The organism is Sphingomonas sp. NIC1, assembly GCF_001638925.1.
Lineage (GTDB): Bacteria > Pseudomonadota > Alphaproteobacteria > Sphingomonadales > Sphingomonadaceae > Sphingomonas > Sphingomonas aquatilis.
This window is the reverse complement of the sequence record NZ_CP015521.1, coordinates 2,608,655-3,065,923: the sequence shown is the minus strand read 5'-3', so window position 1 is coordinate 3,065,923 and position 457,269 is coordinate 2,608,655. Positions and strand designations below refer to the sequence as shown.

421 protein-coding genes, 7 tRNA genes, 1 other RNA gene and 9 pseudogenes (2 of these 438 only partly in view) are annotated in these 457,269 nt (G+C 67.3%); 233 read left to right on the top strand and 205 right to left on the bottom strand.

The genetic code is table 11. The features are described 5' to 3' along the window. Nucleotides 1–283 carry the 5' portion of an RNA polymerase-binding protein DksA gene (dksA, locus tag A7E77_RS14420; protein WP_017978700.1) on the bottom strand. The gene continues 152 nt to the left of window position 1, outside the view, so the window shows 283 of its 435 coding nt (coding positions 1–283); the start codon lies at nt 281–283; its stop codon lies beyond the left edge, outside the window. A 437-nt stretch (nt 284–720) separates the two neighbouring features. On the opposite strand from dksA, the gene A7E77_RS14415 reads away from it, so the two are divergent. Beyond that, the gene (locus A7E77_RS14415) at nt 721–1,668 is read left to right on the top strand and encodes a hypothetical protein (protein ID WP_226341765.1); all 948 of its coding nucleotides are present in this window, start codon (nt 721–723) and stop codon (nt 1,666–1,668) included. Between the two features lie 77 nt (nt 1,669–1,745). On the opposite strand, the gene A7E77_RS14410 is transcribed toward A7E77_RS14415, so the two are convergent. Further along, entirely contained in the window at nt 1,746–2,177 is a 432-nt protein-coding gene (locus A7E77_RS14410; protein WP_017978699.1) for a host attachment family protein, read from the bottom strand. A gap of 90 nt (nt 2,178–2,267) precedes the next feature. On the opposite strand from A7E77_RS14410, the gene serS reads away from it, so the two are divergent. From serS to A7E77_RS14390, 4 genes are all read left to right on the top strand, one after another. Beyond that, a complete protein-coding gene (gene serS, locus A7E77_RS14405) occupies nt 2,268–3,548 on the top strand; it encodes a serine--tRNA ligase (protein WP_063689016.1) in 1,281 nt (426 codons plus the stop codon). A 230-nt stretch (nt 3,549–3,778) separates the two neighbouring features. Next, nucleotides 3,779–4,690, top strand: coding sequence for a M23 family metallopeptidase (locus A7E77_RS14400; RefSeq protein ID WP_226341764.1), 912 nt, complete (start codon nt 3,779–3,781; stop codon nt 4,688–4,690). Between the two features lie 76 nt (nt 4,691–4,766). Continuing rightward, the gene (gene tyrS / locus A7E77_RS14395; protein WP_063689013.1) at nt 4,767–5,996 is read left to right on the top strand and encodes a tyrosine--tRNA ligase; all 1,230 of its coding nucleotides are present in this window, start codon (nt 4,767–4,769) and stop codon (nt 5,994–5,996) included. Between the two features lie 79 nt (nt 5,997–6,075). Then, a complete protein-coding gene (locus A7E77_RS14390) occupies nt 6,076–6,387 on the top strand; it encodes a PilZ domain-containing protein (RefSeq protein WP_063689010.1) in 312 nt (103 codons plus the stop codon). Nucleotides 6,388–6,399: 12 nt separating this feature from the next. On the opposite strand, the gene recG is transcribed toward A7E77_RS14390, so the two are convergent. Continuing rightward, nucleotides 6,400–8,451 (bottom strand): ATP-dependent DNA helicase RecG, encoded by a 2,052-nt coding sequence (recG, locus tag A7E77_RS14385; RefSeq protein ID WP_063689008.1) that lies wholly within the window; start codon nt 8,449–8,451, stop codon nt 6,400–6,402. Between the two features lie 72 nt (nt 8,452–8,523). On the opposite strand from recG, the gene A7E77_RS14380 reads away from it, so the two are divergent. Together A7E77_RS14380 and mfd are read left to right on the top strand one after the other, a co-directional pair. After that, nucleotides 8,524–8,790, top strand: coding sequence for a succinate dehydrogenase assembly factor 2 (locus tag A7E77_RS14380; RefSeq protein WP_063689005.1), 267 nt, complete (start codon nt 8,524–8,526; stop codon nt 8,788–8,790). A 190-nt stretch (nt 8,791–8,980) separates the two neighbouring features. Continuing rightward, complete coding sequence (gene mfd, locus A7E77_RS14375) at nt 8,981–12,451, top strand: transcription-repair coupling factor (RefSeq protein WP_063690016.1); 3,471 nt, start codon at nt 8,981–8,983, stop codon at nt 12,449–12,451. 24 nt (nt 12,452–12,475) lie between these two features. On the opposite strand, the gene A7E77_RS14370 is transcribed toward mfd, so the two are convergent. Next, nucleotides 12,476–12,883, bottom strand: coding sequence for a YybH family protein (locus A7E77_RS14370; RefSeq protein WP_063689001.1), 408 nt, complete (start codon nt 12,881–12,883; stop codon nt 12,476–12,478). Next, nucleotides 12,877–14,535 (bottom strand): GGDEF domain-containing phosphodiesterase, encoded by a 1,659-nt coding sequence (locus tag A7E77_RS14365; protein ID WP_063688998.1) that lies wholly within the window; start codon nt 14,533–14,535, stop codon nt 12,877–12,879. Before A7E77_RS14365 ends, A7E77_RS14370 begins: the two co-directional genes overlap by 7 nt. Nucleotides 14,536–14,644: 109 nt before the next feature. Here A7E77_RS14365 and moaA point away from each other — a divergent pair, with 109 nt between their 5' ends. The 5 genes from moaA (at nt 14,645) to A7E77_RS14340 (ending at nt 18,256) form a co-directional block, all read left to right on the top strand. Beyond that, nucleotides 14,645–15,658 carry a GTP 3',8-cyclase MoaA gene (gene moaA / locus A7E77_RS14360; protein ID WP_063688996.1) on the top strand — a complete coding sequence of 338 codons (1,014 nt, stop codon included), beginning with the start codon at nt 14,645–14,647 and terminating at the stop codon, nt 15,656–15,658. After that, nucleotides 15,655–16,434, top strand: coding sequence for an NAD kinase (locus A7E77_RS14355; protein ID WP_017978688.1), 780 nt, complete (start codon nt 15,655–15,657; stop codon nt 16,432–16,434). The genes moaA and A7E77_RS14355 overlap by 4 nt, the downstream gene beginning before the upstream one ends. A gap of 92 nt (nt 16,435–16,526) precedes the next feature. After that, nucleotides 16,527–16,601, top strand: a tRNA-Asn gene (locus A7E77_RS14350). 537 nt (nt 16,602–17,138) lie between these two features. After that, nucleotides 17,139–17,555, top strand: coding sequence for a secondary thiamine-phosphate synthase enzyme YjbQ (locus A7E77_RS14345; RefSeq protein ID WP_063688993.1), 417 nt, complete (start codon nt 17,139–17,141; stop codon nt 17,553–17,555). 110 nt (nt 17,556–17,665) lie between these two features. After that, complete coding sequence (locus tag A7E77_RS14340) at nt 17,666–18,256, top strand: CC0125/CC1285 family lipoprotein (RefSeq protein ID WP_017978685.1); 591 nt, start codon at nt 17,666–17,668, stop codon at nt 18,254–18,256. A gap of 213 nt (nt 18,257–18,469) precedes the next feature. On the opposite strand, the gene secA is transcribed toward A7E77_RS14340, so the two are convergent. From secA to A7E77_RS14325, 3 genes are all read right to left on the bottom strand, one after another. Then, the gene (gene secA / locus A7E77_RS14335) at nt 18,470–21,220 is read right to left on the bottom strand and encodes a preprotein translocase subunit SecA (protein WP_063688990.1); all 2,751 of its coding nucleotides are present in this window, start codon (nt 21,218–21,220) and stop codon (nt 18,470–18,472) included. A gap of 105 nt (nt 21,221–21,325) precedes the next feature. After that, a complete protein-coding gene (locus A7E77_RS14330) occupies nt 21,326–21,580 on the bottom strand; it encodes a hypothetical protein (RefSeq protein WP_063688987.1) in 255 nt (84 codons plus the stop codon). Nucleotides 21,581–21,638: 58 nt separating this feature from the next. After that, nucleotides 21,639–22,349, bottom strand: coding sequence for an energy transducer TonB (locus tag A7E77_RS14325; protein ID WP_226341763.1), 711 nt, complete (start codon nt 22,347–22,349; stop codon nt 21,639–21,641). Between A7E77_RS14325 and argJ the strand changes: the two genes are divergently transcribed. Together argJ and A7E77_RS14315 are read left to right on the top strand one after the other, a co-directional pair. Then, nucleotides 22,348–23,580 carry a bifunctional glutamate N-acetyltransferase/amino-acid acetyltransferase ArgJ gene (argJ, locus tag A7E77_RS14320; protein ID WP_063688981.1) on the top strand — a complete coding sequence of 411 codons (1,233 nt, stop codon included), beginning with the start codon at nt 22,348–22,350 and terminating at the stop codon, nt 23,578–23,580. The two genes, A7E77_RS14325 and argJ, sit on opposite strands and share 2 nt — an antisense overlap. A 1-nt stretch (nt 23,581) precedes the next feature. Next, complete coding sequence (locus tag A7E77_RS14315) at nt 23,582–24,385, top strand: inositol monophosphatase family protein (protein WP_063688979.1); 804 nt, start codon at nt 23,582–23,584, stop codon at nt 24,383–24,385. A 144-nt stretch (nt 24,386–24,529) separates the two neighbouring features. On the opposite strand, the gene trxA is transcribed toward A7E77_RS14315, so the two are convergent. From trxA to A7E77_RS14255, 12 genes are all read right to left on the bottom strand, one after another. Beyond that, complete coding sequence (trxA, locus tag A7E77_RS14310) at nt 24,530–24,853, bottom strand: thioredoxin TrxA (RefSeq protein WP_017978679.1); 324 nt, start codon at nt 24,851–24,853, stop codon at nt 24,530–24,532. 59 nt (nt 24,854–24,912) lie between these two features. Then, nucleotides 24,913–28,335: a double-strand break repair helicase AddA gene (gene addA / locus A7E77_RS14305; protein WP_063688976.1), complete on the bottom strand. Its 3,423-nt coding sequence runs from the start codon at nt 28,333–28,335 to the stop codon at nt 24,913–24,915. Continuing rightward, complete coding sequence (addB, locus tag A7E77_RS14300; RefSeq protein ID WP_063688973.1) at nt 28,322–31,321, bottom strand: double-strand break repair protein AddB; 3,000 nt, start codon at nt 31,319–31,321, stop codon at nt 28,322–28,324. Before addB ends, addA begins: the two co-directional genes overlap by 14 nt. A gap of 60 nt (nt 31,322–31,381) precedes the next feature. After that, nucleotides 31,382–32,137, bottom strand: a complete 756-nt coding sequence (locus A7E77_RS14295; RefSeq protein ID WP_017978676.1) for a nucleotidyltransferase family protein — start codon at nt 32,135–32,137, stop codon at nt 31,382–31,384. Then, nucleotides 32,134–33,099 carry an aminoglycoside phosphotransferase family protein gene (locus A7E77_RS14290; protein ID WP_183949568.1) on the bottom strand — a complete coding sequence of 322 codons (966 nt, stop codon included), beginning with the start codon at nt 33,097–33,099 and terminating at the stop codon, nt 32,134–32,136. Before A7E77_RS14290 ends, A7E77_RS14295 begins: the two co-directional genes overlap by 4 nt. Next, on the bottom strand, nt 33,096–33,545 hold the full coding sequence (gene tsaE / locus A7E77_RS14285) for a tRNA (adenosine(37)-N6)-threonylcarbamoyltransferase complex ATPase subunit type 1 TsaE (RefSeq protein ID WP_078462348.1): 450 nt from the start codon (nt 33,543–33,545) through the stop codon (nt 33,096–33,098). The genes A7E77_RS14290 and tsaE overlap by 4 nt, the downstream gene beginning before the upstream one ends. A 133-nt stretch (nt 33,546–33,678) precedes the next feature. Next, nucleotides 33,679–36,030 carry a sensor histidine kinase gene (locus tag A7E77_RS14280; protein ID WP_063688967.1) on the bottom strand — a complete coding sequence of 784 codons (2,352 nt, stop codon included), beginning with the start codon at nt 36,028–36,030 and terminating at the stop codon, nt 33,679–33,681. 119 nt (nt 36,031–36,149) lie between these two features. Further along, nucleotides 36,150–36,704: a hypothetical protein gene (locus A7E77_RS14275; RefSeq protein WP_063688964.1), complete on the bottom strand. Its 555-nt coding sequence runs from the start codon at nt 36,702–36,704 to the stop codon at nt 36,150–36,152. An 88-nt stretch (nt 36,705–36,792) separates the two neighbouring features. Next, a complete protein-coding gene (locus A7E77_RS14270; RefSeq protein WP_017978671.1) occupies nt 36,793–38,229 on the bottom strand; it encodes an AMP nucleosidase in 1,437 nt (478 codons plus the stop codon). A gap of 95 nt (nt 38,230–38,324) precedes the next feature. Then, a complete protein-coding gene (locus A7E77_RS14265; RefSeq protein ID WP_413243582.1) occupies nt 38,325–38,948 on the bottom strand; it encodes a DUF2497 domain-containing protein in 624 nt (207 codons plus the stop codon). Nucleotides 38,949–38,985: 37 nt separating this feature from the next. Continuing rightward, complete coding sequence (locus tag A7E77_RS14260) at nt 38,986–40,509, bottom strand: TolC family outer membrane protein (protein WP_192929989.1); 1,524 nt, start codon at nt 40,507–40,509, stop codon at nt 38,986–38,988. 17 nt (nt 40,510–40,526) lie between these two features. Then, nucleotides 40,527–41,207 (bottom strand): protein-L-isoaspartate O-methyltransferase family protein, encoded by a 681-nt coding sequence (locus A7E77_RS14255; RefSeq protein WP_063688959.1) that lies wholly within the window; start codon nt 41,205–41,207, stop codon nt 40,527–40,529. A 157-nt stretch (nt 41,208–41,364) separates the two neighbouring features. Between A7E77_RS14255 and A7E77_RS14250 the strand changes: the two genes are divergently transcribed. After that, the gene (locus A7E77_RS14250) at nt 41,365–41,709 is read left to right on the top strand and encodes a hypothetical protein (protein ID WP_063688957.1); all 345 of its coding nucleotides are present in this window, start codon (nt 41,365–41,367) and stop codon (nt 41,707–41,709) included. Nucleotides 41,710–41,739: 30 nt separating this feature from the next. On the opposite strand, the gene A7E77_RS14245 is transcribed toward A7E77_RS14250, so the two are convergent. Both A7E77_RS14245 and A7E77_RS14240 read right to left on the bottom strand, forming a co-directional pair. After that, nucleotides 41,740–41,813 (bottom strand) — tRNA-Cys (locus tag A7E77_RS14245). A gap of 42 nt (nt 41,814–41,855) precedes the next feature. Beyond that, entirely contained in the window at nt 41,856–42,314 is a 459-nt protein-coding gene (locus A7E77_RS14240) for a (deoxy)nucleoside triphosphate pyrophosphohydrolase (protein ID WP_063688955.1), read from the bottom strand. Between the two features lie 31 nt (nt 42,315–42,345). Here A7E77_RS14240 and A7E77_RS14235 point away from each other — a divergent pair, with 31 nt between their 5' ends. Both A7E77_RS14235 and A7E77_RS14230 read left to right on the top strand, forming a co-directional pair. Next, on the top strand, nt 42,346–42,546 hold the full coding sequence (locus tag A7E77_RS14235; protein WP_017978665.1) for a Flp family type IVb pilin: 201 nt from the start codon (nt 42,346–42,348) through the stop codon (nt 42,544–42,546). 142 nt (nt 42,547–42,688) lie between these two features. Beyond that, complete coding sequence (locus A7E77_RS14230; RefSeq protein ID WP_018250824.1) at nt 42,689–42,856, top strand: Flp family type IVb pilin; 168 nt, start codon at nt 42,689–42,691, stop codon at nt 42,854–42,856. A gap of 118 nt (nt 42,857–42,974) precedes the next feature. Here A7E77_RS14230 and A7E77_RS14225 read toward each other — a convergent pair whose 3' ends face one another. The 4 genes from A7E77_RS14225 to A7E77_RS18475 all read right to left on the bottom strand — a co-directional run bounded on the left by A7E77_RS14225 (nt 42,975) and on the right by A7E77_RS18475 (nt 46,850). Beyond that, on the bottom strand, nt 42,975–43,922 hold the full coding sequence (locus tag A7E77_RS14225; protein ID WP_063688953.1) for an acetyl-CoA carboxylase carboxyltransferase subunit alpha: 948 nt from the start codon (nt 43,920–43,922) through the stop codon (nt 42,975–42,977). A gap of 33 nt (nt 43,923–43,955) precedes the next feature. Further along, a complete protein-coding gene (locus tag A7E77_RS14220) occupies nt 43,956–44,864 on the bottom strand; it encodes a tyrosine recombinase (protein ID WP_063688950.1) in 909 nt (302 codons plus the stop codon). A gap of 11 nt (nt 44,865–44,875) precedes the next feature. Then, the gene (locus A7E77_RS14215; RefSeq protein WP_226341895.1) at nt 44,876–46,477 is read right to left on the bottom strand and encodes a hypothetical protein; all 1,602 of its coding nucleotides are present in this window, start codon (nt 46,475–46,477) and stop codon (nt 44,876–44,878) included. A 238-nt stretch (nt 46,478–46,715) separates the two neighbouring features. Further along, nucleotides 46,716–46,850 (bottom strand): hypothetical protein, encoded by a 135-nt coding sequence (locus A7E77_RS18475; protein WP_018250826.1) that lies wholly within the window; start codon nt 46,848–46,850, stop codon nt 46,716–46,718. Between the two features lie 74 nt (nt 46,851–46,924). Here A7E77_RS18475 and A7E77_RS14210 point away from each other — a divergent pair, with 74 nt between their 5' ends. The 4 genes from A7E77_RS14210 to A7E77_RS14200 all read left to right on the top strand — a co-directional run bounded on the left by A7E77_RS14210 (nt 46,925) and on the right by A7E77_RS14200 (nt 50,723). Further along, the gene (locus tag A7E77_RS14210; RefSeq protein WP_078462313.1) at nt 46,925–47,494 is read left to right on the top strand and encodes a shikimate kinase; all 570 of its coding nucleotides are present in this window, start codon (nt 46,925–46,927) and stop codon (nt 47,492–47,494) included. Continuing rightward, nucleotides 47,491–48,594 carry a 3-dehydroquinate synthase gene (gene aroB / locus A7E77_RS14205; RefSeq protein ID WP_063688944.1) on the top strand — a complete coding sequence of 368 codons (1,104 nt, stop codon included), beginning with the start codon at nt 47,491–47,493 and terminating at the stop codon, nt 48,592–48,594. The genes A7E77_RS14210 and aroB overlap by 4 nt, the downstream gene beginning before the upstream one ends. Further along, entirely contained in the window at nt 48,594–48,734 is a 141-nt protein-coding gene (locus A7E77_RS17455) for a DUF2256 domain-containing protein (RefSeq protein ID WP_017978657.1), read from the top strand. The genes aroB and A7E77_RS17455 overlap by 1 nt, the downstream gene beginning before the upstream one ends. Nucleotides 48,735–48,962: 228 nt before the next feature. Next, a complete protein-coding gene (locus A7E77_RS14200) occupies nt 48,963–50,723 on the top strand; it encodes an aspartyl protease family protein (RefSeq protein WP_063688941.1) in 1,761 nt (586 codons plus the stop codon). A gap of 49 nt (nt 50,724–50,772) precedes the next feature. Here A7E77_RS14200 and A7E77_RS14195 read toward each other — a convergent pair whose 3' ends face one another. The 5 genes from A7E77_RS14195 to radA form a co-directional block, all read right to left on the bottom strand. Beyond that, nucleotides 50,773–51,102, bottom strand: coding sequence for a DUF423 domain-containing protein (locus A7E77_RS14195; RefSeq protein ID WP_063688939.1), 330 nt, complete (start codon nt 51,100–51,102; stop codon nt 50,773–50,775). Next, complete coding sequence (locus A7E77_RS14190) at nt 51,099–52,865, bottom strand: cation:proton antiporter (RefSeq protein WP_063688936.1); 1,767 nt, start codon at nt 52,863–52,865, stop codon at nt 51,099–51,101. Before A7E77_RS14190 ends, A7E77_RS14195 begins: the two co-directional genes overlap by 4 nt. Next, nucleotides 52,858–53,295 (bottom strand): iron-sulfur cluster assembly scaffold protein, encoded by a 438-nt coding sequence (locus A7E77_RS14185; RefSeq protein WP_063688933.1) that lies wholly within the window; start codon nt 53,293–53,295, stop codon nt 52,858–52,860. The genes A7E77_RS14190 and A7E77_RS14185 overlap by 8 nt, the downstream gene beginning before the upstream one ends. After that, nucleotides 53,292–53,867: a CvpA family protein gene (locus A7E77_RS14180; protein WP_063688930.1), complete on the bottom strand. Its 576-nt coding sequence runs from the start codon at nt 53,865–53,867 to the stop codon at nt 53,292–53,294. Before A7E77_RS14180 ends, A7E77_RS14185 begins: the two co-directional genes overlap by 4 nt. Nucleotides 53,868–54,237: 370 nt before the next feature. Beyond that, nucleotides 54,238–55,611 carry a DNA repair protein RadA gene (gene radA / locus A7E77_RS14175; RefSeq protein WP_017978651.1) on the bottom strand — a complete coding sequence of 458 codons (1,374 nt, stop codon included), beginning with the start codon at nt 55,609–55,611 and terminating at the stop codon, nt 54,238–54,240. 277 nt (nt 55,612–55,888) lie between these two features. Between radA and A7E77_RS14170 the strand changes: the two genes are divergently transcribed. Further along, a complete protein-coding gene (locus tag A7E77_RS14170) occupies nt 55,889–57,046 on the top strand; it encodes a glycosyltransferase family 4 protein (RefSeq protein ID WP_063690005.1) in 1,158 nt (385 codons plus the stop codon). 464 nt (nt 57,047–57,510) lie between these two features. Here the strand turns inward: A7E77_RS14170 and A7E77_RS14165 are convergent, their stop codons facing one another. Together A7E77_RS14165 and A7E77_RS14160 are read right to left on the bottom strand one after the other, a co-directional pair. After that, complete coding sequence (locus tag A7E77_RS14165) at nt 57,511–57,813, bottom strand: DUF2218 domain-containing protein (protein ID WP_063688927.1); 303 nt, start codon at nt 57,811–57,813, stop codon at nt 57,511–57,513. Next, on the bottom strand, nt 57,810–58,430 hold the full coding sequence (locus A7E77_RS14160) for a PadR family transcriptional regulator (RefSeq protein ID WP_063688925.1): 621 nt from the start codon (nt 58,428–58,430) through the stop codon (nt 57,810–57,812). The genes A7E77_RS14165 and A7E77_RS14160 overlap by 4 nt, the downstream gene beginning before the upstream one ends. A 551-nt stretch (nt 58,431–58,981) precedes the next feature. Between A7E77_RS14160 and A7E77_RS14155 the strand changes: the two genes are divergently transcribed. From A7E77_RS14155 to A7E77_RS14095, 14 genes are all read left to right on the top strand, one after another. After that, on the top strand, nt 58,982–60,298 hold the full coding sequence (locus A7E77_RS14155) for a replication-associated recombination protein A (RefSeq protein WP_063688922.1): 1,317 nt from the start codon (nt 58,982–58,984) through the stop codon (nt 60,296–60,298). A gap of 49 nt (nt 60,299–60,347) precedes the next feature. Next, a tRNA-Thr gene (locus A7E77_RS14150) sits at nt 60,348–60,423 on the top strand. 40 nt (nt 60,424–60,463) lie between these two features. After that, nucleotides 60,464–61,174: an endonuclease/exonuclease/phosphatase family protein gene (locus tag A7E77_RS14145; protein ID WP_063688919.1), complete on the top strand. Its 711-nt coding sequence runs from the start codon at nt 60,464–60,466 to the stop codon at nt 61,172–61,174. After that, on the top strand, nt 61,174–63,465 hold the full coding sequence (locus A7E77_RS14140) for a patatin-like protein (RefSeq protein ID WP_063688916.1): 2,292 nt from the start codon (nt 61,174–61,176) through the stop codon (nt 63,463–63,465). Before A7E77_RS14145 ends, A7E77_RS14140 begins: the two co-directional genes overlap by 1 nt. 54 nt (nt 63,466–63,519) lie before the next feature. Next, complete coding sequence (locus A7E77_RS14135) at nt 63,520–63,825, top strand: lipopolysaccharide assembly protein LapA domain-containing protein (RefSeq protein WP_017978644.1); 306 nt, start codon at nt 63,520–63,522, stop codon at nt 63,823–63,825. Beyond that, complete coding sequence (gene pyrF / locus A7E77_RS14130) at nt 63,822–64,493, top strand: orotidine-5'-phosphate decarboxylase (protein ID WP_063688913.1); 672 nt, start codon at nt 63,822–63,824, stop codon at nt 64,491–64,493. Before A7E77_RS14135 ends, pyrF begins: the two co-directional genes overlap by 4 nt. Before the next feature lie 2 nt (nt 64,494–64,495). Then, nucleotides 64,496–64,855: a VOC family protein gene (locus tag A7E77_RS14125; RefSeq protein WP_063688910.1), complete on the top strand. Its 360-nt coding sequence runs from the start codon at nt 64,496–64,498 to the stop codon at nt 64,853–64,855. A 129-nt stretch (nt 64,856–64,984) separates the two neighbouring features. Further along, nucleotides 64,985–65,620, top strand: coding sequence for a phosphoribosylanthranilate isomerase (locus tag A7E77_RS14120; protein ID WP_063688907.1), 636 nt, complete (start codon nt 64,985–64,987; stop codon nt 65,618–65,620). Then, nucleotides 65,617–66,849, top strand: coding sequence for a tryptophan synthase subunit beta (gene trpB / locus A7E77_RS14115; RefSeq protein ID WP_017978640.1), 1,233 nt, complete (start codon nt 65,617–65,619; stop codon nt 66,847–66,849). The genes A7E77_RS14120 and trpB overlap by 4 nt, the downstream gene beginning before the upstream one ends. Next, nucleotides 66,846–67,019: a hypothetical protein gene (locus A7E77_RS18080; protein WP_192929987.1), complete on the top strand. Its 174-nt coding sequence runs from the start codon at nt 66,846–66,848 to the stop codon at nt 67,017–67,019. The genes trpB and A7E77_RS18080 overlap by 4 nt, the downstream gene beginning before the upstream one ends. Beyond that, nucleotides 67,016–67,816, top strand: coding sequence for a tryptophan synthase subunit alpha (gene trpA, locus A7E77_RS14110; RefSeq protein ID WP_063688904.1), 801 nt, complete (start codon nt 67,016–67,018; stop codon nt 67,814–67,816). The genes A7E77_RS18080 and trpA overlap by 4 nt, the downstream gene beginning before the upstream one ends. Then, complete coding sequence (gene accD / locus A7E77_RS14105) at nt 67,813–68,667, top strand: acetyl-CoA carboxylase, carboxyltransferase subunit beta (RefSeq protein WP_017978637.1); 855 nt, start codon at nt 67,813–67,815, stop codon at nt 68,665–68,667. The genes trpA and accD overlap by 4 nt, the downstream gene beginning before the upstream one ends. 28 nt (nt 68,668–68,695) lie before the next feature. Next, entirely contained in the window at nt 68,696–70,009 is a 1,314-nt protein-coding gene (locus A7E77_RS14100) for a bifunctional folylpolyglutamate synthase/dihydrofolate synthase (protein ID WP_063688901.1), read from the top strand. A 68-nt stretch (nt 70,010–70,077) separates the two neighbouring features. Next, nucleotides 70,078–70,506: a DUF6628 family protein gene (locus A7E77_RS14095; protein ID WP_063688898.1), complete on the top strand. Its 429-nt coding sequence runs from the start codon at nt 70,078–70,080 to the stop codon at nt 70,504–70,506. On the opposite strand, the gene A7E77_RS14090 is transcribed toward A7E77_RS14095, so the two are convergent. Both A7E77_RS14090 and A7E77_RS14085 read right to left on the bottom strand, forming a co-directional pair. Next, a complete protein-coding gene (locus A7E77_RS14090; RefSeq protein WP_063688895.1) occupies nt 70,503–71,168 on the bottom strand; it encodes a hypothetical protein in 666 nt (221 codons plus the stop codon). The two genes, A7E77_RS14095 and A7E77_RS14090, sit on opposite strands and share 4 nt — an antisense overlap. Nucleotides 71,169–71,171: 3 nt before the next feature. After that, complete coding sequence (locus A7E77_RS14085) at nt 71,172–71,630, bottom strand: RNA polymerase sigma factor (protein WP_078462346.1); 459 nt, start codon at nt 71,628–71,630, stop codon at nt 71,172–71,174. Between the two features lie 106 nt (nt 71,631–71,736). Here A7E77_RS14085 and A7E77_RS14080 point away from each other — a divergent pair, with 106 nt between their 5' ends. The 3 genes from A7E77_RS14080 (at nt 71,737) to A7E77_RS14070 (ending at nt 75,727) form a co-directional block, all read left to right on the top strand. Next, on the top strand, nt 71,737–73,077 hold the full coding sequence (locus tag A7E77_RS14080) for a S8 family serine peptidase (RefSeq protein WP_063688889.1): 1,341 nt from the start codon (nt 71,737–71,739) through the stop codon (nt 73,075–73,077). Between the two features lie 97 nt (nt 73,078–73,174). After that, nucleotides 73,175–73,975 (top strand): hypothetical protein, encoded by an 801-nt coding sequence (locus A7E77_RS14075; RefSeq protein WP_063688886.1) that lies wholly within the window; start codon nt 73,175–73,177, stop codon nt 73,973–73,975. Between the two features lie 288 nt (nt 73,976–74,263). Beyond that, entirely contained in the window at nt 74,264–75,727 is a 1,464-nt protein-coding gene (locus tag A7E77_RS14070) for an MFS transporter (protein WP_063688883.1), read from the top strand. On the opposite strand, the gene A7E77_RS14065 is transcribed toward A7E77_RS14070, so the two are convergent. The 3 genes from A7E77_RS14065 to dnaE are packed head-to-tail and all read right to left on the bottom strand — an operon-like array spanning nt 75,724 to nt 81,126. Further along, on the bottom strand, nt 75,724–77,055 hold the full coding sequence (locus tag A7E77_RS14065; RefSeq protein WP_063688880.1) for an ABC1 kinase family protein: 1,332 nt from the start codon (nt 77,053–77,055) through the stop codon (nt 75,724–75,726). The two genes, A7E77_RS14070 and A7E77_RS14065, sit on opposite strands and share 4 nt — an antisense overlap. Before the next feature lie 37 nt (nt 77,056–77,092). Next, on the bottom strand, nt 77,093–77,620 hold the full coding sequence (moaB, locus tag A7E77_RS14060; RefSeq protein WP_063688877.1) for a molybdenum cofactor biosynthesis protein B: 528 nt from the start codon (nt 77,618–77,620) through the stop codon (nt 77,093–77,095). Beyond that, on the bottom strand, nt 77,620–81,126 hold the full coding sequence (gene dnaE / locus A7E77_RS14055; RefSeq protein WP_063688874.1) for a DNA polymerase III subunit alpha: 3,507 nt from the start codon (nt 81,124–81,126) through the stop codon (nt 77,620–77,622). The genes moaB and dnaE overlap by 1 nt, the downstream gene beginning before the upstream one ends. 108 nt (nt 81,127–81,234) lie before the next feature. Between dnaE and A7E77_RS14050 the strand changes: the two genes are divergently transcribed. Continuing rightward, nucleotides 81,235–81,813, top strand: coding sequence for an HdeD family acid-resistance protein (locus tag A7E77_RS14050; protein WP_063688871.1), 579 nt, complete (start codon nt 81,235–81,237; stop codon nt 81,811–81,813). A gap of 144 nt (nt 81,814–81,957) precedes the next feature. Here A7E77_RS14050 and A7E77_RS14045 read toward each other — a convergent pair whose 3' ends face one another. The 5 genes from A7E77_RS14045 to A7E77_RS14025 form a co-directional block, all read right to left on the bottom strand. Continuing rightward, nucleotides 81,958–82,437 (bottom strand): glutathione peroxidase, encoded by a 480-nt coding sequence (locus A7E77_RS14045; protein WP_063688868.1) that lies wholly within the window; start codon nt 82,435–82,437, stop codon nt 81,958–81,960. Continuing rightward, nucleotides 82,434–83,027: a GNAT family N-acetyltransferase gene (locus A7E77_RS14040; protein ID WP_063688865.1), complete on the bottom strand. Its 594-nt coding sequence runs from the start codon at nt 83,025–83,027 to the stop codon at nt 82,434–82,436. The genes A7E77_RS14045 and A7E77_RS14040 overlap by 4 nt, the downstream gene beginning before the upstream one ends. Then, a complete protein-coding gene (locus A7E77_RS14035) occupies nt 83,024–83,695 on the bottom strand; it encodes an ABC transporter ATP-binding protein (protein ID WP_063688863.1) in 672 nt (223 codons plus the stop codon). Before A7E77_RS14035 ends, A7E77_RS14040 begins: the two co-directional genes overlap by 4 nt. Next, a complete protein-coding gene (locus A7E77_RS14030; RefSeq protein WP_024310526.1) occupies nt 83,688–84,932 on the bottom strand; it encodes a lipoprotein-releasing ABC transporter permease subunit in 1,245 nt (414 codons plus the stop codon). The genes A7E77_RS14035 and A7E77_RS14030 overlap by 8 nt, the downstream gene beginning before the upstream one ends. 632 nt (nt 84,933–85,564) lie before the next feature. Further along, nucleotides 85,565–88,060 carry a TonB-dependent receptor gene (locus A7E77_RS14025; RefSeq protein ID WP_063688861.1) on the bottom strand — a complete coding sequence of 832 codons (2,496 nt, stop codon included), beginning with the start codon at nt 88,058–88,060 and terminating at the stop codon, nt 85,565–85,567. A 252-nt stretch (nt 88,061–88,312) separates the two neighbouring features. On the opposite strand from A7E77_RS14025, the gene A7E77_RS14020 reads away from it, so the two are divergent. Continuing rightward, nucleotides 88,313–88,780 (top strand): Hsp20 family protein, encoded by a 468-nt coding sequence (locus A7E77_RS14020; RefSeq protein ID WP_063688859.1) that lies wholly within the window; start codon nt 88,313–88,315, stop codon nt 88,778–88,780. Between the two features lie 292 nt (nt 88,781–89,072). On the opposite strand, the gene A7E77_RS14015 is transcribed toward A7E77_RS14020, so the two are convergent. The 3 genes from A7E77_RS14015 to A7E77_RS14005 form a co-directional block, all read right to left on the bottom strand. Further along, complete coding sequence (locus A7E77_RS14015; protein WP_018250831.1) at nt 89,073–89,306, bottom strand: hypothetical protein; 234 nt, start codon at nt 89,304–89,306, stop codon at nt 89,073–89,075. Between the two features lie 325 nt (nt 89,307–89,631). Beyond that, nucleotides 89,632–90,642 carry a polysaccharide deacetylase family protein gene (locus A7E77_RS14010; protein ID WP_063688857.1) on the bottom strand — a complete coding sequence of 337 codons (1,011 nt, stop codon included), beginning with the start codon at nt 90,640–90,642 and terminating at the stop codon, nt 89,632–89,634. 3 nt (nt 90,643–90,645) lie between these two features. Next, on the bottom strand, nt 90,646–92,415 hold the full coding sequence (locus tag A7E77_RS14005; RefSeq protein WP_226341761.1) for a histidine kinase dimerization/phospho-acceptor domain-containing protein: 1,770 nt from the start codon (nt 92,413–92,415) through the stop codon (nt 90,646–90,648). Nucleotides 92,416–92,611: 196 nt separating this feature from the next. On the opposite strand from A7E77_RS14005, the gene A7E77_RS14000 reads away from it, so the two are divergent. Next, nucleotides 92,612–93,079 carry an Lrp/AsnC family transcriptional regulator gene (locus A7E77_RS14000; protein ID WP_017978616.1) on the top strand — a complete coding sequence of 156 codons (468 nt, stop codon included), beginning with the start codon at nt 92,612–92,614 and terminating at the stop codon, nt 93,077–93,079. A gap of 222 nt (nt 93,080–93,301) precedes the next feature. Here A7E77_RS14000 and A7E77_RS13995 read toward each other — a convergent pair whose 3' ends face one another. After that, complete coding sequence (locus A7E77_RS13995; protein WP_063688853.1) at nt 93,302–94,606, bottom strand: hypothetical protein; 1,305 nt, start codon at nt 94,604–94,606, stop codon at nt 93,302–93,304. A gap of 165 nt (nt 94,607–94,771) precedes the next feature. Between A7E77_RS13995 and yaaA the strand changes: the two genes are divergently transcribed. The 6 genes from yaaA to A7E77_RS13965 all read left to right on the top strand — a co-directional run bounded on the left by yaaA (nt 94,772) and on the right by A7E77_RS13965 (nt 100,710). Then, nucleotides 94,772–95,512, top strand: a complete 741-nt coding sequence (yaaA, locus tag A7E77_RS13990; protein ID WP_063688850.1) for a peroxide stress protein YaaA — start codon at nt 94,772–94,774, stop codon at nt 95,510–95,512. After that, on the top strand, nt 95,509–96,210 hold the full coding sequence (locus A7E77_RS13985; protein ID WP_063688847.1) for an SDR family NAD(P)-dependent oxidoreductase: 702 nt from the start codon (nt 95,509–95,511) through the stop codon (nt 96,208–96,210). The genes yaaA and A7E77_RS13985 overlap by 4 nt, the downstream gene beginning before the upstream one ends. A 240-nt stretch (nt 96,211–96,450) precedes the next feature. Further along, entirely contained in the window at nt 96,451–96,750 is a 300-nt protein-coding gene (locus tag A7E77_RS13980) for a hypothetical protein (RefSeq protein ID WP_017978612.1), read from the top strand. A 109-nt stretch (nt 96,751–96,859) separates the two neighbouring features. Further along, complete coding sequence (gyrA, locus tag A7E77_RS13975) at nt 96,860–99,682, top strand: DNA gyrase subunit A (RefSeq protein WP_063688844.1); 2,823 nt, start codon at nt 96,860–96,862, stop codon at nt 99,680–99,682. Then, nucleotides 99,679–100,032, top strand: a complete 354-nt coding sequence (locus tag A7E77_RS13970) for a DUF952 domain-containing protein (RefSeq protein WP_063688842.1) — start codon at nt 99,679–99,681, stop codon at nt 100,030–100,032. Before gyrA ends, A7E77_RS13970 begins: the two co-directional genes overlap by 4 nt. A 96-nt stretch (nt 100,033–100,128) precedes the next feature. Further along, the gene (locus A7E77_RS13965; protein WP_063688839.1) at nt 100,129–100,710 is read left to right on the top strand and encodes a hypothetical protein; all 582 of its coding nucleotides are present in this window, start codon (nt 100,129–100,131) and stop codon (nt 100,708–100,710) included. Nucleotides 100,711–101,130: 420 nt separating this feature from the next. Here the strand turns inward: A7E77_RS13965 and ahcY are convergent, their stop codons facing one another. Together ahcY and A7E77_RS13955 are read right to left on the bottom strand one after the other, a co-directional pair. Then, nucleotides 101,131–102,558: an adenosylhomocysteinase gene (ahcY, locus tag A7E77_RS13960; RefSeq protein ID WP_063688836.1), complete on the bottom strand. Its 1,428-nt coding sequence runs from the start codon at nt 102,556–102,558 to the stop codon at nt 101,131–101,133. Nucleotides 102,559–102,646: 88 nt separating this feature from the next. Beyond that, nucleotides 102,647–103,207, bottom strand: coding sequence for a YqgE/AlgH family protein (locus A7E77_RS13955; protein ID WP_017978607.1), 561 nt, complete (start codon nt 103,205–103,207; stop codon nt 102,647–102,649). A 102-nt stretch (nt 103,208–103,309) separates the two neighbouring features. On the opposite strand from A7E77_RS13955, the gene A7E77_RS13950 reads away from it, so the two are divergent. Continuing rightward, nucleotides 103,310–103,789, top strand: a complete 480-nt coding sequence (locus tag A7E77_RS13950) for a peroxiredoxin (RefSeq protein ID WP_063690002.1) — start codon at nt 103,310–103,312, stop codon at nt 103,787–103,789. A 188-nt stretch (nt 103,790–103,977) separates the two neighbouring features. Here A7E77_RS13950 and A7E77_RS13945 read toward each other — a convergent pair whose 3' ends face one another. Both A7E77_RS13945 and A7E77_RS13940 read right to left on the bottom strand, forming a co-directional pair. After that, the gene (locus A7E77_RS13945; RefSeq protein WP_063688833.1) at nt 103,978–105,810 is read right to left on the bottom strand and encodes a M2 family metallopeptidase; all 1,833 of its coding nucleotides are present in this window, start codon (nt 105,808–105,810) and stop codon (nt 103,978–103,980) included. A gap of 77 nt (nt 105,811–105,887) precedes the next feature. After that, nucleotides 105,888–106,649, bottom strand: a complete 762-nt coding sequence (locus A7E77_RS13940; protein ID WP_063688831.1) for an alpha/beta fold hydrolase — start codon at nt 106,647–106,649, stop codon at nt 105,888–105,890. A 310-nt stretch (nt 106,650–106,959) separates the two neighbouring features. On the opposite strand from A7E77_RS13940, the gene A7E77_RS13935 reads away from it, so the two are divergent. Continuing rightward, nucleotides 106,960–107,220, top strand: coding sequence for a hypothetical protein (locus A7E77_RS13935; protein ID WP_063688828.1), 261 nt, complete (start codon nt 106,960–106,962; stop codon nt 107,218–107,220). A 15-nt stretch (nt 107,221–107,235) separates the two neighbouring features. Here the strand turns inward: A7E77_RS13935 and A7E77_RS13930 are convergent, their stop codons facing one another. From A7E77_RS13930 to A7E77_RS13910, 5 genes are all read right to left on the bottom strand, one after another. Further along, nucleotides 107,236–107,643 carry a type II toxin-antitoxin system VapC family toxin gene (locus A7E77_RS13930; RefSeq protein WP_017978602.1) on the bottom strand — a complete coding sequence of 136 codons (408 nt, stop codon included), beginning with the start codon at nt 107,641–107,643 and terminating at the stop codon, nt 107,236–107,238. Further along, complete coding sequence (locus A7E77_RS13925; RefSeq protein WP_063688825.1) at nt 107,640–107,885, bottom strand: FitA-like ribbon-helix-helix domain-containing protein; 246 nt, start codon at nt 107,883–107,885, stop codon at nt 107,640–107,642. Before A7E77_RS13925 ends, A7E77_RS13930 begins: the two co-directional genes overlap by 4 nt. Before the next feature lie 32 nt (nt 107,886–107,917). After that, entirely contained in the window at nt 107,918–108,946 is a 1,029-nt protein-coding gene (locus A7E77_RS13920; protein WP_063688823.1) for an aspartate-semialdehyde dehydrogenase, read from the bottom strand. A 62-nt stretch (nt 108,947–109,008) separates the two neighbouring features. Beyond that, a complete protein-coding gene (locus A7E77_RS13915) occupies nt 109,009–109,725 on the bottom strand; it encodes an MgtC/SapB family protein (RefSeq protein ID WP_017978599.1) in 717 nt (238 codons plus the stop codon). A 193-nt stretch (nt 109,726–109,918) separates the two neighbouring features. After that, nucleotides 109,919–112,165, bottom strand: coding sequence for a DPP IV N-terminal domain-containing protein (locus tag A7E77_RS13910; protein WP_151895489.1), 2,247 nt, complete (start codon nt 112,163–112,165; stop codon nt 109,919–109,921). 228 nt (nt 112,166–112,393) lie between these two features. Between A7E77_RS13910 and A7E77_RS13905 the strand changes: the two genes are divergently transcribed. After that, nucleotides 112,394–113,008, top strand: coding sequence for a DUF6975 family protein (locus A7E77_RS13905; protein WP_145957868.1), 615 nt, complete (start codon nt 112,394–112,396; stop codon nt 113,006–113,008). A gap of 5 nt (nt 113,009–113,013) precedes the next feature. On the opposite strand, the gene A7E77_RS13900 is transcribed toward A7E77_RS13905, so the two are convergent. Then, entirely contained in the window at nt 113,014–113,379 is a 366-nt protein-coding gene (locus tag A7E77_RS13900; protein ID WP_063688821.1) for a hypothetical protein, read from the bottom strand. 147 nt (nt 113,380–113,526) lie between these two features. Between A7E77_RS13900 and A7E77_RS13895 the strand changes: the two genes are divergently transcribed. The 3 genes from A7E77_RS13895 (at nt 113,527) to A7E77_RS13885 (ending at nt 116,893) form a co-directional block, all read left to right on the top strand. Beyond that, nucleotides 113,527–114,375 (top strand): AAA family ATPase, encoded by an 849-nt coding sequence (locus A7E77_RS13895; protein WP_017978595.1) that lies wholly within the window; start codon nt 113,527–113,529, stop codon nt 114,373–114,375. Nucleotides 114,376–114,954: 579 nt separating this feature from the next. Beyond that, the gene (locus A7E77_RS13890) at nt 114,955–115,515 is read left to right on the top strand and encodes a CHAP domain-containing protein (protein WP_063688818.1); all 561 of its coding nucleotides are present in this window, start codon (nt 114,955–114,957) and stop codon (nt 115,513–115,515) included. Between the two features lie 199 nt (nt 115,516–115,714). Continuing rightward, nucleotides 115,715–116,893, top strand: coding sequence for a vWA domain-containing protein (locus A7E77_RS13885; protein WP_063688815.1), 1,179 nt, complete (start codon nt 115,715–115,717; stop codon nt 116,891–116,893). 1 nt (nt 116,894) lies between these two features. On the opposite strand, the gene A7E77_RS13880 is transcribed toward A7E77_RS13885, so the two are convergent. The 5 genes from A7E77_RS13880 to A7E77_RS13860 form a co-directional block, all read right to left on the bottom strand. After that, nucleotides 116,895–119,156 carry a TonB-dependent receptor domain-containing protein gene (locus A7E77_RS13880; protein WP_226341760.1) on the bottom strand — a complete coding sequence of 754 codons (2,262 nt, stop codon included), beginning with the start codon at nt 119,154–119,156 and terminating at the stop codon, nt 116,895–116,897. Between the two features lie 112 nt (nt 119,157–119,268). Next, a complete protein-coding gene (locus A7E77_RS13875) occupies nt 119,269–120,228 on the bottom strand; it encodes a FecR family protein (RefSeq protein WP_063688812.1) in 960 nt (319 codons plus the stop codon). Beyond that, on the bottom strand, nt 120,225–120,716 hold the full coding sequence (locus A7E77_RS13870; RefSeq protein ID WP_063689995.1) for an RNA polymerase sigma factor: 492 nt from the start codon (nt 120,714–120,716) through the stop codon (nt 120,225–120,227). The genes A7E77_RS13875 and A7E77_RS13870 overlap by 4 nt, the downstream gene beginning before the upstream one ends. A gap of 81 nt (nt 120,717–120,797) precedes the next feature. Continuing rightward, nucleotides 120,798–121,616, bottom strand: coding sequence for a ChbG/HpnK family deacetylase (locus A7E77_RS13865; RefSeq protein WP_078462311.1), 819 nt, complete (start codon nt 121,614–121,616; stop codon nt 120,798–120,800). Continuing rightward, a complete protein-coding gene (locus A7E77_RS13860) occupies nt 121,576–122,508 on the bottom strand; it encodes a glycosyltransferase family 2 protein (RefSeq protein ID WP_063688810.1) in 933 nt (310 codons plus the stop codon). The genes A7E77_RS13865 and A7E77_RS13860 overlap by 41 nt, the downstream gene beginning before the upstream one ends. A gap of 155 nt (nt 122,509–122,663) precedes the next feature. Between A7E77_RS13860 and A7E77_RS13855 the strand changes: the two genes are divergently transcribed. From A7E77_RS13855 to A7E77_RS13845, 3 genes are read left to right on the top strand one after another with little or no spacing between them, the layout of a single operon-like run. Further along, complete coding sequence (locus tag A7E77_RS13855) at nt 122,664–124,145, top strand: hypothetical protein (protein ID WP_413243581.1); 1,482 nt, start codon at nt 122,664–122,666, stop codon at nt 124,143–124,145. A 55-nt stretch (nt 124,146–124,200) separates the two neighbouring features. Next, nucleotides 124,201–125,628 carry a cysteine--tRNA ligase gene (cysS, locus tag A7E77_RS13850; RefSeq protein WP_413243580.1) on the top strand — a complete coding sequence of 476 codons (1,428 nt, stop codon included), beginning with the start codon at nt 124,201–124,203 and terminating at the stop codon, nt 125,626–125,628. Beyond that, nucleotides 125,625–126,563, top strand: coding sequence for a D-2-hydroxyacid dehydrogenase (locus A7E77_RS13845; RefSeq protein ID WP_063688801.1), 939 nt, complete (start codon nt 125,625–125,627; stop codon nt 126,561–126,563). Before cysS ends, A7E77_RS13845 begins: the two co-directional genes overlap by 4 nt. Here A7E77_RS13845 and A7E77_RS13840 read toward each other — a convergent pair. Continuing rightward, complete coding sequence (locus A7E77_RS13840) at nt 126,557–127,546, bottom strand: M48 family metallopeptidase (protein ID WP_063689992.1); 990 nt, start codon at nt 127,544–127,546, stop codon at nt 126,557–126,559. The two genes, A7E77_RS13845 and A7E77_RS13840, sit on opposite strands and share 7 nt — an antisense overlap. A gap of 72 nt (nt 127,547–127,618) precedes the next feature. Beyond that, the gene (locus A7E77_RS13835) at nt 127,619–128,662 is read right to left on the bottom strand and encodes a hypothetical protein (protein WP_063689989.1); all 1,044 of its coding nucleotides are present in this window, start codon (nt 128,660–128,662) and stop codon (nt 127,619–127,621) included. A 131-nt stretch (nt 128,663–128,793) separates the two neighbouring features. Between A7E77_RS13835 and A7E77_RS13830 the strand changes: the two genes are divergently transcribed. The 3 genes from A7E77_RS13830 to A7E77_RS13815 all read left to right on the top strand — a co-directional run bounded on the left by A7E77_RS13830 (nt 128,794) and on the right by A7E77_RS13815 (nt 131,102). Then, entirely contained in the window at nt 128,794–130,167 is a 1,374-nt protein-coding gene (locus tag A7E77_RS13830; protein ID WP_043059596.1) for a class II 3-deoxy-7-phosphoheptulonate synthase, read from the top strand. Between the two features lie 84 nt (nt 130,168–130,251). Further along, a tRNA-Glu gene (locus A7E77_RS13825) sits at nt 130,252–130,327 on the top strand. 250 nt (nt 130,328–130,577) lie between these two features. Further along, on the top strand, nt 130,578–131,102 hold the full coding sequence (locus A7E77_RS13815) for a S26 family signal peptidase (RefSeq protein WP_226341709.1): 525 nt from the start codon (nt 130,578–130,580) through the stop codon (nt 131,100–131,102). Between the two features lie 191 nt (nt 131,103–131,293). Here the strand turns inward: A7E77_RS13815 and A7E77_RS13810 are convergent. Further along, nucleotides 131,294–132,648, bottom strand: a pseudogene (locus A7E77_RS13810) (IS1380-like element IS1247 family transposase). Between the two features lie 149 nt (nt 132,649–132,797). On the opposite strand from A7E77_RS13810, the gene A7E77_RS13805 reads away from it, so the two are divergent. From A7E77_RS13805 to A7E77_RS13780, 6 genes and pseudogenes are all read left to right on the top strand, one after another. Beyond that, a complete protein-coding gene (locus tag A7E77_RS13805) occupies nt 132,798–133,490 on the top strand; it encodes a DUF6538 domain-containing protein (protein WP_063688794.1) in 693 nt (230 codons plus the stop codon). A gap of 38 nt (nt 133,491–133,528) precedes the next feature. Beyond that, nucleotides 133,529–135,040 (top strand): IS21 family transposase, encoded by a 1,512-nt coding sequence (istA, locus tag A7E77_RS13800; protein WP_078462310.1) that lies wholly within the window; start codon nt 133,529–133,531, stop codon nt 135,038–135,040. Next, nucleotides 135,027–135,755: an IS21-like element helper ATPase IstB gene (gene istB / locus A7E77_RS13795; RefSeq protein WP_063688787.1), complete on the top strand. Its 729-nt coding sequence runs from the start codon at nt 135,027–135,029 to the stop codon at nt 135,753–135,755. The genes istA (A7E77_RS13800) and istB (A7E77_RS13795) overlap by 14 nt, the downstream gene beginning before the upstream one ends. Nucleotides 135,756–135,934: 179 nt before the next feature. Beyond that, nucleotides 135,935–136,462 (top strand): hypothetical protein, encoded by a 528-nt coding sequence (locus tag A7E77_RS13790; RefSeq protein ID WP_226341759.1) that lies wholly within the window; start codon nt 135,935–135,937, stop codon nt 136,460–136,462. Between the two features lie 173 nt (nt 136,463–136,635). Further along, the gene (locus tag A7E77_RS13785) at nt 136,636–136,959 is read left to right on the top strand and encodes a UrcA family protein (protein ID WP_078462308.1); all 324 of its coding nucleotides are present in this window, start codon (nt 136,636–136,638) and stop codon (nt 136,957–136,959) included. Nucleotides 136,960–137,485: 526 nt separating this feature from the next. Continuing rightward, nucleotides 137,486–137,755 (top strand): annotated as a pseudogene (locus A7E77_RS13780) (MarR family winged helix-turn-helix transcriptional regulator); the annotation flags it as partial. A 185-nt stretch (nt 137,756–137,940) separates the two neighbouring features. Here A7E77_RS13780 and A7E77_RS13775 read toward each other — a convergent pair. After that, nucleotides 137,941–139,704 carry an adenylyl cyclase gene (locus A7E77_RS13775; protein ID WP_226341757.1) on the bottom strand — a complete coding sequence of 588 codons (1,764 nt, stop codon included), beginning with the start codon at nt 139,702–139,704 and terminating at the stop codon, nt 137,941–137,943. Between the two features lie 404 nt (nt 139,705–140,108). On the opposite strand from A7E77_RS13775, the pseudogene A7E77_RS17445 reads away from it, so the two are divergent. The 9 genes and pseudogenes from A7E77_RS17445 (at nt 140,109) to A7E77_RS13725 (ending at nt 152,196) form a co-directional block, all read left to right on the top strand. Beyond that, a pseudogene (locus A7E77_RS17445) lies at nt 140,109–140,867 on the top strand (IS5 family transposase). Between the two features lie 414 nt (nt 140,868–141,281). Continuing rightward, complete coding sequence (locus A7E77_RS13760; RefSeq protein WP_192929985.1) at nt 141,282–144,035, top strand: TonB-dependent receptor; 2,754 nt, start codon at nt 141,282–141,284, stop codon at nt 144,033–144,035. Then, nucleotides 144,035–145,132, top strand: a complete 1,098-nt coding sequence (locus A7E77_RS13755; protein WP_063688776.1) for a phosphatidylinositol-specific phospholipase C1-like protein — start codon at nt 144,035–144,037, stop codon at nt 145,130–145,132. Before A7E77_RS13760 ends, A7E77_RS13755 begins: the two co-directional genes overlap by 1 nt. Nucleotides 145,133–145,157: 25 nt before the next feature. After that, complete coding sequence (locus A7E77_RS13750; RefSeq protein ID WP_063688773.1) at nt 145,158–146,381, top strand: histidine-type phosphatase; 1,224 nt, start codon at nt 145,158–145,160, stop codon at nt 146,379–146,381. A gap of 494 nt (nt 146,382–146,875) precedes the next feature. After that, complete coding sequence (locus tag A7E77_RS13745; RefSeq protein WP_063688771.1) at nt 146,876–148,417, top strand: globin-coupled sensor protein; 1,542 nt, start codon at nt 146,876–146,878, stop codon at nt 148,415–148,417. 14 nt (nt 148,418–148,431) lie between these two features. Continuing rightward, nucleotides 148,432–148,875: a chemotaxis protein CheW gene (locus A7E77_RS13740; RefSeq protein ID WP_017978471.1), complete on the top strand. Its 444-nt coding sequence runs from the start codon at nt 148,432–148,434 to the stop codon at nt 148,873–148,875. A 36-nt stretch (nt 148,876–148,911) separates the two neighbouring features. Further along, nucleotides 148,912–149,301 carry a response regulator gene (locus tag A7E77_RS13735; RefSeq protein ID WP_063688768.1) on the top strand — a complete coding sequence of 130 codons (390 nt, stop codon included), beginning with the start codon at nt 148,912–148,914 and terminating at the stop codon, nt 149,299–149,301. Beyond that, nucleotides 149,301–151,523 carry an ATP-binding protein gene (locus A7E77_RS13730; RefSeq protein ID WP_063688767.1) on the top strand — a complete coding sequence of 741 codons (2,223 nt, stop codon included), beginning with the start codon at nt 149,301–149,303 and terminating at the stop codon, nt 151,521–151,523. Before A7E77_RS13735 ends, A7E77_RS13730 begins: the two co-directional genes overlap by 1 nt. A 7-nt stretch (nt 151,524–151,530) precedes the next feature. Continuing rightward, on the top strand, nt 151,531–152,196 hold the full coding sequence (locus tag A7E77_RS13725; protein WP_063688764.1) for a response regulator transcription factor: 666 nt from the start codon (nt 151,531–151,533) through the stop codon (nt 152,194–152,196). Between the two features lie 8 nt (nt 152,197–152,204). Here the strand turns inward: A7E77_RS13725 and A7E77_RS13720 are convergent, their stop codons facing one another. Next, nucleotides 152,205–153,998, bottom strand: coding sequence for a putative bifunctional diguanylate cyclase/phosphodiesterase (locus A7E77_RS13720; RefSeq protein ID WP_063688761.1), 1,794 nt, complete (start codon nt 153,996–153,998; stop codon nt 152,205–152,207). Between the two features lie 285 nt (nt 153,999–154,283). On the opposite strand from A7E77_RS13720, the gene A7E77_RS13715 reads away from it, so the two are divergent. The 3 genes from A7E77_RS13715 (at nt 154,284) to A7E77_RS13705 (ending at nt 161,153) form a co-directional block, all read left to right on the top strand. Beyond that, nucleotides 154,284–156,872, top strand: a complete 2,589-nt coding sequence (locus A7E77_RS13715) for a M1 family metallopeptidase (protein WP_063689984.1) — start codon at nt 154,284–154,286, stop codon at nt 156,870–156,872. 175 nt (nt 156,873–157,047) lie between these two features. Continuing rightward, nucleotides 157,048–159,135, top strand: a complete 2,088-nt coding sequence (locus tag A7E77_RS13710) for a catalase (RefSeq protein ID WP_063688758.1) — start codon at nt 157,048–157,050, stop codon at nt 159,133–159,135. A 191-nt stretch (nt 159,136–159,326) separates the two neighbouring features. Then, nucleotides 159,327–161,153 carry a glycoside hydrolase family 15 protein gene (locus tag A7E77_RS13705; protein WP_063688755.1) on the top strand — a complete coding sequence of 609 codons (1,827 nt, stop codon included), beginning with the start codon at nt 159,327–159,329 and terminating at the stop codon, nt 161,151–161,153. 22 nt (nt 161,154–161,175) lie between these two features. Here A7E77_RS13705 and A7E77_RS13700 read toward each other — a convergent pair whose 3' ends face one another. The 4 genes from A7E77_RS13700 to A7E77_RS13685 all read right to left on the bottom strand — a co-directional run bounded on the left by A7E77_RS13700 (nt 161,176) and on the right by A7E77_RS13685 (nt 166,136). Then, on the bottom strand, nt 161,176–161,979 hold the full coding sequence (locus A7E77_RS13700; protein ID WP_063688753.1) for an SDR family NAD(P)-dependent oxidoreductase: 804 nt from the start codon (nt 161,977–161,979) through the stop codon (nt 161,176–161,178). 10 nt (nt 161,980–161,989) lie between these two features. Further along, nucleotides 161,990–163,528 carry a GMC oxidoreductase gene (locus A7E77_RS13695; RefSeq protein WP_063688750.1) on the bottom strand — a complete coding sequence of 513 codons (1,539 nt, stop codon included), beginning with the start codon at nt 163,526–163,528 and terminating at the stop codon, nt 161,990–161,992. Continuing rightward, entirely contained in the window at nt 163,525–164,865 is a 1,341-nt protein-coding gene (locus A7E77_RS13690; RefSeq protein ID WP_192929984.1) for an alpha/beta hydrolase, read from the bottom strand. Before A7E77_RS13690 ends, A7E77_RS13695 begins: the two co-directional genes overlap by 4 nt. Before the next feature lie 137 nt (nt 164,866–165,002). Further along, nucleotides 165,003–166,136: a Gfo/Idh/MocA family protein gene (locus tag A7E77_RS13685; protein ID WP_063688744.1), complete on the bottom strand. Its 1,134-nt coding sequence runs from the start codon at nt 166,134–166,136 to the stop codon at nt 165,003–165,005. Nucleotides 166,137–166,348: 212 nt separating this feature from the next. Here A7E77_RS13685 and A7E77_RS13680 point away from each other — a divergent pair, with 212 nt between their 5' ends. Further along, complete coding sequence (locus tag A7E77_RS13680; RefSeq protein WP_063688741.1) at nt 166,349–166,537, top strand: hypothetical protein; 189 nt, start codon at nt 166,349–166,351, stop codon at nt 166,535–166,537. A 95-nt stretch (nt 166,538–166,632) separates the two neighbouring features. Here the strand turns inward: A7E77_RS13680 and A7E77_RS13675 are convergent, their stop codons facing one another. Together A7E77_RS13675 and A7E77_RS13670 are read right to left on the bottom strand one after the other, a co-directional pair. Beyond that, entirely contained in the window at nt 166,633–166,983 is a 351-nt protein-coding gene (locus A7E77_RS13675) for a response regulator (RefSeq protein ID WP_017978457.1), read from the bottom strand. A gap of 55 nt (nt 166,984–167,038) precedes the next feature. Next, nucleotides 167,039–168,142, bottom strand: a complete 1,104-nt coding sequence (locus A7E77_RS13670; RefSeq protein WP_063688738.1) for a sensor histidine kinase — start codon at nt 168,140–168,142, stop codon at nt 167,039–167,041. Between the two features lie 367 nt (nt 168,143–168,509). Between A7E77_RS13670 and A7E77_RS13665 the strand changes: the two genes are divergently transcribed. Continuing rightward, complete coding sequence (locus A7E77_RS13665; RefSeq protein WP_018251022.1) at nt 168,510–169,175, top strand: helix-turn-helix domain-containing protein; 666 nt, start codon at nt 168,510–168,512, stop codon at nt 169,173–169,175. Here the strand turns inward: A7E77_RS13665 and A7E77_RS18075 are convergent. Together A7E77_RS18075 and A7E77_RS13660 are read right to left on the bottom strand one after the other, a co-directional pair. After that, nucleotides 169,139–169,276, bottom strand: coding sequence for a hypothetical protein (locus A7E77_RS18075; RefSeq protein WP_017978454.1), 138 nt, complete (start codon nt 169,274–169,276; stop codon nt 169,139–169,141). The two genes, A7E77_RS13665 and A7E77_RS18075, sit on opposite strands and share 37 nt — an antisense overlap. 158 nt (nt 169,277–169,434) lie before the next feature. Next, nucleotides 169,435–169,815: a winged helix-turn-helix transcriptional regulator gene (locus A7E77_RS13660; protein ID WP_017978453.1), complete on the bottom strand. Its 381-nt coding sequence runs from the start codon at nt 169,813–169,815 to the stop codon at nt 169,435–169,437. 91 nt (nt 169,816–169,906) lie between these two features. Here A7E77_RS13660 and A7E77_RS13655 point away from each other — a divergent pair, with 91 nt between their 5' ends. From A7E77_RS13655 to A7E77_RS13645, 4 genes are all read left to right on the top strand, one after another. Beyond that, complete coding sequence (locus tag A7E77_RS13655) at nt 169,907–170,968, top strand: SDR family oxidoreductase (RefSeq protein ID WP_063688735.1); 1,062 nt, start codon at nt 169,907–169,909, stop codon at nt 170,966–170,968. Between the two features lie 440 nt (nt 170,969–171,408). Then, nucleotides 171,409–171,558 (top strand): hypothetical protein, encoded by a 150-nt coding sequence (locus A7E77_RS18070; RefSeq protein ID WP_192929983.1) that lies wholly within the window; start codon nt 171,409–171,411, stop codon nt 171,556–171,558. Nucleotides 171,559–171,602: 44 nt separating this feature from the next. After that, nucleotides 171,603–173,258, top strand: coding sequence for an NRAMP family divalent metal transporter (locus A7E77_RS13650; protein ID WP_063688732.1), 1,656 nt, complete (start codon nt 171,603–171,605; stop codon nt 173,256–173,258). A gap of 25 nt (nt 173,259–173,283) precedes the next feature. Further along, on the top strand, nt 173,284–174,663 hold the full coding sequence (locus A7E77_RS13645; RefSeq protein WP_063688729.1) for a carbohydrate porin: 1,380 nt from the start codon (nt 173,284–173,286) through the stop codon (nt 174,661–174,663). Between the two features lie 39 nt (nt 174,664–174,702). On the opposite strand, the gene A7E77_RS13640 is transcribed toward A7E77_RS13645, so the two are convergent. Both A7E77_RS13640 and A7E77_RS13635 read right to left on the bottom strand, forming a co-directional pair. Then, nucleotides 174,703–176,325, bottom strand: a complete 1,623-nt coding sequence (locus tag A7E77_RS13640) for a M28 family peptidase (protein WP_063688726.1) — start codon at nt 176,323–176,325, stop codon at nt 174,703–174,705. Nucleotides 176,326–176,363: 38 nt separating this feature from the next. Next, entirely contained in the window at nt 176,364–176,837 is a 474-nt protein-coding gene (locus tag A7E77_RS13635; RefSeq protein WP_017978447.1) for an Lrp/AsnC family transcriptional regulator, read from the bottom strand. A 113-nt stretch (nt 176,838–176,950) separates the two neighbouring features. Here A7E77_RS13635 and putA point away from each other — a divergent pair, with 113 nt between their 5' ends. Then, nucleotides 176,951–180,562 carry a trifunctional transcriptional regulator/proline dehydrogenase/L-glutamate gamma-semialdehyde dehydrogenase gene (putA, locus tag A7E77_RS13630; RefSeq protein WP_063688724.1) on the top strand — a complete coding sequence of 1,204 codons (3,612 nt, stop codon included), beginning with the start codon at nt 176,951–176,953 and terminating at the stop codon, nt 180,560–180,562. A gap of 22 nt (nt 180,563–180,584) precedes the next feature. Here the strand turns inward: putA and pcaF are convergent, their stop codons facing one another. Together pcaF and A7E77_RS13620 are read right to left on the bottom strand one after the other, a co-directional pair. Further along, nucleotides 180,585–181,787 (bottom strand): 3-oxoadipyl-CoA thiolase, encoded by a 1,203-nt coding sequence (gene pcaF / locus A7E77_RS13625; RefSeq protein WP_063688721.1) that lies wholly within the window; start codon nt 181,785–181,787, stop codon nt 180,585–180,587. 88 nt (nt 181,788–181,875) lie between these two features. After that, nucleotides 181,876–183,897, bottom strand: a complete 2,022-nt coding sequence (locus tag A7E77_RS13620) for a GumC family protein (RefSeq protein WP_063688718.1) — start codon at nt 183,895–183,897, stop codon at nt 181,876–181,878. A 162-nt stretch (nt 183,898–184,059) separates the two neighbouring features. Here A7E77_RS13620 and A7E77_RS13615 point away from each other — a divergent pair, with 162 nt between their 5' ends. The 9 genes from A7E77_RS13615 to A7E77_RS13575 all read left to right on the top strand — a co-directional run bounded on the left by A7E77_RS13615 (nt 184,060) and on the right by A7E77_RS13575 (nt 193,931). Next, nucleotides 184,060–184,809 (top strand): polysaccharide biosynthesis/export family protein, encoded by a 750-nt coding sequence (locus A7E77_RS13615; protein ID WP_226341753.1) that lies wholly within the window; start codon nt 184,060–184,062, stop codon nt 184,807–184,809. A 1-nt stretch (nt 184,810) separates the two neighbouring features. After that, complete coding sequence (locus A7E77_RS13610) at nt 184,811–186,076, top strand: hypothetical protein (protein WP_063688714.1); 1,266 nt, start codon at nt 184,811–184,813, stop codon at nt 186,074–186,076. Then, nucleotides 186,073–187,410 (top strand): lipopolysaccharide biosynthesis protein, encoded by a 1,338-nt coding sequence (locus tag A7E77_RS13605; protein WP_063688711.1) that lies wholly within the window; start codon nt 186,073–186,075, stop codon nt 187,408–187,410. Before A7E77_RS13610 ends, A7E77_RS13605 begins: the two co-directional genes overlap by 4 nt. A gap of 126 nt (nt 187,411–187,536) precedes the next feature. After that, on the top strand, nt 187,537–188,358 hold the full coding sequence (locus A7E77_RS13600) for a WecB/TagA/CpsF family glycosyltransferase (RefSeq protein WP_063688708.1): 822 nt from the start codon (nt 187,537–187,539) through the stop codon (nt 188,356–188,358). 29 nt (nt 188,359–188,387) lie between these two features. Next, complete coding sequence (locus tag A7E77_RS13595; RefSeq protein WP_043059492.1) at nt 188,388–188,639, top strand: acyl carrier protein; 252 nt, start codon at nt 188,388–188,390, stop codon at nt 188,637–188,639. After that, nucleotides 188,629–189,840 (top strand): acyl-CoA dehydrogenase family protein, encoded by a 1,212-nt coding sequence (locus A7E77_RS13590; RefSeq protein WP_226341751.1) that lies wholly within the window; start codon nt 188,629–188,631, stop codon nt 189,838–189,840. The genes A7E77_RS13595 and A7E77_RS13590 overlap by 11 nt, the downstream gene beginning before the upstream one ends. 9 nt (nt 189,841–189,849) lie before the next feature. Then, nucleotides 189,850–190,755: an amino acid--[acyl-carrier-protein] ligase gene (locus A7E77_RS13585; RefSeq protein ID WP_226341749.1), complete on the top strand. Its 906-nt coding sequence runs from the start codon at nt 189,850–189,852 to the stop codon at nt 190,753–190,755. A 15-nt stretch (nt 190,756–190,770) separates the two neighbouring features. Further along, complete coding sequence (locus tag A7E77_RS13580; RefSeq protein ID WP_226341747.1) at nt 190,771–192,543, top strand: serine aminopeptidase domain-containing protein; 1,773 nt, start codon at nt 190,771–190,773, stop codon at nt 192,541–192,543. Continuing rightward, nucleotides 192,540–193,931, top strand: a complete 1,392-nt coding sequence (locus A7E77_RS13575; RefSeq protein WP_063688698.1) for an exopolysaccharide biosynthesis polyprenyl glycosylphosphotransferase — start codon at nt 192,540–192,542, stop codon at nt 193,929–193,931. The genes A7E77_RS13580 and A7E77_RS13575 overlap by 4 nt, the downstream gene beginning before the upstream one ends. 4 nt (nt 193,932–193,935) lie before the next feature. Here A7E77_RS13575 and A7E77_RS13570 read toward each other — a convergent pair whose 3' ends face one another. Continuing rightward, a complete protein-coding gene (locus tag A7E77_RS13570) occupies nt 193,936–195,336 on the bottom strand; it encodes an AmpG family muropeptide MFS transporter (protein ID WP_078462305.1) in 1,401 nt (466 codons plus the stop codon). Nucleotides 195,337–195,377: 41 nt separating this feature from the next. Further along, complete coding sequence (locus A7E77_RS13565; protein ID WP_017978433.1) at nt 195,378–195,827, bottom strand: response regulator; 450 nt, start codon at nt 195,825–195,827, stop codon at nt 195,378–195,380. Between the two features lie 123 nt (nt 195,828–195,950). Here A7E77_RS13565 and A7E77_RS13560 point away from each other — a divergent pair, with 123 nt between their 5' ends. From A7E77_RS13560 to A7E77_RS13550, 3 genes are read left to right on the top strand one after another with little or no spacing between them, the layout of a single operon-like run. Continuing rightward, nucleotides 195,951–197,333 (top strand): pseudouridine synthase, encoded by a 1,383-nt coding sequence (locus tag A7E77_RS13560; RefSeq protein ID WP_063688695.1) that lies wholly within the window; start codon nt 195,951–195,953, stop codon nt 197,331–197,333. Further along, the gene (gene rsmD / locus A7E77_RS13555; protein ID WP_024310514.1) at nt 197,330–197,866 is read left to right on the top strand and encodes a 16S rRNA (guanine(966)-N(2))-methyltransferase RsmD; all 537 of its coding nucleotides are present in this window, start codon (nt 197,330–197,332) and stop codon (nt 197,864–197,866) included. Before A7E77_RS13560 ends, rsmD begins: the two co-directional genes overlap by 4 nt. Before the next feature lie 18 nt (nt 197,867–197,884). Next, the gene (locus A7E77_RS13550; protein WP_017978430.1) at nt 197,885–198,178 is read left to right on the top strand and encodes a hypothetical protein; all 294 of its coding nucleotides are present in this window, start codon (nt 197,885–197,887) and stop codon (nt 198,176–198,178) included. On the opposite strand, the gene A7E77_RS13545 is transcribed toward A7E77_RS13550, so the two are convergent. Then, nucleotides 198,162–199,460: an MFS transporter gene (locus A7E77_RS13545; protein ID WP_063688692.1), complete on the bottom strand. Its 1,299-nt coding sequence runs from the start codon at nt 199,458–199,460 to the stop codon at nt 198,162–198,164. The genes A7E77_RS13550 and A7E77_RS13545 overlap by 17 nt on opposite strands. 246 nt (nt 199,461–199,706) lie before the next feature. Here A7E77_RS13545 and A7E77_RS13540 point away from each other — a divergent pair, with 246 nt between their 5' ends. Together A7E77_RS13540 and A7E77_RS13535 are read left to right on the top strand one after the other, a co-directional pair. After that, nucleotides 199,707–201,992 carry an ATP-dependent helicase gene (locus A7E77_RS13540; protein WP_063688690.1) on the top strand — a complete coding sequence of 762 codons (2,286 nt, stop codon included), beginning with the start codon at nt 199,707–199,709 and terminating at the stop codon, nt 201,990–201,992. Between the two features lie 218 nt (nt 201,993–202,210). Beyond that, nucleotides 202,211–202,750 (top strand): glycine zipper 2TM domain-containing protein, encoded by a 540-nt coding sequence (locus A7E77_RS13535; RefSeq protein ID WP_063688687.1) that lies wholly within the window; start codon nt 202,211–202,213, stop codon nt 202,748–202,750. A 172-nt stretch (nt 202,751–202,922) separates the two neighbouring features. Here the strand turns inward: A7E77_RS13535 and A7E77_RS13530 are convergent, their stop codons facing one another. The 12 genes from A7E77_RS13530 to pyrH form a co-directional block, all read right to left on the bottom strand. Continuing rightward, nucleotides 202,923–203,249: a hypothetical protein gene (locus tag A7E77_RS13530; protein ID WP_063688684.1), complete on the bottom strand. Its 327-nt coding sequence runs from the start codon at nt 203,247–203,249 to the stop codon at nt 202,923–202,925. Between the two features lie 65 nt (nt 203,250–203,314). Then, complete coding sequence (locus A7E77_RS13525; protein WP_017978425.1) at nt 203,315–203,626, bottom strand: PilZ domain-containing protein; 312 nt, start codon at nt 203,624–203,626, stop codon at nt 203,315–203,317. Between the two features lie 47 nt (nt 203,627–203,673). Beyond that, nucleotides 203,674–203,907, bottom strand: coding sequence for a 50S ribosomal protein L31 (rpmE, locus tag A7E77_RS13520; RefSeq protein ID WP_024310513.1), 234 nt, complete (start codon nt 203,905–203,907; stop codon nt 203,674–203,676). A 103-nt stretch (nt 203,908–204,010) separates the two neighbouring features. Further along, entirely contained in the window at nt 204,011–204,460 is a 450-nt protein-coding gene (fabZ, locus tag A7E77_RS13515) for a 3-hydroxyacyl-ACP dehydratase FabZ (protein WP_063688681.1), read from the bottom strand. A gap of 33 nt (nt 204,461–204,493) precedes the next feature. Further along, entirely contained in the window at nt 204,494–205,204 is a 711-nt protein-coding gene (locus tag A7E77_RS13510; protein WP_063688678.1) for an OmpH family outer membrane protein, read from the bottom strand. After that, nucleotides 205,204–207,954, bottom strand: a complete 2,751-nt coding sequence (gene bamA, locus A7E77_RS13505) for an outer membrane protein assembly factor BamA (protein ID WP_063688675.1) — start codon at nt 207,952–207,954, stop codon at nt 205,204–205,206. Before bamA ends, A7E77_RS13510 begins: the two co-directional genes overlap by 1 nt. Before the next feature lie 83 nt (nt 207,955–208,037). Continuing rightward, nucleotides 208,038–209,171 (bottom strand): M50 family metallopeptidase, encoded by a 1,134-nt coding sequence (locus A7E77_RS13500; protein WP_063689974.1) that lies wholly within the window; start codon nt 209,169–209,171, stop codon nt 208,038–208,040. Between the two features lie 13 nt (nt 209,172–209,184). Next, nucleotides 209,185–210,372 (bottom strand): 1-deoxy-D-xylulose-5-phosphate reductoisomerase, encoded by a 1,188-nt coding sequence (locus tag A7E77_RS13495; protein ID WP_063688672.1) that lies wholly within the window; start codon nt 210,370–210,372, stop codon nt 209,185–209,187. Then, nucleotides 210,369–211,166 (bottom strand): phosphatidate cytidylyltransferase, encoded by a 798-nt coding sequence (locus A7E77_RS13490; protein ID WP_063688669.1) that lies wholly within the window; start codon nt 211,164–211,166, stop codon nt 210,369–210,371. Before A7E77_RS13490 ends, A7E77_RS13495 begins: the two co-directional genes overlap by 4 nt. Next, on the bottom strand, nt 211,163–211,831 hold the full coding sequence (uppS, locus tag A7E77_RS13485) for a polyprenyl diphosphate synthase (RefSeq protein WP_063689978.1): 669 nt from the start codon (nt 211,829–211,831) through the stop codon (nt 211,163–211,165). The genes A7E77_RS13490 and uppS overlap by 4 nt, the downstream gene beginning before the upstream one ends. Nucleotides 211,832–211,973: 142 nt before the next feature. Continuing rightward, on the bottom strand, nt 211,974–212,531 hold the full coding sequence (gene frr / locus A7E77_RS13480; protein ID WP_017978416.1) for a ribosome recycling factor: 558 nt from the start codon (nt 212,529–212,531) through the stop codon (nt 211,974–211,976). A gap of 3 nt (nt 212,532–212,534) precedes the next feature. Further along, nucleotides 212,535–213,266, bottom strand: coding sequence for a UMP kinase (gene pyrH / locus A7E77_RS13475; protein ID WP_063688666.1), 732 nt, complete (start codon nt 213,264–213,266; stop codon nt 212,535–212,537). 496 nt (nt 213,267–213,762) lie between these two features. Between pyrH and A7E77_RS13470 the strand changes: the two genes are divergently transcribed. Then, nucleotides 213,763–215,928, top strand: coding sequence for a TonB-dependent receptor (locus A7E77_RS13470; protein WP_063688663.1), 2,166 nt, complete (start codon nt 213,763–213,765; stop codon nt 215,926–215,928). Between the two features lie 79 nt (nt 215,929–216,007). Here the strand turns inward: A7E77_RS13470 and A7E77_RS13465 are convergent, their stop codons facing one another. The 4 genes and pseudogenes from A7E77_RS13465 to A7E77_RS13450 all read right to left on the bottom strand — a co-directional run. Next, nucleotides 216,008–217,315: an outer membrane beta-barrel protein gene (locus tag A7E77_RS13465; protein WP_063688661.1), complete on the bottom strand. Its 1,308-nt coding sequence runs from the start codon at nt 217,313–217,315 to the stop codon at nt 216,008–216,010. 175 nt (nt 217,316–217,490) lie between these two features. Further along, nucleotides 217,491–219,584, bottom strand: a complete 2,094-nt coding sequence (locus A7E77_RS13460) for a methyl-accepting chemotaxis protein (protein ID WP_226341746.1) — start codon at nt 219,582–219,584, stop codon at nt 217,491–217,493. Between the two features lie 411 nt (nt 219,585–219,995). Beyond that, a tRNA-Leu gene (locus A7E77_RS13455) sits at nt 219,996–220,080 on the bottom strand. A gap of 75 nt (nt 220,081–220,155) precedes the next feature. Further along, nucleotides 220,156–221,031: pseudogene (locus A7E77_RS13450) on the bottom strand (YifB family Mg chelatase-like AAA ATPase); the annotation flags it as partial. Between the two features lie 66 nt (nt 221,032–221,097). Between A7E77_RS13450 and A7E77_RS13445 the strand changes: the two are divergent. The 11 genes from A7E77_RS13445 to A7E77_RS13390 all read left to right on the top strand — a co-directional run bounded on the left by A7E77_RS13445 (nt 221,098) and on the right by A7E77_RS13390 (nt 235,769). After that, nucleotides 221,098–222,675 carry a recombinase family protein gene (locus A7E77_RS13445; RefSeq protein WP_078462302.1) on the top strand — a complete coding sequence of 526 codons (1,578 nt, stop codon included), beginning with the start codon at nt 221,098–221,100 and terminating at the stop codon, nt 222,673–222,675. A gap of 115 nt (nt 222,676–222,790) precedes the next feature. Continuing rightward, a complete protein-coding gene (locus tag A7E77_RS13440; protein ID WP_063688653.1) occupies nt 222,791–223,153 on the top strand; it encodes a MarR family transcriptional regulator in 363 nt (120 codons plus the stop codon). A gap of 280 nt (nt 223,154–223,433) precedes the next feature. Continuing rightward, on the top strand, nt 223,434–224,132 hold the full coding sequence (locus tag A7E77_RS13430; RefSeq protein WP_151895487.1) for a hypothetical protein: 699 nt from the start codon (nt 223,434–223,436) through the stop codon (nt 224,130–224,132). Nucleotides 224,133–224,477: 345 nt separating this feature from the next. Then, complete coding sequence (locus A7E77_RS18065; protein WP_192929982.1) at nt 224,478–224,630, top strand: hypothetical protein; 153 nt, start codon at nt 224,478–224,480, stop codon at nt 224,628–224,630. Between the two features lie 80 nt (nt 224,631–224,710). After that, the gene (locus A7E77_RS18060; RefSeq protein WP_192929981.1) at nt 224,711–225,070 is read left to right on the top strand and encodes a hypothetical protein; all 360 of its coding nucleotides are present in this window, start codon (nt 224,711–224,713) and stop codon (nt 225,068–225,070) included. 379 nt (nt 225,071–225,449) lie between these two features. Further along, nucleotides 225,450–227,690, top strand: coding sequence for a glycosyl hydrolase 108 family protein (locus tag A7E77_RS13425; protein ID WP_078462301.1), 2,241 nt, complete (start codon nt 225,450–225,452; stop codon nt 227,688–227,690). 10 nt (nt 227,691–227,700) lie between these two features. Then, nucleotides 227,701–231,396: a hypothetical protein gene (locus A7E77_RS13420; protein ID WP_063688643.1), complete on the top strand. Its 3,696-nt coding sequence runs from the start codon at nt 227,701–227,703 to the stop codon at nt 231,394–231,396. An 853-nt stretch (nt 231,397–232,249) separates the two neighbouring features. Next, the gene (locus tag A7E77_RS13405; RefSeq protein ID WP_063688635.1) at nt 232,250–232,801 is read left to right on the top strand and encodes a recombinase family protein; all 552 of its coding nucleotides are present in this window, start codon (nt 232,250–232,252) and stop codon (nt 232,799–232,801) included. Nucleotides 232,802–232,951: 150 nt separating this feature from the next. Continuing rightward, on the top strand, nt 232,952–233,785 hold the full coding sequence (locus A7E77_RS17770) for an HNH endonuclease (protein WP_151895486.1): 834 nt from the start codon (nt 232,952–232,954) through the stop codon (nt 233,783–233,785). Beyond that, nucleotides 233,782–234,012 carry an ABC-three component system middle component 6 gene (locus tag A7E77_RS13395; protein WP_063688629.1) on the top strand — a complete coding sequence of 77 codons (231 nt, stop codon included), beginning with the start codon at nt 233,782–233,784 and terminating at the stop codon, nt 234,010–234,012. The genes A7E77_RS17770 and A7E77_RS13395 overlap by 4 nt, the downstream gene beginning before the upstream one ends. Beyond that, nucleotides 234,009–235,769, top strand: coding sequence for a DUF2326 domain-containing protein (locus tag A7E77_RS13390; RefSeq protein ID WP_063688626.1), 1,761 nt, complete (start codon nt 234,009–234,011; stop codon nt 235,767–235,769). Before A7E77_RS13395 ends, A7E77_RS13390 begins: the two co-directional genes overlap by 4 nt. Before the next feature lie 52 nt (nt 235,770–235,821). Here the strand turns inward: A7E77_RS13390 and A7E77_RS17765 are convergent. From A7E77_RS17765 to A7E77_RS13370, 5 genes and pseudogenes are all read right to left on the bottom strand, one after another. Next, nucleotides 235,822–235,896, bottom strand: a pseudogene (locus tag A7E77_RS17765) (ATP-binding protein); the annotation flags it as partial. 26 nt (nt 235,897–235,922) lie between these two features. Beyond that, nucleotides 235,923–237,482 carry an IS66 family transposase gene (tnpC, locus tag A7E77_RS13385; RefSeq protein ID WP_063687080.1) on the bottom strand — a complete coding sequence of 520 codons (1,560 nt, stop codon included), beginning with the start codon at nt 237,480–237,482 and terminating at the stop codon, nt 235,923–235,925. Between the two features lie 55 nt (nt 237,483–237,537). Next, nucleotides 237,538–237,831, bottom strand: coding sequence for an IS66 family insertion sequence element accessory protein TnpB (gene tnpB, locus A7E77_RS13380; protein ID WP_119184635.1), 294 nt, complete (start codon nt 237,829–237,831; stop codon nt 237,538–237,540). A 50-nt stretch (nt 237,832–237,881) separates the two neighbouring features. Beyond that, on the bottom strand, nt 237,882–238,244 hold the full coding sequence (gene tnpA, locus A7E77_RS13375) for an IS66-like element accessory protein TnpA (protein WP_007407193.1): 363 nt from the start codon (nt 238,242–238,244) through the stop codon (nt 237,882–237,884). A gap of 58 nt (nt 238,245–238,302) precedes the next feature. Beyond that, nucleotides 238,303–238,958 (bottom strand): annotated as a pseudogene (locus A7E77_RS13370) (magnesium chelatase domain-containing protein); the annotation flags it as partial. 259 nt (nt 238,959–239,217) lie between these two features. On the opposite strand from A7E77_RS13370, the gene rpmH reads away from it, so the two are divergent. The 8 genes from rpmH to A7E77_RS13330 all read left to right on the top strand — a co-directional run bounded on the left by rpmH (nt 239,218) and on the right by A7E77_RS13330 (nt 245,369). Then, nucleotides 239,218–239,352, top strand: a complete 135-nt coding sequence (gene rpmH / locus A7E77_RS13365; RefSeq protein WP_017978410.1) for a 50S ribosomal protein L34 — start codon at nt 239,218–239,220, stop codon at nt 239,350–239,352. 8 nt (nt 239,353–239,360) lie between these two features. Further along, on the top strand, nt 239,361–239,759 hold the full coding sequence (gene rnpA, locus A7E77_RS13360) for a ribonuclease P protein component (protein ID WP_017978409.1): 399 nt from the start codon (nt 239,361–239,363) through the stop codon (nt 239,757–239,759). Beyond that, a complete protein-coding gene (gene yidD, locus A7E77_RS13355) occupies nt 239,756–239,968 on the top strand; it encodes a membrane protein insertion efficiency factor YidD (RefSeq protein ID WP_017978408.1) in 213 nt (70 codons plus the stop codon). Before rnpA ends, yidD begins: the two co-directional genes overlap by 4 nt. A 19-nt stretch (nt 239,969–239,987) precedes the next feature. Continuing rightward, a complete protein-coding gene (gene yidC, locus A7E77_RS13350) occupies nt 239,988–241,691 on the top strand; it encodes a membrane protein insertase YidC (protein ID WP_063688623.1) in 1,704 nt (567 codons plus the stop codon). Between the two features lie 44 nt (nt 241,692–241,735). Further along, a complete protein-coding gene (yihA, locus tag A7E77_RS13345) occupies nt 241,736–242,353 on the top strand; it encodes a ribosome biogenesis GTP-binding protein YihA/YsxC (RefSeq protein WP_063688620.1) in 618 nt (205 codons plus the stop codon). A gap of 405 nt (nt 242,354–242,758) precedes the next feature. After that, a complete protein-coding gene (locus tag A7E77_RS13340; protein ID WP_063688617.1) occupies nt 242,759–243,421 on the top strand; it encodes a glutathione S-transferase family protein in 663 nt (220 codons plus the stop codon). After that, complete coding sequence (gene dapE, locus A7E77_RS13335) at nt 243,418–244,539, top strand: succinyl-diaminopimelate desuccinylase (RefSeq protein ID WP_063688615.1); 1,122 nt, start codon at nt 243,418–243,420, stop codon at nt 244,537–244,539. The genes A7E77_RS13340 and dapE overlap by 4 nt, the downstream gene beginning before the upstream one ends. After that, nucleotides 244,536–245,369 (top strand): DMT family transporter, encoded by an 834-nt coding sequence (locus A7E77_RS13330; RefSeq protein ID WP_063688613.1) that lies wholly within the window; start codon nt 244,536–244,538, stop codon nt 245,367–245,369. Before dapE ends, A7E77_RS13330 begins: the two co-directional genes overlap by 4 nt. Before the next feature lie 2 nt (nt 245,370–245,371). Here A7E77_RS13330 and A7E77_RS13325 read toward each other — a convergent pair whose 3' ends face one another. The 3 genes from A7E77_RS13325 to A7E77_RS13315 all read right to left on the bottom strand — a co-directional run bounded on the left by A7E77_RS13325 (nt 245,372) and on the right by A7E77_RS13315 (nt 248,052). After that, nucleotides 245,372–245,884 (bottom strand): Smr/MutS family protein, encoded by a 513-nt coding sequence (locus A7E77_RS13325; RefSeq protein WP_063689963.1) that lies wholly within the window; start codon nt 245,882–245,884, stop codon nt 245,372–245,374. A gap of 25 nt (nt 245,885–245,909) precedes the next feature. Continuing rightward, the gene (locus tag A7E77_RS13320) at nt 245,910–247,259 is read right to left on the bottom strand and encodes a murein transglycosylase A (RefSeq protein ID WP_078462299.1); all 1,350 of its coding nucleotides are present in this window, start codon (nt 247,257–247,259) and stop codon (nt 245,910–245,912) included. 139 nt (nt 247,260–247,398) lie between these two features. Continuing rightward, entirely contained in the window at nt 247,399–248,052 is a 654-nt protein-coding gene (locus tag A7E77_RS13315; RefSeq protein WP_151895485.1) for a Tim44/TimA family putative adaptor protein, read from the bottom strand. A gap of 209 nt (nt 248,053–248,261) precedes the next feature. On the opposite strand from A7E77_RS13315, the gene secB reads away from it, so the two are divergent. The 4 genes from secB to A7E77_RS17435 all read left to right on the top strand — a co-directional run bounded on the left by secB (nt 248,262) and on the right by A7E77_RS17435 (nt 251,765). Beyond that, the gene (secB, locus tag A7E77_RS13310) at nt 248,262–248,771 is read left to right on the top strand and encodes a protein-export chaperone SecB (protein WP_043059051.1); all 510 of its coding nucleotides are present in this window, start codon (nt 248,262–248,264) and stop codon (nt 248,769–248,771) included. 25 nt (nt 248,772–248,796) lie between these two features. Next, on the top strand, nt 248,797–250,374 hold the full coding sequence (gene murJ, locus A7E77_RS13305) for a murein biosynthesis integral membrane protein MurJ (protein WP_063688610.1): 1,578 nt from the start codon (nt 248,797–248,799) through the stop codon (nt 250,372–250,374). Nucleotides 250,375–250,383: 9 nt separating this feature from the next. Then, nucleotides 250,384–251,415, top strand: coding sequence for a tryptophan--tRNA ligase (trpS, locus tag A7E77_RS13300; RefSeq protein ID WP_063688607.1), 1,032 nt, complete (start codon nt 250,384–250,386; stop codon nt 251,413–251,415). Between the two features lie 83 nt (nt 251,416–251,498). Further along, complete coding sequence (locus A7E77_RS17435) at nt 251,499–251,765, top strand: DUF559 domain-containing protein (protein ID WP_078462298.1); 267 nt, start codon at nt 251,499–251,501, stop codon at nt 251,763–251,765. Here the strand turns inward: A7E77_RS17435 and dnaA are convergent. From dnaA to mutM, 3 genes are all read right to left on the bottom strand, one after another. Further along, the gene (gene dnaA, locus A7E77_RS13295) at nt 251,708–253,132 is read right to left on the bottom strand and encodes a chromosomal replication initiator protein DnaA (protein ID WP_063688605.1); all 1,425 of its coding nucleotides are present in this window, start codon (nt 253,130–253,132) and stop codon (nt 251,708–251,710) included. The genes A7E77_RS17435 and dnaA overlap by 58 nt on opposite strands. 431 nt (nt 253,133–253,563) lie before the next feature. Further along, nucleotides 253,564–253,827 (bottom strand): 30S ribosomal protein S20, encoded by a 264-nt coding sequence (gene rpsT, locus A7E77_RS13290; protein ID WP_017978392.1) that lies wholly within the window; start codon nt 253,825–253,827, stop codon nt 253,564–253,566. A 239-nt stretch (nt 253,828–254,066) separates the two neighbouring features. Continuing rightward, nucleotides 254,067–254,882 (bottom strand): bifunctional DNA-formamidopyrimidine glycosylase/DNA-(apurinic or apyrimidinic site) lyase, encoded by an 816-nt coding sequence (gene mutM / locus A7E77_RS13285; RefSeq protein ID WP_063688603.1) that lies wholly within the window; start codon nt 254,880–254,882, stop codon nt 254,067–254,069. 57 nt (nt 254,883–254,939) lie between these two features. Between mutM and A7E77_RS13280 the strand changes: the two genes are divergently transcribed. Genes A7E77_RS13280 through A7E77_RS13245 form a run of 8 tightly spaced genes read left to right on the top strand, consistent with a single transcriptional unit; the run spans nt 254,940 to nt 261,663 of the window. Next, nucleotides 254,940–255,686 (top strand): class I SAM-dependent methyltransferase, encoded by a 747-nt coding sequence (locus tag A7E77_RS13280; RefSeq protein WP_063688600.1) that lies wholly within the window; start codon nt 254,940–254,942, stop codon nt 255,684–255,686. 43 nt (nt 255,687–255,729) lie between these two features. Further along, entirely contained in the window at nt 255,730–257,265 is a 1,536-nt protein-coding gene (gene ubiB, locus A7E77_RS13275; protein ID WP_063688597.1) for a 2-polyprenylphenol 6-hydroxylase, read from the top strand. Beyond that, the gene (locus A7E77_RS13270; protein WP_318842600.1) at nt 257,247–258,389 is read left to right on the top strand and encodes a hypothetical protein; all 1,143 of its coding nucleotides are present in this window, start codon (nt 257,247–257,249) and stop codon (nt 258,387–258,389) included. The genes ubiB and A7E77_RS13270 overlap by 19 nt, the downstream gene beginning before the upstream one ends. Continuing rightward, a complete protein-coding gene (coaBC, locus tag A7E77_RS13265; RefSeq protein ID WP_063688592.1) occupies nt 258,386–259,567 on the top strand; it encodes a bifunctional phosphopantothenoylcysteine decarboxylase/phosphopantothenate--cysteine ligase CoaBC in 1,182 nt (393 codons plus the stop codon). Before A7E77_RS13270 ends, coaBC begins: the two co-directional genes overlap by 4 nt. 53 nt (nt 259,568–259,620) lie before the next feature. Then, nucleotides 259,621–260,004, top strand: coding sequence for a VOC family protein (locus tag A7E77_RS13260; protein ID WP_063688589.1), 384 nt, complete (start codon nt 259,621–259,623; stop codon nt 260,002–260,004). 48 nt (nt 260,005–260,052) lie between these two features. Next, nucleotides 260,053–260,496 (top strand): dUTP diphosphatase, encoded by a 444-nt coding sequence (gene dut, locus A7E77_RS13255; RefSeq protein ID WP_043059045.1) that lies wholly within the window; start codon nt 260,053–260,055, stop codon nt 260,494–260,496. Further along, on the top strand, nt 260,493–260,888 hold the full coding sequence (locus tag A7E77_RS13250) for a hypothetical protein (protein WP_063688587.1): 396 nt from the start codon (nt 260,493–260,495) through the stop codon (nt 260,886–260,888). The genes dut and A7E77_RS13250 overlap by 4 nt, the downstream gene beginning before the upstream one ends. Before the next feature lie 22 nt (nt 260,889–260,910). After that, nucleotides 260,911–261,663, top strand: coding sequence for a HesA/MoeB/ThiF family protein (locus A7E77_RS13245; protein ID WP_063688585.1), 753 nt, complete (start codon nt 260,911–260,913; stop codon nt 261,661–261,663). Between the two features lie 4 nt (nt 261,664–261,667). Here the strand turns inward: A7E77_RS13245 and galU are convergent, their stop codons facing one another. Then, nucleotides 261,668–262,537 carry a UTP--glucose-1-phosphate uridylyltransferase GalU gene (gene galU / locus A7E77_RS13240; protein ID WP_063688583.1) on the bottom strand — a complete coding sequence of 290 codons (870 nt, stop codon included), beginning with the start codon at nt 262,535–262,537 and terminating at the stop codon, nt 261,668–261,670. A gap of 87 nt (nt 262,538–262,624) precedes the next feature. On the opposite strand from galU, the gene wecB reads away from it, so the two are divergent. From wecB to A7E77_RS13210, 6 genes are all read left to right on the top strand, one after another. Then, entirely contained in the window at nt 262,625–263,761 is a 1,137-nt protein-coding gene (gene wecB / locus A7E77_RS13235) for a non-hydrolyzing UDP-N-acetylglucosamine 2-epimerase (RefSeq protein ID WP_063688580.1), read from the top strand. Continuing rightward, on the top strand, nt 263,745–265,043 hold the full coding sequence (gene wecC / locus A7E77_RS13230; RefSeq protein ID WP_063688577.1) for a UDP-N-acetyl-D-mannosamine dehydrogenase: 1,299 nt from the start codon (nt 263,745–263,747) through the stop codon (nt 265,041–265,043). The genes wecB and wecC overlap by 17 nt, the downstream gene beginning before the upstream one ends. 85 nt (nt 265,044–265,128) lie before the next feature. Next, nucleotides 265,129–265,890 carry a metallophosphoesterase family protein gene (locus A7E77_RS13225; RefSeq protein WP_063688575.1) on the top strand — a complete coding sequence of 254 codons (762 nt, stop codon included), beginning with the start codon at nt 265,129–265,131 and terminating at the stop codon, nt 265,888–265,890. Between the two features lie 212 nt (nt 265,891–266,102). Next, nucleotides 266,103–266,351, top strand: a complete 249-nt coding sequence (locus A7E77_RS13220) for a hypothetical protein (protein ID WP_024310507.1) — start codon at nt 266,103–266,105, stop codon at nt 266,349–266,351. 319 nt (nt 266,352–266,670) lie between these two features. Next, nucleotides 266,671–267,654 (top strand): aspartate carbamoyltransferase catalytic subunit, encoded by a 984-nt coding sequence (locus tag A7E77_RS13215; RefSeq protein WP_063689960.1) that lies wholly within the window; start codon nt 266,671–266,673, stop codon nt 267,652–267,654. Then, on the top strand, nt 267,651–268,871 hold the full coding sequence (locus A7E77_RS13210; RefSeq protein WP_063688572.1) for a dihydroorotase: 1,221 nt from the start codon (nt 267,651–267,653) through the stop codon (nt 268,869–268,871). Before A7E77_RS13215 ends, A7E77_RS13210 begins: the two co-directional genes overlap by 4 nt. A 25-nt stretch (nt 268,872–268,896) precedes the next feature. On the opposite strand, the gene A7E77_RS13205 is transcribed toward A7E77_RS13210, so the two are convergent. From A7E77_RS13205 to A7E77_RS13195, 3 genes are read right to left on the bottom strand one after another with little or no spacing between them, the layout of a single operon-like run. Further along, nucleotides 268,897–270,204 carry an SPOR domain-containing protein gene (locus A7E77_RS13205; protein WP_063688569.1) on the bottom strand — a complete coding sequence of 436 codons (1,308 nt, stop codon included), beginning with the start codon at nt 270,202–270,204 and terminating at the stop codon, nt 268,897–268,899. A 46-nt stretch (nt 270,205–270,250) separates the two neighbouring features. Then, nucleotides 270,251–270,685 (bottom strand): hypothetical protein, encoded by a 435-nt coding sequence (locus A7E77_RS13200; protein ID WP_063688567.1) that lies wholly within the window; start codon nt 270,683–270,685, stop codon nt 270,251–270,253. Nucleotides 270,686–270,710: 25 nt separating this feature from the next. After that, nucleotides 270,711–271,433: a ParA family protein gene (locus tag A7E77_RS13195; protein ID WP_043059038.1), complete on the bottom strand. Its 723-nt coding sequence runs from the start codon at nt 271,431–271,433 to the stop codon at nt 270,711–270,713. Nucleotides 271,434–271,584: 151 nt separating this feature from the next. Between A7E77_RS13195 and A7E77_RS13190 the strand changes: the two genes are divergently transcribed. Then, nucleotides 271,585–272,598 carry an SPOR domain-containing protein gene (locus tag A7E77_RS13190; RefSeq protein WP_063688564.1) on the top strand — a complete coding sequence of 338 codons (1,014 nt, stop codon included), beginning with the start codon at nt 271,585–271,587 and terminating at the stop codon, nt 272,596–272,598. A 159-nt stretch (nt 272,599–272,757) separates the two neighbouring features. On the opposite strand, the gene serB is transcribed toward A7E77_RS13190, so the two are convergent. Next, on the bottom strand, nt 272,758–273,633 hold the full coding sequence (serB, locus tag A7E77_RS13185; RefSeq protein WP_063688561.1) for a phosphoserine phosphatase SerB: 876 nt from the start codon (nt 273,631–273,633) through the stop codon (nt 272,758–272,760). On the opposite strand from serB, the gene miaA reads away from it, so the two are divergent. From miaA to leuA, 6 genes are all read left to right on the top strand, one after another. After that, complete coding sequence (gene miaA / locus A7E77_RS13180) at nt 273,632–274,555, top strand: tRNA (adenosine(37)-N6)-dimethylallyltransferase MiaA (protein ID WP_063688559.1); 924 nt, start codon at nt 273,632–273,634, stop codon at nt 274,553–274,555. The genes serB and miaA overlap by 2 nt on opposite strands. Before the next feature lie 71 nt (nt 274,556–274,626). Beyond that, nucleotides 274,627–276,384, top strand: a complete 1,758-nt coding sequence (gene ilvB, locus A7E77_RS13175) for a biosynthetic-type acetolactate synthase large subunit (RefSeq protein WP_063688556.1) — start codon at nt 274,627–274,629, stop codon at nt 276,382–276,384. Between the two features lie 145 nt (nt 276,385–276,529). Then, nucleotides 276,530–277,045, top strand: a complete 516-nt coding sequence (ilvN, locus tag A7E77_RS13170; protein WP_017978368.1) for an acetolactate synthase small subunit — start codon at nt 276,530–276,532, stop codon at nt 277,043–277,045. A 123-nt stretch (nt 277,046–277,168) separates the two neighbouring features. After that, complete coding sequence (gene ilvC, locus A7E77_RS13165) at nt 277,169–278,188, top strand: ketol-acid reductoisomerase (RefSeq protein WP_017978367.1); 1,020 nt, start codon at nt 277,169–277,171, stop codon at nt 278,186–278,188. A 263-nt stretch (nt 278,189–278,451) separates the two neighbouring features. Further along, nucleotides 278,452–279,060, top strand: coding sequence for a YceI family protein (locus A7E77_RS13160; RefSeq protein WP_017978366.1), 609 nt, complete (start codon nt 278,452–278,454; stop codon nt 279,058–279,060). A gap of 236 nt (nt 279,061–279,296) precedes the next feature. Beyond that, nucleotides 279,297–280,955 carry a 2-isopropylmalate synthase gene (gene leuA / locus A7E77_RS13155; protein ID WP_063688554.1) on the top strand — a complete coding sequence of 553 codons (1,659 nt, stop codon included), beginning with the start codon at nt 279,297–279,299 and terminating at the stop codon, nt 280,953–280,955. 33 nt (nt 280,956–280,988) lie between these two features. On the opposite strand, the gene A7E77_RS13150 is transcribed toward leuA, so the two are convergent. The 7 genes from A7E77_RS13150 to A7E77_RS13120 all read right to left on the bottom strand — a co-directional run bounded on the left by A7E77_RS13150 (nt 280,989) and on the right by A7E77_RS13120 (nt 287,459). Further along, nucleotides 280,989–281,342 carry a HesB/IscA family protein gene (locus A7E77_RS13150; RefSeq protein ID WP_063688551.1) on the bottom strand — a complete coding sequence of 118 codons (354 nt, stop codon included), beginning with the start codon at nt 281,340–281,342 and terminating at the stop codon, nt 280,989–280,991. Then, entirely contained in the window at nt 281,342–281,794 is a 453-nt protein-coding gene (locus tag A7E77_RS13145) for an SUF system Fe-S cluster assembly protein (protein ID WP_063688548.1), read from the bottom strand. Before A7E77_RS13145 ends, A7E77_RS13150 begins: the two co-directional genes overlap by 1 nt. Further along, nucleotides 281,791–282,999 (bottom strand): aminotransferase class V-fold PLP-dependent enzyme, encoded by a 1,209-nt coding sequence (locus tag A7E77_RS13140; protein WP_063688545.1) that lies wholly within the window; start codon nt 282,997–282,999, stop codon nt 281,791–281,793. The genes A7E77_RS13145 and A7E77_RS13140 overlap by 4 nt, the downstream gene beginning before the upstream one ends. 205 nt (nt 283,000–283,204) lie before the next feature. Further along, nucleotides 283,205–284,269: a SufB/SufD family protein gene (locus tag A7E77_RS13135; RefSeq protein WP_063688542.1), complete on the bottom strand. Its 1,065-nt coding sequence runs from the start codon at nt 284,267–284,269 to the stop codon at nt 283,205–283,207. A gap of 271 nt (nt 284,270–284,540) precedes the next feature. Continuing rightward, a complete protein-coding gene (gene sufC, locus A7E77_RS13130) occupies nt 284,541–285,284 on the bottom strand; it encodes a Fe-S cluster assembly ATPase SufC (protein ID WP_063688540.1) in 744 nt (247 codons plus the stop codon). Between the two features lie 249 nt (nt 285,285–285,533). Next, nucleotides 285,534–287,009: a Fe-S cluster assembly protein SufB gene (gene sufB / locus A7E77_RS13125; RefSeq protein WP_063688537.1), complete on the bottom strand. Its 1,476-nt coding sequence runs from the start codon at nt 287,007–287,009 to the stop codon at nt 285,534–285,536. 3 nt (nt 287,010–287,012) lie between these two features. After that, nucleotides 287,013–287,459 carry an SUF system Fe-S cluster assembly regulator gene (locus tag A7E77_RS13120; protein WP_063688534.1) on the bottom strand — a complete coding sequence of 149 codons (447 nt, stop codon included), beginning with the start codon at nt 287,457–287,459 and terminating at the stop codon, nt 287,013–287,015. 415 nt (nt 287,460–287,874) lie between these two features. On the opposite strand from A7E77_RS13120, the gene A7E77_RS13115 reads away from it, so the two are divergent. The 3 genes from A7E77_RS13115 (at nt 287,875) to A7E77_RS13105 (ending at nt 292,619) form a co-directional block, all read left to right on the top strand. After that, the gene (locus A7E77_RS13115; protein ID WP_226341745.1) at nt 287,875–288,960 is read left to right on the top strand and encodes a quinone-dependent dihydroorotate dehydrogenase; all 1,086 of its coding nucleotides are present in this window, start codon (nt 287,875–287,877) and stop codon (nt 288,958–288,960) included. A gap of 40 nt (nt 288,961–289,000) precedes the next feature. Further along, complete coding sequence (gene ggt / locus A7E77_RS13110) at nt 289,001–290,764, top strand: gamma-glutamyltransferase (protein ID WP_413243579.1); 1,764 nt, start codon at nt 289,001–289,003, stop codon at nt 290,762–290,764. 67 nt (nt 290,765–290,831) lie between these two features. Further along, nucleotides 290,832–292,619, top strand: a complete 1,788-nt coding sequence (locus A7E77_RS13105) for an AMP-dependent synthetase/ligase (RefSeq protein ID WP_063688528.1) — start codon at nt 290,832–290,834, stop codon at nt 292,617–292,619. Between the two features lie 275 nt (nt 292,620–292,894). Here A7E77_RS13105 and A7E77_RS13100 read toward each other — a convergent pair whose 3' ends face one another. Together A7E77_RS13100 and A7E77_RS13095 are read right to left on the bottom strand one after the other, a co-directional pair. Then, a complete protein-coding gene (locus A7E77_RS13100; protein ID WP_063689957.1) occupies nt 292,895–293,269 on the bottom strand; it encodes an endonuclease domain-containing protein in 375 nt (124 codons plus the stop codon). Between the two features lie 91 nt (nt 293,270–293,360). Further along, nucleotides 293,361–296,234 carry a M16 family metallopeptidase gene (locus A7E77_RS13095; RefSeq protein WP_063688525.1) on the bottom strand — a complete coding sequence of 958 codons (2,874 nt, stop codon included), beginning with the start codon at nt 296,232–296,234 and terminating at the stop codon, nt 293,361–293,363. A 182-nt stretch (nt 296,235–296,416) separates the two neighbouring features. On the opposite strand from A7E77_RS13095, the gene A7E77_RS13090 reads away from it, so the two are divergent. From A7E77_RS13090 to A7E77_RS13080, 3 genes are all read left to right on the top strand, one after another. Continuing rightward, nucleotides 296,417–297,118: an aspartyl/asparaginyl beta-hydroxylase domain-containing protein gene (locus A7E77_RS13090; RefSeq protein ID WP_063688522.1), complete on the top strand. Its 702-nt coding sequence runs from the start codon at nt 296,417–296,419 to the stop codon at nt 297,116–297,118. 296 nt (nt 297,119–297,414) lie between these two features. Beyond that, nucleotides 297,415–299,643 (top strand): catalase/peroxidase HPI, encoded by a 2,229-nt coding sequence (gene katG / locus A7E77_RS13085; protein ID WP_063688519.1) that lies wholly within the window; start codon nt 297,415–297,417, stop codon nt 299,641–299,643. A 259-nt stretch (nt 299,644–299,902) separates the two neighbouring features. Then, complete coding sequence (locus tag A7E77_RS13080) at nt 299,903–301,228, top strand: PQQ-dependent sugar dehydrogenase (protein WP_043060156.1); 1,326 nt, start codon at nt 299,903–299,905, stop codon at nt 301,226–301,228. Nucleotides 301,229–301,468: 240 nt separating this feature from the next. On the opposite strand, the gene A7E77_RS13075 is transcribed toward A7E77_RS13080, so the two are convergent. Continuing rightward, nucleotides 301,469–301,816 carry a heavy metal-binding domain-containing protein gene (locus A7E77_RS13075; RefSeq protein WP_063688517.1) on the bottom strand — a complete coding sequence of 116 codons (348 nt, stop codon included), beginning with the start codon at nt 301,814–301,816 and terminating at the stop codon, nt 301,469–301,471. 178 nt (nt 301,817–301,994) lie between these two features. On the opposite strand from A7E77_RS13075, the gene A7E77_RS18505 reads away from it, so the two are divergent. The 3 genes from A7E77_RS18505 to A7E77_RS17760 all read left to right on the top strand — a co-directional run bounded on the left by A7E77_RS18505 (nt 301,995) and on the right by A7E77_RS17760 (nt 305,565). Then, nucleotides 301,995–302,672 (top strand): methyl-accepting chemotaxis protein, encoded by a 678-nt coding sequence (locus tag A7E77_RS18505; protein ID WP_063688511.1) that lies wholly within the window; start codon nt 301,995–301,997, stop codon nt 302,670–302,672. A gap of 1,152 nt (nt 302,673–303,824) precedes the next feature. Continuing rightward, entirely contained in the window at nt 303,825–305,030 is a 1,206-nt protein-coding gene (locus A7E77_RS17430; RefSeq protein ID WP_078462297.1) for an AAA family ATPase, read from the top strand. Beyond that, nucleotides 305,023–305,565, top strand: a complete 543-nt coding sequence (locus tag A7E77_RS17760) for a hypothetical protein (protein ID WP_151895484.1) — start codon at nt 305,023–305,025, stop codon at nt 305,563–305,565. The genes A7E77_RS17430 and A7E77_RS17760 overlap by 8 nt, the downstream gene beginning before the upstream one ends. Nucleotides 305,566–305,840: 275 nt before the next feature. Here A7E77_RS17760 and A7E77_RS17425 read toward each other — a convergent pair whose 3' ends face one another. From A7E77_RS17425 to A7E77_RS13045, 7 genes and pseudogenes are all read right to left on the bottom strand, one after another. Then, complete coding sequence (locus A7E77_RS17425) at nt 305,841–306,515, bottom strand: recombinase family protein (protein WP_078462296.1); 675 nt, start codon at nt 306,513–306,515, stop codon at nt 305,841–305,843. A gap of 490 nt (nt 306,516–307,005) precedes the next feature. Then, entirely contained in the window at nt 307,006–307,734 is a 729-nt protein-coding gene (gene istB / locus A7E77_RS13065) for an IS21-like element helper ATPase IstB (protein ID WP_062127353.1), read from the bottom strand. Then, nucleotides 307,721–309,231: pseudogene (gene istA / locus A7E77_RS13060) on the bottom strand (IS21 family transposase). Before istA (A7E77_RS13060) ends, istB (A7E77_RS13065) begins: the two are co-directional and overlap by 14 nt. Before the next feature lie 76 nt (nt 309,232–309,307). Beyond that, nucleotides 309,308–310,393 carry a hypothetical protein gene (locus A7E77_RS17755; RefSeq protein ID WP_151895483.1) on the bottom strand — a complete coding sequence of 362 codons (1,086 nt, stop codon included), beginning with the start codon at nt 310,391–310,393 and terminating at the stop codon, nt 309,308–309,310. Between the two features lie 831 nt (nt 310,394–311,224). After that, nucleotides 311,225–312,217 carry a DUF6538 domain-containing protein gene (locus A7E77_RS13055; protein ID WP_151895482.1) on the bottom strand — a complete coding sequence of 331 codons (993 nt, stop codon included), beginning with the start codon at nt 312,215–312,217 and terminating at the stop codon, nt 311,225–311,227. A gap of 91 nt (nt 312,218–312,308) precedes the next feature. Further along, nucleotides 312,309–312,384 (bottom strand) — tRNA-Ala (locus A7E77_RS13050). Nucleotides 312,385–312,477: 93 nt separating this feature from the next. Beyond that, a complete protein-coding gene (locus tag A7E77_RS13045; RefSeq protein ID WP_017978348.1) occupies nt 312,478–312,798 on the bottom strand; it encodes a TIGR02300 family protein in 321 nt (106 codons plus the stop codon). 182 nt (nt 312,799–312,980) lie between these two features. Here A7E77_RS13045 and aroA point away from each other — a divergent pair, with 182 nt between their 5' ends. Both aroA and A7E77_RS13035 read left to right on the top strand, forming a co-directional pair. Then, nucleotides 312,981–314,267 carry a 3-phosphoshikimate 1-carboxyvinyltransferase gene (aroA, locus tag A7E77_RS13040; RefSeq protein WP_318842599.1) on the top strand — a complete coding sequence of 429 codons (1,287 nt, stop codon included), beginning with the start codon at nt 312,981–312,983 and terminating at the stop codon, nt 314,265–314,267. After that, nucleotides 314,264–314,893, top strand: coding sequence for a (d)CMP kinase (locus tag A7E77_RS13035; protein WP_063688503.1), 630 nt, complete (start codon nt 314,264–314,266; stop codon nt 314,891–314,893). The genes aroA and A7E77_RS13035 overlap by 4 nt, the downstream gene beginning before the upstream one ends. Before the next feature lie 27 nt (nt 314,894–314,920). Here A7E77_RS13035 and A7E77_RS13030 read toward each other — a convergent pair whose 3' ends face one another. Together A7E77_RS13030 and A7E77_RS13025 are read right to left on the bottom strand one after the other, a co-directional pair. Next, nucleotides 314,921–317,467, bottom strand: coding sequence for a TonB-dependent receptor (locus A7E77_RS13030; RefSeq protein ID WP_063688500.1), 2,547 nt, complete (start codon nt 317,465–317,467; stop codon nt 314,921–314,923). 63 nt (nt 317,468–317,530) lie between these two features. Continuing rightward, a complete protein-coding gene (locus A7E77_RS13025; RefSeq protein ID WP_151895481.1) occupies nt 317,531–317,854 on the bottom strand; it encodes a hypothetical protein in 324 nt (107 codons plus the stop codon). A 1-nt stretch (nt 317,855) separates the two neighbouring features. Here A7E77_RS13025 and A7E77_RS13020 point away from each other — a divergent pair, with 1 nt between their 5' ends. From A7E77_RS13020 to A7E77_RS12995, 6 genes are all read left to right on the top strand, one after another. Continuing rightward, a complete protein-coding gene (locus tag A7E77_RS13020; RefSeq protein ID WP_063688495.1) occupies nt 317,856–318,212 on the top strand; it encodes a hypothetical protein in 357 nt (118 codons plus the stop codon). Nucleotides 318,213–318,649: 437 nt separating this feature from the next. After that, nucleotides 318,650–320,368 (top strand): 30S ribosomal protein S1, encoded by a 1,719-nt coding sequence (rpsA, locus tag A7E77_RS13015; RefSeq protein WP_020486448.1) that lies wholly within the window; start codon nt 318,650–318,652, stop codon nt 320,366–320,368. Between the two features lie 145 nt (nt 320,369–320,513). Continuing rightward, complete coding sequence (locus tag A7E77_RS13010) at nt 320,514–320,792, top strand: integration host factor subunit beta (protein WP_192929980.1); 279 nt, start codon at nt 320,514–320,516, stop codon at nt 320,790–320,792. A gap of 109 nt (nt 320,793–320,901) precedes the next feature. Then, a tRNA-Leu gene (locus tag A7E77_RS13005) sits at nt 320,902–320,985 on the top strand. Then, nucleotides 320,985–322,430, top strand: a complete 1,446-nt coding sequence (locus A7E77_RS13000) for an ABC transporter substrate-binding protein (protein WP_063689955.1) — start codon at nt 320,985–320,987, stop codon at nt 322,428–322,430. Before A7E77_RS13005 ends, A7E77_RS13000 begins: the two co-directional genes overlap by 1 nt. A 38-nt stretch (nt 322,431–322,468) precedes the next feature. Beyond that, nucleotides 322,469–322,873, top strand: a complete 405-nt coding sequence (locus tag A7E77_RS12995; RefSeq protein WP_063688490.1) for a DUF4112 domain-containing protein — start codon at nt 322,469–322,471, stop codon at nt 322,871–322,873. Between the two features lie 39 nt (nt 322,874–322,912). Here the strand turns inward: A7E77_RS12995 and A7E77_RS12990 are convergent, their stop codons facing one another. From A7E77_RS12990 to nadC, 3 genes are all read right to left on the bottom strand, one after another. Beyond that, a complete protein-coding gene (locus A7E77_RS12990; RefSeq protein WP_063688487.1) occupies nt 322,913–323,626 on the bottom strand; it encodes a ribonuclease T2 family protein in 714 nt (237 codons plus the stop codon). After that, the gene (locus tag A7E77_RS12985; protein WP_063688484.1) at nt 323,623–324,069 is read right to left on the bottom strand and encodes a hypothetical protein; all 447 of its coding nucleotides are present in this window, start codon (nt 324,067–324,069) and stop codon (nt 323,623–323,625) included. The genes A7E77_RS12990 and A7E77_RS12985 overlap by 4 nt, the downstream gene beginning before the upstream one ends. 68 nt (nt 324,070–324,137) lie before the next feature. Beyond that, nucleotides 324,138–324,983, bottom strand: coding sequence for a carboxylating nicotinate-nucleotide diphosphorylase (gene nadC / locus A7E77_RS12980; RefSeq protein ID WP_063688481.1), 846 nt, complete (start codon nt 324,981–324,983; stop codon nt 324,138–324,140). Nucleotides 324,984–325,056: 73 nt separating this feature from the next. Here nadC and A7E77_RS18055 point away from each other — a divergent pair, with 73 nt between their 5' ends. Beyond that, complete coding sequence (locus A7E77_RS18055) at nt 325,057–325,206, top strand: hypothetical protein (RefSeq protein WP_192929979.1); 150 nt, start codon at nt 325,057–325,059, stop codon at nt 325,204–325,206. 4 nt (nt 325,207–325,210) lie between these two features. Here the strand turns inward: A7E77_RS18055 and nadA are convergent, their stop codons facing one another. The 8 genes from nadA to A7E77_RS12940 all read right to left on the bottom strand — a co-directional run bounded on the left by nadA (nt 325,211) and on the right by A7E77_RS12940 (nt 331,262). Then, a complete protein-coding gene (nadA, locus tag A7E77_RS12975) occupies nt 325,211–326,224 on the bottom strand; it encodes a quinolinate synthase NadA (protein ID WP_017978336.1) in 1,014 nt (337 codons plus the stop codon). Between the two features lie 45 nt (nt 326,225–326,269). Next, on the bottom strand, nt 326,270–327,004 hold the full coding sequence (locus tag A7E77_RS12970; protein ID WP_018251083.1) for a DUF4230 domain-containing protein: 735 nt from the start codon (nt 327,002–327,004) through the stop codon (nt 326,270–326,272). Next, nucleotides 326,986–327,843, bottom strand: coding sequence for an MBL fold metallo-hydrolase (locus tag A7E77_RS12965; RefSeq protein ID WP_063688479.1), 858 nt, complete (start codon nt 327,841–327,843; stop codon nt 326,986–326,988). The genes A7E77_RS12970 and A7E77_RS12965 overlap by 19 nt, the downstream gene beginning before the upstream one ends. A gap of 99 nt (nt 327,844–327,942) precedes the next feature. Further along, a complete protein-coding gene (locus tag A7E77_RS12960; protein WP_063688476.1) occupies nt 327,943–329,571 on the bottom strand; it encodes a M56 family metallopeptidase in 1,629 nt (542 codons plus the stop codon). Next, nucleotides 329,568–329,936 carry a BlaI/MecI/CopY family transcriptional regulator gene (locus tag A7E77_RS12955; RefSeq protein WP_017978332.1) on the bottom strand — a complete coding sequence of 123 codons (369 nt, stop codon included), beginning with the start codon at nt 329,934–329,936 and terminating at the stop codon, nt 329,568–329,570. Before A7E77_RS12955 ends, A7E77_RS12960 begins: the two co-directional genes overlap by 4 nt. A 425-nt stretch (nt 329,937–330,361) precedes the next feature. Then, nucleotides 330,362–330,688: a Grx4 family monothiol glutaredoxin gene (gene grxD, locus A7E77_RS12950; protein WP_017978331.1), complete on the bottom strand. Its 327-nt coding sequence runs from the start codon at nt 330,686–330,688 to the stop codon at nt 330,362–330,364. Between the two features lie 11 nt (nt 330,689–330,699). Further along, nucleotides 330,700–330,930 (bottom strand): BolA family protein, encoded by a 231-nt coding sequence (locus A7E77_RS12945; RefSeq protein WP_020486447.1) that lies wholly within the window; start codon nt 330,928–330,930, stop codon nt 330,700–330,702. 8 nt (nt 330,931–330,938) lie between these two features. Further along, nucleotides 330,939–331,262 carry a DUF1476 domain-containing protein gene (locus A7E77_RS12940; protein WP_024310502.1) on the bottom strand — a complete coding sequence of 108 codons (324 nt, stop codon included), beginning with the start codon at nt 331,260–331,262 and terminating at the stop codon, nt 330,939–330,941. Between the two features lie 213 nt (nt 331,263–331,475). Between A7E77_RS12940 and A7E77_RS18050 the strand changes: the two genes are divergently transcribed. After that, the gene (locus A7E77_RS18050; protein ID WP_017978328.1) at nt 331,476–331,619 is read left to right on the top strand and encodes a hypothetical protein; all 144 of its coding nucleotides are present in this window, start codon (nt 331,476–331,478) and stop codon (nt 331,617–331,619) included. Between the two features lie 22 nt (nt 331,620–331,641). Here A7E77_RS18050 and A7E77_RS12935 read toward each other — a convergent pair whose 3' ends face one another. From A7E77_RS12935 to A7E77_RS12880, 12 genes are all read right to left on the bottom strand, one after another. Further along, on the bottom strand, nt 331,642–332,640 hold the full coding sequence (locus A7E77_RS12935) for an NADPH:quinone oxidoreductase family protein (RefSeq protein WP_192929978.1): 999 nt from the start codon (nt 332,638–332,640) through the stop codon (nt 331,642–331,644). Next, a complete protein-coding gene (leuD, locus tag A7E77_RS12930) occupies nt 332,603–333,232 on the bottom strand; it encodes a 3-isopropylmalate dehydratase small subunit (protein WP_043060556.1) in 630 nt (209 codons plus the stop codon). The genes A7E77_RS12935 and leuD overlap by 38 nt, the downstream gene beginning before the upstream one ends. 112 nt (nt 333,233–333,344) lie before the next feature. Then, nucleotides 333,345–334,781, bottom strand: coding sequence for a 3-isopropylmalate dehydratase large subunit (leuC, locus tag A7E77_RS12925; protein ID WP_063688470.1), 1,437 nt, complete (start codon nt 334,779–334,781; stop codon nt 333,345–333,347). Nucleotides 334,782–334,853: 72 nt separating this feature from the next. Next, entirely contained in the window at nt 334,854–335,537 is a 684-nt protein-coding gene (locus tag A7E77_RS12920; RefSeq protein WP_063688467.1) for a glutathione S-transferase family protein, read from the bottom strand. Beyond that, nucleotides 335,534–336,421: an alpha/beta hydrolase gene (locus tag A7E77_RS12915; RefSeq protein ID WP_063688465.1), complete on the bottom strand. Its 888-nt coding sequence runs from the start codon at nt 336,419–336,421 to the stop codon at nt 335,534–335,536. Before A7E77_RS12915 ends, A7E77_RS12920 begins: the two co-directional genes overlap by 4 nt. A gap of 38 nt (nt 336,422–336,459) precedes the next feature. Continuing rightward, nucleotides 336,460–337,101 carry a CoA transferase subunit B gene (locus A7E77_RS12910; protein WP_063688462.1) on the bottom strand — a complete coding sequence of 214 codons (642 nt, stop codon included), beginning with the start codon at nt 337,099–337,101 and terminating at the stop codon, nt 336,460–336,462. After that, complete coding sequence (locus A7E77_RS12905) at nt 337,101–337,418, bottom strand: DUF5076 domain-containing protein (RefSeq protein ID WP_063688459.1); 318 nt, start codon at nt 337,416–337,418, stop codon at nt 337,101–337,103. The genes A7E77_RS12910 and A7E77_RS12905 overlap by 1 nt, the downstream gene beginning before the upstream one ends. Then, nucleotides 337,415–338,359 (bottom strand): HAD family acid phosphatase, encoded by a 945-nt coding sequence (locus A7E77_RS12900; protein WP_063688456.1) that lies wholly within the window; start codon nt 338,357–338,359, stop codon nt 337,415–337,417. Before A7E77_RS12900 ends, A7E77_RS12905 begins: the two co-directional genes overlap by 4 nt. After that, nucleotides 338,356–339,063, bottom strand: a complete 708-nt coding sequence (locus tag A7E77_RS12895; protein ID WP_078462295.1) for a CoA transferase subunit A — start codon at nt 339,061–339,063, stop codon at nt 338,356–338,358. Before A7E77_RS12895 ends, A7E77_RS12900 begins: the two co-directional genes overlap by 4 nt. Nucleotides 339,064–339,250: 187 nt before the next feature. Beyond that, on the bottom strand, nt 339,251–341,908 hold the full coding sequence (gene ppdK, locus A7E77_RS12890; RefSeq protein ID WP_063688454.1) for a pyruvate, phosphate dikinase: 2,658 nt from the start codon (nt 341,906–341,908) through the stop codon (nt 339,251–339,253). 104 nt (nt 341,909–342,012) lie between these two features. After that, nucleotides 342,013–344,241 carry a glycine--tRNA ligase subunit beta gene (gene glyS / locus A7E77_RS12885; protein WP_063688451.1) on the bottom strand — a complete coding sequence of 743 codons (2,229 nt, stop codon included), beginning with the start codon at nt 344,239–344,241 and terminating at the stop codon, nt 342,013–342,015. A gap of 184 nt (nt 344,242–344,425) precedes the next feature. Beyond that, the gene (locus A7E77_RS12880) at nt 344,426–345,295 is read right to left on the bottom strand and encodes a glycine--tRNA ligase subunit alpha (protein ID WP_017978314.1); all 870 of its coding nucleotides are present in this window, start codon (nt 345,293–345,295) and stop codon (nt 344,426–344,428) included. A gap of 96 nt (nt 345,296–345,391) precedes the next feature. Here A7E77_RS12880 and A7E77_RS12875 point away from each other — a divergent pair, with 96 nt between their 5' ends. The 9 genes from A7E77_RS12875 to A7E77_RS12840 all read left to right on the top strand — a co-directional run bounded on the left by A7E77_RS12875 (nt 345,392) and on the right by A7E77_RS12840 (nt 350,778). Next, nucleotides 345,392–346,303 (top strand): TraB/GumN family protein, encoded by a 912-nt coding sequence (locus tag A7E77_RS12875; protein WP_063688449.1) that lies wholly within the window; start codon nt 345,392–345,394, stop codon nt 346,301–346,303. Between the two features lie 247 nt (nt 346,304–346,550). Beyond that, nucleotides 346,551–347,213, top strand: coding sequence for a 50S ribosomal protein L25/general stress protein Ctc (locus tag A7E77_RS12870; RefSeq protein WP_063688446.1), 663 nt, complete (start codon nt 346,551–346,553; stop codon nt 347,211–347,213). Between the two features lie 148 nt (nt 347,214–347,361). After that, a complete protein-coding gene (pth, locus tag A7E77_RS12865) occupies nt 347,362–347,931 on the top strand; it encodes an aminoacyl-tRNA hydrolase (RefSeq protein WP_063688443.1) in 570 nt (189 codons plus the stop codon). Then, a complete protein-coding gene (locus A7E77_RS12860) occupies nt 347,928–348,530 on the top strand; it encodes a TIGR02466 family protein (protein WP_063688440.1) in 603 nt (200 codons plus the stop codon). The genes pth and A7E77_RS12860 overlap by 4 nt, the downstream gene beginning before the upstream one ends. A gap of 63 nt (nt 348,531–348,593) precedes the next feature. Continuing rightward, nucleotides 348,594–348,920, top strand: a complete 327-nt coding sequence (locus A7E77_RS12855; protein WP_063688437.1) for a hypothetical protein — start codon at nt 348,594–348,596, stop codon at nt 348,918–348,920. A 119-nt stretch (nt 348,921–349,039) separates the two neighbouring features. Next, the gene (locus tag A7E77_RS18045) at nt 349,040–349,183 is read left to right on the top strand and encodes a hypothetical protein (protein ID WP_192929977.1); all 144 of its coding nucleotides are present in this window, start codon (nt 349,040–349,042) and stop codon (nt 349,181–349,183) included. Between the two features lie 96 nt (nt 349,184–349,279). Beyond that, nucleotides 349,280–349,588 (top strand): glycine zipper 2TM domain-containing protein, encoded by a 309-nt coding sequence (locus tag A7E77_RS12850; RefSeq protein ID WP_018251088.1) that lies wholly within the window; start codon nt 349,280–349,282, stop codon nt 349,586–349,588. Nucleotides 349,589–349,678: 90 nt separating this feature from the next. Next, nucleotides 349,679–350,104, top strand: coding sequence for an OsmC family protein (locus A7E77_RS12845; RefSeq protein ID WP_063688433.1), 426 nt, complete (start codon nt 349,679–349,681; stop codon nt 350,102–350,104). A gap of 116 nt (nt 350,105–350,220) precedes the next feature. Continuing rightward, the gene (locus tag A7E77_RS12840) at nt 350,221–350,778 is read left to right on the top strand and encodes a glycine zipper 2TM domain-containing protein (RefSeq protein ID WP_063688430.1); all 558 of its coding nucleotides are present in this window, start codon (nt 350,221–350,223) and stop codon (nt 350,776–350,778) included. Between the two features lie 55 nt (nt 350,779–350,833). On the opposite strand, the gene A7E77_RS12835 is transcribed toward A7E77_RS12840, so the two are convergent. Continuing rightward, entirely contained in the window at nt 350,834–351,055 is a 222-nt protein-coding gene (locus tag A7E77_RS12835) for a hypothetical protein (protein WP_017978304.1), read from the bottom strand. 117 nt (nt 351,056–351,172) lie between these two features. Between A7E77_RS12835 and A7E77_RS12830 the strand changes: the two genes are divergently transcribed. From A7E77_RS12830 to A7E77_RS12795, 8 genes are all read left to right on the top strand, one after another. Then, complete coding sequence (locus A7E77_RS12830) at nt 351,173–351,892, top strand: hypothetical protein (RefSeq protein ID WP_226341744.1); 720 nt, start codon at nt 351,173–351,175, stop codon at nt 351,890–351,892. Between the two features lie 114 nt (nt 351,893–352,006). Continuing rightward, nucleotides 352,007–353,071, top strand: coding sequence for an alpha/beta hydrolase family esterase (locus tag A7E77_RS12825; RefSeq protein ID WP_063688424.1), 1,065 nt, complete (start codon nt 352,007–352,009; stop codon nt 353,069–353,071). Nucleotides 353,072–353,264: 193 nt separating this feature from the next. Beyond that, entirely contained in the window at nt 353,265–353,654 is a 390-nt protein-coding gene (gene crcB, locus A7E77_RS12820; protein ID WP_192929976.1) for a fluoride efflux transporter CrcB, read from the top strand. Next, on the top strand, nt 353,651–354,865 hold the full coding sequence (locus A7E77_RS12815; RefSeq protein WP_017978300.1) for an RluA family pseudouridine synthase: 1,215 nt from the start codon (nt 353,651–353,653) through the stop codon (nt 354,863–354,865). Before crcB ends, A7E77_RS12815 begins: the two co-directional genes overlap by 4 nt. After that, entirely contained in the window at nt 354,865–355,461 is a 597-nt protein-coding gene (locus tag A7E77_RS12810) for an FMN-binding negative transcriptional regulator (RefSeq protein WP_063688417.1), read from the top strand. Before A7E77_RS12815 ends, A7E77_RS12810 begins: the two co-directional genes overlap by 1 nt. A 141-nt stretch (nt 355,462–355,602) precedes the next feature. Beyond that, entirely contained in the window at nt 355,603–356,256 is a 654-nt protein-coding gene (locus A7E77_RS12805; RefSeq protein WP_063688415.1) for an HAD-IA family hydrolase, read from the top strand. Further along, a complete protein-coding gene (locus A7E77_RS12800) occupies nt 356,253–356,471 on the top strand; it encodes a hypothetical protein (RefSeq protein ID WP_226341743.1) in 219 nt (72 codons plus the stop codon). The genes A7E77_RS12805 and A7E77_RS12800 overlap by 4 nt, the downstream gene beginning before the upstream one ends. Further along, on the top strand, nt 356,468–357,151 hold the full coding sequence (locus A7E77_RS12795; protein ID WP_063688410.1) for an ATP12 family chaperone protein: 684 nt from the start codon (nt 356,468–356,470) through the stop codon (nt 357,149–357,151). Before A7E77_RS12800 ends, A7E77_RS12795 begins: the two co-directional genes overlap by 4 nt. 6 nt (nt 357,152–357,157) lie before the next feature. Here A7E77_RS12795 and A7E77_RS12790 read toward each other — a convergent pair whose 3' ends face one another. Then, the gene (locus A7E77_RS12790) at nt 357,158–358,015 is read right to left on the bottom strand and encodes a metal-dependent hydrolase (RefSeq protein WP_063688408.1); all 858 of its coding nucleotides are present in this window, start codon (nt 358,013–358,015) and stop codon (nt 357,158–357,160) included. A 92-nt stretch (nt 358,016–358,107) separates the two neighbouring features. Here A7E77_RS12790 and A7E77_RS12785 point away from each other — a divergent pair, with 92 nt between their 5' ends. Beyond that, nucleotides 358,108–358,692: a TetR/AcrR family transcriptional regulator gene (locus tag A7E77_RS12785; protein WP_063688378.1), complete on the top strand. Its 585-nt coding sequence runs from the start codon at nt 358,108–358,110 to the stop codon at nt 358,690–358,692. Nucleotides 358,693–359,021: 329 nt separating this feature from the next. Here the strand turns inward: A7E77_RS12785 and A7E77_RS12780 are convergent, their stop codons facing one another. Both A7E77_RS12780 and A7E77_RS12775 read right to left on the bottom strand, forming a co-directional pair. Beyond that, nucleotides 359,022–360,077: a helix-turn-helix domain-containing protein gene (locus tag A7E77_RS12780; protein ID WP_063688376.1), complete on the bottom strand. Its 1,056-nt coding sequence runs from the start codon at nt 360,075–360,077 to the stop codon at nt 359,022–359,024. A 72-nt stretch (nt 360,078–360,149) separates the two neighbouring features. Next, nucleotides 360,150–361,094 carry a helix-turn-helix domain-containing protein gene (locus A7E77_RS12775; RefSeq protein WP_063688373.1) on the bottom strand — a complete coding sequence of 315 codons (945 nt, stop codon included), beginning with the start codon at nt 361,092–361,094 and terminating at the stop codon, nt 360,150–360,152. A 168-nt stretch (nt 361,095–361,262) separates the two neighbouring features. Here A7E77_RS12775 and obgE point away from each other — a divergent pair, with 168 nt between their 5' ends. The 9 genes from obgE (at nt 361,263) to A7E77_RS12730 (ending at nt 371,329) form a co-directional block, all read left to right on the top strand. Further along, nucleotides 361,263–362,309 carry a GTPase ObgE gene (obgE, locus tag A7E77_RS12770; RefSeq protein WP_017978291.1) on the top strand — a complete coding sequence of 349 codons (1,047 nt, stop codon included), beginning with the start codon at nt 361,263–361,265 and terminating at the stop codon, nt 362,307–362,309. A 4-nt stretch (nt 362,310–362,313) separates the two neighbouring features. After that, complete coding sequence (gene proB, locus A7E77_RS12765; protein WP_063688371.1) at nt 362,314–363,423, top strand: glutamate 5-kinase; 1,110 nt, start codon at nt 362,314–362,316, stop codon at nt 363,421–363,423. A 130-nt stretch (nt 363,424–363,553) separates the two neighbouring features. Continuing rightward, nucleotides 363,554–364,471, top strand: a complete 918-nt coding sequence (locus A7E77_RS12760) for an SDR family oxidoreductase (protein WP_063688369.1) — start codon at nt 363,554–363,556, stop codon at nt 364,469–364,471. A gap of 43 nt (nt 364,472–364,514) precedes the next feature. Then, nucleotides 364,515–364,763 (top strand): acyl carrier protein, encoded by a 249-nt coding sequence (locus A7E77_RS12755; RefSeq protein ID WP_043060150.1) that lies wholly within the window; start codon nt 364,515–364,517, stop codon nt 364,761–364,763. Beyond that, nucleotides 364,760–366,022 (top strand): serine palmitoyltransferase, encoded by a 1,263-nt coding sequence (gene spt, locus A7E77_RS12750; RefSeq protein ID WP_017978287.1) that lies wholly within the window; start codon nt 364,760–364,762, stop codon nt 366,020–366,022. Before A7E77_RS12755 ends, spt begins: the two co-directional genes overlap by 4 nt. A gap of 56 nt (nt 366,023–366,078) precedes the next feature. Next, complete coding sequence (locus A7E77_RS12745) at nt 366,079–368,043, top strand: ATP-binding protein (RefSeq protein WP_063689950.1); 1,965 nt, start codon at nt 366,079–366,081, stop codon at nt 368,041–368,043. Between the two features lie 94 nt (nt 368,044–368,137). Continuing rightward, a complete protein-coding gene (gene lptF, locus A7E77_RS12740) occupies nt 368,138–369,334 on the top strand; it encodes an LPS export ABC transporter permease LptF (protein ID WP_024310498.1) in 1,197 nt (398 codons plus the stop codon). Then, the gene (gene lptG, locus A7E77_RS12735; RefSeq protein WP_063688367.1) at nt 369,331–370,422 is read left to right on the top strand and encodes an LPS export ABC transporter permease LptG; all 1,092 of its coding nucleotides are present in this window, start codon (nt 369,331–369,333) and stop codon (nt 370,420–370,422) included. Before lptF ends, lptG begins: the two co-directional genes overlap by 4 nt. A gap of 301 nt (nt 370,423–370,723) precedes the next feature. Next, on the top strand, nt 370,724–371,329 hold the full coding sequence (locus tag A7E77_RS12730; protein ID WP_063688365.1) for a hypothetical protein: 606 nt from the start codon (nt 370,724–370,726) through the stop codon (nt 371,327–371,329). An 8-nt stretch (nt 371,330–371,337) separates the two neighbouring features. On the opposite strand, the gene A7E77_RS12725 is transcribed toward A7E77_RS12730, so the two are convergent. Both A7E77_RS12725 and A7E77_RS12720 read right to left on the bottom strand, forming a co-directional pair. Next, nucleotides 371,338–371,862, bottom strand: coding sequence for a hypothetical protein (locus A7E77_RS12725; protein WP_063688363.1), 525 nt, complete (start codon nt 371,860–371,862; stop codon nt 371,338–371,340). Between the two features lie 48 nt (nt 371,863–371,910). Then, the gene (locus A7E77_RS12720; RefSeq protein WP_063689947.1) at nt 371,911–373,005 is read right to left on the bottom strand and encodes a fatty acid desaturase family protein; all 1,095 of its coding nucleotides are present in this window, start codon (nt 373,003–373,005) and stop codon (nt 371,911–371,913) included. Between the two features lie 325 nt (nt 373,006–373,330). Here A7E77_RS12720 and A7E77_RS12715 point away from each other — a divergent pair, with 325 nt between their 5' ends. Further along, nucleotides 373,331–374,485: a hypothetical protein gene (locus tag A7E77_RS12715; protein WP_063688361.1), complete on the top strand. Its 1,155-nt coding sequence runs from the start codon at nt 373,331–373,333 to the stop codon at nt 374,483–374,485. Between the two features lie 9 nt (nt 374,486–374,494). On the opposite strand, the gene A7E77_RS12710 is transcribed toward A7E77_RS12715, so the two are convergent. From A7E77_RS12710 to A7E77_RS12690, 5 genes are all read right to left on the bottom strand, one after another. Continuing rightward, nucleotides 374,495–375,547, bottom strand: a complete 1,053-nt coding sequence (locus A7E77_RS12710; RefSeq protein WP_063688360.1) for a sensor domain-containing diguanylate cyclase — start codon at nt 375,545–375,547, stop codon at nt 374,495–374,497. A gap of 184 nt (nt 375,548–375,731) precedes the next feature. Then, the gene (gene pncB, locus A7E77_RS12705) at nt 375,732–377,036 is read right to left on the bottom strand and encodes a nicotinate phosphoribosyltransferase (protein ID WP_063688359.1); all 1,305 of its coding nucleotides are present in this window, start codon (nt 377,034–377,036) and stop codon (nt 375,732–375,734) included. A 60-nt stretch (nt 377,037–377,096) separates the two neighbouring features. Next, a complete protein-coding gene (locus tag A7E77_RS12700; RefSeq protein WP_226341741.1) occupies nt 377,097–379,556 on the bottom strand; it encodes a PAS domain-containing protein in 2,460 nt (819 codons plus the stop codon). 104 nt (nt 379,557–379,660) lie between these two features. Further along, a complete protein-coding gene (locus tag A7E77_RS12695) occupies nt 379,661–381,028 on the bottom strand; it encodes a sensor histidine kinase (RefSeq protein ID WP_063688355.1) in 1,368 nt (455 codons plus the stop codon). Next, complete coding sequence (locus tag A7E77_RS12690; protein ID WP_043060152.1) at nt 381,025–381,699, bottom strand: response regulator transcription factor; 675 nt, start codon at nt 381,697–381,699, stop codon at nt 381,025–381,027. Before A7E77_RS12690 ends, A7E77_RS12695 begins: the two co-directional genes overlap by 4 nt. 122 nt (nt 381,700–381,821) lie before the next feature. On the opposite strand from A7E77_RS12690, the gene A7E77_RS12685 reads away from it, so the two are divergent. The 4 genes from A7E77_RS12685 (at nt 381,822) to A7E77_RS12670 (ending at nt 389,354) form a co-directional block, all read left to right on the top strand. Beyond that, entirely contained in the window at nt 381,822–383,177 is a 1,356-nt protein-coding gene (locus A7E77_RS12685) for an IS1380-like element IS1247 family transposase (RefSeq protein WP_006473457.1), read from the top strand. A gap of 284 nt (nt 383,178–383,461) precedes the next feature. Then, nucleotides 383,462–384,724, top strand: coding sequence for an efflux RND transporter periplasmic adaptor subunit (locus A7E77_RS12680; protein WP_063688353.1), 1,263 nt, complete (start codon nt 383,462–383,464; stop codon nt 384,722–384,724). Beyond that, entirely contained in the window at nt 384,721–387,936 is a 3,216-nt protein-coding gene (locus A7E77_RS12675; protein ID WP_017978272.1) for an efflux RND transporter permease subunit, read from the top strand. Before A7E77_RS12680 ends, A7E77_RS12675 begins: the two co-directional genes overlap by 4 nt. Continuing rightward, nucleotides 387,933–389,354 (top strand): efflux transporter outer membrane subunit, encoded by a 1,422-nt coding sequence (locus tag A7E77_RS12670; protein WP_063688351.1) that lies wholly within the window; start codon nt 387,933–387,935, stop codon nt 389,352–389,354. Before A7E77_RS12675 ends, A7E77_RS12670 begins: the two co-directional genes overlap by 4 nt. A 160-nt stretch (nt 389,355–389,514) precedes the next feature. Here A7E77_RS12670 and A7E77_RS12665 read toward each other — a convergent pair whose 3' ends face one another. Both A7E77_RS12665 and rpsU read right to left on the bottom strand, forming a co-directional pair. Continuing rightward, nucleotides 389,515–390,102 carry an FKBP-type peptidyl-prolyl cis-trans isomerase gene (locus tag A7E77_RS12665; protein WP_017978270.1) on the bottom strand — a complete coding sequence of 196 codons (588 nt, stop codon included), beginning with the start codon at nt 390,100–390,102 and terminating at the stop codon, nt 389,515–389,517. A gap of 109 nt (nt 390,103–390,211) precedes the next feature. Beyond that, nucleotides 390,212–390,418, bottom strand: coding sequence for a 30S ribosomal protein S21 (gene rpsU / locus A7E77_RS12660; protein ID WP_017978269.1), 207 nt, complete (start codon nt 390,416–390,418; stop codon nt 390,212–390,214). 227 nt (nt 390,419–390,645) lie between these two features. On the opposite strand from rpsU, the gene A7E77_RS12655 reads away from it, so the two are divergent. From A7E77_RS12655 to A7E77_RS12640, 5 genes and pseudogenes are all read left to right on the top strand, one after another. Beyond that, nucleotides 390,646–391,788: a fumarylacetoacetate hydrolase family protein gene (locus A7E77_RS12655; RefSeq protein WP_063688349.1), complete on the top strand. Its 1,143-nt coding sequence runs from the start codon at nt 390,646–390,648 to the stop codon at nt 391,786–391,788. Further along, entirely contained in the window at nt 391,785–392,567 is a 783-nt protein-coding gene (locus A7E77_RS12650; protein WP_063688344.1) for an SDR family NAD(P)-dependent oxidoreductase, read from the top strand. Before A7E77_RS12655 ends, A7E77_RS12650 begins: the two co-directional genes overlap by 4 nt. Nucleotides 392,568–392,764: 197 nt before the next feature. Then, nucleotides 392,765–392,854, top strand: a pseudogene (locus A7E77_RS17415) (SDR family oxidoreductase); the annotation flags it as partial. Between the two features lie 269 nt (nt 392,855–393,123). Next, nucleotides 393,124–395,490, top strand: coding sequence for a DUF3772 domain-containing protein (locus A7E77_RS12645; protein ID WP_078462292.1), 2,367 nt, complete (start codon nt 393,124–393,126; stop codon nt 395,488–395,490). 42 nt (nt 395,491–395,532) lie between these two features. Continuing rightward, nucleotides 395,533–396,923, top strand: a pseudogene (locus A7E77_RS12640) (FAD/NAD(P)-binding protein). Nucleotides 396,924–396,943: 20 nt separating this feature from the next. Here A7E77_RS12640 and A7E77_RS12635 read toward each other — a convergent pair. The 3 genes from A7E77_RS12635 to A7E77_RS12625 form a co-directional block, all read right to left on the bottom strand. Further along, on the bottom strand, nt 396,944–399,415 hold the full coding sequence (locus tag A7E77_RS12635) for a TonB-dependent receptor plug domain-containing protein (protein WP_063688342.1): 2,472 nt from the start codon (nt 399,413–399,415) through the stop codon (nt 396,944–396,946). A 241-nt stretch (nt 399,416–399,656) separates the two neighbouring features. Beyond that, nucleotides 399,657–400,109: a MaoC family dehydratase gene (locus tag A7E77_RS12630; protein WP_017978263.1), complete on the bottom strand. Its 453-nt coding sequence runs from the start codon at nt 400,107–400,109 to the stop codon at nt 399,657–399,659. Then, nucleotides 400,109–402,070, bottom strand: a complete 1,962-nt coding sequence (locus A7E77_RS12625) for an acetyl/propionyl/methylcrotonyl-CoA carboxylase subunit alpha (protein ID WP_063688341.1) — start codon at nt 402,068–402,070, stop codon at nt 400,109–400,111. Before A7E77_RS12625 ends, A7E77_RS12630 begins: the two co-directional genes overlap by 1 nt. 269 nt (nt 402,071–402,339) lie before the next feature. Here A7E77_RS12625 and A7E77_RS17410 point away from each other — a divergent pair, with 269 nt between their 5' ends. Beyond that, on the top strand, nt 402,340–402,756 hold the full coding sequence (locus A7E77_RS17410) for an endonuclease domain-containing protein (protein WP_078462291.1): 417 nt from the start codon (nt 402,340–402,342) through the stop codon (nt 402,754–402,756). 14 nt (nt 402,757–402,770) lie between these two features. On the opposite strand, the gene A7E77_RS12615 is transcribed toward A7E77_RS17410, so the two are convergent. Continuing rightward, nucleotides 402,771–404,363 (bottom strand): carboxyl transferase domain-containing protein, encoded by a 1,593-nt coding sequence (locus A7E77_RS12615; RefSeq protein WP_063688339.1) that lies wholly within the window; start codon nt 404,361–404,363, stop codon nt 402,771–402,773. 217 nt (nt 404,364–404,580) lie between these two features. Then, complete coding sequence (locus tag A7E77_RS12610; RefSeq protein ID WP_063689945.1) at nt 404,581–405,708, bottom strand: isovaleryl-CoA dehydrogenase; 1,128 nt, start codon at nt 405,706–405,708, stop codon at nt 404,581–404,583. Nucleotides 405,709–405,841: 133 nt separating this feature from the next. Here A7E77_RS12610 and A7E77_RS12605 point away from each other — a divergent pair, with 133 nt between their 5' ends. Both A7E77_RS12605 and A7E77_RS12600 read left to right on the top strand, forming a co-directional pair. Further along, nucleotides 405,842–406,717 carry a LysR family transcriptional regulator gene (locus tag A7E77_RS12605; protein ID WP_063688337.1) on the top strand — a complete coding sequence of 292 codons (876 nt, stop codon included), beginning with the start codon at nt 405,842–405,844 and terminating at the stop codon, nt 406,715–406,717. A gap of 100 nt (nt 406,718–406,817) precedes the next feature. Beyond that, on the top strand, nt 406,818–407,843 hold the full coding sequence (locus tag A7E77_RS12600; RefSeq protein WP_063688335.1) for a GNAT family N-acetyltransferase: 1,026 nt from the start codon (nt 406,818–406,820) through the stop codon (nt 407,841–407,843). 73 nt (nt 407,844–407,916) lie between these two features. Here A7E77_RS12600 and rplS read toward each other — a convergent pair whose 3' ends face one another. Genes rplS through A7E77_RS12580 form a run of 4 tightly spaced genes read right to left on the bottom strand, consistent with a single transcriptional unit; the run spans nt 407,917 to nt 409,696 of the window. Then, nucleotides 407,917–408,309 carry a 50S ribosomal protein L19 gene (gene rplS / locus A7E77_RS12595; RefSeq protein WP_017978256.1) on the bottom strand — a complete coding sequence of 131 codons (393 nt, stop codon included), beginning with the start codon at nt 408,307–408,309 and terminating at the stop codon, nt 407,917–407,919. A 4-nt stretch (nt 408,310–408,313) separates the two neighbouring features. Next, nucleotides 408,314–409,039, bottom strand: coding sequence for a tRNA (guanosine(37)-N1)-methyltransferase TrmD (gene trmD / locus A7E77_RS12590; RefSeq protein ID WP_063688333.1), 726 nt, complete (start codon nt 409,037–409,039; stop codon nt 408,314–408,316). Continuing rightward, nucleotides 409,036–409,431: a type II toxin-antitoxin system VapC family toxin gene (locus A7E77_RS12585; protein WP_063688331.1), complete on the bottom strand. Its 396-nt coding sequence runs from the start codon at nt 409,429–409,431 to the stop codon at nt 409,036–409,038. The genes trmD and A7E77_RS12585 overlap by 4 nt, the downstream gene beginning before the upstream one ends. Then, nucleotides 409,424–409,696, bottom strand: coding sequence for an AbrB/MazE/SpoVT family DNA-binding domain-containing protein (locus A7E77_RS12580; protein ID WP_043060014.1), 273 nt, complete (start codon nt 409,694–409,696; stop codon nt 409,424–409,426). Before A7E77_RS12580 ends, A7E77_RS12585 begins: the two co-directional genes overlap by 8 nt. A 32-nt stretch (nt 409,697–409,728) precedes the next feature. Between A7E77_RS12580 and A7E77_RS12575 the strand changes: the two genes are divergently transcribed. After that, nucleotides 409,729–410,676: an NAD(P)/FAD-dependent oxidoreductase gene (locus A7E77_RS12575; protein WP_063688329.1), complete on the top strand. Its 948-nt coding sequence runs from the start codon at nt 409,729–409,731 to the stop codon at nt 410,674–410,676. 163 nt (nt 410,677–410,839) lie between these two features. Here A7E77_RS12575 and rimM read toward each other — a convergent pair whose 3' ends face one another. From rimM to A7E77_RS12555, 5 genes are all read right to left on the bottom strand, one after another. Continuing rightward, on the bottom strand, nt 410,840–411,352 hold the full coding sequence (rimM, locus tag A7E77_RS12570; RefSeq protein ID WP_063688327.1) for a ribosome maturation factor RimM: 513 nt from the start codon (nt 411,350–411,352) through the stop codon (nt 410,840–410,842). After that, on the bottom strand, nt 411,306–411,458 hold the full coding sequence (locus A7E77_RS18040) for a hypothetical protein (protein ID WP_192929975.1): 153 nt from the start codon (nt 411,456–411,458) through the stop codon (nt 411,306–411,308). Before A7E77_RS18040 ends, rimM begins: the two co-directional genes overlap by 47 nt. Before the next feature lie 85 nt (nt 411,459–411,543). Further along, entirely contained in the window at nt 411,544–411,957 is a 414-nt protein-coding gene (gene rpsP, locus A7E77_RS12565; protein ID WP_017978250.1) for a 30S ribosomal protein S16, read from the bottom strand. 40 nt (nt 411,958–411,997) lie between these two features. After that, a complete protein-coding gene (gene ffh, locus A7E77_RS12560) occupies nt 411,998–413,494 on the bottom strand; it encodes a signal recognition particle protein (protein ID WP_063688325.1) in 1,497 nt (498 codons plus the stop codon). 538 nt (nt 413,495–414,032) lie between these two features. Further along, nucleotides 414,033–414,608: a DUF924 family protein gene (locus A7E77_RS12555; RefSeq protein ID WP_413243578.1), complete on the bottom strand. Its 576-nt coding sequence runs from the start codon at nt 414,606–414,608 to the stop codon at nt 414,033–414,035. On the opposite strand from A7E77_RS12555, the gene mtaB reads away from it, so the two are divergent. The 3 genes from mtaB (at nt 414,607) to A7E77_RS12535 (ending at nt 417,705) form a co-directional block, all read left to right on the top strand. Next, nucleotides 414,607–415,845 (top strand): tRNA (N(6)-L-threonylcarbamoyladenosine(37)-C(2))-methylthiotransferase MtaB, encoded by a 1,239-nt coding sequence (gene mtaB / locus A7E77_RS12550; RefSeq protein WP_063688321.1) that lies wholly within the window; start codon nt 414,607–414,609, stop codon nt 415,843–415,845. The two genes, A7E77_RS12555 and mtaB, sit on opposite strands and share 2 nt — an antisense overlap. After that, the gene (gene ftsY / locus A7E77_RS12545) at nt 415,842–416,780 is read left to right on the top strand and encodes a signal recognition particle-docking protein FtsY (protein ID WP_063688319.1); all 939 of its coding nucleotides are present in this window, start codon (nt 415,842–415,844) and stop codon (nt 416,778–416,780) included. The genes mtaB and ftsY overlap by 4 nt, the downstream gene beginning before the upstream one ends. A gap of 244 nt (nt 416,781–417,024) precedes the next feature. Then, entirely contained in the window at nt 417,025–417,705 is a 681-nt protein-coding gene (locus A7E77_RS12535) for a septation protein A (RefSeq protein WP_063688315.1), read from the top strand. Between the two features lie 151 nt (nt 417,706–417,856). On the opposite strand, the gene A7E77_RS12530 is transcribed toward A7E77_RS12535, so the two are convergent. Both A7E77_RS12530 and pspF read right to left on the bottom strand, forming a co-directional pair. Further along, the gene (locus tag A7E77_RS12530; protein WP_017978244.1) at nt 417,857–418,462 is read right to left on the bottom strand and encodes a superoxide dismutase; all 606 of its coding nucleotides are present in this window, start codon (nt 418,460–418,462) and stop codon (nt 417,857–417,859) included. 361 nt (nt 418,463–418,823) lie between these two features. Further along, entirely contained in the window at nt 418,824–419,882 is a 1,059-nt protein-coding gene (pspF, locus tag A7E77_RS12525) for a phage shock protein operon transcriptional activator (protein WP_063688312.1), read from the bottom strand. A gap of 175 nt (nt 419,883–420,057) precedes the next feature. Between pspF and A7E77_RS18035 the strand changes: the two genes are divergently transcribed. The 10 genes from A7E77_RS18035 (at nt 420,058) to A7E77_RS12480 (ending at nt 423,354) form a co-directional block, all read left to right on the top strand. Then, complete coding sequence (locus A7E77_RS18035) at nt 420,058–420,195, top strand: hypothetical protein (protein ID WP_017978242.1); 138 nt, start codon at nt 420,058–420,060, stop codon at nt 420,193–420,195. 70 nt (nt 420,196–420,265) lie between these two features. Next, complete coding sequence (gene pspA, locus A7E77_RS12520; RefSeq protein ID WP_017978241.1) at nt 420,266–420,931, top strand: phage shock protein PspA; 666 nt, start codon at nt 420,266–420,268, stop codon at nt 420,929–420,931. A gap of 1 nt (nt 420,932) precedes the next feature. Next, entirely contained in the window at nt 420,933–421,199 is a 267-nt protein-coding gene (pspB, locus tag A7E77_RS12515; RefSeq protein ID WP_017978240.1) for an envelope stress response membrane protein PspB, read from the top strand. Nucleotide 421,200: 1 nt separating this feature from the next. Then, nucleotides 421,201–421,575, top strand: coding sequence for an envelope stress response membrane protein PspC (pspC, locus tag A7E77_RS12510; RefSeq protein WP_017978239.1), 375 nt, complete (start codon nt 421,201–421,203; stop codon nt 421,573–421,575). Between the two features lie 45 nt (nt 421,576–421,620). After that, nucleotides 421,621–421,914, top strand: a complete 294-nt coding sequence (locus A7E77_RS12505; RefSeq protein WP_017978238.1) for a hypothetical protein — start codon at nt 421,621–421,623, stop codon at nt 421,912–421,914. Nucleotides 421,915–421,932: 18 nt separating this feature from the next. Beyond that, nucleotides 421,933–422,253: a hypothetical protein gene (locus A7E77_RS12500; protein WP_018251094.1), complete on the top strand. Its 321-nt coding sequence runs from the start codon at nt 421,933–421,935 to the stop codon at nt 422,251–422,253. Nucleotides 422,254–422,267: 14 nt separating this feature from the next. Continuing rightward, nucleotides 422,268–422,537: a hypothetical protein gene (locus tag A7E77_RS12495; RefSeq protein ID WP_063688310.1), complete on the top strand. Its 270-nt coding sequence runs from the start codon at nt 422,268–422,270 to the stop codon at nt 422,535–422,537. Nucleotide 422,538: 1 nt separating this feature from the next. Continuing rightward, nucleotides 422,539–422,820: a hypothetical protein gene (locus A7E77_RS12490; RefSeq protein WP_017978235.1), complete on the top strand. Its 282-nt coding sequence runs from the start codon at nt 422,539–422,541 to the stop codon at nt 422,818–422,820. 34 nt (nt 422,821–422,854) lie between these two features. Continuing rightward, nucleotides 422,855–423,106 carry a hypothetical protein gene (locus tag A7E77_RS12485; RefSeq protein WP_063688309.1) on the top strand — a complete coding sequence of 84 codons (252 nt, stop codon included), beginning with the start codon at nt 422,855–422,857 and terminating at the stop codon, nt 423,104–423,106. An 11-nt stretch (nt 423,107–423,117) separates the two neighbouring features. Further along, nucleotides 423,118–423,354, top strand: a complete 237-nt coding sequence (locus tag A7E77_RS12480; RefSeq protein ID WP_017978233.1) for a hypothetical protein — start codon at nt 423,118–423,120, stop codon at nt 423,352–423,354. 168 nt (nt 423,355–423,522) lie between these two features. Here A7E77_RS12480 and A7E77_RS12475 read toward each other — a convergent pair whose 3' ends face one another. Further along, nucleotides 423,523–424,272: a nuclear transport factor 2 family protein gene (locus tag A7E77_RS12475; protein WP_063688307.1), complete on the bottom strand. Its 750-nt coding sequence runs from the start codon at nt 424,270–424,272 to the stop codon at nt 423,523–423,525. 115 nt (nt 424,273–424,387) lie between these two features. Between A7E77_RS12475 and A7E77_RS12470 the strand changes: the two genes are divergently transcribed. After that, complete coding sequence (locus A7E77_RS12470) at nt 424,388–424,834, top strand: hypothetical protein (protein WP_063688305.1); 447 nt, start codon at nt 424,388–424,390, stop codon at nt 424,832–424,834. A 123-nt stretch (nt 424,835–424,957) separates the two neighbouring features. Here the strand turns inward: A7E77_RS12470 and A7E77_RS12465 are convergent, their stop codons facing one another. Continuing rightward, nucleotides 424,958–425,548 carry an isochorismatase family cysteine hydrolase gene (locus A7E77_RS12465; protein ID WP_053111640.1) on the bottom strand — a complete coding sequence of 197 codons (591 nt, stop codon included), beginning with the start codon at nt 425,546–425,548 and terminating at the stop codon, nt 424,958–424,960. A gap of 68 nt (nt 425,549–425,616) precedes the next feature. Between A7E77_RS12465 and dinB the strand changes: the two genes are divergently transcribed. From dinB to rplA, 4 genes are all read left to right on the top strand, one after another. Further along, nucleotides 425,617–426,714, top strand: coding sequence for a DNA polymerase IV (gene dinB / locus A7E77_RS12460; RefSeq protein WP_053111639.1), 1,098 nt, complete (start codon nt 425,617–425,619; stop codon nt 426,712–426,714). 514 nt (nt 426,715–427,228) lie between these two features. Next, a complete protein-coding gene (locus A7E77_RS12455) occupies nt 427,229–428,359 on the top strand; it encodes an SET domain-containing protein (RefSeq protein ID WP_053111638.1) in 1,131 nt (376 codons plus the stop codon). Nucleotides 428,360–428,664: 305 nt separating this feature from the next. Next, complete coding sequence (rplK, locus tag A7E77_RS12450; protein WP_017978227.1) at nt 428,665–429,096, top strand: 50S ribosomal protein L11; 432 nt, start codon at nt 428,665–428,667, stop codon at nt 429,094–429,096. Between the two features lie 4 nt (nt 429,097–429,100). Next, a complete protein-coding gene (rplA, locus tag A7E77_RS12445) occupies nt 429,101–429,793 on the top strand; it encodes a 50S ribosomal protein L1 (RefSeq protein ID WP_017978226.1) in 693 nt (230 codons plus the stop codon). Nucleotides 429,794–430,022: 229 nt separating this feature from the next. Here the strand turns inward: rplA and A7E77_RS12440 are convergent, their stop codons facing one another. Both A7E77_RS12440 and A7E77_RS12435 read right to left on the bottom strand, forming a co-directional pair. Next, entirely contained in the window at nt 430,023–430,520 is a 498-nt protein-coding gene (locus tag A7E77_RS12440) for a PilZ domain-containing protein (protein WP_017978225.1), read from the bottom strand. 178 nt (nt 430,521–430,698) lie between these two features. Further along, nucleotides 430,699–433,173: a PhoX family protein gene (locus tag A7E77_RS12435; RefSeq protein WP_053111684.1), complete on the bottom strand. Its 2,475-nt coding sequence runs from the start codon at nt 433,171–433,173 to the stop codon at nt 430,699–430,701. Between the two features lie 582 nt (nt 433,174–433,755). Between A7E77_RS12435 and rplJ the strand changes: the two genes are divergently transcribed. The 3 genes from rplJ to A7E77_RS12420 all read left to right on the top strand — a co-directional run bounded on the left by rplJ (nt 433,756) and on the right by A7E77_RS12420 (nt 435,595). Next, entirely contained in the window at nt 433,756–434,271 is a 516-nt protein-coding gene (gene rplJ / locus A7E77_RS12430) for a 50S ribosomal protein L10 (RefSeq protein WP_017978222.1), read from the top strand. A 76-nt stretch (nt 434,272–434,347) separates the two neighbouring features. Next, nucleotides 434,348–434,725: a 50S ribosomal protein L7/L12 gene (rplL, locus tag A7E77_RS12425; protein ID WP_017978221.1), complete on the top strand. Its 378-nt coding sequence runs from the start codon at nt 434,348–434,350 to the stop codon at nt 434,723–434,725. Nucleotides 434,726–435,190: 465 nt separating this feature from the next. Further along, nucleotides 435,191–435,595 carry a SufE family protein gene (locus A7E77_RS12420; protein WP_017978220.1) on the top strand — a complete coding sequence of 135 codons (405 nt, stop codon included), beginning with the start codon at nt 435,191–435,193 and terminating at the stop codon, nt 435,593–435,595. Between the two features lie 135 nt (nt 435,596–435,730). Here A7E77_RS12420 and A7E77_RS12415 read toward each other — a convergent pair whose 3' ends face one another. The 12 genes from A7E77_RS12415 to A7E77_RS12360 form a co-directional block, all read right to left on the bottom strand. Further along, on the bottom strand, nt 435,731–436,051 hold the full coding sequence (locus tag A7E77_RS12415) for a (2Fe-2S) ferredoxin domain-containing protein (protein ID WP_053111637.1): 321 nt from the start codon (nt 436,049–436,051) through the stop codon (nt 435,731–435,733). Further along, nucleotides 436,036–436,575 (bottom strand): J domain-containing protein, encoded by a 540-nt coding sequence (locus tag A7E77_RS12410; protein ID WP_017978218.1) that lies wholly within the window; start codon nt 436,573–436,575, stop codon nt 436,036–436,038. Before A7E77_RS12410 ends, A7E77_RS12415 begins: the two co-directional genes overlap by 16 nt. A gap of 47 nt (nt 436,576–436,622) precedes the next feature. Further along, nucleotides 436,623–438,590, bottom strand: a complete 1,968-nt coding sequence (locus A7E77_RS12405; protein WP_063688303.1) for a hypothetical protein — start codon at nt 438,588–438,590, stop codon at nt 436,623–436,625. Nucleotides 438,591–438,637: 47 nt separating this feature from the next. Beyond that, nucleotides 438,638–439,002, bottom strand: an RNA gene (gene rnpB, locus A7E77_RS12400) — RNase P RNA component class A. A gap of 10 nt (nt 439,003–439,012) precedes the next feature. Continuing rightward, nucleotides 439,013–439,702, bottom strand: a complete 690-nt coding sequence (locus A7E77_RS12395) for an N-acetylmuramoyl-L-alanine amidase (RefSeq protein ID WP_017978217.1) — start codon at nt 439,700–439,702, stop codon at nt 439,013–439,015. 58 nt (nt 439,703–439,760) lie between these two features. After that, the gene (locus tag A7E77_RS12390) at nt 439,761–440,666 is read right to left on the bottom strand and encodes a CheR family methyltransferase (RefSeq protein ID WP_053111635.1); all 906 of its coding nucleotides are present in this window, start codon (nt 440,664–440,666) and stop codon (nt 439,761–439,763) included. Continuing rightward, nucleotides 440,663–441,781, bottom strand: a complete 1,119-nt coding sequence (locus tag A7E77_RS12385) for a chemotaxis protein CheB (protein WP_053111683.1) — start codon at nt 441,779–441,781, stop codon at nt 440,663–440,665. Before A7E77_RS12385 ends, A7E77_RS12390 begins: the two co-directional genes overlap by 4 nt. A gap of 47 nt (nt 441,782–441,828) precedes the next feature. After that, nucleotides 441,829–442,194, bottom strand: a complete 366-nt coding sequence (locus A7E77_RS12380; protein WP_017978214.1) for a response regulator — start codon at nt 442,192–442,194, stop codon at nt 441,829–441,831. A gap of 68 nt (nt 442,195–442,262) precedes the next feature. Then, nucleotides 442,263–442,688 (bottom strand): chemotaxis protein CheW, encoded by a 426-nt coding sequence (locus A7E77_RS12375; RefSeq protein WP_043059908.1) that lies wholly within the window; start codon nt 442,686–442,688, stop codon nt 442,263–442,265. Continuing rightward, a complete protein-coding gene (locus A7E77_RS12370) occupies nt 442,688–444,979 on the bottom strand; it encodes a chemotaxis protein CheA (protein WP_053111634.1) in 2,292 nt (763 codons plus the stop codon). Before A7E77_RS12370 ends, A7E77_RS12375 begins: the two co-directional genes overlap by 1 nt. A 78-nt stretch (nt 444,980–445,057) precedes the next feature. Beyond that, nucleotides 445,058–445,702 carry a histidine phosphotransferase family protein gene (locus tag A7E77_RS12365; RefSeq protein ID WP_053111633.1) on the bottom strand — a complete coding sequence of 215 codons (645 nt, stop codon included), beginning with the start codon at nt 445,700–445,702 and terminating at the stop codon, nt 445,058–445,060. A 190-nt stretch (nt 445,703–445,892) separates the two neighbouring features. Further along, on the bottom strand, nt 445,893–446,297 hold the full coding sequence (locus A7E77_RS12360) for a Mov34/MPN/PAD-1 family protein (protein ID WP_053111632.1): 405 nt from the start codon (nt 446,295–446,297) through the stop codon (nt 445,893–445,895). A gap of 20 nt (nt 446,298–446,317) precedes the next feature. Between A7E77_RS12360 and A7E77_RS12355 the strand changes: the two genes are divergently transcribed. The 4 genes from A7E77_RS12355 to mtgA all read left to right on the top strand — a co-directional run bounded on the left by A7E77_RS12355 (nt 446,318) and on the right by mtgA (nt 450,323). Then, a complete protein-coding gene (locus A7E77_RS12355) occupies nt 446,318–447,265 on the top strand; it encodes an RluA family pseudouridine synthase (RefSeq protein WP_017978209.1) in 948 nt (315 codons plus the stop codon). A gap of 63 nt (nt 447,266–447,328) precedes the next feature. Beyond that, nucleotides 447,329–448,231 (top strand): RNA polymerase sigma factor RpoH, encoded by a 903-nt coding sequence (rpoH, locus tag A7E77_RS12350; protein ID WP_017978208.1) that lies wholly within the window; start codon nt 447,329–447,331, stop codon nt 448,229–448,231. Nucleotide 448,232: 1 nt separating this feature from the next. Next, a complete protein-coding gene (locus A7E77_RS12345; protein ID WP_053111631.1) occupies nt 448,233–449,630 on the top strand; it encodes a flavin monoamine oxidase family protein in 1,398 nt (465 codons plus the stop codon). Between the two features lie 9 nt (nt 449,631–449,639). Next, entirely contained in the window at nt 449,640–450,323 is a 684-nt protein-coding gene (mtgA, locus tag A7E77_RS12340) for a monofunctional biosynthetic peptidoglycan transglycosylase (RefSeq protein ID WP_053111630.1), read from the top strand. A gap of 117 nt (nt 450,324–450,440) precedes the next feature. Here mtgA and A7E77_RS12335 read toward each other — a convergent pair whose 3' ends face one another. Beyond that, complete coding sequence (locus A7E77_RS12335) at nt 450,441–451,406, bottom strand: threonine/serine dehydratase (protein WP_173581528.1); 966 nt, start codon at nt 451,404–451,406, stop codon at nt 450,441–450,443. Nucleotides 451,407–451,545: 139 nt separating this feature from the next. Between A7E77_RS12335 and A7E77_RS12330 the strand changes: the two genes are divergently transcribed. Together A7E77_RS12330 and A7E77_RS12325 are read left to right on the top strand one after the other, a co-directional pair. Then, on the top strand, nt 451,546–452,787 hold the full coding sequence (locus A7E77_RS12330) for a type III PLP-dependent enzyme (protein WP_173581525.1): 1,242 nt from the start codon (nt 451,546–451,548) through the stop codon (nt 452,785–452,787). A gap of 118 nt (nt 452,788–452,905) precedes the next feature. Next, nucleotides 452,906–453,988, top strand: coding sequence for a 1,9-bis(guanidino)-5-aza-nonane synthase (locus A7E77_RS12325; protein WP_053111627.1), 1,083 nt, complete (start codon nt 452,906–452,908; stop codon nt 453,986–453,988). A 180-nt stretch (nt 453,989–454,168) separates the two neighbouring features. Here the strand turns inward: A7E77_RS12325 and A7E77_RS12320 are convergent, their stop codons facing one another. Then, entirely contained in the window at nt 454,169–454,948 is a 780-nt protein-coding gene (locus A7E77_RS12320) for an SDR family oxidoreductase (RefSeq protein ID WP_053111626.1), read from the bottom strand. A 108-nt stretch (nt 454,949–455,056) separates the two neighbouring features. Between A7E77_RS12320 and A7E77_RS12315 the strand changes: the two genes are divergently transcribed. Both A7E77_RS12315 and A7E77_RS12310 read left to right on the top strand, forming a co-directional pair. Further along, nucleotides 455,057–455,482, top strand: a complete 426-nt coding sequence (locus tag A7E77_RS12315) for an MAPEG family protein (RefSeq protein WP_053111625.1) — start codon at nt 455,057–455,059, stop codon at nt 455,480–455,482. Next, nucleotides 455,482–455,667, top strand: coding sequence for a hypothetical protein (locus tag A7E77_RS12310; protein ID WP_017978200.1), 186 nt, complete (start codon nt 455,482–455,484; stop codon nt 455,665–455,667). The genes A7E77_RS12315 and A7E77_RS12310 overlap by 1 nt, the downstream gene beginning before the upstream one ends. 3 nt (nt 455,668–455,670) lie before the next feature. On the opposite strand, the gene A7E77_RS12305 is transcribed toward A7E77_RS12310, so the two are convergent. Both A7E77_RS12305 and A7E77_RS12300 read right to left on the bottom strand, forming a co-directional pair. After that, complete coding sequence (locus tag A7E77_RS12305) at nt 455,671–456,981, bottom strand: methyl-accepting chemotaxis protein (RefSeq protein ID WP_053111624.1); 1,311 nt, start codon at nt 456,979–456,981, stop codon at nt 455,671–455,673. A 78-nt stretch (nt 456,982–457,059) separates the two neighbouring features. Continuing rightward, on the bottom strand, nt 457,060–457,269 hold the 3' portion of the coding sequence (locus tag A7E77_RS12300) for an XrtA/PEP-CTERM system amidotransferase (RefSeq protein WP_053111623.1). Its footprint extends 1,677 nt past the window's final position; 210 of the gene's 1,887 nt are visible here — the last part of the coding sequence; its start codon lies beyond the right edge, outside the window; it ends in the stop codon at nt 457,060–457,062.

The following is a 457,269-nucleotide window of genomic DNA, read 5'->3' as shown; positions in this document are numbered from 1 at the left end:
TGGCGGCTTCGATCTTCGACACCAGCTTCCGCTGGCGGTCGCGGGTGCGCAGTTCGATCGACCAGTCCGTCTCGCTCGACGCGCGGTCGGTCAGGTCGGCTTCGCGCAGCGAGTCGAGCTGCAGCTGGTTGAGCGTTCCGGCCGCGTCCTGCAGGATCGCGTCCTTCCAGCGGAGCAGCTTGTTGCGGAAATAGGTCTGCTGGCGAAGATTCATGAACGGCTCATCGGGGCTTGGCCGATAACCATCGTCGCTCCAGTCGCCGGCGTCATTCGCGGGCAACATGTCGGCATTCCTGTCGTGTACGCGGCTTACGTGCGTTGCCATGCCACTCTCCCTCCGGTCCCTGAATTTGAACCCGGGACCGCCCCCATATTGGTGAGGCGCCTATAATCGCGGCTGAACGGAACCACAAGCGATGCGAGTTACCGAATCGATCGCCAGCACGAACTTTTATTGCGAATGGGACCAGAACGGTTGCAAGTCAGCGACTAAGCTGCGTTACGGTCGGAACGCGATTGCGAAACCCACCGCTGTTTCACTCTGGTACGTTAACCGCGAATCAGATGGTGCAATCTCGGTGAAGCACTGCAAAAGCAGCGAATTGCTGGTTAACAAACTTGCACTTAACGGTTTGTTTTGCGTTGAATGGCATAGGCGGCACTCCGTTGCTGCGACACGACGATCCGGGCCGCAGGGACCGGCAATGAAAGAGAGACCCGATGTCCGTACGGATGGCTTTGGCGAAATTGTGCGCATGCGCCTGTGGCGGTGCGTTGATCGGCGGTGGCGCCGTCCACGTCGCCGAACGTCCCAGCCGCCCCGTCTACACCAAACAGGTCAAGAAGCGGGTGGTCGCGCATCGGCAGGTCGCCGCGGTCCAGCGTAAGGCCGTGCGCCGTCGCGTGGTGACCACGACGACCACCGCGGCCTGCGCGCCAGCCGTGGTGACGGTCGCCAGCCAGGCTGCACCGGTGCCGGTGCCCCTGCCCGCGTCCGAAGGCTTCGTAACCGGCGGCGGTGGCGGCGTGCCCGTGGTCGTCGGCGGCAGCGGCGGCTGGGGTGGCGGCGGCGGTGGCTTCTTCGGGGGCGGGTTCTTCGGCGGCGGATCGTCCGGATCGTCGGGCAGCATCGTGATTTCGTCGACATCCAGCGGCGGGTCGAGCTCGACCAGTTCGTCCAGCAGTTCCTCGTCGTCCGGCAACGTGTCGAGCAGCTCGTCGGGGAACGTATCGAGCAGTTCGTCGACCAGCAGCTCCACGGGCGGCGCGAACGTCGTCGTCGACAATCAGAACAACAATAACAACAACAACCAGAACAATAACACGAACCAGAATTACAACGAAAACAACAACAACAATAATAATAACAACAATCAGAGCCAGAATCAGGGCCAAGGCCAGAACCAGGGTCAGGGGCAGAACCAAGGCCAGGGCCAGGGCCAGGGCCAGGGGCAAGGTCAGGGACAGGGCCAGGGCCAATATGGTTCGAGCTCGAAGGGCTGGAGCTCCACCGGCGGACCGCCGCCGCCCCCGCCGCCACCGGGTTCGACCGGATCGTCGGGCGGCCCGCCCGCGCCGGTGCCCGCGCCGCCGATGGTGCTGCTGTTCGGCGCCGCTGCCGCCGCTCTGGTCGCCCGCAAGCGCTTCGCCAAGCCGCAAGCGGCCTGATCCGAAGCCCGGTTCCACCACAAAAAAAGGGGCTGCCGAGTAATCGCTCGGCAGCCCCTTTTTCGTTGGGCGGTTCGTCAGGCGGACCGCAGCGCCTGCTCGATATCCGGCACCGGATGGCCGGTGAGGTCCTTGGCCAGCTCACCCGCAAGCCGGTTGCTGACCTCTTTGTGATAGTGTTTGCGCAGCTCGCCGAGCGTCTTGGGCGGGGCGACGATGATCAGCGATTCGAAATCGTTGGCCAGCGCGCGGCGCTTCAGCATATCGGCCGTCTCGGCCGCGAAGCGATCCTCTTCCTGCTGGTGGAAGTCCGTTTCGCCCATCGTGCCACCTTGCGTCGAGGAGGCCTGGCCGGCGGCATCGGTCTTCTGGTCGCGATCGGCCGGGTTCACCTTCTCCTCGGCATGCTCGACCTGAAGATTGGGATAATCTGCATCGCCCTCGTTGCGGAAGAACAGCGCCTTGCGGCCATCGGCGACGAGCACGAAGGCATTGTGGGGGACCTGCATCGGGGCTTCTCCTGATCGTTGCTATCCCCTGCTCAACGCAGCCGAGGCGGGCGGGTTGCCGCCTGACGCGCGGCGGGGCATAGCCGCGCCATGCACGATATCCGCGCCATCCGGGACGATCCCGCCGCCTTCGACGCCGCCCTCGTCCGCCGGGGCGCTGCCCCCCATTCCGCCGACCTCATCGCGCTGGACGACACGCGCCGCGCTGCGATCGCCGCCGCCCAGGACGCGCAGACCCGCCGGAACGAGCTGTCGAAGGGCATCGGTCAGGCCAAGGCGCAGAAGGACGAAGCGCGCGCGCAGGCACTGATGGCCGAAGTCGCGGCGCTGAAAGAGGCGCTGCCCGGTCTCGAAGCCGCCGATGCGGAAGCGGGCCTCGCACTCGAACGCGCGCTGGCCACCATCCCCAATCTGCCCGCCGCGGACGTCCCCGACGGCGAGGACGAGGCCGGCAACGTCGAACAGACGCGGTGGGGAACCCCGCGCGCGTTCGACTTCACGCCGCGCGAGCATGCCGACATCGGTCCGGCGCTGGGCATGGACTTCAAGACGGGCGCCGATCTGTCGGGCGCGCGCTTCACGTTCCTGCGCGGGCCGATGGCACGGCTGCACCGGGCGCTCGCCCAGTTCATGCTCGACCACCAGACCGCCGACAATGGCTACGTGGAGTGCAACCCGCCCGTGCTGGTCAACGATCCGGCGATGTACGGCACCGACAAGCTGCCCAAGTTCGCGGAGGATTCGTTCCGCACCACGGATGGCCGCTGGCTGATCCCGACTGCCGAGGTCAGCCTGACCGCATCGGTGATGGGCCAGATCCTCGACACGCTCGCCGAACCGATGCGGCTCACCGCCCATACGCTCTGCTTCCGCAGCGAGGCTGGCGCGGCCGGACGCGACACGCGCGGGTTCATCCGCCAGCACCAGTTCGAGAAGGTCGAGCTGGTCAGCATCTGCCGTCCCGAGGACAGCGACGCCGAGCATGAGCGCATGACGCGCTGTGCGGAAAGCGTGCTGGAGGCGCTGGACCTGCCCTATCGACGCATCCTGCTCTGCACGGGCGACATGGGCTTCGGCGCGCGCAAGACCTTCGACCTCGAAGTATGGCTGCCAGGCCAGCAGGCGTGGCGCGAGATTTCGTCCTGTTCGAACACCGGCGATTTCCAGGCGCGGCGGATGAATACCCGCTACCGGGCGGAAGGCGAGAAGGCCCCGCGCTTCGTTCACACGCTCAACGGGTCCGGCCTTGCGGTGGGACGTACGCTGGTCGCGGTGCTGGAAAACTATCAGCAGGCGGACGGATCGGTCGTCGTGCCCGCGGTCCTGCGACCCTATCTGCGCGGGCTCGACCGGCTCGAACCGCAGGGCTGATCGGATGGCGCGAGGTCGGACCGTCACGGGGGTAGCGCTGGCCGGGCTGATGCTGTCGGCGTGTATTCCGAGCGTCGACGACATCTCGGCCGAAGCCCCGCCCCCGCCCCGCCCCGCCTATCCCCCCGGCCGCCGCTTACCCGCCGCCCGAACCAGCGGCACGCTATCCCGAGCAGGACGCCCCGCAGCCTTTGCGCGAGGAAATGCCCCCTCCCTCGCGGCAGGTGGCGATGCCCACCACCGCGCGCCCCGCATGGGAGGCGCGCCCCGTGACGCCCGACGCGCAGGTGGTCGCGACCCAGAGCTATACCGTCGCCCCGGGCGACACCTTGCGCCGCATCGCCGAGCGGACCGGCGCCAGCGCGGAGGCGATCGCGCGCGCCAACGCGCTCGAACCGCCCTTTGCGGTGCAGACAGGGCAGACACTCACCATTCCGGGCGGCCGCTATCATCTGGTGCGGCAGGGCGAGACGGGCATCGCCATCGCCCGCGCCTATGGCATCGAATGGTCACGGATCGTCGCCGCCAATGCGCTGGAGGAACCCTATATCCTGCGGGCCGGCCAGCGTATCCTGATTCCCGGCGACCCGACGCAGGCGCCCAGTCTGGCCGAGCGCGCCGCCGCCTTCCGCCTCGACATCGACGACATCCTGACCGGCGGCGAGCCGACGCCCGCCCCCCGTCAGGCGCCCGCGCGGCCAGTCGCCAACCCGCGGCGCGTGCTGCCACCGACGGAAGTCGTCGCGGCGCCAGCGCGGCTACAGGGCGGTTTCGTCTGGCCGGTCGACGGTCAGGTCGTCCGCCGCTTCGGCCCCGGCCGCAGCGGAGAGCGCAACGACGGGATCAAGATCGCGGTCCCGGTGGGCACGGCGATCCATGCGAGTGCGGACGGCGTCGTCGCTTATGCCGGCGACGGGATCGCGGCGCTGGGCGGCCTGATCATCATCAAGCACGGCGGCGGCTGGACCAGCGTCTATGGCCACGCCAGCAAGCTGCTCGTCCAGCGGGGCCAGAGCGTGAAGCGGGGACAGACGATCGCGCTGTCGGGCGACACCGGCCTCGCCGACCGCCCCGAGGTGCATTTCGAACTGCGCAAGGGGCGTACGCCCGTCGATCCGCTGAGCCAGCTGTCCGGGCGGTAACGCGCGATCCCCTCGTCCTGCGCGGGATAGGCGCAGGACAGGTGACGTGCGGCGTTCGGCTTGCTAACCGCGCGCCATGACCTACCAGTCCGATCTGCTGAACACGCTCGCGACGCGCGGCTACATCCACCAGCTCACCGATGCGGCCGCGCTCGATGCGCTCGCGGCGAAGCAGGTCGTGCCGGGCTATATCGGCTTCGATCCGACCGCACCGTCGCTGCACGTCGGCAGCCTGGTGCAGATCATGCTGCTACGCCGACTGCAACAGACCGGGCACAAGCCCGTCGTGCTGATGGGCGGCGGCACCGGCAAAATCGGCGACCCCAGCTTCAAGGACGAGGCGCGCAAACTGCTCGCCGAGGATGGGATCCAGGCCAATGTCGCCTCGATCAAGCGGATCTTCGAACGCTTCCTGACCTTCGGCGACGGCCCGACGGACGCGATCATGCTCGACAACGCCGAATGGCTCGATGCGTTGGAATACATCCCCTTCCTGCGCGACGTCGGCCAGCATTTCTCGGTCAACCGGATGCTGAGCTTCGATTCGGTGAAACTGCGGCTGGATCGCGAACAGTCGCTGTCCTTCCTCGAATTCAATTACATGATCCTGCAAGCCTATGACTTCATGGAGCTATCGCGCCGCTGCGGCGTGCGGCTGCAGATGGGCGGCAGCGATCAATGGGGCAATATCGTCAACGGGATCGAGCTCGCCCGCCGTATGGACGGCACCGAGGTGTTCGGCGTCACCACCCCGCTGCTAACGACCGCATCGGGCGAGAAGATGGGCAAGACCGTCGCGGGCGCGGTGTGGTTGCACGAGGACCAGTTGCCGCATTTCGATTACTGGCAATTCTGGCGCAACACCGACGATCGCGACGTGGGCCGCTTCCTGCGCCTGTTCACCGATCTGCCGTTGGACGAGATCGCGCGGCTGGAGGCGCTGGAAGGCGCGGAGATCAACGAAGCCAAGAAGGTGCTCGCCAACGAAGCGACGGCGATGTGCCGCGGTCGCGCCGCTGCCGAGGAGGCGGCCGAGACCGCCCGCCGCACGTTCGAGGAAGGCGCCAGCGGCGCGGCGCTGCCCAGCGTTTCGGTCGCGGGCGGATCGATCAACGTCGTCGATGCGCTGATCGCGCTCGGCTTCGCCAAGTCGAAGGGCGAGGCGCGTCGCCTGATCGCGGGCGGCGGCGCCCGCATCGGCACCGACAAGGTGAGCGACGAGGCGCTGATGATCGCTGTCGGTGAAGACCCGGTTCGCCTGTCCGCGGGCAAGAAGAACCACGGCCTGCTCGTTCGGGAACAGTAAGCAAGCGTAAACGGTTACTCTTCTATCGCTTCAGTCCGGAATGGTCACGGCCACGTCCGGGGCGTGAGGAGTATCGGCCATGTCGCAAGCCCTGTCCCACCCGATCGACGGCCGTGCCGAGCCGCGCGACGAGGTGCATCATCGATGCCGTGCCGTGCTGACCGATCGTCGGACGCTGTCGGTGCTGGCGGTGAACCTGTCACCGCAGGGCGTGATGATCCGCAGCGACGCCGAGGTGAGCGTCGGCGAATGGCTGCGCGTGACGCTGCCCGTGGTCGGCGAGATGCAGGCGGCCGTGCGCTGGGCGCTTGGCGGCCGGATCGGCTGCCAGTTCGAAAAGGCGATACCGGCGAACCAATATCACGCCGTCCTGGGCGCGATGCAGGGCTGACCTGCTCGCCCCTTACCCCGATCGCAGGAGCGCCACGCCAGCGTCGCGATCGAACAGATACAAGGCGATTCGCGCCGCCTGTCCCCGCGGTCCCTCCAGCCCGCCATCGCGATCGATCAGCAACCGGGCGTCGTCCTGCGCGCAGTGGAGCAGGTCGCTGAGCATCTCAGGCAGCGCCAGACGAAACGTTACCTCGCCCGACTGGCGCGTACCGAGCAATTCGCCGCCGCCACGCAGGCGCAGATCCTCTTCCGCGATGCGGAAGCCGTCGTTCGTTTCGCGCATCAGCGCCAGCCGCGCGCGCGACGTCTCGCTGAGCGACGCGCCACGCAGCAGCAGGCAGCGCGACAGGCCGCCGCCACGCCCCACCCGACCGCGCAGCTGGTGGAGCTGGGCAAGGCCGAAGCGATCGGCATGTTCGATCACGATCAGCGTGGCATTGGGCACGTCGACCCCCACCTCGATCACCGTCGTCGCGACGAGAACGGACAGGCGGTTGCCGGCAAACGCCTCCATCACCGCATCCTTTTCGGGCGGCTTCATCCGGCCATGGACGACGCCGATCTTGTCTCCGAACCGCGCGCGCAGCGATTCGGCGCGCATTTCGGCGGCGGCGAGGTCGCTCTTTTCGCTCTCCTCGACCAAAGGGCAGACCCAATAGGCCTGGCCGCCGTCGGAGATATGGCGACCGATCGCGTTGACGACCTCGTCCAGCCGATCCTCGGACACGACGCGCGTCTCGATCGGTTCGCGGCCGGGCGGCATTTCGTCGAGGCGGCTGACGTCCATCTCGCCATATTGGGCCAGCGTCAGCGTGCGCGGGATCGGGGTCGCGGTCATCGCCAGCAGGTGCGGCGGCGCCTTGCCCTTGGCCTGAAGCATCATCCGCTCGGCGACGCCGAACCGGTGCTGCTCGTCGACCACGACCAGCGCGAGGTCGCGATAGCCCACCGCTTCCTGGAAGATCGCGTGCGTGCCGACGAGGATATCGATCTCGCCGCTCGCCAGCGCCATCAGCGTCGCCTCGCGCGCGCGGCCCTTGTCGCGGCCGGTGAGCACGGCGATGTTCACGTCGACGCCGGACAGCAATTTGCGCAGCGTCTCGTAATGCTGGCGCGCGAGGATTTCGGTCGGCGCGAGCATCGCACCCTGCGCGCCGGCCTCGACCGCGATCAGGAGGCTCATCGCCGCGACCAGCGTCTTGCCCGACCCGACGTCGCCTTGCAGCAAGCGCAGCATTGGCGCGGTCTGGGCGAGGTCGCCCTCGATCTCGGCGATGCTGCGCGATTGCGCGCCGGTGGGCCTGTAGGGCAGCCGCAGCTGGTCACGTAGACGATGGTCGCCGACGAGCGCCCTGCCCCGCCGCTTGCGCGTGTCCGCCCGCACCAGCGTCATCGCCAGCTGGTTGGCGAAGATCTCGTCATAGGCCAGCCGTTCGCGCGCCATTTTGTCGGCCGGGTCGGCATGGATGCGGGCGAGCGCGTCGCGCCAGTCGGGCCAACCGCGCTTCGCCTTCAGGCTGGGGTCGATCCATTCGGGTAGATCGGGCGCCCGCTCGATCGCCTGCGCGGCGAACCCGGCAAGGCGGCGGGACGTCATGCCTTCCGACAGCGGATAGATCGCCTCGCGTTCGCGGAACGGTTCGTCGGGCTCTCCCAGATCGGGATGGATGATCTGGAGCGTCTCGCCATAGCTTTCGAGCTTGCCCGACACGCGGCGCGGCTCGTTCAGCGGCAGCAGCTTCTTCACCCAGCCCGACGACCCGCCGAAATAGACGAGGGAGACGTAATTGCCCTTCGCATCGGTCGCCTGCACACGCGTCGGGCCGCGACCGGTGCTGGTGCGATAATCGCGCGGGGTCAGTGTGATCGCGATGATGCGACCGGCGTCGGCGACGTCCAGCTCTTCGCGGGGCAGACGATCGATCCAGCCGCTCGGCAGGTGAAAGGCGACGTCGACCACGCGCGCCAGCCCCAGCCGGTCAAGCGGCTTGGCGAGCGCAGGCCCCACGCCTTTCAGCGCGGTGACCTCGGCGAACAGCGGATTGAGGATGGCGGGACGCATGACTACATGACCCCTCTAGCCTACCCGACCGATGCCGTCAGCATCCGCCGGGCTATTCGTATTGGATGACCTATGGATCACGCCACCCGCTTGAAGCGCCTGAAATTCCGCGCCTGGCATCGCGGCACGAAAGAGGCGGATCTGATGATCGGCGGCTTCTTCGATGCGCATGGCGCGGGGTGGGCGCCCGAACAGCTCGACTGGTTCGAGGCGCTGTTGGAGGAACAGGACGTCGATATCATGGCCTGGGCGATCGGATCGATGCCCTGCCCGCCGGAATGGGAGGGCGACATGATGATGCAGATGCGCTCGCTGAGCTACGTGCCGGTGGCGGAGTGAGAGCGGGCTGAGCTCGCCCCACACCCTTCGTCACCCCGGACTCGTTCCGGGGTCCACTCCGCGGCGAGGGGAATAGCCTGAGCCTCTTGCCTTTCCTTTGCGGCCCGGTGGACCCCGGAACAAGTCCGGGGTGACGATAGATTTGGGCAGCCGTTCGCCCGTAAGTCGCCTGCCTTCTTCAAGGACCATGATGCCCGACCTCAAAACGATCCTGACCGCCAAGACGCCGCTGACGCTGTCGGGCGTGCCCGCCGGGTTCCAGCCGTCGCTGCTCGCCGACCTCGCCCGCGCGGCGAAGGGGCGTGCGGTGTTCATCGCGCCGGACGATGCCGCGATGCGCGCGGTGGCGGCGACGGCGCCGTTCTTCGCGCCCGAGCTGGAGGTGATCGTCTTCCCGGCCTGGGACTGCCTGCCCTATGATCGCGCCTCGCCGACGCTGCGGATCATGGCGGAGCGGATCGCGGCGCTCTACCGGTTGCAGCGCCCGGCCAAGGGTCCGCAACTCGTCCTGACGACCGCCAATGCGGCGACGCAGCGCGTGCTGACGCCGTTCCGGATACGCCAGCTGGTGGCGACGCTGGAACCGGGCGCGCGGATCGATCGCGACGATCTGGCCAAGCTGCTCCAGGCGAACGGCTATGTCCGCACCGAAACCGTCCACGACCAGGGCGAATATGCCGTGCGCGGCGGCATCGTCGATCTGTATCCGAGCGGGGAAGAGCAGGCCTTGCGCCTCGACTTCTTCGGCGACGAGATCGAGACGGTGCGCACGTTCAGCCCCGAGGATCAGCGCACCACCGGGCGCATCGACGGCTTCACGCTGCTGCCTGCGTCCGAGGCGTTGCTTGACGAGGAATCGATCAAGCGCTTCCGTACGCGCTATCGCGACAAGTTCGGCGCGACCGCGACCGGCGATCCGCTGTATCAGGCGATCAGCGACGGACGGCGCCTTGCCGGCATGGAGCATTGGCTGCCGCTGTTCGAGGACAAATTGGCGACGCTGTTCGACCATCTGTCCGCCGACGATGTGATCGTGCGCGACTTCGGCGTGCCCGGCGCGGTCGAGGGCCGGATGGAGGCGATCGCCGATTATTACGAAAACCGCCAGCGCGCCGAGGCTGCGCAGCCCGGCAGCTATCGGCCGCTCGCCGCCAAGACCCTGTACCTCGACGCCAAGGAATGGGCCGCGGGGCTGGAGGCATGCCACGCGCACCTGACCACGCCCTTCCACGAACCCGAAAGCGCGAGTGTGCTCGATTTCGGCGTCGACGGCGCGCGCGATTTCGCGCCCGAGCGGTCGGGCGGTGCGAACGTCTACGAAGCCGTCGTCAAGCACCTTGGCGCGTTGCGCAAGCAGGGCAAGAAGCCGGTCCTCGCCAGCTATTCGATCGGCGCGCGCGAGCGGCTGGGCAATCTGCTGAAGGATCACGGCCTCAACGGCGCCAAGGCGGCGGACAGCTGGCATGAGGCGCTGGGCATCGCCGATACGTCGAAGAGTGCCGGTGTCGCGCTGGTCGTGCTACCGCTCGACCACGGCTTCACCGCCCCCGACGTCGCGGTACTGACCGAGCAGGACATGCTCGGCGACCGGCTGGTGCGGCGGGCGAAGCGCAAGAAGTCGGCGGACGCCTTCCTTGCCGAATTGGCGACGCTGACGCCGGGCGACCTCGTCGTCCATGCCGATCATGGCATCGGCAAATATCTGGGGCTGACCTCGATCCCCGTCGGCCAGTCGCCGCATGATTGCGTCGCGGTCGAATATGCCGGTGGCGACAAATTGTTCGTGCCGGTCGAGAATCTCGAGGTCCTGTCGCGCTACGGCAGTAGCGAAGAGGGCGCGAGCCTGGACCGACTGGGTGGCGAGGCGTGGCAGCGGCGCAAGTCGAAGATGAAGGAGCGCATCCGCGAGATCGCGGGTGAGCTTATCAAGACCGCCGCCGAACGCGCGCTGCATCCGGGTGACGTGCTGGAGCCCGATCCCGCCGGTTATCCGAGCTTCGTCGATCGCTTCCCCTATGCCGAAACGGACGATCAGGATCGCGCGATCGAGGATGTGCTGGGCGACCTCGGCGCCGGCCGTCCGATGGACCGGCTGATCGTCGGCGACGTCGGGTTCGGGAAGACCGAGATCGCGCTACGCGCCGCCTTCGTCGCGGCGATGGCGGGCAAGCAGGTCGCGGTCGTCTGCCCGACGACGTTGCTCGCGCGCCAGCATTTCAACAATTTCAGCGCGCGGTTCGAAGGCTTTCCGATGAACATCGGTCGCCTCAGCCGCCTCGTGCCCGCGGCCGAGGCGAAGCGGGTCAAGGAGGGGCTGGCAGACGGCAGCATCGACGTCGTCATCGGCACGCATGCGCTGCTGGCAAAGGCGATCGATTTCAAGCGCCTGGGCCTCGTCATCGTCGACGAGGAACAGCGCTTCGGCGTCACGCACAAGGAGCGGCTGAAGGCGCTGCGGGCGGACGTGCATATGCTCACCCTCACCGCAACGCCGATCCCGCGCACGTTGCAGATGGCGATGAGCGGCATCCGCGAACTGTCGGTCATCCAGACCCCGCCGGTCGATCGCCTCGCGGTGCGCACCTATGTCATCCCCTGGGACCCGGTGGTGCTACGCGAGGCTCTCTTGCGCGAACATTATCGCGGCGGGCAGAGCTTCATCGTCACGCCGCGCGTCGCCGACCTGCCCGACCTGGAGGAATATCTCCGCAACGAGGTGCCCGAGGTCCGCTACGTCATCGCGCATGGCCAGATGAGCGCGACCGAGGTCGAGGAGCGGATGAGCGCTTTCTACGACAAGAAGTTCGAGGTGCTCGTCTCGACCACGATTATCGAAAGCGGCATCGACATTGCGTCGGCGAACACGATGATCGTCAATCGCGCCGACCGCTTCGGCCTCGCCCAGCTGTACCAGCTGCGCGGCCGTGTCGGCCGGTCGAAGACGCGCGCCTATGCCTATCTGGTGACGCCGCCCGAACGGATGATGACCGACACGGCAGAGAAGCGGCTGAAGGTCCTGTCCGATCTCGACAGCCTGGGCGCAGGGTTCCAGCTCGCCAGCCACGACCTCGACATTCGCGGCGCGGGCAATCTGCTCGGCGACGAACAATCGGGGCATATCAAGGAAGTTGGCTACGAACTCTACCAATCCATGTTGGAAGAGGCGATCATGGACGCCAAGGCCGGCGGGCTGAAGAGCGACCGTCTGCGCGACTTCTCGCCGCAAATTACCGTCGACGCGCCGATCCTGATCCCCGACGATTACGTGCCCGACCTTGACCTTCGGATGGGCCTGTACCGCCGCCTCAACGAGCTGGAGGACAATCGCGAGATCGAAGCCTTTGCCGCCGAGATGATCGACCGCTTCGGTCCGCTGCCCGATGCGACCGAGAACCTCATCAAGGTGATCGAGATCAAGCTCAATGCGCGCAAGGCCTGCATCGCCAAGATGGATGTGGGGCCGCGGGGCGTGCTGGTCGGCTTCCACGACGATACGCCGCCGAACGTCGCTGGGCTGCTCGCCTATGTCGAGCGGCTCAACGGCGTCGCCAAGCTGCGCCCCGACAGCAAGCTGGTGCTGCAGCGGGCGTGGCCGGACGCCAAGTCGCGCCTGCATGGGGCGTTGCAACTGTCGAAGGGGCTGGCGAAAGCGGCGGGGTAACGGCGATTTTCCCGGGTTTCGGGCTCAGCTGCTGTGGTCGGCGATGATCTTCCAGCCGCGAGCCTGCTTCTCGAACAGCAGCGACGTCACGCCCTTGTCGCTGCGGCCATCGGGATAGGCCAGCTGCCATTCCGCCCAGAGCATGCGGTGGGTCGTATCCACCGTCCGCGCGCCGAGGATCCGGAACGAGAGCGCGCCGCGCTTGCTCGTATCGGCGCCATAGCTTTTGTCATAGCGCGCCGCGATCGCCGCCTTGCCGCGGACGAGGCCGTTCTTCGTCACGAACACCGCGTCGTCGGCGTAGATCGCGAGGAAGCGGGGCATGTCCCCGGCGCTCCAGCCTGCCGCGCTGTCCGCCAGCGCTGCCTCGATCGCCGCCTGCGCATCCTGCACCGGGGCCGGCAATGCCAGCGCCGCCACGATGATCAGCATGTCCCGTCTCCCACCATCGCTGCAAGTGCCGCGTCATCCAGTGCGGGCGCGAGCAGGAAGCCCTGGTAGAAGGCGCAGCCCTCCGCTGCCAGCAGCTGCCGCTGCGTGTCGGTTTCGATCCCCTCCGCCACGACGGCGAGGCCCAGCGAGCGCGCCAGCGTCATCACCGCGCGTACCACGCCGCGGTGGCGCCGCGTCCGTTCGATCCCCAGCGCCAGCGCCTTGTCGAGCTTGAGGTAATCGAGCGGCAGCGTGGTGAGATAGGCGAGGCTGGAATAGCCCGTGCCGAAATCGTCGAGCGCCACGCGCAGCCCCGCCGCGCGCAGATCGGTGAGGATCGCCGCCGCGCGATCGAGATTGTGGATCGCGCCACTCTCCGTCACCTCGACGGTCAGCCGGTCGCACGCCACGCCGCTGGCGCCGACGCGCCGCAGGAAGGAATAGGCGAAACCCGGCCGGCCGAGGTCGCCGGCGGTGATGTTGAGCGCGACGCGCACATGCGACAGCGATTCAGGCCACGCGGCAATCCGCGCCAACACCAGCCCCTGGATATGATCGGACAGGACGAGGCCGAGATCGGCACGCTCCGCCGCGGCAAACAGCACGTCGGCACCCAGTGGCCCAAGCCGCCCATGCCGCCAGCGTGCCAGTGCCTCGACCCCGGTGATTCGCCGCGAATCGATTCGCGCCTGCGGCTGGAACAGGATGTCGATCTCGTCGCGCTCGATCGCGAAGTGCAGGTCGATGGCGAGCGAATCGATCGGCGCGGTGTGCTCGGGTCCCGCGACGCGGATCGTCGGCCCGTCGCTGGCCTTCGCCGACACCAATGCCTCCGCGGCGCGGTGGAGCAGGCTGGCGGCATCGTCGCCCGGTGCGCTCTCCGCCAGGCTCCAGCGACTGCCCAGCACCGCCTGTCGCCCCCCGACCGCAATGGGTCGCGACAGGGCGCCATCGAGGGCACGTGCGAGGCCGACCAGCGCGCCCTGCTCCGCCACCGCCGCGACGACGATATCGCCGCCGCGCGGCGCGCCGACCACCGCATCGTCGCCCAGCAGCTCCGCGGCCATCGCACGGACCTGACGATGCGCCTCGACGATTAGCGCGTCGCCCACCGCACGACCCCGCGCGGCATTCAGGATATCGAGCCGCGACAGCGCGATCCTGACGATGCCAACCTGACGCCCGGCTTCGAGCCAGGCCGAAATCGGTTCGCTGACGTCTTCCGGATCGGCGCGCAGCCCGAACGCCGGGCCGCGCCGCTCGCCCTGATGGCGGGTCGCGTGCCGGGCCGCAAAGCGCAAGGCGAGCTGGATATCGGCCGGATCGCCCGTCTCGCGCAGGAAATGCGTCGCGCCCGCGGCGTACAGCTGGTCGAGCGTATCGCCGTCGTCGGTCAGCACCAGCAGCGCCGCGCCGGTCGCGGCGATCAGGCCGCCCAGCGCGCGGACCGCCGCCAGACCGGCCGCCGGCGCCTTTCGCCCATCGACCAGGATCACCGCCGCGCCACTTGCCAGCGCCCGCGCGACCAGTTCACGCCCGCCGGTATCGACGACCGGCGCCCAGCCGTCGTCCTGCGCCAGCGCCGCGAGCGCTGCTGCATCATCGTCCTGCGCGACGATGAACAATCGTGTGCTGTCGGTAACGGTCCCCATTCCCTTCCTGCCTAAGCGCCCGGGGGTTAACCGACAATGCTGTGTCACGGTGAAGCGGGCTTAACGGAACGGACTTGTCGGCGGATGGTTGTCAGCTTAGCCCCATGTCATGACCAGCGCCCTTGCCCCCTCCGCCGACCCGCTGGTCGATCCACAGGGACGGACGATCCGCTACCTGCGGATCTCCGTCACCGATCGGTGCGACCTGCGCTGCCGCTATTGCATGGCGGAGCAGATGACCTTTCTGCCCCGTGCTAAGCTGCTGACCCTCGACGAAATCGCGATCATCGCCGAACGCTTTATCGCGCGCGGCGTAACCAAGATCCGCCTGTCGGGCGGCGAGCCGCTGGTGCGCCGCGACGTCGCCGATCTAGTTCAGCGGCTGGGCCGGCACGTGGGGGCAGGACTCGACGAGCTGACGATGACGACCAACGGTACGCGGCTCGCGCAGCACGCCGACGCGCTGGTTGATGCCGGGATCCGGCGGATCAACGTGAGTCTCGACAGCCTCGACCCCGATCGCTTCCGCTACATCACGCGGCACGGCGACCTGACGCAGGTGCTGGACGGCATCGCTGCCGCGAAGCGCGCCGGCCTGGCGGTAAAGATCAACGCCGTCGCGCTCGCGGGCCTCAATGAAGACGAAATTCCGGCGATGCTGCAATGGTGCATCGACGAGGGCCACGACCTGTCGCTGATCGAGACGATGCCGCTGGGCGCGGTGGATGAGGATCGTACCGACCGCTTCGTGCCGTTGACCCGCGTGTTCGATGCGCTGTCGGCACGCTTTCCGTTGTATCGCGCCACGCATCGCACCGGCGGACCGGCGCGCTATTGGCAGGTCGAGGGCACCGCCACCCGCCTCGGCCTGATCTCGCCACTCACCGCCAATTTTTGCGACGGTTGCAACCGCGTACGGCTGACGACCGAGGGCAAACTCTATATGTGTCTGGGGCATGACGATCAGGTCGACCTCAAGGCAGCGCTGCGTGACGGCGGGATCGATGGCCTGGATGCCGCGATCGATCGCGGTTTGCTGCGCAAGCCCGCCCGGCACGATTTCCGCATCGCGGCGGGCGCGGCGCCTGCGGTGGCGCGCCATATGAGCGTGACCGGGGGATGACCGATTATCAGCGGCGGGCGCTGGTCGCCTCGCCCACGGCCCCTGCCCGCGCCGCTGCCGCCGAGCTGGCGGACGCCGCCGACTGGGTCGATCCGGCGGAGGCCGACGTCATCATCGCGCTGGGCGGCGATGGCTTCATGCTCCAGACGCTGCATGGCCTCCTCGATCGGCGGCGCCCGCCCGTGCCCGTCTTCGGGATGAACCTCGGCACGGTCGGCTTCATGATGAACGAATGGCGCCGCCACGGCATCGACGAGCGGCTGGCACGCGCCAAGCCGTTCAAGGTGTCGCCGCTCGCCGCCACCGTCACCGGCATCGACGGCCGCGTCCATCAGGCGCCGGCGATCAACGAAGTCTCGCTGTTGCGCGAAACCCGCCAGACCGCAAAGCTCGAGGTGACCGTCAACGAACGCGTCGTCATGCCGGAACTGGCGTGCGACGGTATTCTCGTCGCCACGCCGGCGGGGTCGACCGCCTATAATTTGTCCGCGCAGGGTCCCATTCTGCCGCTGGGGTCGAACATGCTGGCGCTGACGCCGATCAGCCCGTTTCGCCCGCGGCGCTGGCGCGGCGCGATCCTGCCCGACAAGGCGCGCATCTCGCTGCGCGTGCTCGATGCCGCCAAGCGGCCGGTATCCGCCGTCGCCGACCAGCGCGAATTCCGCGACGTCGCCGAAGTCAGCGTCGCAATCGACCGCGCGCGCGAGCTGACCTTGTTGTTCGACCCCGAACATGCGCTCGACGACCGTATCACGATGGAGCAATTCATCGCCTGAGCCGCCAATGCCGCACGAAGCTGTGGAAAACTCGCTTTAACGGGTTGCGCCGCAAAAATTCGTGGGTATAGACGCCCTCCACGACGCAGCGTTCCCTGATAGCTCAGCGGTAGAGCTCTCGACTGTTAATCGAGCGGCCGTAGGTTCGAATCCTACTCAGGGAGCCATTTTCACCCACATCGTCAGCGTCTTCTGCGCAGCCGGGCAGCGAAATCGCTTGCACCGGCTTCGACTCGTCCGCATCATGCCCCGATGCGAGAAGCGATCAACGCTTCCGCTGGAGAGGCTTTGCTATGATCTTTCTGGAAGTGGCGATCGGCGCCATGGCCGCCGCCCTGTTGACCGTCCCCGTACTGATGGCCGTCACCGCCAAGAAGCCCGTCGACAGCGAATAATTTTCCGACGGATAGGGATCGGCCGCAACGCCGCGCGTGCGCCGTCCCGCGCTCGTCGACCCGGCTCCATTGCAAACGTCCAGTGCGTGGCGCCCCCTTGGCGGCTGTCGTGCGCGCTAGGAGGCGACTAGATAGGCACCGCTTGCCTAGTTTTCCGCGATCGTCGCGGGCAAGGTCGGCATGAGCGAAACTGAACGCCGCGATGCAACGGATTTTGCGCGGGCATCGTCTTTATCCTTTGGCGCGGTCAGGGTCCAAACGCGGCGGCAGCGCGTTAGAAACGGAACTGAAGCGCGAAAAGGAGCCAACATGCATCAGTCGGTCGGCACGCTGACGATCCAGACGCGCCGCAAAGGGTTGGTCGACATCACCGCGCCCGTCCGCGAGTGGCTGACGGCGCAGGGAATCAGCGAAGGCCTGCTCACACTGTTCTGCCGGCATACCTCGGCCTCACTCGTCATCCAGGAAAATGCCGCACCGGCCGTCCGCCGCGACATGGAGGCCTATTTCGATCGACTCGCGCCCGAAAGTGGCGCGTACGAACCTGACGACGAAGGGCCGGACGATATGCCCGCGCATTTGAAGGCGGCGCTAACCGGCGTTCAGCTGTCGATACCCGTTGCAGATGGCGAACCGATGCTAGGGAAGTGGCAGGGTATCTATCTGTTCGAACACCGGATTACGCCCCATCGGCGCAGCGTCGCCTTGCATGTCATCGGCGCGTGATCGCGACGAAACGTTGCCGGACGGAGCCAAGTCGTTCATCGCTCGTTCGGACGGAAGTGGATATACGCGCGGGGTTCGCCGCACCCGCGCGCGAATGGAGTATTGGTGTCATGATGCATCTTGGCCGCAAGGCTATGGTCGCGGCGCTCGCCGCCTCCACGTTGATGGTCGCGGGCTGCGCGACCGAAACCACCTATCGTCCCGCCACCGGGCAGGGTTTCAACCGCACCGGCTACAGCGACCGACAGATCGAGCCGGGTCGCTTCCTGGTCAATTTCGCCGGCAATAGCGTGACGTCGCGCGACACGGTCGAACGATATCTGCTGTTCCGTGCCGCGGAACTGACGTTGCAGAACGGCTATGACTATTTCGTGATGGCCAACCGCGACACCGATCTGCAGTCGCGCACCTACACGACGCCGGGCATTGGCGGCGGCTGGGGCTATGGTGGCTTCGGCGGCTATTGGGGACCGTCGTGGCGCTATTACGGCCGCGGGTTCGGCTGGCGCACCTGGGACCCATGGTTCGGCGGTGGCTTCGGCCCCTGGGGTAACGATTTCGATATCCGCACGATCGATCGCTACGAAGCGAGCGCCGAGATCGTGATGCGCAAGGGCCCGATCCCGCGTGACAACCTGCGCGCCTTCGACGCCCGCGCGGTGGTCAACAGCATCGGCCCGAGCGTGGTGCTGCCGAAGTAAGACTGCTTCAGATGTAACGAAAAGGCCGGGTCACCGCAGGGTGGCCCGGCCTTTTCGTGTGTAGCGGCTGCCAATATCACCCGTCACTCCGGACGTGTTCCGGGGTCCGCTGGGCCGCGGGGGCAGCGCTGGAGGCTCCAACGCCCCCTTGCCGCACGGTGGACCCCGGAACGAGTCCGGGGTGACGGGGGTATTTGAAAGCGTCCCCGCCCCTTACACCGTCACCGCGCCGTGGCAGTGCTTGTACTTGCGTCCCGAACCGCAGGGGCACGGCGCGTTGCGGTTCACGCGGCCGTCCCACAGCTCCGGATTGTCGCCCAACTCCGTCGGCACATCCGGCTGCATCATCTGCATCGGCGGGATTTGCGCGGTGATGCGCCCCATCGTGCCCGCATCGATGTCGTTCGAATCGTCCTCGCCCGTGAACGGGTCGAAGTGCGTGGTGATGAAGTCGGGCAGTTCGGGCAGATCGGTCGGCAGCGGCTGCAGCTGGAATTGCGCATGCGCGATCGTCTTCGTCACGTCCTCACGGATCGCGTCGAGCATCCGCTGGAACAGGCTGAAGGCCTCCTGCTTATACTCGTTGATCGGCGTCTTCTGCGCATAGGCGCGCAGGTGGACGACCTGGCGCAGCGCGTCGAGCGTCGCCAGATGCTCCTTCCAGTGATGGTCCAGGTTCTGGAGCAAGATCGACTTTTCGACCTGCGTCCACGTCTCCGGCTCCAGCTCCGCAGACTTGGCGGCGATGGCGGCGTCGGCGGCTTCCTGCACGCGCTCTTCGACGATCTCGGGATCGATCGCCTCCTCCTTCAGCCAGTCGTCGATCGGCAGGTCGAGGTTGAGCACGTCGACCAGACCGGCCTTCATGCCCTCGATATCCCATTGCTCGGGATAGCTGTTGGGCGGGCACGCACCGCCGACGATCACGTTGACCGTCTCGGCACGCATATCGGTAACGACATCACCCACCGCGTCGGCATCCATGATGTCGGCGCGCTGTTCGTAGATGACCTTGCGCTGGTCGTTCATCACGTCGTCATATTCGACGACCTGCTTGCGGATGTCGTAGTTGCGCGCCTCGACCTTCTTCTGCGCGGTCTCGATCGCCTTCGACAGCCATTTGCTGCCGATCGCCTCGCCATCCTCGATGTTCGAGCGCATCATGCGCGCGAACAGCGTGTCCGGCCCGAAGATGCGCAGCAGATCGTCGTCGAGGCTGAGGTAGAAACGCGACAGACCCGGATCGCCCTGGCGGCCAGACCGGCCGCGCAGCTGGTTGTCGATGCGGCGCGATTCGTGGCGTTCGGTGCCGAGCACGAACAGACCGCCTGCGGCGAGCACCTCCTGCTTCTCGACCTCGATCTCCGCGCGGATGCGCGTCGCCTCGGCTTCATATTCGGGCGTGCCCTCGACCAGGTCCGGATGCTCGTCGAGCATGCGGAATTCGAGGTTGCCGCCGAGTTTGATGTCGGTGCCGCGGCCCGCCATGTTGGTTGCGATCGTGACGGCGGCCTTGCGGCCCGCCTGCGCCACGATATGCGCCTCCATCTCGTGGTAGCGCGCGTTCAGCACCTTATGCTCGACGCCCTCCTGGACCAGGAATTCGCTGAGCAGTTCGGACTTTTCGATCGACACCGTGCCGACCAGCACCGGCTGGCCCAGCGCGGCATGTTCGCGAATCTTCTTGGCGATCGCGCGGAACTTGTCGTTGGTATCCTTATAGAATTCGTCTTCCTCGTCGATCCGCTGCACCGGCACGTTGGTGGGGATCGTCACGACGTTCATCTTGTAGATGTCGTAGAATTCGGCCGCCTCGGTCGCCGCGGTGCCGGTCATGCCGGCAAGCTTCGGATACATGCGGAAATAATTCTGGAAGGTGATCGAGGCCATCGTCTGGTTCTCGGGCTCGATCGTGACACCCTCCTTCGCCTCGACCGCCTGGTGCAGGCCGTCGGACCAGCGGCGCCCGTCCATCATGCGGCCGGTAAACTCGTCGATGATGACGACCTTGCCGTCCTTGACGATATAATCGGTGTCCGCCTTGAACATCATGTTCGCGCGCAGCGACTGATTAAGGTGATGGACGACCTGCGTGTTCTCGAAATCGTACAGGTTCGCGCCCTGCAGCAGGCCCGCGGCTTCCAGCAAACGCTCGGCGCGTTCGGTCCCGTCTTCGGTCAGGATGATCGTCTTCTGCTTCTCATCCTTCTCGTAATCGTCGGGGGTCAGCTGCTTCACGATCGCGTCGACGCTCATGTACAGCTCCGACTTGTCGTCGGTCGGCCCTGAGATGATCAGCGGCGTGCGCGCTTCATCGATCAGCACCGAATCGACCTCATCGACGATGGCCATGGCAAAAGCGCGCTGCACCATGCTGCTGCGCTCATACTTCATGTTGTCGCGCAGATAGTCGAAGCCGAACTCGTTGTTCGTGCCGTAGGTGATGTCGCTGTTATAGGCAGCGCGGCGCTGTTCGTCGGTCAGGTTCGGGATGATGACGCCGACCGTCAGGCCGAGGAAACGATACACCTGCCCCATCCACTCCGCGTCGCGCGCGGCGAGATAGTCGTTCACGGTGATGACGTGGACGCCATCGCCCGGCAGCGCGTTGAGATAGGTGGCCAGCGTCGCGACCAGCGTCTTGCCCTCACCCGTGCGCATCTCGGCGATCTCGCCGCGATGGAGCACGATGCCGCCGATCATCTGCACGTCGAAGTGACGCATGCCGAGCACGCGCACCGCCGCCTCGCGCACCGTCGCGAAGGCTTCGGGCAACAGATCGTCGAGCTTGGTGCCGTTCGCCAGCTGCTCGCGGAACTTGGCGGTCTGGCCCGCCAGTTCCTCGTCGGACAGCGCCTGAAGCTGCGGTTCGAACGCAGCGATTTTATGGACGATGCTGCCCAGCGACTTCACGTAACGATCGTTGGAGGACCCGAAAATGGACTTGGCAAGGCCGCCGAACATAGGCTGATTCCTGATGATTGTGCGCGCGCGCACGGACGAAGGGCGCGCAGCGTCGAGTGCATGAAAAGATGGGGTCGGCCGTGGCCGAAGCAACGCACGCGCTCGCTATTCGCGCCGGCGGCTCGCAAAAAGAGGCTCGACCGCGGGCAGCGCAAGCACGGTCGTGACGCCCAGATCAGCCAGCGCGGTCAGCCCCGGCACCCGCTGTTGCGGCCGGCTGGCGGCGCGAGCGGCCCGTACCTCGGCCTGCACGCTCGCCACGATCCCCGCCGCGGCATGCGCCGCCACCGGCGCACGCACCGCAGAGGCGCCGCCGGTCAGGGCGGACAGCAGCGCGGAAAGGAGCAGCAGCAGGTTCACGGGGGCAGTCCCTATTGCAGATGCGGTCCGTCGTCCATCCGCATCCGTCCGTCGCATCTCATTCGAAACTCACGCTCGACGTCATTCGGCGATGAATGATCGCCTTGATGGGTTTGCCGGCGCGAACATACCCGACGCCCATTGGCGTACCTGGAGGGTTCTGTGCGCAGGGGTCTGTGGGCATGTACGTCGGCTTTGCCTCGATCACGCGACAACTTTCCACCCTACCATCGAACCCCACGGTGATCGCTACGTCGGCAACGTAATCTTCCATGGTGGTCGTCGCGACATCAATCGGCTTCGTGGGGGTGAAGGGCTGGCCGATCGAAACGGCGGAATCACCCTCTGGGATCTTCCAGACGATTCGGCGCTCGAATGTCCGGCCGGATGGACCGGGAACGAATTGCGCGCGAGCGACCAAAGTGGCGCATGTGCCCTCATCAAGACGTGCGTACCCGCTCGAACTCACGATCTGGCAGGCCGTCACGCGGCCCGTCGAACCGACGACGAGCCGAACGGCGACCGTACCGGCTTCGCGCGCCCGCAGGGATGCCGGCGGATAATCAGCGTAGCCGATCCAGTCGGCCGGATTGTTTGCCGGTTCCGCCTTCGCGCTCGCCGCAGCATTATCTTGGCCCGGCAGAGCCGCGCCGGTCAGCGTGAGAGATGCTACCAGCGCCATCGCTTTCGAAACCATCGTCCTCCCCTTTTCAACTGTCATCGTTCCGTCGTTGAAGCCGCCACGCGAGCTTCTATAGGCTTGAGACATGACAGATCATGCCCGTTCGCCGCTAGCCCCCGCCTCCTTCCCCGCTCTGCCCGCCATCGCCGGGGTCACCCCGCATGTCGCCCGCGCGCGGTACAAGGCGTGGGATCGCTGCGACCTGACCTTCGTGACGCTGACCGAGGGCACCAGCGTGGCGGGCGTGCTGACGCAAAGCAAATGCCCCTCGCCGGAAGTCGAATGGTGCCGGCAGGCGCTGCCCCTCGGCCAGGCGCGTGCGCTGGTCGTCAATGCCGGCAATTCCAACGCCTTCACCGGCAACCGCGGCCGCGCGGCGGTGGAGGCGATCGCAGCGCGCACCGCGCAGCACGTCGGTTGCCAACCGTCCGACGTGTTCGTCGCCTCGACCGGGGTCATCGGCGTGCCGCTGCCGATCGACAAGGCAGAAGCGGGCCTCGACGCCGCCTTCGCCGCGACCCCGTGCGATTGGCAGGCGGTGGCGGAGACGATCGGCACCACCGACACCTATCCGAAAGGCGCGATGACCACCGCGATCGTCGATGGCCGGACCGTCACGCTGGTCGGCATCATCAAGGGATCGGGCATGATCGCGCCGGACATGGCGACGATGCTCGGCTTCGTCTTCACCGATGCGGCGGTTGCGCCGGGCTTTCTGCAAGGCGCGCTGGCGGCGGCGAATGGCAAGACCTTCTCGTGCATCACGGTGGATGGCGATACGTCGACCAGCGACACGGTCCTCGCCTTCGCGACGGGCGCGGCGGGCAATGCCCCGATCGAGAGCAGCGACAGCGCGGGCGCCGATGCCTTCGCCGCTGCGCTCGCCGACCTCTGCCACCAGCTCGCGATGCTGGTCGTCCGCGATGGCGAGGGCGCGACCAAGCTGATCGAGATCGCGGTCGAGGGCGCGGAGAGCGACCGGTCCGCGCACCGCATCGCCATGTCGATCGCCAATTCGCCGCTGGTGAAGACCGCGATCGCGGGCGAGGATGCCAATTGGGGCCGCGTCGTGATGGCGGTGGGCAAGGCGGGCGAACCCGCCGAACGCGACCGTCTGTCGATCCGTTTCGGCGACACGCAGGTTGCGCAGGCCGGCCTTGCGGTCGAGGGCTATGACGAGGCGCCGGTCGCTGCGCACCTCAAGGGCCAGCATATCGAAATCGGGGTCGACATCGGCCTGGGCGATGGCACCGCCACGGTTTGGACCTGCGACCTGACGCACGGCTACATCTCGATCAACGCCGATTACAGGAGCTGACATGCACCACCCGCACCATGATGCCGTCGTCCAGCTGATGCGGCGCGTCGCGGCCGAGATCGTCCTGCCGCGCTTCCGCAACCTTGCCGCCGACGAGGTGGAGGAAAAGGCCGCGGACGACATGGTGACGATCGCCGATCGGCTGAGCGAGGAAGCGCTCACCGCCGGCCTCGTCGCGATCGACGCATCGGCGCGGGTGGTGGGTGAAGAAGCGGTGGCGGCGGATGCGACGTTGCTCGACGGCATCGATCAGGGCCGGGTGTGGATCGTCGATCCGATCGACGGCACCAACAATTACGCGAGCGGCAAGACGCCGTTCGGCATCATGATCGCGCTCGCCGAGGACGGCGAGGTGCTGGCGGGCTGGATCCTCGATCCCGTCGCAGACCGGCTATGCCATACCGTCGCCGGCGGCGGCGCGTTCATCGACGATGTCGCGGTAACGACACGTCCCCGTACGGACGAACGCCCCGTGCTGGGCGTGCCGACCTATTTCCTCGACGGTACGGAGCAGGCCGATTTGGCGGCTCGGGCGGGGGACGACTGGACGCTCCACCCGATGCCGCGCTGTGCGGCGGAGCAATATCCGCGGCTGGTGCTGGGGGTGGACGATGCCGCCATCTTCCAGCGCTCGCTGCCCTGGGATCATGCCGCCGGCGCGCTATTCCTCACCGAAGCGGGCGGTGTGGTGCGTCAGCTGAATGGCAGCCCATACCGCATCGGCGATCCCCGCGACGTGATGATCGCCGCGGCGAGCGAGGCGATGTGGGAGCGGGCGGTGGGGCTGGTCCGCGAGGACGCCTGAGGCCACCCTACCAACCCGTTCGCCCTGAACCTGTCGAAGGGTGGCTTTCCGCAAGCGTCGCGCTCGTGGCACGCGCCCTTCGACAGGCTCAGGGCGAACGGTAGGAGGACAAAGGGCGGACCATCAGGCCCGCCCCTCGCCGACTTACGCCAGCTCGCCCTCAAGCCAGGCCTTCAGCCGGCCCTTGGGCTCGGCCCCGACCTTGGTCGCCGCGGGCGCGCCGCCCTTGAACAGGATCATCGTCGGGATGCCGCGCACGCCATAACGGCCCGGCGCATCGGGATTGTCGTCGATGTTGAGCTTGGCGATCGTCACCTTCTCGCCCAGCTCTTCGGACAGTTCTTCGAGGCTCGGCCCGATCATCTTGCACGGGCCGCACCATTCGGCCCAGAAATCGACGAGTACGGGGCCATCGGCCTTGAGGACGTCGGCGTCAAAGCTGGCGTCGGTGATCTGTTTGGTAGCCATGAATATCTCCTTTGCTGTCCATCTAGGATGGCGTGCCGCCCGGCTCAACCGTCAGGCCCCTAGCTTTGCTCCGGAACGCGAAAGCGCGGCTTGTGCGCGGCGAGCGTGTCGGCGGGCAGTTCGAACAGACGCGGGCCGCCGGTGTAGAGCAACGCCGCCTCGATCGTGCGATCGGGGAAGATCACGCGCAGCGCCGCGATATAGGCCGCCATCTGATCGAGGTGATAGGGCGGGATATCGTCGAGGGTATCCGGCACCCGCCGCCCCGTCTTGAAATCGACGAGACGAATCGCGTCCGGCGCGATCAGCAGCCGGTCGACGGTGCCCGACACGACCATGCCGTTGGCGAGCGTCGCGGCGATCGGCGCTTCGGCGAGGCTGTCGGGGCCGAACGACGGCGCATAGGCGGAGTTCTCGATCACCGCGAGCACGCCCGCGACGATCCGCTGCCGCTCGGCCGCATCGGTCACACCACCCGCAGTGGCGAGCCAGCGATCCGCGCAGCCGGCGCGATGTTGCGGCTCGACCGGCGGCAGGCGTTCGAACAGCGCGTGAAACAGCCGCCCGCGTTCGGCAGCGGCACGCATCGCGGGGCCGGGCGGAGGGTCGCTGACCTCGTCCTCACCGAGTGCCGACGGGGTGAGCGGGCGCGACGGGCGGCTCTCGGGCGGCGCGGGCACATGCGCCCAATCGGGCAGCACCACCCGTTCGGGCGGGCGTGCCAGCGCAGCGCCACGCGGCTTGACCGGCGGCTGGGGATCGGAGCCACTGAACACGCGCGGCCCCTCGTCCGGCACGCCCAGCTCGGTCAGTGCGCGTGCGGCGGCTGCATACCAGCTCGCGACCGGCGGCTCGCCTTGGGCGCGCGGCCCCAGCGCGCCGCCGATCACCAGCCGTTCCTCGGCCCGCGTCGCAGCCACGTAGAACAGCCGCCAATGCTCCTCCAACTCACGGCGCTCGACCTCGCCGATCGCTACATCCAGCGGCCCGCCACGCTCGCCCGACCGGGGCCGGAAGATCGGGATCGGCTGCGCCCCCGGTTCCGGCACCCAGCGCACCAGCGCGCGCGGCGCGGCGGTGGGATCGACGGTCGCGTCCGCCAGGATCACCAGCGGCGCCTGCAAGCCCTTTGCGCCATGCGCGGTCATCACGCGCACGGCGTCGAGCGGCGCCGACGGGTCGCGCACGATCTCGACATCCCCGCGGTCGAACCAGTCGAGGAAGCGTTGCAGCGACGGCGTTGACGTCGTCTCGAACGCCAGCGCGGCGTTGAGCAGTTCCTCGATCGGATCGCGCGCCTCCGCCCCCAGCCGGCGCAACAGCTTACGCCGCCCGTCGAGCGGCCCCGACAGGATCTCTTCGAGAAACTGGTAGGGCGTCGCGATATCGGCGCGCGACAGCATCGCGCGCAGTGGCGCCAAGCGCTCCTCCGACAGCGTCTGCGTCAGGTGCCGCCAGAGGCTGCCATGCTCCCGTGGCGCGGCATGCATCAATTCGTCCTGCGTCCAGCCGATCAGTGGCGAGACTAGCAACGCCGCGAGCGACAGATCGTCCTCCGGCTGCAAGACGAAGCGCACCGCGGCGAGCAAATCCTGCACCGCCAGCGGCGCATTCAGCCGCAACCGGTCGACGCCCGCTACCGGCACGCCCTCGGCATACAGGCGCGCGACGATCAGCGAGGCGAGGTCGCCGCGCCGCTTGACGAGGATCATCACGTCCTCGGGCCTGAGCGCCCGCCCCTTGCTCTCCAGCATCAGGCCGCCGTTCAGCCAGTCTCGCACCGCGCGCGCGATCCGCACCGCCTGTTCGCGGACGGCATCGTCGATCCACGCTTCCTCGTCCGTTTCGCTGCCACCTGCGATCACCGGCGGCCACAGCTCGACCGTGCCGGGGCCGGGCACCTCGCTGGCATGCGCCTGCATCGCGTCGATCGCGCCAAGGCCGGGCTCGCCCGCCGCGGCGATGGCGGCATCGACGAACTCCAGAATGGGCCGTGTCGACCGGAAGGAATGCGTCAGCGACAGGCGCTGGAACGGCAGGCCGCGTTCCGCCTCCGGCCAGTCGTCCGCCCCCTCCACCTCCGCCGCGCGACTGGCGAAATGCCCCTCCGCCCAGCGGAAGTTGATCGGGTCCGTGCCCTGAAAGCCGAAGATCGCCTGTTTGAAATCGCCGACCGTGAACAGCGTCCGGGTCGAGGGCGAATGCACACCGCGCCCGACGAAAAACTCCCCCGCCAGCGCGGTGACGATCCGCCACTGGTTGAGGTTTGTGTCCTGCGCCTCGTCGATCAGCACATGCTCGGTGCCCTGATCGAGCTTGTAGCGCACCCATTCGCCGATGCCCGGCTGTTCCAGCAGCCGCACCGTCACGCCGATCAGATCGTCGAAATCGACCGCCCCGGTCCGCCGCTTCGCCGCGGCATAGGCGCGTGCATAGTCGCGGCCCACCTCCAGCGCGTCGGCCAGCAGATCGGCATAAGCGGCCCGCGCGGTGAGCGACAGCAGGTCGAGGCAATGCTGCCCCAGCGCCGAGGCCAGGTCGGCATAATCGGGTTCGGCATCGATCAGCTTCTTCGATGCCTTGCGCGGCTCGTTCTTCCCCGTCAGCACCACGCCGGCAAGGTCGCCGAGCGTCGCGGCCCGCTCCGCCGGTGCCGCCGCGAGCCAGCGGTTGAGCGTTTCGGCATGCCCCACGCCCGTGGCCGCGCCCCAAGCGGTGTTCGCCGCCGCCAGCCGCTCGACCAAATCGGTGTCGATACAGTCGCAGCCCTCGGCCAAGGCCTCGCCGATATCCCCCTGCGGCAGGTCAAGCGCGCGCCGCAACCACGGCCCGATCCCAATCGGCAGCGCCTCCAGCGCGTTCAGCGACCGTGCGCAGGCGAGCAGGAAGCTCTCCGCCCCGCCCTCGCCCAGCCGCAGAGACAGCGCGCCGATCGTTTCGATCGGCCGTTCGCGGCCCTCGCGCTCGGCATCGGTCAGCAGGGTCGCCAGCGTCTCGCGCGCCAGCACCGCCTCTTCGCGTGCCTCCAGCGGACGAAAGCCGGGGGTCAGCCCCGCCTCGACCGGAAACGCGGCGAGCAGGCTCTGGCAGAACCCATGGATCGTCTGAATGCGTAAGCCGCCACCCGGCGCATCGAGCACGCCTGCAAACAGCGTCCGCGCCCGCGCCTGCAAATCCGGCGTACCCTTCTCGCCCAGCGCCTCCAGATCGGCGTACAGCTGCGGTGCCGGCATGCGCACCCAGGCGGCCAGCCGGTTGTTGATCCGCTGCGCCATTTCGGCCGCGCCCGCCTTGGTGAAGGTCAGGCACAGGATCGCCGACGGATCGGTGCCGCGCAGCAACAGGCGAAACACGCGCGCGGCGAGCACCTGCGTCTTGCCGGTGCCGGCCGATGCGGACAGCCAGACGTGCGCGTGCGGATCGCTCGCCGCCGCCTGCGCGCCCTTCAGCCGCGGCAGGGTCGCCAGTTCAGTCCCGGCCATACCATTCGTCCCGGCGCATCAATTGGTCATATTCGGCATAAGGCGCATATTCCGGGACCAGCTTCGCGGTGAACGGCGCATCGCCGGTCAGCCACGTGCCGGCAGCGTCCACGAAATTGCTGACCGCGATCGTCGTGAATTCGGTCGTGACGATCTTGTCGCGCTTACCCTCGGCATCCACCGGCGTCTCGATATAGCCGAACTGATCCTTCTTCTTGCCAAGCGACCAATATTCGAAGCCGCCGGCCTTGCCCTTCACCTCCTGAAAGCCGCCCCGCTCCGCGATCGCGCCGAGCAGCCCGAGTTGCAGGCTATACCCCGCGCGCACCGCGGCGGCGGAGGGCGGCTTGCCGGTCTTGTAATCGACGATCGCGAGCGTGCCGTCCGCCAGCCGATCGACGCGGTCGTACCGGCCCGACAACGTCACGCCGGCGATCGTCACATGGCCCTTGCCTTCCGCCGAGGCGACCGTGCGTCCTTCAGCGTCCTGCGCCGTCACGGTGTCGGCGATCCAGCGCACCGCCTCCATCAGCCGCGGTCGCCACAAGGCGCGCATCATCGGGTGCGTCCGCTCGTCCTCCAGCATCGCGGTGGCGCGCGCGACGAGCGCGTCCGGCGCGCAACCGTCCTGCTTCCACCATTGCTCGAGGATGTCGTGGACCGCGGTGCCGCGCCACGCCGCGCTGGGATCGGCATCGACCGGGTCGAGCGGCATCAGCCCCAGCACTCGGCGCGCGTAAAAGGCGTAAGGATCCGCCTTCAGCCGGTCGATCTCGGTGACGGAGATCGCCTTCGGCCGCAGCGCGGGCCCCGGCACCGGCGCCGGCCGGTCGGCTGGGATATGCTGACCGGGATCGTCCAGCGCGAGCGCCCACCCTTCCAGATCATGCGCTCGAACGAAGCGATCCCCCGCCATCGCCTGCAATCGCAGCCACAGCCGCGACGCAAGCGCGGGCGACGCCGCATCGCGCCGCGCCCGCGTCACCAGCGCGCGCGGCGCGCCCAGCGCATGGCCGAAATCGTGCGCCGCGATACCGACGCTCCGCTCCAGCCCGGCCAGCCCCAGCGCCGCCCGGATGCGCGGTGCCAGCCACGGATCGGGCGCCGGCCGCCCCGGCCACACCCCTTCGTTCAGCCCGCCCAGCACCATCAGGTCGGCGGTCTGCAACCGCGCCTCGATCGGGCCATAAATGGCGATACGCGGATGGCCGACGCCCGATCCCGGCCGCACCGCCACCTCGTCGAGCAACCCGCGCAGCAACGGCGGGAAACCATCTGGCGCGACGCGGGGCGGCCCGACCGCCGCCTCCGCCTCCAGCGCGTCGAGGAACTCTGCCGCAGCCCGTCCCGCCGGTCCCGACCACAGATTGTCGCCGCACAGCGCCTGCGCCGTCTCGCGCAGCACGGCCAGCAGCGCCGACAACGGCTGCGCCCCCTGATCGCACACCAGCTCGATCGGTTTCAGCAGGCCGACCGGCTCGGCGAACCACGCCGCCGCCCGATCCCGCCGGTTGGCCAGCAGATGCCCCATGATCCCGTCGAGCCCCGCCGCCGGCCGCGGGCCTCGCAGCGCACGATCGAGCGTGCGCGTCCCGTCCAACCAGGCGCCCCGCAGGGCGCGGTCACTGGGGTCGACCTTCACCAGCGGATGCTTGAGCAGCGCCAGCAGCGCCAGCGGCGCGAACCGCTGCGCCGCCGCCTCGGCCAGCGCGAGCAGCAGCGTGCCCGGCGGCAGGATCGACAGCGGCCGGCCCGCCGTGTCGTTCGCCTCGATCTGCCACCGCCGCAAATGCGCGCTGACCCGCCGGGCGAGCGCGCGATCCGGCGTCACCAGCGCGGCGGTCTTGCCCGGTTCCTCGATCGCACCGCGCAGCGCCAGCGCGATCGCCTGCGCCTCTTCCGCCGGCGTCGCAAGTTCCACGGCGGCGACCCCGGTCAGGCGCCGGTCCTCCGCCTTCAGCTCGGTCCATTTGCCGGTGAAGGCGGCCGGCGCCAAAGCATTGGCGATCGCGCGCCCACGCAACGCCCCCGCGTCCGGCCCGGCGCTGCCCGGCCAATGCGCCACTTCGCCGCGGCCGACGCCCATGCGGTCGAGGATCAGCTTCAGGTGGAATTGCGGATGCGTCTCGATCGACCGGCGGATGCGCCCGGTCACCGGATCGGGCGCGTGCGGCCCCAGCGCATCCCACTCGGCCTCCGGCATCTGGAGGTCGAGCCCGGCGAACACCGTCAGCCCCTGCGGCGCCTCCGCGACGCAGCGCAGCAGTCGCGCGACCGCGGGCGCCGGATCGGTCACGCCGGCCGCACAGACGAAGCCAGCGGGCGGCCGTGTCCGCCAGCGCATCACCAACCGGTCGAGCAGCATCCGCCGCCGCGTCGCTGCGTCGATCCGACCCAGTCGTGCGAGTTCACCCGGCCAGCGTTCCAGCACGATCCGGAAGGTCGACAGCGCCCGCTGCCAATGATCGGTCAGCTCGGGCGCCAGATCGAGATCGCGCAAACGCTCGGGTTCGACCTCCTCGACCAGCAACTGGTCGAGTGTATGGCAGAGTTCGCCCGCCAGCCGCACCGCCTCCGCGGCATCGACGGGCGCACCCGCCGCAGCGCGCTCCTCGAACACCAGTCGTGCCAGGATCATGCGCCGCTGCATCGGCGCGATTGCCGGTGGCGGCGGATCGGCATCGTCGACCGGGTCGAGCGCCGCGCCCACCGCCTCGCCTAGATCGGGACTGCCCAGCGTCACCAGCCGCGGCAGCAGCAGGCCGCTGCCGCTCGCCCGTACGAACGCCGCCGATACCGCGCGGGCGGCACGATTGTTGGGCAGCAGGATCAGGCCGCGCGCCAGCGCCATCGTGTCGCCGCCGGTCCGCTTCATCAGCCCTGCGACAAGCGTGTCGGCGAACGCGCGGTGCGCCGGAATGGTGAAGAGTTGCGGGCGCTTTTTATGCTCGACGGTTCCGGCCCGCTCCCCCTCCCGGCCACCCATCAGGATACCGTGTGGGTGGCCGGGAGGGGGAGCGGGCTGGCACCGCCATCAGGACGCGCCTCAGCCATTGGCGATGATCGCCTCCGTCTTGGGGATCGCGGCGGGGGTGCCGACGTCGAACCACAGGCCCTGATGGACCTGCGCATAGGCCCGACCCTGTTCGATCGCGCGGCTCCAGAACAGGTTGGTCGAGAAGGGCCCTTCCGGCCAGTCGCGGATCAGGCGCGGGTGCAGGATCTGGATGCCGGTGTAGACGAACGGCGCCGTCGCCCCCGCCTTGCGCCGTCCGACGATCCGGCCATCGGCCGCGACGCGAAAATCGCCCTGCCCCTTGTGATTATGCGCGCGCGCATAGGGCACGACGAGGAGCAGCGCGTCCATCGTGGCATCGTCCCAGCGATGGCTCAGCAGCTTGATCGCGTCGACCGGCCCGTCGATCCACAGATTGTCGCTGTTGACGACGAGGATCGGGTCGTCACCCAACTGGCCGCGGGCCTGCACCAGCCCGCCACCCGTCTCCATCAACTGCGCGCGCTCGTCGCTGATCGCCACTTCGATCCCGTCGAACCGGTTGGTGACATGCGCCTCCAGCGTATCCGCCAGATAATGGACGTTGACGACGGCCTTCGCGACGCCCGCGTCAATCAGCCGATCGAAGACGTGATCGATCAGGGGCTTGCCCGCTACTTCGACCAGCGGCTTCGGCCGCGTCGCGGTGAGCGGGCGCATGCGCTTGCCGATACCGGCCGCCATCACCATCGCGGTGTGCGGCACGGCGCCGCCGGGGTCGGGGCGGAGCGAACGCTGACGGGTCATGCGGACAGCACCTTCGGATCGCCGCGCAATTCGGGCGGCACGTTCTCGTCGAACCAGCGCGCGACCGGCGCCAGGGCCGGCTGCGACAGGTCCCGCTCCAGATAGCTCCACACCCGCGGGCACAGCGCGGCGTAGCGCGGCTTGCCGTCGCGACGCCACAGGCGGGTGAAGATGCCGATGATCTTCGCGTTCCGCTGCGCGCCGAGCACATGATAGGCGTCCATGAAACTCTCGCCCACGCCCGTCGCCGCGCGATAGCGATCCAGCATCACGCGCTCGACCTCCGGATCGACGTCGCGTCGCGCATCCTGCAGCAGCGATACGAGGTCATAGGCCGGGTGGCCCGCCAACGCGTCCTGAAAATCGAGCAGGCCGAGCCCCTTTGCCGACCCGACCAGCATCAGGTTTTCGGCATGGTAATCGCGCAGCACGGTCACGGGCGCATCGGTCAGCGCATGATCGAACACCGCATCCCAGGCCGCGTGATAGCCCGCGACGTCGACATCCAGCCCCACCGCCGGGGCATACCATTCGGGCAGCAGCGCCGCCTCGCGATGCAGCACATCATGATCGTACGGCGCGATCTCGGCCGGAGCATGCCCCCGCAGCGCAACAAGCAGGTCGATCGCCGCCTCGTACAGCGGCAGCGCCGCCGCAGCGTCGGCATCCGCTGCCTCGCGCAGCCGCGCATCGCCGAAATCCTCGAGCAGGACGAGGCCCTGGTCGAGGTCCGCGGCATGGATCGCAGGCGCCGCAAAACCGCGTTCGCGCAGCCATTGCGCGATCGCGATAAAGGGGCGCGGGTCCTCGTGCGGCGGCGGCGCATCCATCAGGATTGCGGTGCGATCCGCTTGGGTTACGCGGAAATACCGGCGGAACGACGCATCCCCCGCCACCGGGCTGATCGTGCCCGACCAGCCATGGATCGCGAGGAAGGCGGGCGCACCGGCGGGCGGGGTCATATCGGCCATCGCGGCTTCCATGACGCCGGGATGTCGGCTGTCAAGATTCGTCCGCCGTCCGGTGCCGGCGCCAGGGTCAGCCGCAGCGCGTGCGGCCAGTATCCCGGCGCCCGCTCCGGCCATTCGACCAGCAGCATCGCGTCGGACAGCGCCTCGCCGAGACCCAGTTCCTCGAGTTCGTCCGGGTCCTCGATCCTGTACAGATCGACGTGCAGCACCGGCAGTCGCACCTCGGGCGGGTCATAGGGCTGGACAATCGCGAAACTGGGGCTGGGCGCCTCGCCCGCCAGTCCGAGGGCAGCGAGCAACCCGCGCGCGATGCTCGTCTTGCCCATGCCGAGGTCGCCGCTTAGCGCGATGACGTCGCCGGGCTGGACGCGGTCGGCAAGGCTCGCCCCGAACGCTTCCGTCGCCACCGCGTCTGAAAGCAAGATCGACGTCACCACCCCCACTCCGTCACCCCGGACTTGGTCCGGGGTCCACCGATCCGCAAGGGGACGGCATACGCCTCAAGCCACCCCCCTCGCCGCAGAGTGGACCCCGGACCAAGTCCGGGGTGACAAAGTGCGCGATACACCATCACCGCCGCGGCAGCTCGACCGTCACCAGCGTCCCCTCGCCCGGCTGCGACACCAGATCGATCCGGCCGCCATGCGCCTCGACGAACTGCTTCGCCAGCGGCAGGCCCAGCCCCAGCGCGCGTTCCCCGGTCGGCTGCATGCCGGGCTCGCCGAACCGGTCGAACGCCTTGGCGACACTCTCTGCATCCATGCCGAAGCCGTCGTCCGATACGACGATCCGCGCACCCGTCGCGCTGCCATCGGCGTGCAGCAGAATCCGCCCGCCCTCGGGCGTCGCCGCGACGGCATGGCGCAACAGATGCTCGATCACTTCCTTCAGCCGCTTGGGATCGCCCGTCACGCGCCCCGCCGAGCGCGCGACCTCCACCGCGAAGTCGAGCTTGCGCCGCTTCGCCGCCGGCATGATCGTATCCGCCGCAGCTCGCGCGACCACCGCCAGATCGACGTCGACCCGCTCGATCTCGGCATCGTCGCCCCCCTGCGTCAGGTCGAGCACGTCATCGATCAGCAGCCCCAGCCGCTCGACCGATTGCAGGATCGCCTCGACATAGGTGTCCGCATCCTTGCTGAGCTTCCCCGCATAGCCGCCATGCAGCATCTCCGCGAACCCGCTGATCGAGGTCAGCGGCGTCCGCAATTCGTAGCTCATATTGGCGACGAACTGCGTCTTCACCCGGTCGGCAGCCTCCAGCGCATTGGCACGCTCGCGCAGCGCCTGTTCGGCGCGCCGGCTGTCGGTGATGTCGAGCATCGTCAGCAACGCATTGCCGTCGGGCAGCGGCACGGCGGCGAACTCGAAATGCCGCCCGTCGGCGAAGGCGACGCGGCCGCCACGCTGCTGCCGCTCGACCGTCGCCGATCGCACCAGTTCGGGGATCAGCGCGGCGCGATTGGGCGTCGCGAGCTTGGGCGCCGCAGCCTCGGCAAAGGTATCGACGCGCGGATGGCCGGCGAGGAATTCCTCCTCGAACCCCCATACCGCGCGCATCCGGTTGTTCCACAATTGCAGCTTGCCGTTGCCGGCGAACACCGCCAGCGCCTCGAACAGATTGTCGAACGTCGCGGTCCGCACCCGCAGCAGCGTGTCACGCGCGGAGGCGAGCTGCACCTGCTCGGTCCGATCCTCGAAAATGACCAGCAAACCCCCATCGGGCAGCGGCTGTGCGACCACCCGCAGATGCGTGCCCCCAGGCAGGTGCCAGTTTTCCTCCGCCGCATCCTCGCCGGGTACGAACCAAGCACGCCGTTCCGCCTTCCACGACGGGAAGTCGCGCACTTCGGGCAAACGGTTCGCCTCGCGCATCCGCTCCAGCACGCGATCGAATTCGGGTCGGTCGGACAGCCATTCGGTGCGCATCGCGAACATGCGGCGAAACGGCTGGTTGCAGAAGACAAGGCCGCGGTCCGCGCCGAATTGCGCGACGCCGGCGGACAGGCGGTCGAGCATCGCGCGCTGCGCCTCGGCGAAGCGCTTGGCCCCGGCCCGCGACTGCTCCAGATCCTCGACATCGACCGCGAAGCTCGCGACACCGCCCGTCGGCAGCGGCACGTCATGCACTTCCAGGCTGCGGCGCTCGCCATCGATCGTCGCGGGCAGGATTTCGCGCTGCGGCTTGCCGCTGATCCGTGCCGCCTGTGCGCCCGCGCGGGGACCGCCCCGGCCCGAACCCTCGACCAGTTCCAGCTCTCGCGCGATCACATCGGCAGCATTGGCGCCCTCGACGGCGCGGACATAGGCGCTGTTGACCATGGCAAGCCGCAAGTCCGACCCGCGATACCACATCGGCAGCGGCGCCGCCTCGATCAGCCCGGACAGTGCGTCGAACGCGGTCGACAAATCGTCGACCTCGGTCTGCAAACGGCCGATCTCGCTTTCGCTGTCGGTCGCGTCCATCGTCCACAGCACGACCGCGCCCGTCGCGCCTAGTTCGCCCGGCGCGCGGCTGCCCCGCACGGTGATCGCACGTCCCGATCCTTGCGGGTGGAGCGCTCGCACGAACGCCCGCCCGGATCGCTGCGCCGCCTTCACCTCATTCGCCAGCGCCGCCGCCTCGTCGGCGGGCAGGCCCGCGCCATCGGCGGACAGATCCTGCAAAAAGCGAGGCGCGACGGCGAGACCCAGCCAATCGACCAGCCGCGGCGGCATCTCGACCCGCCCATCCGCGCGCACCAGCATGGGCAGCGCAGGAGAGACGCTACGCAGCGCCTCGGCCTCGCGGACCCGCGCGCTCGCGTCGTCGGCCTCGGCCGCCAGCCGCCGGCCGACGAACAGCGCGTAGCCCGCACCGCCGACGAGCAGCGCGAGCACCGCGCCGCACACGACCGCCGTCATCACCGAAAGCTGGATCAACGCTCACCCCTCATCACGCCGCTCCGGCGGGCGTGGCGTCCGACGTGTAGAACGGAAAACGGGGCAGCGGCAATGTCATTGATCCGCCGCGCGATCCCATCGAGACCGCGCGGCGCGCATCACACCTTTTCGGGGATCGTATTCTCGTCGGCGATACCCGCCTGGAACGAGGCGGAGGCGTCCTCGCCATCCGGCGCGTGCGCCTTCCGGCCGGGGTCCTTGTCCTTCGGCGTGCTGCCCCGCAGCGTCAGCAGCGCGGCCGCCGCGGCGGCGCCCACGGCCGCGACACCGGCACCGACGGCGGCAACGCCCCATTTACCGCCCAGCAGATCGCCGCTTTTGCCCGTCGCCTTCGTCGTGGGCTTCTTGGCCGCCGGGCGCGGCGCGGCGCGCTTGGTCGAACGCGGCTTGACCGCCTTAGCGGCCGACGCGACGGCGCCCTCCGCCTTGGTCACCGCCGTGCGAGCGCGGCGCGTCGTCTTGGTGGCGGCATCGCTGATCGCCGTTTCGACCTTCTCGACGGTCGACGGCGCCGGAGCCTTCCGCGGTGCGCGCGGCTTCGTCGTGCCGGTCTTGGCAGCGGTAGTGCGCGTCGTGCTCGCCTTCCGGGGCGCGCGACGGCGCGGCGTGGCGGCGGGGGTGTCGGACTTGGGCGTGTCGGTGTCGTCGGCCACGATACGGCTCCCTGATTGATTCGGAGGCGTAACGCACATGCGGCGGATCGTTTCCCGTCCCGCCGCACGCCGACGTTATTTCAAGAGCTTAGCGGAAGGGCGGTTCATCGAACGCGCGCAGCTTGCGGCTGTGCAGGCGATCGCCCTCCAGCCGCAACTGCTCGCACGCCTCGATGCCGATCCGCATGTGCTCGCTGATCGCCCGTTCGTAGAAGCGATTGGCCTGGCCGGGCAGCTTCAGCTCGCCATGCAGCGGCTTGTCCGACACGCACAGCAGCGTCCCGTACGGCACGCGGAAGCGATAGCCCTGTGCCGCGATCGTCGCCGATTCCATATCGATGCCGACCGCACGGCTGAGCGAGAAGCGCAGCGCCGACGCCGAATAGCGCAATTCCCAATTGCGATCGTCGGTGGTGACGATCGTGCCCGTCCGCAGGCGGCGCTTCAATTCCTCACCCGACTGGCCGGAAATGATCTCGGACGCCTTGGCCAGCGCCTGCTGCACTTCGGCGATCGCCGGCACCGGAATTTCGGGCGGCAGCACGTCGTCGAGCACATGATCGTCGCGCAGATAGGCGTGCGCCAGCACATAGTCGCCGATCCGCTGGCTGGGGCGCAGGCCGCCGCAATGCCCGATCATCAGCCAGGCTTCGGGCCGCATCACGGCGAGGTGATCGCAGATCGTCTTCGCGTTCGATGGCCCGACGCCGATGTTGACCAGCGTGATGCCCGTGCGATCGTCGGCCATCAGGTGATAGGCCGGCATCTGATGCCGCCGCCACGCGCTGTCGTTGACCAGTTTGTCGACGTCGCCGGGCTTGTCGATCACGATATTGCCGGCACCCGACAGAGCCGTGAAGCGCGAACCCTCACCCAGCTGCGACGCTCCCCAGCGAACAAATTCATCGACATAGCGGTGATAGTTCGTAAACAATACGAAGCGCTGCGTATGCTCAGACGGGGTGCCCATATAGTGACGCAGGCGCGCCAGGCTGAAATCGGTGCGCAGCGCGTCGAACAGCGCCAGCGGACGGCTGCCCCCTTCGGCGATCCACAGGCCGTCGGCGATCTCATCGCCGATATGCGCGAGTTCGGTCGCCGGGAAATGCCGCGCCAGCTCGGTCGCGGACACGGTGTCGAGGCTCAGCGCATGACCGGGATCGAGAACATAGGGGAACGGGATTTCCTGCCGCCCCGGCACCGCCTCGACCTCGACGTCATAATCCTCGATCAGCAGCGTCAGCTGCTCGGTCAGATAATCCGCGAACAGCGCGGGCTTGGTGACGCTGATCGTATAGTCGCCGGGCGACACCAGCCGCCCGAACGAGCGCGGCGGCGCAGGCCGGTCGCTCGTCGCGGCATAGCGCAGGCGGATGACGGGATAGGCGAACGAGCCGTCGAGGCGGCTCTGCGGCGACGGCGGCGTGCCATCGGTCAGGTAGGTGTTGAGGGCCGCTTGCAGGCGGTCGACGGAAGCGCGGTAGAGGCGGTCGAGTTCGGAAACGATCTGGGAAGCTTTGGTCATCCCCGATGGCTACGCAAAGCCCGTGACGGTGGCAAGTCAGGCGGGACACGCGACTGTGCGGCACGTCGCCGCCACGCCCTGCCCCGCCGTCGGCCTCAGCGCATCTGTGCGGTAATCTTAGCGATCTCGCGCGCGACCATCGTCTCCACCATCTCGGGCAGATGCGTGTCGAGCCAGCTGCGCAGCATCGGGCGCAGCATCTCGCGGACCAGCCCCTCCAGCGTGCCGTCGCTGTCCGGCTCGGGCTTGACCAGCAGCTTGCTCAGCGTTTCGAGCGACCCCAGGCTCGCCGCGGCGGCGCGCTGGGACAAAATGGGTTCGTCCGACATTGCAGGCTCAACGGGCGCGGACCGCGGAGGTTGCGCAGGCTGCGGCGCAGGTTCGGGCTCCGGTGCATAATGGTGGGGCGCAGGTTGCGCGACAGGCTGGGGAGCGGGCTGCGCGACGGGCTGGGGAGCGGGCTGCGCGACCGGCTGTGGCGCAGCGACGCGCGCCATGTCGCGCTCCACGCGCGGCTGTTCCACTCGCGCCGGCTCCATCCGCGAATGCGGCATCGGATCGCTCAGCTCCAGCACCTCTTCGGGTTCCGGCTCGATCGGCTGCGGTGCGGCACGCGCCCGGCGGGCACGCGCCTGCGTCCCCTCGCCTTCTTCGGCGATGATCCGTTTGATCGACGAAAGGATCTCTTCCATCGACGGTTCGGCGCTCATGTCCCCCATTGCCCTCTTGTGTCCCTGCCCCGAGTTCTTACCGCCGTTACTGGCGGTTCGGCGAGGACGCACCTGTGGTTAACGCCGGGCTTCTGTCAACCGGCGTATCGAGCATCGGGTCGAAGTTCCGCGCGACGGTGGCGGTCTGCGCGGGCGTCTGCGCCGTCGAGGTGGCGACCGGTTCCGGCTCGCCGTCGCCCGCGAAGTCGTTGATCCGGTTGCGCACGCGCTTGTAGTTGAGCACCGGGTCGTACAACGCGCCGCCCTCCAGCCCAAGATCGCGCGCTTCGGCATGACCCATCGCTGCCAGCAATGCGAAGCCCGCGACATAGGCATCGCGCCGTGCGCTGACCAGCGTCACCTGGCTGTTGAGCAATTCCTGCTCCGCGTTCAGAATCTCGAGCACGGTACGCGTACCGACGCTGTTTTCGGCGCGCACGCCCTCCAGGCTCAGCTTGTTGGCGTTGACCGCGGTTTCGGACGAGGCGATCACCTGCTGCGAGGATTGCCACACCGCATAGGCCGATCGTGCCTGCGCGATAACGTTGCGCTCGGTCGCGGTCACAGTCTCCAGCGCCTGGCTGCGCTGCGCTTCCGCCTGCCGCACCTGTGCAGCGGGACGACCGCCCTGGAAGATCGGCAGCGAGAATTGCAGCCCGGCGGTCGCGGCGGTGCCGGAATTGGGCACGCCCTGCGCGACCGATGCCGGCGGCAGCGAACCCAGATAGGTGAAATAGGTCCCGCCCGTCACCGCCGACAGCTTGGGCAGCCGGTTCGCGCGCGCGACGTTGATGTCGTAGCGCGTCGCATCGGCCTGACGCCGCGCGGCGATCAGATTGGGGTTGAGGTTCAGCGCCTCGCTTACCGCCTCGTTGGGCGATGCGGGCAGCTTCGGCAGCGCCGGCGGCTGTTCCAGCGCGAGCGGCGGAGTGCCCACCACCGCGACATAATTCTCGCGACTGGAGATCAGCTGCGCCTCGGCCTGCTGCAATTGCGCGCGGGCGAGCGCCAACCGCGCCTCGGACTGGGCGACGTCGGTGCGGGTCAGGTCGCCGACCTGAAAGCGATCCTTGCTCGCCTGCAGGTTTACCTCCAGCACACGCACGTTCTGCTGATTAAGCGACGTGATGGCCTCGTCGCGGATGACGTTCATGTATGCCGCGACGACGTTGGTGAAGGTCGACGCCTCCACGCCGCGCAATGTCGCCCGTCCCGCATCGACGCGTGTTTCCGCCGCGCGCACCGCATTCTTCACCGCGCCGCCCTGGAAGAGCGGTACGGAGAGGTTGAGCGCGCCGTTGCCGCTGCGCTCGGGATTAAGGAAGTTGTTGTTCGCCTGCAGGATGTTGTCGGTGACGGAGCCCGTGGCTGCGACACCCGGCAGCCCGCTCGCCCGTGCGATCGGCACATTCTCATCCGTCGCACGCTGTGCGGCGCGCTGGCCGGTCAACGTGGGGTTCGACGCATAGGCCTTGGCGAGCGCGTCGCGCAGTGTCTCTGCCTCCGCCGGCATCGCCGACATCGCCAGTCCGACCAGCGCCACGCTCCCCAGCAGCAATCCTCGCATCATCCCCCCACTAACTTATTCTAGAATGTAAATGCCTTAGGCTTTGCAAAGCCCGGCAGCTCCACGCAATCGCAATCGAGGAACGGCGACAGGCCGAACCCGCCGTCGGTCTTGCGACCCGTCGCCAGGCGCGTGACGCCGCGATCGACGATGCCGGTGACGACGCGGCCCCCAGTCGCGACCTGATCGACCAGCGTGTCGGGCAGATGCTCCACCGCGCCGTCGACGATCAGCACGTCATACGGCGCGCCCGCGGCATGGCCCTGGGCCAGCGCGCCCTCGATCAGCGTGACGTTCGGCGTGCCCGCCAGCGCGTCCTTCGCCAGCCCGACGAGGCCCGCATCCTCTTCGACCGCCACCACCTCGGCCACGATCTGCGCCAGGATCGCGGCGGTATAGCCACCCGCGGCGCCGATCAGCAGCACGCGGTCGCCCTTTTGCAGATAGGCTTCGGTCAGCAGCCGGCCGGTAACCATCGGCAGGTTGATCGCCCGGCCGCCGGCAACCGGCAGCGCCGTGTCGCGATAGGCGATGGCGCGCGCCCCGGCGGGCACGAAGGCCTCGCGCGGCAGCGTGTTCATCGCGACCAGCACGCGCTGATCGTTCACCGCATTGGTCCGCAACTGGCTGGCAACCATCGCATGGCGCATCGCCTCCGATGCCGCCGCGTTACCCAGACCGTTATCGATGCTGACGTTCATGATGACCCCTCTCGCACAACCGTATTAGCTGCGCAATACACTTCGTGACAGTCCGGCTTGTATCGCGCGCAATCCGTCGCGCCAAGCGGCGGATGCGTGTGGAGGGCGCAATCGTCCGCGGATGGTCAGCACGGCCGCAAGGCCGTATGGGCGCGCCATGATCCCGGAACTCTATCACAAATTCATCGACTGGATCGGCGACGGCACCGGCCTGCCCGACACCATCCTGCACATCCATGCCGGCATGGCGGTGCTGATGGTCGCGCGCATCGTCACACGGCGATCGCTGGGCAGCTTCGTCCCCTGGTCGTTCGTCGCTGCGGCGGAGGCGTTCAACGAGATCATGGACCGACTGAATTTCGGGTCGTGGCGTTGGGCCGACACGACGTCGGACATCGCCAACACCCTGTTCTGGCCGACGGTGATCTGCCTGGGCATCCGCCTGCGCCCGATGCTACTGACGCGCGACGCCGCGCGCGTAAAGATGCCGGACGAGGGCTGAGGCCCCGTCCTGACATCTGGTCCCGGCATCTGGAGGCGCGACCGGGAATCGAACCCGGGTGCAAGGATTTGCAGTCCTCTGCGTCACCACTCCGCCATCGCGCCTCGATGCGGGAGGGCGGCTGATGATCGGTTTTCCCCGTGGCGTCAACCGCCGATTGCATCGTTTCCGGTCAACCAGCGCTCCAGCATCGCCACCAGCGGAACGTCGGCGGGCGGCATCGGCAGATCGCGCATCGCGGCGGGCGTCACCCACGCCAGCTCGGTCGCCTCCAGCGCCAGCGGATCGCCCTGCCAGTCGCGAATCACGTACAGCAGCAGCAGCAAATGCCGCTCGCCCAGCGGCGCGCTGGCGAACGTCAGCGGAACGCAGCCCTCCTGATCGACGACGATGCCGAGCTCCTCGGCCAGTTCGCGCACCAGCGCCGCCTCCGGCCGTTCGCCCGGATCGATCTTGCCGCCGGGAAATTCCCATAGGTCCGCCATCTGCTTGCCCGGCGGGCGGCGCTGCAGCAGCACGCGTCCCTCGCCATCCAGCATCGCCGCCGCCACGACCGGCAGCAGCGTGACGGCCTCGCCGGCGATATCGTTACACGTGTCGACCATTTCTTAAGCGCTTTCCCCTATCGCCGACGCCATGACAGCGCGCGCGTACCTTCGTCGTCTCGTCCGGCGGCTCGCTCCGGCCCTGCGCAACGCGCGCGGCGCGACGGCGGTCGAATACGGACTGATTCTCGCGCTCGTCGTGCTGGTCATGATCGTCGCGCTGCGCGGGGTCGCGGGCGTCACGGTCAATATGTGGACCAACGTGTCCGACCAGGTCAGCAAGGCTGGCTAACCAGCCGCAGAAATCCGCCGTTTTGAGCAATACCTTAGCCGCTCGTCTTAAACCTTTGGCAACCTCACCCCCGTACACCCGTCCCCGCTGCTCCGGGTTTCCGGTTCAGCCGGGTGACTGAAGTTCGAACATGGAGACCGGAATGCTAGCGATTCGTAAGTTCATCAAGAACAGCAAGGGCGCCACCGCCATCGAGTACGGCCTGATCGCCGCGCTGATCGCCGTCGCCGCCATTGCGGCGATGAAGGGTCTGGGCACCAAGCTGACCACGACCTTCAACAACGTCTCGTCGAACATGAGCGCCACCTAAGCGCTACCGTTCGATCGAACGAAACAGGGCGGCGGACCTCACGGGTTCGCCGCCCTTTTCGTTTTGGCGATGGACGCGAGGCGGAAGCTACCGTCCCGCACCGGCAGTTGGCCGTGTCTTACAGCCGCCCCATCGCCAGGAACTTCTCGCGCCGCTCGCGCCGCAGCGTCGCGGCATCGCGACCCGACAGTGAGGCCAGCGCATCGCGCAGAGCATCGCCCAGCAGGCGGATCGCCTCGGCGGGATCGCGATGCGCGCCGCCCAGCGGCTCGGGCACGATCGTGTCGATCACGCCGAAGGTCTTAAGGTCCTGCGCCGTCACACGCATCGCCTCGGCCGCCTCCGCCGCCTTGTCCGCGGTGCGCCACAGGATCGACGCGCAGCCTTCGGGGCTGATCACCGAATAGATGGCATGTTCGAACATCAGCACGCGATTGCCCGCAGCCAGCGCGATCGCGCCGCCCGATCCGCCTTCGCCTACGATCGCGGCAACGACGGGGACGCCCGCGGCCAGGCACGCCTCGGTCGAGCGCGCGATCGCCTCGGCCTGGCCACGCTCTTCCGCCTCGATGCCGGGGAAGGCGCCCATCGTGTCGACCAGCGTCACCACCGGCAGGCCGAACCGGTCGGCCATCTCGACCAGCCGGATCGCCTTGCGATAGCCTTCGGGTTTGCCCATGCCGAAATTGTGGCGCAGGCGGGTGGCGGTGTCGGAGCCCTTTTCGTGGCCGATCACCATCACCTTCGTGCCGCGGAACGTTGCGAAGCCGCCCATGATCGCCTGGTCGTCGGCAAAGGCCCGGTCGCCGGCCAGAGGCACGAACTCGTCGAACAGCCCGGCGACATAATCCTTGAAATGCGGCCGCTCGGGATGCCGGGCGACCTGCGTCTTCTGCCACGGGGTCAGCTTTGCGAACGTGTCGCGCAGCAGCTTGTCCGACTTGCCCTGCAGCCGCACCAGATCGGCAGCGATGTCCACGGTGCCATCCGCCGCGGTCGCCCGCAGTTCGTCGATCCGGCCCTGCAGTTCGGCAATCGGTTTTTCAAATTCGAGGAAGCTCGCCATAGTGCCGCCGGTTACGGGCCACAGCCCGTCGCGTCAACGCGTCCCGCTGTCGCGCCGTTCGGGGTCCGCCAGCGGATGACGCGTGTTGACCAGCGCGACGAGGCGGCTGGCGTCGACGTGCGTATAGATTTCGGTCGTCGCGATATCGGCATGGCCCAGCATCGCCTGCAACGCACGCAAATCCGCGCCACCGGCCAGCAGATGCGTCGCAAAGGCATGGCGCAGCACGTGCGGGCTGACCCGATCGGACGGAATGCCCGCTTCCGCCGCCAGCGCCTTCACCAGTTGATACAGGCGCACCCGCGTCAAATGCCCCTTGCCCGACGGGAACAGCCACGCGCGATCCGCCGCGACATGCACCCGCCACGCCGCCACCGCGGCGCGAGCGCGGTCGGATATCGGCACCAGCCGCTCGCGCCCGCCCTTGCCCTTCAGGATCAGGAACGGCCGGTCGGGGTGGATGGCATTGCGCGGCAGGCTGACCAGCTCGGTCGCGCGCAATCCCGATCCGTACAACAGCTCGATTAGCGCCGCGAGCCGCAGGTCGGCGCGCGTCGGCGTCGCCAACGCCAGCCGATCGCCGATCACGCCGAACAGCGCATCGACGTCGCCAACGCTCAGTACCTTAGGCAGCGGCCGCGCCGTCCCCGGCCGGGGCAACGCCGCCCCCGGATCGTCCGCGCGATGCCCCTCGTCGACCAGAAAGGCATAGAACCGCCGCAACGCTGCCGATTTGCGCGCCACGCTGCTCTTCGCCAGCGCGCGCCATGCCTCCGCCAGCCGCTGCAACGCCGCCGCATCCGCTTCCACCAGCCCGCCGCCCAGCACCTCGGACGCCAGCGACAGGTCGCTACGATAGGCCGCGATGGTATTCGACGCGGCCCCGGCTTCGGCGGCCAGCATCTCGAGGAACCGCTCGATCAGCGCGCGGTCGGTGGCCATGATCCCGGCGATCAGGCCCGCGCCAGCGCCTCGGCCGCGATCATCCGCGCCTCGCCCTCCAGCCCCACGGCGCGCAGCGCGCCGACGATGCGGTAGAGCATCGCAGGCGGCACGCCGTCCCAGCGCGGCGTCTGCATGCCGATCGCGGCGAGCACCACGACCATGCCCTGCTGCCCGTCGGCTGCCGCACGGTCGATCGCCCGCGTCCACGTGTTCTCGGCACCGATCCGCACGTCCAGCGCCTTCGCCGCCCGCTCGATATCGTCGGCGGAGAGCCGCCCCAGCCCGGCAAGGCCTGCAAAGAACAGCCGCTGCTTCAGCGCCGCATCGCCACGCCCGACGTAGGAGGACAGCTGACGATAGCTCAATTGCCCCGTCATATCCGGATCGGCGAGCGCGATCATCGCCCAGGCGTCGCCGCCTTCTTCCACCGCCGGACGCCAGCGCGTCGCGGTGCGATCGAGCCCCGCGGTCAGCATCGATGCAACGAGGTAGCGTGCATCGGCGACGCCCAGCCGCGCCGGCAAGCGCCCCGCCGCGCGCGCGGTCAGCACCAGCCGCGCATAGGACGGCTCGGCGCCCTTATCGTCCCCGCCCCACAGCCGCCGCATCGCCGCCAGCCGCGTATCCACGTCATTACCGACATAGGCGGCACGCAGATCGTTCGCCGCCGCCGCGGCACCGCTCGGCATATCGTTCGCGGCATCCACCGCGCCATACAGATCGACCAACGCCGCCGACGATAGCACGCCCTGTCCGGCCGCCGCCTCGGCATAGCGCACACGATCGCCCAGCGGCACGCTCGGCGACAGCGCGTACCAATAGCGCGCCTGCTGCCCGGTGGTCGCGAACAGCGTATCGGGCACGGTCACGCCGGTCGCAATCGCGAGGCCGAAGCGCCACGCGGTCAGCACGTCGACGCCCGCCCATTCGATCGTCACCGCCTGCCCACCATCGGGACCTGCGCCGACCACTTTCTGTGCCAGCTGATAATCGATGCCGCTCGCGACGTTACGCCGCTTCGCCGCCGCGAGCAGCGTCTTGGCGCGGCCCGGCTCGGCGGCAAGCGCCGCGCACATCGCCTGCGCCATCGTCCAGCCGCGTTCGTGCGTCGCGGCGAGGCCTGCATCAGCGATCCCGCACAGCTCGCCCGGATCACCCGTGGCGAGCGCGGTGTTCATCGCGACCTGATACAGTTTCGGCGTGTAGTTCGCATTGTCGACGCTCTGCGCCACGGCTCGCGCCGCGACCGATTCGCCCATGCGCAGCAACAGCCACGCACGCTCGGCGGCAAAGTCCGCGCCGTCGACATTCTCGGGCGTGTCGAGCTGCGCTGCCAGCGTCCGCCGCAGCAGGATCGACAGCCAGCGCGACGGCAGCGGTGCAGCCACCCGGCGCATCAACGCCTCGGCGAACCGCCCGTCCGCACCGGCGAAGGCATTCGCCTCCAGCCCGCCCTCGCGCACGCCCGCCGGGCCGACCCGGTCGAGCGACCGCCGGGCAAAGGCCGGCATCTCATATTGCGCCAGCACCGACGGATCGATCGTCGCCACCGGAGTAGGCGTCGCGCTGGCGACGGGCGTCGGCGTATCGCTGGGCAAGGGCTGGATCATGCCGGCGCCGGCCGCCTGGCCGGACGCCGGCGTGCCGCTCGCGGCCGGGGCGGGCGCGGCAGACGCACCCGTGCGCGCCGGTGTCGGCCGCGCCGCCGGCTGCGACGCCGGCTCGCCAAAGCCCGGCGGCAGGATCGATTCGGGACGCTCCTGCCCGATGGCGGAGGTGAACGCCGGCACCGCCGCGATCGCGATCGCGGTCAGCGCCGCACCCCGGGCCAGCAGGCGGACGCGCGTCCTAGCTGAGGTTGGCAAGCGTCACGGCCTTCTCGACATGGGTCTGCGGCCGTTCGGAGGCCCGACCGGCGAGCAGGAACAGGCCACCGACGATCACCACGAGAACGACGATGACGGAAAGGACGAAGCGGGACATACCGTACCTTGCAACACGTAAACGCAAACCGGAGCTGTTGCCCCGTCCTGACCCGCTGTATAGCGCCGAGACCGATGTTGCAAAGCGCTGTTCCCCCGTCCGACGATCATGCCCCCGCGAAACCGCCACGCGCGATCGTGCTCGTCGGGTTGATGGGGGTCGGCAAGTCGACCGTGGGGCGCCGCCTCGCCGCCCGCCTGCGCCTGCCCTTCGTCGATGCCGATCACGCGATCGAGGAGGCGGCGGGCATGACCATCGCCGAAATCTTCGAACGCTTCGGCGAGGCCTATTTCCGTGACGGCGAACGCCGCGTCATCGCGCGGCTGATCGACGGCACGCCAAAGGTGATCGCGACCGGCGGCGGCGCGTTCATCAATCCCGATACGCGCGCGCTGATCCTCGAATCGTCGACCGCCATCTGGCTGCACGCCAACCCGGACGTGCTCGCCGAGCGCGTCGGCCGGCGCGACACCCGCCCGCTGCTGCGCGGCAAGAACCCGCGCGCGGTGCTGGCCGAGCTCGCCGCGATCCGCAACCCGATCTATGCCGAGGCGCATATCCACATCACCAGCAACAAGTCGCCGCACGAAACCACGGTCAATGCGATCCTGAAGGCGATCCGTCAGCCGGGGAAGCCGGCATGAGCGCGCGCGTCACGGTCGAACTGGGCGACCGCAGCTACCCTATCCTGATCGAGGACGGCCTGCTCGCCCGCGCCGCAGAGCATCTGGCCCCGCTCGCCCGCGGCCGCACGATGGCGATCGTCACCGACGACCATGTCCTGCCCCATGCCGACACCGTGCGCGACAGCCTCGCCGCGGCCGGTGTCGCCAGCGAGACGATCGTCCTGCCGCCGGGTGAGGGCACCAAGAGCTGGCCGCACCTCAGCCAGCTGTGCGACCGGCTGCTCGGCCTCGGCGTCGAGCGCGGCGACCATGTCATCGCGATCGGTGGCGGCGTGATCGGCGACCTCGTCGGCTTCGCCTGCGCCATCCTGAAGCGCGGCTGCAATTTCGTGCAGGTGCCCACCACCCTGCTCGCACAGGTCGACAGCTCGGTCGGCGGCAAGACGGCGATCAACACCGCCGCCGGCAAGAATTTGATCGGCGCCTTCCACCAGCCCGCGTTGGTGCTGATCGACCCGACCGTCCTCGATACGCTGCCCCTGCGCGAAGTCCGCGCCGGCTATGCCGAGGTCGTCAAATACGGCCTGATCGACGATCCCGCCTTCTTCGCCTGGTGCGAAGCCAATGGCGCCGCTTTGCTCGCTGGCGACCCCGCCGCGCGCCATTATGCCATCGCGCATGCGGTGGCCGCCAAGGCGCGCATCGTCGCCGCCGACGAACACGAAACCAACGGCACGCGCGCGCTGCTCAACCTCGGCCACACCTTCGGCCATGCGCTGGAGGCGGAAGCCGGCTTCGACGGCAGCCTGATCCATGGCGAGGGCGTCGCCGCCGGCTGCGCGCTCGCCTTCGCCTATTCCGCCGCGCACGGCCTGTGCGCGCCCGACGACGCCGCCCGCGTCGCCGCGCACATGCGCGCCGTCGGCCTGCCCGATGGCCTCGCCGCCGCCGGCATTGCCGCCAGCGGCGCGCGCCTGGTCGACCATATGCGTCACGACAAGAAGATGGCGGCCGGCACCCTGCCGTTCCTGCTCGCCCGCGGCATCGGCCAGACCTACCTCGACAAGACCGTCGACCTCGCCGACGTCGAGGCATTCCTAGACCGGCAGCCGCGCTGATGCCCAACGGCACCGCCAAGCGCGACCTGCCGACCAAGGTCTGCCCCGCCTGCAACCGCCCCTTCACGTGGCGCAAGAAATGGGCGCGCGACTGGGACAACGTCGTCTATTGCTCCGACGCCTGCCGCAAGAAACGGTAGCAACGCTCCGCCCCACACTCACCGTCACCCCGGACTGGTTCCGGGGTCCACCGGGCCGCCAGGGGGCGGCAAGAGGCTCGAACCACCCCCCTCGCCGCGGAGTGGACCCCGGAACCAGTCCGGGGTGACGGAACGTGTGGGGCAACCGCCACCTCACGCCCCCACCCGTAAGCCACTTGTCAGCTTCCCCCTCTACCCTCTCCCCCACACATATGGGGGGAACGGCACATGGCGCGGCACATCACGGCATCGGCGATCGCCGCCACCCTGCTCGCCGCCACCGCGATCGCCCCCGCCCAGGCCGCCACCTGCAAGGCGGGCATCCTCGCCAACCTGCCGATCACCATGCAGGGCTGGCGCCCGATCGTGCAGACCACGATCGACGGCAAGCCCGCCCCCTTCATCCTCGATAGCGGCGCTTCGTACAGCATGATGCCCGCGCCCGTCGCCAAGGCGTTCGGCCTCCATCTGCAGCCTGCACCGGTCGGCCTGCGCATGAAGGGGATCGGCGGCGAATCGAACGTCGATCTCACGACCGTCCGCCACTTCGGCCTCGCCGGTGCGGATATTCCGCAGGTCCAGTTCCTCGTCGGCGGCACCGACGTCGGCCAGACCGGCCTGCTCGGCCAGAACGTCCTCAGCATCGGCGATGTCGAATACGATCTGCCCGGCGGCGCCGTCCGCCTGTTCCGCGCGCAGGGCTGCGGCAAGCTCGCCATGGCCTATTGGACGCAAGGCAAGCCCTTCTTCGAAATCCCCATCGAAGCGCGCCAGAACGCCCTATCGCACACCGTCGGCACCACCGAACTGGACGGCGCGAAGCTCCGGACCGTTTTCGACACCGGCGCCGCGCAGACCGTGCTGACGCTGAAGGCCGCCGCGCGCGCGGGCGTCCACCCCGGTGATCCGGGCGTCGAGGCTTCGGGCGGGGAAACCGGTATCGGCCGCCACGTCACACAAGGCTGGATCGGCCATTTCGCGCTGCTGAAGATCGGCAACGAGGAATTGCACAACATCCGCCTTCATTTCGCGGATCTCGGCCCGTCGTTCGACAACGACATGCTACTCGGCGCCGACTGGTTCGTCTCGCACCGGCTGTACGTTTCGAACGCGCAGCATCGCATCTATTTCACCTATACCGGCGGCCGGCTGTTCGACGCGAAATCGCACATCGATGCGGCCAGCCAGATCGCCGCGGTCGGCGGTGTCGATGCCACCGCGCCGACGACGGCAGAGGGCTATAGCCAGCGCGGCGCGATGCTTCAGACGCAGCATGACCTGTCGGGCGCGATCGACGCCTTCAGCCACGCCGTCACGCTCGCGCCCAAGGAAGCGCGCTACGTCCGCCAGCGCGCGCTCGCCTATATCGCCGATCGCCGCCCCGTGCTGGCGATGGACGATCTTGGCACGACGCTCGCGATCGATCCCACCGATGTTCGTGCCCGCTTGCTGCGCGCCGAACTCAGAATGCGTGCGCGGAACGACGCCGGCGCCATCAGCGACCTCGACGATGCCGCCGGCCGCCTGCCAAAGGAGGACAATCAGCGGCTCTGGATGGGGCAGCTCTATCTCGAATCCGACGCCTTCGACGCGGCAATCGGCCAATACGACCTGTGGCTCGCCAGCCATCGCGAGGACGCCCGCCGGCCCGAAGCGCAGAACGGCCGCTGCTGGGCGCGCCTGTTGCCGAACAAGGATATCGACGCGGCGAAGGCCGACTGCGCCGCCGCGGTGCGCGCCGTTCCGACCGACGCCAATTACCTCGACGGCCGCGGCCTCGTCGCCTTCCGCCAGGGTGCCTATGCCGACGCGGTGGCGGATTTCACCGCGGCGCTGGCGATCAATCCCAAACTGGTCTGGGCGCTGTACGGCCGCGGCCTCGCGGAACGCCATCTCGGCCGCACCGCCGACGGCGATCGCGACATCGCCACCGCCCAGGGTCTGAGCAAGACGATCGCCGCACGGGCGAAACGCTACGGTTTCGTTTGAAACCCGCCTCCACCGTCATTGCGAGTGGAGCGAAGCAATGGCGGCCACCCTAAGCCCCTCGCAAACTCCAGGCGAACCACAACCACCCGATAATCAGCAGCGTGCCGCCAATCGGCGTCACCGCCCCCAGCCAGCGCGGCGCGCCCAGCGCCATCAGATACAGCGTGCCTGCAAAGATCGCCGATCCCACCACAAACAGCCACGCCGGCCCGCGCGCCTCGAACCGCAGCGCCACCAGCGCCGCCACCGCATGGATCAGCTGATATTGCCCCCCGGTCTTCAGCCAATCGACCGCCGGGCCGCTCGCGCCATGCGCCCCGAACGCCCCGGCAGCGACGGCGATCGCGCCCGACAGCGCGGCAAGCAGGCCAAGGATCATCGCGGGTCATTCCCCCAGGGTTGCTGTTCGGCGACCAGCGCCCGCGCCGCGCGCAGGTCGCCCGCCTCGATCTGGATGCGCAGCCGTTCCTTGTCGCGGCTGCGGTACATGTCCTCCGCCCGATCGATATCCGCCTGCCCGATGCCCAGGTCGCGCATCGCGACCCGCGCCATCTTGATCGCCGATTCCAGCACCTCGCGCACGACGTAGACCGCCGAACTCTTCTTCAGCCGCACCAGCGCCCGCCGGTCGAATGCACGGACGTAGATCGCCGCTTTCGGGAAGGCTTCGTGGATGCCCTCCAGCATCTCCGCATCAATCTGGTCGCCGTCCATGCAGAACAGGATCAGCTCGGCCTCCGCCGCGCCTGCCTGTCGCAACAGGTCGATCCGCGTGCCATCTCCATAATAGACCTTGGCACCGAACTCGCCGGCGATATCGATCATCTCGATATCGGTGTCGATCAGCGTGACGGGGATGTCCTGCGCCAGCAGCATCTGCCCCACCGTCTGGCCGAACCGCCCATAGCCGACGATGATCGCATTGGCGCCGTCCGCCGTCGGGCCGTCGCGCGGTTCGTCCTTGGCGATCGGCTCCTCACGGAACCGCTTGGTCGCCGCCATCAGGAACGGCGTCGTCGCCATCGACAGCGTGATGATCGCGCCGAACAGGCTCGCCGCCTCGGGTGCTATCAGGAAGCCCGATTGCGCCTGCGCGAACAGCACGAAGCCGAACTCGCCGCCCTGGCTCAGCAGCAGCCCCAGCGCCAGCGCGCTGCGCCAGGTCATCTTGAACGCCATGCCGATGCCGGTGATGACCGCCGTCTTGGTGACGATCAGCGCCGCCGCCATCGCCGCGACGAACAGCGGCCGCTCGGCGATCGCCTGCAGGTCCAGCATCATGCCCACCGCCAGGAAGAACAGGCCGAGGAGAATCGACCGGAACGGCTCGACATCCGCCTCCAGCTCGTGCCGGTACGGGCTGTCCGCCAGCATCACGCCCGCGATGAACGCGCCCAGTGCGGTGGACAGGCCCAGCGCCTCCATCAACGCCGCGCTGGCGATGACGGTGAACAGCGCCGCGAACACGAACATCTCGCGCTCGCCCAGATTACCGATCAGCCGGAACAGCGGCCGCAGCAGGAACCGACCCGCCAGGATAAGCCCGACGACCGCCCCGACAGTGTAGAGCGCCAACAGCCATCCCGGCGGGCCACCCGCATCGGCGGGGTTGCGGCTCATCGCCGCGACGATCGTGATCAGCGGCACGATCGACAGGTCTTGGAACAGCAGGATCGAAAACGCCCGCTCGCCAAACGGCGTGCGCAGCCGCCCCGACGATTGCAGCATCGGCAGCACCTGCGCCGTCGACGACAGCGCCAGCGGCAGGCCCAGCGCCAATGATGCGGGGATGGAGAAATGCGCGAACGCCCAGATCACGCCCGTTACGGCGAGACCGCAGGCGACGACCTGCAACAGCCCCAGTCCGAAAATCTCCTGCTTCATCCGCCATAGCCGCGACGGGTTCAGCTCCAGTCCCACGACGAACAGCAGCAATGTTATGCCGAGTTCGGCGATCCCCATCTTCGATTCGGCATCGCCGACCAGGCCCAGCACATGCGGCCCGACGACCGCGCCCGCGACCAGGAAACCCAGCGTCGCACCCAGGCCGATCCGGCGGAACAGCAGCACGAACCCCAGGCCGAAGCCCAGCAGGATCATCCCGTCGCGCAGCATCGACACGCCCTCGGCCGCCTCATGCATCGGCCGTCTCCGCGCGCGCCGCGAACGCGGCCTCCGCCGCCGCCTCGAACGCCAGCCGGATCGAAGGGTGCCGCGCTGTATAATCCAGCGCCGGCGTGAACACGTCGATCCCCGGCCAGTCAGGCGTATCCCCCTCCCGCGCCAGCCACGCGGTCAGCGCATCGCGCGCCGCGGCCAGCTCCTCGGGGGTCTTGCCGACGATGTCCGCCGCCAGCAGCGACGACGATGCTTGGCCCAGCGCGCAGGCGCGCACCAGCAGCCCGACCTCCTTCACCCGGCCATCGTCGCCCAGCCCTACGTCCACCGTCACCCGGCTGCCGCAGATCGGCGATCGCTTTTCCACGGTCGCCTGCGCATGCGCCAGTCGCTCATGGTGCGGGATCGACGCCGCCAGCCGCAGAATTTCGGCATTGTACAAGGGGGCGTTCATCGCGCGTCACTTCCATTGTCAGGCTGGCCCGCCTCGCGATCCAGCATCGCGCGCGAACCGAACACGGGCAGCCCGCGACGGCGACGATCGACGAAATCGGCGATCCCCGCGCTCGTCGCGTTGAGCAGATTGTAGCATTTCGACTGGGTCATCCAGTCCGGCCGCCGTGCCGGCCCGCCACGCGCGGTATCGACCAGCAACGCGGCCAGCAGAAAGGCGAGGCTTGCGAGGATCAGCCCTTTCAGCGCGCCGAAGCCGAAGCCCAGCGCCCGGTCGACCGGCCCCAGGATCGAGGTGCGCGTCCGCTTGCCGATCGCATTGGCGACGAGCTTGCCGCCCAGATAGGTGCCGCCCGCGATGATCGCGAACGCCGCCACCGCCGCGCCCGACGGCGTGCCGACCGTCCCCGCCAGCTTGGCCGCGAGCGCGACGTGGAACAGCTTCAGCATCGCGACGATCGCCACCCAGGCGAACATCGACAACACCTCCGCGACGAATCCCCGCCGCGCGCCGAGCAGCGCCGCGCCCCCGACGAGCAGCAGGACGATGATATCGAGTGCGGTAAGACCCATAGACCCTCGGGAATAAGGACGCGGAACGCCCGCGGCTAGTCCTGCATCGGATGAAGTGTGATGCGTGGCGGAGAACGGGACGCCGCTACGCCGCGAGCGCCGTCCGTGACGTTTTATCGCGGCCCTACCCAATTGCCACGACATGCGTGTGGCGCCCGGCGTTTGCCGCCCCGCCTTCCCCACCCACCGCCGTCATTCCCGCGCAGGCGGGAATCCAGATGCGCTACCGTTAGCGAGAGAGCCGCAACGTCAGAGGTTATGGATTCCCGCCTGCGCGGGAATGACGGCGGTGACGGGACGACGGCAGAAACGAGCCATGGGCGGAGCAAGACAACCGCCCCGCCTCTCCCTGCGAACCCGCCGAAGCCCCTCACCCCCGCCCCAGCATATGATCCACGAACTGCCCCAGCGTCCGGAACCCCGTCAGCCGCAATGCGCTGTCGTCCTTGGCCAGCGCGATCGGCACCATCGCGCGTTCGAAGCCGAGCTTCCCCGCCTCCTTCAGCCGCAGCGCGCCATGCGCCACCGGGCGCAGCTCGCCCGACAGCGCGACCTCGCCGAACGCCACCGCATCGACCGGCACCGGCCGCTCGGACAGCGCCGACACCAGCGCCGCCGCGACCGCCATGTCCGCCGCCGGGTCCTGCACGCGATAGCCGCCCGCAATGTTCAGATAGACTTCCGCCGTCGCAAAGCTCAGACCACACCGCGCCTCCAGCACCGCCAGGATCATAGCCAGCCGCCCGCTGTCCCAGCCGACCACCGCACGCCGCGGCGTCGCACCGCTGGCGAGGCGCACGACCAGCGCCTGGATCTCCACCAGCACCGGCCGCGTCCCCTCCAGCGCCGGGAACACAGTCGTCCCGCTCACCCCCTCATCGCGCTGCGTCAGGAACAGCGCCGACGGATTGGCGACTTCGGCCAGCCCCTCGCTCTGCATCGAGAACACGCCGATCTCGTCCGTTCCACCGAAGCGGTTCTTGATCGACCGCAGGATGCGATACTGGTGGCTGCGTTCTCCTTCGAAGCTCAGCACCGTGTCGACCATATGTTCCAGCACGCGCGGCCCCGCGATCGACCCGTCTTTAGTGACATGGCCGACGAGCACCAGCGCGGTCCCGCGTTCCTTGGCGAAGCGGATCAGTTCCTGCGCCGATGCGCGCACCTGACTGACCGTGCCCGGCGCGCCCTCGATCAGGTCGCTGTGCATCGTCTGGATCGAATCGATCACCAGCAATGCCGGCGGCGCGCCGATCGACAGCGTCGTCAGGATATCGCGTACTGAGGTCGCCGCGGCGAGCTGCACCGGCGCGCTTCCCAGACCCAGCCGCCGCGCGCGCAGCCGGACCTGGTCCGCCGCTTCTTCGCCCGACACATAAGCGACCGACCGCCCGGCCAGCGCGAACTTCGCCGCCGCCTGCAGCAGCAATGTCGACTTGCCGATCCCCGGATCGCCACCGATCAGCGTCGCCGACCCTTCGACGAAGCCGCCACCCAGTGCCCGGTCCAGCTCGGCGATTCCCGTCGCCATCCGTTCGGGCAGCGCGATCTCGGCATCCAGCCCGACCAGCTGCACCGTCCGCCCACCGGTGTGCAGATTATGCTTGGCCTGGAACGGCGTAACGACCGCACCCGCCTCTTCGACCAGCGTATTCCATTCAGCGCAATCGCCGCACTGCCCCGCCCAGCGATGCGACACCGATCCGCACGCCTGGCACACATATCGTTTCTGCGGTTTCGCCATGGCGACGGGTGTAGCGGAATGAGAACGATAAGGGAACAGATTTTGGGTCTGCGCTCGCTTCGCATCCCCCGTCACCCCGGACTAGTTCCGGGGTCCACTTATCCGCACGGGGGAGTCCCGAGCCTCCAGCCGTCCCCCTGCCGCCCGGTGGACCCCGGAACCAGTCCGGGGTGACGGAGTGGATGAGGCAACCGCACGCGCGACAAGACCAACCGTCGACAACCACCCCCAAGCGACATAGTCACGCCGCAATCGCAACGCTATGGCCGGCGCCATCATGCACCCGTCGGACCTTCGTGTCGCGCTCTTCAGCGGCAATTACAATTACACCCGCGACGGCGCCAACCAGGCGCTGAACCTGCTCGTGCGCCACTTGCTCGACCGCGGCGTGCAGGTCCGCGTCTATTCGCCGACGATCGATCCGCCCGCCTTCCCGCCGACCGGCGACCTCGTGTCGGTGCCGGCGATCCCGATGCCCGGCGGCCGCGCCGAATATCGCCTGGGCCGCTATCTGCCCAAAGCGACGCGTGAGGATCTGGAGGCGTTCGCGCCCAACATCGTCCACGTCTCCGCGCCCGAATTCCTCAATCACGGTGCGGTCACCTGGGCACGCCGCCACGGCGTGCCCTCGGTCGCGTCGTTCCACACGCGCTTCGAAACCTATTTCCGCTATTATCGGATCGGCTTCATCGAACCAATGATCAAGGCGATCATGACGCGCTTCTACAACCGCGTCGATCGCGTCATGCCGCCCAGCCCCAGCATGGGCGAAGCGCTTCGCGAATGGGGCGTCACGACACCGATCACCATCTGGTCACGCGGCATCGATCACGATCGCTTCACGCCGGACCGGCGCGATTGTGCCTGGCGCCGCAGCCTCGGCATCGCCGATCATGAGGTCGCGATCGGCTTCCTCGGCCGGCTGGTGAAGGAAAAGGGCCTCGACGTCTTTGCCGAGGTGGTGAAAGAGCTCACCCGCCGCGGCGTGCCGCACAAGGTGCTCGTCGTCGGCAAGGGCCCGGCGGAAGACTGGTTCGCGCAACAAGCCCCGCACGCGATCTTCGTCGGCTTCCAGTCGGGCGACGACCTCGGGCGCGCGGTCGCGTCGATGGACGTCTTCTTCAACCCCTCGATCACCGAAACCTTCGGCAACGTCACCACCGAAGCCATGGCCGCCGGCGTCCCCGTCGTCGCGGCGCGCGCCACCGGCGCGGTCGATCTTGTGGAGGACGGCGTCACCGGCTTCCTCGTCGATCCGAAAGACATTGCGGGCTATGCCGACGCCATCGAACGCATCGTCGCCAACCCCGCGCTGAAGGCCAGCATGGGCGAAGCCGGCCACGCCAAGGCCGCGCAATACCGCTGGGACACGGCGAACCAGGCGGTGCTCGACACGTACCTGGAACTGCACGACGGACAGTCCGCCGCTCGCTAGGCGCCGCATCCCGCCGCAGCTCTTGTCGTGTCCTAGCGGGCGGACGCCCTGAAGGGGCCCCTACACCAATCCCAGAAGACCCGTCACCCCGGACTTGGTCCGGGGTGACGATGGGATCGCGTGCTGGCAGCGACGAACCCCCCGCTAACGCCCTGCCAGCGCACGTATACCGTCCGCGCCCCCACCCACACACGTCATTCCCGCGAAGGCGGGAATCCAGACACGCTAACGTCTGCGATGGAAGCGAAACGTCAGAGGTTATGGATTCCCGCCTCCGCGGGAATGACGGACGGTAGGATTTAAAGGCCTGCGCCGTCTCTTCGATCGGAGAGACAGCGACACCCGCCCCACTCTTTCTGCCCGCGCCTCCGCGTCACCCGATCTTCTTTCTACGTCGCGTCTTCGGGTGAACACTCCCCTTCGTCATTCCCGCCTTCGCCGGAATGACGAAGGACAGAAAGCCCTTACCCCTCCCGCCAATCGAACGTCAGCGGCGCCTCGCGAAACGCGAACCGGTCGAGGTGGCTTGCCACCACCTCGCGCATACGGCCCATGTCCTCGCCCTCGGGCACGGTCAGCACCAGATCCAAACTCTCGCTGTCCGCCCGCATCGCCAGCACCGATCCGTTGGGAAAGGTGATCGTTCCCTCTTCCTCGGTAAAGGCCACCGTCATCTTGTGGCTCCAGTGCTTGGCCAGCTGCTGGAGATAGCGGCTCGCCGAATGCGTCGGCACGCGGACGACGGAGATGTGGGGCGCGCCGCTCACTTCAGCCGCTCGATCTTGCGCACGACCTCGTCGATCAGCTCGGCCACATCATGCCCCGCCTCTTCGGACAGGTCGCCCGCCTCCAGCCGGGTCTGCAGGACCGTGCGCAGGTTGCGCATCGCCCGCCGGATCGGCGCGCGATCGGCCCGCGCGCGATGCTCGCCGACATCGGTCAGCCGCGCGATCAGCGCCGCGACCAGCTCCGCATTTTCGGCGAGGTGCGCGGCACCCGCCTCGGTGATCGCATAGCGCTTACGCGTCGTCTCGGACGCCTGCTCGGCGATCAATTCCATGTCGGCGAGCATCGTCAGCGCCGGATAGACCATGCCAGGCGACGGCGCATACGCGCCCCCGGTCAGCTCCTCGACCGCCTTGATCAACTCATAGCCGTGGCGCGGTTCGTCCGCGATCAGCTTCAGCAGCACCAGCCGCAATTCGCTGCCGTCGAACATCCGACGACTCCGCCCGCCGCCGCCGCGCCCTTCGCCGAACACCTCGGCAAAACGCTGGTCGAGCTTCTCGCCCCACTGCTCCCAGCCCCCGCGCGGTCCGAAACCGTGATCGCGTGCGTGCCGATATCCCCGCCCGTGGCAATGTTCATGTCCATGACCAAACATTGTACGCTCCTTTGTGTATTTCGATGCACTCAAGATATATCACAGAAGTGGCGGTGCAAGCCCGATCAAGATATATTTTGAGCGGGTGCGGTGGTCCGGTGCAGATCGACATTTGTGAGGGCCCAAAGTCCTCCCCCGCCAGGGGGAGGTGGCATGCCGTTAAGGCATGACGGAGGGGGAGGTAAGGGTAGCGCTTCATTACGAGGGGCGTTCCCATCCGCCCCCTCCGTCACCGCCTTCGGCGGCGCCACCTCCCCCTGGCGGGGGAGGACTTACTTGCGTCGAAGTTTGGTCGGTCCCGCTGCCCGATGAAACGCAAATGGCGCAACGCCTTCATTATAAATGCAGAACGCCCGGCGGCTGTCCTACACCGCACGCGCCATGCTACACCCGCGATCTCACCCGTCGCGATCTAATACCACCACGACGGAAACGATCGACCTCGGTCGTCTCGCGAAAGTGTTCACGTTATTCATGCCGCGCAAAACGGCGGATCCCCCCCCGATCACGACGGGGGTGACGCCCCACCCCCCACGCCTTATCTGACCGTCATGGCAGACCTGCTCACCGGCCTCGAACCGGAGCCGACCCCCAACCCACCGGCCGCCGACGCCCCGCTCGCCGATCGCCTACGCCCTCAGACGCTGGCCGAGGTCGTCGGCCAGGAGCATCTCACCGGCCCCGAAGGGGCGATCGGCCGCATGGTTGCCGCCGGCCGCCTGTCGTCGATGATCCTCTGGGGTCCGCCCGGCACCGGCAAGACGACGATCGCGCGCCTGCTCGCCGACGCGGTGGGCCTGCGCTTCCTCGCCATCTCCGCGGTCTTCTCCGGCGTCGCCGACCTCAAGAAGGCGTTTGCCGAGGCACGCGACCACGCCCGGCTCGGTAAGCGGACCTTGTTGTTCGTGGATGAAATCCACCGCTTCAACCGCGCGCAGCAGGATGGCTTCCTGCCCTATGTCGAGGACGGCACGGTGACGCTCGTCGGCGCGACCACCGAAAACCCTTCGTTCGAACTCAACGCCGCCGTGCTCAGCCGCGCGCAGGTGCTGATCCTCCACCGCCTCGGGCCCGAAGCGCTCGGCAAGCTCCTGACCCGCGCCGAGCAGTTGGAGGACCGCCCGCTCCCCCTCACGCCCGATGCGCGCGCCGCGATGATCGCGCAGGCCGACGGCGACGGCCGCTTCCTGCTCAACCAGGCCGAAACCTTGTTCTCGGTCGACCTGCCCGACCCGCTCGATCCGGCCGGCCTCTCCGCCTTCCTCCAGCGCCGCGTGCCCGTGTACGACAAGGATCGCGAGGGCCATTACAACCTCATCAGCGCGCTCCACAAATCGATCCGCGGTTCCGATCCTCAGGCCGCGCTCTACTATCTCGCCCGCATGCTGACCGCAGGCGAGGAACCGCTCTATGTCCTCAGGCGCCTCACCCGCGCCGCCGTCGAAGACATCGGCCTCGCCGACCCGCAGGCACTGGTCCAGTGCATCGCGGCGAAGGACACCTACGACTTCCTCGGCTCGCCGGAGGGTGAACTCGCCATCGCACAGGCCTGCCTCTACCTCGCCACCGCCCCCAAATCGAACGCCGCCTACAAGGCGCAAAAGGCGGCGTGGCGCAGCGCGAAGGAAACCGGCAGCCTGATGCCCCCCGCCAATATCCTCAACGCCCCCACCAAGCTGATGAAGCAGATCGGCTATGGCGCGAACTACGCCTACGATCACGATGCGGAGGACGGCTTTTCCGGCGCCAATTACTGGCCCGATGAGCTGCCGCCGCAGACCTTCTACGAACCCACCGGCCGCGGCTTCGAAGCGCGCCTGCAGGAACGCCTCGCACATTGGGACGGCCTGCGTGCGAAGCGGCGGTGACGCACGCCCTCTGGACTATGGCGCGCGCCTGTCGCATGGGGCGTGCCGCGCCGGGTTAGCTCAGCTGGTAGAGCAGCGGTTTTGTAAACCGAAGGTCGCGGGTTCGATCCCTGCACTCGGCACCACAACGGCACCAAATCCGCGCGGCGGCGTTACGCCTCCGCAATGGTTTTTCGTCCCCTGAAGGTCGCCAGCTACAATATCCACAAGGGGATCGGCCTCGACCGCCGGCGCAACCCCGAACGCGTGCTGGAGGTGCTGCGCGAGGTGGATGCCGACGTCATCGCCCTGCAAGAGGCCGACCGCCGCTTCGGCACCCGCGAATCGGTGCTGCCGCTCCACCTGCTCGACGACCACAGCGACTGGAAGCCCGTGCCCTTCGGCATGCGCGCGCTGTCGATGGGCTGGCACGGCAACGTCATCCTCGTCCGCAAGAGCGCAGAGATCGTCCACCACACCCCCATCCACCTGCCCGCGCTCGAACCCCGTGGCGCAGTGATGGCGGACGTTGCCATGGCAGCCGGCGTATTCCGCGTCGTCGGCATGCACCTCGACCTGTCCGGCCTGTGGCGCCGGCGGCAGGCTGCGGCGATCTGCGCGCATGTCGACGGATGCAGCGAGCGGCGTCCGACCGTGCTGATGGGCGACCTCAACGAATGGACCGCCGCCGCCGGGTGCCTGCGCGACTTCGGCCGCGATTATCGCATGGCGGCGACCGGCCCCAGCTTCCATTCGCGCCGCCCGGTCGGGCGGCTCGACCGGATCATGGTGTCGCGCGACCTGACCGTCACCGACTGCGGTGTCCACGCCAGCGCCGCCGCGCGCAAGACGTCGGACCATCTGCCCATCTGGGCGACGCTGGCCGTGGCACCCTGATGCGCGAAAAGGAGCTCCGCCTCGCGCTCGTCTGCTACGGCGGCATCAGCCTCGCGGTCTATATGCACGGCATCACCAAGGAGGTGTGGCGCATGGTCCGCGCCAGCCGTGCCGCCCATGCCGACGAGCCTCCAGCCGACGGCACGCAGGGCGTCTATCGCGCACTGATCGAGGAGATGGAGGCGCTCGCCGGCATCCGTTTCCGCGTCCTCGCGGACATCATCGCCGGCGCGTCGGCGGGCGGCATCAACGGCATTTTTCTCGCACAGGCGATTACGACCGGCCAGAGCCTGGAACCGCTGACCGATCTGTGGCTGACCTCGGCGGACGTCGAGGCGCTGATCGATCCCGAGGCCGCGCCGGCCAGTCGCTTTTCGAAGATGTGGGCGCTGCCGCTCGCCTGGGTCGCCGCCGGGCGCAGCGCCGATTCGGTCGCCGCACTCGATGACGCCACACGCGACGAGGTGCGCACCAAGCTGTCGCATTTCGTCCGCTCGCGCTGGTTCGAACCACCGTTCGGCGGCGCCACCTTCACCGGCCTGCTGCTCGACGCCTTCGACGCGATGGCGCGCAGCGAAGCCGGCCCGCGCCTGCTGCCCGACAGCCAGCCGCTCGACCTGTTCGTTACCTGCACCGACTTCACCGGCCACCCCGAACGGCTGAAGCTCAACTCGCCGCCCGAGGTGCTCGAAACCGAACATCGCGTCGTGCTCGGCTTTTCGGATCACGGTGCGACCGGCACGATCGGCGCGATCCCCGAACTGGCCTTCGCCGCCCGGGCAACCTCCAGCTTCCCCGGCGCCTTTCCGCCCTTCACCGTCGGCGAGCTGGACGGCGTGCTCGCCGAGCGCGACGTGGCATGGCCGGGGCGCGAGGACTTCCTACGCCGGTCGCTGCCACGCCAATATGCCGCGCGGCAGGTCGACAAGGCCGTGCTGATCGACGGGTCGGTCCTCGCCAACGCGCCCTTCCGCCCCGCGATCGACGCGTTGAAGGAACGCCCCGCCCGTCGCGAGATCGACCGCCGCTTCGTCTACATAGACCCCTCACCCGGCATCAAGATCCGCCTGGGCACGCCTGGCGAAGCGCCCGGCTTCTTCCAGACCATCCTCGGCGCGCTCAGCGACCTGCCGCGCCAGCAGCCGATCCGCGACAATCTCGATGCCATCGCGGCCCGCTCGCAGCGGATCGACCGGATGCGCGGCATCGTCACTGCCTTGCGCCCGGCGGTGGACGAAGAGATCGAGGCGCTGTTCGGCCACACCCTGTTCCTCGACCGGCCAACGCCCGCGCGCCTCGTCGCCTGGCGCCGCCGCGCGCAGACCGCCGCCGCCACGCGCGCCGGCTACAGCTACGCCGCTTATGGCCACCTCAAGCTCAGCGACGTCGTCGCGACGATCACCGCGCTGCTGTATCGCGTCGGCGGTGAGTTGGGGCAGCAGCGCTGGCAGCGGATCCGCTCCGCGATCGAGGCGGCGATCGCCGAACGCGGCTTCGGCGGCGCGGCGCCCAGCTTCTCAGGTAAGGAAAGCGCGGCGACGATCGATTTCCTGCGCACCTTCGACATCGGCTTCCGCATCCGGCGCTTGCGGCTGATGGCGCGGCGGCTCGGCGAAATCGATGGCGAGGCGGAGGATGCCAGCAGCACGGCCACGATGCGCGAAGCGATCTATGCCTCGCTGGCGACCTATCTCGACCGCCAGCGCGCCGACGATCACCTGCACCTTGGCATGCTGGTCCGGCAGATGCGCGGTCAAGACGCCGCACCGCTGCTCGATGCACTAGCCCAGGCGCTCGACCTGACCGCGCTCGATGCCGCCACCGACGAACGGCTGGCCGAGGCACTGGCGACGGTCGACAAGACCACCCGCCGCTCGCTGCTGCTCACCTATTTGGGCTTCCCCTATTTCGACACCGCGACGCTGCCGCTGCTCCAGGGCGAGGGGCTCGACGAATTCGATCCGATCAAGGTCGATCGCATCGCCCCCGACGATGCCGTCGCGATCCGCTCCGGCGGCGCGGAGGCGACGTTGAAGGGCATCCAGTTCAACAGCTTCGGCGCCTTCTTCAGCCGCGCCTATCGCGAAAACGACTATCTGTGGGGGCGCCTGCATGGTGCCGAACGGATGATCGACATCTGCGTCTCCACGCTGCCCGCCACCGTCCGGATGAAGGCCGGCCGCGTCGCCGCGATCAAGCGCGCCGCCTTCCGCGCGATCCTCGACGAAGAGGAAGCACGGCTCACCGCCATCCCCGCCTTGTTCGCCAGCCTGCGTGTCGAAATCGGATAGGCTGGCCTTCCTCCGCCGCTGCGGCTACCCTCCGGCGCACCTCAGGAGTGTTGCATGCAGTTCCTCAAGATCCTGTTCTGGTTCCTGCTCGCGTTCGTCGCGGCGCTGTTCACCTATGGCAATTGGACGCGCGTCCAGATCAATCTGTGGAGCGGCCTGATCGCCGACGTGAACCTGCCGCTGCTGCTGCTGGTGACGTTCCTGATCGGCTTCGTGCCGACCTACCTGTATCTCGGCACGGTCCGCTGGCGGCTGCGCCAGCGCCTGACGACGTGCGAACGCATGCTGGCCGACGCCCGTGCGCTGCCGGTCGCGACACCCGTCGCAACACCGGCCATCGCCGAAGAGCCCGTCGCATGAGCCCGATCTACGTCGCGATCGACACCCCCGATCTCGCCCGCGCCAAGGCGATAGCCACACGCACGCGCACCCATGTCGGCGGCGTCAAGCTCGGCCTCGAATTCTTCTGCGCTCACGGCCAGCACGGCGTACACGAGATGGCGAAGCTCGGCTTACCGATCTTCCTCGACCTGAAGCTGCACGACATTCCCAACACCGTCGCCAAGGCAATCCAGGCGTTGGGGCCGCTTGAACCCGCGATCCTGACCGTCCACGCCAGCGGCGGCCGCGCGATGCTGGAGGATGCCAAGGCCGCCGCCCCGCTCAATACCAAGGTGGTCGCGGTCACGATGCTGACCAGCCTCGACGCCGACGATCTCACCGCCACCGGCATCAGCGGCAGCGCGCACGATCAGGTACTGCGCCTCACCGATCTCGCCCACGAAGCCGGCATCGACGGCATCGTCTGTTCGGGGGAAGAGGTGCGCGCGGCCAAGACGGCCTGGCCCAAGGGCTTCTTCGTCGTCCCCGGCGTCCGCCCCGCCAACGGCAGCGCCGGCGACCAGAAGCGCGTCGTCACCCCCCGCGCCGCGCTCGATGCCGGCGCCTCGATCCTCGTCATCGGCCGCCCGATCACCCAGGCCGAAGACCCCGACGCCGCCGCCCGCGCGATCGGCGCGACGCTGTAGTCGTGGCGCTCGTCCGCCCGTTCCTCCCTGCAAAGGACTTTGCGCAGTCGCGCGCCTTCTACGAAGCGATCGGCTTCATCCTCGTCCACGCCGACGCCGACCTTGCAATCTACGATTACGAGGGAGCGGGCATCCTGCTCCAGAATTACTATGTCGAGGATTGGGCGGGCAATTCGATGCTCCAGTTGTTCGTCCGCGACCTCGACGACTGGTGGCAGCGCACCGCGACCTTGGCGGAGCGCTTCGGCGTCCGGCCCCCCGCTGCGCCTGAGATGAAGCCATGGGGCCTGCGTGTCGGCATGTTGGTCGATCCCGCAGGTGTGCTGTGGCACGTATGTGAAGACGTGCCAGCATCCAACTAACCAGCCGCTGCGACAGTGCTGCGCCCGTCCAGGCCAACGAGAATGCGATAGGTTGCCACCGCGCGCGCGACCGGAGACGTGTACGAAACCACCCCTTCCGCGCCGCACACATCGCAGTATAGCGACCCCATGCCCGTCTTGACCAAAATCTGCGGCCTGACGACGGCCGACACGCTGGGCGCCGCCCTCGCAGGCGGTGCGAGCCACGTCGGCTTCGTCTTCTTCGCGGCCTCGCCCCGCAACCTCGCCTTCGATCGAGCCGCCGGCTTGGCCGCACAGGTCCCCTCCACCGTGTCCCGCGTCGGCGTGTTCGTAGATCCCGACGACGCGCTGCTCGACGCCGCGATCAACGCCGGCCGGCTCGACGCCCTGCAACTCCACAAGACCGCCCCCGCCCGCGTCGCTGCGATCAGCGCGCGCATCGGTCGCGAGACCTGGGCGGCGGTCGCCGTAAAGACCCGCACCGACCTCGACGCCGCGCGTGACTTCGCTGGCGCCGCCGACCGCATTCTCTACGACGCCAAGACGCCGGACGGCGCCGCGCTGCCAGGCGGCATGGGCCTGCGCTTCGACTGGAGCCTGCTCGACGGCGTCCGTCACCCCTTGCCCTGGGCGCTTTCGGGCGGTCTCGATCCGGCCAACGTCGCCGAGGCGATCCGCCGCACCGGCGCGCCGCTGGTCGACGTCTCCTCCGGCGTCGAAAGCGCACCGGGGGTCAAGGATGTGGACAAGATCGCTGCCTTCCTTAAAGCGGCGCAGCTATGAACGCCCCCAACTCCTTCCGCGCGCAGCCCGACGATCGCGGTCACTTCGGGCAGTTCGGCGGCCGCTACGTCGCCGAAACGCTGATGCCGCTGATCCTCGACCTGGAACGCGAATATCGCGCCGCCAAGGCGGACCCGGCCTTCGCCGCGCAGTTCGACGATCTGATGACGCATTACGTCGGCCGTCCCAGCCCGATGTATCATGCCGAGCGCCTCAGCGAAGCGCTGCGGGAAGGCGCCGAACCCGGCATGGGCGCGCAGGTCTGGTTCAAGCGCGACGAGTTGAACCACACCGGCGCGCACAAGATCAACAATTGCATCGGCCAGATCCTGCTCGCGATCCGCATGGGCAAGACGCGGATCATCGCCGAAACCGGCGCCGGCCAGCATGGCGTCGCCACCGCGGCGGTCTGCGCGCGCTTCGGCCTGCCCTGCGTCATCTACATGGGCGCGAAGGACGTCGAGCGGCAGCAGCCCAACGTCTTCCGCATGAAGCTGCTCGGCGCCGAAGTCCGCCCTGTCACCAGCGGCGCGCAGACGCTGTCCGATGCGATGAACGAAGGCTTGCGCGACTGGGTCGCGAACGTCCACGACACCTTCTACATCATCGGCACCGCCGCCGGCCCGCACCCCTACCCGGAGCTGGTGCGCGACTTCCAGAGCATCATCGGTCGCGAGGCACGCGCGCAGCTGCTCGAACGCACGGGCAAGCTCCCCGACCTGCTCGTCGCCGCGATCGGCGGCGGGTCGAACGCGATCGGCCTGTTCCACCCCTTCCTCGACGATCCCGACGTCGGCATGCTTGGCGTCGAGGCGGCGGGCCATGGCCTCGAAGGCAGCGAACATGCCGCCAGCCTGGCGGGCGGTTTCCCCGGCGTGCTCCACGGTAACAAGACCTATCTGTTGCAGGACGAAGACGGCCAGATCGCCGAGGGCCATTCGATCTCCGCCGGCCTCGACTATCCGGGCATCGGCCCCGAACACGCGTGGCTGCGCGATATCGGCCGCGTCGAATATACCAATGCGACCGACGTCGAGGCGCTCGACGCCTTCCAGCTGCTCTGCCGGACCGAGGGCATCATCCCCGCGCTCGAACCCGCCCACGCCATCGCTGCAGTGGCGAAGCGCGCGAAGACGATGCGCAGCGACCAGATCATCCTCGCCAACCTATGCGGCCGCGGCGACAAGGACATCTTCACGGTCGCCAACGCGCTGGGGGTGGCGATATGACCCTCGACTGGCGACAGGGGCTGACCAGCATCGTCGTGGCGGCGGCCGTGGCGGGCGTGGTGAGCCTCGTCCTGCGCGGCTATGATGGCAACACGCATCTGGTGTCCGCGCTGGCCATCGGCCTCGCCATCGGCGCCTCGCGGCTGGTACAGGGAGGAAAGCGCCCGTGAGCCGCCTGTCAGACGCCTTCACCATGGGCCACCCAGCGCTCGTGACCTTCGTCACCGCCGGCGATCCCACGCCTGACGCCACCGGCGCAATCCTCGACGCGCTCGTCGCGGGCGGCGCGGACGTGATCGAACTGGGCATGCCCTTCACCGATCCGATGGCGGACGGCCCCGCGATCCAGGCCGCCAACATCCGCAGCCTGGCTGCGGGCACGCGCACCGCCGACATCCTCTCGATCGCCGCCGCCTTCCGCAGCCGCCATCCCGACGTGCCGCTGGTGCTGATGGGCTATGCCAACCCGATGCTCCGTCGCGGCGCCGACTGGTTCGCCGACGCTGCGGCACAGGCGGGCGTCGATGGCGTGATTTGCGTCGACATTCCGCCCGAGGAAGACGATGCGCTCGGGCCGGCATTGCGGGCGAAGGGCATCGACCCGATCCGCCTCGCGACGCCGACCACGGATGCCGCGCGTCTGCCGCAGGTGCTCGATGGCGCCAGCGGCTTCCTCTATTACGTCTCTGTCGCCGGCATCACCGGTCTCCAACAGGCAGCACAAGGCTCGATCGACCAGGCCGTCGCGCGGCTGAAGGCGGCGACCGACCTGCCCATCGCGGTCGGCTTCGGCGTCCGCACGCCTGCGCAGGCCGCGGCGATCGGCGCCGTCGCCGACGGCGTCGTCGTCGGCTCCGCGATCGTCGAGATCGTGGCGCAGCACGGCGCCGATGCGCCCGAGGCCGTCCGCACCTATGTTCAATCGCTAAGCGAGGCACTGGCCTCTGCGCGAAAGGTAAATCGATGAGCTGGATCACCAGCGTCCGCAACGCCCTCCCCTTCGGCACCAAGCGCGAAACGTCGGAGGAAAACCTCTGGCACAAGTGCAAGGGCTGCGGGCAGATGATCTTCACCCGCGAGCTGGAGGAAAACCTCTACGTTTGCCCGAAGTGCGATCACCATGAGCGCATCGGGCCGAAGGAGCGGTTCAAGCAGATTCTGGACGAAGGCAGCTGCAGCGAACTGCCCGCACCGCGCGTGCCGGAAGATCCGCTCAAGTTCCGTGATTCGAAGCGCTATACCGATCGCCTGAAGGCGGCACGCACGTCCGCGCAGGAGCAGGACGCGCTCATCAACGCGCGCGGCACGATCCTGGGCAACCGCGTCGTGATGGGCGTACAGGACTTCGGCTTCATGGGCGGATCGATGGGCCTCGCGGTCGGCGAAGCCTTCGTTCGCGGCGTCGAAGCGGCGATCGCCGACAAGGCCCCGTACGTCATCTTCACCGCTGCCGGCGGCGCGCGTATGCAGGAAGGCATCCTCAGCCTGATGCAGATGCCGCGTAGCACCGTGGCAATCCAGATGCTGCACGATGCCGGCCTGCCCTATATCGTCGTGCTGACCGATCCGACGACGGGCGGCGTCACCGCCAGCTACGCGATGCTGGGCGACGTGCAGATTTCGGAACCCAATGCACTCATCGGTTTCGCCGGCCAGCGCGTAATCGAGAACACGATCCGCGAAAAATTGCCCGAAGGGTTCCAGCGCGCCGAATATCTGCTGGATCACGGCATGCTCGACATGGTCGTTCACCGGAAGGATCTGCGCGACCAGCTCGCGACGGTGATCGGCTATCTGACGGCCGCCCGCGCCGCCTGACGCCAACCAGCCGCATCGGGAAGCCACCGTGCCGGATCACGCCATCTCGACCGATCCCGCCGTGCAGGCACAGCTCGACCGGCTCTGGGCATTGTCGCCAGGGGCCGACGTGCTGGGCCTGGAGCGGATCACGCGATTGCTCGACCGGCTCGGCAACCCGCAGGACGCGTTGCCGCCGGTGTTTCACGTCGCCGGCACGAACGGCAAAGGTTCCACCTGCGCTTTCCTACGCGCTGCGATCGAGGCGGCGGGGCATGACGTCCACGTCTTCTCCAGCCCGCATCTGGTGCGGTTCAACGAACGCATCCGGATCGCGGGCACGCTGATCGACGACGCATCGCTCGCCGCGTTGCTGGCCGAAGTGCTCGATCATGCGGACGGCATCGGCGCCAGCTTCTTCGAGATCACGACCGCCGCCGCCTTCCTCGCCTTCGCCCGCACGCCCGCCGCCGCGACGATCGTCGAGGTCGGCCTGGGCGGTCGGCTCGATGCGACCAACGTCATCCGCCGCCCCGCCGTCACCGGCATTGCCGCGTTGGGCATGGATCACGAGGCATTCCTCGGCAACCGCCTGGTCGACATCGCCGGTGAGAAGGCGGGAATCGCCAAGGCCGGCGTGCCGCTCGTCACGATGAACTATTCCGCGGCCTGCACCGCCCGCATCGCCGCGGTCGCCGACGCGGCGGGGGCCCCCGTCATCGCCCGCAATGCGGCGTGGTGGAGCGACACCAGCCGCAACACCGTCCGCTACCGCGACACCGGCTTCTCCCTCGTCAGCACGCGCCCGCGCCTCGTCGGCGCGCACCAGACGCGCAACCTCGCGCTCGCCTTCGCCATGCTGCGGCATCAGGGCGCGATCAACGTCCCCGAAGCCGCAATGCGCGCTGCGGCAGAATGGGCGCGATGGCCAGCGCGTATGCAGCGGCTCGGCCACGGCCCGCTCCGCGCCCGCCTTCCCGACGACAGCGAATTGTGGCTCGACGGCGCGCATAATCCCTCCGCGGCCCGCCCGGTCGCCCAGAGCCTCGGCCGGATCGCCGATGGCCGCCCGGTCACGCTCGTCCTCGGCATGCTGTCGAACAAGGATGCGGAGGGTGTGCTGCGGCTCCTCGCGCCGATGGTGTCACGTGTCGTTGCGGTGCCCGTGCCGAATCACGCCTGCCATGCGCCAGCGGAGCTCGCCGCGGTGGCCCAGCGGCTTGGCGTCGCCGCCACCTCCACCGACAGCCTGGAAACGGCGCTGGAGGGCCTTGCCTCCGAGCCGCCGCACGTCGTGCTGATCGCTGGTTCGCTCTATCTCGCCGGTGAAGCACTCGCCCGCAACGACGAGGCGCCTGACTGACCGATTAATTGAGATTGACTTGCAATAGCCGATTTACGACTGTCGGCGGCGAACGAAGGAGTCGCCGCATGTCCGAAATCACCACGACCATCGCGGCATTGCCGCATGCGCTACCGGCCTGCCCCAATGCGCGAATCGCGCTGTTCGCGCTGCGCCGCATGGGCGCGCACGGACTGCACGACGCGCGCGCCACGCATGCGCTGTTCACGATGTTCGGCGAGGGGTTCCGCCGCCCGCTGGTGCTGATGCGCGCGCTGATGACGGATCTGGCCTCGACCGCCGCGGACACGATCGCGATCGCGCCATGCTGCTGCGCCCGCATGACCGCCGCCGAGCGCGCCTTGCTCACCGTGATCGCGCGTATCGAGACCGCGCCCGACACCGCCCGGCTGTTGATGAGCGACCTGCTCGGCGTGCGCCGCGTCGATCCGGTGCTGGCGAGCCTCGCCGCGGTCAGTGCGGCATGGGCCGACGACGGTCGCCCGATCTGCGTCTAGCGCCAGTTCGCCCGCCGCGCGGCGTCTTCCTGCGCGCGGTCGAGCGGCTCACCGGCGATCATGCCCATGATCGCCGTCGCCCGGGCGCCGTCGGTCCCCGCCATGCGATAATCGGTGGCCGGCGCCGATCCGGGCGCGGTGTAGCGCATCTGCCAGTCCGTGCCCGCGCGGCAGGCGATTCCGGACAGCGTTTCCCCCGTGAAGCTGCGGCAATATTGCCCGTTCCTGTCACGGAACGACAAAGCGACCCGCACCGGCCCCGCATCGCCCGACAATTGGTCGTTGAGCGCCACGGCCACCGGCGCCGGCACGTCGCCACCAGGCGCCCCGCCCCGATCCTGCAGGACGAACAGCCCGACCACCAGGCTCGCCGCGATGGCGCCGCCCGCCGCCCAGCGCCGCCAGCCGTGGCTGGGCGCCGGCGCCGCTTTCGCCGCCCGCCGCGCCCGCACGTCGGCGAGCGAAATCACCTCCGCCGGCGGCCGCGCCAAGGGATCGAAGGCCGCGGCAAAGCGCGCCTTCATCCGACGGTGGCGGTCGGCCAGAGCACGCCAGTCGGCATCGTTCGCCACCGCGGCCTCGACCCGCGCGGCCTCCGCCCCGGTCAGTTCGCCGTCGACCCAGGCGATGATCGCCGCTTCGTCCACCGGATCAGCACCCATCGCTCAAGCCTCCACCGCCGCCATCAACGCCTGCCGCCCGCGCACCAGCCGACTGGTCAGCGTGCCCATCGGCACCTCGAGTACCTCCGCCGCTTCGGCGTAGCTCTTGCCCTCGATCATCACCAGCACCACCGCCTCGCGCTGCTCGTCCGGCAGGCGATCCAGCGCCCGCATCAGATAGGACAGTTCGACCCGCGCCTCGGCATCGCCCGCCACGCCGACCTGCAGCCCCTGTTCCTCGGGCGCATGCACCGCCTCGCGGCGCTGGCGGGATCGCGCCGTATCGATCCACAGATTGCGGACGACGCGATAGGCCCAGGCTTCGAAATGCGTGCCCGGCTGCCACTGATCGCGCGCCTTCAGCATGCGTTCCGCCGCCGCCTGCACGAGATCGTCGGCATCGGGGCCGCTGCGTGCCAGGCCATGGGCAAAACGCCTCAGCCGCGGCAACAGACTTGCCAAACGTCGCTCGACTTCGTCCAAAGTGGCCCTGTCCTTCGTCCATGCGGATGAAACGTCACCCGGCGGTCGTTTCATCCATGGAGCGAGCCAAAAAAGGAAGACAAAGATGAAGCGATGGGCGCTGATGCTGACGATCGGTCTGGCCAGCCCGGCTGCGGCGCAGCTGCTGGGCGGTGGCCTGCCGACAGGCGGATTGGGGACGCCGCTCGGCGGGGTGACCGACACCGTGCAGCGCGCCACGGGCAGCGTGCTCGGATCACGGCAGCAGGCGTCCGACGCGCTGTCGCAGGGCGTGGCGTCCAATCTCGGCCGGCCGCTGCTGATGGCCGACGGCGCGTTGCGTGCGCTTAGCCCCCGCGACCTGCTGGCTCTGCGCAAGGAACGCCTGCGCGCGCTGGTCCGCGAAAACCGCGCGACGCTGGACGTGGACGACGACGGCAATCCGGTGCGGCGCGACGTGATCCTCGCGCTGGCCCTCTCCCCGGAAACGCTCGAAAAGGCGAAGGCCGCAGGCTTCACGCTGACCGGAACCGAAACGGTCGACGGCCTCGATGTCAGCACCTCCATACTTGCACCCCCACACGGCAAGCCAGTGCGCAAGGCGATCGAGACGCTGCGCGCGCTGGATCCGGGTGGCACCTATGCGCTCGACGCCATCTACGAACCCGCGCACGCACCACTCGCGGCGATGGCCGGCGCGCTGGCGGGCGGTGGCGCGACGAGCGGCAGTGCCCCGTTGCGCATGGGCCTGATCGATGGCGGCGTCGGCCGCCATCCCGCCTTCGCCGGCATCGCCATCGAGCAGCGCGGCTTTGCGGGGGAGGCCAAGCCCAGCGGCCACGGCACCGCTGTCGCGTCGTTGATGGTGGGCCGCAGCGGCGCCTTCCATGGCGCGATGCCCGGAGCCGGATTGCTCGTCGCCGATGTCTATGGCGGATCGGCGAGCAACGGCTCGGCCGTCGCCATCGTACGCGCCATGGCCTGGCTCGCCCAGAATGGCGCGAAGGTCGTCAACATCAGCCTGGTCGGCCCGCCCAACCCGCTGCTCGCGGCGGGCATTCGTGCGTTGACCACCAAGGGCATCCGCGTCGTCGCCGCAGTCGGCAACGACGGCCCTGCCGCCCCGCCGCAATATCCCGCCTCCTATCCCGATGTGATCGCCGTCACCGGCGTCGACGCCAAGGGCAAGGCGTTGATGGAGGCCGGCAAGCCGCTCCATCTCGATTACGCGGCACCCGGCGCGGACATGGTCGGGGCGGTGCCCGGCGGTGGGTGGGAGGTGCTGCGCGGCACCAGCTTCGCCGCCCCCCTCGTCGCCGCGACGCTCGCCCGCGTCGGAACCCCCGCCGCCCTTGCCGCAGAGGCCAAGCCCGGCAGCGGCCGCATCGGCCGCGGGATCGTCTGCGACACGTGCCGCACGCCCCCGAAGGCGGTCGGCCTGAAATAATTTTCGCAATGCCGGGATTATACCGAAAAGGTCCATCGTTGTCCTTTTCGGAAGCCGGGCAGTCCCCCACCCCGGCTCGGACGAAAGGAGATTTCTTATGACCCCCACGATCCGTTTCGCCCTGATCGCGACCACCATGCTGGTGACGGCCCCCGCCTCGGCGCAACTGCTGGGCGGTGGCGGCGTCGGCGGCATGCTGGGCGGTGCCGGCAACCTTGGCGGCGCCGTGTCGGGCACGCTGAACGGCGCTGGCCAGCTCGGCTCGACCGTTGGGCAGACGAGCGGCCGCGTGTCGAACACCGTCAACGGTGCGGCACGGGCGCATGGCAGCCGCTCGATCGACACCCGCTCGGGCCGCGCGAGTGCCGATGGCGGCCTAGCCGGTAGCGTCAGCCGCAGCACCGATGCTGCCCTTGGCGCGACCGGCGCGCGGGGCGGCGCGCTCAATGGAGCGCTGAGCCAGAGCGGCTCGGCCAGCGGCAGCGCGAACGGCGGCGTCGACGCCCAGCTGGTCGGCACCGATCAGGTCGCCAACACCGTCCGCGGCGCCCGCGATGGCGCGGCGGCAACGGCCGGCGCCGCGCGTGACCGCGCTACGACCACCGCGACGGCAGCCCGCAACCGGGCGACCTCGACCGCCGGCGCCGTGCGTGATCGCGCCGCCGCCACCGCGGCGACCGCCCGCGACCGCACCACGACGGCGGCCAATGCCACCCGCAACCGGGTGAACGAAGGCGCCCTCGCCGCTGGAGGCGCCGCGAACGGCGCGGCCAACGGCACGCGCGGATCGCTTGCCGGTTCGGGCTCGGCGAATGGCAGCGGCTCCGCGAGCGCGGGCAACCGCTCGGCCTCGGCCAGCGGCAGCGCATCGGGCAGCGGTAGCCTGAGCATCAACTGACCTGCGGCAGGCCGTAGCGACAGGAAGGGGGCATCGCCGGCAACGGCGGTGCCCCTTTTCCGTGGCGGCGTTTTCGCCGTGTGTTTCGAAGCGGATGGGACTAGGTGCTCCGCAGACGGTCTTTTCATGAACGACCCGGCATGGCTCTCGCCGAGCGCAAACGCCGGACGGAACACCGCCATCGAACCGGGTGAGGATCACGATCGAAGCGGGTCGGCGCATGGGGCCGCGCCGGGCGAAGGAGCATGAACGAACGACATGCGGTGGAGACGACGGAACCTCGCTTCGATGAGCGCCGATGTCGGCGATGGCCTGGCGCCCGCGGTCGAAGCCGTCACCAGCGGCGCGGCCCGACCGCCCGCATCCACCCGCAGCTATCGCGTCATCGCGCTGGTCGTCGCCTCCGCGCTGTTCATGCAGCAACTCGACGGGACCGTGCTGACCGTCGCCCTGCCCACCATGGCTCGCGATCTCGGCACGCCCGCCACCAGCCTCAGCCTCGCGCTCACCAGCTATCTGCTGGCGCTCGCCCTGTTCATCCCGGCAAGCGGCACGCTGGCCGACCGCTTCGGCTCGCGCAGCATCTTCTGCTGGGCAATCGTCGTCTTCCTGCTCGGTTCGATCGCCTGCGCCCAGGCCGGGTCGCTGCCGACGCTGGTCGCCGCCCGCTTCGTCCAGGGGATCGGCGGTGCGATGATGGTGCCGGTCGGTCGCCTCGTCCTGCTACGCAGCGTCGCCAAGGAAGACATGGTTCAGGCCTTGTCCTGGCTGGTCATGCCCGCGCTCGCCGGCCCGATCCTGGGGCCACCGATCGGCGGCTTCATCGTCACCTGGCTCGACTGGCGCTGGATCTTCTACCTCAACGTCCCCTTCGGCGTGATGGGAATCATCGGCGCACTGCTGCTGGTGCCGGAGGTGCGCGGCGACGCCCGCGCCCGTTTCGATCTGGTCGGTTTCATCCTGTCGGGCGTGTCGCTCGGCTGCCTTTTGTTCGGCTTCGAGCTGGCGAGCCGCCCCGGCACCGGGTTGGTCGCCCTGATCCTGCTGGTTGCGGGCCTCGGCATGGGCGTCGCCTATTTCCGCCACGCCCGTCACGTCGCCGATCCGATCCTCGACCCCGCGCTGATGCGGGTGCCGACCTTCCGCCTGTCGGTGATCGCCGGGTCGCTGACGCGGATCACGCAAGGGGCGCAGCCGTTCCTGCTGCCGCTGATGCTGCAGCTCGGCTTCGGCCTCACTGCAGCGAAGACGGGGACGATCACGATGGCGGGCGCGATCGGCGCGCTGGCGATGAAGGCGCTCGCCCCGCGCGTGCTGCGTCGCTGGGGGTTCCGCCGCAGCCTGATCGTTTCGGGGATCGCCAGCAGCCTCGGCTATGCGACCTGCGCGCTGTTCCGCCCCGATTGGCCGACCGCCGCGATCGTGCTGGTGCTTGGCATTTCGGGCTTCTTCACGTCATTCCAGTTCACCGGCTACAACGCCATCGCCTATGCCGACACCGACAAGGCGCAGATGAGCGCGGCGACCAGCTTCTACGCGACCTTCCAACAGCTCACGCTATCGCTCGGCATCTGTGCCGCCGCGACGGTGCTGGAGATCGGTACGGTCATCGAGGGCACCCGTCAGCCGACGCTGTTCACCTTCTCGCTCGCCTTCGTCGTCGTCGCCACCATCTCTGCGTCGGCAGTCGTCTGGAACCGCCGGTTCGCGGCCGACGCCGGTGCCGAGATGAGTGGCCACGCCGCCCGCTAGGCGCGCCCGATCGCTGCGGCGGCAAGCCCGCGCACATCCACCCGCGCCTTCAGCCGCGCGGCGAGCAGCGCCGTGCCGCTGACCTTGCGCTGCACGAACAGCGTTTCGACATGTGGCACGTGCCAGGTGTCGCGATCGGCGATCATCGCCTTCGCCTCCTCACGCACCACCGGCACGAAGGCGCGGTCGCCGAAGTCGAACGCGCCGGGCCGGTTGAGCGCCGCGTCGATCGCCGCGATGATCCGATCGACCGCCCCACGGTGCGACCGCGCAGCCTCGACCCCGATGAAGCCCGTCTCCACCGCCACCTCGCGGATCATGTCCCGATCGCGCGCCAGCCCCGCCTCGATCAACCGGCGATAGGCATCCGCCGTCTCCGCCGGCACCGCGCGCGTCGCCCCGAAATCGAGCAGCACCAGCGCGCCGCTATCCGCCTGCCAGCGGTAGTTGGCGAAATTGGGATCGGTCTGCATCACGCCGAACTCAAACAATTCACGCAACACCAACGTCACCAGCGCGGTCATCGCGGCGTCGCGCGCCTCTTGCGAGGCACCCTCCAGCGTCTCGATCGCCTGCCCGTCGACGAAGCTCATCGCCAGCACGTTACGGGTCGTCAGGTCCGGCTCCAGCGTCGGCACCACGTAGCGCGCATCGCCCGCCAGTCGTGCGGCATAGGCCCGCATCTGCTCGCCCTCGCGCGTGTAATCCGCCTCCTCGGCCAGCTGCCGCTTCGCCTCTGCCAACAACGGCGCAATATCCAGGCCGCGGGGCAGCAGGCCGGACACGCGCAGCAGCGTCGCGACGTTATCGACGTCCGAATCGATACTTTCCGCAACGCCGGGATATTGCACCTTGATCGCCAGCCGCCGCCCATCGGGCAGCGTCGCGCGATGCACCTGCCCGATCGACGCGGCCGCAACCGGCGCCGCCTCGAAATGCCGGAACCGCCGCCGCCAGTCCCGCCCCCATTCGCGCGCCAGCACCTGGTCGAGCTGCTGCGGCGGCATGCGATAGCCCTGGTTGCGCAGCCGCGCGAGGATCGCCGACAATTCGGGCGGCAGCACGTCGCCCGCGTCCATCGAGATCATCTGCCCCAGCTTCATCGCCGCGCCGCGCAGGTGCGACAGCCGGTCCGCTACCCGTGCCGCATTCGCCGGAGTCAGCACCAGATCGCCCATCCGGGGCCGCTCGCCCTGCGCCAGACGCCGCGCGCCCTCGGCCAGCATGCCGCCCGCCACACCGCCGGCAAGCCGCCCGAACCCGCCTAGTCGCGCAAGCCTGCGCGTCGGCACCGCGCGATGCCGTGCCTCGAATCGATCGTCATCCATGCCCGCACAACGTCGCGGACGCCCGCGAAGGTCCGCCCTATCGTTCGGTCAGCCGCGGCATCAGCTCGACGAAGTTGCAGGGCCGATGCCGGCTGTCCAACTGATCGGCAAGGATGCCGTCCCAGCCATCCTTCACCGCGCCGGTCGAGCCCGGCAGCGCGAAGATATAGGTCCCCCGCGCAACACAGGCGCAGGCGCGCGACTGGACGGTCGACGTACCGATCTTGGCGAAGCTCAGATATCGGAACAGCTCGCCGAACCCCGGAATCATCTTCGTCGCAACCCGCTCGACCGCCTCGGGCGTCACGTCGCGTCCCGTCACGCCCGTGCCACCCGTCGTGATGACGCAATCAATCGCGGGATCGTCGATCCACCGCGTCAGTTGCGCGACGATGGCCTCGATGTCGTCGCGCAGGATGACGCGATCGGCGAGGCGATGCCCCGCTCCCTCCAGCCGCGCGACGAGCGTATCGCCCGACCGATCCTCGGCGAGCCCCCGCGTGTCGGAGACGGTGAGCACGGCGATATTGATCGCGCGAAACGGCAGATCGGGATCGATCGGCATCAGCCCACCGCCCGCAACTGCGAAGCGACCCGGTCGAGCGCTACGTTGCTGATCCCCGGAATTGCCTGGATCGCCTCGACCAGTTCGAGGTCGAGCAGGAAATCGCGCCCGAGCAGGACGACCACCTCGCCATCACCTGCCGGAATGCGCGCGCGCACTTCGCCGCGCGCACCGCGCGCCTCACCCAGCAAGGTCGCCAACGCCGCGAAGGCCTCCGCCGTCGCCACCCGCGCCTCGATCGTGAAGCGCGCCATCGACGCCAGCCCCTCGAACGGCTGGATGCGCTTGACCGAGACGCGCGGCGTTTCCTCGCCCGGCCGCCGATCGAGTTCGACCGTGATCAGGCCGCACCCGCCACAGCGCGCTGCCTCTTCCAGTTCCGCCGCGACGCCATCGTCGAAGCATGTCGCGACGAACTGGCCGCTCGCATCCGACAGCGTCGCCATCATGTACCGTTTGCCGCGGGCCGAGGTGCGCCAGCGCGCATCCTCCACCAGCACCGCCATCGTCGCCCCCGCGCGCGTGCCGTCCTCCGGAATGCGCAACTCGGTCAGCGCGACATATTGCCGCGCGCCATGCATCTTCGCGAGATGCGCGTGCCGGTCGACGGGATGCGCGGAGAAATAGAAGCCGAAGGCGTCCTTTTCCTGCTCCATCGCCTGCGCCATCGTCCAGCGCAGCCCCTGCGGCAGCCGGATCGTGTCGCCGGCCACCTCATCCCCACCGAACAGGCCACCCTGACCGCTCGTCCGCCCCGCATGCGTCGAGGCGGCGAGGCCCAGAATCGTCTCGGCGACGGCATGCACCGCGGCGCGATTCGGCTCGATCGCGTCGAACGCCCCCGCCGCGGCCAGCGTTTCGAGCTGCCGCTTGTTGATCAGGCGCGGATCGACGCGATTGGCAAGGTCGTCGAGACTCTTGAACGGCCCGGCCGCGACCCGCTCGACGATCAGTTTCTCCATCGCGCCTTCGCCGACGGACTTCAGCGCGCCCAATGCATAGCGAACCGCGAGGCGGCGTTCCTCGCCCTCCCCGACCGTCTGCACGTCAAACTCGGCATCGCTCTGGTTGATGTCCGGCCCGACGATATCGACGCCCAGCCGTCGCATGTCGTCGACGAAGATGCAGAGCTTGTCGGTCTGCGCCATGTCGTAACACATCGACGCGGCGAAGAATTCGTGCGGGTGGTGCGCCTTCAGCCACGCGGTCTGATAGGCGAGCAGGGCGTAGGCCGCGGCATGGCTCTTGTTGAAGCCATAGCCCGCGAACTTGTCGATCAAGTCGAACAGCTGGTTGGCGTAGTCCGCCTTGATGCCGTTATGCTCGGCGCAACCGGCGACGAAGGTCGCGCGCTGCGCGTCCATCTCCGCCTTGATCTTCTTGCCCATCGCGCGGCGCAGCAGATCAGCGCCGCCCAGGCTGTAGCCCGCCAGGATCTGCGCGGCCTGCATCACCTGTTCCTGATAGACGAAGATCCCGTAGGTCTCCTTCAGGATCGGTTCCAGCAGCGGGTGGGGGTAGAGGATCTCCTCGGTCCCCTGCTTGCGCCGGCCGAACGAGGGAATGTTGTCCATCGGGCCGGGGCGATACAGCGACACGAGCGCAATGATGTCGCCGAAATTGGTCGGGCGGACGGCGCTGAGCGTGCGGCGCATGCCCTCCGATTCCAGCTGGAACACGCCGACCGTGTCGCCCTTCTGGAGCAGTTTGTACGTCGCCTCGTCGTCCCAGGGCAGCGCATCCAGGTCGATCGAAATGCCCCGCTTGTTCAGCAGTTGTACGGCCTTCTTCAGAACCGACAGCGTCTTCAGGCCGAGGAAGTCGAACTTCACCAGCCCCGCGCCCTCGACATATTTCATGTCGAACTGCGTCACCGGCATGTCGGACCGCGGATCGCGATAGAGCGGGACGAGCTGGCTCAGCGGCCGGTCGCCGATGACCACGCCCGCGGCGTGCGTCGACGAATGGCGCGGCAGGCCCTCCAGCTTGGTTGCGAGGTCGAGCAGGCGGCGGACCTGATTGTCGTTGGCATATTCCTTCGCTAACTCGGGCACGCCGTTCAGCGCGCGCTTCAGGTCCCACGGATCGGTCGGGTGATTGGGCACCAGCTTGGCGAGCCGGTCGACCTGCCCATAGCTCATCTGGAGCACGCGGCCGGTGTCCTTCAACACCGCGCGCGCCTTCAGCTTACCGAAGGTGATGATCTGCGCGACCTGATCGCGGCCGTATTTCTCCTGCACGTAGCGGATGACCTCGCCACGCCGGGTTTCGCAAAAGTCGATGTCGAAGTCGGGCATCGACACGCGTTCCGGGTTCAGGAATCGCTCGAACAGCAGGCCCAGCTTCATCGGGTCGAGGTCGGTGATCGTCAGCGCCCAGGCAACGACCGAGCCCGCGCCCGAGCCACGACCCGGCCCCACCGGAATGTCGTGATCCTTCGCCCATTTGATGAAGTCGCCGACGATCAGGAAGTATCCGGGAAAACCCATCTGGACGATGACGTTCACCTCGAACGCCAGCCGCTCGCGATACGCATCGCGCCAATTGGGATCGTCGGGCTGCGCACCCAGTTCCTCGATCCGGTCGAGCCGCGCTTCCAGTCCTGCTGCCGCCTGATCGCGCAGCATTGCCGCCTCGCCATCGCGATCGCCCGCCAGGCTGGGCAGGATCGGCTTGCGATAGGGCGCCATCACCGCGCACCGCTGCGCAACGACCAGCGTGTTGTCGATCGCCTCGGGCAGATCGGCGAACAGCTGCTTCATCACCTCGGCGGGTTTCAGCCACGCATCGGGGCACGAACGGACGCGATCCTCGCTTTCGACATAGGTCGAATGCGCGATGCACAGCATGGCATCGTGCGCGTCGAGAAAGCCGCTGTCGGAAAAGCAGCACGGATTGGTCGCGACCAGCGGCAGGTCGCGATCATAGGCAAGGTCGATCAGCGCCTGCTCGGCCGCTTCCTCCACCGCGTCGCCCCGGCGGACGAGTTCGATGTACAGCCGGTCGGGGAACAGCGCCTGCAATCGGTCGCAATAGGCGCGCGCGCGGTCAGGCTGATCCTCGTGGAACAGGCGCGCCAAGCCGCCTTCGGCCCCCGCGGTGAGCGCGATTAGGCCATCGGTTCGCCCTTCCAGCGCAGCGAAATCGACATGCGCCGGCAATTCGATCGGTCGGTCGAGATGCGCCATGCTGACCAGCGCGCACAGATTGTCGTAGCCCGTCGTATCCTGCGCATAGAGCGCGATCCAGTCGAGCGGCGCGGCGACGCCGTCGGGCATATCCGGCCGTGCGACGCACAGCATCGTCCCGATCACCGGCTGCACGCCGTCCTTCTTCGCCGCGTCCGAAAAGGCCATCGCCGCGTATAGCCCATTGCGATCGGTCAGGCCGGCCGCGGGAAACTTCTGCGCCTTGGCCTGCTTGGCGATCGCCTTCGGATCGATCGCCCCGTCGAGCATCGTGTAGGACGAAAAAATGCGAAGCGGCACGAAACCCGAATGAGCCATGCGAACCACTTAGCGACTCCGACCCGATTCGAACAGGCGACCCGCCCGGAATGGACGGAACCAGCGGTGGATAACCTCGTTTCGCGCCCATAACGAGGAGACATCGCCATGACCGACACGCGCACCTTCACCGATCCGCTTGCACCCGCCGCCGCCGGTGCCGGCTGGGCCTGGATCCTCGCCTATGGCGTGCTGTCGCTGGCGCTTGGCGTGCTCGCGTTCCTCAATCCCTTCGCCGCCACCTATGCCGCGACCCTGGTGATCGGCGCCTTCTTCATCGCCGCCGGCATCGTCTCGCTCGCAGCGGGCGTGATGGGCAAGCATGAAGGGCGTGGCTATGCGATCGGCTTCGGCCTGCTGTCGCTGGTCATCGGCGTGCTGATGGCCTTCGATCCGATGTCGGGCGCGCTGTCGCTGACGCTGCTGGTCGGCGTGTGGCTCGGCATCCGCGGCGCGATGGAAATCGGCCTCGGCGCACGCTTCAAGCGCGGCCGCGGGCTGATGATCGCGCTCGGCGTCGTCAACATCCTGCTCGCGATCTACGTCCTCGCCACCCTGCCCTGGTCGGCACTGACGCTGCCGGGCTTCATCCTCGGCATCAGCTTCGTCTTCGGCGGCGTGACCTCGATCCTGTCGGCGCTGCACCACAAGAAGGGTGCCAAGCCCTTCGCCGCCCCGGCGCTGTAAGCCAAGCCACCCCGTCACCCCGGACTTGGTCCGGGGTCCACCGGGCCGCCAGGGAACGGCAAGAGGCTCCAGCCGTCCCCCTCGCCGCGGAGTGGACCCCGGAACAATTCCGGGGTGACGCCCGTGTGTGTGGCGAGGCCCGCCCTACAGCAACGCCTTGATATCCGCCGCAAGATCCTCGGGCTTCGTCGTCGGCGCATAGCGCCGCACGACCTGGCCCGACCGATCCACCAGGAACTTGGTGAAGTTCCACTTGATCGCCTTCGACCCCAGCACGCCGGGCGCCGCCGTCTTCAGCCGTTCGAACAACGGATCGGCCGCCGCACCGTTGACGTCGATCTTGGCGAACACCGGAAACGTCACGTCATAGGTCAGCGAACAGAAATTCGCGATCTCCGCCGCATCGCCCGGCTCCTGCGCGCCGAACTGGTTGCAGGGAAAGGCCAGCACCTCGAACCCCTTGTCGGCGAACCGCCGATGCAGCGCCTCCAGCCCCTCGTACTGCGGAGTGAACCCGCATTTCGACGCGGTGTTGACGATCAGCAGCACCTGCCCCGCCCAGCGGTCCAGCGACAGCGGGTTGCCGTCCGCGCCCCGCACGGTCAGATCGGTGATGCTGCTCATTCGTACCTCGCAAGCAGATAGTCGAGATTCTGGCGCACGCCCGGCCATTCGCGGTCCAGGATCGAATAGACGACGCTGTCGCGCAGCCGCCCGCCGACGATCTGATGGCCGCGCAGCACGCCGTCCCGCTTCGCGCCCAGCCGTTCGATTGCACGCTGGCTGCGGATGTTGAGCGCATCGGTGCGGATCTGCACACATTGCACGCCCATCGTGTCGAAGGCATGCGTCAACAGCAGCCGCTTCGCCTCGGTATTCACGCCGGTGCGCTGGACCCGCGTCGCATAGAAGGTGCCGCCGACCTCCAGACGCCGATGGCCTTCGTTCATCCGCATGTAGCGCGTGGTGCCGACAACTGTGCCTGCCGGATCGCAGACCGCGAACACCAGCGCCCGCCCCTGCTCGACCTGCGCGAACGTGGCGGCAAACCAGCGATCCGCGTCCTTCAGCTGCGAGACGCTCGCGTAGAATATATCCCACAGGTCATCCGTCGCAGCGACGGCGACCAAGGCGTCTTTGTCCCCGGCCACAAGCGGCCGCAATGTGACGTGACGGCCGACTAGGGTCGGGGTGGTCCGCCACGCATCGCTCACGACAGCACGCCCTCGTGCAGGCGCACGACGCGGTCCATCTTCTGCGCCAGCCGCTCGTTATGCGTCGCGATCAGCGCCGCCGAGCCTTCTCCGCGCACCAGCCGCAGAAACTCGGCCAGCACGATGTCGGCAGTATGTTCGTCGAGGTTGCCCGTCGGCTCGTCCGCCAGCACCAGCGCCGGCCGGTTGGCGAGCGCGCGTGCCACCGCGACACGCTGCTGCTCGCCCCCCGACAGCTGGCTCGGCCGATGCGTCAGCCGATGGCCCAGGCCCAGCACGGTCAGCAACGCGACCGCGCGATCGTCCGCCGCCTTGCGCGCCGCGCCATGCACCAGCTGCGGCAGCACGACATTCTCGGTCGCGTTGAAGTCGGGCAGTAGATGGTGGAACTGATAGACAAAGCCCAGATGATCGCGGCGCATCACGGTGCGGCCATGCGCATCGAGCTTCGCCGCTTCGGTGCCGGCAATCCGGATCGATCCTTCGAACCCGCCCTCCAGCAAGCCCACCGCCTGCAGCAGCGTCGACTTGCCCGAACCCGACGGCCCGACCAGCGCGACGATCTCGCCCGGCGCCACCGTCAGGTCGACCCCCCGCAGGACGTGGATCGTCTCGCCGCCCTGCGTGAAGCTGCGCGTCAGCCGACCGGTTTCGAGGACGTTATTCATAGCGAAGGACCTGTACCGGATCGGTGCTCGCCGCCTTCCACGCCGGGTACAGCGTCGCGAGGAAGCTGAACACCAGCGCCATGATCGCGATCACGATGATCTCTACGGGATCGGGCTTCGACGGCAGTTCGGTGAGATAGCGGATCGACGGGTCCCACAGATTCTGCCCCGTCACCATCTGGACGAGGTTCACCACCGCCTGGCGATAGAACAGGAAGACAAAGCCCAAGAGCAGCCCCGCGACCGTGCCGAGCGCGCCGATCGTCGTGCCGACCACCATGAAGATGCGCATCAACCCGCCCCGCGTCGCACCCATCGTCCTGAGGATCGCGATGTCGCGCGTCTTGGCGCGCACCAGCATGATCAGGCTGGACAGGATGTTGAACACCGCGACCAGGATGATGATCGACAGGACGGTGAACATCGCCACCCGCTCGACCTCCAACGCCTGGAACAGCTGCGCATTCATGCTCCGCCAGTCGCTGATCACCGCGCCGGGCGGCAATTTGTCGCCCAGCGGCGCCAGGATCTGCCCCACCTTGTCGGCGTTGTTCGTCTCGATCTCCACCATGCCGACATTGTCGCCGAGCAGCAGCAGCGTCTGCGCGTCCTCGATCGGCATGAAGACATATTGCTTGTCGTAATCGTACAGACCGATCTCGAAGATCGCGGCGACCTTGTAGCTGACGATACGCGGCACGGTGCCGAACGGCGTCGTCTGCCCCTGCGGGCTGAACAGCGAGATGTCGCTGCCGACGGTCGCGCCGAGCGCTTCGGCCAACCGGCTGCCGATCGCGATCCGGCCGCTGCCCGGCGTCACGCCGGCGAGCGACCCCATCACCACCTTGTTGCCGATCACCGGCGCGATATCCTGCATCCGCACGCCGCGGACCAGCACCGCCTCCGCCCGGCCGTTATACGTCGCCGCCAGCGGCTGCTCGATCATCGGCACCGCCGACGTGATGTTGGGCGTCCGCTTCGCCTCGGCCACCACCTGCCGCCAGTCGACGGGGCGGGTGGGGTCGAACTGGATCACCGCATGGCCGTTCAGGCCGACGATCTTGTCGAACAGCTCTGCGCGAAAGCCGTTCATCACGCTCATGACGATGACGAGCGCCGCCACACCGAGCATCACCGCGACGAGGCTGATCGAGGCGACGAGGAAGATGAACGCCTCCCCCTTGCCCGGCAGCAGATATCGCCGCGCGATCATCCGTTCATAGGTAGAGAGGATCATGGCCGCGGCTCTAGGCGTAGAGACGGCGACAAGCAACAAATGTTGCGGATTCGACACAGGGCAGCCGCAATCGAAATGGCGGGCGACAATATCCGGTGACAAAGGCCCTGCCCCTGCCTAGCACAGACTCATCTGAGACACAGGCAACGGCCGTGGTTCGGGGAAACAGTGTTCCGGCGACGCAGCGAAAACGCGCGATCGTCCACGACACGACCTAAGGGGGCTGACGGGTTTCTCGTCACGCAGGCGCCCGGATCGGAAACGGTCCGGGCGTTTGCTTGTCCGGACCGCCTCGACGGCGCCGGGCGAAGGGCGGGAGCTTCCAATTCACGCCCCCCGTCCGGCATCGTCTCTTATCGCAGATCAAAGCTGAACGTCGTCCGAACGCGGGGCCCCTCTCACGATGGACGCTGGTTTGGCCGGTACGCGAGGCCGCGCCCCACCCCTGCTCCCGACCACCGCCACCCTTCAACCGTCATTCCCGCGAAGGCGGGAATCCAGATTGGCGAACGTCTGCGAATCAAGCCCCGAGCCTCGCGCATCTGGATTCCCGCCTCCGCGGGAATAACAAAGGGCGTATACCGCCCCACTCTTCGTCATCCTGGCCTATGCCAAGACGACGGGGGAAACCTCTAGAATCGCGTCGACAGCGTCACACCATAAGTCCGCGGATCGCCCGGCTGCCCCACGATCAACCCCGTGCTCCCCGACTGCGTCGACAGCAGCTCGAAATACTGCTTGTCGAACACGTTGCGCACCCAGCCGAAGACGTTGATACCGCCCTCGCGATAGCCGGCGCGGACGTTGGACAGCGAATAACCCTCGATCCAGGTATAGGCCGACGGTGATGGGTTGGACGAGAAGCGCGAACGGTAACTGCCGTCATAGCCGACATAGGCTTCGCCGCCCTTGCTCCCGACGGGCACGTTATACTCGCCCCCGAACGAGAACGACCATTTCGAGATGCCGGGCAGCCGCTGACCGGAGATATCGCATTGGGCCGGGCTGTATGACGGCTGGGTGGCGCTGCCGGCCTGCCCTGCCGGGCTCGCCGGGTTCGTGGCACTGGCCGCAGACCCGCCCGACAGTTCCGGCGGGCAGGGCGCGTTGGCGAAGCGGACGTATTTCGCGTCGGTTAAGGCGCCGTTGACGTACAGGTTCAGCCGGCTGCTCGGCCGAAAGCTCGTATCGAATTCGAACCCGCGCGACCGCACCTGACCCGCATTGGCAAGATAGCCCCGGATCACGTTGATCGCATTGTTGTTTACCGTCGCCTGATAGTCGAACACATCGGTCCAGTATCCGGCGAGGTTCAGCGTCAGTCGCCGGTTGAGGAACTGCGTCTTCAACCCGATCTCGTAATTGTTGACCTTCTCGGGCTTCACCGTCTGCGTCGACAGATCGACGCCCGTGCTGGTGGAATTGAGCGGCAGGCCCGACAGGTTGATGCCGCCCGATTTGAAGCTGCGGGCATAAGTCGCATAGGCGTGAATGTCGGGACTGACGTCATACGACACGGTGATGTCGCCCGACGTGTTCCACGCGCTGAACCGCGGGCTGTAGCGCTGCGGCGCCAGCGTGTTGATCTGGTTCTGAAAGGTCGTGCGCGCCGCCGCAGTCGGCTGCGATGCCAGCAGAGCGGCCACATTGTCCGCCGTCGCGGTGAAGGCATATTGCGCGTTGCGGATGCTGACGACCGATTCGTAGAAGCCCGACTTGCGGTCGTAATTGACGCGCAGGCCCGGCTGGATGTGCAGTGCATCGGTCAACGCCCAGTTTAGCTTGCCGAACACCGCGAAGCTGGTGTTGTCGAAGTTGATCGTGTTCGTCGACGTCAGGCCGTTCAGCACATTAGGATTGTTCGCGTCATTGCCCGACAGCAGGAATCGGCTCGCTGCGGATCCCTGCACCTGCGATCCCTGCGTATTGATCGTCTGGTGAAAGAAGAAGGCGCCAACCGTATAGTCCAGCCGGTTGGTGCCATTGGAGGCAAGCCGCAGCTCCTGCGACACCTGTTTCTGCTGCGACGGGTTCTGCGACACGGTGGTGATCGGCAGGCCGATGAAATCGCGATCGTTCTGCGGCTGCCAGTCCCAATAGCGCCACGCGCTGACCGAGGTCAGCGTCGCCGGCCCCAGATCCCAATTGCCGACCAGCGAGACGCCGCCGATCTCCTGCCGCGAATTGATCGGCGCATCCAGGTCGGTCACACGATCGAACGGATTGGTGCTGGGCGGCCGATAATTGAACGCCGCGGCGAGCGCCGCATATTGCCGCGCGATCGGCCGCTGCGTGGTGCCGACGCGGGCGTAATATTGCACGCAACAGAGCGGATTTTGCACGTTGTAATCGCCTGACAGCGTGAAGTTCAGGCTGTCGCTCGCGTTCCACAGCAACTGACCACGCACGCCATTGTTGTCGAGCCGGTGCAGGTTGCGCCCCGACGTGACGTCATAGATCGTGCCCTGGCGCTGCGTCGACGAGGCGGACAGGCGCAGCGCGACCCGATCCGACAGCGGGCCCGATACCGACGCCTTGGCCTGAACGAATTCGTAATTGCCGGCGGTCAGCTCGATCCGCGCCTCGGGGGTGAAGCTGGGCGGCCGGGTCGTGATGTTCAGCGCGCCCGACGTCGTATTCTTACCGTACAGCGTGCCCTGCGGTCCGCGCAGCACCTCCACCCGCTCGACATCGACGAAGTCGAAGGTCGAAGCGCCGATCCGCCCGATGTACACGCCATCGACGTAGAAGCCGACGCCCTGTTCGATCCCGTCGTTAGTCAGGCCGAACGGCGCGCCAAGCCCGCGAATGTTGATCGCCGAGTTGCGCGGGTTGCTCGAGTAGAATTGCAGCGATGGCTGCTGCTGCTGCAGGCGGTTGACGTTGAACGCGCCCGTCTTGTCGAGTTCAGCGCCCCCGATCACCGAGATTGCGATCGGAACCCGCTGCACCGATTCGGCGCGGCGGCGCGCGGTGACGACGATATCGCCGGCACCCGCCGGGGCGGGGGCACCCTGCGCCGCGCTGGCGTCGTCCTGTGCGGCAACGCTTTCGGGTGTCGGCACGGGCTCGGGCGTAGGCTGCGGCACGGTCTGGCCGGCAAGCAGCATGGCAAGCGTCAGCGACATCGAAAGCTCCCTTTTATCGTTGCCACCAAACTCCCCCGAATCGCTGGGATTACAAAGATGGAGAAGCTTGGGGCTGCGATAGCCGGGCTTCGTGCTATGAATTCACTGACGATTTTTTCCGGCCCATCCCCTCTTGAAGCCGATACGGACCTTCCCAAATTTGGGGACGCATGGCGCCAACGATGGGCCATGCGCCGGCATCGCACCGTTGTGGATGCCGTCGTTCAACTCGCTTCATTCGGAGGATTTGACATGCGACTCGACCTGACCCCCTATCGCCGCTCGACCATCGGTTTCGACCGTCTGTTCGATATGCTGGAAAGCAACGCGCGCGCCGCGACCGCGGAAAACTACCCGCCCTTCAACCTCGAACGGATCGCCGACGACCGTTACCGGATCACGCTCGCCGTCGCCGGCTTCAGCCGTGACGAGATCGAGATTACGGCGCAGCAGAACCTGCTCCTCGTCGCCGGCAAGAAGGACGACAAGGCGGCCAACGCCAACTTCCTCCACATCGGCATCGCCAATCGCAGCTTCGAGCGCCGCTTCGAACTCGCCGATTTCGTGTTCGTCGAAGACGCGCGGCTTAACGATGGCCTGCTGGTGATCGATCTGGTCCGCGAGGTGCCGGAAGCGATGAAGCCGAAGAGCATCGCGATCAAGACCGGTGCGCCGCTGGCCGCCGTCGAGAGCAACGCGGATGCCACCAAGGCTGCGTAAGCCGACGTAGCACTTCCTTGGAGGTGATCAGGGGCGCTCGGATCGATACGGTCCGGGCGCCTTGCTTATGATGCGAACCGATTTGCCCGACGGCGTCGATCCACGGCAACGCCGTCACCCGGTGATCGGCTAACCGGTTGGATGGCCGACGATCGCAACGCCGCTTCAGTTCGTCACTTTGGACCGTCTGAAACGGCCCCAGAATCAACAAGGGGAGCCGAAGCCCCCCTTGCCTTTAAAGTCATGTCGATCGGCGAGCGTCTTGGGAACTCCGCCGGATCGTCAGAAACTCTTAGTTGCTGTCGCCGCTGTCAGCGACGATCACGATGCCGGCAACGACGGCAGCCGCCGCGACCAGGGCAACGATCAGACCGCCACCGGCCAGTTCGTTCTTCTTCGCCGACGCCGAACCGGTGCGGACCGACTTGGCAACCGACAGGCTCGCGGCGGGGTTCGACGGAGCGGCCGCAGCGGGGGCCACGGCGAGAGCGGCTGCAGCGACAGCCATCAGATACTTGGCAACCATGATGGTCCCCTCTTTGGTAGGTTTAGATGCTCCAATGACATATAATTCATCGAATTCAAGGTAAAATCGCCGCATCGCCCAAAAGGCAGGCGCGAGTGTTGCAAATGTACCAAGCAAATCGGCAGTGCCTACTCTAGTGTTACTGTCCCGTGACGGCCCGCGTTATCCCGACGGGTGATGACATCGCATCGTCCTATTTGCCTGTGCGCACATCTGGCCGAACAAGCCGCACCGGACGTTTATCGGCGTCGATGTCGGGCGTACCCAATCTTCGGTTTTGCCCCCGTCACCGCAAATCTGCCTGCAATACGCCCCATTCGGCGCGTCATACCTGGCCTTCGGCAGCCGCCACCATCGCGTCCAGCGTCGTCGGTCTCACGCCGAGCGCATCCAGTTCGGCGAACATCCGGTCCCACCAGTGCCAGAACCGGTCGAGATCGCGTGCATCGCGCACATAGGGCGTATGCCCCGGCTCCAGCGAGGGCGAATGAAAGGAGAAGGTGAGCAGCCGCTGCCCCTCGTCGCGCACCGCGATCCGCACGGCGGCCAAGGCCTGCTCGATCGGCATATCCTCCGGCGTCAACGCGATTCGCTGCAACAGTCCGCTTCGCGCCGCGATGCCGCGCCCGTGCGGCACCCGCCCCAGCACCGGATAAAGCTCAGGGCCGCGACCGCGCAGCGCGCCGGTGAACACGCTGGTCAACGGCACCTCGATCAACGATCCCAATCGATAGGCCTCGCTGCCGATCCGGCTGAAATCCGGCCCGCCATCCGCCGAATAGTCATAGCGCGCACGGATCGAGGTTTCGACGCGATAGCCCCGCTCAACCAATAGCTCTGCCGTATCCGGACCGATGCCGTACCGTCCCGCACGATAAGCGATCGGCGCCGCGCCGAACGCCGCGCCCAGCACACCGGTCAACACATCCAGCTTCGCCGCCTGTGCGGCCCGCGGCAGGTTGCCCGGATAGCTGTCCCTGGGCGTTGGCGCACCATAAGGCGGCGTGACCCAGGAATGCAGCTGCGCCCCGATCGTCGATCGCCCGTCCGCCACGACGTCCCGCAGGATCGCCACTGCCTCGGCATCGCTCGCCACCGGATGGTCGACGAGGCAGACCAGCCCCACGCCCCGATCCGCAAAGCGCGCATGCGCCGCCGGCAGCGCCCGCATCGCGGTCACCGACCGATGCCGCGCCTCCAGGGGGGCAGACCAGTCGAACTCCTCCTCGACGTCGACGAACACGAGGAACCGGGTGCCGAAGCTCTCCGGCCAGCGAATCAGCGTGTCGACCGTCGGGGCGGGCGGCCGGTACGGCGGGATGGTTCCTCGTCGCACGGGTCAGTTGGCCGCCTGCTCCATCCCCTCTTGTACGGCGGCAGGCAGGCGCAGTGTCAACAGATGGTCGCCGAAGATCAACGCGCCGCCCATCTCGCTCGCCAGGTTGCGCGCCAGCCGCAGCGCGAAGCCCGCGCCCAGCAGCGGCGCGCCCTCCTCGCCGGCGTCGGCGTCGATGCTGAGCAACGCGTCTTCACCGCCGGTGCCCAGCGCCTGCGGGCGCGCGAAGCACAGGGCCACCTGCCCCGCCGGCGCCGGCGCTTCGGCGATATCGATCCGTTCCCCGGCAACGGCAGCGGAGGTCAAGGTGGCGAGCAAGCGCGACAGCAGCCGCTCCATCGCCCGATCGTCGGCCAGCGCGGCATGATCGCCCATCGGATGGATGTCGAGCGCCGTCCCGCGCAGCGCGGCCAGCGGCGCCAGATCGGCCGCGATCCGTTCAAGCAGCGGCTCGATCGCGACGGCCCGCGGGCGCAGCTCCAGCGCACGGCCTTCGATCCGGGCCGCGGTATCCAGATCCTCGATCGCCGCGATCAGGCCGTCGGCATGGCGGCGGATCGTCGCTGCGTGATCGCGATAGACGGGCGATACCGGCCCCAGCAGCTGCGCCTCGATCAGCTCTGCAAAGCCCGAAATCGCGTTGGTCGGCGTCCGCAATTCATGCACCAGCTGGCGCAGCGAATCGGACGCGCCGCTACCCTGCACAGGCCGTCCCGCATCCTCGTCGCTGCGCGGCCGGCGGGCGATCGCTGCGTAGCCGGTGAAGCGGCCCGTCGCGGCATCGAATTGCGGCTCGCCCGTCACCCGCCATGCGCCGCCCGCGTCCGACGATCCTCCGACGTCGAGCCGCACGTCGGCGAAGCGCTGCCGCTGGCGGAACGCGCCGTTGATGCCGGCATCGATGCGGACCACGCCCTGCGGCGCGCCCACCGCCAGCGACACGCCGATCAGCGGCCCCCGCGTCACGCCGTCCACCGCGCAGATCACGCCGGCACTGTCGGTATCGAAGCGGAAGCAAGTGGCAGGCGCCTGCTCCACCGCCTCGGCGGGCGCCGCGAGCGGTTCGCGCTGGCGCTGGAAGGCATCGATACGCGCGACGACATCGGCGATCTGAAACCCGCCGGCCGCGATTGGCCGCGGCTCCGGGGGCGCGACGGCGACCGTCGGCATCGCAACCACGCGGGGAGCGACAACGATCGGCTCGACTGCGACCGGCGTAGGGAGCGGCGCAATTACAACAGGCTCGGGCTCCGACGCGTCCACCACGGGCGTCGGCGCGACCGCCGGCTCTACCTCAGCGGGCCCCACATCCGACGCGACCGGCATCGGCGCGACATCGGCCGCCGCATCGGGCAAAACGAAATCTACCCATCCGAAGCTCTCGAGCGCCCTCTCCACCGCAGCGGGCAGGTCCCGCCGATGGCGCAGCAACGCCCGCCCCTGCGGCGACAGGCGCGGCAGCAGTGCAATCCACGTATCCGCATCCAGCGTCACCGTGCGCAGCAAAGGCGCCGCGACCGCAAAGGCATCCTCCGCGAACAGCCCGACGAGCGGCGCGGGTGGCGTCGCAAAGGCGAGCGCGCGCGCACTGGCAGACCGCACCTGCAACGGCACCGCCTGCCGCAGCATCCGAAGCCGCGCCAGGCCCGGCTCGTCCGCCGCGATCCGTCCGCGCCCCATCAGGTCGACGAGTTGCCGCCACGCCGACTGCGCGCCGAAGCCGCTGTCCATGTCGGCGGAAAGCACCGTCTTGAGGCTGTCGTCGAAGCGCACGCTCACTCCCGGAAGGCGTTGCGCCAGCGGAGCGCAACACCGATTCCTTAACGAGCCGGAGTCGCAGGGGAAACAGGTGATTTTCCGACTGTCCGCAGGCCGTCGCAAAGTGGGACAATTGCGTTGCGCCGCAATTTTCTTATGCTTAGAGGAAATCGCCGATATCGTTCGGCGCGTCTTAGGAGTGGCTCACGCAATGTCGTTCGATCGGATCGATCGTCAAATCCTCGCTCATCTGCAACAGGATGGGCGCATGACCAACGTCGAGCTCGCCGAACGCGTCGGCCTCACCGCGCCGCCCTGCCTGCGCCGCGTGCGCGCGCTGGAGGAAGCGGGTGTGATCCGCGGCTATCACGCCGATCTCGATCCCGCCAGCCTCGGCTTCCCGATTACCGTCTTCGCGATGGTCTCGCTGCGCAGCCAGGCGGAGCACGACCTCGCCGCCTTCGAAACGCATGTCGCCGACATTCCCGAAGTGCGCGAATGCCACATGCTCAACGGCGAAATCGACTTCATCTTGAAGATTGTCGCCAGCGATCTCAAGAGCTTCCAGGAAATCCTGACCACCCATCTGACGCCGGCACCCAATGTCGCCAGCGTCAAGACCTCGCTCACGATCCGCACCGCCAAATCGACCTCGGGCATCCCCGTCTCGGTCGACTGATCCTCCCGCGATGAGGGGGTGACGCCCCGCACCCTCCCGATCCGTCATCCTAGTGCAGGCTGGGGTCTCCCCGTTGGCGCACGAACCAGGCGCCGCGAGAGGCCTGGTCCGCGCTGGGGTGACGAAATTCTTGAAGCGAAGGCGACAGTCACCGCCACCACCCGCAACGAAAAAGGGCGGCCCGTCGCCGGACCGCCCCCTCTCATTCCATCATCGCCGCGATCACGCCGCCGGAGCGGGCGCCGAACCGACCTGCGTCCAGGTGTTCCACAGCGCCGCGATGCCCGCGCGGGGCTGACCCGTCACCGCACCGAAGGCCGCCTGTGCGCCGGCCTTGTCGCCCGACTTGGCGAGCGCGATGCCGAGGCGCGTGTTCACCTCGTTCGCATCGACGCCGCCCTTCGACAGCGCCGCACGGTACAGCTCTGCCGCCTTGGCGTAGTTGTTCTGGCCCAGATAGGCATCGGCGGTCGCCGAGGCGATCTTGCCGTCCTTCGATGCCAGCGCGGTCTTCTCGCTCGACGCCAGCGAACCGTCGCGCTGGATCGCGGTGTTCGCCGCGGCCAGCTGGCTCTTGGCATAGGTGCTGCTCGCCGGGATCTTGCCCGATGCCAAGCCTTCCTTCAGCACGGCAGCCGCTTCGTACGGATTGCCGCGGTCGCTGACCATGCGGGCATAATCTTCATAGCTCGACTGGTCCGGCATCGCGCCAGCCGCGCGCAGCAGGCGGTACAGATCCAGCGTCTGCGCCTTGTCCGGCGTCGCGATGCTGTTCTGCGCGAAGGCATATTGCAGGATCACGTCGCGCCACGTCTTCGCATTCGGGAAGGCGGCGGCGTACTTCTGCATCCACGCCAGCGTCTCCGGCGCCATCTTCTTATTGTTCGCGGTCGCGATCGCAAAGCGATAATAGGATTCCGGCACGGCCTGACCCGCCGCCTTCTGCGCGGTGATATAGCGGTCGAGGTCGGCCAGGCCGCCCGCGACGTCACCCGCCTGCACCTTCACCTTGGCGAGCTGCAGATCGAAATCGGGGCTGTTGAAGCCCGCTTCCTTCGCCTTGGTGAAATATTGCGAGGCGACCGCATACTGGCCGCCGTTGAACGCGAGCTGGCCGCGGCGGAACAGATACTTGCCGCGATCGGCCGCCGGCGTATTGGCGGCGGCGATCAGCGCGTCGAGCGGCTTGGCCAGCGCGGTCTCGTTCAGCGGCGCATTCGGGTTCGCCTGCTGCGCCAGCACCAGCTTGGTGTTTTCCAGGTCGTAGCGCAGCGCCGCAGCCACATATTTGTCGTCGTCGGTGGTGGCGGCCGCCTCGATCTGCGCGACCAACGGCTCGGCCGTCGCGACGTCCTTCGCCTTCACGGCCTGCTGCGCATTGTAGGCGATCGCCTGCACCGGCTTGCTGAGCTTGAAGCCCGGCGCCTGCTGCTCTTCCTTCTTGGCCATCGCCGGGGCGACGAACGCGAAGCCACTCACACCGGTAGCGAGCACCGCGGCCAGCGCGAGCTTCGAAAGGGTCTTCATGCTAACTCTCTCTCCGACAATTGGGGCATCGCTGCCGCTAACGTACGCGCGGCCTGTAACCGGCCGCCGCAGCGGGTACAAGCGACGCTGGGGACTGATCCCGCAGTGGCTTGAAGCCCGTGAACGGGAATTGAACGGTGGCCGAAGGCGCAGTACCGGACCAGCATGATCGCCGTGCTTTCCCCCGCCAAGACCCTCGATTACGAGACGCCGCTGCCCGATTTGGGTTCCACGCGGCCCCGCTTTGATTCCGAAGCGGCCACGCTCGCCGCCGCGGCGTCGCACCTGACGCAGAAACGCCTGTCGGAATTGATGAAGATCTCGCCCGCGCTGGCGAAGCTCAACGCCGACCGTTTTCGCGACTTCCCCGAGGCGCCCGAGCGGCCGGCGATGTTCGCCTTCGCCGGCGACGTCTACACCGGCCTCGACGCGCAGACGCTGGAGCCGGAAGCGGTGACGTTCGCGCAAGACCATCTGCGCCTGCTGTCGGGCCTGTACGGCCTGCTGCGCCCGCTCGACGCAATGCGCCCCTACCGGCTGGAAATGGGCACCCGCTGGGCACCGCGGAAGCCCAAGCTGACCGACTGGTGGGGCGACCGCATCGCCCAGGCGCTGGCCGAGGACGTGGCGGCGGAAGAGACCGGCGTCGTCCTCAACCTCGCCAGCCAGGAATATTGGGCGGCGGTGGCCGGGCGGCTGCCCGCCGGCATCCGCGTCGTCGCGGTCGATTTCCGCGAAGGCGACCGCTTCGTCAGCTTCCACGCCAAGAAGGCGCGCGGACTGATGGCGCGCTGGATGATCGAACATCGCGTCACCGATATCGACGCGATGCGGGGCTTCGACAGCGACGGCTATGCCTTCGATGCGGCGGCCAGCACCGACGATCAGTGGCGCTTCGTCCGATGAGCGCAAAGGGCACCAGCGCCGTCGTCATCGGCGCCAGCGGCGGCATCGGCGCCGCGCTGGTCGAGGCCTTGCGCGACGAGGGGGCGTATGACGTCGTCCACGCGCTCTCGCGCTCCGGCAGCGATCCGATCGATATCGAGGACGAAGCCAGCATCGCCGCCGCCGCCGCGCGCATCGCCGCCGGTCCCGCGCCGGTGCTGGTGATCGTCGCCACCGGCCTGCTGCATCAGGGCGACCGCCTGCCCGAAAAGAGCTATCGCGAGCTCGATCCCGACTGGCTTGCCGCCAATCTGCGCGTCAACGCCATCGGTCCGGCGCTGATCGCCAAGCATATCCTGCCGATCATGCCGAAACAGGGCCGCAGCGTCTTCGCGATCCTCTCGGCGCGGATCGGCAGTATCTCCGACAACCGTCTCGGCGGCTGGTATGGCTATCGCATGGCGAAGGCGGCGGCGAACCAGCTCGTCCGTACGCTCAGTATCGAGGACAAGCGCCGCAACGATCGCAGCATCATCGTCGGCCTCCACCCCGGCACGGTCGACACCGCTTTGTCCAAACCCTTCCAGGCCAACGTCCGCCCCGGCACGCTCTTCACTCCCGACCGCGCCGCCTCGCAACTGCTCGACGTGATCGACGGCCTGAAGGCGCCCGACACCGGCCGCCTGTTCGACTTCGAAGGCAAGGAAATCGCTCCCTAACGGGGAGCCGCCCCACCACTCACCGTCACCCCGGACTTGATCCGGGGTCCCGCTCCTTCTTCTACTACGCCCAACAAAAGCGGGACCCCGGATCAAGTCCGGGGTGACGAACCGCAAGGTGCCCCCACTCCCACATGACAAAAACGTCATGATGCGGCCATCCCGTTGTTATTCCACGGGGCGCATCCCCTGCATCACGACGCCATCCCGTTGCGTCCGTTCAAGGTGGAGAGGAACCCCATGAAGACGTCCCTGCCCTTCGTCCTGCTTGCGACCGCCTCGCTCTGCTGCGGCTCCGCGGCGATGGCCACCGGCGCGCAGATGCAGGCCAAGACCCAGGCCAAGACGGTCGCCACCAGTAAGACGACCACCACCACCAAGCCCGCGGTCGGCAAGCCCACCGTCGCCACCCGGACGACGACCAAGACCGCCGTCGCCGCCAATGGCCGCATGGTCACCACCAAGACCAGCACCGGCAAGACGATCACCTACAATTGCAGCAAGGCCGGCAACGCCAACAAGGCCGCCTGCAAGAAGTAACGCTCTATAGGCCCGCGCGCGTACGCGTGTGCGTACGCGCGCGTGACTTTCGGTACGGATGCCCCTAAACCGGGGCCATACATCTGTAACAATCCGAAAGCGTCACACCTTGGCCGACGAGACCACCCTCGCCGAACCCCCCGCCCATCCCGAGGGCATTTCGACGATCTCGATCGTCGACGAGATGAAGTCGAGCTATCTCGACTATGCGATGAGCGTCATCGTCGCCCGCGCGCTGCCCGACGTGCGCGACGGCCTGAAGCCGGTCCACCGCCGCATCCTGTTCTCCGCACAGGAAAGCGGCTTCTTCTTCAACCGGCCCTACCGCAAATCCGCCCGCATCGTCGGTGACGTGATCGGTAAATATCACCCGCACGGCGACACTGCGATCTACGACGCCTTGGCGCGCATGACGCAGGACTGGTCGATGCGGCTGCCGCTGATCGACGGCCAGGGCAACTTCGGCTCGATGGACCCCGATCCGCCCGCCGCGATGCGCTACACCGAAGCGCGTCTCGCCCGCGCCGCCAATTACCTGATGGAGGATCTCGACAAGGATACCGTTGATTTCCAGCCCAACTACGACGCGTCGGAACGCGAGCCACAGGTCCTGCCGGCGCGCTTCCCCAACCTGCTGGTCAACGGCGCCGGCGGCATCGCGGTCGGCATGGCGACCAACATCCCGCCGCACAACCTCGGCGAAGTCGTCGATGCCTGCCTCGCCTATATCGATAAGACGATGGCCGGCGAATCGATCAGCATCGACGAGCTGATCGAGATCGTTCCCGGCCCCGACTTCCCCACCGGCGCGATCATCCTCGGCAAGGCGGGCGCGCGTTCGGCCTATCACACCGGCCGCGGCTCGATCATCGTCCGCTCGCGCCACGTGATCGAGGAAGGCCGCGGCGACCGCCGCTCGATCGTCCTCACCGCCATCCCGTTCCAGCAGGGCAAGAATGCGCTCGTCGAAAAGATCGCCGAGGCGGCGAAGGACAAGCGGATCGAGGGCGTCAGCGACATCCGCGACGAATCGAACCGCGAAGGCGTGCGCATCGTCATCGACTTGAAGCGCGATGCGACCCCCGAAGTCGTCCTCAACCAGCTCTGGCGCCATACGCCGGCGCAAGGGTCCTTCCCCGCCAACATGCTCGCGATCCGCGGCGGCCGGCCGGAAACGCTGAACCTCAAGGACATCATCCAGGCGTTCGTCCAGTTCCGCGAACAGGTCATCACCCGCCGCTCGAAGTTCGAGCTGAACAAGGCGCGCGACCGCGCCCATATCCTGCTCGGCCTGGTCATCGCGGTCACGAATCTCGATGAGGTCGTCCGCATCATCCGTGGCTCGTCCAGCCCCGCCGAGGCGCGTGCCGCCTTGCTCGCGCGCGAATGGCCGATCGCCGAGATCGCGCCCTACCTCAGCCTCGTCGAGGCGGTCGAAGGCGAGCAGGTCGGCGACGGCTACAAGCTCAGCGACACGCAGGTCCGCGCGATCCTCGACCTGCGCCTCCACCGCCTGACCGCACTCGGCCGCGACGAAATCGGCGACGAGCTGAAGGGCCTCGCCGAATCGATCGCCGCGCTGCTCGAAATCCTCGGCAACCGCGCCCGCCTGTACGAGGTGATGCGCGAGGAGCTGGTCGACGTTCGCTCGATCTTCGCGACCCCGCGCCGCACCGAGATCGCTGCCGCCGCCGACGGCATCGACGACGAGGACCTGATCGAGCGCGAGGAGATGGTCGTCACCGTCACCGTGCAGGGCTATATCAAGCGCACCCCCCTCGACGCCTTCCGCGCGCAGAAGCGCGGCGGCAAGGGCCGCGCCGGCATGGCGACGAAGGACGAGGATGCGATCACCAACCTGTTCGTGACCAGCACGCACACGCCGGTGCTGTTCTTCTCGACCGCCGGCAAGGTGTATCGCATGAAGGTGTGGCGCCTGCCCGAAGGCGGGCCGGCGACCCGCGGCCGCCCGATGATCAACCTGCTGCCACTGGCGCCGGGCGAGACGATCTCCACCGTCCTGCCGCTGCCCGAGGACGAGGGCCGCTGGGGCGATCTGCACGTCATGTTCGCGACCGCCAACGGCACCGTCCGCCGCAACGCGATGGACGCCTTCGCCAACATCCCCTCGAACGGCAAGCTCGCCATGCGCTTCGATGAGGGCAGCGAGGACCGGCTGATCGGCGTCGCCGTGCTCACCGAAAGCGACGACGTCCTGCTCGCCACCAAGGCGGGCAAGGCGATCCGCTTCGCCGCCACCGACGTGCGCGAATTCCAGAGCCGCACCTCCACCGGCGTCCGCGGCGTCAGCCTCGCCGAGGGCGACGCGGTCATCAGCCTGTCGATCTTGCGCGGCTTCGCGGCGACGACCGAGGAGCGCGAGGCCTATCTGAAGGCCGCCCCCTGGAAGGAAGGCGAGCGCGAGATGTCGCTCAGTCCCGAACGCATGGCCGAGTTCGAAGCGGCGGAGGAGTTCATCCTCACCGTCACCCAGAACGGCTATGGCAAGCGCACCTCGGCGTTTGAATATCGCCGCACCAACCGTGGCGGCCAGGGCATCACCAACATCGTGTCGGCGGGCCGCAACGGCCCCGTCGTCGCCAGCTTCCCCGCGCATTCGGGCGAGCAGCTCATGCTGGTGACCGATCAGGCGAAGCTCATTCGCATGTCGGTCGGCGACGTCCGCGTCACGGGCCGCAACACGCAGGGCGTGACGCTGTTCAGCGTGGCGAAGGACGAGCATGTCGTCTCCGCCGCGCGGATCGACGAGGAGGAAGAGCCCGAGAACGAGGCGGAGGCGATCGTCGCCGACGAGATCGGCGATGCCCCCGCAGCCCCCACCGATGACACCTTGGTCGTCGACGACGGCACCGGCCCGGCGACGATGGACGAACGTGTCGACGAGAGCGACGATGGCGAGGAGGACGCATGAGCGCCCTCCCCCTCGTCGCCTATAAGGTGCTGACCGCGGAGCAGATGGCCGCGCTGGAACGCGACGGCAGCTTCGCCGGCGCGCCGGTCGACCTGGCGGATGGCTACATCCACATGTCGACCGCTGCGCAGCTGACCGAGACGGTCGACAAGCATTTCGCCGGGCAAAGCGACCTGCACGTCGCCGCGGTCGACCTCGGCAGCTTCGGCGCGTCGCTGAAGTGGGAGGAATCCCGCGGCGGCCAGCTGTTCCCGCACCTCTACGGCCCGCTGCCGCTGGAGGCCGTGCTGGGCTACGGTCCGCTGAAGCGTGCCGAAGACGGGACGGTCCGTCTGCCCATAACCGGTTGATCTGAAAGGACACTCGCCTCGCCGCCAAAAACGGGCGGAACCGCATCCGAAATCCCATCGTTACTTTGTCACAACGAGCAACAATGGAGACACTCGATGCGTACCTTGGCCCTGACGATCGGCACCCTGATGCTGATGCCCGCCGCGGCTGTGGCACAACAGGCCCCGGCCGCCGGCGCGAGCGCGCAGGCCGGTGCCAGCGCGACCGCGACCACCCCGACGGTCGGCGCCACGATCTATGACAGCGCGGGCGTCTCGCTGGGCACCGTCGCCAGCGTCACGCCGCAGGCGATCGTCCTCAACACCGGCACCGCGCAGGTGCCCGTGCCGCCGGCCTCGATCGGCAAGACCGACAAGGGCTTCGCCATGGCGATGACCAAGGCGCAGCTCGACGCGGCGATCGCCAGCTCGCAGGCGCAGGCGCAGGCCGCGGTGAAGGCAAAGCTGGTCCCCGGCACCGCCGTGACCGGCCTCGGTGGCGCGGCGCTCGGCACGATCAAGTCGGCCGACGCCGAATTCGTGACGCTCAATACCGCCAAGGGTGAGGTGAAGCTGCCGATCAACGGCTTCAGCGCCGACGCCAGCGGCAAGGTGATCGTCGGCATCACCGCCGCCCAGCTCGCCGCCGCCACCGCCGCCTCGGCAACCGGCGCCGCCACCAGCGCCGCGCCGAAGTAAGCTTATGGGGGCGGGCCACCGCCCCCATCGGTCCGACGCCACCCCGCGGACTATTCCTTGCCCCCGCAGGCCGATCGACATCCAGCGAGATGAAAAATCCTCCCCCGCCAGGGGGAGGTGGCATGCCGCAGGCATGACGGAGGGGGAGGTCAGGGTAGCGTTCTGTTTGGAAACCCTCCCGTGTCCGCCCCCTCCGTCACCGCCTCCGGCGGCGCCACCTCCCCCTGGCGGGGGAGGAATTACGCGTATTCCCAGCGAAGGTCGGGATCTCCCCGTTAAGGGGCATTGCACGAGCCGCTGCAAGCGCCAGCCTACACACGGGTGACGGCGGGGACATACCAGACCAACAAAAAAGGGGCGGCACCTCGCGGTGTCGCCCCTCCTCGTATCCGCAGCACCCGATACTGGGCGCCGTCCGGATCAGTAGCGGTAATGATCCGGCTTGAACGGGCCTTCCACCGGCACGCCGATGTACGCCGCCTGCTTCTCGCTCAGCTTCGACAGCTGGACGCCCAGCTTTTCGAGGTGGAGCGCGGCGACCTTCTCGTCGAGGTGCTTGGGCAGGACATAGACTTCGTTCTTGTAGTTCTCACCCTTGGTCCACAGCTCGATCTGGGCGAGCGTCTGGTTGGTGAACGAGGCCGACATCACGAAGGACGGGTGGCCGGTCGCGCAGCCCAGGTTCACCAGGCGGCCCTTGGCCAGCACGATGATCTGCTTGCCGTCCGGGAACTCGACCAGATCGGTGCCGGGCTTCACTTCGGTCCACTTGTAGTTGGACAGCGCCGCGATCTGGATCTCGCTGTCGAAGTGACCGATGTTGCAGACGATCGACATGGGCTTCATCGCCTTCATGTGATCGGCGGTGATGACGTCGGCGTTGCCGGTCGCGGTGACGAAGATGTCGGCGCGCTTGACGGCCTCATCCATGGTCACGACCTCGAAGCCTTCCATCGCCGCCTGCAGTGCGCAGATCGGGTCGATTTCGGTCACGAGCACGCGCGCGCCACCGTTGCGGAGCGACTGGGCCGAGCCCTTGCCCACGTCGCCGAAACCGGCGACCGCGGCGACCTTGCCCGCCAGCATGACGTCGGTGGCGCGACGGATCGCGTCGACCAGCGACTCCTTGCAGCCGTACAGATTGTCGAACTTCGACTTGGTGACCGAGTCGTTGACGTTGATCGCCGGGAAGGGCAGCTCGCCCTTCTTCGCGATCTCGTACAGGCGGTGAACGCCGGTCGTCGTCTCTTCCGACACGCCCTTCAGGTTCTTGACGGTCTCGGTCAGATAGCCCGGCTTCTTGGCGATGAACGCCTTGACCGAACGCTGGAACTCGACCTCTTCCTCATTCTCCGGCTCGGCGAAGGTCGCACCTGCTTCCAGCTTCGCGCCCCACAGTGCGAACATGGTGGCGTCGCCGCCGTCGTCCAGGATGATGTTGGCGGTCTGGCCCTCGACGTCGCCGTCCCAGGTGAAGATGTCGCCGACATAGTCCCAATATTCGGCCAGGCTTTCGCCCTTGACCGCGAACACCGGCACGCCCGTCGCGGCGATCGCGGCAGCGGCATGGTCCTGCGTCGAGAAGATGTTGCAGGTCGCCCAGCGGACGTCGGCGCCGAGCGCGGTCAGCGTCTCGATCAGCACGGCGGTCTGGATCGTCATGTGCAGCGAGCCGGTGATGCGCGCGCCCTTCAGCGGCTGGGCAGCGCCGAATTCGTCGCGCAGCGCCATCAGGCCGGGCATCTCGGTCTCGGCGATCTTGATTTCGGCGCGGCCGAAATCGGCGAGGCCGATGTCCTTGATGACGTAATCGGTGTTCGTGCCGTTGGGCGCGAGCGCAGTAGCCACGTGGCATGCTCCTGAAGAGGTATGGATGGGTTGCCCCTAGCCGCTCCGCCCCTACAGATCAAATATAAAGATATCTTTATATCTCGCGTCAGGCGGTTCCCGTGCCCACCACCAGCAGTCGCGGGTCGATCCCCGCCTTGGCGAAGGCGCTGCTCCACCGCTGCGGCGCGGGCGTGTCAAACAGCAGCGCATCGTCGCCCGCGACATGAAACCACCCCGGCTGCGACAGCTCCGCGTCGAGCTGCCCGGCCGACCAACCCGCATAGCCCAGCGCGGCGACGTAGCGCGACGGCCCCGTCCCGTCGGCGATTGCACGCAGCACGTCGATCGTGCCCGACAGCGCCCATCGCCCGGCTACCTCGACCGTGTCCTGTCCCGCCCAATCCAGCGCATGCAGTACGAAGCCGCGGCGCGGCTCCACCGGCCCACCGAAATGCACCGGGGCGGGCGGCGCGGCGCCATGCGCGATCTCGAACTGGTCGAGCAGGTCGTGCAGCGTCAGCCCATCGATCGTCGCGCCGAGCCCCACGCCCAGCGCGCCGCCCGCGTCATGCGCGCACATCGCGATCACCGCATGGTCGAAACTCGGATCGGCCATGCCCGGCATCGCGAGCAGGAATTGGCCGGACAGATAAACGGGACCTTCCATAACCTTGCCACCATAACCGTCCCGCCGGCCGGCGCCATGCTTGAAATCGGCGGCGATGTGGCCGACGGTCCCGCGCGCAACCTTTCTACCCGGAGACCCATGATGACGATCACCGTCGGCGATACGATCCCCAGCGCCACCCTGACCAAGGTCACGTCCGATGGCCCCGATCAGGTCTCCACCGACGATTTCTTCCGCGGTCGTACCGTCGCGCTGTTCGCGGTGCCCGGCGCCTTCACGCCGACCTGCTCCGCCCGCCACCTGCCCGGCTTCGTCGAGAAGCGCGACGCGCTCGCCGCCAAGGGCGTGGACGAAATCGCCTGCACCTCGGTCAACGACGCCTTCGTCATGGGCGCCTGGGCCAAGTCTCAGGAGGCCGAGGGCATCACGATGCTCGCCGACGGCAACGGCGATTTCGCCAAGGCGGTCGGCCTGACGATGGACGGCAGCAAGTTCGGCATGGGCCTGCGCAGCCAGCGCTACGCGATGCTGGTCGAAGACGGCGTCGTGAAGCAACTCCACGTCGAAGCCCCCGGCGAATTCAAGGTCAGCAGCGCCGAACACCTGCTCGACGCGCTCTGATGCGAAGGGGGTGGGCGACCCGCTCCGCTCACCCCACCCACACCGTCACCCCGGACTTGGTCCGGGGTCCACTCCGCGGCGAGGGGGACGGCCAAAGCCTCCTGCCTCGCCCTTGTGGCTTGGTGGACCCCGGACCAAGTCCGGGGTGACTCAGCATTCGAAGCAACCGCCCCGAACCCCTCACGCCATCACCAGCCCTGCGGCTTGCCCTTGTTCTGCTGGTCCAGCCACGTCTTCAGCGGCGCGAAATACTCGACCAGCGCCTTGCCCGACATCTGCCGCGTGCCGGTCATCACCTGCAGCGCATCCGGCCACGGTTTCGACTGGCCCATGCTCAGCATCGCATTCAGCTTCTCGCCGACCGCCTTGTTGCCGTAGAACGAGCAGCGATGCAGCGGCCCCTTCCAGCCCGCCTGCTCGCACGCCGCCTTGTAGAACTGGAACTGCAGCACCCGCGCCAGGAAATAGCGCGCATAGGGCACTGTCCCCGGGATATGGTATTTCGCGCCCGCGTCGAACTTCGTCTCGTCGCGCGCCACCGGCGGCACGATGCCCTGATATTTCAGGCGCAGCGCATCCCAGCCCTGCTGATACTGGCCCGGCGCGATCTTCCCCGAAAAGACGTCCCAGCGCCACTTGTCGACCAGCAGGCCGAACGGTAGGAACGCCACCTTGTCCATCGCCTGGCGCAGCAGCAGGCCGATGTCCTTGTCCGCGGCGGGCACCTGCGCCGGCTGCAACAGCCCGATCTTCACCAGATAATCCGGCGTGATCGACAGCGCGACCGTATCGCCGATCGCCTCGTGGAAGCCGTCGTTGGCGCCGTTCTTGTACAGATACGGCTGGTTCTTGTACGCCCGCTGATAGTAATTGTGGCCCAGCTCATGGTGGATCGTGACGAAGTCGTCGCCGTTCACCTTGGTACACATCTTGATGCGGATATCGTCCATATTGTCGATATCCCACGCCGACGCATGGCAGATCACCTCGCGATCGGCCGGCTTCACGATCTGCGAACGCTGCCAGAACGTCTCGGGCAATGGCGCGAAGCCGAGCGACGAGTAAAAGGCCTCGCCCTGCTTTACCATGCGAACGGGATCATAGCCCCTGGCCTTCAGCAGATCGCCAGTGTCATAGCCCAGGTCGCCCGCCCCCTTGGGCGCGACGAGATCATAGATATTGCCCCATTCCTGCGCCCACATATTGCCGAGCAGGTCGCTGCGGATCGGCCCGGTCTTGGGCTGGACGGCATCGCCGTACTTTTCGTTGAGCTTCCACCGGACATAGGTGTGCAGCGAGAGGTAGAGCGGCTCCACCTCCTTCCAGATCTGGTCGGTCAGCGCCTCGAACTGCTGCGGCGTCATGTCATAGCCGGACCGCCACATCGCACCGACGTCCGCGAAGCCCAGTTCCTTTGCGCCCGCATTCGAGATCGCGGTCATCCGCGTGTAATCCGCCCGCATTGGCGCGCCGACATTGTCGTTCCAGCTGACCCACATCTCCTTCAGCTTGGCGGGATCGCGCGTCGTCCCCATCGCCGCCTCGATGTCCGATCCGTTGATCGGCTTGCCGTCCAGCGTGCCCTTGCCCTTGCCGTAGCGCGACGACATGCGTGTCGTCAGCGTCGCGAGCTCCGTCGCCGCGCCCGGAGTCGTCGGCGCGGGCAGGCCGACGCCATTCTTCAGCAGATCGAGCTTGCGCTTGGTGTCATAGGACAGGCCGGTCACGCCGTTGAAGCGCGCCGCGCCCTTCGCCCATTGCACCGCCTTTTCGGTCAGCTCCGCGCCCGATTTCGCCGCCAGCGCATCGGTATCGTCGGTGATATAGGTCGCGTTGACCCAGGCGGTCTGCTGCGCGGGCACCGACAGGTCGGCGGCCTCTTTCTCAACCGCGGCGACATAAGCGTCGGCCTCGGCCGCGGTCGGCTTCACTGGCGCGGCCTGCCCAGCCGGCGCGGTCTGCGCCGCGACGGGCGCGGCAAACAGCGCCGCGGCGAGCGCGGCGGTGGAAACGAGACGCATGAAAACAATCCCCTACTGACTTCTTGTCGTTGCCGACACGATGCGCGGGGGCGCCCCTTTTGGTCAAGCGCTTGCGGTCAGGCGCTCAGGAAGTCGGCGATCGCCTGGCCGAGCTCCGGCTTGGTGACGGCGCTCATGTGATTGCCGGAAATCTCGCGGAAGATCGCCTGCGGCAGCGCGTCGGCCAGCGCCGCGCCCGATCCATTGTCGTCGTCGTCGATCCCGGCAACGATCAACGTCGGCACGTCGATCGCCTCGACCGCCTCGATCGGCGTATCGACGAACGTCTCGAGCACGTTGAGCAACGCCACGGGATCGCCCCCGGTCGTCTTCAGGAACGCCTCGGTCATCCACTCGCCCGACCCGCGCTCGAAGCTGCCGAGGTTGGTCAGCACGTGCCGGAAATAGCCGCCCCGCCCCGCCGTGCTGACGATTCCGGTCAGCCCCATGCCCGCGATGATCGCGCGGCGCGGCCTCGCCCCGTTGGCGAGCATCCGCATCGTCGTCCGCCCCCCCAGCGAATAGCCGCCGAGATCGTAATCGGTCAGCCCCAGATGCGCGATCAGCGCCAACCCGTCGCGCATCAGCGCATCCGCCGGATAGGCGGCAAGGTCATGCGGCTTGTCCGAAGACCCATGGCCGCGCAGGTCCGGCAGGATGACGCGAAAGCCCTTGGCCGCAATCGCGGCGGCATGGCCGTATTTGATCCAATTGACCTCCGCCGTGGAGAAATAGCCGTGTATCAAGACGACGGGCCGCCCCTCGCCCAGCTCGCGATAGGCGATGCGGGTGCCGTCGAAGCTGGCGAAATACTGCGGATCGGTGGGGGAAAGGGCCAAGGGTCGTCATCCATCGGTTGCGAGCGTGACCCCACGTGGTTCGCGATCCCGCGCCTGTCCAGCACCGATCGTCGAACGGCAGTGTTTCAGCGAACCCCACCCCACCGTCACCCCGGACTTGATCCGGGGTCCCGCTATTCCCCGCCCGTCCCTCAAGCGGGACCCCGGATCAAGTCTGGGGCGACGGAACGAGGCTAGCCCGAGCAAGCAATTACAACGGCGATCCAAGGCCATCCCCAAACCTCCACCAACCCGCTTCCCAACCCAACAAAAAAGGCATACTCTCCCTTCAAAACAAGCAAGGAGAGCGATGATGGACCTGCATCGGACCGGCACGGGCGACGAGAGCCTCGTGATCCTGCAAAGCCTGTTGTGCCTGTTGCGCGAAAAGAACGTGCTCAGCCGTGCCGATATCGAGGAACTCACCGAACGCGTCGCGATGCGCGCCGCCCAGGCCGAACGCGATCCCCTGCCCTGCTGCGCGGAAGCCACCCGCGCCGCCGCCACCGAAATGGCCCGCATCGGGCAATATGTCGGCCAGCATTACGGCGGCAAGCACCGGCGGGTGTGAGGGGGGGGATCGACGTCAACCGATCAGTTCAACGTGCCCGGCCAATCCCACTCGTTTTGCCGCCCGGGCCATGCCGGCATCGGCCGTCAAGACGATCGCATCAGTTCTGACAGCCAGCACAAGGTACAGGCAGTCATACACCGCATGACCTGCCTGCATAGACAATGCGAAGGCCTCGTCGAGTAACGATAGCGTAGCGACCGTATCGGTCAGCAGGTCGGGCGCAGCGGTCAGACCCGCCGCCGCTGCGGCTTCGGACAGGCCATCATTCCGCACTTTTTTGGCCAGCGCGTTCGCGACTTCGACGTGGAACCAGTCGGGTGCGATCCGCTCCACCTCCCCGACTACCCGGATCAATACGGCCTCTGCACCCGGTTCGCGCGTAACCAACTTGATCGCGACGCTCGCGTCGAGAACGATCATCCCGCGTCCCGGGCCTCGCGAATATACGGGGTGCTATCGACCGCTGCCGCCTCGGGTGGAGTCATCGCCCACAGACTGTGGACCAGCGTTCGGAGTGCATCGCCATCCAACCGCACCTTAGGCCGAGCCTGTGCGAGCGCTTCACGCAACTCGGCTTCCAAAGATCGACCATTGGCCTTGGCGACGCGCCGGAAGTCGGCGATCAGCGCGTCGTCGAGATTGCGGATCAGCACCTGTCCCATGGGACAGATGCTATCACTCCGCTATCAGCCGCTCAACCGCCCTTCTGCAGGTGCCGCCGGCCGAGCAGTTCCGCGATCTGCACCGCGTTCAGCGCCGCGCCCTTGCGCAAATTGTCGCTGACGCACCACAACGCCAGCCCGTTCTCCACCGTCGGGTCCTCGCGCACCCGGCTGACATAGGTCGCGTCGTCACCCGCCGCCTCGATCGGGGTGGCGTACCCACCGTCCTCATGCTTGTCGATCAGCATGATGCCGGGGGCTTCGCGCAGGATACGCTTGGCATCCTCGGCGGAAATCTCGTTTTCGAACTCGATGTTCAGCGCCTCGGAATGGCCGACGAACACCGGCACGCGCACGCAGGTCGCGGTCACCTTGATCTTGGGATCGAGGATCTTCTTCGTCTCGACCACCATCTTCCACTCTTCCTTGGTCGATCCGTCGTCCAGGAAGCTGTCGATGTGCGGGATCACGTTGAACGCGATCTGCTTGGTGAACTTCTTCGGCTCAGCAGGATCGCCGACGAAGATGTTGCGGCTCTGTTCGAACAGCTCGTCCATGCCGACCTTGCCCGCGCCCGACACCGACTGGTACGTGGCCACGACGACGCGCGTGATCTTGGCGGCGTCATGCAGCGGCTTCAGAGCGACGACCATCTGCGCGGTCGAGCAATTGGGGTTGGCGATAATGTTCTTCGCCTTGTACCCGTCGATGGCGTCGGCGTTCACTTCCGGCACGATCAGCGGCACGTCCGGGTCCATCCGGTACAGCGACGAATTGTCGATCACGGTGCAGCCGGCGGCGGCGAACTTGGGCGCATAGACCTTGGTCGCTTCGCTACCGATCGCGAACAGCGCCATGTCCCAGCCGGTCGGATCGAAATATTCGATATTCTGGACCTTGAGCATGCGACCGGTGTCACCATACTCGATCTCGTCGCCTTGGCTGCGGCTCGACGCCAGCACCGCGATCTCGTCCGCGGGGAAGTCGCGTTCGGCGAGGATGTTGACCATCTCGCGCCCGACATTGCCCGTCGCGCCCGCGACCACCACCCGATAACCCATCACGTCCTCCAGTTCAGTGTGCGCCGCCTAATACGGTTGCGCGGAAACGTCCACCGACTTTCCTAATCGTGCGTGCTCAGCTGCCACGTCGCGTGGTCGATCCCGTGTACGCGGCCCAGATGCTCGACTAATGCGTCGAGCTCCGCATCCACCACGCCGCTGCCAACCAGCGTCGCGACCAGCGCGACATGCTCGTCGTCGCGCACCTGCGTGTCGAGGTCGGCGACGGGCAGTCCCGCCTCCTCGAGATGCCCGACCAGCACATCCCCCATCGGCCCCGCCGCAGCGACCGGCACGGTGATCGTCACGCTATACGTCGCCTCCACCGTGCCGCCGGCGATCGGAATGCGGTTGATCGCGTCAACCAGCGGCCGCAGCGCGGTGTTGGCGAACAGCACCACGCCGGTCAGCAGCGTCGCCTCGGCGATCATGTCCGACCCCGCGATCGATCCCACCGCCGCCGAACACCAGAGCGTCGCCGCGGTGTTGAGCCCGCGGACGTTCATCCCCTCCTTCATGATCACGCCCGCGCCGAGGAAGCCGATCCCCGACACCACATACGCGATCACCCGGATCGACTCGACGTCCCCGCCCAGCCGCTGCCCCAGATCGACGAACGCCGCAGCCCCGATCGCGACGAGCGCATTGGTCCGCAGCCCCGCAGTCCGCTGCCGATACTGCCGCTCCGCCCCGATCGCGGTGCCGAGCACGAAGGCGGTGAGATAGCTGACGACCGTGTCGAGAAACGGCCACAGGTGGAAGGCGGCGACGAAGTGCATGGGGTGGCGCCTTAGCGGCGGACCGTGACGAACGCACGTCACCACCAGTCCTCCCCGCCAGTTGGGTGGCGCCGCGAAGCGGTGACGGAGGGGGCGGATACGGAGATCTCGCGTTCGCGGAAACGCCCCCTCCACCATTCGCTACGCGAACGGTCCCCCTCCCCCGCTAAAGCGAGGGAGGAATGATAGGACCCTATTTCTTATTCTTCACATTCCGGTCGAGGAACTCCAGGATCGTCCCCCACAGATGCTGGCTCACCATCGGACCACCCACCCGGTGTGTGTAGCCCGGGTAGAACATCATCTCGAACGGCGTCGCCGTCGCCTGCATCTTCGCGGCGACCTTGGTCGAATTGTCGAGGAAGACGTTGTCGTCCGCCATGCCGTGGATCAGCAGCAGCGGGTCCTTGATCTTCGGCGAATCCTCGACCGCCTGCGACGTCGCGTAACTCTTGGGGTCCTTGGCCGGATCGCCCAGATAGCGTTCGGTATAATGCGTGTCGTACAGCTGCCAGTCGGTCACCGGCGCGCCGGACACCGCCGCCGCATAAACGCCCGGCGTCTTCTCCAGCATCTTCAGCGACATGTATCCGCCATACGACCAGCCATAGGTCGCGATCTTGTTGCCATCCACGAACGGCAGCGACTTGAGGTAATTGGCGCCGGCCAGCTGGTCCTCGACCTCCACCGTGCCCATCGCGTGATAGATCTGATCCTCGAACGCCTTGCCGCGGTTGTACGAGCCGCGATTGTCGATCTTGAAATAGACCCAGCCCTGGCTGACCAGATATTGTGGCAGCGCCCCCTGCCAGCCACGCGTCACCTGCTGGCCGGTGCCCGGGCCGCCATAATGTTCGAAGAACACGGGATATGTCTTCCCCGGCACCAGCGGCGGCGTGATCATCTCCCAGTACAGCGTGCTGCCGTCCTTCGCCTTGATCGTCCCGAACTTCGTCGGCTGGTGGCTGGCGAGATAGGGGTAATAGGGGTGCCCCGGCCGGATCGCATTCTCGTTGATCCACTCCAGCCGCTTGCCGTTCGTGTCCGCAAGATAGACCTGCGTCGGCTGCCCCGCATTGGAGCGCGAGATGATGAAGCGGCTCGCCGCGCCGTCCATCGACGCGCTGTTCGTCCACCCCCGCTCGGTCAGCCGCGTCAGCACGTCCGGCCGCGCGATATCGACCGCATAGAGGTGCTGCTCGAGCACATCGTCCTTCAGCCCGGTGAAGTAGATGCGGCCCTTCGCCTCATCCACGCCGACCAGGCCCGTCACGACCCACGGCCCCTTGGTCAGCTGCGTCCACTTGCCCGCCAGGCTGCGCAGATACAGGTGGCCATAGCCGTCCCGCTCCGACCGCCAGATCAGGCTGCCATCCTTCAGCACGCGATAATCGTCGCTGAGGTTGATCCAGCTCCGCGCGCCCGACTTCTCGGTGAATAACACCTTCGCCTTGCCCGTCGTGGGATCGACGGCGAGCATGTCGAGCGTCTTCTGGTCGCGGCTCTCGCGCTGCACCAGCAGCGTCTTGCCGTCGGGCGTCCAGTCGACGCGCGCCAGATAGATGTCCGGGTCGCTGCCCAGATCGACCTTCACCTGCCCCGACCCGTCCGGCCGCATCACATACAGGTCGACCAGCACGTTGGGCGTGCCCGCCGCGGGATAGCGCTGTTCGTAGGTCTTGGTCCCCGCCGCGCCGATCGACGCACGGGTGAAGACGCGCACCGGCGCCTCGTCGAACCGCTCGACCGCCACATAGCGCTCGTCCGGCGACCACCAATAGCCGGTGCGCCGATCCATTTCCTCCTGCGCGACGAATTCCGCCTCGCCGAAATGCACCGTGCCACCGCCACCGGTGGTCAGCGCGCGCGCCTCGCCCCCGCTCAGCGGCTGGGCAAACAGATTCTGGTCGCGTACGAAGCTGACGTAATTGCCCTTGGGCGAGATGATCGGGTTGAGCTCGCCGCCCGGCGTCGCGGTCAGCCGGCGGACCTTGCCGTCCAGCGTCGCGAGATACAGGTCGCCATCCAGCGGCACCAGGATCGAACGGCCATCGGGCGCGAAGTCATAGGCGACGATGCCCTTCGACCCGCCGATACGCGCGCGCTCGCGCTGCATCTTCTCCGCCTCGGTCAGCTCGGCGCCGGTGCCCACCTTCTTGCTGTCGACCAGCATCCGCTCCGCGCCGGTGCGCGTGTCACGCGCCCACAGATCGGTGCGCTCCTTTTCGTCGGCGCGCGGGCGCAGGAAGGTGAGCAGCGTGCCGTCCGGTGACAGCCGTACGCCGCGCGGCTGCGATCCCGACAAATCGGGGCTGCCGAACACGCGCGCCAGCGTCAGTTTGTCCGCTTGCGGCGCCGCGGCCGTCTGCGCGCCCGCCTCAGCGCCTATCGCCATCGCGCCCACCGATGCCAGCGCCAGCCCCAACCACCATGTCCGCATCACCTACTCCAACTCCAACGTACCGCCGTTCTTAGGGCACGATCCGCCGACGTAAAGCGGGATTGCGGCAGGGTTACCGGCGCATCAACCGTGTCTTTACGTGGTTCGGTATAGGTACGGGGCGACAAGGGTGGCGTGTCGCACCGGATCGGCGGGCGGCATCAGTAAATGTCCCGGAGTGATATGTTGAACACCGTACAGACGGCCTGGTCGCCAAGCGCATGGGACATGGTTGCCCGATTGGGGGCCGTCGACGGCAGCGCGGCGCATCCGCATTTCGCCCGCCTCGTCTCGCCACGCGCCTCGGCGCGCGACGTATCCGACGCGGTGCATGCGCTCTGTGCGGTCCATGGCGTCCACCCCGGCCTCGCCGCCGCCGCACGCAGCCAGTGCGCGCAGCCCGACGCCTGCGACTGGCTCGACCGGATCGCCGATGCCTTCGCCGTCGAGCGCGCCTATATCGCCCATCTCGCCGCCGCCGCCGGCCCGCTGCCCTCCACGCCCGGCCAGGCGGATAGCGAGACCGCGCTCACCACCAGCCGCCACACGCTCGAAACGCTCGGCGCCTCCGAACGCCGCGGCTGCGCGACCGGGGCCGTCGCCGCGCTCGTCCATGACTGGGGCATGATCCGCCGCCTGCTCGATGCCGCCGCGCTCCGCTTCGGCGTGGAGCCGGCCCCTCGCGCCTTCCCGCCGCATCTGGAAACGGGCGCCAGCATCGACGCACTCGGCGGCACCCCCGCGACCGAACGCGCCATCGGCTTCGGCGCGCAGCAACTCTTCGCGCAACACCGCGCGATCTGGGACCTGCTGGAGGCGCGCGCCAGCGCACGAGAGGGATAAGGCGGCTATTGGACTGTGCCGCGGCCACCCGTTGCCGCGTGACGACCGCCCGTCAGCAGGGCCGTCATGTCACCTCGCGTCTGGATGCTGAGTAGCAGAAGATACGGCAGCAGAAATCCGGCGCCGCCGAAGAACGCCAAGATCGCGAGACCGAGGCCGACGGGGGTGAAGTGATGACGCCAAGCGGTCCACAGTGCGGACAACAGCAGGAAGCATGAGAAGTCTGCATTGAACTGGCCGGACCACGTCATGCGTGCGATATCCCCGAAAAAGATCGGGAGCAGGTCCATGCCATGCCTGGCGATCACAACTCCCGTGTAGATCGCCAGCGCAGTCCAGGCAGCGATCAGCAGCGCACGAAATGCGATCATCACATTGTCTCCCCTGACACCTCGTCGATCATGGATCAGGCGGGCAGGCACAGCAATCGGTTGCGCGCACACCCCACTCCCCCCGCTTGCGCTCCGCCCCGCGATCCGGCAACGACGTACCCGATATTCAATATCCGGGATCCGGCCATGAAGCGCTTCGAAGGCACGCAGAATTACGTCGCGACCGACGACCTGAAGGTCGCGGTCAACGCCGCGGTCACGCTGCGCCGTCCGCTGCTGGTGAAGGGCGAACCCGGCACCGGCAAGACGGTGCTGGCGCATGAGATCGCCAAGGCGACCGGCGCCGAGCTGATCGAATGGAACGTCAAATCGACCACCAAGGCGCAGCAGGGCCTGTACGAATATGACGCCGTCGCCCGCCTGCGCGACGGCCAGCTGGGCGACGAGCGCGTCCACGACATCGCCAATTACATCCGCCGCGGCAAATTATGGGAAGCCTTCACCCGGCCCACGCCGCCCGTCCTGCTGATCGACGAGATCGACAAGGCCGATATCGAATTCCCCAACGACCTGCTGCAGGAACTCGATCGCATGGAATTCCATGTCTACGAGACGAAGGAAACCGTGCGCGCCACCGAACGCCCGATCGTCGTCATCACCAGCAACAACGAAAAGGAGCTGCCCGACGCCTTCCTGCGCCGCTGCTTCTTCCACTATATCAAATTCCCAGATCGCGACACGATGCAGGCGATCGTCGACGTCCACTTCCCCGGCATCCAGAAGATCCTGGTCAGCAAGGCGATGGACATCTTCTACGACGTCCGCGAAGTCCCCGGCCTCAAGAAGAAGCCCAGCACCAGCGAACTGCTCGACTGGCTGAAGCTGCTGCTCCACGAAGACATGCCGCTCGACGTCCTCCAGAACCGCGACCCCACCAAGGCGATCCCGCCGCTCCACGGCGCGCTGCTGAAGAACGAGCAGGACATCATGCTGTTCGAACGCTTGGCCTTCATGGCGAAGCGCCAGGGTCGCTAAGCGCCCCACCGTCACCCCCGACCTGATCCGGGGTCCCGCTTGCCGCCGCGGCAAAAGAAGAAGCGGGATCCCGGCTCAAGGCCGGGATGACGGAGAAGGGCACAGTGCCCAGCGCCCGATCCGCCAAAGTCCTCCCCCGCCAGGGGGAGGTGGCACCGCGCAGCGGTGACGAAGGGGGAGGTGAGGGACGCCCTCTCTCCAAACAAACCGATCCCCCCCACGCAGACCACAAACGGCCGCACCCAAAACCAAACAGCGGCGATCCCCCACCGCCCCTCACCCACCTCCACCGTCACCCCGGACTTGATCCGGGGTCCCGCTTTTCACCACGGCCGCAGCAGAAGAAGCGGGATCCCGGCTCAAGGCCGGGATGACGGCTAGGTCGTGCCACGTCTGACCGCACCACGACCCCCGACACCCGCCGGCGTGCCGGCACCAACCCTCACAAAAAATCACCACCCACCGGAACAAAATCACTCATTTCAGCAGCGAAACGACCGGCAATATTTTGCCGCATCACCGTTTCTTAACCACGAATCCCAACCAAACGGTCACCGCCCCTTCCCTAAAACTCATCGAATGCAGGGCATTCTTCGCAAGTGCGGCATGATCGCCGCGGCAATCGGAGCGGCAACGCAGCTTGCCGCCCCGGCAAACGCAGCGGGCGGCAATCTACTCGATTACGTCGGCCAGTGCGTCCCCTTCGCCCGCGAGGCATCGGGCATCCAAATCTACGGCGACGCCTGGACCTGGTGGTCGAAGGCGGACGGCCATTACGATCGCGGCCACGATCCGCGCGTCGGATCGGTCATCGTTTTCGCCAAGAGCGGGCGCCTGCCGCTCGGCCATGTCGCCGTCGTCAGCCGCGTCGTCGAACGCCGCGTGCTGATGCTCACCCACGCCAATTGGTCGCGCTTCAACGGCGAACGCGGTCATGCCGAACGCGACGTTACGCTGTACGACGTGTCGCCCGACAACGACTGGAGCGAGGTGAAGGTCTGGTTCCGCGATTCCGAGGGGCTGGGCAGCAGCGTCTATCCGGTAAAGGGCTTCATCTACGGCGGCCGCCCCTCCCCGCAGATCACCACCCGCAACCCCGATTACGTCGGCGCGCTGATCGACGCCTACGCCGCCCGCTGATCGCCGGCCGAAACCCGATCTTCAAAAAGGGGCTGTCCTACACGACCGAATGCTCCTAGCGTCGGTGGCAGGCCATGACCGATCCGTTCGCCCCGACGCTGTTCCCCGCCCTGCCGACGCCCCTGCACGCAGCCGCATTCGGAACGTTACGTACCGTCCACTTCGTCCACTTCCACGCTCGAAATGGCGGAAGTCGACCATGTTCCTGACCTTCCTCGACGAACTGCGACTCGCCGGTATTCCGGCCAGCCTGAAGGAGCATCTGGTGCTTCTGGAGGCCCTCGACTCCGAGGTGATCGACCGCACGCCGGAAGCATTCTACTATCTCGCCCGCGCCACCTACGTGAAAGACGAGGGGCTGCTCGACCGGTTCGACCAGGTGTTCGCCAAGGTCTTCCGCGGGATCGCGACGACCTACGGCACCCAGCCGACCGAGATTCCCGCCGATTGGCTGAAGGCCGTCGCCGAGAAATATCTGACGCCCGAGGAAATGGAGCAGATCAAGTCCTTAGGCTCGTGGGACGAGATCATGGAGACGCTGAAACAGCGTCTCGCCGAACAGGAAGGGCGTCACCAGGGCGGCAACAAATGGATCGGCACCGGCGGCAGCAGCCCCTACGGCAATTCGGGCTATAACCCCGAAGGTGTAAGGATCGGCGGGGAGAGCAAGCACGGTCGCGCGCTCAAGGTCTGGGACCAGCGCGAATTTAAGAACCTCGACAACACCCGCGAACTCGGCACGCGCAACATCAAGGTCGCGCTACGCCGCCTGCGCCGTTTTGCGCGTGAAGGCGCCGCCGACGAACTCGATATCGACGGCACGATCGACAGCACCGCAAGGGCCGGCTGGCTCGACGTGCGCATGCGGCCCGAGCGACGCAATGCCGTGAAATTGCTGCTGTTTCTCGACGTCGGCGGGTCGATGGACCCTTGGATCAAGCTGTGCGAAGAGCTGTTCAGCGCTGCGACGTCCGAATTCAAAAACCTCGAATTCTTCTACTTTCACAATTGCCCATACGAAGGCGTGTGGAAGGATAACCGCCGCCGCTTCGCCGAACGCACGCCTTTGTGGGACGTGCTTCATAAATTCGGCCATGATTACAAGCTGGTATTGGTCGGCGATGCGTCGATGAGCCCCTATGAGATCACCCATCCGGGCGGCTCGGTCGAACATTTCAACGAGGAAGCGGGCGCCGTCTGGATGCAGCGCCTGACGACGACCTACCCGGCCGCGGTTTGGCTCAACCCGATGCCCAAGGACCAATGGGGCTACAGCCAGTCGATCCGCATCCTGCGCGAGCTGATGGCCGACCGCATGTACCCGCTCACCCTCGCCGGCCTTGATGACGCGATGCGCGAACTCACGAGAAAACGCTAATTTACCAAGCGGTTGACACCCCGATCCGCACATTGCGGGGGCGCAGCGGCGTCGTCTCGTTCCGCCCCGGCAGGCCGAAGGGATTGCCGAAGGCGAAGCGGTTGGACGCGGTATTGGTCAGGTTCTCGACGCCCAGCCCCAGGTCGATCCCCCGCCAGCGCAGTCCGGCGGTCAGGCCGATCGTCAGATACTTGCCCTGGCTCACGTCCAGAAGGTCCCCGGTCCCCAGCACCGACCGACCGACATAATCGGCGCTCGCCGCGATCCGCGGCGTCACCCGTCCCTCCGGCCAGCGATAGCCGATCCCGCCATGCGCCGCGAACGGCGGCGTCTGCGGCAGGCGCCGGTTGTTCAGCCGTGACTGGTCGGCGATAGCGCCGTAGACGATATTGTGGGTGTACAGCGCCGACCCGTCGATCGTCAGCCGCGTCGTCGGCGTCCAGTCGAACGACGCCTCCACCGTCTGGATTCGGGCATCGCCCAGATTGGTCGTATAGGGCTGGCCGCGCCGGTTGATCAGGTCCGCCTGGATATTGCTCCACGCCGCGGTCGATCCGCTGATCGCAAAGCTGACGCCCCGCACCCCGCTGCGCAGCCGCCGCAGCCCGATCTCGGCAAAGCGGATCGAATCGGGATCGTAATTGGCGACCCGCCCGATGCCCTGCGCCACCGCCAGACCACCGGTGCGAAAGCCCGTCTGATAGCGGGCGAACGCCGCCAGCTCCGGTGCGATGCGATAGGACAGCGCGATCGTCGGATCGAACCGCTGCGTCGATCGCCCCTTGATGTAATTGCCCGGCCGCCGCGTACTCGACGGTTCGCCATCGACCCGCGCCGTCGTGACGCGGCCGCCCAACGTCACCGACAGATCACGCCACAGCCGCGCCGTCACCTCGCCAAAACCGGACGCCGACCGCGTGACGTTGGTGACACCGACGATATCGATCGTCGCACCGCCCAGCCCCACCGATCGCGTCAGGATCGACCGATCGCTCAACAGGCTCACGCCCGCCAACCACGATCGCCCGCCATCCAGCGATCGCGACAGCCGCAGTTCCTGCGACACCAGCAGCTTGTCGTTGTCGAGATCGTAGCGCGCCGCCCCTCGCGACACCGGCGCGGCAAATCCCGTCGCATCGAACGTCTCGACCGTCCGGTAATCGGCGATGCCGGTCGCGGACACCAGCCGCAGCCCGCTCTCCCAATCCTTGGCGATGGTCAGCCGCCCGAACAGCAAGCGCCCGAAGAACGGCTGCGCGATATAATTGCGCTGTGCAAAGGGCGATCGCCTCACATCGCCATATTGACCGTCCGCCGATTCGACCCGCTGTGCCGCCCCGCTCGCATCGATCTGCCAGCCGCTCCCCGGATCGACACGCAACGCCAGCCGTGCCCCCGTCGTGTCGCTATGGTTGGCGTCGACCACACGCCGCCGTGCCGCGTCGATATACCCGCCGTCGCGCACCTGATAGGCAACACCCCGCAGCGCCGCCTTACCCGCAACGAGCGGCACGTTCGCCATCAGCGCCACATCGTACCCCGGCGCGCCGCCCTGCGTCAGCGTGGTGCCGGCACTCGCGCTACCCGCGAAACCGTCCAGCACCGGTGCGCGCGTCGTCAGCCGCAACAGCCCACCGATTGCGCCCGCCCCGTAAAGCGTACCCTGCGGTCCTTCCAGGATCTCGACCGCCTGCATGTCGTATAGGCGCAACGCCGGATCGGGGCCGGAGGCGTTGAGCTGCACGTCGTCCAAATAGACGCTCGCGGTCGACTGAGTTGTGCCATTGAAGCTGCTGTCCGCGATCCCGCGAATGAACACCTTGTTGCGGCCGAGCCCGAGTTGCGTGCTTTGCAGGATCGGAAGTTGCCCCGCGATCTGGCTGAGATCGGCCGTCGCACCATTCGCGCGCCGCGGCACGCCGCTCACCAGCGTCAGGCTACCCGGATAGCGGAGCAGCGGCACCCGCTGCTTGCTCGCGGTCACGACGATATCGGCGGGCGCTGGTTCGGGGGGTGGGGGCGCTGCCGGGCGGGCGACTGGCCGCGGCGGTGGCGCCGGCGGCGCGACGACGATGCGATAGCTGCCGGGGCCGCTCGCCACGGCACGAAAGCCACTACCCGCCAGCAGGCGATCGAGCGCCTGCCTTACCGTCAGCGTGCCGCGCAGCTCTGCCGTCCGCACGGTATGCAGCCCGCGCTCCGTACTGACGATATCGACCCCAGCGGCGCGCGCGAGCGCGATCACCGCACGGTCGAGTGTCATGGGCGCGATGGCCAGGGCGACGCGCCGCTGCGGCGAATTGGCCAACGCGGTGGCGGGCAGGCTCAGCGAACATGCGGCGAGAAACCAGCCGGCACCCCGTTGGGATCGCCGCTTACCGTTCCGCCAACACCCAATCCGCCCCGTCACGCCGCCAAGTTGCCCCGATCAGATCGGCCAGATGCGGAATGTCGCGATCGGCTTCCCCCGTGAGGTGGATTATGCCGGTGAACGGACGCGTGGACAAGCCGCTCGCGATCCGCAGGCGGAATCCGTGTAGCCGCCGCAGGCTGGCCGCAACCTCGGCGACCGATGCCGCATCGAAGCTGAGCACACCCTGGCGCCAGCCACCCACGCTGTCCGCAGGAATCGTGCTGCGCACGATCCGGCCGGTCGCGCCGTCTCGGGTGAGAGCGTCGCCGGCCCGTAGTGTCACCGCGGCGCCATCCGGCTCGAACATCACCGATCCCTCGCCGACCGCGACCGACAGATCGCCACCGTCGCGTGTGACGTCGAAGGTCGTCCCGATGTCGCGGATGACTTGATCGCCAGCGTGCAATGTAAACGGATGCGCAGAATCATGAACGACGTGCAGCGCCACTTCGCCCCGATCCATCGCGATCGTCCGCGGATCGGCCGGATCGAACCGGAGCACCGTTCCGCCGTTCATCGCGATCTGCGTCCCATCCGCCATCCGAATATCGCGCCGTTCGCCATCACGAGTGGCAATCACCTCGCTCATGCCAGCCTGCGGCGACGGTTTGAACAACACGCCCGGCACCAGCCATAGCGCCAGCGCGGCCGCGATCGCCGCCCCCGCGGTGCCGGCAAGCGGCCAGCGCCGGCGGAACACGCGCTCGTCGTCGTTCGCCGCCACCGGCGTTGCCGGCGCATCTGGGAAATGCGCTTCGGCGATCAGCGCATCCTGCATGGCGATCGCGTCATAGGCGCGCGCATGCTCGGCATCCGCCTCCAGCCAGAATACGAATTGCTCCCATTCGTCAGCCGACATGTCCGCCTGACGAACGTGCCACAGCGCGGCCTGATCGACGATCGCTGCCATGGCCGCGCTCATCGATCCTGCTCCATGCCGAGCACGGGCATCGCGCCATTCACCTCGGCGAGGCGCGCGTGCAGGATGCGATAGGCGCGCTGCAGAAGCTTCTCGACGCCGCTCACGCTGATGCCCAATTCATTGGCGATGGCGCGCTGACTGCGCCCTTCGATACGGAACAGACGAAGCGCCCGCCCCATCCGCTCGGGCATGGCGTCGATCGCCTGCTCGACCACGCGCAGGGCATCGCGCGCGACGAGCGCGCGTTCTGCGTCCGGCATGTCGTCGGCCGCGGGCTGCGATGCGAGCCACGCGCCGTCGCGTGCATCGCGCCGAGCGCCGGCGATGCGCCGATCGGTCGCGAGATTGCTGGCGACGCGGTATAGAAAGGCAGCAGGCTGGGCGATGGGCGTCGCGCCGAGCTGATCGAGCCGCAGCCACAGATCGTGGAGCGCGTCTTCGGCTTCCTCTCGCGAGCCAAGGCGCGCGACGAATAGGCGCAGGAGCATCGCGCGCTGCGCAAGGAAGACGGCACGCAGCCCCCCATCCGCCGTGCTCCCGTCAGCCAATCTGCGCCCAAGCTCCTCATGTCAGGCCGGAAAGGCCAGACCCTCAGCCGCTGCCATGTCGGCAATCGACCAAGTACGCAAGGCATCGGCTTCACGCGGACGCGCTGCCGCGATCGCGTCGCCGGGTCGCTTACCCGCTCCGGGATGGCACATCACCAGATGCATGCTCGCCGCCTTGCGTAGAAACCGTGGGAATAATCCCCGATAATCGGTTGAGAAATCGTAGTGCCCCGCGAAACTGTCGTTGCACCGCAGGCCATAACGCGCGGCGTCCCGTTTCAGGCCCCGCGAATGGAAGGCACTGCCGATCGCTTTGCCCGCAAACGGCCGCCGCAGCATCGCGCCGACACGATCGACGCAGTCGCGCACCCAGGCATTCGGCGCGCGATGGGCGGTTTCGAACAGCACGATGTCGCGAATCCCGGGAAGCGCGTGGGAGTGCTGGTGGCCGTCGACGAAGTCCGGCGCCCGGCCCATTGCGGCGACAAAGGCGTCGAACTGCGCGGCCACTTCGCCGGCGATCTCGTCGAGCGGCAGCTCGCGACGCGCCGCCGAACGGGTCAGCGGATCGATTTCCGGCATCACGCCGTCGGGCGCGAACTGCGGCATATCGGTCAGCGGCCGCTCACCGGTCAGCGTCAGGTGCAGGCCGATCTCGACATGGCGCGGCATGTCGCGCAGCAGCGCGGCATCCGTGGCCCAGCCCGGCATCAGCGTCATGCAGCTGGTCGCGTTGAGCTTCCCCTCGCGCGCCAAGCCGGCGATCGTCTCGCTGACGTCGCGCGAAAAGGCGAAATCGTCAGCGCACAGGATGAGACGCGGCACGGATCGGTCCTCCATGATTCGACGGGACGGACAAATGGGCGAAGCTGGTGACGGTCTGGAACGCGCGCTCGCGGATCTGCACGCTCATCAGGCGCCGGCGCTGCAACCGGCGGGCCAGGAAATGGTAGAAGAACCAGTCGCCAGCCCAGGGCGCTGCCGCGGTGTAGACGAGCCGTTCGAACAGCGTCCAACGGATCGAGGCGCGATCCCGCTCGCGCGGCGACGGCATGCACCACAGGTCCTTGGAATACCGCATGTCGCCTTGCGACATGGTGCGGTGGATCACCTCGTGATCCTCGAGGATATAGCCCCACAGCGCCGCATCGAAGCCGCCGACTGCCCGCAGCGCCGCGACGTCGAAGCACTGGCCCGCCCCGCCGGCATGGCATTGACGCGGCAGCATGCGTGCGGCGGTCAGGATCCGGCGTGCTTCGGCGTCGAGCGCGCTCTGGTCCGCGCCCGGATCGACGAAATAGGCACCCGCAACGACGCAGCCGTCCTGCGCCAGCAGCGCTTCCGCTTCAGCCAGATAACGCGGCGGGTACAGCGTATCGGCATCGCAGGTGGCGACATAGCGGGTTCGTACGCGCCCCAGGCCGGTGCGCAACGCGCTGACCTTGCCCGGCACAGTCTCGCTGATGATCGTCGCATCCAGGCCATGCGTGGCGATCGCCGCGCGGGCGATCGCAACGCTGTCGTCGGTCGAACCGTTGTCGACCAGCAGCAACTGGAACGGCACCGTCTGCGAGGCGAGGCTGGCGATCGTCTGGCCCAGGAACGCCGCTTCGTTGAAGAACGGGATCAGCACGGTCCACAGCGGCGTCGCGCGCCGCTCCGGGCCGAACATGGCGGCCGACAGCGGCGAACCGCCCGTCTCCATCCGATCCTGATCGACAACAAGATACATTCCAACGCCCCCCACGAGCCACGCTTCAGCCGGCCATGCGACACGCACGCCCGTTCCTTGCTGACAGGACGACGCCGATCGTCCGGACCCGCACCGCGGCGGCGAAATTAATTTCGGGCATGACGCCGCGGGCGGCGCTGCTATGAGCGCGCGCCATGGCCCACAGTGCATCGTCCGCCCCTGACACGCGGCTGTCGTCGACCGGATGGATGGCGTTCGCGCTGCTGCTCTGGGCGATCGCCCTGCGTGCGCACGATTTCGGCAACCCGATCATCCATGTCGACGAGCAATATTATCTGCTCGTCGGCGACCGCATGCTGCACGGCGCCGTGCCCTATGTCGATCTGTGGGACCGCAAGCCCGTCGGCCTGTTCCTGATCTTCGCCGCGATCCGGCTGCTGCCCGGCGATGGCATCCTCGCCTACCAGCTGATCGCGACGCTGTCCGCCGCCGCCACGGCGTGGCTGGTGGCACGCGGCGGGCGGATGCTGGGCGCGCGACCTGCGGCGGCCCTGATGGCGGGCGCGGCGTACATCCTGTGGCTGTCGCTGCTCAGCGGTCGCGGAGGGCAATCGCCCGTCTTCTACAACCTCTTCACCGCCAGCGCCGCGGTGCTGACGTTGCGCCTGCCCATGCTGGCCGAGGCCCGTGCGACGCGCGCGATCGTCCTCAACGGCGCGGCCGCCTGCCTGCTCGCCGGCCTCGCGATCCAGACCAAATATACGCCCGTCGTCGAAGGCGCGTTCTTCGGCGCGGCCCACCTCTGGTATCTGCACCGCGCGGGCGCCACGCTACGGCTCTGCGTCGGCGCGGCGCTGCTGTGGATGCTGCTCGGCATCCTGCCGACGGGGCTGGTCGTCGCGGAGTACTGGCGCCGTGGCCCGGCGGTCTTCGACGCCTTCTGGTTCTCCAATTTTGCCTCCGTCTCGCTGCGCAAGGGCTATCCCGCCGCCAAGATCGCCGCGCGGCTCGCCGGCACGGGCGCCCAGTTGCTCCCCTTCATCGTCTGTACGGTGATCGCCCTTCGTCAGCGCCCGATGGCGCCCGAGGGGTGGATCGCCTTCGGCTGGCTCGCCGCCGCCCTGATCGCCTTCGCGATGATCGGGGCCTTCTTCGATCATTATGCGCTACCGCTGATGCTGCCGCTCGCCATGATCGCCGCGCCGGTGCTGGACCGCTACCGCGCCGCGCCGGTCGCGCTGATCGGCTACGGCCTGATTTTGTTCGTCGCCCGCGTGCTGCTGCCGCCCACCGATGCCAGCTCCGCTCGCGCGGTGGCACAGGTGATGAAAGCCAACGATCGCGGCGGCTGCCCCTATGTCTTCGCGGGCGATTCGGTGCTGTACCTGCTCGCGAACGCCTGCATCCCGACGCGCTACGCCTTCCCCTCGACACTCGCGTATGACGCCGAGCGCGGCGCGTCGGGGGCTGACGAGGTCGCCGAGCTGCACCGCATCCTCGCCACCCGTCCGCCGGTGATCGTGACGATGGACGAACCGATGGCGCCGTGGAATCCCGCGACCCAGAGCATCATGACCGCCACGCTCGCGCGTTCCTATCGGCAGGTTCTCACCGTCCCGCGTGAAGACGCCCACCTGCTCGTCTATCTCCGCCGCGATCTGCCCCTTCGTCGATAAAGCCGTAACGCTGGAGGCTTGGCGGCATCGCTCGGCCCGCGCTATGGCCGCGCGCATGACGCCGATGACGCTGTACAACAGCCTGACCCGAGCCGCGGAGCCGTTCCAGCCCGCCGACCCCGCCAACGTCCGCATCTATTCGTGCGGGCCGACGGTCTATCACTACGCCCATATCGGCAATCTGCGCGCGTACCTCTTCACCGACACGCTCGGTCGGACGCTGACGTGGAAGGGCTATGGCCTCACCCACATCATCAACATCACCGACGTCGGCCATCTGACCAGCGACGCCGATGCCGGCGACGACAAGATGGAGGCCGCTGCGAAGAAGAGTGGCCAAGATATCTGGGCGATCGCAGACCATTACACGCAGGCGTTCAAAGCCAATCTGAAGGACCTCAACGTCCGCGATCCCGCCCGCTTCCCGCTGGCGACCGACCATATCGACGGCATGATCGCCTTCGGACAGGCGATCGCCGACAAGCATTGCTACCGCTTGGCCGACGGCCTCTATTTCGACACCACCACCGTCCCCGATTACGGCCGCCTCGCCGGCACGCGCGATGAGGGTCCGGTGGAGGGCCGCATCGACAGCGTCGAGGGCAAGCGCCACCCCGCCGACTTCGCGATCTGGCGCACCAGCGCGCCGGGCGAGAACCGCCAGATGGAGTGGGACAGCCCCTGGGGCCGCGGCGCGCCGGGCTGGCACCTGGAATGCTCGGTGATGAGCCGGCAGTATCTGGGTGATCATTTCGATATCCACACCGGCGGCATCGATCATCGCGAGATCCACCACCCCAATGAGATCGCGCAGAACCAGGCGATCAGTGGCACCGCCGATACCGGTGCGACGCTCTGGATGCACAACAACTTCCTCGTCGATCGTACGGGAAAGATGTCGAAATCCTCGGGCGAGTTCCTCACCCTGCCCGCGCTCGTCGCACGCGGCTTTCACCCGCTCGCCTATCGCCTGATGTGCCTGCAGGCGCATTACCGCAGCGAGCTGGAGTTCTCGTGGGAAAATCTCGCCGCCGCGCAGACGCGCCTCAAGCGCCTGATCCAAACCGTCGCCGCCCTGCGCGCCCGCGGCGAGGCCAAGGGCGCCGCGTCCGCCGCGCCCTATGCCGAACGCCTCGACGCCGCGCTGTCGGATGACCTCAACACGCCCAAGGCCCTGCCCGTGCTCGACGAACTGCTCGCCGACAAGCGCGTCAGTCCGGCCGACCGCCTCGCCGCGCTGGAAGACTTCGACGCGGTGCTCGGCCTCGACCTCCTCACCCTCTCCCGCGAAGACCTGCGCGTCCGCCCCGCCAGTGCGACGATCGACGAAGCCGGCATCGCCACCGCCCTCGCCGAGCGCCGTGAGGCCCGCGCCGCCAAGGACTTCGCCCGCTCGGACGCGCTGCGCGACGAACTTGCCTCGGCCGGCGTCGAAGTGATGGACGGCGATCCGTTGGGCTGGGACTGGAGGCTGTCGCTGTGAAGGCCGTCCTGCCCGCCATCGCCCGTGGCCTGCTCGAACCGCACCTCCCCACCGAGGTCGAGCCTATGTGGTTCACCACACCGGCCGAAGCGGAAACGATGATCGCCGACGCGACGATCGCCTGGGTCGACATGCAGCCGACCCACCTCACCGAACAGGCGATCCGCGCGGCGGGGCCGAAGCTGCAATGGGTTTCGACGCTCTATGCGGGCCTCGACGCCTTCCCGCTCGACCTGCTGCGCGATCGCAACGTCACCGTCACCAACGGCGCCGGGATCAATGCGGTTGCGGTGGCCGAATATGCCGTGCTCGGCATCCTCGCCGCCGCGAAGCGCTATGATGAGGTCGTTCGCATGGCGGATCGCCGCGAATGGCCGATGGTGTCGCCGGGCCGTATCGAATTGGCAGACACGCGCGCGCTCATCATCGGCTATGGCACGATCGGCCGCCTGATCGGCGAGCGTCTCGCCGCTTTCGGCGTGGACGTCATCGGCGTCACCCGCTCCGGCCGCGACGGCACGCTCGCCCCCGACCAATGGGCGGCGCAGATCGGGGATTACGACTGGATCGTCCTCGCCGCCCCCTCGACCGATGCGACCCGCACGATGATCGGGGCGGAGCAAATCGCGGCAATGAAGCGCAGCGCGTGGCTCATCAATATCGCCCGCGGCGACATGATCGATCAGGACGCGCTGGTCTCAGCGCTGACCGACGGGACGATCGCGGGCGCCTTCCTCGATCCCACCACGCCGGAGCCGCTCCCCGCGGATCATCCGCTGTGGAGCGCGCCCAATTGCCTCATCTCGATGCATCTGTCGGGTCGCAGCCAGACCACGATGTTCCAGCGTGCCGCCGCGCTCTTCCTCGAAAACGTGCAGGCCTTCGTCGCCGGCAAACCGATGCGCAACGTCGCCGACCTCGACGCGGGTTACTGAAGCGGCCGATCCGCCTCCGCCGCCAGCGGGGGCGCGTAAAAGCCATGGCCCGCCGGCATCGTGGCGATCGCCGCCTCCAGCGCCTTCGCGCGCGCCGAGGATGACGGATGCGTCCGGCTGCGAAACAGGCCGCCGTCGACGTCCCCGCCATGCTCGCGCCAGAACCGCACCGCAATCTGCGGATCATATCCCGCATTGCGCAGCAGATAGGCGCCCAGCAGATCGGCCTGATCTTCGGTCAGCCGGAACAGCCGGCCGTTGCGCCCCACTTCGGACAGCAGGCCGCGCTTGACGCCCGCTGCCTCCAGCCGCGCGGCATGGCGCAGGATATTGTGCGACAGCTCATGCGCGACCACGACCGCCACCTCGTCATCAGTATAGCGTTCGAAGAAGCGCACCCCGATCTGTACGATCCGCCCATCGGCAGACGCGGTCATGCCCGGCCCCAGCAGCACCTCGAAGGCGCTCCGGCAGCCCGGCGAGGCGGGGATCGTCACGGTACGGGTGCCCCCCTCACGCATCAGCTCGACCGCCAAAGGCCGATCGGCCGGGAGCCCCGCGATCTGCTCCACCGCCGCATCACGCGCGGCACTGCTCGCGTCCTTGCTAGGAGCGCCACTATCGATCGGCCGACCATCGACCGACACGATCGAATCGCCGGCTCGAACCCCCGCCTTGGCCGCCGCGGACCCCGGCACCACCGCCTCGACCGCGATCGGCGTTTCGAACCCGAAGCTCGCCCGCGCCTGGTCGCGCAGCGCCGGATCATATTGCCCCAGGCTATGGATCGCCCAGCCCGGCGTCGGCGCCAGCGAGCGACACAGCGGGGCATTGGCCGTCGTCAACCGATAGGCGATAGCCGCCATCCGGCCATCGACCTGCCGCAACGCATCGAACGTCGCCGCGGTATCCGGGTCCGCCGCCACCGCCGGAGCAGCAACCGCTACGGCCGCTGCGACCGCCCACGAAATCCCATAGCGCATGCCGACCATCCTTACGCTTACTCGATCCCGCCCCTTACGGCAGCGCGCGACGCAGCGGAACCGGCCGCCGCACTATTTCAACGCCTTCGCATCGAGCGTGATCGTCTTGCCGACCGCCCTGCCCTGAACCTTGCCCTGCGAGACCACCGCCCACACCTGCTTGGGCTGCGGCATCGCGCTGAACGAGGGCAGGACCGCCGTCGATCCGTCGACGTCCGTCAGCGAGACGCTGTACGTGCCTGTCTTATCGATCTGCCCCATGATCGAGGGGAACACGCTCACCGAGCGCCCGCCGTCGTACAGAGCCATCGTATACCCCTGATCGGCTCGCATATTGCGATAGACGCCATATTCGGTGCGCCCTTCACCCTCCCGACACCATAAAGGTGCGTCATCGGTCTTGGCGGGCGTCTTGGCCTTTTCGCTCGCAGCGAGGCCCGGGAGCATCAGGGACATCAGCAGGTCGCCCGCGCCCGCCGCCACCTCCTTCGCCTTTGCGAAGACCAGCGGCGTCGCGCATGGCTTCACCAGCCTTGCCGCCGTGCCGGCCGCCACCACCTTGGGCCAGCGAACGCCCGCGATGAATTGCTGCAACTCCGCATCGAGTTTGTCCGCCGTCAGCGTCGTCGCGCTCATGCGGATCGCCATGATCCAGCCGTTCAGCGGCATGAGGGCCAGCGCCGTGCTGCGATAGGCCCCGCTCGCATTGGCATAGGTCTGGCGCAGCGCCGATCCCGCCGTCGCACCCGGCAGCGCGAAGGCGACCGGATCGGCGCTCGCGGGCGCCGCATTGCGGAACTCGGCACGCGTCTCCAGCGCCGTCTGCGACCGATCGAACCACAGGCCGACGTCGGCGATCGCGGGGCGAAAGATATAGACGGTCGCCGTGACGCTCTTGTCCGGCGCCCAATATTGCGCCGCGACATCGAACTCGCCCTGCGTCGCATCGGTCAACGCCGTGCGCGTCAGCCCCGCGTTTTGCGCCATGAGGGCGACACCCGTCTCGGCATGACGCCAGCCCTTGTCCGCCGGCACCGGCAGGTCGCGGGCCGACGCCATCGCGCCGGCCATCATCGCCGTTCCGATCAGCACCGCCGCCAGTCGCTTCTGCATCATCGCCCCCTCCATCTGTGTCGTGTGCATAGCACGCCACCGGCCGATCGATACGCCCCCCAAGCGTTCCTTCATTGCGCAAAATCCGTTTTGGGCGCATGTGCCGCGACGTTTACACCCCGAAGGACGACATTATGGCCGCGAACTGGGCCCCCGACAGCTGGACCCGCGCCGAAGCCCGCCAGCTTCCCGACTATCCCGACGCCGCGGCACTGACCCGCGCGACGGACGCGCTCGCGAGCTTTCCGCCGCTCGTTTTCGCCGGCGAAGCGCGCAACCTGACCGCGGAACTCGCCAAGGTCGCGGAGGGCAAGGCCTTCCTGCTCCAGGGCGGCGACTGCGCCGAATCCTTCGCCGAGCACAGCGCGAACAACATCCGCGACACGTTCCGCGTGATCCTGCAGATGGCGGTCGTCCTCACCTTCGCCTCGAAGCTGCCGGTGGTGAAGCTCGGCCGCATGGCCGGCCAGTTCGCCAAGCCGCGCTCCGCGCCGACCGAGGTGATCGACGGCGTCGAACTGCCCAGCTACCGCGGCGACAACGTCAACGACATCGCCTTCACGCCCGAAAGCCGGATCCCCGATCCGCAGCGGATGATCCGCGCCTATTCGCAGTCGGCGGCGACGCTTAACCTGCTGCGCGCCTTCGCGCAGGGCGGTTACGCGAACCTGCACCAGGTCCATCGCTGGACGCACGACTTCATGGGTCGCAGCCCATGGAGCCGCAAATATGCGGAAACGGCGGACCGCATCGGCGAAGCGCTCGACTTCATGGCCGCCTGCGGCATCGATCCCGAAACCGTGCCCCAGCTGTCGCAGACGCATTTCTACACCAGCCACGAAGCGCTGCTGTTGCCGTTCGAACAGGCCTTAACACGCCAGGATTCGCTCACCGGCGACTGGTATGACACATCCGCACACTTCCTCTGGATCGGCGACCGCACCCGCTTCGAAAATTCCGCGCATGTCGAATTCCTGCGCGGCATCGGCAATCCGATCGGCGTGAAGTGCGGTCCCAGCCTCGAACCCGACGCGCTGCTCCGCATGCTCGACACGCTCAACCCGGGTCGCGTGCCCGGTCGCATGACGCTCATCACCCGCTACGGCTATGACAAGATCGAGGCGCACCTGCCCAAGCTCGTCCGCGCCGTGACGCGCGAAGGCCATCCCGTCATCTGGTCGTGCGACCCGATGCACGGCAATACGGTGAAGGCCGCAACCGGCTACAAGACCCGCCCCTTCGACCGCATCCTGGCGGAGGTGCGCGGCTTCTTCGACGTTCACCGCGCCGAAGGCACACACGCGGGCGGCATCCATGCGGAGATGACCGGCCAGAACGTGACCGAATGCACCGGTGGCGCGATCGACGTGACCGAACAGAGCCTGGCGGATCGATACCACACCCATTGCGACCCGCGTCTCAACGCCGGCCAGAGCCTAGAACTCGCCTTCCTGCTCGCCGAAATGCTGAACACGGAAATGGCCGAACGCCGCAAGGCCGCCGCCTGATCGCAGCAATTCGCAAAGGGGGCGTCAACAAACCCGCTTGACGCCCCCCGCCCCCAAGCCTAGACGCGCCCCTCCACCGCACACGGCCCCTTCGTCTAGCGGTCTAGGACGTCGCCCTCTCACGGCGAAAACACGGGTTCGAGTCCCGTAGGGGTCACCATCTGCGCTCAAGAGCGCAGAATTGGGCGATTAAGACCAGATCCGCCGCGCGGTCTTCGCGCGCGTGCCGCTCCCCGCGGCCGCGCCGAACACCCCGGCCGGTCCCGCGGTCGGTGCGATGCTTCCCCAAGTCTCCGGGAACGTCGCGCCGGCCGCGCCAGGGGCGGCGGTCCCGACCGCTTCGCCGTTCGGGCCTGCGCCGGTCTCGCCGGTCGAGGCGACGGTCACCCAGTCCGCGCCGGGAGGGGTCGATGGCAGCGGCAACTGAGGCGCTGGCGCGGGTCGGTCATGCGGCTCCCACGGCGGTTGACGTCGCCGGGGACCGCGCGGCCCGCAAGGCGCTGATCGTCAAGCGGGTCCGCCAGTGGAGCGCGGTCGCGCTGCTCGGGATCGTGTGGGGCGGCTACAACTCGATCGCCGCGTGGCGCGAGACGCACGCCTTCATGATAAACGCGAGCGAGAGTCTCCCCAACTGGGCGTTCTTCATCCAGCGCGGCCGCGTGCCCGCCAAGGGCGACTATGTGTTCTTCGCGCCGCCCGAGGGCGAGCTGGTGCGCCGCCACTTCGGACCGGATTCGGGACCGTTCGGCAAGCGCGTGATCGGCGAGGCCGGGGCGCTGGTCGAGCATCGCGGGAAATGGGTCTATGTCGACGGCGTCCGCGTCGCGCACATGAAGCCGCGCTCGCGCTTCGGCGAGGTGCTGACGCCGGGACCGGTCGGGCGCGTTCCCGAGGGCTGCTATTATCCTGCATTCCCCAAGTGGCGTGGCGTTTGAGGTGAAGATCGCCTGTATCCGAGCGCTAGACAAGGATTTTCTGCCGCAAGCGGCACCTGCGGTCGCGCAGACTGCTGGATCTGGACGGATCAGACCGCGAAGCCGCTGTTTCCTTGCCCAGGGGCGGCGTTTTTCAGCGCAGCGGACAGATCTGTCCAGCCGCTTTCGTTCAGTTTGAGCGTGGATCGCGATCATGCGCATAGCGGTGGCGCTCGCAATCGGCGGATAGCGGCGAGGATGGCGCGTACCATCGTGCCGGTGACAGCGACCTCGGCCAGCTGGAAGGTGATGGTGCGGGCGTGACGGACCACACGTGCCCCGATCTTGATCAGCTTCAGTTGCAGGCTGGTCAACGACCAGTCGGCCATGGCCTCGGGCAGCTCGATGCAGCGCAAGAAGGTGGCCAGGTTGTACGCCAGGGCGTGCAGTTGCAGCCGCACCTCATTGTCGCGGAACTTCCGGCACGACAGCCGCGTCCAGCGAAAGGCGTATTTGCCCTCTTTGATGTGCTGCTCGGCGGTGCCGCGCTGGTTGTAGAACCGCACCACCCAGTCCGGCTCCATCGGCAGGTTGGTGACGATGAAGCCGACACGCGGGAACAGTTCGCCCGGATGCCATTCGATCTTGGCGATCACCCGGCGTTCCTTGTCCCAGGACGCCGCCTGATACTCGAATTCCTCGAAGAACCGCTTGACCTTGGTCAGTGACGGCCGCCCGACAGGGCGCGTTAGCCGATGCGCGATCTTGTCCTTGAGGACCGCGTTTGCGGGCAGCCGGATGGCGTAGAAGAACCGCGCTTCTTCCAATCGCTCATAGATCGCCGGGATCGCGTAGGCAGCATCGGCCCGGAAGAACCTGCCACCAAGGTCGCGCTCCGCGTAGCGCGCAATGACGGGTCGAGAACATCACGCCAGCCATCGGCGCTGTGGACGTTGCCATGGCGCAGGGCGCAGCGTTCCAGCATCCCGAACTGGTTGAACAGAAAGTTGGGGTGATAGCAGCTACAGTCGAAATGGCCATTCCAGGCGGACCCTTCCTGGTCGCCATGGGTCGGGCTGACCGAGCTGTCCATGTCCAGAACGATGTACTTCAGCCCGTTACGGTCATGGAACCGGTCGATCCATTGCCCGTTCAGGTCGGCCAGCGCGGCACGGTTCCCGGCCAGAGCCAGCGTCTCGGTCTCGAACCGTCCCATCTGCGATGCCGAGGCCGCTTGTGCATCGACCGCTCTGCCGCCGACAACTTGGCGCATGACCGGATCGCAGGCGAGACGGTTGGCGTCGTTGACATCCTCGTATCCGGCCAGCCGCCCAAAGACTGATTGCCGGAACAGGCCGTCGAGCCGATGGACCGTGTTCTTGCCAGAGCGAGTATCGCGCAGCGCCGCTGACGCCAAATCGGACAACCCGAGCGCGTCATCAAGCTCGCGCATCACCAGAAGGCCGCCGTCGGAACTGAGCTGCGTGCCGCGAAATTCCAGCCGCACGCGAGGGTCGAAATCCACCCGATCTGCCCGTTGCAAGCCCGCACCCTCTGGGTGATCCATGAAACGCGCCCCTCGCAGCCTTCAACACCATGTTTTATATAGGAAATATAATGGTCAGGACAGCGAAATCAGCGCCTTACTTGGGAAATGTGGGTTAAGCCATTCTTTGCCGCTCGCTGGTACAGCGCACAGGTACAGCGAGCACCGAAATGGCCCTCATGGCGGCACCCTGGAAACACCCTTCGACCGGCGTTTATTACCTGCGCCGACAGATCCCCGAGAAGCTGCGCCCCGCATTCCACGGCAAGGCGCTGTGGAAGGTATCGCTGGGCACCAAGAATGGCAGCGAGGCCACGGTGCTCTTCCTTCAGGCTAACGCCGCACTCGAACAGCGGTTCGAAGAGGCACGGACCCGGCTGAAGGCGACGGGCAGCCCCTGCCCGTCCGCACGCGATCGTGCCGACGAAATGGTATCCGCCTATTTCCAGGGCCCCGAGTTTAAGGCTGGCGGCCTGGATGGTGACGAACGACTGCTCCTAGCTAGGCTGAAACTCGATCGTGGGTTGTGGAACGCGACCCCGACCGGATGCAGTTCCCCTGCCCCACTGCATGATCAGCACTGGTGGGAAATGGCGAATAATGCCGCACTGTTCCGCGATTATCCTGGACGCAAGCCAACCCTGGGCCATGCACCCGGCACAATCTGGCGCTGGGGCGACGAATGCTTCCGGCTCGTTGCCAGAAACCAGCAGATCGGCCGTATCGTCAACCAGATTGCCCGGCACAATGAGACGACGCCAACTGATCTCCCCGAGGGCATTGAGTGTGGATCGGCGTGGAAAAGGGACCCCGTTAGCGGGGTGATCGGCGTCGAAAAGGGACCCCTCATCCTGGTGTTCTAGGCTGTTCGCTTGGCGGTGTGTCAGGCGGCGAGATCGGGATGCTGGTATTGGAGACGGTGTTGAGGATCCGGCGCGAGCACGCGTCGGGCAAGGCCATCAAGGCGATAGCGCGGGACCTGCACCTGTCGCGCAAGGTGGTGCGCAAGGCGATCCGGGCGCCGGAAGCGGACATGGGTTATCGGCGAGAGGTGCAGCCGCTGCCGAAGCTGGGGCCGTTTCAGGCGCGACTGGATGCGTTGCTGGAGGAAGATGAGGCACGGCCGCGGCGCGAGAAGCTGCGCCTCACGCGCATCCACGACCTGCTGCTACGCGAGGGGTTCGATGGCTCGTACGACGCGGTTCGCCGTTATGCGGCGCGCTGGCGGCAGGCGCAGCGTCGCGACGTGATGAATGCGCCGGCGTTCATCCCGCTGCTGTTCCGGCCGGGCGAGGCTTACCAGTTCGACTGGAGCCACGAGGACGTCGAGATCTCGGGCAAGCCGATGCGCGTGAAGGTCGCGCATGTCCGGCTGTGCGCGTCGCGGGCAATGTATGTGCGGGCCTATCCCCGCGAGACACAGGAGATGCTGTTCGACGCGCATGCACGGGCGTTTGCTTTCTTCGGAGGCGTGCCGACGCGCGGCATCTACGACAACATGAAGACGGCGGTGACGAGCGTGTTCACCGGCAAGGAGCGGGTCTTCAACCGTCGCTTCCTGGTCATGGCCAACCATTACATGGTCGAGCCGACCGCCTGCTCGCCGGCGTCGGGCTGGGAGAAAGGTCAGGTCGAGAACCAGGTGCAGACCGCACGCGGTCGCTTCTTCCAGCCGCGCCTGCGATTTACCGGCCTCGAGGAGTTGAACGGCTGGCTGGAGGCGGAGTGTCGGCGCTGGGCAGAGTTGCACCAGCATCCCGAGCAGAAGGAGCTGACAGTCGCCCAGGCATGGGCAGCAGAACGGGCGGTGCTCCAGCCTGTTGTCGCACCCTTCGACGGCTTCCACGAGAGCGAGCATGCGGTAAGCGGCACATGCCTCATCAGCTTCGAGCGCAACCGCTATTCCGTTTCTGCCAGGGTGGTGCGACGTGCCGTCCAGGTCCGCGCCTATGCCGACCGCATCGTCGTGCGCTGCGACGGTGAAGTCGTCGCCGACCATCCCCGGTTCTTCGGCCGCGACCGGACCATCTACGACCCGTGGCACTATCTGCCGGTGCTGGTGACCAAGCCGGGTGCCCTGCGCAACGGCGCACCGTTCCAGGGCTGGGAGTTGCCGCCTGCGCTGGCACGACTGCGGCGCAAGCTTGGCACCGGCGACGATGCCGACCGGCGGTTCGTGCGGGTGCTGGCAGCGGTGCTCGACGACGGGCTGGAGGCGGTAGAAGTGGCCGTGCGCGAAGCATTGCTGGCCGGCGTCGCCAGCGACGACGTCATCGTCAACATCCTGGCCCGCCGACGCGAGCCGCCCCGGCCGCTGACCATCGTCACGCCCGAGGACCTGGCGCTGCGCCACCCGCCGCGTGCCGACTGCACCCGCTATGACAGCCTGCGAGGCCTCCATGCAGCGGCATGAGATGATGACGGCCATGGCGGACGTTGGCCTCAAGGGCATGGCTGGCGCCTTCGACGAGGCCGTCACCACCGGGCTGCAGCGCAAGCGCACGACCATGGAGATCCTGACCGACCTGCTGCGTGCCGAGGCAACGTACCGCCATGCGGCGTCCGTCCGCTACCGGATGTCGGCCGCCAGGTTACCCGCGGTGAAGGACCTCGACGCCTTCGTCTTCGGCGACACTCCCATCAACGAGGGACTGGTGCGCTCGCTGTACAGCGGCTCGTTTCTTCCGGGCCAACGCAACGTCGTGCTGGTCGGTGGAACGGGTACCGGCAAGACGCATCTCGCCACCGCCATCACTGCCAATGTGGTACGAGCCGGCGCCCGCGGACGCTACTTCAACACAGTGGACCTGGTGAACCGGCTCGAGGAGGAAACGCGCCTCGGCAAGGCCGGCACGCTGGCGGCCCAGCTTTCGCGCCTCGATCTCGTGGTGCTCGACGAGCTTGGCTACCTGCCGTTTGCACGCTCGGGCGGTCAACTGCTCTTCCACCTCGTCAGCAAGCTCTACGAGAAGACCTCGGTCATCGTCACCACCAACCTGGCCTTTGGTGAGTGGCCGACCGTCTTTGGCGACCCCAAGATGACCACCGCGCTGCTCGACCGCATTACCCACCATTGCGACATCGTCGAAACCGGCAACGACAGCTGGCGCTTCAAACATCGAAGCTGAAGCCTGGGGCACCGGCAGAGAACGCTTCGTGCTGGTTGCGCCTCCGGTCGGGCTACGCCCGCCCTACGCCGCAACCAGCACGAACAGTGCGCCCGTCATACCCGTTACGCTGCTCGACGAAGGGGGTCCCTTTTGCACGCCGATAGGGGGTCCTTTTTGGACGCCGATTGACAGGTTGCATGCTGCGTTTGCCTTTATATCGCTCAGCCATATGTCTGGCGGCTGCCGCGACCATCGCGGGCCTTGCCAGCGAAGCCGTCGCCCAACCGGAAAGCGCTCGATCAGAGGCAACAGCGCCATCACCTTTCATGGGGCGATGGGAACTGGACCTGACGCGCATGCCCAGCACCTACGGACCGCCTCCCAAGCGGGTCGTCTACAGCTTTCAAGACATCGGTGAGGGCAAGTGGCGGATGGTTGTCGACATCACCGGTCAGGACGGCCGCGTCCGGCACATGGCGGCATCTTATCGTCCGGATGGAACGATGGCACCCAGCGAGGGAGAAACGAGCGAGGCGGACAGCGTGGCCGTCATGACGCCGACCCCCAATGTGCTCGTGCTCAATATCGCGAAGGCGAAGAGGCTGGGATCGGTGAGGGTCTACATCGTGTCGGCGAACGGCAACGAAATGACCGAGTCTGCGGCGGGCCTCACCGACAAGGGAGAGCCGTTCGTCCGCAACTTCCACTACAAGCGATTGCGCTGAAGTACTGGCTGCGGCCCTAGCCCAACCACCCAAAGGGCGACAGGGTCGGAGTCGGCGACCAGCCGTCTGAACCGCACGCCGTTCAATAAAGCGGCATCGATCACAATCATCCGTCTTCAGCCGCGTGCGTACCACGCCACGGAGGCTGTCGGCCCTCCTACAAAGGCAAAGCCATGAAACGATCATGGGTGCTGAACGCACTTCTGCTGTCCGCTTGTGCCACGCCCCGCACGACGCCGCATCCACCCCCTGACATGGTGGTGCGCTACGCCGACCTCGCGCTCGAGACCTCGGCTGGGCGGACCGAGCTCGTGGAGCGCGTAGACCGAGCGGCTCGAGACTTCTGCGATGCGTACGATCCGCAGGACGACACTGCGATCTTTGACCCGCATCTTGCCAGCGCTCGATACTGCCCCGGTTATGCGATCCCTTTGTTCATGAACAAAGCGCCTGCTTCCGTGCGCCGCGCGTATCGTGAAGGTATCGGCAGCAAGTAAACCGGTAAGAGGTGCTTCAGATCGCGAGCGAGCAGCGATGCCAAGGTTTTCGGATGGGATATTCTACAGAAATCAAAGGCGGTCATGGCCTTTCAGGGCTCAGCATTTCACCTTTTCGCGCTCTATTTTTGGAGCTTCGGACTTATAGCAAGTGCGTCAAACACAGAAATCCGTCCCCCTCCGATTTATGGAACTAGCGAGCTTCGGGATGCCATGCCAATCCGCCAAGCTGCGAGCGATCCTTTTCGACGATAATCAGAGCTAATACCAATGACGCTCTTTCCGCCTTTCATGCTGAAAAACGCTTTTGCCCTAATGAAGAAAGCCGTTTCATTGCATCGGGCACCTGAAAGTGAGCGTCCCGATTTCCGAATGTCCGGCGAAAGAAGCGTCTCACGAGAAGGCAGCTGAGGGCGAAAGTGGCAATCCCAATTATCTTCGGTGCCTTGGAGGTCCCGCCCCCCCACGCCGTAGCTCCCATTGCAATACTTGACTCCATCAACTATTCTAAGTCAGCATGGCGGATATGGAAGATGCAGACATAACCGCCATCCGCCGGTTCAACCGCTTCTACACGCAGACGATCGGCGCACTCGATGCGCGGTTTCTTGGGACCGAGGCGACCCTGCCCGAGGCGCGGCTGCTATTCGAGATTGCGACGCGCGAACCCGTCACCGCGACCGTGTTGCAGGATGCGCTCGACATGGACGCGGGCTATCTGAGCCGCCTGGTTGCGCGCTTCGAGAAGCGCGGCTGGATCGCGCGTGTGCGGCGGGACGACGATGCGCGCGCGCGCGGCGGATGCGATCTATGCGGCGATCTAAGCAGAGGCCACGCCGGCACCACGCGCGGTGCTCAGGCTTATGCATAGCGCCGAGCCGGCTTGACCTCCCCGATTATCAAAAATGTCGCCCCCGCTCCGCATTTGCCAAGCGAAACGCCGCAAAATGTGCGCAGATAGCCACCACCGCCCTTCGCTGATCAGCTTGCACTACTATCCCGGGCGTCGCCGTATCGCGTTAGCGTCTGGCGGATGCTGCCCGGCCGGGCGGCCTCTCCCGCGTTGTTGACCAGTTGCGCGATCGTGCCCTTGCCGCCACCCAAAGAGATCGTCGTGACATGCGAGACACCCACGCCCGGCGTATCGGGCACCTCCACCGCACTTGCGAGCACGATCGACGGATCGGCGGTGAAATTGGCGTAGATACCCATGCCGATCGCCTGATGCCGGCGGACGTGATCGGCAACCTTGTACGCCGCCCACCCGCGCGGCGAATCCGAACGCCAGGCGCGCTGGCTAGGCGGATCATACGGCAATTCGTTCTGGTAGAAGAAGGTGCGGCCGTCCTCGCCATTCCATAACGTCTGCCAGCCCTGGAAATGCTCGACGAACAGGCCGTAGCAGGTGACGTGATCCCCGTTGACGACGAGGCCGTGCGTCGCCCGGCTCTCGTCCCAGCCGACATGGACGCGGCCGCCGTCGCGATCGCCGTGGTCGGCGCGCCAGATCCAGAGATGATCTCCGATGACATGGTGGCTGTTGATTTCCAGACAGGTCTTGGCGTTCCCCACGGCAGCCCCGCCGACGCGGAAGAAGAGATCGGCGAGCAGTGTCGGATTGTCACGATGATTGCCGTCCGCGCCGCGCGGCCCGATTTGCACCAGCACCGGCGTCGTCAGGGGCCCGGCGTCGACCAGCAGTCCGGCGATCGTCACCCCCGGCACGTCGGCGACGGTGATGGCGGCCGATCCACCTTCGGCCAGAAGGGTCGCGAGACCGAGGCCGAGGACAACCGTATCGGCCCGCACCACCCGCAACGGTTCGCGCAGGCGATACACGCCGGGCGTCAGCAGCAGATGGCGCCCGGCCGCGAGCGCGCGGTTAATGGTTGCGACCGGCGTGGTCGGATCGGCGATCAACACGGCGTCCAGCGGCACATGGCGTCCGGCGGGCGCCTGATCCCAGGATATGCCGCGCGCATCTCGGCGGAGCGCCGGGACGAAGATCGTCCATTCGCCCCCCGGCCCGACGCACAGGAACGGCTTCTCGCGCACCACCGGCACGGTCGCCACCGTCGTATAGGGTGGTGTCGGGAAGCTCGACGCGGGCGCGCCCGCGACACCCATGAACATCATGTTCCAATTCGATCCCTCCCAGCGCTGCATACGGCTGTTGCGGGTGAACCATTGCTGCTGCGTCCCGGAGCGGATCGTCCCGTCCACCCGGCAGTCCGCCATGAAGCCGCCGCTGGACCAGCCACCATCGTCCAGGGCGAGGTCGCCGGTCAGATGAATGCGGCGATAGGGCGCAGCCTGCGACACGGCCCAGCGATCCATATTGTCGGGCGGCCGCACCGTCAGATTTTCGACGCCGCGCCAAAAATTGACCAGCGCCATGCCCTTCGCCCAATCCGCCTCGGCATGCACATGGCCCGCCACGGTGACGTCACCTGGCGTGAGGCCCAATCCCGCCACCTGCGTGAAAAAGCCGACGTTGATGTCGAGGCGGTGATTGCCGGGTTTGAGCAGGACCGCGCGGCGCCGGTCGGTGAAATGGGCGCGCTCCTGTTCCTTGAACCAGCGGTCGATCACCGCCTGTGCGCCCGCCTCGTCCGCATGGACGATCAGGACGTTCGGCCCCAGATCGGGATCGCGGCGCCTGCCGACCGGCGCCGCGTGCGCAAGCGTGCCGAATCCGATCGCCGCCATGCCTGCAATCAGTTCCCGACGTGTCGTATTGCGCATCCTGCCCTCCCTACATTTCGGTGCCGCATCGACAGCCTTGTCCTCTTAGCCTGGCACAGACTTAAGGAGCACTGTTCATGTGAACGGACAAATTGATAAACGCGCTGGCGCGCGTGCGGCTGCGGACAGGCGCACGCATAATAGGCCGTTGCTCCTATGACGCATGATGGATGTGTACCTGCGGAAGCACCCCAACGCTCATATGCTAAACGACCCCAGCGCGGTCAGTCGCCAGGGCCTTGCCGATCCCCGGCTCCGGCCAATCATTCACCTTGCGAAATGCGGCTAGTCCATCGTCAAAAGAGATGGCTGAACGGCGGGCATCGACGAGACCAATCTACCTAGGGTCAGGACCCATTGATGTAAGCGTCGCGATCTGATCCAGGTTCCGTCAGGAGACCGGAATGAGCGACCTATTTCGGCTGACGGACGAGCAGATCGAGCGACTGCGGCCGTTCTTTCTAAAGAGCCATGGCAAGCCTCGTATGGATGACCGGCGGGTGCTGAGCGGCATCGTCTTCGTCAACCGCGATGGGCTGCGCTGGCGAGATACACCCAGCGCCTACGGTCCTTGCAAGATGCTGTATAACCGGTGGAAGTGCTAAGGGGGTAGCGAGGCGTGTTCACGCGCGTGATGGAGGGGTTAGCTGTGGGCGATGCCGAGCCTAAGACCGTGATGATCGACGCGACCTACCTAGAGGCGCACCGTACGGCATCAAACCTGCGGGTTAAAAAGGGGATCTCGGCCGCCTGATCGGTCGGACCAAGGCGTCATGAACACCAAGCTCCATGCCGTTGCCGATGCGAACGGCCGCCCCTTGAGCTTCTTCATGACCGCCGGCTAAGTCAGCGACTACACCGGCGCGGCAGCGCTGCTGGACGACCTGCCCAAGGCGAAGTGGCTGCTCGGCGACCGCGGCTACGACGCCGACTGCTTCCGCGATGCCCTCCAGGCCAAGGGCATCCAGCCCTGCATCCCGGGCCGGCGATCACGCAACGAGCCGATCAGGTACGACAAGCGTCGTTACCAGCGTTGCAGCCGCATTGAGATCATGTTCGGCCGCCTCAACGACTGGAGGCGTGTTGCCACCCGCTACGATCGCTGCCCGACCGCATTCTTTTCCGCCATCACTCTCGCTGCCACCATCATCTTCTGGCTGTGATCAACAAGTCCTGACCCTAGCGTTGGCCAATTTCCGATCATTAACATTCACAACACTACGTGCATGCCAAAGGATGAGGGCAGCCGCTGACGGGACACCCCCTTCGACGCCGCAATGAAACGGGGCAATTAGGTGACGGTGTCAGGCACCGTGACAAACATCGGCGAGGGTGCCGACGACGAGGTCGTAAACCTGAACGGTACGAGCGCGGCAGCCGGTGTGGACGTCGATCAGGCGCAGCGCCACCGGGAACGGGGTTAGGGCACTGGGCGATCCTTCCGGCGGTCCGCAGGTCGCCAGCACGTACCGAGCGTTAGCGCTCACACGAATGTCATCAATTCTACGTCAAACTTACACAGGCGGCTCTTAACGCCCCCGCCGGACCGGCAAGGCAGCCGGGTGGGGACCAAGTTCATGACTACATTTCGCAGCCTTTTGAAGGCATCGGTGGCGTTTACCCTGGTGACTGGCTCGGTCGCCGCCCAGGCGCAGACGAGCGCCGCGGCTGACCCTGCGCAGGACACGGCGCAAAACCCTGCGCAATCGACCGCCCAGGCGTCTGATACGGCCGCTGACGGCCAGGACATCGTCGTCAACGGCACCTATGCGCGCAGCCTGGCGGCGGGCATCAAGACCAAGCGCCGCGCCGCCTACGGTGTCGACTCGATCAGCTCGACCGATATCGGCAAGTTCCCGACCCAGAACGTCGCCGAGGCGCTTCAGCTCGTCCCTGGTGTGGCGATCACCCGCCCGCGCGGTGAAGGCCTGTATGTCAGTGTCCGTGGACTGGGCCCGCAGTTCCAGAACACGCTGATGAACGGCCGCACCGTCGCGCTGAACGACCTGATCGAGAATGGCGGCGCGGCCGGTCGGCAGTTCCGCTTCGAGATGCTGCCCGCCGAATTCACGTCCAGCATCGACGTGGTGAAGACCCCCACCGCCGACATGAGCGAGGGCGCGCTGGGCGGCAATATCGACGTCAAGACCTTCCACCCGCTGGAGGTCGGCAACAAGACGACCGTCAACATGCGCGGCACCTATACCAGCCAGACCAAGCAGGTCCGCCCCAACGTCACCGTGCTGACCAGCGCGAAGAACAGCGATGGCACCTTCGGCATCCTGGCGGGCGCGCAATATTGGGGCAAGACGGTCCGCAACGACCGCTTCATGAATTTCGGGTGGCTGACCGACCGCTATACCGATGCGTCACGCGGCGGCGCGCCTGCGGGTCTCTATTCGCCGACTCGCACCCGCCCCACCGTCGAGACTGAGGACCGCAAGCGCATCTCGGGCATCGTCTCGGCCCAGTGGCAGCCGACCGCGGAGCTGCAGACGACGCTGGACGTGGTCGCGACCCGGCTGGACGTCGCCTATGACGAATTCGGCCTCGACATCTATCCGGACGACAACAACGTCTCGATCGGCGGGGTCAAGCAACTGCCGACCGTGCTGCAACCGGGCTATACAGTCGTCGGCGACACGATCACCAAGGCGACGATCGCCAACGCCCGCTTCATGGCGTCGCGCGAATACAGCCTCAATCGCCATGACCTGATCACCATCGGACTGAAGCAGACCTGGAACCCGGATCGCTGGCATGTCGCCGCCAACGTCAACTGGTCGGCCGCGCACAGCTATCACCCCGACTACCGCACCGGCACCGTGCGCAGCCGTGCCTATTTCATCGCGCCGCTGACCTATGACGCCAGCGGCGGCTATCAGACCATGCCGACCTTCACCACGCCGATCGACGTCACCAACCCGGCCAATTACAAGCTGTACCAGTTCAACATCGCGCCCAAGGACAGCAAGGACTGGGATTTCTATTCGCGCCTCGATGTCGGCCATGATTTCGACGGCTTCCTGTCGAAGCTGCAGGCGGGCGGCGAATATCACTGGCGCAAGCGCGACTATTTCCGTCGCGATTACCTGATCGACACCGCGACCAACCAGCCGCTGACCAATCTGGGTGCGGGCGCCTATCAGCAGCTGCCCTATGACGATTTCCTGGCGGGCGTCGGCGGCAATGCCTTCCGCAACTGGCTGGTCCCGACAACGGCGGCCTATGTCGGCAACTTCTTCACCCCGGCGATCGCCGCACAGCCGCTGACCAACGGCGACCTGCGCTCCTCCTTCGTTGTGTCGGAGAAGATCGCCGCCGCCTATGTTCGCGCCGATTACCAGTTCGATGCGGGCCAAGTGCCGGTCAGCGGCAATCTAGGCGTCCGCTATGTTCATACCGATCAGGTCGCGAGCGGCACGCTTATCGTTCCTGCCAAGAATCTCGTGATCAACGGCCAGCCGATCCCGGACGGCACGCAAGTACCGCAGGCGGTCAGCTACCCCAAAACGTTCAACAACGTACTACCCAGCTTCAACCTGCGCGCCGATCTGACCCCGAAGCTGGTCGGTCGCCTCGCCGCCAGCCGGGTGCTGACCCGTCCCAACGTCACCGACACCGCACCGCGCATCACCGTGTCGACGGACGCGCAGACCGCCAGCGGCGGCAACCCGCAGCTGGTGCCCTTCCTCGCCACCCAGTTCGACGGGTCGCTGGAATGGTATTTCGCACCGTCGGGCATGCTGTCGGGCGCGGTCTTCTACAAGGCGATGGACGATTACATCACCCAGTCGAATACCGAGATCTACATTCCGGGTCGCGGCACCGTCCGCCTCTCCAGCTCGGTCAATGGCGGCAATGCCAAGGTGTACGGCGCAGAAGCCGCATTCAGCCAGGTCTTCACCTTCCTGCCCGCGCCGTTCGACGGCTTCGGCGTCCAGGGGTCCTATACCCACACGGAAGTGAAGGCCGACTACACGGCGGGCTCGCGCAACATCAAGGACCAGCTGATCGGCCTGTCGAAGAACAGCTTCAACCTGGTCGGCTTCTACGACAAGGGGCCGCTGTCGGCGCGTCTGTCCTATGTCTGGCGCGACAAATATCTGTCGAGCACGGGCAGCACGGTGCAGGCGCCGACCTATGTCGCGGCCTTCGGTTCGCTCGACGGCCAGCTGTCGGTGCGCGCCGCCGACAATCTGACGCTCAGCCTGGAGGGCATCAACATCGCGGGTGCGCATCAGGACACGTATAACGACAACAATCTGCGCTTCGGCGAGATCAACTATTATGGCCGGACGATCCTGTTCGGCATTCGGGCGGAGTTCTGATGACGAAGGTCTTCCTCACCCTGGCGGCGGTCCTCGCGACCGCTGCCGCTCCGGCGCCGCGGGCGGCCCTTCGGATGAACGACATCCAGGTGGTCGGCTCGCACAACAGCTATAAGAAGCGGATCGCGCCTGCCGTCTTCGCCGCGCTCGAACAGCGCGATCCCAAGCTCGCCGCCGCGCTGGATTATGATCACCCGACCTTGGCGCAGCAGCTCGACCGGGGCGTGCGCCAGTTGGAGATCGACATCTTCGCCGACCCGCAAGGCGGCCGTTTCGCGCATCCCAAGGGCGAAGCGATTGCGAAGGCGGCGGGTGAGCAGACCGGTTTCGACGAAGCGGCGATGATGAAGCCGGGCTTCAAGGTCTTCCACATCCCGGAAGTCGATTACCGCTCCTGCGGCACCTTCAAGCAGTGCATCGGCCAGATCGATGCCTGGTCGCGCGCGCACCCGCGCCACCTGCCGATCATGGTGACGATCAACGCCGCCGACCGGCCGATCAACAAGCCCGGCGTCACCGATCCGCTGCCGCTGACCGCACCGTTGCTCGATGCGCTGGACGGCGAGATTCGCGACGTGCTGACGCCCAACCGGATGATCACACCCGATGACGTGCGCGGGAATGCAAAGACCCTGCGCGAGGCGGTGACTACCAAGGGCTGGCCGACGCTGGAGAGCGCTCGCGGGAAGATCTACTTCGTGCTCGACACGCCGTCCGACGTGTCCGACCTCTATCGCGCCGGGCATCCTTCGCTAAAGGGTCGCCCGATCTTCGGCTGGTACGACACCGACCAGCCCGAGGCCTCGGTCGAGATCGTCGGCGATCCGCGTACCGATGGGGCGAAGACCAAGGAATGGGTGAAACAGGGCTTCATCGTCCGTACCCGCAGCGACGCCGACACCAAGGAAGCGCGCGAAAACGATCACACGCGCCAGCAGGCCGCGATCGACAGCGGCGCACAGGCGGTGTCAACCGACTATTATCCCGGCGCGCCGACGCGGGCGTGGAACAAGAGCTTCACCGTAACGCTGCCGGGCGGCGTGATGCAACGATGCAACCCCGTGACCCAGCCCGCCGGGTGCACGCTGCCGAAGTGAAAGGGACGTCGTGCGACCGGGAAAGATGCTCGACATGCTAGTCCGTGCGCTCGCACTGGCGCTGGCGACCAGTCTGGTCGCCAGTCCCTGCTCGGCGCGGCCCCGCTACACGGTGGACCGGGCCGTGATGCTGATCCGCCACGGCATCCGCGCGCCCTTAGAGGGTGAAGCCGCGGCGGCTCCCCTCGCCCGCGCTCCATTTCCGCAATGGGACACGCCAGCCAGCCATCTGACCCCGCATGGCGCCGCGGCGCTGCGCATCCTCGCGCGGTTCGAACGGGGTCGGCTGCTCCGGCAAGGCTTGCTGCCGACCGGGCGCTGCCCGGCCCCGAATGCCCTGACGATCTGGACGAACAGCCTCTCGCGGACGATCGCCAGCGGCCATGCCCTCGCCGAGGGCCTGGCGCCGGGTTGCCCCGTTGCGGTCGATCATCGTGCCGAGGGTGATACGGACCCGTTGTTCAACGCGCTGGAAGCCCGCGCCGTCCCCTTCGACGCTACCCAAGCGGCCGCCAGCATCAACGCCGAATTACAGGATGGGACCGCCCTGATGCGCGGCACCGCCGCGGGGTTCGCCGCAATGGAGCGGGTGCTCGGCTGTGCGTCGTCGGTGCCACCCTGCACATTCGCGGCGATGCCCAACCGGATAACGCCGTCCGCCGATGGCAAGGGCATCAGCCTGTCGGGCGCGATTGATCTGACCTCCGGCACCGCGCAGGTTTTCCTGCTGCAATATGCGGAAGGCTTTCCGATGCAGCGGGTCGGCTGGGGCCGCGCATCGGCCAAGGACATTCAGGCGATGTCGCTCCTGCATGCCCGCCTCTTCGACGTCTTCGCCCGCTCGGCCTATATGGCGCCGCGTGTCGGTGGTCTGATCGCACGCGCGATCGCCACGGACCTGTCACAGCCCAAGGCACCTGCGGTCCGCGTCTATGTCGGTCACGACAACACGATCGCGGCCGTCACCGCGATCCTTGGCGTTCACTTTACAATGCCGGGCTACGGCGCCGACGACCCGCCTATCGGCGGCGGTCTCCTGTTCGAGCGCCTGACCGACCGTCGCACCCACACACATGTTATCCGGCTGTCGTATGTCGCCCAGACACCTGCAGCGGCACGACATCTCAGCATAGCTGGACAGCGCGGTCAGATTATAATGCGGCATCTCCCCATCGAACGGTGCGGCACGCCTTGCTCGCTGCCGCACCTTCAAAGCGTCATTGAACGCGAAACAACACTACCGAAGTAATTTCGCTAGAGCTTTCCACGTGTTCCCGCAGACCGTCGATCAGGACGGCGGCACGGCCGCAGCTGCTGCGGCTGCGGTCATACTGAGTGAGGGCAAGGACACCTAGGTACTCGAAGGGGCTATGCCGCCTGGGAACGGGCAGACCTGCCCAGCGTCAAACTTGGCAGGACGTGGTGGGTCGCCAGCCCGCGGCCGAAGGTAGACCGCATCGAGGCGGGCCGCATCACGCGGCGGAACGGATGGCTGTAATCCCACACTGACGCACCGGGGCTGCTTTCGCTCACGGCAGCGCTTGTCCGCATCATGCGGTCGCAACGACGTCGACTCCAGTCCAGCGCCCACAATGCACGCCAGCCGAAACCGCTTTGGCTCCGTCATGATCGGCAGCGCCCGGCTGCGACGCTGTCGGTTCGGAGACCACCGTAAAACTACGATGATTTACCGGTTGGAAACCACGCGAGGCCCCAATTCGGACGACGAACTGGAGACATCCCATGCACGACCCGGCGGCCAATGCGAAGCGCGTACAATTCTACGGTCTCGACGGACAGGATTATGCGAACTTCCCGCGCATCCTGTCCGTCGTGTCGAAAAGCGCCCCCAAGGCGCTAGACCTGTTCTACAAGAAGATCGCGGCGACGCCGGAGGTATCCGGCTTCTTTACGTCGAAGAGCGTCATGGACCATGCGCGCGACAAGCAATTGGACCACTGGTCGCAGCTGTTTTCGCGGGAGCTTGGCGCCGGCTATTTCGAAAAAGCGGAACAGATCGGCAATGTCCATGCCCGGATCGGCTTGGCACCGACATGGTATATCGGCGGCTACGCCATGGTGCTGGAGCAGGTGATCCATGCGGTCGTCGCCTCATCCCCCATCGGTCGGCTGGCCGGCAAGCGTCTCAGCCGCGTGATCGGCACCCTTGTGAAATGCGCGCTGCTCGACATGGATATCGCGCTCTCGAGCTATTTCCGCGCCGAGGAAGGACAGAGGCTCGCCGTCATCGCGCAAGTCGGCGAAGCGCTGGAGGGGCTGGCCAAGGGAGACTTTACTGCATCGCTGCACGACCTGCCCGAAGCGTTCCGCAAGGTGGAGCAGGATTTCGAGTTCATGCGCAGCCAGATCAGCGAAACGCTGGTGCAGGTCGCCGACACGGCGAAGAGCATTAATACTGGGTCGGTGGAAATCAGTTCGGCCTCCGACGATCTGTCAGAACGCACCGAACAGCAGGCTGCGTCGCTGGAACAGACCGCCGCCGCAATGGATCAGCTGACCGGCGGCGTCCGCGAAACTGCCGAAGGCGCCGCACACGTCAACCGATCGGTCAGCGAAGCGCATGCCGACGCGACGCAGGGTGGCGCGGTCGTCAAGGAAGCGGTGGGCGCGATGGACGACATCCAGCGTTCGGCCGCCGAGATCGCGCAGATCATCAACGTCATCGACGGCATCGCCTTCCAGACCAACCTGCTGGCGCTGAACGCAGGAGTCGAGGCGGCACGCGCGGGCGATGCGGGCAAGGGCTTTGCCGTTGTGGCCAGCGAAGTGCGCGCACTTGCCCAGCGATCCGCGGACGCTGCCAAGCATATCAAGGACCTGATCGGCGAAAGCTCGAAACAGGTCGCGCGCGGCGTGGCGCTGGTCGGCCAGTCGGGTGAGGCGCTCGACCGGATCGTGGGCAAGGTGGCCGAGATCGCGACGCTGGCCGCCAATATCTCGCAGCTCGCGCAGGTGCAGTCGAACAGCCTGCAACAGGTGAATATCGCGATCGGCGAGATGGATGCGACGACGCAGCAGAATGCGGCCATGGTCGAGGAATCGACCGCCGCCGCGCGGAGCCTCGCCAGTGAAGCGGACCAGCTCACCGGCCTCGTCGCGCGCTTCACGTTGGACGACGCCATGACACCGCGCGCTCGCCCTGCGGTCGCCAAGCCCATCGCGGTGGCGCCCCCCAAGCCGCCGGTGCGCGCGGCGCGCCGCGCCGGCCGCGGCAATCTCGCGCTCGCCGTCACGCCGGCGGACGATGACTGGAGCCAGTTCTGAACGGTGGTCGTGCCATGACGAAGCAACTCATCACCTTCGAAATCGCGGACAAGCGCCTGGGCGTCGACATCATGGCGATCCGCGAGATCCGCGCCTGGACGCCACCGACACCCATCCCGCATGCGCCCGCCTTCGTACGCGGCATCGTCAATCTTCGCGGCACCGTGCTGCCGGTCGTCGATCTGAGCGACCGGCTGGGGTGGGACGCGATCGCCCCGTCGCCGCGGCACGTCATCATCGTCATCCAGATCGGCGAGCAGATGCACGGCCTCGTCGTCGATTCGGTCAACGACATCGTGACGATCGAACCGGCCGCACTACAGCCGCCGCCGGACCTGGGCGGCGGTTCGTCCCGACACCTGTCCGGGCTGATCGCCGTCGACGATCGGATGGTGATGGTCCTCGACCTGCGGTGCATGGCGATCGACGGTGATGCCCTGCTCGCCGACGCGGCCTGATCGTCGTCGTCACGCCCGCCCATGGGACGATCGGTGATGCGACGCCTGTTGATCATCGAGGATGACGACGACCTGCGGCACGAACTGGTCGAGTTGGTCGAAGCGCTGGGCGGCCATGCCATCGGCGCGCGATCCGGCCGTGAGGCATTGGCGCAGCTGGACGCAGCGTGTTCGGTAGATGTTATCCTTTGCGATCTAAGACTTAAGGCCGAGAGTGGCCTAGACGTCCTACGCATGTTGCGTCATCGTCGATCCACCAGCACGACGGAGCCGACGATGTACTTGATGACCGGTCATCTCGATCTCACCGCCGCGGCGCTATCCGACATCGCGACGACGACGAGCGGCCTGTTCACCAAGCCTCTGCGGACCGCAACGCTCCGCGCCCTCGTGATGGGCCAAACCGGCAGCACCGGCGACGCCTGATGGGCGTCGGCCTGTCGTTCCCGGCGCTGGCGGCACGGTGGCGCGCTGCGCCTTTCGTGCCGCTCGTGCTGCTCGGCGTGGCGATCGTCCTGTCGAGCCACCGCCTGGTGGCCGCGCCGGGGTTCGAGCTGATCCTCGCGCCCTTCGCCTATCTGCCGGCGTTGCGATGGTATGGCGTTCGCATCGCGATCGCCGTCGCCATCGCGACCACGCTGCCGACCCTGGCGTGGTTCGGCCAGCCGCTGCTGATCGCCGCGGCACTCGGCCATATCGCCGTGGTCGATCGGTTTTGCCGCGGGGATCGCGGCCTGTCGACGGTGACCGTCCTCTATAGCGTCGCCATCGCCAGCGTGGCGGCCGGGCTGCTGCTGCATAATCCCTGGGGCCTCGCAGCGGAGGCCGCGCTGATCGCGTTCCTGCGCACCGTGCTGTTCACCGTCGCAGCCGCCGCGATGACCGATGCCGCCGTACTCTTCGTCGCGCGCGATCCGGCAACGGGCGGGCTGATGCGGCGTCCGCTGGTGTCGCTCACCGGTGCCCTGGATGTGCTCGTGTCGCTGACGGTCGCAGGTGGCGCCATGCTGTTCCTGCTCGGCGCCATGCGATCGGTGCCGGACCAGATGCTGCGTTTTGCCGATCAGGCGCGGACGGCCGCTGCGCTTGCACCGGCGGCGGACCGAGCGACAGGCCAGATCCGCGCATTGCCGATGCCCGGCCATTCCGACGCCCTCCGCATGACTCATACGCCGCAGGCCGATGCGGCGTCCGCCGCGGCACGACTGGGGTGCCGCCGGATCGACGACGGGACCACCGGTCCGATCGAGCGGCAGACGATCGGCTATTGGTTGACCACGTGCGTCGCGCAGCGCGCGCCCGACGGGCATATCGCGATCGTGTCTCCCCGCCCCTTCGTGCGAGCGACGATGGTCGGCGTGTTCATGGGGTTGATCCCGCTGCTGGCGTATCTGCTGCTCGCGGAGCTGGGGCTTGTCGCCTTTCGCCATGCGATCCGCCGGTCGGTCGCGGTATGGGAGGATGCGCTGGCGCATTTCGACCGTCATGCCCCGATCCCGCCCGTCGATGTCCCGTTCAGCGAAACGCACACGCTGTTGGACCGCTTCGTCACCATCAACAACGCCTTGCTGGCGAGCGACCATGAACGCCAGCGCCTGGCCCGCGCGGTGGACGAACTGCGGACCACCATGGGGTTCAAGGTGTTCAGCGACGTGCGCTATGATGCGGCAAGCGGGACCCTGCGGTTCGTGAAGATCGATCCGCAGCATGGCCGGCGCGAGATGAACCTGCCCGTGCATCCGGCCGACCGCCCGACGCTGGCGAACCTCGACGCACGCGACGATGTGATGGCGGAATTTCGCGTCGGCTCCGGCGCGGAGGCCGAATGGCACCTGCTGCTGGCACATGACCACGACCCCATGTTCGAGCGGTGGCGGTTCGGCTGCGTCGTGCGCCTGCGAACCGCCAAGGCGTTTCAGACCGAGATGCGGCATCATGCCCGCCTGATGGAGCTGGGCGGCATGGCATCGGCGCTGAGCCACGAGCTGCGGCAACCGCTGTTCACCATCGCGCTCGCCGCGGAGAACGGACGGCTTTCCCTCACACAGTCGGAGGACGCGTCGGGGCGCGCTGCACAGAAATTCGATCGGATCATCGAACAGGTGGACCGCGCGACCGCCATCGTCGAACGCACGTCGGGCTATGCGCGACTGGAGCGCGGCGGCAGCGAACCGATCAGCATCATCGACGCGATCCAAAATGCCGCACGGTTCATGCGTCCCGTGCTGTCCGAACGCGACATCGCGCTGCGGATCACCGCGCCGGCGTCGCTCCCCATCCTGGAACTGCCGCGCGTCGGGATCGAGCAGATCATCGTCAATGCCCTGCAGAACGCCGCCGATTCGATCGATACCGCCCGTGCCGCGGGCGACGCCGGACCTGCCCGGATCGCTATCGACCTCGCCCAGCGCGACAGGATGGTCGAGGTCGTCATCGACGATACCGGCACCGGACTGGCGGACGCGGTGGCCGGGACGGCGTTCGACGCCTTTTCCACGACCAAGCCGATCGGCAAGGGTACGGGACTGGGGCTGTTCGTCTGCCGCCAGATCATGGACGAGGTGGGCGGCACGATCGCTTTGGCCAACAAGCCAGACGGACGCGGTGCGATGCTGACCCTCAGCTTTCCGATCGATGCGCGGAGGTAGCGCCGCCATGACCGCCCCCGTCCCCGACACGCCCACCGCCCATGCCTATGTCGTGGATGACGACGCGGCGTTGCGCGCCGAGCTCGCGGACACGCTGGTGGCTGCCGGGCTTGAGGTGCGCACCTTTCCCGATGGCCGCGCCTTCCTGCACGAACAGGCGATGTTGCCCGAGGGCTGCGTGGTCCTCGACGTCAATATGCCCGGATTGAGCGGTCGTGAGGTGCAGGACGAGTTGCGGCGCACCGGCAGCCATCATCAGATCGTGATGCTGACCGGCGCGGCGACCGTGCCGCTGGCCGTCGAGGCGCTGCATGCGGGGGCGGCCGACTTCATCGAAAAGCCGATGCGCCCCGCCACGTTGCGCCAGGCCGTGATGCGCGCGCTGGAACGGTTGCGGCAGGACCAGCGCGCACGCGGCCGGACCGCCGCCGCGCAGCGCTGCCTGGAACGCCTGTCCGATCGTGAGCGCGACGTACTGGCTGGGCTCGTGCTAGGGTTGGCGAACAAGATCATCGCCTACCGGCTGGGCCTGTCGACCCGCACGGTCGAAACCTATCGCGCGCATCTAATGGACAAGCTGGAGGTGTCCAGCCTGTCGGACGCGGTGCGCCTGGCGCTCGAGGCGGGGCTGGAGCCCAAGGGCGCGATCGTACGCGCCGACGGGCCGGGCTGAGGCGCCCGTCAGGCCGCGATCGGATAGTCGCGCGTAAAGGCCGCCGCATGCTGCTCGCTCAGCGCCGGGGCGATCAGGAATCCCTGGATGCTGTCGCAGTGCAGCCCGCGCAGCAGCGTTTCCTGCTCGCTCGCCTCCACGCCCTCCGCCACGACGCGCAGCCCCAGCCGATGCGCCAGATCGATCACGCTTTCGACGATGACGCGATCCTTGCCCCCGGCACAGATCGATTCGATGAAGCTGCGGTCGATCTTCACATGGTCGATCGGCAGCTGCCGCAGATGCGTGAGCGAGGCGAAGCCCGTTCCGAAATCGTCGAACGCGATATGCACGCCGCGGTCGTGCAGGCGATCGATCGACGGCCAGACCGTCCGCGCACCGCGATCGAGCAGCATCCCCTCGGTGATCTCGACGCATAGCTGGTCGCCGCGGATGCGCCCCGTATCGATCGCCTGGATGATGCGATCGACGAACTTCGACGAGCGGAAATCCCCCAGCGTCGCGTTGATCGCGATCGACTGGAACGGCACGCCCTGCGCGTTCCACCGGTCGATCTGGCTGAGCACCTCGGTTAGCACGAAGGCACCGATATCGGCCGCGGTCCGTTCGTCGTCGAACACGTTGGCGAAGACGGCGGGCGTCATCACCGACCCGTCCCGCACCTTCCACCGCAACAGCGCCTCGAACGCCATCGGGCGGGCGGCCTGAAGGTCGACGATCGGCTGATATTGCACGAACAATTCGTCCTCCGCCAAGGCGCGCTGGATGGCGGAGCGGATGTCGGCACGCCATTCCGCCTCGCGCCGATAGCGCCCCTCGAACACCCGGGCGCAGCCGCGGCCCGATTGCTTGGCCGCGTACAGCGCCATGTCCGCACATTTCAGCAGGTCGCGGTGGTCGCTGCCGTCCTCCGGAAAGACCGCAGCGCCGATGCTCGCCTGAATGCGCCAGCCGAAGGCATTGGCCTCCGTATGGTCGCCCACCACGCCGACCAGGGTCGCCAGCTTGTCGTTCAATCGGCCGAGGTCGCCGTGGAAGTTCAGGATCAGCGCGAATTCGTCGCCGCCAAGGCGACCGATGACCTCGTCCGCTCCGATCGCCGACTGCAAGGCGCGCGCGACGCAGGTCAACAGGCGATCGCCGGCGTCATGGCCTGCGCTGTCGTTGACGTCCTTAAAGTGATCGAGGTCGAGGATGGCCGTGGCGAAGGGCTCGCACCGGTTGGTCGCGGCGGCCAGCAAGTCCATGAAGTTGCGGCGGTTGGGCAGATCGGTGAGCGGATCGATGTTGGCGAGCCGCCACAGGCGCTGCTCGGCCTCCTTCTGCGGCGTGACGTCGAACCGGATCGCGGTGTAGCCCGACCCGTCGTGATGTGGCACGATCGTCGTATCGACCCAATAGAGCTTCCCGCTCTTGGCGCGATTACAGATGACGTCATGCCAGATTTCGCCACCGGAAATGGTGCGGTACAGATGGCGGAAGAAGTCACGATCGTGGACGCCCGAATGGACGATGCGATGCGTCGACCCGATCAGCTCGGCTTCCGAATAGCCGCTCAGCTCGCAGAATTTGTGGTTGACCGACGTGATCCGGCCGGCACGATCGGTGACGGCGACGATCGCCGCAGCATCGAGTGCCTCGCGCTGAAACGTGGCGAGGTTGGTCAGCTCGGTCAGCCGCCCTTCCTGCGTTCGCGCCCGATGCTCCAACGATGCGATCTCGCGATCGAGCTCCAACGCGACCTTTCCGAGCACGTCGGCCGCGCCGCTGTCCGTCCGATGAATTGGGTTGTAGATCGACATGCTACCATCCCGCTGATGTGACGGCACAGGACTTCGGCCGACGCGGTTACCGAAACCTAAATTTGCGTAGTTTTACGGTAGTTGCGGTGCGTGCGACGCATTCGGCGGGCGGGTCCGCAGTGACCGCGGGAACGCTAATCCACGGCGCGCTCACGCGCGTTTCGCCCGTCCAATCGACAGGCAGGGGCGGATCGTCTTAAGATCGGCGCTTCACCGCGACAGGGGGCCGACCTGCACGTTCTCGATACGCGCCGCGCGCTGCTTCGCACCGCGATGCTGGCACCGATGGGGGTATGGAGCGCGGCGCAGGCACGTGCCGTCGGTACGCCGCCGGTCGACGGCATCGGCCGCGGCATTTCGCTCGACCTTACGCGACATCGGGCAAAGCAGCTGTCCGGCGTCCGTTACGACCTGTCGCTCGATCTGACGGCAAAGGACACGGCGGCGGGCTCGGCCGTCATTCGCTTCGATCGCGTGGGCAACAGCGGCGATCTGGTCCTCGATTTTCGCGGTCCGACGCTCGGCGATCTGATCGTCAACGGCCGTCCGCTGTCCAAGGCCGAGCGGGTCGACGGCCACCTCGTCCTGCCCGCGGCGCTGCTGAAGACGGGCGCCAACGTCGTTTCCGCCCGCTTCGTGACGCCGATCGCGGCGTCGGGGGCGCCGATCATCCGCTATCATGACGACAAGGACGGCCAGACCTATCTCTACACCCTGCTCGTTCCTTCCGACGCCAATCTGCTGTTCCCCTGCTTCGATCAGCCCGATCTGAAAGCGCGGTTCCGCTGGACGCTGACCGCGCCGAGCGGTTGGACGGTGATCGCCAATGGCCCGCTCGATGCCCAACGGCCGGTGACCGGCGGCACGCGCTGGCGCTTCGCCGAAACCGAGCCGATTTCCACCTATCTTGCCGCCTTCGCCGCGGGCCCCTGGACGCACTGGACCTCCGCGCCGGCGGGGGAGCGGCCGATCAGCCTCTACGCGCGCGCCTCGCGCCGCGCCGAGGTCGATGCCGAGGCGCAGATCGCGACCAACCGCGCCGCCGTGCGCTGGCTCAGCGACTGGTTCGGCGTCCCCTTCCCCTTCGCCAAGCTTGACCTGCTGCTCGCGCCCGCCTTTCCGTTCGGCGGCATGGAGCATGTCGGCGCGGTCTTCTACAACGAGGACCGCTTCATCTTCCGCGAGCCGCCCACGCTACCGCAGCGCCTCGGCCGCGACGCCACCATCTATCACGAAATCAGCCACCAATGGTTCGGCGACTTCGTCACCATGCGCTGGTTCGACGATTTGTGGCTGAAGGAAGGGTTCGCCACCTACATGGCCGCGCGCATTCAGGCCGAGTTGCAGCCCGACAGCAACGCCTGGACCACCTTCCTCCTGTCGACCAAGACACCCGCCTATCGCGCCGATGCGACCAGCGGCACGCAGGCGCTCTGGCAGCCGCTCGACAACCTCGATGCCGCCAAGAGCAATTACGGCCCGATCGTCTACAACAAAGCGCCGGCGGTCATCAAACAGCTCGCCTTTCTGGTCGGTGAGGCGGGGTTCCGCCGCGGCCTCCACCGCTTCCTGGCCGACCACGCCTATGGCAACGCCACCTGGCAGGACCTGCTCGGAACGGTCGGCGCGGCGTCGGGCGTCGACCTGACCGCCTTTGGCAGCCAGTACATGCTGCGCGCCGGCCTGCCCCGCATCGACACGCAGATGGAGGCGGACGGCAACACGGTCGGGTCGCTGACGCTCGTCCAGCGGCCGGCGCGGTCGCTGCCCGGCGATCGCGGGGGCGCATGGCCGATGAAGGTACGCGTGCGGCTGGGCTATACAACCCGTGCCGACGTGGTGCTCGACGCGGCATTCGACGGGACGCGCGCGATCGTCTCAGGAGCCGCTGGGCTGCCGATACCGGACTATGTCTGGCCGAACGACGACGATCAGGGCTACGGCCTGTTCCTGCCCGACGACCGCACGGTCGCCTGGATCGTCGGGCACGTCGGGACGGTGAAGGACCCGCTGTTGCGCGCCATGCTGTGGAGCGCGGTGTGGGACACGGTTCGCGACGTCCGCTTCTCGCCGGCGCGATACGTCGCGATGCTGCTCGAACATCTGCCCGGCGAAACCGACGAACAGATTTCGCGGACCATCCTGTCGCGCGGCGCCGCCGCGCTCGACGTCTATCTGCCCGATGACATCTCCGCGCCGCTGCGGCCCCGCTGGGAACAGGCGCTGCTCGCCCGCATCGATGATATCAGGCTCGGCTACGGCCTGCGCAAGGATGCCCTCGATCGCCTGATCGCCACCGCGCGGACGCCGCTGGCGCTCGATCGCCTGCGTGCCTTACTCGCCGGGCGCGCGACGTTGGTCGGCATTCCGATCCGCCAGCCGACGCGCTGGGCGATCGTCCGCCGCCTGATCGCCATCGGCGCGCCCGACGCCGCGACGCTCTACACAGCCGAGCAACAGCTGGACCGATCGAGCGAGGCGGTAAAGGACGCCTTCGTCGCCCATGCCGCGACACCCGACCGCGCGGTCAAGGCAGCCTATTTCACGCGCTATTTCGACGATGCGACCTTGAACGAGGCGTGGGCGAGCGAAAGTCTCGGCGCCTTCAACACGATCGAGCAGGCGCCCCTCACCCTCCCCTTCCTCCGCCCGGCGCTCGACCGGCTGGAGTGGATCCGCCAGAACCGCCGCATCTTCTTTCTGCCCGCGTGGATCGACGCCTTCATCGGCGGACAGCGCGATGCCGCGGCGCTCGATGTCGTCGATCGGTTTCTGGAGGCGCACCTGGCACTCCCTATCGATGTGCGGCGCAAGGTGCTGACCGCGCGCGACGAACTGGCCCTGACCGTGCGGATCAGATCGGCGCGGTTTTAATCGTAGGCCGTACCATGATCGGCAGCAGACGGACCGAATAGGCGGTCCGTATTGACCCCGCGCGCCCACCATCGCCGCAGTCCCGCGACCGGCCTGGAATCGTATTGATCCAGATCATCCCCGTACCCGACCGTCCCGACGGCTCGTTTGCAGTGTCAAAGTACGAGGAGCCACCATGACCGAGACCACGCCAAATGCCCCCTATTCGGGCGGCGAGACCCATCAGATCACCGACGATGCGCATCCGGTACTGACCACCAACCACGGTACGCCGATCGCCGACAACCAGAACCAGCTGAAGGCCGGCGCGCGCGGCCCGGTTCTGCTGGAAGACGAAATCTACCGCGAAAAGATCAACCATTTCGACCACGAGCGCATCCCCGAGCGCATCGTTCACGCGCGCGGGAGCGCGGCGCACGGCTATTTCGAATGCACCGACAGCCTCGCCGACATCACCGTCGCCGACCTGTTTCAGAAGAAGGGCCAGCGGACCGAGGTGTTCACGCGCTTCTCGACCGTCGCGGGCGGTGCGGGGTCGATCGATACGCCGCGCGACGTGCGCGGCTTCGCGGTCAAATTCTACACCCGTCAGGGCAATTGGGACCTCGTCGGCAACAACATCCCCGTCTTCTTCATTCAGGACGCGATCAAGTTCCCCGACCTGATCCACGCCGCCAAGATGGAGGCGGATCGCGGCTATCCGCAGGCGGCGACCGCGCACGACACCTTCTGGGACTTCATCAGCCTGATGCCCGAATCGACCCATATGGTGATGTGGGCGATGTCGGACCGCACGCTGCCGCGCACCTTCGCAAACATGGAGGGGTTCGGCGTCCACACCTTCCGCTTCATCAGCAAGGAGGGGAAGTCGACCTTCGTCAAATTCCACTGGAAGCCGAAGGCGGGCCTCGCCTCGACGATCTGGGACGAGACGGTGAAGATCGCGGGCGCCGACCCCGACTTCCAGCGCCGCGACCTGTTCGAGCGGATCGACCGCGGCAACTTCCCGGAATGGGAGCTGGGCGTGCAGCTGTTCGACGAGGACTTCGCCAACAGCCAGCCCTATGACGTGCTCGACGCGACGAAGATCATTCCCGAGGAGGTGCTGCCGGTCCGCATCGTCGGGCGGATGGTGCTCGACCGCTATCCCGACAATTTCTTCGCCGAAACCGAACAGGCCGCGTTCGTGCCGAGCCATGTCGTCCCCGGCATCGGCTTTTCGAACGACCCGCTGCTGCAGGGGCGCCTGTTCAGCTACACCGACACGCAGCTGTCGCGGCTGGGATCGGTCAATTTCCACCAGCTGCCGATCAACAGTGCGAAGGGCCGCGCCGCCGCGGCGGGCTGCCCGTTCATGAACCAGCAGCGCGACGGGCACATGCAGATGGCGGTGCCCAAGGGCCGCGCCAATTACGAGCCCAACAGCCTGGCACAAGCGGGCGAGGAGGCCGGTGCGCGCGAGGACCCGGATGGCGGCTACAAGACCTTCCCGTCGGACGAGCAGGGGCAGAAGCTCCGCATCCGCCCGGAGAGCTTCGCCGACCATTACAGCCAGGCGCGCCTGTTCTTCCGGTCGATGGACCCGGCCGAACAGGCGCATATCGCCTCTGCCCTGGTGTTCGAGCTGAGCAAGGTCAGCCTGGAGCATATCCGCATCGCGATGATGGCCAATCTGCGCAACGTCGACGAGGATCTGGCGCAACGCGTCGCCGATGGCCTCGCGATGGACCTGCCGCCCGCGTCGAAGACCGCCGCTCCGGTGCTCGACATGGCCCCCTCGCCCGCGCTGCGGATCATCCGTGGTCCGCTCGAAAAGCACACGCTGGAGGGGCGCACCGTCGGCATCCTGATCGCGGACGGCACCGACGCCGACGAACTGAAGGCGGTGCGGGACGCGGTGAAGGCCGCCGGTGGCACGGCGATGACGATCGCGCCCAAGATCGGCAAGGTCCCGCTGTCCGATGGCAGCACGATCGCCGCCGACGCACAGCTGTTCGGCCAGCCGTCGGTAACGGTCGATGCCTGTGCGGTCATCCTGTCGGAAGCGGCTACTGCCAAACTCGTCAAGGAGGGCGCTGCGGTCCAATGGGTGATGGATGCCTTCGGTCATCTGAAGGCGATCGGGCACAACGCCGCGGCCAAGCCCCTGCTCGACAAGGCCGGCGTCGAGCCCGACGAGGGGATCACCGATCTGTCCGGGTTCGCCGAGGCGGCCAAAAAACGCTATTGGGACCGGGAGGCCAGCGTTCGGACTCTAGCCTGAACATCAGCGTGGCTGGCCCCGACGCGCGGCCAGCCACGATCCGCCCGTAGGCAGGCAGAGCGCGCAAACCTGACGCCAGCGTGTCGACGTCCAGAAACCAACATGGATCACAAACATTGTAGGCGACACAACCATTTGGGACTGCCGCGGATGATTCAGGACTATACGCGGCCGAACCGGCATCCCTCCGCATGCTGACCGGATTGATCGATCGCCTGCGTGCCCCGACCGCCGATCCCGCACATGTACGCAAGGACGGCTATCTCCCGCTCGCCGGCTATGGCGCGCTTGGCGACGGGCGGTCGGTGGTGCTGTCCGGGTGCGACGGGTCGATCGACTGGTGGTGCGTGCCGAACCTCGATTCCCCGCCCTTGTTCGACCGCCTGCTCGACGCGGATCGCGGCGGCCGGTTCAGCCTGACGCCGGACGGGCCGTTTACGATCGACCGCCGCTATCGCGAGGACAGCAACGTCCTCGAAACCGTGTTCACGACGGCCACGGGACGCGCCCGCCTGACCGAATCGCTCAACAGCGGCACGGCGGGGCGGCTACCCTGGGCGGAACTGGCCCGGCGGATCGAAGGGCTGGAAGGGGAAGTCCGGTTCGCGCTGACGATGCGTCCGGGACGGCGCGGCGATACGGTCAATCCCTATCATTCGACGATCGGCGAACATACCGTTTTCCACGTCGAGCGTGTGCTCGGCCTGTTCATCCATGATGACGCGGTCGAATGCCGCTGGTCCGACGAAGGCATCACCGGTTCGGTGACGGTCGCGGCAGGCGAGCGACGCACCGTGGCGATCGTCGCGGGCCGCGACGAGCCGCTGGTCGTGCCGCCGATCGCGGAGATCGATGCCCGCATCGACACGTCGGATGCCGAATGGCGCGACTGGGCAGCCGGCGTCACCTATCGCGGCGCCGATCGCCCCGCGTTCCTGCGCAGTGCGCTCGCGCTGAAGCTGCTGCTCTATTCGCCGTCGGGCGCGATTGCCGCTGCCGCGACGACGTCGCTGCCCGAGGGGATCGGGGGTGAGAAGAATTACGACTATCGCTACGCCTGGGTGCGCGACGCCGGCTATACGATCAAGGCGTTCCTGACCGCCGGCGCGCAGGCCGAGGCGAAGGCCGCCTTCACCTGGCTGCTCAACCAGCTGCGCGAGACGGGAACGCGCGTCTGCTACACGCTGGGCGGCGGCGTAGTGCCGAACGTGTCCGAATGGGCGATGCCCGGCTATCGCGACAGCCAGCCCGTCGTCACCGGCAATCTGGCAACCGATCAGGCGCAGCATGGCGTCTATGGCGACATCTTCGAAACCGCCTCCTGCTTCGTCGCCTGCGGCAACATCCTCGACAGCGCCAGCGCCGAATTCTTCTCGCACCTCGCCGATCAATGCGCGGATCGCTGGCGCCTGCCCGATGCGGGCATGTGGGAATTGCAGGAAGAGCGGCATTATACCATGTCGAAGATCAGTTGCTGGCAGGCGCTCGCCCGCGCGGTCGAACTCGCCGATCAGGGCCAGCTGCCCACCACCTGCCGCGAACGCTGGCAGCGCGAACGCGACCGGATCAAGGACTGGATCGAGGCGGAATGCTGGTCGGACGAGCGCCAGGCGTTCGTCATGTACCCGGGTGCCGACGCGATCGATGCTTCGCTGGCGCTCGCGGTCCGCTTCGGCTTCGATGGGAAGGAACGGCTGCGCCTGACACTCGACGCGATCGACCGTGAACTCGGCGCCGGCCCCTTCCACTATCGCTACACCGGCATGCCGCGTGAAGAAGGCTGCTTCCTTGCCTGTTCGTTCTGGATGGTGGAGGCGCGCGCCCTGCTCGGCCAGCGCGATCAGGCGCGGGCGATGCTCGACGAGCTGACCGCCGCATTGTCGCATGGCCACGGCATTCTGGCCGAGATGGTCGACCCCGACACCGGCGCCTTCCTCGGCAACCTGCCCCAGGGCCTCAGCCACCTCGCGCATCTGATGGCGCTGTCCGTCCTCAACGACGAAGCCGCCTGCGACTGAGCAGGCGGCCTCCCGGCCACGCCTAGCCGGCGATCGTGAACACCGATCCGGAGTCGACGCGGATGCCGGCGCCGTTGATGAAGCTGGCGCGCTCCGAACACAGGAAGGCGACGGCCGCGGCGACTTCCTCGGGCTTGCCACGCCGCTTCAGTACCATGCCGGGGCGCTCTTCCTTAAGGAAGCTGGCGATCGCCTCGTCGAACGACACGCCCTTTTCCTCGGCGCGCTTGCGCATCATCTTGTCGGTCATCGGCGTCGCGATAAAGGCGGGCGACACGGTGTTCACCAGCACGTTGTCGCAGCCATAGGCCTTGGACAGCCCCTTCGCGAGGCTGAGGATCCCGGCCTTGGATGCGCAATAGGCGAGTTCGTCGATGTAGGGCTGCACCGCATCTTCCGACGCAAACAGCACGATGCGGCCCCAGCCCTTCGTGCGCATCGCCGGGATGGCCTCACGGCACATGCGCACCGCACCCATCAGGTTGATGTCCAGCGTCTCCAGCCAGCCCGCGTCGTCTACCTCCAGGAAATCCCCGGTCGCGCCGGTGACGCCGGCGGCGTTGACGTAGATGTCAGGGTCGCCCAGTTTTTCGCGCACCTGGCGCCAGATCGCCGTCACCTCGTCCACCTTCGTCACGTCGCCCGTCACCGCGACGATCTCGCCGAGCGGGGACAGCTCGCGCACCGCATCGTCCAGCGTGCCGCCCGGCTTGTCGGTGACCGCGACGCGTACGCCCGCTTCCAGCAGCAGCCGGGCGGTTTCCTTGCCCATCCCCGAATCCGCGCCGCTGATCAGTGCGATCCGTCCCGTGATACCCAGATTCATGGTCTTCTCCTTAACGTCGATTGGCGAGGAAACGGTCGGCCGTCCGCAGCGACAGCGCCATGATCGTCAGCGCCGGATTGGCGGCGAGCGCGCTCGGGAAAACCGAATTGTCGCAGATGAACAGGTTCGCGATATCGAAGCTGCGGCCATCGGGGTCGACCACCGCTCGATCGCCGCTGACGCCCATCCGGCACGTGCCGATCGTATGCGCGGAGCGATCCACCGCCAGAATGTCGCGGGCCCCCGCCGCTTCCCAGATCGCGGTCATCGTCGCGCGCGCATGGGCATCGATCGCACGTTCGTTTTCGCCATAGCTGAAATCGATCCGCGCCTTGCGCAGGCCGTAAGCGTCGGTCTCATCCGACAGCGTCAGACGATTGGTGTCGGACGGCAGGCATTCGCCGTTGATGCCGATGCCGCCCAGCCGATTGTAATCGTCGAGCAGATCGACCAGCGCCTGCCCCCACAGGCCGGCCCCGCGCGCCAGATTGGTCGCCAGCGTGACGGGCAGCACGCCCAGGCTCTGCATCAGATACCCACCAGCGGCATCGAGGTCCGCCGGCCGCATCATATCTTCGCTGATCAGCGAGGAGGGATAGCCGCGGTTCATCCGCATATCCGCGTCGAACCGACCCCACACCTGCGTCGCGACATGCGCCATGAAATTGCGCCCGACCTGCCCGCTGGAATTGGCAAGGCCGAGGTTCAGCAGCAGCCGCGGTGTTTCCACGCCGCCCGCGCACAGGAACACGGCGTCGCAGCGCTGACGCAGGCGCTGGCCACGGCGATCGTAGATCACCGCCGTCACATGTCCGCGGCCGTCGCGCTCCAGATCGATCACCCGGCATTCCGCGCGCACCTCGGCACCATGCGCCATGGCGAGCGGCAGCCAGCTCGTATCCGCGCTGGCCTTGGCGGCGACGCGACAACCCTGGTGGCAGGTGCCGCAATTGATGCACGCTTGCCGGATGCCCCAGTGCGGCTGCGCGCGATCCTGCGACACCAGCGCAGCCGGCGCATCGGTCGCCGCAATGCCCAGCGCCGCACAGCCGCGCGCCATCGCGTCGGCAGACGCATTGCGCAGCACGGGCGGTAATTCATAACGCCGCGCCGGGTCCCAGGGATAAGTCGCCGGACCCGACACGCCGATGCACCGCTCGACCGCCTCGATATAACGGGTCAGCTCGGCATGCGCGATCGGCCAGTCCTCGCCGTGGCCACTGAGCGAGCGCAGCCGAAGGTCCCGCGCATCGGGGCGCGGGCAAAAGGCGCCCCAATGCAGCGTCGATCCGCCGACGCCCATGCCGCTGTTGTTGGCGCCGAATGCGGTGGCGTCGGCACCGCCGCTCAGCCGTTCCTCCATCCAGTAGATGTCGGCCGCCAGCTCGTCGGCGACGTGCTCGTCGGGACGAAAGGCGCGCCCCGCCTCCAGCACGACGACCGAGACGCCCGCCTGTGCCAGCAGGGCCGCCAGCGGTGCGCCGCCGGCTCCGCTGCCGATGACCACGACGTCGACCGGATCGTTGCCGGTCCCGATGGCAGCACTCACGCGCGCGTGCCCGCGAGCTGTTGCCAGGGTTCGATCGTATCCGCGGCGGCGCGGACATAGCCCTGCTTGCGCGCGCCATCGCCGCCGATCGCAAATCCGTCGTAACCGATGCGCGCCATCGTCTGCGGCAGCGCCATCCATTGTCGCGCGATCTCCCCGCGCGCCTCGGCGAACCACAATTGCATCTGACGGGGTGACAGCGTTCCGCCGGTTTCGGCCGCCTCGCCCGCGGCCAAGCTCCGCAAGCAGCGCTCACGCGCAGCAGGGTCGGCATCCGCAAATCCGCCCCCCACCACGTCGAGCGTGTCGAGCGCCGCGGGCCAGCACGTGCCATCCGAAGGCAGCTCCGCGCACCGCCAGCCGTCGCCCTGCCCCGCCGCCAGCATCGCATCGATCCGCAGGGCAAGCTCGCCGGGATCGCCCGCCCCCGGCAAGACGGCCTCGATCAGCGCTACCAGCGTCGCCGCCTGTCGTTCCGACAGCAGCATGATCGGGCCCGGCACGGCGTGACGCGCCGTTAAGACCGCGCGCGTGCGGGAGCTGACGCGATCCGACGCCAGCAGCGCGATCATCGCCGGCGGCAATGCGCGGGCAAAGGCCGCAGACACGTGGTCCGCAATCGCCGTGGCGACAGCCTCAGGCTGCTCATAGGGCAGCAGATGCGCCGCCCCCTCGATCACCCTAATGCGACCGGCGGGATAATGCGGCAGGTTGAGGCGGCGCTGGGCATCCTCCCCCAGATCGCCATCCTCACCGCCCGCCAAGATCAACGCGGGCACCGCGATTTGACCCGCGGCCTCCCGCCAATCCTCGCGGCTGCCGCATTCCAGCCAGCCCGTCCATGCCTCCCGCCCGGAACGGCGGACATCGGCGATGGCCTGTTCGCGGAGTGGTTCGGGCAGCCTCGCCGCGGTGTTGTCGTCAACGAATTGCGCAGCCTCGTCCGCATCGATCACGCCATCGGCAAACCAGTCGAGCATCAGTTTGCGCCGATCCTCCTCCATCGGCTCCGGCGCGGGTGGGGACGCCGCCAGGAGAACCACCGCGGCCAGACCAGCAAAGCGCGCATCGCCATCGCGGGCACGTGCCGCGGCCAATGTGGCGATTTTGCCGCCCATGCTGTGGCAGACCACCGCCCAGGACTGCGGCTGATGCCGGGCCACTTCGCCGCCGAACCAGTCGATCAGCCCCGCGACATCGCACTCGCTGTCCGCACTGCCACCAAAGCCCGGCAGGTTGAGCGGAATACAATCATAGTGTTCGCCGAGGGTGGCGATGACGCCATCCCATTCGCGCGCGCTCGCACCCAGCGCGTGGAGGAAAAACAAACGGGCCACGCGCGTCGACTTTCATATAGATCAGCAACTTATATTGAAGTCCCGCGGCAAGCATTCGGTTCCAGTAACGGTCGAAATGATGCTTGCCGATCACCGGTCGCGGCCGCAGGTCCTTGCCTGCGGCCGCGACGGGACGATTACTCGCCGGTCGGCGAGGCGGCGTTGACGGGATCGGGCACCGATACTGCCCGCAGCGTCTGCTCCTGCGCGTCGGGATCGATCCGGCGCGTGCGGCCGATATGGGGCACCTTCACGGACTCACCGGTGTCCAGCGCCTTCACGATCGCTTCGATGATCAGCAGGTCGGCCAACCCCTCCTCGCCGTCCGGCTCCGGGCTCCGATCGTCGAGGATGCAGTCGGAAAAGTATTTCAGCTCGCCGCCGAACTGGTCCGTTGCCTTGAACGTCTCGTGGCTGTCCTTGTCCCCGATGCGGCGTCGGTGCGCGAGGCCCTGGCCGAAGCCAAAGGCGGGATCCATCTGGACCGATCCCTTCGTGCCCGCGATCGTCAGAGTGTCGACCTGGTTCGCGTAATAGCTGACCGTGAACTGAGCCAGGCGGCTGCCCGGCATGCGCAGCGTCACCGCAAACGTATCGTCCAGATCACCAAAGCCCGATTCCGGGTGACGCGTCGCGACCGCCGAGACGACTTCCAGCGGCTCCGCCTCGAACAGATAGCGGATTGCATTGATCGGATAGGGCGCCATGTCGAACAGCGGCCCCGCCTCGATCCCGTTCTTCGCGCGATGATTGGCCGGATCGACCATCTGCGTGAAGCAGGCGGTGAAGGCGATCAGGTCACCCAATTCACCCGCACGAATGCGGCGAATGGCATCCAGCGTCGCCGGTTCGAAGTGCAGGCGATAGGCGGTCATCAGCTTCGCTTTGCCTGTCACCGCTGCCGCCATGATCTCGCGTGCCTTGGCCGACGATACGTCGAGCGGCTTTTCGCTGAGGACGTGAATACCCGCTTCCAGTGCCGGCACCGCAAATTCGGCATGCCGCCAGTTCGGTGTCGCCAGATAGATCGCATCGATCTCGCCCGATGCCAGCAAGGCCGGAAATTGTTCGTACCCGTACAGATGCTTGACGCCATAACGCTTGCCGAGCTGCGTCAATTTTTCGGGGTCGCCCGACACCAAGGCGGTGATCGTCGAATTGCCGGTATGCGACACGCCCGGCATCAACGCCTCCTGCGCAATGTCGCCCAGGCCAACGATAGCGTAGCGGACCTTGCGGCCACCGAGGCCGAGTGCCGAAGCGATGCTCATGCGAAACTCCTGATCGGGGAAAGTCAGGCGCAACCGCTCCAGCGCGACATATGGTTCCCCCGACCGAACGGCGCGCACCGCGAGATGTCGGTCGCAGTCGCCGCCTCACACTAGGTCTGGACCCCTCCCCTAAAGGTTCTTTTTGCCCATTCGGTGGTTTGGTCGCGCAGTCGAACGCAGGACAGGTCGAGCGCATGAAGACAGGGAAACCCATGTATGCCGTTCTCGGCGCGGTGGCGGCGTTCGTGCTGGCTGCCCTGATCGTGATCGGCTTCCTCGGCGATCGGATGCCGGAACGGCAAGACGGGAAGACCGCGCTCGGCAAACCGCTGTCCGAGCAACAGCAGACGGCGCGACGTCGCGCGACGATTACAGCGGTGGGTGCCGTCACCGCGATGTGAAGGAGCCGCGCTTCACCATCACCTGCCGCAGTGGGCAGCGGCCAGCGCGGCGACGTCCTCCAGTTCAATCCGAGCGCTATAGGACTGCGAAAAACTCAAGCAGCTGAGCGGTTTACCAGCCGCCGCATCGCGTCGACGATTTCGTCGCGGTTGATGGGTTTGGGGTAGAATTCGGTTCTCTCGGGCAGGTGGACGCTGTCTCGCGTGAAATAGGCGGCGGTGAGGATGATTTCGATCGGTGGCCAGCGCTTGCGGATCGCCGCTGCGATCTCGATGCCCTTGCGGCTGCGCGGCATGTCGAGGTCCATATACACCAGGCGAATGTCCAGCCGCTCTTCCAGCAGCCGGATCGCGTCGGCGCTGCTCATCGCCTCGACGGCTTCGAACCCCGCCTTCTCGACCATGCCGATCGCGTCCATCCGCAGGATCGGTTCGTCTTCGACCACAAGGACCGGCCAACGGGTAAGGGGTTCGGACTGTCCCATGTCGTGTGCTGACGCGCTACGCCTCTTGAACCTGATAGAGCGGGGCCGTCGCAGTGACCGTCAGGCCCTGCACCTCGTACCGGAGGTCAACGCCGCCGGAGCCGGTTAGACCCATGCGGATCAACCGCGATCCGAATCCCTTGCGCGTCGGCTGCGTCGCCGGCGGCCCACCCCGCTCCGTCCAGCACAGATCGAGAATCTCCGTGTCGCCATCCCGGCGCACCACCCAGTCCACCGCCACCCGGCCCGCCGGCGCCGTCAGCGCACCATATTTGGCGGCGTTCGTCGCCAGTTCGTGCAGCATCAGCGACAGCGACAGCGTCGCCCTTGGCCCGATGATCACGTCGGGGCCGGACAACAGGAACCGATCCTCGCCAAAGGTCGCCAGCGCACCGATCGCGACGTCGCCCAATTTGGCCGTGGACCATTGGTCGCGCGTCAGCACGTCGTTCGCCGCGGCCAGCGCGGACAGCCGCTTGCCGAAGGCGTTGACGGCCTCCTGATCCTCGACCTTGTCGAGCGTCTGGTGCGCGATCGCCTGCACGACGCTCATCGTGTTCTTGATCCGATGCGCCAATTCCTCGTTGAGCAGCATCTGCTGCTCCGTCGCGGCATCACGGTCCCGCCTGGCAACGACTTCGGACGTGGTTTCGGTGACGACGAGGAAGATACCCGCGACCCGGCCATCCGCATCCCACAGCGGGCTGTGCGAGTGCGTGAAGAAGGCTTCCTTCGACACGCCGTCGCGATCCGGCGTGTAGCGGCCGTTTTCGACGAACACCGTTTCGCCCGCCAGCACGCGATCGAAGATCGGCGTCAGCTGGTCCCACATCTCCGACCACCATGCGCGCGCCGGCTGTCCCAGCATCCCAGGATGCTTGCGGCCAAGGATGCGCGCATAGGCATCGTTGTAGAAGGTGAACAGCTCCGCCCCCCAATGCACCATCATCGGGAAGGCTGAGGACAGCACGATCTGGACGGCGGTCTTCAAGGGGGCCGGCCAGCCGAGCGGATCGCCGAGCGGATGCGCGATCCAGTCGATCGCCCGCAACGTCGCCGCGCAATCGCCCCCCGATGCCGGGAACGGTAAGCGGGGATCGTGGACGGCAGCGATGGTCACGGAACGGGTCTAGCCATCCCGCGGCCCTTTGGCAGCGTCTTTTTTTTGGAAACCCACGCATGACGGGGCCAGCAACATCCGGCGGCACCCACCCGAATATAATCTCTCCGCTTCGGCTCCAATAGCGGCGTATCGGCGCCAAGCATCGACTACATCGCGCCATGGGCGGAAGGCAGGGAGCGGTTGCAGGATAGCAATCGCCCATCCCATCGCGGCTCTCCGCCAAATATACATCCAGTTCAGACTATATTTCATTACATGACGAAGAGGTTTTGCCGTTTGCTTGCAATTGTCGATCAGCCCATAACCGACTTGCGGGTTAATTCGACTGATGTATATTGCCGATACGGGTCTAACGGTGAGACAAATGCCAGCTGCACATTGCGTGTCTTCACTGGAGGGGGTCATCCTTCAGGCCGACCAGGCCTTTCTTGATCTGCTCAAGCGCGAGGAGAGCGATGTCATCGGCGCCTCGTTTCGCGACATTACCGACCCGCGCGATTTGCAGCGCAGCGTCGATATGCTTGCGATGCTGGAGGACGGCGCCGCGCCGCTCCGGTTCCAGAAACGCTATCTGCGCCCGGATGGCACGACGATCGCGGCCAATCTGCTCGTCACGCGCTTCTCCGACCCCGATCGCCTGATCGCCACCTTGTTCTGGCGGGATAACGGGCGGCAATTGCCGCCGGCCCGGCTATGGGCGACCGCCCTCAGCATCCGCCATGTCCATGAGACGCGCGTCAGGCTGTTCGGACCCGATCTGAGCACGGACCCGATCGGATCGATACTGATAGGCGTCTATCTGGCGGAAGCGGAAGGGCGCAGCATCGGCATCAGCCAGATCGCCGCCTATGCCGGCATCGCCCGCTCGACCACGCAGCGCTGGGTCGCGGTGCTGCAGCAACGCGGCATCATCGAACGGGACGGAGACCCGACGATCGACCTGTTATTGACCCAATCGGGGTTGCAGCGGGTCGAAGCGATGCTCGCGACCGTTTACGATGCGCCCGACGCAGCGGTGATGGTGGCCTGAACCATCTGCATCACGTGATCGAGCTGCGCCGCCGCAGCGGTTTGCCCCTCCGCATCCAAAATGGTCATCGCGGCCTCGAGGTGATCGAACGCCTTCTGCATGCTGCATTTGTCCACGGTACACCTCAATCCTAAACACCCGTGGTCGGGTACGTTTTCGCAAGTGTACGGGACATGACCGGGCGACACCACTGTCTTCGTGCGCGACTCGTCGCGTTCGCGCCGACCGTTCCCTCCCTGAAAGCCGGTCGTCGGATCGGTCACGCCCGGCGCGACGTCGCACGGGGATGCAGCGCGTCCAGCGCGTCCGCATTGTCCCGCCCCCAGGCGTAGAGCAGTTCGACGGGCTCCACGAAGCGCCGGCCCAAGTCGGTCAGGCGATATTCGACGGCGGGTGGTATGGCGCTCTGCACGTGCCGGCTCAGCAATCCGCTCGCCTCCAGATCGCGCAGCGTCTGGGTCAGCATCTTCTTCGATATACCCGGCAGGCTTCGGTGCAGCACACCCGTGCGCGCGGCGCCGCCATGACGGGCGGACAGCGTGTGGAGCACCATGCTGGTCCACTTGGTCGCGAACAGCTCCAGCACGCGGCGCGGCGCGCAATCCTCGCGCCATTCCTCATCGGGCGTTCCCGGTTGCATGTGGTTACCTCCTGGTGCCTGGGTACGCGAATGGTGCCGTCTAGAAGCGTGTCGGGGCCGTGCCTAGCTTCCGCCTATCAAGGAGATAGCTATGACGAAGACGGCATTGGTGGTTGGCGCGAGCGGGATCGTCGGCAGCGCGACGGCGGCCTTGTTGGTCGAGCAGGGCTGGACGGTCCACGGCCTCGCCCGTCGCCCATCCCGTCAGGCGGGCGTGGAACCGGTCGCGGCGGATCTGCTGGACGCGCGCGCCACGGCCGCGGCGCTGCGCGGCATCGCCCCCGACGCCGTCTTCATCACGACATGGTTGCGGCAGGACAGCGAGGCGGAAAACATCCGCGTCAACGCGGCCATGGTGCGCAATCTTCTCGACGCCCTCGCCAAGCCGACGGGCCCGAGGCATGTCGCGCTGGTGACCGGCCTGAAACATTATCTCGGGCCGTTCGAGGCCTATGGGCAGGGCACGCTGCCGCAAACGCCATTCCGCGAGGAGCAGGGACGGCTCGACGTCGAGAATTTCTATTACGCGCAGGAAGACGAGGTGTTCGCCGCCGCAGCGCGCGACGGCTTCACCTGGAGCGTCCATCGCCCGCATACCGTGATCGGTCTCGCCGTCGGCAATGCCATGAACATGGGCACCACGCTCGCGGTCTATGCGACGCTGTGCCGCGAGACGGGACGGCCGTTCACGTTTCCCGGATCGGCGGCGCAATGGTCGGGCCTGACCGACATGACCGATGCGCGGCAGCTCGCCCGCCACCTCATTTGGGCGGCGGTTACCGATGCGGCGCACGACGAGGCGTTCAACGTCGTCAACGGCGACGTCTTTCGCTGGCAGTGGATGTGGCACCGCATCGCCGACTGGTTCGGTATCGCGGCGGCGCCGTTCGATGGCATCGTGCGCCCGCTGGAACAGCAGATGGCGGACGACGCCGCGCTGTGGCGCGCAATCGCGACGCGCGAGGGGCTGGTCGAGCCAGACCTCGGCCGTCTCGCCTCCCCCTGGCATACCGATGCCGACCTCGGCCGGCCGATCGAGGTGGTTACCGACATGAGCAAGAGCCGCCGGCTGGGGTTCACCGGATACCAGCCGACCGACGATGCCTTTTTCGCCTTGTTCGAACGCCTGCGCGGCGACCGGCTGATCCCGTAAAGCTGGATCGGCGCACGAGCCGGACACGCGACGATCCCCGGGTCGTCGCGGCAGCCCTGTCGTTTGCCGCCCGTCACCGGATCGGCAGGGCGGCATGCCATATCGCCCCGCCTCTCCCGCCCGCCTCTCCCGCCTCGCCACCCCGCCCCGTCCTACGTCGCGACGGGGCGAAAGAGGGGTTGATCCTGTGCCCCGGAGGCGTATCTGGCGCCATCGGTCGCGGCGGTCGCGACTCGATTCCCCGGCGCGCGCCTGCACGCCGAAGAAGGACAGCAATGAAACCTCGATCTACCCCCATGTCCAGCGAGGGCGACAGTAGGAGCTTTGCTCCGCTGATCGGCATCGCCGGACGTGACCCGGTCGGGGAGTTCGTGCCCACCGCCTGACGCGGTGCCGCGATCTCCTGGACCGGACAGCCCCCGGAACCAAGGAGGTCGCCAATGACCATCTATCTCGCGCGTGTCGAACGGCACGTGGACACCACCCGCGTCGAAGCCTTTAGCCGGCGCATCCGCCTCGCCGCGTCCCGTCCCCTGCACGTGACGGACGATAACCCGCGCCGACGCGTGGCGGCGTTCCGCGCCGCCTGATCTGCCGCACCCCTGAAAGATTACCCGCACGCGGAGTTCGTGCCATGACCTTGCATGCCCTGGCCCTGACCGGCCCCGGCGGTGCGCGCCCGCCGCGCGCCACCGCTCATCTCGACAGCGCCCACACGGGCGACATCATCGGTGCGTTCGGCACCATCGCCGAAACCGACACCGGCGCGCGCCGTGGCTGGCGGCGCCGCCTGCTGACGCTGGCCGCGATCGTCGGCCCCGGCCTGATCGTCATGGTCGGCGACAATGATGCCGGCGCGTTCGGCACCTATACCGAAGCCGGCCAGAATTACGGCACCAGCCTTTTGTGGACGCTGCTGCTGCTCGTCCCCGTCATCTATGTGAACCAGGAAATGGTGCTGCGCCTCGGCGCGGTGACCGGGGTCGGCCATGCCCGGCTGATCTTCCAGCGCTTCGGCCGGTTCTGGGGGGCGTTCAGCGTCATCGACCTGTTCCTGCTCAATGCCCTGACGATCGTCACCGAATTCATCGGCATCGCGCTGGGCCTCGACTATCTCGGCGTGCCGCGGCTTGCCGGCGTGGCGATCGCGTCGATCCTGATCGTCGCCGCCGCCAGCACGGGCAGCTTCCGCCGGTTCGAACGCTTCATGATGGTGCTGGTGTTCGGATCGCTGTTGCTCGTCCCGATCGCCCTCGCGATCCACCCGCCGGTCGGGCAGATCGCGCGCGACATGGTGGTGCCGCACATGCCCGCGGGCGGGCAGCTTGCCGACGTCATGCTTCTGATCATCGCGATCGTGGGCACCACCGTCGCGCCCTGGCAGCTGTTCTTCCAGCAGAGCTATCTGATCGACAAGCGGATCGGGCCGCGTTTCATGGCCTATAGCCGGATCGATCTGTGGGTCGGCATCGCCGTGGTGATCGTCGGCGCGGTTGCGATGATGGCGTTCACTGCTGCTGCGTTCGCCGGCACCGCGGGGGTCGGCCACTTCACCGATGCCGGCGCGATCGCGCGCGGGATCGAGGCGCATGCCGGCCGGCTGATGGGCATCCTGTTCGCCATCGCGCTGATCGATGCCTCGATCATCGGCGCGGCGGCGGTGTCGCTCAGCACGGCCTATGCCATCGGCGACACGTTCGGCATCCGGCATTCGCTGCACCGCTCGCCGAAGGACTCGATCCCCTTCTACCTCGTCTTCGCCGGACTGATCGCGGTCGCGGCGGCGCTGGTGCTGATCCCGGGCACGCCGCTGGGTCTGCTGACCAATGCGGTGCAATCGCTCGCGGGCGTGCTGCTGCCCAGCGCGACCGTGTTCCTGCTGCTGCTGTGCAACGACACGGCGGTGCTGGGACCATGGCGCAACGGGCGCTGGCTGAACCTGTTCACCGGTGGGGTGATCGCCGTCCTCGTCCTGCTGTCGGTGATCCTGACCGCCTCGGTGCTGTTCCCGACGATCGGCGCGGCGGCGATGCTGTGGATTTTGGGCGGGGGATCGGCGCTGGCGCTGATCGGCTGGATCTTAATGCGACTGCTGACCGGCGGGAGGGCAGAGGCGATCGACCGTCGCGGCCGTGCCGACTGGCGGATGCCGCCGCTCGATACCCTGGCGCCCGCCATGTTGGGGCGCGGCGAGAAGGCCTGGCTCGGCATCCTGCGACTCTATCTCGTCGTCGCCGGCGGCTCCGTGCTGGTCCGCATCATCCACCTCGCGCTGACACACCAACTGTAACCGGCACCGTCCAAGGGGAGTTATCATGACCCGGCTTTTTTCACTGGCGGGCGCCTGCGCGCTCGCCGGCCTCCTCCCGCACGCGCCCGCTGCGGCGCAGACCGTCCAGGATCGCGCGCCGGCCGTCACCGCGCCCGCCACGCCGATCGCGCCCGACGCCATGCCGGACGAGCAGCGCTATGCGGTCCACGGGCAGGCGACGGTCGTCCTGCAAGCCACGCCTGGCTTCGCCTCGCCCTATGCCGGCGCCAACAGCCTGACGCCGCGTCAGGCGAAGGAAACCGTCGACGTCACGCTCTATGCCGGCGTGCGCCCCTGGGCGGGCGGCGAGCTGTGGGTGAACCCCGAGATCGATCAGGGCTTCGGCCTGTCCAATACGCTGGGCGTCGCCGGTTTCCCCAGCGCGGAAGCCTATAAGGTCGGCCGTACCGAACCCTACACGCGCCTGCAACGGCTGTTCCTGCGCCAGACCATCGACCTGAGCGGCGCGCGCGAGGCGGTGGCGGGCGTCGCCAACCAGCTCGCCGGATCGCGCACCGCCGATCGTCTGGTGCTGACCGTCGGCAAGTTCGGCGTCGGCGACGTGTTCGACACCAACAGCTACGCCCACGATCCGCGCGCCGATTTCCTCAACTGGTCGGCGGTCGACACGGGCAGCTTCGATTATGCCGCCGACGCCTGGGGCTATAGCACCGGCATCGCCGCCGAATGGTATCGGGCCGCCTGGACGCTACGCCTGGGCGCCTTCAACCTGTCGAAGGTCCCCAACGGCGAGACGCTGGAGGGGGGCTTTGGCCAATATCAGCTCGATGCCGAGGTGGAGCATCGCCACCAGCTGGCCGGCCGCCCCGGCGCGGTGCGCGTCACGCTCTTCCGCAATCGCGGCCGGTTCGGGCGTTTCGACGAAGCGCTGGCGCTGGCGAACCGGACCGGCGACGTCGCCGATACCGGCCTGGTGCGCAGCCGTCGCACGCGGGCAGGCATCGGCGTCAACCTCGAACAGGCGGCGAGCGACACGCTCGGCGTCTTCGCCCGCGCCGGCATCGCGGACGGGCAGGTCGAGCCCTATGACTTCACCGACATCGACCGTACGGCGCAGGCCGGGCTGTCGCTGCGCGGGGCCGGTTGGGGACGGGGCGGCGATACGCTGGGGGCAGTCGTCATCGTCAACGCGATCAGCCGCGCGCATCAACGCTATCTCGATGCCGGGGGCCTGGGCGTCCTCGTCGGGGACGGCCGCCTGCCGAACCCCGGTGCCGAACGGATCGGCGAGGCCTATTACAAAGTCGCCGCTGCACGGGGGGTCGATTTGACCGTCGATTATCAGTTTATCGCCAATCCCGGCTACAATCGGGATCGCGGGCCGGCCAACGTGTTCGCCTTCCGGGCCCACGGCGCCTTCTGACCGGGCACGCCCGCCGGAGCCGGACAGCGATGCGGCGTGTCAGCGCCGCGCCGCGTCGCTCTTCGCGCGTTCGGCGGCGAACGGTTCGGAGGCGTTCCACGTGGGCCAGGTCGCGCCGGCCGCGATCTCGCGGCCCAGCGCATAGGCGACGCTGCCCTCCTGCGCCGCGCCGGTCATGTCCCAGCCCGGTTTGAACGCGTCGCAGGTCTGGTGATAGCATTCGGCATTGTAGCGCGCCCGCTCGCGCTCGCCCGCAGCGGCACCCCCGCGCACCAGATCGCGACCCGCGCGGAAGTAGACGCCCGGCACGCCCCTCTGCGCGAAGGCATAATGGTCGGAGCGGTAATACCAGCCCGCCTCGGTATTCTCCTCCGGCACGATCCGCAGCCCCTGCGCCGCGGCGACGCGGGCGAGGTCCTGCTCCAGCGGGGTACGGCCGACCCCGATCAGCTCCAGGTCCCGCGTCCGCCCCAGCACGATATGCGGGTCGAGGTTGAACTGCGCCGCCGTGGTGGCCAGCGGCAGCGCGGGGTGGTCGGCATACCAGGTTGCGCCGAGCAGGCCCTTTTCCTCCGCGGTCCAGAGGGCAAACACGACCGATCGGCGCAGGCGCGGCGCGCCCGCGAAGGCGCGCGCGATTTCCAGCACAGTTGCGGTGCCCGTGCCATTGTCCACCGCGCCATTGCGGATCCGGTCGGCGGGCGGATCGAACGCATTCTCGCCATAGGCATCCCAATGCGCGCCATACAGGATGCTGCCCGCCGCGGGATCGGTGCCCGGCAGGATGCCGACGATATTGTGGCTGACCGCCCGGTCGAGGCTGGTGCGGACATCGGCCGACAGGGCCACGCCCTGCAACGCGATGCCGCGAAAGTCTGCCCGCTGCGCCGCGCGCTTGGCGGCAGCGTAATCGAGGCCGCCCTGCCGCAGCAGCGCCACGCCGATGTCGTTGCGCAACGTGCCGCGAATGCCGAAGGCCGGCGGAACGCTGCCCGTATCCAGCGCATAGCCGGGCACCGCATCGCTGTTGGCGAGCTGCAGCCAGGGGTAGCTCGACGGGAAGGTATCGTGGATCTGGAAGAAGGCGGCGGCGCCATGCTTCTGCGCCTCGGCCAATTTGGTGCGCGCCGCGGGGCTGGATGCGCGCCCGCCGAAGCCCAGATCGCGCCCCGCCTCGACATCGGGATCGCCGGCGAGCGCGACCACCACCTTGCCGCGCACATCGACGCCGCGATACGGATCATAGCCCAGCCGCGGTTCGACCACGCCATAGCCGACGAAGACGACGCCCGCGTGATCGAGCGTCGTCGTCCCGACGATCCGCGACGATGCCGCAATCTCGACGCCCGGCCGCAGCGCCTCAGTCTTGCCGCCCAGCGACAGGTCGAACCGCGCGGTCTCGCGCGTCCAGCGCAGCAGCGGGACGGTCTGGCGATACCCAGCATTCCCCGCCGGTCGCAGCCCGAGCGCCGCGAACCGCTTTTCGAGGAAGGCGAGCGTGATCGCCTCACCCGGCTGGGTCGGCCCGCGCCCGTGAAAATCGTCCGCGCTCAGCGTCTTCACATCGGCCTTGATCCGCGCCGGCGACAGGATCGGCGCGCGGGGATCGGCCGACGCCGTCGTGGCGGCGGTCAGCAACAGAAGGGGGAGCCAGCGGATCATGCCGGCAGCGTGACCCAACCGCCCGCGACGCGCAAGCGCTACACGCCCGCGTCGCGGATCGTTTCCATCGCGACGAAAGTCGAGGTGTTGGCGACATGCGGCAGCGCCGAGATGCGCTCGCCCAGCACCTCGCGATAGCGGCGGATGTCGGGGGTGCGGACCTTCAGCAGATAATCGAAGCTGCTCGCGATCATATGGCATTCCTCCACCTCAGGAATGCGCAGTACGGCACGGCGAAACGCGTCGAGCGCCGCTTCCCGCGTGTCGGACAGCTTCACCTCGGTGAAGGCGATGTGATCGAGGCCGAGGCGCACCGGATCGATGACCGCGCGGAAGCCCAGAATATAGCCCTGATCGATCAATCGGCGCAGACGCACCTGGCACGGCGTCTTCGACAGGCCGACGCGGCGGGCAAGTTCGGTAACGGACAGGCGACCGTCGTCGCGCAAAGCCTCGATGATGCGCCGGTCGAACGTGTCGATCGGCGCGTTCTGGGATGGTTTGCCGTCCATTTGGCCTGTGCCGCTCTCGAAAATCGGGTCGTTCGGCGCGATCCTGCGCGCATTTCGGACGGATCGCCAGCGCGAAAGTCGATATGGGCGGATCGTAGAGAGGACCTTCGCCCATGACCCGCCCGCCCTTCGCCGATTTCGCGCCGCCCGTCCGCCCGCAGACGCCGCTGCGCGCTGCGATCACCGCCGCCTATCGTCGTCCGGAGGCAGAATGCCTCGCGCCGCTGCTCGACGCCGCGACATTGCCCGACTCGATCGGCCGCGACGCCGCCGCGACGGCGACGGCGCTCGTCACCGCGCTGCGCGCCAAGCACAAGGGCACCGGGGTCGAGGGGCTGGTGCAGGAATATGCGCTGTCGAGCCAGGAAGGCGTCGCGCTGATGTGCCTCGCCGAGGCGCTGCTGCGTATTCCCGACACCGCGACGCGCGACGCGCTGATCCGCGACAAGATCGCCGGCGGCGACTGGCGCAGCCACGTCGGCGACGGCCGCTCGCTGTTCGTCAATGCCGCGACCTGGGGCCTCGTCGTCACCGGCAAGCTGACCGGCAGCGTCAACGACAGCGGACTGGGTGCCGCGCTCACCCGGCTGATCGCGCGCGCGGGCGAGCCGGTGATCCGCCGCGGCGTCGACATGGCGATGCGCATGATGGGCGAACAGTTCGTCACCGGCGAGACGATCGCCGAGGCGCTGAAGCGCGCCCGCCCGCTGGAGGCGCGCGGCTTCCGCTACAGCTACGACATGTTGGGCGAAGCGGCGACCACGGCGGCGGACGCCGACCGCTATTATCGCGATTACGAAAACGCCGTGCGCGCGATCGGCGAGGCGTCGGCCGGCCGCGGGATCTTCGACGGGCCCGGCATCTCGATCAAGCTGTCGGCGCTCCATCCCCGCTACGTCCGCGCGCAGGCGGCGCGGGTGATGGGCGAGCTGCTGCCGCGCGTGAAGGCGCTGGCGGTGATGGCCAAGGGCTATGACATCGGCTTCAACATCGATGCCGAGGAGGCCGATCGGCTGGAGCTGTCGCTCGACCTGCTCGAAAGCCTCGCCACCGATCCCGATCTCGCCGGTTGGGATGGGCTTGGCTTCGTCGTGCAGGCCTATGGCAAGCGCTGTCCGTTCGTGATCGACTGGATCGTCGACCTCGCCCGCCGCGCCAACCGGCGGATCATGGTCCGGCTGGTCAAGGGCGCCTATTGGGATGCCGAAATCAAGCGGGCGCAGGTCGATGGCCTCGCCGACTTCCCGGTCTACACGCGCAAGATCCACACTGACGTCGCCTATATCGCCTGCGCCCGGAAACTGCTGGGCGCGCGCGATGCGGTGTTCCCGCAGTTCGCGACGCACAATGCCCAGACGCTCAGCACCATCTATCATCTGGCGGGCCCCGACTTTACCGTCGGCGATTATGAATTCCAGTGCCTGCACGGCATGGGCGAACCGCTGTACGACGAAGTCGTCGGCGCGGAGAAGCTGAACCGCCCGTGCCGCATCTACGCGCCGGTCGGCACGCACGAGACGCTGCTGGCCTATCTCGTCCGCCGCCTGCTGGAAAATGGCGCGAACTCGTCCTTCGTCAATCGCATCGCCGATCCCGAAGTGTCGATCGCCGATCTGATCGCCGATCCGGTCGAGGCGGTGCGCGCGATGGCCGCGCCGGGGCAGAAGAACCCGCAGATCGCCCTGCCGCAGGACCTGTACGGCGCGCGCCGCAACTCCGCCGGGCTGGACCTCAGCGACGAAACCACGCTGGCGATGCTCAGCGAGACGATGGCGGGCGAAGGCCCGTGGGACGCCGGCGTCGTCGGCACGCCCCGCGCAGTGTTGAACCCCGCCGATCATCGCGACCGCGTCGGCACGGTGCACGAGGTGTCGGTTGAGCAGGCGCAGGCTGCCGCCCGCGCCGCGCAGGCCGCTGCGCCCGGCTGGTCCGCGACCACCCCGGCGGAACGTGCCGCGATGCTCGACCGCGCCGCCGACGCGATGCAGGCGCGCATGCCCCAGCTGCTGGCGCTGATCGTGCGCGAGGCGGGCAAGTCGCTGCCCAATGCCATCGCCGAGGTGCGCGAGGCGATCGACTTCCTGCGCTATTACGCCGAGCAGGCGCGCGCGACGTTGGGCACCGGCCATCGCCCGCTAGGCGTCGTCACCTGCATCAGCCCGTGGAATTTCCCGCTCGCGATCTTCATCGGACAGGTCGCCGCGGCGCTGGTCGCGGGCAATGCGGTGCTCGCCAAGCCCGCCGAGGAAACGCCGCTGATCGCCGCGCAGGGCGTCGGCCTGCTGCATGAGGCGGGCGTGCCGACCGACGTGCTGCACTTCGTGCCCGGCGATGGCGCGATCGGCGCGGCTTTGGTCGCGGCGCCCGAGACGATGGCGGTGATGTTCACCGGATCGACCGAGGTCGCGCGGCTGATCCAGAAGGAACTGGCCAAGCGTCTGCTGCCCGATGGGTCGCCCATCCCCTTCATCGCCGAAACCGGCGGGCAGAATGCGATGATCGTCGATTCCTCCGCGCTCGCCGAACAGGTGGTGGCGGACGTCATCGCCTCCGCCTTCGACAGCGCGGGCCAGCGCTGTTCGGCGCTCCGCATCCTGTGCCTGCAGGAGGAGGTCGCCGACCGCACGCTCGCGATGATCAAGGGCGCGCTGCACGAACTGTCGATCGGCCGCACCGACACGCTGGCAACCGACATCGGCCCGGTCATCACCGCAGAGGCGAAGGCCAATATCGACGCACACATCGCGAAAATGCGGGACGGCGGCCACCGCGTCGAGCAGCTCGCGCTCGCCGGCGATACCGCGCACGGCACCTTCGTCGCGCCGACGATCGTCGAACTGTCCGACATCGCCGAACTGGAGCGCGAGGTGTTCGGGCCGGTTCTGCACGTCGTCCGCTTCCGCCGCGCCGAACTGGATCGGCTGATCGACCGGATCAACGCCACCGGCTATGGACTGACCTTCGGCCTGCACACCCGCCTCGACGAGACGATCGCGCACGTCACCAGCCGGGTGAAGGCGGGCAATCTCTACATCAACCGCAACGTCATCGGCGCGGTGGTGGGCGTGCAGCCGTTCGGCGGACGCGGCCTGTCGGGCACGGGCCCCAAGGCGGGCGGGCCGCTGTATCTCGGCCGGCTGGTGTCGGGCGCGGACCTGCCGCCGGCGGTCGTGTCGGACCATGCCGATCCCGCCGCGCGCGATCTGGCGCTGTGGCTGGAGGATCGTGGCGAGCGCGCGCTCGCCACGCGCGTCCGCGATGCGATCGCCACGTCGATGCTCGGCGCGGCGACCGAGCTGGCCGGCCCGGTGGGCGAACGCAACCTCTATGCCCTCCACCCGCGCGGACGCGTGCTGCTGCTGCCGCAGACGCGCGACGGCCTGATCGAACAGATCGGCGCCGCGCTCGCCGCCGGGAACGACGCGGTCGTCGGCGATGCAGGATCGCTGGCCACAGCGCTGGCAGCGCTGCCGCCGAGCGTCACCGCCCGCGTGCGGCTCGCCGACGACTGGCGGCGTGCGCCGGCCTTCGCAGGCGCGCTGATCGAGGGCGAGGCCGCGCACGTCTCCGCCGCGCTGACGGCGCTCGCCGATCTGCCCGGCCCGATCGTGCTGCCCCAGGCGGGCTGCGCGGGCTACCGCCTCGACTGGCTGGTCGAGGAAGTGTCGACGTCGATCAACACGACGGCGGCGGGCGGCAATGCCAGCCTGATGGCGATCGGCTGACCCACCGGCTGGGGCGCGTCGGTCAGACGCGCTCCAGCATCAGCGCGATCCCCTGCCCCACGCCGATGCACATGAACGCCATCGCGTAGCGGCCGCCGCTGCGGTGCAGCTCCTCCACCGCGCTCATCACGATCCGCGCGCCCGACATGCCGAGCGGATGGCCCAGTGCGATCGCCCCGCCGTTGCGGTTCACCCGCGGGTCGTCGGCGGCGATGTCCAAATCGCGCAGCGTCGCGATCGCCTGTGCGGCAAAGGCCTCGTTCAGCTCGATCACGTCGAGCTGGTCGAGGCCGATGCCGGTGATCCGGCACAGCTTGCGCGCCGCCTCGATCGGGCCGACGCCCATGATCCGCGGTGCGATCCCCGCCGCCGCCATGCCCAGCACCCGCGCGCGCGGCGTCAGGCCGTGCTGCGTCGTCGCTGCCTCGCTCGCCACCAGCATCGCCGCGGCGCCATCGTTCAGGCCCGAGGCATTGCCCGCGGTGACGGTGCCGTCCGCCCGCACGACGGGCTTCAGCTTCGCCAGCGCGTCGAGGCTCGTCGCGCGGGGATGTTCGTCGGTGTCGAAGACGATCGGATCGCCCTTGCGCTGCGCGATCGTCACCGGCACGATTTCCGCCGCCAGCCGCCCGCTGGCGATCGCCGCAGCCGCCTTCTGCTGGCTGGCGAGCGCAAAGGCGTCCTGATCCTCACGCGCCACGTGCCACTGGTCGGCGACATTCTCCGCGGTCTGCGGCATCGTGTCGACGCCATAGGCCGCGCGCATCGCCGGGTTGACGAAGCGCCAGCCGAGCGTCGTATCCTCGATTTGCTGCCCCCGATCGAAGGCGCCGGCCGCCTTGCCCATCACATAGGGCGCGCGCGTCATGCTCTCGACGCCGCCCGCGATCCCCAACGCCGCATCGCCGCAGCGGATCGCCTGCGCGAGGCTGCCGACCGCGTTCAGCCCCGATCCGCACAGGCGGTTCACCGTCGCGCCCGGCACGCCGTCGGGCAGGCCGGCGAGCAGCACCGCCATGCGCGCGACGTTACGATTGTCCTCGCCCGCCTGATTGGCGCAGCCGAGCAGCACATCGTCCACCGCGCCCCAGTCGACCGACGGATTGCGCTCCATCAGCGCACGCAGCGGGATCGCGGCGAGGTCGTCGGCGCGCACGCTCGCGAGCGCGCCGTTCAATTTGCCGATCGGCGTGCGGATCGCGTCACAGATGAAGGCATCGGGCATCGGGCGTCCTCTCCAGCGTTTGCCGAAGGGCGTCGCCCCGAATGGCGTGCGTCGTCAAGCCGCTACGGGCCGGCGCGCGTCGCTTTGCCTAAGCGCGCCGCTCGATCAGCAGGCGGTACAGCCGCTGCGGGATATGCCAGCGCCGGCCGAGCAGGATTGCGCCGATCAGCACCGCGCCGGCATCGCGCAGCTGCGTCACCAGCGTCCGCGCCACCGGGCGACGCGTCGCCTCCGCGTCGACCACGGGCACGACGACATCGACCGCCTGCGACAGCTCGATCCCCTCATACCCCACCGCCATCGGCGGCGCGGTGACGACGATATAGTCGAACCGCTCGCGCAGCTCGGCGAGCAGGCGCACGTCGCGCCGTTGCAGCGAACAGGCCGCAGTGCCGATGATCGTCGTCATCATGTCTTCGAACGGTTCGAGTTCCAGGCTCGCGGCGGTCTCCGACACCGGCGCATCGCTGGCGAAGCGGACGAGCAGCACGCGCGCGCCGGCGCGGCGCGCCATCGCCCGGCCCAGGCCCAACGCGGCGGTTTGCAGGCTCATCCGCGAGCTCGGCGCGACCAGCAGCACTGCCCGCCCGCTACCCTGGTGGTGCGCGTCGACCGCCGCGATCAGCCGGCTGTAGTCGCGCGCCACGCCCTCGCCCTGTTCGGCGACGGGGGCGGCGAGCACGGGCAGGCCCAGCGCCCGCTCGACCTCCACCGGGGTCAGGAAGGTTTCGCGCAGGCTGCCGGCGATGAACACCGCCGCGCCCGCGATCAGGATGCCCGCGAAGATGCTGCCGGCGATCAGCAGCAGCGGCGGATTGGTGCGCCTGGTCGGGGGCGTCGGCGCCTCGATGACGCGGACGTTGGGGCTGCCTGCCTCGGTCGTCTGGTTAAGCTGCACGCGCGCCTGTTCGACCTGTGACGACAGCGACTTGAAGCTGTCCGCCAGCACGTCGCGGTCGAGCTTCATCGTCGTCAGCCGGTCGCTGATCGCATTGAGCTGCGCCAGCCGCGCCCGCGACTGGCCGAGCTGCCCTGCCAGTTCGGCGCCGCGCGCCTCCGCCCCGGCCACCGTCGCGCGCGACTGGATCAACTTGTCCTTGGTCGAATCGAAATATTGATTGCGGCCGGTGCGCTGCGTCATGACCAGCGACGATTTCTGCTGGGTGATCGTCGCCTGCAATGCGGCAATCTGCTTGTCGAGCTGCGTCACCTGCGGCGACGTCGCCATGAAGCGCGACGCCAGATCGGCGCGCTTGGCCTGCAGGCCCAGCAGCTGCGCCTGCATTTCGCCCAGCGCCCGCGCCGCCTCGGTATTGTCGTTGTACAGGCGGATATCGGCGGGCACCGATTTGGCCTGGCTGCTGAGGCTCGACAGGCTGCGGCGCCCGTCGGCCAGCTCCGCATCGCTTTCCAGCTTGCTCTTGCGCAGCAGGTCGTCCTGCGCGACCGCACCCGCAACCTGCGCGGCGATATCGACGATGCCGTTCTGCTGCTGATAGGCGGTAATCCGCGCGCTCGCTTCGTCCAGCTGGCGCTTGATCGCGTTGCGCTGCTGTTCGAGGAAGGCGACGCGACCCGAGGTCAGCACGGTCGCACGGCTTTCGAAATAGCGGCGGATCAGCTGGCGCAGCGCATCGGCGGCCTGTTGCGGATCGCGCGCCGTATAGGTCAGCTGGATGACGTTCGCTTCGTTCGCCTTGGTGACGTGCAGATGCGACTGGAATTTCTCCAGCGCCGCGTTGATCTCCGCCGGCGAGGCGGCGGGGCCGAGCTGCGCGCGCACCACGTCGCGGTGCAGCTCCAGGCTGTCGAGCATCTGAAGCTCGACATTGGCGACCGCCCCCGGGTCGAGCACCTGCCCCGGCAAGGGCGCGCGCCCGGCGTCCTGCATGTCGTAGATGCCGGCGCTCAGCGGCAGCAGCCGCGCCTCGGCACTATAGCTTGGCGGCAACAGCAACGCGACGAGGATGCCCAGCCCGATGATCGATCCCGCGACGATCAGCGCGAGTCGGCGATAATAGAAAATGCCGTTCAGCAGGTCGCGCAGTGCGAATTGCCCGTGGCGCGTCTCCGTTTCCTGCTGCTCGGACGAAGACGTGAAATCAGGCATCTGGTGGATTGTCCGAGGCTGCTGGAAAGGGCTGGTGCGCCTTATGGTCGGTTCCTCTTACCTTTCCATTAAGCCTTCCGCTATATCGACTTAGCGGAAGCGACCCGTCCCGTGTCTTGCAGTGGGACGGCCGGGTGGCGCGCGGGCAACGGGACGGTGACGATGGGCAGATACGGCTTGGCGACCATGGCGGCGGTGCTGGCGCTGGTTGCGCCGACGATGGACGCGCTGGCGCAGGTGGCGCCGGTCGGGCGGACGCCCGTGCGCGGGATGGCGGCGACGCCAGCCCCTGCCCCTGCCCCAGTGATCGATCGCACCGCCTATCGCATCGCGCCCGGCGACGAGCTGGCGATCAGCTTTCCCTACAATGCCGAACTGGATCACGCCGGGCCGGTCGGCCCCGATGGCCGCATCGCGATTCCGCTGGTCGGGAACGTCCCCGTCGGCGGCCGCACGATCGATGAGGTCGCGGCGCTCATCTCGGCCGATCTGCGCCGGCAGGGCGTGGTGGAGGATGCCCGCCCGACGGTGGCGGTGCGGCAATATGGCGGCGTCGTCTATGTCGGTGGCGAGGTCCGCCAGCCCGGCCCGGTAAAACTCACCGCGACGATGGACCCGATGCAGGCGGTGATCGGCGCCGGTGGTCTGCTCGACACCGCGCGCACGCGCAAGGTGGTGGTGATCCACCGCAATGCCGACGGCACGATCGCCCAGCGTCAGGTCGATCTGAAGGCCTATACGAAGAACGGCATCGCGACCGGCATCGATCTGCAATCACAGGATATCGTGTTCGTCCCGCGCTCGTCGATCGCTGAGGCCAATCTGTGGATCGACCAACATATCAACAAGCTGCTGCCGTTCAGCCGCAGCCTGAACTACAATCTGGGCGGCGGAGCCGTCTTCGGCCGCTGACATGACCGCCGCGACGCGCGCCCTGCCTTTTCCGCGACGCAGCCTGCGCGGCTGGATGCAGGCGGCCGACGTCCGCTGGGCCTATGTCGCGCTGCTCGTCGCGCTGCTGCCGCTGTTCGGGCAGAGCTTCCATTATGTGAAGCTGCTCAAGCCCGCCTGGGCCTTGTCCAAGGCGTTTCCGCTGCTGTCGCTGCCGCTGTGCCTGATCCTGTTCGCCGGGCGCCGGCCGGAAGGGTCGCGGCAGATGGTCGTGACGATCCTGTGGCTGGTGCTCGTCCCCACCTTCATCTCGCTCTTCACCTTCCAGCAGACCTTCTTCATCGCGCTGGCCTCGCAGCTCAAGCTGTTGCCGCTGCTCTACATCTTCTCGCTGCTCGGGCTTTTGCGCTGGCTGCGGCCGACGCTGCGCGAGATCGATGCCGCCTTCCTCATCTGCGCCGTCGTCACCTTCGTCCTGTTGCTCGCGATCTGGCGGCTGGCGCCGCAATCGGCCTATGCCGAACATTATGTGGCGGGCGATTCCCCGCTTCTGTCGGCGGACGCCCGCGGCAATCGCATCCGCATGCCAATGTATTTCGGCCTGATCGGCATCCTCTACGCCTGGCGCCGCTTCACCGCACGCTGGCAACCGCGCTGGTTCGCGGCCTGGGGGGCGGGCTTTGCCATGGTGTTCGGCCTCGTCCGCATGCGCACCTTCGTGCTCGGCGTGACGCTGATGGCGGCGATCAACGGCTTTCTCGCGGCGGGCCCGCGCCTGCGGCTGCTGATGCTGGCGCTCATTCCCTTCGCGCTCGCCGCGCTGTTCTCGGTGCCGTTCATGGCGTCGATCTTCAGCACCGACAAAGCCTTCGCGTTCGACGTCCGCTATATCTCGACGATGAAGGCGATCGGTTTTCTGGGCACCGATCCGTTTCGCTGGATCTTCGGCGTCGGCACGATCAGCCCGATCGATCCCGCCGGGTTGATGACCTATTTCAATCACTTCTTCTTTCTTGGTGACATCACCTGGATGGGGATCATCTTCGAATATGGGATCATCGGCGCGCTGCTGATCGCGGCCGTCCCCTTGCGCGGCGTGCTGCTGATGGATAGCGCCCGCCGCCTGCATGACACGCCCTTCCTGGCCGCGCTGCGCGACTATCTCGTCTATTCGCTGCTGATATCGGAAATGCTCCCCATGACCCTCGCCCCCGGGGAGATCACGTCGATCATGGCGATCGCCCTCTACGCCCGGGAATTGCCCGCAGCAGGGGGGCGTCGTCGATGAGTAGCGCGGCCGAACACTCCCTGCTGCGTCGTCTGCACCAGCGCTATGGCGGGTCGCTGGTGACGGTCGGCACGCGGCTGATCGACATTCCCTGCCGATACGGCATGCACCTGATGATCGCGCTGCGCCTGTCGCTGGATCAGGTCGGTGCCTTCTACATCGTGTTCGGCGCGCTGATGATCGCATCGGGCCTCGGCCGCCTGGGGATCGACCGCGCGCTGACCCGCGAAATGGCACGCCTGCTCGCGGCGGACGATGCAGCGGGCGCACGGGCGGCGATGCGGCGGGCGGCGATCATGGTACTGCTGCTGTCGCTCGCGCTGACCGCCCTCGCGCTGCTCGCGGCTTGGCCGCTCGCAGCCTATGTGATGCGCAAGCCCGACATGGCCCCGCTGTTCGTCATCGGCGCACTAGCCATCCTGCCGCAGAATTTCGCCAATCTCGTCGCAGGTGCGCTCGCCGGGCTGCACCGGGTTACGCAGAGTCAGATCGTCTATACCTGGCTGTGGCCGGGGCTGTTCTGCGTCCTGGTGTTCGCGCTGCCGATGTCGGACGCGCATGCGCTGGCGGCCGTGGCGGCGAGTATGACGCTCGCGACCCTGATCGGCGGCGTGATGCTGCTGCGCGATCTGCCGGCGGTGACGCCGGGGCGGCCGTCCAATCCGCCCGAACCCCTGCTCGGCACTGGTCTGTCGCTGTTCAGCCTCGAACTGGTGCAGCTGCTCATCAGCGCGGCGCCGCCCTTCATCCTCGGCATCCTAGCCTCCACCGACGAAGTGGGCCTGTACGCCATCGCCTGGCGGGTGGTGCTGGTGATCTACATGTTCGTCAGCGGTGTCGCGTCGATGGTCGCGCCACGCTTCGCCCGGCTCTACATGATCGGCGACCTCGCCGGCCTGCGGCAAGAGGCCGCGCGCGCCATTGCCTTGGCGCTGACGCTCGCGATCCCGCCGATCCTCGCCGTAATCGTGTTCCCGGACCGGATTCTCGCCCTGTTCGGCCAGCAATTCCTGCCCGCCGCCACCGCATTGCACATCCTGATCCTCGGCCAGATCGCCGCCGCGCTCACCACCACCACGCCGGAGCTGCTCGGCATGACCGGCTATGCGCGCGCACTGCTGCGCGTCAACGGCCTGGCGACGCTCGTCCTGATCGGCGGGCTGGTGCTGCTGTCGGCACCTTTGGGCGCGCAGGGCGCGGCGATCGCGACGAGTGCGACGATGCTGGTCAACGCGATCGGATGCAGCCTGATCGCGCGCGACACACTGGGCTTCACGCCGCTGGGTGCCGTCTACGCGATGTGGCAGAACCGCCGGACAGCGTTACCGCAATGAGCGAACGGCTCGACGTGGCCGATAAATGCCCGCTATGTTGTCATAAATTCCTTGGCGGCGGCGGTCGGAAAACGCAATGTTAAGCCTTTGTGGCGTAAGGAGTTTTCAAGCCCGTTTCCGGAGTCCGTGGTCTTGACGTCCGACACTACGACCGATCCGAACCACGGCGAACCCTATCGGGGTGTGGAACGCCGCCTGCGTGCGCCAGTGTTGGGCATGCGGTTCCGTGATCTCGATGAAAACGGCGCGGCGCAATACATGCTGCAGACGCCGCGCAGCGCCGACGAAGGCTTGGGCGTGTTCGTCACGCCCAACATCCAGCATATCGCGCTGGCGCGGAAGGACGACGAGTTCCATCGCGCGCTGCAAAGCGCCCAGATCATCGTCGCGGACGGGTTTCCGGTCTATCGCTTCGCAAAGCTACGCGGCCTCTCGCTGCCGGGCCGCGTTGCCGGGCGCGCCGTGATCGAGCGGATGTTCGCCGACCCCGCCGCGCTGGCGGGCCACAGGGGGTTCTTCGTCGTCGACAGCCACGCCACGGCGGAGGGCATCGAATGCTGGCTGAAGGACTTCGCGCCGGCCTTCGCGGTCGAGACGCTGGTGCCGCCGTTCGGCTTCGAGAAAGACGCCGCCTATTGCCGCTCGCTCGCCGATGCGATCTCGACCTTCGACGCGACCCTGATCTTCCTGTGCGTCGGCGCCCCCAAGAGCGAATTGTTCGCCTACCGCTATCGCGCGCTGCTGCCGCCGGCATGGGCCTTGTGCGTCGGTCAGTCGTTTCGATTGCTGCTCGGCATGAATGCCCCCCCACCCGACCTGATGGTGCGCCTCAACCTGGAATGGCTGTGGCGCATCGTCCTCGAGCCGCGACGCATGCTACAGCGCTATGGGCCCAGTACGATCGGCTTTCTGCGTGCAGCGGTCGCAGACCTGCGTCAGTCGCGTTAAATCCATCTCATCTTACCGAGGATATTTTCGTGGAAGACCAATTGCGCACTATCCTCGACGACGCCGGCGGGCTGTTGAAGCCGGCAGCGTCACTGTCGCCGCGCGACGACCTGTTCGCCGCCGGTCTCACCTCGTTCAAGACCGTGGGCGTGATGCTCGCGATCGAAGAGGAATTCGACGTGGTGTTTCCGGATCAGCTGCTCACGCGTGCGACCTTCAGCAGCATCGCCGCGCTGACGGCGGCGATCGAGAGCATTCGGGGAGATGCCGATGCTGCATGATCCGTCCGCGACCGGACGTGCGATGGCCGCCGCGATCGAGCGGGTCGTCGCCGTCGCCGCCGCGCATGCCGACGCGGTGGATCGGGAAGGCCGTTTTCCCGCCGAGGCCGTCGCGTCCCTGCGGCAGGAAGGGCTACTCGGCGCGCTGGTGCCGGTCGCGCTGGGTGGCAGCGGCGCGACGATGGCGGAGATCGTCGGGCAATGTCAACGATTGGGGCGCGTCTGCGCATCGACCGCGATGGTCTATGCGATGCATCACAGCCAGCTCTCCTGCCTGGTGATGCATGCGCTGGACGACCCCTGGCAGCGCGATTTCGCGCGCCGGATCGCGACCGAGAATTTGCTGATCGCCTCGATCACGTCAGAGGTCGGCATCGGCGGCGACATGCGGTCGAGCCGGTGCGCGGTCGATGTGCAGGATGGCCGCTTCACGCTGGAAAAGCAGGCGCCCACCGTCTCCTACGGCGATTATGCCGACGTCTTCTTCGTGACCGCGCGCACCCATGCCGAGGCGCCGCCGTCCGATCAGGTCCTCGTCGTCGTGCCGCGCGAGGACGCCTCGTTCGAATCCACGGGTGGGTGGGACGCGCTGGGCATGCGCGGCACCAGCACGGTCGGCTTCACCTTCCGCGCCGAGGGCGTGGCCGCGCAGATCATGGCCGTGCCCTTCGCCGATATCGCCGCCGAAGCGATGGTGCCCGCATCGCACCTGATGTGGGGCGGCGTATGGACCGGCATCGCGGTGGAGGCGTTGACCCGCGCGCGCACCTTCCTGCGCACCGCCGCGCGCCGCCAGCCCGGCCAGACGCAGCCCGGCGCGCATCGCCTGATGCACGCCGCCGGCCTGCTCGATGGCATGCAGGCGCGACTGCGCACGCTGATCGACCAGTTCGACGCCACCCATGCGCTCGGCAGCGACCGCGCCGGGGCCGATCCGCAGGAGACGGGCTGGCCGCAAGGCATGGCGCGCGCGACCGTGCTCAACATGCTGAAGCACGACGTATCGACGCAATGCCATGAGGTGGTGCTGGAGGCGCTGCGTATCTGCGGCATGGCCGGATATCGCAACGGCACCGAATTCAGCATCGGCCGTCATCTGCGCGACATCCTGTCGGCGCAGCTGATGATCAACAACGACCGCATCGCCAGCGGCACCGGCGCCATGCTGTTCGCACAGCGCGCCGAACTGGGAACGCTCTGAATCATGGACATGCCCACCAGTTTCCGCACCCGCCTGATCGAGGCCGGCCTCGTCTTCCCGACCGGCATCGACGGCCTCTGGGGTCGCAGCGGGACGTTCGAGGCGGTGTTCGACGGCCTGGAGCGCGCGATCACCGCGGCGGGGCTGAAGGACAAGCCGGAAGTCATGCGCTTTCCACCGGCCATGGCGCAGAAGACGTTCGAAAAGAGCGGCTATATGAAGAATTTCCCGCACTTCGCGGGAACGGTGCATTGCTTCTGCGGTGACGACCGCGCGCATCACAAGCTGATGGGCCAGATGGAGCGCGGCGAGGATTGGATGGGGAACCAGCAACCCGCTGATCTCGTGCTGACGCCCGCCGCCTGTTACGCGGTCTACCCGATCGTCGCCGAACGCGGCGTACTGGGCGAGGACGGTCATCTGGTCGATGTGGCCTCATACTGCTTCCGCCACGAACCCTCGCTGGAGCCGACACGGCTGCAGCTGTTCCGCATGCGCGAATATGTGCGGATCGGCACGCCCGAACAGGTGCTCGCCTTCCGCGCCGACTGGATGGAACGCGGGCAGGACTTCGTCCGCACGCTAGAGCTGCCGTTCGAGGTCGACGTCGCCAACGACCCGTTCTTCGGCCGTGCGGGCAAATTGCTCGCCGACAATCAGCGGATGCAGAATCTGAAATTCGAGCTGCTGGTGCCGGTCAATGACGGTGCCGGACCCACGGCCTGCCTCAGCTTCAACTATCACATGACCTATTTCGGCGACACCTGGAACATCCGGACGCCCGATGGCGAACCGGCGCAGACCGCCTGTTGCGCGTTCGGCATGGAGCGGCTGGTGCTGGCGCTGCTGCGTCATCACGGCTTCGACCTCGCCGCCTGGCCCGCGGGCGTGCGCGCGACGCTGGGCCTCGACTGAGCGCATCCGATGGCGATGACCCCGATCTATATCGATGGCCGGTTCGGCTGGCTGCATGCACCGGCCGAAGGCGGACACGCGCCGGTCGGCGTCGTGCTGTGCCCCGCCTTCGCGCAGGAAGAAGTGTGTACCCACCACGGCCTGATGGCGTTGGGCGAGGCGCTGGCCGCGCGCGGGGTCGCGGCGGTCCGCTTCGATTATGGCGGGACCGGAGATTCGGTCGACGGGCCGGTGACGCTGGATGGGCTGGTCGCCGATGCCGAAGCGGCGGCGGCCTGGCTGCGCGGCCACGCCCACGTCGATCGCGTGATGCTGGCCGGCGTGCGATTGGGCGCGGCGGTCGCCATGCTGGCGGCGAAGCGCCTCGATGATGTCAGCGCCCTCGTCCTGCTCGCGCCGGTGCTGTCAGGTCAGGCGTTCCTGCGCGAAACCCGTGCCTCGGCGGCGGTGGCGAGCCTCTCCGGCCTCGACCCCGTCCCGCCTCTGGAGAGCGATCAGCCGCTCAACACCAACGGCTTCCGCTGGACCGCCGCATTCCAGCGCGAGGTGGCGGCGATCGACCTCTCGGCCGTAGAGGCGCCCGTCGAGACTGCGCTGTTCGTGCCGCCGCGGACGGACCGGCGTTCGGGCAAGCTGGCCCAGCGCTGGCGCGACGCGGGCGGCGCGGCCACCGAACTGCCCTTCGCCGACTATGACGGCTGGATGCAGGATCCCACGACCAACGAGACGCCGGTCGATACCTTCGCCGCCGTCGCCGATTGGGTGGCCCGGCACGCCGGAACGCCCGCGGGCGCCCCCATCGCGCCGCTGCGTGACGCCATATCTCTCACCACCGATACCTTTATCGAAGAGCCGCTGTGCTTCGGTCCGGACGACGCGCTGTTCGGCATGCTGTGCCGGCCCGCCGGCCGCCCGGCGGCGCCGGTGGCGGCATTGTTGATGCACGAGGGCAGCACCCATCACATCGGCAACGGGCGCGCCTATGTACGCCTCGCGCGCCGTCTGGCAGCAGAGGGCTTCGCCTCGCTGCGCATGGACCTGACCGGCATGGGCGACAGCCCCGCGGGCGACAATCCGCGCCACCCGCATTACGACCCCGAACGCATTCCCGAAGGCGTCGCCAGCCTCGATTGCCTGGAGGCCCATGGCTTCCCCCGCGCGATCGTCGCCGGCTTGTGTTCAGGCGCACACACCGCCTTGCAGGTGACGCTCGCCGACGAACGCGCGGTGGGTAGCGTGGTGCTCAACCTGCAAAAGTTCATCTGGCATTATGGCGACGATATCCGCGTCGCGGTGCGCGACAACAAACGGTCGCTGAAGGGCTATATCCGCGCGATGCGCAATCCGGGCGAATGGCGCCGGATGCTGAAGGGCGAGGCCGACCTGCCCGGTATCGCCCGCGTCCTCGCCAAGCGGAGCGCCATTCGCCTGCGTCACGCCGCGACCAGCCTGCTGCCGCCCAAGCCCGGATCGGAAGCCGCGCAGGTTCGCGAACAACTCCAGACGCTGTCGGCACGCGGTGCACACGTCCACCTCGTCTTCAGCGACGAAGACCCCGGCCTTGCCGACATGGGCATGAAGCTCGGCCGCGGCGCGCGCCTCCTGCGTCAGTATCCGCCCGTCCGGATGGTCACGCTCGACCGCGCCGACCATCACTTCAACGGCACGCTGGCGCGCGATCGGCATATCGAGATGATGATCGCCGCGATGACCGATGCGGTCGCCGCGCATGGTACCGGCCTGCCCCCCGTCTCGCCGCGGACGGAGTTGCCGGCGGCAGCCGAGTGACCCGGGCCGCTTCGGTGCGGCCCGAAGCGGCCAGCGGCACGATCGCCGGGCGCGGATTTCGCCTCGGCATCTATGCGGCGCTGATCACGCTGGATATCACCGCGCTGTTCGCGTCCTTCACCCTGGCCGGCGCGGTCACGTTGAACGACGCGCTCGACGTCTGGGTGGTCAACGATCTCGCCGTGCTGCTGCCGATCTATTTCGGCATCGTGCTGCAGCGAAAGCCGTACAGCGGCCGGTTCTTCCAGAACTGGCGGCGAACGACGCGCGATGCGGTGACGGCGCTGCTGACCGCGACGGGAACGGCGCTGCTGCTCGTGTCCTACCTGCATGCCGAAGTCGACGTGTCGTTCCGCCTGCTGCTGGCCGGCGTCGTGATCGCCGCCGCGCTGATGGTGGCGGGCCGCTGGGCCCTGCACGAACTCGCCGAAGCGCATACCGGCGGCTGGCATATCGCCACGATGGTCGTCATCGACGGCATTCAGCCCGCCGCGCTGCACGATCCATCGATCGCGCGGCTGCCGGCGATCGACATGACCGGCATCGACATCACGGCACCCGCGCTGCCCCACCATATCCTCGCGACCTTCAGCGAACGGACCGCCGACGCCGAGCGCGTCATCGTCGCCTGCGCGGCGGACCGGCGCGAGGCCTGGGCGCGACTGCTCCGCGGTGCCAACGTCCAAGGCGAAGTGCTGCTGCCCGAATGGCAGAGCTTGGCGCCCGTCCGCCTCTCGCACCTTGCCGACATGCCGAGCGCGGTCGTGTCGCTAGGGCCGCTCGATACGCGCAGCCGCCTGCTCAAGCGCGCCTTCGACCTGTCGGTCGCGGGGGGCGCATTGGTGCTGCTTTCGCCGATCCTGTTCGTCACGGCGCTGGCGATCAAGCTCGACAGCCGCGGGCCGGTGCTGTTTCGCCAGCCACGCGTCGGGCGCGGCAATCGGCTGTTCCACGTCCTGAAGTTCCGCAGCATGCGGGTCGATGGCGCCGATCTGGCGGGCGATCGGTCGACGCAGCGCGGCGACCCGCGCGTCACCCGCGTCGGCCGCTTCATTCGTGCGACCAGCATCGACGAGCTGCCGCAGGTGCTCAACGTGTTGCGGGGCGAGATGAGCATCGTCGGCCCGCGGCCCCATGCGCTCGGCAGTCTGGCGGGCGACCGGTTGTTCTGGGACGTCGAGCCCCGCTATTGGCAGCGGCACGCGATCAAGCCCGGCATCACCGGCCTTGCGCAGGTCCGCGGCTATCGCGGCGCCACGGAACATGCCGACGATCTGCACGGCCGCGTCGACCACGACCTTGCCTATCTGCGCGGCTGGACGCTGTTCCGCGACCTGCGCATCATCCTGATGACGCTGCGGGTGCTGGTTCACCGCAACGCCTTCTGACGCGTCAGTCCTTCGGTGCTTCGCGCACGTCGCCCTCGCCCGCCGTGCCGGCGCTGCCGATCGAACGGTCGATCAGGCCCGACCGGCTCATCCACCAGAACAGCAGCACACCGGGCAGCGCGGCAAAGGTCGTTCCCCAATAGAAGGCGACATAGCCGAACCGGTCGACCAATTGCCCCGTCGTCGTCGCGGTCAGGATACGGCCGACGATACTCGCCGCCGCCGAGATCAACGCATATTGCGACGCGGTGAAGCGCAGGTCGCACAGCGCCGAGAAATAGGCGACGACGGTGACGCCGCCGATGCCGCTCGCCATATTCTCGAACGCCATCGCGCCCGCGAGGCCGAGGTTCGAATGCCCCGACGCGGCCAGCAGCGCGAAGCTGGCGTTGGACACCATCATCAGGATCAGGCTGAGCATCACCGATCGCTTCAGGCCCAGCCGCGCATACAGCACGCCGCCGAGCGCCAGACCGATCCAGAACGCCCAGAAGCCGATAACCACGTCGTACAGCGCGATCTCGTCATTGGTGAAGCCCAGGTCGTCGAGCAGAAGCCGCAGCGCCTGCTGCCCCAGCGTATCGCCGATCTTGTGGAGCAGGATGAACGCGAGGATCAGCCACGCGCCGTGGCGCCGGAAAAATTCCAGGAACGGCCCGACGATCGACGCTTGCACCTCGGCAAGCCCGCGCCGCTGAGCCGGTTCGCGCCGCCGCGCCGGCTCGCCGCGGGTCAGCGCGACGATCATCGCCGGCAGCGCGAACAGCACGCAGGCGAGATAGGCGACATGCCAGTTCGATCGCGCCGCGATCACCAGCGCCAGCGATCCGGCCAGCACCGACCCGATCTTCCAGCCATATTGCGTCATGCCCGATCCGACGCCCATCTGTTCGGGCTCCAGCGTCTCGATGCGATAGGCGTCGATGACGATGTCGTAGGTCGCGCCGGCAAAGCCGACCAGCACGACCGCGATGATCGTCGCCTGCAAATTCGCCGCCGGATCGACCAGCGCCAGATTGGTGACCGCCGCCATCACCATCACGCCCGCCAGCAGAATCCAAGACACGCGCTGCCCCAGCGCGCCGATCAACGGCAGCCGTACGCCATCGACCATCCACGCCCATAACGGCTTCAGATTGTAGACGAGGAAGCCCAGCGTGAAGGCGGTGATCGTCGCCTTGTCCAGCCCGTCCTGCTTCAGCCGCGTCGTCAGCGTCGCGCCGATCATCGTAAAGGCGAGGCCCGACGAAATGCCCATGAAGAACACCGCGATCGGCCCGCGTTCCGCATAGGGCGCCAGCGGCGTCAGCCGCGCCCGGATCGCCGGCGAACGGCGCATGATCGCGATGACGAATGCGGCGAGGGCCGCGACGATGAGGAAGTAGAGATTGTTGCCGGTCAACATGGCGGCAACACTAACGGCTTATTCGCCGCCGACCAGCGGGATTACGCGGCGGGAGCTTCCCCCGGCGGCACGGCGAACAATGCGAAGCCCGTGGGCAGCTTGCGCGGGCGCTTGCCGGCGAGCGCGGCGTCGATCGCCTCGATCGATCCGATCAGGTCGCGCTGCTGATAGGGTTTGACGAGGCGCCCGGTCGCCAGCGCCTCCGCCTCGGGCGGGAAGCGGCCGGTGACGAACAGCACCGGCACCGCGGCGGCACGCGCGCTGCGTGCGACGTCCAGCCCCGATCCGTCCGCCAGATTGACGTCGACCAGCACCAGGTCGAGCGCCTCGCCCGATTCCAGCACCGACACCGCCTCTGCCACGCGGTCCACCGTCGCGATGATCGTGTAGCCCGCCTCCCGCAGGATATGTTCGGTATCGAAGGCGATGAGTGGCTCGTCCTCGACCACCAGCAGCCGTTCGATCAGCCGCTTCTTCCGCCCGAACAACATATGCCGCTATGCCCCTTGGTTGACGGCGTTATCCCATGTCACGCCCGATTCGGTTAACGCGCATCTGGCGGCAAGTGACGCAAATTTTTTCACGTCCGGCACAATTGCGCGTATGGGGCGACGATGGCCGACCCCAAAGACCCCCGCACCCCTGCAGCCGCGGGCAAGACACCCGGCGACCGGATCGCGAAACTGCTGGCCCGCGCGGGCGTCGCCAGCCGGCGCGAGATCGAACGGATGATCGCCGAAGGGCGCGTCGCGCTCGACGGCACGGTGCTCGATACCCCTGCCACCGTGCTGACGTCGCTGCGCGGCGTGACCGTCGATGGCCAGCCCGTCGGCTCGCCCGAACCGACGCGGTTGTTCCTGTATCACAAGCCGACCGGCCTGCTGGTCACCGAACGCGACCCCAAGGGGCGGCCGACGATCTACGATCGCCTGCCGCACGACCTGCCGCGGCTGGTGCCGGTCGGGCGGCTCGACCTCAATACCGAGGGGCTGCTGCTGCTGACCACCGACGGCGGGTTCAAGCGCCAGCTGGAGCTGCCCGCGACCGGTGTCGAGCGCAGCTATCGCGCGCGCGCCTATGGCAACGTCACGCAGCAGCAGCTCGAGGAATTGGCCGAGGGCGTCGAAATCGAGGGCATTCGCTACGGCTCGATCGACGCCAATATCGAGCGGCGCACCGGCGCCAACGTGTGGATCGAGATCACGATCACCGAAGGCAAGAACCGCGAGGTGCGCCGCGTCCTCGAACATCTGGGGCTGCAGGTCAGCCGCCTGATCCGTACCCGCTACGGCCCGTTCGTACTCGGCGACCTGCCGGTCGGCGGGATCGGCGAGGTGAAGCAGCATGAGATCGTCGGCTTCCGCAAGACGCTGAAGGGCGGCGCGCCGGACGAGCCGATCGCGGCCGCCCCCCGTGCCGGCTTCCGCACCGCGCCCAGCGTCGATCGCACCACCCGCACGCGCCGCGGCGCCGAGCGTGGCGTGGAGCGGCCGGCAACCGTACGGCCGACCACCCCAGGCGAGCGCCCGACGCGATCGCGCCCTCGCGCCGAAGGTGGCGCGGACCGTCCCGCCCCCGCCCGCACCGCGAAGCCGCGCGCCCCCGCGACCGGCGAAGCGCCCCGCCCCGGCTTCCGCACCCCCGCGACGACCGATCGCGGCGCCCGCACGCGGACCCGAACCGACGCGCGCCCCCGCGACGACGCCCGCGACGGCAAGGCCAACGTCCCCACCGGCGGCTCGGCGATGAAGCCGTGGGAGCGTCATGATGAGCGCGGCGCCGATCGCAGCAGCGACCGCAACCGCTCGGGTGCTCCCCGCTTCGGCCAAGGCAAGCCCGGCGCATCCCGCACCGGCCAACGACCTCCCCGCGGTGACGCCCCGACGCGCAGCGGCCCCGCGGGCAGCGGCGGGTCGCCGCACCCATCGGGCGGGCGTCCGCCCGGCGGTGGCTTCAAGGGCGGGCCGAAGGGCGGACCGCGCGGGGGCCGCTCGTGAGGGTGATCGCCGGCCAGTGGCGCGGGCGTCCGCTCGTCGCGCCCAAGGGCGACGCCACGCGCCCCACCGCCGACCGCACGCGCGAGGCCTTGTTCTCGATGCTCACCAGCCGCCTCGGCAGCTTCGAAGGCCTCGCCGTCGCCGATCTGTTCGCCGGATCGGGCGCGCTGGGGATCGAGGCGCTGTCGCGCGGCGCGGCATCGTGCCTGTTCGTCGAACAGGACGGCGCGGCATTGGATGCGCTCAAGGCCAACCTCGCCAAGCTCGGCACGCGCGGCGACGTGCGCAGCGGGTCGGTGATGGCGCTGGGGCCGGCGCGCGCGCCGCTCGACCTCATCATGATGGACCCGCCCTACGGCACCGGTGCAGGCTTGGTAGCCTTGGATAAATTGGCGCGGCTGGGCTGGACGAACGCCGCGACCTGGGTCAGCATAGAGACCGCACGCGACGAGGCGGTCGAGGTCGCCGGGTTCGCCATCGACACCAGCCGCGTGCATGGGAAGGCCCGTGTGACACTCTTGCGGGCCGCCTGATCGCAACAGGAGGGAGCCATGGCGACGCAGTTCATTCCCCACCATTACGATGCCCCGCGACGCTCGGGGCCGCAGGCGGTGGTCGGATGGGTGCATCATCCCTTGCCCAAGGGCATCGAGCTGGAGGTGCAGACGACGCCGTCCGCACAGGCGCTCGACAATCAGCAGATCGCGACGACGCGGCTGGTGCTGAGCCGCAACCAGGCGCTGCTGCTCGCCAGCTTCCTGCTCAACGCCACCGGCTATTCCGAGGCCGACGTTCCGAAACGCAGCGTGTCGCGCTGGCCGCGCTGGTTCAGTCGGCGGTCCTGATCCGCGGCAACAGTGCGAGGCCGGCGAGGCTTACGAGGCCCGCCGCGACCAGATACAGCCCGATCCACCACAGCCCCCGCGCGGCCAGTGCCTGTGCCGCGATCGGCGCGAGCGCCCCGCCCAGGATGCCGCCGACGTTGAACGTCATCGACACGCCGGTGTAGCGCACGCCCGCCGGAAACAGCGTCGGCAGCCAGCCGCCGAGCGGGCCATAGGCAAAGCCCATCACGAACAAGGCAAAGGCCAGCCACGCGAACACCACGAACAGCGATCCGGCACCCAGCATCGGCCCCATCAGCGCGCCGGCGACGATACAGCCCAGAAAGCCGATCACCAGCATCCGCTCCGCCCCCGTACGGTCCGCCAGCACGCTCGCGACGATCACGCCCGCGGCGAGAAACAGGATCGCGACCAGCTCGACGCCGAGCAGCGCCGTCTTGTCATAGCCCAGCGTCGTCGTGCCGTAGCTCAGCGTAAAGGCGGTCGCGAGGTAGAAGAGCGCGAAGCACGCCACCACCCCGCCGGTGCCGGCCAGCAGCGCGCGGCCATGACCGGCGAACAGCGTCGCGAGCGGCACCTTGGGCAGCGCTTCGGCCTTGGCCGCCTCGACGAAGGCGGGCGTCTCGGTCAGCTTCAGCCGGATCCAGAGGCCGAGCGCGACCAGCACTGCGCTCACCAGGAACGGCAGGCGCCACCCCCAGGCGCGGAACTGCCCGTCGCTCAGCATCAACCCCAGCAGCAGGAACAATCCGTTCGCCAGGATGAAGCCGACCGGCGCCCCCAGCGGCGGGAACATGCCCCAGGTGTTGCGCCGATGCGGCGGTGCGTTCTCGACCGCGAGCAGCGCGGCGCCGCCCCATTCGCCGCCCAGCCCGAGCCCCTGCCCCAATCGCATCAGGCACAACAGCAGCGGCGCCCAGATGCCGAATTGTCGATAGGTCGGCAGGAAGGCGATCGCGACCGTCGATCCGCCCATCAGCAACAGGCTGGCGACCAGGGTCGACTTGCGCCCGATCCGGTCGCCGAAATGCCCGAACACCGCCGCACCGATCGGCCGCGCGAAGAAGGCCACGGCGAAACTCGCGAAGCTCATCATCTGCCGCGCCGACGCACTTTCCCCCGGAAAGAACAGCGCCGGAAACACCAGCGCCGCGGCGGTGGCGTAAATGTAGAAATCGTAGAATTCCACCGCCGTGCCGACGAGGCTCGCGGTCAGAATCCGGCGCGGCGAGGCTGGCGTGCCGGCGGCGTCTGGGACTGTGGCGGCAGGGGATTGGCTCATGCCGCCCTTCTAACCCCCAAATAAAGGCATCTGGCAACAAAGTTGCCATCCCTTCGCAACATTCGGCCGCTAGCGGGGTGCCACCGCGACTCCCCTCCCCCTGTGGGTCGCGATGTATCGGTCGCCTTTCTGTCGACTGGTGCTCCCTGAACTACGGGGCGGCCGCACCGGTGGCTGCCCCGATTTTTCCGGGCTTGCCGCGCTCGCAGCTTGCCGAGCCAAGCGCCGTTCCCTACCTGTTCGCCGGTGACCGACACCGCCTCCCCCGCCGCCCTGCAGGATCCGCCGTATCTCAAGGGGTTGAACCCACCGCAGCGCGACGCGGTGCTCACCACCGAAGGCCCGGTGCTGATGCTGGCCGGCGCGGGTACGGGCAAGACCGCGGCGCTGACCGCGCGGCTCGCGCATCTGCTGTGGACGCGCAAGGCGTGGCCGTCCGAAATTCTCGCCGTCACCTTCACCAACAAGGCCGCGCGCGAAATGCGCGAGCGCGTCGGCCGGATGGTCGGCGACGCGGTGGAGGGCATGCCGTGGCTCGGCACCTTCCACGCGATCGGCGCCAAGATGCTCCGCCGCCATGCCGAGCTGGTCGGGTTGCAGTCGAACTTCACGATCCTCGACACCGACGATCAGCTGCGGCTGCTCAAGCAACTGATTGTTGCTGCCGACATCGACGAAAAGCGCTTCCCCGCGCGCAGCCTCGCCGGCCTGATCGACGATTGGAAGAACAGGGGCCTGGTCCCCGCCGATATCGATGCCGGCGAGAGCGAACGCTACGCCAACGGGCGCGGCGGCGAACTGTACGCGCAATATCAGGCGCGGCTGCGCAGCGTGAACGCCTGCGACTTCGGCGACCTGCTACTCCACATGCTCACCATCCTGAAGACGCATGCCGACGTGCTGCGCACCTATCAGGAGCGCTTCAAATACATCATGGTGGACGAATATCAGGACACCAACATCGTCCAGTATCTCTGGCTGCGGCTGCTGGCGCAGACGCGCAAGAACATCGCCTGTGTCGGCGACGATGATCAGTCCATCTATTCGTGGCGCGGCGCGCAGGTCGAAAACATCCTGAAGTTCGAGAAGGATTTTCCCGGCGCCAAGGTGATCCGCCTCGAACAGAATTACCGGTCGACGCCCCACATCCTCGGCGCCGCATCTGGCGTGATCGCGCATAACGGCGGGCGGCTCGGCAAGACGCTGTGGACCGAACTCGATGTGGGCGAAAAGGTCCGCGTACTGGGGGTGTGGGACGGGCCCGAAGAAGCCCGCCGGGTTAGCGACGAGATCGAGGCGGCGCAGCGGAACGGCACCCCGCTCGACCATATCGCCATCCTCGTCCGCGCGCAGCACCAGACGCGCGAGTTCGAAGACCGCTTCATCTCGATCGGCATGCCGTACCGCATCGTCGGCGGCTATCGCTTCTACGAACGCGCCGAAATCCGCGACGCGCTTGCCTATCTCCGCATCGTCAACCAGCCGTCGGACGATCTGGCCTTCGAACGCATCGTCAACGTCCCCAAGCGCGGCCTTGGCGACAAGGCGATCGCCAAGATCCACCAGCTCGCCCGCGCCGAGGGCGTGCCGCTCACCATTGCCGCCGCGCGCATCCTCGACACCGACGAACTGACCCCGCAGGCGCGCCGCGCGCTCGGCAATTTCGTCGGCGACATCGCCCGCTGGCGCGACCGGGCACGCGACCTGCCGCATGCCGAACTCGCGCGGCAGATGCTCGACGAATCGGGCTATACCGCGATGTGGCAGGCCGAAAAGTCGGTCGAGGCGTCCGGGCGGCTCGAAAACCTGTCCGAACTCGTCCGCGCGATGGAGGAATATGAATCGCTCGGTGCGTTCTTGGAACACGTCAGCCTCGTCATGGACAAGGACGGCGCGGTGCAGGCGCCCGAGGTGACGATCATGACGATCCACGCCGCCAAGGGCCTCGAATTCGACACCGTCTTCCTGGTCGGTTGGGAAGAGGGCCTGTTCCCCTCCCAACGTGCGATCGACGAAGGCGGCACGCGCAGCCTGGAGGAGGAGCGCCGCCTCGCCTATGTCGCGATCACCCGCGCGCGGCGCCGCGCGACGATCCTCCACGCCGCCAACCGCCGCATCTACGGCCAATGGACCTCCAGCATCCCGAGCCGCTTCGTCGGCGAGTTGCCGCCCGAACATACCGACAGCGACACGACCATGTCGGGCGGCGAAAGCCTGTGGCGCGCCAATTGGAGCGAGCGCGCCGATCCCTTCGCCAATGTCGCGCGCGGCACCGGCCGCGGTCCGGGCTGGCAGCGCGCGGCGGGGTCCGGCTCCGGCTTCACCACCCAGCCGACGCGGATCGTCGAAAGCCGGGCGAGCGCGGTCAGCATCGGCAACAAGGGGCGCAGCGACCTCAGCGTCGGCATGCGCGTGTTCCACCAGAAATTCGGCTATGGCGCGATCGCCGAGATTGAAGGCAACAAGCTGGAGATCGACTTCGAAGCCGCCGGCCGCAAGCGGGTGATGGACAGCTTCGTCACGATCGGGTGAGCCGGGCGTCCCCGCCCGAGTATTACCCTCCTCGTCATTGCGAGCGCAGCGACGGACTGAGGCGACGGAGTGAGGCGGCCGATCCCACCTTGGCGTCGTCCGGCAACTGCGCCCCGCCGACACCCCGCCTACCATCCGTTCAGGAACCGGCAGGGTAGGTTCCGCGTATGGCCGTTACGGTTCCGAATCAACGGACTAAGAAGCTCAGGACGATCGCCATGCTCAAGTCGCTGTCCCTCGCCGCTGCCGCGGCCGCCGCGCTCACCGCCGCCACTCCGGTCGTCGCCCAGTCGGCACAGGACGAGGCGCGCTTCACCGCCGCGCAGCAGCGGTTCGACGCCGAACTCGCCCGCTATCGCGCCGAAGTGGATCGCTATCGCGCGTCGCGCGGCGGCTACACCGGCACCGGCGGCTATCGCGAGGCACCGGCCGCAAACTATTACAACAACAACACCTATCCCGGCGATCGTGACGAGAACGGCTACGACCCGTCGCGCTATTATCGCAGCGGCGACAATTATCGCGAGCGCGTGCTGAGCGCCGACGAGCGTGTCTATGCCGGCAATGACGGCCGTTATTATTGCAAGCGCAGCGACGGCACGACCGGGCTCGTCATCGGCGGCGCCGCGGGCGGCATTCTGGGCAATGTGATCGATGGCGGCCGCAGCCGCATTGTCGGCACCCTGCTCGGCGGTGCGGCCGGTGCGCTCGCCGGCAAGGCGATCGACCAGAACCAGTCGCAGGTTCGCTGCCGTTGAGATTCACGGGGCGCGCCGGCGACGGTGCGTCCCCTCATACTTTGTCACCCCGGACTCGTTCCAGGGTCCACTCTGCGGCGAGGGGGTGGTTTGAGCCTCCTGCCGCCCCCTTGCCCCCGGAACGAGTCCGGGGTGACGGGGGACTTTGCGGAAGCCGTAAGCGTGCCGAGCCTTACCCCAGCTCCACCGCCATCAGCGTCACGCCGACATATTTCTCCGCCTCGGGTTCGAAGAGCGCACTCGGGCGGAAGGTGTTCGTGGTCAGCGTCGGATCGCCCAGGCCATCGAGCTTGAACGTGCCCAGCTTCTCCTCGCGCGGGGGCCTGCCGTCGCGCTCCACCGTGGTCGCATCGACGTAGATCTCGCCGTGCCGCGTGTAGAGAATGTGGGGGGCGATCGTGACCGCACCCTTGTTGTAGGTGGCGGTGACGGTCATCTGGCGGACGATGGCTTCGAACATCGTCGGCACCGGTCCGGTCGGCGCAGAGGGCTGGTTCATCCTCGCATCCATAATCGCTGATGCTGCATCGCAGCAAGACGCTTTACGCGCCCGTCATAGCGCAGTCAGCGATTCTGCGCGAGCAATCTGTCGAAGACGTCGATTTCCAACGGCTTCTTGAACTGGCAGCCGGCGAGATAATCGTCGGACCACATCACGTCGGCCGCGATCGTGCCCGCTTCGGGCAAGGTCAGCCAGATCGTGCTGCCCTTGGCCAGCGCGGAATAGGTTTGCAGGCGAACGCCGTGGATCGAGAGATCGACCACCTTGCATAAGGTGCGAGCGGCCTTGCCGATATGCGCATCCAACGAAACCGGCGCACGCGGGGAGCGGCGCCGGCCATTGGGTTCTGCAGGTTCGAACTCGGCGGCAAACATCGATCAAAGGTATCGCGTCGATGGTTAACGCCGAGTCAACGATCCAATCAGTTCTTGCGGAGCGTGAGACCGCCACCGAAGCGCTTGTTGAAGCGCGCGACCTGGCCGCCCGCGTCGAGCAGCTGACCACGGCCACCGGTCCAGGCGGGGTGCGCCAGCGGATCGATGTCGAGCTGCATCGTGTCGCCTTCCTTGCCCCAGGTGGAGCGGGTTTCGAACACGGTGCCGTCCGTCATCTGGACCTTGATCATGTGGTAGTCGGGGTGGGTATCTTTCTTCACGTCACACGCTCCGTATGCGGCTGGTTCCGACCAGCCTGAAAGGGAAGCGGCGCCCGTAACGGAGCGCCGCCGAAAAGTCAAAAGTCAGCGAAAGTCACACGCGTCACGCCTTGGGCGGATCGGCGATCATCGCAGTAAAGTTGGCCTCTGCAACGACTTGCCCATCAACCTTCGCAACACCTGCGAACTTGCAGACGCTGGACCGCTTCTGGACGAATTCGACCTCCAGCCGCAGCAGCACGCCGGGTTCGACGGGCTTGCGGAACTTCGCGCCTTCGATCGCCATGAAATAGACGAGCTTGCCCGATCCGGCGAGGCCCAGGCTTTCGACCGCGAGCACGCCCGCGGCCTGCGCCAGCGCCTCGACGATCAGCACACCCGGCATGATCGGACGACCGGGGAAATGCCCCTGGAAGAAGCCTTCGTTGATCGTCACCGCCTTGATCGCCGCGATCGACCGGTCGAGGACGATCTCCTCGACCCGGTCGACCAGCAGCATCGGGTAGCGATGCGGCAGCGCCGCCATGACCCGCCCGATATCGAGCGGCCCCATGGTCTGTGCGTCTTCGCTCACCGACGCGGGTCCTTAGCGGCCCTGCGGGGTGCCGGCGGCCGGCGCAGCGGCCGGAGCCGGAGCACCCGCCTGCTGACGGCGCTGGGCATTCGCGTAGACGATCTGGCGATACTGCTGCAGCAGTTCGACGGTCTGCTGCTGCGGCTGCCAGTTGGCCGGCGGCGTGATCGAGACGGTCGGCGTCGTGCGATCGATCTCGGCGATGATGTCGCGCGTGATGTCGGTCGCCGGCGGCGCGTACTGGATCGCGTTCGGCGACAGCACCAGGTTGATCTTCTTGGCCGTCACGACCGCACGCAGCGCCGGGTCATACTTGGCGACGATCTGTTCCAGCGCATAGGCCTGCGCCTTGATCGCGGGGTTCTGCGCGGCTTCGATACCGGGCTGCGCGGCAGCCTGGGCGTCGCGCACCTGCTTGGCGATCGTCGGGTTCGATTCGGCCGCGGCGGCTTCCGCCTGGCTGATCTGGCCGTCCTTGTTGGCGTCGAGGATGCCACGCAGCTTCGTGTTCAGCGCGTTCTGCGCCGCAGCGGCCTGATCCAGCTGCGCCTTGTAGGTCGTGCCGATCTGCGTGTTGGCGGTTTCGAACGCCTTCGCGCTGAAGATCGCCGCGTCGGGCTGCGCCGTTGCGATGCCGGCGGTCTGCGCCGAGGCGCCGCCGGCGAGCAGGGCGACCGAAGCCGAGGCGATCGCCACGGCGCACGTCTTGGTAATCGTCTTCATTAGAACTGCGTCCCTACGTTGAAGGTAATGAGCTTGGGATCGTCGCCCTTCTGGGTGACGAGCGCCTTGGCGAGGTCGATACGCAGCGGACCGAACGGCGACGTCCAGTTGACGCCGATGCCGATGCTGACGCGCGGCGTCGGGCTGCTGCCGTAATAGGTTTCCTTGAACGGCGAGATCGCCTGATCGAATGCGATCGTGTTCGTCTCGCTGCCCGAACATGCGCCGCCCGCGACCGCCGAATAGCCGATCGAACAGGTCGTCGCACGCAGCGCCGGCGCGGTCGCGCCGTCCGGCGTGTAGGTGTTGTAATAGAGCTGGCGACCCGCCGAGTCGGTCAGCAACCGCTGGATCGGCAGCACCGTCACGTTGCCCGCCGAATCGGTGATCGTCGGGAAGCTCGCGGTCGGCAGCGGCTTGGTCAGGCCCCACAGGCTGCCCGCCTGGACATAGACCGACGGACGCAGGCCCAGTTCGCGCGCGCCGGAGCCCAACGGGATCTCCAGCTCGGCGCGGACGAGGTAATAGGCGCGGCCACCCAGCGCGTCGTCGACGATCTGGTCGCGATCCGTGACGAGGATCTGCTTGCCGTTCGCGTCCGTCGTATAGGCCTGACGCTGCACGCGTGGGCCGACGCCACGGATGTCGAAGCCGCGGAACTGCGGTTCGCCGAGGTAGAAGCGATCGGTGATGCGGACGCTGTCGATGCCGGGGCCACGGCTCTTTTCCAGCGAATGGATATAGCCGCCCTCACCGACGATCGAGCCGATGAAGCCGCTGCCGACGTTCCAGAACTTCGAGCCTTCGAGGCGCGTACGGATATACTTCACGTCACCGCCCAGGCCCGCGAAGTCCTGGTTGAAGGCGAAGCGCTGGCCCGCGGTCGGGCGCAGGCGGCTGTTGAGGCTGTCGTAGATCAGCGAATAGCCGACCGTCGACGTCCAGCGGTTGCCGATCGCTTCGCAGAGGTAGCGGCCCGCCTTCAGCGGATCGCAGACGCCGTTGGTGAAATAGGTCGCCGAATCGAGACCGACCTGATCGTAGGACAGGCCATAGCGGCCGGCGAGCGACCAATATTCGGTCAGCGGCACGCCCGCACGGACCTGGAAACCGGTCGATACCTGCGAATAGGTGGTCTGACGCTGCGTGCCAATATAGTTGAACGAGTTGAAGTCGCGGCGGAACACGTCGACGCCGATCGCGACGTTCTTGTCGAACAGATACGGCTCGGTGAAGCCCAGCTCGACCGACTTCGAATAGGTCGAATAGTTCACGCCCGCGCGCAGCACTTGGCCCTTGCCGCGGAAGTTGTTCTGCGTGATGTTCGCCTGGATGATGAAGCGTTCGAGGCTGGAATAGCCGACCGACAGCTGCAATTCGCCGGTGCTGCGTTCTTCCAGCGTCGTTTCCAGGACGACGCGATCGGGTGCGGAACCGGGGTTCTGCTTGATCTCCATCTTGTCCTGGAAGAAGCCCAGGCTGTTGATGCGATCCTGGCTGCGCTTCACCTGGAAGCTGTTGAACGCATCGCCTTCCGCCAGACGGATTTCGCGGCGCACGACCTTGTCCTGCGTCTGCGTGTTGCCGTTGATGTCGATCCGCTCGACATAGGTGCGCTGCGCCTGGCCGATGTGGAAGTTCATCCCCATCGTCAGCGTTTCGGGATCGCGGCTGTAATCCGGCTGCACGTCGGTGAAGGCATAGCCGAACAGGCCGGCCGACTGGCTCAACTGATCGATCGAATCCTCGACCAGCTTGGCGTTATACCAGTCGCCCTTCTTGACCGGCAGCGACGCGGCAAGCTTCTTGTTGTCGAAGTCGCGGATTTCGCTGTCGACGGTGATGTCGCCGAACTTGTAGCGCTTACCCTCTTCGACGACATAGGTGATGATGAAGTCGCGCTTGTCGGGCGTCAGCTCGGCGACCGCGCTGGTGACGCGGAAATCGGCATAGCCCTGCGTCAGATAGAATTGGCGCAGCTTCTGCTGGTCGTAGTTCAGGCGATCCTGATCGTAGGACGTGTTGGACGACAGCAGGCGGAACCAGCGCGATTCCTTCGTCGCCATCTCACCGCGCAGCTTGCCGTCGCTGAACACCTCGTTGCCGATGATGTTGATCTGGCGGACCTTGGACTTCGGCCCTTCGTTGATCTCGAACACCACGTCGACGCGATTCTGGTCGAGGTTGACCATCTTCGGATTGACGACCGCGGCGAATCGGCCCTGGCGGCGATACAGTTCCAGGATGCGGCTGACGTCCTGCCGCACCGCCGTGCGGGTGAAGATCTGACGCGGCGCAAGCTTGATTTCCTTGGTAATCTTGTCGCTTTTCAGCGCCTTGTTACCTTCCAGGATCACGCGGTTGATGATCGGGTTCTCGCGCACCTTCAGCACGATGTCGCCGGTCTCGACGCCCTCGATCTGATATTGGACGAACAGGTCCGACGCCTGCAGGTCCTTCAGCGCCTGGTCCAGCGTTTCCGCAGTATACGGAATGCCGACGCGCAGCTTGGTGTACGACAGCACCGTTTCCGGCTCGATGCGCTGCGATCCTTCGACGCGCAGCGACTTGATCGTGCGCACGGGCGCCGGCGTGGCGGCGGGCGCCGTTGCCGCCTGTGCGCCGGTCGCGGGTGTCGTTGCCGGCGCCTGGGCCGGCGCGGCCGCCGTCTGCGCCATGGCGGGCACACCCGACAGCATGGTGCCGGCGAGCAGCGCGGCACCCAGGCCGGCGAACTTGGAACTTGTCATCGCTGTCACTCAACCCACCCCAAAAACGTCAGGATACCCACGTAACGTCGGGAACCGCAGCGCAACGCCCTGCCCCAACCCGGTCAGCCGATCAACCCGGCCAACCGCTGCCACAGACCAACCGCGCCCAAATCGTTGAACGTGACGATCAGCATCAACGCCAATACCGCAGCCAATCCGCCGCGAAATGCCCATTCCTGTACCTGAGGTTCGAGGGGACGACGCCGCACCGCTTCGATCGCGTAGAAGAAGAGGTGTCCGCCATCCAGCATCGGCACTGGCAGCAGGTTGATGAACCCCAGATTGATGGAGAGCATCGCGACCAGCCAGACGAAGGCCGAAACGCCCAGCGCCATCTGCTCGCCGGAGATTTTGGCGATGCGGATCGGGCCGCCCAGTTCGTCGATCGAGCGGCGACCGCTAATGATCTGGCCGATCGTTTCCAGCGTGCCGCCGATGATCTCGCCCGTCATCCGCACACCGGCGATCGGCGCCTCGGCAAGTCTGACGGGGGCAAGCACGGGATCGCCGCTCTGCAAGCCCAGCCGGCCGATGCGATATTCATTGCCGAACCGGTCGCGCTGATGGACGGTGCCGATCGTCAGCGGCGTCTCGATATCGCGGCCGGCGCGCGCCACTGTCACCGTGACCTGCTGGCCCGGCCGGATCAGCGCATAGCGTGCGAGGTCGGAGAAGGTGTCGACCCCGCGGCCGTCGAGCGCGACGATCCGGTCGCCCGCGCGAAGGCCCGCCTTCTCCGCCGCGCCGCCCTCCACCACCGCGCCGACGACGGCGGGGGTGCGATCGACGCCATAGCTATAGGCGAAGCCGGCGAGGATCAGCACCGCCAGGATCAGGTTCACCGCCGGCCCCGCCGCGACGATGATCGCGCGCTGCCACAAGGGCTTGGCCTGGAAGGTCCGCATCCGCTCGTCGGCGGGCAGCGACAGCCATGCCGCATCGGGCTGGCTTGCGGGGTTCATGTCGCCGGCGAAGCGGACGTAGCCGCCCAGCGGCAGCCAGCCGAATTTCCAGCGCGTGCCCCGGGAATCGGTGAAGCCCGCGATCTCGCGCCCGAAGCCGATCGAAAATGCCTCCGCCTTCACGCCGAAGACGCGGCCGGCGAGATAATGGCCCATCTCATGAATGAACACGAGCGGCCCGATGGCGCACAGAAAGGCGAGGACCGCCATCAGGATACCGGGGGACTGGATCAAGCTGCGCAATCCTTCACGCGTGAACCTCTACACGCCCCCCAGTCCGGCCCGTGCTTCGGCCCCGAACCTGCTCGTCCGCTATCCGCCGTGCCTCGGCATCGACCGCCAGGACCGATTCCACCGTGGCGGGCGCCTGCGGGTCGTAACGCTCCAGCGTATCGGCGACGATTGCGGCAATTTCGAGGAAGCCGATCCGTCGCGCCAGAAAGGCAGCGACCGCCACTTCGTTCGCCGCGTTGAGGATCGCCGGACGCGCGCCGCCCGCCTCCAGCGCCGCGCGCGCCAGCGCCAGCGCGGGAAAGCGCACCGGATCGCACGCCTCGAAATCGAGCCGGCCGATCTTCACGAGGTCTAGCGGCTCCATCGGCGTCGCCATCCGGTCGGGCCAGGCGAGCGTATGCGCGATCGGCACGCGCATGTCGCTGGGGCCCAGCTGCGCCAGCATCGATCCGTCGACATAATCGACCATCGAATGGATCACCGACTGCCGGTGCATCACCACCTCGATCCGGTCGTTGTCGACCGGGAACAGTCGCGCCGCCTCGATCAGCTCGAGGCCCTTGTTCATCATCGTCGCGCTGTCGACGCTGATCTTCGCGCCCATCGACCAATTGGGATGCGCGACCGCCTGTTCGACGGTGACGTCCGCCATCCTCTCCAGCGACCAATCGCGGAACGGCCCGCCGCTGGCGGTCAGGATGATCCGCCGCACCCGCTCGGGCCGCGCGAAATCGAAACATTGGTGGATCGCATTATGCTCGCTGTCCGCCGGCAGCAGCGTCGCGCCGGACGCCGCAGCGGCGGCCAGGATCACCTCGCCCGCCGACACCAACGGCTCCTTGTTGGCGATCACGACGGTGCCGCCGTGCGCGATCGCCGCCATCACCGGCTCCAGGCCCGCACAGCCGACGATCGCCCCCATCGTCCAGTCCGCGCCCGCCGCAGCGTCGCAGATTGCCTGCCGCCCGCCCGCGGCTTGCGTGCCCGTGCCCGCCAGCGCCGCGCGCAGATCGGGCAGGCAGCTTTCGTCGGCGACGACGGCAATCTCCGCCTTCGTGCGGATCGCCGCGGCGGCAAGGTTGGCGACATCGCAATTGGCGGTCAGCGCGCGGACGCGGAACCGGTCCGGCTCACGCTCGACCAGATCGAGCGTCGACGTGCCCACCGATCCGGTGGCGCCCAAGATGGTGACGGTCTTCATGCAGGAAATCCCAGCGGCACCACGACGAGCAGTGCCGCGATCGGCAGCACCGGCACCACACCATCCAGCCGGTCGAGCACGCCGCCATGGCCCGGAATGACGCTGCCCGAATCCTTCACCCCGGCACGGCGCTTCAGATGGCTTTCATACAGGTCGCCCGCCTGCGCCAGGATCGCGAGCACCGGCGTCGCCGCCACGAAGCGCACCGGCAGCAGGTACACGCGGCTCATCACGAGCGCGAGCACGGTCGCCGCGACGATCCCACCGATCAGCCCGGCCCAGGTCTTGTTGGGGCTGATCGCGGGCGCCAGCTTCGGCCCGCCGATCGTCCGTCCGGCGAAATAGGCGCCGATATCGGTCGCCCAGACGAGGCTCAGCGCCCACAAGGCGTTGCGCAGGCCGTCGGGCTCATGCCGGATCAGCAGCAGCGCATAGATCGGCAGTCCGCAATAGAGGACGCCGAGCGCCAACGCCGGCCGCCGCGTGACGATGCCGAGGAAGAAGAAGGCACCGGCCAACAGCCCGAGCGCGAAGAAATTGGGACCGGCTGCGATCGGGCACATGATCGCCAGCGGCACGAACAGGACATATTGGCCCAGCCGCTTGGTCTGCGGCGGCGCGCCGTTCAACTCGCTCCATTCGGCCATCATGAACACGCCGATCACCGCAGCGAGCAGCCAGAGCGCAAAGCCGCCGAACGCCAGCGCGACCAGCGCGACGGCGATCATGCCGACGCCGGTTACTGCGCGCACAGCCAGGTCCGACGGGCGCTTGCCCGGGGCGGCGTCGCTCACAGGCCGCCGTAACGCCGCTGGCGCTGCCCGAATGCGGTCACCGCATCGGCCAACGTGTCGCCGTTGAAATCGGGCCACAGGGTCTCGACGAACAGCAGCTCGGCATAGGCCGCCTGCCATAACAGGAAATTCGACAGCCGTTGCTCGCCCGACGATCGGATGACGAGGTCGAGCGGCGGCAGGTCCGCGGTCTGCAACTCCGCCTCGATATGCTCGGGCGTAATCGATGCAGGGTCGATCTCTCCCGCCGCCGCACGCGCCGCCAGCGTCTGCGCCGCCGCAACCAGTTCGGCCTGCGATCCGTAATTGAGGGCGATCACCAGCACCGGGCCGGTGTTGCCAGCGGTCTTGGCGACCGCATCGTCGACCAGCGCGACGAGATCGGGCGCGAACCGGCGATAGTCGCCGATGATGCGCAGCCGGACATTCTCTTCGACCAGCTCGGCGAGGTCGCTGCGGATGAACAGCCGCAGCAGGCCCATCAGCGCGCCCACCTCTTCCTTGGGCCGGCGCCAGTTTTCCGAGCTGAACGCATAGAGCGTCAGCGCCTCGATACCCATCGCGCGCGCGGCGCGGGTGACGCGGCGCACCGCCTCCACCCCCGCCTTGTGCCCGGCGACGCGCGGCAGGTGGCGGGCCTTCGCCCAGCGGCCGTTGCCATCCATGATGATCGCAACATGGCGCGGCACGAGGCCGGTATTCGGAACCGCCGAGAGGAGGGGTGCGCTGCTCACGCGAACACTCCCGAAGGAGTGCCGGGCCGCTCATGCCCCCGGCATGAGCTAAACAGCTGGCGCTGTTTACCCATCACTTACCCAAAATTTCCTTTTCCTTCGCCGCCGCCGCCGCATCGACATCGGCGATCGTCGCGTCGGTCAGCTTCTGCACCTCGGTTTCGTGGCGCTTGCGCTCGTCCTCGCTGAACACGCCCTTCTTCTCGTCGGTCTTGAGGTTGTCCATGCCATCGCGGCGGACGTTGCGCACCGCGATGCGCGCGCCCTCGGCGTACTTGCCGGCGAGCTTGGCGAGTTCCTTGCGGCGCTCTTCGGTGAGGTCCGGGATCGGCAGGCGCAGCGTCTGGCCGTCGTTGATCGGGTTGAGGCCCAGGCCCGCCGAGCGGATCGCCTTTTCCACCGGCCCGACGTTCGACTTGTCCCACACCTGAACCGAGATCATGCGCGGCTCCGGCACGGAGACGGTCGCGACCTGCGTCAACGGCATGTGGCTGCCATAGACCTCTACGGTGACGGGATCGAGCAGCGCGGTAGACGCACGGCCGGTACGCAGACCGGCCAGGTCGTGCTTCAGCGCTTCGACGGCACCCGCCATGCGGCGCTCGAGATCGGACTTGTCATAGGCAGCCATGGGTTACTCCACTTCCTTCTGCACGACCGTCGAGACGCCCTCACCGCGCAGCACCGCGGCGAAATTGCCGTGTTCGCGGATGTTGAAAACGACGATCGGGATGTTCGAATCACGGCACAGCGCGACGGCGCTGGCATCCATGACCTTGAGATTCTGGGCGAGCACCGTGTCGTAACTGACGGTTGCGAACCGCGTGGCGCTCATATCCTTCTTGGGGTCGGCGTTATAGACGCCATCGACGCTGGTGCCCTTGAACAGCGCGTCGCAATTCATTTCGGCTGCGCGCAACGCCGCGCCCGAATCGGTGGTGAAGAAGGGCGATCCGACGCCGGCGGCGAAGATCACGATCCGCCCCTTTTCGAGGTGTCGCATCGCGCGGCGGCGGATGAAGGGTTCGCACACCGACGACATCGGGATCGCCGACTGCACGCGCGTCTCGACGCCGATCTGTTCCAGCGCATTCTGCACCGCGAGCGCGTTCATGACGGTCGCGAGCATGCCCATATAATCGCCCGTCGCGCGTTCCATGCCGCGCGCCGCACCGGAAATGCCGCGGAAGATGTTGCCGCCGCCGACGACGATGCACAGCTCATAGCCCTGCGCCTTCACGTCCGCGATTTCCTCGGCAACGCGCGCGGTGACGGTGGGGTCGATCGACAGGCCACCGCCCTCCCCCATCAGCACTTCGCCGGACAATTTCAACAAGATGCGTTTGTAGCGCGGCGCGGGGCTCATGGGGTCCTATCGCATGGGGGAGAAAGCGGCCGGACCTTAGGCGCACATCCGCGCCGGAGCAACCGTCGCCGCGCGGCCCCCGCGTGAGGAAATGGTGCAGAGGCACGGTTCGGACCGACGGATGGTGCCAAGGCTGAACCTGCGTTGACGAAGGGGTTCAGCAGATTTCAGGCTCTGCTCGCGTATCGCCGGAGCCATGGACAGGCTGACCCATTGGCTGAAGGCGATGTGGCGCCGTTTCCGGCGCGCGTCGGAGGCCGCGCGCGAATCGCCGCGTCGTCCTCCGCCGAAACCCCCGCGCCGCGCACCGCGTCGCTTACGACGCCGGCGCCGCCGCTCGCGATAGGAGCGTCATTCTTCGTGTCGATATGCCGTAGCAAACCCCTCAACCCCTGAACGAGGCTGCGCTTCGGCACCCGAGCGGCCGCCCCTCCAGTCCATATTTGACTCACCTCCCGATGTTGCTATTGCGAATCGTAGTCAATTGGGGGCGGTAATGAAATATCTGTATCTGACCATCGTGGGCGCGCTGTTGGGAACGACGGCCGCGAACGCTCAAACCGCTCCGCCTCGACAGGACGAGGCCAATGTCGACGACATCGTAGTCACTGCACAGCGGTCGCGCAGCGATATCGTCGCGTCGGGCCATCAGGTGACCACGATCGATCAGCGCCAGATCGAACTCGCCCGATCGGCGTCCGACACGCTGGCGACCATCCTTGCCAAGACCGTGCCGGGCCTCGCCGATTCCAGTCGCACGATCACCGATTTCGGCCAGACGCTGCGCGGCCGCGGCGCGCTGATCCTGGTCGATGGCGTGCCGTACAACACGAACCGCGACAGCGCCCGCGGCCTCATCGGCCTCGAACCCTCCGACATCGCGCAGGTGCAGGTGCTGCGCGGCAGCAGCGCTATGTACGGCAGCGGCGCGACAGGGGGCATCATCTCGATCAACACCCGCCCTGCCGGCGGGCCACTCCGGGCGGAAACGGTGCTGGCGGGCACCGGATCGCTCTCCAACCTGACCACGGCCAGTCTGGGGGGCCGGGTGCAGCAATTCGTCTCGGGCTCGGCGGGCAGCTTCGACTTCATCGTCAACGGCGGCTATCAGCGGATCGGCGGCGGGTTCGATGGCAACGGCAACCGCCGCGCGCCCGAACCCAGCCAGGGCGACCTGTTCGACAGCAACGTGTGGAACGTCGGCGGCAAGGCCGGGCTGCGCCTCGGCGGAGCCTATGTCCAGCTGTCCGCGAGCCATTATCGCGCCGATCAGCATACCGATTTCGTATCCGACCCGGCGGTCGACCGCCTGCCCGCCGGCACCGCCGCCGCCCGCCCCCTGCGCGGGATCCAGCTCGCCAACCAGAACCAGCTCTACAGCACGGTGCTGACGGCCAACCTCGCCGCGCGCGACGTCCTCGGCAGCCGGCTGACCGCGCTCGGCTATTACCGCGACTTCTTCTCACGCTACACGCCATTCGATGCGCGCGGCATCGCGACGCGTGGGCGCAACGTCGATCAGGTGACGCAGAACAGCCGGGTCTTCGGCGGCCGGCTGACGATCGAAACGCCGCTTGGGGAGCGGAGCTCGCTCACCTGGGGCGGCGATCTCACGCACGAACAGAGCGACATGCCGCTCGATGTGTTCGACCCCGTCGCGTATGATGCGAGCCGGGGTCTGGTGTTCAACCGGATCGCGACGCTCCTCTACATGCCGAAATTGACGACGCTGACCTATGGCGGCTTCGTCCAGGCGCAGCACCGGTTCGCCGACTGGCTCGCGGTGGAAGGGGGCGCCCGCTACGACCGTGCCCGCGCCCGCTTCGATGCCTTCGTCCCGCTCTCGCAATCGCGTGCGGCGCGGCCGGGCACGATCCCCGGCGGCACCATTTCCTATGGCGCCTGGACCTTCAACGGCAGCGCGACGGTGACCCCGGTCGCGAGTCAGGATTTTTTCGCGACCTTTTCGCAAGGCTTCCAATTGCCCGATATCGGGCTGCAATTGCGCAACGCCAACCTCGGCTTCAACATCCGCAATTCCGACCTGCAGCCGGTCCGCATCGACAGCTATGAGGTCGGCTGGCGCGGCCGGTTCGGTCGCGCGCGCATGACCGCGTCCGCATTCCGCACCACGTCCGAACTGGGCGACGTGCAAAGCCTCAACAACGGCCTGATCCTGGTGCGCACCGCCGAGCGCATCCGCGGTATCGAGGGATCGCTCGACGTCGGCGACCCGATCGACCGCGTCCGGGCCGGCGCGACCGCAACCTGGATCCGCGGCCGCGAACGCCCCGCCACCGCCGCCGCGTCACGCCCGATGACCGGCTATCGCATCCCCCCGCTCAAGGTCACCGCCTATGTCGAGGTCACACCCATCGACCGGCTCGACATCCGATTTCAGGGTCTATTGTCGGGCGACCGCGACTATCGGCTGAACGGCGTGCAGAGCTTCGGCCGGCGCAAGGTCGACCAATATGCGGTGTTCGACCTGACCAGCCGCTGGCGCCCAACCGACCGGGACACGGTCACGGCGGGGATCGAGAACCTCTTCAACACCCAATATTTCCCGGTCTACAGCCAGCTGCTGCGCAGCAACCTCAACAGCAGCCGCGTGCCCGCCAACGGCGCCACGCTGACGATCGGCTATCGCCGCAACTGGTGAGCGTGTCGCCTGACGGACCTGGCAGCGGGCATCCGGCGACGCGCGCACCGACGACGCCCGCGTCGCCGCGTCGCAGGCGTCAGAAGCCGACGATCAAATCCGCACTGGCAAGCCACTGACCGCGCCGGGTCCCGCCATCATAGGGGCGCGTCCCGTTCAGGGAGCGATCGTAGCGGATCTCCGGTCGAACCGTCACCGCGACCCGGCGGCTGTTGAGCGCCGCGGGACGGTACGAGACGCCGGCGGTCACCGCGCCATAGGTCGTCGGCGGCGCGGTGTAGATCAGCGCCGGCACGCCACGGATCGCGTCGGCGAACGCGGTGTCGGACCCATAGGTGACGACGAACGCGCCCTGTGGATCGCGCAGCGCATCGACGCGGAGGTTGGCCGACCATTGCGGGTTGATCGCGTGCAGGACATAGGCCGTCGCGCCATAGGCTTCCGCATTCAGCCCGTCGTCGCGCAGGTAATTCGCCTCCCCCGCCACCGTCGTGCGGTAGTCGATCTTGTAGGTCGCCGTGACGTCGTTCCACCAGCGCATCGCCCGGTTCGCATTGGGCAGGGCCAGCCGCGAATTTTCCGGTCCGAAGCGCGTCATCGCCAAAACCGTTAGGCGATCGCCGGCCAGGTGGCTCAGGCTGACCCCCAGATAGCCCGCTGCGGCGCCGTTGTTGTCCGACCTGCCGGGAACCACCTCGTTCCCCGCATCGATGCCGGCGATGACGTCCAGCTGCGGGCTGACATGCACCGTCGCGATCGCCCCCACCGTCTGGAACGCCAGTAGGTAATTGGTGACGTAGGACAAGGTGTAGAACGGGCGCGTCGAGGGATCGAGCCCTTCATATCCCATGAGCCCCGGCGACAGCCCCAGCTTGAAATCGACGCCGCCCGGCGTCAGCACCGGCGTGTGGACCACGACATTGGCCTGCGTCAGGATGAACTGATAGCGGCCGGTGAACGTCCGATCGAACAGGCCGATGGTCGGCGAATAGCGCGCGTCGGTCCCGAACAGCCCCTGCAGGTTGAAGCCCACGTCCACCCGCGGGCCACCCGCGACCGGGCGCGCGATCGTCCCCAGCACCTGATTGAGCAAGGGGCGGTTCGCGCGGTCGGCGAACTCCTGTCCGAAGTTCACGCCGGTCGCGGGATTGGCGGGATTGACCGCGATGCTTCCTTCGACCTGCAACGCATAGGTGATCGCGGGATGCTCGCGCGACGACACCGTGTCCGCCGGTGCGTCGGGCGCCACCGGATCGGCATCCGGCACCCGCGCCAGCGGTTGCGACGTTTGCGGCGCGCCGACGCCGTCGGCAGCTTGCGCGAGCGCCGGCGTCGGCGCGATCAACGCCGTGCTGGCGCACAGGCTGAGGAAATGGATCGTCTTCATCGCTCGTTTCACAAGGCAGGGGCAGCCGGATGGCGCGCCGGCGCGCGGGCATCCTCGCGTCGCCAAAGACGGCGCGGTGGGGGCGCAACCGGCCGCCGTGCCGGCTGCCGTGGTCGTCGGATCGGATGATAGGAAGCGGAGGCCCGGCAGGACCTCCGCCGCCCCAGGCAGCGGTTCAGCTGGCGAGACGCAACGGAACCGAGGCGCGCGCGGCCCCTGCCGCCGCATAGCCGCCATGGGCCAAGCGGAAGTGCGCGATCAGCTCGCCCAGTTCATCGGCCTGCCCGGCCAGGCTGCGCGCGGCGGCGGTCGCTTCCTCCACCATCGCGGCATTCTGCTGCGTCGTGGCGTCCATCTCGCTCACCGCGATATTGATCTGCGACAGACCCATCGCCTGCTGCTCGGCCGCCGTGGCGATCTCGCTGGCCAGACGGCTGATCTCGATGATCCGCCCGGTCAGGCGATCGAGCACCTTGCGCATCTCGCCGACCGCATCCACGCCGGTGCCGACCTGCGCCGTGCTCGTGGTGATCCGCGCCTTGACGTCGCCCGCCGCATCCGCCGATCGCTGGGCCAGCGCACGCACCTCGCTCGCCACAACCGCGAACCCCTTGCCGGCCTCGCCCGCACGGGCGGCTTCCACCCCGGCATTCAGCGCCAGCAGGTTGGTTTGGAACGCGATGCCGTCGATCACGCTGATGATCTCGGCGATCTCGTCGGACGATTTCTCGATATCGCTCATCGCGATCACCGCCCGCCCGACGACCGTATCGCTCAGCGTCACGTCCGCGCGGGCCGCCTCGACGACGCTGTTGGTCTCACGCGCCGCCGCCGCGGTGGTGCGGACCTGCGAGGTAATTTCGTCCATCGCCGCCGCGGTTTCCTCAAGGCTAGCGGCCTGCTGCTCCGTCCGGCGCGACAGGTCGTCCGAGGCGGTGCTGATCTCGCCCGAGCCCGTCCGCACCTCCACCGCATTGCTCGCGACCGCGGACAGCGTCGTGCCGAGCTTGTCGATGGCGGCGTTGAAGTCGACGCGCACCCGATCGTAGTCGCCGTTGAACGGCTGATCGATCTGCGCGGTGAGATCGCCCGCCGCGACCTTCTTCAGATGGGCGCCCAATGTGGACACGACGAACGCCTGATCCTGTTCCGACCGGCGTTGCGCGATGGCGTTCGCCCGGAACACCGCCACCGCCTTGGCCATCCGATCGATTTCGGACGACACGATGGCGCGGACCGGCGGCTCCTCCAGATTGCCGTTGGCCAGTTCGTTCATCTCGCCCGCGATGGCATCCAGCGGTGCGCCGACGATCCGGTTCGCGGTCCGCCGCAGCACGATGATCAGTCCGCCGATGATCGCGATCGCCGCAATCAGCAGCGTCAGTTCCGCCTGGCGCGCATCCGCCATCACCGCGCTCATCGGCAGGTCGACGCGGACGAACCACGCGCCCTTGATGCCCTTGAAGTGGATCGGCGTCTCGATGCGCAGCACGTCGCCCAGCGCCGGGTCCGACGTCCGGCCGATGCTGCCCATGCTGGCCGGCGCGGGCTTGCCGAGCAGCGCCGCATTGCGATTGTAGACGAAGGTGCCCTTGTCGGTGACAACGGTCGCCGTCCCGCCGAACGGGACGACCACCTTGTCCAGCCGATCGCGCAACGCGCTCAGCGCGATGTCGGCGGTCACGATCCCGATCGGCTTGCCCTGCTCCATGATCGGTTCCGCGATCGTCGTCATCAGCACGTCATGGCCTTCGACCGCGTAGATATAGGGCTCGATCAGCACAGTGTGCCGCGCGCGCATCGGCATCAGATAATAGTCGCCCGGCCCTTCCTTGGCGTAATCCTTCAGCGGCTCCAGCGACACGCGGTCGCCCGCCCGATACAGATAGGGCAGGAATCGGCCCGTCTTGTCCGATGCCTTGCTGTCGACAAAGGCCGCATCGCGATTGTCGAACGCGCCGGGTTCCCAGCCGGTCGACATGCCGAAGATCTGCGGGTTGCCACGCACCTCCGACCGCAGCAATTCGATATGCGCGTTGCGATCCACCACCCCTTGCTGGCGCAGCGACTGCATCGCGACCAGCGCCGAATGGACCAGCCCGATGGGACGTTCGAATTCGCCTTCCGCGCTGGATGCGATCTGCTTCGCCACGATCAGACCGGTCTCCGACGCGCGCTCCCGAGCCGCCCGGTCGATCAGCACACCCGTCGTCGCCGATCCCAGGCAGACGAAGACGGCAACCGCAATGGCGCCCCGAATGCTGATCATCGTCGCCAAAGATCGTAACGCTCGCATATTTCCCGCCATGTCTTGCTTCGTTGGCGACGGATTAGGTTCCGATTGTATAATTTTTGGTTCATCATGTTCAGAATGGACATCGGATCGGGCGCGACGCCGTCGCGCTGACGTTCGCCGTCACCGGCAGAGGACGCGCGCTGGTGTTCAAACGCGACGTCGCATCCAAAGCGCGCGGGCCATCCGTCACGCTGAAGCAACCGCAAAAAGCGTCATCCGACACGACACGAACCGCGCGCACAGGGCACGCAGCCGCATGCGCGAACGGTGCCCAGCGGGCACCGCGATTGCCGTGCTTCTAAAATGAAGAGTGTCTAACCGCGGCCGGAAGCCAGACCCCGAATCCGCCTAAGCCGTTACGATACTTAGGGGATTGGGAAGCGGTGGTGCCCCTGGCCGGACTCGAACCAGCATGCCTTGCGGCGTTCGATTTTGAGTCGAATGCGTCTACCAATTTCGCCACAGGGGCAGCGAAGACAGGGCGCCTAGCGGGTCATGCCGCGCACCGCAAGGGCATCGCGGCTCACCGCAGCAAGAAAGCGCATCAGGCCGTCGGCGCGCGTCGTCGATAGCTCAACGCCTCGGCAACATGGACGCGCCCTACGTCGTCCGCGCCGGCCAGGTCGGCGATGGTCCGCGCGACGCGCAGCACGCGGGTGTAGCCACGCGCCGACATGCGCGTCGCTTCGGCGGCCTGGGCGAGCAGGCGGCGGCCCGCGTCGTCAGGCGTTGCGACCGCGTCCAGCAATGTGCCGTCCGCCTCGGCGTTCGTCCGCGGCGCCTCCCCCGCATAGCGCGCGCTCTGGATCGCACGGGCGGCGGCGACGCGCGCGGCGACCTCGGCCGATCCTTCTTCGGGCGGCGGCAGGACGAGTTCGGCGGCGCTGACCGCGGCCACCTCGACATGCAGATCGATGCGGTCGAGCAGCGGGCCCGACACCTTCGCCTGGTAATCCGCCGCGCATTTGGGCGCACGGGCGCAGGCGAGGCTGGCGTCGCCCAGATGGCCGCACCGGCACGGGTTCATTGCCGCGACCAGCTGCACCCGCGCCGGAAAGGTGACGTGCGCATTGGCCCGCGCAACGCTGACCACCCCCGCCTCCAATGGCTGGCGCAGCGAATCGAGCACCGCACGCTGGAACTCCGGCAGTTCGTCGAGGAACAGCACGCCGAGATGCGCGAGGCTCACCTCGCCCGGCTTCACCTTCAGCCCGCCGCCGGTCAGCGCCGCCATCGACGCGCTGTGGTGCGGGCTGCGGAACGGCCGGTTGCGCGTCAGCCGCCCGCCCGCCAGCGTCCCCGCGACGGACTGGACCATCGACACCTCCAGCGCCTCGGCGGCGTCGAGCGGCGGCAGGATGCCGGGCAGGCACGACGCCATCAGCGATTTGCCCGCACCCGGTGGCCCGACCATCAACACTTAGAGGACCTCGGGGACCGCAATTAGCCCCCACCATCGACAGATGGAAACCCGAAGGACCCTGCGATGTATCACCAACCAATTGCTCCGGCCTCCGAAGCACCGGCCCGGCAGCCGAAAGTCTACAGTTACTCGCGCTGGTCAACGCCAGAGCAAAGCAAGGGCGATAGCAGTCGTCGGCAAGCCGACGCCGCCGAACGTTGGGCAGCGCGCCACGGCTACCAATTGGACCTTAGCCTCAACATCGTGGACGAAGGTGTTTCCGCATATCGAGGCGGAAACGCCCTGGACGGGGGCTTGAGCCGCTTCCTGGAGGCCTGCCGACGCGGTTTGATAGAGGATGGCTCGTTCTTGCTGGTCGAGAGCCTGGACAGAATAAGCCGCATGGCTCCCCGCAAGGCGCAACGGCTGATTGACGACATCGTCGACAACGGGGTGACCATCGTCACCCTCTCTGACGACCAACATTACACCGCCGAGCGCCTGGACAACGATCCTACGGCTCTCCTGATCGCTCTCATGGTCTCCTGGAGGGCGCATGAAGAGAGCAAGACCAAGGGAAGGCGGGTGGCGGCTGCGTGGGATGCCAAGCGGCAGCGGGTTCGCGCCAATCCCGCCGAACGTCTGACGCGCCGAGGGCCGTCTTGGCTGATCCCTAGCGATTGCGAGAGCTGGACCATAGACGAGCCCAAGGCTGCGACTGTGCGGCGTATCTACGCGATGACGCTGGAGGGTCTTGGCGAACATGGCATCGCATCGACGTTTAACCTGGAACGCGTTTCTATGCTCGGTCGGGGGAAACGCTGGCACCGATCTACTGTGTCCAAGGTTTTGCGGAACCCGGCCGTGATCGGCACCCTAGTGCCTGGGCACATCCGTTACATGGACGGGCAGCGCGTTCGGGTGCACGAAGAACCGGTGACCGGGGCCTTCCCCCCCGTCATCTCTGAAGCAGACTGGCTCGCGGTGCGAGCCTTGAAGGATGGCAGCGCGCCTGCGCCGCGTGGCCGCAACGCCGGTAGGAGCGTAGCGCATGTACTCGCCGGTTTGGCCCGCTGCCCTGCCTGCGGCTCCACAATGGCGCGGGTGAACAAGGGGGCTCCAGGTAAGGCTGGGATGCCGAAACTGGTGTGTAGTGCGGCAAAGGCGAAGGCCGGTTGTCGATACGTGTCTGTATCCGTCGAGCAGGTGCAGGAAGCCTTTCTTCGCCAGTGGGTAACCTTGGTTGCGGAGGTGCCCGCCGCAAACGGCGAGCAGCACCTGGACGACGAGCGCAAAAACTTGGAGGGCGCAATCTGGGGCACCGAGGATCATTTGGAGAACCTCGCGAAGGCCCTCAAGCACAGACCGCTGCAAGCGACAGTTCGCGAGATGGCCCGAGTTCAAGCCGAGCTACGGACAATGCGAGGCGAGCTGGAAGAGCTGGAGTTAAGGCGGACCATGGCAGATCGAGGTCTGATCGAGACCCGCCTGGGCAACCTTCAAGACCTGATAGATGCGGAGGACGGTCTCGACCTCAACGCGGTAAACGCTACCCTGAAGGTCCTGTTTACGGGGGTTATTATCGACTTCGGAGCGGGCTTCCTCCGGTTCCAATGGCGGCAGGGGGGCGAGACAGAACTGCGATACGCCTGGGTCGATTGACGTGCGGGGCGGGCCTTTACCGCCTGCCCCGCCGCCAACCGCAATTATCACCCATCCTCGGGGGTGGGTTATACCTTAGGGTACTCCTTCAGCTCCTGCCCCGCGAGGCTCGCCAGTGACTGACCTACGCCACCTCACCGCCTGGACCCATGCGCTGGCCTACGTCACCCGCGAGACGCCCGTGCGCCTGTCAGTGGCCCAGCTGGCAGTCTTTGCCTTGGCAGCCCTCGGAGACCGCAAGGGCAGCCCGATCACCTTCACGCAACTGCGTGACACCCTTGAGGGCACCCCTGGCGGTGCCGTTCATACGACCTATGGCATCTTCTTCGAGCAGCGCCGAGGCGTCCGCAACCTGGGTTGGCTGCGGCAGGAGCGGTGTGAAGACGACCTGCGGGTGAAGTGGCTGCGGCTCACTCCGAAAGGCGCGGAAGTGTTGGACGCCATGCTCCAGCATCTCGGCACTTCGGGTTCCTCCTAATTATCACCCACCCTTGGAGAGAGGAAACCGTATAGGTCCACCTTCAGGACCTTGGCGTCTCCCTCACTCGCCCAAGAGGTGAACTCCCCGCCGACGTAGCGGGTCGAGGTCCCTCGCGATGCACCCCGCTGCCCAGCGGAGCCCGGCGGGGTGCATCGCCTCCATTCTGTTTTGCTGCCCAGTCAGCAGAAGCCCGTCGCGCTCCGCAAGGCCGATGGTCCGCCGCTGGCCACGCCCAGCATCATCGCGCCCAGCGGGCGTAACCACCGAAAGAACGTCAATGTCCGAAAACCACTCGCCTACCTTCGCTGCCGTCGCCGTGCCGACGGTCGAAGAACTCGCGTCATTCGACCCACAGTCGTCACCTAGCCCAGTCGTTGCCGACGACAGCGTCAAGATTACTGCCCAGCCCTCGTTCGACATGCTTTCGCCGGATATGAAGGCGCGTGTAACGGAGAAACTGACCACCATACCTGTCGCAAGGCACATCGAGATGATGCCTGGCCTCGTGATGGACGAACTTCGTCAGCACTCTCTGAATCTTCGCATGAAGGGAGGCCTAGGCCCCTCTGCAAACGAGTATGAGCGGGAATACTTCTGCATTGCGCGGGAGGCCTACGACATCGATCAAGAGATGGCCCGCACCCATGCCGAGATGGAAGAGGTCACAGGGTACAGCCACGCGACTGATGACGATGGGCAGCCGATTGCGGTCCCCATCTATCGATTTGCACTGGAAACCCGTCAGGGCCGCGCAGAACACCTTCAGGCCTTGCGGCATAAGCGGTCCCAACTGGAACGTGAAAGCGCCGAGCGCCTCCGCCTTGCCGGGGAACGCGAGCGCGCCAAACGCCACAACCTCAACGAACTGGCGGCAATCGAGCGCGAAGCGCGTACGCGCGCCGACGAGCTGGATCGCGATGCACGGATTGATGAGAGGGCCAAGGCCATCAATCGGAACCGTGACACCATCCGGTAATGGCGTTCTACTCCCGCTCCCGTGGGTGGGTGAGCCGGGCAAAGCAGCCTATCGTTGCGGGACCCGACCCCTACGCTGACAACTCCGCACGGTTTGCCGAACGCCATCGGCACACGGAGACGGTGCTGCGAGACGGCACAGTGCAAGTCGACATGGGGGAGCCGGTCAAACGGCTTCCCTCGGAAGCCTTTACGTCCAGCTCGCGGCTCCCTGCCGAACCCCCGCTCGACCGCGAGGTCGAACCGGAACCCGACACCCCCACCACGCGCCGCCGCCCCATTCACTCCAGAGCGCATCTGGAGCCCTACGGCATCAACAGAGGCGAAGTACGCTCAAGGAATGAAAATGACTGACATCCCGACACACGTCTACGACAACTCGCGCTTTCCAGGCGGGACGCCATCACCTGACCGTGAAAAGGTCGAACGCGTGATCGACCTGGGCAATGGTCTGACGCAAGTCGACTACGTCGACGCCCCGCTGCCGCCAAAGGCCTGAACCCGCGCGCGCCGCCGTTCGCGGCTTTGCGCCAAACCTACACTTCAGGTTCACCCTGAAGGCATCTTCAGGGAACCTAGATGAACACCATAGACCCCCAGGGTAACGCCTGGGAGGAGTTCAAGCGCGAGTTCGGCTTGGACAGCTGGTCAACGCCACACAGCATTGCTGCTGATGGTGCTTCGCTCGCGCCGTTACGTGCCGAGGTCGAGCGCCTAGGCGTGGGTCGGCCACGCAAGCAACCTCCGGTGCCCGTAGCAGACGGTGAACGATACTGCTGGGGCTGCCAGTCGCCTCTCCCCATCGCATCGTTCACGGTGGACCGCTACCGCGCCGACGGCCTGAAGCTGAACTGTCGCAAATGTGACGGCACGGCCCGCGCGCGCCGCAAGCGAGAGCGGTACGCCCGTCTAAATTCTCGCGCCGCCGAGCATGCCTAGGCGCACTATTCCTGCCCCGGTCCCACCTGGGCACAAGTGGTGTTTTCAATGCTCCGCCGCGCTGCCCATGCAGCGCTTCGAGGTGGATCGCTCGAAGGCTGACGGGCGCTCATACGCCTGCCGCCGCTGCCTAGACGCAAAGCGGCGGGCCCGCGCGCGAACAAAGCGCCTGCTGACGGAGACCTACCTCCGCCACATCCACTCCTAGCGAAAGCTCTCCTATGCCTACCTTCCCCTACGCGCATCATGCGCGGCGGTTGGCGGACCCGCGCCAGCGTGGCCGCTTTGCCCATCTCGCCCTCCGCCGTCGGTACATGGACGCCGAAGACCTCTACAGGTTCGTCAGCCATCCCACGCAGCGAGGCTGGGGTCTGAACCGATGAGCGGCAATCTTGCCGATCTAGCGCCCCGACAAACTCGCCAAAACCGCCCGGCAGACCGCCGCGCTGGTGTCCTACCGGATCGACGCGACACCCGCGCGCCGGAGCTTCAGACGTTCGCCCGGATGGGCAGCGCCAGCCGTGGCGACGTGGGCGGCGCGGAAGAGCTGATGCGGACCCTTGGGGTCGTTCGGCAAGCCGCTGGGTCGTTCCAGCAATACGCGGACAACCGCTTTGCGAAGGCCGAAGAGGCCAATGCTGGGCGCGGTGCAGTCGATCAGGCGACCGGGCACGTCGACCACGACCTGGAGCAGCGGTCGACCGCCTACCGCCGCGCGGTCGAGCTGGGCCGCGAACAGACCGGGTTCCCCTCCGCCGTCGAGCAGTATGGACAAGAGCTGGCAGGCATCATCGAACACCAGACCAGCGCGGACCTTACCGCCCGCCGCCGGGAGGTGGATCAGCACATCGACCAGTTCCTTCAGGGCTACGCGCTCGACCCGGAAACCGGCAAGCTCCGAGACAGCCTGACCACCCCCGAGGCCCAGCGGTGGCTTGCGGCTGCAATGGGGGACAATCGCCAGCGCCTTACGGCTGCCGCCCACGCCCGCATTGACGAGCGTTTCAAGGGCGAGGCCCTCACCAACGCGGGTAACCTCCTGGGCTCGCAGCTGGACACGGGCGCAGTCGACATTGACGCGCTTCGCACGGTTCTTCCCCCTATCGTCACCGACGACGAGCTACGCGGCACGATCCTGAACACGTTTCAGGCCAAGTCGGAGCAGCTGAAGGCGAACGGCCGCTACGCGGACAGCGTCCGCATCCTGAACCAGCTCCTGGGGGAGACCGCCAGCATCACCGCTCCGGCTGCCCTTCCCGGCGCAGCCGCTCCCGCCGCCCCGGCGACCACCGCCCGCAAGCGCAGCCGGGACGAAGTTATCGGCTTCGTCCTGAACACCCTGGAGGGAGGCGCAACCGTGGTCGACAATGGCGACGGAGGCGGGACGACGAAGTTCGGCATCACCGCGCGCCACAACCCAGGCGTTGACGTGGCCAACCTTACCTTTGGACAGGCCTCGGCCATCGCACGGGAACGCTACTGGCAGCCCGCATACAACGACGCCAATCCCGCCGTTGCAGCCATCGCCTTTGATGCCGGGTTCATCAACTCCAAGGCCTTCGGGCGGGAGCTGGCGACCAAGCACCGCGACGATCCCGTGGGAGCCCTCAACGCCTACCGGGACCGCCTCCAGCAGATTGCGACCAAGCCCGACAAGGCGCGGTTCCTGGAAGGCTGGATGAACCGCGTGGGACGCCTGGGAACCTACCTTGGCATTGGTCCCGGCGGTTCCGGGTCAGACAACGTCATCAACGACCCCACGTTCGCCCTTGACCCCGAGCCCCTGGACCCTGTCGAGGAGGCCCGTGCGACCCCTGGGGCATCCTTCGCACCCTTGCTGACCGGAGGGCTTGCCCTGCGGCCGGAGGAGCGAACCCGCCTCATGGAATACCGTGACCAGCTCGGCCGTGAGGTTCGGCAGGAATGGACACGGGAGCGGCGAGAGAAGCAGGATGACGCTCACGCGAGCTTCATGCTGCGCCTCTCGGGTTTGGGGCAGGCTACAACCCCTTCGGAAATCCGGGAAGCAACCCGCACCGGGGCTATCCGTCCCGAGGACGCGGTCTCGCTGCTCAACGTCATCCGTGCAGATGCCGACCGCGATGAACAGCGCGCCGAACGAGCTGCCAACGCGGCTGATCGAGCGCGCGACCGGGCCGAGGAGCAGCAAGCTCAAGGGATCGTCGCGAGCCTGATGGGGCCGGTCTACTCCGGCAGTCGCTCCCCAGCAGAAGCCTTGCGTCTCTTCAGCGACCAAGCAGCGACGATGAACCCTCGGGTCCGCCGTGCGGTACTGGGAGCAGTCACCTCGGAAGCAAACGGTGTGGAGGAGGTTCGCAAGAACAACCCTGCGTTCACCCGAGCCACAGACGCCCTGGACGACGGCGAAGCGGAACTGCTCCGCCTAGTTCGCGGCGGCTATCGCGGCCCAGACGGGAGGGCGCTGAACGTCGAGCAACAGCGCGCAATCATTAGCCTGGAGTTCGCCAAAGCGAAGCGGACGCTCCTACGCGCCGCCATCGACAAAGGCGACATCGGAAACCTTCGCAGGGAGCTGGTCGATCAGATCAAGGCGAAGGTGCGCCCTTACGTAACTAATCGAGCGGCACCGCGCCGCTAAAAGGAACAGCATGAACGACTTTGACGATCTGATTGCCGAGGCGGAAGCGGACGACGCGCCGCCTCCGACCGAGGCGCGGCCCCGTCAGGGTCGCTCCCGCTCTACGCAGCGGGTCAAGGGTGGCGGCTTTGGTGCCGCTTGGCTCGGCGCGGCCGACACCGTCACCTTCGGCTACATGGACGAGATTGCGGCGGGCGTGGACTGGCTTCTCCTCGGGGAAGACTACGAGACCGCGCTCGCTGACAAGCGCGCCAAGATGGCTGCGGCGGAAGACCAGTACAGCAAGCTCTACTTCTCCGGCCAGCTCGCGGGTGGGTTCGTCCCGGTCGCGGGCTGGGGCGGTCGCGTCAAGGCGGCTGCCACGGCGGGAGGGCTGACCACCGGCCTCAAGGGCATGGTCGTGGCTGGTGGCATCCAAGGTGCCCTGTACGGCTCCGGCAGCGCCAACGGTGGCCTGAAGGATCGTCTCCTCGGTGCCGCCTCGGGCGGTGCCATGGGCGCTGCTGGCGGCTACGTCCTGGGCGCGACGATCATCCCGGCCGCGAAGCTCGGGTACGGCGCAGCGCGCGACATGCTCGCCCTCCGCTATGGCCGCAGCCCACGGCTCACCTCCGCCTTCACCCCGGCGCGCATCGAGCGCGCTTCGGTGGAAGTCGCGGAGGACCTGAAGGCCGCTCGGGCAGAGACCCGTGGCCGACCCATTCAGGGTGACCGCAAGGCACCCACCGCAACTCCTCCCATCAACCGCCTGACCGGCGCAGCTGACGACGTCCTCGACGAGGGCGCGATCCTGACCACGCGAGAGCTGGTCGGGGATATGTCGGCTGCCCGCAAGGCCATTGCAGACCGCGTCGGCAAGATGACGGTTCAGCAAGCGCAGCGCCTGGGCGAACGCCTGGAGCGGGCCGAGCTGGACGGCGGCATTGTCGACGATCCGCACTACCGTTCCTTCCTGGGCATCGACGCCTCGGACCATCTGCTCGATCCCGACACGGCCAAGCAGGCCGCGCTGCTCCTGGAGGAGGCCACCGAGGCCGTCCTGGAGAAGGCCGGGATGGGCAAGAAGACGACCGGCCAGCACGACTTCGCGTTCCGCGAGGCCTATGGTGCGGGCATCACCGAGGCGGACACCGCAGCGGCGCTCAACCGCACCCAGGAAGCCGTCAACGACGCGCGGATCGGCGGGCACCAGCAGATGCTGGCAGCTCTCCAGTTCACCCGCGCCAAGGACAAGTATCTCCCCAAGATCATGCAGGGGGACCGGGAGGCCCGCGAGGGTCTGCTCGACGAGCTGTCCAAGGCCATCCGCATCCACGCGGAAGGCACGGCCATCAAGGCCCAGATCGCTCGCGGTCTGGCCGACATGCGCTGGCACAAGGGCAAGCTCGCGTTCGCGGAAATCCGCGACGACGTCCTGCACGTCGAGACCCAGGAGAGTATCCGCAAGAAGGTCGACGCCTCGCTCAAGGAGCTGGGGGAAGGCGAGTTCGCGGACCTGATATCCCGGCTGCACACCCTCGACGACCTCGACCGCGTCCAGCAGGTTCTCCTGAACCCAGAGGAAGCGAAGGCCCTCTCGGGCTGGAAGCGGACGATGAACACCCTCTCGGGCTTCATCAAGTCGAACTCCCTGACGCCCGCCTCGGGCCTATTCAACACCATCGGCTTTGTCGCCCACGACCTATTCCGCAACGGTTCAGCCAAGCGTTGGGCCGCGCGGAACTTCGAGCTGGCCGGAAAGGCCGACGAGGCGCTCGCGCTTCGGTTCGAGCTGGACGTGGGTCGCCGGGTCTACATGGCTGCTCACAAGCGGGGCATCCGCGCCGCCCTCGACCGCATCAAGTGGGAGTGGTGGTCGGACGTGGAGCGCGTCGCATCCGTCGGCTTCGGCCGGGAGAGCAAGCTGGCGCTGAAGGCATCCGCCTCCAAGCTGGCGATGGTCAAAGACGGCTACCGCGCGCCTGACGTGCGCGAGTGGAGCGACAAGGCGACGTGGCAGATCGACAACCTCACGGGGTTCGATCAGCGCATGTCGGAGGTCGCTGGGGGTTCCTTCGGACGCCTCCTGGAAACCCTCCACCGCACCCGCGCCGCCGCAGCAAACACCGCCACGGCCTTGGGCACTGCGACCGCCAAGGTCGTCGCCGGGGGCCTGGACGACTGGGGCCGCGCCTTCGTGAAGACGAAGGAGACCTACGCCCTGGCTGCCCGGTACGCGATCCGAGAGACCACGCAGCTCGGCCTCCCGCTTCAGGATACCCTGGAGCTGGCCCAGAAGCGCGCCGTGCAGCTGGCAGAGATGCCGCCGCGCGATCTTCTCGATCAAGTCGAGGAGGCGCTGCTGACCAAGGGCGAGCTATCGGACGACCTGAAGTTCACCATGGGGCTGAACCAGCAGGCCGAAAAGGAAGCCGAGCGGGTCCTGTTCATGGACGGCCCGCAGACGCACTATGGCCGCACTGCCGCCAATGCTGCTCGCGGCATAGACAAGGCGTTCTCCCTAGGGGCCGTCGAGGGCATGCTGATGACCTACATCCGCACCCCGGTTCGCATCTTCGAACGGGGCATGGTCTCCTACACCCCGTGGGGTGGGAAGGCCAAAGAGGTCCAGGAAATCCTGGCCAAGGGCGGCATGGAAGCCGAGGTCGAGAAGGCCCGCATGGAGCTGGGCTCCATGGTGATGGGCATGGGTGCCATGCTTGCCGCCAGCGGCGTCATCACCCTGACCAACGGCGGCTACGATAACTCCGAGAACTTAAAAGGCGCGCCTCCCGGTCGCCTCAACCTCCCTGGCGGCTCGTTCGTCGAGATTGGCCGTCTAGACCCGTTCGCTCTCACCCTCGCCCTGGGCGGGTTCGTCGGGCAGGCATACAAGGCCTATCAGGAGCATGAGCAGTACGGGTACGAACATGACGAGGCGCTGACCACAGCGCTCCAGATCGGCTTCCTGGCTGCCCGCGAGGGCATCCTGGAGAAGACCTACGTCACGGGCGTTCGCGACCTGATGAAGAGTGTGTTCTCCGACCAGGAGGAAGGCTTCCGAGAGGGTTACCTCAAGGCAGTACAAAGCGCCTTCACCCGCGCAATCCCCCTGTCCGGCACCAGCAGGACCCTTACGGATAGCCTGCGGGGTTCCGCACCGGAGGCCATCGGTCTCATGGACAACATCCTGCGGGCTGTACCCGGTGGTGGAATGGTCCTGCCGTCGCGCATCGATCCCCTTGGCAACGAGGTGGAAGGGCGGACGTTCGGGGTGGCCTTTGGGTCGACCCGAGACGTGGACGATGTGACCCGCCAACTAGCTGACCTCGGCGTGGACATTCAGGCACTTCGGAAGTCCGATCCCTCGGGGTTCAAGCTCACCAGCGAAGAGCTGTCCGAGCTGCGCCGCATCCGGGGAACGGAGGCCCTCAACAGCGACGGCGAGACCATGAAGGATGCCCTAGGGCGTCTTCTGGCCGACCCGTGGTTCCAGCGCCTGCCCAGCAAGGAGCAGAAGCAGGACGAGGTCGTGAACGTGATGAACGACTTCAACAAGGACGCGCGGGAGCGGCTCATGAAGCGCAACCCGACCTACGCTGCCGATAAGGCAGCAATGAAGTCGCTGACCGACTACATGGCTGAAGGGATTGCGCGCCGCGATGCCCAGGCGATGGCCGTCGAGGACGTCCATGAGATGGGTTTGCCAGAGCCCAGACGCCTCTGAAGGTGGCCCATGGGCCCGAGGGAGCAATTTCACGCTTGCCCCCTCGGGCCTCACCACCTTCGGGACGGGGTCACTTTTGCTGCAAAAATCCGAAGCGGGATAACGCAGAGCGCAAGCCAGCCTTACCCCCCGTGGGGGGTGCCTCGCGGGCGCGCATCGCGGCGCGGGCGCGGATCAACGGCTCCTGCGCGCGGGCGGTCTCCCTGGACAGGCGTAACCGGGGCCGCATCAAAGCCTGCGGGCACCCATGAGATACCTCCAGAAGCCCGACCATCGGGCTAACGGAAGCGCATTTTCAATGACTTACCTCCATGCTGCCGCTACCCTGGTCGGTGCAACGGGGGGACCTTGCAGTCAGATAGATCAGCTCGACGGTGTCACGCCGTCGTTCCCTATGGGTACACCCACAGGAGGCGAACGGGTGAAACAGAAAAGTTGTTCCTTTTGGGTTGACACGGACCTTTTGCGACAACTAAGCGTATAGGCCTAGACCCAAAGGAGACACTCATGTTCGACACTACCGCCGCCGCCCGCTCCACCGTCCCGGCGCTCATCGACACCACCCCTGCCGCAATCCCTGCTACGGACCTGGACATGGAACGCGGCGCGACCTCGCGGGCTCGCGCTGCTCATGATCGCATTGACACGCTGCTTCTCGGTCGCCCGGCTGCCGCCCGCAAGCGGGTTCACCGGCTCCTGGGGATCACCGGGCGAACCCCACAGGATGCTCCTACGGTGCCCGTTGTCGTGACACGCGAAGACGGTGTGGCGGTAGAACACGCCGGTCGGGTTCGCGCCCGCGTCGCGGCCCTACTCGCACCCGCCGCCTAAGCGGCCCTGGAGGGAACCTGGGATGCTTGTGGGATATGCAAGGGTCAGCACTGTCGGGCAGAGCCTGGAGGTGCAGGAGGAGCAGCTGCGCGCCGCTGGATGCGAACGCATCTACGCGGAGAAGCGAAGCGGCAAGAGCCTGGATGAGCGCGTCCAGCTGGCGGAGGCCTTGGCCTACGTCCGCGAGGGCGACACCCTGGTCGTTACCCGACTGGACCGCCTTGCGCGGTCCATGATCGACCTACGGCAGACCGTCGACGGACTGGCAGCCAAGGGGGTGACCTTTAGGTGTCTTCAGCAGGGCGCAATCGACACCACGCGATCCGATGGAAAGCTCTTGCTCAACATCCTGGCGAGCTTCGCGGAGTTCGAGATGGACATCCGCAGGGAGCGCCAAAAGGACGGGATCGAGAAGGCGAAGGCGAACGGGGTCTACAAGGGACGCCCGCCCAAGCTGGACGGGAGCAAGATCGTGGAGCTTCACCGGGAAGGCGTGGGCGCTTCGGACATCGCTCGACGGCTGGGTGTCAGCCGTGCCACCGTGTACCGCGCGATTGCCCCGAAGGAGCCTTGAGGCCCCTCACTGGGCGCAATCGTGGCCGATGCCCTGCTTTTTTCGAGCTGCCTTCGGAGGGGTAAAGCATTGGTAGACGGCTTCTTCCTAAGCATGCCATGTGTCGGGTTCGAAGCGCCGTAAAGGCGTGAGACGTGCAGGGGTGAGAGCTTGGTCGAATCGCAGAAGAAGCGAACTCGTCGGAAAGCGACCAGTGAGCCGGGCAAATCGACCCGTAGCTACTCGCAGAAAACCCTGGGTCTCCTTTGGGGCCTCGCTGGAAATCAGTGCGCTTACCCGAGTTGCGAGCATGAGCTGATCGCAGACGCAACCGACTTCGATCCTGCTGCAATCCTCGGCCACATCGCTCACATCTACAGTTCCAGCGACAAGGGGCCTCGGGCTAATCCTGGCCTAACGGCCGCACAGCGTGACGACGCGCGCAACCTGCTGCTGCTCTGCCGCCACCACCACGGCTTGGTGGATGCCCAGGACAGCACTTACACTGCGGAGCAGCTGGTCGGGTGGAAGAAGGACCATGAGGCGGTCGCATGGGCGAAGAAGCGCACCGAGGCGGCTGCCCAGATGAACCGGGTTAGCTTCCCGGAGCTTGAGGCCGTCGCTTCCGGCCTGCTTGCTCTTCGCGGCGCGCCCGGAGGAACGCTGGTGACGGTTCCCCCAGCAGACAAAATGAGGCTCAACGACCTAGGGATGGAGGCCGAGTTCAGCCTCACCATTGGTGCCTCTAAGTCGCAAGAGGTTGGCCGCTTCATCGCGCTTCAGTCCCAGCTCGACGATGACTTTGGGAGGCGGCTGCGATCCGGGTTCGTACATGAGTACCAGCGGCTAAGGGCGGCAGGCTGTTGGGGCGATGATCTGTTTGACGGGATGTTGAGCTTCGCCCATGGGCGGCGCGAGCCGAGTGAGGGCCGTCGCTACGCCGGTTTGGCCATCCTCTCTCATCTTTTCATTCTGTGCGACGTGTTTGAGACTAGCCTTCCATGAACATCCTGCCGGACAAGTACACTCCTGAAGAGTTCACTCTCCTGGGTGCGTCGGCGGCGATTATGGAGCGGATCGACCGTCCCGTGTCTATCTCCAGTCTTTGGCAGAACGTGCGGGCGGACCTAAGAGTTCGTTCGTTCGACCGCTTCGCAGACAGCCTCTCACTGCTCTACGCCACCAAGGTTATAGATGCGCAGGACGGGCGCATCTTCCGGGCGCAGCCATGATCTATCGCGTTTGGAGCACCCTGCCGACTTTCCGGGAGGTCGTGCTCGCTCCTGGGATGAACGTCATCCTTGCTGATCGAGCCGACGAGTCGAGCGACAAGGAAAGTCGCAACGGCCTTGGCAAAACCACGCTCCTGCGCATCATCCACTTTTGCCTTGGTTCCGACTTTTCTCGCGAGAAGGTGCTTACACACCCCAAGCTGAATGGTGTCGGATTTGGCCTGGACATCGAGCTGTTTGGCCAGCGCGTTAGTGTCCTGCGTAGCACCAGCGACCCTAAATGGGTGACGGTGACGGAAGGGGCAAATCTGATACCGGAGCTGACCCAAGCTCGCGATCTTACGGGAGAGGCAAGAATACCGGTCCAATATTGGACCGACCTACTAGGGCGCGCGATGTTCGGGCTGCCGGAAAAGGAGGTCGAGCAAAGCGCGCCTACATTCCGAGGGTTGATCGGGTATTTCGCCAGAGTAGGGCGGCAAGCCTTCAACGATCCTTTTGACTACGTTGGAAAACAGAAGGCTTGGGTAAAGCGGACTCAGGTCGCGTACTTGCTTGGACTGAATTGGCGGCAAACCTACCAGTGGCACATTCTGCACACACAGCTGACCGACTCCAAGAACCTGATTGCGGCGCTAAACGCCGTAGAGGACTCTCATGGGCGCGAGTCTTTAGGAGACCTGGAAGCAACCAGCGCCGCTCTGCATCTTCGGCTGGAAGGAAAGAGCCAACAGATAGCATCGTTCCGCGTCCGCGACGACTACCACTACATTGAACGTCAGCTCGGACAGACAGACCGCCAGATACATTCGCTAATCAACGAAAACTTCACCGACAGGCGTCTCCTCGATCATTATCGGGAGAGCATGGACGAGCTGGGCAGCTACGTTCAAGGCACTGCAACCAACCTTTTGAGGCAAGCAGGAGCGGTATTCAAAGAGGAAAGCCTAAGAAGCATCGAGGATGTGGCCGCTTTCCATCACACGGTGTATGAACACCGGCGACAATTTCTTGAGAGCGAAACTTCTCGCATTGCAGAGCAGATTGAGGCGAGGTCGCTCCAGATTGAACGGCTATCAGCTCGAAAGACGGAGTTCTTAAGCATCCTTTCGAAAGAGGGCGCTTTGGACACGTTCCTCGCGATACAACAGGAATACCGCGACCTCACGGCAGAGTGCGAGCGCGTGGATGCTCAACTAGAAGAACGGCGCAGATATGAGCGGCAGCGTGACTTCATCGAGCTACAAATTAGTCAGCTACGCATTGACATCCGCAATGATTTTGAGGGTCGTCAGGAAGTAACGGACGCAGCTCGTCGATCTTTCTCGACCTACACGGGGGCGCTATACGATCAGCCAGGACTTCTAATTATTGAACTGTCGAAGGCAGGATTGAAATTCGACGTCGCAATCAACCGGGAGGGCAGTGACGGCGTCGACCAGATGACGGTTTTTTGTTTTGACCTAACACTCGCAAACGCGTGGCGGGCTCATGCGATGAGTCCCGGCTTTCTCATACACGATAGCAGCCTGTTTGCGGACGTAGACGCTCGCCAGAAAGCGCGCGCCTTGAAGCTCGCTGCGGCAGAAGCGGAGCGACTGGGCTTCCAGTACATTTGCTGCCTGAACTCTGACACGCTTCCAATGGAGCACTTCGAAGACTTCGAAATAGAGCAGTTCGTACGCCTTCGGTTGTCCGATGCCAGCCCATCGACTCGCCTGCTTGGGATCGAATTGCCGCCGCACCAGTCGGAGTAGGCCGGAGTCTACTTGCCTGCCCGATGGCTGGGCGGATGATGGTCCTTTACGTACCGCAAGGGAACAGATTGTGCCCGCCCGCCGCGGCAATCTCCAGCGCGCGCTTGGCGACCTCCTGCCCCTTCACCGTAAGCGTGGCGTGAGGACCGCAGTTTATGCGGCTTGGGCTGTTGGCTGATCTGTCTGGGGCACCCAGTTCCACGGCATCAGCTCGTCCCAGCGGGTGGCGGGCCAGTCGCCGGCGACCCTGGCGATGACATCGGCGATATAGGCCTGCGGGTCGACGCCGTTGGCCTTGCAGGTCTGGATGACGGTGTAGATGGCGGCGGCTCGCTCGCCGCCTGCGCGCGAACCCGCGAACAGCCAGTTGCGCCTTCCCACGGCGACGCCGCGCAGGGCCCGCTCCGCGATGTTGTTGTCGATCTCCAGACGCCCGTCACCCAGGAAGCGGCACAGCGCTGGCCAGCGTTTGGTGCCATAGGCGATGGCTTTGGCCATGTCGGACTTGGGCGACAGGCGGCGAAGGGCAGCGTCGAGCACCTCGCGCAAGGCGTCGACCAGCGACTGGCTTCGTTCCTGTCGCGCTCGACGGCGTACATCCGGCGGCTGACCACGCACCTCCGCCTCGACGGCATAGAGCGCGCCGATGCGCTCCAGGATATCGGTGGTCAGCGGCGTGGAGAGGCGCTCGTGCAGGTCGAACACCTTGCGCCGGAAGTGTGCCCAGCATGCCACCTCTGTGACGCCACCGCGGTACAGGGCGTCATAGCCCGCATAGGCATCGGCCTGGAGAAAGCCGCGAAAGCCGGCGAGATGCGCCTGCGGGTGCGCCGCGGTGCGGTCGGGCGTGAAGCGATACCATGTTGCGGGCGGTGTCGTGCTGCCGGACGCCTGGTCGTCGGCGGCGTACACCCACAGCCGCCCGGTCGCGGTCTTGCCACGGCCGGGGTCGAGCACCGACACCGGCGTGTCGTCGGCGTGGATCTTGTCGGTCTTGAGCACCTCGTCACGGATACGGCTGACCACCGGGTCGAGCAGTGCTGCAGCTTGCCCGGCCCAGCCCGCGAGCGTCGAGCGGTCGATCTCGAGCCCCTGCGCGGCCATCATCTCGGCCTGGCGGTACAACGGCAGATGGTGGTCGAACTTGGAGACGACGACGTGCGCCAGCGTCGCGAAGGTCGCCTTGCCCCGCGCCACAGCGCTGACCGGCGCGGGTGCCTGGACGATCTTCTCGCAAGACCGGCAGCTGTATTTGGGGCGGACGTCGCGCACGACCCGCCAGCGCACCGGCACGATGTCGAGCATCTCGTGCGCGTCCACGCCCAGCCGGCGCAGCGCACCACCGCAGTCCGGGCAGGTGCAGATACCGGACGCCGGCTCGTGGACGACCTCCTCGCGCGGCAGATGCTCCGGCAGACTGCGGACCGGTGCCAGGCGCGGCGCTACTCCAGGCGCCGCAGTCTCGACTTCGGAAACATCCCGCTCCGTTTCCAGCTCTTCCAGCGCCAGCTCGAGCTGTTCGATCTCGCGGCCCAACTTCTCGGAGGAGGCACCGAACTGCATCCGCCGCAGTCGGGCGATCTGCCCGCGCAACGTGTCGATGAGCAGATCGCGGGCGGCGAGCGCGGCATTCGCCCGGGCGAGCGATGCCTCCAGCGCGGCGATCCGCGCGGTGGCATCAGCAGGGGAAACAGGCGCTTCCAGCACCCGCATTTCATAACAGATCACGCATCGACGGGCGAGAAAAAGCGTCGCAAAACCGCCGTTTTCACCCCGCCAGCGTCGGCGTGAACGTCCGCTCTGGGCGACGCCAGTCGATGCCCTCCAGCAGCATCGACAATTGTGCCGGCGTCAGCGTCACCGTGCCCGTCGCGGTCACCGGCCAGACGAACCGACCCCGGTCGAGCCGCTTGGAGAACAGGCACAGGCCTTGCCCATCGAACCACAGCAGCTTGACCAGATGACCCCGCTTGCCCCGGAACGCGAACAACGCGCCCGAGTGCGGGTTCTGGGCCAGCACCTGCTGCACCAGTACCGCCAGGCCATCGAACCCTTTGCGCATGTCGGTGACGCCACACGCCAGGAACACCCGCGTCGGCAACGGCGTGGGGCTCAACGCAGCACCGACAACACTCGCGCCAGCGCGCCGGCGTCCACCGACCCGTCCACGCTCACTCGGACGCCACCCGGAAATTCGATGCAGATGAGGCCAGACGTGGATGTCGCCGGCTGCGGCGCAGGTGCGGCGACATCGGCCACGCGCACCTCGGCGAATGCCGGCAGCGCAGGCGCGACCCCGCCCAGCTTGCCCAGCCGCGCCTGCTTGCGCCACGTATAGATCAGGCTGCTCGACACCTCGCGCCGGGCGATGACATCACGGACCCGCACGCCCGGCCGGAACGCCTCGGCCAGGATCTCCAGCTTCTCCGCGTCCGACCAGCTCCGTCGGCCCGATACCCGGCCGACCACCTCCACACGACCAGTCGTACGAGCGCTCGTACGACCAGTCTCAGAACCGAAAACTTCCCGCACCGCCCGCGCCCTCGTCAAAGACGATAAGCATCCCGGCTACGGCCAAACGAGCAAGGCGGCCCTCAGGCCACGCTTACCCTTCACCTGCCTGAGGTCCGGCCCGTGGCCCGATGGTTCGACCTCGCCCGGCATGGGCGCGCTCAGCAGGCCATGGCCTTTGAAATGGTTGATCAGCGCCAACAGGTCGGGCGCCGCCAGCACCTCGACCGATCCCGCCCAGGCCGCCTCGCTCCCCTGCGCCGCGGGACAGATCAGCCCCAGCCCCTCGGCGCCCGCATGCAGCGCGGCGAGCAGCACGCCCGGCGACGGCGCGATCCGCCCGTCGAGCCCCAGTTCGCCGACGACGAGATACTCAGCCAGCGCCTCGACATCGACGACGCCCATCGCGCCGAGCAGCGCCAGCGCGATCGGCAGGTCGAAATGCGCGCCCTCCTTGGGCAGGTCGGCGGGCGACAGATTGACGACGATCCGCTTCGGCGGCAGCGCCAGCCCCATCGCCGCGATCGCGCCGCGCACCCGCTCGCGGCTTTCCGCCACCGCCTTGTCGCCCAGCCCCACGACGTTGAAGGCGGGCAGGCCCGCGATCAGCTGCACCTGCACCTCGACGCCGCGCGCCTCCAGCCCCAGATACGCCACCGTCCGCACGATCGCCGTCATGTCCGTCCCCCCGGGACACGGTCATAGCCGCTTTCGTGCGACGGGGAATGACCATTTCGGATCGATCGTGCGTGGTTCCCCAAGCGCGTCTTGTAGATGTAACACACAAACGCCACATCGCACGCCATGAGGGTCCCCTCTCCCACTGCGGCCCCCGTCACCGCATTGACTTCGCCGCGCCTGCTGGTTAAGCGCGCCCCATCACGGCCGCCTCTTCGGGGTGGCCCTTTTCTATTTCGACGTATCCGAGGGATGAATCATGAAGCGGACCTTTCAGCCGAGCAACCTGGTGCGTGCGCGTCGCCACGGCTTCCGCTCGCGGATGGCGACCGTCGGCGGTCGTGCGGTGATCCGTGCGCGTCGCGCGCGCGGCCGCAAGAAGCTGTCGGCGTAAGCACGCTCGTGGATGTCGGCACGCCTGCCGGCATCCGCACTCTTTCGCGTCGCAGCGAATTTCTCGCGGCGAATGCGGGGCGGCGTGCGCCGATGCCGGGATTCGTCCTGCTGGTGCATGATCGCAAGGATGGTGACCCCGCCATGGGCGTGGGCTTCACCGTCACCAAGAAGATCGGCAACGCCGTCGTCCGGAACCGCATGAAACGGCGGTTGCGGGCGTTGGCGCGCGAGCTGTTGCCCGCAGGCGGCATCCGCGGCGCCGACCACGTTCTGATCGGCCGCGACGGCGGGATCGAGCGCGACCATGCGCTGCTGAAGGCCGAATTCGCAAAAGCGCTGGGCAAAATCGCGCGCGGCGAGGATTCGCCCTCGCGTCCACGTGGGCCCCGAAAGCCGAAACGGTGATCGCGCGCCTTCTCATCCTGATCGCGCGCGGTTGGCAACTCGGCCCATCGCTGATCCTGCCGCCCAGCTGCCGCTACCAACCCTCCTGTTCGGCCTATGCAATCACGGCACTTCGCCGCTATGGCGCGGTCAAAGGGGGCTGGCTGGCGGTGAAGCGGATCGCGCGCTGCCATCCATGGGGCGGGCACGGACCCGACCCGGTCCCTTGAGCCAAGACGGGGCAAGACCTTGAACAAAGAACGCCAGAATTTCGTCCTGTTCGCGGTGATCGCGGCCCTGATCCTGTTCGCGTGGCCGCTGATCCAGGGCAAGTTCTTCCCCGTGTCGAACCCGCCAGTGACGAAGATCGTCAACGGCAAGTCGGTGCCGGTGACCGCGAAGACCGCCGATCCCACCGCCGACGCGCCCGCCGCGATCCGCAGCCGCCAGGCGGTGCTGGGCGATTCCCCGCGCGTCCGCATCCAGACCCCGACGCTGCAGGGCTCGATCAACCTGAAGGGTGCGCGCATCGACGACCTCGTACTGGTCAAGTACAAGGAAACGATCGCCAAGGATTCGCCGCCCATCCGCCTGCTCTCGCCGAGCGGCGCGCCGGAGGCCTATTTCGCCGGCTTCAGCTGGCGCGATGACGGGCTGAAGCCGCCCGCGGGCGATGCCGTCTGGACCGCCTCGTCGCCGATCCTCGCGCCGGGCAAGCCGGTTACGCTCACCGCGACCAACGCCAGCGGCCAACGCTTCGCGATCGAACTGTCGGTCGACGATCAATATATGTTCACCGTCAAGCAGACGGTGCAGAACGCCGGCGCCGCGCCGGTGCCCGTCGCCCCCTATGGCTATGTCAACCGCGTCGGCGTGTCGAAGGACCCCGGCACGTGGCAGATCCATACCGGCCCGATGTCGGTCCACAACGGCGGCGCCGATTATGGCGTCAAGTTCAAGGACCTCGATAAGGCGCCCGAAAAGTTCGCCACCACCGGCGGCTGGCTGGGCTTCACCGACAAATATTGGCTAACCGCGCTGATCCCCGACCAGCAGGCGCAGTTCGACGGGCAGTTCCGCGCCGGCGCCAACACCGCCTATCAGGCCGATTACGCCTTCGCGCCCAAGCTGCTCCCGCCGGGCCGCGCGATCACGCAGACGACGCGCTTCTTCGCGGGCGCCAAGGAAGTGAAGGCGCTCCAGCATTACGAAAACGACCACGGCGTCACCAAGCTCGACAAGGCGATCGACTGGGGCTGGTTCGAAATCCTCGAAAAGCCGATCTTCACCTATCTCGACTGGCTGTTCCGCATGGTCGGCAACTTCGGCGTCGCGATCATCCTGCTGACGGTGACGATCCGTGGCCTGATGTTCCCGATCGCGCAGCGCCAGTTCGCCAGCATGGCCAAGATGCGCGCGCTCCAGCCGAAGATGAAGGCGCTCCAGGAACGCTATAAGGACGACAAGCCGCGCATGCAGCAGGAGGTCATGGGCCTCTACAAGACGGAAAAGGTCAATCCCGTCGCCGGCTGCGTCCCCACGCTGATCCAGATCCCGATCTTCTACGCGCTGTACAAGGTGCTGATGCTGACGATCGAAATGCGGCACCAGCCGTTCGTCGCCTGGATCAAGGATCTGTCCGCGCCCGATCCGCTGACCCCGGTCAATCTGTTCGGCTACCTGCACTTCACACCCCCGCACCTGATCGCGATCGGCGTCGTGCCGATCATCCTCGGCATCTCGATGTACTTCCAGTTCAAGCTGAACCCGGCGCCGATGGACGACACGCAGAAGCAGGTGTTCGCGGTGATCCCCTGGGTGCTGATGTTCGTGATGGCCAGCTATCCGGTCGGCCTGCAGGTCTACTGGATCGCGTCCAACTTCCTCGCGATCCTGCAGCAGCGTATCCTCTACGCCCGCCACCCCGACCTCAAGATCGCGGCGGCCAAGTGAGCGAGGATATCGTAGCCCCCGAGCATGAGGGCTTTAGCCCTGAAATGCTCGAGGCGGCGCGCAAGACGTTCGCGGGGCCGGTCGGCTTCCTGAAGTCGGCCCCCAGCCTCGAACATCTACCCGCGCCCGTGGTGCCGGAGGTCGCGTTCGCCGGCCGATCGAACGTCGGCAAGTCGTCGCTGCTCAACGCGCTCACGGGGCGCAACGGCCTGGCGCGCACGTCGAACACGCCGGGTCGAACGCAGGAACTCAATTTCTTCGACATCGGCAGCCCGCTCGCCTTCCGGCTGGTCGACATGCCGGGCTATGGCTTCGCCAAGGCGCCCAAGGACATCGTCAAGAAATGGCGCTTCCTGGTCAATGACTTCCTGCGCGGCCGCGACACGCTGAAGCGCGCCTTGGTGCTGATCGATTCGCGCCACGGCATCAAGGACGTCGACCGCGACATCCTCGAAATGCTCGACAAGGCCGCCGTCAGCTACCGCCTCGTCCTGACCAAGGCCGACAAGGTGAAGGCGACCGAACTCGCCGACGTCATGGACCGCACCGCTGCCGAAGCCCGCAAGCGCCCGGCGGCGCACCCCGACATCCTCGCGACGTCGAGCGAAGGCGGCATGGGCATCCCCGAACTCCGCGCCGCGGTGATCGAAGCGATCGGGTAAGAGGCGGCCGCCCTCCCCATGCACCGCGTCACCCCGGACTCGTTCCGGGGTCCACCGGGCCGCAGGGGGACGGCAAGAGGCTCGAACCACCCCCTCGCCGCGGAGTGGCCCCCGGACCAAGTCCGGGGTGACGAAGGGAAGCAGGCGGCGAGATCGTGCCCAACCTTGGCGGATCAAAATCCTCGCAAACCCCTGCTCCCAAACCCAAATCCTCACCCCCTGTCCGACACCCCCGCGCCCACCCAACCCCAAGGGCCGATGATCCCCCACCGCTCCCTCCCCACCCCATCACCACACCAATCGAAACGATCTCCCCCGATCGTTTCCGCCAAGGTGTCCATGTTGTCGATCTTCCACCCCCTCGCCCCGCTGGACCTCATCCCACCCCACGGCTAACCCAGCCCCATGAAGCTCATCATCGGCAACAAGGCCTATTCCAGCTGGTCGCTCCGTGGCTGGCTCGCCGCCAAGCAATCCGGCCTTCCCTTCGAAGAGGTCGTCGTGCCGCTATACGACGCCGAATGGGACCGTCGCCGTGAAGGCGCCGAATTCGCGCCTTCGTCGGGCAAGGTGCCGATCCTGTGGGACGGCGACGCGGTGGTGTGGGACAGTCTCGCCATCGTCGACTATCTCGCCGACAAGGTCGGGCGCGATCGCTTCTGGCCCGCCGATGAGGCGGCACGCGCCATGGCCCGCTCGATGGCGGCGGAAATGCACGCGAGCTTCGTCGCGCTGCGCCGCAAGCACCCGATGAATATCCGCCAGGTCTTCCCGGCCAGGCGCCCCGACGAGGACGTCATCGTCGATCTCAAGCGCATCATGGAATTGTGGGCGCAGGCCCGCGCCCGCTTCGGCAGCGACGGCGCCTTCCTGTTCGGCGATTTCGGTGCGGCGGACATCATGTTCGCTCCCGTCTGCACGCGCATCATCTCCTATCAACTCCCCATCGCGCGCTTTGCCGCCGCATACATCGACGCGGTCGTCCAGCACCCCTGGATGCAGGACTGGATCGCCGCCGCGCAGGAGGAAGACTGGGTCATCGAACAGTTCGAGCAGCCCACCGCGTGAGCGCGCCCCTCGACGTCGTCGCGCTCACCCAGGCGCTGCTCCGCGCCGACAGCGTCACGCCCGCGCGCGGCGCCGTGTTCGACGTGCTGGAGGCGGCGCTCACCCCCATCGGCTTCACGATCGACCGCGTCGTCACCGGCGACGCACCCGACGGCCCGGTCGAAAACCTGATCGCGTTGCGGGAAGGCACGGGCGCGCATCTCGCCTTCGCCGGCCACGTCGACGTCGTGCCGCCCGGCGAGGGGTGGCAGGGCTCCCCCTGGTCCGGCGATATCCGCGGGGCCCTGCTCTACGGCCGTGGCGCGGTCGATATGAAAGGCGCGGTTGCCGCCTTCGTCGCCGCGGCGGCGCGTGCGAGCGGCCCGACGCTCAGCCTGCTCATCACCGGCGACGAGGAAGGCCCGGCGACCTACGGCACGCCCGTGCTGATCGAACGGCTGACCGCGCTCGGCATCACGCCCGACCTCTGCCTCGTCGGCGAGCCGACCTCGGTCCGCCAGCTCGGCGACATGGTGAAGATCGGCCGCCGCGGCTCGGTGAACATCTGGATCGAGGTGCCGGGCCGGCAGGGCCACGTCGCCTACCCCCACCTCGCCGACAATCCTGCCGGCAAGCTCGCCCGCGCGCTTGCCGCGCTGGAGGATATGGCGCTCGACCAGGGCAATGCCTGGTTCCAGCCGTCGAACCTCGAGATCACCGACATCGCGATCGGCAACCCCGCGCACAACGTCATCCCGGCGAAGGCCACCGCGCGCCTCAACATCCGCTTCAACGACGAACAGCGCGGCGCCGACCTCATCGACCGCGTCCGCGCCGTCGTTCACACCCACGCCCCCGCCGCGATCGTCACCGGCAAGGCGTCGGGCGAGGCGTTCCTCACCCCGCCCGGGCCCTGGACCGCGATGGTCAGCGCCGCGATCGAGGCGCAGACGGCCCTCGTCCCCGAACTCTCCACCTCCGGCGGCACCTCCGACGCACGCTTCCTGTCGAAACTCTGCCCGACGGTCGAATTCGGCCTGCTCAACGCGACGATGCACCAGGTCGACGAAGCCGTCGCCATCGCCGACCTCGAAACGCTCACCACCATCTACGCCGACATCATCACGCGCGCGGCATGACGCTGCCGCTTGCCGCGGCGGCGATGATGATCGCGTCGGGCTCGCTCCACGCGGTCGTCAACGCCGTCATCAAGAGCGGCAAGAACAAGATGGCGGGCCGCGCGACGATCGACGGCACCGCCGCGCTGATCCTGCTGCCCGGCCTACTGGTCGTGCCGCTGCCGCACGGCGCCTGGGGCTGGCTGGTCGCGAGCACCGCGATCCATGCGCTCTACCTGCTGGCTGTCGTGCGCACCTACGAACTGGCCGACTTCTCCGCCGCTTACCCCATCATGCGCGGCCTCGCCCCGCCGCTGACCGCGATCGTCTCGGTCGCGCTGCTCCACGAACGGGCCAACGCTGCGCAGATCGCCGGCATCGCGATCGTCGCTGGCGGCATCCTGATCCTGTCGATCGGCCGCCATCTGTCGCGCCCGGCACTGGGCTGGGCGGCGATCTGCGGCTGCTGCACCGCGGCCTATACCGTCGCCGACGCGCACGGCGTCCGCGCCGCGCCGACGGTGGCGAGCTTCATCGTCTGGGACTTCGTGCTGATAGGTCCGATGATCGTCGCCCAGTTCGCGGTGATGACACGCGGCGCGGTCTTTACCGACATGCGGCGACAATGGGGACCCGGCGCGATCGCCGGCGCGCTGTCGATCGGCACCTATGGTCTTGCGCTGGCTGCCTTCGCTCGCGGCCCCACCGCCCCGCTCGCCGCGCTACGCGAAACGGGCATGGTAACGGCGCTGCTGGTCGGCGTGTTCTGGCTGCGCGAACCCGTGACGGCACACCGTATCGCGGCGATCGGCGCGATCCTTTGCGGCGCCGCGCTGATCCTGTTGCGCTAGCCCTATCGCCCCCGCCGCAGCACGATGTAGAGCGCGCCTTGCCCGCCATGCCGCGGATGCGCGCCCCGCACTGCCGCGATCGCATCGGCGTGGCGCGACGCGGCGAGCCAGTCGGCGATCGCCGCGCGGATCGCGCCGCGAGCGTGCGGGCGCTCGCCCTCGGGGCGCGGTGGCTTGCCGGTTACGAGCAGCAGCACACGGTCACCCCGCGCGATGGCGCGGGCGAGGCCATCGTCGAGCAACGCATGCGCCGACGACAGGCTATGTCCGTGCAGGTCGATCGAGCTGTCGGGGATGACGATCCCGCGCGACAGCCTTTTGTCCCAGCCACCGTCCAGCGTGTTCTGCCGCGGCGGCGCGGGCGGGGCGACCATGCGCGCCACTGGTGCCGGCGCCGGACCGAGCGCGCGGGTGAGCGCCTTCGACGGTTTCGTTGCCTTGGTGGGGGCGATGGGCGTTGGGGCCGCGGGCCGCGCCGCTGCCACGACGCCGCGCAACGGCTTCACCGTCGCCATCACCCGCGCCCACAGGTCGGCTTCGTCAGGGTTGAGTTGGCGCACCGACCGTCGTTCCGAACGAGGCGCTCTGAACGCGCGCGAGCGTGCCGCGGGGCAGCAGCAGGAACGCCGTGCCGCGCGCCGCCATGCCGCCCGCGGTCGCCTCCGCTACCGGCCCTGCACCCCAATAGGTGTCGAAGCGGTTGCTGCCCTTGATCGCACCACCGGTGTCCTGCGCCACCCACAGGCCGCTCGCGTCCTGCCGATCCATCGACAGGAAGACGGGCGCGCCCAGCGGCACGTATTTCACGTCCGCAGCCGCGCTGACCCCGCCATTGACCACATAACCCATCGCGCCCACCGGCGGCGTGTCGAGCTCTCGGAAGAAGACGAAGCTCTTATTCTCCTCCATGATCGCGCGGCCCTCCTCGGGGTGCGCGCGCAGCCAGGCGACGATGCCCTGCATCGACGTCTGCCCCGGCTGGAGAAGCCCGCGCGCCTTCATCAGCGCGCCGATCCCCGTATAGTCGCGGCCGTTCTGCGTATCGTAGCCGACCCGCATGACCTCGCCGTTCGGGAGCCGCAGCCGACCCGACCCTTGGATCTGCAGGAAGAAGACGGCCGCCTCGTCCGCACCCCAGGCGAGCACCGGCGCCTTGCCCTGCAATGCCCCGCGGTCGATCGCCGCACGGTCGTAATAGGGCACCAGGGCGCTGCCCTGCACCCGCCCGCGCACCTTCTTGCCCTTCAGCGCATCGCTGAACTGGCCGAGGTCGACATCGATCAGATCGTCGGGCCGGGCGTAAATCGGCACCTCGTAGCCGGCGCGCCGCTCCCGCGACGCTGCGATCTCAGGCTCGTAATAGCCAGTGGCGAAGGCCCTGCCGTCGCCGACCTGCACCGCCTCGAAATAGGTGGCGAAGAACTGTCGCGCCCCGCCGCGTGGCACGGTCGCCGCCGCGGCACAGGCCGGCTGCCAATCGGTGCCGCGCGTCAGGCCGGAGGCGTCGGTGCGGCGCATCAGGCCGGGGCAGCTAGTCAGGAACGCCTGACGGGCCGCCTCCGCCTGCGCCTCGGTGATCGGCAGCGTGTCGATCGCCGGCCCCGGCGTGACGCCCGCGGTCGCCGCCGTGGTGGCCGTCGGATCGACCGTCACCGGGGTCGCGAGCAATGGCGTCGACGACTGGATGCGACCGTCGAAGCTACGCCCGCTCGTAATGACGTTGGCCTGACCTCCGCTGCCGCCCCGACGCGGCGGCGTGACCGACGGCTGCGTCGGACGCTTCGTCGGCGGCGGCGGGGCATAGCCGCCATCCACCGGCACGATGCGCCCGCCACACGCACTGAGGGCGAGAGCCAGCGTAACGCCGGCCAAGGCGCGATGCCCGTTCATACGAAAACCCCGATTGTCCGCCCGCCCTGTGCGGGGCAACGAGCTATGGCTGTGCCGAAGCGGCGTGTCTGGGGCAAGGGTGATGCGGCTGTGTCGACGCCGTTCCGTCGCGCAGCCGGCACCGTGTGGCGTACGACGCTCACACCTCGTCGGTGTCGGCGAGCTTCCAATTGGGATCGCGGCTCTTCAGCGTCCGCGAGAAGGTCCACAGGTCGTGCGTCTCGACAGCGTCGGTCAGCGACCCGGCGACCACCTGTCCCTCCGCATCGCGCGTCACCGCGGCGATATCGGCATCGAAGCGCACCGTGATGCGGCCTTCGCGACCGTCGAGCGCCGCATCGGTGATGACCGCCCGTTCGATCGAGATCAGGCGGTTCTCCAGCGTCTCCCCTGCGTCACGGCGCGCCGCGATCGCCTCGCCAAAGGCATGCGCCACGTCGGGCTGGGCCAGTTCGGACAGGCTCGCTTCGTCGCCGGACCAGAAGGCCTCGAGCGTCATGCGATACGCCGCCTGCGCACCGCCCAGGAATTGCTGCACGTCGAAACCGGGCTCCGCACCGATGATCGCGCGCAACCCCGCCTCGGCCTGTGGTTCGATATTGCGGCCAACCGGCTCGCGCGTGTCTGCCGCGGCGTCCACCGGGCGGGCGACCACGGGCACGGCCGTCGCCGCACGATCGTCAGCGGCGCGAGGCAACGGCTGCTGTTCGTGGCCGGTGCGCTTGCCGAGCACGCTGTACAGGCGCAGCGCCAGAAACGCCGCCACCATTGCGAGAAGTACTACGTAGAACACCGTGCCTCCGATCTTGACCGATACATAGGCCGAAAGCCGTTACGTTTCAAACCACAGCATCGATCCGTCTCCGCGGCCTTTACCGCCGTTGAAACAGTCCACCGGCGCTGCTAGGCGCGGGCGCCATCGGCATCGAACGTGCGAGGGGCCGCTTCGGTCCCACGGCCTCGCTGCTTCTTCACCGCTTTTTATCGCGAAGGATTGTCTCCATGGCCGACCAGGACAACGGCACCACGATCGACACGCAGCCGACCGGCAATGGCGAAGACACCGCACCCGCGGCGGGCCTGATCTCGCAATACGTCAAGGATCTCTCGTTCGAAAACCCGAACGCGCCGGCCATCTTCCAGAACCCGAACCCGCCCGCGATCGACGTGCAGTTCAACATCGGCACCGCGCAGGTCGGCGAGGAAGTCCATGAAGTCCTGCTCAAGATCGACGTAAAGGCAGAGGCCGAGGGCCAGACCGCGTTCATCGTCGACCTGACCTATGCCGGCCTGTTCGGCCTGCGCAACGTGCCGGCCGATGCGATCCAGCCGTTCCTGCTCGGCGAAGCGCCGCGCCTGCTGTTCCCTTTCGCGCGCCGCGTCCTGGCCGATTGCGTCCGCGACGGCGGCTTCCCGCCGCTGCTGCTCGAGCCGATCGACTTCGGCCAGCTCTACCTCGCGCAGGCGGAGCAGAACGGCGCCTTCTCGGTCGGCGACGTCGGCCACGCCTGATGTCTGATCGACGGGGCCGGGCGCCATGAACCTTACCAAGGCGCTCGGCTCGGTCGGCGGGCTGACGCTCGCCAGCCGCGTGCTGGGGCTGGTCCGCGATTCGCTGTTCTTTCGCTTCGTGGGCGCAGGCTTCGCCTCGGACGCGTTCATGATCGCGTTCCGCCTGCCCAATTTGTTCCGCGCGCTCTTCGCCGAGGGCGCGTTTTCCGCCGCGTTCATCCCGATGTTCAACCGCAAGGTGGCCGAGGGTGACAAGGCGAGGGAGGGCAGCGGCCTGGCGCACGGCATCGCCTTTGCCGAGGATGCGCTGTCGATCCTGCTGCCGGTCCTGATCGTCATGACCGCGGTGATGGAAGTGGCGGCGTGGCCCGTCACCTACACGTTGTCGGGCGGCTTCAACGGCGTCGATCCGAAGCAGTTCGACTTCGCCGTCCAGCTCGCGCGCCTCACCTTCCCCTATCTGCTGTTCATCAGCCTGGTGTCGCTGCTCGGCGGCATCCTCAATTCGCTCCACCGCTTCTGGGTGAATGCGGCGGCGCCGATCCTGCTCAACGCGACGCTGATCGCCGCGCTGCTGTTCTTCCATGACGACCTGCCGCTGATGACCGCGCGTAATCAGGCGATCGCGGTCACCGTATCGGGCGCGCTGCAATTGCTGTGGCTATGGTATGCCTGCCGCCGTGCGGGCGTGACGCTGCGCCTGAAGCTGCCCCGCCTGGGTCCCGATGTGAAGCGGTTGATGGCGCTGATCGGCCCGGCCGCCGCGGGTGCGGGCGCGGTGCAGATCAACCTCGTCGTGTCGACCGCGCTCGCCGCGCGCCTGCTGCCCTCCGGCTCGGTATCCTATATCTACGCCGCCGACCGGCTGAACCAATTGCCACTCGGTCTCATCGGCATCGGCCTCGGCACCGTATTGCTGCCAACCATCTCGCGCCTGCTCGGTCGCGGCGAGGATGCGGCGGCGATGACGACGCAGAACCGGGGCATGGAGCTCGCCCTGCTGCTCACCCTGCCCGCCACGGTCGCGCTGGTCGTCTGCGGCGCGCCGATCGCCGCCGCGCTGTTCCAGCACGGCAAGTTCGATGCGACCGACACGCATTTCACCGCGCAGGCGCTCGCCGCCTTTTCGATCGGCCTGCCATCCTACATCCTCGTTAAGGTGCTGACGCCGGGCTATTACGCCCGCTCCGATACCAAGACGCCGGTCCGCTACGCGACGATCTCGATGGGGGTGAACCTGGCGCTCAATCTCGCGCTGATCGTGCCGCTCCAGCATATGGGGCCGCCGCTCGCCACCGCGATCGCTAGCACGGTCAACGTCGCGCTGCTGTATCGCACGCTCGTCAAGCGCGGCCAGTTCGTGGTCGACGCGCAACTCAAGCGCCGCGCGCCGCGCCTGCTCGCCGCTGCCCTCGCGATGGGCGCGGTGATGTATTTCCTCAACGATCTGTTCCAGCCCTATACCACCGGCGCCAGCCTGATCCGCTGGGCTGCGATGGCGGTGCTGGTCGGCACCGGCGCGCTCGTCTATGCCGCCGCGGTGTTCGCGACCGGCGCCCTCAAGCCGCGCGACATCCGCCAGCTTCTCCGTTCCCAGTCCTAAGGTCCGTCCATGTCCGCACAGCGCCCCCTCCCGAAAAGAGTGGTGTCCGGTATCAAGCCCACCGGCAATCTCCACCTCGGCAATTACCTTGGCGCGGTGAAGCAATGGGTCGCGATGCAGGATGCGATCCAGGCGGAGGGCGGCGAGACGATGTACTTCATCGCCGACCTGCACGGCCTGACCGAATTTATCGCGCCCGATCAGCTGCGCGCGAACACGATCGAAATGACCGCGACGATGATCGCCGCCGGCATCGATCCCGATCGCTCGATCCTGTTCAACCAGGCCCGCGTGCCTGCCCACAGCGAACTCAGCTGGCTGCTCAACAATGTCGCGCGCGTCGGCTGGCTCAACCGCATGACGCAGTTCAAGGACAAGGCCGGCAAGAACCGCGAAGGCGCCAGCGTCGGCCTGTACGATTATCCGGTGCTGATGGCCGCGGACGTGCTGCTCTACAACACCACGCACGTGCCCGTCGGCGAGGACCAGAAGCAGCATCTGGAGCTGGCGCGCGACATCGCAACCAAGTTTAATACCGATTACGGCGTCGAGCTGTTCACGCTGCCCGAACCCCTGGTCAGCGCCGCCGCGCCGCGGATCATGAGCCTGCGCGATGCGGCGGCCAAGATGTCCAAGTCGAACCCCTCCGAACAGTCGGTCGTCAAGCTGGTCGACAGCGACGAGACGATTGCCGACAAGTTCCGCAAGGCGAAGACCGATCCCGACCTGCTCCCCGCCACCGTCGAGGAACTGGCGGAGCGGCCCGAAGCGCGCAACCTGCTGACGATCTTCGCCGCGCTCGCCGATCGCACGCCGCAGGACGTGCTGAGCGACTATGCGGGTAAGGGCTTCGGCGCGTTCAAGCCCGACCTTGCCGATCTCGCCGTCGCAAAGCTCGGGCCCATCCGCAACGAGATGGTCCGCCTGCTCGACGACCGCGGCGCGATCGACGCGATCCTCAACACGGGTGCTGAAAAGGCACGCGACCTCGCCGCGCCGGTGTTGCGGCAGGCGCAGGCGGCGATGGGCCTTATGCTTTAAGACCGTGCGCTAGTTGCTCGTCATTGCGAGCGCAGCGAAGCAAGCCGGACCAAGACGCCCTGGCTTGCTTCGCTGCGCTCGCAATGACGAACCAATCATGTCTGCGCGGTCATTTCGATCCGCCGCAGAAGGCTGCGGCTCCAGCCTACCTCGCGGCGCACGGCTGGACGATCCTCCGCTTCTGGAACGGCGATGTGCTGGATAACCTCGACGGGGTCTACGCCGCAATCCTTGCGGCGCTAGCGCAAGCGGCCACCCACCCCCGGCCACTCCCTTGCAGGGAGGGGAGGAATTACGCTTCCAATTCCCGCATCAGCGTCCGCACCGCAGCGTCGATATCGCGGTCCTGATCGCGCAGTTCCTCGATCTTGCGGACGGCGTGGATGACGGTCGAATGGTCGCGCCCACCGAACTTGCGGCCGATCTCGGGCAGCGAGCGGGTCGTCAGGCGCTTGGCCAGATACATGGCGATCTGGCGCGGGCGGGCGACGGCGCGGCTGCGGCGCGCCGACACCAGATCGAGCGGCTTCAGCTCGAAATGCTGGCTGACGAGCTTCTGGATCTCATCGATCGTCACCCGCCGCTGCGCCCCGCGCAGCACGTCGCCCAGCGTCGTCAGCGCGAAATCCAGGTCGATACGGTCGCCGGTCAGCTGCGCATAGGCAATGACGCGGTTCAGCGCGCCTTCCAGCTCGCGGATGTTGGCGTGGATGCGCGCGGCCAGCAGGTCGAGCACCTCTGCGGGAACCTTTGCCTCGGGCAGGTCTGCGAGTTTCCTGTCCAGTATGGCACGGCGCAACGTGAGGTCGGGCGCCTTGATGTCGGCGACGAGGCCGACCGACATGCGGCTGATGATCCGCGCCTCGACCCCGTCCAGCGCCTGCGGGCAGCGGTCGGCGGAGATGACGAGGCGGCGGCCCGCCCCCATGATCTCGTTGATCGTGTGGAAGAATTCTTCCTGCGTCGAATCCTTGCCCGCGATGAACTGCAGGTCGTCGATCAGCAGCAGGTCGGCGCTGCGCAGCCGTTGCTTGAAGGCGTGCGTGTCGCGCGCCCGGAGCGCGCTGACAAAATCGAACATGAAGCGCTCGGCCGACATGCACAGCACGGTCGCGTCCGGATGCTGCGCCAGAAACGCATGGCCGATCGCGTGCATTAGGTGCGTCTTGCCCTGCCCCGTCCCCGAATGGAGGAACAGCGGGCTGAACCGCGGCACACCCGGTTCGGCCAGCGCGCGCGCGGCATTGAAGGCGACGCGATTGGCCGCATCGACGACGAAGCGATCGAAGGTGAAGCGCGGATCGAGCGGCGGTCGCTCGGCACGCGGTGCGTCGCTGGCGACGACGGCGGGGGCCGGCTGCACGAACGGCAGCACCGCGGCGGGCTGCGGCGCGGGGTTCTCAGGCGCCTCGGCAACCAGCTTCACCGCCGGGGCCGCCACACGCGTCTCGATCGACACGCTGCGCACGCCCGGCAACAGCGCGCGGAATTCCAGCATCAGCCGGTCCGCGTAATGGTTGCGGACCCAGTTGGTCATGAAGGCGGATGGCAGCGCGAGGCGGATCGCATCGGGATCACCGTCCTCGATCAGCTCCATCGGCTTCAGCCACTGTTCGAACAAACGCGCACCGGCCGATTCGCGCAGGTTGCTGCGGACGCGCGCCCAGGCGCGTTGCGCCTCGCTCTCCGTCACCGCCGCTACCTGCCGATCGTTCAACGCACGCCCCTTCGTTACCGGAAGCGACGCGTGTCACCCCAGTGGCTGTAGTTCAGACAGACAGATCCCCCTTACGACCACCGGCCGTTCGGCATGCCCACGCTGTTCAAGTCCCCGCTGGCCCAGAACGGCGCCGCGGTGAAGGCGAGTTATGAAGCCTCCACCGAGTCGATCAAGCCCCCCGCAGGTCACATTCCTGAAATAAAGAGGATTGACAGCCCTCCGCCCGCGGAAATGCGTTCGGAAATCTTATAAGTATCTGATATTAAAGCATTAATATGCCCGGCTAGACCCGCGGGGCCGCCGGACTCAGGGCACGAATCGCGGTGAGTCCTGCCTTTCACTTTTCGTTCCAAACCCATCCGTTTTGGGCATCAAAAAAGCCCGCCGGGACGGTCCCGACGGGCTGATTTGCGGACGGGAAGGACGGCTCAGGCGAGCGCGGTCACGGCCTTGGTCAGACGCGCGAACTTGCGGCTCGCGGTGTTCTTGTGCAGCACGCCCTTGGCGACGCCACGGGCCAGCTCCGGCTGAACGGCCGACAGCGCCGTGGTCGCCGCAGCCTTGTCGCCCGAAGCAAGCGCCGACTCGACCTTCTTGACGAAGGTGCGGATGCGGCCGACGCGGTTGCCGTTGATTTCGGCGCGGCGTGCGTTGCGACGGATGCGCTTCTTGGCTTGCGGCGTATTCGCCATTCGGTACGTCCTTGCGAGTAATGTGGTCAGTGTAAAAGAGGCGCCGGGAACACCCTACGCCGTCTCGAAGGCTGCGCCCTTAGCGATTGCGGGAGGCGGGGTCAACTGTTTCGCCCCTCTTTCGTCATCTCGGCGCACGCCGGGATCCATGGACTGAGCGCCGCCAACGATGTGGCCCCGCCTCATGGACATCGCCACCATGGATCCCGGCATCCGCCGGGATGACGAAGAAAGTGGCGTCAGTGTTTCTGACACTTCGGACAATAAAACGTCGACCGCCCACTATCCACCCGGCGCTGCACCGTCCCGCCGCATGCGCACGGTTCCCCCTCGCGGCCATAGACCAGGAATTGCTTGGAGAAATACCCCAGCTCGCCATCCGGCCGGACATAGTCGCGCAGCGTCGATCCGCCGGCCTCGATCGCCGCGAGCAACACGTCGCGTACCGCCACCGCCAGCGCCTCGAGTCGCTTCGCTGAGATCTGCCCCGCCGGCCGCGTCGGCGATATCCGCGCCAGGTGCAGCGCTTCGCACACATAGATGTTGCCGAGGCCCGCCACGATCCGCTGGTCGAGCAGCATCGCCTTGATCGGCGCCGCGCGACCCTGCAACACGTCGTGCAGATACGCGCCGGTAAAGCCCTCCCCCAGCGGCTCCGGCCCCATCGCCGCAAAGGGCGGATACGCGTCGATCGCCGCCGTCTCCCACAGATCGAGGAAGCCGAATCGCCGCGCATCGTTGAGCGCCAGGCTGCGCCCCTCCCCCGTCTCGATCAGCAGGTGGTCGTGCGCGAGTCGCTCGGCCGGATCGACGCGCCAGCGCCCCGACATGCCGAGGTGGAAGATCAGCGTATCGCCGCGATCGGTATCGATCAGCCCGTATTTGGCCCGCCGCCCCAGCGCCGTCACCATCGCGCCCGTCAGCCGCTGGCGCAGGTTTACGGGGATCGCCTTGCGCAGATCGGCACGGCGTGGTTCGACATGGGTCAGGCGCTGGCCGGCGAGCACGGGGGTCAGCCCGCGAACGGTGGTTTCGACTTCGGGAAGCTCTGGCACGCCGCCAAAGCTAGGTAGCGTTTGCTCCCGCCACAAGCCACGGCTAGGGCGGGTGTCATGACCGATACCGCCCCCACCGGAACCGTCTCCTTCGGCTACGAAGATGTCGCACCGGACGAAAAAACCGCTCGCGTCGGCGGCGTCTTCTCCAGCGTCGCCAAGAACTACGACCTGATGAACGACGCCATGTCGGGCGGCATGCACCGGCTGTGGAAGGATCGCTTCGTCCGCCGTCTGCAACCGCGCGAGGGCGAACAGGTGCTCGACATGGCGGGCGGTACCGGCGACATCGCCTTCCGCATCGCGGAATCGGGCGCGTCGGTGACGGTCGCGGACATCAACCCCGATATGCTCGCGGTCGGCATGGAACGCGCGGCCAATCGCGCGCTCGACAGCCTCGTGTGGACCGAGGCAAATGCCGAGACGCTGACCTTTCCGGACACGTTCTTCGACGCCTACACCATCGCCTTCGGCATCCGGAACGTCACCGATATCCCCAAGGCGTTGCGCGAGGCGCATCGCGTGCTGCGCCGCGGCGGCCGCTTCTTCTGCCTCGAATTTTCGACCACGACCTGGCCGGGGTTCAAGGAAGTATACGACGGCTATTCGCACAAACTGGTGCCCAAGCTCGGCCAGCTGCTGGCGCAGGATTCCGACAGCTATCGCTATCTGATCGAATCGATCCGCCGCTTCCCCGACATGCCGACGTTCAAGGGCATGATCGCCGACGCCGGCTTCGTGCGGACGAAGGTGGAGCCGATCATGGGCGGCCTTGTCGCGATCCATTCGGGCTGGAAGATCTGATGGCGCACCGGCCATGCTCCTCCCGGACGGGAGGAGCGCTCGCGTGACGACCTCCGTCGTCCATATCTGGCGACTGCTGAAGTGGGGCCGCATCCTCGCGCGCCACGGCGCGCTGCGCGGGATCGAGCAGGACCGCAACACGCCTGCCCCCGTCCGCCGCCTCGCCCGCGTCGCGCGCTTCGGCGCGCGCGTGCCGGCGACGCCGCGCTACGCCGATGCCTTCCAGGCGATCGGCCCTGCCGCGATCAAGCTCGGCCAGACGCTCGCGACCCGGCCGGACCTCGTCGGCGACGTCGCCGCGAACGACCTGCTGCGCCTGCAGGACCAGTTGCCCCCGGTGCCCTTCGAGACGATCTGCGCTGCGATGGAGGCCAGCCTCGGCCGTCCGCCGAGCGCCGTCTTCGCCCAGATCGACGAGAACCCGGTCGGTGCCGCGTCGATCGCACAGGTCCATCGCGCGATCACCACCGATGGCCGGCAGGTCGCGGTGAAGGTGCTGCGCCCGGGCGTCGAAGCCGATTTCACCCGCGCGATCGACACCTATCAATGGGCCGCGGCACAGCTCGAAGGCCTCGGCGGCGAGGCCAAGCGCCTGCGCCCGCGCCTGACGGTCGAGAATTTCCGCCGCTGGACGCTGCGCGAACTCAACTTCCAGCGCGAAGCCGCCTCCGCCTCCGAACTCGCCGAGGCGATGACGGCGGAACCCGATTTCGTCGTCCCCGCAATCGACTGGCAGCGCTCGTCCACGCGCGTGCTGACGATGGAATGGATCGACGGCATCAAGCTGTCGAACCGCCAGGCGCTGATCGACGCCGGCTATGACGTCAAGAAGCTCGCCAACACGCTGGTGCAGGCGTTCCTGCGCCAGGCGATCGCCGAGGGCTTCTTCCACGCCGACATGCACCAGGGCAATCTGTTCGCCCTGCCCGGCGACAAGATCGCCGCGATCGATTTCGGCATCATGGGCCGGATCGACCGACGCGCGCGGGTGTGGCTGGCCGAGATCCTCTACGGCCTGATCACCGGCAATTACAAACGCGTCGCCGAAATCCATTTCGAGGCGGGCTATGTCCCCGCGCACCACAATGTCGCCGAGTTCGCGACCGCGCTACGCGCCGTGGGCGAACCGATGCGCGGCCTGCCGGTAAAGGACATGTCGATCGGCATGATGCTCGACGGCCTGTTCAGCATCACCCGCGATTTCGACATGGTGACGCAGCCGCACCTGCTGCTGCTTCAGAAGACGATGGTGATGGTGGAGGGCGTGGCGACCAGCCTCGATCCCGATATCAATTTGTGGGAATCGGCCGCGCCGTTCGTCCGCGAATGGATCCGCACCGAACTCGGCCCCGAAGCCGCGATCGCGGATCGCCTGATCCAGGATGTGCGTACCATCGCCGGCCTGCCAGAACTGATCCGCCGGATCGAGGCGCGCTACCCCGCCCCGGGCGGCGAGCCCCCCGCCCCGCCGCTGCGCGAAATCGAGGTCGTGCGCATCGGCGGCGGCTGGCGCTATGCCGCTGTCGCCGTGCTGACCGCCTGCGCCAGCGTGGCGGCGACATGGCTGGTGCTGCACTGACGCCGATGCTGCGCCGGCCGCTCGTCCCGCTCTGGATCGCGCGCCCGTCGCGCTTTGCCGGGCTGAACGTGCGCGATGCCTGGTTGGTGGTCGTGGCGCTCGCCGGGCTGCTCCTCGCGACGCTGCTGGTCTTCGCGACGCCCGTTCCGGCCGCGGCGACCGATGGCGCGCGCGCCACCGATGGTCAGACCGACATTGCGCTGTACGACGGCATCGTCGAGGCAGTGCGCCACGGCGCGTCTTATTACGCGGCCGCAATCGATGCGATGCGCGCGGGCGACTATCCGCTGCGGCCCTTCGTCACCGTGCGGCTGCCGACGCTTGCCGTGGTGGAGGCCGCCCTGCCCGGACCTGTGGTACTAGTGCTGCTCGATCTGCTGGCAGCGACCGTCGTCGTCGCCTGGTGGGTGCGGCTGCGCGGCGTGTTCACGCGCCTGCCGCCGCGGATCGTCGCGATGATGCTGCTCGCCGCGGGGCTCATCCCCTTCGTTCAGCCGAGCCTGTCCGCGTTCCATGAAATCTGGGCCGGCCTGCTCCTAGCGCTGTCGCTGGCGCTTTACCGTGTCCGCGATCCGCTGCCCGCTATCGCCATCGGGCTTGCCGCCGCCGTGATCCGCGAGACGACGGGGCTGTACCTGATCGTCATGCTGGCGATGGCGCTGGTCGAGGGACGCGGGCGTGAGGCGATCGGCTGGGCCATCGCCTGCGCGCTGCTCGCTGCGGTCCTGGCGCTCCATGCGCATGCCGTCGCCGCCTTCGTCCGCCCGCTCGATCCTGTGTCGCCGGGCTGGTCGGGGCAACTCGGCTTCGGCTTCTTCGTGCGAACGATGACGCTGTCGACGGGGCTGGTGCTGTTGCCGATGTGGCTTGCGGCCCCTCTCGTCGGCCTGTCGCTGTTTGGCTGGGCAGCGTGGCATACGGGGCTGGGCCTGCGGATTGTCGTCCTGCTCAGCGGCTATGCGCTGGTGCTGAGCGTCTTCGGCCGGCTCGACACCTTCTATTGGGGCCTGCTGATCGCGCCGGTGCTGCTCGTCGGCCTCGTCTTCGTGCCCGATGCCCTGCGGGACCTGTCGAGCGCCATGTTCGACCGGCGGCGGATCACGGTGAAAAGGATCGTGCGGTGAAACGTGTCCTCCTGATCGTCGGCGGCGGCATCGCCGCGTACAAGGCGTGCGAACTGATCCGCCTGCTCAGGAAGCGCGACCATGCGGTGCGCTGCGTGATGACCGAGGGCGCGAGCCATTTCGTCACGCCGATGACGCTCGCGGCGCTCAGCGAGGACCAGGTCTACACCAGCCTGTGGGACCTGAAGGACGAGGCGGAGATGGGCCATATCCAGCTCAGCCGCCAGGCCGACCTGATCGTCGTCGCCCCCGCCACCGCCGATCTGATCGCGCGCATGGCGGCCGGGATCGCCGACGATCTCGCAACCACCCTTCTGCTCGCGACCGACACGCCCGTCCTCGCCGCACCAGCGATGAACGTCAGGATGTGGCAGCATCCGGCGACCAAGCGCAACGTCGCCCGGTTGCGCAGCGACGGCATCACGGTGCTCGAACCCGACGAGGGCACGATGGCCTGTGGCGAATACGGCCCCGGTCGCCTGCCCGAACCCGAAGCGATCGCCGCCGCCATCGACTGCGCGCTCGCCCCGGCCGATACGCGCCTTTCCGGGCGCCATATCCTCGTCACCGCGGGACCGACGCATGAGGCGATCGATCCGGTGCGCTACATCGCCAACCGCTCGTCCGGGAAGCAAGGCTTCGCCATCGCCGGCGCGCTTGCGGCACTGGGGGCCGAGGTGACGCTGGTAGCGGGCCCGGTTGAGCTCGCCACGCCAGAGGGCGTCCGCCGCGTCGACGTGGTGTCGGCACAGGATATGGCGGACGCGGTGCAGGCCGCACTCCCCGCCGATGCCGCGGTGATGGTCGCCGCGGTCGCCGACTGGCGTGTCGAGGCCGCGCCGCAGAAGGTCAAGAAGGGCAACGCCCCGCCCACGCTCACCCTGACCGAGAACGTCGATATCCTCGCCACGGTGGCGCGAGGGCCGAACCGCCCCCGTCTCGTCGTCGGCTTCGCGGCAGAGACCGAACAGGTGATCGACCACGCCCGCGCCAAGCGCGATCGCAAGGGCGCGGACTGGATCGTCGCCAACGACGTCTCCGGTGATGTCTTCGGCGGTGATGCCAATACCGTGAATCTGGTGACGGCCCAGGGCGTCGAGTCTTGGGACCGGATGGGCAAGGACGCGGTCGCGCTCCGGATCGCAGATCGCATCGCCGATGCGCTTATGCGTTCTTGATACGTTCCGATTCGTTTGATAGCCTCTCCCCCTGACACAAGGGGAGACGACGCATGAACCCGTACGTGACGCTGGGTGCCGCCGATACCGACGTGGCGCATGCTTTCTACGATGCCGTGCTGGCGACGATCGGCTGGTCGGCGCATGCCAGCTTTCCCGATTGGCGCGGCTATTCCGCGGGTGGCAGCGGCGAGGGCCTGACGCTGTGGATTTGCAAGCCGCTCGACGGAGCGCCGGCAACCGCGGGCAACGGCACGATGATGGCGTTCGGCGCACGGACGCGCGACGAAGTCGATGCCTTTTATGCAGTGGCGATGGCGCACGGCGCGCAGGATGAGGGCGCACCCGGCCATCGCGAGCATTACGGTCCCGATTGGTATGCGGCCTATCTGCGCGATCCGACGGGCAACAAGCTGGCCATCGTCCATAACGGCTGATCCTGCCACATTCGACAAGCCCCGCGCCGGGGCGCTAAGAGCGACGCCATGACCGCCATTAACATCCGCATCCAACGCCTGCCCCATGGCGAAGGCCTGCCCCTGCCCGCTTATGCCACCGATGGTGCCGCGGGCATGGACGTCGTCGCGGCCGAGGCATTGACCCTGGCACCGGGCGCGCGGTCGGCGGTCGCGACCGGCTTCGCCTTCGCGATTCCCGACGGCTTCGAGGTGCAGGTGCGCCCGCGCTCGGGGCTCGCGCTGAAACACGGCATTACCTGCCTCAATACGCCGGGCACGATCGACAGCGATTATCGCGGCGAGGTGAAGGTGATCCTGATCAATCTGGGCGACGCTCCGTTCCCGATCGCACGCGGCGACCGGATCGCGCAGATCGTGCCCGCCCCCGTTCAGCGCGCAGCACTGGAAAGTGTTGAAATTTTGGAGGATACTGCGCGGGGTAGCGGAGGATTCGGGTCCACCGGACGATGATGATCGCATGGTTCCTTGCAGCGCAGCTTGCCGTGGCATCGCCCGCACCGATGCCGCCGCAGGATTGGAGCACCTTGCGACCGCTGCCCTTCGCCCGAGCTGTCGATGATGGCCTGACCCTGTCCGCGTTCGTGCGGAGCGAGGTGCAGGCCGGCCGATGCACCGCCGCGATCCAGACGGCCGCCGGCTGGACACTCAAGGTCGATCTCGCGGTCTTGTTCTCCGCGGCGTCCCAGCCGCGACGCATCGTCCCCCGCGCCATCGGTTGCCCATCGGTCGAGCAATATTCCGCCGGCCTCGTGTCGAGCATGATGCGCAACGGCACGCCCGTCGGCACGGTCGATCCCGGCAACTGGTATCGCACCAGCCTGACCTTCTCATGGCCGCAATGACGCGCCGGTCGAGCCGCTGCGCGTGATCCTGTCGGACGCCGAACTCACCCGCTACGCCCGCCATATCATCCTGAAGGACGTGGGGGGTGCGGGTCAGCAGCGCTGGAAACAGGCGCACGTACTGGTGATCGGCGCGGGGGGGATCGGCTCGCCCGCGATCCAATATCTCGCCGCTGCCGGCATCGGCACGCTGACGATCGTCGACGACGATTCGGTCGACCTATCGAACCTGCAACGCCAGACGATCTACACGACCGGGGACATCGGGCATCGAAAGGCCGAGGCCGCCGTTGCCGCTGCACGGCGACTCAACCCGCATATCGAGGCGCATGCGGTCTGCCAGCGGATCGATGCCACCTCGATCGCGCCCCTGCTCGCGGACGCGCATGTCGTTCTGGATGGCTGCGACAATTTCGCGACGCGGCTGGCCGTGGCAGATGCCGCTTATGCCGCACGCGTGCCGCTGGTGTCGGCTGCAATCGGCCAGTTCGACGGACAGCTCGGCGTGTTCCGTGGCTGGGAAGCGGACAAGCCCTGTTATCGCTGCTTCGTCGGCGACGATCCAGAACGCGCGGGCGTCAGTTGCTCCGAAGACGGCGTGTTGGGGCCGATGGCCGGCATGATCGGTAGCTTGGCGGCGCTCGAGGTGCTGCGCGCGCTACACCCCTTCGGTACGGACGCGGCCGGCAAGCTGCTACTCGCCGACACGCTCGACTTGCGCTTCCGCACCCTGTCGCTGCCCAAGGACCCCGGCTGCCGCACCTGCGGCGGCTGACGGATCAGCCGAGCAGCGTCTGCGCGAAGCTGCGCACCGCCGGGCCGATGTCCGGCCGCGCCAGCGCCAGTGCCAGGTTCGCCTGGATATAGCCCGCCTTATCCCCGCAATCGTAGCGCGCGCCATCGAAGGTGAAGCCGTGGAACGGCTGCTGGCCAATCAGCTGCGCCATGGCGTCGGTCAGCTGGATCTCGCCCCCCGCACCCTTTTCCTGGCGCTCCAGGATGCGCATCACTTCCGGCTGCAGGATGTAGCGCCCGGGGATCATCAGGTTCGACGGCGCGGTGCCCTTCGCCGGCTTTTCGACCAGCGCCGTGACCTCGGTCAGCCGCCCATCGACCTTCCCCGGCGAGATGATGCCATATTTGTCCGTCTCGCTATCGGCCACTTCCAACGCGCCGACGATGTTGCCGCCGACCTTTTCGTAAGCGGCGACCATCTGCGCGACGAAGCCCGGCGTGCCGACCATCAATTCGTCGGGCAACAGCACCGCAAACGGTTCGTCGCCGACGATTTCGCGCGCGCACCAGACGGCGTGGCCGAGGCCCAGCGGCTCCTGCTGGCGGATGTAGACCGGGCTTCCCGGCTTCATACGCGTGCCGTTGACGATCTCGAGGCTCTTGCCCCGCGCGCGCATCGTGTCTTCCAGTTCGTAGGCGATGTCGAAATGATCTTCGAGCGCGTGCTTGCCGCGGCCGGTGACGAAGATGATCTGCTCGATCCCCGCCTCGAGCGCCTCGTCCACCGCATATTGGATCAGCGGCTTGTCGACGACCGTCAGCATCTCCTTCGGCATCGCCTTGGTCGCCGGCAGGAACCGGGTGCCGAGGCCCGCGACCGGGAAAACCGCCTTGCGTACGCGCTTGATCGTCATCAGTGCCCCTAAATCCGGCATGACGCCGCAGAAAAACGGCGCCAACGTTAACTCGCTTATTAACGGGCGCCGCACTAACCTTCGGCAATGACTACGACAAGCCGTCCCCGAACTCTGGTGATCTTCGGCACCCGGCCGGAAGCGATCAAGTTGTTCCCGGTCGTCCGGGCGCTGCAACAGGTCGATGGCATGGACGTCGTCACCTGCGTGACCGCGCAGCACCGGGGATTGCTCGATCAGGTGCTGGCGATCGCAGGCCTCACCCCGGATGTCGACCTCGACCTCATGGAGCCGGGCCAGTCGCTCGACCGCCTGACCGCGCGCCTGCTGATCGCGTTGGGCGAGGTGATGGATCGAGTCGCGCCCAACCGTGTCATCGTCCAGGGCGACACCGCGACCGCCATGGTGGGGGCGCTCGCTGCCTATTATCGCAAGATTCGCGTCGCGCACGTCGAAGCGGGGCTACGCTCGGGCGACATCTATCATCCTTGGCCCGAAGAGGTGAACCGCCGCATCGTCGCACCGATCGCCGACCTGCACTTCGCGCCGACCGAGACGGCAGCGGCCGCTCTGGCGCGCGAGAATGTGACGGAGGGCGTCCATGTCACGGGCAACACCGTGATCGACGCGCTGCATTGGACGCGCGTACGCATCACCGAACAGCCGGACCTCGCCGGCGATCTCGCCCCCCTGCTCGCGCGCTTCGCCGGCAAGCGGATCGTGTTGGTCACGACGCATCGTCGCGAGAATTTCGGCGACGGCATGGCGGCGATCGGGCGGGCGATCGCGCGGATCGCGGCACGGCCGGACGTCGCCGTGCTCTTCCCGATGCACCCCAATCCCAATGTCGCGGCCGTCATGGACGCTGTGCTACCGGCCGCCCCGAACGTCGCGCGGATCGCGCCGCTCGATTATCCGCATTTCATCCGCGCGCTCGACGCCTGCACGATCGCATTGACCGACTCGGGCGGCGTGCAGGAGGAAGCACCCGCACTCGGCAAGCCCGTGCTGGTGATGCGCGACACGACCGAGCGGCCGGAAGGGGTCGCAGCGGGCACCGCACGCCTCGTCGGCACCGACGAAGCGCGCATCGTTTCCGAAGTGTTCACCCTTCTCGACGACAAGGCGGCCTATACCGCCATGGCCCGCGCCCACAATCCGTTCGGCGACGGTCATGCCAGCAGCCGGATCGCAAGGATCGTCGCCGATGGTTTCGGACTCTGAATTGAAGGTCGTCGTCCTGGGGCTGGGCTATATTGGCTTGCCCACCGCCGCCGTGATCGCGCGCACCGGTGCGGGCGTGCTGGGCGTCGACGTCACGCCATCGGTGGTCGAGACGGTCAATTCGGGCCGCGTGCATATCGAGGAGGTCGACTTGGACGGCCTCGTCTCCGGCGTGGTCGCCCGCGGATCGCTGCGCGCCTCGCTGACGATCGAGCCGGCGGACGTCTTCGTCATCGCAGTGCCGACGCCCTTCGCAGAAGATCACGCGCCCGACATCCGCTTCGTGCTCGACGCCGCGACGACGATCGCCGCCGTACTCAAGGCGGGCGATACGGTGATCCTCGAATCGACATCGCCGGTCGGCACGACCGAGCGGGTCCGCGATCTGCTCGCCCAGTTGCGCCCCGACCTGCGCGTACCCGGCCGCGCCGGCGAAGCCGCAGACGTCGCCATCGCCTATTGCCCGGAACGCGTGCTGCCCGGCCGCATCCTCGTCGAGCTGATCGACAACGATCGCGTGATCGGCGGCATCACCCCGCGCTGCGCGCGCAAGGCGCTGACCTTCTACCGCCGCTTCGTCCGCGGCGCGTGCGTCACCACCAACGCCCGCGCCGCGGAGATGACGAAGCTCACCGAGAACGCCTTCCGGGACGTCAACATCGCCTTTGCCAACGAACTGAGCCTCGTCGCGGATACGATGGGCGTCGACGTGTGGGAGGTGATCCGCCTCGCCAACCGCCATCCGCGCGTCAACATCCTGCAACCAGGCCCCGGTGTCGGCGGCCATTGCATCGCGGTCGATCCCTGGTTCCTGGTCCATGCCGATCCCGCCAACACGCCGCTGATCCGCACCGCCCGACTGGTGAACGACGGCAAGACCGATCACGTCATCGCCCAGGCCGCCGCGCTGATCGAGGCGCACCCGGGCGCGCCGGTTGCGTGCCTCGGCCTCGCGTTCAAGGCGAATATCGACGACTTCCGAGAGAGCCCGGCGCTCCGCGTCGCGCAGGCGCTCAGCGAACGGTTCGGGGCACGCGTCAGGATCGTCGAGCCCTATGCTGACCGCCTGCCCCCCGCGCTGGAAGCCCATGGCGCGACGCTGATCGACATCGACACCGCCATCGACGCCTGCCCGATCATGATCGTGCTGGTCGACCATGACGTGTTCCGATCGGTGCCTCTGGAGGAGCGCGCCGACAAGCTGGTGCTCGACACGCGCGGCATCTGGCCGGACCAGCCCGCCCCCCGATCGCCGCGCGACGCGCTCCGCCTCGCGGGTTGACGCCTGCCCGTCAGGCGCGGTTCAGGGTGTTGCCGCGACCAGTACGGCGCCCTATCTGCCCTGCCTGCTCGACTGACGGGATTTCATGCTCAAAAAGTTGCTACAGGGGCGCCGCGCGGCGGCCGCTCCCACCCCTGCGATCCCCGATGGCGAACGCGTCTATGCGGTGGGCGATATCCATGGCTGCGACGACCAGCTAAGCCGCCTGCTCACCGCGATCGACGCGGACGAAGCGGCGCGCGGATCGGCGCGGACGACGCTGATCTTCCTCGGCGACCTGGTCGATCGCGGCCCGGCCTCTGCCGGGGTCATCGAGCGGCTGTATCGCCTGGCCGCAGACCGCCCCGCCACCCGGTTCCTGCTCGGCAATCACGAGGAAGTGTTCCTCGATGCGCTGAAGGGCGACCCGAAGGCGCTCCGCATGTTCTGCCGCATCGGCGGGCGCGAGACGATCCTGAGCTATGGCGTCGATTCCACCGAATACGACCGGATGGACTATGACGAACTGCATCAGGCGATGCAGCGCCATGTGCCGGCCGAGCATCAGGCCTTCGTCGAGCGATTCGAAGACCTGATCGTCATCGGCGACTATGCCTTCGTCCACGCCGGCGTCCGCCCCGATACCGATCTGTCGGCCCAGCGCAGCGCCGACCTGCGCTGGATTCGCAAGCCATTCCTCGATCACAGCGGCCCGTTGGAAAAGGTGATCGTCCACGGCCACACGATCAGCGACGATCTCGACGTGCAGGGCTATCGCATCGGCGTCGATACGGGCGCCTACCAGACCGGGCGACTGACTGCGCTGGGACTGGAGGGCACCGCGCGCTGGACCGTGCAGGTCGGCTGACGGGCTGAAGGGATATTCTGGCCCGGTCAGACGTTGTTGGCGCGGCATATGGGGGGGTTCATGCCGGACCGACCCCTGCTATGACCGCGGAGACGGCATCATCCGGTGTCGTATGAAATGCTGTCCGCGAGCGTAAACGGCCGGCGTGAGTGGTTGTCTTGTTTACCTGTTTATGGCAGGGCGACCGTGACGAACATGAAGAGGGAGTTTTTATGCGTCTTGGGAAGTATCTGATGGCCGCTGCGGCCGCGACGATGGCTGTTGCTCCGGCGGTTGCCGCTCCGGCGAACCCGGCGGCGAGCCTGTCGGTCGCCAAGTCGGTCCGCACCGGTTCGGTGTCGGGCAAGAAGAACGAGCTGGCCGGCGGCGGCATCCTGATCGCCGTTCTGGCGGTCGCTGCCGTGGCTGCTGGCATCGTCGTCGTCGCTGACGACAACAGCGGCAAGGCCGACAGCAACTAAGTTGCTGTGACAACTTCGGTTGGGAAATAGCGGTCTTCGGGCCGCTATTTTTTTGCCCGCCGTCTGTCACCCGGTTCGCGGTTAGGGCGTGATGACATGGAGTTCATCCCCCTTCTCCGTTCGCCCTGAGCCTGTCGAAGGGCGGGGCGCGACAGGCGAGGTCGGCACGTGCGGGCACCTGTGCTTAGACAAGCTCAGCACGACCGGTTCTATCTCATGTCATCAGGCTCTAGCCCATGGCGACGGGCTATCGTGATGATGCGGGCACGCGCCCTTCCCGGTTGCCCCTGCCCCGCGCGCCCGCTAACCGGGCGACTTGATGCAAGCCTCCGATCACAGCCCCGCCGCCCAGCTTCCGGGCGGCGCCGTTTTCCCGCACCGGCACCTGACCGGCATCGACGGCCTTCAGCCGCATGAGATCGCCTTTCTGCTCGACGAGGCGGAAACCTGGATCGCGGCAAACCGCAACCATGCGGCGCCCGACAAACGCCTCGACGGCCTGACGCAGATCAACGCCTTTTTCGAAAACAGCACGCGCACGCTGCTCAGCTTCGAAATCGCGGGCAAGCGCCTGGGTGCGGACGTCGTCAACATGCACGCCGCGCAATCGAGCGTGAAGAAGGGCGAAACGCTGATCGACACCGCGCAGACGCTGAACGCCATGCGCGCCGACGTGATCGTCATCCGCCACATGGCGAGCGGCGCGGTGCGGCTGATTGCGGACAAGGTCGACTGCCCGGTGCTCAACGCCGGCGACGGGCGCCACGAACATCCGACGCAGGCGCTGCTCGACGCGCTCACCATCCGGCGCCGCCGCGGCAGCATCGCCGGCCAGCGCGTAGTGATCTGCGGCGACGTGCTGCACAGCCGCGTTGCGCGCTCCAACATCCTCGCGCTCACCGCGCTCGCCGCAGAGGTCCGCGTCTGCGCGCCCTCGACGCTGATGCCCAAGGCGATCGAGCGGATGGGCGTCACCCCCTTCACCGATTTCGACAAGGCGCTGGTCGGCGCCGACGTCGTCATGATGCTGCGGGTGCAGAACGAGCGGATGGCGGGCGATTACATTCCGTCAAGCCGCGAATATCGGCTCCGCTACGGCCTGACACCGGAGCGAATCGCCCGGCTGCCCGACGCGTTGGTCATGCACCCCGGCCCCATGAACCGCGGCGTCGAGATCGATTCGAGCGTCGCGGACGGGCCGCAATCGGCGATTACCGAACAGGTGGAGATGGGGGTGGCGGTGCGCATGGCCTGCCTCGACGTACTCACCCGCCGCGCGCGCAAGGTGGAGGGCTGGGCATGAACGGCATCGCCTTCATCAACGCCCGCCTCGCCTGCCCCACCGGCGGCGTCCGCGACGGCAGCCTGCTGGTCCGTGACGGCACGATCGTCGCCAGCGGCACGATCGACGTGCCCGCCGATGCGACAATCGTCGATTGCGGCGGCAAGACGCTCAGCCCCGGCATCGTCGACCTCGGCGTCTTCCGCATCGATCGCGCCGCCTTCCGGGCAGGCGGCATCGTCCGCGTCGCGCTGATGCCGGATGGCAATCCGGTGCTGGACGATCCCGGCATCGTCCAGCGCGCCGCACTGATCGGTAAGCCCGACCTGTGGATCCACCCCATCGCCGCGGCAACGCGCGGCCTGGCCGGGGCAGAGATGGCGGAAATGGCGATCTGCGCGTCCGCGGGCGCGCGTGCGGTCGGCACGGGTCGCGGCTGGATCGCCGATTCGGGCGTCATGCTGCGCGTCCTCGCCTACGCACGTGACCTCGACATCGCCGTCGTCGCCCATGCCGAGGATGGCGCATTGACCGCGGGCGCCGTCGCGACCGATGGCGAGACGGCGACGCGGCACGGCCTGCCCGCCGCCCCCGCGGTCGCCGAAGCCTTGGCCGTCGCGCGCGACCTGATGCTGGCAGAGGAAACCGGCGCCCGGCTGCACATCCGGCAGGCGACCACCGCTGCGGCCTTCGATCTGATCCGCGCCGCCAAGCGCCGCGGAGTCCGCGTCACCTGCGGTATCACGCCCGCCCATCTGCATCTGTCGGATATCGCGATGAGCGATTTCCGCACCTACGCCCATGTCTCCCCGCCGCTGCGCAGCGAGAGCGACCGGCACGCCGCCCGCGCCGCGATCGCGGACGGGACCATCGACGTGCTGTGCTCGGGCCACGATCCGCACGGCCCGGAGGCCAAGCGTCTCCCCTTCGTCGATTCGGCGGCCGGCATGGCGGGCGCGGAGACGCTGTTGCCGCTAGGGCTGATGCTGGTGCGCGACGGGCTGCTGCCGCTCGAGCGGCTGCTGGCGATGCTGTCGGTCAACCCTGCGCGCGTGCTGGGACTGGAGACGGGCACGCTCGCCACCGGGCAGCCGGCGGACCTGATGCTGTTCGATCCGGAAACGCCCTGGCAGGTCGATGGCACCGCCTTCGCCTCAGAAGGCAATACACCCTTCGACGGCCTGCCCATACAGGGCCGGGTGCTGCGCGTGTGGAAGGGCGGGCGCGAGATCGCCTAGGCGACCCGCGCGCTCCGCTTGCCCGTCAGCGCGACGCCAGTTGTACGGGCGTGCGCAGCCATTGCGCGATACGATCCCCCGCCTCGCGGCGGACGAAGCAGGCGCCGCCCTTGGCGCGGTATGCGCGGCACATCTGCACCGCCGCATCGCGGGTAAAGCCACCCACCGACAGACGGTACAGCGACCCCTGTTCGGCGGCGAAGCGCGCGCCCGTGGGCTGATGGCCGGACAGTGAGGCGAAACGGCGCGTCGCATTGGCCCAGCCAGACCGGGCCACCGCCGGGTTGCTGAACGCACCCAATTGGACGAACCAGTCGCCGGCCGGCGCGGATCGGGCGAGCGGCGTCGCCGCAGGCACGTCCTGCACCACATGGCGCTGACCACTGCCAGCAAGCGCCAGCTTGGCGGGCGTGGCATCGGCGCGGATCAGCATCGTCGGCGCTGGCTGCACCGCATCGTGCTGCGGTGGGAGGTCGACCTTTGCGAATTGGACCGCCGGTACAGGGGTCTCAGCGGCAACCGGGGCAGGCGTCTCGACCGCGGCCGTCTGCACCGGCGCATCCGGCATCGGCGTCACCGGCGTCGGCGCGTTGAGCGCCAGCGCGACCGGTCGGCCCGTATCGGCAACCGGCCGCACGCCGAGCAGGCTCGCGACCTGATCGGGCGCGCCTTTCGGCTGGGTGAAGGCGGCCCATTGCTCCATGCGCGCGTCGAGATCGGCGGACGACATATCCGCCGCCGCGGCGATCCGCGCCATGTCCCAGCGCCCGGCGAGCGCATAGCTCAACGCCAGGTTCTGGCGGATCTTCGCGGTCGCGCCCGGCGCGCGCGCCGCGGCATCGAGGATCGTGATCGCGCCTGCCGGATTGCCGGCCAGCGCGGTCGCGAGGCCTAGGTCGGCGGCGGGAATATCCTTGGCATGGGCGTCCAGCGTCGCGCGCGCCGCGGACCAGTCGCCCGTCGCGATCTGCGCGAGCGCGAGGTTGAGCGCGGCCTTGCCGTTGCCCGGCATCAGATCGACGACATCGGCAAAGGTGTCGCGCGCCGAGGCGAAGCGCCCTGCCTGCAGATAGCCCTGACCCAGCAGCATGCGATAGCCCGCGTCGCGCGGTGCCTGCGATACCGCGCTTTCGGCATAGGCCACCGCGGACGGGTCTCGCGTCGCCAGTGCGCGCGCGGCCTTTTCGGCGTCGCGGTGCGCCGCCTTGGCGGTACGCGCCGCTGCGCGGTCGCTCGCCTTGGCAAGGTGATTGCCGGTCGCGGTACAGCCGACCATCGTGCCGCCGAGCACGAGCGCGGACAGGCCGAGCGACAGGATGAGACGCGGTGTCATCGGATAAACCCCCAGTGTTTCGCGACCCTGGTGCGGTGCGGCCGGGTCATGGCCGAGTCCTTGCGCGCGACAATTGCGCGACGAGCGTATCGACCTCGGGCACCGCGATGAGCAGCACGTCGAGGGCGTCGGTCAGCAGATCCTGTGCGGATCGATCGGTGATGGCGCTGGCCAACCGTAGTCGCAGATGCCGATCGGCATCGATACGCAGCGCCAGGGCTACCTGCCCTTCGGTCGGCGTCTCGCGCTGGATGCGCTGGGCTGCGGCAAGGGATACCTCGGCCACCGCGGCAGGTCGGCCAATTTGCGCCTCGAGCAGGTCGCTCTGGACGAGCACGGGTGGAACGCTGTCTGCCGCCCCCATGTCGTTCCAGCCGAGGTCATCGCTCTGGCTGGGGGGAAAGCTCATCAGCGCGCCGCTGCGCATCGCCGGCCGCGCCTGCCCCTTGCGGGCGAGCAGGCCGGACGACAGGGCCGCCATCGGCTTGGGCGAAGCGGTCACGCGATCAGCCCCCGATCACCCGGCGACCGAAGCCACCACCCGCCGGACGCGCGCCGAAACCGGCATGGCCCGACGCATTCGGCACGCTGAACACCGTCCGGCGGAAATTCTTCTCCAGCCGGTCGGCGACAAACGTCCACAATTCCGTAATCTCTGCCGCGGATCGTCCGTCCGGGTCGACCTCCATCACGGTGCGGCCATCGATCATCGACGCCGCGAAATCGGTGCGCTGGTGAATGGTGGTGGGGGCGACGGTGCCGTGCTGCGACAGCGCGATCGCGGCCTCGCTGGTGATGCGGGCATGCGGCGTCGCGCCATTGATGACGAACACCACCGGCTTGCCCGCCCGCTCGCACAGATCGACGGTCGCCCCCACCGCGCGCAGATCGTGCGGGCTGGGCCGCGTCGGCACGACGACGAGTTCGACGACGGCGATGACGCTCTGGATCGCCATGGTGATCGCCGGCGGCGTATCGATCAGCGCCAGCTTGAATCCCTGCTGCCGCAAGACTTCCAGGTCGGCCTGCAGCCGCGCGACCGTGGTCTGCGCGAAGGCGGGAAAGTCGGCGGTCCGCTCGTTCCACCATTCGGACAGGCTGCCCTGCGGGTCGATGTCGATCAGCACGACGGGACCATTGCCGGCCATCTGCGCCTGCACGGCGAGATGCCCCGACAAGGTCGTCTTGCCCGACCCACCCTTTTGCGATGCCACCGCGAGGACGCGCATAGCTTCCCTTCGAACCGTCCAAATCTGTCGCGATACCTGTCAGATCGAGGCTAAGAACCGGTTAATGGGACGGTGTGCGGCGATCCCACTTTGCCTTGCGCGATCTGGCGGGGCATGGTGGCGGCAACACGGGATCAAAAAGGGCAGCGGAATGCGGAACTTCGGTGGACTCGCACGCGCGGCGCTGGCGGCGGGCATGGCGCTCGCCACGCCGGCGGGCGCGCAGAGCGTCAAGGCGGGCGTCGACGCCTGGGGTCGCGGCGATTACGATGGCGCGGTCGCGCAATGGCGCGGGCCGGCGGTGGCGGGCGACGCCGATGCGCAGTTCAACCTCGGCCAAGCGTACAAGCTTGGCCGCGGCGTGCCGGTCGATCCGGCGCTTGCGGAAAGCTGGTTCCGCAAGGCGGCGCTCCAGGGCCATTTTCAGGCGCAGGACAATTACGGGCTCGCGCTGTTCCAGTCGGGCCGCAAGGCCGAAGCCGCGCCGTGGCTGGAAAAGTCGGTCGCCCGCGGCGAGCCGCGCGGGCAGCTGGTGCTCGGCACGATGCTGTTCAACGGCGACGGCGTGCCGCGCGACTATCCGCGCGCCTATGCGCTGATGACGCTGGCCTCGCAGGCGGGGCTCAAGGCCGCGTCGGAAACACTGGCGCAGATGGACCAGTACATCACCCCGGCCGACCGCGAGCGCGGCACGGCGCTGGCCCAGCGGTATGGCGACGAATTGCGCAATGCGCCGCCTGCCGCCCAGCGCAACCCCGCCGTGGCGACGACCAGCGTGCCGCCCTCGCGCACCGTCGAAACGCCCCGGCCCGCCAAGACGCCGCCGCGCGAGCCGGAGGACGTCATCCCGCCGCACCAGCGCTCGCCCGATCGTCCGGTCAACGACCGGATCGCGCCGCATGAAGCGATCCGCAAAGCGCCGGCCGCCACCGCTGCCCCCGCCGCCATGGGCGGATCGTGGAAGATCCAGCTCGGCGCGTTCAGCACCCAGGCGAATGCCAGCACGCAATGGGCGCGCGTTCGCGGCAAGCTGGGTGGCGCGCAGCCCGTCTACGCCAAGGCGGGCAACGTGATCCGGCTGCAGGCCAGCGGCTTCGCCAACAAGGCTGCGGCGCAAAAGGCATGCGCGGCTTCGGGCGTGTCCTGCGTGGTGGTGGCGCCCTAACCTCGGCGAGGTTCGGGCGGCCTGCCCTCCCCGTCAACCCGGACTCGTTCCGGGGTCCACTCCGCGGCGAGGGGGATGGTTCGAGCCTCTTGCCGACCCCTTTCCGCGCGGTGGACCCCGGAACAAGTCCGGGGTGACGGGGTGGATGCGGATCGTCGCCTACGCCACCCAATCCTTCCGCGCATAGCCCTGCGCGTAGAGCAAAGCGGTCAAATCCCCATGATCCACCCGCGCCGCCGCGGCGGCGGCGACGATCGGCTTGGCGTGATAGGCCACGCCCAGCCCCGCCGCGCCGATCATCGCAAGATCGTTCGCGCCGTCCCCCACCGCTAGGCTCAGCACCGGGTCGATCCCACGCTCCGTTATCGCGGCACGCAGCGTTTCCTCCTTGGTCGCCGACCCCACGATCGGCTTGTCGACCGTGCCCGTCAGCCGGCCGTTCTCGATCAACAGGACGTTGGCGATCGCGCGGTCGAAGCCGATGTCCGCCGCCACCGGCTCGGCGAACCGCGTAAAGCCGCCCGACACCAGCACCGCATGCCCGCCGTGCGCGCGCATCGTCCGCACCAGCGCCTTGGCACCCGGCATGATCGTCACCCGCTCGGCAAGGCATTGCGCGATCACGTCTTCGCTCAGCCCTTTTAGCAGCGCGACGCGGGCGTCCAGTGCCCCTTCGAAGTCGAGCTCGCCACGCATCGCCGCCTCGGTAACGGCGGACACCTCCGCCTTGATCCCGGCATAGTCCGCGAGTTCGTCGATGCATTCGACGGTAATCATCGTCGAATCCATGTCGGCGACGAGCAGCGATTTCCGCCGCGACGCGGTCGGCTGAACGAAGACGTCGGTGGCGGCAAACGCGCCCTCCAGCGCCCCGCGCCCCGCCGCCGCGTCGCGGGCGAACGGGACATCCGCCGCGACGCCCTCGTCCAGCCACGCCGCCGCGCCGGGCGCACATCCCGCCGCCGCCAGCCGGTCGACTGCGGCCGACAGGTCGCCTCGCGTCAGCGCTTCGCCTATGAGCGTCGCCGTGAACATGTCCGTCTCCCACCCCAAACCGAGCGTCGCGCTCATCGCAGGGCCGACCGCCAGCGGCAAGTCCGCTGCGGCGATCCGGATCGCCGAGCGCCACGACGGCGTCGTCATCAATGCCGACGCGAGCCAGGTCTACGCCGACCTCCGAATCCTCACCGCCCGCCCCGATGCCGCGGAAGAGGCGCGCGTGCCACATCGCCTGTTCGGTCATGTCGATGGTGCCGACGCGCGTTATTCCGCCGCGCGCTGGGCGGACGAGGCGCGCGCCGCGATCGACGCGGTCCACGCCGAGGGCCGCCTGCCCATCCTGGTCGGCGGCACCGGCCTGTACATGCGCACGTTGCTCGACGGTATCGCGCCCGTGCCGCCGATCGACCCCGCTATCCGCGCCGACGTGCGCGGCCTGCCGGTGGCCGAGGCGCATCGTCTCCTGTCACAGGAAGACCCCGCCGCCGCCGCCCGCCTCGCCCCGGCCGACACCACGCGGGTGGCACGCGCACTGGAAGTGGTGCGCGCGACCGGCCGGCCACTCGCGCATTGGCAGGCGCAGCGGGTCGGCGGTATCGGCGACCGCATCCGGCTCGCCGCCGCGATCCTGCTCCCCGACCGTTCGTCGCTGTTCGACCGGATCGACGCCCGCTGCGCGACGATGTTCGCCAACGGCGCCATCGAGGAAGTCGCCACGCTGCTCGCCCGTAAAGACCTGCCCGCCGACGCGCCGATCCGTCGCGCGATCGGCGTGCCGCCGATCGGCGAATATCTGCGCGATGCCGTCTCGCGCGACGCCGCACTGGCGCAGGTCCAACTCGACACACGGCGCTACGCGAAGCGGCAATATACGTGGTTTCGCCATCAACCGCCCGAAGAATGGCACATCGCGACAGAATCGAATGAAATCGATGTCGCCATAGCAAGTTTATTATAGAAAAGGGTTGACCCCCCCGGCCCGTCCGGCTACCCGCGCCGCACCAAACGCAATTCTGGTGGAGACGAACCGTGGGCGAAAAGAGCGGAGCAGACATCCTGGTCGAGGCGCTGTGCGATCTCGGCGTGGAGGTCGTGTTCGGCTACCCCGGCGGGGCGGTCTTGCCGATCTACGACGCGATGTTTCGGGCGAACGCCAACGGCACGCGGATCAAGCACATCCTCGTCCGCCACGAACAGGCGGCGACGCATGCGGCGGAGGGCTATGCCCGCTCGACCGGCAAGCCCGGTGTCGTCCTCGTCACCTCCGGCCCCGGCGCGACCAATGCGGTCACCGGCATCACCGATGCTTTGCTCGATTCGATCCCGATGGTCGTCATCACCGGCCAGGTTCCGACCGGGCTGATCGGCACCGATGCGTTCCAGGAAGCGGACACGGTCGGCATCACGCGTCACTGCACCAAGCATAATTACCTGGTGAAAGACCCGGCAAAGCTGGGCCCGACGATCCACGAGGCGTTCCACATCGCGACCAGCGGCCGTCCTGGCCCCGTCGTCGTCGATATCCCCAAGGACGTCCAGGTCGCGACCGCGCGCTACACCAAGCCCGGCCCGATCCAGCACAAGACATATCGTCCGCGCGTCAAGGCGCCGCAGAGCGAGATCGAGCAGGTCGTCGACATGCTCGCTGCGGCGGAACGCCCGATCCTCTACACCGGTGGCGGCGTCATCAATTCGGGTCCGGCGGCGTCGCAACTGCTGGTCGAGCTGGCGCGTATCTCGGGCGCGCCCGTCACCTCGACGCTGATGGGCCTCGGCGCCTTCCCCGCTTCGTCGCAGCAGTTCCTCGGCATGCTCGGCATGCACGGAACGTACGAGGCGAACATGGCGATGAACCAGGCCGATCTGGTGATCGCGATCGGCAGCCGCTTCGACGACCGCGTCACCGGCCGCCTGGATGCGTTCAGCCCGAACAGCCGCAAGGTCCATATCGATATCGACCGATCCAGCGTGAATAAAAACGTCCGCGTCGACCTCGCCGTCATCGCCGACGCCGGCCATGCGATGGAAGACATGGTCCGCATCTGGAAGGCGCGCCAGCATCCCAAGCCCGACACCACCGACTGGTGGCGCCGCATCGCCGGCTGGCGCGCGGTCGGCTGCCTCGACTTCCCCGAAACCGCCAGCGACATCATGCCGCAGCGCGCGATCCGGGCGTTGTGGGAGGCGACGCACGCGCGCAACCCGATCATCACGACCGAGGTCGGCCAGCACCAGATGTGGGCCGCGCAGCATTTCGGCTTCGAGAAGCCGAACAAGTGGCTGACCAGCGGTGGCCTCGGCACGATGGGCTATGGCCTGCCCGCCGCGATCGGCGCGCAACTCGGCAACCCCAATGCGCTCGTCATCGATATCGCGGGCGAGGCCAGCATCCAGATGAACATCCAGGAACTGGCGACGGCGACGCAATATCGCCTGCCGGTCAAGATCTTCATCCTCAACAACGAATATATGGGCATGGTCCGCCAGTGGCAGGAACTGACCTATGAAAGCCGCTATGCCGAAAGCTATTCGGACAGCCTGCCCGACTTCGTGAAGCTGGGTGAGGCGTACGGCTGGAAGGGCATATTGATCGACCGCCGCGACCAGCTGGAGGACGGCATCCAGGCGATGCTCGACCATGACGGCCCGGTGATCGTCGACTGCCGCGTCGCGAAGCTCGCCAATTGCTTCCCGATGATCCCGAGCGGCGCTGCGCACACCGACATGATCCTGCAGGCCAATGAGGTCAGCGGCACGATGGACGACGAGGCGAAAGCGCTGGTTTGACCCTTTATTCCTCCCCGGCACGGGGAGGGGGACCATGCGGAGCATGGTGGAGGGGGAGTGCGGCAAGCGATGGCGCCGGTGGAGGGCCCCCTCCACCACTCGCTACGCGAGCGGTCCCCCTCCCCGTTCCGGGGAGGAATTTGACTTGCACATCAAGACCGAAGCCACCGAACGCCACACGCTGGCGGTCATCGTCGACAACGAACCGGGCATCCTCGCGCGGATCGCCGGCCTGTTCACTGCACGCGGCTATAATATCGAAAGCTTGACCGTCAGCGAGATCACCGCCGACAAGACGGTCAGCCGCATCACCATCGTCACCAGCGCCTCGCCGGCGACGATGGAACAGATCATCGCCCAGCTCGATCGGCTAGTGCCCGTCCACAAGGTGACGGACCTGACCGCGCAGGGCGCGCACGTCGAACGCGAGCTCGCGCTGGTGAAGGTCGCGGGCAGCGGCGATCACCGGATCGAGGCGCTGCGCCTCGCCGACGTGTACCGCGCCCGCGTGGTCGATGCGACGACGACCAGCTTCGTGTTCGAGGTGACGGGTTCGATCGAAAAGATCGACAAGTTCGTCGAACTGATGGGCGAAGTCGGCCTGATCGAGGTCGCCCGTACCGGTATCGTCGCCATCGCCCGCGGCAAAGAGGCGGCGTAAGTTTCACCACCCGTTCCCCACAACCCTCCCGTCACCCCGGACGTGATCCGGGGTCCCGCTTCTTCAACTGGCGGGACAACAGCGGGACCCCGGCTCAGGGCCGGGGTGACGAAAGGAAGTACAATGAAGGTCTATTACGATCGCGACGCCGATCTGAACCTGATCACCGACAAGAAGATCGCCATCGTCGGCTATGGGTCGCAGGGCCACGCCCATGCGCAGAACCTGCGCGACAGCGGCGTCAAGGACGTGGCGATCGCGCTGCGCGAAGGATCGGCGACCGCCAAGAAGGCGATCGACGCAGGCTTCAAGGTGCTGTCGAACAAGGAAGCGGCGGCATGGGCCGACATCGTCATGATCCTGGCGCCCGACGAACACCAGGCCGCGATCTGGGACGCGGACCTCAAGGGCAATATGAAGCCCGGCGCGGCGCTCGCCTTCGCGCACGGCCTCAACGTGCATTTCGGCCTGATCGAGCCGCCCGCGGACATCGACGTCATCATGATCGCGCCCAAGGGCCCCGGCCACACCGTGCGCAGCGAATACGTCCGCGGTGGCGGCGTGCCCTGCCTGATCGCGATCCATCAGGACGCCAGCGGCAATGCGCATGACGTCGCGCTCGCTTATGCGTCCGGCGTCGGCGGTGGCCGGTCCGGCATCATCGAAACCAACTTCCGCGAGGAATGCGAAACCGACCTGTTCGGTGAGCAGGCCGTGCTGTGCGGCGGCATCACCCACCTGATCCAGGCGGGCTTCGAGACGCTGACCGAGGCGGGCTACGCCCCCGAAATGGCCTATTTCGAATGCCTCCACGAAACCAAGCTGATCGTCGACCTGCTGTATGAGGGCGGCATCGCCAACATGCGCTATTCGATCAGCAACACCGCCGAATATGGCGACATCGTCACCGGCCCGCGGATCATCACCGAAGAGACGAAGAAGGAAATGAAGCGCGTGCTCGCCGACATCCAGTCGGGCCGCTTCGTCAAGAACTTCGTCCTCGACAACCGCGCCGGCCAGCCCGAGCTGAAGGCCAGCCGCAAGCAGGCCGCCGCGCATCCGATTGAAAAGGTCGGCACCGAACTGCGCGCCATGATGCCCTGGATCGGCGCCAACAAGCTGGTCGACAAGGCGAAGAACTAAGCGATCCTGTAAATCCTCCCCCGCCAGGGGGAAGGGGACCGTTCGGCGCCAGCCGAATGGTGGAGGGGGAGGACGGCGACGCCCGTCCAGCCGAGGCGTGTCGCTTCCCTCCCCCTCCGTCACGGCTTCGCCGTGCCACCTCCCCCTGGCGGGGGAGGACTACGACAGCCAAGCGCGCAACCAACCGTTTCCGAACCGGCACTTTCCCCCTGCGCAGCGTTATGGTCAAACCCGAAACGATTGTTCCCAGGGAGACCCACCACATGCGCCTGATCCTCGCTGCCGTCCTGGCCGCTGCCGCCGTGCCCGCCATCGCGCAGGCCCCCGCCGGCCTGCCCGGCTCGCCGAACGCCGCCGCCGTGACCGCCGGCACCTATGCCGTCGACCCCGCGCACACGCAGGTGACGTGGACGCTCAACCATATGGGCTTCAGCATGCTGTCCGGCCAGTTCGGCGCGGAAGGCGGCTCGCTGACCATCGATCCCAAGCGCCCCGCCGCGGCGAAGCTCGACGTCACGTTCGCGATCAACAAGCTGTCGACCACGTCGGAACAGTTCAAGCATCATCTGGAATCGAAGGACTTCTTCGACGCCGCCACCTATCCGACGGCGCGCTTCGTTTCGACCTCGGTCGTCGCCAACGGCAATCGCGCGAAGATCACCGGCAACCTGACGATCAAGAACGTCACCAAGCCAGTGACGATCGATGCGACCTTCGTCGGTGCGGGCACGAACCCGATGAGCAAGAAGCTGAACTTCGGCTTCCGCGGCACCGCGATGATCAAGCGCAGCGATTTCGGACTCGGCTATGCGCTCCCCGTCGTCGCCGACGACGTGAAGCTCGACATCAACGCCGCCTTCACCGCGCAATAAAATGGCCGTGCGTGCGGGATGGCCTGAAACTTTTCCGCACGCACCGCCCGTTTGGCGGGTGGACAAAGCCGCCGCGCTCCGTCATGACGCAGCCGTGATGATGAGCGCCGCCGCCACCCTGCGACTTACCCGCCCTTAGGGGCGGCCACTGCTCATGCATGCTCCCCTAAGGGCCGGATAACGCTTCAGCGCCACCTTGCCGCGCCGGCTGCGCGCGGCCGACGACGGGACTCCCCATGCTTCGCGATCCTTCGACCAAATACCGCCCCTTCCCCACCATCGACCTCGCCGACCGGCAATGGCCGTCGCGGGTGATCACCCAGGCGCCGCGCTGGCTGTCGACCGATCTGCGCGACGGCAATCAGGCGCTGATCGACCCGATGGACGCGGAAAAGAAGACCCGCTTCTTCGACCTGCTGGTGAAGGTGGGCCTCAAGGAAATCGAGGTTGGCTTCCCGAGCGCCGGTGCGACCGAATTCGACTTCATCAGCGGCTTGGTGAAGACCGATCGCATCCCCGACGACGTGTTCGTGCAGGTGCTCACCCAATCGCGCCGCGACCTGATCGAGACGAGCTTCGCGTCGCTGGACGGCGCCAAACAGGCGATCGTCCACCTCTACAACGCCGTCTCGCCGGCGTGGCGCAAGATCGTGTTCGGCATGACCCGCGCCGAGGTGAAGCAGATCGCGATCGAAGGCGCCAAGGTGCTGCGCGACGAGGCGGCCAAGCGCCCCGACACCGATTGGCGGTTCGAATACAGCCCCGAAACCTTCTCGACCGCCGAACTTGATTTCTCGGTCGAGGTGTGCGCCGCGGTGATGGACGTGCTGCAACCCACCGCCGACAAGCCGATCATCTTCAACCTGCCCGCGACGGTCGAGTGCGCGACGCCCAACGTCTATGCCGACCAGATCGAATGGTTTGGGCGCAACATTCCGAACCGCGACGCGGTGGTGATCTCGCTCCACACCCACAACGATCGCGGCACCGGCGTCGCCGCGGCGGAGCTGGGGCTGATGGCCGGCGCCGATCGCGTCGAGGGCTGCCTGCTCGGCAACGGCGAGCGCACCGGCAATTGCGATCTGGTGACCGTCGCGCTCAACATGTACACGCAGGGCGTCGACCCGCGGCTCGACCTGTCGGATATCGATGCCATCGTGAAGACGGTGGAATATGCGACGCGCATCCCCGTCCATCCCCGCACCCCCTATGCCGGCGAGCTGGTGTTCACCGCCTTTTCGGGCAGTCACCAGGACGCGATCAAGAAGGGCTTTGCGGCCCGCGAACAGCAGAACGACGAGGCGTGGGAAGTCCCCTATCTGCCGATCGACCCCGCCGACCTCGGCCGCAGCTACGAAGCGGTGATCCGCGTCAATTCGCAATCCGGCAAGGGCGGCGTCGCCTGGGTGATCGAGCAAGACAAGGGGCTGAAGCTGCCCAAGCGGCTGCAGGCCGATTTCAGCCGTCACGTCCAGGCGCTCGCCGACGAAACCAGCCGCGAACTCGGCGCCGCCGACATCTGGGGCCGGTTCGAGGCGACCTACCTCCCCCGCGAAGGCGACCGGTTCGTGCTGCGCGATTACGAGGAACGCGGCAGTGCCGGGGATCGGCTGTTCGTCGGCCGCGTCGCGGTGGATGGCGAGGAGCGCTCTATCTCCGGCCGCGGCAACGGCTTGATTTCCGGCGTCATTGCGGCGCTCGGCGAGACGACGGGGCCGGACCTCGACGTAGTCGATTACAGCGAGCACGCCATCGGCCATGGCGCCGATGCGCAGGCCGCAGCCTATGTCGAATGCCGCACCGCCGACGGGCGGACCGTGTTCGGCGTCGGCCTCGATACCGATATCGCCACCGCCTCGGTCCGCGCCGTGCTCAGCGCCGCCAACCGCGCCTGAAGCCCCCGGAGGCGCCGCCCCCGGGGGGGCGCCTCAGACGGTGAAGCTCTCGCCGCAGCCGCAGGCGCCCTTGGCGTTGGGGTTGTTGAAGACGAAGCCGGCGGTGAAATCGTCCTCCACCCAATCCATCGTCGATCCGACGAGATACAGGATCGAGCCACCGTCGACGAACAGCGTGCCGCCGGGCGTCTCGATCCGCTCGTCGAACGGCTTCGCCTCGGTGACGTAATCGACCGAATAGGCGAGGCCCGAGCAGCCACGGCGCGGCGTCGACAGCTTGACGCCGATCGCGCCGTCGGGCGCGCGCGCCATCAGGTCGGCGATGCGCGCATCCGCCGATGGGGTGAGGATCAGCGGCGCCGGGCGCTGACGGAACGTGGTGGCCATCACAGCATCCCCAATTCGAGTTTCGCCTCGTCGGACATCTTCTGCGGATCCCAGGGCGGGTCCCAGACGAGGTTGACGTCGGCGAAGGCGATGCCGGGCACGGCAGCGACGCGCATCTCCACCTCGGCCGGCATCGATTCCGCCACCGGACAATGCGGCGTGGTGAGCGTCATCGTCACCACCGCCTGCCCCTCGGCCGTCACCTCGACGCCGTAGATCAGGCCGAGGTCGTAGATGTTGACCGGAATTTCGGGGTCGTAGATTTCCTTGAGCGCGTCGATCACGCCTTCGTACAGCGCGCCGCCGGGCTCGCCGGGCGCATCGCCCTGCGGCTTCTGCTGGAGGAAGCCCGACAGATAGTCGCGCTGGCGCGGCTCCACAGCGTCTTCGACGCGCGCGCGCGGCGGTGTCTCCACCGCATCCACTTCCTCGATACGGATCGTATCGCTCATCCGAATATCCTCGTTACGCGTTCGACGCCCTTCGCCAGCGCCTCGATATCCTGCGGGCCGTTATAGACCGCGAAGCTCGCCCGCGCGGTCGCGTCGACGCCCAGCGCCTCCATCAGCGGCTGCGCACAATGGTGGCCGGCGCGGATCGCCACGCGGCCTTCGTCCAAGATGGTGCCGACGTCGTGCGGATGCACCCCTTCGACCGCAAAACTGACGATGCCGGCGCTGTCCTCCGGCCCGAACAGCCGGACCGAGTTGAGTGACGACAGCGCCGCGCGGGCATCGCGCACCAATGCGGTTTCGTGCGCGTGGATCGCGGCGAGGCCGATGCCCTCGACGTAATCGATCGCGGCAGCGAGGCCGAGCGCGCCGACGATATGCGGAGTGCCTGCCTCGAACCGGCCCGGCGGGGGCGCATAGGTCGTCTTGGCGAAGGTGACGCGATCGATCATCGATCCGCCACCCTGATAGGGCGGCATCGCCGCGAGCAAATCGCCCCTGCCCCACAGCGCACCGATGCCCGTCGGGCCGTAGAGCTTGTGGCCGGAGAAGACGTAGAAATCGCAACCGATCGCGGCGACATCGACCGCGACGCGCGGCACCGCCTGGCACCCGTCGAGCAGGATTTTCGCACCCACGGCGTGCGCGAGTTCGGTCGCGCGCTTGGCGTCGAGCACCGAGCCGAGCACGTTCGACACATGCGCCAGCGCGACGAGCTTGTGCTGCGGCGTCAGCATGCGCTCCATCGCGTCGAGGTCGATGCGATGGTCGTCCGTCAGCGGCAGCACGTCGATCGCGGCGCCAACGCGTTCGGCGACCATCTGCCACGGCACGATGTTGCTGTGATGCTCCAGCATCGACAGCAGGATGCGGTCGCCGGCCTTCAGCTGCGTCGCCGCCCAACATTGCGCGACGAGGTTGATCCCTTCGGTCGCGCCGCGGACGAAGACGATCTCGTCGGGGGTCGTCGCGCCGATGAAGCGCGCGACCTTCTGCCGCGCGGCCTCATAGGCCAGCGTCATGTCGGCGGAGCGCTGATACACGCCGCGGTGGACCGTCGCATAGGTTTCGCCATAGGCGCGGGCGATCGCGTCGAGCACGGGCTGCGGCTTCTGCGCGGTGGCGGCGGTGTCGAGATACGCCCAGCCGGCGGGGATCGCGGGGAAGTCGGCGAGCCGGTCGAGCGGGGCTTCGGTGGCGGTCATGCGACGGCTCCGCACGCGCGGAAGTGGACGAAGTGGAGGGTATGTAATCCTTCAAAACGCCCTCTCCCGGCACGGGGAGGGGGACCGCGACGCGCAGCGGCGTGGTGGAGGGGCAGCCCCCAGCGACAGCCCTGCCGGGCTGCCCCTCCACCATGCTGCGCATGGTCCCCCTCCCCGTGCCGGGGAGGATTTGGGCTCAGCACCCTCACAACGCGCGCTCCAGCCACACATCGGCGTCGGCTGCGAACACTTCGCGCACCTGCTCATCCGCGATCCGGTCGAGCGCATCCGCGACGAACGCGCGGGTCAGGAGCGCCTTCGCGCGCGCCGCCGGGATGCCGCGGCTCTGCATGTAGAAGAGCGCGCGCGCGTCGAGTTCGCCGACCGTGGCGCCGTGCGCACACTTCACGTCGTCGGCGAAGATTTCGAGCTCGGGCTTCAGGTTCACCGTCGCGGTACGTTGCAGCAGCAGGCCGCGCAGCGACTGTTCGCCGTCGGTCTTCTGCGCATCGCGTGCGACCTCGACCGCGGCGGCGAGGCTGACGGTCGAGCGATCGGCAGCAACCGCGCGCCAGAGTTGGTGCGACTGGCCGTTGGGGTGGGCGTGGCGGACACGGACCGCGCATTCCTGGCGCTGCTCGTCACGGGTCAGCAGCGCGCCGCCCAATTCGGCATAGGCGCCGTCGCCGTTCAGCGTCAGCGCGGCGTCGAGGCGGGTGCCGGCAGCGGTGGCGCCCAATGCGACGCTGACGAAGCTGGCGGCTTCGGCGATGGCCACCTCGTCGCGGGTCGAGACGAAGCCCGCATCCGGCACGATCCGCACCGCGCGCATGACGCGGGCGCCCTTGCCCAGATCGAACTGGGTCAGCGTGTTGGTCCAGCCCGCGCCGGTATAGGTTTCGACCAGCGTGAGAACGGCGTCTTCGCCGAGCGTGATGCTGAGCGGGGTGTGGCCGTCACCGCCCGCATTGGCGCGGACGATCTCGAGGCGGGTGACGCTCTGGGGCGCGAGCGTCACGCCAAGCCCCTGCCCCGCCGCATGGCGGGCGAGCGGGTGGTCGCTGGCGAACGTCGTGGGCGCGATGTCGAGCCCGGCAGGCTGGTCGACCAGATCGCCGTCCACGAACACCAGCCGGATGGCGTCGGCCAGTATCGGTTGCGGGATCGCTGCCGTCGTCGCGGACAGCGCGCGCGCGGCCTGCAGCGCAGGCATGTCGGCCCAGCGGAACGCCTCGTCGCGGGTGGTGGGAAGGTCGAGGACGTCGGTCATGCGGCGAGGCTCTTTTGATCGCGCGAAGACGCGAAGACGCGAAGAGACGAGGTTTCACGCGGAGACGCGGAGACGCGGAGACGGAGCGAGATGGTGCCTGCAGCGCTTGGCTTCCAGTCCTCCCCCGCCAGGGGGAGGTGGCGCGGCGCAGCCGTGACGGAGGGGGAGGATACGGCGAGGCTCAGGTACGCGGAGACGCCCCCTCCACCCCTCGCCTGCGGCGAGCGGTCCCCCTCCCCCGCTAAAGCGAGGGAGGACTTTTGGGAAAGCGTCACGCGACCACCCCCGCATAGCCTTCCTTCTCCAGCTCCAGCGCCAGCTCCGGCCCACCCGACCGGACGATGCGGCCGTCGGCGAGGACGTGGACATGGTCGGGCTGCACGTAATCGAGCAGGCGCTGATAGTGGGTGATCAGCAGCACCGCCTTGTCGGCCTTGCGCATGATGCGGTTGATGCCGTCGCCGACGATGCGCAGCGCGTCGATGTCGAGGCCCGAATCCGTCTCGTCGAGGATCGCGAACTTGGGGTCGACGATGCCCATCTGCACCATCTCGTTGCGCTTCTTCTCGCCGCCCGAGAAGCCGACGTTGACCGGGCGCTTGAGCATCTCGGCGTCCATTTCGAGGGACGCGGCCTGCGCGCGGGCGAGTTTCAGGAATTCGGCGCCCGACAGCGGCTTTTCGTCGCGCGTCGCGCGCTGGGCGTTCAATGCCTCGCGCAGGAACTGGACGTTGCTGACGCCGGGAATTTCGACCGGATACTGGAAACCGAGGAACACGCCGGCGGCGGCGCGTTCGTTGGGCTCGAGGTCGAGCAGGTCGATGCCGTCGAAGGTGATCGAGCCTTCGGTCACCTCGTAGCCGGGGCGACCGCCGAGCACGTAGCCCAGCGTCGACTTGCCCGCGCCGTTCGGACCCATGATCGCATGGATCTCGCCCGCGTTGACGGTGAGGCTGAGCCCCTTGAGGATCGGCTTGCCGTCGATCTCGGCGTGGAGGTTTTCAATTTTCAGCATTGTTAAAAGTCAGTTCCTAGAAACCCCGCGTTAGCCAGGACGATAAGTGCAAATACAATCGCAATTAACGACATCATTGCAAAACCGATGGCTAGCAGTCCCATGTTGAGCCAATATCGTCTGGGATTTTCGGCCTTCTTCACGCCAAATCCCCAAATGCCGTAGCGCCGCGCGGAATAGACGGGGCTAAGCCACGTATCAGAAATGTGGAAAACCCAACTCTAAGAGTTGTGACCAACCACAGATCGATCACCCCACACTCCCCTCGAGGCTGATACCGAGCAACTTCTGCGCTTCGACCGCAAACTCCATCGGCAGCTGTTGCAGCACTTCGCGGGCGAAGCCGTTGACGATCAGCGCGACCGCCGCTTCCTGATCCAGCCCGCGACTCATCGCGTAGAACATCTGGTCCTCGCTGATCTTCGACGTCGTCGCCTCATGCTCGATCTGTGCGCTCGGGTTCTTTACCTCGATATACGGCACGGTGTGTGCGCCGCACTGGTCGCCCAAGAGCAGGCTGTCGCACTGGGTGAAGTTGCGGACGTTCTCCGCGGTCGGCGCGACGCGGACCAAGCCGCGGTAAGTGTTGTCGGAGCGACCGGCGCTGATCCCCTTCGACACGATGGTCGATTTGGTGTTTCTGCCAAGGTGGATCATCTTGGTGCCGGTGTCGGCCTGCTGGCGATTGTTCGTCACCGCGACCGAGTAGAATTCACCGACCGAGCCGTCGCCTGCCAGCACGCAGGAGGGATATTTCCAGGTGATGGCGCTGCCGGTTTCGACCTGCGTCCACGACACCTTGCTGTTCTTGCCCTGGCAGAGCGCGCGCTTGGTGACGAAATTATAGATGCCGCCCTTGCCGTCCTCATCGCCCGGATACCAGTTCTGGACGGTCGAATATTTGATCTCGGCATCGTCCATCGCGACCAATTCGACAACCGCGGCGTGAAGCTGGTTCTCGTCGCGCATCGGCGCGGTACAGCCCTCCAGATACGAGACGTACGACCCCTTGTCGGCGACGATCAGCGTGCGTTCGAACTGGCCGGTGTTTTCGGCGTTGATGCGGAAATAGGTCGACAGCTCCATCGGGCAGCGTACGCCCTCGGGGATGTAGACGAAGGTACCGTCGCTGAAGACCGCGCTGTTGAGCGTCGCGAAGTAATTGTCGCGCTGCGGCACGACCTTGCCGAGCCACTTCTTCACCAGCTCGGGATATTCGCGGATCGCTTCGCTGATCGAGCGGAAGATGACGCCGGCGGCCTCCAGCTCCTTGCGGAACGTCGTCGCCACCGACACGCTGTCGAACACCGCATCCACCGCGACGCGGCGCTTGGGCTCGCTACCGTCCTCGACGCCGGCAAGCATTTTCTGCTCCTCCAGCGGAATGCCGAGCTTTTCGTAGACGCGCAGGATCTCGGGATCGACCTCGTCCAGCGAGCCGAGCTTCGGCTTCGCCTTGGGCTCGGCGTAATAATAGGCGTCCTGGTAATCGATCGGGGGGACGTTGAGCTTGGCCCAGTCCGGCGCCTCCAGCGTCTGCCACAGGCGGAAGGCCTTCAGGCGCCAGTCGAGCATCCATTCGGGCTCGTCCTTCTTGGCGCTGATGTAGCGGACGGTGTCTTCGCTCAGCCCCTTGGGCGCAAAGTCCTGTTCGATATCGGAGGTGAAGCCCCATTCGTAGGTCTTGGAGACGGCCGCATAGGCTTCGGCGTTCTTGGTGGCCATGGGTTACACCTGTACAGGAATGCGGGGCGCGGCGGCGGCGGCCGGCGCGCGGGAGAGATGGGCGAGGCTGACACCGGCGAGCGCACCGCGGACGGCTTCGTTGACGATGCTCCAGTGCGGGCGGACCTGGCACGCGCCTTCGATCGCGCAGTCGTGGCGACTGCCCTCGACGCAAGAGGTGAGCTGGATCGGGCCTTCCACCGCTTCGACGATGTCGGCGAGGCTGATCGCGGAGGGCGGGCGCGACAGGCGAAAGCCGCCGCCGGTGCCGCGCGTGCTTTCGATCAGGCCGGCGGAGGACAGGCGGCTGACCAGCTTCTGCGCGGTGGGCAGCGGCACGCCGGTTTCCTCTGCGAGCAGCGTCGCGTTGAGCCGGCCCGCGGCACCGCAATGGCGCGCGGCGGCGGACATCATCACGACCGCATAATCGGCGAGGCTGGAAAGGCGCATGGCTCCAAACTGCTTGTCGCGCGCCGGTTGTTGAGAACGGCTCGCAAATCGGATCAATTCGATCCGATTGCCAGATAGGGGTTTGTGTGGCGGGGTCAAGCGGGGTGTGGCGTTTGAGTTGCGGGCGGGTCGATATGGTGCGGAAGGGGCGCCCGCCCCCTTCGTCATTCCCGCGGAGGCGGGAATCCAGACGCGCAGGTCTTCGCTGGGGCCGCACCGGTAGCGGTTATGGATTCCCGCCTTCGCGGGAATGACGGATTTGGGTGGGTGGAGCGCCCTCCCTCCCCGTCATCCCGGCGGACGCCGGGATCCATGGACGCGGGGCGCTGGTGTTGGGCAGGAGCCGCGGAAGGCATCGTGTCCATGGATCCCGGCTTTCGCCGGGATGACGAAGGAGAGGATGAGGGACGGAGTGATGACGACGCGGAAGCGGACCGCTTTGACCTTCGCCCTCCCCAATGCGATGGGCGGCACCATGTATCAGACCCTGCGCCCGCTGCTGTTCACCCTCGACGCCGAGCGCGCGCATGGGTTGACGTTGAAGGCCTTGGCGGCGCGCGGAAAGCTGCCCGTCGCGGCTCCCACCTCAAACCCGCGACTCGCGACCCAGATCGGCGCTCTCCGCTTCCACAATCCGCTCGGCGTCGCGGCAGGCCTCGACAAGGATGGGGTGGCGGTCGACGGGCTGTTCGCGATGGGCTTTGGCGCGGTGGAGATGGGGACGCTGACCCCCCTGCCCCAGGCCGGCAACCCCAAACCGCGGCTGTTCCGACTGGTCGCGGATCGCGCGGTCATCAACCGGATGGGGTTCAACAATGGCGGACTGGAAGCGGGCCTCGCCAATGCGCGCGCCGCCAAGCGGCGCTCCGGCCGGCTCGGCATCAACGTCGGCGCCAACAAGGACGCGACCGATCGCATCGCCGATTACGTCACCGGCGTCACCGCGGCGGCCCCCCTCGCCGATTATGTCACGATCAACATTTCCTCGCCCAACACGCCGGGCCTGCGCGACCTGCAGCATGGCGCGGCGCTGGACGAGCTGCTCGCCGCCTGTACCAAGGCGCGGGGCAGCACGCCGCTGTTCCTGAAGGTCGCGCCCGATCTCGATGCGGCCGCGATCGACGGCATCGTCCGCGCGGCGATCGACCGGCGGATCGACGCGATCATCATGGGCAACACCACCGTGTCGCGCCCACCGCTGCGCAGCCCGCATGCCGGCGAAACCGGCGGCCTGTCCGGCGCGCCGCTTGCCACGCTCGCCCGCCAGCGCCTCGCCGATGTGCGCGCGGCGAGCGGCGGCGGCATCGCGCTGATCGCGGCGGGCGGTGTCTACAGCGGCGCGGAGGCCTATGCGCGCATCCGGGCAGGCGCATCGTTCGTGCAGCTCTATTCGGCGCTGGTCTTCGAGGGCCCCGGCCTCGCCCGCCGCATCCTGACCGATCTCGACGCATGCCTCGCCCGCGATGGCTTCGCCAGCGTCACGGATGCCGTAGGGGCGTAACGGCTTGCCCTGACGCGGCGAGGCGTTAGGTTTCGCCGCGATGACCAGACTTGCCCTGACGCTCGCCGTCCTATCACTGCCGCTGCCCGCCCTTGCGGCACCGGCGAAGACCCCGGCCGGACCCAGGGCGCCAAGCGCGACGGCACCCAGGCCGGAAGTACCCGGCATGGTGAGCGCCGCCGATCCGCGTGCCGCGGCGGCGGGCGTCGAGATGCTGAAGGCCGGCGGCAGCGCCACCGATGCGGCGATCGCCACGATGCTGGCGTTGAACGTCGTCGAGCCGCAAAGCTCCGGCCTGGGCGGTGGCAGCTTCTGGGTGCGCCACGCCGCGCGCACCGGCCAGATCGACACGATCGACGCGCGCGAAACCGCACCGCACGCCGCCACCCCGCGCTGGTTCTACACCGCCGACGGCACGCCGCTGTCGCATGCCGATGCGGTCCCCGGCGGCCGCAGCGTCGGCGTACCGGGCGCGCTGCGCGGCATGGCGCTGGCGCATCGCAACGGCGGCAAGCTGCCATGGGCGCGGCTGTTCGCACCCGCGATCCGGCTGGCCAAGCAGGGATTCCAGCCCTCGCCGCGATTCAACAATGCGGTCCGCTCGTTCGGCGGCGACCTGACGCCGCAGGGCAGCGCCACCTTCACGCCCGGCGCCGATGGCCTGATCCGCAATCCGGCGCAGGCGGCGCTGCTCGAACGGATCGCGAGGCTTGGCCCCGACAGCTTCTACGTCGGCCCGCAGGCGCAAAAGCTGGTCACGACGGTCAACGGCGCCGCGCGCAACCCGTCGCAGATGACCACCGGCGACATCGCCAGTTACGAAGCGAAGCCGCGCCCGAACCTGTGCGTGCCGTATCGCACTTACAAGATCTGCGGCATGGGCCCGCCCTCGTCGGGCGGGATCACCGTGCTGATGATCCTGAAGCAGCTGGAACGGTTCGACATGGGCAAGCTGGGTCCGGCCAGCCCGGTGGCCTGGCATCTGTTCGCCGAAAGCTCGCGCCTCGCCTATGCCGATCGCAACATGTACGTCGGCGATCCCGATTTCGTGCGCGTGCCGATCAAGGGCATGCTCGACCCCGCCTATATCGCGCAGCGGTCTGCGCTGATCTCGCCCAGCACGTCGATGGCTACGGTCAGTGCCGGTACGCCGCCGGGCGCGCCGCCGCGCACCGCCGCGCCGGTCAGCGAGGTGGCCGGTACGACCGACCTCGCCGTCGCCGATCGCGACGGCAACGTGGTCGAGGTGACCACCACGATCGAAGGGCCGTTCGGATCGGGGCTGATGGTCGACGGCACGATGCTGAACAACGAACTGACCGATTTCGACATCGTGCCCGTGGATGCAGGCTATCTGGTCGCCAACCGGGTCGAGGGCGGCAAGCGCCCGCGCAGCTCGATGGCGCCGACGATCGTCTATGACGCGCAGGGCAAGGTGCGCCTTGCGCTCGGTGCGGCGGGCGGATCGACGATCATCGCGCAGATCGCCAAGGCGCTGATCGGCGTGCTCGACTGGAATCTGTCGGCGGAGGACGCCATCCGCCTCGGCCTTGTCTACGCGCCCGGCCCCGTCGCGACGCTGGAAAAGGGCACGCCCGCCGAAGCGCTCCAGCCCGCGCTCGCCAAGCTCGGCGAACGGACGCAGATCGCGCCGCTGGGCCTCAAGGCCAATGCGATCGAATGGAAGGGCAACCGCTGGGTCGGGGCCGCCGATCCGCGCAGCGAGGGCGCCGCGATCGACGAAACGGGCCGCGTCACCAAACCGCTGCCCATGGCCCCCGTCGCCAATCGCCCCTCGGAATAAAAAGCGCGTCACGGACGTTACGGCAGGCGCGGGATCCACACGCGCCGCCGGCATGCAGGAGAGAGCCATGCGCACCCTCGAACACTTCCCCAACCTCGTCACCATGTTCTTCACGCGCGCGGCGGAAAAGGGTGACGCCCCCTTCCTGTGGGCGAAGCGCGACGGCCAATGGGTCGCCACGAGCTGGGCAGAGGCGGCGCGGCAGGTGTCGAGCCTTGCCGCGGGCCTGAAGGCGATCGGCATGAAGCGCGGCGACCGGGTGATGCTGGTCGCCGAGAACCGGCCGGAATGGTGCATCAGCGACCTTGCCATCATGGCCGCAGGCTGCGTCACCGTGCCGACTTATACGACCAACACCGAGCGCGACCACGCGCACATCATCGAAAATTCGGGCGCATGCGCGATCATCGTATCGACCGAAAAGCTCGCCCGGACGCTGATGCCCGCCGTGCTGCGATCGAACCAGGGGCAGACGGTGATCGGCATCGACCCGATGCGCGCGCCGTCGACCAGCATCGATTTCCACGACTGGCACCGGCTGATCGCGGATCATCCCGCCGATCCCGCTCGCGTCGCGGCGGAGGCGGATTTCCAGCGCAACGATCTGGCCTGCATCATCTACACCAGCGGCACCGGCGGCGCACCGCGCGGCGTCATGCAGCATCACGGTGCGCTGCTGCATAATGTGAACGGCTGCGCCGCGCTGATCTCCGAGGATTTCGGCTGGGACGACGAGGTGTTCCTGTCGTTCCTGCCGCTCTCGCACGCCTATGAGCATACCGGCGGGCAGCATTTCCCGATCGGCCTCGGCGGCCAGATCTATTATGCCGAGGGCCTCGACAAGCTCGCCGCCAATATCGAGGAAGTGCGCCCGACGATCATGTTCGTCGTGCCGCGTCTGTTCGAAGTGCTGCGCACGCGGATCAGCAAAGCCATCGAGAAGAAGGGCGGCATGTCCGCCTGGCTGCTCGACAAGGCGCTGGAGATCGGCGCGAAGCAGAGCGCGGGGCGGCTCTCGCTCACCGATCGGCCGACCAAGCTACTGGTCGACACGCTGTTCAAGCCCAAGATCGCCAAGCGCTTCGGCGGGCGGATGAAGGCGATGGTGTCGGGCGGCGCGCCGCTGACGCCGGAGGTCGGGCTGTTCTTCCAAAGCCTCGGCCTCACCTTCCTGCAGGGCTATGGCCAGACCGAGGCGGCGCCGGTGATCTCGTGCAACCGGCCGCGCGTGGGCGTGAAGGTCGACACGGTCGGCCCGCCGCTCGAGGCGACCGAGGTGGTGATCGCGCCTGACGGCGAGATCCTGGTGCGCGGCGAGCTGGTGATGCACGGCTATTGGCGCAACGAGGCGGAAACCGCGCGCGTGCTGCGCGACGGCTGGCTGCACACCGGCGACATCGGCGAGATCGACGCTGCGGGCCGGATCAAGATCACCGACCGCAAGAAAGACCTGATCATCAACGACAAGGGCGAAAACGTCGCGCCGCAGAAGGTCGAGGGCATGCTGACGCTGCAGCCCGAGATCGTCCAGGCGATGATCGCCGGCGACCGCCGCCCCTATATGGTGGCGGTGATCGTGCCCGACCCCGAATGGACGCAGGAATGGTGCGCGGCGAACGGCACCGCCTGCAAGGCGGCGCGCCTTGCTGAAAACAGCGAATATCGCACCGCGATCGGCCATGCCGTGGAACGCGTGAACAAGGACCTGTCCGTCACCGAGCGCATCCGCCGCTTCATCCTGGCGGACGAACCCTTCGCCATCGAAAACGAACAGCTGACCCCGAGCCTGAAGATCCGCCGCCACGTGATCCGCGGCGTGTACGGCGAGCGGTTGGACGCGTTGTACAAGGGGTGAGCGTCAAAGGGGGGAGCGAGGCTAATTCTCGGTCGCAGGCGCACCGCTGACCTCCCCCTCCGTCAGCTGCGCTGCCACCTCCCCCTGGCGGGGGAGGACTTAGCTGCAATTCCTCCCCCGCCAGGGGGAGGTGGCAGCGCAGCTGACGGAGGGGGAGGACAGGGTGAAGCTCGGCGGCCCCAAACGAAACCTCGCCACCGCAAAGGCCTCACGCCGCCGCCATGCTGCGACAGCCATTCCTCCCTCGCTTTAGCGGGGGAGGGGGACCGCCCGCGCTAGCGGGTGGTGGAGGGGGCGCTGCCGCGCGCACCCAGTTCTGCGATGATGAGCCGCATCACCGCGTCGAGATCGCGAAGGACGTCACTGGCGCCCAGCCTCAGAGTCGTGATGCCTTGCTCAGCTAGCCACGCATCGCGCCCGGCGTCGCGTTTGGGGCGATCTCCGCGGGCATGGGCTTCTCCATCGACTTCGATGACGAGACGGGCCTTGGCACAGTAAAAGTCGAGGACGTACGGGTCTGCGGGCACCTGCTTCCGGATCCGGAGTGGCAGTTTGCGAAGCTCTCGCCACAGCAGGATTTCGGGCAGCGTAAGGTTTCGTCTCAGCGCCTTTGCATCGGCGAGGTTCTTCTTGGAACCGCTGAGCTTCACCTTCCCCTCCCCCTCCGTCAGCTTCGCTGCCACCTCCCCCTGGCGGGGGAGGAATAGCTTACGACCCGTCGAGGCGCAGTTCGCCGCCCCCTCACTTTTTCCGCGGCAGCACCGCCAGCGTCCAGTCCTTCTCCGGCACCAGATATTTGGCCGCGGTCGCCTGCAACACCTGCGGCGTCACTTCGCCGAAGTCGCGGCCCAGGCGGCGGACCGCGTCGATGCGGCGTTCGTCGAAGGTGCCGCCCGACATTTCGCGCAGCCAGAACAGGCTGCTCGTCGCGGCGCGGGCGTAGCTTTGCTGCAGCGGGCCCTTCACGCGTTCGAGCTCGTCGGCGGTGACCGGCGTCTTGGCGAGGTCCGCGGCGATCTTGCGGGCGAGGCTGAAGAAGAGCGGTACGTTAGCGGGCGCGACCTGGCTCACCGCCATCAGGCGGCCGCCGCCGGGCAGGCCGCGGGGCCAGCTGCTCGCGACGCCGGGGCTGTAGCTCGCGCCCTCGGCCTGACGCATCTGCTCGAACAGGCGGTCGCTGAACACCTGCGCCAGCACGTCCAGCCGCCGCGCTTCGGCGATATCGGTCAGGCCCGCGCCCGTCGGCCAGGCGATGACTGCGCTCGCCTGATTGTCCGGGCCGTTGTGATAGCGCAGCACCGGGCTCGCGACATGCGCGGGGAAGCGCACCGGCGGCGGCGCGGTCGAGCTGTCCACCCGCGGCGGCAGTGCGCCGAAGCTCTTGGCCACCGCGGCGATCGCCTCGTCCGGATTGATCTGGCCGAACACGTCGACCTCGATCGGGCCACTGGCGAGCAGCGGTGCCCAGAACGCCTTGAACTGCTCCGGCGTCAGCGACGACACCGTCTTCGCACTCGGCGTGAGCCAGCGCTGGTCGCCATCGTGCAGCAGCCCTTCGAGGTCGCGCGACAGCACGCCGTCCGCCGACGAATCATAGCCGGGGATCGCGGTCAGCGCCGACGACTTAGCCCGCGCGACCGGTGCCGCATCCCAGCGCGGATAGGCGAGCTTCGCCGCCGCCAGCGTCAGTTCGTCGGCATAGTCCTTGGGACTGCTCAGCGTCGCGATCGAAAAGGCATCGTCGTCGATCCCGAAGTCGAGGCCGAGTTGCCGCCCCGCGGTCAGCTGGTCGAGGTCGTCCTGGCTGAGGGTGCCGATGCCGCTTTCCATCAGCGCAAGGTCGCCCGCCCAGGCAGGGCTCGGCTTGCTCGCGGGCAAGGCATTATAGCCGCGCCCGAAGCGCACGCGCACGAAGACGCGGCCGGTATCATCTGGATTGGCGAAGGTCAGCAGCCGTACGCCGTTCGAAAACACCACCTTTTCCGATGGCAGTCCTGCAATCTGCGTCCGCGACACGACCGTGCCCGGCTTGCCCAGCGCGGGCAGCTTGCTGAAATCGACCGCCGCCTGCGCCGCGCGCTTGATCGTCAGCGTCGACACGTCGGCCTTCAGCGCCGCCGCCAGCTTTTCCGCCGCGCCCTTTTCGGCGGTGCGCGTGTTGACCAGCGCGCGCGTCGCGACGCCGGCGAAGATCTTCTTCGTCGAGGCGAGCACGTCGGCGGGGTTGAACATGCCCTTCGCCTTGGCGTCGGTCAGGATCGCATAGCTGTTGGCGGGTGCGGTCACGGTTTCGCGGATGTCGAGCGCGCCGGCCATGTCGTCGGCCTGCTTGGCGCTCGCCTCGACCTGCGCGGTCTCCACGCCGTTGCGGATCGCGACTTCGTAATCGGCATATTCGCGGTCGATCTCGGCCTGCGTCGGCGGCGTCTTCTGCGCATCGGCGATCACCGCGCGCACGTCCTTCAGCGCCTGTTCCCACTGATCGCCCACGGGCAGGATCATGACCGTCGTCATGTTCGCCGAACGCGACCGGTCGTCGAGGTCGACGCCCGCCTGCACGAAGCTGGCGCCCGCGCGCGCACGCCTTTCAAGGCGGCGGCTGATCACCCGTGCCGCGATCGTGTCGACCATCCGCTTCTGGTTGAAGATCTTGGTGTCGTCATTGTACTGCCACGGCCGCACGACGCCCATCATGACGAGCGGCGGCAGGCCCGGTTCGACCATCACCGCAGAGGTCGGCTCGTTGGGCGACGGCTTGCCGAAATCGGGTGCGGGCGTCGCCGGTCCGTTGCCCTTCCAGCCGGCGAAATGCTGCGTCACCATCCGACCGAGCGTCGCCGGGTCCATGTCGCCCGAGATGATCACAACCGCGTTTTCAGGCCGATACCAGCGATCGTGGAACGCCTTGACGCTCGCGCCATTCGCCGCCTCCAGCGTCTGGAGCGTGCCGATCGGCGACCGTTCGGCGAGCGGCTGGCCGGCGAAGAACAATTTGCTCATCGCCTCCTGCAACTTCACCTGCGGCCCCGGCTGTTCGCGGCGCTCGGCCAGCACGATCGGCCGTTCGGCGGAGACCGCCGCATCGGTCAGCGTCGGCTGCTCCATCATGCCCGACAGGATCTTCAGGCTTTCATCGACCGTCTGTTCGGTCGCGGACGGCAGGTCGAGCTTGTAGAGCGTCTGCGTCGGCGTGGTCGAGGCGTTGCTGTCTGACCCGAAGGTCGCGCCGAACCGCTGCCACACCCGCTTCGCCTCGCCATCGGGCACATATTCCGACCCGCGGAACGAGAGGTGCTCGATGAAATGGGCGTAGCCGCGTTCGCTGTCCTTCTCGTTCAGCGAGCCTGCGTCGATACGCACGCGGATCGACACCTGACCCGGCGGCACGCCGTTCTTGCGCACCGCATAGCGCAGCCCGTTCGGCAGGGTGCCGAACACCCAGGCCGGATCGTGCGGCAGGTCGCTGCCCTTGTAGAGCCAGGCGGTCGGATCGACCTTGACCGCGGGGGTCGCCTGAGCCGCTACCGCGGAGCGGGGCGCCTTGACCTGGGCGATGCCGCCGGTGGCCAGAGCGAGGACGAGTACGGGCGCGAATGCGCGGGAAAGATACGCCATGGCCCCTGCTGTAGCGTGGCATGACGGGCGCCGCCAGCGAGGACACCGTCTGTGCCGACGCTCCATGTTTCGGTCATGATTTGGCCCCTGTATGCCGATACCCAAGCCCTACAGAACAATCAGGATAAGCGACGCCCGCGCCTCTTGGCCGCGGCGAACGCCAGGATGACGACGGCAGGGGCATGACGATCGCGACGACCAGGACGGCATCGGCAATGTGGCGGGATTCGGGCGCCCCGGCCCCGACTCCCCCGACGCAGCCACAGCCGCAGGGCCTGCTGCGTGGGCTCGACCTACCTGCTGGCCTGCGCCGCCGCATCGATCGCGTCATCGCCGCCTCGTCGCTGGTCGCCACCGATCCGGTGCTCGACATGCGCCAGTTCGCCTGGACCGCCTTGCTCCGCGATCACTGGCGCACGATCCGCGACGAAGCGATGAGCGCGCTGTCGGGCGACACCGCCCCCGCCGACCGCACCGTGACGCTGTGGAGCCGCGACGGCGACACCCCCGCCCCCTGCCCGCAGACGCATCGCATCGTCTCGACCATCCCCGGCCTCGACAGCGCCGCGCTCGCCATCCTGCCGCCGGGCGCGCATCATGCGATCCGGCGTGGCGCCACCAAGGGGCTGATCACCTGCCACCTCGGCCTCGTCGTGCCGCGCGACGGCGACGTCCGCATGCGTGTCGGCGACCGCGTCGTCCGCTGGTCAGAGGGCGAGACCTTGGTGTTCGACGACACCTACGACCATGAGGTGTGGAACGAGGCGAGCGGCACCCGCATCGTCCTGCGCATCCGCTTCGACCGCCCGCTGCGCAACCCCGGCAAATGGGTCGCCGACCGCGTCCGGCGCCTGCCGGGCTTGCGGGTGCCGGACGAGGCGTAACGCGCGATACTGCCGCCCCTACTCCCCCCACTACCGTCACCCCGGACGTGATCCGGGGTCCCGCTTTATTCGGCGGTGAAGAAGAAGAAGCGGGACCCCGGCTCGAGCCCGGGTGACGGGGTGACGGGGTGACGGAGTGACGATGGACGAGGGACCCACTGATCGCCCCACCCGATCACAGCCTTCGCGATTAAGCGTTATCCCGATCAGACGGACTGCGATATCCCTTGGCAACAGCATCGCTGCGGCGGCGTTCATGCCCGCAGCGGACGTAGCGTTTTGAGGGAGAGCAGGACATGGACGCAATCACCGAAGGCAGCCCACTCAGCGACCCGAACAAGAAGCCCGCCGCGCTGCGCAGCCTGCTGGGCCGTACCTCGCGCGACTGGTGGCCCGAGGCGCTGTCGGTCGACATCCTTCATCAGAAGGGCGTCAGCGGCAATCCGATGGGCGACGACTTCGACTATCGCTCTGAATTCCTGACGCTTGATTACGACCAGCTCAAGCGCGACCTTACCGCGCTGATGACCGACAGCCAGCCCTGGTGGCCGGCCGACTACGGTCACTACGGCCCCTTCTTCATCCGCATGGCTTGGCATTCCGCCGGCACCTATCGCACCGGCGACGGCCGCGGCGGCTCGTCGGCGGGCCAGCAGCGCTTTGCCCCGCTCAACTCGTGGCCAGATAACGGCAACCTCGACAAGGCGCGCCGCCTGCTGTGGCCGATCAAGCAGAAGTACGGCCGCAAGCTGAGCTGGGCGGACCTGTTCATCCTGGCGGGCAATGTCGCGATCGAATCGATGGGTGGCCCGACCTTCGGCTTCTCCGGCGGCCGCGAGGACGTCTTCGAACCCGAGAAGGACGTCTATTGGGGCACCGAGGAGGAGTGGCTCGGCCAAACCCGCATCGAGGAGCAGGAGGGCCGCGCGCTCGAAAATCCGCTCGCTGCGATCCAGATGGGCCTCATCTACGTCAATCCCGAAGGCCCCGGCGGCTGCCCGATGCCGCAGGGTTCGGCACGCGACATGCGTGAGACGTTCGCCCGCATGGGCATGAACGACGAGGAAACCGTCGCGCTCACCGCCGGTGGTCACACGTTCGGCAAGGCGCATGGCGCGGGCGATCCGAAGCTGGTCGGCGTCGAGCCGGAAGGCGCCGACATCGCCTCGCAGGGCCTTGGCTGGGCGTCGACTCACGAAAGCGGCATGGGCGATCACACGATCACTAGCGGCATCGAAGGCGCGTGGACGCCGACGCCGACGACGTGGGACATGAGCTATTTCGACATGCTCTTCGACCACGAATATGAGCTGACCAAGAGCCCCGCCGGTGCGCACCAGTGGCATCCCGTCGGCGATCCCGACGAGACGCTGGCGCCGGCCGCGCACACTGCGGGCAAGCGCGTGCCGACCATGATGACCACCGCCGACATGGCGCTGAAGGTCGATCCGTCGTACAATGCGATCTGCCAGAAATTCCGTGCGGACCCGGCCTATTTCGCCGACGTCTGGGCGCGCGCCTGGTACAAGCTGACGCACCGCGACATGGGGCCGAAGATCCGCCTGATCGGCCCGGAAGTGCCGCAGGAAGAGCTGATCTGGCAGGATCCGATCCCGGTCGCGGACTATCCGCAGATCGACGGCGGCGACGTCGCCGACCTCAAAACCGCGATCGCCAATGCCGGCCTGTCGATTGCCGAGCTGGTCACGACCGCCTGGGCGTCGGCATCGACGTGGCGCGGGTCGGATCATCGCGGCGGCGCCAATGGCGGCCGCATCCGCCTGGCGCCCCAGAAGGACTGGGAGGTCAACAATCCCGAACAGCTCTCCAAGGTGCTCGGCGTCTATGAGGGCATCAAGGCCGACTTCGACGGCAAGGGCGACAAGAAGGTCTCGATCGCCGACCTGATCGTGCTCGGCGGTTCGGTGGGAATCGAGGCGGCGGCCAAGGCCGCGGGCCACGCGATCGCGGTGCCCTTCGCGCCCGGCCGCACCGACGCTTCGGCCCAGCAGACCGACGCCGAAAGCTTCGACGTGCTGGAGCCGAAGGCCGACGCCTTCCGCAACTATCTGCAGGTCAAGTATAACGTGCCGACCGAGGAGCTGATGATCGATCGGGCGCAATTGCTCGGCCTGTCGGCGCCCGAGATGGCGGTTCTGGTCGCGGGCCTACGCGTTCTCGGCACCAACCATCCCAAGGCAGGTCAGCACGGCGTCTTCACCGATCGGCCGGGCCAGCTGACCAACGACTTCTTCGTGAACCTGCTCGACATGAGCACCGCGTGGAAGCAGGTCAGCGATGACAGCGACGAGGAATTCGTCGGCACCGATCGCCACACGCACGAACAGAAGTGGACCGCCTCGCGCACCGACCTGGTGTTCGGCTCCAATTCGCAGCTGCGGGCGATCGCCGAAGTCTATGCGTGCAGCGATGCCGCGCCGATGTTCGCCGATCACTTCGTGAAGGCGTGGACCAAGGTGATGAACGCCGACCGCTACGACCTGCTGGTCGGTTCGCCGGCCTGAGGCATATGGTTCGTCCCGGCCACCAGGAAGGAGCGACCCTTCCGGCCGGGATGACGGACCGCCGGTGCGATCCCCTCTCGCACCGGCGGTCTTTTTTCGTAGGTGTCTGAGATTTAGGCACGTCCTCGCCCCGTTCGTGCTGAGCCTGTCGAAGCACGGTGGCCGCGGGCGGCCGCCGCCCGTGTGGGAACACGCCCTTCGACAGGCAACGCGCCGCAGCCCCCTTCCCCGCCAGCCCCACTCCTCTTATCGTAGTGCCATGCTGAAGCACGTCCTGCGCGTCGCCGCGCTCATCGCTGTCATCGCCGTGGCGGTCGTCGTCTATCTCGCCTGGCCGGATACGGCGAAGCTGTCGGTGGATCAGGTCGCCGGCAAGCGCCCCGCCATCACCGAACCGCGCGACCAGACGCTGCCCACCGTCAAGGTCGCCGACGTCGTCGGCTGGCAGGGCAACGAAACGCCCACCCCCGCCGCCGGCCTGACGGTGAAGGCGTTCGCGCGCGGCCTCGAGCATCCGCGCTGGCTGTATCGCCTGCCCAACGGCGACGTGCTGGTCGCCGAAACCAATTCGCCGCCCCGCGAAGGTGGCGGCATCGAAGCCTGGGTGATGGGCCGCCTGCTCAACAAGGCGGGCGCGGGCGTACCCTCTGCCAACCGCATCACGCTGCTGCGCGACGCGAACGGCGATGGCGTTGCCGAGGAACGGCATGTCTTCATGACCGGGCTGAACTCTCCGACCGGCATGGCGCTGCTGAACGGCCAGCTCTACATTGCCAACACCGACGCGCTCGTCCGCGTGCCTTATGCCGACGGCGCGACGCAGATCACCGCCAAGCCCGAACTGGTCGTCAAATTGAACGGCGGCGGCAATCACTGGGCGCGCACCCTGATCGCGGCACCGGACGGCAAGACGCTGTTCGTCGGCGTCGGCTCGGCCTCGAACATCGCGGAAAAGGGGCTGGAGGCGGAGAAATTCCGCGCCAACATCCTGCAGGTCTATCCCGACCAGAAGACGTTCCGCATCTACGCATCCGGCCTGCGCAACCCGCAGGGTATGGCGATCAGCCCGTACAACCAGCAGCTGTGGACCGTCGTCAACGAACGCGACATGCTCGGCTCCGACCTCGCGCCCGATTACCTGACGCAGGTCGAGCTCGGCGACCAGTTCGGCTGGCCGTGGTTCTATTGGGGCGGCTATCCCGACAACCGCGTCGAGCCGCAGCGCCCGGACCTGCAGCAATATTCGAAGCGCCCCGATTACGCGCTCGGGCCGCACGTCGCCGCCCTCGGCCTCGCCTTCGCCAACGGCATGAAGCTCGGCGACCGCTACGCGCAGGGCGCGCTGATCGGCGAGCATGGCTCGTGGAACCGCAAGCCGGTGTCTGGCTATAAGGTCGTCTTCGTGCCCTTCGCGGCGCGCGGCTTCCCCGTCGATGGCGTCAAGCCGCAGGACGTGCTGACCGGCTTCCTCAACGCCGACGGGAAGGCGCGCGGCCGCCCGGTCGGCCTGGAATCCGATCGCACCGGCGCGCTGCTGGTCGCCGACGACGTCGGCAACACGATCTGGCGCGTCGCGGCGAAGTAAGGCTCACTCACCCCAAATCCCCGTCACCCCGGACTCGTTCCGGGGTCCACTCGTCAGCACGGGGACGGCCAGAGGCTCCAGCCGCGCCCTCCCAGCCTCATCCGCCCCTACGCACGCAGCGAAGCAATCCAGGGCGGCCTGGTCCGGCTCTGGATGGCTTCGCTACGCTCGCAACGACAGCCACGGTTCGCCCCACCATTAGCGCTGTCAAACAAACGCCGCGCCGAACCGTGCGCGCGCCTATTTCCCCGCGTCGGTAAACTTCACCGCCGTACCCGTGGCATTCGTCTTGCCCCAGCTGATCGCCGTCACGTGCGCCTCGCCATATTTGGCATTGATGACCGCATCCGCGCCCATCTTTTTCGCCCGCTCCCACAGCTCGCGATAGATTTTCGCTTCGGACGACGCCTTGCTGAACACCGTCGCCTTGCGCACCCCGGCCTTCACCTCGCCGATCACCTGATAGGGCCGATCCGTGATGTCGCCGGCAAAGACGGGCACCCCCGCCTCCGGATTGACGAACGGCGCCTTCGCCTCCTGCGCAGCGGCGACCCCAGCACACCCCAACAGCGCGGCGCACAGCGCCATACGGACAATCGTCATGAAACCCCTCCTGCTTCACCGCACGCCTGATCCCGCGCGGCCGCCCGAATGTGCCCAAGGTCGCGCCGCGAATCCAGCGCCACCGGATCGCCCCGATGCACGTCGCCCACCGGCAAAAATCGTTCTCGCGATACCGCTCCCAATTACCTACAGATCGGACGATATGGCTCCGCTCGATTCCGCTCCTGCCCATCCGTCTCAACCGGACGCCAGCGTGACGCCCACCGGCGATGCCGCGGAGCAGCTCGCGACCGTCATGGCGCATATGCGCCACGGCATGGTCGTGTACGGCGCCGACGAGCGTATCCGCCTCATCAATCCTCAGGTCAGCGCGATCTTCGGTCTGGAGCCGGCCAATCTGCCCGTCGGCACGATGCTGGGCGACTATCTTGCGCAGATCGGCCGGGCCGTCGGCTGGTCGAGCGATCGCGTCGCCCGCGTGCTCGACAACCACCGTATCTGGCTCAAGCGGGGCGAGCGCCAGACGCTGGACCACCATTTCGACGATGGGCAGGTTTTCGAAATCATCTTCACGCCCGGATGTGGGGGCGGCGCGGTGCTGACCTATGTCGACGTCACCTACGAACGCTCGATGCAGCGCGTCGTCGATGAGCGCGCCGCCCTGACGCGCCGCGCGCACGCAATGCTCGCCACGGTGACGAAGATTGCCGCCGACACTCGCGTCCTCGCCTTCAACGCTCGGATCGAAGCCGCTCGTCTCGGCGACCATGGCCGCGGCTTTGCCGTCCTCGCCGATGAAGTGCGCGAATTGTCGCGCCAGACATCCGACGTCCTGCTCGAAATCGCCCAGGTCAACGAAGCCTCGCTCAACCTCGCCTAGGCTCGGGCATGGACGCGACAGCCCACGTCCTGCTACGATCGTAACAGTCGCTCGGGGCGCAAGACTATCGGGACAATTTGATTAGGCTTGTCAGCCTCTTCGGAACGGATGGTGGAGCCGAGGGGGATCGACTACCCAACACCTTAATCCGCCAAAAACAGTGACTTAGCAACAACCAACTGGTCCCTGTGGACTACCCGCTTGTAGCAGAAATCAAGCGTGAAGCAATCTTGCTAACACTCCCTTCCGCTTGCCGAGGCGCATCCTTAAATCGGCGTTATGCCTGATGACTTTAATGCCGCCGCAAAAGCGATGCGGAAGGACCACGGGCGTGACGCCCTGCAAAGGATCGAGCAACGGATTGCAGATAACCGCCGTGGCGGCGATCCTGAAATCATCGACTATTGCCTAGAGGTAAGGCGAGCATACCTTGCGCTTTACCGACTGTAGAGGCTGTCACAGCAGACTCCGTCTCCGCCACCTATGCCGCCAAGCCGTTGTTTCTAGGCACTTTTTGGCGGCACGCCGCTTGCTGCCCAACAGATCGCCCAACAACCGCTTTTCCTTTGCCTTAGCGCCGCTGTCCAAGGATACTGCCGCTAAAGGGAGAGCAATATGGCGGCGGCTGATATCACCCAAGCCGGTGTCTTGAAGGCGACGGTCCAATATGACCGGATCGGGGAATAGGCATTTTCCGACAAATACGGCTTTCGGACTGCAACCAATTAGCGGATCGTGAAGGACGGTATGGCCTCGATGCCGCTTGACAGGTTCATCAACCCATAACGGATCAGTCTCGGGGCGGTTGTGGCCAGGTCAATGATCACCAAATCGATGTACAACCTCCCCCCCACGGCACTGGCGAGGAGAGTAAGCGAGCTTCCGCATCGCCACCTTGTGAGCGAATGACCTGACCAACAAGGTCGTTATCGGATTAAACATCACAGATTTATACCACATTCCGGCGAACCCCTTTCGCCGCTCGTTTTTTATGAACCCCCGGCTGCGTTGGGCAAACCAGCGGCAACGAAAAACCGTCAAGTTTCGGCTTGAAATCCCTTGGAGCGCGCTCCAAACCGCATAACCTAACGTTTTTTTGACGACCAAGCGCTATTAGCGAACCCAGCGCTTTGACAGAACGGCACTTATTATATGATAACAAAGTTGGAAATTGAGAACTTTTATTCCATCAAGAATAAGCATGTTCTAGATTTCACCGTTCCGGCAACCACGCCGCAGAGCGATAAATATCGATTTGCCATTGATGGCTATAAAGCAAGAACACCTACAGTTCTTGCAATATTCGGAGCAAATGCATCTGGAAAAACATCTGTATTACGGGCAGCCTCGTTCATACGGCATTTCGTAATTCAGTCGTTTGATACTTATAAGCCGGATCAAATGATAGGTATACAGGCATTTGCCTGTCATGGGCACTACACGGCCCCTTCTACTATCGCTATGGAATTTACCACGTCCGAAGGTTTTGAGATTTTCGGAAATTCCGCTGCTAGATATGAAGTCTCTATAAGCTCGGAGCGCGGGAAAAGCGTTGTCGAGCATGAGGCACTTTTAACGATTGACGCCAGCGGTAATGCGCGACGCATTTTTTCGCGGACATTTCGGAACGGTGAATCCAAAATTACGACTGCTAAAGATTTCGGTTTGGCAGCGTCCGACCCACGCCGTAATGTTCGTGATAACGTCAGCCTATTGTCGTCACTGGTGCAATTTAATCATGGCCCATCCGTAAAGATAATAGAGGCTTTCAGGCAGTCGTTCTTCTACAATATTGATATTGGCAAGGTTCAGAATACGGAAGCTAACGTAACAAAATTCCTTGAAGGAAGCCCTGCTTTTCTTAAATTACTTAATAGTGTGATACGACGAATCGATCTTGGGATTACAAAAGTCGAAATAAGAAACGACGGCGATGGCATTCTTATTCCAGTATTTTATCATTCCGGACTGGATTATCCTCGGACATTTCATTTCGAATCCCAAGGAACACAAAGTTTTTATTTGAATTTTATGGATATATTCGCCGCACTAACGATGGGCGGCGTTGCAATAATGGACGAACTTGATGCCGATCTTCATCCCAATTTAATGGCGGAAGTGATAGAGTGGTTTCATAGCGAGGTTGAGAATCCACTGGGCGCTCAATTATTCTTAACTTGTCATAACGCCTCCATCATATCAGACTTAGATAAAGAAGAAGTATGGCTCGCCGAAAAGAACGACTTTGGCGAGACGACCGTAAGAGGGATTAAGGATTTCCGGGGGATACGGCGAGACGCTAATCTTTATAGTAAGTATATGGCAGGCGAGTTTGGAGGAGTCCCTCGTTTTGGCTAAAAATATACCAACGCGACGGCGTATTTTTGTTGGCTGCGAAGGCGCAAGCGAAAGATCGTATGTCAGATGGTTACAAGGATTAGCTGACCAGCGGCAGAAACACCTCTTCTTCGATCCATACGATTTGGGTGGGGGGGATCCCTTATCTATAGTGCAGAATGGGGAAAAGAAATTAAAGGAACAGGAGAGAAAAAAAGGGAAATATGCTCTAAAGGCAATTTTACTAGATAGTGATAGAATTGGTGTTGACGCAGGCCGTGACGACTTGATGCACCAAATAATAGGACGTGTTGGATTTGCGCTATTGATCCAGTACGAAATACACGAAGCCCTACTGCTTCGCCATTTCCAAGGCTGCCATAAATTGCGGCCGAAGAAAAGTCGGACAGAGGCTCGCCTGCTAAAAGAGTGGCCGAATTACGAAAAGCCTGCGGATGCTATTAGCCTACGGCAAAAAATTGATTTTGACGGACTTCTTCGAATGCTATCGGTCGAGGATAGCTTTAGTACGTTTCTTGGACCATTGTTAATATAGGTTTCCCGTCCGTCCAGACTAGCGCTTCGAAGACAAGTGCTCTGTCTATCAATAAAGCTATCTTGTTGTTCAGTCAGGTATGGGGTGAAACGGCTTGTAGTGGCGACCTGCTTTACTGGCCGTTAGGATCGTCCTGCCCCACGGTTTGCCGTTGACTTGGCACATAGGCGACCCCGTACTGAAATCGGTCGTATTCGGTACGTGGTCTGCGACCGCATCGGTAGCTAGTGGTTACGCCGTTACGATACAGCGGTGCTTTGCAGCTCCTTATCGAGCTACTGGCGATCCAACAGCCGCTTCACCTGTGCTGCGCTCCATTCACCGCCACGCGGCGCTGTGACGCCTCTCGCATTTAGGGCTGCGGCTATGCCTCGGAGGGATGACACCCCCTCTGCCTGCGCTTTCGTGATCGAGACAAGCACGTCACGAACCCGCTGATCGGCATTAGCTGTACGAACCTTTGCACTAGCTGCTGCTGCTGCGTGTGACGGCAAGGTATGTCCGCGAAGGCCCCCAAGCTTCACGCCCCTGACCCTCGCCGCTGCTAGGGCCGCCTTCGTCCGTGCTGATATGGCTTCACGTTCTTGTTGAGCCACCAACGCCATTACGCCCACTGTAAAGCTATTTGCGCCCGGCATATCGGCAGCGACGAATGACACACCGGCGTTCTGTAGCTGCATTAGGAAGGCTGCATCGCGCGACAGCCTATCCAGTTTCGCAACGACGAGAGTCGCCCCTGTCGTCCGGCAAAGCCGCAAAGCTTCCTGTAGTTGTGGTCGGTTATCGGCTCGCTTGCCCGACTCTACCTCGATGACTTCGCCGGTAAGCTCCCACACCCCCCCATTGAGGAAATCGCGCACCGCAGCTTGTTGTGCTTCCAAGCCAAGACCGCTTCGACCCTGCTTGGCTGTGCTGACTCTATAATACGCCACGTGCTTGCCGGTTACCATTGCGAGTCGTCCCATTGGCTACAACGCTCGTTGTAGCTAATGTTACAGGCGAGTCCACAGGGCGAGTAGACAGAGAACAGGCGTTGGAATATCACATTGGGGGTCTGCCCGACTTTGAACGGAAGGGCAGGCCCGCAAACGGCGGTGAACACAGGTTCTCGACCATACGGTCGGGCAGCCTGCCTAATACAACACCCGTAAGGGGGAATACGCAGGAGGCGTGTTCCTGTGTTCGCGCCGTTCAACTGTCCCGACTGTCGGGGCGGTGCGGTTGAGCATGGGAAGCCAATGAAGAAAGTCGTTTTGTGCGCAGCAAGTGTCAATCGGCGTCCAAAAAGGACCCCCTATCGGCGTGCAAAAGGGACCCCCTTCGTCGAGCAGCGTAACGGGTATGACGGGCGCACTGTTCGTGCTGGTTGCGGCGTAGGGCGGGCGTAGCCCGACCGGAGGCGCAACCAGCACGAAGCGTTCTCTGCCGGTGCCCCAGGCTTCAGCTTCGATGTTTGAAGCGCCAGCTGTCGTTGCCGGTTTCGACGATGTCGCAATGGTGGGTAATGCGGTCGAGCAGCGCGGTGGTCATCTTGGGGTCGCCAAAGACGGTCGGCCACTCACCAAAGGCCAGGTTGGTGGTGACGATGACCGAGGTCTTCTCGTAGAGCTTGCTGACGAGGTGGAAGAGCAGTTGACCGCCCGAGCGTGCAAACGGCAGGTAGCCAAGCTCGTCGAGCACCACGAGATCGAGGCGCGAAAGCTGGGCCGCCAGCGTGCCGGCCTTGCCGAGGCGCGTTTCCTCCTCGAGCCGGTTCACCAGGTCCACTGTGTTGAAGTAGCGTCCGCGGGCGCCGGCTCGTACCACATTGGCAGTGATGGCGGTGGCGAGATGCGTCTTGCCGGTACCCGTTCCACCGACCAGCACGACGTTGCGTTGGCCCGGAAGAAACGAGCCGCTGTACAGCGAGCGCACCAGTCCCTCGTTGATGGGAGTGTCGCCGAAGACGAAGGCGTCGAGGTCCTTCACCGCGGGTAACCTGGCGGCCGACATCCGGTAACGGACCGAGGCTGCATGGCGGTGCGTCGCCTCGGCACGCAGCAGGTCGGTCAGGACCTCCATGGTCGTGCGCTTGCGCTGGAGACCGGTAGTGACCGCCTCGTCGAAGGCGCCAGCCATGCCCTTCAGCCCCAACTCGGCCATGGCCGTCATCATCTCATGCCGCTGCATGGAGACCTCGCAGGCTGTCATAGCGGTTGCAGTCGGCACGGGGCGGATGGCGCAGCGCCAGATCTTCTGGCGTGACAATAGTCAGCGGTCGCGGCGGTTCGCGCCGGCGGGCCAGGATGTTGACGATGACGTCGTCGCTGGCGACGCCGGCCAGCAATGCTTCGCGCACGGCCACTTCTACCGCCTCCAGCCCGTCGTCGAGCACCGCTGCCAGCACCCGCACGAACCGCCGGTCGGCATCGTCGCCGGTGCCAAGCTTGCGCCGCAGTCGTGCCAGCGCAGGCGGCAACTCCCAGCCCTGGAACGGTGCGCCGTTGCGCAGGGCACCCGGCTTGGTCACCAGCACCGGCAGATAGTGCCACGGGTCGTAGATGGTCCGGTCGCGGCCGAAGAACCGGGGATGGTCGGCGACGACTTCACCGTCGCAGCGCACGACGATGCGGTCGGCATAGGCGCGGACCTGGACGGCACGTCGCACCACCCTGGCAGAAACGGAATAGCGGTTGCGCTCGAAGCTGATGAGGCATGTGCCGCTTACCGCATGCTCGCTCTCGTGGAAGCCGTCGAAGGGTGCGACAACAGGCTGGAGCACCGCCCGTTCTGCTGCCCATGCCTGGGCGACTGTCAGCTCCTTCTGCTCGGGATGCTGGTGCAACTCTGCCCAGCGCCGACACTCCGCCTCCAGCCAGCCGTTCAACTCCTCGAGGCCGGTAAATCGCAGGCGCGGCTGGAAGAAGCGACCGCGTGCGGTCTGCACCTGGTTCTCGACCTGACCTTTCTCCCAGCCCGACGCCGGCGAGCAGGCGGTCGGCTCGACCATGTAATGGTTGGCCATGACCAGGAAGCGACGGTTGAAGACCCGCTCCTTGCCGGTGAACACGCTCGTCACCGCCGTCTTCATGTTGTCGTAGATGCCGCGCGTCGGCACGCCTCCGAAGAAAGCAAACGCCCGTGCATGCGCGTCGAACAGCATCTCCTGTGTCTCGCGGGATAGGCCCGCACATACATTGCCCGCGACGCGCACAGCCGGACATGCGCGACCTTCACGCGCATCGGCTTGCCCGAGATCTCGACGTCCTCGTGGCTCCAGTCGAACTGGTAAGCCTCGCCCGGCCGGAACAGCAGCGGGATGAACGCCGGCGCATTCATCACGTCGCGACGCTGCGCCTGCCGCCAGCGCGCCGCATAACGGCGAACCGCGTCGTACGAGCCATCGAACCCCTCGCGTAGCAGCAGGTCGTGGATGCGCGTGAGGCGCAGCTTCTCGCGCCGCGGCCGTGCCTCATCTTCCTCCAGCAACGCATCCAGTCGCGCCTGAAACGGCCCCAGCTTCGGCAGCGGCTGCACCTCTCGCCGATAACCCATGTCCGCTTCCGGCGCCCGGATCGCCTTGCGCACCACCTTGCGCGACAGGTGCAGGTCCCGCGCTATCGCCTTGATGGCCTTGCCCGACGCGTGCTCGCGCCGGATCCTCAACACCGTCTCCAATACCAGCATCCCGATCTCGCCGCCTGACACACCGCCAAGCGAACAGCCTAGAACACCAGGATGAGGGGTCCCTTTTCGACGCCGATCACCCCGCTAACGGGGTCCCTTTTCCACGCCGATCCACAATCGACCGCCGATCCTTTGGATTACGCATCGCGGTCTTACCTGCCCCGCAGTCGTGCCAGCGGATTGTCAGGTTGGTATAATTCAACACTGCGGGGTCCAGCTTCGCTACGTCGATGCCGTAGGCTGACCAGTCGTCATATCGCCCTGTAAGCCGCGCAGAGGCATCAAGAACGAATAAGGGGCCGATATCCTTCGGCAGGGGCTTCCCGATGCCTATGAGGCTTCTTTGCAGCCCTACGCCGCTGCCAACGTACGCTTTCGATCCAGCAAGCTTGGCTAAAGCTTCCAAAGCCTGCCGAGCCGCGACTGCAACCTTCGCCTTAAGGTTCAGCACCCGGTCTGCGATATCTCTAACGTCGTTTGGAATCTTAATGAAGCCGTTAGCGGGACGCGCCATGGAGGCGGCTGCCAGATCATATAGCGTCTTCCGCTCGCTATCAGTGAGCGCCTTAAATGCCGCCGGCAGTGCCATAAGGTCGGAAATTTCAATGTAGGCGTATTCGGCACCGGTAAGTGCTTCATCCCATACGGCCAACGCCCTAGGCTTCTTGTTGTAATGGAAGCATGTTGCGTCAGCGTATGTTTTGATTTTTGCAAATTCACGTCGAGCTTTGGGCTGCGTTACAAATAACACCGGAGCGACGTTGGCATTATGCCGCCCCAATCCACGCGCTGCATAGCGGATATCGGAACTGTAAACGGCATAATCCGCATCATCCAATCCGCAAGCCAACGCATACGATTCAACCTCGTTCAGCGTTGCCAAAAATAGGATGATCCCCCCGCCGGTAAAGCCTTTCGCTTTTTCCTCACGGATAACTTTCTGCACGGCACTCGACTTACCGGTTCCGCAGTCAGCACTCATAACATATATATTAGGCTGCAAGCGACCTGCCAAAGCCTCTTTCATCGTTGCTTCAAGGATGGAGTATGACCGATCAATCTTTTCCGCCGAAGAAAGGGAGATAGAGATTGGGGTAGGCTCGTTAGCTGGAAATAACCGTTCCAGCATTTCATCTGATGGATTCGATACGTAGTTTTGCATTTTTTCCTAATTGGTAGAGTTTAGTCCATAGCTTATACATATATGGAAATGGACTAATTGATTAATGCCCTTCCATTGGGCTGACTCGGATATCCCAAGTCACTTGATCGATTATTCTCCGCAATCCCAACTGTCGTCTGCGGTATACGGCGAAGCCGCAACCGCACACAGCTAATGACTATCCGCGTTGAACGAAGCAGGGCATAGCCCCGCTCCGCTCAAAAACCCACAGCTAGTAATGCACGGTCGTGATATGTTTATAAGACTATATGCTATGTTTAGATAATTAATCTATTTTTATGTTAACAACGGCCTAGTCACGCCTCTTTATTAACTTATCTATGCCGTTTATTTTTGCACTCACTAAGGGATAATTGTTATGCGCATTGGTTAGAACTGCTCTTCGAACTGCAATGCCGGTGAGAAAGGTGGAGGCTCACAGAAGGAGGTACAACAACCTAGGGTGGGCTTAACCTCGCAACGGTAGCCCAACGCCCTACTCCATATGAGCCTGTTGCGGGTCTAGGCCTTGGCAATAACAAGGCCGGGAACCTTGTACCGCTTAATTCCCTCGACAAGCTTATGAAGCGGAAAGCCGCTTCCGTAGTTGTCGGCTACATCACCGGAGCTATGCCCCATAATCTGGCGCTGAATACCTTCCTCAATACCTGCAAGCCGAGCATAGTCCTTGAAGGTATGGCGGAATGAATGAAACACCATACGCCTATCAGTAATATGGCACGTCGAGCGCATGTATGGGTTAAACCATTCACCCCACTTAGCGGTAAGGCGCCCGTAAACGTTCTCCTTCAATGCCGGAAAGAGACGCAGCTACTTGTTATTAAGCGCTATCGATGCAAACGATAGAAAACCTAACTCTGCGAGTAAGGGGTGTATAGGTACGATGCGCTCACTTCCGGCGTTCTTCAACTTTAGCCCATCGCCTTCATCCGCAACGATGTGGATGAACCAGTGGGAGCAGGTCGCCCCGTCGCCATCGGGATAAGACGTTAATCGCACGTCACACGGACGAAGCTGACCTAGCTCTTCCATCCTCGCACCGGTGAATAAGGCCAGCAGCGGCAACCAGTACGATGCCTCGCCCCGACCTTGAACAGGCCGCACGCCATCTTTGTAGATCGGGCAGGAGAAGACGCGGTTCAGTGACGCCAGATCGAAAGGAAGCCGCTTGTTCGCCCCTTTGTCGACGTCCTTGACCGCCACCCCCGTAGCGACGTTCCTATCAACCAGTTCGTTGTCGGCGGCCCATTGAAGCAGCGTGCGTAGCCGCGACAGCTTGACCCGGACGTTGCCGAGGCTCTGACCTTCCGCCACGAGCGCATCTTTGAAGGCCAGCACGTCCTTGCGCTCAATCAGACCAACCGGCTTCCGTCCAACCCGCTCATAGAACCAGCGAGCTACAGCCCTATGCGCATCCTCCCCCTTCTTTTGCACCTTGCGCTCGATAGCCCATCGGTCCGTGATTGCCTCGTCAAGCATCCCGAAGCGTGGAGCGTCCTCCACAGGCCGTATTGAAATCTTAGCGGGGCGTTCTCGCGGCTCAACCGTTAGTGCCGCCACACTCTTTAACCGAGCTTCTATGCTCGCACTAAGGCCGTCTAAGCCCAACGCCTGACGCGCCTCATCAAAGAGGCGGTCGCTGTCAATCAGTTGCTGGGGGACGAGGCGCTTCGCCGTGGGTCGATCCTTGGTCCGCAAGGAGGCGATAAGCTCGGCGCGACCGCCAAGGGCGCGTCTAACGTCTAGGGGGATGCTGCGACGGAAATAATAGGTCGCGCCACGGCGGGCCAGATAGCTGCACAAGGCCAAGCCTCCTGTTACGCTTGTAACAGCCGGTCGGAAAAATCCTTGTTTTTGGCAAAATCTACAGGCTTGTCAGCCTCTTCGGAACGGATGGTGGAGCCGAGGGGGATCGAACCCCTGACCTCTGCAATGCCATTGCAGCGCTCTCCCAGCTGAGCTACGGCCCCATCGTTCCGGGAGGCGCCCCACTAACCGGGGCGCCCTGGCATGGCAAGCGCCGATTTGCGCCTGCCATGCACTTATCCACAATTATCTGAAACTCAGTGATCGTCGTCTTCGGTCGGCGCTTCCACGCCGAGGTCGTCGTCGCCGCCGAGGTCCACCTCGTCGTCGGCCGAGGGTTCTTCCTCCTCGCCCAGCGCTTCCAGATCCTCGTCCTCACCCTCGAGATCGCTGTCCGCTTCCTTCGAATCGGGCTTGATCTGCTCGAACGGCAGCGGCTGCTTGGACTTCAGGATCGGCTCCGGATTCCACGTCGTGCCGCAGTTGATGCAGGTGACGGGATCGTCCTTTTCGAGGTCGTAGAAGCGCGTCGCGCATTTCGGGCACGTACGCTTCGTGCCCCACTCCGGCTTGACCATGCCGTCTGATACCTTTCGGAAATGGGTTTCGCGAGCCAAAGGTCGCCCTTGGCCCGAGGTGGAGCGCGCCTTGCCATAGCGCAAGGGGGACTGTCAAAGCCCGCGGCCAGCCATGTCGAACGCCTCCCCCCCCCCGCCCGCTCTCCATCGCCGCCGCAGGTCCCCTGCGCGGCACCGTCACCGTGCCCGGCGACAAGTCGATCAGCCACCGCTCGCTGATGTTCTCCAGCCTCGCGGTCGGCGAAAGCCGCATCCAGGGCCTGCTGGAGGGCGAGGACGTGCTCGCCACCGCCGCCGCGATGCGCGCGATGGGCGCGCGGATCGATCGCAGCGACGACGGCATCTGGACGGTCCACGGCGTCGGCGTCGGCGGGCTGCTCCAGCCGCAGACCGCGCTCGACATGGGCAATTCGGGCACCTCGACCCGGCTGCTGATGGGCCTCGTCGCCAGCCATCCGATCACCACGACCTTCGTCGGCGACGCCAGCCTGTCGAAGCGGCCGATGGCGCGCGTTACCGAACCGCTGGCGCAGATGGGCGCCGATTTCATGACCAGCCCGGGCACGCGCCTGCCGCTCACCATGCGCGGCGCCTGCCCGGCAGTGCCGATCACCTATACGCTGCCCGTCGCCTCGGCGCAGGTGAAGTCGGCAGTGCTGCTCGCCGGCCTCAACACCCCCGGCATCACCCGCGTCATCGAGCCCGTGCCGACGCGCGACCATAGCGAGCGCATGCTGCGCGGCTTCGGCGCGGAGCTGACGGTCGAGGACACACCTGAGGGCAAGTTGATCGCGATCCACGGCGAGGCCGAGCTGAAGCCGCAGGACATCACCGTCCCCGGCGATCCCTCGTCCGCCGGCTTCTGGATGGTCGCCGCGTCGATCGTGCCGGGATCGGACGTGACGATCCGCAACGTGCTGATGAACCCGACACGCACCGGCCTGCTCACCGCGCTGCGCCTGATGGGCGCGTCGATCGACGAGGTCGACGGCCGCGAGATCGGCGGCGAACGCGTCGCCGACCTGCGCGTCCGCCACGCCCCATTGTCGGCGATCGAAGTCCCGGCCGATCTCGCCCCCAGCATGATCGACGAATATCCCATCCTCTTCGTCGCCGCCGCCTTCGCGCGCGGCACGACGGTCGCCCGCGGCGCCCACGAACTGCGCGTCAAGGAATCGGATCGCATCGCCGCCATGGCCGCCGCGCTCGGCCTCGCCGGCGTGCGCCTGACCGAACACGAGGATGGCCTGTCGATCGAGGGCCGCGACGGCGAGCCCCTGCCCGGCACCGGCGCCGACCGCGTCGCCTCGCTGCTCGACCACCGCATCGCGATGAGCATGGCGGTCGCCGGCATGCACAGCACCCGCCCCGTCCGCATCGACGACGCCGCGCCGATCGCGACCAGCTACCCGGCTTTCGTCGACACCGCCAAGCGCCTCGGTGCCGCCCCGCAATGGCTCAACGCATGATCATCGCCGTCGACGGACCCGCTGCGAGCGGCAAGGGCACGATCGCCAAGGCGCTCGCCCGCCACTACGGCCTGCCGCATCTCGACACCGGCCTTCTCTACCGCGCCGTCGCGCTGACCGTGCAGCGGATGGAGCTCGACCCGGCGATCGAGGCCGATGCCGTCGCCGCCTGCAACTTCGACGAAGGCCTGCTCGACGATCCCGCCCTGCGCCAGGATACGATCGGCCAGCTCGCCTCGATCGTCTCGGCCCACCCACTCGTCCGCGCCGCCTTGCTCCAGCGCCAGAAGCGCTTCGCCCGCCAGCCCGGCGGCGCGGTGCTCGACGGCCGCGACATCGGCACCGTCATCGCCCCCGATGCCGACGCCAAATTGTTCGTGAAGGCCACCCCCCAGGTCCGCGCCCAACGCCGGCACCGCGAACTGCAGGCCCATGGCAGCGACGTGTCCTTCGACAAGGTCCTCGCCGACATCCGCGCCCGCGACGCCCGCGACAGCGCCCGCTCCACCGCCCCGCTGACGATGGCCGCCGACGCCGCCCTGCTCGATACGAGCGCGCTCACCATCGAGGCGAGCGTCGCGAAGGCAATCGCACTGGTCGAGGCGCGGCGGGCCGGCCGGGCATAACGCCCCGCCGATCCGCCGCACGCCCGCTCAGAACTCGAAGTGCAGGCTGGCGACGACCGTGCGCCCGTTGCCGAAATTGACCCAGCCGCCATCCCGGATCCGCGCCGCCGTTCCGACATTACTGTAATAGCGCGTGTCGAGCAGGTTGGTGACGTTGATCTGCAGATAGGTCTTGGGCAGGCCGGCCCAATCCAGCTTCGCCTGGGCATCCAGGTCGACCAGCGTGTACCCCGCCGAGATGGCGTCATTTTCGTCGGTGATGAAGCGATCACCGACGTGCTTGGCCGACGCCCCCATCACGACGTACGGCAGCGTCACCTGCGCGCGCCCGCCATATTGCCAGCTCGGCGTATCGACCAGCGACTTGCCCTTGGTGGCGATCAGCACCGCGCCCGTCGCGGCGTTCAGGATATTCTCCTTCAGCTCGGCCTTCAGATACGATCCGAAGCCGTACAGCGACAGCCAGCGCGTCGGGTTGACGATCAGCGTCGCGTCCACCCCCTTGCTGTCGACCCGGCCGACGTTGCGGCTGGCGCTGATCGTGCCGCCACCGTCCAGCGGCACCGTCGTACTGACGATGCGGTTGTCGTAGCGGATGTACCAGCCGCCCAGCTGCGCCTGCACGATGCCATGCGAATAGCGCAGGCCCGCATCGTAGGAGTCCGTGCGCTCGGGCACCGCCTCCTGATCCTTCAGCGAGATGACCTTGTCGTCATAGGCGTAGATGTCCGTGGTCGGCGCCGAGAAGCCGCGATTGTAGCTTGCGTACAGGCTTGTCGTCGGCGTCATCTGCCAGACAAGGCCGGCATTGGGCAGGAAGGCGTGATATTCGCGGATGCGCCCCACGTACGGCGCGCCGAACGTCGCGCCGCGGCTGTCCGCCGCGACCTGCTGCGCACTCTGCGAGGTGCAATAGGCCTCGTTGCTGCTGCCCGGAATCGTGTAGCAGGCGTTGCTCATGTTGCGGCGGAAGAAGGCCGCGCGCAGGCCCAGCGTGATCGACAGGTCGTCCGAGAAAGGCCGGCCGCGATATTCGCCCGATAGCTGGTGCAGGATCGAATAGGTCAGCCGGTTGCGCTTGTTCAGCACGTTGCCCGCCGCATCGCGCACCGCGACCGACCCGTCGCGTCCGCCGAAATCGGCGGTCGGATAGCCGTTGACGCCCAGATACGCCGCCTCGCCCGTCTGCGCGGTCCGTGCGCGATCCCAGGTATAGGCGAGCCGCAGCAGGTTGGCGGGATCGATGTCGTACCGCAGGCCCGCGATCGCGATCAGCCGGTGCGTCTGCGTGTTGGAGGGGTAGAAGACGCGGACATAGTCGAGCATGTCGCCATCGCCGTTCAGGTCGCGCCCCGCCGCGATCCCGGCACCGATGCGGCCGATCTGGTTACGCGACACGCCGCGCGAGCCGGCATTGGCGTCGCTCTCGGCGAACACGGTCGAGCCGCCGCCATTGGCCATCGTGTAGCTATAGCCGCCGTCCAGCGTGAAGGTCAGCCGATCGGACAGCGTGAACAGGCTGTTGAAGCGCGCATTGCCGGTATCGACCGGGTTGATCCCGACCTGACGCGTGTTGGTGCACAGCGACCGGTCGTCCTGCACCGTGCCCTTGCCGGGCGTCGCGGAGGCCAGCGTGCAGTCCGGCGTGTTGGTGAACGTCGTCGCCGCACCCAGCACGCGGTCATATTGCGCGCGTGTCAGGTCGACGCGCAATGGCGTCGCGGTGGTCGCGGTAGAGATCGGCAGAACGCCGCCCAGGATCGTGTTGACCGTGGCGACCGATGGCCCGCCAAAGCCCATGTTGCGATGCTGGTAGAAGAAGCCGGCCAGCGACAGGAAATCCTTGCCCGACCCCAGCGGCTGATAGAGGCGCGCATTGTACTGGCTCTTGCGCACGATCGAATAAGGATAGAGCGCGTAGCTCTGGTGGCTTGCCGACACCCAGGCCCGCGTACCGCTGGCGTTGAGGTCGCCGGTATTGATCAGGCCGAACACGCGGTTCATGTTGCCGCGGCCGTGCGAATAGACCGCGGTTGCGCTCACCTGTTCGGTCGGCATGATCGTGCGATAGTTGACCGTACCGCCGGAGGCGCTGGCGGTGGGCGTATCGACGTCGGTCGACCCGAAGCTGACGTTGACCGTCTGCACCAGTTCGGGATCGATCTGCTGGCTCGAATAGATGGCGTAATTGCCGGCATCGTTCAGCGGCAGACCGTCGAAGCTGAAGGCGATGCGCGACGCATCGAACCCGCGGATACGGATGCTGCCGCCGTTGCCGCCATAGGGATCGCCCGCGACGTAATTGACGCCCGGCACCATGTTGATCGCATTGAAGATCGACTGCCCCGGAACGGTATGTTCGATATAGTCCCGCGTCACGATCGCGCGCGCCTTGGGCGCATCGACGATCTCGATCCCCGTGGTCGGCAGCTTCTTGCCCGACACGATGATGTCTTCGCCCGCCTTGTCCTCGGCAGCGATCGTTCCGGCCGTTTGCGCCAGCACCAGTTGCGGTGCGACGAGCATCAGGCACGCGCCACCGACCCCGGCGACGCGGATGAATTTGGATGTCATGATGTTCCCCAGACGACCTTATTGGCCTGCTGGGTCCATTATGGACCGTTTGCGACGGGACAGTTACACAGGCGCAAATTGGCGGCGATAGTCCGACATCTGCGACAGCGCCGCTGCGCCGCTGATGACAACGGGGGATGCAGCGGACACGACGCGGTAAGACACAATCTTGCTGATGGTCGAGGCGAATGCCGTCAAGGCGATCGCGCTGGTAGAGGCCTGGCGGGTGAGGAACAAGCGCTGATCTCGATTGCTGTCGCGCCGTAGCGTCGCAGACGCCGGATCGACGCTGTATCTCCACACCGCCTGCACTCCATTTAGAGCAAGAGGCAAGCGACTGTCGTATCGGCGTTCGTAATGCCGCTCATCCAATTTGCGGAAGGGCATAATGCTGATTTTGTATTTTCTGCTCACGGTCGCGGCGTCGACGACCATCGCCCTGATCGTGTCGCGCCTGTGTCCGCATTTCGAAAGGCGGACGGTCTATCTCGTCGCCTTTCTCTTGCCCTCCGCGACGATGTTCCTCGTCGGAATCGCCATCATGATATATTTTCTCAACACGCCGCCGGATTTGTCGCATGGTGGGGACGGGCCGGCATTCTTCGGCCTCTTGGCGATCATGATCCTGTGTCCGTTGGCGCTCCTCGTCCCGGGAGCTTTATCTACGATGATAGTAACGGCCATTCTCTCCCGCACCTGCAAGCCGCACAGGCGTCCGGACCCGATCTACGATGGCGACAGCTGATTGCCGCCTGTCCTACACACCCCGTTTCTGCTACACCCTCCCAATGACCCGCCCGCCCCTCGCCCCGCCACCTTCGGCCGGGCGCTGCGGCCCCCTGGTTTCCGACGATTACGTACCGTCCACTTCGTCCACTTCCGCGGGCCCTCGCGCCCCCGAACGGCGATTCGCGGCCACCCCGCCGCACCCCCGCTACGCCTTGCCAAAAGCCCGGATTTCCCCTATGGCGCGCCGGTCCGGCGAGCAGGTGTTCGGCGGGGGACGGCGCGACCGCTTGGCGGACCGCGCCCTTTTCGCATTCAGCGCATCGCATTCCTCCCGCTGCACGCCCGCCCGATGGATGCCGCGACCGGCATGGGGTCGCCGCGGCGTTTTCCGCCAAGACCAGCGGACCCAACCGCTTGGCCGGAAACAGAATAACTCGAGGACACTCTAACCCTATGGCTACCCAGCCCCAACCCACCCGCGACGATTTCGCCGCGATGCTCGATGACATGTTCGGCGGTGCCGACAGCTTCGAGGGCCGCGTGGTGCACGGCACCGTCACCGCGATCGAAAACGACATGGCCGTCATCGACGTCGGTCTGAAGTCGGAAGGCCGCGTGCCGCTGCGCGAATTCGCCGCGCCGGGCCAGAAGGCCGATCTGAAGGTCGGTGACGAAGTCGAAGTCTATGTCGACCGCGTCGAGAACATGCATGGCGAAGCGATGCTCAGCCGCGACCGCGCCCGCCGCGAAGCCGCCTGGGACAAGCTGGAGCTGGAATTCAGCAAGACCGCCCGCGTCGAGGGCGTGATCTTCGGCCGCGTCAAGGGCGGCTTCACCGTCGACCTGTCGGGCGCCGTCGCGTTCCTGCCGGGTTCGCAGGTCGATATCCGTCCGGTGCGTGACGTCACGCCGCTGATGGACATCCCGCAGCCGTTCCAGATCCTGAAGATGGACCGCAAGCGCGGCAACATCGTCGTGTCGCGTCGCGCCGTTCTGGAAGAAACCCGCGCCGAGCAGCGTTCGGGCCTGATCCAGAGCCTGGCGGAAGGCCAGATCATCGACGGCGTCGTCAAGAACATCACCGATTACGGTGCGTTCGTCGACCTGGGCGGCATCGACGGCCTGCTGCACGTCACCGACCTCAGCTACAAGCGCGTCAACCACCCGTCGGAAATGATCGCGATCGGCGACACCGTGAAGGTGCAGATCATCCGCATCAACAAGGACACGCAGCGCATCAGCCTCGGCATGAAGCAGCTCGAGTCCGATCCGTGGGATGGCGCGAGCGCGAAGTATCCGGTCGGCGCGAAGCTGTCGGGCCGCGTCACGAACATCACCGAATATGGTGCGTTCGTCGAGCTGGAGCCGGGCATCGAAGGCCTGGTCCACGTTTCGGAAATGTCCTGGACCAAGAAGAACGTCCATCCGGGCAAGATCGTCTCGACTTCGCAGGAAGTCGATGTCGTGGTGCTCGAGGTCGACGAGGACAAGCGTCGCATCAGCCTCGGCCTGAAGCAGGCGCAGAACAATCCGTGGGAAGCGTTCGCTGCCGCCCATCCGATCGGTTCGACCGTCGAGGGCGAAGTCAAGAACGCGACCGAGTTCGGCCTGTTCATCGGCCTGGACAACGACGTCGACGGCATGGTCCACATGTCGGATATCGCCTGGGGCGTGTCGGGTGAGGATGCCCTCAACCTGCACCGCAAGGGCGAGACCGTTCAGGCGATCGTTCTGGACATCGACGCCGAGAAGGAGCGCATCAGCCTCGGCATGAAGCAGCTCGAGCGCGGCGGCCCGGCGGCCGGCGGCATCGCGGCAGCGGGCGACCGTCTGAACAAGAACGCGATCGTCACCGTCACCGTCCTCGAAGTCCGCGACGCGGGCCTCGAAGTGCAGCAGGGCGACGATGGCGCGACTGGCTTCATCAAGCGCACCGATCTCGGCCGCGACCGTGACGAACAGCGTCCGGAGCGTTTCCAGGTCGGCCAGAAGTTCGACGCGATGGTCACCGGCTTCGATCGTTCGAAGAAGCCCACCTTCTCGATCAAGGCGATGCAGATCGCCGAAGAGAAGCAGGCGGTTGCTCAGTACGGCTCGTCCGACTCGGGCGCGACGCTCGGCAACATTCTGGGCGAGGCGCTGAAGGCCCGCTCGGACGCCGAAAAGAAGTAAGTAACACTTACCCATGTGTCAGGTCGGGGCAGAAATGTCCTGACCTGACATATTTTTCATTGGATCGGCTTCGTTGCGGCCCTATACGTCGTGGGCATTGATCTTCATCAATCTCCGCAACCTGGCGCCGGGGGGAGCCCGTACCGTGATCCGATCTGAACTCGTTCAAAAACTCTGCGATCTAAACCCCGAGCTGACGAGCCACGACGTCGAGGCGATCGTGACCACCTTCTTCGATGAGATCACGCAGCGGCTTGCCGCGAACGGTCGCGTCGAACTGCGCGGCTTCGGTGCCTTTTCGACCCGCGCCCGCGATGCCCGCGTCGGTCGCAACCCGCGCACCGGCGAAACCGTCGATGTCGACGCCAAGCGCGTCCCCTATTTCAAGCCCGGCAAGGAAATGCGCGCCCGTCTCAACGTGTGACGTGACGCACCGCGTCGTCGCCCGGCGGACTATCTTCGCTCCGCACGGCGATGAAATGCCGGTCGTGACTTGACGCCCGCACCCACGTGCGCTTGTCGTGCCCCTGTGTGCGGACGTGGCGAAACCGGTAGACGCAGCCGACTTAAAATCGGCTTCCTATGGAGTGCGGGTTCGAGTCCCGCCGTCCGCACCATGGCTTTTGCGCTGGCGTTGACCGCGACGCTCGGCGGTTGCGACCGGCGCCCTGATTCGGGGCCGGTCGTCGCCAGTGCGATCGGCACCGCACCGCGGCTTGCCGATCCCAGCCGCACGTTGCCCAATACGCCGACCCGGCTGCTGCTCGACGCGACGGCAGAGGGGCTGGTGCGGTTCGACGCCAGCGGCCAGATCGAACCGGGGCTCGCCGAACGCTGGATCGTCATCGATCAGGGCACAAGCTACATCTTCCGCCTCCGCGACGCCCAGTGGCCCGATGGCAGCGCGGTCACGGCCGACCAGGTCGTCGCACAGCTCCGGCGCCAGATCGCCCCCGGCTCGCGCAACCCCCTCGCCCCCTTCCTGACGGCGATCGACGAGATCGTCACGATGACGCCGCAGGTCATCGAAGTGCGGCTGCTGCGCCCCCGCCCCGATTTGCTCAAGCTGTTCGCCCAGCCCGAACTCGCGCTGTGGCGCAGCGGCGGGATCGGCAGTGCGGGCGGCGCGGGACCGATGCGAATCGTCAGCGCCGCCCATCGCAGCCTGCTGCTCCGCCCGGCGTTCGACCGGACGCGGGCCGATCCGGAGGATCACCGCACGACCCGCCCCGAAGACGACGTGCGGCTGATCGGCGAACGGGCGGCACGCGCCATCGTCCGCTTCGTCGCCCGCGATTCGGATTACGTCACCGGCGGCACCTTCGCCGACTGGCCGCTGCTGAACCTCGCACAGGTCGCGCCAGCCAATCTCCGCCTCGATCCCGCCGTCGGCCTGTTTGGCTTCGCGATCGCCTCACGCGACGGCTTCCTCGCCGATCCCGGCAATCGTGCCGCGCTGAACGGCGCGATCGATCGCGCCGCAGTGACCGCGGCGGTGATGCCGGGTTGGGAGACGGCCGAGCGCATCCTGCCAGAGTCGCTCGATTCGGGGGCACCGCCAGCGATCCCCGGCTGGGCGCTACTGTCGCCCGAGCAGCGGATCGCGGATGCTCAGGCGCGGGTCGCCGCGTTTGGTGCGCCTGTGCGGATGCGGATTGCCCTGCCGCCGGGGCCCGGCGCGACCTTAATTTATGGTCAGATGGCCGCGGCGCTCTATGCGGTCGGGATCACGCCGGAACGCGTCGCGATGACCGCCCCCGCCGAATTGCGCCTCGTCGATCAGGTAGCCCCCTATGACAGCGCACGCTGGTATCTCGCCACCGCCTGCGCGCCGTGCGGGGACGAGGCCCGCGCCGCACTGATCGCCGCCCGCGATGCGCCGACGATGGCGGACCGCGCCCGGCTGATCGGCCAGGCCGATGCCGCGCTGGCAGTCGACACCGCGTTCATCCCGATCGCGCGTCCGTTGCGCTGGTCGCTGGTCGCGCTGCGGCTGAGGCAGTGGCGCCCGAACACGCGCGCCTGGCACCCGTTGAACCGGCTGCGCGACGACACCAATTAAGCGGCATGGCACAGACCACGCCCCGCCGGCCCCGACCCATGGACATGCGTCCGCTGATCGCAACCTTGCCGACCGGGCGCGACCCAGCCTCGGTCCGCATCCGCTTGGAAGCGATGGAACGCGTGATGGAGGGGCTGTTCACGCTGCCCGGCACCAATCGCAAGGTCGGCATGGACGTGTTGCTCGACCTCGTGCCCGTCGTCGGGACGACGATCGCGGCGCTGATCGGGTCGTGGCTGGTCTGGGAAGCGCGCAACCTCGGCATGTCGAAGCTGCAGATGGCGCGGATGTTCGGCAATGTGGGGATAGACTGGGCGCTGGGCCTCATCCCCTTCGTCGGCGCGGTGCCCGATTTCTTCTTCCGATCGAACACGCGCAACCTGCGGATCATCCGCAAGCATCTGGACCGTCATCACCCGGCGACGGCAACGATCATCGGCTGACCGCCGGGCCGGTGCGTACCGGCCCGGACGGCAACGGGATCAGCGCATGCCGCGCCAGATCTTCACGCTGGCGTTGGGCGCCAGTCCGCCCTGATGTGCCGGACAGCGCTGATAGCGAAACGTCTTGTCGAGGCAGAGCCAGATTTCGTCCAGCCAGCCGCGACGGTTCGCGGTGATCCGCATCATGTCGGCGGTGAGACCCGGATTGGCATCCGCCACCGCCTGCGCCAGCTTGCCCGCGGTCAGCGGACGGCGGGACAGCGCGTTCATGTCGGGATAGCGCAGCTTCGCGTACAGGCCGGTCGACTGCGCGAAATAGCGCTCCGGCGTATAGCCCGACATGCAGGTGCCGTGCTTCGACCATTCGTGCTGCAACAGCTGCGCCGACGGCGTCGAGCAGATGTTCTGCTGGATCACCTCTCGCGACAGCAGCGGCGTCGCCTGGCAATATTGCGGCCAGTCCTTGCCCACGCCATCCGGCCACAGACCGTGCAGCGTGAAGCCGAAGCGATTGCCGCTGCCGCACTGGAAGCGGGCCGAGGCGTCACGCGCATGCTCGTGGCAGAATTGCGGAGCCCAGGTGATCGCCAGCGTATAGCCGCCGATCGGCAGCAGCCGCTGCGGCTGGCGGGCGTCGGCCAGATCGGGGCGCGGCCGGTCGATCTGGGTCGGGGCCGAGCAGCGATAGCTTTGTGCCTGCGCCGCGGCCGGCGCCGCGATCGCCGTGGCGGCGAGCAGAAGTCGGCCGATCATACGCGCGGCGCCTCGATATCGTCCGGGTCGCGCCCCTCGCCCAGCCATTCCTTGGCGTCCGGCTTGAACAGCATCACTGCGGCGGCGATGTAGAGGATGTTGGCCACGAGCCCGAGCACGACCTGGATGGTGACCGGCACACGCCCCATCGCCAGCATGAACAGCGCCGAGGCTATGCCGAACGCGCCGAGAGCAGCGAAGACGACCTGGATCCACTTGGCCACGACGCTGGGCCGGCGGACGATGAAGAACCAGAGCAGCACGGCGATCATCAGGCCGATCACTTGCGTTACCGGCACGATCCAGCTGGCGCCGGCGAGGACCGGATTGGCGGCAATCAGCGCCTGCGAGGTCTTCCAGTTGAGGGCGGTGTTGATCAGGCCCAGGATGACCGAGGCCCAGTAGAATTGTTCAAAACGCGCGATCGAAGGTGGTTTGATCATGAGTGCCCCCAAGCAGAACAGATGCGCGGCAGCCTAGACGCGCAGCGGCGCCGTGCAAGCCGCCACGATCACAGCAGCGCGAAATCCAGGCCGATATCCGCCGCCGGCGCCGACTGGGTCAGCCGCCCCACCGAAATATAGGTCACGCCCGTTTCGGCAATGGCGCGGATCGTGTCGAGACGGACGCCGCCCGACGCCTCGGTCGGCACGCGGCCGCCGATCATCGCCACCGCCTGTCGCAGCATATCGGGCCCCATATTGTCGAGCAGCAGATGCGTCGCACCCCCGTCCAGCGCAGGCGCGATCTGGTCGAGCGAGTCGACCTCGACGATGATCCGCTCGATCCCGGCTGCGACTGCACGCTGGACCGCCGCGGCGATGCCGCCCGCGACCGCGACATGATTGTCCTTGATCATCGCGGCATCCCACAGACCCATGCGATGGTTCTGCGCCCCGCCGACGCGCGTGGCGTATTTTTCGAGCCGGCGCAGCCCCGGGATCGTCTTGCGCGTATCGAGCAGGGTCGCGCCCGTAACCGCGATCGCATCGACGTACTGACGGGTCAGCGTGGCGATGCCGGACAGATGCTGCACGGTGTTGAGCGCCGAACGTTCGGCGGTCAGCATCGCACGCGCCGACCCCTCGATCCGCATCAGGTCTGTGCCGGCCGGCACATGATCGCCATCCGCCGCGAGCGGCGTGATCACCGCCTGCGGATCGAGCGCGTGAAAAAAGCCCACCGCCAAGTCCAGCCCCGCGACCACAATCGGCTCGCGCGTGTCCATCACGCCGGCGAAGCGCGCCTCTGCCGGGATCACCGCGGCAGAGGTGATATCGCCCGCCTCCCCCAGGTCCTCCGCCAGGGTGGCGGCGATAAAGGCGTCGGTATCGAAGCCGTCCAGACGGAAGCGCATGGCTGGATCATCCTATTGGGGCGCCGAAAGGAAAAAGCGGCGATCACATGTGACGGGAACGGGAGGGCGACAGATGGATGACGATGCTGACGAGGCCGAATTGCGCCGGTTGCTCGCGGCTGCTTTGGCCTTGGCCGATACGCTGGAGCTGACGATGGTGGCGATCCACCTCGGTGCCGCGCACGATCTTCTCGGCGCGGCGACCCCGACATCATCGCGCTGACGCGTCAGTCCCCCGTGACGGGGACCGGCGCCACCGGCGCCGGCCCAAGATCGCCCTTGCCGACGCTGGTCGAGGCGAGCGCCAGCATGGCATCCAGGCTCTTCTTTGCCTTGATGCGCAGCCCTTCCTCGATCTCGATGCGCGGCGTGAGGTCACGCAGGGCGATATACAGCTTTTCCAGCGTGTTGAGCGCCATGTATGGGCAGATGTTGCAGTTGCAATTGCCGTCCGCGCCCGGCGCACCGATGAAGCGCTTGGTCGGCATCGCCTTTTCCATCTGGTGGATGATGTGCGGCTCGGTCGCGACGATCAGCGTGTCGCCGGGCATCGCATTGGCATATTCCAGGATGCCGCGCGTCGAACCGACATAATCGGCGTGATCCAGGATCACCGCGGGGCATTCGGGGTGTGCCGCGACGGGGGCGCCGGGATATTGCGCCTTGAGCTTCAGCAGCTCGGTTTCGCTGAATGCCTCATGCACGATGCACACGCCCGGCCAGAGCAATAGCTCGCGCCCGGTCTTGCGCTGGAGGTAGCCGCCGAGGTTGCGGTCGGGGCCGAAGATGATCTTCTGATCGCGCGGCAATTGGGCGAGAATCGTTTCCGCCGACGAGGAGGTGACGATGATGTCGCTGAGCGCCTTCACCTCGGTCGAGCAGTTGATGTACGTCAGCGCGATGTGATCGGGATGCGCGGCGCGGAAGGCGGCGAATTGTTCGGGCGGGCAGCTGTCTTCCAGGCTGCACCCGGCATCCATGTCGGGCAGCACGACCGTCTTGTCGGGGCTGAGGATCTTCGCGGTTTCGGCCATGAAGCGCACGCCGCAAAAGGCGATGACGTCGGCATCGGTCGCCTGCGCCTTGCGGCTAAGGTCGAGGCTGTCACCGACGAAATCGGCCAGGTCCTGCAATTCGGGCTTTTGGTAGTAATGCGCGAGAATGACGGCGTTGCGCTCCTTGCGGAGGCGGTCGATCTCGGCGCGCAGGTCCAGCCCTGCCAGATTGGTCGTCAGTTCCATGACACCCCCGTTAGGCGATACCCGCGCCGGGCTCAACGCCGGGCCTCACTCTGCGTTGCCCAGAACTTCCTGCAACGACCGGCTGGTGTCCCAACGCTCGCCCGATGGCGTCGGGTCGTCTGCAAAGCGCACCTTCACCTGCGCGTCGATCCCGGCCGCGCGCAACGGCATGGCGAAGCTGGTCTCCACCGCGCGGCGCGTCGCATCGCGGGCGAGCTTCATCGGTGCGGCGTCGCGCGCCTGCCGCACCAGCTCCGCCTGCCCGGCCCGCCGGTTGGCCGTGTCGAGCCGCGCCTCGGCATCGGTGACGTGCGACAGGATGCCGCCGCTGCCATATTCGCGCAGCTGCGCCAGATCGATCTGCGGCCCGTCGATCTCCACCGGCGGCAGCCGCACCGACAGCGTCTTGGTGCCGGCGTCCCAGATAACGTCGGAGGGCGTCAGCTTGGCGAGGTCCACTTCGTAGCGGACGGTGCCCGGCATGATCAGCGTCTTCTCGGTCGACAGGCCAAGCTGCGACTGGCGCGAGGTCGATACCGCGACGAAGCGCGCCGCAAAGGCCGATAGCCGGTTCTGTTCGCGCAATCCCTGCAGGCTGGCGCTGGCGACCGTGGTGGGATCGGGCGCGAGCCGGCGTTCGACATAGCGCTGGATCGCCCACAGGCCGAGTAGCACCGCGAGCGCCAGCAGGACGATGACGCCCGCGGCCTTGCCCAGAAACGATCCGATCGATCCGCGGGCCGGCGGCGTTGCGGGATCGATCACGCGCGGATCCGCCATGTGTCTCCTTCCTCCTCCACCAGTGCGCGATGGCGCAGGTCATACAGATGCGCGAGCACCGATCGCTCCGCCGCGCCGAGCAGCCGCGGGTCGAGCCCGACGTACATACGCGCGGTCATCGCCGGTATGGCCATCGGGGCTTCGCGGAGCAGGCGCAGGATTTGCCCCTCGCGCTGCTTGCGATGGCCGAGCATGCCGCGCACCAGCCGCTGCGGATTGTCCACCGCCTCGCCATGCCCCGGATAATAGACGCGATCGTCGCGGCCCATCAGCTTGTCGAGGCTCGCCATATAGTCGCCCATGTCGCCATCGGGCGGCGAGACGACGCTGGTCGCCCAGCCCATCACATGGTCGCCCGAAAACAACGCGCCGCTTTCGGGCAGGGCATAGGCGAGATGGTTGGAGGTATGGCCGGGCGTCGCGATGGCGCGCAATGTCCAGCCATCGCCGCTGACGATGTCGCCCTCCTCCAGCACGCGATCGGGGGCGTAATCGGCGTCGAACGCGGCATCCAAAGGCATGGCATCGTCCGCGACATGGTGCGCGCGGGGGCCGACGATAGGCGCGCCGGTGGCGGCGGCGAGCGGTCGGCTGGCGGGACTGTGATCGCGATGATGATGCGTGATGACGATCGCCGTCACCGGCCGGCCGGCGACGACATCCAGCAGGGCGGCGATATGCGCGGGATCGTCGGGGCCCGGATCGATGATCGCAAGATCGGTGGTGCCGACGACGTGCGTCTGCGTGCCGCTATAAGTGTAGGGCGAGGCGTTGGGCGCGAGCACGCGGGTGACGAGCGGCTCGAGCTGGATCGGGATTCCGGTCGGATGCGCGGGCATTGTCCATGGATGTGGCGTGCGGTGGCCCTGGGCGCAAGCAAAACCTCCCCACGCGGGACCGTGCGCGGGGAGGTTCGAGGCTGGTATCGGATCGTGACGTCAGTCCTTACCGATATCTGCCATCTCGTTGCGCAGCTCGACCAGCGCGTCGTCGATATCCTTCAGGGCGGAGGCGCGATCAGCGGGCGGGATGCTGGCGTTATTGGCGATGCTGGCGCGCGTCACCATGACGCTGGACAGCGCCGTTTGCAGCGCGTCGCGCTTCACGACCGCGGCATGGGCCGATGCCATCGCACCCGCTGTGGCCGCCGCCTCGATCCGGTTGGTGCAGACGATCATCGCCCGCTTGCCGGCGCGCGTCGTGTGAACCACCAGCTGGCGCGGGCCGCCGTCGCGGCCGTCGGCGCAGTTGCGCGAGCTGACCTCGGGCGCGCGGCTGCGGGCATCCGCGGCCATGCGCTCGATCGCGGCGTCGTCGAAATGGCCATCGGCGTTCGACGTGTACGTGGCCAGCTTGCCATCCTGCATTGTGTTGATGACGATGCGATGAGCCTTTGCAGGCGCGGCGGGGACCGGCGGTACGGCAGGCGCGTCGGGCGCCTCGAGAGCCGGAGGAGGCGCCGGCACGGCCGCGATCGCCGCCACGTCGGGCGCGGTAGCGGGTGCCGGGTGCGCGGGCGCGACGGGAGGGGCCGGCGGCGCCGGCGGCTGCGCTTGCAGATCGACGCCGATCGTATCGCCCACCTTGCCGCTGATCGCCTTGGCAGCGCTGGTGCCCGAGGCGGTGAGGCCAAGGCTGGTAAGGACGACGGCGGACATCAGCACACCCCCGGTCGCGAGACGCCGACGCGAACGCGGCATGGTGGTCAGCATACGGATTCTCCCTTTCAGATCGTCGATGGTGTGCAGGTGGCAGGCGGCGGACACGGCCCCGCCGTGCGCGGCCTTCACGATGGCGCAGGCATAGGCGTGACGGTCGATCGCGGAGCGGCCGGCGAGTACGCGGGCGTCGTTGGCCAGCTCCTGATCGGCGCGGAAGGCGCGGAAGGCGCGCCAGGCGACGGGATTGAACCAGTGGAGCGCGAGCACCGCCAGGGCGATCCAATTGGCGATCAGATCGCCGCGCTGGTGGTGACCGATTTCGTGCTCCAGCGCGAGTTCGCGCTCGTCGGCATCGTAGCGATCGGCGAAGTCGAGCGGGAAGGCGACGTAGCGGCGGAGCACGCCGAAGGCGAGCGGCCCGGGCGCCGCATCGCTGGCGATCACGCGCACGCCGCGCATCTCCTCCACGTGCGCCGCAGTGCCGAGCAGGCGACGGCAGAAGCGCGTATGGCTGGTGAGATGCCACAGCAGGAAGCCGAGCGCGCCCACGCCCCATAGCAGCGCCAGCGTTCCACCGACGATCGGGCCCCAGGCGATCGGCGCGCCTTCGGCCATCGGTGCGACGGCGGGCGCGACCGCGGTGGCGCCCTGCCCCACGACCATGATCGTGATCGTCTCGCTCGCCTGGCTGAGCGGGGTGGCTGCCGCCTGCCGCAGGCCGGCCGGCAAAGGCGGCAGCAGCAGGCGGAGCAGTGGCAAGGCCCACAGCGCATAGGCGATCTGCGGCCCGAATGCCTCGCGGACCGGACGGCGGATCAGCAGCGCCAGACCCATCAATAGCGTGGAGGCGACCAGCGCCTCGATCAGCCAGCCGAGGAACGGCGCGCCGGGCAGCAGCGCGCTCATTGTTTCAGGTCCTTCAGCAGCGCCTCGATTTCGGCGATATCCTGCGCGCTCAATTCGTCACGCTCGGCGAGGTGCGCGACGAGCGGGGTCAGCTTGCCGCCGAAGAGACGGTCGATCAGCCGCTTCGATTCGCCCGACACGTAATCATCGCGCGCGACGATCGGTCGGTAGAGATACCGGCGGCCATCCTCCTGATGCGCGATCGCCGATTTGGCGAGCAGCCGGCCGAGCAGTGTCTTGACCGTATTGGCGCTCCAGCCCCGCGCCGGATCGACCCGCTCCGCCACGTCCTGCGCAGTCAGAGGCGATTCGTCCCACAGGACCTCCATCACCGCATGCTCGGCATCGCTGATTCGTTCGGCCACGGTTACGCTCCTCTATCGACTACAGCTGTGATCGCCCCGATTACGAGCGTAGTCAATAGGGGATGTGGGGCTTCCAAACCGCGAAAGGCGACGGCGCGCGGCCATTGTCGAAGAATTTTACAGCTACGCCCGTAAGCCTGGTGGCGTTAACCAACCGGGGGCGGCCATTTCCGTGGATTGGTACGATTGGCACGCCGCATGCGTATGTCAGGGCAGCCGAGCGTTCGACGCTTCAGCAGGGTGGGCCAGCCGCGGGATCGTATCGCGCACCGGCTCACCCGCACCCGGCCGATGTGCCATGCGAGGCCGATTCTAACCGGACCGCCGCACCGTCAAGCGAACAGCAGCCCGAACAAACAAAAGGCGGACGCCATACGGCGCCCGCCCGATGCCCGATCTCGTCGGGCAGGCATCGAAGCCCACGCTTACTGCGCGGCGGCTTCGCCCTTCAGCAGCGTCGCCAGTTCGCCGCTTTCGTACATTTCCATCATGATGTCCGACCCGCCGATGAATTCGCCGCCGGCATAGAGCTGCGGGATCGTCGGCCAGTCCGAATAGGCCTTAATGCCCTGGCGAATTGCTTGGTCCTGCAGAACGTCGACGCTTTCGTAGCTGACGCCGAGATGGTCGAGGATCGCCACCGCGCGGCTGGAAAAGCCGCACTGCGGGAACAGCGGGCTGCCCTTCATGAATAGCACCACCGCATTGTTCTTTACGACGGCGTCGATGCGGGCGTGAGTATCGTCGGTCATGGTCTCTATCCTCAGGCTGCTGCGGTCTTGAGTTGCAGCGCATGGAGTTCGCCGCCCATCCGGCCGCCGAGCGCCGCGTACACCGCCTGATGCTGCTGGCGCAGCGGCAGGCCCGCGAAGCTCGCCGACACGACGCGTGCGGCATAATGGTCTCCGTCGCCAGCAAGATCGGTGATCTCGACCTCGGCATCGGGAATGGCGGCGCGGATCAGCGCGGCGATATCGTCAGCGGCCATCGGCATCGCGCTGCTTACTCCGGCTGCATCAACTGGCGACGCGCTTCGATCGCCTTGTCGGCGAGTGCGCGGCGCACGGTGGCATCGTCGGTCTCGACACGCGCGGCGGTGAGATCGCCCAGCAGCTTGCGAACGACGTCTTCATCGCCCGCTTCCTCGAAATCCGCCTGCACGACCGACTTCGCGTAGGAATCCGTTTCCTCCGGCGTCAAACCCATCAATTCCGCGGCCCACTGGCCCAGCAGACGGTTGCGGCGCGCGGTGATGCGAAACGCCATTTCCTCGGCGCGGGCGAACTGCCCTTCCAATGCCTTTTCCCGATCGTCGAACATCGTCATCGCGGCCATTTCCCCCGGGTCGGTCTACTTCGGTCTCCACATAGGAGCGGGTGACCGCCCGCGCAACGCACGCTGCTGTGCCGCACGATCAGCTCTCACGACGGGGCGTGCAAAATAAGTAAAACGTAACGCCTACGTTATGGAACCGTTAAGCGGGTTATGAGATATTGAATATAGGGTACGACGCAAAGATCGACCCGCTGGAGAAGGACAATGACCAACGCGCCTCTCACCGCCGGCACACATTCCGGCACTCACGACCACCGCGCCACGCCGCTGACCGGCGTGATGATCGGCACGGGAATCTCGCTGTTCTTGTGGGCGATGATCCTGGCTGTCGTATTCGCGGTACGCTAACCGCCCCGCCCGGTGGCCGAGGTCAACCGACCTCGACCACCAGTTTACCGATGGCCCCGCGTGCGGCCATCTTGGCGATCGCATCGCCACCCCGTTCGAACGCAAAGGTTTCCGTGACGCGCGGCGCGATGCGCCCCTCCCGCCACAAACGGAACAAAGTGTCGACATGTGCGGCATTCGCCTGCGGATCGCGGGCAGCGAACGCGCCCCAGAACACGCCGCAGACATCGCAACTCTTCAGCAGCGTGAGATTGAGCGGCAGCTTCGGGATACCCGCTGGGAAACCGACGACCAGATAGCGCCCCTCCCAGGCGATCGAACGCAACGCCGGCTCGGCATAGTCGCCGCCCACCGGATCGTAGATCACATCGAAGCCGCCGCGGCCGCCCGCCGCCTTGAACTGTTCGGCGAGCGCCTTGGACTGATCCTTGTCGAACGGCGCGCGACCATAGAGGATCGTTTCGTCCGCGCCCGCAGTCTTGGCAGCCGCTGCTTTCTCCTCCGACGACACCGCCGCGACGACCCGCGCGCCGTAGGCCTTGCCGAGCTCGATCGCCGCAAGGCCGACGCCGCCGGCGGCGCCGAGCACGAGGAGTGATTGCCCTTCCGCAAGGCGTCCGCGGTCGAGCAACGCGTGGATCGTGGTGGCGTAGGTGAGGATCAGCGCCGCACCCTCGGCGAAGCTGCGGTCTTCGGGCAAGCGGTAGAGGCGTTGCGGCTCGATGGCGATCTTGCTCGCAAGGCCGCCGTGGCCGATCACGCCCATCACGCGATCTCCGACCCGCCAGTCGGCAACGCCCTCGCCCAGCGCCTCGATGACACCGGCGATCTCACCACCGGGTGCGAAGGGGCGCTGCGGCTTGAATTGATATCTGTCCTCGATGATCAGGACATCGGGGTAGTTGATCGCGCAGGCCTTCACAGCGACCAGGACCTGCCCCTTGGCAGGTACGGGATCCGGCGATTCCGTCAGCTCTAGAGTTTCAGGTCCGCCCGGCGCCGTCGACAGCAATGCTCGCATACCCGCTCCTACTCCCGATCCAGGGGCGGCTCTGCTCGACCGCACCTTCAAATTTCGAAATCGCGGTATCTCTTGCCAGTGTCAGACCGACTTCGTCCAGCCCCTCCATCAGGCAACGGCGACGAAACGGGTCGAGTTCGAAGGTGAAACGATCCTGATAGGGGGTCGTGACCGTCATCGTCTCGAGATCGACGGTAATCGGCTGCTCCTTCGCCACCTCGACCAGCCGGTCGACCGCTTCCTGCGGCAGCACCACCGGGACGATGCCGTTCTTGAAGGCGTTGCCGGAGAAGATGTCGGAGAAACTGGGCGCGATGACGGCTTTTACGCCCATGTCGGCGAGCGCCCAGGCGGCGTGTTCGCGGCTGGATCCGCAGCCGAAATTGTCGCCCGCGATCAGGATCGGCGCGCCGGCATAGCGGGGATCGTCGAAGACGTTACCCGGCTGCGCGCGCACCGTTTCGAACGCGCCGCGACCCAGTCCTGAGCGCGTGATGGTTTTCAGCCAATGCGCCGGGATGATGATGTCGGTGTCGATATTCTTGGCACCCCAGGGATAGGCGGTGCCACTGACGGTCGTGACGGGCTGCATCGGCGTCAGCGCTGGGTCGCGGCCGGATGGGTGAGCACACGCGCACCGGCGACATAGGCGGCGACGCCGCTCATCATCGCGCCCGCGACTAGCAACACCAGAACCTTCTTCATCATCGTCCTCCCATCACATCGCGCACATCGGCGAGCCGTCCAGTCACCGCGGCAGCAGCCGCCATTGCCGGCGACAACAAATGAGTCCGCGCGCCAGGTCCTTGACGTCCCACGAAATTTCTATTGGAGGTCGAGGCACAGCGCTCGCCCGCCGGCACCTTGTCCGGGTTCATCGCGAGGCACATCGAACAGCCCGGCTCGCGCCATTCGAAGCCCGCCGAGACGAACACGCGGTCGAGGCCCTCCGCCTCCGCCTGCCGCTTGACCAGCCCCGATCCGGGGACGACCATCGCGCGCACGCCATCCGCGACGCGGCGTCCATCCGCCACCGCCGCTGCGGCGCGCAGATCCTCGATTCGGCTGTTGGTGCAGCTACCGATGAAGACGTGCTGGATCGCGACGTCCTGCATCGCGGTGCCCGGCGTCAGGCCCATATAGTCGAGGCTGCGCCGCGCCGCCTCGCGCTTGGCGGGATCGGAGAAGCTGTCGGGTTCGGGGACGACGCCGGTGATCGGCACGACATCCTCGGGACTCGTACCCCAGGTGAGCGACGGTGCGATCTCGCTGGCGCGCAAAGTAACGCTCTTGTCGTAGCGCGCGCCGGCATCGGTCGCGAGGCTGCGCCACCAGGCCACCGCCCGCTCCCACTCGTCGCCCTTGGGCGCCATCGGCCGGCCCTTCAGATAGGCGAAGGTCGTGTCGTCCGGCGCGACGAGTCCGGCACGTGCACCGCCCTCGATCGACATATTGGCGAGCGTCATCCGCCCCTCGATCGACATGTCGCGCACGACGTCGCCGGTATATTCGAAGACATGGCCGGTGCCGCCCGCCGCGCCGACGCGGCCCATGATCGCGAGGATCACGTCCTTGGGGCTGACGCCATAGCCGAGCGTGCCGTCGACGCGGACCTCCATCGTCTTCGACGGGCTAAGCAGCAGCGTCTGCGTGGCGAGGACATGCTCGACCTCGCTGGTCCCGATCCCGAAGGCGAGCGCGCCGAGCGCACCGTGGGTCGACGTGTGGCTGTCGCCGCAGACCAGCGTCGTGCCGGGCAGCGTGAAGCCCAGTTCCGGGCCGACGACATGGACGATGCCCTGTTCCGCCGCGGTCGCGTCGATGTAATCGACGCCGAATTCGGCGGTATTGCGGCGGAGCGCGTCGAGCTGCTGCGCACTTTCGGGGTCGGCGATCGGGATCAGGCGGCCGCCGGCATCGACGCGCGGCGTCGTCGGCAGATTGTGGTCGGGCACCGCCAGCGTCAGTTCGGGACGGCGCACCCGGCGCCCGGCGGCGCGCAGCCCTTCGAACGCCTGCGGGCTGGTGACTTCGTGGACGAGGTGGCGGTCGATGTAGATCAGGCACGTGCCATCGTCGCGCGTTTCGACGACGTGCGCGTTCCAGATCTTTTCGTACAGGGTCTGTGGTCGGGATGCCATGATGGCGCTCGCGTTAACCGAAACGATGCGTCGGCGAAAGGCTGTGCGACAGATTATTGCCGGGAGGATCGCCTATTTACGATGGTCCGCCGTTATCGTCCCGCAGGCGCGAATATCCGCCTCATGCGCCTGCTCACGCCAGGTCTCGGTCAGCGCCACCGCTTCCCAGCGGAGAACGTCGGGATGCGCCAGGATCGTAGCGACCCAGCGCTGCCCCGCCTCACCCACGTCGATCCCATAGGTGCGGGCACGGAAGGCGACAGGCGCGTAGAAGGCATCGACCGCGGTGAAGGCTTGGCCGCCCAGCCAGGGACCACCGAACCGATCGAGCCCCTCGCCCCACAATTCCGCGATGCGGGCGACATCACGCGCCAAGGCAGCGGAGCCCGGCTTGGGATCGGCGCGCACCCCGACGTTCATCGTCCGCTCGTTGCGCAACGCTGCAAACCCGCCGTGCATCTCCGCGACCGCGCTCTGCGCCCATGCGCGGGCGTCCTCCCGCAGCGGCCAGACACCCTCGTGGCGATCGGCGAGATACATCACGATGCCGAGCGAGTCCCAGATCGTGCGGTCGCCGTCGATCAGGACCGGCACCTGACCGGTCGGCGAGAAAGCGCGGAACGCCTGCCAATTGTCGGCCTGCGCGAAGGGTTCGATTCGATCCTCGAACGGAATGCCGAGCGCCGTCATCAACAGCCAGGGCCGCAACGACCAGCTGGAATAATTGCGGTTGGCGGTGATCAACGTGTAGCTCATGGCACCCTCCCCGTCCCCAATATCCGATTTAGGAACGCGACGCTGTCGTGCAGCACCGGCGCCTTGCCGCGGAACGGCACCGAGAGCGCCATCACGACATCCTCGTGGCTGAGGCCGCCATAGTTGCGCAGCTCCGCCGGCGAACCCGCTGCCTTCAGCCGCTGCGCCAACGCGATGGCGTTGCGCGGCTTCACCTGCGTGTCGGCGCTGCCCGTCACCAGCAGCATCGGTGGCAATCCGGGGCGGGCATAGTGGACCGGCTGCGTCGCGGGGCCATCCGCTACTCCCGCGAAAGCGTCGATCGATCGTTTCGAATCGAACGGGAAGAAGTCGTACGGGCCGCACAGCCCCACCACCGCCTTGATCGTATCGGGCGCCAGCCCGACGTCGCGCAGCAAGCGTGGGTCGATCGCCAGCATCACCGCATTGTAGGCGCCGGCCGAATGACCCGCGACCGCGATCCGCCCCGCATCGCCGCCATACTCCGCGACATGATCATGCACCCAGCGCAGCGCATCGGCGCCGTCCTGGACGAAGGCCGGGAATCGCACGCCCGGCACCTTGCGATAATCGGGCACCACCACGACGAACCCCGCCCTGGCGAAGGCGCGTGCGGCGAAGGCATAGGCGGCACGGTCGCCATTCACCCAGCCGCCGCCATAGATGAAGATCACGACGGGGCGCCGGCTCGCTGCCCCGGTGGGCCGCCACACGTCGAGCGTCTGCCCGTGCGACCCGAACGGCACGCCGTCCGCGACCCGCTCGACCCCGCGGCCACCGCCCATCACGCCATCGGCCAAGCTGAGCCATCGCGGCCCGGACACGGTCGCGTAGAGGATGCCGACGATCAGCCCGATCAACCCGATCCCGATCAGCCAGCGCATCGTCCCTCCTCAGGCGTCCGGGTGCAGCGTGCCGATCGTTACAGCGCCACCTGATAGGCGGCCGTCGTCTTCGCCGCGACCTCGTCCGCGGTCACGCCGGGTGCAAGTTCGACCAGCTGGAAGCGCGAATCGTGATCGGGCCGCCGGAAGACGGCGAGGTCGGTGACGATCATGTCGACGACATTCTTGCCCGTCAGCGGCAGCGTGCAGGCGGGGATGAACTTCGGGCTGCCATCCTTGGCATTGTGGTCCATCACGACGATGATCTGCTTGACGCCGGCGACGAGGTCCATCGCGCCGCCCATGCCCTTGATCATCTTGCCGGGGATCATCCAGTTGGCGATGTCGCCACCCTCGCTGACCTCCATCGCGCCCAATACGGTCAGGTCGATATGCCCGCCGCGGATCATCGCGAAGCTCTGTTCGCTGCCGAAATAGGCGCTCTGCGGCAGCTCGCTGATCGTCTGCTTGCCCGCGTTGATCAGATCGGGATCGACCTCGTCGTCATAGGGGAACGGCCCGATGCCGAGCATGCCGTTCTCGCTCTGCAGCGTCACCGTCATGCCGGCGGGGATGTTGTTGGCGACCAGCGTCGGGATGCCGATGCCGAGGTTGACGTAATAGCCGTCACGCAGTTCCTGCGCGGCGCGTGCCGCCATCTGATTGCGGTCCCAAGCCATTAATGCACATCCCTGTTGGCGGTGATGGAGATCGGATCGGTCGTGGGCGCAGCGCGCTCGGCGTCGAGCCCTTCCCAGATGCGCGCGAGCGCTGCCTCCTCGTCGATGTTCACCGCACGGGCATAGGCCCTGGCGGCGTGGCGGACGCAATCGACCATGGCGAGGCCAAAGGCGAAGGGATCCGGCCCGATCGGCACCGGATTGACGAAGCAGGTGACGGGGCCGTCCTGCTTGGCCCAGACGCGCAGAAATTCGGCGCTGCCGCCGATCAGGTCGGCATAGCGATCGAGGCTCATCGGAACGGGCTTGTCGCTCATCGCGCGCCCCCATCGACCCAGCGCTTGTCGGCCGGGAAGACGTCGTCGAAGCCGCCCTTCAGCCCGGTGCCGTAGACGGGATTGGGCAGGACGAACCAGCCATTGCCCCACATCTCGCCGATCGCGCCCGTATCGGTGGCGAGACGACGGTCTGCCGGGGAGGCGATCGCCCCGAACAGGTCGCTGAAATCGCCGAGCTGATCGCCCGCCATCGCAACGACGCAATAACGCTGGGCAATGGCGGCGCGGCGCGCGTCCTTGCCATTGACGCCCTGGCGCAGGAACAGATTGTCCCCCGGCGTGAAGTCGCCGAGACCGGCAGCTTTCAGCGTGGCGACCGTGCCCGGCGCGGTGGAGGCATCGCGATTGGTGTTGATGATGATCGCGATGTTCGCGGCGCGCAGCGCGGCGAAGGCCTCGATCGCGCCGGGAGCCGCCACGACGGCCTTGGCGCCCGTCCGCTCCCATCGCGCCCATTGCGCGGCATCGAAGGGGGCGGCGGGATCGCGCGCCGCCAGTGCCTCGACGCCGAGATTGAGAATCACGGTTTCGTCCGCGTCGAACACCGCGGCGCGCGGCTTGCCGGCGCAGGCGGTCCAGCTCGGCGCGGCGAGCGTGGCATTGGGTGCGAGGACGACGCTATCGCCCGCCGCCTTGCGATAGGTGGCGTAGGAGACGAGCGCGCGGAACGCCTGCCGGCTGAGCGCCAGCGCTTCACCCGAACCGTAGAGGAACTGGAACTGCGGCGGGACGACGGCCGTATCGGCGCTGGCGGCACCGCCGGGCGCAGGCAAAGCCTTCAGCCGGGTGATCTGCACGACCTTGCCGTCAGCGGTGTAGGTCTGCCCCGGCGCGGGCAGCGTCGCCACCCGTTCGCCGCGCCCGCCACAGGCCGTCAGCAGCGCCGTGGTGGCCAGCGCGAGGACCAGGCGGCGCATCATGCGCTCTCCCGCTCGCGGACGGTGCGGAACTCGATCTTCTTGTCGTAAGGGCTGCCGACGATCATCCGCTTCACGTAGATGCCGGGCAGATGGATGTGATCGGGGTCGAGGCTGCCGACCGGCACGACCTCTTCGACCTCGGCGACGCAGATCTTGCCCGCGGTGGCCATCGGCTGGTTGAAGTTGCGCGCGGTCTTGCGGAAGATGAGGTTGCCGCTCTCGTCCGCCTTCCAGCCCTTGATGATGCTGAGGTCGGCGCGGATGCCGCGTTCGAGGATATAGTCCTGTCCGTCGAAGGTCTTCACCTCCTTGCCCTCGGCCACCAAAGTACCGACGCCGGTCTTGGTGTAGAAGCCCGGGATGCCCGCGCCCCCTGCCCGGCAGCGTTCGGCGAGCGTGCCCTGCGGACAGAATTCCACCTCCAGCTCGCCGGAGAGATACTGGCGTTCGAACTCCTTGTTCTCGCCGACGTAGCTCGAGATCATTTTCTTGACCTGGCGGCTGCGCAGCAGCTTGCCGAGGCCTTCGCCGTCGATGCCGGCATTGTTGCTGGCGATCGTCAGGTCCTTGACGCCCGAGGCCTGGATCGCGTCGATCAGCCGTTCGGGAATGCCGCACAGGCCGAAGCCGCCTGCACAGATCGTCATGCCGTCATGCAGCAGGCCTTCGAGGGCCGCGGCGGCATCGGGATAGAGCTTCTTCAACGCCTCTCTCCTGTCGTTGCCGCGGCGATAGCGGGGCCGACGGCGCGGGGTCAAGCAAACCTGAATGAGGTTTCAGGTTTGTTGTGGGGGCCGTCACCCCGGGCTTGCCCCGGGGTCCCGCTTCTACCTTTTCGGCAGGTCAAAAGCGGGACCCCGGCTCTTCGGCCGGGGTGACGAGCAATGGGCTTTACTTCAGCGCCGCCTGCGCCGCTGCGAGGCGCGCGATCGGCACGCGGTAGGGGCTGGCCGAGACGTAATCGAGGCCGACCTTTTCGCAGAAGGCGATGCTCGCCGGGTCGCCGCCATGTTCGCCGCAGATGCCGAGCTTGATGCCGGGACGCGTCTTGCGCCCGCGCTCCGCCGCCAGCTCGACCAGCTCGCCGACGCCATCGACGTCGAGGCTGACGAACGGGTCCTTGGCGTAAATGCCCTTTTCGACATAGGCGCCGAGGAAGCGCGCGGCGTCGTCGCGGCTGACACCGAGCGTCGTCTGCGTCAGGTCGTTGGTGCCGAAGGAGAAGAATTCGCCGGTTTCGGCGATCTCGCCCGCCTTCAGCGCGGCGCGGGGCAATTCGATCATTGTTCCAACGAGATAGTCGATGGTCTTGCCACGTTCTGCGAACACCGCCTGTGCCGCCTGATCGACCACCGCCTTCATCAGATCGAGCTCGCGCTTGGTGGCGACGAGCGGGATCATGACCTCGGGAATCGGCGCGGCACCCGATTTGTCGGCGACGTCGAGCGCGGCTTCGAAGATCGCGCGGGCCTGTGTTTCGTAGATTTCGGGATAGGTCACGCCCAGGCGGCAGCCGCGGTGGCCGATCATCGGGTTGAATTCGTGCAGCTCGGCGGCGCGGCGCTTGAGCACCTCCACATCGACATCGGCCGCCGCGGCGACCTCGGCGAACTCATTCTCCTCGTGCGGCAGGAATTCGTGCAGCGGCGGATCGAGCAGGCGCACCGTCACCGGCAGGCCCGCCATCACCTCGAAGATCGCGGTGAAGTCGCTACGCTGCGCAGGGAGCAGCTTGGCGAGCGCGGCGCGGCGGCCATCCTCGCTGTCGGCGAGGATCATCTGACGGACCGCGGTGATGCGGTCGGCGTCGAAGAACATATGTTCGGTGCGGCACAGCCCGACGCCTTCCGCGCCAAAATCGCGCGCGGTCTGGCAGTCGAGCGGGGTTTCGGCATTGGCGCGCACCTTCAGGCGGCGCACCCCGTCGGCCCATTCCATCAGCGTGCCGAAGTCGCCGGCAAGCTCGGGCTGCACGGTCGCGACCGCGCCGAACATTACCTCGCCGCTCGCGCCGTCGATGGTGATGACGTCGCCTTCGCGAATCTCGCGACCCGCGACCTTCATCACCTTGTCCTTCGCCGAGATCGACAGCGATCCGGCGCCCGAGACGCAGGGACGGCCCATGCCGCGCGCGACGACAGCGGCGTGGCTGGTCATGCCGCCGCGGGCGGTGAGGATGCCCTCCGCGGCGTGCATGCCGTGGATATCCTCCGGGCTGGTTTCGACGCGGACGAGGATGACCTTGTCGCCCGCCGCCTTGCGCTTTTCGGCGGTGTCGGCGTCGAATACGACCGCACCGGACGCCGCGCCCGGCGAGGCGGGCAGGCCCTTGGCGATCACGTCGCGCGGGGCGTCGGGATCGAGCGTCGGGTGGAGCAATTGATCGAGCGCCATCGGATCGACGCGCAGGATCGCCTCTTCGCGGGTGATGAGCCCTTCGCTCGCCATGTCGACCGCGATCTTGAGCGCGGCCTTGGCGGTGCGCTTGCCAGAGCGGGTCTGGAGCATCCAGAGCTTGGCCTGTTCGACCGTGAACTCGATGTCCTGCATGTCGCGGTAATGCTTTTCGAGCCGGTCGAAGACCGCCGCCAGCTCGGCATATACCTCCGGCATCGCCTCTTCCATCGAGGCGGGCTTGGCGCCGGCCTCTTCGCGGGCGGTCCTGGTGAGATATTGCGGCGTGCGGATGCCGGCGACGACGTCTTCGCCCTGCGCATTGATCAGGAATTCGCCGTAATACGCGTTCGCGCCGGTCGAGGGATCGCGGGTGAAGGCGACGCCAGTGGCGGACGTGTCGCCCATGTTGCCGAAGACCATCGCCTGGACGTTGACCGCGGTGCCCCAGTCGGCGGGAATGTCGTTCAAGCGGCGATAGACCTTGGCGCGTTCCGACTGCCACGATCCGAACACTGCACCGACCGCGCCCCACAATTGGTCGTGCACGTCCTGCGGGAAGGGCTTGCCCCATTCCTTCTCGACCAGGCTCTTATATTCGGCGACCAAGGCCTTGAGATCGTTGGCGGTCAGCTCGGTATCGAGCGTGAAGCCGTTGTCTTCCTTGGCGATCTCCAGTGCTTCTTCGAACGCACCGTGGTCGAGTTCGAGCACGACGTCCGCGTACATCTGGATGAAGCGGCGGTAGCTGTCCCAGGCGAAGCGTTCGTCGCCGGACTTGGTCGCAAGGCCCTCTACGGTCGTGTCGTTGAGGCCGAGGTTGAGGACGGTGTCCATCATGCCCGGCATCGAGACGCGGGCACCGGAGCGGACCGAGACGAGCAGCGGATTTGACGCGTCGCCGAAGACCTTGCCCGTAACCGCTTCGATATGCGCGATACCTTGCGCCACTTCGTCGCGCAGCGACTGGGGGAATTGCTCGCCCTCTTCGTAATAGCGCGTGCACATGGCGGTGCTGATCGTGAAGCCGGGGGGCACGGGCAGGCCGATCGACGCCATTTCGGCAAGGTTCGCGCCCTTGCCGCCGAGCAGATTCTTGTCGCCCTTTCCGCCGTCCGAAACTCCGCCACCGAAACGGTACACGTATTGGGTCATCGCTGGTCCTTAAGAGCTGACGTGTTGGCCTGATCCCCGGGGAGGAAGGAGCATACCGAACGTTCGGAAGTGGACGATGTGGAATAGGCGTGGGGGTTTGGTTTCTACCCCTCGATTCTCGAAAAGTCGGCGACGGTGTGGACCGCCGCACGGATGCGGGCGAGCAGCGCGAGGCGATGGCCACGCTTTGCCGGATCGGCATCGTTGACGGTCACACTGTCAAAGAACGCATCGATCGGCGCGCGCAGGGACGCGAGGGCCGCCATCGCACGCTCGAAATCTTCCGCCTCCACCGCCGCCGCGGCGGCGGGTTCGGCCGAGTCGAGCGCGGCGATCAGATCAGCCTCTGCCTTTTCGGGCGTGTAGGACAGCGTTTTCGGATTCCCCTCGGTATCCGGGGTGTACGCTTCCTTCTTGAGAATGTTGGCGGCGCGCTTGTAGCCGGCGAGCAGGTTGGCGCCGTCGTCGGTGGTGACGAAGGCTTGCAGCGCGTGGACGCGGGCGAGCAGGCGGACGAGGTCGTCCTCGCCGCCGAGCGCGAACACCGCGTCGATCAGGTCGTGCCGGACGCCGGCTTCGCGTTGCTGCACCTTGAGGCGGTCGGCGAAGAATGTCGCGAGCTTCTTCTCCAAGTGTCCATGCCACACAGCTTCGAAGTCAGCCAAATCATCGGCAACCGCTGCCAGCAGGGCATCCTGAAGGCGGAAGCGAAGACCACTCGTGAGTATCAGTGCGATGACACCGAGTGATGCGCGCCGAAGTGCGAACGGATCCTTCGACCCGGTCGGTGCCTCATCTATCAAAAAGAACCGCGTAATCGTATCCAGCTTGTCCGCCAGCGACACCGCGACCGTCACCGGCGCCGTAGGGACGTCGTCGCCCTGGCCGACCGGCTTGTAATGGTCGCGGATAGCGTCGGCGACTTCGCGGGGTTCGCCCTGGGCGGCGGCGTAATAGCCGCCCATCAGGCCCTGGAGTTCGGGGAATTCGCCGACCATGCCGGTGACGAGGTCCGCCTTGGCGAGGCGTGCGGCGCGTTCGGCCATGTCGGCGAGGGACGGTCCCTCTCCCCCTGTGGGAGAGGGAGGGAGCGCCGTAGGCGCGGAAGGGTGAGGGGGAGTTTGGGGAGCGACAGTTGCCGCGTCCCCCTCACCCTTCCCACTCGCTGACGCGAGCGGGCCCCTTCCCTCTCCCACGAGGGGAGAGGGAGATTGGATGATGCCCTCTTCGACCAGCCAGCGGGCGAGTTTGGCGACGCGGTCGACCTTGTCCGCCACGGTGCCGAGCTTTTCGTGGAAGACGATGTTCGAGAGCTTTGCGGCCTGTTCCTCGAGCGGAGTCTTCAGATCGGTGTCGTAGAAGAAGCGCGCGTCCGACAGGCGGGCGGCGAGGACCTTGCGGTTGCCCTCGACGATCTTGGCGCCGCCGTCGGTTGCCTCGATGTTGGCGGTGCAGACGAAGGCGTTCGCCAGCGCTCCGCCCGCGTCGCGGCAGACGAAATACTTCTGGTTCACGCGCGCGGTGAGCTGGATCACCTCGGGCGGCACACTGAGGAAGTCGGCGTCGAAACGGCCGAGCAACGGCACCGGCCATTCGGTGAGGCCGGCGTTTTCGGCGACGAGGCCTTCGTCTTCGACGAGGGTCAGGCCCGCATCGGCGGCGACGGCGGTGGCCCGATCGCGGATCAGCGCGCGGCGCTCGTCCTGATCGACGATGACGTGACAGGCGCGCAGTTTCTCGACGTAATCCGCGGCCGAGCCGATCGTGATCTGGCCGGGGTGGTGGAAGCGGTGGCCGTAGGTGGCGACGCCCGAGCGGATGCCGGCGATCTCGACGTCCACAAGGGTTTCGCCGAGCAACGCGACGATGCCGTGCAGCGGGCGGACCCAGCGCAGCGATTCGGTCGAGGCGGAGGCGGCGCCCCAGCGCATCGACTTCGGCCAGGGGAAGGCGCGGACGATCGCGGGGATCGCCTCGGCAAGCACGGCGGCGGTGGCGCGGCCGGGCTTTTCGGTGACGGCATAGAGGACGCCGTCCCGCTCGGTCAGCTGATCGCGGGTCAGGCCGGTCTTGCGCAGGAAGCCGGCGAGCGCCTGTTCGGGGGCGTTGGCCTTGGGACCCTTCAGCTCTTCGCTGACCGCCTGCGTTTCGGTCGGCAGGCCGCGCGCGATCAGCGCGAGGCGGCGCGGCGTGGCGTAGGTGACGGTTTCGGTCGGGGCGAGGCCGGCCTTGGCGAGTTCGGCAGCGAACAGGCGGGCGAGATCCTCCCGCGCCTTGTCCTGCATGCGCGCGGGGATTTCTTCGGAGCGGAGTTCGAGGAGGAAGTCGGTCATAGTTCTCACTCCTCCCCCGCCAGGGGGAGGTGGCAGCCGGCAGGCTGACGGAGGGGGAGGATGGGGTGGAGCTTGGTGGGGCGGGATGCTCGCGGAGACGACGTCGCCGCCCTCCCCCTCCACCATTCGGCTGGCGCCGAACGGTCCCCCTCCCCCTGGCGGGGGAGGACCTTAGAAAGGGCGCTCACGCCGCCCATCCGTTCTTCTCCATCCAGGCGCCGCAGGCGCCTTTGGCGAGGTCGCGGACGCGGCCGATATAGGCCTGGCGTTCCGCCACCGAGATGACGCCGCGCGCCTGGAGCAGGTTGAAGGTGTGGCTGGCCTTGATCGCCTGTTCGTAAGCCGGGATCGGCAGACCGGCGGCGAGGCTGTTCTCGCACTCCGCCGCAGCCTTCTTGAAGGCGTCGAACAGGGTGGCGGTGTCGGCGACCTCGAAATTCCACGTCGACATCTGACGCTCGTTTTCGAGGAAGACGTCGCCATAGCTGACGCCATGGTCGTTGAAGCGGAGGTCGTAGACGTTGTCGACGTCCTGGATATACATCGCGAGGCGCTCGAGGCCGTAGGTCAGCTCGCCCGCGACGGGCTTCATGTCGAAGCCGCCCATCTGCTGGAAATAGGTGAACTGCGTCACCTCCATGCCGTCGCACCACACTTCCCAGCCGAGGCCCCAGGCGCCGAGTGTCGGGCTTTCCCAATCGTCCTCGACGAAGCGGATATCGTGTTTGGTCATGTCGACGCCGATCGCGGCGAGCGACCCCAGGTACAGGTCCTGCAGGTCGGGCGGCGACGGCTTCAGGATGACCTGATACTGGTAGTAATGCTGCAGGCGATTGGGGTTTTCGCCATAGCGGCCGTCGGTCGGCCGGCGGCAGGGCTGGACGAAGGCGGCGTTCCATGTCTCCGGCCCCAGCGCGCGCAGCGTCGTGGCGGGGTGGAAGGTGCCGGCGCCCATTTCCATGTCGTAGGGCTGGAGGATCACGCAACCCTTGTCGCTCCAGTAATCGTGGAGCGTCAGGATCATCTTCTGGAAGGAAAGCGGTGTGGCAGCCATGACGCGCCCGGCTTTGGCCGATGGCGCCGCGTCTAGCAAGTGGTGCGGCGCGGCATTAGGTGAAGGTCTGGCCCCACCACCCGGATACGTCCCCGCATGATACGAACCCTTGCCGCCGCCGTGTCCGCAGTCGCCTTGTGCCTGTCGCTGCCGGCCTGTGCGCAGCAACCCGCCCAGGCGCCCGCGCGCGCCGCGAACGATGCCGATCCGGCGCTGTGGGTGGTGAAGGGCAAGCAGACGACCATCTATCTGTTCGGGACGATCCATGTGCTCAAACCCGGCCTGACCTGGTTCGACGAAGCGGTGAAAAGCGCATTCGACAAGGCGGACGAGGTGAAGCTGGAGATCGTGATGCCCGATCAGGCGACAATGCAGGGGCTGGTACAGGCGACCGCCATTGCGCCCGCCGGCACGCCGCCGCTGACGCAGCGCCTGCCCGAGGGCAAGCGCGCGGCCTTTACCAAGGCGGTGACCGATCTGGGCCTGCCCGCCAATGCGCTCGACCGGTTCAAGCCGTGGCTCGCGGCGACGCAGCTGTCGGTCGCGCCGCTGTCGAAGCTGGGGTACGATAGCGCCAATGGGCCGGAAGAGGTAATCACCGAAGCGGCAAAACAGGCGCACAAGCCGCTGTCGGGGCTGGAGACGCCGCAGCAGCAACTGGGCTTCTTCGGCAGCCTGTCGGATAAGGCGCAGCTCCAGTTCCTGGAAAGCACGGTCGACGAATTGCCGACGCTGGACAAGCAGATGGCATCGATGGTCGACGAATGGGCGCGCGGCGACCCCGAAGCGCTGGCGCGCGAGATGAACGACGAGCTGAAGAGCTCGCCCGAGGTCGCCAAGGTGCTGCTGGTGGATCGCAACCGCAATTGGGCGCAGTGGATCAAGCAGCGGATGACCAAGCCGGGGACGGTGTTCATCGCGGTGGGTGCGGGGCATCTGGCGGGGCCGGACTCGGTGCAGGCACAGCTCGCCAAGCTGGGGCTGAAGGCGGAGCGGGTGAAATATTGAGCACGAGACCGTAACCCGACACCCGTTCGCCCTGAGCTTGTCGAAGGGCGGGTTTCCACAAGCGCCGTCGTCGCCCGTGGACACCCGTGCTTCGACAGGCTCAGCACGAACGGAAGAAAGGTCATGCCCGAGCAACTCGGTTGCTTTTTCCCGCCCTTCCCGCTATGCGCGCCCGCTTCCGGCCTTGGTCATCCCTGGAGGCGAGGCTGCGGAAAGACACTTTAGCACGTTTCGGAAGGTATTCTGCATGAGCGACACCATTACGCTCGCAGCCGAGACGCGCGACCGGGTTGGCAAGGGAGCCTCCCGGGCGCTGCGTCGTGACGGCCGCGTCCCCGCCGTGATCTACGGCCAGAACAAGGAGCCGGCCTCGGTTCATCTCGAGGAGAAGGCGCTGGTCAAGGCGCTGATGACGGGTCACTTCATGAACTCGGTCATCATGGTCGGCGGTCAGCGCACGCTGGCGAAGGACGTTGCGTTCCACCCGGTCACCGACCGTCCGGTCCATGTCGACTTCCTGCGCATCGGTGAGCACACCACCGTCACCGTCGCGGTGCCGGTCGTGTTCGCGGACGAGGACGAGTGCCGTGGCCTGAAGCAGGGCGGCGTGCTCAACATCACCCGCCACGAGGTCGAGCTGGTCGTCGACGCCGCCGACATCCCCAGCGAGATCACGATTTCGCTGAAGGGTCGCGAGATCGGCGATTCGATCCACATCAGCGACGTCAAGCTGCCCAAGGGCGCGACGCCGGCGATCGAAGACCGTGACTTCGCGATCGCGACGATCGTGCCGCCGACGGTCCCGACCGCCGAGGACGAGGCGCTCGAGGCCGAGGTCGCCGAGACCCAGGCTGCCGAAGCCGCCGCGGAGTCGGATGCCGAGGGCGACGAGGATTCGGCCGAGGGCTGATCCGGATCGATCCGGTTTGCGAAAGGGGCAGGGTGGCGAGCAGCTCCCCTGCCCTTTTTGTTATCACCGTCATTCCCGCGAAGGCGGGAATGACGAATACCGGTAGGAGGGGGCGCCTTCCGCCAACGTTGAGGAAAGACACCGCGCCATGCAGATCTGGGCAGGCCTGGGCAATCCGGGGCCGCAATATGCGATGCACCGGCACAATGTCGGATTCATGGCGCTTGACCTGATCGCCGACATGCACGGCTTCGGGCCAGTGAAGAAGCAGTTCCAGGGCTGGACCCAGGAAGGGCGGATCGGCAGCCATAAGGTGCTGCTGCTGAAGCCGGCGACCTTCATGAACGAGAGCGGCCGTGCGATCGGCGAGGCGTTGCGCTTCTACAAATTGGGGCCGGACGCGCTGACCGTGTTCCACGACGAGCTCGACCTCGCGCCGTTCAAGGTGAAGGTGAAGCGCGGCGGCGGCACCGCGGGGCATAACGGGCTGCGCTCGACCGACCAGCATCTGGGGCCGGAGTTCCGCCGGGTGCGGATCGGCATCGGCCATCCGGGGCACAAGGATCGCGTCACCGGATATGTGCTGGGCAATTACGCCAAGGCGGAGCTGGACCCGCTGTCCGACATGCTGGGCGCGATCGGGGCGGAGGCGCCGTGGCTGGCGGATGGCGACGACGTGCGGTTCATGAACGACGTAGCGATGAGGTTGGCGAAATGACGGTCCGTACGCTGTTCGCGACGCGCTTCTACGAAGGCGAGCTGAGCGATGCCGGGCTGATCGAGGAGTTGGAGGAGGCCTGCCTCGATCTGGCGCGCGAGGATCGCGCGGGCGTCGCCTGGTCCAAGGCGCATGGCTATCGCGGCTATACCTCTTATGCGTCGCTGAACGACCTGCCCGCACGCGATCCGCGCTTTGCCGACCTGGTCAAGCTGCTGAACAAGCATGTCGCGCGCTTTGCGGAGGCGTGCGCGTTCGACCTGGGTGGGCGAAAGCTGAAGCTCGACAGCCTGTGGGTCAACGTCCTGAAGCCCGGCGGCACGCATTCGGGGCATATCCATCCGCACAGCGCGGTGAGCGGCACGATCTATATCGCCACCCCGGCGGGCGCCGGTGCGCTGAAGCTGGAAGACCCGCGACTGCCGATGATGATGGCGGCCCCGACGCGGCGCGCCGATGCGGGCGAGGATCACGCGACCTTCGTCTATGCCGAGCCGAAGCCGGGCAGCGTCTTCCTGTGGGAAAGCTGGCTGCGGCACGAGGTGGTGCCCAATGCCGCCAAGGGCGAGCGGATCAGCATCAGCTTCAACTATCGGTAAGGCCGGCCATCGCGTTGCCGTAATCGACGGTCAGCTTTTGCTGAAACCGGGAGAGCGGACCCCATGCGGCTGGCGATGATGATGGCGATGCAGGCGGTCGCGGGCCCGCCGCTGCCGGCGGACATGCGGCCGGTGAAGCCCGCCCCTGCCCCGGATGCGCCCAAGGCCACGTGCGGCGAGCCCGACGCCGACGGCACGATCGTGATCTGCGGACGCCCCGTCGATGCCAACCGGCTGCGCCCCGTCGACGAGACGCGCTATGCCGAAAAGCCGATCCGCGCGCGGACGACGATCGGCAAGGTCGGGGTATCGGGAGAGGCGGAACAGGGCAGCCTGCCCAACGGCATGAGCAGCCCGCGCGCGATGGTGAAGCTCAAGGTGCCGTTTTGATCGTGCTTGCTGAGTAGCCCACACCTTGTTCGTCACCCCGGCTCAAGGCCGCGGTGACGGGCTGGGAGGGGTACAGCGCGACAAGCCGTCGTTCACCTGTCGCTGCTATCCTGCGCCTTATGTCCATCACCAAACGCCAGATCGGCCTGGCCGCCGTCATCCTGCTCGCACCCGGCGGGTTCATCCTTGGGGCGGCGTTGCTGGCCAACCGCTATCGCAAACCCGCGGCCGAGGCGGAGACGGAAACCCCGCCGAAATCCTGAATGGTTTCCTGAACGGAACGTTGTGCCCAGTTCATGCAACCGTCATTATAGCCCGACGTTATCGAAACCACAGTCAAACGATGACGGGAGATTCAGATGCGTAAGTTGATGCTGGCGATGGGGTGTGCCGCGATGGTCGTACCGGCGACGATGGTCGTGCCGGTCTCGCAGGCGGGCGCACAGCGCTACAAGTATCGCGAATGGCGCGACAATCGCGGTCGCCTGCGCTGCCGCAAGCCCGATGGCACGACGGGTGCCGTCGTCGGCGCGGTCGGTGGCGCGCTGCTGGGCCGCACGATCGACACCCGCGGCGACCGGACGCTGGGCACGCTGGGCGGCGCCGTCGCCGGCGGCCTGCTGGGTCGCGAGATCGAGCGCAGCGGTGGCAACCGTCGCTGCCGCTAAGCTTCGGATAAATTAGACCGGAACGGGCGCTGTGGGGCAACCTGCGGCGCCCGTTCTGCGTATGGCCTCGTGAAACACGAGGAGACGTATATGACGACCCGAAGCGCATCGGCCCGGTACGACGGCCTGGGCAAGGACGGCAAGGGCCATATCTCGACCCAGTCGGGCCTGCTGACCGACGCCCAATATGGCTTCAACACGCGGTTCGAGGACGGCCCCGGCACCAATCCCGAAGAGCTGATCGCCGCGGCCCACGCCGGCTGCTTCACGATGGCGCTCGCCTTCGCGCTTGCCGGCGCCGGCAAGACGCAGGGCAATCTGGAGACCAAGGCGAAGGTGACGCTGGAGAAGGATGGCGACGGGTTCACCATCACGCGGTCCGACCTGACGCTGACCGGCCATGTCGACGGCATGGAGCGCGACGAGTTCGAGCGGATCGCCAATGAGGCGAAGGCGGGCTGCCCGGTGTCCAAGGTGCTCAACTGCGACATCACGCTAGATACCTCGTTCGGCTGATCGATTGCGCCGCCGGCGCCTGTCGCGGGGATGAACCGACGGTAGTTTTCGGTTCACGCAACTCCTTGTGCGCGCTGGCGGTTCTTTGCCCACATCATCCGAAAGGAGCCAAGACGATGCGTATTGCCCTTCTGACCGCCGCGCTGGCGGCGACCACGCTGAGCGCGATCCCCGCGCAGGCGCAGGACACGCGCCGCGAAGCGGATCGCGAATATCGCAACGACCTGCGCGATGCCGATTCGCGTCGCGATGTGCGCGATGCCCGCCGCGAATATGCCCAGCAGGTGCGCGACGCCCGCCGCGATCGCCGCGAAGACCTGCGCGATATCCGCCAGGATCGCCGCGACGATTGGCGCCGCTATCGCAACTACGACTATAACCGCCTGCCACCGGGCCAGCGCGCCTACTACGCAGAAAACTATTACCGCGATGGCCGCTATTACCAGCCGCGTCGGCTGACCCGGAACGACCGCATCTATCGCGGTGGCAACGGGCGCTATTACTGCCGTCGTAACGACGGAACGACCGGTCTGGTGGTCGGCGGTCTGGCCGGCGGTGCGCTGGGCAATGTGATCGCCGGCGGCGGATCGCGCCTGCTCGGCACGCTGATCGGTGCGGGCGGCGGTGCGCTGCTCGGCCAGTCGATCGATCGCGGTCAGGTGACCTGCCGCTGATCGTTCAGCGACGCTGACGATACGGGCTCGGTCGAAAGACCGGGCCCGTTGTCGTTTAGAAGATGCCGCCGCCGAGGCTGAGGCGGATCGCGAAGATGACGATCAGCACGAGATTGAGGTTACGCCCGCTGGTCGAGGACGACAGCGCGCCCACCGCGGCGCCGACGATGCCGATCGGGATGACCAGCCAGTTCATCCAGCCGAGCAGCGGCACGAACGCGACCAGACCCAGCACCAGGGTAACGAGGCCGATCGCAACGGAGAAGATGTTCAGCATGAGAGGAACATGGCCCCTGCCCCATCGCGCGGCAAGATGCGGGGGCGATCGCCGAAGCGCGCGTTAACCAAGCCCGCGGATGGCGACTTAACGGCCGATGCGCCATGGTCGCCCGCGATGCATGCGAATCGCCTTCTTGCCGCCGCTGCGCTGTTGCTCGCCGGATGTGCCAAGCCGGCCGCGACGCAGCAGGACCTCGACAGCCTGGACAAGGAACTGACCGCGGGCGCGGCCGGGAACGAGCGCGACCCGGCGCTGACTGCGGCGCTGCGCGACCAGATCATGGTCGATCCCGCGCTGACCCGGACCGCCAATACCGACGCCGTGCGCCCCCCGAGCCGGCCGGACCCGCTGTCGATCCCCGCCGACCCCACCGCCGGCCGGCCGGATGGCGTCACCGCTGCCGACCTGAAGCCGACGCCGCCCGCCAAGGGCAACTGCCCGTCGTGCAAGGCGGCGGCGGGGGCGCTGACACTGGCCGAGCTGGCGGCACGGCAGCGGCCGGCGGATGCGGGCTGTGCGCAGCGCGTCTCCTATTCGGCGACCTGGGCGTCGCGCCTGCCCGCCGCGGTGCCGCTCTACCCCGACGCGCGGGTGCAGGAGGCGGCGGGCAACGATGCCTGCGGACTGCGCGTCGTCAGCTTCGCGAGCAGTGCGCCGGCTGCGCGCATTCTCGACTGGTACAATGCGCGGGTAACGCGGGCGGGCTATAGCGCGGAGCATCAGGCTGAGGGCGACGAGCATGTGCTGGGCGGCACCCGCGGCGATGCGGCCTATGTGGTGCACGTGACGCCGGGACCGGGCGGTGGCAGCCGGGTGGACCTGCTGGTCCGGTAGCGCACGTCCGGGCTGCGGGACCGATCGGCGCTTGCCTTCGGCTCGCCCACGCCCATATTGTGCGATGCAGCAAGACGGGTTCGCCGATGATCCCGCCCGGTCGGAGACCCCCACATGCCCCGCTTGTCGGACACGATCGGTCGCCTCGTCGGCCAGCGCATGGCCGATGCCATGACGACCGCCCATGGCGAGGACCGCCTGAGCGACCTGACCGATTTCGGTTCCAATCCGGGCAATTTGCGCGCGCGTGTTTATGTGCCGGCGCAGCTGCAGCCCCGGCCCGCGCTGGTGGTCGTGCTGCATGGCTGTACGCAGACTGCGGCGGGTTATGACAGCGGCGCGGGCTGGTCGCAGCTCGCCGACGAAGCCGGGTTCGTGCTGCTGTTCCCCGAGCAGCGGCGCGCCAACAATCCCAACCTGTGCTTCAACTGGTTCGCGCCCGAGGACATGGCCGGCGGCCATGGCGAGGTGGCGTCGATCCGCGCGATGATTGCGGCGATGGTCGCGGCGCATGGTATCGATCCGTCGCGCGTGTTCGTTACCGGCTTGTCGGCGGGTGGCGCGATGGCGGCGGCGATGCTGGCCAATTACCCTGAGGTCTTCGCAGGCGGCGCGATCATCGGCGGCCTGCCCTATGGCACCGCACAGGGCGTCAGCCAGGCGCTGGAACGGATGCGCGGGCGCGACCTGCCCGACGCCGCGACGCTGACCGCCGCCGTGCGGGGCGCCAGCCGCCACGACGGGCCGTGGCCGACGCTGTCGGTCTGGCATGGCGGCACCGACGCTACCGTCCACCCCGCCAATGCCGAGGCGCTGCTTAGCCAATGGCGCGGGCTGTTCGGGATCGGCGAGATACCTGCCGAGGAGGCGCTGGTCGGCGGCAATCCGCATCGCGTGTGGCGTGACCGGCATGGCCGCGCGGTGATCGAGGATCATCGTATCCTCGCCATGGGCCATGGCACGCCGATCGCGACGCAGGGTGCCGAGGCCGCCGGTCAGGCGGGGCCGTTCATGCTGGATGTCGGCCTGTCCTCGACGCGACGGATCGCCGCCTTCTGGGGCATCGCGCGGGCGGTCGGCGCGGCGCAGGCGCGCGCGGCCGATGCGGGCGGTGCGCGGGATGGCGGCGTGGCGGGGATCGTGAACGATGCGCTGCGGGCGGCGGGGTTGTTGCGGTAGAGCCTGTTCGTCACCCCGGACTTGTTCCGGGGTCCACCGGGCCGCGGGGGGATGGCTGGAGCCTCTAACCGGCCCCCTCGCCGCGGAGTGGACCCCGGAACAAGTCCGGGGTGACGGGGTGGAGGGGGCAGCGTCGCCTGCCATCGCCCCCGCGCATTTCCTCTTTGCGCGAACTTGCTCTAGGGCAGCGATCATGCCTCCTCTTCTTCTCGTCATGGCCGGCGGTGCGCTGGGTTCGGCGGCGCGGTATCTGACCGGCCGGATCGCCCTCACCGCGCTCGGCCCCCATTTTCCTTACGGTACGCTGGCCGTGAACCTGATCGGCGGGCTGCTGATGGGCTTGCTGGCGGGTGTGCTCGCGCGGATCGGGGGCAGCGAGAACTGGCGCCTGTTTCTGGGCATCGGCGTGCTGGGCGGGTTCACGACCTTTTCGTCGTTCAGTCTCGACGTCGTGACGCTGGTGGAGCGTGGCGCGGTCGCGACGGCGGCACTGTACGTCTTCGTATCGGTCGCGGGCGCGATCGGCGCGCTGTTTGCCGGGCTGATGCTGGCCCGCGGCCTGTTCGGGAGTGCGGTGGCATGAGCGGCGACGAGGGCGGCATTCGCCAGTTCAACGTCGGCTATGACGACGATGGTATCCGACTGGATCGCTGGTTCAAGCGGCATCTGCCCGACACGAGCTTCACCACCGTCGCGAAATGGGCGCGGACCGGCCAGCTGCGCGTCGATGGCGCGCGCGCGACGCCGGGCGACCGGATCAAGGCGGGCCAGACGCTGCGCGTGCCGCCGCCCGAACCCGAGGTGAAGGACGAGACGGGCGCCGTCGTCGCCAAGCCGAAGCGCGAACGGCCGCCGCTGAGCGAGGACCAGATCGCCTTCGCGCGCGAGATGGTGATCCACAAGGATTTGCAGGCGCTGGTCCTCAACAAGCCGCCGGGCCTCGCAACGCAGGGTGGCACCAAGACCGCCGAGCATGTCGACGGGCTGCTGGATGCGTTGCAATATGATGCCGAGGGACGGCCGAAGCTGGTTCACCGCCTCGACAAGGATACGTCGGGCGCGCTGCTGATCGCGCGCACCAGCCGTGCCGCCGCCTTCTTCGCCAAGGCGTTTTCGGGGCGGACCGCGCGGAAGGTCTATTGGGCGCTGGTCGTCGGCGTACCGTCGATCGAGGATGGCATGGTCGACCTGCCGATCGCCAAGCAGCCGGGCACCGGCGGCGAGAAGATGCACGTCGACGAGGAGAACGGCCAGGCCGCGCGCAGCCGCTATCGCGTGATCGAACGGGCGGGCAATCGCTGCGCCTGGGTGGAGCTGCAACCCTTTACAGGCCGCACGCATCAGCTGCGCGTCCACATGGCGGCGATCGGCCACCCGATCGTCGGCGACGGCAAGTACGGCGGCGCGGCGGCGTTCCTGACCGGCGGGATCAGCCGCAAGATGCACCTGCACGCCCGGCGCATCCGCGTCGACCATCCCGATGGGGGCAGCATCGACGAGACGGCGAGCCTGCCGACGCACTTCGCCGAAAGCCTGAAGAGCCTGGGCTTCGAAGAGGCGCAGGGCGATGCGCTGCCGCTGGAGGAGCCCAAGAAGGGCCCGCCGCCCAAGGACGTGCTGAAGCAGCGCGCCAAGGCGCATGCCAAGACGGTGCGCAAGGAAAACCGCGGTGAGCGGCGGCGGCGTGGCGCGGCCCCGACCGGCAAGGATGGCGGCAAAGGCAGCGGTCCGAAGGCGGGTAAGCCGAAGACGGGTGGCCCGAAAAGTGGTGGTCCGGGCGGCCGCCGGGGCTGATGCACCCCAACCCGCTCTTCCGGCCGGAGGCGGCGGCATTGCTGGCGGAGGCCGAGCGGATCGGCTTCGCGCATATCTTCGCCGCGACCGCCGATGGCCCGATGGTGGTGCATGCACCGGTGACGCTGCACGACGACGGCTTGCGCTTTCACGTCTCGCGCGCGAATCGCATCGTCCGTCATCTGGAGGGCGCGGCGGTGGTGGCGAGCGTGGCGGGGCCGCACGGCTATGTCAGCGCGAACTGGTATGCGGTGCCGGGCGATCAGGTGCCGACGTGGAATTACCAGACGATCGAGATCGACGGCGTGGCGCATGAGGTGGATGCCGCGGGCCTGACCGAACAGCTGGACCGGCTGGCGACGCTCCACGAGCCGCGCGACAATCCGTGGGATCGCGGCAAGGTGGCGCCCGATGCCTTTGCGAAGCAACTGTCGGGGATTCGCGGGTTCACCATTACCGTCAGCGCTGTGCGCGGCACGACCAAGCTGAGCCAGAACAAGACCGCCGCCGACCGGGCGGGGGTGATCGCGGGATTCGATCGACAGGGCAAGGACGACATCGCCGCGCTGATGCGGTGGGCGGCCGCGAAGGATTAGGGCTGGGATTCGCTGGGGCGGAGCGTTTTACGGTTTGGGACGCAGCGGGACCCCGGCTCAAGGCCCAGGTGACGGTGGTGGCATTGAGGGCCGAGCGATTTGCGCTTTGCGTGCCCGCCCTTGCCCGGTAGGCGTCGGGGGATGACCAAACTTGCCGTGTTCGACTGCGACGGCACGCTCGTCGATAGCCAGGCCAATATCTGCCAGGCGATGGAGGATGCGTTCCGGATCGCCGCTCTGCCCGCGCCGCCGCGCAGCGCGATCCGCCGGATCGTCGGGCTGAGCCTGGTCGAGGCGATCGCGACCTTGCTACCGCAAGCGGAGGACGCGCTGCACCGGCAGATGGCGGCGGATTACAAGGCCGCCTTCTTCCACCTGCGGACGACCGGCGCAATGGCGGAGGAGCCGTTGTTCGACGGGATTGCCGCGGTCTTGCAGGGCCTTGCGAACGATGGCTGGCTGTTGGGCGTGGCGACGGGCAAGTCGGACCGCGGCCTTGCGCATATTCTGGCGCATCATGGCCTGACCGACCATTTCGTCACGCTGCAAACCGCGGACCGGCACCCCTCCAAGCCCGACCCCGCGATGCTGATCGCCGCGATGGACGAAGCGGGCGCGACGGCGCAGGAGACGGCGATGATCGGCGACACCAGTTTCGACATGGCGATGGCCAAGGCCGCGGGCGCGCGGGCGGTGGGCGTCGCCTGGGGCTATCACGACGTCCGCGACCTGGCCGATGCGGGCGCGGACGTGGTGGCGGAGCGGGTGGCCGCGCTGCCCGGGCTGCTGGCGTGAGCGGCGATGCCCTCGCCCGGCGCCGGTGGCTGGCGATGGTCGGCAGCCGCATCGCCGGCAGTCTCGGCGCGGTGTTCGGCCTGATGCTGGCGGTGCGCGCGCCCGATTTGGTCACCAAGGTGCTGGGTGTCGCGATCACGCTGTCGGCGCTGGTCGTCGTCGCCACGGTGCCCGCCGCCCTCGCCCACCGCTGGCGGACGCCTCCGAAGTCATGAAGCGCTTCTGGACAGAGGTGGCGGTCGACGCGGATCGGGTGGTGACGCTCGACGGGCGGCCGGTGCGCACGCCGGGACGCGTGCCGCTGGCGCTGCCGACCGACGCGTTGGCAGAGGCGGTCGCGGGCGAATGGCGCGCGGTGCCCGAGGTGCTGGACCCGCGCGCGATGCCGCTGACCGGCCTGGCGAATGCGGCGATCGACCGGATCGCGGCCGACCCTGCGTCCTTCGCGGCGGGGCTGGCCGCCTATGGCGCGACCGACCTACTCTATTATCGGGCCGAATCGCCCGACGATCTGATTGCACGGCAGCAGGCGGCGTGGGATCCCTGGCTCGACTGGGCTCGCACCCGCTACGACGTGCATTTCGAGCCGACCGCGGGGATCATCCACCGCGCCCAGCCGCCCGCGACGCTGACGCGCCTCGGCGAGGCGGTGGCGACGCTCGACGCCTTCCACCTTGCAGGCCTGTCGCCGGTGGTGACGATCACCGGGTCGCTGGTACTGGCGCTCGCACTGATCGAGCGGGCGGGCGATCCCGATACCCTATGGGCCGCCGCGCATGTCGACGAGGATTGGCAGGCGGAGTTGTGGGGCAGCGATCTGCTGGCCGAACAGGCTCAAGCGAACAAGCGGCGCGACTATGACGCCGCCGTCGCGTTTCTGGCCGCGCTAGACTGATCGGCGTCAGGCGGTGGCCGCCTTGGGCATCACCGCCGCCTCGTAGTCGCTCTCGGCCAGCCGGATGAGTTCGCGGTCGTCGTGCTTCCATGGGTGGAAGCCGGGCAGGAAATAGGCCGCCCAGACGCCCGCCACCTTGCGCGCCATGCCGGGATTGCCGAACGCATACCAGGCGAGCCTAGCCCAGACGCGCGGACCGGTGAGGCCGTCCTGCCGCAACAGCTCGAGCATGCCGCGCGTCCGGCCGACGAAGAAATGCTTGGTCGTCATCAGCATGACGAACGACTTGACCCACCAGCGGCGGAAGCGCGGCCAGTCGCGCGTGGCATGCAGCCAGGTGTCATAGGCGACGCCCTTGTGTTCGATCTCCTCGGCCGCGTGCCACAGCCACAAGGCGCGCGCCTGTTCCTCGCCGCCCGCAAGATGACGGGGGTTGGCGATCAGTTCATGCGCCAGCATCGCGGTGAAATGTTCGAGCGCGGTGGTCGCGGCGAGACTGGCGATCGGCGGGCGGCCCTTGGTCAGCGCCAATGCCGCGTCGACGTCGCGGTCGAGCAGCGTCACGTCATAGCCCTGGTCGGTGACATGGCGGTTGAACGCGACGTGTTCGCGCGTGTGCATCACCTCCTGCTTGATGAAGGCGTTGATCTCGCGCGTCAGGCGCGGCGACGTGCCCTCGCGGAAGCGGCGCACGCTGTCGACGAAGAACCCCTCCCCCTTGGGAAAGGTGACGGACAAGGCGTTGTAAAAGGCGGTCGCGATCGGATCGTCGTTCAGCCACCAGCGACCCATCCGGGCGCCACGACCGAAGCGGCGATCGCGCGCGGTGATGACCAGATCGTGCGGCGTGGTTGCTTTCGCCATGATTTCCTCCGTACTAGGACGATATCCGCATTTGCTTACACCAATGTAAATAGGCCATCGTCCTGAGCGCTTCAACCCCCGTCCCGGCCCCTTTGCGCCGCCGCCTGTCCCCCACCGAAAGCCGGGAAGCCGCGCTGATCGCCGCCCAGCAATTGCTGGTCGAAAGCGGCCCGCAGGCGGTGACGCTGAAGGCGGTCGGCGCGCGGATCGGCCGCACGCATGCCAATCTGCTGCATCACTTCGGGTCGGCGGAAGGGCTGCAACAGGCGTTGATCGCGCGGATGGCGGCGCAGATCACGGGGGTGATTCGCGATGCGGTGCTGGGCAACCGCGGCGGGGAGCCCGATCCGCGGCGCATCGTCGACCTCGTTTTCGATGCCTTCGACAGAGGCGGCGCGGGCGCGCTGGCGAGCTGGATGATCCTGTCGGGCAATCGCGATGCGCTCGATCCGATCCTGTCCGCCGTCCACGATCTGGTCGACGAACTCGCCGATGGCGTGCAACCGCCCGAGCGGCCGATCCAGGAAGAAACGCTGCACCTGATGCTGATGGCGCTGGGCGACGCGCTGCTCGGCGCGGCGATGGCGCGCGCGCTCGACCTGCCGCGGAGCAAGGCGCGCGATCTGGCGGTGGGCATGCTGTTGCGCAACGAAGCGCCTGGCGAGACGCCAGCGTGAGACACGATCAATAGCGTCTGCGACACCGACAATGGCCAAGCCCCTGATGCGGCACGCTCTCTTTCTCTAAAGAGACCGCATCGAGTGGATGACTTGGCATGAAACGCGTTTTAGCTCCCATCTGTCTGGTCATCGGCCACAAGCGTTCGCGTCGTCGGGTCTGGTCGGACGGATCACGGTGGCGGTGTACGTGCAGCCGCTGCGGCACCGAATTGGTCAAATCCCAGAGCGGTGGAACGTGGGGCGTACTCGATCGGTCCGAACGCGATCCCGCCTGATGGCGCCGATCGTGGGACGGATGGCGTTGCTACCGAACCGCTTGTCGCGGCCTAGGGAGTGACGATGCGGCCGGCCGGCGTTGCGATGGGGGTCGCGATGCCGGTCGGTGGCAGGCCGCTTGCATGCATCGCGTGATAGTCGCCCGGTGTCATGCCATAGGTTTCGCGAAACGCACGCCCCAGATAGGCGGCGTCGCAAAAGCCCCATCGGTCGGCGAGTGCCGCGATCGTCTGGCGGTCGCCGCGCCGCTGCAAGGCCTCTGCCACCTTCGCCAGCCGGCGCGCCCGGATATAGGCCTGTACGCCGCCCTCATCCTGCAACAAGCGATACAGCGTCGAACGAGACACCCCGAGTGTGCGGCTGAGACGCGCGACGCTGAGCGAGGGCGAGCCGAGGTTGCGTTCGATTTCATCACGCAACTGGACGCGGAGCGCACGGTCATGCTGTTCGCGGTCGCCGGGACGCTCGCCTAGGCTGGCATGGACAACCAGCGCGAGCAGATCGACGACGGTCTGCGCCACGGCGGGGCCGCTGCTTGCGGGCAGGTGACGGGCGTGGTGCCGCAGCGCCGTGAGGTGGCTGGTCAGCAACGCCGCCTGCTCCGTGGGCACGACATGGCCGTGCAGGCTGCGGACCGAGGGCAGGACACGTTCGGCCAGCGCGCGCGGCAGCACGAAGCTGGTCGAAACCGAGGCTTCGGACACATGCGTGTTGCCCAGCGCCATGTCGGTCAGCACCACCGCGCCATCCCGCGCGCGAACGTCGCGATCGCCCATCCGGCCCCAGGCGCCGCCGGCGTGCCGCACGTTGACGACGAGCCCGTCGGCCTGATCGCGCAAATGCTCCGCGCCGCGGTGCCAGTCCTGCGCCGAGATATGGACGTGGTTGAGCAACATCGTGCCGAGATCGAGCCCTTCGATCCGCGCCTGGAACGGCTGGGTCGGCTGGGTTTCGAAATGCTGTGAGAGATTGCGGATGTCGGAATCGCGCCACGCGCTGAACCGGTCCTGCTGCGGCAGCGCCGCCGTGTCGAAAAAGGGAGTCCAGCCCAGGCGGGAGGATGATGGCGCCGAAGGGAAGCGTTCGTTCTCAGGGACCTGCGACATGGTGCTGACGATAGAGTTTGGTCCCGAACCGGTCCATAGCCATGACGGCCTATATCGTGCCGCCGGAGCGCGTCAGAGCCGCGGATGGGCGACGTGCATCGCGTGATAGTCGCCCGGCGTCATGCCATAGGTTTCGCGAAACGCGCGCCCCAGATAGGCGGCATCGCAAAAACCCCAGCGTTCGGCCAGCGCCGCGATCGTGCCGCGTCCGCCTTCGCGACGCAGCGCCTCCGCGACCTTTTCCAAACGCCGCGTGCGGACGTAGGCCTGCACGCCGCCTTCGTCCTGCAACAATCGGTACAAAGTGGAGCGCGAGACGCCGAGCGAACGGCTGAGGCGCGCCACGGTGAGCGAGGGGGAGCCGAGGTTGCGTTCGATCTCGTCGCGCAACTGCACGCGCAACGCGCGCTCATGCCGGTCGCGGTCCACCGGCCGCTCGGCGAAGCTCGCCGCGACCGATACCGACAGGAGATCGAGGATCGTCTGCGCCAGCATCGGCCCGCTGGCCGCCGGCAAATGCTCCGCCTGCCCGCGCAGCAGCGCCAAGTGCGACACGAGCAAAGCGGCATGTTCCGGCGCAACGACATGGCCGTGCAGCGCGCGGGTCGAGGGGAACAGACGCTCCACGTCCGCCCGCTTCAACGCCATGCCGGTGCTGATCGAGGCTTCCGAGAAATGGTGCTTCGGACGCGCCATGTCGGCGATGACGATCGATCCGGTCGGCGCGATGGCCTCCCGCCCGTCCATCTCGAAGATCGCGGCGCCGGCATGGCGCACGTTGATCACGAAATCGTCATTGTCGTCGCGCGCCGCTTTCTGCCGGGTGCGCTCCCACTGCTGCGACGTGAATACCGCGTGGCCGATCCCAAGCGTACCGAGATCGAGCCAGTCCATCGCCGCCGTAAAGGGTTCTTCCGGCGTCGTTTCGTAGCGGGTCGACAGATTGGCGACGTCGCCATCGCGCCAGACCTCATAGCGCTCGTTTGCCGGCAAGGCGGCGGTATCGAATGCGCGCACCCACCCCAGCCGAGCGGAGGGTGGCAACGGGGCTTGGGGATCGGACGCCGACTTCACTGCGCCCCTCATAGCGCTACTCATTATGGCGGTACAACCTCGTCGCCATGCGGAGCGTGGGGATGCGCCGGCAGGGGTGGCCGTTCGCGCGCCTTTCGCTAAAGAGGCGGCATGCATTTCCTCGACCAAGCCAAGATCTTCGTCCGTTCGGGCACCGGCGGCCCCGGCGCCGTCAGCTTCCGGCGCGAAAAGTTCATCGAATATGGTGGCCCGGATGGCGGCAACGGCGGCAAGGGCGGCGACATCGTCTTCGAAGCGGTGGCCGGCCTGAATACGCTGATCGACTTCCGCTACACGCAGCACTTCCGCGCGCAACGCGGCCATGGCGGATCGGGTAGCAACCGCACCGGCGGCGGCGGCGACGATTTGGTCATCAAGGTGCCGGTCGGAACGCAGGTGCTGTCCGAAGACAAGGAAGAGGTGCTGCTGGACTTCACCAAGGTCGGCCAGCGCGAGGTGTTCCTGCGCGGCGGCGACGGCGGGCGCGGCAATGCGAGCTACAAGACCTCGACCAACCGCACGCCGCGCCAGCACGGCACCGGCTGGCCGTGCGAGGAGGCGTGGGTATGGCTACGGCTGAAGCTGCTCGCCGACGCCGGACTGGTGGGGCTGCCCAACGCCGGCAAGTCCACCTTCATCAACGCCGTCACCAACGCGCAGGCGAAGGTCGGCGCCTATGCCTTCACCACGACCCGCCCGCAGCTGGGCGTGGTGCGCCACCGCAACCGCGAATTCGTCGTCGCCGACATCCCCGGCCTGATCGAGGGCGCGGCGGACGGCGCCGGCATCGGCGACCGCTTCCTGGGGCATATCGAACGCTGCCGTGTGTTGTTGCACCTGGTCGATGCCAATGACGCCGACGTCGCCGAAAGCTATCGCATCGTCCGTGACGAGCTGGAGGCCTATGGCGGCGGTCTGATCGACAAGCCGCACGTCATCGCGCTCAACAAGATCGACATGCTCGACGACGAACTGATCGAGGCGCTGTCCGCCGAACTCGCCGAAGCGAGCGGCGCGGACGTCATCCCACTGTCCGGCGCGGCCGGCACGGGTGTCGACTGGGTGCTCGACCGCCTGCTCGACAGCATCGGGCCCGGCCCCGAAGCGGTGCCCGACAGCGACGAGGGCGAAGACGAGATCAGCTGGTCGCCGCTCTGATCCCATGCAGGACGCACTTTTCCCGCCGACCGCCTGCTCTCGCCTGATCGTCAAGGTCGGGTCGGCGCTGCTCGTGGCGCCGGATGGGGCGGTGCGGCGCGCGTGGCTGGCGACGCTGGTCGCGGATATCGCCGGGCGCGTCGCGGCGGGGCAGCAGGTGGCGGTGGTATCGTCCGGAGCGATTGCACTGGGTGCGCGGCGGCTGGGCCTTGCCAAGGGCGGGCGCGCCAGTCTGGAAGATGCGCAGGCGGCGGCGGCGACCGGGCAGATCGCGCTCAGCCAGACATGGGCGGAGCTGCTCGGCGCGCACGGCCTGACGGCGGCGCAGATGCTGGTGACGCTGGACGATCTGGAGGACCGGCGGCGCTATCTGAATGCCGCGGCGACGCTCGGGCGGCTGCTGGGCCTGGGCGTCGTGCCAATCATCAACGAGAATGACAGCGTCGCGACCGAGGAAATCCGCTTCGGCGACAACGACCGGCTGGCGGCGCGCGTCGCGCAGGCGGCGGGGGCGCAGGGCGTGGTGCTGCTGTCGGACGTCGATGGCCTATACGATGCCAACCCGCACACCAACCCCGACGCGCGCCACGTTGCACGGGTCGAGCGGATCGATGCGGTCGCGGGCATGGCGGACGGCGGATCGGCATCGGGCATGGGATCGGGCGGCATGGTGTCGAAGATCGCCGCCGCGCGGATCGCGACCGGGGCGGGCGCGCACCTCGCCATCGCGAGCGGGCGGATGGAGCATCCGTTGGCAGGCGATCCCCGCCATACGTTGTTCGTCGCGGAGCGGGCGGCGTCGGCGCGCAAGGCGTGGCTGGCGGGCGGGCTGACGGCGCGCGGGCGCGTGCATGTCGACGCTGGGGCGGCGCGTGCTTTGGCCGCGGGTGGCAGTCTGCTGGCGGCGGGCGTGACGCAGATCGAAGGTGCGTTCGGGCGCGGTGACCTCGTGTCGATCGAGGGGCCGGACGGCACGATCGCGCGCGGGCTGTCGGAATATGACGCCGCCGAGGCGGTGCGGCTGGTGGGGACGCGGTCTGAGGAGCAGGCGGCGATCCTGGGTTATGCGCCGCGCGCGGCTCTGGTGCATCGCAACCATCTGGCGTTGGTGTGATGGTATCGTTCGACGCGCTCCGTCACCCCGGACTTGTTCCGGGGTCCACTGTGCGGCGAGGGGGATGGCTGGAGGCTCAGGCGCTTCCCGTGCGGACGAGTGGACCCCGGAACACGTCCGGGGTGACGAGATGGGTGAGGCAGGCGTGACCACCCTCGCCATCACCGGTGCGACCGGCTTCGTCGGCGGAGCGCTGGTCGAGCGGGCGCTGTCCGCCGGCCATAGCGTGCGGGCCCTCACCCGCCGGCCGCAGCGCGCGCGGGACGGCGTGACGTGGATCGAGGGGGCGCTCGATCGGCCCGACAGCCTGGCGGCATTGGTCGAGGGGGCCGACGCGGTCGTGCATGTCGCGGGTGTCGTCAGCACGCCGACAAAGGCCGGCTTCGTCGTCGGTAATATCGACGGCACGCGGGCGATGATCGCCGCTGCGCAGGCCGCAGGCGTCCGGCGGTTCGTCCATGTCTCGTCGCTGTCGGCGCGCGAGCCGGATCTGTCGATCTACGGCTGGTCGAAGGCCGAGGCCGAGACGCTGGTCGAAGCGAGCGGGCTCGACTGGAGCATCGTGCGGCCGAGCGGCGTCTATGGCCCCGGCGACATGGAGATGCGCGACCTGTTCCGCGCCGCGCGGATGGGCATCGCCTTGCTGCCGCCACGTGGCAAGGTGTCGCTGATCGCGGTGGACGATCTGGCGCGGCTGCTGCTGGCGCTCGCTACGACGCAGGTGTCGCCGGCGGTGTACGAGGTCGATGACGGCCATGTGCTGACCCATGCCGCGATGGCGCAGGCGATCGCGCGGGCCGTGGGGCGGAAGCGGGTGCTGACACTGCATCTGCCCAAGGCGGCGCTGATGCTGGGCGCCAAGCTGGACCGCGCGGTCCGCCGCGACGGGGCGAAGCTCACCCTCGATCGCGTCGGCTATCTCGCGCACCCGGACTGGACCGCCCGCCCCGCGATGCGCCCGCCCGCCGAGCTGTGGACGCCGGAGATCGCACCCGAGCATGGGCTTGCTGCAACGGCACGATGGTATCGCGCCCGCGGGCTGCTATAGCGCCGCAACACCGCCGCATTTGGCCGCCATTCGGATGACCATCATGACCGACCGCACCCAGATCCTCGATACGATCAAGAGCCAGATCGAACCGTTCAACAAGAAGGGCGTAACGCTAACCGAAGCGACGACCTTTCAGGGCGACCTCGAATGGGACAGCCTGACCGTGATGGACTTCGTCGCGGCGATCGAGGACGAATTCGACATCATCATCACGATGAACATGCAGGCGGAAATCGAGAATATCGGCCAGCTGACCGATGCGGTCGCCAAGCTGAAGGCCGAGGCATGACCGAGACCGGCCTGCAGCCCGAGGCGCTGGACCTCGACCCCGCCCCGGTCGCTCCGGAACGCGATCTGATGTCGAAGTTCGACGGCCTGATCGCCGAGCGGCAGGCGCTGATCGATACCGGCGTCACCGATCCGTTCGCGATCGTGATGGAGCAGGTGAAGAGCCCGACCGAAGCGGTGATCGCCGGCCGCGACACGATCCTGCTCGGCACATACAATTACATGGGCATGACGTTCGACCCGGACGTCATCGCCGCCGGCCATGCCGCGCTCGATCAGTTCGGATCGGGCACCAACGGCAGCCGCATGCTCAACGGCACCTTCCGCGACCATATGGAAGCCGAAGCGGCGCTGCGTGACTTCTACGGCGTCAGCGGTGCGATCGTCTTTTCGACCGGCTACATGGCCAATTTGGGCATGATCTCGACGCTGGTCGGCAAGGGTGAATATGTCATCCTCGACGCCGACAGCCACGCCTCGATCTACGATGGCTGCAAGCAGGGCGTCGCCGAGATCGTCCGCTTCCGCCACAACAGCGTCGAGGATCTCGACAAGCGGCTGGGTCGCCTGCCCAAGGACGCGGGCAAGCTGGTCGTGCTGGAGGGTGTTTATTCGATGCTCGGCGACGTGGCGCCGCTGAAGGAAATGGTCGCCGTCGCCAAGAAGCATGGCGCGATGGTGCTGTCCGACGAGGCGCATTCGATGGGTTTCTATGGCCCCAACGGCCGCGGCGTGTACGAGGCGCAGGGGCTGGAGGGCGAGGTCGACTTCGTCGTCGGCACCTTCTCCAAATCGGTCGGCACGGTCGGTGGCTTCTGCATTTCGAACCATCCCAAGTTCGAAGCGATCCGCCTCGCCTGCCGCGCGTACATCTTCACCGCCAGCCTGCCGCCGAGCGTCGTCGCGACCGCGACCGCATCGATCCGCAAGCTGATGACCGCCACCGCCAAGCGCGAGCAATTGTGGTCGAACGCGCGCCAGTTGCACGGCGGGCTGAAGGCGCTGGGCTTCCGCCTCGGCACCGAACAGCCTGACAGCGCGATCGTCGCGGTGATCCTGGACGACCAGACGCAGGCGGTCGCGATGTGGCAGGGGCTGTTGGAAGCGGGCGTGTACGTGAACATGGCGCGCCCGCCCGCCACACCGGCCGGCACCTTCCTGCTGCGCTGTTCGCTGTGCGCGGAGCATACGGCGGCGCAGCTGGATACGGTGATCGAGCGGTTCCGGGCGGCGGGGCAGGCCGTGGGCGCGATCGGCTGAAGCCCGTCGCCCTCACCTTTCCTTGACCGGACAAACGCGTTAGCGTCGCTGCCGTGATGCGGGACGGCGCCGAGATGGCCCCGGGGGGGGATTCCGAACGCAATGCGGCGTGGCGGACCGTCACGCTGGTCGTGATGGGTCTGCTCGGCGCGGCGGTGCTCGTCGCGCTGATCGTGACGCTCGGCGAGGCGAACCGCCAGCGCGACCGCGCGCTTGCGGCGCAGGCGCACAGCTATGACGTGATGATCCTGGCCCGCACCCTGTCGGGCACGATCGCCAGATCGGAGGCGTCGCTAGGCCGCTACGTCATCAGCGGCAAGGCGGAGCAGGAGCTCGGCCAACTCTATTATGATCAGTGGCGGCTGGCGGGTACGCAGCTCAACAAGCTGGAAGGGCTGACGCGCGAGACCGGCGAGCAGAGCGCACGCGTGGCGCGGCTGCGCGAGGCGTACCAGCAGCGCGGCGAGGAGCTGTCGCTGACCGCGCTCAGCACCACCTATGGCAAGAACGCCCAGGCGCTCGCCCGCTATTACAAGGCGCGCCAGTCGCCGACGCTGGCGGCGATCGACCGGACGCTGGACGAGATCATCGAGGGCGAGCGCGCATTGCTCGATGCGCGCACCGCGGATGCGATGCGCACCGTCGACCGGTCGAGCCGGATCGCGGGCGTGCTGGCGGTGTTCGGCGGGCTGATCGTGATCGGCGCGGTCGTGCTCGGCTGGCTGACGGTGCGGGCGATCGGCGAGCGGGCGCTGGCACGGGCTGACGCCGATGCCGCGCGCGAACGGGCCGAGGCGCTGGCGAATGCGGTGCGGCAGGCGACCGACGAATTGCGCGTGCAGGAGGCCAAGCTGCGGCAGGCGCAGAAGATGGACGCGGTCGGCCAGCTGACCGGCGGTATCGCGCATGACTTCAACAATATGCTGGCGGTGGTTCTGGGCGGACTGGAGCTGGCGCGACGATCGCTTGCAGGGGATCCCGACGCCGCGGCGCGGCACCTGGACAATGCGGCGGATGGCGCCAACCGTGCGGCCGCGCTGACCCGGCGGTTGCTCGCGTTCAGCCGTGAGGAATCGCTGAAGCCCGAACCGATCGCCGTGGCCCAGTTGGTGTCTGGCATGTCGGAGCTGATCGACCGGACGCTGGGCGACGGCATCACCGTCACGACGCGCGATACCGCCGGGGGATGGCAGGTGCGCGCCGACCGCGTGCAGCTGGAAAATGCGATCCTGAACCTCGCGGTCAATGCGCGCGATGCGATGCATGGCCGGGGCGAGCTGGCCATTGCGACCGGCGCGGTGACGCTGAACGAGCACCAGGTCGATCATTGCGCGGCGGGCGATTACGTGACGATCGCGGTGACCGACACCGGCGAGGGCATGACGCCCGAGGTGGTCGAGCGCGTCTACGAACCCTTCTTCACCACCAAGGCCGCGGGCAAGGGCACGGGGCTGGGCCTCAGCCAGATCTTCGCGCTGGTGCAGCAGCTCGGCGGCGCGATCGCGATCGACACCGCGCTGGGCGACGGCACCACCGTGACGCTGTACCTGCCGCGCGACCGGCAGCAGCCGCAGGCCGAGGCGGCCGTCGTGGCCGCGACCCCGCCGGCACCGGCCGTCGCGCCGGAGGGCCTCCACGTGCTGGTCGTCGAGGACGATCCGCGCGTGCTGATGGCAACGATGGGCGCGCTCGACGAGCTGGGCCACCATGCCATCGCCTGCGACGCGCCGACCAAGGCGGCAGGACTGCTGGCGAGCCACGCCGGGATCGACCTCATCATCTCCGACGTGCTGATGCCCGGGCAGACGGGGCCCGAGCTGATCGCGGAGATCGGGCCTGCCTATCCGCATATCGCCGTACTGTTCGTCACGGGCTTTGCGGGCGAGGCGAATGCGAGTGAGTTCGGCCACCATCAGGTGCTGCGCAAGCCGTTCACGCTGGGCGGTCTGGAGCGCGCGATCGCGACCGCGATGGCGCAGGGCGACCGCCCCGCCCCGCCGCACCAGATCGCCGCGGAGTGACGGGCGCCGACGCAGGCTGTCGCCGGGGGCTGACGTGCCCCGCCATCCCGCTTATAGCCTTGGCTCCTTTCCCCGGCGCGAGCCTTCGTTCAGCATGACTTCCCTCGATCGTTACATGGCCCGGCTGATCGCGTTGCCGTTGTTTTCGACGCTGACGATCGCCGCCATGCTGCTGGTGCTCGACCGCATCCGCCGGCTGTTCGACTTCGTCGCGACCGAAGGCGGGCCGATCAGTGTCGTGTGGCGGATGCTCGCCAACCTGCTGCCCGAGTATCTGGGCCTGGGCATCCCGATCGGGCTGCTGCTCGGCATCCTGCTCGCCTTCCGCCGCCTCGCCGCCAATTCGGAGCTGGACGTGCTGCGTGCGGTGGGCGTCAGCTATTCGCGGCTGCTGCGCGTGCCGTTCATGTATGCCTTGATCCTCGCGGCGCTCAACATCGCGATCGTCGGCTTCGTCCAGCCCAAGGCGCGATACTATTACGAGCAATTGCGCTTCGAGCTGCGCACGGGCGCGCTGGGCGCGTCGATCAAGGTCGGCGAATTCACCCATTTCGGCGACCGCATGACGCTGCGCATCGAGCAGAGCCATGACAGCGGGCGCAAGCTGGACGGCATCTTCGTGCGCTACAGCGACAAGGGCACCACCTATTCGGTGACGGCGCAGTCGGGCCAGTTCCTGGCGACCGACGATCCCAACACGATCATCTTCCGCCTGACCAATGGCACGTTGGTACACAAGGCGCCCAATTTCGCCGTGCCGCGCGTGCTGACCTTCACCAGCCACGATCTGCCGATCCCCCTGCCCCGCTACGAGAATTTCCGTCAGCGCGGGGGACGCAACCTGGAGTTTACGCTGCCCGAACTCGCCAAATTGGGCCATGCCTCGGCCAGCGAGCAGCAGCGCGACAGCAGCCGGTCCGAGTTCCACTTCCGTCTGGTCGAGGTGGCGACGATGTTCCTGCTGCCACTGCTCGCGGTGGCGCTGGGCGTGCCGCCGAAGCGATCGAGCTCGGGCGTCGGCGTGTTCCTGGCGATCGTGATGATCGTCGCGTACCACAAGGTGAACGAATATGCCGCGTCGATCGGCGAATTGGGGCGGATCGACCCGCTGATCGCGCTCTGGGTGCCGTTCGTCATATTCGCCGGCCTGATCATCTGGATGTATTATCAGATAGCCTATGTCCCCGGCGGCCAGCCGATCGGCGCGATCGAGCGCGCCTTCGGCAAGATCGGGAAGGCGATCACCCGCTACCTGCCCGGCCGGGGTCGCAAGAAGGGAGTGGCGGCATGAGCAGGCTCTTCCCGTCACGTACCGTTGCCATCTACATGGGGCGGATGTTCCTGGTGCGCACCTTCGGGTTGCTCGCCGCGCTGCTGCTGATCCTGCAGACGCTCGATCTGCTGAGCGAATCGGGATCGATCCTGGCGCATCCCGGCAACACGCAGGCGCAGGTGTGGACGTACGTGACGCTGCGCGCGCCGCAGATCATCGCGTTCCTGCTGCCCTTCTCCGTCCTGCTCGGCACGATCCTGACGCTGATCACGATGAACCAGAACAGCGAGGTCATCGCGCTGAAGGCCGCCGGCCTGTCGGCGCATCAGGTGCTGGCGCCGTTGCTGGTCGCGAGCCTGGGGGTCGCGGCGGTGAGCTTCGTGTTCAACGAGCGGATCGTGACGCGCGCGACCGCGACGCTCGACCAGTGGAAGGACGTCGATTACGGCGCGCTGCCGATCGACCGGGGCGAGCGCACCAATGTGTGGGTGCGGGATGGCGACGACCTGATCGCGGTGCAACAGGTGCGCGGGCGGGGCAATGCCACGCGCCTGGGCAACATCACCGTCTATGATCGCACCGCCGGGCGGCTGGAGGCGATCATCACCGCGCCGCACGGCCACCGCGTGGCCAACGGCTGGGACATCGAGCCGGCGACGCGCTTCGACGTGGCGAGCGGCAAGCTCCAGTCGCTGGGCCGGGTGACGATCGCCGGCGACGTGCGCCCCGACCAGTTCACGCTGGGCAACGTTAATCCCGACGGGCTGGACTTCACGCAGCTCAATGCCGCGATCGGCGACCTGCGCGATGCAGGGCGGCCGACCAAGTCGCTGGAGGGCACGCTGTGGCACAAATTCTCCGGGCCGCTGTCCGCAGTGCTGATGCCGTTGCTGGGCGCGGTGGCGGCGTTCGGCATCGCGCGATCGGGCCAGCTGTTCGTGCGCGCGGTGATCGGCATGGCGCTGGGCTTCGCCTATTTCGTCGCGGACAATTTCGCGCTGGCGATGGGCAATCTGGGCGCCTACCCGCCCTTCCTCGCCGCCTGGGCGCCGTTCCTGCTGTTCCTGCTGATCGGCGAGGCGGTGCTGATCCGCACCGAGGAATAGGGGCACGCGGAAAGTCACAAAAGTCTCACCCGCGCAGATGTTTTTCGAATCCCGCGTCGGGGAGTGAAAGAGCGGTGGCGCATGATCGACACACGGGTGGCACATCCCGTTGCATGTAGGACAGCGGCATATCCGCCGATCCTATGATGAGCTGGCGGCCCAAGGACTTAGAGCATGATATTCGGGTCTGTTCACGACCCGCGATCCAACAGCGCCCGGTCCTGACGCTTCGTTAACCATGGAGACCTATCCTCCTCTGGCGTCGTGCGCTGTGTCGCACGGCGGCAGGGGATGTCGGGCGATGGCCAATCTGACCGGAACGCGTGCTGCGGCACTGATGCAGGCGCAACTGGCATCACGCTATGGCGTGGCGGCCCGCACGTCGACCGCTGCCGTCACCGCGACCGGCACCGCGCCGGCGGCGCAGCCGGCCAAGACCGCGACGAGCGCGAGCAAGGGGGACGTGGCGACGATCTCCCCCGCCGCCAGGCGCGCGTCCGCCCAGATCGCCGACGCGAAGAAGGATTTCACCGCGCTGTCCAAGGAGGTGCGCGCGACGCTGGACGCGCAGTATAAGAGCGCGGGCAAGACGGCGACGCCCAAGCTGGACGAGCTGTCGGGCCGGGCGCTGGCGGCGATCGCGCTCAACCAGACCGGTGGCTTTTCGCGGACCGAGGTGAGCGCCGCCAAGGCCGCGTTGCAATCGCGCGAGCGGGAGAGTGCGACGGGCGCGATCAAGGGCGGCAGCTTTGCGGCCTACAGCCAGACACTGGTGACGCAATACGATGCGATGAGCAGCGAGGAACGTCAGGCACGCGGGTGGAGCGAGCGCACGCGCGATGCGGCCGCGACGCTGGCGGCGCAGACGAACGGAGCGATGCCGAGCCTGTTCGATCAGATGGGGTGATCCGCCTGTCAGGGGATCGACAGCGCACCATCCAGAATGGCGGGCATGCGCACGACGAGCGCATCGGCGAGTTTCGTGCCGAGCACGTGCGGATCGTCGGCAGGCGTGCCGCCAACCTGCGTCGTCACCGCGGTGCCGGTCCATAGGGTGCGCTCGCTGCGCACGTCGACGAGGGTCAGCGTCATGCGCGTCACGACCAGGGGCCGCAGATCCTGTTTGCGGGTCGGCAGGCTGATCCGGACGCCACTGCCCCAATTGCCGACGCTGACGTCGGGGCCCGCCACCGGCGCGGGTGCCGTGACGAGGCCGCGGACGTCGCGATCGATCGTGACGCGAGCCTGATAGCGGCTCGGCCCGGCCGGCGGGAGAACGAGGAAGTCGGCGGCGGAGAGCGACGATCCGACCGTTTCGGCAAAGGCCGCCGCCTGATCGTCGTCAGCGCGTATCGCGATCGTGACGGTGCCCTTGGGCAGCGGGTTCGGCGTTGCGGTGACCGCTTCGACGAGCAGGGCCATGGCCAACACGATGCTCATGCGGCCATTCCCCCTCGATATGCCCCAATCGGGCCACCCTACGCCGGTTCAGCGGGCGACGAAAGTGCTCCGCACGATCTTGTTCACAAGGCCCGGCAGGCCGGCGTAGCTCGCCTTGTGATAGGGCGAGTCCTGCTCCAGCGCGGCGGTGATGCGGCGGTGCGCCTCGCCCAGCGAATGGTACGGCAGGCTGGGCAGCAGGTGGTGCAGCGCGTGGTAACGCAGGCCGACAGGCGCCCACAAAGCCGGCAACAGCGCGGGCGGAGGCACGTTGACCGAGTCGAGATATTGCGCGGTGACGCTCATCGGCTCGCCGTCATTTTCCCACAGATGCGCCACGAGCGTGCGCACCTGATTGACCACCGCGACGCCCGAACCGATCGCCAGCGCGATCAGCACGCCACGCAGTGAGAAGACGCCGGTCGCGGTCAGCACGACGATCGCGATCGCCCACAGGCTGGCGGCGGTTTCCACGCGGTTCCACAGCAGCTTCGCCTCGCCTTCCGGCGCGCGGCGGCGGAAGGACGGGTTGATCGCCAGCGCCGAATAGCGTTCGACGATCGTCGTGCGCAGCTTGGGCGACAGCAGCGAGATCGGCGACAGGATCGCATAGCGGATCAGCAGACCGACCGGCGCGAGCGCGGAAATGACGACGAAGGCGGGCAGCGTCCACGGCTTCATCAGCGCGAGCGGCAGATACTCGGGATCCTCCGACGTGCCGTAGCGCGTCTTGGCATGGTGCAGGTTATGCACGCCTTCGTACATGAAGCTGGGGGTGAGCATCGGCACGCCGACCAGCGCGTTCCAGCCGCCACGGAAGCGCGGCAAGGCACTGTGCTTCATGTGGCTGACTTCGTGGATGAAGCTGAGCGCGCGGTACAGCGCCAGCGCCGACACCACCGCGGCCAGCACGACCCAACCGGTGCCCTGCACCGTCACCGCAACCGCCAGCGCGCCATAGCCGATCACTGCCGAAGCGATCAGATCGGCCCAGTAGATGCCGGGGCGCGGCGCGATGAGGTCACGCGTCAGTTCGGCAGCGGCGCGCAGCATCGCCTTGTCGTCGGCGATCCGCGGACGCGGGGTCCGCGCGGCGGCTGCCGCCGGAGCGGGGCTGCGCGAGAGGGTCAGCGAGCTTTCCATGGCGTGGTCCATTGCCCGTAGATAGTGGCGACAGCGTGGCATTTACAGGCGTGCGACGGTGCAACCTCTCGATCACAGATGACGGAATCGTCACTCGACCCCGTTGCCCGACGTGCTAGAGCCGACCGATGTTCGGCGCCGCAGCTTGGTCCTCCCCCGCCAGGGGGAGGTGGCGCCGCCGAAGGCGGTGACGGAGGGGGCGGACAGGAATGTCCTCGGTTACGAGGCGCTTCCCTAACCTCCCCCTCCGTCATGCCTCACGGCATGCCACCTCCCCCTGGCGGGGGAGGACTGAATGGAGTGCATGGTCCGACATGGGAGGGATATGTTGAGCGACCTGACGATTACGCCCGTCACCAGCAAGAGCGACCGGAAGGCGTTCGTCGACCTGCCGTTCCGGCTTTACAAGGACGATCCCAATTGGGTGCCGCCGCTGAAGGGCGAGGCGCTGGGCCTGATCACGCCCGAAAAGAACGGCTGGTACAGTCACGCCAAGGCGCAGCTGTTCCTGGCGCGCGAGGGCGGCCGCGTGGTCGGGCGCATCTCTGCGCATATCGATACGCTGGCGCTGACCATGCCGGCAGTGCAGGGCTTCGGCCCCGGCGTCGGCCAATGGGGCCTGATGGACGCCGAGCGCGAGGATATCTTCGTCGCGCTGCTCGCCAAGGCCGAGGACTGGCTGCGCGCGCAGGGCATCACGCGCGCGCTGGGGCCGATCTCGCAATCGATCTGGGAAGAGCCGGGCCTGCTGGTGCAGGGTTTCGACCATGCGCCGACGATCATGATGGGCCATGCCAAGCCCGAGTATCAGGGGTGGATCGAGCGCGCGGGCTATACGGCGGCCAAGCAGCTCTTCACCTATGAGCTGGATATCACCCAGGAATTCCCGCCGATCGTCAAACGGATCATCAAGTCGGGCGAGAACAATCCGCGCATCGTCGTGCGCGAGGTCGACAAGCGTAAGTTCGAAGAAGAGGCGGCGATCATCCTCGCCATCCTGAACGATGCGTGGAGCGACAATTGGGGGTTCGTCCCCCTCACCCCGCCCGAGATCAAGGACGTCGGCGTCAAGCTGAAGCCGATCGTGTTCAACGACCTGATCCGCATCGCCGAGCTGGACGGCAAGCCGGTGGCGTTCATGATCACGCTTCCCGACCTCAACGAGGCGATCAAGCCGCTGAACGGGTCGCTGCTGCCGTTCGGCTGGGCGAAGCTGTTGCTGTGGCTGCGCCATCCGAAGGTGCGGACGATGCGCGTGCCGCTGATGGGCGTGGTGAAGGAGCTGCAATCGTCGCGGATGGCGAGCCAGCTCGCCTTCATGATGATCGAATATATCCGCCGCGCCTCGGTGGAGCGCTATGGCGCGAGCCGCGGCGAGATCGGCTGGATCCTGGAGGACAATCAGGGGATGCGCTCGATCGCCGAGACGATCCAGAGCCGGTTCAACAAGACCTACACCGTGTACGAAAAGACGCTGTAGGCGGTAGCGTCAGGCCGCGTTACGCGGCGCGGCCTGACGGGCGGCCTGTCGGTGGCGGCGGCGCTTGGCGGCATAGAGCGCGGCGTCGGCATCGGCGAGCAGCCGCGCGGCGCCGTCGACCGCGAGCGAGCCGCTGGCGCAGCCGAGGCTGACGCCGACGCTGACCAGGGCGCCGTGTTCGCGCAGATGGATCGGGCGGGTGATGGCTTCGCGTACGGCGGCGGCCATGACTTCTGCCATCTGGGCGCCGGCATCGGGCAGGACGATCACGAACTCGTCGCCGCCTAGCCGCGCCACCACCTGTTCCCCGGCCACCGCACGCAGCCGGGCGCCGATCTCCACCAGCAGCCGATCGCCCGCGGCATGGCCGTAGCGATCGTTGATGCCCTTGAACCCGTCGAGGTCGAGGAACAGCAGCGACACGGATCGGGTGCTGGTGCCGGCCAGGCGTTCGAGCTCGATATCGAGGCCCGCGCGGTTGACCAGCTGCGTCAGCACGTCGGTGCGCGCGAGCTGCTGCGCCTGGCGCTTGGCGGCGAGGACCGCCAGCAGCGTGCGATTGTTCTGGATGGTCAGCACGATCGACCCGATCGCGAGCACCGCGAACAGCAGGAGCACGAACGCGCCGATCCCGGCGAGTGCGCAGGCCATCGGCGCGCCCACGACGACGTGCATCGCGATGCTGAGCCGCGGCAGGGCTGCCCAGCGGATCGCAAGGCCAGTGAACAACGCCATGACCGCCATCGTCGCGGCCAGCTGCAATTCCTGGATGCCGGTGGCGAAGCTGAACGCGCAGCCGACGCCGAACGTCGCGAACATCAGGCTGGCGAGCAGGAGGATGATGCGGGCGATGCGATAGGGCACCCGGCTGTTCGTCCGCCACGCGATCCACGCCGGCACGATGCGCGCCGCGAGCAGGACAAGATCCGTGACGAGCCAGGCGACGGCCCAGCCGGTCCGTGCGAACCAGCAGGCCGAAGCGCTCATCAGCAGAAAGCCGAGGCTTGCGGTCAAGACGCCGACGGGGCGCAGCATCATCGTGTCGATCAGATCGGCGCGCAACGCTATATCATCACGTGGGACACCCAGCGCGCGATCGAACGCCCGCTCTGCCCTGCGCAGGAATGTCCCGATGACCGACACAACCAACTCCGTTCCGGCGAGACCCATACCCGGCGCGTCTTAACATTTTGTGCAAAACGGACCAATCCCGCGTGGTCGCGATCGCGGCGACGCACCGGCGGCGTCACACCGTGACGCTGCGCGCCGGCCGGCCCTCATCACCGAAGATGCGACGATAGCGGGCGATTTCAGCAGGATCGCCGGTCGCCTTGGCGGGATTGTCCGAGAGTTTCACCGCCGGGCGGCCGTTGGCGGCGATGACCTTCGCGACCAGCGAAATGGGTTCGAGTGCATGGCCGCCCTCAGGGTCGCAGCCGCGGAAGTCGTTGGTGAGGTTCGTGCCCCAGCCGAAGCTGGTCCGCACCCGGCCGCGAAAGTGGCGCGCGGTCGCCTCGATACTGTCGACGTCCATCCCGTCCGAAAAGATCAGCAGCCGCTGGCGCGGGTCGACGCCATGCGCCTGCCACCAGGCCATGATCTGTTCGCCACCCTCGATCGGCGGCATCGAATCGGGGCGGAAGCCGGTCCAGTCGGCCAGCCAGTCGGGGGCGTGCCGCAGAAAGGCCGCGGTGCCGAAGGCGTCGGGCAGCGCGATCAGAAGATTGCCGTCGTAATGCGCACGCCATTCCTCCAGCACGCGATAGGGCGCGGCGGCGACCCCGGCATCGTCGTCCGCCAGCGCCGCCAGCACCATCGGCAGTTCGTGCGCGTTGGTGCCGATCGCTTCCAGGTCGTTGTCCATCGCGAGCAGGACGTTGGAGGTGCCGATGAAGCGGCTGCCCAGCCCTTCCTTCACCGCCTCGACGCACCAGCGCTGCCACAGGAAGCCGTGGCGCCGGCGCGTCCCGAAGTCGGACAGGACGAGATCGGGGATGGCGCGCAACCGCTCCACCTTGTCCCACAATTTCGCTTTGGCGCGGGCATAGAGGATGTCGAGCTCGAACCGCCCCCTGCCCTTCAGCGCGGCGCGCGAGCGCAGTTCGTTGACGATGGCGAGCGCCGGGATTTCCCACATCGTCGTGTGTGTCCAGGGCCCGTCGAAATGGAGTTCGAACTGGCCATCGACGGTGCGCAGCTCGTAATCGGGCAGGCGGAAGTCGGCGAGCCAGGCGAGGAAATCGGGGGCGAACATACGCTGCTTGCCGTAGAAGCTGTTGCCGGCGAGCCAGATCAGCTCACGCTTCGAGAAGCGCAGCGACCGGGCATGATCGAGCTGTTCGCGCAGCTCGCGTTCGTCGATCACCGCACCGAGGCGCACCGACGTGGTGCGGTTGATCAGCGCGAAGGTCGCCTGCACGTCGGCATGCCGTTGCCAGATGAGCTGCAGCATCAGCAATTTGTAGAAATCGGTGTCGAGCAGGCTGCGCACCACCGGGTCCAGCCGCCAGCCGTGATTGTAGACGCGCGTGGCGATGTCGGTGACGGGCATGAGAAATCCTGAGGCGCGAAGAATGTTTAGCGATCGGGTGTAGCCGATCGCCGGGCGAGGTTACACACGCGGCGACGCGGCCTCGACGCCAAGCTCGGGCTCGCGCATCGGGGCGGCGAACACCTTGGGGCCCGCCAGTGCCGCGGCGAGATCGGCCTCGCGGAACGGCTTGGGGAGATGGGCGAGATCGGGCGAGAGCGTCTCGACATCGGCATAGCCCGAGACGATCAGCACGCCCAGATAGGGCCGGTCGGCGCGCAGGCGGCGCGCCAATTCGGTGCCGGTCATGCCGGGCATCAGATGGTCCGACACGAGCAGGTCGGGCGACAGGCCGTCGCGCATCAGGCGCAGCGCCGCGTCCGCACTGTCCGCCTCGACCACGCGATAGCCGATATCGTGCAGCATCTGCGCCGCCGCGGCCCGTACCGCGCCCTCGTCGTCGACCAGCAATACACAGCCCGCGCCATGCACCGGCGCCGCGCCGGCCGCGTCAGGAGCGGGCGCGACGGACACGGGGCTGGCCGGCAGCCACAATTCGGCGACCGTCCCCGCCCCCGGCGTACTGGCGAGCCGGAACGTGCCGCCGAGCTGGCTGGCGAGACCATGGACCATCGACAGGCCAAGCCCGGTGCCGCGGCCGACGCCCTTGGTGGAAAAGAACGGCTCGATCGCGCGGGCGAGCGTGGCGGCGTCCATGCCGTGGCCGGTGTCAGAGACGCTGAGACAGACATAGTCGCCGGGTGCGAGCGGGTCTTCCGCCTCTGTCAGGTGCGTGTGCCCCAAAGCGACGCGCATCACGCCGCCGCTCGGCATCGCGTCGCGGGCATTTACGGCGAGGTTGAGGAGCGCCATTTCGATCTGGTTGCGATCGGCGATCGCGGGCAGCAGCCGTTCGGGCGCGTCGATGACCAGCTGGATCTGCGGGCCGACCGTCGTCGTGAGCAGCGCCGCCATGTCGCGCGTCAGGGCGACCAGATCGACCGCATCGGGCTGCAACGGCTGGCGCCGCGCGAAGGCGAGCAGGCGCTGCACCAGGGTGCTGGCGCGCTCGGCGGACTGGATCGCGCCGTCCAGCAGGCGGAGGCTGCGGTCGCCGTCGGGGAGCTTGCGGCGCAGGAAATCAAGACCGCCGAGGATCGGCGTCAGCAGATTGTTGAAATCGTGCGCGACGCCGCCGGTCAGCTGGCCGATCGCCTCCATCTTCTGGCTCTGCCGCAGCGCCTCTTCGGTGCGTTGCAGCGCCTCGTCCTTCCGCCGCGCCTCGGTCACGTCGCGGCCCGAACCATAGATCAGGCCGCCTTCGGTCGAGGTCAGCCAGGAGATCCAGCGCAGCGATCCGTCATGGGCGAGATAGCGGTTTTCGACGACCGGTACGTCGGCGCCGGACGCCGCCGCCGCGAGCGCCGCCTGGGTCATGGCGATATCGTCGGGGTGGACGAAGTCCGTTACGGGCCGCCCCGCGACGTCGTGCTGCGAATGGCCGAATAGCGCGGTCCAGGCGGGGTTGACCGAGCGGAACCGGCCATCGGGTTCGACCACCACGAGAAGGTCGCGCGAGAGGTTCCAGACGCGGTCGCGCTCGGCGGTGCGTTCCTCGACCCGCCGTTCGAGCCGTTCGTTCGCGGACTGGACCGCGGCGAGCAGACGCGCGTTTTCGATCGCCACCGCCGCCTGCGCAGCTAGGCCGAGGATCAGGTCCTCGTGACGCTGCGAGAAGCGGTCGGCATGGGGGTGGCCGAACAGCAGGCCGCCCAACACCTGCCCGTGCCGCGACACCACCGGTACGGCGAGGTAGCTCGTCACCTCGGGATGGCCCGGCGGCATGCCGGCATAGGGCGCGTTAGCGCCGTAGCGGGGATCGCGGGTGATGTTGCCCGACCGGATCACCTCATTGCGGAAGATCGGGCCCAGCACGTTAGTGCCACGCGGACGGCCCAGCCGGATGAAGTCGCCGCGTTCGCCGCCCGACAGCGTGAACAGGTGCAGCCGTTCGCCGCTGTCGTCCATGACGTTATGGAAGAACGCGCCGACCGACGCGCCGGTCAGCTCGACCCCGGCATCGGTGACCATCTGCACCAGCCGTTCGAGATCGTGTTCGGCCGCAAGCGCGGTGTTGATCCGGTTGAGCGTGGCGATGGCGCGTTCGGCGCGACGTTCCTCCGTCACATCCTGCACCGACACGCCAATACCGGTGAGTTGGCCGGCGTCGTCACGGATCGGCAGCCAGTTCTGCCGCCACATACTGGTGCCGTCGGGGCCGGTCATTTCGAGCCCCTTGACCGTTTCGCCCGCCAGAACCCGGGCGGCGAGCGCTATGGCAGAGTCGGCACGGTCGGGCGTGATCTCACCCACGGTGCGCCCGATATGATCGGCAACCGACACGCCACTGAGCCGCGCGAAGCGTTCGTCCACCCAGACGTAGCGCAGATTAGGATCGAGTATGGCGAGCCCGACCGACGATGCCGCATACATCGCCGCCAGCTGTTCGGCCGGATGCGCCTTAGACCCCGAATGCCTCACTCGACCCTCAATTCTCGAAGGCGCCTGCCTTCCGAACCGCACGCTCAACGCCGTTGCGCCGCGGAAGTTCTGAGGGTCTGCTTTAACGCGTTGAAGGGCAAGCGCTATCCGTCATTCGGCCAGCGGGGCCGTTCGCGGGTGTCGCCGATGTCGGCCCGTTCCAGCGTCAATGTCGCGCAAAGGCCATGGCCGTTCGCCCCGGTCGACAGATGGAGCGCCCCGTCGTGCGCCGCCGCGACCCGCGCGACGATCGAGAGGCCCAGGCCGCTGCCGCCGCTGCGCGTCGCGCTGCCGCGCCAGAAGCGCCGCGTCATCTGCGCCAGCGTGGCGGGATCGATCGGTGGTCCGTCGTCGGTGACGCGCACCTGCGCGCCCGGCCCGACCGCTACGGTGATGCCGGTGCCCGGCGGGGTGTGGCGCAGGACGTTCTCGATAAGGTTTTCGACCGCAAGCTGAATGGCGTGGGCATAGCCGCGGACCGGCGTCGGCCCGCGATCCTCCAGGGCGATACGATAGCCTGCGTCGATGACGATCGGTGCGCGATCGGCGACGACCTGTTCGGCGAGCGCGAGCAGATCGACCGGCGTGCCAGCATCCTCCGGCGGGCGTTCGAGATCGGCGAGCGCGAGCAATTGGGCGATTACGTGCGCGGCGCGGTCCACCTCGGCAAGCAGCGCGTTGCGCACCGCGGGATCGGTAACGCCGTCGGCGCGCAGGCGGATGACTGACAGCGGCGTGCGCAATTCGTGCGCGACGTCGGCGGCGAAGGCGGCCTGGGTGACGAACGACTGTTCAAGGCGATCGAGCGCAGCGTTGGTGGCGATCGCCAGCGGCTCGACCTCGGCGGGCAACGTGCCCTGCGGCAGGCGGCGATCGAGCGTGCGCGGGCCGATGTCGGCGGCGATCGTCGAGACCGCGCTCATCCGCCGGGTCAGGCGCCGGGCCATCCACGCGCCGACCAGCGGCACGATGAGCGTCACCGGCAGCAGCAGCCATACGAAGCGTGACAGGAAGGTGCGGACGATATCGTCGGTCACCACCTCCGGCGCGGCGGCATCCTGCGACACCACGACCCAGCGGCTGCCGACCGGCCGGCTGACCGCGGCGAGCGCGCCACGGCGGACATGCCGGGTACGCGAATCGAGCGCGATTCCCGTCACCAATTCGGGCCGCGCGGGCCCGCGTTCGGCGAGCACGTGGCGCGAGCGATCGACGACGGCGAGCGTCAATCCGCCCGCCAGCAGGTCCACCGCGCGCACCGCGCGATGCGGCCGGTCGCCGGGCAGCAGCATCGCCACCGCATCCGCCTGCCGTTCCAGCATCACGCGCTGATATTGGCCCGCGATCTGGTGGAGCAGCATCGCCGTGCCGAAGGGCAGCAGGATCGCCGCGGCGAGCGCCGTCGCGCCGTAGAGCAGCGCCACCTGCCCGAACAGCGAGCGCGGCAGGCGCAGGCGCCAACCCTTGCTCATGTCGCCGGGCGGAGCAGATAGCCGACCCCGCGCACCGTCTCGATCCGCACGCCGCTGCCCGCATCGTCCAGTCGCTTGCGCAGGCGGTGGACATAGACCTCGACCGCGTTCGAGCCGAGATCGCCGCCGACGCCGAACAGATGGTCCTCGACCAGGCGCTTGGGCACCACCTTCCCCAGACGGCGGAGCAGCAGGTCGAGCAATTCGGTCTCGCGCGCCGACAGCGTCAACCGCTGGTCGCCGACCCAGGCGACGCGCGTGTCGACGTCGAAGCGCAACGCCCCGCACGCCAGCGCATTGCCGAGATAGCCGCCCTGCCGGCGCAACACCGCGAGGATGCGCGCGTGCAACTCGTCCGGGTCGAACGGCTTGACCAGAATATCGTCGGCGCCGTCGTTGAGGCCGCGGATGCGCACGTCGACACCGCCGCGCGCGGTGAGGACCAGCACGGGACAGGTGTTGCCGCGCGCGCGCATGCGGCGCAGCACCGCGAGTCCGTCATCGTCGGGCAGGCCCAGATCGAGCAGCACCGCGGCATGGCCGGCGGTCGCCAGATAGGCCTCCGCCTCCTCGGCATCGGTGGCGAGATCGACCGTCAGCCCGCGCTGCACCATCGCCGCCGTCAGGGCGTCGGCCAGCCCGCGATCGTCCTCCACCAACAAAATCCGCATCGGACCCTTTCGCGCCGCAGCATTTGTCCCCACATTTCCCAAGTAAGGCGCTGATTTCGCTGTCCTGACCATTATATTTCCTATATAAAACATGGTGTTGAAGGCTGCGAGGGGCGCGTTTCATGGATCACCCAGAGGGTGCGGGCTTGCAACGGGCAGATCGGGTGGATTTCGACCCTCGCGTGCGGCTGGAATTTCGCGGCACGCAGCTCAGTTCCGACGGCGGCCTTCTGGTGATGCGCGAGCTTGATGACGCGCTCGGGTTGTCCGATTTGGCGTCAGCGGCGCTGCGCGATACTCGCTCTGGCAAGAACACGGTCCATCGGCTCGACGGCCTGTTCCGGCAATCAGTCTTTGGGCGGCTGGCCGGATACGAGGATGTCAACGACGCCAACCGTCTCGCCTGCGATCCGGTCATGCGCCAAGTTGTCGGCGGCAGAGCGGTCGATGCACAAGCGGCCTCGGCATCGCAGATGGGACGGTTCGAGACCGAGACGCTGGCTCTGGCCGGGAACCGTGCCGCGCTGGCCGACCTGAACGGGCAATGGATCGACCGGTTCCATGACCGTAACGGGCTGAAGTACATCGTTCTGGACATGGACAGCTCGGTCAGCCCGACCCATGGCGACCAGGAAGGGTCCGCCTGGAATGGCCATTTCGACTGTAGCTGCTATCACCCCAACTTTCTGTTCAACCAGTTCGGGATGCTGGAACGCTGCGCCCTGCGCCATGGCAACGTCCACAGCGCCGATGGCTGGCGTGATGTTCTCGACCCCGTCATTGCGCGCTACGCGGAGCGCGACCTTGGTGGCAGGTTCTTCCGGGCCGATGCTGCCTACGCGATCCCGGCGATCTATGAGCGATTGGAAGAAGCGCGGTTCTTCTACGCCATCCGGCTGCCCGCAAACGCGGTCCTCAAGGACAAGATCGCGCATCGGCTAACGCGCCCTGTCGGGCGGCCGTCACTGACCAAGGTCAAGCGGTTCTTCGAGGAATTCGAGTATCAGGCGGCGTCCTGGGACAAGGAACGCCGGGTGATCGCCAAGATCGAATGGCATCCGGGCGAACTGTTCCCGCGTGTCGGCTTCATCGTCACCAACCTGCCGATGGAGCCGGACTGGGTGGTGCGGTTCTACAACCAGCGCGGCACCGCCGAGCAGCACATCAAAGAGGGCAAATACGCCTTTCGCTGGACGCGGCTGTCGTGCCGGAAGTTCCGCGACAATGAGGTGCGGCTGCAACTGCACGCCCTGGCGTACAACCTGGCCACCTTCTTGCGCTGCATCGAGCTGCCCGAGGCCATGGCCGACTGGTCGTTGACCAGCCTGCAACTGAAGCTGATCAAGATCGGGGCACGTGTGGTCCGTCACGCCCGCACCATCACCTTCCAGCTGGCCGAGGTCGCTGTCACCGGCACGATGGTACGCGCCATCCTCGCCGCTATCCGCCGATTGCGAGCGCCACCGCTATGCGCATGATCGCGATCCACGCTCAAACTGAACGAAAGCGGCTGGACAGATCTGTCCGCTGCGCTGAAAAACGCCGCCCCTGGGCAAGGAAACAGCGGCTTCGCGGTCTGATCCGTCCAGATCCAGCAGTCTGCGCGACCGCAGGTGCCGCTTGCGGCAGAAAATCCTTGTCTAGCGCTCGGATACAGGCGATCTTCACCTCAAACGCCACGCCACTTGGGGAATGCAGGTTGTCAGCATTCTGTAAGCGAGCCGGCCTACCGGCTCCACCCTCATTGCCTGCGAGACGCATCATGCACGCCACCGATACCCCGGAGACGCTTCCCCCCGCCACGACCCTGGGTCGGTCGGCGCAATGGCGGTGGCTGGGGATCGCCGCGGCGGTGCTGATCGGCATCGGGCTGCTCGTCTCGCTGATCGGCAAATTGACTCACCACGACGAGGCGCCGCCGCCCGCGTCGCCGCCGGGCACCTTCCGCCCCAGCGCCGAACAGATGGCCGCGCTGACGACGATGCGCGTCGGCGATTCGCTGTCGGACGCGGCGACGCTGGCGAGCGGTGCGATCACCGTGGACGGCGATCGCAGCACGCCAGTCGTCATGCCCTATTCGGGCCAGGTCGTGCGCGTGCTGGTCGATGCGGGCCAGCGCGTCAGCCGGGGCCAGGCGCTGATGCTGGTACGGACCACCGATTTCGTCGACGCGCGCAGCGGCCTGTTCGCGGCACGCGCGGCGTATCAGAATGCGCAGGCGCAGCTCGCGACGGCGCAGCGGACCGCGGAACGGCAAAAGCAGATCTATGAAACCGCTGGCGGCGCGCTGAAGGATTATCAGCAGGCACAGGCCGACCTCGCCGCCGCACAGGCGGCCGCGCGCACCAACGCCGCAGCCCTGGGCGCGGCGCGCGACAAGCTTGCGGTGCTGGGCAAGTCGCCGGGCGAGATCAACCGGCTGGAGGGTGTCGGCGAAGTCACCGGCATTCACGACGTCACCACGCTGCATGCGCCGATCAGCGGCCTGGTCGCCTCGCGCGACGTGGCGCCCGGTCAATATGTGACGCAGGGCGGCGACAAGCCGGTGATGACGATCACCGACCCCTCACGCGTCTGGCTGGTCGCGCAGGTGCCCGAAACGCAGGCCGCGTCGATCCATGTCGGTGATGCCGCGACCGTCACCACCCCCGCCCTGCCCGGCCGCCAGTTCACCGCGCGCATCGATCTGGTCGGCGCTGCGCTCGATCCCGTGACGCACCGCCTGCCGGTGCGCGCCGCGATCGCCAATCCCGACGGGGCGCTGAAACCCCAGATGTTCGCGAGCTTCGCGATCCACCGCGCCACCTCGACCAAGGCCATCATCGTGCCCGCGGTCGCGGTGATCCATGAAGGCGACAATGCGCGCGTCTGGGTCGTGCGGCCCGACGGCCTGCTCGTCTCGCGCAATGTCACCACCGGCGATGCGCAGGACGGCAAGGTCACGATCACGTCCGGCCTGCAACCGGGCGAGCGCATCGTCACGGCGGGCGCGCTGTTCGTCAACGAAGCGGGCCTGGGCGAATGAACCGGATCGTCGCCTTCGCGCTGCGCCAGCGGCTGCTCATCGTCGGCGTCTTCGTCACGATGCTGCTCGCCGGCGTCATCGGCTTCATCAACCTGAATATCGAGGCCTATCCCGATCCCGTCCCGCCGATGGTCGAGGTCATCACGCAGACGCAGGGGCTGTCCGCGGAGGAGATGGAGCGCAACGTCACCATCCCGATCGAGGTGCAGATGGCGGGCATTCCGCACCTGACCGCGATCCGCGCGATCAGCCTGTTCGGGCTGTCCGACATCAAGATCCAGTTCAGCTACGATTACACCAACGAACAGGCCAAGCAGCAGGTCATCAACCGCCTGTCGCAGCTGCCGCCGCTGACCGGCGGGGCGCAGCCGACGCTGTCGCCGACGAGTCCGGTGGGCGAGATCTTCCGCTACAAGCTCACCGCGCCCAAGGGCTATTCGGTGATGGACCTGAAAACGTTGCAGGACTGGGTGCTGCAACGCCGCTTCAAGCGCATTCCGGGCGTGATCGACGTGACCGGCTGGGGCGGCAAGCTGCGCGCGTATGACGTGGTGATCGACAACGACCGGCTCGCCGCGCACAATGTCACCGTCAGCCAGGTGTTGCAGGCGATCGCCAAGAGCGACGGCAACGTCGGCGGCCAGACGATCAATTTCGGCAGCCAGGCCGCGATCGTTCGCGGCGTCGGCCTGATCCAGTCGGTCAGCGGCATCGAGAACGTGCTGGTCGGCAGCGCCAACGGCCAGCCGATCCTGCTGAAGGACGTGGCGCACGTCACGATCGGCAACAGCCCGCGGCTCGGCATCGCCGGCTACAACGACCAGGACGATATCGTGCAGGGCATCGTGCTGATGCAGCGCGGCGCGCAATCGATGCCGACGATCAAAGCGGTGCAGAAGGAGGTCGCGGATATCAACGCCTCCGGCATCCTGCCGCCGGGCGTGCAGTTGCAGCGCATCTACGACCGGTCGGACCTGATCAACCTGACCATCCACACCGTGCTCGAAAACATGGTGGTCGGCATCCTGCTGATCTTCGCGCTGCAATGGCTGTTCCTGGGCAATCTGCGCAGCGCGATCATCGTCGCCGCCACCATCCCCTTTGCGCTCGCCTTCGCGATCCTGATCCTGGTGTTGCAGGGCGAGAGCGCCAACCTGTTGTCGGTCGGTGCGCTCGACTTCGGCCTGGTGGTCGATGCCAGCGTCATCATGGTCGAGAACATCTTCCGCCACATGGTGGAGCGATCGGCGCATGTGGAAAGCGGCAAAGGGCATTTCACGCTCGCCAACCGCTTCTCGGCGGTGCTGGGTGCGTCGAGCGAGGTCAGCCGGGGCATCTTCTTCGCCGCCGCGATCATCATCGCCAGCTTCCTGCCGCTGTTCACGCTGACCGGCGTCGAGGGCCATATCTTCGGCCCGATGGCCAAGACCTATGCCTATGCCATCACCGGCGGCCTGATCGCGACCTTCACCGTCGCGCCGGTGCTGGCGACGCTGCTGCTGCCGGACAAATTGTCAGAGGTAGAGACGTGGATCGTCGGCCGCCTGCGCCGCGTCTACGAACCTGCCGCCGCCTTCGCGCTGGGCAACCGGGTGATCGCGCTGGGCGGTGCGGTGCTGATGCTGCTGGTCGCCGTCGTCGGTGTGCGCTCGCTCGGCATCGAGTTCCTGCCGCACCTCGAAGAGGGCAATATGTACATCCGCGCGACGCTCCCTGCGTCGATCAGCCTTGAAGGCGGCCAGCCGGTCGTCAACGAGGTGCGGCGGATCATCATGAAATATCCGGAGGTCCAGTCGGTCCTGTCGGCGCAGGGTCGCCCCGACGACGGCACCGATTCGACCGGCTTCTTCAACGCCGAATTCTTCGTGCCGTTGAAGCCGTTCGACAGCTGGCCCAGCGGGGTGACCAAGGAAACGCTGACCGAGGAATTGTCGAAGAAGCTGCAACAGCGCTTCCCCGGCGTCGACTTCTCCTTCTCACAGTACATAGAGGATAACGTCGAGGAAGCAGCCTCCGGCGTGAAGGGCGCCAATTCGATCAAGCTGTTCGGACCCGACCTGCCGACGCTGGAAAAATACGCCGACCAGATCAAGGACCAGATGAGCAAGGTCCGCGGCATCGAGGATCTGGGCGTCTTCCAGTCGCTGGGCCAGCCGACCGTGCGCGTCGATGTCGATCGCGCCAAGGCGGCCCGCTACGGCCTGACGCCCGACGACGTGAACCAGACGGTCGCGGCGGCGATCGGCGGCAGCTCGACCGCCGACCTGTACGAGGCCGGCACCGACCGCCACTTCCCGATCATCGTCCGGCTGAAATCGGAACAACGCGATTCGATCGAGGCGATCCGCCGCATCACGATCGGCGCGCCCGCCACCGACGGCAGCAACACCACGATCCAGGTGCCGCTGTCCGAAGTCGCCAACGTCCACCTCACCAGCGGCGCGTCGTTCATCTATCGCGAGCATCAGGAACGCTACATCCCGATCAAATTCTCGGTGCGCGGCCGCGATCTGGGCGGCGCGGTGGACGAAGCGCGCGCACGCATCCAGCGTACCGTGCATCTGCCGAGCGGCTATCACCTGGAATGGGCGGGCGAGCTGGACAATCTCAACAACGCCATCGCGCGATTGGAGATCGTCGTGCCGATCAGCCTGTTGCTGATGCTGCTGCTGCTCTACGCCAATTTCGGGTCGATCCGCGACAGCCTGCTCGCCTTTGCGGCGATCCCGCTCGCCGTCGTCGGGGGCGTGCTGGCGCTGGCCTTGACCGGCACGGCGTTCAGCATCTCGTCCGCGATCGGCTTCGTTGCGCTGTTCGGTATCGCGGTGATGGACGGCATCCTTGTCGTGACGACGTACAACAACGCCGTCGACGAAGGGCATGACCGCAAGACGGCGCTCGCCACCACCGTGCGCCACAGCCTGCGCCCGGTCGTGATGACCTGTCTGGTCGCAGCGATCGGCCTGCTGCCCGCGGCGCTGTCGCACGGCATCGGCAGTCAGGTGCAAAAGCCGCTGGCGCTCGTGGTCGTCGGTGGCATGACGCTGGCGCCGGTGCTGATCCTGCTGATCCTGCCGGTGCTGATCGACCGCTTCTCGAAGCGCGTGCCGCCCGAGGATCGCGGTGCGCATGGTCGCGACGTCGGCCACCATCCGCACCCCGATCCCGATGCGCCCAATCCCGATGCCCCCGGTGAGGAGGCCCTCGCATGACCCGCACCCTCGTCATCCTGCTCGCCTGCTCGACCGCGGCGTGCGCGAGCACCGTCCACGACCTCGACGCGCATGCGCCGCTGCCCGCCGCCGCGACGCCCGCCACGATCGCCCCCGCGACCGGGCCGGCGCAGGGCTTCACCACCGCGCCGGTCGCGGCCGACTGGTGGACGGCGTTCGGCAGCCCGCAGCTCAACGCGCTGGTGGCCGAGGCGCTGGCGCGCAACAATGACATCGCCGTCGCCGACGCCTCGCTGCGGCAGGCGCGCGAGCTGGCAGGCGCGGCGGGCGGACAGGCCCTGCCGCAGATCGACGGCAGCTATCAGGCAGAGCGCACGCGCGTCTCCAATGCCCTGTCGCCCGCGGTCGCGGACCAGAACCAGCAGCTGTACACACTGCACACCGCGCAGGTCGCGGTCAGCTATCCGGTCGATCTGTTCGGCGGGGTGCGATCCAAGATCCGTTCGGCGCGGGCGCAGGCGGAGGTGCAGCGCCACCGGCTCGACGCGGCGCGCGCCAGCGTCGTCGCCAATCTGGTGCAGGCGATCGTCCAGCGCGCGGTGCTCGCCGACCAGGTCGAGGCGGCGCAGATCGCCATCACGGTCAATCGCGACATCCTGAAGAGCCAGTTGCAGCGCCAGCGCCTGGGCGCGATCGGCGCCGCCGACGTGGCGACGCAGCAGACCGCGCTCGCGATTGCGGAGGGTGCGCTGCCGCCGCTCGTCCGGCAGGAGGCACACCAGCGCGTGGTGATCGCCGCGCTGCTCGGCCGGCCGGCGGGTGATCCGCTGCCCGCGCTGCCGACGCTGGCGGCGCTGCAATTGCCGACCAGCCTGCCCGCCGTCCTCCCCTCCGACCTCGTCGCCCGCCGGCCCGACGTGCGCGCCGCGGCGGCGCAGCTGGAGGGCGCAGGCGCCGACGTGCGCACCGCGATCGCGGCGCGGCTGCCCTCGATCACGCTCAGCGGCACCGCGGGCGGATCGGCGCAGCGCTTCGGCGACATGTTCAAGGACGGCAATCCGTTCTGGACGCTGATCGGCGGGCTGACCCAGCCGATCTTCCACGCCGGCGCGCTGCGCCATCAGCAGCGTGCGGCCGAAGCAGCGCTGGACGGCGCCAAGGCGCAGTATCGCACGGCGGTGCTGACCGCGTTCGGCGACGTGTCCGATGCGCTGACCGGCCTGGCGACCGATGGCGTGGCGCTGGATGCCGCGACGCGGGCGAGCGATGCGTCGAACCGCGCCCTCACCTTCACCCGCCGGCAGCTGGCGCTGGGCGGAGTCGATTCGCTGGTGCTGCTCAACGCCACCGCCGCCGATGCGCAGGCGCGTGCGCAGCTGGTGCAGGCCAAGGGCGCGCGGCTGAGCGATACGGTGGCGCTATTCCTGGCGAGCGGCGGGCCGGTCGCCAGCCGGTGATCGGTCACCGCGAACGGGAGCGACGCATCAGGGCGCTCTGGATTGCTTCGCCACGCTCGCAATGACGATCAGGGATCCGTCGAGCGATAACGAAGCCAAACGAAAAGGGCCGGCACTGGGGATACCAGCGCCGGCCCTTTTCACGTGCCGAAATAGCGGTTTAGCGGCGGGGCTGCGCGCCCGGGGGAACCGCACCCGGGGGCATCGCGCCGGGCATACCGGGCATGCCGCCCTGCTGTGCCTGCATCTGCATCTGGCGGACCACCGCTTCCGGCAGGAAGTCGATCAGGTCGATGTCGAAGACGAGCGTCGAATTGCCGGGGATCGGACCCTTGGTCTCGGCGCCATAGCCAAGCGACGGCTTAATCCACACGCGGTACTTCGAGCCCTTGGGCATCAGCTTCAGCGCTTCGGAGAAGCCCGGGACGACGCCGGCGACGGGCATGGGGGTCGGCTGCTGCGACTTGTCGAAGACCGTGCCGTTCAGCAGCTTGCCTTCGTAGTTGATCAGCGCGACGTCCGCGTCGGTCGGCTTGGGCGCACCCGGTGCGCCGGGCTGCAGCACCTTGTACTGAAGGCCGGACGGGGTGGTGACGACGCCGCGGGCCCGGGCGTTGCGGGTCAGGAAGTCGTCGCCCTGGCGCGCGAGCGCGAACGCCGCGATGCAGGCCAGCGCGATGCCGACCCAGAGGTAGACGAGGTAGCTGCGCTTGACGGGCTGCAGCGGAACGGCGGTGACGGTGGACATCAGAGCACCTGGAGCTGTGGTGCCGGGCCGGCCGTCACCGGTTCAAAAGTCGCAAAAGTCACGCCGACGCGCGTGTTTCGCACACGCACGCCGGTGATTTTACAATGACTTACCGTGCGCCGTCGCGCTCAGCGCGCTTGCGCTCGAGCTTGCGGGCGCGACGGACCGCAGCGGCACGCTCGCGCGCACGCTTTTCCGACGGCTTCTCGTAGTGACGGCGCAGCTTCATCTCGCGATACACACCCTCACGCTGCAGCTTCTTCTTGAGCGCGCGAAGAGCCTGGTCGACATTGTTGTCGCGGACGACGATCTGCATAAAACCCAATCACTCCGGTCAATAGCTAATGCGGCCGCAGACAAGGAGTCCGCGCCGTGCGAACGGTGCCCCTAGCAGCGACATGCCCCATTGGCAACCCGTGACGACACGCGATGCCCAATCCGCCGCGGCCGGCATGGCGGCAAGCGTTGACAGGCTGGCTGAGAACAACGAGTGGTAACGCTAACCGCTAAATTGACAGACAAATAACAGGAGAGTGCCGGTCCATGACTGCCTGTGTGTTCGACCCTGCCGACGCGCTGGGCGCGGAATGGCGCGAAGGCCGCTGGATCGGCCGCATCGATCGCGGCGAAGGCCCCTGCCCCGTGCTGGTGGTGGACGGCATCGTCCATGACATGAGCCGCGTCGCACCGACGGTCGCCGATCTGGTCTCCGCCGCCGCCTTCGATCCGGCGGCGGGCGAGGCGATCGGTGCGCTGGATGCGATCGGCCTGTCGGTCGACGGCCCGGTCCGCCTGCTCTCCCCCATCGATCTGCAATGCGTAAAGGCGGCGGGCGTGACCTTCGCGGTATCGGCGATGGAGCGCGTGATCGAAGAGCGCGCCCGGGGCGATTCGAGCGCGGCGGCCGAAGTGCGCGGCCGACTCGAGGGGCGGATCGGCGGCAGCATGCGCGCGGTGGTGCCGGGATCGCCCGAAGCCGCGGCACTGAAGCAGGCGCTGATCGACGAGGGCCTGTGGTCGCAATATCTGGAGGTCGCGATCGGCCCCGATGCGGAAATCTTCACCAAATCGCCCGTGCTGTCGACGGTGGGCTGGGGCGCGGACGTCGGCGTGCGGTCCGATTCGACGTGGAACAACCCGGAGCCGGAGGTCGTGCTGCTGGTCGATGCCCAGGGCAAGGCGGTGGGCGCGACATTGGGCAATGACGTCAACCTGCGCGATTTCGAAGGACGATCGGCGCTGCTGCTGGGCAAGGCGAAGGACAATAACGCGTCCTGCTCGCTCGGCGCGTTCGTGCGCCTGTTCGACGACCAGTTCACGATGGACGACGTCCGCACTGCCGAAATCACGCTGCGGATCGAGGGCACCGACGGCTATACGCTGGATGGCAGCAGCGCGATGAGCCAGATCAGCCGCGATCCCGAAGAACTGAAACGACAGGCGCTGAGCGAGCATCATTATCCCGACGGATTCGTGCTGTTCCTGGGGACGCTGTTCGCGCCGACGCAGGACCGCGACGTCGCCGGTCAGGGCTTTACCCACAAGGTGGGCGATACGGTGGCGATCGCGACGCCGCGGCTGGGGCGGCTGGTCAATCGCGTCGTCCATTCGAAGGATGCGCCGGCATGGGAGTTCGGGATCGGTGCGCTGATCCGCAATCTGGCGGCACGGGGGCTGTTGCAATGACCGACACGACGATGACCGACACTCGGGCGATCTACCCCTCGCTGCGCGACCGGCGCGTGATCGTGACCGGCGGCGGATCGGGGATCGGCGCGGGGCTGGTCGAGGCGTTCGTACGGCAGGGTGCGAAGGTCGCCTTCGTCGACGTCGCCGAGGCCGAATCGCAGGCGCTGGTCGAGCGGTTGAGCGCAGGCGCGGCGCATGTGCCGCTGTTCCGGCGGCTGGACCTGACCGACCTCGACGCGGTCGCGCGGGTGTTCGCCGACATGCAGGAGGCGCTGGGCGGGGTCGACGTGCTGGTCAACAACGCCGGCAACGACGATCGCCACACCGTCGCCGACGTTACGCCCGCCTATTGGGACGAGCGGATGAACGTCAATCTGCGCCACCAGTTCTTCGCCGCCAAGGCGGTGGTGCCGGCGATGCAGGCGGCGGGCGGCGGGGTGATCGTCAACTTCGGGTCGATCAGCTGGCATTTGGGCCTCGAAGACCTGATCGTCTACCAGACCGCCAAGGCCGCGATCGAGGGTCTGACGCGCAGCCTGGCGCGCGATCTGGGCCGCAGCAACATCCGCGTGAATGCGGTGGTGCCGGGCAATGTGAAGACGCCGCGGCAAGAGAAATGGTACACGCCGGAGGGCGAGGCGGAAATCGTCGCGGGCCAGTGCCTGGACGGGCGCATCCTGCCCGAGGACGTGGCGGCGCTGGTGCTGTTCCTCGCGTCGGATGATGCGAAGATGTGTACGGGGCATAATTATTGGGTGGATGCCGGCTGGCGGTGAGGGCCTGTTCGGTTCCGTTCGTCACCCGGACTTGGTCCGGGGTCCGCTCCGCGGCTAGGGGGACGGCAAGAGGCCAGCCGACCCCGTGCGGCCCGGTGGACCCCGGACCAAGTCCGGGGTGACGGTGTGGGTGGCGTGGCCGTCCTCTTACCCCGATCGTTGCGGGCCAGTGCCTGGACGGGCGCATCATCCCTAAGGACGTGGCGGCGCTGGTGCTGTTCCTGGCGTCGGATGACGCGAAGATGTGTACGGGGCATAATTACTGGGTGGATGCCGGCTGGCGGTGAGGGGTTTGGGGGAAGCCTGTTCGTTTTCGTTCGTCACCCCGGACTTGGTCCGGGGTCCACTCCGCGGCCAGGGGGGCGGCAAGAGGTCAGCCGACCCCCGGCGGCCCGGTGGACCCCGGACCAAGTCCGGGGTGACGGTGTCGGTGGCGTGGCCGTCCTCTCACCCCGCGTGACTTTCCGTCCCCTATTCGACTAGGCAGCGGGCTTCGCAACGCATGGGAGCTGGCGGCTTGGGCAGGGTGATGAGGGCGGTGGCGCGGGTTTGGGCGATGCTGCTGCTTGCCCTGGCGATGCCGGCGCTGGCGCAACCCTCCCCTGTCGACACCGCGAGCCGCGAACTCGCCGGGGCGGAGACCGACCTTGCCGCGGTCGATTCGGCGCTCGATGGCAAGGTCGATCGAGCCGGCCGGGCCGATCTGCGCACGCGGGCGCTCGCCGCGCAGAGCGATGCGCGCGATGCGGCGGATCAGCTGCGCGGGCAACTGGCGCTGGTCGATGCCCGGATCGCCGGGCTGGGGCCGCCCGCCGCCGGCGTCACCGAAGCGCCCGACATCCGCGCCGAACGCAAGGCGCTGGCGCAGGCGCGCGATGCACTCGATTCGAAGGTGAAGCGCGGGCAGCTGATCGCGGTGGAGGCCGGGCAGCTGGTCGCCGAAATCGATGAGGCTCAGGCGGCGGAGATCGGCCAGCGCATCTCCGTCCGGTCGCCCTCCCCCGTCTCGCCCGTGTTCTGGGAGGAACTGCTCTCCGCAATGCCGCGCGATGCGCGCCGGGTCGCGACGCTGATGCGGCGCGAATGGTCGCAGGGCGATGTCGCGCTCCGCGCGGGCAAGCCGTGGACCGCGCTGCTCGGCGCGGTGCTGGCGCTGCTGCTGTTGTTCCCCGTCCGGCAGCGGCTGCGCGGGATCGGCCAGCGCTATCTGGTCAGCGACGCGCCGGGCCACCGCGTGCGACGATCGGCCAATGCGATGTGGCGGGTGCTGATCGGCACGGCGATGCCGACCGCCGCCGCCTTCGTGCTGGTGCAGGGGTTGCGCTGGGCGGCGCTGATCGCCCCCGCCTGGAGCCAGCTGGCCGACGCGCTGATCGGCGCTGCGGGCTTTTCGGGATTCACTGCCGCGGCGGGCGCTGCCTTCCTGATGGCGCGTCAGCCATCGTGGCGGGTGGTGCCGCTGACCGATGCGGTCGCGACCGCGCTGCGTCCGACGGTGTGGGTGTTTGCCACGCTGACCTTCGTCGTCATCCTGCTGGATGCGTTCAATACCGCGATCGGCGCCAGCCCGCCCGTATTGCTGGCGTCGCAGGTCGCGGAGGCGATCGCCAATCTGCTGCTGATCGGCGGTACGCTGCTGGTGATCGGGCGGCTGCGCGCGCGCGCCGCGGCGAATGGCGCGGATGCGCAGGAGGCGGCGACCAGCGTCGGCGTCGGCGCGGCGACGGTGGCGCTGTGGCTCGTCGTGACAGGCGCGGGGCTGGCGCTGCTGGCGGGCTATATCGGGCTGGCGGCGACGGTGTTGCAGTTCGTGCTGTGGGCGACGCTGCTGGGCATCTGCACCTATCTGCTGATGATCGTCATCGACGATGTCGCGACCAGCCTGTTCCAGCGGGACAGCCGCGTCGGCACGACATTGCGCCACGGTGTCGGCGTGGGCGGCAGCGCGGTGGACCAGTTCGGCGTGCTGCTGTCCGCGGCGCTGCGGCTGGCGATCCTCGCCATCGCGCTGGGGCTGGTGCTGTATCCGTTCGGAGCGGGCTTCGGATCGGTTCTCGACCGGCTGAGCGGGCTTGCGCGCGGCGTGCAGATCGGCGGGATCGCGATTTCGCCGGGCAGCATTCTGCGCTTCATCGCCGTGCTCGCGATCGGCCTGTTCCTGGTGCGGCAGTTCATGGGCTGGCTGGACCAGCGCTATCTGCCGACCACCGACCTCGACGGCAGCGTGCGCAATTCGATCCGGCTGGTCGCGCGCTACGTGGGCATCGCGCTGGCGGTCATCTGGTCGCTCGCCTCGCTCGGCATCGGGATGGAGCGGATCGCGCTGCTGTTGTCGGCGCTGTCGGTCGGCATCGGTTTCGGCTTGCAGGCGATCACGTCCAATTTCGTATCCGGCCTGATCCTGCTCGCCGAGCGGCCGATCAAGATCGGCGACCTGATCCGCGTCGGCACCGACGAGGGTGACGTGAAGCGCATCAACGTGCGTTCGACCGAGATCGAGCTCGCCGATCATTCGACGCTGATCGTCCCCAATTCGGAGCTGATCACGAAATCGGTACTCAACAAGACGCTGAGCGCGCCGCTGGGGCGGATCCAGGTGCAGTTCACCGTGCCGATCGAGGCGGATGCCGATCGCGTGCGCGAACTGGTGCTGGAGACGTTCGCGGCGGAACCGGCGATCCTCGATACGCCCGAGGCCAAGGCGTTCATCGACGGGATCGCCGACGGACGCGTGCGCTTCAACTGCTTCGCGCATGTCGAAAGCCCGCGCGCGGCATATAGCGCCCGCAGCAACGTGCTGATCGTCCTGCTGCGGCGGATGCGCGAGGCGGGGATCGAGCTTGGCACGGTGCCGCAGAAGCTGGAGCTGGTGTCCGCACTCCCCGCCCCCGAACCGGCCGCGACCGAGCCCAGCGCGCCCTGACCGGCTTGCCCGGTACCGGCGAAGGGGATAGCGCTCCGCGCCATGACCAGCCTGCCGGACTGCCCGCCCGCCCCGCCGCGCCAGCATGAACATGTGATCATCGTCGGCGGCGGCTTTTCGGGGACGCTGTTCGCGATCAATCTGCTGCGCCACGAAGGGCCGCGCGCGACGCTGATCGAGCGGCGCCCCATCAGATGGCGCGCGGCGTCGCCTATAGCGCGGCGCATGCCGAGCACCTGCTGAACGTACGCGCCGGCAACATGAGCGCGCTGCCCGACGATCCCGGCCATTTCGTACGCTGGTTGGAGGCGGAGGGACTGGGCGATGCCAAGACCTTCGTCTCGCGGCGCATCTATGGGCGCTATCTGCGCGGGCTGCTCGACGCGGCAATGGCGGCACATCCGGGGCGGATCGCGCTGGTCGAGGGCGAGGTGTGCGCGATCGACCGCAGTGGCGCGGGCGTGACGCTGTCGCTGCGAAGCGGCGAGGCGATTGCCGCGGATGCGGCGGTGCTGGCGCTGGGTAACCTGCCGCCGCATACGCCGGGCGGACTCGATCCGGCCGCGCTGCCGGCGGGCTGCTATCTGTCCGATCCCTGGGCGGGCGACATTGCGGCGGAGCTGACCGACGCCGACCGCGTGGTGTTGATCGGCAGCGGGCTGACCGCGATCGATGCGGCGCTGACGCTGGAGGCGGCGGGGTTCCAAGGCGAGATCCTCGCGCTGTCGCGGCGCGGTCTGTCGCCGCGGGCGCATGCCGACCTGCCGGGGCAGCCGGGGTTACGCGAGAAACCGGCGGGGACGCTGTCGGCGCTCGTGCGGCATGTGCGGACCCGGGCCGAAGCGATCGGATGGCGCGCCGCGGTGGACGAGTTGCGCCCCGTGACGCAGCTGATGTGGGGCGCGGCAGACGCGGTGACGCGGGCGCGGTTCCTGCGGCACGTGCGCCCCTATTGGGACGTGCATCGGCATCGGCTGGCGCCCTCGATCGCGGCGAAGATCGATGCGCTGGTCGCGGAGGGGCGGCTGCGGTTCGTGGCGGGGCGGATCGTCGGGGCCGAGGCGGAGGGCGATGGCGCCTCGCTGACCTGGCGACCGCGGGGCAGCGAGGGAACCGAAACCACGTCGGCGCGGCGGATCGTCAATTGCACCGGGCCGCAGGGGGATCTGCTGCGTTCGGAAGAGCCGCTGCTGCGGCAGCTGATCGCTGCGGGGCTGGCCCGCCCTGACAGTTTGCGCATCGGGCTGGATGTCGACCACCAGTCGCAGGTGATCCATGCCGACGGGACGGTCGACGACCGGCTGTTCTGCATCGGACCGATGACCCGCGGCGACCTGTGGGAGGTCGTGGCGGTGCCCGATATCCGCCAGCAGAACTGGACGCTGGCGCGGCGGTTCGCGCATGCGCAATGGGTGGGTGGCGAGGGACTGTAACGTCCCCCGCCCCTCCCGATTTACCAGTTGATGCCGACGCGGGCGTAGAGGTAGCGGCCGTTGAACCCGAACGGCGAATAATAGGGGAAGCCCAGCACGCCGGTGGAGTTGTTCGCGGCGATCTGGCGATCGGGATAAACGTCGAACAGGTTGCTGACGCCGAGGCCGATCTGCGCGCCCTTGGGGGCCGAATAGCGCAGTTCGAAATCGGTGATCGCGTGCTGGCCGGTGTGGACGTCGGCGGTGCCGCTCGCCAGCGTGCCCGGCTGGTTGACGTCGCCGTAATAGGTGACGCGGGCGAGCGCGCCGAGCTTGTCGAGCGACCAGTCGATCGTGCCGGTGATCTTCTCGCCCGGCGTGCCCTGTTCCAGCGTCAGGATACGGCTGCGCGCGAACAACGTCGGTGCGGGGTTGAGCGTCGCGGTCGAGGTGGGGACGCGGGTGACGTCGATCTTGTTGATGTTGCCGGCCAGCGTGAAGTCGAACGCGCCCGCGCTCTCCGTGCGCCAGCGATAGTGGGCGACCGCGTCGATGCCCTTCGTCGTCGAGGCGAGGCCGTTGATGAAGAAGCGCGCCGCCGAAAATCGCTGGTCTGTACTGTTAAGCAGATTTGCAACCTGCGTGCTAAACGTGCCAGGAATATTCTCCGACAGGCCGATCTGGTTGCGAATGCGGATCGAATAGGCATCGACCGTCAGGTCGAAGCCGCCAGCGCGGATCACCGTGCCGAGCGAGATGTTGGTGGACTTTTCCGCCTGCAACGGCCGCCCGCCGAGCGCGACGCCGACCGGATCGGTCGACGGCACGGTGCCGGTCAGGATCGGCACACCGTTGGTGACGACCGAAGCGACCTGGGTGAAATATTGCTGTTGCAGCGACGGCGCACGGAAGCCGGTGGAGATGGTGCCGCGCAACGCGAACCAGGGCGCGACGTCGTAGCGCGCCGAGAATTTGCCGTTGGCGGTGCTGCCGAAGTCCGAATAATCCTCGGCCCGGCCGGCGAGGCCGATCAGCAGCGCATCGGTGAGCTGCGCTTCGAGGTCGAGGTAGACGCTGCCGCTGCGGCGGTTGCGCTTGGTGGCGTTGCGGGGCGCGAAGCCGCCGAAGCCTTGCGCGCCCGGTGCCGACCCGGCGACCGCATCGGTCGCACCGGCCGGGTAATCGTAGGAGGCGCGCTCGCCCGGCGTGATCTTATAGCCTTCGCGGCGCCCCTCGATGCCGAAGGCGACGTTCAGCGACTGGAAGACGTCGAACTTGCGGGTGACGTCGAGGCCGGCGACATACTGGTCGTAGGCGACCGCACCGTCGTAGAAGTTGCGCGGGGTGCTCGACCCATAGGCGTAGTTCGCCGAATTGAGCGTGCGGAAGTCGACGGTGTTGCGGCCGTAGCTCAGCGACAGGTCGACGTCGAAGTCCGACACGGTGCCGCGCAGGCCGATCGCCGAGTTGATATCCTTCGACTTGGTATTGATGATCGGCAGGAAGCCGTTGGGATAGCCGGCAAGCGTCAGCTGGGTGATCGTCGCGGCGCTGGCATTGTCGGCGCGGATGCGCGGGAAGGCCGCGCCGCGGGTGTCGCGGTCCTGATAGCCGCCGAACGCATACAGCTTCAGGTTGTCGGTCAGCGAGGTGCCGGCGTTGACGAAGCCGGTGAACTGTTCGACCTCCGGGTCGCCATAGCGGCCGGTGACGCGGGTCGGCGTCACGCGCGGATCGAAGTCGGCGCGGTTGGTCGGCTGGCGCTTGAGGTATTCGCCCGAGATGGTGACGAAGCCGTCGCTGCCGAAGTCGATGCCCTGCCAGGCCGAGGCGGTGACGGTGTGTTCGCCGGTGACATGGCGGCTGCCGCGCGCCGTATCGACCTGCGTGTCGTAGAAGCCGTAATTGACCTGCGCGCCGCCGCCCGAGCGGGCTTCGCGAAGGCGGAGGTTGACGACGCCGGCAATCGCGTCCGAGCCGTACTGCGCCGAGGCGCCGTCGCGCAGCACCTCGATCCGGTCGAGTGCCACCGTCGGGATGGTGTTGAGGTCGACCGCCGCCGAGCCGCGGCCCACTGTGCCGTTGGTGTTGAGGTTGGCGGAGGTGTGGCCGCGGATGCCGTTGATGAGCACCAGCGTCTGGTCGGGCGACAGGCCGCGCAGCGTCGCCGGGCGGATCGCGTCGGTCGCGTCGTTGGCGCTAGGCCGCGGGAAGTTGATCGAGGGGGCGACGGTGGCGAGCGCCGTCGCGAGCTCGGTGGTGCCCTGCCGTTGGAGGCTGGCGCCGCTCAGCACGTCGACGGGGGCGACACTGTCGAGGCGGCTGCGGCCGGTGGCGCGGGTGCCGGTGACGATGATGTCCTGGCCCCCATCTGGATTATTGGCATCCGCGGTCGAGGCGGCGTCGGCGACGGGGGCCGACTGGGCGGCTTCGGTCTGCGGTGCGGCTTGCGGCGCTGCCTGGGCAAGCGCTGCGGCGCTGGCGGCGGCGAGGAGTTCGCTGATGATGGTCACGGTTCAGCCCCTTTTGGAATCGTTGCGCTGGGTAGCGGATGGGGCGGGATAGCCCATCGATCCGGTGGATGAACCGCAAGAAAAACTTTGCTGCGGTGCGGTAGGGGTTGCCCCCTCGTCACCCCGGACTAGGTCCGGGGTCCACCGGGCCGCGGGGGCAGCGCTCGAGCCTCCAGCCCGCCCCCTCGCCGCAGAGTGGACCCCGGACCAAGTCCGGGGTGACGGGGTGGGTGGGCAGGCGTTACGCCCCCTTCCGCTTGAGCAGCGCGGTGCGGAGGCACTGGCACACCGGTTCGTCGCGCTGGTTGAGGAGGATGTGGCGGAAGGTGACGAGGCCGGCGTCGGGGCGGGACTTGCTGTCGCGCAATTCCACCACTTCGGTTTCGGCGCGGAGCGTGTCGCCGATGAACACCGGCTTGGGCATCACCAATTTGTCGTAGCCGAGGTTCGCGACCAAAGTACCGAGCGTCGTGTCGCCGACCGACAGGCCGACCATCAATGCGAAGGTGAAGGTGCCGTTGACGAGGATCTGGCCGAACTCGCTCGCCTTCGCCGCTTCGGCGTCGAGGTGGAGCGGCTGCGGATTGTGCGTCATGGTCGAGAACAGAAGATTGTCCGTCTCGGTCACGGTGCGGCGGATGTCGTGCGTCAGGCGGTCGCCGACCTGCCATTCGTCGTAGAAGCGGCCGGCCATTATTGCTCTCCCTGCGGTGCGATGCGGACGAGCAGCGTGCCTTCGGGCACCTGCGCCTCGGGCGTGGCGGTGAGGTCTGCGACCACGCCGTCGAAGGGGGCGGTGAGGCTGTGCTCCATCTTCATCGCCTCCAACGTGACGAGGCGCTGGCCCTTGGTGACGGATTGGCCGGCGGTGACGTCGACCGCGATGATGCGGCCCGGCATCGGCGACAGGATCGCGCCATCCCCTGCCCCGCCGGCCGCGGCGGCGGCGGCGCGATAGGGGGTGATTTCCCATGTCTGGCCGCCTTCGGTGACGAGGAGGCGGTCGGGGGCCACCACATCCGTTCGCCCTGAGCCTGTCGAAGGGCTGGTTTCCAAACGCGAACCGGTCGCTTGGGGGGAGCCGCCCTTCGACAGGCTCAGGGCGAACGGGGTGTGGGGTTGGCTCAGGGCGAACGGGGTGTGGGGTTGGCTGAAGTCCACCTCCACCGGCTCCCCCGCGACCGACAGCATCGCCATCTGACGCGGCGCGGCGTTGAGGCGGAAGCCCGGCACCGGTTGCGGCCCGGCGAGCGCCTGGGCGGCTTCCACCAGCACCTCTTCGCTGGGCAGCGCGGGCGGCATCAGCGCATCGCCTTCGCGGGCGATGAGGCCGGTGTCGAGGGTGGCGGCGACGAAGGCGGGGTGGTCGAGCGCCTCGACGAGGAAGCCCGCGTTGCTGCGCAGCGGCCAGACAATCGCGGCGTCGAGCGCGTCGGCGAGCGTTTCGCGCGCCTCTTCACGGGTGTCGCCATGGGCGATCACCTTGGCGATCATCGGGTCGTAATAGGGGGTGATCGTCGCGCCCTGCTCCACCCCGGTATCGACGCGCACGGTGTCGCCGAGATCGAAGGCGTCGAGGCGGCCGATGCTGGGTAGGAAGCCCTTGGCGGGATCCTCCGCGTAGAGGCGCGCTTCCATCGCGTGACCGTGGATCGCCAATTGCTCCTGACGGCAGGGTAACGGCTCGCCGCTGGCGACGCGGAGCTGCCATTCGACGAGGTCCTGGCCGGTGATCATCTCGGTCACGGGATGCTCGACCTGGAGCCGGGTGTTCATCTCCATGAACCAGATGCGGTCGGCGTTCAGGCCTTCGCTGGCGTCGGCGATGAACTCGATCGTGCCGGCGCCGACATAGTCGACCGCCTGCGCGGCGCGGACCGCGGCGGCACAGACCGCCTCGCGGGTCGCGGCGTCCATGCCGGGCGCGGGCGCTTCCTCGATCACCTTCTGGTGGCGGCGTTGGAGCGAGCAGTCGCGTTCGAACAGATGGACGACATTGCCGTGGGCATCGCCGAAGACCTGCACCTCGATATGGCGCGGGGAGAGGACGTATTTTTCGAGCAGGACGCGGTCGTCGCCGAACGAGGCCGCCGCCTCGCGCTGGCAGCTGGCGAGCGCTTCGGCGAAATCGGCGCCATCGTCGACGCGGCGCATGCCCTTGCCGCCGCCGCCCGCCACCGCCTTGATGAGGACGGGATAGCCGATCGCGTCGGCCTCGGACCGGAGGCGATCGGGCGACTGGTCTTCGCCGAGGTAGCCGGGGGTGACGGGCACGCCGGCGGCGATCATCCGCGCCTTGGCGGCGTCCTTCAGGCCCATTGCGCGGATGCTGTCGGGATTGGGACCGACCCAGATCAGGCCGGCGTCCTGCACCGCCTGCGCGAAGTCGGCATTTTCGCTCAGGAACCCGTAGCCGGGGTGGATCGCCTGTGCGCCGGTGGCCTTGGCCGCGGCGATGATGCGCTCGCCGATCAGATAGCTTTCGGCCGGGCGCGGGCCGCCGATCGCGACGGCTTCGTCGGCCTCGCGGACGTGCAGCGCGGTCGCATCGGCATCGGAATGGACCGCGATCGTGCGGATGCCGAGGCCGCGCGCGGTGCGGATGATGCGGCAGGCGATCTCGCCGCGATTGGCGATGAGCAGCGATTCGATCACGGGGCGCTCCGGGGGAAATGTTGCTGGAAGTGGAGGAAGTGGAGGGTACGTCGTGTCCCGGACACCGGGGGCTGCGAGGGCGAGAAACGTACCGGGGTGTGTGCGGCAGGGGCGAGGAGCGCGGCCATGCGCTCCCTCCATACCACAGGCGCTATCGTGTAGGACAGCGCCATCGGGCCTCCCCCTATCCTCCCCGAGCTTGTCTCGGGGAGGGGGACCATGCGAAGCATGGTGGAGGGGCGCGCGCAGCGCGAGACGGGCGACACGCGATGCTCAAGGGGACAGGAAAGGCCTATCGCCGGTCGCGTGCATTGCGCCGCGAGTTGAGTCTGCCCGAAGTCCTGTTGTGGCAGGCGCTGCGCCGCCGCTCTACCGGGTGGAAGTGGCGCAAGCAGCATCCCGCGGGTCCCTTCACGCTCGACTTCTACTGTGACGCCGCAAAGCTGTGTGTCGAGGTCGATGGCGAAGCGCATGATCGCGGGGATCGACCGGAACGCGACGTGCGTCGTGACGCCTGGCTCGCCGACCGTGGCGTGAAGACGGTACGGGTGCCGGCGGCGGCGGTGCTGCGCGATCTGGATGCGGTCGTACGTGGCATCGCCGCACGCGCGCTGGAGCGCGCGCCCCTCCACCACCGGCCTGCGGCCGGCGGTCCCCCTCCCCAAGCGGCGCTTGGGGAGGAATAGGCGGGTCCCGCCGATCACATCCGGAACACGCCGAAGCTGGGCCGCTCCGGGATGGGGGCGTTGAGGCAGGCGGCGAGGCTGAGGCCGAGGACGTCGCGGGTCTGCGCCGGATCGATGATGCCGTCGTCCCACAGGCGGGCGGTGGCGTACCAGGGGTTGCCTTCGTCTTCGTATTTGGCGCGGACGGGGGCCTTGAAGGCTTCGGCCTGGTCGGGCGTCCAGCTGTCCGCGTCGCGGTGGACGGTGGCGAGGACGCTGGCCGCCTGTTCACCGCCCATCACGCTGATCCGGCTGTTGGGCCAGGTGAACAGGAAGCGGGGCGAATAGGCGCGGCCGCACATGCCGTAATTGCCCGCGCCGAAGCTGCCGCCGATCAGGATGGTGATCTTCGGCACGCTCGCCGTGGCGACGGCGGTGACGAGCTTGGCGCCATGTTTGGCGATGCCTTCCGCCTCATACTTCCCGCCGACCATGAAGCCCGAAATGTTCTGGAGGAACAGCAGCGGGATTTTGCGCTGGCAGGCAAGCTCGATGAAATGCGCGCCCTTTTGCGCGCTTTCGCTGAACAGCACGCCGTTGTTGGCGAGGATGGCGACGGGCAGGCCGTGGATGGTGGCGAAGCCGCAGACCAGCGACGCGCCGTACAGCGCCTTAAATTCGTGGAATTCGGAAGCATCGACCAGGCGCGCGATCACCTCATGGACGTCGTACGGCGCGCGGACGTCGTCGGGGATCAGGCCGTAGAGGTCCTCCGCCGGGTAGAGCGGGGCGCGCGCCGGGGCGATCTGCGGGCCGGTCTGTTCGGGCAGCGTCGCGACGATGTCGCGGACGATCGACAGCGCATGGTCGTCGTTTTCGGCGACATGGTCGACGACGCCCGAGCGGCGGCCGTGCGTGTCGGCGCCGCCGAGGTCTTCGGCGCTGATGACCTCTCCGGTCGCGGCCTTCACCAGCGGCGGGCCGGCGAGGAAGATCGTGCCCTGGCCGCGGACGATGATCGTCTCGTCGGACATGGCGGGGACATAGGCACCGCCCGCGGTGCAGCTGCCCATGACGCAGGCGATCTGCGGGATGCCGAGCGCCGACATGTTCGCCTGGTTGAAAAAGATGCGGCCGAAGTGATCGCGGTCGGGAAAGACCTCTGCCTGGTGCGGCAGGTTGGCGCCGCCGCTGTCGACCAGGTAGATGCACGGCAGGCGGTTTTCCTGCGCGATCTCCTGTGCGCGGAGGTGCTTCTTCACGGTCAACGGGAAGTAGGTGCCGCCCTTCACCGTCGCGTCGTTGCACACGATCATCACCTGTCGGCCCGAGACGCGGCCGATGCCGGCGATCATGCCCGCGCCGGGGACGTCATCGTCGTAGAGGCCGTAGGCGGCGAGCTGGCCGATTTCGAGGTAGGCGCTGCCGGGATCGAGCAGGCGTTCGACGCGATTGCGGGGGAGCAGCTTGCCGCGGGCGGTGTGGCGCTCGCGGGATTTCGCGTTGCCGCCGAGGCCGGCCTTGGCGACGTCGGCGCGCAGGCGGTCGGCGAGCGCGCGGTTGTGCGCGGCGTTGCGGGCGAAGGCTTCGCCATCGCGGGCGACGGTGGTGGGGAGCGTGGGGCCCATCAGATCCTCCCCAAGCTTGCTTGGGGAGGGGGCGTGTGAGCGAGATCGTGTCCCCCGGACACGATCTTGGCTTGCTGGGAGCAAGCCAAAGCTCCCACGCCGCGTAGCGGTGGTGGAGAGGCGGTGCGAAGCACCGGCTGCGCCGGCCCCTCCACCACCGGTCTGCGACCGGCGGTCCCCCTCCCCGCGCTGCGCGCAGGGAGGAATTGGTAGGCCCTCACTGCGCCACCTTCGGCGCGGCGCCGATGAGTTCGCGGCCGATGAGCATGCGGCGGATTTCGTTGGTGCCGGCGCCGATGTCGAGCAGCTTGGCGTCGCGCAGGAAGCGTTCGACCGGCCAGTCCTTGGTATAGCCGGCGCCGCCCAGCGCCTGGATCGCCTCGAGCGCGACCTTCACCGCATTTTCGCTCGCCAGCAGGATCGCGCCGGCGGCATCGAAGCGGGTGGTCTTGCCGGCGTCGCAGCTCTTGGCGACGGCATAGACATAGGCGCGGGCCGAGTTGAGCGCGACGTACATGTCGGCGATCTTGCCCTGCATCAGCTGGAACTGGCCGATCGGCTGGCCGAATTGCTTGCGGTCGCGCACGAAGGGCACGACGACGTCGAGGCACGCCTGCATGATGCCGAGCTGGATGCCGGCGAGCACCGCGCGCTCGTAATCGAGGCCGCTCATCAGCACGCCGACGCCACCGTTGAGCGGCCCCATGATCTGTTCGGCGGACACGTAGCAATCGTCGAACACGAGTTCCGCGGTCGGCGAGCCGCGCATGCCCATCTTATCGATCTTCTGACCGATGCTGAAGCCGGGCATGTCCTTTTCGATCAGGAAGGCGGTGATGCCGCGCGACCCCTCACCCGTCTTCGCATAGACGACGAGCGTGTCGGCGTAGGCCGCGTTGGTGATCCAGAATTTGGTGCCGTTGAGGACGTAGCCGTCTCCTCGCGCCTCGGCACGCAGCTTCATCGAGACGACGTCGCTGCCCGCGCCCGCTTCGGACATGGCGAGGCTGCCGACGTGTTCGCCGCTGATGAGCTTGGGCAGGTATTTCGCCTTCTGCTCCGCGTTCGCCCAGCGGCGGATCTGGTTGATGCAGAGGTTCGAATGCGCGCCATAGCTGAGGCCGATCGACGCCGATGCGCGGCTGACTTCCTCCACCGCGACGACATGTTCGAGATAGCCGAGGCCGAGGCCGCCGTCGGCTTCCTCGACGGTGATGCCGTGCAGGCCGAGCTCGCCCATCGCGGTCCACAGCTCGTCCCGAGGGAACCAGTCGTCGGCGTCGATCTTGGCGGCGAGCGGCGCGATCCGGTCGGTGGCAAAGCGCTGCGTCGAGTCGCGGATCATGTCCGCGGCCTCGCCGAGGGCGAAATCGAAATCGGGTGTCACATCCGCTCCTTATGTCTTTGCGCCCCTGCTACCACAGGCACGGGCGGCAGGGAAAATCGACAGCGGACGCGGCGACGTATAGATGACATCTATGATCGACCGCTATCTGATCCGCTATTGCCTCGGCGTCGTCGATCAGGGTAGCTTTTCCGCGGCCGCGGCCAGCGCGCGGGTGACGCAGCCGACGCTGTCGGCGGGGATCGCCAAGCTGGAGGCATTGCTCGGCCAGCAACTGTTCGACCGCAGCGGGCGGCGGGTGCGGCTGACCGAAGCGGGGACGCGCTTCGTCGATCATGCCCGGCGGATCGAGGCGGAGTTCGCCGCCGCCGAACGCGCGGTGCAGGCGACGCCGCCGCATCGGCTGATCCGCATCGGCGTGGCACCCACCGTCTCCACCATCGCGCTGGGCGAGGCGCTCGCTGCGGCGCGGGCCGCGGCGCCGGACGAGCGGATCGAGATCGTCGAAGGGCGGACGAGCGAGTTGCAGGGCAAGCTGGACCACGGCCGCATCGACGCGCTGCTCGGCCCCGGCGTGGCGCGCGATGCGGATGACGTGCGGTTGTTCGAGGAGGGCTATGGCGTGGCGATGGCGGTGACGCACCCCCTCGCCCACCGCGCCAGTGTGACCGCGGAGGATATCGCCGGCGAGACGATGATCGTGCGACGTCAATGCGAGGCATTGCCGCTGGTCAGCCGCTTCTTCACCGCGCGCGGCGTCCGCCCGTTCATGGCGGCGCGGACGGTGAGCGACGATCGCGCGGGCGCTTATGTCGCCGCGGGGCTGGGCATTACGGTGATGCCGTACAGCCTGCGCACGCCGGGCGTGGCGATGCCCGCGCTGGCAGGGTTCGAGCTGACGCGGGTGGTGGGCGTACGCGTGCCGGTCGCGGCGCGGGCGCGGCTGGCGCCCAGCGGGGCATGGCAGGCGTTCGTGGCGGGGATGAGGCACGACACGGTGCCCGCCTGACGCAAACGGCGGGTCGTCTGGTCTTGGTGTCAGGTCACCCCTCCCCTTGCCAATTGCCTCGATCCAGGCATTCTATAGCCGGCTATAGAATGGAGGCGTTATGGACGGCGTGGTGGAGGGCAATCCGCATCTGTTTCTGGGTAGCCGGTTGAAGCGGCTGGGCGACCGGATGCAGGCGGATGCGGCGGCCTTTACCGGGCAGGCGGGCCTGTCGGTGCCGCCAGGGCTGTTTTCGGTGCTGGCGACGCTGGATGCGCAGATCGAGCTCAGCGTCGGCGCGCTCGCCAGCGCGCTGGGCGTTACCCAGCCTTCGATGACCAAGGCCGTGACGAAGCTGGCGGATGCCGGCCTGGTGGCGGTGTCTCGGCCGGCCGCGGACCGGCGGCAGGCCATCGTTGCGCTGACCGAGACGGGGATACATGCGGTGGCGGTGGGGCGCCGATCGATCTGGCCGATGGTGGACGCTGCCGTGCAGGAGGTCACGCACGATCTGCCGGGCAGTTTCATCGCGCAGATCGCCGAGATCGAGCGCCGTCTGGACGCCCGATCGATCAGCGAGCGGGCATCCAGCAAGATCGCGGTGGACTTGCAGCCGGCCACCGACGACGCATTGCCCGCGATCGCCGCGCTGCTGAACCGGGCCTATCGCGGTGCGGACAGCGGCGCCGGCTGGAACAGCGAGGCCGCGCTGATCGATGGCGACCGCACCACGGTAGCGCTGCTGCACCAGGAGCGGTCGGACTATCCCGACGCCACATTGCTCGTCTGGCGGTTCGGCGAGGCCATACAGGGGTGCGTATGGCTGAAGCCTGAGGGCGATGGCGATGGCGATGGCGATTGGTATCTTGGGTCGCTGGCCGTCGATCCGCGGCTTCAGAATGGCGGCGCGGGCCGGCGGCTGCTGGCGGCCGCGGAGGCATGGGCCCGGGCGCGCGGGGGCACCCGCATCCGCATGACCGTCGTCCACGTCCGAGACACGCTGATCGCCTGGTATGCGCGGCGCGGCTATCGCCCGACCGGTGACACCGAACCGTTCCCCTATGCCGACGAACGCTTCGGCCGACCCAAGCGCCCCGACCTGCATTTCATCGTGCTGACCAAATCGCTGGCAGAGGAGCGCGGGTAGCCGCGTCGGTCGCGCACAAAAAAAGGCGCGGGAATTGCTCCCCGCGCCCTTCCATGTCTCGCGACGCGGCGGATTACTCCGCGGCGGCGGTGCCCTTCGCGGGGCGCGTGTCGCGGCGTTCGGCGATACGCGCCGACTTGCCGGTGCGGCCACGCAGATAATAGAGCTTCGCGCGACGCACGGCGCCCTTGCGGACGACGTCGATCGAATCGATGTTCGGCGAATACAGCGGGAAGACGCGCTCGACGCCCTCGCCGAAGCTGATCTTGCGGACGGTGAACGACGAGCCCATGCCCTTGTTCGAACGCGCGATGCACACGCCTTCGTAGTTCTGGACGCGGGTACGCTCGCCTTCGACGACCTTCACGCCGACCTTCAGCGTATCGCCGGGACGGAATTCGGGGATCGCGCGCTTGGCGGTCAGCTTTTCGATCTGCTCGGCTTCGAGCTGCTGAATGAGGTTCATGACTTCAGTCCTTACGTCGCCGCGCGCCAGAGGGAGGTTGGACCCGAGCGCCCTCATGGCGCTCCCAAAGGTCCGGCCTCCGTAGCCGTGTATCGACCTCTGCCTGGTGTTGCCGCCAGGCCGCGATCTTCGCATGATCCCCCGATCGCAGCACTTCGGGGATCGTGCGCCCTTCCCATTCATAGGGGCGGGTATATTGCGGATATTCGAGCAGCCCCGTTTCGAAGCTCTCGTCATCCCCGCTGGAAGGCGCGCCCATTACGCCGGGACGCAGCCGAATGCAAGCGTCGAGCAGCACCAGCGCCCCCATCTCGCCGCCCGACAGAATGTAGTCGCCGATCGAGACCTGTTCGATCGCGCGGCCTTCGAACAGGCGTTCGTCGAAACCTTCGAACCGGCCGCACAGAATGATGACGCCGGGGCCGTTCGCGAGGGCGCGGACGCGGCTCTGGGTGAGCGGCGCGCCGCGCGGGGTCATGGCGAGGATCGGGCGACCGTCCGCGACGCGGTCCACCGCCGCCGCCAGCACGTCGGCGCGCAGCACCATGCCGGCGCCGCCGCCCGCCGGCGTGTCGTCGACGGAGCGATGCTTGTCGGTGGCGAAGTCGCGGATCTGGACGGGATCGCAGGTCCAGCCCCCTTCCCGCAGCGCGCGCCCGGCGAGGGATACGCCCAACGGGCCGGGGAACATCTCCGGGTAGAGGGTGAGGACGGTGGCGGTGAAGGTCATTGAACCCAGTTTTCCACCATGAGACCGGGGATGTCGTTGTAGTCGGTCTCGTTGTTGGTGACGACCGTCAGCCCCAGCGCCAAGGCGTGGGCGCCGATCAGGCGGTCGAAGCGGGCGCGGCGAAACGGCACATGCTGATAGGCTTCGGCCGCCATGCCCTCGAATGGCAATACGGTACACACATCGAAAAAGGCGCGAGCAGCCGCCATGGCGCGATCGTCTGCAGGATCGACGCCACGCAGCACTTCGGCATAGGCGATCGCCGAGGTGGCGATCTCGCCCAGCGCGCATTGCTCCGCGCGGGTGCGTGCCGTGGCAGACAACCCCTCGAGCAAATAGATGCAGATATTCGAGTCGAGCAGGTAGCGCGGCTGAACCCTTGCTTCAGTCACGGCGCAGCAGCTTTCCTTCCCAGTCCAACTCCCGCGGCTCCATCAGCCGGTCGTTGCGATCGATCGGCTTCAGCCCCGGACACGAGCCGTAGATGCCGGTGAGGTCGATCTTTTTCGGGACGACCGGCGCGGGTTCGACGATGAAACTGCCCCGCTCCTCGCGCAGCAGCATCTCGTCGCCTTCCTTCAGGCCGAGCGCCTTGGGCAGGCGCAGCGCGACCGAATTGCCCGATTTGAACACCTTGGCGCGATATTCGTTACCCATGCCATGCCTCCGTATAGACGGAATGTATATACATGACGGATGTGGGGCAAGGCGACGGTTCAGGGGACGACGGCGTGGACGATTGCATCATCATCGGCGCGGGGCCGGCCGGGCTGACCGCGGCGATCTATCTGGCGCGCTTTCACCTTTCCATCCGGCTGTTCGACAGCGGATCGAGCCGTGCGGCGATGATCCCGTGTACGCGCAACCACGCCGGCTATCCCGAGGGGATTGCGGGCAAGGAGCTGCTACGGCTGATGCGCGAGCAGGCCGAGAAATACGGCGCGTATCGCGAGGAGAAGAAGGTCACCGCGATCGAGCCGGAGGGCGACGACTTCCGCATCGTCACCGACGATGGCGACTTTCGCGCGCGCACCGTGCTGCTGGCGACGGGAGTGGTCAACCATCGGCCCAATATCCTGCCCGAGGTGCACGACCCGGCGCTGGAGCGCGGGCTGATGCGCTATTGCCCGATCTGCGACGGCTATGAGGTGACGGACAAGCGTGTGGGCGTGATCGGCACCGGCGACCATGGCATGCGCGAGGCGCTGTTCCTGCGCGGCTACACGCGCGACGTGACGCTGATCGCACCGGAGGCGGAACACGCGCTGGATGCGGCCTGCGCGGCGAAGCTGGACGGGGCGGGGATCGTGCGCATCGACGGGCCGTGCGGCGGCTGGGCGATCGAGGGCGACCGGATCGCGCTGGATACCGCGGGCGGGCGGATGGCGTTCGACAGCGTCTATCCGGCGCTGGGGTCGCGGATTCGGTCGCACCTGGCGATCGCGGCGGGGGCGCGGGCAAGCGACGAGGGGTGCCTGGAGGTGGACGACCATCAGCGTACCAGCGTACCCGGGCTGTTCGCGGCAGGTGATGTGGTGAAGGGGCTGGACCAGATCAGCCATGCGATGGGCGAAGCGGGCGTTGCCGCGACGACGATCCGGAATTTGCTGGCGGAGCGTGGGCGGTTGTGGCGGTGAGGTGATGGGGCGGTTTCGCGACCACCCCCACGCCGTCACCCCGGACTTGGTCCGGGGTCCACTCCGCGGCGAGGGGAACGGCCGGAGGTTCTAACACCCCCCCCGTGGCCCGGTGGACCCCGGAACAAGTCCGGGGTGACGGAGTGGGTGGGATAGCGGTCGCTTATTCCACGAAGTCGGCGTTTACTGTCAGCGCGTCGGCGCTCCAATCCGGAACGGCGTCGGCGTTCATGGGGATCATGAAGCGCTTGCCGTTGGCGCGTTCGATTTCGAGCACGTCGCCCGCACCGAAATTCTCGACGAGCACGACGCGGCCCAAGTCCTCGCCTGTCGTCGACACGGCAGCCAGGCCGATGAGATCGGCGTGATAATATTCGCCCTCCCCCAGCGGCGGCAGCGCCGAGCGGGGGACGGTGAGTTCGGTGCCGCGCAAGGCCTCGGCGGCGTTGCGATCGGTGACTTCGGCGAAGCGTGCGATCAGGCCGTTGTTGCCGGACTGCGTCGACTTTAGCGTCAAGGCGCCGCCGTTGAAGCTCTTATAGGTGCCGAAATCCTCGGCGAAGACCTTGAGCCGCACCTGGCCGTTGACGCCATGCGCGCCGATGACGACCGCTAGGACAACGGGCGCGTCAGCCTTGGTCGAGTGATCCGTCGGTGCCTGCTGGGGCATCGTCATCCCCTTCTGCGGGATCGGTAGCGGAAACGCCCTCGTTGGGCGCGTTCACCGCAGCGTCCTCGAACGTCTCGTCGGGCGCGGTGCGGGGATCGGGATCGATGACCATGATGCGTGAACCTCCTCGGGTAAGGACGGCTCAACGCACCAGTTTCACCTTCGATGCCTGCGCATCGGAGGGTCGGCCTCGAAGCTTACGCCTCGGTGGTCTCTTCGGCCGGAGCCTCTTCCGCCGGGGCGGCGGCAGCGGCGGCGGCCGCTTCTTCCTGCGCCTTCAGCTTCTCGGCACGCTCTTCGGCGCGCTCGGTGGCCTTTTCGCCCGGCTTGCCCTTGTTCGGGTTGTTGCGCGCCGCGCGCTCACGCACGCCGGCCTGGTCGAGGAAGCGGGCGACGCGGTCGGTCGGCTGCGCGCCGTTCGACAGCCAGTATTTGGCGCGCTCGGCGTCGAGGACGATTCGGTTCTCGGCGTCCTTGGCGAGCAGCGGGTTGTAGTTGCCGATCTTCTCGATGAACTTGCCGTCGCGGGGGCTGCGCGCGTCGGCGACGACGATGCGGTAATACGGACGCTTCTTGGAGCCGCCGCGCGACAGACGAATGCTGAGTGCCATGGTAGTTAGTCCTTCGTTCTAATGCAGTTACGGTGTTCTGTTATTTTTTCTTGAGAAGATTCTCGAAGCCGGGGGGCAGCTTGGGCATGCCGTCCTGACCGCCGCCGAGGCCGGGCAGGCCCTTGGGGAGCCCCCCGCCCGCCTTGTCCATCATCTCGCCGAGGCCAGCACCGCCGAGCGCGTTGCCGAGGCCGCCCATGCCGCCCTTGCCGAGCATCGCCATCATGCCCTTCAGCCCGCCCATCTTTTTGATCTTCTTCATGGCGGTGGACATTTCCTGGTGCATCTTGAGGAGCTTGTTCACCTCCTGCACCGTCGTGCCCGATCCCTTGGCGATGCGGATCTTGCGCTTGGCGTTGATGAGTTCGGGCTTGGAGCGCTCCTTCACGGTCATCGAGCCGATCATCGCATCCATGTGGATCAGCACCTTGTCGCCGCCCGCCTGCGCGAGCGCGCCCTGCGCCTTCTTCATGCCCGGCATCATGCCGGCAAGCGCACCGAGGCCGCCCATGCGGCGCATCTGCGCCAGCTGGCCGCGCAGGTCGTTCATGTCGAACTGACCCTTGGCGAGCCGCGCGGTCATCCGCTCGGCGTCTTCCTGCTGGATCGATTCCGCGGCGCGCTCGACGAGGCTGACGACGTCGCCCATGCCGAGGATGCGGCCGGCGACGCGCGACGGGTGGAACGCTTCGAGCGCATCCATCTTTTCGCCGGTGCCGGCGAACTTGATCGGCTTGCCGGTGACGGCGCGCATCGACAGCGCCGCACCGCCGCGCGCATCGCCGTCCATGCGGGTCAGCACGACGCCGGTCAGCGGCACCTGTTCGGAGAAGTTGGTCGCGACGTTGACCGCGTCCTGGCCGGTCAGGCTGTCGACGACGAGCAGGATTTCCTGCGGGGTCGCGATGTCGGCGACCGCCTTCATCTCGTCCATCAGCGCCTGGTCGACGTGCAGACGACCGGCGGTGTCGAGCATCAGCACGTCGAAGCCTTGCAGCTTCGCGGACTGGAGCGCGCGGCGGGCGATGTCGACCGGCTGCTGGCCGGAGACAATCGGCAGCGTCGCGACGTCGATCTGCTTGCCGAGGGTCGCCAGCTGTTCCTGCGCCGCCGGGCGATTAACGTCGAGCGACGCCATCAGCACCTTCTTGCGGTCGCGGCCCGACAGGCGCTTGGCGATCTTGGCGGTGCTGGTCGTCTTGCCCGAGCCTTGCAGGCCGACCATCATCACGACCGCGGGCGGCGTGACCGACAGGTTCAGCTCGCTCTCGTCCGCGCCGAGCATCTCGACCAGCGCGTCGTTGACGATCTTGACGACCTGCTGCCCCGGCGTGACCGAGCGCAGGACGTTCTGGCCGACCGCTTCCTCGGTGACCTTGTCGACGAACTGGCGGGCGACCGGCAGCGCGACGTCGGCCTCGAGCAGCGCGACGCGCACTTCGCGCATCGCCGTCCGCACATCGGCCTCGGTGAGCGCGCCACGGCCGCGGAGGCGGTCGAATACGCCGCCAAGCCGGTCGCTCAGACTGTCGAACATCGCCTCAAATCCTCATCATACCACACAACGCAAAAGACGCCGGCGGGCGAAACCTCGCCGGCCAGCGTGCACCCGTGGGCGCTCTATCGATCGCATTCCGTGGTGGAACGTGGGTGGGCGTGTAGGGGAAATGGGGTGTGGTGGCAAGGGGTGGGGTTTGGGTGTGGCCTATGCGCTCGGTCGCCTCGGATTATTCGCGTGCGTTGGAGGGGAAGCGGGACCCCGGCTCAAGGCCGGGGTGACGAGGGGTGTGGCGGGGTGCCGCTGCCCCACAATCCACGTCATTCCCGCGGAGGCGGGAATCCATAACCCATGCCGTCGGCGATGGAAACGTGAGGTTTGCCAGTCTGGATTCCCGCCTTCGCGGGAATGACGGGCTTTCTTGGCGGGGGCTTGCCCTACCCCTCGTCATCCCGGCGCACGCCGGGATCCACGGTTGCGACGCATTCCAAACGGGTGCGCAACGCTGGCCTTGCCGCGTCCATGGATCCCGGCGTGCGCCGGGATGACGAATGAGGGGCCGGTGCCGAAAGGAAACCTACCAACCCGCATCCGGCTGCGCGAGATACGCCTGTTCCGCTTCGGTCGACTCCCGCCCCAGCGCGGGGTTGCGGCTGGGAAAGCGGCCGTATTGGGCGATCACGTCGCGGTGGTCCTTGGCGAAGGCGATGTTCTCCGCCAGCCCCAGGTCCTCGAACTTCTCGACCGACAGGTTCTGCAGGCCGAGGTTCTCCGCGTGCATCAGCGGCATGTACAGGAACACGCGCCGCTCCGGGGGAAAGCGCCCTTCCCAGCCCTTGGCGATCGCCTCCAGCGTCAGCTCGACGGCGAGATCGTCCGCCGCGAACGCCTGCGCCGTGTCGCGATGGATATTGCGGGAGAATTGGTCGAGCAGGATGATCGCGGCGAGCAAGGCGTCGGGGTCGTCGCGCCACCCCTCCGCATCGCCGCGCAGCAGGCCGTCGCGCATCGCGCCGAAGCGGTCGGCGATCTGCCGGTCGAGGCCATCGTCCTTGGCGAAATGCTGTTCCTGGGTCAGGCCGAACCAGAAGTCCAATACCGCGGCCGCCATGTCATGGACTTGGGCGCCGTCCCTCACTAGATCGCGCGTCATGTCTGCTCCCGCGCCAGAGGTCATCTCCCTCGGCTGCCGTCTCAACATCGCCGAGAGCGAAACGATCCGTGCCCTGCTGGCGGGGCGCGATACCGTGGTCGTCAATTCCTGCGCGGTCACCAATGCGGCGGTGAAGGCGAGCCGGCAGGCGGTGCGGCGGGCACGGCGCGACCGGCCGGATGCGGAGATCGTCGTCACCGGCTGCGCGGCGCAGATCGACCCCGCCGGCTTCGCCGCGATGGCGGAGGTGGACCGGGTGATCGGCAATGGCGAAAAGCTGAACCCCGCCGCCTGGGCGAGCCTGGAACCCGTCGTCGTCGGCGATATCATGGCGCTGCGCGAGACGGCCCCTCACCTCGCCGCGAGCTTCACCGGCCATGCGCGCGCGTTCGTCGAGGTGCAGAATGGTTGCGACCATCGCTGCACCTTCTGCGCCATCCCCTTCGGCCGCGGGCCCAGCCGGTCGGTGCCCGCGGGCGCGGTGGTGGAGCGGATCGCGGGCCTGGTCGATGCGGGGCATCATGAGGTGGTGCTGACGGGCGTCGACCTGACGAGCTATGGCCACGACCTGCCCGGCGCGCCGACGCTGGGGCTGCTGGTCGAGCGCATCCTGCGGCATGTGCCGGCGCTCGCGCGGCTGCGGCTGTCGTCGCTCGATTCGATCGAAATCGACGAACGGCTGTTCGAGCTGGTGACGGGCGAGCCGCGGGTGATGCCGCACCTGCATCTGTCGTTCCAGGCGGGCAGCGACATGATCCTGAAGCGGATGAAGCGGCGGCATTCGCGGGCACAGTCCGTGGATATGGTCGCGCGACTGAAGGCGGCACGTCCCGAGATCGCGATCGGCGCGGACTTGATCGCGGGTTTCCCGACCGAGGACGAGACCATGTTCGCCGACACGCTGGCGCTGATCGACGACGCCGATATCGTCCATGGCCATATCTTCCCCTATTCCCCGCGCGCCGGCACCCCCGCCGCCCGTATGCCGCAGGTCGCGCCCTCCGCGATCAAGGACCGCGCCGAACGGCTGCGCGCGAGCGCCGGCCGGCGCCGGGCGGCCTGGCTTGCGGGCCTCACCGGCAGCGTGCAGGACGTGCTGGTCGAACGGCCGGGAACCCGCGGCCACGCCGGCAATTTCGCCGAGGTGCTGCTGGACGCTCCCGCCGAACCGGGAACGATCGTGTCCGCCCGCATCACCGCTGCAACCGACACCCATCTGCTAGGTACTATTTCATGAGCACCACCCCCTCCTGGCACGAACGCCTGCTCGGCGGTTTCAAGAAGACGTCCGACCGGCTGGTCGGCAACCTCGCCGGCCTCGGCGGCGCGCGGCTGGACGATGCGACGCTGGACGAGGTGGAGGAGGCGCTGATCGCGTCCGACCTCGGCCCCGATACCGCAGGCAAGATCCGCGCGCGGCTGGCCGCGGGCACGTTCGAGCGCAACATGGAGGAGCTGGGCATCCGCCTGGTCGTCGCCGAAGAGGTGGAAAAGGCGCTCGCCAAGGTCGCCAAGCCGATCGAGATCGAAGCCTTCCCGCGGCCGCAGGTGATCCTGGTGATCGGCGTCAACGGATCGGGCAAGACGACGACGATCGCCAAGCTCGCGCATCTGCTGATGGAGCAGGATTACGGCGTGATGCTGGCGGCGGGCGACACGTTCCGCGCCGCCGCGATCGGCCAGCTCGCCACCTGGGCGGAGCGGGTCGGCGTGCCGATCGTCACCGGGCCGGAGGGCGGCGATGCTGCGGGCGTGGTGTGGGATGCGGTGAAGAAGGCGACCGAGACGGGCATCGACGTGCTGATCGTCGACACGGCCGGCCGCCTGCAGAACAAGCGCGAGCTGATGGACGAGCTGGCGAAAATCCGCCGTGTGCTGGGGCGGATCAACCCGGCCTCACCGCATGACGTCGTGCTCGTGCTGGATGCGACGACGGGGCAGAATGCGCTGTCGCAGATCGAAGTGTTCAAGGAGGTGGCGGGTGTTACCGGCCTCGTGATGACGAAACTCGACGGCACAGCGCGTGGCGGCGTGCTGGTCGCGGCGGCGGAGAAATACGGCCTGCCGATCCATGCGATCGGGGTGGGCGAAGGGATGACCGACTTGCGCCCGTTCGATGCGAACGAGGTGGCGCGGATCATTGCCGGTGTCGATGCGGGGGGGCGGAAGTGAGCGTTTTACCCTACCATCGTCATTCCCGCGCAGGCGGGAATCCAGATTGGCGAACGTCAGCGATGGAGCTGCAAGGCCAGCCCGTCTGGATTCCCGCCTTCGCGGGAATGACGGCGTGGGGGTCGGTGACGTCGCCTGCACTCCGTCACCCCGGCCTTGAGCCGGGGTCCCGCTTTTCCGCGCGGGTCGAAGAAGAAGCGGGACCCCGGCTCGAGGCCGGGGTGACGGGTGGGGAGATGACGGCATGACCCACGCCCCCCAGAAATCCTCGCCCGGCGTGCGGCTGGGCGTTGAATACGGGCCGCTGCTCGTCTTCTTCGCGGTCAATTTCCTGTTCCCCGCGGCCCTCGCCATCCGGCTGGTGGGCGCGGGCACCGGCTTCCTGTCCGACCTCGACCGCGCGGGCGCGCTGGTGATCGCCAAGGTGATCGTCGCGACGACCGCCTTCGTCCTCGCCACCATCGCGGCGATGATCGTGTCGAAGCGCAAGCTCGGCCATATCTCGCCGATGCTGTGGATTTCGGGCGGGTTCGTCGTCGTGTTCGGCGGGCTGACCGTCTATTTCCACGACCCCAAGTTCATCCAGATGAAGCCGACCTTCGTCTATGCGATGTTCGCGATCGTGCTGGGCTTCGGCTTGCTGACCGGCCGGCCGCTGCTGGAAGGGCTGCTCGGCACCGCCTATCCGGGGCTGACCGCCGAAGGGTGGCGCAAGCTGACGCGCAATTGGGCGCTGTTTTTCGTCGTGATGGCGGCGCTGAACGAAGCGGTGTGGCGCAATACCAACTGGGATTTCTGGGTCGGGTTCAAGCTGTGGGGCGCGATCCCGCTGACCCTGCTGTTCGCGTTCGCGAATATCCCGATGCTGCTGCGGCACGGGCTGAATACCGAGGCGAATCCGGAGACGGATATTCCGGTGGAGTAAGTCCTCCCCCGCCAGGGGGAGGTGGCGCCGCCGCAGGTGGTGACGGAGGGGGCGGATAAGCGAAGCTTGCGTTCGCGGAGACGCCCCCTCCACCACCGGCTGCGCCGGCGGTCCCCCTTCCCCCGCTAAAGCGAGGGAGGATTGACGTGCGTTACGCGGCGTCGAAGCGCTTGCCGGCCTCGTCCCAGTTCACGACGTCCCACCACGCCTTCAGATAGCCGGGGCGGTCGTTCATATAGGTGAGGTAATAGGCGTGTTCCCACACGTCGTTGCCCAGGATCGGCGTGCCGGGTTCCTTGGCATCGTCCATCAGCGGATTGTCCTGGTTCGGCGTCGACGTCACCTTCAGCGCGCCCGACGAATCCTTGATCACCCAGGCCCAGCCCGAGCCGAACTGGCCCGCGCCCTTGGTGTTGAAGTCTTCCTTCAGCTTGTCGAGGCCGCCATAGGCGTCGATCGCGTCCTTCAGCGCGCCCGACGGCTGGGTCGAACCCTTCGGCCCCATGATCTTCCAGAAGAAATCGTGGTTCCAGAAGCCGCCGCCGTTGTTGCGGATCAGCGGGGGCAGCGACGAAATCATGCCGAGGATTTCCTCGATCGTCTTGCCTTCGAGCTTCGGGTCGGCGGCGACGCCTTCGTTCAGCTTGTTGGTGTAGGCGGCATGATGCTTGTCGTGGTGGAAGGTCATCGTCTCCTTCGAGATGACCGGCTCCAGCGCGTCGTAAGCGTAGGGCAGCGGCGGCAGTTCGAATGCCATGGGAAAGGCTCCTTCCAAAAGGTGGGGACGTTGCGTCCCCGCGTTAACGCGGAAGCGGGCCTAACGCTCCCACGCCGTTACGCAAGCGTGATGAGCTTTCGGTGTGTCACCCTGGACGTGATCAGGGGTCCTGCTTTGTGCGACGGGCGGTGAGAAGACGAAGCGGGACCCCGGCTCTGCGGCCGGGGTGACGGGGATGGCGGGGGTGGCGGATTGCCCCCCCCTACTTCGTCACCCCGGACTTGGTCCGGGGTCCACCGGGCCGCAAGGGGCAGGCAAGAGGCTCCGGCCGTCCCCCTCGCCGCGGAGTGGACCCCGGACCAAGTCCGGGGTGACGGTGTGGGTGGGGTGGGTGGCGCCCTCACCCGTTCGCGTTGATGAGGTCGTGCCTTCGCAACGCGTGGCGCAATTGGTCGTAGCTCAGGCCGAGCGCCTCCGCCGTCGCGCGCTGGTTGAAGCGGTGTTCGGCGAGCGCGCGGGCCAGCAGTTCGCGTTCGAAGCGGGCGACGCGCGACTTAAAGTCGGACGGGCCGGCATCGCAAGCGGCGACGGGGCTGTCCTCCACCTCCGCCGACGGGGAGGATGGCGCGGGAGCCGGCGGCGGCGTGCTCCCGCCGCTGGCCCCGCGTCGGGCGCCGTCCTGCGGGCGATAGGGCGAGGCGAAGGGGTCGATCTCGATGCCGTCGACCGGCCCCTCACCTTCCCAGCGATAGACCGCGCGCTCGACGACGTTGCGCAGCTCGCGCACGTTGCCGGGCCAGCGATGCGTCAGCAGCTGGTCGAGCGCGCGCGGGCCGAAGCCGGGCCAGCGCTCCCAGCCGATCTCCGACGCCATGCGCCGCCCGAAATGGTCGGCGAGCACGGCAATGTCGCCGGAGCGCGCGCGCAAGGGGGGCAGCGTCACCACCTCGAAGCTCAGGCGATCGAGCAAATCGGCGCGGAACTCATGTGCGTCGACCTTGTCGGGCAGATGTTCGTTGGTCGCCGCGACGATACGCACGTCGACGCGCATCGGCCGCGACGATCCGATCCGCGTCACCTCGCCATATTCCACCGCGCGCAGTAGCCGGTCCTGCGCGGCCATCGACAGCGTGCCGAGCTCGTCGAGAAACAGGGTGCCGCCATGCGCCTCTTCGAACCGCCCGGCGCGCGCTTTGGTGGCGCCGGTGAAGGCGCCCGCCTCATGCCCGAACAATTCGGCCTCGATCAGCGATTCCGGCAGCGCGGCGCAATTCATGATGACCAGCGGCTGGTCCCAGCGCGGCGACAGGCGGTGGAGGCGCTCGGCCACGAGCTCCTTGCCGGTGCCGCGTTCGCCGATCACCAGCACCGGGCGGTCGAGCGCGGCGACGCGGCTGGCCCGTTCCAGCGCGTCCAGAAAGGCGCCCGATTGACCGATGACCTGTGTCGTCCGCTGCATTGCCAACTTCTGGCGGAAAACACCAAGAATGCGCAAGTGTTCATCGGTGGTTCAGGAAAATAATACACTCCGAAACGACGGAAATCCGCCGTTTTCGGAATTGGCACGCCTCCTGCAATGCTGCTGGCATACCGCCAACGCGGCGGCACGAAACACGGTTTTTGAGGAGGTTCCCATGTTCAACACCGAGATCGGTCGCAAGTTTGCCGCCATCGTCTGCACCGTCCTGTTCAGCGCGACCTGCGTCGCTGGCGCGGTGGGACCGGCGACGGCACACCAGACCAGCGTGACGACCGCCCGCCAGGTTGCGTAAAGCGGTCCCAAACCGGGGCGGGCCAAGGTCCCGGCCCGCCCCGGCCATGATTTTGAGGAGCACCGACACGATGGGCATCTTTTCCCGCACCCGCGACATCGTCGCCGCCAATTTCGCCGACCTGCTGGAAAAGGCGGAAGATCCGGCGAAGATGATCCGCATGATCATCCTCGAAATGGAGGAGACGCTGGTCGAGGTGCGCGCCAGTGCCGCCCGCACGATCGCCGACCAGAAGGAAATGCGCCGCCACATCAACAAGCTCGACCAGTTGCAGGCGAGCTGGCAGGAAAAGGCGGAGCTGGCGCTGTCGAAGGACCGCGAAGACCTGGCCAAGGCGGCGCTCGTCGAGAAGCAGAAGGCCGGCGACATGGCCGAGCAGCTGATGATCGAGGTCAAGGTGCTCGACGATGCGCTGCGCGCGTCGGAAGAGGATATCGCCAAGCTGCAGAAGAAGCTGACCGAGGCGCGCGCCAAGCAGTCCAACGTCCAGACGCGGCTGGAAAGCGCCAACAACCGCTACCGCCTGCGCGAGATGTATGCCGGGCCCAAGACGCACGAGGCGTTCAGCCGCTTCGACATCCTGGAACGCCGCGTCGACGATGCCGAGGGCCGCGCGGAGGCGCTGGGCCTGGGCGTGCCGAAGACGCTGGAGGAAGAGATCGCCGAGCTGCGCCAGAGCGACAAGGTGGATGCCGAACTCGCCGCGCTGAAGGCGCGCCTCAAGAAGGAGGATTGAGATGGAGGATATCGCCGTCCCGGCCATCCTGTTCGGATCGCTCTTCATCGGCGCGCCCTGGGTGATCCTGCACTATGTCACCAAGTGGAAGCAGGCACCCAAGATCACCGACGAGGACGAGAAGCTGCTGGACGAGATGTATAATCTCGCCCGCCGGCTGGAGGATCGCCTCAACACCGTCGAGCGGATCGTCGCCGCCGACAACCCCGACTTCAAGCCGAGCCTGACCGCTCAGCAAGCCCACTATCAGCTCGACCGGAGGAACTGAGATGTCCGCCCGCACCCAATTCTACCTCGACAAGCCGAACGGCAAGGTATCCGGCGTGTGTTCGGGGATCGCCGACTACACCGGCTTCGACATCACCCTGGTCCGCGTCGCCATGGTCATCCTGACCGTCGCCACCTCCGGCTGGGTCCTGCTGGGCTATATCGCCGCCGCGTGGCTGGCGCCCAAGAAGCCGGTCGATCTGTACGAGAGCCACGAGGACGCCAAATTCTGGCAGGGCGTGCGCACCAACCCAAAGCGGTCGACCACCGAAGTGCGCAGCAAGCTGCGCGATATCGACCGCCGGCTCGCCGACATGGAACTGCACTATACCAGCCGGAACAGCCGGCTGGCCGAGGAAATCGACAGCCTCCGCTGAGCCTTTGCCTCGCGAGCTGAAAGAGGGGATACGACCATGAGTAACTTGGGGATACTCGTACCGATCGCGATCTTCACGATCGGGCCGGCAAGCTGGGTCATCAACAACTGGATCCGCGTTCGCCACGGCTATGAACCCGATCGCTGGCGCAGCCGCCACGAGCGCCGCCACGGGGGTTCGCCCGACGCCGAGCGCACCATCGGCCTGCTGACCCAAGAGAATGACAAGCTGACCGGGCAGGTCAGCCGCCTGGAGGAACGGATCGCCGTCCTCGAACGCATCGCCACCGATCCCGCCGAGCGCACCGCCCGCGAGATCGAAGCGCTCCGCGACCGCTGACGCGAAAGGGAAAACGTCATGTCTCCCGAAGTCTATTCCATCGTCCAGGGTATGTTTCCGCTGACCGCGCTCATCATGGTGATGGCGATGGCCGGCTGGATCATCACCACCTGGCTGCGGGTTAAGAACGGCTATCCGCTCGACGGCGCCTGGGGCCAGGCGGTCTATCCGCAGAAGAACGAGGAGACGGCCGAGCGCGTCAAATTGCTCAGCCAGGAAAACGCGCAGCTGCGCGCCGAACTGGGGTCGATCAAGGACCGCCTCGCCGTCGTCGAACGCATCGCCACCGATCCTGCCGAGCGCACCGCTCGCGAGATCGACGCGCTGCGCAGCCATTAAGAAGGACACGCAACATGGGTCCCGATCATGTCTTCTGCATGGCGCTGGGTGCCGCAATCACGTTGGCGATCCAGTGGTACGGCCAGCGCAAGGTGAAAAAGGCGATCTCCGCCCCCGATCTGGCGGCGCGCCACGATATCGAACTGCTCGACGCCGAGAACGCCCGGCGCATCGGCCAGATCGACCGGTTGCAGGAACGGCTCGCCACCGTCGAGAGCATCGTTACCGATCGTGCGCACCGCCTCGACCGCGAGATCGAAGCGCTCCGTCTGGAGGCCAACTGACATGTCCGCCATGCTCATCCCGATCCTCGGCATCTGCTGCGGCCTGCTCGCGATCTTCGGCGGCGTCTTCGTCAAGCCCTGGTTCGCGCTGCAACAGCGCCGGATGGAGATCGAGGCGGACAAGGTCGCCGAGAAAGCGGCGCAATATGCCGCGCAGACCGAACGGCTGGAAGAGCGCGTCCGCGTGCTCGAACGCATCGTCACCGATCGCGGCGCCGACCTGGCGCAGGAGATCGAACGGCTGCGCGACGAGCCGGCGGTGAAGCGCCTGCCGGTCAACTGATCCTCCTTCCCTTCCCCACGGAAAGACGACACCCATGAACCCCGCAGAAATGATCGTCGCGATCGTCGCGCTGGTGGTGATCGGCGGCGTGCTCCGCGCCCGCTTCAACGCCTTCGGCCCGCGCCATGCGGACCGGTTTCAGCCCGACATGACCGACGACACCCGCCGCCTCACCCAGGAGGTGCGCGACTTGAAAGAGCGCATCCAGGTGCTGGAGCGCGTGATCACCGACAATCGCAGCACGTCCGATCTCGACCGCGAGATCGAGCGCCTGCGCCACCGCTGAGGAGACGGACGATGACCGATCCCGAACTGTATCTGACGCTGTCGCTGTCGGGCCTCGCCGGCCTGGCCATGGTGACTACCGCGGGCCTGTCCGGCTGGCGCAGCTGGCTGACGCTGAAGCATTCGCAGCTCGATGCGCAGGCCGACGCGCTGCCCCCCGTCCACTCCGCCGGATCGCGGATCGAGATCGCGGACCTGAAGGAACGGATCCGCAAGCTGGAAGCGATCGCGGCGGGCGTCGACCTGTAAGGCGGCCAAATGATAATGGTCCTCCCACGCCAGGCGGCAGTGACGGAGGGGGGCGGACGGCAACATGCCCTGCGGCCAAGCGTCGCCCTGACCTCCCCCTCCGTCATGCCTGCGGCATGCCACCTCCCCCTGGCGGGGGAGGAGTGAGTTGGCCCTGTGGGATAAGGATCAGCCGCCGGTGGCCGGCTTCAATGTCGCCGAATCGAGATGCCAGCGCAATTGTGCCGCACTCGCGCCGTCCACGCCGTTGACGCGGCGGACGACATAGCTTCCCGCAAACCGCTGGCGCGCGCCGCCATCCGTCGTTGCCTCCACCGTGACGGGCACGGTCTGGTAGACGGAGCCGGCGGCGCCCTCCGCCGGGGGCAGCGTGCCAATCGTCACGCGGGTGGCACGGGTCTTGGCGAACCCCTGTTCGAAGCCCTTGAAGGTCTGGCCCGGTCGGCCATCGTCGCCCCATTGCGTCCAGGCGGTGGCATAATCGCGCGCGTTGATCGCGGCATAATAGCGCCGCACCACATCGGCGGCCGCCTGTCCGCTGGTCGGATCGACGGTACAGCCGGCCATGCGCTGCCCCTTCCCGTCGAACAGCGCGCAGGACCGGGCGATCTCGTCCTCGATCATCGCGCAGCTGTTGGCTGCGTTGCACGGCGGATGCGTCGCGGGCGAGACGTTCCGGCAGATCGCCACCCGCTTTGCTGCGGCCGCGGGCCCAATCTCCGCGGCGCAAGACAGGGGCTGCAATGCGGCGACGCTGGTGCGCGCCGGCCTGGGGGTCGATGGCGCGCGCGGGGTGGCGCTCGCTGCGACCATGGGCGTCGCCTCCGCCTCGCCGGTCGTGGAGGCGGACCCCCCGCCCGACCCGCAGGCGCCGAGTGCCAGCAACGGCAACGCGATCAGGCAGCGGATGGCGGTCATGGCAGGCTCCTTCACGATTCGGTGCGGCGGCGACAACGTTCGACACCGCCGAAGGTGTCGCGCTGTGCGACGACCTGCTAGGCGCGCTGCCCCGTTCACCAGGATTCGAACACACGTGGTCGACAAGAGCTGGGGCGTCGGCCCCTCCACCGGATTGCGCGTCCGCAGCAACGCCAGCCCCGACGCGCGCGCCGCCGAACGCGCACAGGCCCGCAAGGCCCGGGCTGCCGCGCGCGTCGCCGACACCGAACGTCGCCTCGAAACCCGCGCCGCCGAGCGCGAGGCGGAGGCGGCGCAGCGCGAACAGGCGCGCACCGCCCGTCGCGAGGCCGAGGAACAGGCCGCCGCCCGCGACCCCCATGCCCGCGAAGCACGTCGCCCGCGCGGCTCCGGTCGCAAGGACGTCGTCCGCGAACAGCGCGACACGCGCGGCTATACGACGCTGGTCGACGCCGACCGCATCCGCGTGCTGGCGAAGCGCGGCGCGTCGGTGACCGGCCTCGCCGGTGCGTTCGGGATTTCGGAGGAGGAGGTGGCGGCGGTCCTGGCGGCGGGGGACTGAGCCCTTAACCAGCCAGTCACCCCAACAATCCCGTCACCCCGGACTTGATCCGGGGTCCCGCTATTGGCCGACCGGTGGAGAAGCGGGACCCCGGATCAAGTCCGGGGTGACGAAAAGAGAGCCCTACCCGCGCGCCACCCACTCGGCCAACGTCATCTCCTTCGTCGGCTCGGCCAGCGCGTCCATGCTGTTGCGCATGATCTCCAGCGCCCAGCGCGTCCGTTCGGGATGGTTGCCCGCGACCGCATCGCCCGGCACCCACAGATCGTACTGCCGCATATGCGCGTCCGCCGCGGTGAACAGCACGCAGATGTCGGCGGCGACGCCGGTCAGGATCAGCCGGCTCACCCCCAGTTGCGGCAGCAGCACCGGCAGGTTGGTCGCGTAGAAGCCCGAAAACTGCGGCTTGATGATGAAATAATCGTCGTCGCGCGGGCGCAGCGCCTGCGTCACCCCGCGGCCGGGCGTGTCCTTGGCCAGCGTCTCCTCGACCAGACGCGTGCGTTCCGAATGCCATTGGCCGTTGTTGTCGTTGACGTAGATCACCGGCACGCCCACCGCATCCGCGGCCGCGCGCAGCGCCAGGATCGGCGCGACGATATCCTCGGTCGCGGCGCGCAGATCGTCCCCGCCCTCGAAATCGAGCGCGTTGACCATATCGATGAGCAGCAGCGCGGTCTTGCCCGGGGCCGGGTCGGATGATGGGTTGGTCATGCTTCGTTCTACCGCAAACGCAACGGCAACGCCTTGATCTGCGATGGGATTGGCGGGATGGCTGCACGATGGCCGACGGCGCGACGCCCCCCATGCGCAAGATCATTCACGTCGACATGGACGCCTTCTACGCCTCGGTCGAACAGCGCGACGATCCGGCGCTGCGGGGCAAGCCGGTGGCGGTCGGCGGCAGCCGCGCGCGCGGCGTAGTGGCGGCGGCAAGCTATGAGGCGCGGGCGTTCGGCGTGCGATCGGCGATGCCGTCGGTCACCGCGATCCGGCGCTGTCCCGACCTCGTCTTCGTCCGCCCGCGGTTCGAGGTGTACAAGGCCGTGTCGAACCAAATCCGCGCGATCTTCGCCGATTATACCGACGCGGTCGAACCGCTGTCGCTCGACGAAGCCTATCTGGACGTCAGCGAAGACCGCCACGGCTTGGGATCGGCCAAGGCGATCGCCGAGCAGATCCGTGCGCGGATCAAGCAGGCCACCGGCCTTACCGCCTCGGCAGGCGTCAGCTACAACAAGTTCATCGCCAAACTGGCATCGGACCAGAACAAGCCCGACGGCCTCTGCGTCATCCCGCCGCACAAGGGCGCCGCCTTCGTCGCCTCGCTGCCGGTCAAGCGCTTCCATGGCGTGGGGCCAGTGACGGCGCGGCGGATGGAGCAATTGGGCATCGTCACCGGCGCCGACCTGCGCGACCGGCCGCTCGCCTTTCTGCAACAGCATTTCGGCTCCTATGCGGATTATCTTTACGGCGCTGCGCGCGGGCAGGATTTCCGTCCGGTCCGCGCGCATCGTGCCGCCAAGTCGATCGGTGCGGAGCGGACGTTCGAGACTAATCTGACCGATCCGGCCGACCTCCACGCCGCGCTCGCCCGCGTCGCCGACGCGGCGTGGGAGCGCGTCGAACGCTCGGGCGCACGCGGCAAGACGGTGACGATGAAATTGCGCCACGCCGATTTCCAGACGATCACCCGCGCCCGCTCGCTCGCCATGCCGGTGGCGAGCAAGGCGGCGTTCCTCGGCATCGGCATCGACCTGCTGACCGCGCAGCTGCCCGTACCGGGCGGCGTCCGCCTGCTCGGCCTGACGCTGTCCGGCATCCTGCGGCCGGGCGCCGAGCCGGCGGACGACGAGGTGCAGCCGAGTTTGCCGTTGTAGGGTTCGTCGCGGCCTACCGTCGCCCGGCGCTGAGCCGGGGGCCCGCTTTTGGTGGTCGGGCAAGAAGCGGGACCCCGGATCAAGTCCGGGGTGACGGGCAGGGGGTGCGCGAGCCGGGCGGCATGCGGTGGTGCGCGTGTGTGGGATGCCACAACCGGGGCCGGGGCCTTGAGGGCATCAGACCCGGTCCAAGCTTGCCGTTGTAGGTCACGAAACCCCCGCCCCACCCATCCCGTCACCCCGGACTGGTTCCGGGGTCCACTCCGCGGCTTGGGGGACGGCAAGAGGCTCCAGCCTTCCCCTCGCGGCCAGGTGGACCCCGGAACAAGTCCGGGGTGACGGTGAGGGAGTCCGCCGGCCGGGCGGCATCGCGAGCGCGGTGCTGCACGCCAGCATCAGACCGGAACGCCCCGGAGCGCGTCGTCACCGCTTGCGATGGCGGGCGCCGCACGCCCCGCCCCCTCGACGGATTTACCATCATCGTTTACGCCTTGTTCACCAAGAAGGTGGGGGAATGACGGTCGAGCCTTGGTTCATCGTGGCGATGGTGCTGAGCCTGTCGGGCTATGCCATTTATCTGGCAGGGCTTCGGCGGCATCTGCTCGAGCCGAGCCGCGCGTCCTGGCTGATCTGGACAGTCGCGACGGGGGTCGAGGCCGCCACCTATGTCGCGGTCAATCCGGGTGAGCCGCAGGGCATCGTCTTCATCGTCTCCGCGCTCGCCTGTATCGTCGTGACACTCGCCATGTGGCGCCGCTCACGCTGGACGCGGCCGTCCTCGACCGAGACGATCTGCATGGCGGCCAGCCTCGCCGCGATCATCCTGTGGCTGCCCCTGCAAGAGACATTCTGGGCGCATATGCTCGTCGTCGCGGCGGTGCCGCTGGGCTTCTGGCCGACCTGGGCAAGCGTGTGGGAGGATCGCGCGCGCGAACGCTCGCCGGCCTGGGGGCTGTGGACGCTGGGCGACATGGCGACATTGCTGGTGACGATGCGCAGCCCCGGTTCGGGGGTGGGCGAATATGGCTATGTCGTCGTCGAGCTGCTGTGCCACGCCAGCGTCTGGTTCATGGTGGGGCTGGCGACGCTGAACCCGATCCGTTCGTTCGGGCGGCGCGAGGGCAAGCTGCGCGTGCTCGACGCCTATCTGCCCGCCAACCCGTTCGCGGTCGGCGAGACGCATATCGGCAAGGCGGTGTTCGCGGCGCAGGGGTTTGCGCAAGCCGAGACGATCGTGCGCTTCTCCGGCCCGATCGTCCCCGCCGCGCGTCTGCCGCAAGGGTTGAGCGGCGCGTCGGACCGGTATCTGCAGATCGGGCGCGACCGCTATATGGGGCCGTCGGGGCGGATCGACGATCTGATCAACCACAGCTGCTCGCCCAATGCAGGCCTGCGCTTCACGGACGATGGCGTCTTCCTGGTCGCGCTGCGCCCGATCGCGCCTGGGGAGGAGATTGCCTGGGACTATTCCACCACGCTCGCCGACCCCGACTGGTCGATGCAATGCGCGTGCGGCAGCCCCGAATGTCGGGGCGTCATCCGCGCCTTTGCGCTGCTGCCGGAGGAGGTGCAGGACCGCTATCGCGCGATGGGGATCGTGGCGCCGTATCTGGACGAGCGCGACATGGGACGCCGCGTCGCATAAAGTCCGTAGGGCGTGATCCCCGCCGCGCGCGCCCAACCCCGTCACCCCGGACGTGATCCGGGGTCTTGCTTTATCAACGGCAGAAGAAAGAAGCGGGATCCCGGCTCGAGGCCGGGATGACGGGTTACGGACACGTCGATCGCTTCCTAGAGCTCTCCCCAGTCATAGCCGCCGGGCGGTCCATGTTGCCCCCCTTGCCCCCGCGCGTCTTTGCGCGTAAGGGCCCGCGCTTCCACGCTCATGCCTGGAATGCTTGCGGGAGGGGCTTGCCCCGTCTGGACCGCTAAACTTGAAACGAGAGTGACATGGCAAAGAAGATCACAGGTTACATCAACCTGCAGGTTCCTGCAGGCGACGCCAAGCCCGCCCCGCCGATCGGCCCGGCGCTGGGTCAGCGCGGTGTGAACATCATGGAATTCTGCAAGGCGTTCAACGCGCAGACGACCGACATGGACAAGGGCACGCCGCTGCCCACCAAGATCACCGTCTATGCCGACCGTTCGTTCAGCTTTGAGATCAAGACGCCGCCGGCGTCGTTCCTGATCAAGAAGGCCGCCGGCCTGAAGTCGGGTTCGAAGGAGCCGGGCAAGGTCGTCGCGGGCAAGATCGCGCGCAGCAAGCTCGCCGAGATCGCCCAGACCAAGATGAAGGATCTGAACGCCAACGACATCGAGGCTGCGACCAAGATCATCGAAGGCTCCGCCCGCGCGATGGGCCTCGAAGTGACGGAGGGCTGATAGAATGGCCAAGCTGACCAAGAAGCAGAAGGCGAACGCCATCAACCCGGAAACGCTGCACGGCGTCGATCAGGCGATCGCGCTCGCGAAGCAGAACGCCACCGCCAAGTTCGACGAGACGATCGAAGTCGCGCTGAACCTGGGCGTCGATCCGCGCCACGCCGACCAGATGGTCCGCGGCGTCGTGACGCTGCCCGCCGGCACCGGCAAGACCGTCCGCGTCGGCGTCTTCGCCCGCGGTCCGAAGGCTGACGAAGCGCGCGCCGCCGGCGCCGACGTCGTCGGTGCGGAAGACCTGATGGAAACGATCCAGGGCGGCACGATCGACTTCGATCGCTGCATCGCGACCCCGGACATGATGGGCGTCGTCGGCCGCCTCGGTAAGGTGCTGGGCCCCAAGGGCCTGATGCCGAACCCGAAGCTCGGCACCGTGACGATGAACGTCGCCGAAGCGGTGAAGGCCGCCAAGGGCGGTCAGGTGGAATACCGCGTCGAAAAGGCCGGCATCATCCACTCGGGCATCGGCAAGGCGTCGTTCAGCCAGGAAGACCTGCGTCGCAACTTCGACGCGCTGGTCGATGCGGTCGTCAAGGCGAAGCCGTCGGGCGCCAAGGGCAAGTATGTCCGCAAGGTCGCCGTCAGCTCGACGATGGGCCCGGGCATCCGCGTCGACACCGCCGAAGTCGCGGGCGCGTAAGCCTTTCCGATCGTTCGGATATACGAAAAGGGCCGGGAGCGATCCCGGCCCTTTTTTCGTGTGGCGGACGTGGTTCGGAGCGGCTGCCCCGCTCACACCGTCACCCCGGACTTGATCCGGGGTCCACTCCGCGGCGGGGGGATGGTCAAAGGCGAGAACGCCCCCCCGTGGCCCGGTGGACCCCGGAACAAGTCCGGGGTGACGGGGCGTTTGGAGCTGCCCGGCGGCCTTACTTGCCGTCGAGCGCGGCGCTGACGGCGGCGAGCGGGGTGGACAACACGCCCGAGACATATTGCACCGCGATCAGTCCCGCAGCGCCGATGCCGATCAGCATGACGACGAACTGGAAGCGCGCGGCGAAGCGGCGGCTCTTGGCCTCCCGCTCGGCGACCGAGACGGCCCGGTTGGCGCCGCGCCGGTCTGGGCCCGATGCGCCCGCCTCGGTTCCCGGCTTCTGCGCCGGGGGCTTGGCCGACACGATGCCGTCGATGTCGATCTTGTCCTGCGTGCGGACGCCGAAATACTGGCCTTTCGCCCACACGACGCGGCCGACGATGATGTGATGGATGCGCCGGATCTCGATCACTGTACCCGGGCGGAATTCCTCGTCCGCAGTGGCGAGCAGCCCGCGCGACGACATATTGTGGATCGTGACGTCGCCCCAACCGGTGCCCCGGCGCATACGCGCACGCACCATCACCTTCCGGCGCGGTTCCCGCTGCTTCACGGCCGCTCCTCTGGGCGAACGGGGCCCACGATCGGCGACAGAGGGGTGGCACTCGGGATCATGGAGCCTGCTATGCCGCGCCAGTCTTTAACGGGAGGTTCCCGACACGGGTCGAAAGCGGACTTTTTTTGAAGGCAGCGACCGCGGGTGGTCGTCACCCGCGGTCGCGCCGGTCCGATTACAGGCCGATGATGCCGCCATCCGTCTTGGTGATGACGATCGTCGCCGAGCGCGGACGACCGGTGCCGGTGCCGGTCGCTTGGCTCTGCGGCCAGTTGCTGGTGATGTTGGTCGGACCGCCGTTTTCGCCCGGATGCTGGATGTTGACGAACAGCGTCCGGCCGTCCGGCGTCGAATCGATGCCCGTGATCTCGCATTGCTTTGGGCCAACCAGGAAGCGTTTCAGCGACGTGCCCGGCGCCTTGCCGATGCGCGTCGTCTGGCTGGCGGTGACGCCGTTCAGGCTGTTGGTGATCGTCCGCGTGCCGCCATCGCCGACGGTGCCGGGGATCGCGGCGAGCATCATGCAATTGGTGACGTCGGTATAGGCGCCGTCGTCGGTCTGGATCCACATCAGCGGCGTCCCCTGCCCCGCGACGTTGCTGGGCCGGGCGAACCACAGGCCGTCCGGCGACGAGAAGTCGTTCGTCGCGTCGAGGTTCGACAGGTTGATGTTGGCGGGGTTAAGGTCCGCGCCCGCGCCGAAAGCGTAGATATCCCAGGTGAAGCTCGTCGCCTCGCTGGTGTCGCCGGTTTCGCGCAGGCGGATGACGTGGCCGTTGGGGTTGCCGTTGGTCTGGCCGCCGGTCGTCTTGGGATCGCTATAGGCGCGCGGATTGGCGGCATCGGTGTTGGCCGCGGTGCGCGACGAATTGTTGGTCAGCGTCAGGTACATCTGGCCGTTGACCGGGTTGACCGCCGTCCATTCGGGACGATCCATCTTGGTCGCGCCCAGCGCGTCGCCAGCCAGGCGGGCATGGGTCAGCACATCGGCCTGATCGGCGAAGGCATAGGCCGCATTTCCCGCGGTCAGCGGCCCCTGCCCGAACACCAGCGGCAACCACTGGCCGCTGCCGTCCGCGTTGAGCTTGGCGACGTACAGCGTGCCGCTGTCGAGATATTTGTCGCCGATTGCCAAGCGGTTGCTCGCGGTGGCGTCGGCATCGGACCAGGGCGTCGCGGAGACGAACTTGTAGAGATATTCGTTCTGCGCATCGTCGCCCATGTAGAAGGCCGGGCGGATGCCGGCGATGGTGCGGCCGACGACGCAGCCTTCGTGGTTCATGCGGCCGAGCGCGGTGCGCTTGCGTGGGGTCGACGACGGGTCGAACGGGTCGATTTCGACGATCCAGCCATATTGATTGGGCTCATTGCGGAAATCCTGCGTGCCGTCGGCCGCCTTGGTCGGGTCGATCGTCGCGTTGAACTTGGCGACGCGGGTCGTGTCGCCCGAGGTCGGCGCGTCGGAGAAGGTCCAGCGATAATTGCCGGCGCGTTCGCTGAGGCCGTAGCGCGAGAAAGCGGTGACCGACTTCGCCCCCACCGCGGCGGCGCGGCGCGTGTTGTCGCCCGAATCGCGGCGGAAATAGCCCGCCCAATTCTCTTCCGCGGTCAGATAGGTGTTCCACGGCATGCGACCGTTGGCGCAATTGTTGATCGTACCGCGACCGGTGCGGCCGTTGGTCGCATAGGCCGTGTAGAGCAACGCGCTGCCGGCGACCGGCCCCGAGAAGCTGGTCGGCGTGAACGGCGTGATGCGGCGGTTGAAGCTGCTGGTGCTGCTGTAGCTCCAGGCGCTGGTGCCGCGCGTGATCTCGATCACGCTGACGCCATGGCACTCCATCTCCTTCAGCACCTCGGCGGTCGGGCGGACGCCCGACGACAGGTTGGTCGGGCCGTTGGGGTGCAGATAGCTTTCGGTGATATTCTCGTGGTTCATCACCAGCAGGCCGCGGCTGCTGTTGCTCGCGTCCGGCGTGGTGCCGCTGGCGGCGAGGCCGAAATAGCTCATGCCGTCGTGATGGTCGCCCGCGCGCGCCGAGAAGGTCGTGTCGCTGCCGTCATTGGCATAAGCGCCGACGCTGCCGTTGATCGGATCGCCGAGGCGGTAGAGGACGGCCACCTGATAGCCCGAGGGCACCGCGACGACGTCGGCCAGGCTCTTGGACACCGCCGTGAAGTCGAGGATCGCGGGCGCGACGGTGACGCTGGTGTCGGCGATCGAGCGGATGCCATCCGACGAGGTGCTGGCAAACTGAAAGCCGAGGACGGTGCTCTGCGTCACCGCGGGTGCGGTAAAGGTGGCGGTGCCGGTCGAATTGGTGCTCAGCGCGACCGTCGGGCCGCTCGTCTGCGTCCAGCCCGTGCTGCTCGCCGTGCCGCTGGTGACGGTGCCGACCAAAGTCACCGTCTTGCCGCTGGTGGTGCTGGTGGCGTCGCCCGCGGTCACCGTCGTCGCGCGGCGGGTGTCGTCCTTGTCGCAGCCCGCCAGCATCGCGCCGCCGAACACCGCCATGCTCATCGCGGACAGGCCACCGCGCAGCGTCTGGCGGCGCGAATAGCGGAGCGCAATCAGATCATTGATGTGGCCGTTCGCGCTGACATTGGTATCGATGTCGCCATCGTCATAGCCGATGGCCGGCTGGTCGAGCATGGTCATGATGGAATTCCCCCTTGATCGCGGCCCGTTGGCCGGCGGTGCGGTCCCCATTTTGGCGGGGGAAAGCGGCAGGGGGATTGCGATCGGATGACGGCTGGATGAAACGCAAGTGACGGATTGAAGACACGCACCCCCCCCCCGCCAGGGGGAGGTGGCAGCCGGCAGCGCTGTCGGAAGGGGGCGGTCGGCGATGGTCTTTGCGACGGGGGGACATTGTTTCCCTCCCCCTCCACCACTCGGCTTGCGCCGAGCGGTCCCCCTCCCCCTGGCGGGGGAGGAATTGATGGCCCGATTGACTCGGCCCGTATTTCCGCTATGTGCGCGGCCTTGCCGGCGGGTTCGCCCGTCGTGCATCCGTCCAAGACAGCAGGTGCTGCGGAATATGCCGCGGCTTAATGTCCTGCCGAGACGGGGACAGGAATTTGACGGACCGGTCGGGCGATAGCCTTGCGTCGGTCTGCTACACCTTCACGGGTGCCCTTCCCCATCGATGGACAACCCCGGCCGGGGTTCTCCCCTGCCGGTTTGTAACCGGGAGGGCCGCTTCGCGTGGCCTTCTCAAACGTGGAGAATGGCATGGATCGTGCTCAAAAGGCCGCGGCCGTTGCCGAGTTGAATCGCACCTTTTCCGAGGTCGGCGTGGTGGTTGTCACCCGCAACAACGGAATGACGGTGGCGCAGTCCACGCGACTGCGCAATCTGATGCGTGATGCCGGCGCGACCTACAAGGTCTCGAAGAACAAGCTTGCCAAGATCGCACTCGATGGCACCGACTATGGCGCGCTGGGCGATATGCTCACCGGCCCGGTCGGCCTTGCCTCCTCGGTCGATCCGGTCGCCGCAGCCAAGGTTGCGGTCGAATTCGCGAAGACGAACGACAAGTTCGAAATCGTGGGCGGATCGATGGGCGCGACGGCTCTCGACGTAGCCGGTGTGCAGGCGCTCGCCACCATGCCGTCGCTGGACGAACTGCGTGCGAAGATCGTGGGCCTCATCGTTGCTCCGGCAACGAAGCTCGCGACGATCACCCAGGCTCCCGCGGCGCAGATCGCGCGCGTGCTGTCGGCCTATGCCGAGAAGGAAGCCGCCTGATCTTTCAGGCGCTTGGCCTCAAGCGATTGTGTGAACGACACTCCGGGGCGATGCCCCGAACTATGAAGGAAGTACCATGGCAGACCTGAACGCGCTCGTTGAGAGCCTGAGCGAACTGACCGTCCTCGAAGCCGCTGAGCTGTCGAAGATGCTCGAAGAGAAGTGGGGCGTTTCGGCCGCTGCGGCTGTTGCCGCTGCTCCGGCTGCTGGCGGTGGCGCTGCCGCTCCGGCCGCTGAAGAGAAGACCGAGTTCGACGTGATCCTGACCGGCGACGGTGGCAAGAAGATCAACGTCATCAAGGAAGTCCGCGCGATCACCGGCCTGGGCCTGACCGAAGCGAAGGCTCTCGTCGAGGGCGCGCCGAAGCCGGTCAAGGAAGGCGTGAACAAGGACGAAGCCGAGAAGATCAAGAAGCAGCTCGAAGAAGCTGGCGCGACCGTCGAGCTGAAGTAAGCCGCAGGATCGGGGTCCGCTTGCGCGGCCCCGATCCAAGGCCGGCCGGCGGCACCTCGCGTGCCGTCCGACGTCATGGGATTTACTCCCATGACGGCCGACCGAAGCGACAGATCAAGGGCGGCCCCCGCAAGGAGGCCGCCCTTTTTCGTGTTTGTGCAAGACCATCCGCACGGGCACAGTGCCCCTCGCGACTCCCAGCGCACACCTTGGCGGGATCGCTTCGGAAGACCTTTACGTCATGCCGGACGTGTTTCGGCATCCGCGGTTTCGCAAGCAACGAAGCGCCCCCTTGCGGCCCGGTGGACCCCGGAACAAGTCCGGGGTGACGGCTTGATGGACGCAAACGAGGCGCCCCCCCAAAGAGGTCTCGCATCCCCTGCGATGACGGTTGGCCTGGACCGCATAAGCCCGCTGAGACGAGCCCGGTTGCCCCGCCCCGCCCCCACCTGTACCGCGCGTGCCATGACCAGCCTCGCCGACCTTCGCGACGAATACGACTTCTTGGATGCCGACGATCGCTATCGGCTGCTGATCGACCTCGGTCGTGCGCTCGAACCGATGCCGGATGCGCTGAAGACGGAGGCGACGCTGGTGCGCGGCTGTTCGGCGTCGGTGTGGGTCTATCCGACGCGGCGCGACGACGGCACGCTGCATTTCCTGGCGGACAGCAATGCTGCGATCACCAAGGGGATCATCGCGCTGGTTCTGCTGACGGTGCAGGATCGCGCGCCGGGCGATATCCTGGCGACCGATATCGAGGGCGAACTGGCGTCGTTCGACCTCAAGAACCAGCTGAGTTCGAACCGGACGCAGGGCATCCCGAACATGATCGCGCTGATCCGCGAGACGGCGGCGCGGTACGTTTGAACGCCCACGCCGTCACCCCAGACTTGGTCTGGGGTCCACCGGGCCGCTAGGGGACGTTCACGCCTCAAGCCGTCCCCCTCGCCGCGGAGTGGACCCCGGAACGAGTCCCGGGTGACGGGGCGTGTGGGGCGACCGTCAGCGCGCCTCGGGCTGCGGCGCGAGGCGCGCCGCCAGTTCCGCCACGTCGGCGCCCTGCGGCACCACCAGCCAGCGGTGCGGATCGCGGCCATCGATCAGCGCCACCGCACCGCGCGGGCATACCCCTAGGCAGCGCGTTTCCACCACGCCGAGCGGCGCCTTGCTCCCCTTCTTCAGCCCCAGGATCTTGCGCAACACCTTGGCGAGCGGCGTGCGACCCTTCTTGCCGAAGCCGCCGTCGATCTTCTTCGAGCATTTGCCGCAGACCAGGACCGCGCCGGACCAGGCGCTGGGGACGTGCTTCAGCTGGGGCGCCACTCGCGCCGCTCCTCTGCCGTTCGCAAGACCTCATAAGCCGCCTGCACCGCCTGGAACCGCACCGCGGCATCAGCATCGCCGGGCCGGACGTCGGGGTGGTTCGCCTTGGCCAGGCGGCGCCAGGCCGCCTTCACCGCATCGAAATCGGCGTCGCTGTCCAGCTCCAGCGCCTCCAGCGCGCGCATCTCGTCGCGCGAACGGCTGCCGTCGCCGGGGCCGCCCCAGGCATAATGGCTGGCATTGGCATAGCCCGATGCGGTGCGGCTTTCCGATGCCTCGCGCTGGGCGGCTTCCTCGGCCGACAGACCTTCGAAGTAATTCCAGCCGCGATTGTATTCGGCGGCATGCGCTTCGCAGAAATACCAGCGATCGGGGCTGTTGGGCGACTTGGGCGCAGGACAATTGCCCGGCGCGTCGCAGCCGTGCCGATCGCACAGGCGTACCGTGGTCGCCTCGCGCGACGAGCCGTAGCCGCGCCAGCGGGGAAAGCCCCAGTCGTTCGAACGGGTGGGATTACGCGCCATCCCCGCCCACATAAGCGCTGGGCGGCGGCGCGCAACCGCCGCGGCAATCAGTGCCTAGACGGCAGCAGGAACCGGACCTGCCGCGTCGCCGCACCGCATGCGAGAGCGCCGGCCGGGCGATAGGTCTTCGAAAAGACGAAGCTCTTGGCCGTCGCATTGCCGGCCTGGGTGAAGATGAACGGAGGATAGGACACGATCACGCGCGGCGCGACGACGGCGCCATCGGCCGCGATGTCGAACTGCGTCCGCGTCCAGCCCTCGAAACCCCAGGACATCGCTTCCTCGGGGAAGGTGCCGCCGGCATGGCGCAGCTGCGGCGCATCGCCGACCAGCGCGCATTGATTGGCGGACAGGCCGCTCTGGGCGAAAGCGTCCTTCGCGGCGACCGCATCGCCCCGCGCCTGGGCCAGCGACGCCAGGCGGATCAGCGCGCCGGTCCGTAGCGCGTCGTGCTCGCCGAGCGCCTGATCCTTGACCACCTGATCCAGCAGCGCCGCCCGCCGGTCGCTGCGCGGTTCCTCCTTGTCGCCCAGGAGCAGCCGGATCGCGGCGCGCGCCTGCGGATTGTCGGCATAGGGTGGCTGGTCGAGCAGCGGCGCCACGACGCGACGGTAGGCAGAGGCGCCCCAGATATCCGCGCGGCTGTTGGTGCGTTCTTCGAGCGCGAGGCCCAATTGGCCCGTCACGGGCGCCTTGGCCCCCTGCGCGATCTTTAACGCCTCCTCGGCGAAGGCCTGCTTTTCCTCACGCGGGACCACCGGCGACCGGATCAGCGCCACCAGCGCGACGAGGCGCGGCAAGCCTTCGGGCGCCGCCGCCAGCGCCGCGCGTTCGCCGGCAAGCGCCTGAGCCGGGTTCTCCGGTTCTTCCGGCACCGGCTGTCCCTGGGCGCGGAGCCATTCGGTCAGCGTCGTCATCAGTCCGTCGCCGATCGACGGCCGCGGAAAGGCGAGGTTGCAGCGCAGCTCGACGCGGACGTTGTAGCGCAGGAACGACGGAATCGCCTTGACCTGCTCGACGCTCCACGACCAGCTCCGTGCGGCCTGGGCGAAGGCGAGCGCAACCGCGCCGCCGCCCTCTGCGTAGATCGGTTCGGCCAGCAGCACCGTTCCGTCGTCCCGGATCGAGAACTGCACGATCGCCATGTCCTGCGGCTTCAATCCGGCCTCGCCGCCGCAATCGGGCGGCATCATCGCCGCGCCCGGATCGAAATTGCCGTCGGGCACGCGGCCCGCGCCGGTCATCGCCATATAGCGGCGGGCCTCGTCCTTCCGACCCGACAGCAGCAGGGCGAGCGCGGCGGTCGAGCGGGCAGCGGCATCGCGCAGATCGGTCTTGTTGGTCAGGCCGCCCAAGTCCTTCACCGCATCCATCGCCTGCGCCGTCGCGGTCGGCAGGTCGTGGCGGTTGAGCGCCAGCACGGCCTTGGCTGAGGCAAAACTCGCCAGCACCTCCTTGTCGGGCTTCACCTGCGCCAGCTGCGCATCGGCGCGCGCCGCCGCCGCCGCGGCCGCCGCCGGATCGGTGAAGGTCGCGGTCCGGATTTGGCCGAGCAGCGCCGCGAGCTTATCGGTCGGGTTCGTCGCCTGCGTTTCCGCCTGGGCGTAGAAGGACGCCGCGCTGGCGTAATCGAGCGTCCGATGCGCGACATGCGCAAGGTTGGTGTAGGCCGAATAGCGATCGTCGCGCAGCGACGCGTCAGTCGCCGGCAGCAGCGCAAGTCCGCGGCGCGCGGCAGCGACCGATTCGTCGCTGCGGTTCATCGCATCCAGGACAACGCTTTTGCGGACCAGCACCAGCCCGAGATTGCGTGGTCGGTCCGCGACCCGCTTTTCCAGAGCCTCCCACGCGGCAAGCGCGGCGGCCCGATCGGTGCCGCTCGACAAGGCCGTCGCGGCTTCAAAATCCTGCTGCACCGTGCGCGGCTCCGCCGGGCGCTGTGGCGTCTGCTGTGCCTGACCGATGCTGCTCGCGGCCAGCCCCAGCGCCGCGATTGCGGCCATCCGTCCCTGCATGTCGTCACTCCCCCACTCGGGGTGCATCCTGACCGCAGTGGGAGATAAACGCCAGAGGGTCTGTAAGCCGGGTTCTGTCCATCCCCGAAGGGACTGGGCGACCATTCCTCTAGGACGACGCTTGCGTGCCGCCTCCAGCAACCAACCCGGACGACGAGCTGAAACGAAGCCCCTGTGCCGTCCCTATTCGGTTTTGCTCCCGGTGGGGTTTGCCGTGCCGCTTCCGTTACCGGTCGCGCGGTGCGCTCTTACCGCACCCTTTCACCATGACCGTCCCGAAGGAGTGGCCGTCTGCTCTCTGTGGCACTGTCCCTGGGGTCGCCCCCGCCGGGCATTACCCGGCACCGTCGTTTCGCGGAGCCCGGACTTTCCTCGCGTGCCCGAAAGCACCCGCGGCCGCCCGACCCTCTGACCGGGCCTCTCTACTCATCCCCCTGCGGTTTGGGAAGCAATAGCGCGAGCAGGATCATACGGCATTCCGCATCGATCTCGCCATCGATCAGTTCGGGGCGGAAGCGGCGCTGGAACGCCATGATCGCCGCCATCGGATCGGTGACGTCATAGCCGAAGCGTTCCAGCGCGAGCAGGAAGCCCGCCTGCGTCCACATCGGGTCGAGCAGATTGCGCGTCGGCCGGGGCAGCGCGAGCCGCAGCCGGGCGAGCCGGTGCCAGGGGAACAGTTCGCCCGGGTCGCGCTTGCGCACCGGCGCCACGTCGGAATGGCCGACGATATTGCCGCGGGTGATGCCGTGGCGATCTTTGATGTCCGCGACGAGAGGCAGCAGTGCCTCGATCTGCGCCTCCGGGAACGGGCGATAGCCCCATTCATGCCCCGGATTGACGATCTCGATCCCGATGCTCGCCGAATTGACGTCGGTGATGCCGCGCCAGTGCGATGCGCCGGCATGCCAGGCGCGATGCTCCTCGGCGACGAGGCGGTGGAGCGTACCGTCCTCGTCGAGCAGATAATGCGACGAGACCTTGGCCTCGGGATCGCACAGGCGCGCGCGCGCGGAGGCGGCATCCTGCATGCCGGTGTAGTGCAGCACGATCATGCTGATCGGCAGCGTCCGCTCGTCGAAGTTCGGCGAGGGCGTGTCGAGACGGTCCATGGCGATGCACGTTAGCCGAGCCGTACGCGTGAGGTAAGAGGGGCTGGACGATCCGCGGTCAGGCGCCGCCGCGGCCCTGGGCTGCGCCGGCGATGCCGCCGTCGGACGTCGGCACGGCCGACCGTTCGTAGAAGCCCCGCAGCGTCCGGCTCGGCTGGAACAGCTGCGTCTGGCCGATTACCGTTTCCCCCGCTCCCAGCACCAGCAGGCCATCGGGGCGCAGCGCGTCGGCGAAGGTGCGGAAGACCGCCTGCTTGGTTTCGGGCGACAAATAAAGCAGCACGTTACGGCACAATATGACGTCGAACGCGCCCGCCGGCGGGCGGTCGGCGACCAGATTGTGCTGCCGGAACATGACGCGGCGGGCAAGGTCGGGCTTGATCGTCCATTCCCCGCCCTCGCCATCGAACCAGCGCATCAGCTGGCGAATCGGCAGGCCGCGCTGGATCTCGAACTGCGTGTATCGGCCGGCCCGGGCGCGGGCGAGCGCGAGGTCGGATACGTCGGTCGCGAGGATTTCGGGCATGGGGGCGCCCGCCTCCGCCCGCTCGGCGAACAGCATCGCCAGCGACTGCGGCTCCTGCCCAGTCGCGCAGCCGGCGCACCAGATGCGCGCACGGTGGCCGCGTCGTTCGGCCGCGGCCACCGCCTCGACAACGAGGTCGAAGATCGGCGCATCGCGGAAAAACGAGGTTTCCTGGTTGAGCAGCGCGTCGACCACCTCGTCGGCCAGCGGGCGATCGCGCCCCTCGCGCAGCAGCGCCACGAGCTGGTCGAGCGTCCCGAGCCCGCGATCGCGCATCAGCGATTTCAACGCCGTGTCGATCCGCCAGGATCGATAGCTGGCGATCCGCTGGCCCGTCCGCGCTTCGAGCAACGCGCTGAACATCTGCAATGTCGCGGGCGATACGGTGCTGCCGGCCACGGGCGGGCGCACCGCGGTCGCGCGCGACGGGGCGATCATGGCCGCTGTCCGGCGGCGGCGAACAGGCCGATATCGCGTGGCGACAGGACGACATCCGCATGGCCCGCTTGCACGATGGTGCCTGGCATGCCCCACACGACCGAGCTGATCCGGTCCTGCACGATCACGCTGCCTCCCGCCTCATGCACCGATCGCGCGCCATCGGCGCCGTCGCGGCCCATGCCGCTCAGCACGATGGCGAGCACGCGGGCCCCGAAGATGTCGGCGAGCGACGCCAGCATCGGATCGACCGACGGCATGCAGCCGCTGTCGCTCGGCTGGTCGGTCAGGCGCACCGCGGCCGACCCGTCGGGCAGGCGGACGCAGCGCATATGCGCATCGCCCGGCGCCACGATGATCCGTCCGGGGCGCACGCGCATCCGGTCGCAGGCGACATCGCACGGCCGGCCGCCGATCACCGCGAGCTGCGCCGCGAAATAGGGCATGAAGGCCGCGGGCAGATGCTGCGTGACCAGGATCGGCAGGCGGAATTCAGCCGGTATCGCCCGCAGCAATTCGCTGAGCGCATGGATACCGCCGGTCGAGGCGCCGATCGCCACCACGTCGTAATCCGCCGCGGCCGTGGCGAGCGGGACGGTCACGCCCTTCGCATCGCGTACGGCTGCCGGCGTGCGGATCGCCAACGCCGGGGGACGCTCGTCGACCGCGGCGGACGCGGGGTCGACGGCCAGCAGCCGATCGATCTTGCCAAGCAGCGATTCGCTGAACTGGGTGATGCGCTGGCCGGCCTCGGGCTTGAACAGCGTGTCGATCGCGCCCGCGTCGAGCGCCTGCTGCGCGACGTCGCTGCCCGTGTTCAGCGCGCCCGAGACGACCAGCACGTGCGCCGCGTTGCTGGCGGCGAGCAGCGCCGGCAGGGCGGTGAGGCCATCGGTGTCGGGCAGGTTGATGTCGAGCAGGATCAGGTCGATCCGTTCCCGCGCCAGCGCCGCCAGGCCCGCCGCGATCGTGCTGACGCTGGCGACGACGACATAGCGGCCGCTGGCGGTGACGATCCGCTCCATCACCGCACGCGTGACGGCCGAATCGTCGACGATCAGGATGCGCGGCAGCGGCCGGGGCGGCGCTGCGGGACTGTCGTCCTCCGCCTGCACGTCGTCACGCAAAGGTTGGGGAAGCGGCGCCATGCACCCGGACCGGCTCAGGCGAGGCCGACGATCTGGAGCTTGGATTCGAGCGTGTCGCGGTCGAACGGCTTCATCACATATTCGTCCGCACCGGCGTCGATCGCCGCGCGGATGTAGGCCATGCCGTTCTCGGTGGTGCAGAACACGACCTTGGGTCGCGAGGGGATCGCCGATTCGCGCAACGCGCGCAGGAAATCCATCCCGCTCATCACGGGCATGTTCCAGTCGAGCAGGATCACGTCAGGGGCAGACGCCAGGCAGGCGTCGAGCGCCTCACGGCCGTCGCAGGCCTCCGTCACGGTAAAGTCCAGCGTTTCCAGAATGTGCCGGGCCACCTTGCGGATCACCTTCGAATCGTCGACGACGAGGCAGGTCTTCATGGATACGCCTTTTCACGAAGGAAGTGTTCGTTCTGATGCCTGTGTGACAGGCAAGGGTAAGCGGGCCGTTAAGCCGCCACCGCCTGTTGCGGAACAATCGCCGCGAGATCGACGATCAGCAGCGCCTCGTCGTCGCGTTCGATCAATCCGACGCCTACCCGCGCCCAGCCGCGATCGAGGGCGAGCCCAGGAGAGAGCGACTGGCGATCGAACAGCGCGACATCGTCGAGCGAGTCGACCAGCACCGCATAATCATGGCCATCCACCCGCGTGATCACCGCGCGCCGCGCATGAACGGGCATCGGCGCGAGGCCGAGCGCGGTGCCCGTGTCGATCACCGTCACCACGCGGCTACGCAGCGCGACCAGCCCGCGGATCGCGCGCGCGGTGCGCGGCACGGCGACCGTTTCGGCGATGTCGACCACCGAATCGATCTGCGACGTGGCGATCGCGACGCCGCGGCCGGCGATCTGGGCGATCAGGAACAGCTCCATCATCCTTCCCCCACCGCGCGCGCCAGCGCATCGAACAAGGCCGACCGGTCGTAACGATAGATGCCCTCGCCCACCCCCGGGTCGCGCCGCAGCCGCACGACATTGCGCGCGACGGCCGGCGCGACGGGTCGATCGTCCATCACCAGCGCGACGTCGACCGGCACGTCGGCCGGCGGCTGGGTGACGCAGCGATAGCCCGCCGCATCCAGCATCGGCCGCAGGAAGGTTTCCATCCAGCCGCTGCCATCCCCTTGCAACAGGCACAGACGCGGTTCGGCCGGTCGCAGCGCTTCGCCCGCGAACAGCGCATGCGCGTCGAGCAATTCCACCTGTTCGCCGCCGATGATCGCAACGCCGGCAACCGGCCCGCAGCCGAAGACGGGGGCGATCTGATCGGGCAGATGGACGATCTCGACCGGCTCATGGATCGCATAGGCGATCTCGGTCGAACCATCGGTCAGGCGCAGCACGGGTACTTCGCGTCGGTCGCCGAACGGGGCGACGGCCTGCAACGGCACCAGCGCCCCGCCGATCGCCAGCCGCAGCTTGCCCGCCGTCAGGCGGATCGCGTCGACCGACACCGGTTCGACGCGGTCGATCGCCGCGAGCGGCATCACGCGGCGCTGGCCGTCCAGGTCCTCGAACAACAGGGCCGGAATGGCGTCCGCGCGCGTCTCTTGGACCGGCGCCTCGTCGGCGATCAGCGTCTTGTCGAACCGCAGGCCCGCCATGGTGGCCATGCCCGATCCGTCGAGCAGCAGCATCGGCTGGCCCGAATCGGGCAGCGTCTGGCCAGCGTACAGGCCCGTCGCCATCACAGCGGGGGCCGCCGGCTTGACCACCAGATCCTCGGTATCGATCACCTGATCGATCACCAGCGCATAATCGCCGCCGCGCGTCGACACGATCGCGAGCGTCGCGGCCTGATCCTTTTCGCCGGCAAGGCCCATCAATTCGGCCAGCGACACCATCGGCAGGCGCCGCCCGCGCACGGTCGCGACCGCCGTGTCGCCGATCGTGTCGATCCGCACCGATTCGCCGCGAATGCGCAGGATTTCGTCGACCGACTGGCGCGCGATCGCGAAGCGATGATCGCCGACGCCGACGACGATCGTCGACATGATCGATAGCGTCAGCGGCACGAAGATCACGATGCTGAGCCCGCGCCCCGGCTGGCTGGACAGATGGATGCGCCCGCCTAGCTGTTCGATGTTGGCGCGCACGACGTCCATGCCGACGCCGCGCCCCGAGATCGCCGTCACCGTATCGCGACTCGACAGGCCGGGATGGAAGATGAGGTCGAGCTTGGCGGCATGATCCATCGCGGCGGCCTGGCTTGCGGTCAGGATCTTCTGCGCCTTGGCCTTTTCGACCAGTCGATCGACGTCGATGCCGCGGCCGTCGTCGGTGATTTCGACGAGGATCTGGTTGCCCGACTGACGCGCGGAGACGATCAGGCGGCCGGTGTCGCGCTTGCCCGCCGCGCGGCGATCCGCCGGCGCCTCGATACCATGGTCGACCGCATTGCGGATGATGTGGAGCAAGGGATCGCGCATCAGCTCGATCATCTCGCGATCCAGCTCGACGTCGGCGCCCTCGATGGTCAGCGCCACCAGCTTGCCGAGCTCGCCGGCGGTATCGCGCACCATGCGCGGCAAGGCGGAGAATAGAGCGTCGATCCGCTGCATGCGGGTGCGGGTGACCGTATCGCGCATGTCCGAGACGGTCAGCGACAGGCGCTCCAGTGCCGCCTCGACCAGCGGGTCGTTATCGACATCGCGCAGCCGCCGCGCGAGTTCGTTGCGGGCGAGCACCATGTCGGACATGCCGCTCATCATCCGGTCGAGCAGGTCGACGTTCAGCCGGACGGAGCGGGAGCCGACTCGCGGCTGGTGCGCCGCCTGCACTAACGCGACCGGCTGCGCATCCTCCGCCAGCGCCGCGATCAGCAGGTCCTCGCCCGTATCGTCCAGCGCTTCGCCGCCATCGATCGCCTCGACGATGTCACCGATCCGGTCGACGATCGAGAGGACGGCATCGACCAGCGCGGTATCCGGCGTCCGGCGGCCGTCGCGCACCGTCGCCAGCGCATCCTCGGCGGCATGGCTCAGCCGGGCGAGGCGCGGAAGGTCGAGGAAGCCGCAGCTGCCCTTCACCGTGTGGACGAAGCGGAAGATCGCATCCAGCCGCGCGCGATCGCCCGGATCCGCTTCCCACGCGACGATCTCGCCCGACAAAGCGTCGAGCGTCTCGCGGGTTTCAGCGATGAATTCCTGCAGCAGGTCGTCCATGGGTCCCCGGGCGATAGTCGCGTGGGGTCATGGCGGATGAGGGGTTAAGAGCGCGTTTACTGCGGCTCCCGACTCCGATCAGCCGTTCGGAAAGGCAACGCCGAAGATCATGACATTCTCGGCCGGTTCGCTGACCAGCACCGTGCCGCCGGCCTGCGCGGCAAGCGTGTGGACCAGATAGGCGGCGGCGGCGCGCGGGGTGACGCCTTCGGCTCCCTCACCGTCGGTCAGCGTGCGGCGCAATTCGGGGTCGAGGATGATCCGCGGCCCCTCGATCTTGACCACGATCTCCAGCTGCCCGCCATTGTCTTCGCCGCCGACATCCAGCGTGCCACCGCGCACCAGCGCCTCGCTGGCGATCAGGGCGAGGTTGAGCATCACCTTCAGCGCGGACTTGGGCAGCGTCTCCGTTTCCACCCACCAGTTGAACTGCGTGCGCTTGTTGTCGGCAAGCAGGCCCTCGATCGCGGTCTTCGCCTCGCGCGCGTCGACCTGTTCGCCGAACCCGCCGGCGGCACCGAAGGCGAGGCGGAAGAATTTGAGCTTGTTGGCGGATACGCGCGCGCTCTCGCTGAGCAGCTGAAAGACGCGGGTGCGCATCTCGGGATCGTTCTCGTCGCCGAGCAGCTCCAGCCCGTTGTTGAGCGCGCCGACCGGCGACAGCAGGTCATGGCACAGGCGCGAGCAGAGCAGGCTCGCAAAATCGATCGGGCTGACGGACATGGGTATCCCCTGAAGTATCGCTCTGATGTGGCGGGGATGAGTCACGGGTGCAAGCGGCATGCTTCGCCCTCTCCCTTCGTCATTCCGGCGAACGCCAGAATCCATGGATACGGTGGGGAAGCGGTGGGGCGCAGCATCGGCCGCGTGCGTCCATGGATTCCGGCGTTCGCCGGAATGACAAAAAAAGGGGTCAGCGGAAAACGTTCAGCGCCACCGCCTCGAACCGCCCCTCGACCGGCCCATCCTCCACCGCCCGCCACGCGCGCAGTGCGCCACCCGCCGCGATCAGCCACAGCATGCCGTCCGGCGCGGCGCTCGCGGCGTCGCGCGGCGAGGGGCTGGCCTCGCCAGAGGGGTGCGAATGATACCAGCCGACGATCGCGGGCGCGCCGTTCCGTGCCGCTCGGTGCGCCGCCAGCAGAGCGGCGGGGTCGATCTCGAACCAGCGAGAGGGATCGGCGGCGACGTTGCGGCACGGCTGCACCGCCGCGATCGCATCGGCCGTGCCGAACAGCAGGCCGCACACCTCTTCGTCCGGCGACGCGGCCGCAGCGCGCAGGATTTGGCGGGCAAGGTCGCTTGCAATCGTCACCATCGTTCCCACATCGTTACGGTATGGACCGGGGGGTTTCCATCCTTGAAGCGACGATCGCGCCTGCCGCCGATGGCTGGCGGCTCGACCGTGCGCTCGCCGATGCGGTGCCGACGCTGTCACGCGAGCGGCTGAAGGTGCTGATCGCCAGCGGCGCGGTGACTCGCGACGGCGTGATGGTGCGCGATCCCGCCAAGCGGGCGAGCGCTGGGGATCGGCTGAACGTCGCGGTGCCCAATCCGACGCTGCCGCACAACGAGGCGCAGGATATCCCCCTCGTCATCGCTTACGAAGACGAACATCTGATCGTGATCGACAAGCCCGCCGGCCTCGTCGTCCACCCAGCGGCGGGCAATCTCGACGGCACATTGGTCAACGCTTTGCTCCACCATTGCCAGGGCAGCCTGTCGGGCATCGGCGGCGTCGCGCGGCCGGGGATCGTCCACCGAATCGACAAGGATACCAGCGGTCTGATGGTGGCCGCCAAGACCGATCGCGCGCATGAGGGTCTGGCGCGCCAGTTCCACGACCACAGTATCGACCGCCGATATCGCGCGATCGTCGGCGGGCGGCCGCGACCGGCGGAGGGCAAGGTCGACGCCCCCCTCGCCCGCTCGGCAACCAACCGTAAGAAGATCGCGATCGTTCAGGGCGGCAAGCGCGCCGTGACGCATTATCGCACGATGGAGCTGCTGCGCGACGCGGCGCTGGTCGAATGCCGGCTGGAGACGGGACGCACGCATCAGGTCCGCGTTCACATGGCCTCGATCGGGCACGCCTTGCTGGGCGACCCGGTCTATGGTAGAACAAAGGGTGCTCAAAAAGCGCTTCTCGAAACCCTCGGTTTCCGCCGCCAGGCCTTGCACGCGGCACATCTGGGGTTCATCCATCCGGTGAAAAGCACCGCTTTGGCGTTCGATAGCGATATGCCTGCAGACATGCAGGAACTGTTCACCGAGCTTCACGTATAGGTCCGGACCGTTCGTTGCCGCGACAGGGACGACACGCCTCCGCAAGATAAGGGAGATCAGATCATGGCAGCCCGCAGCAACGTCCCCGCGACGATACCTGCCCTCGGCGGCGAGCAGAGCCTCAACCGCTACCTCGCCGAGATCAAGAAATTCCCCATCCTGCAACCCGAGCAGGAATATATGCTCGCCAAGCGCTTTCAGGAGCATGGCGATACCGAGGCGGCGGCGCAGCTCGTCACCAGCCACCTGCGCCTCGTCGCCAAGATCGCGATGGGCTATCGCGGCTATGGCCTGCCGACGTCGGAGCTGATCAGCGAAGGCAATATCGGCCTGATGCAGGGCGTGAAGAAGTTCGAGCCCGATCGGGGCTTCCGCCTCGCCACCTATGCGATGTGGTGGATCCGCGCATCGATCCAGGAATATATCCTGCGCTCGTGGAGCCTCGTGAAGATGGGCACCACGGCGGCCCAGAAGAAGCTGTTCTTTAACCTGCGACGCATGAAGTCGAAGCTCGACGCGTTCGAGGACGGCGACCTGCGTCCCGAACACATCACCAAGATCGCGACCGATCTGGGCGTCGCCGAAAGCGATGTCGTCAGCATGAACCGGCGCATGGCGATGGGCGGCGACACGTCGCTCAACGTCTCGATGCGCGAAGATGGCGAGGGCCAGTGGCAGGACTGGTTGCAGGACGATGCGCCCTTGCAGGACGCGGTCGTCGCCGACGCGCAGGAGGCGGATGTCCGTCACGACATGCTCGTCAGCGCGATGGACGACCTGAACGACCGCGAAAAGCACATCCTGACCGAGCGGCGCCTGACCGACGATCCCAAGACGTTGGAAGAGCTGAGCCAGGTGTACGGCGTGTCGCGCGAGCGCGTGCGCCAGATCGAGGTGCGGGCGTTCGAGAAGCTGCAAAAGGCGATGATGCGGATCGCCGGCGAAAAGCGCCTGATCGCGGCCTGAGGTGAGCGTGCCGGCCGGCCTGACCGTCGTCGTCGGCGGCGGCGCGGCCGGCATCGCCGCGGCACGGGCGCTACACGACGCGGGTGCCGAAGTATTGCTGGTCGAGGCGGGCGATCGCCTCGGCGGCCGCGCGCACAGCCTGCGGTTGCCGCTCGATGGGAGCGCGGCCTTAGCCCCACTCACGCCGTCACCCCGGACTCGTTCCGGGGTCCACCGGGCCGCGGGGGGATCGTTCGAGCCACGAGACACCCCCCACGCCGCCAAGTGGACCCCGGAACAAGTCCGGGGTGACGAACGAATTGGGTCGAAGGGTTCCGTCACCGTCGACGCCGGCTGCGGCTGGCTCCACTCCGCCAAGCGCAATCCCTGGACCCGGATCGCCGAGGCCGCCGGCGTCACCATCGACCGATCGTCCCCCAACTGGGGCGTCCAATGGCGCGACCTGGCATTTCCCCCTGACGAACAACGCGCGTTCGGCGAAGCCTACGACCGGTTCGAAACCGCCGCGCATACCGCACTCGACGGCCCAGACCGGCCGCTGTCGGACTTCGTCGCTACGGACGACCCGTGGCGGCCGATGATCGACGCCATCTCGGGCTACGCCAATGGCGCGCCGCTGGGCCGCGTGTCGCTCCACGACTGGGCGGCGTACGAAGATGCAGCGACCGAGGACAATTGGGCGCTGCCCGCAGGATATGGCACGCTGATCGTCGGTCATGCGCGGGGCGTGCCGGTGAGGCTCGACACGCCGGTCACGCGGATCGATCATCGCGGGACAAGGATCCGGCTCGACACGCCTGCGGGGACGATCGAGGCGGCGCGGGTCATTCTCGCGCTACCCACGACGGCGTACGACGGACTCGTCTTCGACCCGCCGCTGCCCGACAAGCAGCATGCCGCGGCGAACCTGCCGCTCGGCCTCGCCGACAAGGTCTTCCTCGCCGTCGACACGCCCGAGTGGCTGGCGCATGCCCACCTGACCGGCAACCCGCACAGCGCCTGCACCGCCAGCCACCGCCTGTCGCCGTTCGGGCTGCCGATTATCGAAAGCTTCTTCGGCGGCGCCTGCGCGGAAGCGATGGCGGACGAGCGGGCCGCGATCGACTTTGCGATTCGTGAGCTGGTCGCTTTGCTGGGCAGCGACTGGCGGCGGCGGCTGCAGCCGCTCGGTGCGACGCGCTGGCGGGACGCGGCGCATATCCACGGCAGCTACAGCCATGCGGCGGTCGGCCATGCGGGGGCGCGGGCAGCGCTGGCGGCGCCCGTCGACGACCGGCTGTTCTTCGTCGGCGAGGCCTGTTCGGCCCACGACTTTTCGACCGCGCATGGCGCCTACCAGACGGGCATCGACGCCGCGGCCGCGATCCTGGGCTTGATGCCGGAGCGCCCCGCCCCGTAAAGCGCGGCGATGAGCCGCGTCCTCCGTATCCTGCTGAAAGCCGTGCTGGCGTTCGTCATCGTGTCGGTGCTGATGGTCGGCATCTTCCGCTTCGTGCCCGTGCCCTTCACCTGGACGATGATGGGCGACCTGCTCGGCGGCCGCAGCGTCACCAAGCAATGGATGCCGCTGTCGGAGATGGATCCGGACATGGCGCGCGCAGCCATCGCAGGCGAAGACGCGCGCTTTTGCTCGCACCATGGCTTCGACTGGAAGGGGATCGCCAGCGCCGCCTACAGCAACGCGCAGGGCAAGCGCCTGCGCGGCGGGTCGACGATCAGCCAGCAGACGGCGAAGAACGTGTTCCTGTTCCAGGGCGGCGGCTATGCGCGCAAGGCGCTGGAGGCTTATTTCACCGTCCTGATCGAGACCCTGTGGGGCAAAAGGCGGATCATGGAGGTCTACCTCAACGTCGCCGAGACGGGGATCGGCACCTATGGCGCGGATGCCGCCGCGCTCCGCTATTTCAACCATGACGCCACCCACTTGTCGCCGACCGAGGCGGGCCGGATCGCCGCGGTGCTGCCGCTCCCCAAGAAACGCGCCGCGATCGACCCGCGCGGCTTCGTGCGGCGGCACGGCAATGCGTTGGCGCGCTATGTCGGCGTGGTGAAGCGCAACGGGTTGGATAGCTGCCTCGGCAAGGGGTTCTGAGGCTTTACCGTTCGCCCTGAGCCCGTCGAAGGGCGGGGCGCCCCGAGCGACCTCACCCGTGTGGCACGCCGTGCTTCGACAGGCTCAGCACGAACGGCTTCAAGACGACTGCAGCGGTCAGCGGCCCGCGATCGCCCGCGCATAGGCATCGATGTCCACGTTGCCGCCCGACAGGATCACCAGCAGCCCTGGCTCCACGGCGACCTTCCCCGCCAGCACCGCGGCCAGCCCGACGGCGCCGCCCGGCTCGACCACCAGCCGCAAATGCTCCGCCGCCCAGCGTTGCGCGGCCGCGGTCTCCGCCTCGCTGACCGCGACGCCGGTCGCATCGCGGCGGGCCAGCACGTCAAAGGTCAGCGGCGACACGCGCGTCGTCTGGAGCGCATCGCAGGCGGTCGGCGGCGGGTTGGGGCCGACCGGCTCGATCCATGACGCCTCCAGGCTGCGGCGCATGTCGTCCCAACCCTCGGGCTCCACGACGGTGATCGCCGCATCCTTCAGGGCGAGCGCCAGCCCCGTGGACAAGCCCCCGCCCCCACACGGCACCACGACGCGGCGCGGCGCGCCCAGGCCAAGCGCCGCCATCTGCGCCTCCGCCTCGATCCCCGCACTCCCCTGCCCCTCGATCACCCAGGGATCGTCGAAACTCGGAACCAGCGTCGCGCCGCGCGCTTCCGCCAGCCGTGCGGCAATGGCCTCGCGGCTTTCCGTCGCCCGGTCGTAACGGACCACCTCCGCCCCGAGAGCCAACGTGCCCTCCAGCTTCGCACGCGGCGCGTCGGCCGGCATCACGATCGTCGCCGGCATCCCCAGCCTCTTCGCCGCCCAGGCGATTCCCTGCGCATGGTTGCCGCTGGAGAAGGCGACGACGCCGCGGGCACGCGATTCCGCGTCCAAGGCGGTCAATCGGTGCCAGGCGCCGCGGATTTTGAACGCGCCGATCGGCTGTAGGGATTCCGCCTTGAAGGCGACCTTCATCCCCTTGATTTCATGCACATAAAGCGGCGTTGGCGGCAGGATGCGCGCAATCTTTTCGGCCGCGTCCCGCACCCCCGCCCGCGTCGGCTGTCGCAAAATCGTCACTTTTCGTCCTTTCGTGCGATCAGCCACTTTACATGCAGGCCAAGCAACCATAGATCGCGCCTCCGCTGCCCCATGGGACTTCCAACCGCAAGGCAGCTTTTGTCACCGTATGCCGTAAGGCAATTGGAGGTCCCTTGAATTGGCCAAGCACCATAGCGCGCTGGGGTTAGCGCCCCTCTCGACCGCCCGTTCCTCCGTTCTCGGTGGGGGCATCGACATCGCCCAGAGTCGCCCGGTCGATCCGGTGACGCTCGTCCGTCCGCACGCCGCTGCGCGGGCCGCCCGATTCTTCGTCGAGAAGTTTCCGGGGCGTCCGATGTATGCGGTGAAGGCGAACCCGACGCCCGCGTTGCTCCAGATCCTGTGGGACAACGGCATCACGCATTACGACACCGCGTCGATCGCGGAAGTGCGCCTGGTGAAGACGACGCTGCCAGACGCCACCTGCTGCTTCATGCACCCGGTGAAGTCGGAAGAGGCGATCGCCGAGGCGTATTTCGTCCACGGCGTGAAGACCTTCTCGCTCGATTGCCTGGAAGAGCTGGCGAAGATCGTGCGTGCCACGCAGGGCGCGACCGACCTGACGCTGTGCGTGCGCCTGCGCGTCTCGTCCGAATATGCCAAGCTGAGCCTCGGTTCGAAGTTCGGCGTCGGCCAGTCGGAGGCGAAGGAGCTGCTGATCGCGACCCGTCAGGTAGCGGACGCACTTGGCATCTGCTTCCACGTCGGCAGCCAGACGATGTCGCCGGATGCCTATTCGAACGCGATGGAGCGGGTGCGCGCGGCGATCGTCGATGCGGCGGTGACGGTCGACGTCATCGACGTCGGCGGCGGTTTCCCCTCGGCCTATCCCGGCATGACCCCGCCGCCGCTGGAGCGTTTCTTCGAGACGATCCACCGCGCATTCGAGAGCCTGCCGGTCAGCTATTCGGCCGAATTGTGGGCCGAACCGGGCCGGGCGCTGTGCGCCGAATATGCCTCGGTCGTGGTGCGCGTGGAGCGCCGCCGCGGGCATGAGCTGTACATCAACGACGGCGCCTATGGCACGCTGTTCGATGCGGCGCATATCGGCTGGAAGTATCCGGTGCAGCTGCTGCGCGAGCCGGAATCGGACGCGCGCGACATGGACTTCGCCTTCTGGGGTCCGACCTGCGACGATCTCGACTATATGGCCGGCCCGTTCCCGCTGCCCGCGGACACGAATACCGGCGATTATTTCGAGATCGGCATGCTCGGCGCTTATGGCCAGGCGATGCGCACCGGCTTCAACGGCTTCGGCACCGGCGACACCGTCGTCGTCACCGACGAGCCGATGCTGTCGGTCTACGCCGAGGACCGCCTCGTCGCGGAGCAGCGTGCGGGCAACGTCGTCAAGCTGTAACGCCCCTACCGTAATTGATCCTTTCCCTCCCCTCGCGCGCCCGCGCGGGGGGAGATCATTGGGTTTCCGCGTCCCCAACAGTGAATGACGACGGGTATTGGATAGCCAAAGGCGAACCATGACCGACACCCTCACCAAGACCGCAGGCGCCAACGCGCCGATCAACGACACCCGCAAGGCCGAGCTGCTGTCGAAGCAGGTCAAGCATATCGACATCAAGAGCTTCGACGCGCGCCCGATCGTCGAGGCGATGGCGGACATGAGCTTCACCAGCCGCGACCTGGGCCGTGCGACCAACATCTACAACCAGATGCTGGCCGACAAGGATTGCTCGATCTTCCTCGTCATCGCGGGTTCGACCTCGGCCGGCGGCTGCATGGACCTGTACGCCGAGCTGGTGAAGAACAACATGGTCGACGGCATCGTCGCCACCGGCGCGACCATCGTCGACATGGATTTCTTCGAGGGTCTCGGCCACAAGCACTATCAGGCGCTGGAAATCCCCGACGACGACACGCTGCGCTCGCTCTACATCGACCGCATCTACGACACGTACATCGACGAGGAAGCGCTCCAGCACGTCGACCACACGATCTTCGAGATCGCGGAATCGCTGCCGGCCGGTCCGTATTCGTCGCGCGCATTCATCCGCGAGATGGGCAAGTATCTCGTCGAGCATGGCAAGAAGGAGAACAGCCTCGTCAAGCTCGCCTACGAGCATGACGTGCCGATCTTCTGCCCGGCGTTCGTCGACAGCTCGGCCGGTTTCGGCCTCGTCAAGCATCAGGTCGATGCCGCCAAGGCGGGCAAGCCCTATGTCATGATCGACGCGGTCGCCGACTTCCGCGAGCTGACCGAGATCAAGATCGAGGCCGGCACCACCGGCCTGCTGATGATCGGCGGCGGCGTGCCGAAGAACTTCATCCAGGATACGGTCGTCTGCGCCGAAATTCTCGGCCATGACGACGTGCAGGTCCATAAGTATGCGGTGCAGATCACCGTCGCCGACGTGCGCGACGGCGCTTGCTCGTCCTCGACGCTGCAGGAAGCGGCGAGCTGGGGCAAGGTGAATACCGGCATCGAGCAGATGGTGTTCGCGGAAGCGGGCAGCGTGATGCCGCTGCTGGCGTCCGACGCCTATCACCGCGGCCTGTGGAAGGACCGTCCGGTCCACCGCTGGGGCAAGCTGTTCGACAAGTAAGTCGGGCCTGCGGGCTGAACGATGAGGGCGCCCCGGATCGAACCAGGGCGCCCTTTTGTTTTCCGGAGCCAACCCCCAACGCCCGTTCACCCTGAGCTTGTCGAAGGGTGGGCCCCCGCACGCGCCGTCTCTCGTGCGGAAAGCCGTGCTTCGACTCGCTCAGCACGAACGCGTGTGGGATTATGCAGAGGCGTTCCCCTCCTCCCGCGCTTTCCGCGCGAAATCGTTGAGCTGCTTCATCGTGGCGTCGAAATTGCCGTCGCGTTCGGCGTTGCGGAAGCCACGGACGCGCTCGACCAGAATCTCCTTCGGCGTCGGCTGCTCGGCGAACAATCGCATCACCTCGTCGGCGAAATCGTCGAGCGGCTGATACATCGACCGCTTCTCCTGCCCCGGCGTCAGCGTCGTCTGCACGCCCGGCGGTGCCAGTTCGATCACCTCCACTTTGCCCTCCAGCGCATTGCGCAGCGACAGCGTGTAGCTGTGGATCGCCGCCTTGGTCGCGCAATAGGTCGGCGCATCGACCAGCGGGACGAAGGCGAGGCCCGAGGTCACGTTGACGATGACCGCATCGTCTTTGCCCTTCAGGTGATCGATCAGCGCATTGGTCAGCCGGATCGGCCCCAGCAGGTTGGTCGTCACCGTCTCTTCGGCATCCGACAGGTCGCGCTGCGTTTCCAGCGTCTCGAAGCGCATGATGCCGGCATTGTTGATCAGCACGTTGAGGTCGGGATGCGCCTCGATCACACGCTTGGCGAAGTCGGTCACACCCTCCGCGCTGTCGACGTCGATCGTCATCGTGTGGATATTGTCGCGCCCGTTCGCGACCTCGTCCAGCGCCGCCTGCCGGCGGCCGGCGATGATGACGGTATTGCCCGCATCGTGCCAGCGCTGTGCCAGCGCCGCACCGATGCCGGAACCGCCGCCGGTGATCAGGATCGTATTGCCGGTCTGCTTCATCGTGCCTCGTCCTTGGCTTGGGAGCCCCGAGTGACCGGAGCCGCCGATATGAAAGGTTGCGGGACGAAACGCTGTGCGTCAGGTTCCGCTCCCAACGGAGGGGACAACATGCACAGCGACATCCTGCGCCCGATGGTGGCACTCATCGCCTGGACACTCGTGATGTTCGTCTGGATGCTGGCGACGCGTATGCCCGCGATGAAGGCGGCGGGCGTCGATATGGGCAAGCTGGTCGGATCGACCGCGGCCGATGCGGATCGGGCGCTGCCGCGGCACATCCAGTGGAAGGCGCACAATTACAATCACCTGATGGAGCAGCCGACGTTATTCTACGCCGTCTGCACCGTCATCGCGCTGAGCGGCACGGGCGATGGCCCGAATGCGGCGATCGCCTGGGCCTATGTCGGCCTGCGGATTGCGCATTCGCTGGTGCAGGCGACGGTCAATCGCGTATTGCCCCGCTTCATGCTGTTCCTTGCTTCCACGCTCGCGCTCGTCGCGCTCACCCTCCACGCCGCCCTGGCGGTGTTCTGATGGCCAAGGGAGAGACGTTCGAACGCCATCGCCAGCCCTGGACCGCGGACGAGATCCAGAAGCTGCACACGCTGGCCAAGAAGGGCATGGCGTTGAAGGCGATCGCCAAGGCGCTGAAACGCAGCGAGGAATCGACCAAGGATCGCGCCAAGGCCGATGGCTTGTCGATCGCCAAGCTGCGCTGACGCCTACAACGACGCGGTGAGCTGCACGAAGCTGCGCGCGCGCGACTGAAGACGGCCGGTGGATTCGGCCAGCGTCCGCGACACTGCCTCCAGCCCCGACACGTCGTCGCCGATCGCCGCCGACTGATCGCTGATCGCACGCGCGCGATCGTCGATCGCATGGCCGGCCTCTGCCGATTGCTCGACATGGCTGGCGATACGCCGCGTCGCGCCCTGCTGCGCGGCGACCGCCTGTTCAATCGCGACACCCGTGTCGGCGATGGCGGCCATGGTCGCCTCCAGCGTGCGGTGGCCGCCGACGACGTCGCCGAGCAGGCCGTGCATGTCCGCCACGCGCGCCGCAATGTCCTTGGCTGCCGTGCCCGTCTGTTGCGCCAGCATCTTCACCTCGCTCGCCACCACCGCGAAGCCGCGACCCGCCTCTCCCACGCGCGCCGCCTCGATCGCGGCGTTGAGGGCGAGCAGGTTGGTCTGGCTGGCGATCGTCTGGATCAGGCGCAGCATGTCGTCGACCGCGGTCGCCTTCTCCACCAGCCGCGTCACGCGATCGCCCGCGGCGATCACCGCCACGCGCGCATCGTTGCGCAAGGCCGCGGCGCGGGCCGTCTGCCCGCCGATTCCGTCCAGCGTCGTCGCCAGGGTCCGGCCGAGTTCTGCGATGTCGGTCAGCGCCGTGACCATCTGCCCGGTCGCACCCGCCACCGACGCCGCATCCCGGCGCGAGGCCCCCGCGCGCGTGACGACCAATCCGGCCATCGCGGCGATCCGCTCCGCCGCCTCGGCCAGCTCCGCTGCCAGATGCGCGACATCGGCGGTGAAGGCCTTGCCCGCCGCATCGATCCGCGCCGCCCGCGCCTCGCGATCGGTCATCACCTGCGTACGACGTTGGATGGACAGCCGCTCGAATGCGGTCGCATCGACCACGGAATCGAAGACGCCATCGCGTGTCAGCACCAGTCCGTCCCCGCCCGCGTCGAGATAGGCGAGCACGAGCGCGTCGGCATCCAGCCCCGCATCGGCGGTCCCACAGGGCCGAATCAGCGTCGTCAGCGATCCGCCGATGCTGGGATTCTGCATCAGCGCGTGGCCGAAGGGGTTGAACAGAATGGTCCGGACATCGCGTTCCCGGATGACGCCCACCGGACGGCGCTGCGCATCGACGATCGCGAGCAACCGAAGATCGGGCGATTGCCGGAACATATCCACCGCTTGCGCCAGCGAGGCGGTGTGGATCAGGCAAACACCCTCGCCCTTCACCGACGCCTGCACGCCACCGAAAGCGCCGTTGCGCAGCAGATCGATGTCGAACAACATGGCCGCGACACTAGGGGGCGAGCGGTAAATGGCGGGTTAGGATTTGATGACAGTGCGGTGACACCGGCCGCGAAACGATCAGCCGAACAGGCGGCGTCCGGCGCGTTCCAGCATCATCACTTGCCACAGGGTGCGACCGTGGTCGGCGCGCCCGCTGCGATGCGCCTCGACCAGCCGCGCGACCGTCGGCATCGCCAGCCAGCCGCTGTCGGCGAGGAAGCGCGACCGGGTCAGCGCCTCCGCTTCATCGGCCAGCGCGCCGCGGAACCAGTCGCTGATCGGCGTGAC

Coding starts and splice junctions, on each gene's coding strand:
- A7E77_RS14215 (WP_226341895.1), bottom strand. CDS start 46,477: ATGATCCAGCCCTTGCCCAGCGATACGCCGACGCCCGTCGCCAGCGCG.
- A7E77_RS12965 (WP_063688479.1), bottom strand. CDS start 327,843: ATGCCCGCGCATCCGACCGGAATCCCGATCCAGCTCGAGCCGCTCGTC.
- A7E77_RS14035 (WP_063688863.1), bottom strand. CDS start 83,695: ATGAATAACGTCCTCGAAACCGGTCGGCTGACGCGCAGCTTCACGCAG.
- A7E77_RS12555 (WP_413243578.1), bottom strand. CDS start 414,608: ATGACGCGCGATCTAGTGAGGGACGGCGCCCAAGTCCATGACATGGCG.
- A7E77_RS14295 (WP_017978676.1), bottom strand. CDS start 32,137: ATGACCCGTCAGCGTTCGCTCCGCCCCGACCCCGGCGGCGCCGTGCCG.
- A7E77_RS12840 (WP_063688430.1), top strand. CDS start 350,221: ATGCGTATTGCCCTTCTGACCGCCGCGCTGGCGGCGACCACGCTGAGC.
- A7E77_RS14260 (WP_192929989.1), bottom strand. CDS start 40,509: ATGATGCGAGGATTGCTGCTGGGGAGCGTGGCGCTGGTCGGACTGGCG.
- A7E77_RS17755 (WP_151895483.1), bottom strand. CDS start 310,393: ATGCAAAACTACGTATCGAATCCATCAGATGAAATGCTGGAACGGTTA.
- uppS (WP_063689978.1), bottom strand. CDS start 211,831: ATGGATGGCAACGGCCGCTGGGCGAAGGCCCGCCACCTGCCGCGCGTC.
- lptF (WP_024310498.1), top strand. CDS start 368,138: ATGACTTCCCTCGATCGTTACATGGCCCGGCTGATCGCGTTGCCGTTG.
- A7E77_RS12725 (WP_063688363.1), bottom strand. CDS start 371,862: ATGAGCATCGTGTTGGCCATGGCCCTGCTCGTCGAAGCGGTCACCGCA.
- A7E77_RS13535 (WP_063688687.1), top strand. CDS start 202,211: ATGCTCAAGTCGCTGTCCCTCGCCGCTGCCGCGGCCGCCGCGCTCACC.
- A7E77_RS14265 (WP_413243582.1), bottom strand. CDS start 38,948: ATGGGGGACATGAGCGCCGAACCGTCGATGGAAGAGATCCTTTCGTCG.
- rplA (WP_017978226.1), top strand. CDS start 429,101: ATGGCCAAGCTGACCAAGAAGCAGAAGGCGAACGCCATCAACCCGGAA.
- serS (WP_063689016.1), top strand. CDS start 2,268: ATGCACGATATCCGCGCCATCCGGGACGATCCCGCCGCCTTCGACGCC.
- A7E77_RS13495 (WP_063688672.1), bottom strand. CDS start 210,372: ATGAAGACCGTCACCATCTTGGGCGCCACCGGATCGGTGGGCACGTCG.
- A7E77_RS14015 (WP_018250831.1), bottom strand. CDS start 89,306: ATGGTTGCCAAGTATCTGATGGCTGTCGCTGCAGCCGCTCTCGCCGTG.
- pyrF (WP_063688913.1), top strand. CDS start 63,822: ATGAGCCCGATCTACGTCGCGATCGACACCCCCGATCTCGCCCGCGCC.
- A7E77_RS13730 (WP_063688767.1), top strand. CDS start 149,301: ATGGGCGTCGGCCTGTCGTTCCCGGCGCTGGCGGCACGGTGGCGCGCT.
- A7E77_RS18060 (WP_192929981.1), top strand. CDS start 224,711: ATGAACACCATAGACCCCCAGGGTAACGCCTGGGAGGAGTTCAAGCGC.
- A7E77_RS13790 (WP_226341759.1), top strand. CDS start 135,935: ATGCTGCGTTTGCCTTTATATCGCTCAGCCATATGTCTGGCGGCTGCC.
- A7E77_RS12305 (WP_053111624.1), bottom strand. CDS start 456,981: ATGTTGTTCGACATCGATCTGCTGCGCAACGGCGCTTTCGGTGGCGTG.
- trpB (WP_017978640.1), top strand. CDS start 65,617: ATGAACGCCCCCAACTCCTTCCGCGCGCAGCCCGACGATCGCGGTCAC.
- A7E77_RS12435 (WP_053111684.1), bottom strand. CDS start 433,173: ATGCTCGACCAGCCGGCCATCGGCTATGACGATGGCGACATCGATACC.
- A7E77_RS13340 (WP_063688617.1), top strand. CDS start 242,759: ATGAAGCTCATCATCGGCAACAAGGCCTATTCCAGCTGGTCGCTCCGT.
- rpsT (WP_017978392.1), bottom strand. CDS start 253,827: ATGGCGAATACGCCGCAAGCCAAGAAGCGCATCCGTCGCAACGCACGC.
- A7E77_RS12855 (WP_063688437.1), top strand. CDS start 348,594: ATGCGGCTGGCGATGATGATGGCGATGCAGGCGGTCGCGGGCCCGCCG.
- A7E77_RS13115 (WP_226341745.1), top strand. CDS start 287,875: ATGACGACGCGGAAGCGGACCGCTTTGACCTTCGCCCTCCCCAATGCG.
- A7E77_RS13150 (WP_063688551.1), bottom strand. CDS start 281,342: ATGGCCACCACGTTCCGTCAGCGCCCGGCGCCGCTGATCCTCACCCCA.
- A7E77_RS14290 (WP_183949568.1), bottom strand. CDS start 33,099: ATGACCCCGCCCGCCGGTGCGCCCGCCTTCCTCGCGATCCATGGCTGG.
- leuC (WP_063688470.1), bottom strand. CDS start 334,781: ATGGCATCCCGACCACAGACCCTGTACGAAAAGATCTGGAACGCGCAC.
- A7E77_RS12990 (WP_063688487.1), bottom strand. CDS start 323,626: ATGATCGGCCGACTTCTGCTCGCCGCCACGGCGATCGCGGCGCCGGCC.
- A7E77_RS12745 (WP_063689950.1), top strand. CDS start 366,079: ATGCGGGACGGCGCCGAGATGGCCCCGGGGGGGGATTCCGAACGCAAT.
- A7E77_RS13590 (WP_226341751.1), top strand. CDS start 188,629: ATGCTGCATGATCCGTCCGCGACCGGACGTGCGATGGCCGCCGCGATC.
- proB (WP_063688371.1), top strand. CDS start 362,314: ATGCAGGACGCACTTTTCCCGCCGACCGCCTGCTCTCGCCTGATCGTC.
- yaaA (WP_063688850.1), top strand. CDS start 94,772: ATGATCGCCGTGCTTTCCCCCGCCAAGACCCTCGATTACGAGACGCCG.
- A7E77_RS13715 (WP_063689984.1), top strand. CDS start 154,284: ATGGGGGTATGGAGCGCGGCGCAGGCACGTGCCGTCGGTACGCCGCCG.
- A7E77_RS13090 (WP_063688522.1), top strand. CDS start 296,417: ATGACGATCGCGACGACCAGGACGGCATCGGCAATGTGGCGGGATTCG.
- A7E77_RS13020 (WP_063688495.1), top strand. CDS start 317,856: ATGCTGATTTTGTATTTTCTGCTCACGGTCGCGGCGTCGACGACCATC.
- A7E77_RS12730 (WP_063688365.1), top strand. CDS start 370,724: ATGGCCAATCTGACCGGAACGCGTGCTGCGGCACTGATGCAGGCGCAA.
- A7E77_RS12915 (WP_063688465.1), bottom strand. CDS start 336,421: ATGCGCTGGCTGATCGGGATCGGGTTGATCGGGCTGATCGTCGGCATC.
- A7E77_RS13260 (WP_063688589.1), top strand. CDS start 259,621: ATGAACCCGTACGTGACGCTGGGTGCCGCCGATACCGACGTGGCGCAT.
- A7E77_RS13965 (WP_063688839.1), top strand. CDS start 100,129: ATGCGTACCTTGGCCCTGACGATCGGCACCCTGATGCTGATGCCCGCC.
- A7E77_RS12910 (WP_063688462.1), bottom strand. CDS start 337,101: ATGGCTTGGGACCGCAATCAGATGGCGGCACGCGCCGCGCAGGAACTG.
- A7E77_RS12420 (WP_017978220.1), top strand. CDS start 435,191: ATGACCAGCCTCGCCGACCTTCGCGACGAATACGACTTCTTGGATGCC.
- istA (WP_078462310.1), top strand. CDS start 133,529: ATGCTGGTATTGGAGACGGTGTTGAGGATCCGGCGCGAGCACGCGTCG.
- A7E77_RS12360 (WP_053111632.1), bottom strand. CDS start 446,297: ATGGTGACGATTGCAAGCGACCTTGCCCGCCAAATCCTGCGCGCTGCG.
- A7E77_RS14135 (WP_017978644.1), top strand. CDS start 63,520: ATGCAGTTCCTCAAGATCCTGTTCTGGTTCCTGCTCGCGTTCGTCGCG.
- A7E77_RS14075 (WP_063688886.1), top strand. CDS start 73,175: ATGACCCCCACGATCCGTTTCGCCCTGATCGCGACCACCATGCTGGTG.
- A7E77_RS13140 (WP_063688545.1), bottom strand. CDS start 282,999: ATGACCGCCACCGAAGCCCCGCTCGACCGGCTCGCCGACTTCCCCGCG.
- galU (WP_063688583.1), bottom strand. CDS start 262,537: ATGACGATCAAGCGCGTACGCAAGGCGGTTTTCCCGGTCGCGGGCCTC.
- A7E77_RS13895 (WP_017978595.1), top strand. CDS start 113,527: ATGAAGCGCTTCGAAGGCACGCAGAATTACGTCGCGACCGACGACCTG.
- A7E77_RS13460 (WP_226341746.1), bottom strand. CDS start 219,584: ATGATCAGCATTCGGGGCGCCATTGCGGTTGCCGTCTTCGTCTGCCTG.
- A7E77_RS14120 (WP_063688907.1), top strand. CDS start 64,985: ATGCCCGTCTTGACCAAAATCTGCGGCCTGACGACGGCCGACACGCTG.
- A7E77_RS12945 (WP_020486447.1), bottom strand. CDS start 330,930: ATGCCGATGGCCGCTGACGATATCGCCGCGCTGATCCGCGCCGCCATT.
- A7E77_RS13545 (WP_063688692.1), bottom strand. CDS start 199,460: ATGAGCCAATCCCCTGCCGCCACAGTCCCAGACGCCGCCGGCACGCCA.
- A7E77_RS14200 (WP_063688941.1), top strand. CDS start 48,963: ATGGCGCGGCACATCACGGCATCGGCGATCGCCGCCACCCTGCTCGCC.
- istB (WP_062127353.1), bottom strand. CDS start 307,734: ATGCAGCGGCATGAGATGATGACGGCCATGGCCGAGTTGGGGCTGAAG.
- A7E77_RS13660 (WP_017978453.1), bottom strand. CDS start 169,815: ATGCAACCGGGAACGCCCGATGAGGAATGGCGCGAGGATTGCGCGCCG.
- pspC (WP_017978239.1), top strand. CDS start 421,201: ATGTCCGCCCGCACCCAATTCTACCTCGACAAGCCGAACGGCAAGGTA.
- A7E77_RS14390 (WP_063689010.1), top strand. CDS start 6,076: ATGTCGCAAGCCCTGTCCCACCCGATCGACGGCCGTGCCGAGCCGCGC.
- A7E77_RS12970 (WP_018251083.1), bottom strand. CDS start 327,004: ATGGCGGATCCGCGCGTGATCGATCCCGCAACGCCGCCGGCCCGCGGA.
- A7E77_RS12675 (WP_017978272.1), top strand. CDS start 384,721: ATGAACCGGATCGTCGCCTTCGCGCTGCGCCAGCGGCTGCTCATCGTC.
- A7E77_RS12860 (WP_063688440.1), top strand. CDS start 347,928: ATGACGGTCCGTACGCTGTTCGCGACGCGCTTCTACGAAGGCGAGCTG.
- A7E77_RS13530 (WP_063688684.1), bottom strand. CDS start 203,249: ATGAACCAGCCCTCTGCGCCGACCGGACCGGTGCCGACGATGTTCGAA.
- A7E77_RS17435 (WP_078462298.1), top strand. CDS start 251,499: ATGACGAACCAATCATGTCTGCGCGGTCATTTCGATCCGCCGCAGAAG.
- A7E77_RS12405 (WP_063688303.1), bottom strand. CDS start 438,590: ATGCAGGGACGGATGGCCGCAATCGCGGCGCTGGGGCTGGCCGCGAGC.
- A7E77_RS13270 (WP_318842600.1), top strand. CDS start 257,247: ATGGCTGGTGCTGCACTGACGCCGATGCTGCGCCGGCCGCTCGTCCCG.
- A7E77_RS13745 (WP_063688771.1), top strand. CDS start 146,876: ATGCACGACCCGGCGGCCAATGCGAAGCGCGTACAATTCTACGGTCTC.
- A7E77_RS14270 (WP_017978671.1), bottom strand. CDS start 38,229: ATGACCAAAGCTTCCCAGATCGTTTCCGAACTCGACCGCCTCTACCGC.
- A7E77_RS14225 (WP_063688953.1), bottom strand. CDS start 43,922: ATGGCGAGCTTCCTCGAATTTGAAAAACCGATTGCCGAACTGCAGGGC.
- A7E77_RS13635 (WP_017978447.1), bottom strand. CDS start 176,837: ATGGACGGCAAACCATCCCAGAACGCGCCGATCGACACGTTCGACCGG.
- A7E77_RS18050 (WP_017978328.1), top strand. CDS start 331,476: ATGACCAACGCGCCTCTCACCGCCGGCACACATTCCGGCACTCACGAC.
- A7E77_RS13190 (WP_063688564.1), top strand. CDS start 271,585: ATGCGGAACTTCGGTGGACTCGCACGCGCGGCGCTGGCGGCGGGCATG.
- rpsA (WP_020486448.1), top strand. CDS start 318,650: ATGGCTACCCAGCCCCAACCCACCCGCGACGATTTCGCCGCGATGCTC.
- A7E77_RS12310 (WP_017978200.1), top strand. CDS start 455,482: ATGGCCAAGGGAGAGACGTTCGAACGCCATCGCCAGCCCTGGACCGCG.
- secB (WP_043059051.1), top strand. CDS start 248,262: ATGGCCGACCAGGACAACGGCACCACGATCGACACGCAGCCGACCGGC.
- A7E77_RS13930 (WP_017978602.1), bottom strand. CDS start 107,643: ATGATCGTTCTCGACGCGAGCGTCGCGATCAAGTTGGTTACGCGCGAA.
- A7E77_RS12615 (WP_063688339.1), bottom strand. CDS start 404,363: ATGGGCCCCACGCTCCCCACCACCGTCGCCCGCGATGGCGAAGCCTTC.
- moaB (WP_063688877.1), bottom strand. CDS start 77,620: ATGCCGATCGATCCCGATCTGCCGTTTCGCGCGATCAATATCGCCGTG.
- sufB (WP_063688537.1), bottom strand. CDS start 287,009: ATGGCCACCAAGAACGCCGAAGCCTATGCGGCCGTCTCCAAGACCTAC.
- A7E77_RS12410 (WP_017978218.1), bottom strand. CDS start 436,575: ATGGCGCGTAATCCCACCCGTTCGAACGACTGGGGCTTTCCCCGCTGG.
- A7E77_RS13705 (WP_063688755.1), top strand. CDS start 159,327: ATGCTGACCGGATTGATCGATCGCCTGCGTGCCCCGACCGCCGATCCC.
- A7E77_RS18475 (WP_018250826.1), bottom strand. CDS start 46,850: ATGTCCCGCTTCGTCCTTTCCGTCATCGTCGTTCTCGTGGTGATCGTC.
- nadA (WP_017978336.1), bottom strand. CDS start 326,224: ATGGAACTGACGACCAATCTGGCAGGGCTGGACCTGCGCGCCGAGATC.
- A7E77_RS13225 (WP_063688575.1), top strand. CDS start 265,129: ATGCTCAAAAAGTTGCTACAGGGGCGCCGCGCGGCGGCCGCTCCCACC.
- A7E77_RS12325 (WP_053111627.1), top strand. CDS start 452,906: ATGACCGACACCCTCACCAAGACCGCAGGCGCCAACGCGCCGATCAAC.
- aroB (WP_063688944.1), top strand. CDS start 47,491: ATGAGCGCGCGCGTCACGGTCGAACTGGGCGACCGCAGCTACCCTATC.
- mfd (WP_063690016.1), top strand. CDS start 8,981: ATGCCCGACCTCAAAACGATCCTGACCGCCAAGACGCCGCTGACGCTG.
- A7E77_RS12900 (WP_063688456.1), bottom strand. CDS start 338,359: ATGATGCGCCGCCTGGTCCTCGCGCTGGCCACCACGGCGCTGCTGACG.
- A7E77_RS13550 (WP_017978430.1), top strand. CDS start 197,885: ATGGCGACGCAGTTCATTCCCCACCATTACGATGCCCCGCGACGCTCG.
- A7E77_RS12815 (WP_017978300.1), top strand. CDS start 353,651: ATGAGCGGCGACGAGGGCGGCATTCGCCAGTTCAACGTCGGCTATGAC.
- A7E77_RS12500 (WP_018251094.1), top strand. CDS start 421,933: ATGTCTCCCGAAGTCTATTCCATCGTCCAGGGTATGTTTCCGCTGACC.
- A7E77_RS12825 (WP_063688424.1), top strand. CDS start 352,007: ATGCCCCGCTTGTCGGACACGATCGGTCGCCTCGTCGGCCAGCGCATG.
- A7E77_RS12780 (WP_063688376.1), bottom strand. CDS start 360,077: ATGTCGCAGGTCCCTGAGAACGAACGCTTCCCTTCGGCGCCATCATCC.
- A7E77_RS13215 (WP_063689960.1), top strand. CDS start 266,671: ATGCAAGCCTCCGATCACAGCCCCGCCGCCCAGCTTCCGGGCGGCGCC.
- A7E77_RS12940 (WP_024310502.1), bottom strand. CDS start 331,262: ATGACGATGTTCGACGATCGGGAAAAGGCATTGGAAGGGCAGTTCGCC.
- A7E77_RS12390 (WP_053111635.1), bottom strand. CDS start 440,666: ATGATCGCCCCGTCGCGCGCGACCGCGGTGCGCCCGCCCGTGGCCGGC.
- A7E77_RS13755 (WP_063688776.1), top strand. CDS start 144,035: ATGACGAAGGTCTTCCTCACCCTGGCGGCGGTCCTCGCGACCGCTGCC.
- A7E77_RS12670 (WP_063688351.1), top strand. CDS start 387,933: ATGACCCGCACCCTCGTCATCCTGCTCGCCTGCTCGACCGCGGCGTGC.
- secA (WP_063688990.1), bottom strand. CDS start 21,220: ATGTTCGGCGGCCTTGCCAAGTCCATTTTCGGGTCCTCCAACGATCGT.
- A7E77_RS12495 (WP_063688310.1), top strand. CDS start 422,268: ATGGGTCCCGATCATGTCTTCTGCATGGCGCTGGGTGCCGCAATCACG.
- A7E77_RS12810 (WP_063688417.1), top strand. CDS start 354,865: ATGCACCCCAACCCGCTCTTCCGGCCGGAGGCGGCGGCATTGCTGGCG.
- A7E77_RS13805 (WP_063688794.1), top strand. CDS start 132,798: ATGGCCCTCATGGCGGCACCCTGGAAACACCCTTCGACCGGCGTTTAT.
- A7E77_RS14065 (WP_063688880.1), bottom strand. CDS start 77,055: ATGGATGACGATCGATTCGAGGCACGGCATCGCGCGGTGCCGACGCGC.
- A7E77_RS12880 (WP_017978314.1), bottom strand. CDS start 345,295: ATGGCTGCCACACCGCTTTCCTTCCAGAAGATGATCCTGACGCTCCAC.
- A7E77_RS13135 (WP_063688542.1), bottom strand. CDS start 284,269: ATGACCGACGTCCTCGACCTTCCCACCACCCGCGACGAGGCGTTCCGC.
- frr (WP_017978416.1), bottom strand. CDS start 212,531: ATGGCTGCCTATGACAAGTCCGATCTCGAGCGCCGCATGGCGGGTGCC.
- A7E77_RS13645 (WP_063688729.1), top strand. CDS start 173,284: ATGACCCGGCTTTTTTCACTGGCGGGCGCCTGCGCGCTCGCCGGCCTC.
- rplS (WP_017978256.1), bottom strand. CDS start 408,309: ATGAACCTCATTCAGCAGCTCGAAGCCGAGCAGATCGAAAAGCTGACC.
- istB (WP_063688787.1), top strand. CDS start 135,027: ATGCAGCGGCATGAGATGATGACGGCCATGGCGGACGTTGGCCTCAAG.
- A7E77_RS13875 (WP_063688812.1), bottom strand. CDS start 120,228: ATGAGCGCGGCCATGGCAGCGATCGTCGATCAGGCCGCGCTGTGGCAC.
- fabZ (WP_063688681.1), bottom strand. CDS start 204,460: ATGGGGCCGCTCGATATCGGGCGGGTCATGGCGGCGCTGCCGCATCGC.
- A7E77_RS13910 (WP_151895489.1), bottom strand. CDS start 112,165: ATGCGGACATGGTGGTTGGGGCTGGCGCTGGCATCGGTGGGCGCGATG.
- A7E77_RS14220 (WP_063688950.1), bottom strand. CDS start 44,864: ATGGCCACCGACCGCGCGCTGATCGAGCGGTTCCTCGAGATGCTGGCC.
- argJ (WP_063688981.1), top strand. CDS start 22,348: ATGACAGATCATGCCCGTTCGCCGCTAGCCCCCGCCTCCTTCCCCGCT.
- A7E77_RS13920 (WP_063688823.1), bottom strand. CDS start 108,946: ATGGGTTATCGGGTGGTGGTCGCGGGCGCGACGGGCAATGTCGGGCGC.
- A7E77_RS13835 (WP_063689989.1), bottom strand. CDS start 128,662: ATGATGCAGAAGCGACTGGCGGCGGTGCTGATCGGAACGGCGATGATG.
- A7E77_RS13865 (WP_078462311.1), bottom strand. CDS start 121,616: ATGGAGGACCGATCCGTGCCGCGTCTCATCCTGTGCGCTGACGATTTC.
- A7E77_RS17425 (WP_078462296.1), bottom strand. CDS start 306,515: ATGGTAACCGGCAAGCACGTGGCGTATTATAGAGTCAGCACAGCCAAG.
- A7E77_RS13655 (WP_063688735.1), top strand. CDS start 169,907: ATGACGAAGACGGCATTGGTGGTTGGCGCGAGCGGGATCGTCGGCAGC.
- A7E77_RS12480 (WP_017978233.1), top strand. CDS start 423,118: ATGACCGATCCCGAACTGTATCTGACGCTGTCGCTGTCGGGCCTCGCC.
- A7E77_RS13035 (WP_063688503.1), top strand. CDS start 314,264: ATGATCATCGCCGTCGACGGACCCGCTGCGAGCGGCAAGGGCACGATC.
- addA (WP_063688976.1), bottom strand. CDS start 28,335: ATGGCCGGGACTGAACTGGCGACCCTGCCGCGGCTGAAGGGCGCGCAG.
- A7E77_RS13615 (WP_226341753.1), top strand. CDS start 184,060: ATGGGCAGATACGGCTTGGCGACCATGGCGGCGGTGCTGGCGCTGGTT.
- A7E77_RS12685 (WP_006473457.1), top strand. CDS start 381,822: ATGGATCACCCAGAGGGTGCGGGCTTGCAACGGGCAGATCGGGTGGAT.
- A7E77_RS14210 (WP_078462313.1), top strand. CDS start 46,925: ATGTTGCAAAGCGCTGTTCCCCCGTCCGACGATCATGCCCCCGCGAAA.
- A7E77_RS14380 (WP_063689005.1), top strand. CDS start 8,524: ATGGATCACGCCACCCGCTTGAAGCGCCTGAAATTCCGCGCCTGGCAT.
- A7E77_RS12370 (WP_053111634.1), bottom strand. CDS start 444,979: ATGGACGACCTGCTGCAGGAATTCATCGCTGAAACCCGCGAGACGCTC.
- A7E77_RS14235 (WP_017978665.1), top strand. CDS start 42,346: ATGACAGCGCGCGCGTACCTTCGTCGTCTCGTCCGGCGGCTCGCTCCG.
- A7E77_RS12395 (WP_017978217.1), bottom strand. CDS start 439,702: ATGGACCGTCTCGACACGCCCTCGCCGAACTTCGACGAGCGGACGCTG.
- leuD (WP_043060556.1), bottom strand. CDS start 333,232: ATGCAGCCCGTCACGACCGTCAGTGGCACCGCCTATCCCTGGGGTGCC.
- accD (WP_017978637.1), top strand. CDS start 67,813: ATGAGCTGGATCACCAGCGTCCGCAACGCCCTCCCCTTCGGCACCAAG.
- A7E77_RS13030 (WP_063688500.1), bottom strand. CDS start 317,467: ATGACATCCAAATTCATCCGCGTCGCCGGGGTCGGTGGCGCGTGCCTG.
- tnpB (WP_119184635.1), bottom strand. CDS start 237,831: ATGCGCAAAGGGTTCGATGGCCTGGCGGTACTGGTGCAGCAGGTGCTG.
- recG (WP_063689008.1), bottom strand. CDS start 8,451: ATGCGTCCCGCCATCCTCAATCCGCTGTTCGCCGAGGTCACCGCGCTG.
- A7E77_RS14145 (WP_063688919.1), top strand. CDS start 60,464: ATGGTTTTTCGTCCCCTGAAGGTCGCCAGCTACAATATCCACAAGGGG.
- trxA (WP_017978679.1), bottom strand. CDS start 24,853: ATGGCTACCAAACAGATCACCGACGCCAGCTTTGACGCCGACGTCCTC.
- A7E77_RS18035 (WP_017978242.1), top strand. CDS start 420,058: ATGTTCAACACCGAGATCGGTCGCAAGTTTGCCGCCATCGTCTGCACC.
- dinB (WP_053111639.1), top strand. CDS start 425,617: ATGGCCGACGGCGCGACGCCCCCCATGCGCAAGATCATTCACGTCGAC.
- A7E77_RS12720 (WP_063689947.1), bottom strand. CDS start 373,005: ATGGAAAGCTCGCTGACCCTCTCGCGCAGCCCCGCTCCGGCGGCAGCC.
- pspF (WP_063688312.1), bottom strand. CDS start 419,882: ATGCAGCGGACGACACAGGTCATCGGTCAATCGGGCGCCTTTCTGGAC.
- putA (WP_063688724.1), top strand. CDS start 176,951: ATGACCCGCCCGCCCTTCGCCGATTTCGCGCCGCCCGTCCGCCCGCAG.
- A7E77_RS12790 (WP_063688408.1), bottom strand. CDS start 358,015: ATGGCGAAAGCAACCACGCCGCACGATCTGGTCATCACCGCGCGCGAT.
- A7E77_RS13200 (WP_063688567.1), bottom strand. CDS start 270,685: ATGGCGGCCCTGTCGTCCGGCCTGCTCGCCCGCAAGGGGCAGGCGCGG.
- A7E77_RS14250 (WP_063688957.1), top strand. CDS start 41,365: ATGATCCCGGAACTCTATCACAAATTCATCGACTGGATCGGCGACGGC.
- A7E77_RS14315 (WP_063688979.1), top strand. CDS start 23,582: ATGCACCACCCGCACCATGATGCCGTCGTCCAGCTGATGCGGCGCGTC.
- A7E77_RS12935 (WP_192929978.1), bottom strand. CDS start 332,640: ATGCGAGCATTGCTGTCGACGGCGCCGGGCGGACCTGAAACTCTAGAG.
- A7E77_RS12830 (WP_226341744.1), top strand. CDS start 351,173: ATGCATGCGAATCGCCTTCTTGCCGCCGCTGCGCTGTTGCTCGCCGGA.
- lptG (WP_063688367.1), top strand. CDS start 369,331: ATGAGCAGGCTCTTCCCGTCACGTACCGTTGCCATCTACATGGGGCGG.
- A7E77_RS13640 (WP_063688726.1), bottom strand. CDS start 176,325: ATGATCCGCTGGCTCCCCCTTCTGTTGCTGACCGCCGCCACGACGGCG.
- A7E77_RS14155 (WP_063688922.1), top strand. CDS start 58,982: ATGGCAGACCTGCTCACCGGCCTCGAACCGGAGCCGACCCCCAACCCA.
- A7E77_RS12575 (WP_063688329.1), top strand. CDS start 409,729: ATGACGGATGTGGGGCAAGGCGACGGTTCAGGGGACGACGGCGTGGAC.
- A7E77_RS13935 (WP_063688828.1), top strand. CDS start 106,960: ATGATGGACCTGCATCGGACCGGCACGGGCGACGAGAGCCTCGTGATC.
- A7E77_RS12995 (WP_063688490.1), top strand. CDS start 322,469: ATGGACATGCGTCCGCTGATCGCAACCTTGCCGACCGGGCGCGACCCA.
- A7E77_RS13120 (WP_063688534.1), bottom strand. CDS start 287,459: ATGCGCCTTTCCAGCCTCGCCGATTATGCGGTCGTGATGATGTCCGCC.
- A7E77_RS13585 (WP_226341749.1), top strand. CDS start 189,850: ATGCCCACCAGTTTCCGCACCCGCCTGATCGAGGCCGGCCTCGTCTTC.
- A7E77_RS13735 (WP_063688768.1), top strand. CDS start 148,912: ATGCGACGCCTGTTGATCATCGAGGATGACGACGACCTGCGGCACGAA.
- A7E77_RS13840 (WP_063689992.1), bottom strand. CDS start 127,546: ATGCGCTATGGGATTTCGTGGGCGGTCGCAGCGGCCGTAGCGGTTGCT.
- A7E77_RS13405 (WP_063688635.1), top strand. CDS start 232,250: ATGCTTGTGGGATATGCAAGGGTCAGCACTGTCGGGCAGAGCCTGGAG.
- A7E77_RS12375 (WP_043059908.1), bottom strand. CDS start 442,688: ATGGAGCTGTTCCTGATCGCCCAGATCGCCGGCCGCGGCGTCGCGATC.
- A7E77_RS12985 (WP_063688484.1), bottom strand. CDS start 324,069: ATGATCAAACCACCTTCGATCGCGCGTTTTGAACAATTCTACTGGGCC.
- A7E77_RS13105 (WP_063688528.1), top strand. CDS start 290,832: ATGCGCACCCTCGAACACTTCCCCAACCTCGTCACCATGTTCTTCACG.
- pncB (WP_063688359.1), bottom strand. CDS start 377,036: ATGCCCGTCACCGACATCGCCACGCGCGTCTACAATCACGGCTGGCGG.
- A7E77_RS18075 (WP_017978454.1), bottom strand. CDS start 169,276: ATGCAGAAGGCGTTCGATCACCTCGAGGCCGCGATGACCATTTTGGAT.
- A7E77_RS13580 (WP_226341747.1), top strand. CDS start 190,771: ATGACCCCGATCTATATCGATGGCCGGTTCGGCTGGCTGCATGCACCG.
- tnpC (WP_063687080.1), bottom strand. CDS start 237,482: ATGCGGGTGCTGGAAGCGCCTGTTTCCCCTGCTGATGCCACCGCGCGG.
- A7E77_RS13025 (WP_151895481.1), bottom strand. CDS start 317,854: ATGCCCTTCCGCAAATTGGATGAGCGGCATTACGAACGCCGATACGAC.
- A7E77_RS12835 (WP_017978304.1), bottom strand. CDS start 351,055: ATGCTGAACATCTTCTCCGTTGCGATCGGCCTCGTTACCCTGGTGCTG.
- sufC (WP_063688540.1), bottom strand. CDS start 285,284: ATGCTGAAAATTGAAAACCTCCACGCCGAGATCGACGGCAAGCCGATC.
- murJ (WP_063688610.1), top strand. CDS start 248,797: ATGAACCTTACCAAGGCGCTCGGCTCGGTCGGCGGGCTGACGCTCGCC.
- miaA (WP_063688559.1), top strand. CDS start 273,632: ATGTCCGTCTCCCACCCCAAACCGAGCGTCGCGCTCATCGCAGGGCCG.
- pyrH (WP_063688666.1), bottom strand. CDS start 213,266: ATGAGCCCCGCGCCGCGCTACAAACGCATCTTGTTGAAATTGTCCGGC.
- mtgA (WP_053111630.1), top strand. CDS start 449,640: ATGAGCCGCGTCCTCCGTATCCTGCTGAAAGCCGTGCTGGCGTTCGTC.
- trpS (WP_063688607.1), top strand. CDS start 250,384: ATGTCCGCACAGCGCCCCCTCCCGAAAAGAGTGGTGTCCGGTATCAAG.
- A7E77_RS14255 (WP_063688959.1), bottom strand. CDS start 41,207: ATGAACGTCAGCATCGATAACGGTCTGGGTAACGCGGCGGCATCGGAG.
- A7E77_RS14195 (WP_063688939.1), bottom strand. CDS start 51,102: ATGATCCTTGGCCTGCTTGCCGCGCTGTCGGGCGCGATCGCCGTCGCT.
- A7E77_RS13950 (WP_063690002.1), top strand. CDS start 103,310: ATGACGATCACCGTCGGCGATACGATCCCCAGCGCCACCCTGACCAAG.
- A7E77_RS14230 (WP_018250824.1), top strand. CDS start 42,689: ATGCTAGCGATTCGTAAGTTCATCAAGAACAGCAAGGGCGCCACCGCC.
- A7E77_RS12380 (WP_017978214.1), bottom strand. CDS start 442,194: ATGAAGACCTGCCTCGTCGTCGACGATTCGAAGGTGATCCGCAAGGTG.
- A7E77_RS13700 (WP_063688753.1), bottom strand. CDS start 161,979: ATGAATCTGGGTATCACGGGACGGATCGCACTGATCAGCGGCGCGGAT.
- A7E77_RS12455 (WP_053111638.1), top strand. CDS start 427,229: ATGACGGTCGAGCCTTGGTTCATCGTGGCGATGGTGCTGAGCCTGTCG.
- A7E77_RS13210 (WP_063688572.1), top strand. CDS start 267,651: ATGAACGGCATCGCCTTCATCAACGCCCGCCTCGCCTGCCCCACCGGC.
- A7E77_RS13605 (WP_063688711.1), top strand. CDS start 186,073: ATGAGTAGCGCGGCCGAACACTCCCTGCTGCGTCGTCTGCACCAGCGC.
- A7E77_RS13885 (WP_063688815.1), top strand. CDS start 115,715: ATGTTCCTGACCTTCCTCGACGAACTGCGACTCGCCGGTATTCCGGCC.
- A7E77_RS14140 (WP_063688916.1), top strand. CDS start 61,174: ATGCGCGAAAAGGAGCTCCGCCTCGCGCTCGTCTGCTACGGCGGCATC.
- A7E77_RS12755 (WP_043060150.1), top strand. CDS start 364,515: ATGACCGACCGCACCCAGATCCTCGATACGATCAAGAGCCAGATCGAA.
- A7E77_RS14190 (WP_063688936.1), bottom strand. CDS start 52,865: ATGCATGAGGCGGCCGAGGGCGTGTCGATGCTGCGCGACGGGATGATC.
- A7E77_RS13145 (WP_063688548.1), bottom strand. CDS start 281,794: ATGAGCGATACGATCCGTATCGAGGAAGTGGATGCGGTGGAGACACCG.
- A7E77_RS13880 (WP_226341760.1), bottom strand. CDS start 119,156: ATGACACTCGACCGTGCGGTGATCGCGCTCGCGCGCGCCGCTGGGGTC.
- A7E77_RS14325 (WP_226341763.1), bottom strand. CDS start 22,349: ATGTCTCAAGCCTATAGAAGCTCGCGTGGCGGCTTCAACGACGGAACG.
- A7E77_RS12315 (WP_053111625.1), top strand. CDS start 455,057: ATGCACAGCGACATCCTGCGCCCGATGGTGGCACTCATCGCCTGGACA.
- A7E77_RS13205 (WP_063688569.1), bottom strand. CDS start 270,204: ATGACACCGCGTCTCATCCTGTCGCTCGGCCTGTCCGCGCTCGTGCTC.
- A7E77_RS12605 (WP_063688337.1), top strand. CDS start 405,842: ATGATCGACCGCTATCTGATCCGCTATTGCCTCGGCGTCGTCGATCAG.
- trmD (WP_063688333.1), bottom strand. CDS start 409,039: ATGACCTTCACCGCCACCGTCCTCACCCTCTACCCGGAGATGTTCCCC.
- A7E77_RS14080 (WP_063688889.1), top strand. CDS start 71,737: ATGAAGCGATGGGCGCTGATGCTGACGATCGGTCTGGCCAGCCCGGCT.
- A7E77_RS18065 (WP_192929982.1), top strand. CDS start 224,478: ATGACTGACATCCCGACACACGTCTACGACAACTCGCGCTTTCCAGGC.
- rpsP (WP_017978250.1), bottom strand. CDS start 411,957: ATGGCACTCAGCATTCGTCTGTCGCGCGGCGGCTCCAAGAAGCGTCCG.
- A7E77_RS18040 (WP_192929975.1), bottom strand. CDS start 411,458: ATGGTCATCGATCCCGATCCCCGCACCGCGCCCGACGAGACGTTCGAG.
- A7E77_RS13425 (WP_078462301.1), top strand. CDS start 225,450: ATGAGCGGCAATCTTGCCGATCTAGCGCCCCGACAAACTCGCCAAAAC.
- A7E77_RS12920 (WP_063688467.1), bottom strand. CDS start 335,537: ATGAGCTACACGTTGATCACCGCCAACCGCAATTATTCCAGCTGGTCG.
- A7E77_RS14415 (WP_226341765.1), top strand. CDS start 721: ATGTCCGTACGGATGGCTTTGGCGAAATTGTGCGCATGCGCCTGTGGC.
- A7E77_RS13720 (WP_063688761.1), bottom strand. CDS start 153,998: ATGTCGATCTACAACCCAATTCATCGGACGGACAGCGGCGCGGCCGAC.
- A7E77_RS12365 (WP_053111633.1), bottom strand. CDS start 445,702: ATGTCCGTCAGCCCGATCGATTTTGCGAGCCTGCTCTGCTCGCGCCTG.
- A7E77_RS17455 (WP_017978657.1), top strand. CDS start 48,594: ATGCCCAACGGCACCGCCAAGCGCGACCTGCCGACCAAGGTCTGCCCC.
- A7E77_RS14180 (WP_063688930.1), bottom strand. CDS start 53,867: ATGGGTCTTACCGCACTCGATATCATCGTCCTGCTGCTCGTCGGGGGC.
- A7E77_RS13905 (WP_145957868.1), top strand. CDS start 112,394: ATGGTTGCCCGATTGGGGGCCGTCGACGGCAGCGCGGCGCATCCGCAT.
- radA (WP_017978651.1), bottom strand. CDS start 55,611: ATGGCGAAACCGCAGAAACGATATGTGTGCCAGGCGTGCGGATCGGTG.
- A7E77_RS12580 (WP_043060014.1), bottom strand. CDS start 409,696: ATGGGTAACGAATATCGCGCCAAGGTGTTCAAATCGGGCAATTCGGTC.
- A7E77_RS13390 (WP_063688626.1), top strand. CDS start 234,009: ATGATCTATCGCGTTTGGAGCACCCTGCCGACTTTCCGGGAGGTCGTG.
- A7E77_RS13465 (WP_063688661.1), bottom strand. CDS start 217,315: ATGAAGACGATCCATTTCCTCAGCCTGTGCGCCAGCACGGCGTTGATC.
- A7E77_RS13830 (WP_043059596.1), top strand. CDS start 128,794: ATGGCCGCGAACTGGGCCCCCGACAGCTGGACCCGCGCCGAAGCCCGC.
- A7E77_RS13195 (WP_043059038.1), bottom strand. CDS start 271,433: ATGCGCGTCCTCGCGGTGGCATCGCAAAAGGGTGGGTCGGGCAAGACG.
- A7E77_RS14160 (WP_063688925.1), bottom strand. CDS start 58,430: ATGTTTGGTCATGGACATGAACATTGCCACGGGCGGGGATATCGGCAC.
- A7E77_RS12485 (WP_063688309.1), top strand. CDS start 422,855: ATGAACCCCGCAGAAATGATCGTCGCGATCGTCGCGCTGGTGGTGATC.
- A7E77_RS12690 (WP_043060152.1), bottom strand. CDS start 381,699: ATGCGGATTTTGTTGGTGGAGGACGATCGCGGGCTGGCCGACGCCCTG.
- A7E77_RS13815 (WP_226341709.1), top strand. CDS start 130,578: ATGGCAGCGGCAACTGAGGCGCTGGCGCGGGTCGGTCATGCGGCTCCC.
- A7E77_RS12535 (WP_063688315.1), top strand. CDS start 417,025: ATGACCCACGCCCCCCAGAAATCCTCGCCCGGCGTGCGGCTGGGCGTT.
- dnaE (WP_063688874.1), bottom strand. CDS start 81,126: ATGGCTCATTCGGGTTTCGTGCCGCTTCGCATTTTTTCGTCCTACACG.
- A7E77_RS13570 (WP_078462305.1), bottom strand. CDS start 195,336: ATGTTGACCGGCAACAATCTCTACTTCCTCATCGTCGCGGCCCTCGCC.
- A7E77_RS12805 (WP_063688415.1), top strand. CDS start 355,603: ATGACCAAACTTGCCGTGTTCGACTGCGACGGCACGCTCGTCGATAGC.
- A7E77_RS13095 (WP_063688525.1), bottom strand. CDS start 296,234: ATGGCGTATCTTTCCCGCGCATTCGCGCCCGTACTCGTCCTCGCTCTG.
- A7E77_RS13870 (WP_063689995.1), bottom strand. CDS start 120,716: ATGCTCCTGCGCCTATTCGTCGCGCGCCTTGGCTCGCGAGAGGAAGCC.
- spt (WP_017978287.1), top strand. CDS start 364,760: ATGACCGAGACCGGCCTGCAGCCCGAGGCGCTGGACCTCGACCCCGCC.
- A7E77_RS12600 (WP_063688335.1), top strand. CDS start 406,818: ATGGACGGCGTGGTGGAGGGCAATCCGCATCTGTTTCTGGGTAGCCGG.
- katG (WP_063688519.1), top strand. CDS start 297,415: ATGGACGCAATCACCGAAGGCAGCCCACTCAGCGACCCGAACAAGAAG.
- A7E77_RS12650 (WP_063688344.1), top strand. CDS start 391,785: ATGACCGACACGACGATGACCGACACTCGGGCGATCTACCCCTCGCTG.
- A7E77_RS12610 (WP_063689945.1), bottom strand. CDS start 405,708: ATGATCCGCGACTCGACGCAGCGCTTTGCCACCGACCGGATCGCGCCG.
- A7E77_RS13510 (WP_063688678.1), bottom strand. CDS start 205,204: ATGAAGACGATTACCAAGACGTGCGCCGTGGCGATCGCCTCGGCTTCG.
- addB (WP_063688973.1), bottom strand. CDS start 31,321: ATGGGTGGCCGGGAGGGGGAGCGGGCCGGAACCGTCGAGCATAAAAAG.
- A7E77_RS14070 (WP_063688883.1), top strand. CDS start 74,264: ATGAGCGCCGATGTCGGCGATGGCCTGGCGCCCGCGGTCGAAGCCGTC.
- A7E77_RS13760 (WP_192929985.1), top strand. CDS start 141,282: ATGACTACATTTCGCAGCCTTTTGAAGGCATCGGTGGCGTTTACCCTG.
- nadC (WP_063688481.1), bottom strand. CDS start 324,983: ATGCGCTTCCGTCTGGACGGCTTCGATACCGACGCCTTTATCGCCGCC.
- rplJ (WP_017978222.1), top strand. CDS start 433,756: ATGGATCGTGCTCAAAAGGCCGCGGCCGTTGCCGAGTTGAATCGCACC.
- A7E77_RS12870 (WP_063688446.1), top strand. CDS start 346,551: ATGAGCGACACCATTACGCTCGCAGCCGAGACGCGCGACCGGGTTGGC.
- A7E77_RS14185 (WP_063688933.1), bottom strand. CDS start 53,295: ATGAACGCCCCCTTGTACAATGCCGAAATTCTGCGGCTGGCGGCGTCG.
- A7E77_RS13250 (WP_063688587.1), top strand. CDS start 260,493: ATGATGATCGCATGGTTCCTTGCAGCGCAGCTTGCCGTGGCATCGCCC.
- A7E77_RS12850 (WP_018251088.1), top strand. CDS start 349,280: ATGCGTAAGTTGATGCTGGCGATGGGGTGTGCCGCGATGGTCGTACCG.
- obgE (WP_017978291.1), top strand. CDS start 361,263: ATGCATTTCCTCGACCAAGCCAAGATCTTCGTCCGTTCGGGCACCGGC.
- A7E77_RS14025 (WP_063688861.1), bottom strand. CDS start 88,060: ATGTCGCTGACGCTTGCCATGCTGCTTGCCGGCCAGACCGTGCCGCAG.
- A7E77_RS13775 (WP_226341757.1), bottom strand. CDS start 139,704: ATGCGCAATACGACACGTCGGGAACTGATTGCAGGCATGGCGGCGATC.
- A7E77_RS12665 (WP_017978270.1), bottom strand. CDS start 390,102: ATGTCCACCGTCACCGCCGTTCCGCTGCAGCCCGTCAAGCGCAGCTAC.
- A7E77_RS14095 (WP_063688898.1), top strand. CDS start 70,078: ATGTCCGAAATCACCACGACCATCGCGGCATTGCCGCATGCGCTACCG.
- A7E77_RS13280 (WP_063688600.1), top strand. CDS start 254,940: ATGACCGATACCGCCCCCACCGGAACCGTCTCCTTCGGCTACGAAGAT.
- pspB (WP_017978240.1), top strand. CDS start 420,933: ATGGAGGATATCGCCGTCCCGGCCATCCTGTTCGGATCGCTCTTCATC.
- A7E77_RS13680 (WP_063688741.1), top strand. CDS start 166,349: ATGTATGCCGTTCTCGGCGCGGTGGCGGCGTTCGTGCTGGCTGCCCTG.
- A7E77_RS14370 (WP_063689001.1), bottom strand. CDS start 12,883: ATGCTGATCATCGTGGCGGCGCTGGCATTGCCGGCCCCGGTGCAGGAT.
- A7E77_RS12645 (WP_078462292.1), top strand. CDS start 393,124: ATGCTGCTGCTTGCCCTGGCGATGCCGGCGCTGGCGCAACCCTCCCCT.
- A7E77_RS12875 (WP_063688449.1), top strand. CDS start 345,392: ATGATACGAACCCTTGCCGCCGCCGTGTCCGCAGTCGCCTTGTGCCTG.
- dut (WP_043059045.1), top strand. CDS start 260,053: ATGACCGCCATTAACATCCGCATCCAACGCCTGCCCCATGGCGAAGGC.
- ilvC (WP_017978367.1), top strand. CDS start 277,169: ATGAAGGTCTATTACGATCGCGACGCCGATCTGAACCTGATCACCGAC.
- A7E77_RS13750 (WP_063688773.1), top strand. CDS start 145,158: ATGCTCGACATGCTAGTCCGTGCGCTCGCACTGGCGCTGGCGACCAGT.
- A7E77_RS13650 (WP_063688732.1), top strand. CDS start 171,603: ATGACCTTGCATGCCCTGGCCCTGACCGGCCCCGGCGGTGCGCGCCCG.
- A7E77_RS14045 (WP_063688868.1), bottom strand. CDS start 82,437: ATGAGCAGCATCACCGATCTGACCGTGCGGGGCGCGGACGGCAACCCG.
- A7E77_RS12355 (WP_017978209.1), top strand. CDS start 446,318: ATGGACCGGGGGGTTTCCATCCTTGAAGCGACGATCGCGCCTGCCGCC.
- A7E77_RS12630 (WP_017978263.1), bottom strand. CDS start 400,109: ATGGCCGGCCGCTTCTACGACGAATGGCAGGTCGGCGACCGCCTGACG.
- yihA (WP_063688620.1), top strand. CDS start 241,736: ATGCTCGAGGCGGCGCGCAAGACGTTCGCGGGGCCGGTCGGCTTCCTG.
- ffh (WP_063688325.1), bottom strand. CDS start 413,494: ATGTTCGACAGTCTGAGCGACCGGCTTGGCGGCGTATTCGACCGCCTC.
- A7E77_RS13080 (WP_043060156.1), top strand. CDS start 299,903: ATGCTGAAGCACGTCCTGCGCGTCGCCGCGCTCATCGCTGTCATCGCC.
- ppdK (WP_063688454.1), bottom strand. CDS start 341,908: ATGACCCAATACGTGTACCGTTTCGGTGGCGGAGTTTCGGACGGCGGA.
- A7E77_RS12530 (WP_017978244.1), bottom strand. CDS start 418,462: ATGGCATTCGAACTGCCGCCGCTGCCCTACGCTTACGACGCGCTGGAG.
- rpmH (WP_017978410.1), top strand. CDS start 239,218: ATGAAGCGGACCTTTCAGCCGAGCAACCTGGTGCGTGCGCGTCGCCAC.
- wecC (WP_063688577.1), top strand. CDS start 263,745: ATGGTTTCGGACTCTGAATTGAAGGTCGTCGTCCTGGGGCTGGGCTAT.
- A7E77_RS14410 (WP_017978699.1), bottom strand. CDS start 2,177: ATGCAGGTCCCCCACAATGCCTTCGTGCTCGTCGCCGATGGCCGCAAG.
- A7E77_RS14240 (WP_063688955.1), bottom strand. CDS start 42,314: ATGGTCGACACGTGTAACGATATCGCCGGCGAGGCCGTCACGCTGCTG.
- wecB (WP_063688580.1), top strand. CDS start 262,625: ATGACTACGACAAGCCGTCCCCGAACTCTGGTGATCTTCGGCACCCGG.
- A7E77_RS13710 (WP_063688758.1), top strand. CDS start 157,048: ATGACCGAGACCACGCCAAATGCCCCCTATTCGGGCGGCGAGACCCAT.
- tyrS (WP_063689013.1), top strand. CDS start 4,767: ATGACCTACCAGTCCGATCTGCTGAACACGCTCGCGACGCGCGGCTAC.
- A7E77_RS13330 (WP_063688613.1), top strand. CDS start 244,536: ATGACGCTGCCGCTTGCCGCGGCGGCGATGATGATCGCGTCGGGCTCG.
- A7E77_RS14090 (WP_063688895.1), bottom strand. CDS start 71,168: ATGGGTGCTGATCCGGTGGACGAAGCGGCGATCATCGCCTGGGTCGAC.
- A7E77_RS14030 (WP_024310526.1), bottom strand. CDS start 84,932: ATGATCCTCTCTACCTATGAACGGATGATCGCGCGGCGATATCTGCTG.
- A7E77_RS13320 (WP_078462299.1), bottom strand. CDS start 247,259: ATGAACGGGCATCGCGCCTTGGCCGGCGTTACGCTGGCTCTCGCCCTC.
- mtaB (WP_063688321.1), top strand. CDS start 414,607: ATGTCTGCTCCCGCGCCAGAGGTCATCTCCCTCGGCTGCCGTCTCAAC.
- rpsU (WP_017978269.1), bottom strand. CDS start 390,418: ATGCAGATCGTCGTCCGCGACAACAATGTCGACCAGGCTCTTCGCGCG.
- A7E77_RS12475 (WP_063688307.1), bottom strand. CDS start 424,272: ATGACCGCCATCCGCTGCCTGATCGCGTTGCCGTTGCTGGCACTCGGC.
- A7E77_RS13325 (WP_063689963.1), bottom strand. CDS start 245,884: ATGGCGACGGTGAAGCCGTTGCGCGGCGTCGTGGCAGCGGCGCGGCCC.
- bamA (WP_063688675.1), bottom strand. CDS start 207,954: ATGACAAGTTCCAAGTTCGCCGGCCTGGGTGCCGCGCTGCTCGCCGGC.
- ggt (WP_413243579.1), top strand. CDS start 289,001: ATGACCAGACTTGCCCTGACGCTCGCCGTCCTATCACTGCCGCTGCCC.
- pspA (WP_017978241.1), top strand. CDS start 420,266: ATGGGCATCTTTTCCCGCACCCGCGACATCGTCGCCGCCAATTTCGCC.
- A7E77_RS13860 (WP_063688810.1), bottom strand. CDS start 122,508: ATGTATCTTGTTGTCGATCAGGATCGGATGGAGACGGGCGGTTCGCCG.
- A7E77_RS13470 (WP_063688663.1), top strand. CDS start 213,763: ATGAAATATCTGTATCTGACCATCGTGGGCGCGCTGTTGGGAACGACG.
- A7E77_RS13445 (WP_078462302.1), top strand. CDS start 221,098: ATGTATCACCAACCAATTGCTCCGGCCTCCGAAGCACCGGCCCGGCAG.
- A7E77_RS13725 (WP_063688764.1), top strand. CDS start 151,531: ATGACCGCCCCCGTCCCCGACACGCCCACCGCCCATGCCTATGTCGTG.
- A7E77_RS13955 (WP_017978607.1), bottom strand. CDS start 103,207: ATGGAAGGTCCCGTTTATCTGTCCGGCCAATTCCTGCTCGCGATGCCG.
- A7E77_RS13900 (WP_063688821.1), bottom strand. CDS start 113,379: ATGATCGCATTTCGTGCGCTGCTGATCGCTGCCTGGACTGCGCTGGCG.
- A7E77_RS13395 (WP_063688629.1), top strand. CDS start 233,782: ATGAACATCCTGCCGGACAAGTACACTCCTGAAGAGTTCACTCTCCTG.
- glyS (WP_063688451.1), bottom strand. CDS start 344,241: ATGACCGACTTCCTCCTCGAACTCCGCTCCGAAGAAATCCCCGCGCGC.
- rplL (WP_017978221.1), top strand. CDS start 434,348: ATGGCAGACCTGAACGCGCTCGTTGAGAGCCTGAGCGAACTGACCGTC.
- A7E77_RS14020 (WP_063688859.1), top strand. CDS start 88,313: ATGCGACTCGACCTGACCCCCTATCGCCGCTCGACCATCGGTTTCGAC.
- A7E77_RS13685 (WP_063688744.1), bottom strand. CDS start 166,136: ATGAGCATCGCTTCGGCACTCGGCCTCGGTGGCCGCAAGGTCCGCTAC.
- A7E77_RS13420 (WP_063688643.1), top strand. CDS start 227,701: ATGAACGACTTTGACGATCTGATTGCCGAGGCGGAAGCGGACGACGCG.
- A7E77_RS13560 (WP_063688695.1), top strand. CDS start 195,951: ATGGCCGACCCCAAAGACCCCCGCACCCCTGCAGCCGCGGGCAAGACA.
- A7E77_RS13045 (WP_017978348.1), bottom strand. CDS start 312,798: ATGGTCAAGCCGGAGTGGGGCACGAAGCGTACGTGCCCGAAATGCGCG.
- A7E77_RS18045 (WP_192929977.1), top strand. CDS start 349,040: ATGTCCATCACCAAACGCCAGATCGGCCTGGCCGCCGTCATCCTGCTC.
- A7E77_RS12905 (WP_063688459.1), bottom strand. CDS start 337,418: ATGAGCGACAAGCCCGTTCCGATGAGCCTCGATCGCTATGCCGACCTG.
- A7E77_RS17430 (WP_078462297.1), top strand. CDS start 303,825: ATGATAACAAAGTTGGAAATTGAGAACTTTTATTCCATCAAGAATAAG.
- rpoH (WP_017978208.1), top strand. CDS start 447,329: ATGGCAGCCCGCAGCAACGTCCCCGCGACGATACCTGCCCTCGGCGGC.
- A7E77_RS13915 (WP_017978599.1), bottom strand. CDS start 109,725: ATGCACTTCGTCGCCGCCTTCCACCTGTGGCCGTTTCTCGACACGGTC.
- A7E77_RS12845 (WP_063688433.1), top strand. CDS start 349,679: ATGACGACCCGAAGCGCATCGGCCCGGTACGACGGCCTGGGCAAGGAC.
- A7E77_RS13610 (WP_063688714.1), top strand. CDS start 184,811: ATGACCGCCGCGACGCGCGCCCTGCCTTTTCCGCGACGCAGCCTGCGC.
- grxD (WP_017978331.1), bottom strand. CDS start 330,688: ATGACCGACGATACTCACGCCCGCATCGACGCCGTCGTAAAGAACAAT.
- A7E77_RS13740 (WP_017978471.1), top strand. CDS start 148,432: ATGACGAAGCAACTCATCACCTTCGAAATCGCGGACAAGCGCCTGGGC.
- A7E77_RS13565 (WP_017978433.1), bottom strand. CDS start 195,827: ATGTTGTTCGGGCGGAAGAAGCGGCTGATCGAACGGCTGCTGGTGGTC.
- A7E77_RS18505 (WP_063688511.1), top strand. CDS start 301,995: ATGGCTCCGCTCGATTCCGCTCCTGCCCATCCGTCTCAACCGGACGCC.
- A7E77_RS13785 (WP_078462308.1), top strand. CDS start 136,636: ATGAAACGATCATGGGTGCTGAACGCACTTCTGCTGTCCGCTTGTGCC.
- A7E77_RS13890 (WP_063688818.1), top strand. CDS start 114,955: ATGCAGGGCATTCTTCGCAAGTGCGGCATGATCGCCGCGGCAATCGGA.
- A7E77_RS18080 (WP_192929987.1), top strand. CDS start 66,846: ATGACCCTCGACTGGCGACAGGGGCTGACCAGCATCGTCGTGGCGGCG.
- A7E77_RS13980 (WP_017978612.1), top strand. CDS start 96,451: ATGAAGACGTCCCTGCCCTTCGTCCTGCTTGCGACCGCCTCGCTCTGC.
- A7E77_RS14170 (WP_063690005.1), top strand. CDS start 55,889: ATGCACCCGTCGGACCTTCGTGTCGCGCTCTTCAGCGGCAATTACAAT.
- A7E77_RS13995 (WP_063688853.1), bottom strand. CDS start 94,606: ATGAAGACCCTTTCGAAGCTCGCGCTGGCCGCGGTGCTCGCTACCGGT.
- cysS (WP_413243580.1), top strand. CDS start 124,201: ATGACGCCGATGACGCTGTACAACAGCCTGACCCGAGCCGCGGAGCCG.
- A7E77_RS14340 (WP_017978685.1), top strand. CDS start 17,666: ATGATGCATCTTGGCCGCAAGGCTATGGTCGCGGCGCTCGCCGCCTCC.
- A7E77_RS14400 (WP_226341764.1), top strand. CDS start 3,779: ATGCCCACCACCGCGCGCCCCGCATGGGAGGCGCGCCCCGTGACGCCC.
- A7E77_RS18070 (WP_192929983.1), top strand. CDS start 171,409: ATGACCATCTATCTCGCGCGTGTCGAACGGCACGTGGACACCACCCGC.
- A7E77_RS13220 (WP_024310507.1), top strand. CDS start 266,103: ATGCGTCTTGGGAAGTATCTGATGGCCGCTGCGGCCGCGACGATGGCT.
- A7E77_RS13430 (WP_151895487.1), top strand. CDS start 223,434: ATGTCCGAAAACCACTCGCCTACCTTCGCTGCCGTCGCCGTGCCGACG.
- A7E77_RS13855 (WP_413243581.1), top strand. CDS start 122,664: ATGGCCCACAGTGCATCGTCCGCCCCTGACACGCGGCTGTCGTCGACC.
- A7E77_RS13925 (WP_063688825.1), bottom strand. CDS start 107,885: ATGGGACAGGTGCTGATCCGCAATCTCGACGACGCGCTGATCGCCGAC.
- A7E77_RS12490 (WP_017978235.1), top strand. CDS start 422,539: ATGTCCGCCATGCTCATCCCGATCCTCGGCATCTGCTGCGGCCTGCTC.
- A7E77_RS12465 (WP_053111640.1), bottom strand. CDS start 425,548: ATGACCAACCCATCATCCGACCCGGCCCCGGGCAAGACCGCGCTGCTG.
- A7E77_RS13970 (WP_063688842.1), top strand. CDS start 99,679: ATGAGCGCCCTCCCCCTCGTCGCCTATAAGGTGCTGACCGCGGAGCAG.
- A7E77_RS18055 (WP_192929979.1), top strand. CDS start 325,057: ATGGATGACGATGCTGACGAGGCCGAATTGCGCCGGTTGCTCGCGGCT.
- A7E77_RS12760 (WP_063688369.1), top strand. CDS start 363,554: ATGGGTGAGGCAGGCGTGACCACCCTCGCCATCACCGGTGCGACCGGC.
- A7E77_RS14345 (WP_063688993.1), top strand. CDS start 17,139: ATGCATCAGTCGGTCGGCACGCTGACGATCCAGACGCGCCGCAAAGGG.
- moaA (WP_063688996.1), top strand. CDS start 14,645: ATGACCAGCGCCCTTGCCCCCTCCGCCGACCCGCTGGTCGATCCACAG.
- serB (WP_063688561.1), bottom strand. CDS start 273,633: ATGTTCACGGCGACGCTCATAGGCGAAGCGCTGACGCGAGGCGACCTG.
- rimM (WP_063688327.1), bottom strand. CDS start 411,352: ATGACGATGCCCCAGCAGGCACCGACGGATCACTCGACCAAGGCTGAC.
- A7E77_RS13160 (WP_017978366.1), top strand. CDS start 278,452: ATGCGCCTGATCCTCGCTGCCGTCCTGGCCGCTGCCGCCGTGCCCGCC.
- A7E77_RS12320 (WP_053111626.1), bottom strand. CDS start 454,948: ATGAAGCAGACCGGCAATACGATCCTGATCACCGGCGGCGGTTCCGGC.
- A7E77_RS13620 (WP_063688718.1), bottom strand. CDS start 183,897: ATGCCTGATTTCACGTCTTCGTCCGAGCAGCAGGAAACGGAGACGCGC.
- leuA (WP_063688554.1), top strand. CDS start 279,297: ATGCTTCGCGATCCTTCGACCAAATACCGCCCCTTCCCCACCATCGAC.
- A7E77_RS14050 (WP_063688871.1), top strand. CDS start 81,235: ATGACCGACACGCGCACCTTCACCGATCCGCTTGCACCCGCCGCCGCC.
- A7E77_RS14365 (WP_063688998.1), bottom strand. CDS start 14,535: ATGGGGACCGTTACCGACAGCACACGATTGTTCATCGTCGCGCAGGAC.
- A7E77_RS13075 (WP_063688517.1), bottom strand. CDS start 301,816: ATGGCGCTGTGCGCCGCGCTGTTGGGGTGTGCTGGGGTCGCCGCTGCG.
- A7E77_RS14000 (WP_017978616.1), top strand. CDS start 92,612: ATGTCGTTCGATCGGATCGATCGTCAAATCCTCGCTCATCTGCAACAG.
- A7E77_RS13945 (WP_063688833.1), bottom strand. CDS start 105,810: ATGCGTCTCGTTTCCACCGCCGCGCTCGCCGCGGCGCTGTTTGCCGCG.
- A7E77_RS13985 (WP_063688847.1), top strand. CDS start 95,509: ATGAGCGCAAAGGGCACCAGCGCCGTCGTCATCGGCGCCAGCGGCGGC.
- pth (WP_063688443.1), top strand. CDS start 347,362: ATGCAGATCTGGGCAGGCCTGGGCAATCCGGGGCCGCAATATGCGATG.
- A7E77_RS12695 (WP_063688355.1), bottom strand. CDS start 381,028: ATGAGCAAGGGTTGGCGCCTGCGCCTGCCGCGCTCGCTGTTCGGGCAG.
- A7E77_RS17410 (WP_078462291.1), top strand. CDS start 402,340: ATGCTCAAGGGGACAGGAAAGGCCTATCGCCGGTCGCGTGCATTGCGC.
- A7E77_RS13000 (WP_063689955.1), top strand. CDS start 320,985: ATGGCTTTTGCGCTGGCGTTGACCGCGACGCTCGGCGGTTGCGACCGG.
- crcB (WP_192929976.1), top strand. CDS start 353,265: ATGCCTCCTCTTCTTCTCGTCATGGCCGGCGGTGCGCTGGGTTCGGCG.
- A7E77_RS13525 (WP_017978425.1), bottom strand. CDS start 203,626: ATGTTTGCCGCCGAGTTCGAACCTGCAGAACCCAATGGCCGGCGCCGC.
- A7E77_RS13665 (WP_018251022.1), top strand. CDS start 168,510: ATGCCAGCTGCACATTGCGTGTCTTCACTGGAGGGGGTCATCCTTCAG.
- A7E77_RS12715 (WP_063688361.1), top strand. CDS start 373,331: ATGTTGAGCGACCTGACGATTACGCCCGTCACCAGCAAGAGCGACCGG.
- A7E77_RS12795 (WP_063688410.1), top strand. CDS start 356,468: ATGAAGCGCTTCTGGACAGAGGTGGCGGTCGACGCGGATCGGGTGGTG.
- A7E77_RS12680 (WP_063688353.1), top strand. CDS start 383,462: ATGCACGCCACCGATACCCCGGAGACGCTTCCCCCCGCCACGACCCTG.
- pcaF (WP_063688721.1), bottom strand. CDS start 181,787: ATGCCCGATGCCTTCATCTGTGACGCGATCCGCACGCCGATCGGCAAA.
- rplK (WP_017978227.1), top strand. CDS start 428,665: ATGGCAAAGAAGATCACAGGTTACATCAACCTGCAGGTTCCTGCAGGC.
- A7E77_RS14355 (WP_017978688.1), top strand. CDS start 15,655: ATGACCGATTATCAGCGGCGGGCGCTGGTCGCCTCGCCCACGGCCCCT.
- ftsY (WP_063688319.1), top strand. CDS start 415,842: ATGAGCACCACCCCCTCCTGGCACGAACGCCTGCTCGGCGGTTTCAAG.
- A7E77_RS12960 (WP_063688476.1), bottom strand. CDS start 329,571: ATGAGCGCGCTGCTGCCCGGCGCGCCGTTCCTCGGCTGGCTGATCGAG.
- A7E77_RS12655 (WP_063688349.1), top strand. CDS start 390,646: ATGACTGCCTGTGTGTTCGACCCTGCCGACGCGCTGGGCGCGGAATGG.